The 461373-nt window shown below is 41.0% G+C and carries 373 protein-coding genes, 2 tRNA genes and 9 pseudogenes; 194 read left to right on the top strand and 190 right to left on the bottom strand.

Features of this window, described 5'->3' with window-relative positions:
* Positions 1-123 precede the first annotated feature (123 nt).
* Positions 124-528: a pyridoxamine 5'-phosphate oxidase family protein gene (locus M886_RS12025; RefSeq protein ID WP_011035002.1), complete on the bottom strand. Its 405-nt coding sequence runs from the start codon at positions 526-528 to the stop codon at positions 124-126.
* Positions 529-680: 152 nt separating this feature from the next.
* Between M886_RS12025 and M886_RS12020 the strand changes: the two genes are divergently transcribed.
* Both M886_RS12020 and M886_RS12015 read left to right on the top strand, forming a co-directional pair.
* On the top strand, positions 681-1301 hold the full coding sequence (locus tag M886_RS12020) for a nucleoside deaminase (RefSeq protein ID WP_048038630.1): 621 nt from the start codon (positions 681-683) through the stop codon (positions 1299-1301).
* A 482-nt stretch (positions 1302-1783) separates the two neighbouring features.
* Positions 1784-2395, top strand: a complete 612-nt coding sequence (locus M886_RS12015; RefSeq protein ID WP_235203946.1) for a fasciclin domain-containing protein — start codon at positions 1784-1786, stop codon at positions 2393-2395.
* Positions 2396-2827: 432 nt separating this feature from the next.
* On the opposite strand, the gene M886_RS12010 is transcribed toward M886_RS12015, so the two are convergent.
* Together M886_RS12010 and M886_RS12005 are read right to left on the bottom strand one after the other, a co-directional pair.
* Positions 2828-3268: a pyridoxamine 5'-phosphate oxidase family protein gene (locus tag M886_RS12010; RefSeq protein WP_015413059.1), complete on the bottom strand. Its 441-nt coding sequence runs from the start codon at positions 3266-3268 to the stop codon at positions 2828-2830.
* A gap of 238 nt (positions 3269-3506) precedes the next feature.
* Positions 3507-4499, bottom strand: a complete 993-nt coding sequence (locus tag M886_RS12005) for a GAF domain-containing protein (RefSeq protein WP_048051245.1) — start codon at positions 4497-4499, stop codon at positions 3507-3509.
* Positions 4500-5262: 763 nt separating this feature from the next.
* Here M886_RS12005 and glgP point away from each other — a divergent pair.
* The gene (gene glgP / locus M886_RS12000; RefSeq protein WP_048051244.1) at positions 5263-6942 is read left to right on the top strand and encodes an alpha-glucan family phosphorylase; all 1680 of its coding nucleotides are present in this window, start codon (positions 5263-5265) and stop codon (positions 6940-6942) included.
* A gap of 171 nt (positions 6943-7113) precedes the next feature.
* Here the strand turns inward: glgP and M886_RS11995 are convergent, their stop codons facing one another.
* Positions 7114-8295 (bottom strand): tetratricopeptide repeat protein, encoded by a 1182-nt coding sequence (locus M886_RS11995; protein ID WP_048051243.1) that lies wholly within the window; start codon positions 8293-8295, stop codon positions 7114-7116.
* Positions 8296-8878: 583 nt separating this feature from the next.
* Entirely contained in the window at positions 8879-10198 is a 1320-nt protein-coding gene (locus M886_RS11990) for a hypothetical protein (RefSeq protein WP_011035009.1), read from the bottom strand.
* A 517-nt stretch (positions 10199-10715) separates the two neighbouring features.
* Between M886_RS11990 and M886_RS11985 the strand changes: the two genes are divergently transcribed.
* Positions 10716-10922: a hypothetical protein gene (locus M886_RS11985; protein WP_011035010.1), complete on the top strand. Its 207-nt coding sequence runs from the start codon at positions 10716-10718 to the stop codon at positions 10920-10922.
* 333 nt (positions 10923-11255) lie between these two features.
* Here M886_RS11985 and M886_RS11980 read toward each other — a convergent pair whose 3' ends face one another.
* A complete protein-coding gene (locus tag M886_RS11980) occupies positions 11256-13109 on the bottom strand; it encodes a M3 family oligoendopeptidase (RefSeq protein ID WP_048051242.1) in 1854 nt (617 codons plus the stop codon).
* 408 nt (positions 13110-13517) lie between these two features.
* Between M886_RS11980 and M886_RS11975 the strand changes: the two genes are divergently transcribed.
* Positions 13518-13727 (top strand): hypothetical protein, encoded by a 210-nt coding sequence (locus M886_RS11975; RefSeq protein ID WP_048038627.1) that lies wholly within the window; start codon positions 13518-13520, stop codon positions 13725-13727.
* A gap of 275 nt (positions 13728-14002) precedes the next feature.
* Positions 14003-15295, top strand: a complete 1293-nt coding sequence (locus M886_RS11970) for a Fic family protein (protein WP_048051727.1) — start codon at positions 14003-14005, stop codon at positions 15293-15295.
* 262 nt (positions 15296-15557) lie between these two features.
* Here the strand turns inward: M886_RS11970 and M886_RS11965 are convergent, their stop codons facing one another.
* Entirely contained in the window at positions 15558-16076 is a 519-nt protein-coding gene (locus M886_RS11965; RefSeq protein ID WP_230626531.1) for a protein-tyrosine phosphatase family protein, read from the bottom strand.
* 113 nt (positions 16077-16189) lie between these two features.
* On the opposite strand from M886_RS11965, the gene M886_RS11960 reads away from it, so the two are divergent.
* From M886_RS11960 to M886_RS11945, 3 genes are all read left to right on the top strand, one after another.
* On the top strand, positions 16190-16609 hold the full coding sequence (locus M886_RS11960) for a MarR family winged helix-turn-helix transcriptional regulator (protein ID WP_011035015.1): 420 nt from the start codon (positions 16190-16192) through the stop codon (positions 16607-16609).
* Between the two features lie 197 nt (positions 16610-16806).
* Entirely contained in the window at positions 16807-19194 is a 2388-nt protein-coding gene (gene lon, locus M886_RS11955) for an endopeptidase La (protein ID WP_048051240.1), read from the top strand.
* A gap of 280 nt (positions 19195-19474) precedes the next feature.
* Positions 19475-20158, top strand: coding sequence for a flavodoxin family protein (locus M886_RS11945; protein WP_048051238.1), 684 nt, complete (start codon positions 19475-19477; stop codon positions 20156-20158).
* A gap of 87 nt (positions 20159-20245) precedes the next feature.
* On the opposite strand, the gene M886_RS11940 is transcribed toward M886_RS11945, so the two are convergent.
* The 3 genes from M886_RS11940 to M886_RS11930 form a co-directional block, all read right to left on the bottom strand.
* Positions 20246-20629 carry a type II toxin-antitoxin system VapC family toxin gene (locus M886_RS11940; RefSeq protein ID WP_048043231.1) on the bottom strand — a complete coding sequence of 128 codons (384 nt, stop codon included), beginning with the start codon at positions 20627-20629 and terminating at the stop codon, positions 20246-20248.
* On the bottom strand, positions 20626-20844 hold the full coding sequence (locus M886_RS11935) for an antitoxin VapB family protein (protein ID WP_048043230.1): 219 nt from the start codon (positions 20842-20844) through the stop codon (positions 20626-20628). The genes M886_RS11940 and M886_RS11935 overlap by 4 nt, the downstream gene beginning before the upstream one ends.
* Before the next feature lie 73 nt (positions 20845-20917).
* Positions 20918-22132 (bottom strand): multidrug effflux MFS transporter, encoded by a 1215-nt coding sequence (locus M886_RS11930; protein WP_048051237.1) that lies wholly within the window; start codon positions 22130-22132, stop codon positions 20918-20920.
* Between the two features lie 494 nt (positions 22133-22626).
* On the opposite strand from M886_RS11930, the gene M886_RS11925 reads away from it, so the two are divergent.
* Positions 22627-23421, top strand: a complete 795-nt coding sequence (locus M886_RS11925; RefSeq protein ID WP_048051236.1) for an alpha/beta fold hydrolase — start codon at positions 22627-22629, stop codon at positions 23419-23421.
* Positions 23422-23546: 125 nt separating this feature from the next.
* A complete protein-coding gene (locus M886_RS11920; RefSeq protein WP_048051235.1) occupies positions 23547-24182 on the top strand; it encodes a LysE family translocator in 636 nt (211 codons plus the stop codon).
* A gap of 117 nt (positions 24183-24299) precedes the next feature.
* Here the strand turns inward: M886_RS11920 and M886_RS11915 are convergent, their stop codons facing one another.
* On the bottom strand, positions 24300-24611 hold the full coding sequence (locus tag M886_RS11915) for a DUF3303 domain-containing protein (RefSeq protein WP_053228890.1): 312 nt from the start codon (positions 24609-24611) through the stop codon (positions 24300-24302).
* A 348-nt stretch (positions 24612-24959) separates the two neighbouring features.
* Between M886_RS11915 and M886_RS11910 the strand changes: the two genes are divergently transcribed.
* Both M886_RS11910 and M886_RS11905 read left to right on the top strand, forming a co-directional pair.
* Complete coding sequence (locus M886_RS11910; protein ID WP_048051234.1) at positions 24960-25553, top strand: undecaprenyl-diphosphatase; 594 nt, start codon at positions 24960-24962, stop codon at positions 25551-25553.
* 451 nt (positions 25554-26004) lie between these two features.
* Positions 26005-26274 (top strand): DUF2795 domain-containing protein, encoded by a 270-nt coding sequence (locus M886_RS11905; RefSeq protein WP_152558032.1) that lies wholly within the window; start codon positions 26005-26007, stop codon positions 26272-26274.
* Between the two features lie 123 nt (positions 26275-26397).
* Here the strand turns inward: M886_RS11905 and M886_RS11900 are convergent, their stop codons facing one another.
* A complete protein-coding gene (locus M886_RS11900) occupies positions 26398-27741 on the bottom strand; it encodes an MATE family efflux transporter (protein WP_011035028.1) in 1344 nt (447 codons plus the stop codon).
* A gap of 302 nt (positions 27742-28043) precedes the next feature.
* On the opposite strand from M886_RS11900, the gene M886_RS11895 reads away from it, so the two are divergent.
* Positions 28044-28988, top strand: a complete 945-nt coding sequence (locus M886_RS11895; RefSeq protein WP_048051233.1) for a carbohydrate kinase family protein — start codon at positions 28044-28046, stop codon at positions 28986-28988.
* Positions 28989-29480: 492 nt separating this feature from the next.
* On the opposite strand, the gene M886_RS11885 is transcribed toward M886_RS11895, so the two are convergent.
* The 3 genes from M886_RS11885 to htpX all read right to left on the bottom strand — a co-directional run bounded on the left by M886_RS11885 (position 29481) and on the right by htpX (position 32080).
* Positions 29481-30047, bottom strand: a complete 567-nt coding sequence (locus tag M886_RS11885; protein ID WP_048051232.1) for a metal-dependent hydrolase — start codon at positions 30045-30047, stop codon at positions 29481-29483.
* Positions 30048-30302: 255 nt separating this feature from the next.
* Complete coding sequence (gene pspAB / locus M886_RS11880; protein WP_048042000.1) at positions 30303-30932, bottom strand: PspA-associated protein PspAB; 630 nt, start codon at positions 30930-30932, stop codon at positions 30303-30305.
* A 263-nt stretch (positions 30933-31195) separates the two neighbouring features.
* Positions 31196-32080, bottom strand: coding sequence for a zinc metalloprotease HtpX (gene htpX / locus M886_RS11875; protein WP_048037622.1), 885 nt, complete (start codon positions 32078-32080; stop codon positions 31196-31198).
* 735 nt (positions 32081-32815) lie between these two features.
* On the opposite strand from htpX, the gene M886_RS11870 reads away from it, so the two are divergent.
* The 3 genes from M886_RS11870 to M886_RS11860 all read left to right on the top strand — a co-directional run bounded on the left by M886_RS11870 (position 32816) and on the right by M886_RS11860 (position 35232).
* Positions 32816-33619, top strand: coding sequence for an ABC transporter ATP-binding protein (locus M886_RS11870; RefSeq protein WP_048051231.1), 804 nt, complete (start codon positions 32816-32818; stop codon positions 33617-33619).
* Positions 33616-34368, top strand: coding sequence for an ABC transporter permease (locus tag M886_RS11865; RefSeq protein ID WP_048051230.1), 753 nt, complete (start codon positions 33616-33618; stop codon positions 34366-34368). The genes M886_RS11870 and M886_RS11865 overlap by 4 nt, the downstream gene beginning before the upstream one ends.
* Positions 34369-34605: 237 nt before the next feature.
* Positions 34606-35232 carry a LysE family transporter gene (locus M886_RS11860; RefSeq protein ID WP_048051229.1) on the top strand — a complete coding sequence of 209 codons (627 nt, stop codon included), beginning with the start codon at positions 34606-34608 and terminating at the stop codon, positions 35230-35232.
* Between the two features lie 547 nt (positions 35233-35779).
* Here M886_RS11860 and M886_RS18695 read toward each other — a convergent pair.
* The 3 genes from M886_RS18695 to M886_RS11850 all read right to left on the bottom strand — a co-directional run bounded on the left by M886_RS18695 (position 35780) and on the right by M886_RS11850 (position 37867).
* Complete coding sequence (locus M886_RS18695) at positions 35780-35938, bottom strand: hypothetical protein (RefSeq protein ID WP_155395360.1); 159 nt, start codon at positions 35936-35938, stop codon at positions 35780-35782.
* A gap of 725 nt (positions 35939-36663) precedes the next feature.
* The gene (locus M886_RS11855; protein WP_015413084.1) at positions 36664-37185 is read right to left on the bottom strand and encodes a cob(I)yrinic acid a,c-diamide adenosyltransferase; all 522 of its coding nucleotides are present in this window, start codon (positions 37183-37185) and stop codon (positions 36664-36666) included.
* A gap of 376 nt (positions 37186-37561) precedes the next feature.
* Positions 37562-37867: an MscL family protein gene (locus M886_RS11850; protein WP_048037620.1), complete on the bottom strand. Its 306-nt coding sequence runs from the start codon at positions 37865-37867 to the stop codon at positions 37562-37564.
* A 582-nt stretch (positions 37868-38449) separates the two neighbouring features.
* On the opposite strand from M886_RS11850, the gene M886_RS11845 reads away from it, so the two are divergent.
* From M886_RS11845 to M886_RS18350, 3 genes are all read left to right on the top strand, one after another.
* Positions 38450-38980: a flavodoxin domain-containing protein gene (locus M886_RS11845; RefSeq protein ID WP_011035038.1), complete on the top strand. Its 531-nt coding sequence runs from the start codon at positions 38450-38452 to the stop codon at positions 38978-38980.
* 377 nt (positions 38981-39357) lie between these two features.
* On the top strand, positions 39358-40455 hold the full coding sequence (locus M886_RS18355; protein ID WP_235203945.1) for a DEAD/DEAH box helicase family protein: 1098 nt from the start codon (positions 39358-39360) through the stop codon (positions 40453-40455).
* Positions 40380-40874 (top strand): N-6 DNA methylase, encoded by a 495-nt coding sequence (locus M886_RS18350; RefSeq protein ID WP_235203944.1) that lies wholly within the window; start codon positions 40380-40382, stop codon positions 40872-40874. The genes M886_RS18355 and M886_RS18350 overlap by 76 nt, the downstream gene beginning before the upstream one ends.
* A 140-nt stretch (positions 40875-41014) precedes the next feature.
* Here the strand turns inward: M886_RS18350 and M886_RS11830 are convergent, their stop codons facing one another.
* Positions 41015-41791: an exodeoxyribonuclease III gene (locus M886_RS11830; protein ID WP_048051227.1), complete on the bottom strand. Its 777-nt coding sequence runs from the start codon at positions 41789-41791 to the stop codon at positions 41015-41017.
* Positions 41792-42594: 803 nt separating this feature from the next.
* Here M886_RS11830 and M886_RS11825 point away from each other — a divergent pair.
* Positions 42595-43620, top strand: coding sequence for a cache domain-containing protein (locus tag M886_RS11825; protein ID WP_048051226.1), 1026 nt, complete (start codon positions 42595-42597; stop codon positions 43618-43620).
* Positions 43621-43826: 206 nt separating this feature from the next.
* On the opposite strand, the gene M886_RS18690 is transcribed toward M886_RS11825, so the two are convergent.
* Entirely contained in the window at positions 43827-43979 is a 153-nt protein-coding gene (locus M886_RS18690) for a hypothetical protein (protein WP_160173166.1), read from the bottom strand.
* Between the two features lie 43 nt (positions 43980-44022).
* Here M886_RS18690 and M886_RS11820 point away from each other — a divergent pair, with 43 nt between their 5' ends.
* Together M886_RS11820 and M886_RS11815 are read left to right on the top strand one after the other, a co-directional pair.
* Entirely contained in the window at positions 44023-44214 is a 192-nt protein-coding gene (locus M886_RS11820) for a hypothetical protein (protein WP_048051225.1), read from the top strand.
* A 248-nt stretch (positions 44215-44462) separates the two neighbouring features.
* On the top strand, positions 44463-45494 hold the full coding sequence (locus tag M886_RS11815) for a class I SAM-dependent methyltransferase (RefSeq protein WP_048051224.1): 1032 nt from the start codon (positions 44463-44465) through the stop codon (positions 45492-45494).
* Positions 45495-45498: 4 nt separating this feature from the next.
* On the opposite strand, the gene M886_RS11810 is transcribed toward M886_RS11815, so the two are convergent.
* The 5 genes from M886_RS11810 to M886_RS11790 form a co-directional block, all read right to left on the bottom strand.
* Entirely contained in the window at positions 45499-46167 is a 669-nt protein-coding gene (locus M886_RS11810) for a hypothetical protein (protein WP_048051223.1), read from the bottom strand.
* 155 nt (positions 46168-46322) lie between these two features.
* Positions 46323-46706 (bottom strand): hypothetical protein, encoded by a 384-nt coding sequence (locus tag M886_RS11805; protein WP_011035050.1) that lies wholly within the window; start codon positions 46704-46706, stop codon positions 46323-46325.
* A 519-nt stretch (positions 46707-47225) separates the two neighbouring features.
* Positions 47226-47735 carry a DUF6141 family protein gene (locus tag M886_RS11800; RefSeq protein ID WP_235203943.1) on the bottom strand — a complete coding sequence of 170 codons (510 nt, stop codon included), beginning with the start codon at positions 47733-47735 and terminating at the stop codon, positions 47226-47228.
* Positions 47736-48259: 524 nt separating this feature from the next.
* Positions 48260-48808, bottom strand: a complete 549-nt coding sequence (locus tag M886_RS11795) for a DUF6141 family protein (protein ID WP_084685082.1) — start codon at positions 48806-48808, stop codon at positions 48260-48262.
* A gap of 287 nt (positions 48809-49095) precedes the next feature.
* Positions 49096-49455 carry a carboxymuconolactone decarboxylase family protein gene (locus M886_RS11790; RefSeq protein ID WP_011035053.1) on the bottom strand — a complete coding sequence of 120 codons (360 nt, stop codon included), beginning with the start codon at positions 49453-49455 and terminating at the stop codon, positions 49096-49098.
* 369 nt (positions 49456-49824) lie between these two features.
* Here M886_RS11790 and M886_RS11785 point away from each other — a divergent pair, with 369 nt between their 5' ends.
* Positions 49825-50958, top strand: coding sequence for an aldo/keto reductase (locus M886_RS11785; protein WP_011035054.1), 1134 nt, complete (start codon positions 49825-49827; stop codon positions 50956-50958).
* A gap of 239 nt (positions 50959-51197) precedes the next feature.
* Here M886_RS11785 and M886_RS11780 read toward each other — a convergent pair whose 3' ends face one another.
* Positions 51198-52802: a serine hydrolase domain-containing protein gene (locus M886_RS11780; RefSeq protein WP_048051222.1), complete on the bottom strand. Its 1605-nt coding sequence runs from the start codon at positions 52800-52802 to the stop codon at positions 51198-51200.
* A gap of 790 nt (positions 52803-53592) precedes the next feature.
* Here M886_RS11780 and M886_RS11775 point away from each other — a divergent pair.
* The 5 genes from M886_RS11775 (at position 53593) to M886_RS11760 (ending at position 59445) form a co-directional block, all read left to right on the top strand.
* Positions 53593-54309, top strand: a complete 717-nt coding sequence (locus M886_RS11775) for an HD domain-containing protein (protein WP_048051221.1) — start codon at positions 53593-53595, stop codon at positions 54307-54309.
* Complete coding sequence (locus M886_RS11770) at positions 54302-55786, top strand: IS1182 family transposase (RefSeq protein WP_015411731.1); 1485 nt, start codon at positions 54302-54304, stop codon at positions 55784-55786. The genes M886_RS11775 and M886_RS11770 overlap by 8 nt, the downstream gene beginning before the upstream one ends.
* A 139-nt stretch (positions 55787-55925) precedes the next feature.
* A complete protein-coding gene (locus M886_RS17520) occupies positions 55926-56753 on the top strand; it encodes an HD domain-containing protein (RefSeq protein ID WP_449288745.1) in 828 nt (275 codons plus the stop codon).
* A 47-nt stretch (positions 56754-56800) separates the two neighbouring features.
* Complete coding sequence (locus M886_RS17515) at positions 56801-58354, top strand: hypothetical protein (RefSeq protein ID WP_011035057.1); 1554 nt, start codon at positions 56801-56803, stop codon at positions 58352-58354.
* An 800-nt stretch (positions 58355-59154) separates the two neighbouring features.
* The gene (locus M886_RS11760; protein WP_152558030.1) at positions 59155-59445 is read left to right on the top strand and encodes a hypothetical protein; all 291 of its coding nucleotides are present in this window, start codon (positions 59155-59157) and stop codon (positions 59443-59445) included.
* A gap of 145 nt (positions 59446-59590) precedes the next feature.
* Here M886_RS11760 and M886_RS18920 read toward each other — a convergent pair whose 3' ends face one another.
* The 3 genes from M886_RS18920 to M886_RS19175 form a co-directional block, all read right to left on the bottom strand.
* On the bottom strand, positions 59591-59752 hold the full coding sequence (locus M886_RS18920) for a hypothetical protein (RefSeq protein ID WP_011035059.1): 162 nt from the start codon (positions 59750-59752) through the stop codon (positions 59591-59593).
* A gap of 95 nt (positions 59753-59847) precedes the next feature.
* Complete coding sequence (locus M886_RS19180; protein ID WP_226987768.1) at positions 59848-59928, bottom strand: CRISPR-associated endonuclease Cas1; 81 nt, start codon at positions 59926-59928, stop codon at positions 59848-59850.
* 85 nt (positions 59929-60013) lie between these two features.
* Positions 60014-60130: a CRISPR-associated endonuclease Cas1 gene (locus M886_RS19175; protein ID WP_226987769.1), complete on the bottom strand. Its 117-nt coding sequence runs from the start codon at positions 60128-60130 to the stop codon at positions 60014-60016.
* A gap of 242 nt (positions 60131-60372) precedes the next feature.
* On the opposite strand from M886_RS19175, the gene M886_RS11755 reads away from it, so the two are divergent.
* The 4 genes from M886_RS11755 to M886_RS11745 all read left to right on the top strand — a co-directional run bounded on the left by M886_RS11755 (position 60373) and on the right by M886_RS11745 (position 63498).
* Positions 60373-61254: a DUF1638 domain-containing protein gene (locus tag M886_RS11755; RefSeq protein ID WP_048051220.1), complete on the top strand. Its 882-nt coding sequence runs from the start codon at positions 60373-60375 to the stop codon at positions 61252-61254.
* Positions 61255-62158: 904 nt separating this feature from the next.
* Entirely contained in the window at positions 62159-62347 is a 189-nt protein-coding gene (locus M886_RS11750) for a hypothetical protein (RefSeq protein ID WP_048036496.1), read from the top strand.
* A 594-nt stretch (positions 62348-62941) separates the two neighbouring features.
* The gene (locus M886_RS18685; RefSeq protein ID WP_137726720.1) at positions 62942-63100 is read left to right on the top strand and encodes a TFIIB-type zinc ribbon-containing protein; all 159 of its coding nucleotides are present in this window, start codon (positions 62942-62944) and stop codon (positions 63098-63100) included.
* A gap of 137 nt (positions 63101-63237) precedes the next feature.
* Positions 63238-63498, top strand: coding sequence for a hypothetical protein (locus M886_RS11745; protein WP_048040595.1), 261 nt, complete (start codon positions 63238-63240; stop codon positions 63496-63498).
* A gap of 30 nt (positions 63499-63528) precedes the next feature.
* Here M886_RS11745 and M886_RS11740 read toward each other — a convergent pair whose 3' ends face one another.
* From M886_RS11740 to M886_RS11735, 3 genes are all read right to left on the bottom strand, one after another.
* On the bottom strand, positions 63529-63912 hold the full coding sequence (locus M886_RS11740) for a hypothetical protein (protein ID WP_011035062.1): 384 nt from the start codon (positions 63910-63912) through the stop codon (positions 63529-63531).
* A 334-nt stretch (positions 63913-64246) separates the two neighbouring features.
* Positions 64247-64441, bottom strand: a complete 195-nt coding sequence (locus tag M886_RS19350) for a PKD domain-containing protein (RefSeq protein WP_268745880.1) — start codon at positions 64439-64441, stop codon at positions 64247-64249.
* 18 nt (positions 64442-64459) lie between these two features.
* Complete coding sequence (locus M886_RS11735; RefSeq protein WP_235203942.1) at positions 64460-67156, bottom strand: PKD domain-containing protein; 2697 nt, start codon at positions 67154-67156, stop codon at positions 64460-64462.
* A gap of 238 nt (positions 67157-67394) precedes the next feature.
* Between M886_RS11735 and M886_RS11730 the strand changes: the two genes are divergently transcribed.
* The 3 genes from M886_RS11730 (at position 67395) to M886_RS11720 (ending at position 72731) form a co-directional block, all read left to right on the top strand.
* The gene (locus tag M886_RS11730) at positions 67395-68639 is read left to right on the top strand and encodes an IS110-like element ISMma5 family transposase (RefSeq protein WP_011032006.1); all 1245 of its coding nucleotides are present in this window, start codon (positions 67395-67397) and stop codon (positions 68637-68639) included.
* Positions 68640-69432: 793 nt separating this feature from the next.
* Positions 69433-70287 (top strand): MerR family transcriptional regulator, encoded by an 855-nt coding sequence (locus M886_RS11725; protein ID WP_048043206.1) that lies wholly within the window; start codon positions 69433-69435, stop codon positions 70285-70287.
* Positions 70288-71042: 755 nt separating this feature from the next.
* Positions 71043-72731: a PKD domain-containing protein gene (locus tag M886_RS11720; protein WP_152558029.1), complete on the top strand. Its 1689-nt coding sequence runs from the start codon at positions 71043-71045 to the stop codon at positions 72729-72731.
* A 206-nt stretch (positions 72732-72937) separates the two neighbouring features.
* On the opposite strand, the gene M886_RS11715 is transcribed toward M886_RS11720, so the two are convergent.
* The 6 genes and pseudogenes from M886_RS11715 to M886_RS11690 form a co-directional block, all read right to left on the bottom strand.
* Positions 72938-73795 (bottom strand): nicotianamine synthase family protein, encoded by an 858-nt coding sequence (locus M886_RS11715; RefSeq protein ID WP_048051218.1) that lies wholly within the window; start codon positions 73793-73795, stop codon positions 72938-72940.
* A gap of 242 nt (positions 73796-74037) precedes the next feature.
* Positions 74038-74340 carry an ArsR/SmtB family transcription factor gene (locus tag M886_RS11710; protein WP_011035068.1) on the bottom strand — a complete coding sequence of 101 codons (303 nt, stop codon included), beginning with the start codon at positions 74338-74340 and terminating at the stop codon, positions 74038-74040.
* Between the two features lie 90 nt (positions 74341-74430).
* Positions 74431-74646, bottom strand: a complete 216-nt coding sequence (locus tag M886_RS11705; RefSeq protein WP_011035069.1) for a hypothetical protein — start codon at positions 74644-74646, stop codon at positions 74431-74433.
* Positions 74647-74878: 232 nt separating this feature from the next.
* Entirely contained in the window at positions 74879-75361 is a 483-nt protein-coding gene (locus tag M886_RS11700) for a PepSY domain-containing protein (protein WP_015413109.1), read from the bottom strand.
* A gap of 144 nt (positions 75362-75505) precedes the next feature.
* Entirely contained in the window at positions 75506-76180 is a 675-nt protein-coding gene (locus M886_RS11695) for a hypothetical protein (protein WP_048051217.1), read from the bottom strand.
* 123 nt (positions 76181-76303) lie between these two features.
* Positions 76304-77737: pseudogene (locus M886_RS11690) on the bottom strand (IS66-like element ISMma14 family transposase).
* 170 nt (positions 77738-77907) lie between these two features.
* Here M886_RS11690 and M886_RS11680 point away from each other — a divergent pair.
* Positions 77908-78723 carry an alkaline phosphatase family protein gene (locus tag M886_RS11680; RefSeq protein ID WP_015413111.1) on the top strand — a complete coding sequence of 272 codons (816 nt, stop codon included), beginning with the start codon at positions 77908-77910 and terminating at the stop codon, positions 78721-78723.
* 116 nt (positions 78724-78839) lie between these two features.
* On the opposite strand, the gene M886_RS11675 is transcribed toward M886_RS11680, so the two are convergent.
* Entirely contained in the window at positions 78840-80558 is a 1719-nt protein-coding gene (locus M886_RS11675) for a PKD domain-containing protein (protein ID WP_048051216.1), read from the bottom strand.
* 602 nt (positions 80559-81160) lie between these two features.
* On the opposite strand from M886_RS11675, the gene M886_RS11670 reads away from it, so the two are divergent.
* The 5 genes from M886_RS11670 to M886_RS11650 all read left to right on the top strand — a co-directional run bounded on the left by M886_RS11670 (position 81161) and on the right by M886_RS11650 (position 86605).
* Positions 81161-81715, top strand: a complete 555-nt coding sequence (locus M886_RS11670; protein ID WP_015413113.1) for a helix-turn-helix domain-containing protein — start codon at positions 81161-81163, stop codon at positions 81713-81715.
* A gap of 161 nt (positions 81716-81876) precedes the next feature.
* Positions 81877-83550 carry an AMP-binding protein gene (locus tag M886_RS11665; protein ID WP_015413114.1) on the top strand — a complete coding sequence of 558 codons (1674 nt, stop codon included), beginning with the start codon at positions 81877-81879 and terminating at the stop codon, positions 83548-83550.
* A gap of 283 nt (positions 83551-83833) precedes the next feature.
* A complete protein-coding gene (locus M886_RS11660) occupies positions 83834-84082 on the top strand; it encodes a 4Fe-4S dicluster domain-containing protein (RefSeq protein WP_011035076.1) in 249 nt (82 codons plus the stop codon).
* 19 nt (positions 84083-84101) lie between these two features.
* The gene (locus tag M886_RS11655; RefSeq protein WP_015413115.1) at positions 84102-85157 is read left to right on the top strand and encodes a 3-methyl-2-oxobutanoate dehydrogenase subunit VorB; all 1056 of its coding nucleotides are present in this window, start codon (positions 84102-84104) and stop codon (positions 85155-85157) included.
* A gap of 2 nt (positions 85158-85159) precedes the next feature.
* Entirely contained in the window at positions 85160-86605 is a 1446-nt protein-coding gene (locus M886_RS11650; RefSeq protein WP_048041094.1) for a 2-oxoacid:acceptor oxidoreductase family protein, read from the top strand.
* 1831 nt (positions 86606-88436) lie between these two features.
* Here the strand turns inward: M886_RS11650 and M886_RS11640 are convergent.
* The 3 genes from M886_RS11640 to M886_RS11630 all read right to left on the bottom strand — a co-directional run bounded on the left by M886_RS11640 (position 88437) and on the right by M886_RS11630 (position 93160).
* Complete coding sequence (locus M886_RS11640; RefSeq protein ID WP_048051215.1) at positions 88437-89609, bottom strand: type III PLP-dependent enzyme; 1173 nt, start codon at positions 89607-89609, stop codon at positions 88437-88439.
* A gap of 787 nt (positions 89610-90396) precedes the next feature.
* Positions 90397-91683, bottom strand: coding sequence for an APC family permease (locus M886_RS11635; protein WP_048051214.1), 1287 nt, complete (start codon positions 91681-91683; stop codon positions 90397-90399).
* A gap of 295 nt (positions 91684-91978) precedes the next feature.
* Positions 91979-93160 carry an FprA family A-type flavoprotein gene (locus M886_RS11630; protein WP_048036353.1) on the bottom strand — a complete coding sequence of 394 codons (1182 nt, stop codon included), beginning with the start codon at positions 93158-93160 and terminating at the stop codon, positions 91979-91981.
* A 400-nt stretch (positions 93161-93560) separates the two neighbouring features.
* Here M886_RS11630 and M886_RS11625 point away from each other — a divergent pair, with 400 nt between their 5' ends.
* From M886_RS11625 to M886_RS11600, 6 genes are all read left to right on the top strand, one after another.
* Complete coding sequence (locus tag M886_RS11625) at positions 93561-95081, top strand: glutamine synthetase family protein (protein ID WP_015413120.1); 1521 nt, start codon at positions 93561-93563, stop codon at positions 95079-95081.
* A 334-nt stretch (positions 95082-95415) separates the two neighbouring features.
* The gene (locus M886_RS11620; RefSeq protein ID WP_137726678.1) at positions 95416-96267 is read left to right on the top strand and encodes an ion transporter; all 852 of its coding nucleotides are present in this window, start codon (positions 95416-95418) and stop codon (positions 96265-96267) included.
* 126 nt (positions 96268-96393) lie between these two features.
* The gene (locus M886_RS11615) at positions 96394-97287 is read left to right on the top strand and encodes a D-aminoacyl-tRNA deacylase (protein ID WP_015413122.1); all 894 of its coding nucleotides are present in this window, start codon (positions 96394-96396) and stop codon (positions 97285-97287) included.
* A gap of 104 nt (positions 97288-97391) precedes the next feature.
* A complete protein-coding gene (locus M886_RS11610) occupies positions 97392-97748 on the top strand; it encodes a DUF3147 family protein (protein WP_015413123.1) in 357 nt (118 codons plus the stop codon).
* Positions 97739-97918, top strand: a complete 180-nt coding sequence (locus M886_RS11605; RefSeq protein ID WP_048036348.1) for a hypothetical protein — start codon at positions 97739-97741, stop codon at positions 97916-97918. The genes M886_RS11610 and M886_RS11605 overlap by 10 nt, the downstream gene beginning before the upstream one ends.
* Positions 97908-98330, top strand: a complete 423-nt coding sequence (locus tag M886_RS11600) for a DUF3147 family protein (RefSeq protein WP_011035087.1) — start codon at positions 97908-97910, stop codon at positions 98328-98330. Before M886_RS11605 ends, M886_RS11600 begins: the two co-directional genes overlap by 11 nt.
* Before the next feature lie 170 nt (positions 98331-98500).
* Here M886_RS11600 and M886_RS18915 read toward each other — a convergent pair whose 3' ends face one another.
* The 3 genes from M886_RS18915 to M886_RS11590 all read right to left on the bottom strand — a co-directional run bounded on the left by M886_RS18915 (position 98501) and on the right by M886_RS11590 (position 100760).
* Positions 98501-98662, bottom strand: coding sequence for a hypothetical protein (locus M886_RS18915; protein WP_015413125.1), 162 nt, complete (start codon positions 98660-98662; stop codon positions 98501-98503).
* A gap of 184 nt (positions 98663-98846) precedes the next feature.
* Complete coding sequence (locus M886_RS11595; protein WP_011035089.1) at positions 98847-100268, bottom strand: MATE family efflux transporter; 1422 nt, start codon at positions 100266-100268, stop codon at positions 98847-98849.
* 24 nt (positions 100269-100292) lie between these two features.
* Positions 100293-100760, bottom strand: coding sequence for a MarR family winged helix-turn-helix transcriptional regulator (locus M886_RS11590; protein ID WP_011035090.1), 468 nt, complete (start codon positions 100758-100760; stop codon positions 100293-100295).
* Between the two features lie 659 nt (positions 100761-101419).
* Here M886_RS11590 and M886_RS11585 point away from each other — a divergent pair.
* From M886_RS11585 to M886_RS11560, 6 genes are all read left to right on the top strand, one after another.
* Complete coding sequence (locus M886_RS11585; protein ID WP_048051213.1) at positions 101420-102241, top strand: IS5-like element ISMma12 family transposase; 822 nt, start codon at positions 101420-101422, stop codon at positions 102239-102241.
* A gap of 609 nt (positions 102242-102850) precedes the next feature.
* Entirely contained in the window at positions 102851-103279 is a 429-nt protein-coding gene (locus M886_RS11580; protein WP_048051212.1) for a HEPN domain-containing protein, read from the top strand.
* Positions 103258-103644, top strand: coding sequence for a hypothetical protein (locus tag M886_RS11575; protein WP_048051211.1), 387 nt, complete (start codon positions 103258-103260; stop codon positions 103642-103644). The genes M886_RS11580 and M886_RS11575 overlap by 22 nt, the downstream gene beginning before the upstream one ends.
* Before the next feature lie 430 nt (positions 103645-104074).
* On the top strand, positions 104075-104710 hold the full coding sequence (locus M886_RS11570; protein ID WP_048051210.1) for a DUF2157 domain-containing protein: 636 nt from the start codon (positions 104075-104077) through the stop codon (positions 104708-104710).
* Positions 104711-104714: 4 nt separating this feature from the next.
* A complete protein-coding gene (locus M886_RS11565; RefSeq protein ID WP_015413129.1) occupies positions 104715-104900 on the top strand; it encodes a hypothetical protein in 186 nt (61 codons plus the stop codon).
* A gap of 77 nt (positions 104901-104977) precedes the next feature.
* Complete coding sequence (locus M886_RS11560; RefSeq protein WP_152558028.1) at positions 104978-105322, top strand: hypothetical protein; 345 nt, start codon at positions 104978-104980, stop codon at positions 105320-105322.
* Between the two features lie 210 nt (positions 105323-105532).
* Here M886_RS11560 and M886_RS11555 read toward each other — a convergent pair whose 3' ends face one another.
* A complete protein-coding gene (locus M886_RS11555) occupies positions 105533-107014 on the bottom strand; it encodes an alpha/beta hydrolase family protein (RefSeq protein ID WP_235203941.1) in 1482 nt (493 codons plus the stop codon).
* A 53-nt stretch (positions 107015-107067) separates the two neighbouring features.
* Between M886_RS11555 and M886_RS11550 the strand changes: the two genes are divergently transcribed.
* Positions 107068-108003, top strand: a complete 936-nt coding sequence (locus M886_RS11550; protein WP_048051208.1) for a DMT family transporter — start codon at positions 107068-107070, stop codon at positions 108001-108003.
* A 491-nt stretch (positions 108004-108494) separates the two neighbouring features.
* Positions 108495-109214, top strand: a complete 720-nt coding sequence (locus M886_RS11545) for a type 1 glutamine amidotransferase (protein WP_048044668.1) — start codon at positions 108495-108497, stop codon at positions 109212-109214.
* Positions 109215-109220: 6 nt separating this feature from the next.
* Here M886_RS11545 and mprF read toward each other — a convergent pair whose 3' ends face one another.
* The 5 genes and pseudogenes from mprF to M886_RS11520 all read right to left on the bottom strand — a co-directional run bounded on the left by mprF (position 109221) and on the right by M886_RS11520 (position 118882).
* Positions 109221-111803: a bifunctional lysylphosphatidylglycerol flippase/synthetase MprF gene (mprF, locus tag M886_RS11540; RefSeq protein ID WP_048044665.1), complete on the bottom strand. Its 2583-nt coding sequence runs from the start codon at positions 111801-111803 to the stop codon at positions 109221-109223.
* A 356-nt stretch (positions 111804-112159) separates the two neighbouring features.
* Positions 112160-114151, bottom strand: a complete 1992-nt coding sequence (locus tag M886_RS11535; RefSeq protein ID WP_048051207.1) for a lectin like domain-containing protein — start codon at positions 114149-114151, stop codon at positions 112160-112162.
* Between the two features lie 815 nt (positions 114152-114966).
* A pseudogene (locus tag M886_RS17855) lies at positions 114967-116156 on the bottom strand (ISH3 family transposase).
* A gap of 408 nt (positions 116157-116564) precedes the next feature.
* Complete coding sequence (locus M886_RS11525; RefSeq protein WP_235203940.1) at positions 116565-117407, bottom strand: Dph6-related ATP pyrophosphatase; 843 nt, start codon at positions 117405-117407, stop codon at positions 116565-116567.
* A gap of 41 nt (positions 117408-117448) precedes the next feature.
* Positions 117449-118882: pseudogene (locus M886_RS11520) on the bottom strand (IS66-like element ISMma14 family transposase).
* 265 nt (positions 118883-119147) lie between these two features.
* On the opposite strand from M886_RS11520, the gene pheT reads away from it, so the two are divergent.
* Positions 119148-120785 (top strand): phenylalanine--tRNA ligase subunit beta, encoded by a 1638-nt coding sequence (gene pheT, locus M886_RS11505; RefSeq protein WP_048051205.1) that lies wholly within the window; start codon positions 119148-119150, stop codon positions 120783-120785.
* A 52-nt stretch (positions 120786-120837) separates the two neighbouring features.
* Here the strand turns inward: pheT and M886_RS11500 are convergent, their stop codons facing one another.
* Positions 120838-121464, bottom strand: coding sequence for a restriction endonuclease (locus M886_RS11500; protein WP_011034719.1), 627 nt, complete (start codon positions 121462-121464; stop codon positions 120838-120840).
* Positions 121465-121634: 170 nt separating this feature from the next.
* Here M886_RS11500 and M886_RS11495 point away from each other — a divergent pair, with 170 nt between their 5' ends.
* Entirely contained in the window at positions 121635-122426 is a 792-nt protein-coding gene (locus M886_RS11495; RefSeq protein ID WP_015412817.1) for a DUF429 domain-containing protein, read from the top strand.
* Positions 122427-122543: 117 nt separating this feature from the next.
* On the opposite strand, the gene M886_RS11490 is transcribed toward M886_RS11495, so the two are convergent.
* The gene (locus tag M886_RS11490) at positions 122544-123392 is read right to left on the bottom strand and encodes a helix-turn-helix transcriptional regulator (RefSeq protein ID WP_015412816.1); all 849 of its coding nucleotides are present in this window, start codon (positions 123390-123392) and stop codon (positions 122544-122546) included.
* A 118-nt stretch (positions 123393-123510) separates the two neighbouring features.
* Between M886_RS11490 and M886_RS18910 the strand changes: the two genes are divergently transcribed.
* Positions 123511-123663 carry a hypothetical protein gene (locus M886_RS18910; RefSeq protein ID WP_015412815.1) on the top strand — a complete coding sequence of 51 codons (153 nt, stop codon included), beginning with the start codon at positions 123511-123513 and terminating at the stop codon, positions 123661-123663.
* 116 nt (positions 123664-123779) lie between these two features.
* Entirely contained in the window at positions 123780-124838 is a 1059-nt protein-coding gene (locus M886_RS11485) for a formylglycine-generating enzyme family protein (RefSeq protein ID WP_048038374.1), read from the top strand.
* Positions 124839-125436: 598 nt separating this feature from the next.
* Here M886_RS11485 and purQ read toward each other — a convergent pair.
* The 3 genes from purQ to M886_RS11470 all read right to left on the bottom strand — a co-directional run bounded on the left by purQ (position 125437) and on the right by M886_RS11470 (position 127136).
* On the bottom strand, positions 125437-126135 hold the full coding sequence (gene purQ / locus M886_RS11480; RefSeq protein WP_048051204.1) for a phosphoribosylformylglycinamidine synthase subunit PurQ: 699 nt from the start codon (positions 126133-126135) through the stop codon (positions 125437-125439).
* An 86-nt stretch (positions 126136-126221) separates the two neighbouring features.
* On the bottom strand, positions 126222-126473 hold the full coding sequence (gene purS / locus M886_RS11475) for a phosphoribosylformylglycinamidine synthase subunit PurS (protein ID WP_011034714.1): 252 nt from the start codon (positions 126471-126473) through the stop codon (positions 126222-126224).
* A gap of 387 nt (positions 126474-126860) precedes the next feature.
* Positions 126861-127136 carry a hypothetical protein gene (locus tag M886_RS11470; protein WP_137726656.1) on the bottom strand — a complete coding sequence of 92 codons (276 nt, stop codon included), beginning with the start codon at positions 127134-127136 and terminating at the stop codon, positions 126861-126863.
* A gap of 559 nt (positions 127137-127695) precedes the next feature.
* On the opposite strand from M886_RS11470, the gene M886_RS11465 reads away from it, so the two are divergent.
* Positions 127696-129213, top strand: a complete 1518-nt coding sequence (locus M886_RS11465; protein WP_230625146.1) for an asparagine synthetase B family protein — start codon at positions 127696-127698, stop codon at positions 129211-129213.
* Positions 129214-129694: 481 nt separating this feature from the next.
* Positions 129695-131791: a disaggregatase related repeat-containing protein gene (locus M886_RS11460; protein WP_052273708.1), complete on the top strand. Its 2097-nt coding sequence runs from the start codon at positions 129695-129697 to the stop codon at positions 131789-131791.
* 178 nt (positions 131792-131969) lie between these two features.
* Here M886_RS11460 and M886_RS19165 read toward each other — a convergent pair whose 3' ends face one another.
* A complete protein-coding gene (locus M886_RS19165) occupies positions 131970-132110 on the bottom strand; it encodes a hypothetical protein (protein WP_226987613.1) in 141 nt (46 codons plus the stop codon).
* On the opposite strand from M886_RS19165, the gene M886_RS11455 reads away from it, so the two are divergent.
* Entirely contained in the window at positions 132049-132774 is a 726-nt protein-coding gene (locus tag M886_RS11455; RefSeq protein WP_230670869.1) for an ATP-binding protein, read from the top strand. The two genes, M886_RS19165 and M886_RS11455, sit on opposite strands and share 62 nt — an antisense overlap.
* Before the next feature lie 152 nt (positions 132775-132926).
* On the opposite strand, the gene M886_RS11450 is transcribed toward M886_RS11455, so the two are convergent.
* From M886_RS11450 to M886_RS11430, 6 genes are all read right to left on the bottom strand, one after another.
* Entirely contained in the window at positions 132927-133502 is a 576-nt protein-coding gene (locus tag M886_RS11450; RefSeq protein ID WP_015412808.1) for a tetratricopeptide repeat protein, read from the bottom strand.
* 202 nt (positions 133503-133704) lie between these two features.
* The gene (locus M886_RS11445; protein WP_235203939.1) at positions 133705-134889 is read right to left on the bottom strand and encodes a tetratricopeptide repeat protein; all 1185 of its coding nucleotides are present in this window, start codon (positions 134887-134889) and stop codon (positions 133705-133707) included.
* Positions 134890-134982: 93 nt separating this feature from the next.
* Complete coding sequence (locus M886_RS11440) at positions 134983-135492, bottom strand: PASTA domain-containing protein (RefSeq protein WP_015412806.1); 510 nt, start codon at positions 135490-135492, stop codon at positions 134983-134985.
* Positions 135493-135987: 495 nt separating this feature from the next.
* Positions 135988-137397 carry a tripartite tricarboxylate transporter permease gene (locus M886_RS11435; RefSeq protein WP_048051203.1) on the bottom strand — a complete coding sequence of 470 codons (1410 nt, stop codon included), beginning with the start codon at positions 137395-137397 and terminating at the stop codon, positions 135988-135990.
* Positions 137398-138656: 1259 nt separating this feature from the next.
* On the bottom strand, positions 138657-138830 hold the full coding sequence (locus M886_RS18680; RefSeq protein ID WP_155395243.1) for a hypothetical protein: 174 nt from the start codon (positions 138828-138830) through the stop codon (positions 138657-138659).
* A 233-nt stretch (positions 138831-139063) separates the two neighbouring features.
* Positions 139064-139798, bottom strand: coding sequence for a pirin family protein (locus M886_RS11430; RefSeq protein WP_048051202.1), 735 nt, complete (start codon positions 139796-139798; stop codon positions 139064-139066).
* A gap of 480 nt (positions 139799-140278) precedes the next feature.
* On the opposite strand from M886_RS11430, the gene M886_RS11425 reads away from it, so the two are divergent.
* Positions 140279-141187, top strand: a complete 909-nt coding sequence (locus M886_RS11425; protein ID WP_011034705.1) for a TIGR00269 family protein — start codon at positions 140279-140281, stop codon at positions 141185-141187.
* Between the two features lie 355 nt (positions 141188-141542).
* On the opposite strand, the gene M886_RS11420 is transcribed toward M886_RS11425, so the two are convergent.
* Positions 141543-142568 (bottom strand): DUF7847 domain-containing protein, encoded by a 1026-nt coding sequence (locus M886_RS11420; RefSeq protein ID WP_015412802.1) that lies wholly within the window; start codon positions 142566-142568, stop codon positions 141543-141545.
* 82 nt (positions 142569-142650) lie between these two features.
* On the opposite strand from M886_RS11420, the gene M886_RS11415 reads away from it, so the two are divergent.
* On the top strand, positions 142651-143226 hold the full coding sequence (locus M886_RS11415) for a hypothetical protein (protein WP_015412801.1): 576 nt from the start codon (positions 142651-142653) through the stop codon (positions 143224-143226).
* A 205-nt stretch (positions 143227-143431) separates the two neighbouring features.
* On the opposite strand, the gene M886_RS11410 is transcribed toward M886_RS11415, so the two are convergent.
* Both M886_RS11410 and M886_RS11405 read right to left on the bottom strand, forming a co-directional pair.
* Positions 143432-144106, bottom strand: coding sequence for a molybdenum cofactor guanylyltransferase (locus M886_RS11410; RefSeq protein ID WP_048051201.1), 675 nt, complete (start codon positions 144104-144106; stop codon positions 143432-143434).
* A gap of 125 nt (positions 144107-144231) precedes the next feature.
* On the bottom strand, positions 144232-145068 hold the full coding sequence (locus M886_RS11405; protein ID WP_011034701.1) for a molybdopterin synthase: 837 nt from the start codon (positions 145066-145068) through the stop codon (positions 144232-144234).
* Between the two features lie 328 nt (positions 145069-145396).
* Here M886_RS11405 and radC point away from each other — a divergent pair, with 328 nt between their 5' ends.
* From radC to M886_RS11370, 9 genes are all read left to right on the top strand, one after another.
* A complete protein-coding gene (radC, locus tag M886_RS11400; RefSeq protein WP_011034700.1) occupies positions 145397-146086 on the top strand; it encodes a RadC family protein in 690 nt (229 codons plus the stop codon).
* A 326-nt stretch (positions 146087-146412) separates the two neighbouring features.
* Entirely contained in the window at positions 146413-146991 is a 579-nt protein-coding gene (locus M886_RS11395; protein ID WP_048038123.1) for a flavodoxin family protein, read from the top strand.
* Between the two features lie 351 nt (positions 146992-147342).
* Positions 147343-148383 carry a methanogenesis marker protein 11 gene (mmp11, locus tag M886_RS11390; protein ID WP_011034698.1) on the top strand — a complete coding sequence of 347 codons (1041 nt, stop codon included), beginning with the start codon at positions 147343-147345 and terminating at the stop codon, positions 148381-148383.
* 65 nt (positions 148384-148448) lie between these two features.
* On the top strand, positions 148449-150230 hold the full coding sequence (locus M886_RS11385) for a thiamine pyrophosphate-dependent enzyme (protein ID WP_048051200.1): 1782 nt from the start codon (positions 148449-148451) through the stop codon (positions 150228-150230).
* A 604-nt stretch (positions 150231-150834) separates the two neighbouring features.
* The gene (locus M886_RS11380) at positions 150835-152079 is read left to right on the top strand and encodes an IS110-like element ISMma5 family transposase (protein ID WP_011032006.1); all 1245 of its coding nucleotides are present in this window, start codon (positions 150835-150837) and stop codon (positions 152077-152079) included.
* Between the two features lie 167 nt (positions 152080-152246).
* On the top strand, positions 152247-152411 hold the full coding sequence (locus M886_RS18675) for a hypothetical protein (RefSeq protein WP_015412796.1): 165 nt from the start codon (positions 152247-152249) through the stop codon (positions 152409-152411).
* Positions 152412-152639: 228 nt separating this feature from the next.
* Positions 152640-154979, top strand: a complete 2340-nt coding sequence (locus tag M886_RS11375; RefSeq protein WP_015412795.1) for a DUF3160 domain-containing protein — start codon at positions 152640-152642, stop codon at positions 154977-154979.
* A 207-nt stretch (positions 154980-155186) separates the two neighbouring features.
* Positions 155187-155339: a hypothetical protein gene (locus tag M886_RS18905; protein WP_015412794.1), complete on the top strand. Its 153-nt coding sequence runs from the start codon at positions 155187-155189 to the stop codon at positions 155337-155339.
* Positions 155340-155374: 35 nt separating this feature from the next.
* Positions 155375-155860 (top strand): hypothetical protein, encoded by a 486-nt coding sequence (locus M886_RS11370; protein ID WP_011034695.1) that lies wholly within the window; start codon positions 155375-155377, stop codon positions 155858-155860.
* 207 nt (positions 155861-156067) lie between these two features.
* On the opposite strand, the gene M886_RS11365 is transcribed toward M886_RS11370, so the two are convergent.
* The 4 genes from M886_RS11365 to M886_RS11350 all read right to left on the bottom strand — a co-directional run bounded on the left by M886_RS11365 (position 156068) and on the right by M886_RS11350 (position 160558).
* Positions 156068-157285 (bottom strand): homocitrate synthase family protein, encoded by a 1218-nt coding sequence (locus M886_RS11365; RefSeq protein ID WP_048036652.1) that lies wholly within the window; start codon positions 157283-157285, stop codon positions 156068-156070.
* Positions 157286-157741: 456 nt separating this feature from the next.
* Positions 157742-158569 (bottom strand): NAD(+)/NADH kinase, encoded by an 828-nt coding sequence (locus M886_RS11360; protein WP_048051199.1) that lies wholly within the window; start codon positions 158567-158569, stop codon positions 157742-157744.
* Between the two features lies 1 nt (position 158570).
* Positions 158571-159374 (bottom strand): bifunctional fructose-bisphosphatase/inositol-phosphate phosphatase, encoded by an 804-nt coding sequence (locus M886_RS11355; RefSeq protein ID WP_011034692.1) that lies wholly within the window; start codon positions 159372-159374, stop codon positions 158571-158573.
* A gap of 176 nt (positions 159375-159550) precedes the next feature.
* Complete coding sequence (locus M886_RS11350) at positions 159551-160558, bottom strand: type II glyceraldehyde-3-phosphate dehydrogenase (RefSeq protein ID WP_011034691.1); 1008 nt, start codon at positions 160556-160558, stop codon at positions 159551-159553.
* 1146 nt (positions 160559-161704) lie between these two features.
* Here M886_RS11350 and M886_RS11345 point away from each other — a divergent pair.
* Positions 161705-162949, top strand: coding sequence for an IS110-like element ISMma5 family transposase (locus tag M886_RS11345; RefSeq protein ID WP_011032006.1), 1245 nt, complete (start codon positions 161705-161707; stop codon positions 162947-162949).
* A 40-nt stretch (positions 162950-162989) separates the two neighbouring features.
* On the opposite strand, the gene M886_RS11340 is transcribed toward M886_RS11345, so the two are convergent.
* Complete coding sequence (locus tag M886_RS11340; protein ID WP_011034690.1) at positions 162990-163178, bottom strand: CooT family nickel-binding protein; 189 nt, start codon at positions 163176-163178, stop codon at positions 162990-162992.
* A 131-nt stretch (positions 163179-163309) separates the two neighbouring features.
* Positions 163310-164191, bottom strand: a complete 882-nt coding sequence (locus M886_RS11335; protein WP_048051198.1) for a damage-control phosphatase ARMT1 family protein — start codon at positions 164189-164191, stop codon at positions 163310-163312.
* 245 nt (positions 164192-164436) lie between these two features.
* On the opposite strand from M886_RS11335, the gene M886_RS11330 reads away from it, so the two are divergent.
* Positions 164437-165951 (top strand): sulfatase-like hydrolase/transferase, encoded by a 1515-nt coding sequence (locus M886_RS11330; protein WP_048046541.1) that lies wholly within the window; start codon positions 164437-164439, stop codon positions 165949-165951.
* Between the two features lie 534 nt (positions 165952-166485).
* A complete protein-coding gene (locus M886_RS11325) occupies positions 166486-167472 on the top strand; it encodes a cation diffusion facilitator family transporter (protein ID WP_048046542.1) in 987 nt (328 codons plus the stop codon).
* Between the two features lie 88 nt (positions 167473-167560).
* Here the strand turns inward: M886_RS11325 and M886_RS11320 are convergent, their stop codons facing one another.
* Complete coding sequence (locus M886_RS11320) at positions 167561-167842, bottom strand: acylphosphatase (protein ID WP_048046543.1); 282 nt, start codon at positions 167840-167842, stop codon at positions 167561-167563.
* Between the two features lie 404 nt (positions 167843-168246).
* Here M886_RS11320 and M886_RS11315 point away from each other — a divergent pair, with 404 nt between their 5' ends.
* Positions 168247-168459: a hypothetical protein gene (locus M886_RS11315; RefSeq protein WP_048046544.1), complete on the top strand. Its 213-nt coding sequence runs from the start codon at positions 168247-168249 to the stop codon at positions 168457-168459.
* Positions 168460-168832: 373 nt separating this feature from the next.
* On the opposite strand, the gene M886_RS11310 is transcribed toward M886_RS11315, so the two are convergent.
* Complete coding sequence (locus M886_RS11310) at positions 168833-169567, bottom strand: PrsW family intramembrane metalloprotease (protein ID WP_230626407.1); 735 nt, start codon at positions 169565-169567, stop codon at positions 168833-168835.
* A 253-nt stretch (positions 169568-169820) separates the two neighbouring features.
* Positions 169821-170306, bottom strand: a complete 486-nt coding sequence (locus tag M886_RS11305; RefSeq protein ID WP_011034683.1) for a hypothetical protein — start codon at positions 170304-170306, stop codon at positions 169821-169823.
* Positions 170307-170757: 451 nt separating this feature from the next.
* Between M886_RS11305 and M886_RS17845 the strand changes: the two genes are divergently transcribed.
* Entirely contained in the window at positions 170758-173181 is a 2424-nt protein-coding gene (locus M886_RS17845; RefSeq protein ID WP_080933345.1) for a PAS domain-containing sensor histidine kinase, read from the top strand.
* A 293-nt stretch (positions 173182-173474) separates the two neighbouring features.
* Here M886_RS17845 and M886_RS11295 read toward each other — a convergent pair whose 3' ends face one another.
* The 3 genes from M886_RS11295 to M886_RS11285 form a co-directional block, all read right to left on the bottom strand.
* On the bottom strand, positions 173475-173756 hold the full coding sequence (locus M886_RS11295) for a MarR family transcriptional regulator (protein WP_011034681.1): 282 nt from the start codon (positions 173754-173756) through the stop codon (positions 173475-173477).
* A 283-nt stretch (positions 173757-174039) separates the two neighbouring features.
* The gene (locus M886_RS11290) at positions 174040-175059 is read right to left on the bottom strand and encodes a glycoside hydrolase family 130 protein (protein WP_011034680.1); all 1020 of its coding nucleotides are present in this window, start codon (positions 175057-175059) and stop codon (positions 174040-174042) included.
* Positions 175060-175143: 84 nt separating this feature from the next.
* A complete protein-coding gene (locus M886_RS11285; RefSeq protein WP_048051197.1) occupies positions 175144-177123 on the bottom strand; it encodes an amylo-alpha-1,6-glucosidase in 1980 nt (659 codons plus the stop codon).
* A gap of 275 nt (positions 177124-177398) precedes the next feature.
* Here M886_RS11285 and M886_RS11280 point away from each other — a divergent pair, with 275 nt between their 5' ends.
* From M886_RS11280 to M886_RS11260, 5 genes are all read left to right on the top strand, one after another.
* The gene (locus tag M886_RS11280; protein ID WP_048051720.1) at positions 177399-178559 is read left to right on the top strand and encodes an iron-containing alcohol dehydrogenase; all 1161 of its coding nucleotides are present in this window, start codon (positions 177399-177401) and stop codon (positions 178557-178559) included.
* A gap of 260 nt (positions 178560-178819) precedes the next feature.
* Positions 178820-179344, top strand: coding sequence for an LURP-one-related/scramblase family protein (locus tag M886_RS11275; RefSeq protein ID WP_048036662.1), 525 nt, complete (start codon positions 178820-178822; stop codon positions 179342-179344).
* A 48-nt stretch (positions 179345-179392) separates the two neighbouring features.
* Positions 179393-180484, top strand: coding sequence for an AI-2E family transporter (locus M886_RS11270; protein WP_015412780.1), 1092 nt, complete (start codon positions 179393-179395; stop codon positions 180482-180484).
* A 401-nt stretch (positions 180485-180885) separates the two neighbouring features.
* Entirely contained in the window at positions 180886-181374 is a 489-nt protein-coding gene (locus M886_RS11265; protein WP_011034660.1) for a DUF1269 domain-containing protein, read from the top strand.
* 114 nt (positions 181375-181488) lie between these two features.
* Positions 181489-182055, top strand: coding sequence for a YqhA family protein (locus M886_RS11260; protein ID WP_152558027.1), 567 nt, complete (start codon positions 181489-181491; stop codon positions 182053-182055).
* A gap of 82 nt (positions 182056-182137) precedes the next feature.
* On the opposite strand, the gene pepD is transcribed toward M886_RS11260, so the two are convergent.
* The 3 genes from pepD to M886_RS11240 all read right to left on the bottom strand — a co-directional run bounded on the left by pepD (position 182138) and on the right by M886_RS11240 (position 188971).
* A complete protein-coding gene (gene pepD / locus M886_RS11255) occupies positions 182138-183658 on the bottom strand; it encodes an aminoacyl-histidine dipeptidase (protein ID WP_015412777.1) in 1521 nt (506 codons plus the stop codon).
* A 215-nt stretch (positions 183659-183873) separates the two neighbouring features.
* Positions 183874-186807: a PocR ligand-binding domain-containing protein gene (locus M886_RS11250; RefSeq protein ID WP_226987610.1), complete on the bottom strand. Its 2934-nt coding sequence runs from the start codon at positions 186805-186807 to the stop codon at positions 183874-183876.
* Between the two features lie 913 nt (positions 186808-187720).
* Positions 187721-188971, bottom strand: a complete 1251-nt coding sequence (locus M886_RS11240) for a hypothetical protein (protein ID WP_048040639.1) — start codon at positions 188969-188971, stop codon at positions 187721-187723.
* Positions 188972-189498: 527 nt separating this feature from the next.
* On the opposite strand from M886_RS11240, the gene M886_RS11235 reads away from it, so the two are divergent.
* The 8 genes and pseudogenes from M886_RS11235 to M886_RS11200 all read left to right on the top strand — a co-directional run bounded on the left by M886_RS11235 (position 189499) and on the right by M886_RS11200 (position 196870).
* Positions 189499-190737 carry a hypothetical protein gene (locus tag M886_RS11235; RefSeq protein WP_048051196.1) on the top strand — a complete coding sequence of 413 codons (1239 nt, stop codon included), beginning with the start codon at positions 189499-189501 and terminating at the stop codon, positions 190735-190737.
* Between the two features lie 499 nt (positions 190738-191236).
* Positions 191237-192370 (top strand): hypothetical protein, encoded by a 1134-nt coding sequence (locus tag M886_RS11230; protein ID WP_048051195.1) that lies wholly within the window; start codon positions 191237-191239, stop codon positions 192368-192370.
* Between the two features lie 111 nt (positions 192371-192481).
* Positions 192482-193630 carry a hypothetical protein gene (locus tag M886_RS11225; protein ID WP_235203938.1) on the top strand — a complete coding sequence of 383 codons (1149 nt, stop codon included), beginning with the start codon at positions 192482-192484 and terminating at the stop codon, positions 193628-193630.
* Positions 193617-193874 carry a hypothetical protein gene (locus M886_RS11220; RefSeq protein ID WP_048051194.1) on the top strand — a complete coding sequence of 86 codons (258 nt, stop codon included), beginning with the start codon at positions 193617-193619 and terminating at the stop codon, positions 193872-193874. The genes M886_RS11225 and M886_RS11220 overlap by 14 nt, the downstream gene beginning before the upstream one ends.
* A gap of 217 nt (positions 193875-194091) precedes the next feature.
* The gene (locus M886_RS11215; RefSeq protein ID WP_048038938.1) at positions 194092-194715 is read left to right on the top strand and encodes a hypothetical protein; all 624 of its coding nucleotides are present in this window, start codon (positions 194092-194094) and stop codon (positions 194713-194715) included.
* A 341-nt stretch (positions 194716-195056) separates the two neighbouring features.
* On the top strand, positions 195057-195233 hold the full coding sequence (locus M886_RS17835; protein ID WP_084685078.1) for a MarC family protein: 177 nt from the start codon (positions 195057-195059) through the stop codon (positions 195231-195233).
* 35 nt (positions 195234-195268) lie between these two features.
* Positions 195269-196365, top strand: a pseudogene (locus tag M886_RS17830) (IS630 family transposase).
* A gap of 4 nt (positions 196366-196369) precedes the next feature.
* Positions 196370-196870 (top strand): MarC family protein, encoded by a 501-nt coding sequence (locus M886_RS11200; RefSeq protein ID WP_235203937.1) that lies wholly within the window; start codon positions 196370-196372, stop codon positions 196868-196870.
* A gap of 221 nt (positions 196871-197091) precedes the next feature.
* Here the strand turns inward: M886_RS11200 and M886_RS11195 are convergent, their stop codons facing one another.
* From M886_RS11195 to M886_RS11145, 11 genes and pseudogenes are all read right to left on the bottom strand, one after another.
* Positions 197092-198342: an AlbA family DNA-binding domain-containing protein gene (locus tag M886_RS11195; protein WP_011034639.1), complete on the bottom strand. Its 1251-nt coding sequence runs from the start codon at positions 198340-198342 to the stop codon at positions 197092-197094.
* A 710-nt stretch (positions 198343-199052) separates the two neighbouring features.
* Positions 199053-199514: pseudogene (gene tnpA, locus M886_RS11190) on the bottom strand (IS200/IS605 family transposase).
* 862 nt (positions 199515-200376) lie between these two features.
* Positions 200377-201508 (bottom strand): IS630-like element ISMma9 family transposase gene (locus M886_RS17825; RefSeq protein WP_152558026.1). Its coding sequence is split into 2 segments (ribosomal slippage): positions 200377-201076 and positions 201075-201508, totalling 1134 coding nucleotides; the frame shifts between segments, so codons are not numbered across the junction.
* Positions 201509-201669: 161 nt separating this feature from the next.
* On the bottom strand, positions 201670-203016 hold the full coding sequence (locus M886_RS11175) for a YVTN family beta-propeller repeat protein (protein WP_011034637.1): 1347 nt from the start codon (positions 203014-203016) through the stop codon (positions 201670-201672).
* Between the two features lie 295 nt (positions 203017-203311).
* On the bottom strand, positions 203312-204607 hold the full coding sequence (locus tag M886_RS11170; protein WP_011034636.1) for a C39 family peptidase: 1296 nt from the start codon (positions 204605-204607) through the stop codon (positions 203312-203314).
* A gap of 646 nt (positions 204608-205253) precedes the next feature.
* Positions 205254-205622, bottom strand: coding sequence for a hypothetical protein (locus tag M886_RS18335; protein ID WP_011034635.1), 369 nt, complete (start codon positions 205620-205622; stop codon positions 205254-205256).
* 122 nt (positions 205623-205744) lie between these two features.
* A pseudogene (tnpA, locus tag M886_RS11160) lies at positions 205745-206190 on the bottom strand (IS200/IS605 family transposase).
* Between the two features lie 256 nt (positions 206191-206446).
* On the bottom strand, positions 206447-206617 hold the full coding sequence (locus tag M886_RS19520; RefSeq protein WP_084685077.1) for a zinc finger domain-containing protein: 171 nt from the start codon (positions 206615-206617) through the stop codon (positions 206447-206449).
* 8 nt (positions 206618-206625) lie between these two features.
* On the bottom strand, positions 206626-206820 hold the full coding sequence (locus M886_RS11155) for a hypothetical protein (protein ID WP_048038018.1): 195 nt from the start codon (positions 206818-206820) through the stop codon (positions 206626-206628).
* A gap of 231 nt (positions 206821-207051) precedes the next feature.
* On the bottom strand, positions 207052-209469 hold the full coding sequence (ppsA, locus tag M886_RS11150) for a phosphoenolpyruvate synthase (protein ID WP_048051192.1): 2418 nt from the start codon (positions 209467-209469) through the stop codon (positions 207052-207054).
* A gap of 221 nt (positions 209470-209690) precedes the next feature.
* Complete coding sequence (locus tag M886_RS11145; RefSeq protein ID WP_084685076.1) at positions 209691-210176, bottom strand: nucleoside deaminase; 486 nt, start codon at positions 210174-210176, stop codon at positions 209691-209693.
* 170 nt (positions 210177-210346) lie between these two features.
* On the opposite strand from M886_RS11145, the gene M886_RS11140 reads away from it, so the two are divergent.
* The gene (locus M886_RS11140) at positions 210347-210625 is read left to right on the top strand and encodes a DUF5661 family protein (protein ID WP_011034630.1); all 279 of its coding nucleotides are present in this window, start codon (positions 210347-210349) and stop codon (positions 210623-210625) included.
* 203 nt (positions 210626-210828) lie between these two features.
* Here M886_RS11140 and M886_RS11135 read toward each other — a convergent pair whose 3' ends face one another.
* A complete protein-coding gene (locus M886_RS11135; RefSeq protein WP_048051191.1) occupies positions 210829-214218 on the bottom strand; it encodes a tetratricopeptide repeat protein in 3390 nt (1129 codons plus the stop codon).
* 868 nt (positions 214219-215086) lie between these two features.
* Here M886_RS11135 and M886_RS11130 point away from each other — a divergent pair.
* Positions 215087-215875 carry an HD domain-containing protein gene (locus M886_RS11130; protein ID WP_048051190.1) on the top strand — a complete coding sequence of 263 codons (789 nt, stop codon included), beginning with the start codon at positions 215087-215089 and terminating at the stop codon, positions 215873-215875.
* Between the two features lie 63 nt (positions 215876-215938).
* Here the strand turns inward: M886_RS11130 and M886_RS11125 are convergent, their stop codons facing one another.
* Positions 215939-216859, bottom strand: a complete 921-nt coding sequence (locus M886_RS11125; protein WP_048051189.1) for a Nif3-like dinuclear metal center hexameric protein — start codon at positions 216857-216859, stop codon at positions 215939-215941.
* Positions 216860-217462: 603 nt separating this feature from the next.
* Here M886_RS11125 and M886_RS11120 point away from each other — a divergent pair.
* From M886_RS11120 to engB, 3 genes are all read left to right on the top strand, one after another.
* On the top strand, positions 217463-219067 hold the full coding sequence (locus M886_RS11120; RefSeq protein ID WP_048051188.1) for a BatD family protein: 1605 nt from the start codon (positions 217463-217465) through the stop codon (positions 219065-219067).
* A 649-nt stretch (positions 219068-219716) separates the two neighbouring features.
* A complete protein-coding gene (locus M886_RS11115; RefSeq protein ID WP_048051187.1) occupies positions 219717-220706 on the top strand; it encodes a DHHA1 domain-containing protein in 990 nt (329 codons plus the stop codon).
* Positions 220703-221332: a GTP-binding protein EngB gene (gene engB / locus M886_RS11110; RefSeq protein WP_048051186.1), complete on the top strand. Its 630-nt coding sequence runs from the start codon at positions 220703-220705 to the stop codon at positions 221330-221332. The genes M886_RS11115 and engB overlap by 4 nt, the downstream gene beginning before the upstream one ends.
* 69 nt (positions 221333-221401) lie before the next feature.
* Here the strand turns inward: engB and M886_RS11105 are convergent, their stop codons facing one another.
* The 4 genes from M886_RS11105 to M886_RS11090 all read right to left on the bottom strand — a co-directional run bounded on the left by M886_RS11105 (position 221402) and on the right by M886_RS11090 (position 226344).
* Positions 221402-223108 carry an ATP-dependent DNA ligase gene (locus tag M886_RS11105; protein WP_048051185.1) on the bottom strand — a complete coding sequence of 569 codons (1707 nt, stop codon included), beginning with the start codon at positions 223106-223108 and terminating at the stop codon, positions 221402-221404.
* A 68-nt stretch (positions 223109-223176) separates the two neighbouring features.
* Positions 223177-224175, bottom strand: coding sequence for a homoserine dehydrogenase (locus M886_RS11100; protein WP_048051184.1), 999 nt, complete (start codon positions 224173-224175; stop codon positions 223177-223179).
* A 21-nt stretch (positions 224176-224196) separates the two neighbouring features.
* On the bottom strand, positions 224197-224700 hold the full coding sequence (locus tag M886_RS11095) for an amino acid-binding protein (protein ID WP_048038009.1): 504 nt from the start codon (positions 224698-224700) through the stop codon (positions 224197-224199).
* 444 nt (positions 224701-225144) lie between these two features.
* Positions 225145-226344, bottom strand: a complete 1200-nt coding sequence (locus M886_RS11090; RefSeq protein ID WP_048051183.1) for a helix-turn-helix transcriptional regulator — start codon at positions 226342-226344, stop codon at positions 225145-225147.
* A gap of 215 nt (positions 226345-226559) precedes the next feature.
* On the opposite strand from M886_RS11090, the gene M886_RS11085 reads away from it, so the two are divergent.
* The 4 genes from M886_RS11085 to M886_RS11070 all read left to right on the top strand — a co-directional run bounded on the left by M886_RS11085 (position 226560) and on the right by M886_RS11070 (position 230107).
* Positions 226560-227606: a hypothetical protein gene (locus M886_RS11085; protein ID WP_048051182.1), complete on the top strand. Its 1047-nt coding sequence runs from the start codon at positions 226560-226562 to the stop codon at positions 227604-227606.
* A gap of 147 nt (positions 227607-227753) precedes the next feature.
* On the top strand, positions 227754-228044 hold the full coding sequence (locus M886_RS11080) for a hypothetical protein (protein ID WP_011034618.1): 291 nt from the start codon (positions 227754-227756) through the stop codon (positions 228042-228044).
* Between the two features lie 668 nt (positions 228045-228712).
* A complete protein-coding gene (locus M886_RS11075) occupies positions 228713-229834 on the top strand; it encodes a hypothetical protein (protein WP_235203936.1) in 1122 nt (373 codons plus the stop codon).
* 12 nt (positions 229835-229846) lie between these two features.
* Positions 229847-230107, top strand: coding sequence for a hypothetical protein (locus M886_RS11070; protein ID WP_015412741.1), 261 nt, complete (start codon positions 229847-229849; stop codon positions 230105-230107).
* Positions 230108-230162: 55 nt separating this feature from the next.
* Here M886_RS11070 and M886_RS11065 read toward each other — a convergent pair whose 3' ends face one another.
* Entirely contained in the window at positions 230163-230489 is a 327-nt protein-coding gene (locus M886_RS11065; RefSeq protein ID WP_011034615.1) for a phasin family protein, read from the bottom strand.
* A gap of 722 nt (positions 230490-231211) precedes the next feature.
* Between M886_RS11065 and M886_RS11060 the strand changes: the two genes are divergently transcribed.
* From M886_RS11060 to M886_RS11035, 5 genes are all read left to right on the top strand, one after another.
* The gene (locus M886_RS11060) at positions 231212-233893 is read left to right on the top strand and encodes a type I restriction endonuclease subunit R (protein WP_048051181.1); all 2682 of its coding nucleotides are present in this window, start codon (positions 231212-231214) and stop codon (positions 233891-233893) included.
* Positions 233890-235314: a type I restriction-modification system subunit M gene (locus tag M886_RS11055; RefSeq protein WP_048051180.1), complete on the top strand. Its 1425-nt coding sequence runs from the start codon at positions 233890-233892 to the stop codon at positions 235312-235314. The genes M886_RS11060 and M886_RS11055 overlap by 4 nt, the downstream gene beginning before the upstream one ends.
* On the top strand, positions 235298-236833 hold the full coding sequence (locus M886_RS11050) for a restriction endonuclease subunit S (RefSeq protein WP_053014985.1): 1536 nt from the start codon (positions 235298-235300) through the stop codon (positions 236831-236833). Before M886_RS11055 ends, M886_RS11050 begins: the two co-directional genes overlap by 17 nt.
* Positions 236834-237110: 277 nt before the next feature.
* Positions 237111-237797, top strand: coding sequence for a hypothetical protein (locus M886_RS11045; protein ID WP_048047775.1), 687 nt, complete (start codon positions 237111-237113; stop codon positions 237795-237797).
* A gap of 510 nt (positions 237798-238307) precedes the next feature.
* Positions 238308-240059: an AAA family ATPase gene (locus tag M886_RS11035; protein ID WP_152558024.1), complete on the top strand. Its 1752-nt coding sequence runs from the start codon at positions 238308-238310 to the stop codon at positions 240057-240059.
* Here the strand turns inward: M886_RS11035 and M886_RS11030 are convergent.
* The 3 genes from M886_RS11030 to M886_RS11020 form a co-directional block, all read right to left on the bottom strand.
* Complete coding sequence (locus M886_RS11030) at positions 240052-240264, bottom strand: KTSC domain-containing protein (protein WP_048047776.1); 213 nt, start codon at positions 240262-240264, stop codon at positions 240052-240054. The two genes, M886_RS11035 and M886_RS11030, sit on opposite strands and share 8 nt — an antisense overlap.
* A gap of 105 nt (positions 240265-240369) precedes the next feature.
* Positions 240370-241128, bottom strand: a complete 759-nt coding sequence (locus tag M886_RS11025) for a hypothetical protein (RefSeq protein WP_048047772.1) — start codon at positions 241126-241128, stop codon at positions 240370-240372.
* 54 nt (positions 241129-241182) lie between these two features.
* A complete protein-coding gene (locus M886_RS11020) occupies positions 241183-242046 on the bottom strand; it encodes a DUF488 domain-containing protein (protein ID WP_048051179.1) in 864 nt (287 codons plus the stop codon).
* A gap of 956 nt (positions 242047-243002) precedes the next feature.
* On the opposite strand from M886_RS11020, the gene M886_RS11015 reads away from it, so the two are divergent.
* Entirely contained in the window at positions 243003-243182 is a 180-nt protein-coding gene (locus M886_RS11015; RefSeq protein WP_011034588.1) for a CsbD family protein, read from the top strand.
* A 227-nt stretch (positions 243183-243409) separates the two neighbouring features.
* On the opposite strand, the gene M886_RS11010 is transcribed toward M886_RS11015, so the two are convergent.
* Positions 243410-244750, bottom strand: a complete 1341-nt coding sequence (locus M886_RS11010) for a hypothetical protein (RefSeq protein ID WP_048051178.1) — start codon at positions 244748-244750, stop codon at positions 243410-243412.
* Between the two features lie 367 nt (positions 244751-245117).
* On the opposite strand from M886_RS11010, the gene M886_RS11005 reads away from it, so the two are divergent.
* The 6 genes from M886_RS11005 (at position 245118) to M886_RS10980 (ending at position 252961) form a co-directional block, all read left to right on the top strand.
* Positions 245118-246398: a serpin family protein gene (locus M886_RS11005; protein ID WP_048040655.1), complete on the top strand. Its 1281-nt coding sequence runs from the start codon at positions 245118-245120 to the stop codon at positions 246396-246398.
* A gap of 112 nt (positions 246399-246510) precedes the next feature.
* Positions 246511-249501 carry a HEAT repeat domain-containing protein gene (locus M886_RS11000; protein ID WP_048051177.1) on the top strand — a complete coding sequence of 997 codons (2991 nt, stop codon included), beginning with the start codon at positions 246511-246513 and terminating at the stop codon, positions 249499-249501.
* Between the two features lie 76 nt (positions 249502-249577).
* Positions 249578-249883 (top strand): hypothetical protein, encoded by a 306-nt coding sequence (locus M886_RS10995; RefSeq protein ID WP_011034584.1) that lies wholly within the window; start codon positions 249578-249580, stop codon positions 249881-249883.
* Between the two features lie 161 nt (positions 249884-250044).
* Positions 250045-250230, top strand: a complete 186-nt coding sequence (locus M886_RS10990) for a hypothetical protein (RefSeq protein WP_011034583.1) — start codon at positions 250045-250047, stop codon at positions 250228-250230.
* Positions 250231-250678: 448 nt separating this feature from the next.
* Positions 250679-251884 carry an AI-2E family transporter gene (locus M886_RS10985; RefSeq protein ID WP_011034582.1) on the top strand — a complete coding sequence of 402 codons (1206 nt, stop codon included), beginning with the start codon at positions 250679-250681 and terminating at the stop codon, positions 251882-251884.
* Positions 251885-252547: 663 nt separating this feature from the next.
* A complete protein-coding gene (locus M886_RS10980; RefSeq protein ID WP_048051176.1) occupies positions 252548-252961 on the top strand; it encodes a hypothetical protein in 414 nt (137 codons plus the stop codon).
* Between the two features lie 531 nt (positions 252962-253492).
* Here the strand turns inward: M886_RS10980 and M886_RS10975 are convergent.
* The 9 genes from M886_RS10975 to M886_RS10935 all read right to left on the bottom strand — a co-directional run bounded on the left by M886_RS10975 (position 253493) and on the right by M886_RS10935 (position 266193).
* Positions 253493-256072 (bottom strand): vWA domain-containing protein, encoded by a 2580-nt coding sequence (locus M886_RS10975; RefSeq protein WP_048051175.1) that lies wholly within the window; start codon positions 256070-256072, stop codon positions 253493-253495.
* A complete protein-coding gene (locus M886_RS10970; RefSeq protein WP_048051174.1) occupies positions 256069-257955 on the bottom strand; it encodes a vWA domain-containing protein in 1887 nt (628 codons plus the stop codon). Before M886_RS10970 ends, M886_RS10975 begins: the two co-directional genes overlap by 4 nt.
* An 8-nt stretch (positions 257956-257963) precedes the next feature.
* Complete coding sequence (locus tag M886_RS10965; RefSeq protein WP_015412719.1) at positions 257964-258845, bottom strand: DUF58 domain-containing protein; 882 nt, start codon at positions 258843-258845, stop codon at positions 257964-257966.
* 40 nt (positions 258846-258885) lie between these two features.
* A complete protein-coding gene (locus M886_RS10960; RefSeq protein ID WP_048051173.1) occupies positions 258886-259887 on the bottom strand; it encodes an AAA family ATPase in 1002 nt (333 codons plus the stop codon).
* A gap of 74 nt (positions 259888-259961) precedes the next feature.
* Positions 259962-260843 (bottom strand): DUF7502 family protein, encoded by an 882-nt coding sequence (locus tag M886_RS10955; protein WP_235203935.1) that lies wholly within the window; start codon positions 260841-260843, stop codon positions 259962-259964.
* Between the two features lie 469 nt (positions 260844-261312).
* Entirely contained in the window at positions 261313-262110 is a 798-nt protein-coding gene (locus tag M886_RS10950) for an ABC transporter ATP-binding protein (RefSeq protein ID WP_011034576.1), read from the bottom strand.
* Positions 262111-262122: 12 nt separating this feature from the next.
* Complete coding sequence (locus M886_RS10945) at positions 262123-263328, bottom strand: ABC transporter permease (protein WP_011034575.1); 1206 nt, start codon at positions 263326-263328, stop codon at positions 262123-262125.
* A 62-nt stretch (positions 263329-263390) separates the two neighbouring features.
* Positions 263391-264665 (bottom strand): COG1361 S-layer family protein, encoded by a 1275-nt coding sequence (locus M886_RS10940; RefSeq protein WP_015412715.1) that lies wholly within the window; start codon positions 264663-264665, stop codon positions 263391-263393.
* Positions 264666-264801: 136 nt separating this feature from the next.
* The gene (locus tag M886_RS10935) at positions 264802-266193 is read right to left on the bottom strand and encodes an alanine/glycine:cation symporter family protein (protein WP_048051171.1); all 1392 of its coding nucleotides are present in this window, start codon (positions 266191-266193) and stop codon (positions 264802-264804) included.
* A gap of 377 nt (positions 266194-266570) precedes the next feature.
* On the opposite strand from M886_RS10935, the gene M886_RS10930 reads away from it, so the two are divergent.
* On the top strand, positions 266571-266975 hold the full coding sequence (locus M886_RS10930) for an ACT domain-containing protein (protein WP_048051715.1): 405 nt from the start codon (positions 266571-266573) through the stop codon (positions 266973-266975).
* 87 nt (positions 266976-267062) lie between these two features.
* Here the strand turns inward: M886_RS10930 and M886_RS10925 are convergent, their stop codons facing one another.
* The 4 genes from M886_RS10925 to nikR all read right to left on the bottom strand — a co-directional run bounded on the left by M886_RS10925 (position 267063) and on the right by nikR (position 270400).
* A complete protein-coding gene (locus tag M886_RS10925; protein ID WP_048036372.1) occupies positions 267063-268241 on the bottom strand; it encodes a calcium/sodium antiporter in 1179 nt (392 codons plus the stop codon).
* A gap of 153 nt (positions 268242-268394) precedes the next feature.
* A complete protein-coding gene (locus tag M886_RS10920) occupies positions 268395-268910 on the bottom strand; it encodes a GNAT family N-acetyltransferase (RefSeq protein ID WP_048036374.1) in 516 nt (171 codons plus the stop codon).
* A 266-nt stretch (positions 268911-269176) separates the two neighbouring features.
* Positions 269177-269746: a GNAT family N-acetyltransferase gene (locus tag M886_RS10915; RefSeq protein ID WP_011034569.1), complete on the bottom strand. Its 570-nt coding sequence runs from the start codon at positions 269744-269746 to the stop codon at positions 269177-269179.
* A gap of 231 nt (positions 269747-269977) precedes the next feature.
* The gene (gene nikR, locus M886_RS10905; RefSeq protein ID WP_015412709.1) at positions 269978-270400 is read right to left on the bottom strand and encodes a nickel-responsive transcriptional regulator NikR; all 423 of its coding nucleotides are present in this window, start codon (positions 270398-270400) and stop codon (positions 269978-269980) included.
* A gap of 715 nt (positions 270401-271115) precedes the next feature.
* Here nikR and M886_RS10900 point away from each other — a divergent pair.
* Both M886_RS10900 and M886_RS10895 read left to right on the top strand, forming a co-directional pair.
* Positions 271116-271859, top strand: a complete 744-nt coding sequence (locus tag M886_RS10900; RefSeq protein WP_015412708.1) for a peptidylprolyl isomerase — start codon at positions 271116-271118, stop codon at positions 271857-271859.
* A gap of 150 nt (positions 271860-272009) precedes the next feature.
* Positions 272010-272094 (top strand) — tRNA-Ser (locus M886_RS10895).
* A 1105-nt stretch (positions 272095-273199) separates the two neighbouring features.
* On the opposite strand, the gene M886_RS10890 is transcribed toward M886_RS10895, so the two are convergent.
* On the bottom strand, positions 273200-274438 hold the full coding sequence (locus M886_RS10890) for an acyltransferase family protein (RefSeq protein ID WP_048051170.1): 1239 nt from the start codon (positions 274436-274438) through the stop codon (positions 273200-273202).
* Between the two features lie 854 nt (positions 274439-275292).
* On the opposite strand from M886_RS10890, the gene M886_RS10885 reads away from it, so the two are divergent.
* The 3 genes from M886_RS10885 to M886_RS10875 all read left to right on the top strand — a co-directional run bounded on the left by M886_RS10885 (position 275293) and on the right by M886_RS10875 (position 278506).
* Positions 275293-276489, top strand: a complete 1197-nt coding sequence (locus tag M886_RS10885; protein ID WP_048051169.1) for a peptidase U32 family protein — start codon at positions 275293-275295, stop codon at positions 276487-276489.
* Between the two features lie 357 nt (positions 276490-276846).
* Entirely contained in the window at positions 276847-277812 is a 966-nt protein-coding gene (gene mch, locus M886_RS10880) for a methenyltetrahydromethanopterin cyclohydrolase (protein WP_048051168.1), read from the top strand.
* A gap of 226 nt (positions 277813-278038) precedes the next feature.
* Positions 278039-278506: a DUF2124 family protein gene (locus M886_RS10875; protein WP_048051167.1), complete on the top strand. Its 468-nt coding sequence runs from the start codon at positions 278039-278041 to the stop codon at positions 278504-278506.
* Between the two features lie 270 nt (positions 278507-278776).
* On the opposite strand, the gene M886_RS10870 is transcribed toward M886_RS10875, so the two are convergent.
* Together M886_RS10870 and M886_RS10865 are read right to left on the bottom strand one after the other, a co-directional pair.
* Positions 278777-279103 (bottom strand): hypothetical protein, encoded by a 327-nt coding sequence (locus M886_RS10870; protein ID WP_152558023.1) that lies wholly within the window; start codon positions 279101-279103, stop codon positions 278777-278779.
* A 286-nt stretch (positions 279104-279389) separates the two neighbouring features.
* The gene (locus tag M886_RS10865) at positions 279390-280184 is read right to left on the bottom strand and encodes an alpha/beta fold hydrolase (RefSeq protein WP_048051165.1); all 795 of its coding nucleotides are present in this window, start codon (positions 280182-280184) and stop codon (positions 279390-279392) included.
* Between the two features lie 413 nt (positions 280185-280597).
* Between M886_RS10865 and M886_RS10860 the strand changes: the two genes are divergently transcribed.
* From M886_RS10860 to M886_RS10830, 6 genes are all read left to right on the top strand, one after another.
* Entirely contained in the window at positions 280598-281755 is a 1158-nt protein-coding gene (locus M886_RS10860) for an LL-diaminopimelate aminotransferase (RefSeq protein WP_048051164.1), read from the top strand.
* A 275-nt stretch (positions 281756-282030) separates the two neighbouring features.
* On the top strand, positions 282031-282801 hold the full coding sequence (locus M886_RS10855; protein WP_048051163.1) for a UPF0280 family protein: 771 nt from the start codon (positions 282031-282033) through the stop codon (positions 282799-282801).
* A 504-nt stretch (positions 282802-283305) separates the two neighbouring features.
* On the top strand, positions 283306-285957 hold the full coding sequence (locus tag M886_RS10850; protein ID WP_048051162.1) for a PAS domain S-box protein: 2652 nt from the start codon (positions 283306-283308) through the stop codon (positions 285955-285957).
* A gap of 339 nt (positions 285958-286296) precedes the next feature.
* Entirely contained in the window at positions 286297-288123 is a 1827-nt protein-coding gene (locus tag M886_RS10840) for an aldehyde ferredoxin oxidoreductase family protein (RefSeq protein ID WP_048051160.1), read from the top strand.
* Positions 288123-288425, top strand: a complete 303-nt coding sequence (locus tag M886_RS10835) for a MoaD/ThiS family protein (RefSeq protein WP_084685074.1) — start codon at positions 288123-288125, stop codon at positions 288423-288425. The genes M886_RS10840 and M886_RS10835 overlap by 1 nt, the downstream gene beginning before the upstream one ends.
* A 93-nt stretch (positions 288426-288518) precedes the next feature.
* Positions 288519-289100, top strand: coding sequence for a cysteine hydrolase family protein (locus M886_RS10830; protein ID WP_048040662.1), 582 nt, complete (start codon positions 288519-288521; stop codon positions 289098-289100).
* 275 nt (positions 289101-289375) lie between these two features.
* On the opposite strand, the gene M886_RS10825 is transcribed toward M886_RS10830, so the two are convergent.
* From M886_RS10825 to corA, 3 genes are all read right to left on the bottom strand, one after another.
* The gene (locus tag M886_RS10825; RefSeq protein ID WP_235203934.1) at positions 289376-290329 is read right to left on the bottom strand and encodes a mechanosensitive ion channel family protein; all 954 of its coding nucleotides are present in this window, start codon (positions 290327-290329) and stop codon (positions 289376-289378) included.
* Positions 290317-291060 (bottom strand): DUF432 domain-containing protein, encoded by a 744-nt coding sequence (locus tag M886_RS10820; protein ID WP_048051158.1) that lies wholly within the window; start codon positions 291058-291060, stop codon positions 290317-290319. The genes M886_RS10825 and M886_RS10820 overlap by 13 nt, the downstream gene beginning before the upstream one ends.
* Before the next feature lie 699 nt (positions 291061-291759).
* Complete coding sequence (gene corA, locus M886_RS10815; RefSeq protein ID WP_048051157.1) at positions 291760-292830, bottom strand: magnesium/cobalt transporter CorA; 1071 nt, start codon at positions 292828-292830, stop codon at positions 291760-291762.
* 283 nt (positions 292831-293113) lie between these two features.
* Here corA and M886_RS10810 point away from each other — a divergent pair, with 283 nt between their 5' ends.
* The 3 genes from M886_RS10810 (at position 293114) to M886_RS10800 (ending at position 299251) form a co-directional block, all read left to right on the top strand.
* Positions 293114-294034, top strand: coding sequence for a mechanosensitive ion channel family protein (locus M886_RS10810; protein WP_048036997.1), 921 nt, complete (start codon positions 293114-293116; stop codon positions 294032-294034).
* Positions 294035-294763: 729 nt separating this feature from the next.
* The gene (locus M886_RS10805; RefSeq protein ID WP_230626422.1) at positions 294764-297787 is read left to right on the top strand and encodes a fasciclin domain-containing protein; all 3024 of its coding nucleotides are present in this window, start codon (positions 294764-294766) and stop codon (positions 297785-297787) included.
* A gap of 351 nt (positions 297788-298138) precedes the next feature.
* A complete protein-coding gene (locus M886_RS10800) occupies positions 298139-299251 on the top strand; it encodes a mechanosensitive ion channel family protein (protein ID WP_048051156.1) in 1113 nt (370 codons plus the stop codon).
* 351 nt (positions 299252-299602) lie between these two features.
* Here M886_RS10800 and M886_RS10795 read toward each other — a convergent pair whose 3' ends face one another.
* From M886_RS10795 to M886_RS10780, 4 genes are all read right to left on the bottom strand, one after another.
* The gene (locus M886_RS10795) at positions 299603-300910 is read right to left on the bottom strand and encodes a phenylacetate--CoA ligase family protein (protein ID WP_048051155.1); all 1308 of its coding nucleotides are present in this window, start codon (positions 300908-300910) and stop codon (positions 299603-299605) included.
* Entirely contained in the window at positions 300903-301595 is a 693-nt protein-coding gene (locus M886_RS10790) for an indolepyruvate oxidoreductase subunit beta (protein WP_011034547.1), read from the bottom strand. The genes M886_RS10795 and M886_RS10790 overlap by 8 nt, the downstream gene beginning before the upstream one ends.
* Positions 301592-303463 carry an indolepyruvate ferredoxin oxidoreductase subunit alpha gene (gene iorA, locus M886_RS10785; protein WP_011034546.1) on the bottom strand — a complete coding sequence of 624 codons (1872 nt, stop codon included), beginning with the start codon at positions 303461-303463 and terminating at the stop codon, positions 301592-301594. Before iorA ends, M886_RS10790 begins: the two co-directional genes overlap by 4 nt.
* 753 nt (positions 303464-304216) lie before the next feature.
* The gene (locus M886_RS10780; protein ID WP_011034545.1) at positions 304217-304894 is read right to left on the bottom strand and encodes a class I SAM-dependent methyltransferase; all 678 of its coding nucleotides are present in this window, start codon (positions 304892-304894) and stop codon (positions 304217-304219) included.
* Between the two features lie 221 nt (positions 304895-305115).
* Here M886_RS10780 and M886_RS10775 point away from each other — a divergent pair, with 221 nt between their 5' ends.
* The gene (locus tag M886_RS10775; protein ID WP_015412689.1) at positions 305116-305364 is read left to right on the top strand and encodes a hypothetical protein; all 249 of its coding nucleotides are present in this window, start codon (positions 305116-305118) and stop codon (positions 305362-305364) included.
* Between the two features lie 412 nt (positions 305365-305776).
* On the opposite strand, the gene M886_RS18900 is transcribed toward M886_RS10775, so the two are convergent.
* Both M886_RS18900 and M886_RS10770 read right to left on the bottom strand, forming a co-directional pair.
* Positions 305777-305932 (bottom strand): hypothetical protein, encoded by a 156-nt coding sequence (locus tag M886_RS18900; protein ID WP_015412688.1) that lies wholly within the window; start codon positions 305930-305932, stop codon positions 305777-305779.
* Between the two features lie 109 nt (positions 305933-306041).
* Positions 306042-307358 (bottom strand): NAD(P)-dependent malic enzyme, encoded by a 1317-nt coding sequence (locus M886_RS10770; protein ID WP_048051154.1) that lies wholly within the window; start codon positions 307356-307358, stop codon positions 306042-306044.
* A 260-nt stretch (positions 307359-307618) separates the two neighbouring features.
* Here M886_RS10770 and M886_RS10765 point away from each other — a divergent pair, with 260 nt between their 5' ends.
* Positions 307619-308014 carry a Mov34/MPN/PAD-1 family protein gene (locus M886_RS10765; protein WP_011034543.1) on the top strand — a complete coding sequence of 132 codons (396 nt, stop codon included), beginning with the start codon at positions 307619-307621 and terminating at the stop codon, positions 308012-308014.
* A 445-nt stretch (positions 308015-308459) separates the two neighbouring features.
* Positions 308460-308633 carry a hypothetical protein gene (locus M886_RS18895; protein WP_015412686.1) on the top strand — a complete coding sequence of 58 codons (174 nt, stop codon included), beginning with the start codon at positions 308460-308462 and terminating at the stop codon, positions 308631-308633.
* Between the two features lie 196 nt (positions 308634-308829).
* On the opposite strand, the gene M886_RS10760 is transcribed toward M886_RS18895, so the two are convergent.
* The 15 genes from M886_RS10760 to M886_RS10695 all read right to left on the bottom strand — a co-directional run bounded on the left by M886_RS10760 (position 308830) and on the right by M886_RS10695 (position 325000).
* Positions 308830-311643 (bottom strand): NosD domain-containing protein, encoded by a 2814-nt coding sequence (locus M886_RS10760; RefSeq protein WP_011034542.1) that lies wholly within the window; start codon positions 311641-311643, stop codon positions 308830-308832.
* Between the two features lie 517 nt (positions 311644-312160).
* Complete coding sequence (locus M886_RS10755) at positions 312161-314356, bottom strand: CHASE4 domain-containing protein (RefSeq protein ID WP_048051153.1); 2196 nt, start codon at positions 314354-314356, stop codon at positions 312161-312163.
* Between the two features lie 203 nt (positions 314357-314559).
* Positions 314560-314808, bottom strand: a complete 249-nt coding sequence (locus M886_RS10750) for a KEOPS complex subunit Pcc1 (protein WP_011034540.1) — start codon at positions 314806-314808, stop codon at positions 314560-314562.
* Positions 314809-314918: 110 nt separating this feature from the next.
* Entirely contained in the window at positions 314919-315392 is a 474-nt protein-coding gene (locus M886_RS10745; protein WP_011034539.1) for an rRNA maturation protein, read from the bottom strand.
* Positions 315393-316195: 803 nt separating this feature from the next.
* Positions 316196-316333, bottom strand: coding sequence for a DNA-directed RNA polymerase subunit P (locus tag M886_RS17815; RefSeq protein ID WP_011021777.1), 138 nt, complete (start codon positions 316331-316333; stop codon positions 316196-316198).
* A gap of 29 nt (positions 316334-316362) precedes the next feature.
* Positions 316363-316647 (bottom strand): 50S ribosomal protein L37ae, encoded by a 285-nt coding sequence (locus tag M886_RS10740; RefSeq protein WP_011034538.1) that lies wholly within the window; start codon positions 316645-316647, stop codon positions 316363-316365.
* Between the two features lie 163 nt (positions 316648-316810).
* Positions 316811-317611, bottom strand: coding sequence for an exosome complex protein Rrp42 (gene rrp42 / locus M886_RS10735; RefSeq protein ID WP_048036983.1), 801 nt, complete (start codon positions 317609-317611; stop codon positions 316811-316813).
* On the bottom strand, positions 317595-319076 hold the full coding sequence (gene rrp41 / locus M886_RS10730; RefSeq protein ID WP_048051152.1) for an exosome complex exonuclease Rrp41: 1482 nt from the start codon (positions 319074-319076) through the stop codon (positions 317595-317597). The genes rrp42 and rrp41 overlap by 17 nt, the downstream gene beginning before the upstream one ends.
* A 78-nt stretch (positions 319077-319154) precedes the next feature.
* Entirely contained in the window at positions 319155-319937 is a 783-nt protein-coding gene (gene rrp4 / locus M886_RS10725; RefSeq protein ID WP_011034535.1) for an exosome complex RNA-binding protein Rrp4, read from the bottom strand.
* A gap of 11 nt (positions 319938-319948) precedes the next feature.
* Entirely contained in the window at positions 319949-320641 is a 693-nt protein-coding gene (locus M886_RS10720) for a ribosome assembly factor SBDS (RefSeq protein WP_011034534.1), read from the bottom strand.
* A gap of 78 nt (positions 320642-320719) precedes the next feature.
* On the bottom strand, positions 320720-321469 hold the full coding sequence (psmA, locus tag M886_RS10715) for an archaeal proteasome endopeptidase complex subunit alpha (RefSeq protein WP_011034533.1): 750 nt from the start codon (positions 321467-321469) through the stop codon (positions 320720-320722).
* Positions 321470-322910: 1441 nt separating this feature from the next.
* Positions 322911-323261 (bottom strand): Rpp14/Pop5 family protein, encoded by a 351-nt coding sequence (locus M886_RS10710; protein WP_048041174.1) that lies wholly within the window; start codon positions 323259-323261, stop codon positions 322911-322913.
* Positions 323258-323977, bottom strand: coding sequence for a ribonuclease P protein component 3 (rnp3, locus tag M886_RS10705; protein ID WP_048041173.1), 720 nt, complete (start codon positions 323975-323977; stop codon positions 323258-323260). Before rnp3 ends, M886_RS10710 begins: the two co-directional genes overlap by 4 nt.
* A complete protein-coding gene (locus tag M886_RS10700) occupies positions 323970-324413 on the bottom strand; it encodes an RNA-binding protein (protein WP_011034530.1) in 444 nt (147 codons plus the stop codon). The genes rnp3 and M886_RS10700 overlap by 8 nt, the downstream gene beginning before the upstream one ends.
* Positions 324410-325000 carry a 50S ribosomal protein L15e gene (locus M886_RS10695; protein ID WP_015412676.1) on the bottom strand — a complete coding sequence of 197 codons (591 nt, stop codon included), beginning with the start codon at positions 324998-325000 and terminating at the stop codon, positions 324410-324412. Before M886_RS10695 ends, M886_RS10700 begins: the two co-directional genes overlap by 4 nt.
* A gap of 549 nt (positions 325001-325549) precedes the next feature.
* On the opposite strand from M886_RS10695, the gene M886_RS10690 reads away from it, so the two are divergent.
* The 10 genes from M886_RS10690 to M886_RS18330 all read left to right on the top strand — a co-directional run bounded on the left by M886_RS10690 (position 325550) and on the right by M886_RS18330 (position 345932).
* The gene (locus M886_RS10690) at positions 325550-327655 is read left to right on the top strand and encodes a DUF2207 domain-containing protein (RefSeq protein WP_235203932.1); all 2106 of its coding nucleotides are present in this window, start codon (positions 325550-325552) and stop codon (positions 327653-327655) included.
* A 257-nt stretch (positions 327656-327912) separates the two neighbouring features.
* Positions 327913-329766 carry a DUF2207 domain-containing protein gene (locus M886_RS10685; protein WP_048051151.1) on the top strand — a complete coding sequence of 618 codons (1854 nt, stop codon included), beginning with the start codon at positions 327913-327915 and terminating at the stop codon, positions 329764-329766.
* Positions 329767-329874: 108 nt separating this feature from the next.
* Positions 329875-330423, top strand: a complete 549-nt coding sequence (locus M886_RS10680) for a LemA family protein (protein ID WP_015412672.1) — start codon at positions 329875-329877, stop codon at positions 330421-330423.
* A 520-nt stretch (positions 330424-330943) separates the two neighbouring features.
* Positions 330944-333682 carry a DEAD/DEAH box helicase gene (locus tag M886_RS10670; RefSeq protein WP_048051150.1) on the top strand — a complete coding sequence of 913 codons (2739 nt, stop codon included), beginning with the start codon at positions 330944-330946 and terminating at the stop codon, positions 333680-333682.
* Positions 333683-334388: 706 nt separating this feature from the next.
* On the top strand, positions 334389-335846 hold the full coding sequence (locus M886_RS10665; protein WP_048051149.1) for an NAD(P)/FAD-dependent oxidoreductase: 1458 nt from the start codon (positions 334389-334391) through the stop codon (positions 335844-335846).
* A 1044-nt stretch (positions 335847-336890) separates the two neighbouring features.
* Positions 336891-339197, top strand: coding sequence for an EcoAI/FtnUII family type I restriction enzme subunit R (hsdR, locus tag M886_RS10660; RefSeq protein ID WP_048051148.1), 2307 nt, complete (start codon positions 336891-336893; stop codon positions 339195-339197).
* A 208-nt stretch (positions 339198-339405) separates the two neighbouring features.
* Positions 339406-340857 carry an HsdM family class I SAM-dependent methyltransferase gene (locus tag M886_RS10655; RefSeq protein ID WP_048043492.1) on the top strand — a complete coding sequence of 484 codons (1452 nt, stop codon included), beginning with the start codon at positions 339406-339408 and terminating at the stop codon, positions 340855-340857.
* Positions 340854-342638: a restriction endonuclease subunit S gene (locus M886_RS10650; RefSeq protein WP_052724824.1), complete on the top strand. Its 1785-nt coding sequence runs from the start codon at positions 340854-340856 to the stop codon at positions 342636-342638. The genes M886_RS10655 and M886_RS10650 overlap by 4 nt, the downstream gene beginning before the upstream one ends.
* A gap of 266 nt (positions 342639-342904) precedes the next feature.
* Positions 342905-345121 (top strand): AAA family ATPase, encoded by a 2217-nt coding sequence (locus M886_RS10645; RefSeq protein ID WP_080927504.1) that lies wholly within the window; start codon positions 342905-342907, stop codon positions 345119-345121.
* Positions 345122-345329: 208 nt separating this feature from the next.
* A complete protein-coding gene (locus tag M886_RS18330) occupies positions 345330-345932 on the top strand; it encodes a hypothetical protein (RefSeq protein ID WP_152558022.1) in 603 nt (200 codons plus the stop codon).
* 1312 nt (positions 345933-347244) lie between these two features.
* Here M886_RS18330 and M886_RS10625 read toward each other — a convergent pair.
* Both M886_RS10625 and M886_RS10620 read right to left on the bottom strand, forming a co-directional pair.
* Positions 347245-347601 carry a HepT-like ribonuclease domain-containing protein gene (locus M886_RS10625; RefSeq protein ID WP_048043498.1) on the bottom strand — a complete coding sequence of 119 codons (357 nt, stop codon included), beginning with the start codon at positions 347599-347601 and terminating at the stop codon, positions 347245-347247.
* Entirely contained in the window at positions 347598-347906 is a 309-nt protein-coding gene (locus tag M886_RS10620; protein ID WP_048043500.1) for a nucleotidyltransferase family protein, read from the bottom strand. The genes M886_RS10625 and M886_RS10620 overlap by 4 nt, the downstream gene beginning before the upstream one ends.
* Positions 347907-348670: 764 nt before the next feature.
* On the opposite strand from M886_RS10620, the gene M886_RS10615 reads away from it, so the two are divergent.
* Positions 348671-348742 (top strand) — tRNA-Cys (locus M886_RS10615).
* Positions 348743-349061: 319 nt separating this feature from the next.
* Positions 349062-349811 (top strand): hypothetical protein, encoded by a 750-nt coding sequence (locus M886_RS10610; protein ID WP_048038335.1) that lies wholly within the window; start codon positions 349062-349064, stop codon positions 349809-349811.
* Between the two features lie 259 nt (positions 349812-350070).
* On the opposite strand, the gene M886_RS10605 is transcribed toward M886_RS10610, so the two are convergent.
* Together M886_RS10605 and M886_RS10600 are read right to left on the bottom strand one after the other, a co-directional pair.
* A complete protein-coding gene (locus M886_RS10605; protein ID WP_015412665.1) occupies positions 350071-350295 on the bottom strand; it encodes a hypothetical protein in 225 nt (74 codons plus the stop codon).
* A 486-nt stretch (positions 350296-350781) separates the two neighbouring features.
* A pseudogene (locus tag M886_RS10600) lies at positions 350782-352215 on the bottom strand (IS66-like element ISMma13 family transposase).
* A gap of 287 nt (positions 352216-352502) precedes the next feature.
* Here M886_RS10600 and M886_RS18670 point away from each other — a divergent pair.
* Positions 352503-352658: a hypothetical protein gene (locus M886_RS18670; protein WP_015412599.1), complete on the top strand. Its 156-nt coding sequence runs from the start codon at positions 352503-352505 to the stop codon at positions 352656-352658.
* Positions 352659-352816: 158 nt separating this feature from the next.
* Here the strand turns inward: M886_RS18670 and M886_RS10590 are convergent, their stop codons facing one another.
* Positions 352817-353206 carry a hypothetical protein gene (locus M886_RS10590; RefSeq protein ID WP_048038255.1) on the bottom strand — a complete coding sequence of 130 codons (390 nt, stop codon included), beginning with the start codon at positions 353204-353206 and terminating at the stop codon, positions 352817-352819.
* An 845-nt stretch (positions 353207-354051) separates the two neighbouring features.
* On the opposite strand from M886_RS10590, the gene M886_RS10585 reads away from it, so the two are divergent.
* Positions 354052-354501 (top strand): universal stress protein, encoded by a 450-nt coding sequence (locus M886_RS10585; protein WP_048051145.1) that lies wholly within the window; start codon positions 354052-354054, stop codon positions 354499-354501.
* 282 nt (positions 354502-354783) lie between these two features.
* On the opposite strand, the gene pspAA is transcribed toward M886_RS10585, so the two are convergent.
* The gene (gene pspAA, locus M886_RS10580; RefSeq protein WP_048051144.1) at positions 354784-355062 is read right to left on the bottom strand and encodes a PspA-associated protein PspAA; all 279 of its coding nucleotides are present in this window, start codon (positions 355060-355062) and stop codon (positions 354784-354786) included.
* A gap of 2 nt (positions 355063-355064) precedes the next feature.
* Positions 355065-355823: a PspA/IM30 family protein gene (locus M886_RS10575; RefSeq protein WP_011034441.1), complete on the bottom strand. Its 759-nt coding sequence runs from the start codon at positions 355821-355823 to the stop codon at positions 355065-355067.
* Positions 355824-356247: 424 nt separating this feature from the next.
* Here M886_RS10575 and M886_RS10570 point away from each other — a divergent pair, with 424 nt between their 5' ends.
* Complete coding sequence (locus M886_RS10570) at positions 356248-356988, top strand: V4R domain-containing protein (protein WP_011034442.1); 741 nt, start codon at positions 356248-356250, stop codon at positions 356986-356988.
* Between the two features lie 167 nt (positions 356989-357155).
* Here M886_RS10570 and M886_RS10565 read toward each other — a convergent pair whose 3' ends face one another.
* From M886_RS10565 to M886_RS10535, 7 genes are all read right to left on the bottom strand, one after another.
* On the bottom strand, positions 357156-357851 hold the full coding sequence (locus tag M886_RS10565; RefSeq protein ID WP_011034443.1) for a DUF2110 family protein: 696 nt from the start codon (positions 357849-357851) through the stop codon (positions 357156-357158).
* Positions 357852-357893: 42 nt separating this feature from the next.
* The gene (locus M886_RS10560) at positions 357894-358559 is read right to left on the bottom strand and encodes a winged helix-turn-helix transcriptional regulator (protein WP_011034444.1); all 666 of its coding nucleotides are present in this window, start codon (positions 358557-358559) and stop codon (positions 357894-357896) included.
* Positions 358560-358684: 125 nt separating this feature from the next.
* Positions 358685-359851, bottom strand: coding sequence for a tRNA (guanine(10)-N(2))-dimethyltransferase (locus tag M886_RS10555; RefSeq protein ID WP_048038257.1), 1167 nt, complete (start codon positions 359849-359851; stop codon positions 358685-358687).
* 24 nt (positions 359852-359875) lie between these two features.
* On the bottom strand, positions 359876-360478 hold the full coding sequence (locus M886_RS10550) for a cell surface lipoprotein (RefSeq protein WP_015412606.1): 603 nt from the start codon (positions 360476-360478) through the stop codon (positions 359876-359878).
* A gap of 487 nt (positions 360479-360965) precedes the next feature.
* Positions 360966-361508 carry a hypothetical protein gene (locus M886_RS10545; protein WP_015412607.1) on the bottom strand — a complete coding sequence of 181 codons (543 nt, stop codon included), beginning with the start codon at positions 361506-361508 and terminating at the stop codon, positions 360966-360968.
* Between the two features lie 668 nt (positions 361509-362176).
* On the bottom strand, positions 362177-363418 hold the full coding sequence (locus M886_RS10540) for an MgtC/SapB family protein (protein WP_011034448.1): 1242 nt from the start codon (positions 363416-363418) through the stop codon (positions 362177-362179).
* A gap of 458 nt (positions 363419-363876) precedes the next feature.
* Positions 363877-364533, bottom strand: coding sequence for a metallophosphoesterase (locus tag M886_RS10535; RefSeq protein ID WP_015412609.1), 657 nt, complete (start codon positions 364531-364533; stop codon positions 363877-363879).
* A gap of 175 nt (positions 364534-364708) precedes the next feature.
* Between M886_RS10535 and trmY the strand changes: the two genes are divergently transcribed.
* The 10 genes from trmY to M886_RS10485 all read left to right on the top strand — a co-directional run bounded on the left by trmY (position 364709) and on the right by M886_RS10485 (position 375739).
* Positions 364709-365344, top strand: a complete 636-nt coding sequence (gene trmY, locus M886_RS10530; protein ID WP_011034450.1) for a tRNA (pseudouridine(54)-N(1))-methyltransferase TrmY — start codon at positions 364709-364711, stop codon at positions 365342-365344.
* Positions 365345-365603: 259 nt separating this feature from the next.
* Positions 365604-366899, top strand: a complete 1296-nt coding sequence (locus tag M886_RS10525) for a tRNA pseudouridine(54/55) synthase Pus10 (RefSeq protein WP_011034451.1) — start codon at positions 365604-365606, stop codon at positions 366897-366899.
* A 252-nt stretch (positions 366900-367151) separates the two neighbouring features.
* The gene (locus M886_RS10520; RefSeq protein WP_011034452.1) at positions 367152-367445 is read left to right on the top strand and encodes a 50S ribosomal protein L21e; all 294 of its coding nucleotides are present in this window, start codon (positions 367152-367154) and stop codon (positions 367443-367445) included.
* A gap of 470 nt (positions 367446-367915) precedes the next feature.
* Positions 367916-368269 (top strand): RNA polymerase Rpb4 family protein, encoded by a 354-nt coding sequence (locus M886_RS10515; protein ID WP_015412611.1) that lies wholly within the window; start codon positions 367916-367918, stop codon positions 368267-368269.
* 341 nt (positions 368270-368610) lie between these two features.
* Entirely contained in the window at positions 368611-369342 is a 732-nt protein-coding gene (locus M886_RS10510) for a DUF655 domain-containing protein (protein WP_048038784.1), read from the top strand.
* A gap of 39 nt (positions 369343-369381) precedes the next feature.
* On the top strand, positions 369382-370245 hold the full coding sequence (gene rsmA / locus M886_RS10505; RefSeq protein WP_394296565.1) for a 16S rRNA (adenine(1518)-N(6)/adenine(1519)-N(6))-dimethyltransferase RsmA: 864 nt from the start codon (positions 369382-369384) through the stop codon (positions 370243-370245).
* Between the two features lie 25 nt (positions 370246-370270).
* Complete coding sequence (locus tag M886_RS10500) at positions 370271-370879, top strand: HemK2/MTQ2 family protein methyltransferase (protein ID WP_048043594.1); 609 nt, start codon at positions 370271-370273, stop codon at positions 370877-370879.
* Between the two features lie 312 nt (positions 370880-371191).
* Complete coding sequence (locus M886_RS10495; RefSeq protein ID WP_048051143.1) at positions 371192-373849, top strand: calcium-transporting P-type ATPase, PMR1-type; 2658 nt, start codon at positions 371192-371194, stop codon at positions 373847-373849.
* A gap of 206 nt (positions 373850-374055) precedes the next feature.
* Positions 374056-374913, top strand: coding sequence for an NAD(+) diphosphatase (nudC, locus tag M886_RS10490; RefSeq protein WP_011034458.1), 858 nt, complete (start codon positions 374056-374058; stop codon positions 374911-374913).
* Between the two features lie 403 nt (positions 374914-375316).
* Positions 375317-375739 carry a hypothetical protein gene (locus M886_RS10485; protein WP_011034461.1) on the top strand — a complete coding sequence of 141 codons (423 nt, stop codon included), beginning with the start codon at positions 375317-375319 and terminating at the stop codon, positions 375737-375739.
* Positions 375740-375915: 176 nt separating this feature from the next.
* Here M886_RS10485 and M886_RS10480 read toward each other — a convergent pair whose 3' ends face one another.
* Both M886_RS10480 and M886_RS10475 read right to left on the bottom strand, forming a co-directional pair.
* Entirely contained in the window at positions 375916-376632 is a 717-nt protein-coding gene (locus M886_RS10480; RefSeq protein WP_011034462.1) for a TetR/AcrR family transcriptional regulator, read from the bottom strand.
* A gap of 40 nt (positions 376633-376672) precedes the next feature.
* On the bottom strand, positions 376673-377473 hold the full coding sequence (locus tag M886_RS10475) for an EFR1 family ferrodoxin (protein WP_048051142.1): 801 nt from the start codon (positions 377471-377473) through the stop codon (positions 376673-376675).
* Positions 377474-377755: 282 nt separating this feature from the next.
* Here M886_RS10475 and M886_RS10470 point away from each other — a divergent pair, with 282 nt between their 5' ends.
* Positions 377756-378361, top strand: a complete 606-nt coding sequence (locus tag M886_RS10470) for a hypothetical protein (protein WP_152558021.1) — start codon at positions 377756-377758, stop codon at positions 378359-378361.
* 157 nt (positions 378362-378518) lie between these two features.
* Here the strand turns inward: M886_RS10470 and M886_RS10465 are convergent, their stop codons facing one another.
* Both M886_RS10465 and M886_RS10460 read right to left on the bottom strand, forming a co-directional pair.
* A complete protein-coding gene (locus M886_RS10465; protein WP_226987603.1) occupies positions 378519-378794 on the bottom strand; it encodes a type II toxin-antitoxin system RelE family toxin in 276 nt (91 codons plus the stop codon).
* Complete coding sequence (locus M886_RS10460) at positions 378784-378978, bottom strand: DUF2683 family protein (RefSeq protein ID WP_235203930.1); 195 nt, start codon at positions 378976-378978, stop codon at positions 378784-378786. The genes M886_RS10465 and M886_RS10460 overlap by 11 nt, the downstream gene beginning before the upstream one ends.
* Positions 378979-379242: 264 nt before the next feature.
* Between M886_RS10460 and M886_RS10455 the strand changes: the two genes are divergently transcribed.
* On the top strand, positions 379243-379872 hold the full coding sequence (locus tag M886_RS10455; protein WP_011034467.1) for a CatA-like O-acetyltransferase: 630 nt from the start codon (positions 379243-379245) through the stop codon (positions 379870-379872).
* Positions 379873-379950: 78 nt separating this feature from the next.
* Here M886_RS10455 and M886_RS10450 read toward each other — a convergent pair whose 3' ends face one another.
* The gene (locus M886_RS10450) at positions 379951-380556 is read right to left on the bottom strand and encodes a pentapeptide repeat-containing protein (protein WP_048041152.1); all 606 of its coding nucleotides are present in this window, start codon (positions 380554-380556) and stop codon (positions 379951-379953) included.
* A gap of 393 nt (positions 380557-380949) precedes the next feature.
* On the opposite strand from M886_RS10450, the gene M886_RS10445 reads away from it, so the two are divergent.
* Positions 380950-381921, top strand: coding sequence for an alpha/beta fold hydrolase (locus tag M886_RS10445; RefSeq protein ID WP_048051141.1), 972 nt, complete (start codon positions 380950-380952; stop codon positions 381919-381921).
* A gap of 222 nt (positions 381922-382143) precedes the next feature.
* Entirely contained in the window at positions 382144-382755 is a 612-nt protein-coding gene (locus M886_RS10440) for a GNAT family N-acetyltransferase (protein WP_048037045.1), read from the top strand.
* A gap of 104 nt (positions 382756-382859) precedes the next feature.
* Here the strand turns inward: M886_RS10440 and M886_RS10435 are convergent, their stop codons facing one another.
* Positions 382860-383111 carry a hypothetical protein gene (locus M886_RS10435; protein ID WP_048037046.1) on the bottom strand — a complete coding sequence of 84 codons (252 nt, stop codon included), beginning with the start codon at positions 383109-383111 and terminating at the stop codon, positions 382860-382862.
* Positions 383112-383406: 295 nt separating this feature from the next.
* Here M886_RS10435 and M886_RS10430 point away from each other — a divergent pair, with 295 nt between their 5' ends.
* The 5 genes from M886_RS10430 to M886_RS10410 all read left to right on the top strand — a co-directional run bounded on the left by M886_RS10430 (position 383407) and on the right by M886_RS10410 (position 391048).
* A complete protein-coding gene (locus tag M886_RS10430; RefSeq protein WP_053228920.1) occupies positions 383407-384576 on the top strand; it encodes a DEAD/DEAH box helicase in 1170 nt (389 codons plus the stop codon).
* 978 nt (positions 384577-385554) lie between these two features.
* Positions 385555-386328, top strand: coding sequence for a DUF1670 domain-containing protein (locus M886_RS10425; protein WP_235203929.1), 774 nt, complete (start codon positions 385555-385557; stop codon positions 386326-386328).
* Positions 386325-387113, top strand: a complete 789-nt coding sequence (locus tag M886_RS10420; protein ID WP_011032664.1) for a DUF1670 domain-containing protein — start codon at positions 386325-386327, stop codon at positions 387111-387113. Before M886_RS10425 ends, M886_RS10420 begins: the two co-directional genes overlap by 4 nt.
* Positions 387114-387504: 391 nt before the next feature.
* The gene (locus M886_RS10415; RefSeq protein WP_048051138.1) at positions 387505-389202 is read left to right on the top strand and encodes a catalase; all 1698 of its coding nucleotides are present in this window, start codon (positions 387505-387507) and stop codon (positions 389200-389202) included.
* Positions 389203-389797: 595 nt separating this feature from the next.
* Entirely contained in the window at positions 389798-391048 is a 1251-nt protein-coding gene (locus M886_RS10410; protein WP_048051137.1) for a hypothetical protein, read from the top strand.
* A gap of 130 nt (positions 391049-391178) precedes the next feature.
* Here the strand turns inward: M886_RS10410 and M886_RS10405 are convergent, their stop codons facing one another.
* From M886_RS10405 to M886_RS10375, 7 genes are all read right to left on the bottom strand, one after another.
* The gene (locus tag M886_RS10405; protein WP_048051136.1) at positions 391179-391625 is read right to left on the bottom strand and encodes a hypothetical protein; all 447 of its coding nucleotides are present in this window, start codon (positions 391623-391625) and stop codon (positions 391179-391181) included.
* Between the two features lie 187 nt (positions 391626-391812).
* Entirely contained in the window at positions 391813-392088 is a 276-nt protein-coding gene (locus tag M886_RS10400; protein WP_048051135.1) for a hypothetical protein, read from the bottom strand.
* Between the two features lie 119 nt (positions 392089-392207).
* Entirely contained in the window at positions 392208-392924 is a 717-nt protein-coding gene (locus tag M886_RS10395; protein ID WP_160173165.1) for a hypothetical protein, read from the bottom strand.
* A gap of 110 nt (positions 392925-393034) precedes the next feature.
* On the bottom strand, positions 393035-394234 hold the full coding sequence (locus M886_RS10390; protein WP_048051133.1) for a hypothetical protein: 1200 nt from the start codon (positions 394232-394234) through the stop codon (positions 393035-393037).
* Positions 394212-395303: a ParA family protein gene (locus M886_RS10385; RefSeq protein WP_048051132.1), complete on the bottom strand. Its 1092-nt coding sequence runs from the start codon at positions 395301-395303 to the stop codon at positions 394212-394214. The genes M886_RS10390 and M886_RS10385 overlap by 23 nt, the downstream gene beginning before the upstream one ends.
* Before the next feature lie 1270 nt (positions 395304-396573).
* Entirely contained in the window at positions 396574-399285 is a 2712-nt protein-coding gene (locus M886_RS10380; protein ID WP_048051131.1) for a tetratricopeptide repeat protein, read from the bottom strand.
* A gap of 17 nt (positions 399286-399302) precedes the next feature.
* Positions 399303-399707, bottom strand: coding sequence for a hypothetical protein (locus M886_RS10375; protein WP_048051130.1), 405 nt, complete (start codon positions 399705-399707; stop codon positions 399303-399305).
* Between the two features lie 440 nt (positions 399708-400147).
* On the opposite strand from M886_RS10375, the gene rsgA reads away from it, so the two are divergent.
* The 3 genes from rsgA to M886_RS10360 all read left to right on the top strand — a co-directional run bounded on the left by rsgA (position 400148) and on the right by M886_RS10360 (position 405492).
* The gene (gene rsgA, locus M886_RS10370) at positions 400148-401257 is read left to right on the top strand and encodes a ribosome small subunit-dependent GTPase A (protein ID WP_048051129.1); all 1110 of its coding nucleotides are present in this window, start codon (positions 400148-400150) and stop codon (positions 401255-401257) included.
* A 140-nt stretch (positions 401258-401397) separates the two neighbouring features.
* Positions 401398-403905: a tetratricopeptide repeat protein gene (locus M886_RS10365; RefSeq protein WP_152558020.1), complete on the top strand. Its 2508-nt coding sequence runs from the start codon at positions 401398-401400 to the stop codon at positions 403903-403905.
* Between the two features lie 477 nt (positions 403906-404382).
* A complete protein-coding gene (locus M886_RS10360; RefSeq protein WP_048051127.1) occupies positions 404383-405492 on the top strand; it encodes a DUF362 domain-containing protein in 1110 nt (369 codons plus the stop codon).
* A gap of 38 nt (positions 405493-405530) precedes the next feature.
* Here the strand turns inward: M886_RS10360 and M886_RS10355 are convergent, their stop codons facing one another.
* The gene (locus tag M886_RS10355) at positions 405531-405893 is read right to left on the bottom strand and encodes an Mth938-like domain-containing protein (protein ID WP_015412627.1); all 363 of its coding nucleotides are present in this window, start codon (positions 405891-405893) and stop codon (positions 405531-405533) included.
* 177 nt (positions 405894-406070) lie between these two features.
* Between M886_RS10355 and amrS (M886_RS10350) the strand changes: the two genes are divergently transcribed.
* The 9 genes from amrS (M886_RS10350) (at position 406071) to M886_RS10310 (ending at position 416416) form a co-directional block, all read left to right on the top strand.
* Complete coding sequence (amrS, locus tag M886_RS10350) at positions 406071-407108, top strand: AmmeMemoRadiSam system radical SAM enzyme (protein ID WP_048051126.1); 1038 nt, start codon at positions 406071-406073, stop codon at positions 407106-407108.
* Positions 407109-407532: 424 nt separating this feature from the next.
* Entirely contained in the window at positions 407533-408327 is a 795-nt protein-coding gene (locus M886_RS10345; protein ID WP_268745858.1) for an ATP-binding protein, read from the top strand.
* 304 nt (positions 408328-408631) lie between these two features.
* Complete coding sequence (locus M886_RS10340) at positions 408632-408817, top strand: hypothetical protein (protein ID WP_015412630.1); 186 nt, start codon at positions 408632-408634, stop codon at positions 408815-408817.
* Positions 408818-409801: 984 nt separating this feature from the next.
* Positions 409802-411376, top strand: coding sequence for an ABC transporter substrate-binding protein (locus M886_RS10335; RefSeq protein WP_048051125.1), 1575 nt, complete (start codon positions 409802-409804; stop codon positions 411374-411376).
* 113 nt (positions 411377-411489) lie between these two features.
* Complete coding sequence (gene nikB / locus M886_RS10330; protein WP_048051124.1) at positions 411490-412431, top strand: nickel ABC transporter permease; 942 nt, start codon at positions 411490-411492, stop codon at positions 412429-412431.
* Positions 412415-413314, top strand: coding sequence for a nickel ABC transporter permease subunit NikC (gene nikC / locus M886_RS10325; protein ID WP_048051123.1), 900 nt, complete (start codon positions 412415-412417; stop codon positions 413312-413314). The genes nikB and nikC overlap by 17 nt, the downstream gene beginning before the upstream one ends.
* A complete protein-coding gene (locus M886_RS10320) occupies positions 413311-414339 on the top strand; it encodes an ABC transporter ATP-binding protein (protein ID WP_048051122.1) in 1029 nt (342 codons plus the stop codon). The genes nikC and M886_RS10320 overlap by 4 nt, the downstream gene beginning before the upstream one ends.
* A complete protein-coding gene (locus M886_RS10315; protein WP_048051121.1) occupies positions 414327-415025 on the top strand; it encodes an ATP-binding cassette domain-containing protein in 699 nt (232 codons plus the stop codon). Before M886_RS10320 ends, M886_RS10315 begins: the two co-directional genes overlap by 13 nt.
* A gap of 200 nt (positions 415026-415225) precedes the next feature.
* The gene (locus M886_RS10310; RefSeq protein ID WP_048051712.1) at positions 415226-416416 is read left to right on the top strand and encodes a methyltransferase; all 1191 of its coding nucleotides are present in this window, start codon (positions 415226-415228) and stop codon (positions 416414-416416) included.
* Between the two features lie 246 nt (positions 416417-416662).
* On the opposite strand, the gene M886_RS10305 is transcribed toward M886_RS10310, so the two are convergent.
* From M886_RS10305 to M886_RS10280, 7 genes are all read right to left on the bottom strand, one after another.
* A complete protein-coding gene (locus tag M886_RS10305; protein WP_011034489.1) occupies positions 416663-417148 on the bottom strand; it encodes a metal-dependent transcriptional regulator in 486 nt (161 codons plus the stop codon).
* Positions 417149-417613: 465 nt separating this feature from the next.
* Positions 417614-417925 carry a FeoC-like transcriptional regulator gene (locus M886_RS10300; protein ID WP_011034490.1) on the bottom strand — a complete coding sequence of 104 codons (312 nt, stop codon included), beginning with the start codon at positions 417923-417925 and terminating at the stop codon, positions 417614-417616.
* 32 nt (positions 417926-417957) lie between these two features.
* Entirely contained in the window at positions 417958-418260 is a 303-nt protein-coding gene (locus tag M886_RS10295) for a hypothetical protein (protein ID WP_235203928.1), read from the bottom strand.
* The gene (locus tag M886_RS19160; protein ID WP_235203927.1) at positions 418248-418415 is read right to left on the bottom strand and encodes a hypothetical protein; all 168 of its coding nucleotides are present in this window, start codon (positions 418413-418415) and stop codon (positions 418248-418250) included. Before M886_RS19160 ends, M886_RS10295 begins: the two co-directional genes overlap by 13 nt.
* A gap of 13 nt (positions 418416-418428) precedes the next feature.
* Positions 418429-420426: a ferrous iron transport protein B gene (feoB, locus tag M886_RS10290; RefSeq protein WP_048051120.1), complete on the bottom strand. Its 1998-nt coding sequence runs from the start codon at positions 420424-420426 to the stop codon at positions 418429-418431.
* Entirely contained in the window at positions 420419-420673 is a 255-nt protein-coding gene (locus tag M886_RS10285) for a FeoA family protein (RefSeq protein WP_015412641.1), read from the bottom strand. Before M886_RS10285 ends, feoB begins: the two co-directional genes overlap by 8 nt.
* Position 420674: 1 nt before the next feature.
* Positions 420675-420923: a FeoA family protein gene (locus M886_RS10280; protein WP_011034494.1), complete on the bottom strand. Its 249-nt coding sequence runs from the start codon at positions 420921-420923 to the stop codon at positions 420675-420677.
* Between the two features lie 551 nt (positions 420924-421474).
* Between M886_RS10280 and M886_RS17510 the strand changes: the two genes are divergently transcribed.
* Together M886_RS17510 and amrS (M886_RS10270) are read left to right on the top strand one after the other, a co-directional pair.
* Entirely contained in the window at positions 421475-423958 is a 2484-nt protein-coding gene (locus M886_RS17510; RefSeq protein ID WP_052733207.1) for a PAS domain-containing protein, read from the top strand.
* A 132-nt stretch (positions 423959-424090) separates the two neighbouring features.
* Positions 424091-425143 carry an AmmeMemoRadiSam system radical SAM enzyme gene (amrS, locus tag M886_RS10270; protein WP_230625030.1) on the top strand — a complete coding sequence of 351 codons (1053 nt, stop codon included), beginning with the start codon at positions 424091-424093 and terminating at the stop codon, positions 425141-425143.
* A 104-nt stretch (positions 425144-425247) separates the two neighbouring features.
* Here the strand turns inward: amrS (M886_RS10270) and M886_RS10265 are convergent, their stop codons facing one another.
* The gene (locus M886_RS10265) at positions 425248-425760 is read right to left on the bottom strand and encodes a Nudix hydrolase (RefSeq protein ID WP_048038563.1); all 513 of its coding nucleotides are present in this window, start codon (positions 425758-425760) and stop codon (positions 425248-425250) included.
* Positions 425761-426434: 674 nt separating this feature from the next.
* Here M886_RS10265 and M886_RS10260 point away from each other — a divergent pair.
* The 3 genes from M886_RS10260 to M886_RS10250 all read left to right on the top strand — a co-directional run bounded on the left by M886_RS10260 (position 426435) and on the right by M886_RS10250 (position 430271).
* Positions 426435-427178: a hypothetical protein gene (locus tag M886_RS10260; RefSeq protein WP_048038546.1), complete on the top strand. Its 744-nt coding sequence runs from the start codon at positions 426435-426437 to the stop codon at positions 427176-427178.
* A 260-nt stretch (positions 427179-427438) separates the two neighbouring features.
* Positions 427439-428356, top strand: coding sequence for an IS481 family transposase (locus tag M886_RS10255; protein WP_080929453.1), 918 nt, complete (start codon positions 427439-427441; stop codon positions 428354-428356).
* Between the two features lie 160 nt (positions 428357-428516).
* Positions 428517-430271 (top strand): prenyltransferase/squalene oxidase repeat-containing protein, encoded by a 1755-nt coding sequence (locus M886_RS10250; protein WP_162198511.1) that lies wholly within the window; start codon positions 428517-428519, stop codon positions 430269-430271.
* Positions 430272-430601: 330 nt separating this feature from the next.
* Here the strand turns inward: M886_RS10250 and M886_RS10245 are convergent, their stop codons facing one another.
* The 3 genes from M886_RS10245 to tatC (M886_RS10235) all read right to left on the bottom strand — a co-directional run bounded on the left by M886_RS10245 (position 430602) and on the right by tatC (M886_RS10235) (position 432466).
* Entirely contained in the window at positions 430602-430907 is a 306-nt protein-coding gene (locus M886_RS10245; RefSeq protein ID WP_048037893.1) for a Sec-independent protein translocase subunit TatA/TatB, read from the bottom strand.
* Positions 430908-431191: 284 nt separating this feature from the next.
* Positions 431192-431560, bottom strand: a complete 369-nt coding sequence (locus tag M886_RS10240) for a Sec-independent protein translocase subunit TatA/TatB (RefSeq protein WP_048038342.1) — start codon at positions 431558-431560, stop codon at positions 431192-431194.
* Between the two features lie 129 nt (positions 431561-431689).
* Positions 431690-432466, bottom strand: coding sequence for a twin-arginine translocase subunit TatC (tatC, locus tag M886_RS10235; protein ID WP_011034500.1), 777 nt, complete (start codon positions 432464-432466; stop codon positions 431690-431692).
* Between the two features lie 757 nt (positions 432467-433223).
* Between tatC (M886_RS10235) and tatC (M886_RS10230) the strand changes: the two genes are divergently transcribed.
* Complete coding sequence (gene tatC, locus M886_RS10230) at positions 433224-433985, top strand: Sec-independent protein translocase TatC (protein ID WP_048051119.1); 762 nt, start codon at positions 433224-433226, stop codon at positions 433983-433985.
* 250 nt (positions 433986-434235) lie between these two features.
* Here tatC (M886_RS10230) and M886_RS10225 read toward each other — a convergent pair whose 3' ends face one another.
* On the bottom strand, positions 434236-436497 hold the full coding sequence (locus tag M886_RS10225) for a NosD domain-containing protein (RefSeq protein ID WP_048051711.1): 2262 nt from the start codon (positions 436495-436497) through the stop codon (positions 434236-434238).
* Between the two features lie 348 nt (positions 436498-436845).
* Between M886_RS10225 and M886_RS10220 the strand changes: the two are divergent.
* The 6 genes and pseudogenes from M886_RS10220 to M886_RS10195 form a co-directional block, all read left to right on the top strand.
* Positions 436846-437010: pseudogene (locus M886_RS10220) on the top strand (IS5/IS1182 family transposase); the annotation flags it as partial.
* Positions 437011-437351: 341 nt separating this feature from the next.
* Complete coding sequence (locus tag M886_RS10215) at positions 437352-437759, top strand: DMT family transporter (protein WP_048045287.1); 408 nt, start codon at positions 437352-437354, stop codon at positions 437757-437759.
* A 175-nt stretch (positions 437760-437934) separates the two neighbouring features.
* Positions 437935-438144 (top strand): hypothetical protein, encoded by a 210-nt coding sequence (locus tag M886_RS10210; RefSeq protein ID WP_048039941.1) that lies wholly within the window; start codon positions 437935-437937, stop codon positions 438142-438144.
* A 741-nt stretch (positions 438145-438885) separates the two neighbouring features.
* The gene (locus M886_RS10205; protein ID WP_048051118.1) at positions 438886-444582 is read left to right on the top strand and encodes a DUF3320 domain-containing protein; all 5697 of its coding nucleotides are present in this window, start codon (positions 438886-438888) and stop codon (positions 444580-444582) included.
* Positions 444583-444801: 219 nt separating this feature from the next.
* Complete coding sequence (locus M886_RS10200) at positions 444802-445776, top strand: DMT family transporter (RefSeq protein WP_048044622.1); 975 nt, start codon at positions 444802-444804, stop codon at positions 445774-445776.
* Between the two features lie 180 nt (positions 445777-445956).
* The gene (locus M886_RS10195; RefSeq protein WP_048038803.1) at positions 445957-447117 is read left to right on the top strand and encodes a tetratricopeptide repeat protein; all 1161 of its coding nucleotides are present in this window, start codon (positions 445957-445959) and stop codon (positions 447115-447117) included.
* A gap of 159 nt (positions 447118-447276) precedes the next feature.
* Here M886_RS10195 and M886_RS10190 read toward each other — a convergent pair whose 3' ends face one another.
* From M886_RS10190 to M886_RS10180, 3 genes are all read right to left on the bottom strand, one after another.
* Positions 447277-447828, bottom strand: a complete 552-nt coding sequence (locus tag M886_RS10190; RefSeq protein ID WP_011034508.1) for a pyruvoyl-dependent arginine decarboxylase — start codon at positions 447826-447828, stop codon at positions 447277-447279.
* A gap of 268 nt (positions 447829-448096) precedes the next feature.
* Positions 448097-450094, bottom strand: a complete 1998-nt coding sequence (locus tag M886_RS10185) for a hydantoinase/oxoprolinase family protein (RefSeq protein ID WP_048051117.1) — start codon at positions 450092-450094, stop codon at positions 448097-448099.
* Positions 450095-450256: 162 nt separating this feature from the next.
* Positions 450257-452176 carry a hydantoinase/oxoprolinase N-terminal domain-containing protein gene (locus M886_RS10180; RefSeq protein WP_048051116.1) on the bottom strand — a complete coding sequence of 640 codons (1920 nt, stop codon included), beginning with the start codon at positions 452174-452176 and terminating at the stop codon, positions 450257-450259.
* Positions 452177-452898: 722 nt separating this feature from the next.
* Between M886_RS10180 and M886_RS10175 the strand changes: the two genes are divergently transcribed.
* The 4 genes from M886_RS10175 (at position 452899) to M886_RS18665 (ending at position 455106) form a co-directional block, all read left to right on the top strand.
* Positions 452899-453087 (top strand): hypothetical protein, encoded by a 189-nt coding sequence (locus M886_RS10175; protein WP_015412659.1) that lies wholly within the window; start codon positions 452899-452901, stop codon positions 453085-453087.
* Complete coding sequence (locus M886_RS10170) at positions 453084-453365, top strand: type II toxin-antitoxin system RelE family toxin (protein WP_011034513.1); 282 nt, start codon at positions 453084-453086, stop codon at positions 453363-453365. Before M886_RS10175 ends, M886_RS10170 begins: the two co-directional genes overlap by 4 nt.
* Before the next feature lie 365 nt (positions 453366-453730).
* Positions 453731-454468 (top strand): M48 family metallopeptidase, encoded by a 738-nt coding sequence (locus tag M886_RS10165; RefSeq protein ID WP_015412661.1) that lies wholly within the window; start codon positions 453731-453733, stop codon positions 454466-454468.
* Between the two features lie 473 nt (positions 454469-454941).
* Positions 454942-455106 (top strand): hypothetical protein, encoded by a 165-nt coding sequence (locus tag M886_RS18665; protein ID WP_155395274.1) that lies wholly within the window; start codon positions 454942-454944, stop codon positions 455104-455106.
* Between the two features lie 119 nt (positions 455107-455225).
* On the opposite strand, the gene M886_RS10155 is transcribed toward M886_RS18665, so the two are convergent.
* Entirely contained in the window at positions 455226-455774 is a 549-nt protein-coding gene (locus tag M886_RS10155) for a hypothetical protein (protein WP_235203926.1), read from the bottom strand.
* Between the two features lie 158 nt (positions 455775-455932).
* Here M886_RS10155 and M886_RS10145 point away from each other — a divergent pair.
* Positions 455933-457366, top strand: a pseudogene (locus M886_RS10145) (IS66-like element ISMma13 family transposase).
* Between the two features lie 80 nt (positions 457367-457446).
* Here the strand turns inward: M886_RS10145 and M886_RS10140 are convergent.
* The 3 genes from M886_RS10140 to M886_RS10130 all read right to left on the bottom strand — a co-directional run bounded on the left by M886_RS10140 (position 457447) and on the right by M886_RS10130 (position 461197).
* Positions 457447-458211, bottom strand: a complete 765-nt coding sequence (locus M886_RS10140; RefSeq protein ID WP_011034436.1) for a GTPase — start codon at positions 458209-458211, stop codon at positions 457447-457449.
* 177 nt (positions 458212-458388) lie between these two features.
* Positions 458389-460689, bottom strand: a complete 2301-nt coding sequence (locus tag M886_RS10135; protein WP_084685071.1) for a PAS domain S-box protein — start codon at positions 460687-460689, stop codon at positions 458389-458391.
* A gap of 289 nt (positions 460690-460978) precedes the next feature.
* A complete protein-coding gene (locus M886_RS10130; RefSeq protein ID WP_152558018.1) occupies positions 460979-461197 on the bottom strand; it encodes a hypothetical protein in 219 nt (72 codons plus the stop codon).
* Between the last annotated feature and the right edge of the window lie 176 nt (positions 461198-461373).

Below are 461373 nucleotides of genomic sequence, written 5' to 3'. Positions count from 1 at the left end.
CCATATATTGTACTTTTTGGAGATATACTTATTTCAGGGGACAACCTGCCTGACCTGCTCCTTATGCAGAGAGAATATTTCGATAAATCTATTTTTCCATAAATCTATTCAGCAGTTTCTTTATCACAGAAGTTTCTTTCCAGCTTCAGGGCCCGGAGCACACTGGAACACATCGCTTATCATGACTTCGATAAGGGTTTTTGCAGGAAGACCTGGTTTTGCAGCATTCACAATTGCTTTCATTTTATCGAATTTTTCGCCAGAGCTGATGATTGTAGCTTTTCCTTTTATCTGGAAGCATCCGCCTGTTTCAGGTCCCCATACATAGATCGCAACGTTCGGGTTTTCTTCCAGGTTTGCAAGGGATTTAACCATGAAGTTGTCAGCAATCCAGATTGTTTCATCATCCACAAGCTGGCAGAAACCTATGGGGACCACATTGGGGACGCCCTCTTTTGAAGCCGTTGCAACAGGGAAGATTTTTACTTTCGAAAAAGCGGTTTTCATTTCTTCAGTTAACTTTACCATAATATTTCACCATCAGAATGATTTGCAGTATAAATTTATATATTTAAGCGTTAGAATTCTGTACCTGAAAGATTATTTGTGTACTTTAATAACCTTTCAGGGCTAAAAAAGTATTATATAATGTTGTTTGCGCATGAGCAGGAGTAAAACTTATGACAGGTGATATCAGAGGTCTTGGAGAGGAACTGCTGAGAGAAATCGGTTTAAAAGAGGGCTTTAATAACGAAGAAGTTATTAAATGGAAAAGCTGGCTGCAATCGTACAGTTTTTGCTCTGATTATACGGATGACCCTTACGCCTGGCTTACGGATGTTCTTGCTTTGAAGTCCGTAGATTCGGGAAATTACGGGGTTGGAAGTATAATTGTGGATCGGGACGGAGAAAATGTGGCTTTCGGGCACAACCTTATGTACTCTCCTTCTTTCCGGAGTGACCTGCACGCGGAAATGGTAACGTTAAATTATTTTGAAGAAAAAAACCCGCAAATTACAACCTTGAAGGACTATACGCTCTATACATCCCTTGAGTCCTGCCCTATGTGCATTATAAGGTTAATTTCAGCAGGTATTAACAGGGTATTTCATGTTTCCCCTGACTCTATAGGAGGAATGGCGGATTCTATAAACCTCATGCCTCCCCTCTGGAAAGAACTCTCCGAATCTCAAGTTTTTGCAAAAGCCAGCTGTTCTTATGAACTTTCAAAAGCCGCAACAGCAATAATGCTTATAAATGCGGATGAACTGCTTGAAATTCTAAGAAAGCGCCGTTTGTAATATTTCTTAACCGAAAATTTACTCTCTATAGGGTCTTCGAGCTACCTGTAATAAAACCCTGATAAAAAATCCTGAAGAAAGGGGCAGAGCTTCTCTTTCAAAACAGAAAAGTCTTTTACCTCACTCAGTCAGGAACTTGACCGGAATTGCCAGAGATACTTTAATGGACGGGCATTTCAGAGAACCAATCTTTAAATAAAACCTAAAAATGAGAAGATTGAAAAGTATGGGGAATAATATTTCAGGCAATTTTCAGCCTTACAAAAACGATAACGCATGAGACATACGGGTTTATAATATTCAATAGATTTTTTAATAGAAATTAATTTTAAACAGATGTTTTTTTAAAAAGACAGAGATTACCAAAAACAGATAAGGTTAAATAAAAAGAGCATATAATGTGATATGAAAAATAGATCATAAAGTATATCTTTTAATTGTATACGGGGGGAAAAAGTATTAAGAAACTTGGAATTCTCATAGTGTTACTTTTAGCAGGGATACTTTTCGTTTCCGGATGTGCTGAAGATACCCAGGAAGAAACGGGTGTTGAAGAAGCAACTCCGGTAGAAGAAGTCGCTGTGACAGAAATTGAAGAAGAACCATCCGATGAAGAAGAGGGAATAATGCCGGATGAAGAGCCGGAAACTGGCGTTAATGAAACCGCAGAAGAAGGCAACCTGACAATTGTTGGCGCTGCAGAAGCTGCAGGATACTATACGTTTGCTTCACTCGTCAGGGATGCAGGGCTTGAGGATACCCTGAACGAAGGGACATACACGGTCTTTGCTCCTACTGATGAAGCCTTTGATAAACTTCCGGGTTCGTTTGATGACCTCAGAGATGATGATCAAGTAATGAACACTGTGCTGACTTACCATGTAGTGCAGGGAGAATACATGGCATCGGACCTTGAAAACGGGCAGATGCTTACTACTGTGCAAACCGGCGAACTCCCTGTAGCTATTTCAGGTGTCAAAGTAACCATCGGAAATTCAACTGTTGTCGAGCCGGACATTGTTGCAAGCAACGGTGTTATCCACGGAATCAACGAAGTGCTGATACCTCCTGAAGTAGAACGCAGGTTGGAATAAATCGGCGATGTAAAAGCAGAAGCAAAAACTTTTTGTCTTCTAATTTCTTTTTTGCTTCTTTATTTTTCTTCTGTGCCTGTGCTGGGCAGGCACTTCAAGTTTTAAGATCTTGTTTGCGGATCAGGCATTTATGTTTACAGACAAAGCGTCTAAAGTATCTTTAAAGCTTACCATTTTCTATAATACTGATTTATTCTAAGCAAAGAGACCTCATTTCATCCATATTCATCGGAGCTTGAGACCTCGATTAGATAGAACTAAAAATTAAAGGATTGTTAGAATTTACAGTCAAAAGTTACCAATAAAAATCACCGTTGAAATTTACTGTTAAAAAAGAGCGCTTTCGAGGAAAAAAATTAAAGTTTACTCCTGAAAGGAGCAGAATAGTATACAAGACCTTTTTCTTTGATTGTTTTTACCTGATACAGACTATTAGAAATTTACGCTCTCCCTGTGCCCGAATTCAATGCTATAATCCAGATAATAGACAACCGCAGGTTCTATTTTTATCATGATAGTATCGGGGTCAGGCGGCAAATCTGCAATAACAGGGAATTTGGCTGCCATAATTTCCCCTACTTCTCGCAGCTCTTCCTCACTGGCAACTATTGTCGCTTTGCCTTCGACCTGAAGCGCCTTCATATCAAACCAGTCAGGGTCATCTTCATCAACAGTAAATGCTACCTGTGGATTTTGCATGATGTTCTGGACTTTTCGGGTATTTTTATTGGTTGCCAGATATACAATTTCCCTTTCTGAAACATAAGCCATAGTATGAGCCATTGGCCTGCCATCAGGGCTTACAGTTGCCAGGTTCAGATAATAGTGATTTGCAAGGTATTCACAAATCTTATTCTTAATTTGTTCTGTCATACTCCCCCACCAGATGTTATTTACCTATTTTCTCCGGTCAGATATGGTCCCGGAGAAATTTTACATCAACCATTTCCGGATCTTTTTTCCGGATATCCTGTAATGCCGTAAAGGGAAAAATTAACAGTAATTTGCTGATATTTGCAATTCTTTCCCAATACAAGTTATGAGACAAAATTTATAAATTTTTCTTATAAATTAAAGAATCCATGGATAAAAAATTATTAAGGCCTGTACTTCAGGACTTTCTCTTCTTGACACACTCTTTAAGTTTTTCTTCAAGTCTGATCCGGGAGATAAAAACCCCGAACTGGGTTGCAATTGTTTCTATAACCGTGCGCACACTATCTGAGAGCTCGTACTCCATCCTTGAAGCAAGATAAAAAGCAGCAATAACCTTTTTTCCGTATTTTACAGGGATGATTGCCGTAGCTCTGAGGTTTTCCTGCCTGAGAATATCGTCTTTTGAAGTGAGAAGAAGGTCTATGTGCTGTTTGTAGACGGGCTGACCTATCATAACGAGTTTGGCATTTGGAGAATTTGCACTGTAATATGAAGCGTTCTCGATAAAAACTGGAGAAAGACCGCGGTAAATTGCAAGATTGAGGTCACCTGTTTCTTCATCAACCAGATAGATGCCTCCGGCATTAATCTCATCTATCTGAAGGCACGAATCAAGCAGGAGGTCAAGGGTTTCATCAAGGTAATTCGAAGTGCTCAGTGAAATCCCGAGGTCCCTCTGGATATAGAGCAGTTTTTCTTTTCTTTTTCTTTCGGTAATATCGAGAATTATGCCTTTAAGGTATTTTACAACTCCATTTTCGTCGGCTTCGATAAAGGTTCTTTCCTCAACCCAGCGAGCTTCTCCTGACTTTGTCAGTATCCGGTATTCCTGAGAAAAATCGACATAATCTTCTTCTATCCTTCTTGAAAGCTCTCTTTCAACCCTTTCAAAGTCATCCGGGTGGACAATATTCCCGTAAAGGACTTTTCCTGACGTAAACTCTTCTACCGTATACCCAAAATTTTTTACGTTCTCAGAAACAAAATCCGCAGGCCAGTACTTCTCAGGACGCCATAAAAAGACAGTAACGGGGACTTTATTTATTACTGAGATCAGCTCTTTTGCCATCTCAAGAGCACTGCATAAAGCTATCTCATTGAGATATTTGCAGGGTTTCTGCCTGCCGTTATTTCCGTTTTTAGCAGAACTGGAAGTCACTTTAGCCATTTTATTCTCCATGCAAAACCTTTTACAGGAAGCTATAAAAAAGTCTTGCGTATTTAATCTTTTTGCTGCTATAACATAGATAGGCATCATAAATTAAAAAGATTGTGATTTGATCCTCATAAAATATCATTATCAGCAGACTTAATAGCATTATGGATTAAAAAATATTTGAGATTGTAGATCTCGGGAAATAAGCAGAAAAAACCAAAATAAAAGAGAAAAATATATATATTTAATTAGAATACTCTTTCAGAAGTAAAAAAGTAAGAGAAAATACCAATAAAGGATAAAAAATACCAATAAAGTATAGAGAAAATATCAGGAAAAGTCAGAAAAAAAGATATCAAGAAGGCACTTTAGAAATCCTATTTAGATAAACTTCTTTGATACTTTTTTTGACCTCTTATTTTCAGGATAGAAGACATCCTATTTCCCTGATGACTTTTTAAATCAGTTTTCTTAAAAGCCTGCCTCCTGAACTTTCAAACCTATCTTCCTAAATCCTATTTTCCTAAATCCTATCTTCCTAAATCCTATCTTCCTAAATCCTATCTTCCTAAATCCTATATTCTTAAAACCCCTCCACAAAGAAAATAAACAGTAGGGTACATTTCTTAATATGGTTTATACTTGCTTTAAGCTGGAATAATTAAAGAATATACATCTCAGAATAATTGTTAATTAGAAATTGTTTTATTAGAGGCGTAATTAAAAATATTTTTAGAACATCACCAAATGAGAACCAGATAAGGGGTTTAAGGATATGGAAAATAATCTTCAAGGAGTATTAAAAGGACAAAAAATAGCTTATTTTTCTATGGAAATCGGGCTTCGGAATGAAATTCCCACATATTCGGGAGGGCTGGGAGTGCTTGCAGGCGATACTATCCGCTCGGCTGCAGACCTCAATATCCCGCTTGTAGCAGTAACTCTGGTCAGCAATAAAGGATATTTCAGGCAGAAACTTGATGCCTCAGGCACACAGACAGAACTGACTGAAGAGTGGACCCCTTCAAATTTTATGACCTGGCTCCCGCAGGAAGTGAGCGTTAAAATACAGGACCGGGATGTTAAAATTCAGGCATGGCACTATAACTGCAAAAGCCTGACCGGGGGCTGTGTACCTATTATTTTTCTTGATACCAATGTGGAAGGGAACTCACCTGAAGACCGCAGGATTACAGACTTCCTTTACGGAGGAGACCACACCTACAGGCTCAAGCAGGAGATTGTGCTCGGGGTAGGGGGAGTGCGCATGCTCAACGCGCTTGGTTTTAAAATCCGGAAATACCATATGAACGAAGGGCATTCAAGCCTGCTTGCTCTGGAGCTTTTAAAATGCAACGGCAAGGAATGTCCGATAGTAAAGGACCTCTGTATTTTTACCACCCATACCCCGGTGGAAGCCGGGCACGATAAGTTTGATTACAGTCTCGTTGAAGACATGATCCGGGACCAGAACGATATGGAAATCCTGAAAAAATACGGAGGAGAAGACCGTTTTAATACGAGCCTTTTTGCCCTCAACTTATCCGACTATGTGAACGGAGTTACAAAAAGGCACAGCCGGGTTTCAAGCGAACTTTTCCCGGGATATTCAATCCAGGCAATAACAAATGGCGTCCACTCCTATACCTGGACCTGTCCTTATTTCAGGGATCTTTTTGACCGTTACATGCCCGGATGGGCAAATGAGCCCGAACTCCTGGTAAGAATAGGGGGAATTCCTGACGATGAAATCTGGGAAGCCCGCAGGAAAGCAAAAAAAGCCCTTATAGATGAGGTCAACAAAAGAACCGGAGCAGGCATGGAATATGAGACCTTCACCATAGGTTTTGCACGCCGAATGACGGCATATAAACGGGCAACCTTACTGCTTTCCGACATTGAAAGGCTCCGGAAGGTAAACAGGAGGGGTAAAATCCAGATTATATTTGCAGGCAAAGCTCATCCCCGTGACGAAGCAGGAAAACAGCTCATAAGAGATATTTTCAAAAGCATAGAAACCCTCCGGAACGAGATAAAGATCGTCTTTCTGGAAAATTATGATATGGACCTGGCTGCAAAAATGGTCTCCGGCGTTGACCTATGGCTTAACACTCCAACTCGCCCCTATGAAGCTTCGGGCACCAGCGGCATGAAAGCAGCCCATAATGGAGTAGTGAATTTCAGTATACTTGACGGCTGGTGGATCGAAGGATGGATCGAAGGAGTAACGGGCTGGTCAATAGGTCCAATGCCTGAAGAAAATCTCACCGGAGAAGAGGCGAGGGTTGCTGAGCTTAACGACCTCTACAATAAACTTTACTATATCATAGTCCCCATGTATTACGAGCGTAAAGACGATTGGCTTAAAATGATGAACAACTCAATAGGCATGATTGCCTACTATTTCAACAGCCACAGGATGATGAGGCGTTACGTCACGCATGCCTATCTTTGAATTTCAGGAAGGGGTGCCCTGAAACTGGTTAACTTTGCCTGCTTCAGAAAACGTGCAGCCCGACTGTTAGCGCCAAAAAGAATTCACCTGCACGTAGCCCTATTTCCAATATTCCGGTGTTTTCAATTTATTTCATCTCTCTTTTTTCTATTTCATAACGCGAAAAGCGGCTCAATTTGAGGAGTGCAGTCTTTTAACTTTTTCACGCGCACTTTCTGCTTTTGTTTTTATCCCTTTACTGTCCCAGAGGCGGGCTGCAATCTTAAAAGCGTTTTCTGCCCCTTTAAGGTTTTCAAGTTTAAGGAATGCATTTCCTTTTTCAAACCAGGCTTCGGCGTAATCGGGTTTAAGGCGGGTTGCCTTTTCAAAAGCGTGCAGAGCTTCCTTTTCCGACCCGGCTTTAAAAAGAACCTTTCCCCGGAACTGCCAGGCTTCGGCATTTTCAGGCTTTATTTCAAGGGCTTTTTTAAATGCCTGAATAGCTTTTTCCTGCTCTCCAAGTCTGAGATGAATTTTACCTATTTTAAACAGAGTGTCAGGGTCTTCAGGGTTTTTCTTAAGGGCTTCTTCAGATTCTCGGAGCCTCTCTTCACACAGGCGAACTCTGGCAATTACTGCATCCCTGCCTTCCCAGGCATTTTTCTGCACAGGATTCAATGATATCGATTTTTCAAAAGCTTCGAGAGAATCACGGAAACGTTCGAGTTTAGTAAAAATAAATCCAAGGTTGGTCCAGAGACCCGCGTTTTCCTGGTTAATTTCCGAAGCTCTTTCAAATACCTCAAGAGCCTCCTCATAACGCTTGAGTTTCAGAAGGGCGTTTCCTTTATGAAAAAGGGCTGCAAAGTCCAGAGGATTTGCCTCAAGCACGCTGTCAAAAGCCTCAAGAGCAAGCTTTAACCTTCCCTGTCTGTAAAGGGTTACTCCTTCATCGTAAAGAGCTTTTGTACCTTCATTTCCGTGTCTTCGTTCTCTTGCTCCTGCGCTTTCGATATAATCTTTTTCGAGCCCGGTTTCAGAAAGATACCTGAATTCTGCCGGATCTTTCCTGTCAGGCCTGGAATCAAGATATATGAACTCCTCTTTTGGCACGAAAGACTTGCAGATCCATCCCGGCTCAGCCTTTCTGTTTGTAATGACACAGTACCCGTTCACATGTTTTGAGCATACCCCGCAGCAGTAAATATGCTTCTCGAGCCGGTATCTGATCTGGTCAAGATCGGTAGTAACCAGCCCCTGGTTAAGCTTGGTTTTGAAAGTTTCGTAAGGTATATTTTTTATTTTGATATAGACTGTTGAAGGAGCTGGAGGGTCCCATTCAGAGGGTTTTTCGGTTTGTTTTTTGCGAATCATGGTTATTGTATTTAATTTTTAATTTTTAATTGTAGAATCTGGATGTCGAAGATCTGGCTGTTGAAATTCAGATTTTGCAGGAATCTGCACTTAATAAGGGAAGGAGTTCTATAATAAGTATTCATAACGAACTTCTATATGAATTTCTATAACGAGTTTCTATAATGAGTTTCTATAGGAGTATTTATAGCGCATATTTATAACGAGTCTATATAACGAACTTTTATATGAGTCTCTACATGAGTTTCTATAATGAATCTGAGTTTCTATAATGAATCTCGATAATGAGACTCTCTATCGCATCCGGTCCGAGAGTATTTGCAAACCTGGGAATATAAGCTTTTTTGAATCAGAAATTACTTTTTGCGTCGATTCTGAATTCTTTAAGGCTGGCATAAAGACTGAAAAGGAGTAAAAGAATCACAGAAAAGAACCACAGAAAAGAATCATAGAAAAAGAATCACAGAAAAAGAATCACAGAAGATAAAAATAGTTAACCGGAGAATATTCGGTTATTTTCCGGTCAATATCCGATTATTTTCCAGTTATCAACGCAGGAACTATCAGTCTCCGAAGAAAAAAATTAAGCGGCTGAAGTATTCCCTGTTTCCGTGACAGAGCCAGCCTGAGAACTGAAAGCCCACCACTCGCTCTTCTTGCCTTCCACGCCTTCGGAACCGGAAGCCCAGACACGCCAGCGGTACTGATTTACGCCTTCATCAAACTCGAAGGAGTAGCTGATCCCTGGTATGCCTGAGACCACATCGGACCTGGAGGATTCCGAAAGCCACTTACCTGTGCTTGAATCATATGAGTCGATTTCTACAGAATAACTTACCGCGCCTGAAACTGTTTTCCATTTGAGTGTAGCCTGTGCCGTAGAATTATCGAACACTTCTCCGTTTGCAGGGGAGACCTGCTCCGGAACACTGACAGCAGAAGGAGAAGGTGATGTGGAAGGTTCTTCGACATATACCATTTTGCTGGCACTGACACTACCTGCCTCATTCGTAGCTATCAGGGTATAGGTGGTAGTTTTTTCCGGAAATATACGCTGGCTTCCTGTAAGGCTTACAGGCCCTATCCTCTGGTCTATGGAAATATCAGCAGCTTCGGAAACGTTCCAGGTGAGGTTGGAACTCTCTCCTTTCGCAATGACATCAGGGTCTGCGTTAAAAGAAACGATAGAAGGCAGATCCTTTTGAGCCTGTTCTTCTTCCGGGGCTGGCAGATTATCAGCCGGAGGTAAAGCCTTCTCTTCAGAAGGTACTGTTTTCTCTTCAGGAGGCAGAGGGCTTTCTTCAACTGTGACCGTGCAATAAGCCACATCTTCTTTATCACCATTTGAAGCTGTAAGCTTATATGAAGTGGTGGCCGTGGGGGACACATTCAATGTTCCGGCAGGTTCCAGAGTCCCTATATCAGGCTCTATGGTAACGTTTGAGACCCCTGAAACATGCCAGTTCAGGACAGCCCTTTCTCCAGGGCTTATGGAGTCTGGACTTGCGTCAAAAGAACTGATAAGCAGGTCCTGTTCTTCAACCGTGACAGTGCACATGGCTACTTTTTCTTTTCCATCTCCCGTAGCTATCAATTTGTAAGTTGTTGTTTCAGAAGGAAATACTGAAAGTGACCCGCTTGAATTAACAGCCCCGAGATCCGGTTCTATAGTAACGTTATCAGCGCCTGAAACTTCCCAGCTTAAAACGGAAGATTCTCCCGGTTCGATAATATCAGGGCCAGCATCAAAAAAACTGATTCCCACAGCCGATGCAGGGAACAGGACTTTAAAAGCGATGGCTATGCTCAGGATGGTACCGAGCAATTTTATCGCTTCTGGTAACGATTTCCATAAGGTCTTGGCATTTTCCAATACTGATTTTTTATTATCCTTCTCGTCCATAAACCGACTCCGAAAACCTGCAAATGAGCATACCTGGTCAATTGTTACTGAAAAATAATTTGTATCAAAGAGAAAAAGCGTATTCAGATCTCTACTCAAGATTAAGTTTTTATAATTATTTTCGACTCCGGTTTTTCAAAATAATGCCTGAACTGATATTTTGATTAAAACATCCAGAATCCTCTTTCAAAACCGTAACTGACGCTTCACACTCTGCAGGTTCTTAATTTTACATTTTGTAGCTGGCAAAGACTATAACAATGGTTTAATATTACAATATATATTAATTTTCGCTTATAATTGGAAAGAAATAAGAAAGAGTTCCCTGCAGAACCGGATAATTATATCACCAAACAATTACATCATTTTTTAGATATGTTTTATATAAATTGCTTATACAGGCCTGTTAAAATCAGTGGCTACTAAAGAAGGTCATGCTGTAATATTTCTGTGCTGTAATATTTATATCTATACTCGCTAATGTATGGTATAAAACAGATGATAAGAGAGGAAATTTATGAGCTATAAAAAAACACATGGAGTTCCAGCACTATTCTCTTTCTTCATCCCCGGCCTGGGACAGCTTGTAAAAGGACATGTCTCCAAGGCGGTGGGAATATGGGCAGCCCTGATATTCAGTGCATTCATGAGTGTGATCGGGATTGGACTTTTGATGGGGATGGTCATCTGGGTTGCACAGATTTATGATGCATATAATTCATGATGAATAAGGGCCTGAAAAACGGGTAAAAAGAACTTAAATAATAAAAATAGAAGTTAAAAGAGCCTGAATAAAACAAATAAAGTAAATAAAGTAAATTAAATTAAGTAAATAAAAAAATAAAACAAAATAAAACAAAATAAAAGAAAACGCTCATGATATTCTTGGAATAACATGCCCAAAAAATGAAAGTATCTGGAAGTACTTTCATGCCAAATAAAAGAAAATAAGAGAAAAATAAAGTAAATTACTTCCCTATGGCCGGATTTAATCTAATAATTCTTATTTTTGATTATTCGGTCCATTTCCAGCTTATCCAATTTCCAGCTTATCCAGTTATTTCGGCTCAGTCTGTTTTTCCAGCATACTCAACTCCCGAATCCGTAACTTCACGATATCCACAGCGTCTTCAAAGAGCTGCCTGTTAATTTCGATCCCGAAGTATTTTTTGAGTTTTTCTTCAGGCGGCATTGTCGAACCTGCGGAAAGGTAGACAATGTAATTTTTGTTGAAGGTCTCCGGTTTTTCTTTATATTGTTTGAAGAGAGCGAGAGTTATTGCTTTTGAAATTGCGTAATTAAAAGTATAGTAGTTATTTGTAAGGAAAATGTGGTTAATATAGGTCCATTCCGCAGAATCTTCAGCATAATACTCAATGGATTCGCTCCTGTACTCTTTAGAGAGGGCTGTCCATAGGGCATTGAGTTCAGCTCCGCTGGCTTTCCCTTTTTCAGCGCATAACTGGTGAGCTTTATATTCGAATTCCGTGATCATGGGCTGGCGGGTAAAATAATTCTGGTACTCGCCTATGTGCTGGGCAAGCACGGCAACTGCTGTCTCCTTATCGGAATTTTCAATGATATAATCAACAAAAAGTTCTTCGTTGAAAGTGGAAGGAACCTCCATTTCGTAGATCTGGCCTGAACAGTAGAGATAGTCTACGGAATTACCCATCAGGTAGTCGTTAATCCCATGCCCCAGTTCGTGAGTAAGGGTCTTCTGGTCGCTGATTATGCCATTATAATTCATAAAAATCAGAGCCGGAGACTTCAGGGCACAGAGCCCGTAACAATAACCCCCTGGCTGTTTTCCGTTCTCCGGGTCAGGATATACGTCTATGAAATCTCCTGTTACCATTTTCAAGAAAATCTCATTAAAAAGGGGGTCCATCCCGGAATAGGATTTCTGGACCTCCTGCACGGCATCCGTATAAGTATAACTTTTAGAACTTTTAGCAGGCTGGTCCGTCAGTTGCAGCATAAGGTCATACGGCCTGAGTTTTTCAAGCCCGAGCTTTGTCCTCCTGAACTCGTTATATTCCTCAAAAACATCTTTTCTTTCCTTGAAAACCGCATTCATATCATCAACCTGTTTTTTCGTGAGGTAAAAGTTGTACAGGCTGGATTCGTAAGAGTCAGCATATTTCAGCTCCCTTGCAGCAAGGTCGTCAAGCCGGGATTTTTCGGAATAAAGAGATGCCATTGAGCTGGACTCGTCTATAAGGTGGTAAAACCTCTTATCATAACACCTTTTTCTGTTTTCCCGGCTCTGGTCTGTTGAAAGCAGGGTATTGTAGGACTGGGAATTAACCTGAAACTCCTCCCCGTTCTCAAGGGTTATGCCGCCTGCCATGGTGACTTCATTTGTGATCCTTGAAAGCGCCTCGGTCTCCAGTTTCATGCGCTTGTTTTCTATCTCTGCCAGACGCACAGCCTGGGCTTCATTAACCGGCCTGTGTTCCATAAACCTCATATAATTTGCTTCAAGGTAAGCCCGATACGGCTCAAGTCCGGGATCTTCGGAAAAGAGCTGGTCCCATTCTTCTTTATTGAGCGAGGTCAGTTTCACGGCTGCAAATGCACTCGATTTTTTATGTTCAGTAACCAGGTCCTGAGATTCCGCGAGGAGAGAATTAAAAAACTGTTCATTCACGTTTTTAGTGAGCTGAGTATATGCGTAAATATAGAGAACGTCAATAGATTTTGAAAACTCCTTTTCAGTTTCCAGGTAATCAAGTAATACCGACCCGGAAAGTTTCTCAAATTCCTGGCGGAAAGTCTGGTTTATTTCTTTGGATCCCTTTTTTAACGTCTCAAGCTTTTCCAAGGCATCTCCTGTGCTGTTGAAAAGATAGGAATCATTCCATTCCGTAGTAAGCTCTTCAGGATTAAGCTCTTTATTTTGTCCCATTATACTCTGCCCCTAATAATTATCAACTATTGCTGTTAACATGATGCACTATGAATATGACACGTGTGACTGAGAGTATATACGAACTAATTCATATTAATCTGGTGTCTACGGACTAATTCATATTTATATGCTGTCCATAACCTTATGTCCAAAAAGTATTTTAAAATGAAATCAAAACCTTAAATTAATAACGCAGGCTTGCTGAGTACAGGTTAAAATCTACGATTTTATACGTGATTTAGACACATGACTTAAAAGAGAAAGGCTCTTCAGGTCATTATTTATACCGGTTCTCTCATTAAGTGTTTAAAGAAAGATGAGTTCTTAAAAAGATGAGTTCTTAAAAAGATGAGTTCTTAAAAAGATGAGTTCTTAAAAAGATGAGTTCTTAAAAAGATGAGTTCTATGAACTATTGTAAAAGAACACATGGAGTTCCCGCCTTATTTTCTTTTTTCGTGCCCGGTCTGGGGCAGCTTGTAAAAGGAGATCTTTTCAAGGCACTTTGCATCTGGATAGCCTTTGCGGTTACCGGAGCCATGCATATCATCAGGACCGGATTTTTAATATGGACAATTATATGGATCTGGCAGCTTTATGATGCGTATAATGCCTGAAAAGTAAGTAGTAAAATCTGAAAAGGATAAATAAGTGTATAGTAAAGTAGCTTGCTTAGCTATACACTAAACTCTTTATTGAAACTAAATAATAAACACCTTTTTTGTTAATTCTCTTTAATCGTTTTTATTGGTTTATTTCAAGGCTTTAAACTACGGTTTTAAGATCACTATCTATCACTATCTATCAAAATCTATCAAATTGATAGAAATAAATATATGAAATAAACTAACAATATCTATCAATATCTATCAAATTGATAAAAGCTGATATCATGAAAATCCCTGTAGTTCCTGAATTTTCAAAAGAAGCCCTTGAAAGTGCTGGAAAATTTCTGCACGATGGTCAAATAGAAGAGATAACTCACAGATATAACGAGAGATATCTGCACTGGGAGGAATTGAAACACAGAAAACTTCCTCTGGACCCTGTTACTGTATGGAACCTGATGAAATTGTCCAGAGAATTAAAAGCAAAATCCATAAAATTTGGGGACTGGGTTTTCAAGTATAATCTGATAGATGAGTTTCAGGAAAAACTTCATATCCTTGATAAATCCGCAGCAGGAAATCTTCTTAGCAGCCTTGAAGCCCTGCAGGATAACAGGAGAAAATACATTATCAGTTCCTTAATGGAAGAAGCAATAGCTTCAAGCCAGATTGAAGGGGCAGCAACCACAAGGGAAATCGCAAAAAGGATGCTTCAGGAGGACAGGAAACCAAAAAGTAAGGACGAAAAAATGATTGTAAATAATTACGATACAGTAAAGCACATCATGAATTTAAAAAAAGAAGCCATCACCCCTGAAAAAATTCTTGAAATCCACAGAATGATCACGAATGGAACGCTTGAAAAGCCCGAATACGAAGGCAGTTTCAGAGAAACCAATGAGATTGCCGTTTATTCTCAAGATAGGACACTGCTTCATAGACCCGTGGAATACACCAAAGTCCCTGAACTGGTTAATCAATTGTGTGATTTTGCCAGTAGCAAGGATAAAGAGTTCATACACCCCGTGATTAAAGGGATAATCATCCATTTCCTTGTCGGATATATCCACCCGTTCAACGACGGAAACGGCAGGACTGCAAGAGCTCTTTTTTACTGGTATCTTCTCAAAAATGATTACTGGCTTTTTGAGTATATGGCAGTTTCAAGAGTAATAAACAGTTCAAAGAAACAGTATCGAAATGCCTATCTTTACACAGAATCCGACAGAACCCCCAACGATTCCGGAGATCTCACATACTTCATCAAATACAACCTGGACTGCATAAAAAAAGCCCTTGATGATACCCTTGAGTATCTGGAAAGAAAACAAAAAGAGCAGGTTCAAGCCCTGAAAATCATTACAGAATCCGGAAATCTTACTTTAAGGCAGGCAGAAATCCTCAAACAGTTCTTGAAGAAACCTGAAAAACCAGTCACAATTAAAGAAATAGTAACCACTTACAGCGTGGCATATGCTACAGCCAGAAGTGACCTTTTCCGGCTGGAAGAACTGGGGTATGTTGAAAAACGGAAGGCAGGAAAGGAGTTTATTTTCGTATACAAGAGAGCTTATTGAGTTTCTATTCTCTGGGTGGTTTGTTCTCAGAATCTATCAAAGTCTATCAGAATCTATCAGAATCTATCAGAATCTATCAAATTGATAGAAAATACCTGATTTTAAGATGCTGAATTAGCAAGCTCAGACTTTCCAGCCAGAATTTTGGAGTGCTTGCCACTAAAAGCTCTCGAAAAAACACTCATCTCAAATTCTATCATAATTCATTAAAAACCCATCGAACAAATCTTAAAATTTTAGTTAGTATTTTCGTATCTTTCAGTTAGTATTTTCGTACCATTTCTCCCTGCCATTCAGTCTCCGGCCACCCTCCAAAGCCTCTATGCATATTTATTTCATCAAGATAGTCCAGTACCTCACCAGCCGAAAACCCGAGGTCCCTGAGTACACATCCGAGAACTGTGCCTGTCCTGCCTATGCCTCCCATGCAGTGGACAACAATACCTTCTCCTTCATCCATTTTACTTCTTATAACGGCAGTCGCCTGTCTGATAAGCCGCTCTTCTCTTTCAGGGTCCTCAGGGTCATAACCATGATAAAGGTCTTCCAGTTCTTCAGAGAACAGCACTTTGAGTGGGTAGGGGTCGTAATTAACCTCTGAACTGCTGAGGCAGACCACGTTTGAAAAACCAGCTTCACCAATTTTCTCCCACGGCGTGGACTTCCCCGGGCGGGACATGCCAGCAAGAAGAACAGGCTCTTTAAGTACAACATACAAGTTCAGTGGAATTCGGATACCTTCTATTGAAGGCATTTCCTTTGGGCTCAACAAAGAGGGCATAATGATAGGAGTATGAGAAGGAGAGATATAGATTTTCATTAATTGCTAATTTAGCTGCCATGACCAAAAACTATTTAATTAGGTAATGCCTAACTAACAACCCAGATCCAGACATGACGGCGAAAAAAGAGCATTTGTTCATAGTCTTTGAAAACCTGATCAAAATCAAAAGCGAGTGCTCTTGTGAGATCTTCTCTGAATGTGGGATATCCGATATCACTGTAAAGCAGATCGGATATCTGAAAGCCATTGATGAGCATGGAGAAGTAACGTTCAGCAGGCTTGCGAAAATCACAAAGAACTCGAAGCCGACCATCACGGAGATGGTCAACAAATTTGTCAGGATGGAATGCGTGTACAGGGAAAAATGTCCTGAGGATGGCAGAATTTTTTACATCCGCCTGACTGAAAAAGGGCAAAGGATAGCCCGGGCAGAAGAGAGTTCTTTATTAAGGGTTATAGAAAAAATGGCAGAATCTCTCAATGAAAAAGAGATTGAGACCCTGATCAGGATTCTGGGAAAGGTACGGTAATTTTTTTTGTCCGGCCAGATAGTTAGGTTAATTCAAACTAAATAAATCATGATGATCATATTGCCGAAATACCTGTAAAATCGAAGCAACAGAAGCAACAGAAGCAACAGAAGCAACAGAAGCAACTGAACTATTGAATAACCGGGACTGCTGAAACGACCAAGACAACATTTTGATAATAATTGAGACGATAGACAATGTATTCAGAACAAACCTATGGTAACAGAGAGAGCCTTGTGATGCCTCTCTTTGATATAGTGGTTTATCCTCGGAGCCGGGCAAAATTCCTGGCTGATAAAATAACCGGAGAAATACTCCTTAATGAAATGAAAAACTCCGAATCCGTTTATGCGGTTGGGCTGACAGTAAAAAGCGAAACTAAACCTTCGGAGATGTCGGAAGACAGCCTGTATAAAATTGGAAACCTGCTCAAAATCGGATATGTTCAGCCTGCTGACGACGGGTATCTCGTCATTGCAAAGGCTATCCAGAGAGTGGAGGCTGTTTCCGTACACAGAAGAAACGGGCTTTTTTATACTACATTCAGGCCTGTTCCTGATATTCCTGACCTTGACGAGGATATCCAGACAGAAATGATGGGAAATATCAAAAAAACAGTCCGTGAGATCAGCAGCCGCTTCCAGAGTTCTGAGCAGTTTACCAGGCCCATCGAGAAGATGGATTCCATTGACCAGCTTATCGGATATGTCATGCCGTATATGCCGATAAAACTTGAAGAAAAACAGGATCTTCTGGAAACCGTTTCTGTCCGTGAAAGGTATCTTACTTTCCTTGAGATTCTGGTAAAGCAGAAAGAAAATATTAATTTCCAGATGGAAATGGCAAAAAAAGTTACCGATAAGATTACCAAATCGAACCGTGAAGCCATGCTGCGTGAGCAGCTTAAGATGATTCAGGAAGAGCTTAACGGTGGCGACGATTCCGCGTCCGGAGAGGCAAATTACCGGGACAGGATAGAAAACTCGAAGATGCCTGAAGAAGTGAAAAAGAAGGCACTCTCAGAGCTTAAGAAACTTGAAACCGGAGGACCGCACAACCCTGAAAGCTCTGTCATCAGGAATTACCTGGACCTCATGCTTGACCTCCCTTGGGTAACCGAAGAAAAGAAGAGCATAGACATTGCCGAAGCCCGCCGTGTGCTTGAAAACAACCATAACGGGCTTGAAAAGGTGAAGGAAAGGATAATCCAGCACCTTGCGGTAATGAAACTGAAACAGGAAAAACAGGGCTCAATCCTTCTCCTTACGGGACCTCCTGGAACCGGTAAAACCAGTCTGGGAAAGAGTATTGCAGATGCCCTTGGAAGGCAGTATGTCAGAGCAAGCCTCGGCGGTGTTAAAGATGAAGCCGAAATCAGAGGTCACAGGCGGACATATGTTGGAGCCCTCCCGGGAAGGATTATCCAGGGAATGAGAAAGGCGGGCACTAAAAACCCGGTCTTCATCCTTGATGAAATCGACAAGCTTTCAGCTTCTTACTCCGGAGACCCGGCAAGCGCCCTTCTCGAAGTCCTTGACCCTGAGCAGAACAGCACGTTCTCTGACCACTATCTGGAAGTCCCGTATGACCTGTCAGATGTACTGTTCATTGCCACTGCAAACTCCGTGGCGAGCATCCCCTGGCCGCTCCTTGACAGGATGGAGACAATTGAAATTTCGGGCTACACTAAAAACGAAAAACTTGCAATTGCAAAAGACCACCTGCTGCCCAGCATACTGGAAGACCACGGTCTTGATACCGATAAACTCCAGATCGAAGATGAAGCCCTGAAGGTGATCATTGACAAATACACCAGGGAAGCAGGAGTCCGCGGGCTTAAAAAGCAGCTGGCGAAGACTGCAAGGTTTGTGTCCGAAAAGATTGTGTCAGGAAAGGTCGACCTTCCTTATCTTGTCAAAGCCGACATGCTAAAAGAGATTCTCGGAAAAGAGATAATCAGGCAGGAAGAAGCCAGAAAAGAGAACGTTCCCGGAGTTGTAACAGGGCTTGCCTGGACTCCTGTAGGAGGAGACATTCTCTTCATAGAAGGCACATTCATGCCCGGAACCGGAAAGCTTACACTTACAGGCCAGCTGGGGGATGTGATGAAAGAGTCTGCACAGATCTCCATGAGCCTGGCAAGGTCAAGGCTTGCAAATGTCGCAAAAGGTTTTGATTTTATTGCAAGCGATGTCCACATCCACGTGCCTTCAGGTGCAACCCCCAAGGACGGGCCTTCGGCAGGTGTAACCCTCTTTACTGCCCTTACGTCCCTGATCACCGGCAAAGCGGTTGACCCGAAACTTGCGATGACAGGAGAAATCACACTTAGCGGTGCGGTAATGCCTGTAGGCGGCATAAAAGAAAAGGTTCTTGCAGCCCACAGGGCAGGCATAAAGAAAGTAATCCTGCCAAAAGAAAACGAAAGGGACCTTGAGGACGTACCGGAAGAAGTCAGAAACGAGCTCAGGTTTGTTCCTGTAGAGACCATTGAAGAAGTCCTGAAAGAAGCTCTGGACCTTGACCTCCCAAGGCCGGTAGTTTCATTTTCAGGAAACTGTTTCACACCTGCACAGAATATTTAAAACCTGCAGGCAAGGATAGTATACGGCCTGCCAGTACCGTAACTATCCACTTCTTTATTTTTCAAAGTCACCATGAAAATGTCATGGAAAATTCTCTTTTTCTGTAAGTTCTCTTTCTGTAAATTCTCATTCTGTAAATTCTCTTTCTGTAAATTCTCTTTTCCTGCATTAACCCGTTTAAAATTCACCTGTTCTTTTGATTAAACTCAGAAAAACTGATTGTAGATGAAATCATATCATTAAAAACCTGATTAAAAGGGAGGAAATCAGAGGTAAAATCATGAAAGTGACAGCAATAAACGGAAGTCCTCGCAGGACATGGAACACTGCTACCCTGCTTGAGAAAGCTCTTGAAGGGGCATCCTCAGAGGGTGCGGAAACGGAAATGATCCATCTTTATGACCTTGATTTCAAAGGATGCATAAGTTGCTTTGCCTGCAAATTAAGGGACGGAAAAAGCTATGGAAAATGCGCAATGCAGGACGATCTGACACCTGTGCTGGAGCAGCTGGAAGACGCCGATGCCGTAATACTCGGATCACCCATTTACCTTGGAAACTCTACAGGCGAAATGAGGTCATTCATGGAACGCTACATATTCCCGTACCTCGTCTACTCTGATGAGCCTCTCACGCTCTATCCGAGAAATATCCCTGTAGGTTTTATCTACACTATGGGGGCAAAGGAAGAATTCTTCGATATGTTTGGACTCAGAACAACTATTGGATTAAATGAAAACCTTGCAAAGAGAATTTTCGGAGATTCAGCATCACTGTGCAGCACCGATACCTACCAGTTTGATGACTACTCAAAATATGTGGCGGACAGGTTTGATCCCGAAGAGAAAGCAAAAAGGCGAAAAGAAGTGTTCCCTCAGGACTGTGAGAAAGCTTTTGAAATGGGTTCAAGGTTTGTGAAACGGCAAAAAGATCTGGAAGCACGGGATAAAAGCAGTAAAGTTTGAGCTGTTTTATCAAGTTAAACAGATTTTAATCGCGATCAGTGGTTCAGGCATGAAAATGAAGGGAAAGCGGTTCATAAAAAATGCAAATTAGTAGACTAAAACTTCCAGATCGGAAACTTTCCCGATGCTGATAAAATTTTTATCCCTGGAAACAATTTTTTCTGCTCCGTTTACCACAGCTATGCCTGCTATAAGGACGTCCACGCTGTTTACCGGAGTACCAATGCTCAGCAGCCTGCCCATTATACTACCTGCTTCCTCCGCAGCTTTTAGATTGAAGTCCAGTATATCGATTTCGGAAAAGAACCTTCTGAAGAACTGTTCTTCTTTTCTGGCTTTTCTATGTTTGACCCCTGAGAGAATTTCATAGTAAGTTATAACAGTAGTTGTTACATCGTTATCCATGAATTCACGGGTCTTTTCTACACCTTTGAAATAATCGACAAGGGCGCTGGTGTCAAGTATTATCATATTCTGAGCCTCGACAGTTCCCTCATTTTCCTGGAATCCTCAGCCAGCCCTTCAAGAAGGTCATCATTTTCCAGGGCTCCGAAATAAACTGACAGATCTTTTTTTTCCTTTTTCAACAGTCGATCAATAGTATCGCTGAAACTTTCCCCTTCCCTTTTTGCATTTTTTAACATGTCATAGGTATTATCCCGAATTGAGATAGTCTTCGTACCCATGTATCTGTGTATGCATACACAGAAATAAAGTTCTATGGTTTTGCAGAAATAATATTTTATAGTTTGTTTTTTTTCAGGCAGCCCCTTTGATTCCTTTTTTCTGCAAAATAAACCACGCGGCAAGCACCATGGCTCCGCAGCTCAGAGCAATTATCCCCAGTACTGAAATCTTATCCGCCCATTCAAGGGAAATAAACCACATACCCACAGCCCCGAGAGTAAAATAGCAAAAGATCATCAGAGAAGAAGCTGAGCCTGCATCACGGTCCACCTGCTCGAGCACGAGATTATTGCTTGGGGGACGGCTCAGGCCAAGGGAAAACGTGATTAAAAACATGGGTAGAGCAAAACTCCATGGACCGTGTTGTCCTGTGAGAAGGAGAAAAAACCCGCCCAGGAAAACACCGGCAAATCCTATGGTCATGAGACGCTTTGAGCTGATGCTTCCCGTCAACCGGAGGCATGAAAAGGAACCGATCATCAGGGCGAGGGCATTGAAGGCAAAGAAGTAGCTGTATTTTTGTTCGCTCAGGCCGAACTCGTTAACGTAAATTGCAGAAGAGCCTGCAATAAAGCTGTAAAGGGGAAAAAGGCTGGCTGACATCACAAGAACCATGACAATATAGGAAGGGTTGAGAAGCAGACGACCGTAGCTGTGCATCATCCGCGACAGGGGTACATCCGAGACCTCAGAAAGCGTTTCGGGAAAGCGGAGGACTCCAGTAATCCCTATTACTCCCATAACTGCCTGAATAAAGAAGATCCAGGGCCAGGAAAAGTCCGCAAGTATCCACCCGCCAAGTACAGGAGCGATCATAGGTGCAAGGGCCATTATAATTGCAATGTAGGCGAGAATTCTTTCCCTTTCCTGTCCTGAGAAGATGTCTTTTGTCATTGCCATGGAGAGGGATGAACTGGCAGCAGCTCCTGCAGCCTGCAGCATCCGGAAGCCTATAAGCATGGAAGCACTCGTTGCAAGGGCACAGAGCAGGCTTGCCACTATATACACAAAAAGCCCGGCAAGCAAAGGACGGCGGCGGCCAAAGCGGTCAGAAATAGGGCCGTAAAAGAGCAGGAAAAATCCGTAGGTTATGAAAAAACAGACCAGGATCAGGTTGATTACGGATAGAGGCTGGTCCCAGGTCCTGGCAAGGGACGGGACTGCGGGCAGGATCATGTCCGTCGACAGTGCTGGAAAAGCGGTTAAAAGAGCCAGAAGCGGCAGAGTCCCCCTCAGGTTTCCTTTTAAATTTTCATTGGAACTATCTGTTTTTTTATGGGAAAGCATAGTAATCCTTTTTGGTTTTCTATTTTAAAAGTTATTACAAACACTATTATAAACAATTATTATTGAAGTCGTTACAAACAATTTTGGTAAGCAATATTACAAACAATTATAATAAGCAGTTATAACAAGCACTATTAAAAATAATTCTAAAAGCAGTTATACCAAACATATTACGAAAATTTATTACAAATTTTATTAATTTCAGATGGTTACATATGTAACCAATGAGGATGATAATCGAAAGAATTGAGTTGTATATAACAGTTGCGAAGGCAAAGATAAAAACCGATGAATATTGAAAAACTGTTGTTTTAAATTTAAAAAACTTAACATGGTAAGCATGAAAAACGTGAGAATATATGGAACACATATAAATAGCCAGAATGGTTATCGAAAGAGCTGGTTTGTGTATAAGAGTTACGAAGCAAAAGTAAGGACAATATGATTCTAAAACCAATTGTTTTTAAGCTAAACAGGTCTAACCTGATAGACGTATGACGTATCTGAGGAAATACGGAAATTCACCTTTTACTACAGCCGTTATTCACGGAGGACCGGGTGCACCCGGAGAAATGGCATCTGTCGCCAGAGAGCTTTCCTCCTTTACCGGAATCCTTGAACCACTCCAGACTAAAGCAAGCATTGAGGGCCAGATAAAGGAACTGAAATCTATTTTGAAAGAACATGGAGCTTTACCGGTAAACCTTATAGGGTTTTCCTGGGGTGCAACACTCAGTTTTATCTTTGCAGCTCTTCACCCTCAACTTGTGAAAAAATTGATTCTGGTCGGAAGTGGCCCATATGAACAGAGATATGCTGTAAGTGTAACGAGTACCCGGATAAGCAGATTAGGACAGGAAGATTGGGAAGATTACCGTTCTCTGGACGGAGTTCTTAATAATTCTACCGCTAAAAGCAGGAATGAAGCTTTTTGCAGCCTTGGGAAGCTGCTCTCGAAAGCTGATACCTACGACCCTCTCCCCCATGATGCAGAATTGGTCAAATATAACTATGATGTATTCAAAAGCGTGTGGGGAGAAGCGCATCAGTTAAGGAGCAGCGGTGAGCTTCTGAAACTGGGAACAAAAGTCAGGTGCCCGGTAGTTGCAATTCACGGAGACTATGACCCCCACCCATTCAATGGAGTTAAAGAACCCCTATCCGGGGTTTTGAAGGATTTCAGATTTATTTTACTGGAAAAATGTGGGCACAGGCCCTGGATTGAAAGAGAAGCAAAGGAAAAGTTTTATGAACTGCTGGAGGATGAAATCCATAAACATGTCCTTTAAAATGATATGTTAATTCATATTTAAATCCAAACCCAGCTTCTGAATATGGTTAGAAGGAAACATGGCTAGAAGTAAAAATTGTCAGGAATAAAAATTGTCAGGAATAAAGATAGTTATAAGGAAAAGTGAAAAATTTGATAGAACAATCCCAGTTAATCTATTTTATTGCAGCCTCCGCAGCCCTTACCTTTCTTCCCGGACCTGATATTCTTTTCGTGCTCACCCAGAGCATCTCACAGGGCAAAATGGCAGGAGTTGCAACAGCAACAGGTCTGTGCACAGGAATACTTGTCCACACCAGCGCAGCTGCATTCGGGATTTCAGCCCTTGTATACAAATCAGCCCTTGCCTTCGAAATTGTAAAATATGCAGGAGCAGCCTATCTTCTTTACCTTGCCTGGCAGGCTTTGAGAGAAAGCGGAGAGCTTGTATCTTCTGATCCTGTGCAGGAAACAAATGTTTTTGCACTTTACAGGCGCGGGATCTTTATGAACGTCCTTAACCCTAAAGTTGCACTATTCTTCCTCGCATTCCTTCCCCAATTTGTAAACACCGGAGCAGGCAGTATCCCCATGCAGATGATATTCCTGGGAATAGTGTTCCTGATACAGGCATGGCTGATCTTTTCAGCAATCTCAGTCTTTGCAGGAATTATTGGAGAAAAAATAGTACAGAGGCAGGGGATCAGCGGGTATATTAATTGGGGAAAAGCGGGTATCTTTACCGTAATAGGAGTTAAACTTGCACTTTCTCATAAATAAGTAAAAAACTGAGCCTTAAATTTCTCCTTACCTGCCTGAGGAAAAATTAAAAAAGATCAGGAAAAAGTAAAATAAAGAACTGTAAAGAATCCAGAAGAAAATAAGCCATAATTTAAATTATGTCTCGCAAAGAGATTTTTTTGCATTTAAACTTTCCATACATTTGAATACAAAATTTTTAAACTCTTCGGCTCCCACAACCGGGAATACTTCAACATGGCACAGGTCAGTGAATGAAAAATTATGAGCCACATAGTCTTTTATGGACTCCACGTCATAGACAGTGATAATACGTCCTCCTCCGGCGTCAAACCACTGGTTAATAACTTTCAGCCCTTCTGGAGAACCTTCACCTTCAACCTGTTCCCACCGCTTAAACACCTTCACACTATTTTCGAGCTCAAATGTTGTTATGTCCAACAAAAGCATGTTTTTCTTCCCACATTAATATTTGGAGATATATATTTCACAAGTATTAGATGTAGTATATAGATGTATTGATTTTGTATTGTAGATAAATTTTCTAATGGAGTTCAGAATTAAACTGCAGCTAAACTTGAATTTCTTTTTAAGCTTACTTTTCAATATTGACTGGTCGGGACAGGATTGAGGAAAAAATAGACAACGGTATTTGGATCTCAGAAGAAAATACCTCTTTACAGGGCCATGCACTTAGAATTTATCAGGCAGCTGGCTTCCAATTCATATGGGCAACCAAAAGTCAATTAACGAAATAAAATAATATAAATTAAACATATATGTTTTAAAGTGAGCTTTATGATAACGGATCCGAATCTTACCTTATTTCATTTAATAAATGATATTGCTGGAAAAAATCCTGTCCTTGATAGCACAATGATATTTGCGGCAAAGAATATCATTTATATTTTTGCTGCCTATCTTACCTGCATCTGGCTTACAAAAAGTGAATATCGCCAGGAAGCATTATTTGCCGGATATGCATCGGTTCTCGGACTCGGGATAAATTTCATTATCACTCTTTTCTACTTTCATCCGAGGCCTTTTATGGTTCCCACAGGTACACTGCTGATAACACATGCAGCCGAGTCTTCCTTTCCGTCCGACCATGCTACTGTGATGTTTTCCGTATCTATCATGCTCCTGGCATTCAATTATCTAAGGTATAGCGGTGCCATATTTTTAGTTCTAGCATTCTTAAGCGGGCTTGCCAGGGTGTATTCGGGGCTGCATTTTCCCATGGATATAGCCGGTTCTCTTCTGGTGGCATCACTTTCTACAGGGATATTGCTCACCCTGAAAGATTATCTTATCCCGGTTAACCGCATATTCATTTCTTATTTTGAAAATATTAAGAAAAAAATAATAAAAGGCAGATTAAAAGTGTCTTAATATTTTCCTTATAAGTGTCTATATGACATGAGCGTTTTTTGAGCATTTTATTGTATTTTTCATTTTTTTCCTTTAAAATAAAGAAATTTGGGCTTAAAAGCCTGATAAATGTCCTTTAATAAATGTTTTAGCGGAATTATTTTTTATATAATTGAATATAATATATAGGAGAGGTGGGCAATCAGGGGGAAAAATGAGAGCTACCTGATTTACTGACGTGAAACTATCAAACGAGGTCCATTTGAGGTTTAAGAGCTCATATTCATAAGGATATCATTTATCCAGCAAAAAGACCTTATCATGTTTCTGAAAGAAAGCAGGCAGAGAATAACATACTGGATTTTCAGGGTGCATACCTGAAAATGGAACACGGATATCTATGGTTGAACACCAGGAATTACCGCCAGAGGTTTACTGAGGAAAATATCCATAAGATACCATATGGCAGAAAGTGAGAGATACCGATATAGAAAAATTAAAGGCAACTGAACTGGGTAAAGGGGGAAACGTTATGGAAACTGGAAGTAGTGCACAGGCCGCTCCTGCGGAAATGCAGAAAGTGTTAAAAAATGTGAATTATCCTGTAAAAAAGGGTGAGCTTATCGCGCATGTAAGGAAGAGCGGCGCAATGAACATTATGTTGCTGCAGAAACTTGGTATGCTTAAGGACAAGGAATATGCCAGTGCTGATGAAGTTCTCGAAGCGATTATAAGAATATAAACCTGTTCTGAGACTAACCGGAGCTGAGTTCAAAAACCCGCTTCAATGCAGGGTATAAACTGAAATATCCTTTTCTTTACTATTTTTTTAAATGTATCGAGAAAAGGCAGTAAAGTTCAACATTTAGTTCTTCTGCTTTTCTTTATTCTTATACTTCCTGTATTCTCTCCACATCATCCCGGCTGCAAGCCCACACGCCAGAAAATCAGAAATCGGAAATGCAGCCCAGACTCCGTCAAGCCCGTAAAACCTCGGCAAAATCAGCACAAGGGGCAGCAGGAAAAGGATCTGTCTTGCCAGTGACAGGACAAAAGCCGGTACGGGCTTCCCAAGAGCCTGAAACACTGTTGTGCCTACGAGCTGGAAACCTATGAATGGCAGGATCAGCACAACAATCTTCATGGCTCCGGCTCCTGCAGCTGTGAGTTCCGGATCAGAGCTGAAGATCTGGATGATAGGTTCAGGGAAAAAGAACATTAGCAGGAACCCTGGCAAAGAAAATAGAGTGCTCACCATCAGTGCGACTTTAACCGATTCCGCCACTCTTGAAAACTGCTTTGCCCCGTAATTATAGCCCACTATGGGCTGGAGGCCAAAAGAGATACCTAGAAGAGGAAGAAATATGAGCATGAGAAGCCTGTGGATGATCCCGAAGGCTGCAATTGAGACATCCCCTCCGTATGTTGCAAGGGCATTATTTACAAAAATCATCATGGTGCTATTTGATGCTTCAATAATGAAGGGGCCGATACCTATTACTGCCAGTTCCTTTGAGATTGTCATATCAGGGACCAGTAACTCAGGCTTAAAGACAACCGAGCTTTTTCCGGAAAGGAAATAACGCAAGAGGAAGACTGTTGCTGCGAGCTGGGAAAGGACAGTTGCAATAGCGGCTCCTCTGACTCCCATATCAAGCCAGAAAATAAAGATGGGATCAAGTATTATGTTCAGGCCGGCTCCGAAAATCATTCCGAACATTGCATATCTGGCGTTACCTTCAGCTCTTACAAGGTCTTCGGTTGCAATTCCTAAGGTAAAAACCGCAGACCCTGCCATTATAATCTCAAGATAAGCCCGTGCATAGGGCATTATTCCGGGGGTTGCTCCAAAGATTTTCAGCAGCGATTCGAGGAAGAAAAGCCCTGTAAAGGAGTAGGCAAATCCCAGGAAAATTCCCAGAAAAAATACAGTTCCCAGGGCTTTTTCAGCTTTATGCAGCTCTTTTGACCCAAGAGCCCGTGAGACAATTGAAGAACCTCCTATCCCCAGTCCGATTGCTATCCCCATTGCAAGCATGTGGATTGGAAAAGCTATTACAAGCCCCCCAATACCGGAAACGCTTTCCTCCCCCAGAGCCCTGCCAATGAAGATAGTGTCCACTACATTGTAAAAGGCATAGACAAGCATCCCGATAATTGAAGGGGCTGAAAGCCTGAAAAGGAGTTTACTTACTTTTTCCGTGCCCAAGAACCTGCTGTGCTCCTGAATGTGATTTCTCCCCTGCAGCCTGAATTAAACAGGATGTCCCGTAAGCAGATATTATATAAAACTATTTCGTAAGTATGCAGGAGATAAAAACATCACATGGAGTGAAATATCAGCAGGAGCAAAACGACGTAGCTGAAAGCTCACCTGGTATAAGAAACCGTTGAATATAAATGAAGCGTATATATAAGAGTATATAAAGAGCCATGGAGAGTATATGAAGCACACATGGAGAGTATATGAAGTATAAAATCTGAAAGTAACCAGTAAAAAGGAGTGGAAAGGTGAAAAAGGAGTGGAAAGGTGAAAAAGGAGCTATTAAACCGATAAGAGCACTCACTTTCGGGGAAGCTCTTTTCGATACTATCAAAGGCACAGCTCATCTGGGAGGTGCCCCCCTTAACCTGGCAGCCCACCTTGCAAAACTGGGGGCAAGAACAGCTGTGCTTACAGCAGTTGGAAAGGATGAGCTTGGAAAAATTCTCCTATCCAGGGCTGAAGAGATGGGAGTTGATACTTCATACATCCTTATTGATGAGAAAAGGCCTACAGGCACCGTTACTGTGGAATTGAAGTATGAAGGAATCCCCGTTTTTTCAATAAATGAAGGAGTGGCATGGGATGCGATTACTCCGGATGAAAAGCAATTTGAAGCTCTTGCAGGAGACGAATGGGATGTTTTTTGCTTTGGGACCCTTGCTCAGAGGTCTGAAGAAAACCGGAAAACTCTTAAAAGGCTCTTTCAGGAAATAAAAACAAAACGTTTTTTCTATGATGTAAATCTGAGATCAGAGTACTATACAGAAGAATGGATCCTTTCTTCCCTTGAACACTGTACAATCCTCAAAATGAATGAAGAAGAAGCTGAAGCAATTTCCGGAATGCTTTTTGATACCGTACATAAATTTCGGACTCTTTGCCACCTGCTTACAGACAGATACCCTGAAATGTCCGTGATCTGCATAACAAAAGGACCGGATGGGGCGGCTGTTTACCATGATGGAGTTTATGAGGAAGTGAGTGCCCCCCCAATAGAAGTCGCAGATACCGTAGGAGCGGGTGATGCTTTTTCCGCAGGGTTCCTTTATGCTTATCTATCCGGATACGGATCTTCAAAAGCCCTATCAATTGCCACTACCCTGGGGACGTATGTTGCATCAAAACCGGGCGCTGTGCCGGAATATTCGGAAGAACTTATAGAAGAGTTAAAGAGATATAATAAGACATGATAAATTACGGGATGTTACATGATAGATTACAGGATATTGTTACATGATAGAAATCCCTATTACAGGACATTTATACTATTTTCTACATTAATATAAGGAGAAAAGAGGATATAAGGAAAACATAAAAGAAAAAAGAGGAGAAAAAAGAGGAGAAAAAAATTGCAAAAAAATACTGAAAAACCAGATACTTTCACAGCCGGATTGTACATAGTGAGTTTCGTAATATGCGGGTATTTTATTATAGAAATCATCCTGAGATTATAAGCTCATCTCCTTAGATGTTAAGCTTATCTCCATAAATGTTAAGCATATCCACTTAAATATTAAGCTTATCTCCTTAAATGAGCATATTTTAATTATTTGACAATTCTCTGTTACATGTAAAAATCAAAGGAAATCAAAAAGAAAAATTATATGATGCCCTGGCATTTCGATTTAAAAGGCATTAAGGGCCATTATATTTGAGAATAATTAAAAAATTAGAACTTATAACTATAATTCTTCTCTTACTATTTTACTGGAACCTTTCTTTTTAAATCTTTTTTTCGACCAGTACAGAAACATTATAACTCCTATTAAGACCCCTGTCAGTATTGCCCGAATTTCCGTAACATGAGCTAATAAAAATTCAAGGTGAAAAGATTTGATCAACATTGTAACCAGATGTTCAACTCCGATAAAGTCCCTTGAGTCTCTGGGAAAACTCCATCCAAACAGGGGCCAGAAGAAAGTATAAGGGTCTGCTCCCATCCGGTCTTCGAAAATATGCAGAAAAGAACCCGCAGAAAGGGAAAGAGCCCTGATATCTCTTCTTTTATCATACAGGTACAGTCCTGCCAGAAACAGAAGAAGGGAAAACAGCAGGGTATGACCCACAATGCGTCCGTTTCCGAAAGTTGAAGCAAAAATCACTTCACCGATTGGTTTGTCTATTAAATCAGGTAAAATAGCTCCAATCGCCAGATATCGCGGATTTATTACCGTCTTCAGTCGAGGTATAAAAATCGCAAGCCCAAAAAATATCCCGAGCGTAACGAACAGATGTCCAAAGAGAAGCATCAGGAATTAAACTGTTCTTTGATATTAAATATTATCGGATGCACAGTAATAAATTTGTACGGAAAAGCCTGCCCGGCTGCTCTTCCCTGAAGAAAAATGAAAATCCGGACGGGAGAAGTTTGAAAAATAATAAAGCAGTATCACTCATATTTGGCTGTTCCGTTTTTTCCATCTTTTTAAGAGAATCCTTTCTTCCCGGTCGAGGGGGAAAGAATGACTTTTTATGGAGAATGGCACAGCACCGGTTAAAAGAAATTAGAAAGGAATTCCCCAGAGGGGATACCATTTTTCCACATTCTTTTCTACAGGCATTTCTCTTTCCATTTCTGCCCTGAGCCTGAATTCAAAGGGGCTGTCTCTCTGTTTGCCAGAGAGAGGAATAAAGGGATAATAAGTCCCCTGTTTAAAGTTATAGATCCAGTAAACTGCTTTCCCGCCGGCTCCTTTTATACGGGATTTTTCATCCTGCCCGGCTGTCCGAATTTCAGGCTCTCTGTCAAACCTGTAAATGGCGCAGAGGATCTGCTCGCCAAAGCCCCTGTCTTCAAGTGTCTGGCTTACAAGGTGAATACTGGCAACAAGGTCTTCAAAATCAGGATCTTTAAAAATAGCCCAGAGAAAGTTAAATTCATCTTTTTCGAGCCTGAAGTCAGTTTCCGTCTCCTTTGAACTGAATTCCAGAAGCTCTTCGATTTCCTTTCTTGCAGATTCGTAAGAGGTAGCCCCTAAAGGCTTAAAACAGATCCCTGCATATCCTGAAGGCTTCAGACCAAGACTGCTTTCCAGGGTGATGCTTGCTGTAGAGATTGCAAATAGTTTGTCACTTTTTGCTTTTGGAAGCCTGCTTCTCCCAAGGACCGCATCCACAAAATTCCGGAAACCCATCAAGCTTATCTCCTTTATAATCTCGTTTTTTAATCAATCCAGTTTTAATAATTCAGCTTTTAATCAGTTATTAATTAATCAATGCAGTTTTAATCCATTTAGCTTTTAATCAATCTAACTTTTATTAAATTTTTCATTTTTTTGAGTCATTTTTTTGAGTCATTTTTTTGAGTCATCTTTTTGATTCATCTTTTTGATTCATCTTTTTTGTTCTTTAATTTGCATTTTTGTTCTTAACATGACTTTTCATCAATTCATTTATTTCAACTCATTTCCTGCTGCATTTTCTCAAGCTTTGCTATCCTCTTTTCCACTGAAGGGTGGGTGGAAAAGATGTCCATTATAGAAGAGCCTGAGATTGCAGGTATAATAAAAAAGGCGTTCATGCCTTCGACTTTTCTGAGGTCATCACCTGGCACTCTATCCATAACTCCGCTTATTTTCATAAGGGCAGAAGCAAGATTTGCAGGCTGCCCGGTGATAACAGCCGCTCCCCTGTCCGCAGAGAATTCCCTGTAACGGGAAAGGGCGCGGATCAGTAAAAAGCTGACAATCCAGACCACGATGGAAACAAGCCAGACAAGCATAATACCTCCGCCTTCCTTCCTTCTGCCTCCTCCCATATTCCCGAAATAAAGGCTGTAGCGTACAATATAGAAAGCCACTGATGAGAGAAAACTGGCAATCGTCAGGACAGCCATGTCCCTATTCTTTACATGGCTCAATTCATGCGCAAGTACTGCTTCAAGTTCAGCAGGAGAGAGTTTGTCCATAAGCCCTGTCGTAACCGCAACAACAGCTTTATTCTGGTTCCTGCCTGTAGCAAAGGCGTTTGGGACCTGCGTCCTTACAATTGCAACCTGAGGTTTCGGGAGGTCAGCTATTGCGCAGAGCCTGGTAATCATCCCGTGGAGCTGCGGGGCTTCACTTTCAGAAACAACCTGCGCCCCCGTTGTCCAGAGCACCATCTTATCCGAATAAAAATACTGGGCGGCCATGAAAAGACCGATGAATAGAATTATGAAAATCTGAGATGTTCCGTAGTATGAAAGGAATGCAAGGAAAAAAAGGTAAACTGCTGCCAGAAGAAACATCGTGAAGAGCATTCTTCCCTGAAGCCCAAGGTCCCGTTCCCATTTTCTTTTCATATCTTGCTGCTCCCGCCTGTAATATGATAGCTATACTGCAGGCTGATAATAAGACAGTTTGGTATTGGATAGTTTTTTACATGTTGACTTTATCTGATATCTAAAGAATTTATGATGCCTGAAGATTCATGGTATCTTAAATACCTATGAATAAAAAATAACTTTACATGCATGAAGCAAACGAATCAAATAAGCAGATTCTAACAAATAATATTTAAATATCAAAATAATATTTAAATATCAAAATAATATTTTAATATCAATGTGTGACATAGAGGTTCTTAGACCCGGCACTGTAAAACCTGAAAGCCAGCCTCCTGTTGTCTTCAATAAAACATTTCCTTAAGGATTTAAATCCTTTCCTTTTAGAAAACAGAGATAAATCCATAACAGAGTGGCTTTAAGAGACAGGATTTACACAAAAGTGTCGGGAATTGTTTAACCTGCGCCGGTTAATGTCAACAGATCATTAAAAAAGGCTGTTAAAGAGATTTATTATTTCGTGTTATTGATATTCAAGATATTATACCTGGGATTATGAAATACATATTCTATTTAAATAACAGAATTTATAAATAATGTCTTCATTTCAGTAGCAGAAAGTATATTCTCTATCAATATTGTTCTTTAAAAATATTCTATTTAGCTGCTCAGCCAAGTGTGGAGCAGATCTTTTAACTTGAAATGTATTGAACTACTCCTTTCCTTATTGAAAAAAGAATTTCAGGTCCTCTCATGCAAAACATACTCACAGTTAAATCTCTGACAAAAAAATTTGAAGATTTCACCGCAGTAAAAGGAATCAGTTTTGATGTAAAAACAGGCTCTATATTTGCTTTCCTCGGGCCTAACGGGGCAGGCAAGTCCACAACCATCAAAATGCTTACAACAGTCCTGAAGCCCACTTCCGGGGAAATCTGGATAAATGGCTTCAATGCACTGAAAGAACAGGATAATGCAAGAGCCTCTTTCGGGATAGTGTTTCAGGACCACAGCCTTGATGAAGAGCTTACAGCCTACGAAAATATGGTATACCATTCCGTAATCTACAAAGTTCCCAGAAAAGAGAGGGAAAACAGAATTCGACAGGCACTTGAAATTGTGGGGCTCTGGGACAGGCGGAAAGATTTCGTAAAAAAGTATTCCGGAGGAATGAAACGCAGGCTTGAGATTGCCAGGGCTCTTGTTCATTATCCGAAGATCCTTTTTCTTGACGAGCCCACTGTGGGGCTTGACCCCCAGACGAGAAAGTCTATCTGGACCCATATAAAAAACCTGAGTGAAGAAAGGGGCATGACGATTTTTCTGACAACCCATTACATGGATGAAGCCGAAGAGGTGGCTGACGAAATAGCAATTATAGACCACGGGAAAATCATAGAATCCGGCACTCTGGAAAAAATAAAAGCCAGCACATGCACAGGGTCCCTGGAAGAAGCCTTCCTCAAGCTTACAGGCAGGGACATAAGGGACGAAAACGGAAGTGCAGGAAGTAAAACGAGGTTTATGAGAGGAAAAGGAAGGAGGGGCAGGATTTGATTGAAGTAATCTACATCCTCTGGCTCAGGCAGCTTAAACATTACTGGCGCTCAAAAGCGCGGCTTATAGGTTCTCTCGGGCAACCTCTTCTTTTCATGGTTGCCTTTGGCTTCGGATTCGGGCCAATGTATACCAGAGCCAGCGGAGGAGCAAGCTATATGGACTTCCTCGCACCCGGGATTGTCGCAATGTCGATTCTCTTTACAGCCATTTTTTCAGGGCTGGAAGTCATCTGGGACAGGCAGTTCGGCTTCCTTAAAGAAACACTTGTAGCTCCCATTTCAAGGACAGAAATCATGCTCGGGAAAACCTTTGGAGGTGCAACCATAGCCATAATACAGGGGCTGGTAGTACTTTGCCTCACCTATCTTCTCGGCTTCAGGATTTCAAGCCTGTCTAGCCTGGCTCTCGGGATGACCTTCATGTTTCTGATAGCTATCTTCTTTACAGGTTTGGGACTCGCCATAGCTTCCATGATGAAGGACATGCAGGGTTTTCAGCTTATTATGAACTTTCTGATAATGCCCATCTTTTTCCTCTCAGGTGCCCTCTTCCCTCTGGAAAATCTCCCTTCTGCAATATACTTCATAAGCAGGATCGACCCCCTCACCTATGGTGTGGACGGCATGAGAGGAGCCCTTGCAGGGATGAGCGTGTTTGGAATTCATAATGACTTTGCAATAATGTTTATATTATCTGTCCTTGTCTGCATAATCGGAGCATTCCTGTTTTCAAGAGTTGAGGCGTAAATGCCTCTTTTTTTAAATATGAATCTCAATGCTAGTACGCCAGATTTTTAGATGCCAGGTCAGGGGTTAACTCATAATCTGAAGATCCTCAGTAAAGGCCCTCAATACTATATGTGAGTATAGAAACTAAAATTATAAGTAAGTAAAATTATAAGTAAGGGTTTCAATGTACTGAATACAGCTTTAAAGTATTAGTTTAGACATAATAGTACAGTTATGAAAAATGAGGCATTAAAGATGCTTGATTTTATTGAATATTTCGGCTTTGGAGCGTTTCTCGGGCTTGCTGCAGGAACATCCCCAGGCCCTCTTCTGGCTGTAACCATTTCCGAAACTCTGCAACATGGCAAGTGGGACGGAATAAAGGTCGCAGTTTCTCCTTTAATTACCGACCTGCCAATAGTTCTGGCTGTACTCTTTGTTCTGTCACATCTTACAAGTTCTGATCTATTTATAGGAATTATTGCTTTTTCTGGGGCTTCATACCTGATATATTCAGGAGTCGAATCCCTTAAAATTAAAAAGGGAAGCATTGAATTAAGTGCAGAAAAGAGTGGTGCCCTTAAAAAAGGGATTATTGTTAATTTTGGAAACCCTCACCCATATGTATTCTGGCTGTCCATAGGAGGGCCACTAATTTTTAAAAGCCTGAGTGTTCATGTCTGGGCTACAATTTTATTTATAGCGGGCTTTTATCTGCTCCTGGTAGGGTCAAAGATAATTGTTGCATTGATTGTGGAGAAGTCAAAGTATTTCATAAACAGCAAATATTATCTGTCTATAGTCCATGCTCTTGGAATCGCCCAGATTATATTTGGACTGACATTTATTAAAGTGGGTATGGATTCATTGAGGTTAATTTGAAGTTTAGAGATTGGAGATACCGGGCCTTTTTGTCGCTCGACAGAGGAGAGCGGCTTGACCTGTAAAAAGAGAATGAATTGGCATAGTATACAATCTTATTTTTATTACTGAGTTCATCCCAAAACCAAATTAAACCTCGCACCAGTAAAATTTTTCGAATGATTTTCATGATCAGAGACTCGATTTATTATTTTGGATACAGGACTTAGAGCCGCAGTGATGAGTTTTGGGATTGGCTCAATCTTTGTAGCGTTTTTTATACTCTTTGTAGCGTTCTTAAATTTCTTTCACTTTTTGTCTGTTTATTTGATTTTTAATCTACTTATTTGATTTTTTTTGTCTGCTTATTTGATTTCTTCAACTTCTTTCTGCTTTATGGGCAGAGCTCCCGGACAAGCTGGCAGAGAAACGGTTAAATGCCTGGGAGTTGACGCCTACGTCCTATGAAGCTAAAAATTGGGGGTTTACCCTTCTTCCTGTAAATCTGAATAAAAACATGGAAAATCAGAGCTATATTTGCTTTAAAGAGAAAGGTGCGGAAGAAAGGTTATACACTCGGCCTGTGCCAGACATCACGGCGTAAAGTGGAAAATAAAAGAAAAAGCAAAATAAGGCCAATAAGTACCAGGGTAAGGACGCACCCAAAAGCTGTATCTGGAGAGATCTGTTGACTGATGGCTTCAGCATTACCAACCAGTGAAGACATAATATATTATTAATATTGAAGATATAAATAAATATTTATATTCATAGAAAACAGGAATCAGAGCTTATTTCAACTCTTTTTTGAAGCAGGCTCAAATGCAAAAGTCAATGTAATCACGAATAAAAGTACAGGTAGATGGTATCGGGTTAAGCCAGAAAGATAAAAAAGACGTGATGTTTCTGAAGTTTAGTTTAGAAGTAGATGGTAGGGGCTGAGTCCCTATTCTCAGGTCCCTACCTTCGATCCAACCCATAGATTAAGAGGAAACCCTATTACCCTTAATCTGTACATCTATAATGAGCTGGAGATATATATCATAATTGATTAAAAAAAATAATTTTTATTATAAAATTCGATATAATTAAATAATTATATTATATTGAAATTTTTAATTGCATGAAAATAATAGTAACCACGTTAAAAAGAGTTGTGAGGAGCTAGAAACTTTTCCACATCAAATGATCTTTTGAGGCTTAAGCTGGAATATGGATTTTAAGACTTAAGCTGGAATATGGATTTTAAGACTTAAGCTGGAATATAGAAGTATAAGTCATATACTGAAACATATTACAAAAAGATATCGCGTAAAAGAGAAAGGATGATCTCTCCCGGTGTCTCGCTGCCTGAAGAAAGAATAGTGGCTCTAATTATGGAAAGAAAAAGCTGAATTATTAAATTTGCAGGAAAAATTGTGGCAAATTAGCCGGAAATATTAAAAAAATGTGTCAATATTCAAGCCCTTCCTTTGCAGGGACTTTTTTTTCAAAAGGATGCTTCACAAATTTCATTTCAGTCACCAGGTCTGCCCTTTCTACCAGTTCTTCTGGAGCTCTCCGACCTGTCAGAATGACTGTTGTCTCTTCAGGGATGTCTTCCAGCAATTTCAGGATATCTTCTGTCTTCACAATGCCAAAATGAGCTGCAAGGTTTATCTCGTCCAGCACCAGTATTCTGGGCTTCTTTCCGAGGGCTTCTTTTGCGAATTCGAGTCCTTTTTCTGCCAGCTCATAATCCAGAGGCACAGGGTTCCTGAAATCTATGAACTCTTCCCTTCCGAACTGGTGGATCTCGTATTCCGGTGCGAGCCTGTCCTTAATTTTGTATTCCCCTATGTACTTTCTACCTTTCATGAACTGGATAATTACTGCACTGTATCCGTGTCCTACCGCTCTGAGAGCCAGCCCGAGTGCATTTGTTGTCTTTCCTTCCCCTTCCCCAGTATAAATGTATACCATGCCACCGGCCATTTTACACCTCAGAAAATGTGCTTTCTTAAAGAAGCTTAGTTTGCGGAACCGTACATTAACCGTACATTATTTTGTTTTCATGTTATATCTACCAGAGTCATACCCTTGAATAATTATCTAACATATCTGATCTTAAAAAATGAGTTTTTTCCCTGAGGAAGTCCTGTATAAACACAGGTCCGTGTTCTTCTTCAGTAAGGCTGATGGTCATCCTCACAGGGATCCCGGAAATGACAAAAAGACCTGAGCCTGAAATATTAAACTGCAGACAGGGACGAAATAAACAATGGATAAAAGAATAAAAGAATAAAAAAAGTTTAAAAATTAAAAAGAAAAATGATGAGCAAAAAGTAATAGAAAAAATTGTGATTTCCTATTATCTTTTCTCAACTTTTTCTTCTTTCAGCACTTTTTTGGCGATAATAAAGACCACAAATGCAATAATTATGAAGTTTATCAGTTCTCCGAGAAAAGCACCCCAGCCCAGTACTATCGGACCGATATCAATCGTTGCTGTCCTCCAGGCCCCTCCGGGGATAAAAGGTGTTATGATCGGCATAATAATGTTGTCCACAAAGGATTTTATAAAAGCCGTCGATGCGATACCCATAATCAAAGCAATTGCCAGGGGAATTACTTTGTACTCATAAAGAAATTCCTTAAACTCGCCAATAAGTCCCACGATATTCCTCCAAAATATTTTTTAATATTTATATCTACAAAAATTAAATTAATTACTTTATTCTGTAGATTAAATTAATCATATTATAATCTTAATGAGATAAATACCCTTTGCATGTATTTCATAGCGCTTAAACCTGTTTTATACACTTTTGTACCTCATAGAAGTCTGTGATAAGGGCTTAAATCTTTAGATAGATTGTTAGAACCCTGAAAGCAAAAATTAAGAGATTAACTATCCTGAAATTCATTGAACAGGTATGTTTAAAATTCCACATTTATAGCCTGGAAAAGCATAAAGAAGTCGTTTTTGAAAATGAATGTCCTCATTAATACTTAAGAGTTAAAGAGTCAAATCCACATAAACTTCATGTGAATAAAATAAAAAAATTAAGAATAAATTATACGACTTAAAACTTTTTCTATCTATAAATATTAAGGAATTAAGGAATACGGGTAATCCTGACAGAGTATACCTGTTGAAGGAAACCCGGGAATATCAGAGCGACATTTAACGAGAACTGTGTCCGAAGATGACAAGTAACAGGAATGAAAATAACAGTTATAGGGGGAATTAGTTAGGATGGAAACCAGAACTCTTGTGGCTTATGCTTCGAAATACGGTTCAACAAAGGAAGTAGCTGAGTCGATCACAAAGATCTTGCAGGAAAATGGCCTTACAGTAGACCTTGAGCACGCGAAAAAAGTGCATTCTCTTGAGGAATATTCTGCTGTCGTGCTTGGTGCACCAATTTATGTAACCCACCTGCATAAAGATGCAGCAGGTTTTCTTTCGAAGCACCACGAAGCGCTCAAAAAACTGCCGGTTGCAATTTTTGTACTCGGACCGTTGAGTAATGAGGAAGAGGAGTGGAAAGAAGCACGTTCAAATTTGGATAAAGATCTGGGAAAGTTTCCCTGGTTCAGACCAGTTGACACAAAAATATTTGGAGGTAAGTTCGATCCGAAAAATCTGCGTTTTCCTGACAGCTTACTTGCCAGACTGCCTGCAAGCCCCATACACAATATGCCGGCAAGCGACATCCGGGACTGGATAGAAATCCGAGACTGGGCGGGCCAGCTTGCCACCCGGCTTCAGCCTGCTTTGACATAATGATTTATGACCTTGAAGGAAAGAGGCTATGAATAGCGTTAAATGTTTCTGTCCCGGTGTCTGCAGTAAAAATCTGTGCTGCTGAAAAATAATCACGCCCCTGATCTGGTGGAATATATCTTCCAACTTTTCTTTTATCATTCAAGAACATTTTTCATTCTCAACTTTATTTTTCTTTCAGGGAAGAACTGATCTGCTCCAGCAAATAACTTCCAGATACCAGTGTTTTTAAAAATTGTGCGTTTAAAAAAAGAATAAAAACAATCTAAATGTTTGAATATTTATTACCGAACATCTTGATATAATTCCTAATCTATTTATATAGGGGGATATAATTTTGATAAAAGATCTTTCGTAACATAACTTCGAGGGTGAAGATGCTCGACCTGAACGAGTTCCTGACAAGGAAAATGAAAATAGACGTTTTACTTAAGGAGCATGGCTGGGACGTTGGTGACAGGTCGAAGGTTGTCCTCGAAGTCGATACAATACAATCTGATATTAAAAAGCAGGATTACAGACAGGTCAACGAAACCCGCAGAAATGATGCTGAAAGCAAGTATGCGGACTATCTGCTTCTGGACAGTACCGGAAAACCGCTTGCCATTATTGAAGCCAAACGAACAACTAAAGACCCTATTCTGGGACAGAAGCAGGCTGAAGAGTATGCCGATGATATAAAGACACAGACAGGGGAAGAAGTTTTTATTTTTCTTTCAAACGGTTACCAGATATGGTTATGGGACAGGGAACGCTACGGACCCCGCCAGATAAAAGGGTTTTATTCCCCAGAAGATCTTGAAAGGCTTCTCTACCAGCGAAAATATTCGGAGCGGGAAACTGAAATCGACATTGACGGAAACATTGTTGACAGGGCAAAAAGCGTAGAGGTTGCGACAAGGGTTGTCGAACATATACACAAAGGGCACAGGAAAGCTCTGATTGTGATGGCAACCGGAACTGGAAAAACCAGAGTTGCAATGGCTATTATCGACCAGCTCATGCGGGAAAGCAGGGTTCAGAGAGTTCTATTTTTGACAGACAGAAAAGCTCTTCGAAAACAGGCTTATGAAAAGGGATACCTGCGATATTTCCCTGAGGAAACAAAAGAAATTATCCATTCAGGAAACTACAATTCCAATTGCAGGCTTTACGTTTCCACGATTCAGACTTTTCAGGAGATTTACAACCAGAAAGACAGAAACGGAAAATACAGGATTTCTCCCGGAGCTTTTGACCTGATCTTTTCGGACGAAGCCCACAGGTCAATATACTCGAAGTGGAAAGGAATTTTTACCTATCTTGACGCAATCCAGATAGGGTTGACTGCAACGCCGGCAGATATGGTTGACAGGGACACCTTCAGGTTTTTCGAGTGCCAGGATGATGTCCCGACGGCGTGCTCTTTGGAAGCTCGAATGCTCACAGGGACCTCCGAAAGCTCCTGCTCGAAAAATGTCAGCTCGAAGGAATAGTTTCCATGCCTTCGGGCGTATTCAAGCCGTATGCAGGAGTCTCAACTGCAGTGCTCATCTTTACAAAAGGCGGGAATACGGAAAAAGTCTGGTTCTATGATATGGAAGCCGACGGCTATTCCCTGGATGATAAACGAACTCCACTGGACAGAAAAGGAGATATCCCGGATATCATCGAAAGGTTCAGAAACCGTAGAGAAGAAAACCCGACCGATAGAAAAGGAAAATGCTTTTACGTGCCAGCCGAAGAAATTAAAGCTAATAATTACGATCTTTCGATTTCCAGGTACAAAGAAATCGAGTATGAAGAAATCAGGTACGAAAAGCCCGAGATTATCATTGAAAAAATAGAGGAACTCGAAGGAAAAATCCTGGGAAATATTGCGGAATTAAAAAGGATGCTCAATCAGGATTTATAAGTCAGGCATAAATCCTGAAAAAACACCAGTCCAGATAAAGTATAAGTTTTAATCAAGCACAAATTTTAATCAGGCATAAGTTCTGCAACCCGAGTAAAAAATGATAAACCCTTAAAAATAAAGATTAAAATAGATTTAACTTAAAACTCCAGTTCCAGCCCTACAGGACAGTGGTCCGAACCCATAATTTCAGGGTAAATAGAGGCAGATTTCACGTTTTCTCTGAGATTATCGCTGACAAAAAAATAATCCAGGCGCCAGCCGACGTTTCTGCTGCGTGCGCCGGTTCTCATTGACCACCAGGAATAGTTACCGCCTTCAGGGTTGAACATGCGGAAGGTATCAAGGTATCCGGCTGCAAGGAATTTATCCATCCATGCCCGCTCTTCGGGGAGAAATCCTGAAATCATTTCGTTTTGTTTCGGGCGGGCAAGGTCAATTTCTTTGTGGGCTGTATTCACGTCCCCACAGATTACAAGCTTTTTACCTTCGGATTTAAGGGCGTTTGCATAGTCCAGAAAAGCTTCATAAAAAGCCATTTTATATCCAAGGCGTTCCTGAGAAGCTTTGCCATTCGGGAAGTAGATGTTAAGCAGGACGAAATCTTTGTAGTCGGTCCTCAGAAAGCGGCCTTCCCTGTCAAATACCTCGATTCCCATACCTTTTTCGAGCTTGAGGGGTTTATTCTTTGAAAAAGTTCCGACCCCGCTGTAACCGTTCTGCTCTGCGGAAACAAAATAATTATAGTAGCCCTGGATGTTCTTAACTTCTCTAGGAAGCTTATCCTGAGAAGCTTTTGTCTCCTGAACGCATACAATATCAAACCGGTGCTCGAGCAAAAGGTCAAGGAAGCCTTTTTTGACAGCAGCCCGGAGGCCGTTTACGTTCCAGGAAATAAGGTTATAGTGTTCCGGCATTTTTACCCCTTTTTAAATATTTTTCATTTTTTTACATTTATTAACTGTTTTTCATTTTTCGTTTATTTACTTACCTTTCATTTTTTACGCTTATTAACGACACAATGCCAAAATCTAGTGATAACCATAAAAATCAAAAATCACTAGATTTTGAATATGGCACAATTCTTTGAGCATGACATATTGACCTGTGCCAGAAGAGCTTGAATATTGAGTTTGATCGAAAATTGAATTCTGCAGGGGAATTCAAGATTTCAATCAAAAAATGTAGAAATCACTAGATTTTGGAACTGAGTCTTATTAACCTGTTTTTTATTTTTACACCTGTTTGCATCTTTTCCATTTTTTATATTTATTTAGATCTTATTACATCTTTTGTTTTTTCTTTGCTTAGTCCTGCGTTCCAGAATTTTCGGATAAAATCGATATAAAGTTATTAAGGCTTGAACATAATGTAGAGAGATTAAAAGAACCAGAGTTTAAAAGAATTGTGAAGTTATAAAGAAATTATTGATTTGCAAGCTAAAGTCATGAAAAATTCAGATCCCTTAAAAATTATCCCTTAAAAATTATCCCTTTAAAATTATCCCTTAAAAATTATCCCTTTAAAATTATCCGGGATTTAGTAAACAGGGTTCCTTCAAACAATTTCCAAACAACATAGTGAAAAAATAAAATAATACCTATGATAATTATTATGACTATATATAAAAGAAGATCTGACGAAAGCTTTTCAAAATTCTGATAAAGGCTCTTAAGGGTTCTTCAATATTGAATAGAAATCTAAAAAATAGGGAAGTCATATGGATTTAATAAAGATTATATGTGGAATGCTTGCAGTTGCCATTTTTCTGGGCATACTTACCTGTGGGGCTCACGACGACAGGAAAGCAATTGCTGATGAGCCGGAAAATGAAAATGTAAGTGCATCTGCTGCAGGGGTGACAGGAGAAATAGCAGGAAAAGATCATGCCTCAGAAGAGAATACAAGTTCGGAACCGGCTGTTATGAAACCTGCACCTCCGGACTCTTTTATCCTTGCACAGGGTGAGAGTAAGATGGCAACTGAAAGGAGGGACATAGAAAATAAAGTCAGGGCTACAGTCCGGCTCCTTGACGCACGGGGAGAAGAACTTTTTGCTTCATTCAGAGAGGAAGAGTCCCCCTGGTACAATGATGACTTCTGTGTTTTTGTCTGGACTATAAACGGGACTCAGCTGGTCTGTCCTCAGGATAAGGATAGTGAAGGAAAGGACATGAAAGGGCTTCTTGATTCAGACGGAAAACCCATAGGTGAACTCTTTATAAAAGCAGCCCAGAGTGAAAACGGAGAAGGCTGGATAGATTATAACTGGCAGGATCCGGGCATCTCCGAGACTTACCGCAAACTTACTTTCGTAAAAAAATCTACCTTCGGAGGGCAGTCTTACATCGTGGGTTCAAGTTTTTATGTGGACGATCATATAATGTGCAGAAACCTCAGCGACTGCAAGTATCTTGAGGAGCCGGGAAATATTCATGCTGTGGAGCTGCTGAACCCTGAAAATCCCGGCCAGAACCTTGACCTTGATTACAGCATAGCTCATTCGATTGTCAAGCCCGGAGAAAATATTGCTCCCCACCTGATGAAAAACCCCGAAGTCCATTATATCCTTGAAGGAGAAGGCATCCTGTATATTGACGGGCTCCCGGTCGAAATGTGCCAGGACCAGCTAATCTACATACCTGCAGGAGCCGTTCAAACCACATTCAATACAGGAAATTCCACTCTGAAATTCCTTGCCATAAATCAGCCCGGGTGGTCTGAAGAAAATATTAAAGTATTTTAATTTAAAACAGGCCACCAGATTTTTTATTTATTTTCCTTAGCCGCGGTACTGACTTATGACCTGTTTTTTTAGCTGAAATACCGGTTCTGTCCAGGTGCTGCGCAGAGAGAAAAAACTGAGAAAATTATATATTTTTCCCGAAGGAGTAAACAGTACGACCCTGAAATCCCTGAGATAGGAATGTTCAATGTTAGGAGTGTTCAACGTTAGGAGTGTTCAATGTTTACGCTGACGCGGATATTTTTTATGAGCCCTTCTTCATCAACACAAATGGAACTCAGGACTCCTTCAGGGTAGACATCCGGGATCAGAATACCTGGAAAAATCCTTTTAGAGAATAAAAAGGCCTTCAGTGTCATCTACCGGCTTTCCAAGGCCAACCACAGCCCAGGCGTTTTTTTATTGCAGCATATTCGAGCCCTTTTTCTCCATACAGCTGGCGGCAGGCGTTCAGGAGGGCATATCTGGCTTCCCGAAAAAATCGGTCTCTGCATTGGAAAGTTCCAGATTTTCATCAATTCCGAGCCGCATTTTCAGAAGATCCCTGCAATCTTCCAGAAATCTTATTGCTATATCTTAAGGGCTTTCAGTTGAAGGTCTCAAAAGGGTACCTTTGATGAATTGAGGAATTTTTAGCCTGGAATCTCATAGATTTCAGATTCAGAGTCAATTTCCTTTAATTTCTCGACATCTCTGGTTTGCCTCTCATTGAGTCCCGGAATATGTGCCACATATCTTAATTTTCTTTCTCAATATGTCCTTTTTTCATCCTGAAATTCTGGCCTGATCACAGAAGGCTCCAACAAAAAACATTAATTCCATGCGCACTATCCATCACTCCAATGTATAGAGCAGTCCGGGTCCCACCTGAAAAAGGAGAAGAAATCAGGGAAAAAGCAATTGCTGGTAAATTTCTGGATACTGCAAGGAAAATCCAGAGAGTCAGGACAGAAAAAGGCACTTTTCTCGAAATCCCCGTAACTGAGGATGCAGATGAAACAGTTGGAGGATTTCCTATAATTGAGCAGGAAGACCCAGATTTTCTGGAAATTCCAGCATCCCTCAAAGAATGCCTTAAAGGTTCTCTCTCAGAAACAGAACTTGCTCAGGTCCCTTCAGGCTGGCATATTTTAGGAGACATCGTCATCGTCAGCATCCCGGAAAACCTAGAAAATAAGAAAATTCTGATTGCAGAAGCCCTGCTTTCCATGTATCCTAAATGCAAAAGTGTTGTCAGAGATTTAGGAATCGGAGGACAGTTCCGTCAGCCAGAAAGAGAGCTTCTTCTCGGCAGCGATACCGAAACCATACACAAGGAACATGGCTGCTTTTTCAAGCAGGAAGTAACAAAAGTTATGTACTCTAAAGGCAACCTGGAAGAGAGAAAAAGGATGAGTCTCCTCGGAACAGGTGAAACTGTTGTGGACATGTTTGCAGGGATAGGGTATTTTTCAATTCCCATGGCTGTCCATGCAAAGCCGAAAAAAATCATCTCGATCGAAATAAATCCTGAGTCCTTTGCCTACCTGAAAGAAAATATCAGGCTGAACCGTGTGGAAGATATTATTCTCCCGGTTCTCGGAGACTGCTCTCAGGCTGCTCCAGAAGGCGAGGCAGATAGGGTAATTATGGGATATGTGGGAACAACCCACCATTACCTGGGACAGGCTATAAAAACTCTGAAAGAAAACGGGGGAATTCTTCATTACCATGAAACGGTGCCTGAAAACCTTGCAATGACAAGACCAGAAGAAAGGGTAAAAAAAGCTGCCGAATTACTGGGAAAAAAAGTAGAGGTTCTCGAAACCCGAAAGATTAAGAAGTATGCTCCTGGAGTCCTGCATGTGGTTGTGGATGCCCGGATATCCGAATGAAAGGCTACTGGAAAAATTCCGGGTCATCAGCCCTCAGCTTGATTTTTTTCGCTGAGAAACGGGAGTCGGACAGCTTTACTTTGCTTGGGGAGCCAGCTATGATATTTACGTCCATGCTGAGAATTTTCCTGTAAATGTTCCTTTTTTGCACGACAGGCCACCAGCCGTAAAGGAAAACGTTAATAGGCTCCCACATAGCAACCCAGCCGATAATGGTAAAACCTTCAGAAAGCATGGTATGTACCAGGCCTTCTTCAAGAGTTGATAGAAGCCGGATTACAAGCAGGCAGAGAAAAAGGAAGAGGGTTGCGATTGTCATATTTCTCCTTCCCCGCTGGAGAAGTTTTTTAAGTTCTATCTCCGTGAGAAGTTTTTTGTAAGAAAAATGGTTTCTGATCGCTTCTTTGAGGATATGCTCCGTTTCTCCATCAGCTTCGGAAGGAGGAAGGTATATAAAGATCCCCAGAGGTTTTTTTAAAGGGAATTCCCCAACCGTATTATAAATATACTCTTCCGCTTCCCGATCAAGTTCTTTTTCGTGAAAAGGAGCAGGGTCAAAGGAATTGAAAAGCTGCATTGCAGTGTGAAGCTCAAGTTCTATCATGAGTTTTCCATTCAGTTTCCTGTAAAGATTATCTGTGCCTTTCGGGAAAATATCCAATCCCCAATCCATTTCTCATCCACCGGCTGCAGCCTTTTTACATTCATATTGATATAATTTAAACTGTTGTCAAGTAAACTGTTGTCATATTCTATATAAGGCTTTAGTTTCGTATTTCGGGTAGTGAACCATCAGGCTTTATCAGGCTTAAAAAGGTGCCCTGAAGTTTATTTCCCTGCCGAAGGCCTGAATCCTATGTACACCTCCATATGTATGATTTTTTCGTAAATGTTGCGTTTGTGGACGATTGGCCACCATCCGTAAAGAAAAATATGTACCGGTTCCCACATGGCAACCCAGCCAATAATAAGTAGCCCTTCGGAAAAAAGAGTGTTCACAAGGCTTTCTTCAAAGGTCGCAAGCAGCCTGATAGCAAGCAAGCAGAGAAACAGGAAAGTAAGGGCTATTATGAGGTTTCTTCTTCCCTGATGAAGAAGCCTTTTTAATTCAATTTCGGTAAGGAGTTTTTTGTAGGAAAAATGGTTTTTTATGGCTTCTTTAAGGTCGTTTTCGATTTCCGGAGTTATCCCTGCAGACGGGAGATATATCATGATTTCAAGAGGTTTTTTGAGAGAAAATTCATCAACGGCATTGTAGATGTACTCTTCTGCTTCAGGGTCGAGGTCTTTTTCTCTGAAAGGAGCAGGGTCAAAAGAATCAAAAAGCTGTAACAGGCTTTTGAGTTCGAGTTCTATTACAGGTTTCCCTGCATGCTCTCTGTAAAAAAATTCTGTCCCTTCGCCGGAAAATCTCCTCTTCCTGCCAGCTCCAGTGCCCGCACCTATATGTTTTCCTCCTTGCAGGTATTATAAAGCACGTATCTATCTCGAAAAAATGCTTTTTGCCTTAAAGGTTCCAATTTATTTCCTTCCCTGATCCAGAATAAATATTACGCCGGCAGTATATATACCCTGAGACAAAAATCCTGAGGCAATCCAGAAGAGGTTATAAGGACTTACAAATTAATTAAAGAGTTAGAATTAGAAGTTAGAATTAGAAGTTAGAATTAGAAGTTAGAATTAGAAGTTAGAATTAAAAGCTAGAATTAAAGCTAGAATTAAAAGCTAGAATTAGAAGTTAGCTACAGCAGACATGATTGCCTGGTGCAGTTCTTTCGGATTTCTTGAACTGATCACAACCCTTTTCCCGGTTATGAGTTTCAGGATGACAACGAAATTTGCCCTTCTGGAGGGGGGCCTGTCCACATAATCTTTCCCTGTAAAAGGCTCATATGCCTGAATTTTACATTCTTCAACAATATAAATAGGGATTTTCTTAAATGAAGGATTCAGAGGAACCAGCCGGATATAGATTCCATCCTTTCGAACCTCTGTTATATGTTTGGTGCTGTAGAACAGGAGAGGAAAGAATACTCCGAAAACGAACCATAGTGCCAGCAAATAAAAATCAGGAATGTTCTGAACCCCTGCAGGTTTTCCAAAAACGAGGCTGTGGATCTCGATGTACCATAAAAGAATGGCAGGATAAAGGACAGAGATCAGAACAACATTATTATGCAAATCCTGTACTTCTCGAAAGATTAAACCTGTTTCAGGGTGTTCCGTTATAATCTCTCCCATTTAAATGATCGAGGTGTGCACTCTGACCAATACATATTTACAATATTTACGTAGTAAATTTTCTTTTTATCACGAAACAGGCACATTATTCTTCCCTCACTGACTTCTCATTGAATACTGCATACCTGTATGATTTAAATACTGCCCTTTAAAGAAAATGATGAATAGTAAGCGTATGATGCTGAAAAAATTTTAATATGGCAGGTCTGTTAGCTGAAATCCTTCTATTTTTCTCTATCAGAACTGAGTAGATAAATCTTCCGAAAAAAAATGAAAATACTATATTAATTTTAATTTAAATAACAAGATCATAAAGGGGAAGTTGACTAAAGTATTAAAAATTAGAAAAATGTTATACGAAAATAAAGTAAAGCAAATAACGTTACCGAAAAAATTATGAATACAGGGGTTCCCTGTGTCGAAATAAAGACGGACTTTTAGATAAATATTCAATTTCCCAGGCTACAAAATTTTTGAAAATAAAAACTGAAACAAGGATGATCTTCAATACTGCAGGATGGTCTTCAATTCTGCATTTTAATTGCCCTGTTAACAGCTTCTGAGAGCTTTTCCGGGGTCTGGGATCCAATCATCAGCCTTTTCGCTTTGTTCCCTTCCGAAAATTCAAAAAGAACACCCCTGTTTCCTTTTACATTATACGCCGTTCCTTTTAGCCCGTAACGTATGCCCCAGCCCCCATAGTCCCTTATAGGATTATAAGTAATTACTTCACAACTCCTGATAGTTTTGATCGGAAAGGTCCTGAAAGAAAAATGGAAAGGATGAAAACAGACATACAGCCCCTCTTTCCTGACCTCGGTACTCATTTTAAGGGAATGGAAAAAAAGAGGAAAAATGGCTCCGAAGACCACCAGCAAAACAAGCATCATCCAGTCAGGGGCAGGATTGTTCCCGAAAGGTTTTCTGAGAATGAGCTGCTGGTAAGCACCATACCATGAGATTACTACCGGAATCCCGACTGCAATCCTGATCCACAGCTGGTCCATTTTCTGGACTTCTCGATAAAGGACCGGATTACAGATCCTGCTCATTCCTTCAGTTGCGCAGTACATTCAGTAGTCTCCGAGTGCTGTCTTACATATTTTATTAGGTGCAAACAGTATTAAAGAGTTGGTACAGAACTTGAGCCTGGTTTCAAAACTGAAATACAATAAAATGAAATTAAGTATTACGAGAAAGAATTAATTAAAAAATAGAAATAAGTTTGCAGAATCAATAATGGTAGAATGTAAGTAAGTTGACGATTATATCTACTAAACTAAAGACCTAAGGATTTTACGCTTTTCCATAAAGAAGACTGATTTAAAAGTTATCTAAAAAATAAGAGAGAAACGGGATTTTAATAGCCCAGCTTCTCCATTTCCTTCAATATTGCTGCACTGAAATCCGTGAAATTCTGAATGCCGCCAGTCCAGGCTGCAATCATCATAGTATCCACAATTTCAGCTCTTGTGGCTCCGAATTTGTGAAGCCTTTCCATGATCTTTACTGCGCTCTCCACGTTATTGTTGGAGCAGGCGACGGCAAAAACCATCAGATGTTTATTTTTCATGGAGAGGCCGCCTTCTCTTTCAGCCCAGACGGACTTATAAAAACCTGCAAGTCCTTCGCCAAAATCTTCATTCAGCCTCTCAGCGTACGCAACAGACCTGGGCAAGAAGCCCTTCACATCTTTAATTTCTTGGATATTCTTCCCCATAATAATCGATATGTCATAGGAAAGGATCGAATATAACAGTATCTCTAAACATAATCCCTAATCAGCCTCTTCAGTTCAATTTGCTTATATAATTCATAAACAGTCCTCCTGAAATCGGCCTTATAGTAAATCAGAAATTAATCCTCTTGAGTTAAGTTTTACAATAAAACCAAAAATTAGTCCTCTTGAGTTAAGTTTTACAATAGAACCAAAAATTAGTCCTCTTGAGTGAGCAAAGCGAGCGAAAAGGACACCGCCCTCCCGAGGCGGGACTCGGGCAGTAAAGCTATAGCCCCCCTACCCCTTATAATGCAGGCAAAAAATGTATAATGCAGGCAAAAAATGCAGCAAAATTATTGAGGAAAAAACATGCTATACCGCAAACTGGGAAAAACAGGTGAGATGGTCTCCATTCTCGGCTACGGCTGTATGAGGCTTCCTGTTATTGACGGAAACCCTGAAAGTATAGACGAAAAAAAAGCAATCCGTCTCGTTCGTTATGCTATTGACCACGGGGTTAATTACATTGACTCGGCTTATTCGTATCACAGCGGGATGAATGAAGTTTTCCTCGGAAAAGCCCTGAAGGACGGCTACCGGGAAAAAGTCCATCTGGCAACAAAACTTTCCTGCAAGCGAGTAAACTGCAAAGAAGACATGGACCGCTTCTTAAACGAGCAGCTTGAAAAGCTCCGGACGGACTGCATAGACTTCTATCTCCTGCACGCCGTTAAACAGAGTTACTGGGAAAAAATGAAGAAATTTGGAGTTATAGACTTCCTTGAAAGAGCCCGCGCAGCCGGAAAGATCAAATACACGGGTTTTTCCTTCCACGACGAACCTGACGTTTTCAAGGAAGTCGTTGACGCTTACCCGTGGGACCTCTGCCAGATCCAGTTCAATTATCTGGACGAAAACTTCCAGGCGGGAATAGAGGGTCTGAAATACGCGGCTGAAAAAGGTCTTGCCGTCGTTATCATGGAACCCCTGCGCGGAGGAAACCTGGCATCAAAAGTCCCGGAAGAAGCAAAGAAGGTGTGGGACATAGCTGAAGTTAAAAGAACCCCGGCAGAATGGGCTTTCCGCTACCTCTGGGACTATCCCGAAATCAGTGTTGTCCTGAGCGGGATGTCAGAAATGGAGCACCTGAAAGAAAACCTGAGAATTGCAGAACAGGGGCAGCCCAATTCCCTTTCAGCCGAGGAAAAAAGCCTGATATCTGAAGTGAGTGAAATTTACAGGTCCAGGATAAAAGTCAACTGCACAAACTGCAAGTACTGTATGCCCTGTCCATCAGGAGTGAATATCCCGCGGAATCTCAGTTACTTAAATGATGTTTTCATGCTTGACGACATGGAGAATGCAAAGTTCCAGTATGGGGTTCTTCTGCTGCCGGAAGAAAAAGCTGGAAATTGTATTGAATGCGGGGAATGCGAGGAAGTCTGTCCGCAGAATATCAAAATAAGGAAGATGCTGAAGGAAGTAAGGGAAAAATTTGAGTGAGATTGATATAACTTTATTCACTTTACTGGATCTTTCTTGTCTCGCTCAACTAAGAGCCTATCCGAAAAATGGTCACCTGATCTAAATTTTACAAAAAATAATTCAAAACCAGAACTGATACTCTGATTCTATAGACCAGCTATGATTTTTTTAGACCCGCTATGATTTTTCAATTTTCCGTATTTGACTTTTCGGATGGGCTCTAAGTTATCAATATATTATCCAATATACTATCACCATCAACTGCTGGTATTATTTCTTGCAGCCGCTTCCTGTTCGCTGCTGCCTTCAAGCCTCCCGCCAAATTCTACATCCCCAAACCATGTCGGGTCCTGCACCAATATGGTCACCTGATCATCCTGATAAGTAGCAGTTACCTTATAGTGATTTATATTTGCGACCTCATCGATGTAAGCAACAAAAACATTGTCAGACTCCCACGATCCTTTCCCTGCTACGGGGAGACCGTACTCTCCGGGAGAGAATCTATAAACGTTATCCAGTCCTAGAAGATACTCTAACGTCTGGTTTTCCGCCACTCCCACTGTAAATAAGGCTTCTCCTTTTTCCTCATCAAAATTTAAAGAGAGAGACTGAAGGTCCAGAGGATTGGAATCGAGAACGTATGTTTTTCCTTCAATTTTTTTCGCCATCTCAGGCAGAGGCTTCACAGGTTCAGGTTGAGGAGGCTCTGCAGCTGCATTTATTTTTTCCTGAAGCCGTCCATAGGCGGTGGGGTTTTCAGGAAGAGGCCTGTCTGATTTCAGAGCAGCAACAAGGAAAGGAGCTGTCTCATCTGCGTTAAAGCCGCCGCCTGTGGTCACAACTATGAGATTTTCTTCAGGCACGACAGTTATTAGTTGAGTCCCACGGCCCCTTGCGTCATAACGTTCAGGAAGGTCATCGTCTGGAACCCACCACTGATAACCATATCCCTCGTCCTCTTCCATAGAGACCTGCTCGCGCGTAGATTCAGAAACCCATTCTGCCGGCACTATCTGTTTCCCATCCCATTCCCCGTTATTAAGATAGAGATAGCCTAACTTTGCCATATCATGAGGGGTCAAATGCAGGTCGCCCCAGCCGCGGTTATTTCCCTGAGGGTCAGAAGGCCAGATGATATTGGAAATTCCAAGAGGTTTAAAGAGAGTTTTATTGGCGTAAGCCAGTTCGTTTATGCCAGTGGTCTCACTGATGATTCCTGAGAGAAGATGTGAGTTACTGCTGCAGTAGACAAAACGGGTGCCAGGTTCTTCTGCCATGGGCAGGTCAAGCGCAAACTGGATCCAGTCAGGGCTGTCTTCCATCTGCTCCGTAGTAACTTCGTAAGGCTCGTTAACGCATTCCAGGCCAGATCTCATGGTAAGAAGGTCTTCGAGAGTCATTGCCTTTTTATTTGCATCAACATTCGCAACAGTGCGATTCGGGAAAAGCTCCAGAACCGGCTGATCGACACCGGCAATGTACCCTTCGGAAATTGCGATACCTATCAGGGTTCCTGTAAAACTTTTGGTAACGGAAGCGACATCGTGTACTGAATTATTGGTAAAAGGATAAAAGTAGACATCAGTAACGACATATCCATTGCGTATGATTAGCAGACTGTGAATGTTAATGTCATTTTCCTCAACGTAATCAAGTAACTCAGCCAACTTTTCCGAGTCCATCCCCTGCTGCTCAGGTGTTGATGTTCTCCAGCCTTCGGTTGGCCAGTATGTGGCTGACTCATTGACTGGAGACGATTCATTGCCTGAATCAGGAGTTTCAACACAACCGGAGGCTGCAAGCAGAATTAGTAAAAACACAAGTAATTCGATAAATTTCGAACTTCCATTACCCCTCATCAAATCTACCTCAAATTGCCCTATATTTGCTTTTTCTGCCTAAAAATAGTGACAGCATAATTTGAATTTCAGATAATATACTTCTTTTAATATGCAATAAAATGCGCTTTACTAAAAATCAAACTTCCACCTGGCGAAAAGTAAGACAGTTTATCTAATTTAAGGGCAATTAACAGGTTAAGCGAGATGTCGACTTGTGTTTAGGGCTTCTGGCAATATATCATTTTATTTAAAATGAGATTTTTTGGCTGCTAAAATGTAAGTTATTAATTTCCTTCTTTTACGAAGGTATGTGGTTCAAATACAGCCCGTCGCACTCTAATTATGGGATATAGTTATCTCAAATTTTTTGTACGCGGGTTTGTATGAATAACACACAACCGCGTTTTTCAAAAGTTGTCCTGATTAAATTTAATTTAGTTTATAAATTTAAATTGATAAAAAGTGTACGCATTTGCACAAAATTTTCGCACAACCATCTTTTTGAAAGTTATTCTGAGAAAAATTATCCTAGTTCTATAAAATCGGATTAATAAAAATTGTTGTCAAATAAAATAGTTCTAAATTTTTATTAATTAAAGATTATGCCCCCTCCCTCTTAGTGCCGGACAAAAATCCAAAGTTTTATTTGACTATAGTATGCTTTTTTAAAGATGTTTTAGTTAAAATACCAGGTACTAATCTCTTAAATCATATCTAAAGAAGTTTTAGATTAAGCTCTGGTTGAAATTAAAAGCGAACAATGTTTGAGGTATTTAAATAAGTTTGCACGCAGTATAGGAGCAAATAAATGTCTGAAGATGCGATTCTGAGGTTACAACAAACAGGTTTATTTAAGAAGCTTCTTGAGAAGGAAAACGAAGAGAAAAAAAAGACTTCAATAGTAGACAATGAAATTTCGAAAAATATAACCTCAGTTGTTGATAAGGTCTCTTCCTTGTTAGAAAGAATTCCAATAAACATGCCTGAATTCACACTACATAACGCTAATCATAGTCTACATGTAATTAAAAATATGGAAGACTTAATACCTCCAGAGACTCTTAAACAATTAAACACTGTTGAAATTTCCATACTTATTTATGCGGCGTATCTTCACGACATAGGAATGATCTCTTCTTCTGATGAGCGGAAGCAAATTATTAAAACTAATAAATTTAAAAAACTTTTAACTTCAAACGAGGAACTATATGAAAACTATAAAGCGTTATTTAATATTGAAGAATTTAAAATGCTTTTAACCTTAAACGAAGAATTATGTGAAAAGTTAGAGAAAGCTAAAAAAGATGGTGATTATGAAGCAGTATTTGTTATTGAAAACAAAGCATTTACTGATTTTCTCCAAAAAAATCACGTTCATTATAAAACAGTTTATGATGCTGTACTTGATATTGAAAATAAAGTATTTCAGGTTGTCTCAAAACTATACCTGATCGCACATTTGGGTCAGAAACCCGTAATCTTTATCTTTTTTACAAAACTAAATTCCAGTGTTTCCCATGTTTAGAAAATACGATCAAAAGCAGCAGTTTTTACTTCCATTAAACCTGGAAGATTTTGTTCCTGAAAATCATCTCGCCCGAGTACTAAACGACATCGTAGATGTCGTTGATATCACTGCTATTGAATCCACTTATTCTAAGGAAGGCTGCCCAGCCTATCATCCAATAATTCTTTTAAAAATATTACTTTATGGTTATCTTATAGGCATTAGAAGTTCACGTAAACTGCAACAAATGACTCAAACTGATACTGCATTTATGTATCTGGCAGCCATGCAAAAACCTGATTTTCATACTATTTGTCGATTCCGTTCAACTCACCTTGGTCCTATTAAAGAGATATTTTCCCAGGTTGTCACTTTTTGTAAAGAAATGGATATGATTGGTTCCAGTATCTCGATTGACGGAACAAAGATCAAGGCAAATGCTTCATCAAGACAAAGCAAGAGTTCGGATTCTCTCGAAAAAGAAATAGATCGGATACTAAAAGAGAGTATTGAGACAGATAAGTATGAAGATGAAATTTATGGTGACTCAACACCATATCAGATTCCAGAAGAGCTAGTTGACAAGAAGAAAAGATTAGAGAAGATTAAAAACGCTAAGAAGAAGCTTGATGAAGAAAAGCTGAAAAAAGTAAACATCACAGACAACGATGCTCGAATTATGAAACATAAAGATGGGAGCAAGAAACCTTCATACAACTGTCAGGTTGCTGTTGATGAAAAGGAACAAATTATCGTTGCAGCAGACGTTGTCAACGAAGAAAACGACCTGCATCAAGTAGAACCAATCATACAGAACGTAAAAAATACACTGGGATATAAACCAACAATCGTGCTTGCAGATGCAGGTTATTTTTCATATGAGAATCTGGAATTTTTACAGGAAGAAGGCATTGATGCTTACATTCCTGACAACTACTATAAAGCTGAAAAAGAAGGAAAAACCAGGAAGTTCAGGAAATCTCTTTTTAAATACGACGAAGAAAAAGACTGCTATTATTGTCCTGCTGCTTTTGAAATTCCCTTTTCAAGAATACAAAAGAGGAAAGGTGAGCCTGATTTAAGGTATTATGTCTGTAGCTATTGTTCTCAGTGTGTGTTGAAAAATGCATGTACTGAGAGTGGAAAAAGAACAATAACAAGAGATCCTCGAGAACATTTAATGAAGGATATGAGGGCTAAACTGAACACAGAAGAGGGTACGGAAAAGTATCAGAAAAGAATGTCTACCGTAGAACCTGTGTTTGGACAGATGAAACAGGATAGAGGGTTTAGGGAATTTCTGCTGAGGGGGAAAAGGAAAACAGGAATTGAATTTGTTATGATGTGCACTGTACACAATATAAAGAAAATAGCAGATTTCATAAAAAGACAAGGGAAAAACCTGAAAGAAATGCTGAAAATGATAGTTGGAGGAGAAAGTAAAGGATGGAATAAGGGGAGAATTCAAGCGAGAATGGCAAATACGCTATGTTGAGCTATGAAAATTTACTTTTTCTTGTTGAAATGAAATAAAAATTGAAAGGGCATTACCCAATTGTAGAATTAAAAATGGTTTTGAGACTACCTGATTTACTGATTTTCTCAGAGAAAATCATGTTGAACGTGCACACAAAATAATCAAAGAATATGGATTAGACTCCGAAATTTCATGGAAAGAAACACCATACTATAAATGGGTAAAAGCAGTATGCGATAGTCACGGTCTTCCGGTGAAAGAGTTAAAAAAGAATGATGATTGGCCAATTGATGTTTCAGTACGAAATAAGCCAGTGAATGTTCAGTACTTATCTCTGGTATTACGACTGGCTGATATATTGGATCTTGATTCAGAAAGAACACCAAAGCATTTATTCTACCATATAAATCCAAAGGATAAAATCAGCATTCAAGAGTGGGAAAAACATCTTTCTATTACTGGATTCCGGATTGAACCTGAAGAAATCAAAATTGACGCTGAGTGTGAAAGTCCAGACTGCGAACGAGTACTTAGAAAGTTTATAAAAGATATTGATAAAGAACTTGAGGAAAGCAATTATTTAATTTTGAGTTATAGAGACGATTTCGCTAGAAAATATAGGTTAAATCTTTCTAAGCCAGTTAATTTACGCGTTCATTCTAATGGTTATATATACCGTGATTTCCGTTTTGAACTTGATTATCGTCGAGTCCTCGATTTACTTATGGGGGAAGGACTCTATGGAGATCCATTAGTAGCACTTAGAGAGCTTTTACAGAATTCTGTAGATGCTGTACGTTATAGAGAGTCTCTGGAGAAAAGAGAAGGAAATGGTTATCGCCCTACCATAGAAGTCTCTTTGACAAATGACGAATTAATTGTTGAAGATAATGGCATTGGAATGGATGAGGAGATATTTAAGAATTATTTCATGAAAGTGGTAGAAGTTATTATCAAAGCTCAGATTTTCGTGAAAAAAACGTAGACATAGATCCTGTAAGTGAATTTGGAATAGGTATTTTATCAGTTTTTATGGTTGCCGACAAGTTTACTGTTGAGAGTAGAAGAAAAACTTTTGAAGATGAGCTTAACCCATCCATACCAATATATTTTGAAATCCCGACAGCTTATGACTATTTTGTAAAACGGCAATCTAAACGTTCTAAGTATGGAACGAAAATAACTTTGAACTTGAAATCTGATCATCCATTTTCTTCCTCATCACTAATTGAAAAAATATCCGAAATCGCTCCTTTTATTGAATACCAAATAATCGTTAAAACAAATAATGAAACGAAACTCTATGAACCTCTTTTACCAGGTGATATATATGGAGATACTCCTAATTTAAAAATTTATTTTGGGGTTACTTTTAATGAATTGGATAAATCTGAGGGAATAGAAGGTACAATGAGAGTTGTAAGGACCTCTAGAGAAAGAAAACATCTGATTGCTCAAAGGGGTTTCTCAATTCCTTTTGATAAAATATTACCCAGTTGGTTATCCAATAGTCTCCTGATGTCAATTAATATTTCAGGTAAAACAAAATTATCACTATCTCCAAACAGATTAAATATAGTTGAGGATGAAAAATATTTGAAATTAGTTGAAAAAATACAAGCAAGATTAATATGTGAACTCGAAAATAGCTTGAAAACATATAGAGATTTGAATACATTTGAAAAATATATTCAATATGTTGATGAATTAACGGATCTCAATTTATTTAGTACTTATAGACATGACCCTCCTATCAGATCCGATTATATGGAAGATAAGAGAATAGAATTAATTACAGAAATCATCCTCAATAATGTTCCTTTTTTAACGATTTCACGTGATGGAACACGTGCTTACAAGTTTATCAAAGACTTTAATAATTTCCCAACAATAGTAGTAACTTCAGAAACTTGGCCTGAAGAAATTCAAAACGAAAATGTTTTCGAAGAAATAGAAAGTCTAATTAACCCAGATGTAATTGTTTTGCTAGGTAGAGATACGAATAGCAGGAGGAAATACGACTTTTTATGTGATATTTTATGGAATCCTTCTGATATCTATATTACATCTATACCTGGAGTCGTCGTCGAAGCTTTTGTAAGTAATAATGATTCAAAAATGTATCCTATAAAATATAATATGTTCACGTTTAATATGCATAGTAAAACTGGAACCAAAGAACCGCTGTTTGTTCATGATCCAGAGGATAATATTGATTATGAAACAGTGATTTTTAATGCTAACCATCGATTATTATATAGATTTTTTGATGGATGGGATCCGAGAGATGAAAATTGCCTTGAGGCTTTAAATTATCTGAGCACCCTTTTTTCCAATTTATTGATTAATGTAGTGATGGTAGCATTTTCACCTTATAACAGACAAGGGATTGAGTTTAAAGTAGATCAAAATTGCTCATTAATTGGAATACTGAAACGTTATCCAGATATGTTAAAGTATTTCTATAATGCATTAGTGGAGTTTTGGGAAAATGCCCAAAATGTGGGGGCTATTTCTTATGACGAGGAGTTTCCTGGTTTTAATGAAGATGATCTACCTTGGTTTTGGAATTATTGCAGTGAGTAAACATGACATTGTATCCAAGAATTTGATATTGAATTTATAGAAAAATGGTATATCCTTTTTAAAATAGTTTAAGCCTTTATTATTAATTCTTTAACCTTCTCCAACTTTGAACTATTTCACTGGATTTTACTAGAGATTTAGAATGTAAAATTGTTTTACATTCTGCCTTTATTTTCAATTTCTTTTGATACTGTTTTTGCTATTTTACTGTAAAATTTATGTATTTACATATTACATGTAATATGTAAATACATACACATTTTTACTTTTAACCTGAGACCAATGCTTCCCATTTATTCACTCTTTCCAGAACATGAGCATTAAGAGTAAACGGTTTATCTGACTTGGCATTCTGCTTCATATAATGTAAAGTGCCTTTTGAAAATGAGTGATACATATATTTTAAAGTAAAACAGGCACAGACAGCCTTCAGGTTTCTGGCTTTACGGTCTATAATTTTCTATTGAGCTTGTTTCAAAACTACCTTCAATCTTTCCATGCCAATTTTTGGAGTGGACAAATCAAGATTATCAGAACTTAATAGAATTGATACTTTCTATCAAATACATGAATAAGCGGAATTTTGAAACCAGCTCATTCCTTAATTTCCAGTGGAGAAATTCACATAAACTCTTCAATTTTTTTTATTAGTTTAATCTTATATTATTCTTCTACCTACTGTTTTTGATATTATGAAAATAATAAATAATATTTCGTTAACTTTATTGTTGTGATTGTAATCAATGATTAATGGAGCTTTTTGCTTTTGTTTGTAAAATTTGATTACCCTCATTGCACTAATGAAGACTTTATTTCTCTCAGATAATGAAGATCAGGAGTTTATAGGTATGTACATTTTAGAAGCTATGGAAAGCGAAATACTTAAACATCTATATGAAATGGGAACTCTTGGCATAAACGAAGGTTGGGAAAAGCAATCAAAACTAGATCAAAATGCAGTCAAAGAATTGTATCGCGCTAAACTTGTGGATAAAAGCATCCCAAAAGGATTTGTACGCCTGTCAGAACGTGGGGTGGGCACAGTACTGTTAGGGCTTCAAAATGCATACAAAATTTCTGAGTTTTTGTAAATCCCTAGATATGGCTGTAATGTTGTATGTATTTACAGAAGATAAGTGTACATGCTAATATACTGTACAAGAATTCAATTTAAGTCTAAAAAGAAATAAAACCGTTTTAAAGAAATAATCAATCTCTTTAACCTTTAGTGGTCGGTTATTTTTCTTCTCTAATACCTTTATATTTTCCTTTCTTCGCACCGATAAATTGTCCAGTCGTTGCATCTCTCTTTACATGCTGATCCGTTACAGGGTTGTATGTCTGTGTTCTTCCTTTGACAGATCCATTTCTTCTATTTTCTCCAGTATTCTTTGCCATTTTAATCCCCTTGAAGTAATTAACACTAATTAAACTGTATACAAAATATTTATCCGTTTCTGATCGATGAGTTTGATAAATTTCTTCAGTGACTCTTAAAGTAGGTCAAGTAGGCTATATACTAAGCTATTTTTGCTTGGTGTGATTTCATGCAAAAACCCTACATGAGCATCCAGACCTACAGTTCCCTGAAACTCTTTACACCTTTTAACTTTGTGAGTCCATCCAAAATATCAAATTTAATTTCAGGATACCTCTGGCTCAGGAAATCAAGAACAGCTTTAGACCTTTTAGTTTAGCCTCAATAAACCTCTTTGCTATCTCTAGCCTTGTTTTCTTACCCTCAAAAGCATGATACTGAGCAAATTTTGTTTTTATATTGGTACTCTCTTTGTTTTTATATTGGTACTCTCAGGAGGAAGTTTTGTGGTTAAGAGCTTGCCTGATCCTTTTAACAGGAATATACACTCTTAGAATTACGATCAGGTATAATAGTAATTTTTTTCTAACTAATGGCTTATCGATAGGAAATTATAGGGCTTCAAAATATAGGTTATCCAGCATTTTTTTTAAATCGTAACAGAATCAGAATTAAAAAACAACCGGAAAGGGGTTTTCACATGCCCGTACTGAGTATTATCTCTTGCAGGATGTTTGAGGATGAGCTTGCCCATATAATCTCCAGTGATAAGGAAATGAAGCAGTTAATTGTGGTGGAAAACAAGGATAGTTTCGGGCTGCTCCGGAAACTCAGGTCCGATAACTGCCTGCCCAGAACATCGCCCCTGGATAGGGTTCCTTTTCTCCTGGGAAACGGGCACGGCTCTGGCTTCATGACTATTTCAAAACCCCTGCTTATACTTCCTTTTTTCAGGAAAATTCACGAGAAGATGAAGATTAAAGCGGCTCAAGAACTGACAGTGGTTGTGAACCTCCTGAAGCTAGGACTTCATGATGATATTGAGATCCTCAGGTCTGAAGTCTACAAAAATATCAAGGAGATGTCCTCTTTTTCAGACGGAATCCTCCTCTTTTACTGCATTTGCGGAGGAGCCTTTGAGAATCTGGAAGAGAACTGTTTGGAATTTGACTGCCCCCTTTACTGGTTTAAAGATGGAAATGAGGAAGTTGTGGTAGACTGCATAAGCGCCGCTCTCGGAGGGAATGCCGCCTATGATGAACTCATGTACACCTGCAGGGGGACTGGTGCTCTCTATTTCACGTCCATGTGGGCTTCAAGCTGGAAAGAGATGAGGGAAGAAAGGAGGGAAGAAAGGAAGAAATCCCGGAACTTCAACGAGAACTACCTGAAGGACCCGAGATATTCACGAGTGGTAAAACTCGATACAGGTCTTTCATACGACCCGGATTTCCACAAAAACGTCCGCGATTTTGCCCGCACTTTCGATATGGAAATCGTGGAAGTAAAGGGAAGTGTGGAACTTGCAGAGAAGTCTTACAGGACAGCTAAAAAAGGCGTTGTCCAGCATACACTGAAATGATTTTTATATAAATTACAGGCTGGGATATACTTGTTCCAACTGCTATTTCGTCTGTCATTTTATTTTTAAAGCTTTCGAATCTGAAAAAAGAGAAAGTTCAAAATCGAACTGATTTTAAGAAGATTTTTCAGTATGCAATAAAAAATATTCCGAAAAAATAAAGGTAAAAAAATAAGTAAGCTTAGATTGTTAATTTGAATTCTTTACAATTATGCTAATATTATTTTACTATTTTACAGTAAAAATATACACATTTTTACTATTGACCTGAAAACAATGATTCCCATTTATTTACCTTTACCAGAAAATGGCTATTAAGAGTAAAGGGTTTATATGACCTGGTATCCTGCTTCATAGCTTCATATAATATAAAGTACCTTTAGAAAACCCTAGCTTCTTCCAATCAACGTAAGAGATGTTCAGAATCTTTTTTCTCTACTTCTAGTGTGTCTTTAAGGAACGGATTAATTTAAGGCTCAACTTTAAGTTTATCAAAGAGGGCAGGATACTTCTCTTAATGGTTTCTCTAGCTCTTTATCCAATCCCGCATTGTAAAGTGTTTTTGCTTTGGAAAGCTGGTCAACTATTATATTTTGAGCTCCTTTAAGGTTAGCCTCTTCAAGTTTTGCCTCTATGAGGTTGCTTTTTAAAGATCAACTCTTGCAAGGTAGCATCTATAAGATTGGCATCTGTAAGGTCAGCCCTTGTAGGGTTAACTCCTGCAATTAGCACCTCTGAGTTGGCTTCTACAAGATGAATGAGTCATAGCTATATATTGATACCTTCATTTAATACAGGCATATATATAACATGAACTCCATATATATAATTATAAAAAGCATAGGCTTTTGGTATTTTCTGCTTTTCAGTGATTAAACTACTAATAAATGGATAAGGAGTATTTATGAAGTTTATGGATTCTTCGATAACATCTAGGCAAAAAGATTTATTAATAAAGTCTCTTAATTATATGGAGAGGCACAAAAAAATTGATCAGTACTGCAAAGAATATTACAAAAATAGCTGGACCGACTTATCCTTTGATGAGGTAAATAACTTAATCAGGATGCTTGACAAGATGGCTTGGCGGTGAATATTCTTGGCTCCTATGCTTTAAACTTGAGGTTAAAAAACCTGAAATTTTTCTAACATATACAATGAATTTGTTCATCGTCTTGGCACATTTGTATTCTCTTTTGTGAACCATAAATGATAAAATATCACGTATAATTACGATAATTCTCGTGAAAATACTGGAAATCTCAGTTTTCAATATGCGACCAATCAAGGGACATTTCTATAATTACGGAAAATATAAAAAATCGTGCTGTGCTTGCAAAGGAAGTAAGATATAACTTTTGTAATTCTTGAAGAATAGGTTCAAAAGAGGATGTGGCTTTTACAGTAAAAACTATACACATTTTTACTTTTGACCTGAAACCAGAGCTTCCCATTTATTTACTCTTTCAAGAACATGGCTGTTAAGACTGAACGGTTTATATGAATTTGTTTTTTCAGACTGTTTATTAAGTCGAATAGTTCGAGTTTACGTCTCTAAATGACTTTAGCAGCGTAATTATTTGTATAATTTTTGAGTGTTTACGTTTATCTATAGGAGTGTATAAGAAAGCAGTAAAAACGAAGATAATTAAAAACGAGTGTTTAAGTTTGTTCTGGAGCTTTTTTAATGACTACCACAAATACAATAAAAGTATGCCCGTTTTGCAATTCACCTGATATAACTAAAAACACGAAAAAGCGTAACTACCGGTGCGAAAACTGCCAGAGATCATTTCCTGCGAATCAGGTAGCCATGAAGAAGGCGAGAAATGCAGGAAAAGCATGATTCTGTCAACGACATTAAATATTTGTGTATAGACTGTGAGTTCATCTCAAAACCAATTTTGTTCTCCAATAAAGGAAAATCAAGGCATAGCTCAGTGGTACTTTATTTGCAAATTATGAAAAACAGGAGTGAGAAAAATGAGTGAATACGAATTAACCGATATTGAAAAAAAAGCCGTGGATAATTGGATAATGTTAAATATACTCCCACAAAAAACGCCAAATAAAAATTACACCAGTTATGCACTTAAAAATTTGTTTGAACAAACACCAGGTGGTTTCTTTATCACAAATAAGCAGTTTAAAGAAGCGATGGTCAGATGTAATTTCTTACCTGTAAATAAAAATAAATTAAATTGGGAATTCCGAATTTCCTTAAAATCCCCAGGGTTGAAGTAATCTAAATGAGGTAAATGACAATCCAGTCTGTCACTCATCTTTCTCATCTTTCACGAAAAATTTTTTGCCGGTAAGAAGATAATTATCCAGTGCTTCGGTAAATAGCTCATCAAGGTAACGATAATTCAGCAACCTCTTACAGGGCACCTGAAAGTGAAACTCAGGATTATTATCCCATTGAATTCCAGGCCTTGTACTCTTTTCCGAAAGTAAAACGCTGAAGTTATTATAGAACCCCACTCCAAAAAACCCGCTATTGGAACTCCTTGCTTTTTGCATGATTTTTTCGCGGTTTTTCGCGTACATTTCTCTTGCTGTTTTCTCCATTATCATTATCATCTCGATATTCTCACCGATATTAAAAGCTTTTTGAGCTCCGGGCAGGAGTAAAGAGTTGTTCAGAATTCGATACATTACAATTCTCGGATTTCAATAGATGAAGCAGTTGTAAAAAAGAAAGAGATTAAAGGGCGGGGTGAGACCAATTATCCAGCCCAGGCTTGAGGAAGATAGAGTGGAAATTACTATTCCATAGACATTTGTGGTTCCAAGCTGACGGATCCGTATAATAAACCGGGTCTAGACTATCTGGTGATTTTTGTTAGGGAAGTAACCTTTTCATTGCTTACTGTCAGTTTAAAAGTATAGGTTCCAGGATTTGAGTATACATAAACCCGTTCATATCATTTGAGTCGGGCTGTCTATCGCCACTGAAATATAGGTCCTTGGAATTGCTTTCTGGGAAAGATCATAAAACTGTACTCGGCTTTGTCGCAATACTGTTCCCGGCTGCATTTTCTACAGTCTGACCAGCTGTATAATTTCCTGGCTTCATGAACATGTGGGTTACATTCATGGAATGTTTTGAATAGATACTATCGCCAACATCCCAATACCAGGAAGTAGGTGCTTCTTCGACTTTACTTGTAGCTTCGTCTTTAATTATCAGCGAATAATATCCTTAGAGGTGCTGTTCCAGAGTTACATTGGATGTAAATCCAGCTTGTGGTTCTACGGGTCCAGCAGTGAGATCATACATATAGATATCACTAAAAACATGATCAATGGGTAATTTTCTATGACTATATTTCCTATACACAATCCTGTTTCCGTAGATATCAAGATCTTCTGCACTTCCGCTGGTGGTAACCTGAGTCTCCTTTTGAGTTGAGAGATCGTACATGTAAATATTCATATATTCGTTGCGGAAATCTTTCCATACTATCTTGTTACCATAAATAGCGGGAGAGTATTGACCTGATTTATTGGTAGTAATCTGAGTCTTCTTGGAAGTGGATAAATCGTACATGCAGATATTGGTGGTCAGATTGCCATCTTCATTGTGCCACTCTTGCCACACTATTCTGTTACCATAGACGTCAGGAAATGTTGATTCTCCGTTAGAGGTTATTTGAATTTCCGTGGAAGTAGAGAGATTGTACATGTAAATATCCGGGCTTATGTATCTAAGGTCATCCCAGACTATCAAATTACCTTCCATATTGATAAACTGTGGTATTCCTTCCGAAATTATCCGGGTTTCCTTAGAAGTAGATAGGTCGTGCACGTAAATACCCTTACTTCCAGTTCGATAATCCATCCACATTATCCTATCACCATAGATTTTAGGTTTCTGAGCTCGCCCGCTAGTGCTTATTTGAGTTTCTTTGGAAGTAGATATATTGTACATATAGATATCATACTGTCCATTATGATCATCCTGCCACACTATTCTATCACCGTAGAGTGCAGGATATGTCTGATTTGATTCATTAGCAGTGATCCTGGTTTCCCTGGAAGTGGAAAGATTGTACATATAGATATCGTAGTTTCCGTTGCGAAGGTCTTGCCATACTATTCTGTTACCATAGATATCAGGATGGGATGCCAATTCACTGGTTGTAATCCGGATCTCATTTTCTGTAAGTACAATTATTGTATCAGTTTTTGAGGTAGTGCCGTAAGCATTTCTTACTGTCAGGTTAACAGTATGGATTCCTGGCGTTGTAAATGTATAAACAGGATTTACATCAGTTGAGTCTGTTTTTCCATTATTGTCGAAGTCCCATACCCTTGACGTTGCATTTTGAGAAGTGTCATTAAACTGTACCATCAGGGGAACATAACCCTCGATAATGTTACTGCTAAAATTTGCATCGGGAGCTTTTGGGTCGATAACGACTATGTAATCTGGCATTGTCGCTGTACTATTGCCCACGAAATTTCCTACGGTAAGATTTATTGTGTAAATCCCTGGTTTTGTAAATGTGTGGATTGCATTCGTGGTGTGTTTTGAATAAATGCCATCGCCAAAATCCCAATACCAGGAAATAGGTTCCTCGCCTTTACTTGTAGCTTTGTCAATAATTCTACCATAGAAAGACACCATTAGAGGTGCTTTTCCGGAGGTTACATTAGCATAAAAATCTGCTACTGGTGGTTCTGGGGGAGTTACGGTAATATAATTCGGTTTCGTTACCGTACTATTGCCTGCTTCATTTGCAACTGTTAAAGTAACGTTATACACTCCTGGGTTTGTAAACGTGTGGGTTGAATTCATGGCATGTTTTGAGTAAATATCATCACCAGTGTCCCAATGCCAGGAAGTTGGCACTCCACCAGTGCTGGTATCAGTGAATAACACCGTTAGAGGCGCTGTTCCAGAAGTCACATTGGATGTAAACCCAGCTTGTGGTTCTGTGGGTCCAGCAGTGAGATCATACATATAGACATCACAAAAATAACCATCGCCATCACCAGGTGACAACTTTTGACGATTATCACTATACGCTATCCTGTCTCCGTAGATATCAGGACTGTATGCACTTCCGCTAGTAGTAATCTGAGTCTCCTTCTGAGTTGAGAGGTTGTACATATAGATATTGTAGTTTCTGTTGCGGTGGTCCTGCCACACTATCCTATCCCCATAGATAGCTGGAGGCGAACCTAACGAAGAATGTCCGCTGTAAGAGACCCGGCTTTCTTTCTGAGTAGAGAGGTCGTACATGTAGACATCTCCTATTCTTCTAGTAGAGCCTGAATTGTTACTATCTTGCCATATTATCCTGTCACCATAGATAGCGGGATTTGATGCAAGTCCGCTAGTGCTGATCCTACTTTCCTTCTTAGTGGAGAGATCATACATATAAATACCAGGCTTTCCTACTCTCGAGTCTTCCCATACTATCTTATTGTTATAGATTTTAGGATTGCTTGCAGATTCACTGGTAGTTATCTGAGTTTTCACCTGAGTGGAAATATTGTACATATAAATGTCAGTCTTGTAGTTATGCCCCTCAGCCCACACAATTCTATCACTGTAAATATCAGGAACACAATGTGATAAATTCTCTGCAATTAGCGAATTTGTAGAATTAAGTATATCATACACGTAAAGTTTGTCTCTAACTGGGTTCTCATTTAAATTACAAATACAGCATACAATTTTGTTATCATAGATAGCAGGATGTGATGCATAATAATGTTCATGCATAGTAATTATGGTATCATTTCCGGTTTTTAAATCATAAAGATGAATTTTATCCCAGTGTGACCATACGACCTTATCACCATAAATAGAAGGCTTTCCGTTCTCTCCAATATCCTCTGAGAGCCTGATTTCCTGGGCAGCTAATGCTATGGATAAAATAAAAAACACACATGATATTCTTGGAATAACATGCCCAAAAAATGAAAGTCTTTTTCACTTAGCTTTTTTGATAATAGAACTCCATCATTACCTTTGGACAGGAAGGTTGTTTTTACTTTGGTTCTCCGAAGCCGTCAAAAAACTAACCATTGAATTGCCATCGAAGGCCCAGATGTGACCTTGATCACGGATGCCAAATTGCCTTTGAAGCAATTCTACTGTCCTGGAAATGATGGAGTAATGTAAATTGGACGGAGAAATAAACAAATCTTGTGGTTTAGACATTCACAAACGTTTTGTTATTGCTACTATCCTCAGTAGATCCGGTGAAAAACAACAACATCGTTTTGCCAGAGATGATGATGGGATTTTAGATCTTAAAAATTTAGTAACCTCTGAAAAATGTGATGTTGTTGCCTGTGAATCAACAAGTGATTTCTGGGTTCCGATTTATGAGGCATTGATAGATCATTTGCCTGTTATAGTTGGAAATGCTCGAGATATGAAAGCATTTACACATAAAAAAACAGATAAAATAGATTCCGAAGTAATTGCAAAACTTGCATTGAATAAGATGGTTCAACCATCAAGAGTTTTTCCGAAGAAACATAGAGAATTCAGGTCATACGTCAGGCTTCGCCTAACTCTTGTAAGAAAAAGAACGGACATTAAAAATGAAGCTCATGCAATTCTTTCCTCCGAAATGTTACATCTGGGTGATGTTCTGACTGACATTTTTGGAAAAAATGGTAGAGCAATTCTAGCAGGAATCTCTTCAGGTAAAAATATTGATCAAATTATAGAGTCGCTTTCTCCAAATGTTCGGAAAAAGAGTGTTCAGATAAGGGAAATTCTGGATAGAGAAATATCACAGAGTGCTGCAATAAGGCTTCAGATATGTCTGAACCTTATAAAACATTTAGATGAAGAAATTGAAGTTCTTGAAAGAGAAATTTTCAATTATGCTTATCAAAAGCATAAAAGGGAAATGGAAATTTTGATGTCAGTTCCAGGTATTGGGGAGCTTGGTGCGGCAACTCTAATTGCTGAAATAGGAGATTTCAGGGATTTTCCAACGGGAGATAAACTTGCTTCATGGCTTGGAATAGTTCCTAATGTGTATCAATCTGCAGATAAATACCATAACGGAAGAATCACTAAGAGAGGATCAAAAGTAGCAAGGTGGATTCTAACTCAGATTGCTCAAGCAGCAGCAAGAAAGAAAAATAGCAGATTAAAGGAGTTTTTTAACAGGAAAAAGAAGACAATTGGATATGCTAAGGCAATTATTGCCTTAGCAAGGAAAATTGCAACAATAATATGGCATTTGATCACAAACGATGAGATGTACGAAGATGAAACAGGATACCAAAAGGGAGAAGTTAAAAAGAGAAAGATTGTTGAGGCAGACATATTCTCGGTTGATGAAAGGATAACAATAATTAGTGGAATTATCGCAATTATGGGAAAAAAGGAAGGAGAGAGTACGTGATGAGTTTTCTCATCATGGACTTTCATGCCAAAAGAAAAAACAAAAAATAAGGTAGTTGAAGCTAAAACTATCGAGTATGATTTCCTGTTAATTTTCATTAACCTTTTCCCCTTATATTCATTTAAAAAATATTAATTCACAGGTTATAAATTCAATATTTAATTATTTGATTTTAAATTCAGAGTATATAAAAACAAAAGAATTTAAGATCATTTATTAAAAGAAAGTATTCTGAAAAATCAAGACTGAATTAAGGTAACAAAACCTACTGCACAAAAACTTACAGTATGTCTTAAGAATTCATACTGCCATAGAACTACCATGTAGAAAGTTCCGAAATCGCTGAAACTCCCTTCTGCGTGAAAGAGTAGAGATTACAATGCAATAAAGAAAAAACTCGAAAAATTCAGGCTCTGTGAGGAGAATTCAGAGTTTGGTTTCCTAGGAATTCGTACGCTCGAATCTCGCCTTTAGCATCAAACTTTTTTTACTCATGTTCTTGTGATTTTAAGCCGACTGAGCCAGAGTAACTATTTCAATCACTATAAATCTCATAGTGAACTCTGTTCCATATTCCTTTTCGGTTCAAGGTCGCCATCGAACTTGTCGACAGGGGAAGTTACGAACTGAAGCACGATATAGTTCATGTTTTCAATACTATTTCTTCCAGGATCCCTTTCTTGTTATCAAATATCACGTAGTTATGCACGATTTTCTGTTCTTACACGAAGTTTTCCCCGGGGAAAAGTAAGGCAGTTTATCTAATTTCAGGACAATTAACGGGTTGAGCAAGATGCCAGTCGATCAGATCCCAATCGGAAAATTTTCCCTTATGACCCGTCTCTCCCAGAAAGCTCTCAGGCTCTATGATAGTAAAGAGCTGCTTGTTCCGAAAGTAAAAGACTCTTTTACAGGCTACCGTTACTATACGGTTCCCCAGATCGAGCTGGGAATGAAAATCAAGACCTTTACTTTCCTGGGATTTTCCCTTGAGGAAATTTCCATGCTTCTGGACGCAGAAAGCAAAGGAAATAATGAATTTATTGAGACCTGTTTCAGGAAGAGGCTTGAGGAAGTCCGGCTGGAGGCAGGAAAGCTGCAGAGGATCGAGGACATTTTGCAGGGCGCCTGCAGACAGAATGGAAAAGTTAAGGAGATATTCAAAATGTCAATTACAGAACCCGTTATTAAAGAGATTCCTGAGCTGCGAGTATTGAGCAAACGTGAAAAAGGGAACTTTGTAGAAACTATAGGAAAACTAATTGGCGAAATCTGTGTATGTGTTAGCAGCCCTGAAAACCAGCGTAACCGTGTAAAAACTACAGGTCCTATTATGTTCCTTTGCCACGACGAGGAATACAAAGAAACAGGTGCGGATATAGAGATTGCACTTCCGGTTTCAGGAAGGCTCTCAGTGGAAGATCCCATAATGGAAATAAAGACACTGCCTGCTGTAAGAGCAGTTTCCGTTATTTACAGGGGCCCATACCCCGGGGTTGAAGCAGCTTATAAAAAGATTTTTTCCTATGCAGAAGAAAACAATCTGGAGACGATGATGCCGAGCAGGGAACTGTACTTCAATGACCCTGCTGAAGTCCCGGAAGAAGAACTGATGACTGAGGTCCAGGTCCGGATCAGAGAGAGATAATTCGTTTATTGTTTCAATTCATTTATTGTCTCAGGTTACTTATCTGGAACAGCGCTCCAAATTTCTGGAGCAGTTTCTTTTTTGGAATCTTCAGGGTAGGGCGGCTGTGCGCAATTTGACATTAGATTTTCGAAACTTAATAGAACTTAGAATCTTCTTGAAGATCCAGAATATTGTAAGAAAGAAAACTATAGGCATAACCCAATAAAAACCGTGTATATATTTCATACTAATACATGAGATGACGTGTATAAAAAATTTACTGAGTTTTCAAGTCATATTTTAGGTCATACTTTAATAAAACCAATTTTTATAACAAACATAGAGCTATAAGATGTTTTTGTCAGTTTTTCTACTATCTGTAATTCCATGCTGTATAAATCTCTAATTTATCGTTGATAGAACATGAGGTTAGTATTTTTATTAGTTCATAAATATACAAGTAGAATCAATCAAGAATGCTACTGCTTGAAAGATATTCACAGCATACGACTAAAGAATTTCCGGTTTTTATTTATATTGACTTCTGAATTATAGTTCTTTCATTATTATATTCTCCGAAAATTAATACTTTGTAGATGCAATTTGAGCCGTTTTCGCTCCAAGCAAAAATAGGTTTTACCTAAATATTCTCCCCTGAGAATAATGGCGAGAATTAAACTGGTAATATAACTCAATCAGCATATATGCTAAAAGTGAATCAAAGAACCAGGTCAAATTGTATCAAATTTAGCAAAATCTGGAGTGTATAACTAATGGGGAAACAAAAGTCTGACAGTATGCACAAGATATTAAGCATTTTCATGATGTCTATCTTTTTAATATCAATAACTGTTGCATCAGTTAGCGCACAGAACGGGGAAACGTTATTACCGACAGAACCAGACGCTAACGTTACAGAAGAAGTGACACCTCCCGAAGAAGTGACGCCTCCTGAAGAAGTAACACCAACAGAAGAAGCGACACCTCCTGAAGAAGTGACACCAACAGAAGAAGTGACACCAACAGAAGAAGTAACACCTCCTGAAGAAGCGACACCTCCTGAAGAAGTGACACCAACAGAAGAAGTGACACCAACAGAAGAAGTGACACCAACAGAAGAAGTAACACCAACAGAAGAAGTGACACCAACAGAAGAAGTGACACCAACAGAAGAAGTGACGCCCACTGGAGAAATAATAGTACCTGTTGAAACAATACCACAGGAGGATGTAGTAGTATCAGAAGATAGTGTAACAGTACCGGAGGAGGCTATAACAGTACCTGAGGAGGATTTTACAGCACCGGAAATCGTATCACCATTAATCGAAACTAACGGTACTGTCGCTATAATTGACGAAGAAACAAATACTACATCTACACTGGATGTAGGCCCTGATACCGGAGGAATTGCGGTCGGTCCAGATGGGACACGTGCATATGTAACTAACATTAACAACAATACGGTCTCAGTAATCAATACAATAAACAACAGTGTTGAAGCAACAATCAATGTTGGAAATTATCCTTCTGGAATTGCATTTGCAGGAGAAAATGCATATGTGACCAATGTAAATAGTAATACGGTCACTGTAATTAACACAATAAACAACAATGTTATAGGTACAATTAACGTTGGAGAAAAACCTGGTGCTATTGCAGTTGCAGGAGAAAAGGCGCTTGTGACCAATATTAACAACAATACTGTTACTGTAATTAACACAATAAATAACAACGTAACAGCTACAATTAATGTTGGCGAGCGTCCTGCTGGAATTGCAGTCGCAGGAGATAAAGCATTTGTAACTAATGCTAACAGCAATACTGTTACCGTGATTAACACGATAAATAACAACATTATAGGCACAATTAACGTTGGAAGCTATCCTACCGGAATTGCAGTCACGGGAGATAAGGCATTTGTTTGTAACGCTAACAGCAATACTGTTACTGTGATTAACACGATAAACAACAACATTATAGGCACAATTAATGTTGGAGAATATCCTGCTGCAATTTCAATAATAGGCAATGAGGCACACGTGACTAACTTTAACAGTAACACGGTCACTATAATTAATACGATAAATAACAATGTTATATCAACGGCGCCTGCACGCAATATTCCGGTTTCTACCACTGGACATTGTGTATGTGTTGTCCCGGTACCAAAACCGCCATGTCCCACATGCCCATGTCCTACATGTCCTACAGTACCAAAATGCCCTGCTGCAAACTTCACCAGCAATCTCATTCTTGTAGTGAAGTTTACGGACCTGTCAAAAGATGCAACCAGATGGTACTGGACCTTTGGAGACGGGACAAATTCAACTGAGCAGAACCCTATACATGTATATAGTAAACCGGGCAGTTACAGGGTCAACCTGACAGTAAGCAACAGCAACTGTACAATTACGAAAAGTAATGTAGTCAACGTGTGTAACAACACCAGCAGCATAAGATAAGAAAAATACCAGATTAATGTAAAAGCACCAAACATTACAAACGGACAGCATCAATCACCGGTTCCGTAAGAAGGATTCGAAATCGGAATCCAGATCCGGTAAAAAAGAGTAAAGCTCAGAAAGCTGGATGGGGGAACTTCCTATCCGGCATTATTTACTATCGCTGCAAGAAACACAATTTGGCAGCAAAAAATGGATGCTAAGTCTTACCTCTTTTTCTCAAAGAATATGACTGTGTTATAGACCGGGGGCTGGGGTTGTACCCTTTCCTGCTCCACGAAACTTTCAGGCAAGTCAAACAGGCTGTTTCCACTCAATAATTTACGGAACCCTTTTTCATAAATCCTGCACGAAATTCTACCTCCTATCGGCATGACTTCCAGAAGGTGCTCGAAGATCTCTTTCTTCGGTTCAGCCTGGGCAGCTATCATCAGGGCTTTTATCCCTGTATCCGGACTTAAGCTTAAGTCTTTCCCGCTTAGGGAAAAGTGGTTTCCGTGTACTATTTTAATTACACTGGAAAGCCCAAGTTTTTCAAGTACTCTTTTTGAGAGATTTGCCCGGAAGGAGTCTTTTTCGATTCCGGTACTTTTTACTCCGTACAACCTGAAAAAAACAATCAGAGTTAAGGGAAGCGGACCGCTTCCAAGAAAAAAAACCATGTCCCCGGAGGAAAGCCTGAGACCCTCATACTCCGTGCGTACGAGGTTAAGATAATTTCCGTAAAATGAGAACTTTTCCAGGGAAGCCCAGGGAAAATCGCTGGACAGGATTTCTTTTGCATGCTCGGTTTCAAGTCTTACGGTATAAAGGTTCCTGAATCTTTTAATTTCAGTAAATGCTGGCTCCAGCTCTTTTTTTTGTAGTATATCCTGCACCACACTATCTTCAACTTCCAGGCTAACCAGGTACTCAAGCTCCTGAAAAAGCTCCCTGTTCCGGTCCGATAAACCATAAACGATTTCTTCATTGGACAGAACCACTATGTTTTGATATAAACCGAGAATCTCTTCAATAATATACGATGGCGAAAGCTCCGCGCCCCTAATAACTCCAGTAGCCATGATAACCCCAATAATGATTGGTTATCCTGTGATATATGCCTGTTTAAACAGTATTAAATATGGAGATATCAGTTTATCCGGAGTTCTGATTCTGGATACAAAAGATTTGGGACGAAGAAAGACACTTTATAGACAGTTTTTCCTGCTGTATCCGAGCATAAATGGTGAATGAGAAATCTGGAAATATACTTTTACGGGTATCTAAATGACTCAAAAATAAGATTGAAGTTATGGGCTATTTTTCAGGAATGTTTTTCAAAAATCTTTTCGAGATCTTCCATACTCAGAGAAACCTCAAACTCTTTTAGCCGATAAAATTTCTTTGCCCTCATATCATCATCTTCAAGCCTTAGGTCGCTCTCAACAAATCCTGCTTTTTCCAGGCGTTTCAAATGAAGGTTAACGACCTGTCTTGAAAGGTCCAGGTCCTTGGCGAGTTCATACACATACCGCTCTCTTTCAGCCAGAAGATAAAGAAGTTTTAACCTTACAGGATGAGAGAGGGCTTCGCCAATTTCAACTATTTGCTGAAGTGATTTTTCCACCTGGTGCACCCTCATAAATCAATATGGTTTTCTGATCCTAAAGTATTCCTGGAAGTTATTTTAAGTGTGACAAATTTGAGCATATTAACTTTAGATTTCTTCCAGTTTGGATTTTATATCCTCAACTGTTTTTTTAATATCTTCAATATCTTTTTCGATCTTAACAAGCCTTTCATTATCCCTGGAAGCCATATAACCGGACCTATTAAGCATTAACACAGCTACGCCTGCAATGAGCAGGATAATGAGAAGATTCAGGAAGAAACCCCAGAAAGAGCCATACATTCCGTACCCCATACCGTTCAAACATTTCACCTCGAAAAAACTGGATTTTTTTATTTTATTTGTTTTCACTTAATTTTTTATTTTTTCTTATTCACTGCTTATTATTGAATTTATTTTTCCTTTAAATACTCATTCCAACCTTAAATATAAAAAATACCCGGTAAAAAAAGCCTGATATAAAAACTAAATCTGAAAAATTAGCTGATTGAAGCAAATAAAAAGAGGGGGAATTATATACGGTTTAAAACCAACTTTAATTTCCATATCCCATACAATTTCCAGAACCTCTGCCATGCCCGGAACCGCGTCCGTGCCTGCCGCCCATTTGAGCCCCTGAAGGGGTGCTGTATCCGGTAAATACTTCACCTGTCACTGCATCAATCCTTGCCTGAGTGCGGATTCCATCTTCATCTTCATAATAGACAATCCACCAGCGGCCCTTCTGATATATATCATCTCTGGAAATGCTGTCATCGATTTCCGATTTTGCTATTTCATAAGCCTCGTCTGCAGTTTTGACCTCAAGCTCTGTGGTTTCACCTGTCCTGTAACAAGGACAGTAAGAGCGGTCCCCTGCACCATCTCCTGAATCCGCATATCTGGCAGCCCACCTGTTCATGGGCCCAGAAACGTATCCTTTTCCGGCATCTTCCGAAGCAACTGCACTGACAGCAACCGCTCCGAAAGTGCCTATCAGCAGTATGCCCATAAGAATTACTGTTATTGTTTTCCTCATTTTTTACACCCTCATCAAGTTATTTTGTTTTTTTCGATATACCTTGCTGGACACTACTTTTGTCATATGTAGTGTTTACACTACATATGTAGTCATTGAGATGATATATAACTTTTGATCGCTACTGCTGTTTTTTCTTTAAATTCAGCGGTACTTCTCATTTAGCCACCCAACAAGCGGCGGGACCCAGCAGAGATTTGCAGCAATGGTCTCGAGGGCTGTAAATGTCTGAGTTGTAGGGCTGAAACCCAGAATTCTTGCACCAAGCAGTCCGAGAGGGACAAGTATGATTACAAAAAGGCTAGCAAGCATTACCGGATGACGGACATACCTGGAAAAACCGGCTTTCCATGATCCTTCAGTACGTTTGAGGAAGAGCATACCTGAAATATTGGCTCCTATCTGGTCACTGAGCGCATAAAAATACGGGATGTAAAAACCCTCAACCCCGTAAACATCTACCCCAGCTAGCCGGCTCCCAAGGTCAATTATCCAGGGAAAAGCAATCCCGAAGAATTTTCCCCAGCCATAAGCTTCTGCCATACTTCCTTCAGCCTTCCGGATGCGCTGGCGGATGGAAAAAATTCCCTCAAAAATGCTCTCCCCTTCTCCGGCGAGAGTCCTGACAAGCCACTGCCCTACAGGGCTCCGCTGATATCCCTGGAAATCCAGAAAAACCCCTGCAAGAAGCCCTAAAATGTATCCAGGGATCGTATATTTTATAAGTTCTGAGAACTCTTCACTTTCTTCAAGGAATTCATTTTCAGAAAATCCGTCCTCAGGGAATTCTTCAGAAAGTTCCTCATATTTTATACTCATTTCTCGACCCTCAAACTCATTTTCTCCAGTTCAGAATATTTCTGGACTGCTTTATTAATGAGTATATTTATTCCGGGTATCCAAAAATAATGCTAATAACTTTTCATTAATCCGGGTAACTGCTCAGAGTATAGTTAACGGCGCTCCTATGAGCGCCGCACGAATACCCTCTAAAACAGGTAAACCGTTCTTTTTTCCTGTAGAAATGTACGCCCTAATTCTGCAGAAAGCTTGCGCTCCCATTGCTTTTCTGAAAGTTCCCGATATTTTCTGCTGTAGTTTCATCATCCTGATATCTCTTTCTGCCTGATTATTATCAAATGGAACTTTCAAATCTGTCAGGAATCTCAGAATCTTTTCTTTGTGTTCTATAAACCTATCCAGCAGATTCCTTGATTTTGTTTTTGGATTTTTACCGCGTTTTCCCTGTTTTTCAGGATTTAGAGAATGCGGATTTTCTTCAAGCGCTCTAATGATAATTGCATCAAACCTTTCTTCCAATGCTTTAATTTGCTCAAAATCAGGTTCTCTTAATTGCTCTTTACACTCATCAGTGTATTTCTTCATCTCAGTGAGCAGTTCATTCATCTCTTTAGCCCATGTCTGTTTATAGTTCTCTTCAATTCCTGTAAGTTCTCTCTGTAAATGAGCGTTACACAGAGCATGATCACAATCATAAACGTTGTAAGGTTTCCATCCATCATGAACTGCTACTCCCTTAAACTTCGGAAGAATTCCCATAGCATCTATTGCTTCTGCTCCTCTTTTTGTATGAGCAAAATAACATGTGTATTTTTCATTAGAAGCTACATGAAGCCAGTGTCTTTTTCCTTCAATCTTCATACCAGTTTCATCAAAATTGATTACAGGCGAGGCTAATAACTTCTCTCTAATAACGTTTTCAAATTCCTCTAAATTCTGGAAACATTCTCTTTCTGCTCTAATTATCGTAGCAGGACAGATTTTTATTCCCATAATGTCTTCAAATAACTCAGAAATTCTATCATAAGGAACAAACTGGTAATTTTTACAGTAAATAGCTGAAGCTAAAATATTAGGGCCATACTGAACCGGATATTTCACTGATTCGGGAAAAACGGCTTTATTCAACTTTCCACAACAAGGACAGGTTTTAATCTGACTTTTATGTTCTGTAACAATTAGATTTACGGGAGGAATGTCAAAGACCTGTCTTCTCTCATAAGCTTCAACTTCAACATTCTCAAGGGTAGATCCGCATTCTTTGCAGCAGGTCAAAGAATGTTCTATTACCTACTCAGGATGATCAACCATATCAAGAGTCGTGCCTGGATGACCTTCCTGACCTCCAGGTTTCTTCCCGCTTGGTTTACGCAGACTCTTGGGATTAGGTTTCTCTTTGACAAAATAATCAGTAGAAGGAGGTCGACTGCTGTTACGACTGTTTTGATTTAAACGAGATTCTAAGGCTACAAGTCTTTCAGTGAGTTCTTTAACTTGAGATTCTAAACTCTCAATGTAAGCTACAATAATTTCAGGATTTGAAGCACAGTAAGAAAGAATCTCATCACGTTTCATAAAGCTAAAAAGGAATCATTTTATATCCAATTTTTCCTCGGAACGAGGAAAAATGTGTAGCCTCGTTAAGGCTACCTGAATAGTTACTAATCCGGAACAGATAAAACCAGAGCAGCTCTGGAAACACATATAAACAGTTGTGCCAGATAATATAAGTATAAGGGAGACCCATGAAAGCTTTAGAATGCAGTACCATTGACATTGCGCCCACGATTTCCAGGTTGTTAAAAATACCCATGGTTCCCCCTTCGGGGAGGCCTATTCCTGAGGTAGAAAACTATGCAAAAGAAAGAGGCTGTAAAAGGGCAGTAATTATAGTGGTTGACAGCCTTGGATATTCCCTTTACCGGCACCTCTCACCGGTGATGAAAAACCTGCATGAAATTACGGAAAGTGGACTGCTTTTCAAATGCAGGTCTCCGGCAACTATTACATCTCCTGCAATTGCTTCAATCTTTACTGGCTATCTTCCGGAAGAACATAATATTTACTCGACTGCTGACATTTATAGTGAAAGAGCAAAAAACTCTGAAAATCCAAGGCTAAGAAGTATTATGGAATGGGCTTGCAGGGCAGGCATGAAATCCGCCGCTGTAATAGAAACGGAAGGAGCGGAGAGTTTCAGAGGAAGGATAAAAGACTTTTACGGGGTCCCGAATTCCGAAGACATACTGGATTATGACTGCAGGATAACAGAATACGCCCTTCAGGCTATGAAAGAAAAGCCCGATGTCCTGTCTGTGCACCTGAGAGCCCTTGACCGCTATTCCCACAGGGCAGAGACCTGGAAAGAAATGAAAAAAGCTGCAAAAGCTATTGACAAAAATTTAGAAATGATTTTCCAGAGTGCAGAAAAAGGCACTATGTTCTTTATATGCGGAGACCATGCGGTCCATGGTGGGAAAAAATGGTTGGAAAACGCTACACAGGAAGAAATCATGAACCATGAGAAGAATTATGTAGCCCTTATTGTGAGCTGCTCTTGATAATATTTATGTAGTCCCTCTTGTGAGCTGCTCTCGATAATATTTATGTAGTCCTTCTTGTGAGCAGCTCTCGACAATATTATTCCTTTTCTGATGTGGGCAGGTTTACTTTTTTGTTACTTTCGTGACCTTCTGCCTCTTTTCAGCATGGAAACCATGAAAGCTACCCCGGCAAGCCCCAGAAATGAAGGGACCCAGGGGGCGATTCTTTTCTTCATTTCAGGCAGGGAGTTCTTTGAAGATTCTGGTGCGTGATTATCAATGAAGCCTTCAATGCTCTTTTGAACCCTTAAGGTTCCGTTTTCCAGAGAAATCCCGGTTTCCGTATGAACCTTTGAGCTGGCAGCAGAGACAACTGAATCTTTGGTGGAGACAACTGAGCTTTTTATAGATTCAAGTTCTCCTTTGTGAATTATTCCTTGAATTATTCTCTTACTTTCATCTACAGGCTCTGAGTTTCCGGTTGCTTCAGCATCAGTATTCTCATCCTGTACTTCATTATCGTCCTGGACTTCATCAGAAGTGCCGCCGATGTATCTTGTAATACAGCCTATCAGACCCTTGTTTTCTGTGCCGGAAGCTCCCTCACCCTCGAGATTTTCTTTTGTGTTCATATCGGTTTCATTTTTCAGGACGGATATGGCTATACATGTGGTGGAAGTCCCGTTTTCATTTCCAGCGACAAGAGAAACTGTATAATTCCCTGGGCAGCAGAAGGTGTGTTCGGGTTCAGGGCAACAGGATTTTTTTCCGTCCCCAAAAGACCATGTAATGCAATCTGCATTCCTGGAAAGGTCTACAAATTTTATAACAAGAGGGACACGACCTCCTGTTGCATTTGAAATAAGTTTGGCTTCTGGAAGTACGGGGTCGGATTGTCTGGAAGCATTCAGGGCTCTTATAGTTACAGATGCTGAATCGCTGTCATTTTCGTTGCTTACGATAAGCGAAACAACATATTCTCCTTCATTAAAAAAAGTGTGCAAAGGACTGGGGTTATCTGAAGTATTCCCGTCTCCAAACATCCACAGCCTGGAAGTTGCATTTTCGGAGAAATCTTTAAACCTGACAGATAGGGGAGCAAATCCTTCTGTTATATCTGAGGTAAAACGTGCTGTCGGCAGCACCGGAGAAGAATGCAGATATTCCATTAAAGGCATGTAATCCATGCTGCCGGCTTCAGGGTTGACAGCATATGCGGAATCCCCAATACCGTCTCCGTTTTCGTCCGACCCTTCATAATCACTCCAGTAGTTACCTCTGCTGTCGTTCCAGGTGTTAAACTTATTATCCCTGGCATTATTTGTATTATTGAAATAATTTCTGTATATTACGTTATCAGGAGAACTTAAGAGTTTGATGCCGCAGTCCAGGTTCGAATATACCATATTATTGCTCAACAGATTATTGCTGGATTCAAAAAGATATATTCCTGCTTCCAGGTTTGAGATTTTGTTATCATTTACTGTACAGTTGTCAACCCTGTTTAGGAAGACTCCACATCTCCCTTCAGTGATAGAAAAACCGCTAATATTTACGCCAATGGCAGTTATCTCAAAAACGTAACTTTCTGCATTTATTCCCTTGATAATTGTATTATCAGGATTTCCTGAAGACGACTTTATTGTTAAATTTTCCTTGTTAATTAGGATACTTTCATTAAATTCTCCAGGTTCTATGAAAATAGTATCCCCGGGAAGTGCTTTATCTACCACCCCCTGGATGGATTCTCCTGCCTTAACATGCAATTCTGACGCCATTCCGACATCCGGGACTAAAATGAGAATTAAAATCGCCAGTAAAAAACAGGTTCGTTCTATAGTTTTTGCGTTCATTGTTTCAGCCCCGGGAAAGGTCCAGAATTTTACTTACAAGTTTTTATAAGTAAAGCATATAAAATTGTTGGTTTAAAGAAATATTAGAAAAAAGAAATTAAAATTAAAATCAATAAAAAATAAGAGTGAATAAAAAATAAAACCAGATAAAAATAAAGATAAATAACAGGTAAAATAAAACCTGTTATTTACACTTATCAAGTTAGATTTGCATCAATGTTAAATTTGCAGCAGATGTTAAGTTTGCATAATGTAAGTTTGAAGCAATGTTGATTTTGTAGCAATGTTGATTTTGTAGCAATGTTAATTTTGTAGCAATGTTAAGTTTGTAGCAATGTTAATTTTGTAGCAATGTTAAGTTTGCAGTAATATTAAGTTTGCAGCAGGTATTAAAATCGTATTACATACTAAAATTATATTCCCGGATTGAAAATTTTATTAAGGCACCTGAATGGTAATGTATATTTATGATAATTTGCATTGGTTCTGGAAAAAACTTTGTTATTTAACAGGTTCAGGCAGTCCCGGGTTGAGTACAAAGGTTTTTAAGTAAATATTCGAGTTAGGTTTCTTAAAAAAATACCTCTGGAGAAGGTTTGATTATGCAGGAAAAAATAAAGGAAATAGCATCTCGCGTCCGCGAACTGCGGGAACTGTCAGAGATTTCTGTTGAAAAAATGGCAGAATACCTCCAGGTTTCAAAGGAAATTTATGAGAAATATGAAAACGGGACAGAGGATATTCCGGCAAGCATTCTTTTTGAAATTGCACACAGGTTGCAGGTGGACATGGCTACTCTCCTGACAGGGGAAGAACCCCGCATGAACGTTTTCACAGTCACAAGGAGTGGAAAAGGAGTAAGTGTTGAAAGGAGAGAGCAGTATAGGTACCAGAACCTTGCTGAAAAATTCATTCATAAAAAAGCTGAGTTTTTCATTGTTACAGTCGACCCCAAGCCTCAGGGAACAAAACCCGATACCAACTCCCATCCAGGGCAGGAATTCAATTACGTGCTCGAGGGAAGCCTGAAGGTTTACATCCATCACAACGAAATTATCCTCAATGAGGGAGATTCCATTTATTTTGATTCCAACTATCAGCATGCCATGGAAGCCATGAACGGAAAAACCGCCAAGTTCCTGGCAGTAATTATGTAACCCGGATTGAATGTGACAGATTAACCCAGCCGGAATAACTGAAAAATGCGCATAAAACTCGGAATCAGAAAAAGCTCTGAAAGCTTTTTCAAATAATAAAGCTTCCTGAAGTTTTAAAAGATATAAAACATTCAAAAATTAGAATAAAACGGGTGTCCAGAATGACTTCCTTGCTAAGCCAATTTGTTTCCAGAACCGATTTCGAATCCTATGAGGATTTCCAGGAAAACTTCAAAATCCTGGTTCCTGAAAATTTCAATTTCGCCTATGACGTTGTTGATGCCTACGCAAGAGACTCTCCTGAGAAAATTGCCATGGTATGGTGTGATGACTATGGAGAGGAGAGGGTCTTTACTTTCAAAGACATGAAATATTATAGTGACAGGGCTGCAAACTTCTTTGTAAAACACGGCATCGGAAAAGGCGACTATGTAATGCTGACCTTGAAGAGCCGTTACGAGTTCTGGTTCTGTATCCTCGGTCTCCACAAGCTAGGGGCTATTGCCGTTCCTGCGACTCATATGCTGAAAACCCGGGACATAGTATACAGAATAGAAAAAGCCGGGCTAAAGATGATTGTCTGCATATCGGAGGACGATGTCCCTGAGCAGGTCGACGAAGCCCATATGGAATGCGGGGACGTCCCGCTCAAAAAAGCCATGGTGGGAGGTAAAGCCCGGGAAGGCTGGATCGATTTCAGAAAAGAGCTTGAGGAAGCTTCCCCGGAATTTGAACGCCCTACTGGTGAGGCTGCAACAAAGAATGAAGATATTTGCCTTGTTTATTTCTCCTCAGGGACAGCAGGTTTCCCTAAAATGGTCGAACACGACAATACCTACCCTCTCGGGCACATCCTGACCGCAAAATACTGGCAAAATGTTGAGGATAACGGCCTGCACTATACTGTTGCTGACAGCGGCTGGGGAAAATGTGTGTGGGGCAAACTGTACGGGCAGTGGATAGCCGGATGTGCGGTTTTTGTCTATGATTATGACAGGTTTGAAGCAAAACACATGCTTGAAAAAGCCTCAAAGTATGGGGTTACGACCTTCTGCGCCCCTCCGACAATCTATCGTTTCCTGATAAAAGAAGACCTTTCCCACTATAATTTCAGTACCCTGAAATATGCGGTAGTTGCAGGCGAACCCCTTAACCCCGAGGTCTTCAACCGTTTCCTTGAGTTTACAGGAATAAAGCTTATGGAAGGGTTCGGACAGACCGAAACAGTTGTTACGATTGCTACCTTCCCGTGGATGGAGCCAAAACCGGGATCTATCGGAAAGCCGGTTCCCGGATATAAGATCGAACTTATGGACAGGGACGGAAGGCTCTGTGAAGTTGGAGAGGAAGGGGAAATCGTAATCAATACAATGGCAGGAAAGCCTGTGGGGCTTTTTGCTCACTATGGAAAAGACCCTAAAAAGACTGAGGAAACCTGGCATGATGGATATTACCATACAGGAGATATGGCCTGGATGGATGAGGACGGGTATTTCTGGTTTGTGGGAAGGGCTGATGATATAATCAAGACCTCAGGATATAAAGTTGGGCCCTTTGAAGTGGAAAGTGCCCTTATCCAGCACCCTGCTGTTCTCGAATGTGCAATCACGGGAGTCCCGGACCCTGTAAGAGGGCAGGTCATTAAGGCGACAATAGTGCTCACCAGAGATTATACTCCAGGTGATGCCCTTAAAAAAGAGCTGCAGAACCATGTCAAAAACGTTACAGCTCCGTATAAGTATCCCAGGATAGTGGAATTTGTTCCAGAGCTTCCGAAGACCATCAGCGGAAAAATCCGCAGGGTTGAAATCAGGGACAAAGACCAGACTCAGTAAGAGATTTTTCTGAGCAGTGAATCCGATTGAATTAGCAAAAGGAAAAAGAAAGGAAAGAGATAAGTACCTTAAACTTTTTCTCAAAATTCGCTTAAAGAAGGATTCGGATTTACTCTCAATTTACTGTAATCAAAATCGCTGTTATTAATATGTAAAATTCAAGAAAAAAATTCAAGAGCATATAAGAATTCAGAAAGCCCCTTAAAAATGATAGGCTCTCCTGTCTGCCATATAAACCGGCCGGAGAAAAACAGGGACTGGAAGAATAGCGTGAGGATTCTATATGGCAAAAAATGATCGGAAAGAACCGTACCCTGTTATCAATATTCTGGAGTGCAAGGCATGTGGGCGCTGCCTTCTTGCCTGCCCCAAGGACGTACTTTTCATGAGTGAGAACCTGAATGCGCGGGGTTACCATTACATAGAGTATAAAGGAGAAGGCTGCTCAGGCTGTGCGAGCTGCTATTATACCTGCCCCGAGCCTCTGGCACTGGAAATCCATATTCCCCTGAAAAAGGAGGAAGCCGAATAAGGCAGAAGGAGGAAAAAAGATGGCAACACAACTCATAAAAGGCAACTCCGCAATAGTTGTTGGTGCACTTTATGCCGGATGCGACTGTTTCTTCGGATACCCCATCACTCCGGCAAGTGAGATTCTGCACGATGCTTCCAAATATTTCCCCATGATAGGAAGAAAATTCGTGCAGGCAGAGTCTGAGGAGGCTGCAATCAATATGGTCTACGGGGGAGCCTCAGCAGGCCACAGGGTAATGACATCTTCTTCAGGTCCGGGAATTAGCCTGATGCAGGAAGGTATCTCTTACCTTGCAGGTGCAGAACTTCCCTGCGTGGTTATAGATATTATGAGAGCAGGTCCCGGGCTTGGAAACATAGGGCCCGAACAGGCAGATTACAACCAGGTCGTGAAAGGTGGGGGGCACGGGAACTACAAAAACATCGTACTTGCCCCCAATTCCGTGCAGGAGATGTGCGACTTTACCATGAAAGCCTTCGAGCTTGCTTTCAAATACAGGAACCCTGCAGTTGTACTCGCTGACGGAGTTCTCGGACAGATGATCGAGTCTCTTGAGTTCCCGAAGAAAGCACTCAACCCGGAAATCGACACAAGCTGGGCAGTTAACGGCACAGCCGAAACAAGACCCAACCTGATAACCTCAATCTTCCTGGACTTTAATGAACTCGGAGCCTTCAATGAGAGGCTTCAGTCAAAGTACGAGCTGATAAAACAGAATGAGGTAGATTACGAAGAATACATGACCGAAGATGCCTCAATAGTGCTTGTTTCTTACGGGATAAGCAGCAGGATCTGCAGGTCGGCGGTTGACCTTGCAAGGCAGGAAGGAATCAGAGTCGGACTTTTCAGGCCAAAGACACTTTTCCCCTTCCCGGAGGCGCAGTTGAAAGCCCTCGCGGATAAAGGGTGCTCTTTTATCTCAGTGGAGATGAGCAACGGGCAGATGATAGACGACATCAGGCTTGCTATCGGCTGTTCAAGGCCTGTTGAACTGGTAAACCGTATGGGAGGAAATCTTATCACTCTCGACCAGATCATGGACAGGATAAGAAAGATTTCAGGGGAGGCATGAAAATGGCAGCAGAAATCATCAACGGAGAAAAGGTTATAAGGAAGCCAAATGCGCTGTATTCGGACTATCCCCGCAAAGGAGGGGCAGCCTCAACAGCCACCCACTATTGCCCTGGCTGCGGTCACGGGGTTTTGCATAAGCTCATTGCCGAGGCAATTGACGACCTCGGGATACAGGACAGGACAGTTATGATAAGCCCTGTGGGCTGTGCGGTCTTTGCTTATTATTACTTTGATACCGGCAACATCCAGGTAGCCCACGGGCGTGCCCCTGCAGTTGGTACAGGCGTCTCAAGGGCTGAAGAGAATGCTGTGGTTATATCCTACCAGGGTGACGGGGACCTTGCTTCAATCGGACTTAACGAGACCTTGCAGGCAGCAAACAGGGGAGAAAAGATTGCAGTCTTTTTCGTAAACAATACCGTTTACGGCATGACGGGCGGACAGATGGCTCCCACGACCCTGATAGGGGAAAAGACAACAACAACCCCTGAAGGCCGCGATCCCAGATTTGCAGGTTATCCCCTTCATATGTGCGAGCTTCTGGACAACCTGAAGGCTCCGGTTTTTATTGAAAGAGTTTCGGTCTCGGATATCTCCCACATTAGAAAAGCAAGAAAAGCCATTAGAAAAGCGCTTGAAGTCCAGCGCGATGGCAAAGGCTATGCTTTTGTAGAAGTCCTTGCAGCCTGCCCTACCAACCTCAGGATGGACGCAGAGCAGGCTGTCAGTTTCATAAACGAAGAGATGGAAAAGGAATTCCCTCTCAGGAATTTCAGGGACGATTTCGAATCAACCGAACCTCTTTACCGCGGGGTCAGCGATTTCACAACCGAATCCCTTGAGAAGCTTTACGGAATTGAAGCGGATGCCGGAGAAAAACCTGTCAGAGCTGACTTTGCCCCTATCCAGACCAAGATTGCAGGTTTCGGAGGGCAGGGGGTCCTGAGTATGGGCATTGTCCTTGCGCAGGCAGGGGTTAAAGCAAACCTCAACGCTTCCTGGTTCCCGTCCTACGGACCGGAACAGCGCGGAGGGACTTCAAATTGCTCGGTGGTGATTTCAGGACAGCCCATAGGCTCTCCTACGGTTTACACACCTGACATCCTTATAGCCATGAACCGCCCCTCTCTGGAAAGGTTCGAAGGAGCTGTAAGAAAAGGAGGCTTTATCCTTTATGACTCAACCATCGGGGAAGCCGAGACCCCTGAAGGTGTAAAAGCTGTTTCAGTCCCTGCAACCGAAAAAGCCAAAGAAGCGGGCGATGAAAGGGCTGCAAATTCGTTCATGCTCGGCGTATTGCTTGGCCTTAACGCAACAGGGCTTGAAGAAGAAGCCTTTAAAGGAGCTCTTGCCGAAAACTTTGCAGGCAAACCCAGAGTTATCGCTTTTAACCAGCAGATGCTCGAAGCCGGTGCAGAATGGGCAAGAGAGAACGTAAAAGTATAATCTGTCGGAAGACAGCAAGCAGAAATAATCAATAATTACAGAAAGGCAATAAATAACTACAGAGAAAGCAATAAATAACTCAGAACAGGCGGGAAAACTTCTGGCTCGCCTGTAATCTTTTTTTCACATTTCTTCCCATCCCATGCGCCCATGACTTATAGATACTTTAGTTGTATCTGCCTGTTGAAAGCCTTTATTCAGGCAATAAACTGAAGAAACATTAAAATAGTTGTGAAAAGTCGTATCTGGATAGAACGGCAAAACAGTCATTACCTCTCCAGCTAGATTTTGCCGTTCTCCAACCATATTCTGTAATATGCTTATTGAATCATCTTCTGTGATCTGTTTTTGACTTTTTTATGATACGTTTTTTGACTTTTCTTTTATTATCTGTTTTGAATTATAATCTGATTTTGAATTATCTTCTATGATCCTTTTTTGATTATTTTCCGTGATACGCTTTTCAGGTCTTCCCTGATAGTTTTTGGCTGCATTTTTTACATAGCAGGATTTCAAAGAAGTAACTGAAAAGGAAATTATAACTGGCGGGAAGACTGATCGAATAAAGTAAGAGATTTAGGAACGCTCATAAGGTTTATTTAAAATAAAGACATTATAAAAAACAGAAAGTTTCCCTCAAAATTAATTTAGAAGTAGTTATATCAGAGCGAGAATTAGCAGTTATATACAGGGATTTATTGAAGATTAATAAAGATCAGGTTTAATTTTTATTCAGTTTAGAAGTAGATGGTAGGGGTCGAGTCCCTATTCTCGAGGTCCCTACCTGCGATCCAACCCGAGATTGAGAGGAAACCCTATACTCTCAATCTACGCACTTTTCATAATGCTATCGAGATATATATCATAATCGATTCAAAAAAGTGTTAGTAACATAAAATTCATCTGAATTTCATGATTTTTCCAGAATTGAAAGTTTCAATGATATTAAAATATTTTTCTTAATAAAATATAAAATTGAAAGAATAGTACAGATTTTTGAAATGATGTGCTGTCATAAAGCTTATCAAAAATAGAACAGTATAAAAAAAAGTAATAATCAAGCTTAACATTAGTTTGAAAATAACTGATTTAGAAGCAGATGGGCAGGGGTCGAGTCCCTATTCTCGAGGTCCCTACCCGCGATCCAACCCGAGATTGAGAGGAAACCCTATTACTCTCAATCTACATCCGTTTTATAATCATGTAGACATATATATCATCACCGATTAAAAATATCCATGATGATAGATTTTTTTAATCCAATCAAAAATTTATTTCCGGTAAAAATATTTAATAGCAAAAAAATCAAATGAATAAATGAAATGGATATTCTATTATTTTGTTAAAAAAGTTGAAGGAAAAAGTTAAGAACGAAAATGTAAAAAGCCCGGTATATAAGTGAAAATGAAAAAAATATACGGATTTTTGTTTTCTGGTTTTCCTGGCATGAAAGTACTTCCGACTTTCATTTTTTGCGCCTGTTATCGAAGAATTTCATTTTTTTTGTTTTTTTTACTTGAGGATAAATGCCATTCATAGTGAATAGGGGTCTTTTTCGCCAGACCCCTAAGATGATCCAACCCCGCAAGATTGAGAGAAAATGCGTTTGCTCCCAACCTGTGCGTACACTATAACAGCATAAAAATATATATCATAACCGATTCAAAAAATAATTTGCCATCTAAAGATTTTATCTCAACATATATTTTGCTCGGTTTAAAACATTTAACAGGACATAAATATACTTCAAAAGAAGTATAGTAGTAAAATAAGGAAAAATTTCAGACAGGAATAGCCATTTCAAAATAGAAAATAAAAGGGCAGATGCCCTTTAGATAACATAGGCTTTCAAGGGCGGGAAGCCGTTAAAACAGATGGAGCTATAACTCTGGGTATAGGCTCCGGTAGTGAAAATATACACTCTGTTGCCGTCTCTCATGGTGTGGGGAAAAGAATACTTATGGTGCTCGTAAAGAATATCCATGCTGTCGCATGTCGGACCTGCAAGTATAACCTCTTCTGCACATCCTTTCTTATCACAGAAAATTGGATATTTGATGCATTCGTCAAGGGTTTCGATGAGGCCGCCAAACTTTCCTATGTCAAGGTAAACCCATTTGTACTGGTTAAACCTTGCCTTCTTTGCGATCATAATGACTTCACTTACGATTATGCCCGCATCGGCAACCAGAGACCTGCCCGGTTCGATAAGAATTTCAGGAAGCTCTTCCCCGAAGTCTTCATGCAAAAAGCGGCGGATTTCATGTGCATATGTTTCAAGATCATGCGCCTGAGACTGGTATTTTGCAGGGAAGCCTCCACCGAGGTTGATCATTTTCAGATGGATTCCTTTTTCAGCTACTGCCTCAAAGAGATATTTACACTTGGCAATTGCATTGTCCCACTGTCCTATATCCCTCTGCTGGGAGCCTACATGGAAGGAAAGGCCGTAAGGTTCAAGCCCGAGCTTTTCAGCTTTTAAAATCAATTTATATATCAGGTCAGGATGGGAGCCGAATTTTCTGGAAAGGGGCCAGTCAGCACCATCGCTTTCCGTAAGAATCCTGAAAAAGACTCTGGAACCTGGAGCTCTTCTGGCTAATTTTCTCAAATCACTTTCGGAATCCGTAACAAAGAGCCTTACTCCATTATCATAGGCATAAGCTATGTCTTTTTCTTTTTTTATTGTATTCCCGTAACTTATCCTCTCAGGTTCCACCCCGAGCCTTATCAACTGGTCAAGCTCGTAAATGGTCGCCACATCAAAATTGGAACCTTTTCTTTTCAGGGTAAGCACTACCTTATCTAAAGGATTCGCCTTAACAGCATAATGTATTTTTGCAAAAGGCATGTGCTCTACAAGTTCGTCGTAGCTTCGTTCGATCTTTTGAAGGTCGACGATCAAAAACGGTGTTTCTTTATCCCGCGAGAATTTTTTGATTTTATTAAATTCCTCTCTTGAGATGTAATCATCCAGCGGGAACTCATAAGGCTCTTTTCTCATATCTACTCCCTTTTTAACCTGATTAACTTGTAAGCAAAACTGACAATAATTATGATTTATATTTAGGCAGTTCTGTTTATAAATTTTTAGTATATTACGGATTCATTCTGGTTACGGGATTTATAATAAATAATATAGATAATCCCTGAAATAAAACGAATCAAATAGGGTTTTAGGTATATAAAACTAATTCTTGTTGAATATACAGACTCAAAAACATCCAAAATCTAAAAATATTCAATATAAATCGTCAGATTTTGTAGAAAAGTGTAATTAAGTTTTATTAATTAATTAAAGCTACAAATAAGCTTTATTATCCTATTAAAAGCATTTAAAGCAAATATATTGGCATAAAACCTCTCAGAAACGCTGATCTTTTCTGAGAAAATAGACCTGCAGTTTAAACATGTAAAAAAGGGCTGTAACAGAGGAATGAGCAAATAAAGCCTGCTTAAAGGAATAAATACATATTTGAGCAATATTAAGCCATAAAAACAATAAAAAACCAGAAAAAACGCTGTTTACTATTTATTTTATTTATAGATGTTCATGCAAACTTTTGAATTATTTTGAATCAATATGCAGAATTAAGAATAAGAGAATTAAAATTAAGATCACATACTAATAAGAGAATTAAAATTACGATAATAATGGGAAAACTAAAATTACGATAATAATAGAAAAACTAAAATTACGATAATAATAGAAAAACTAAAATTACGATAATAATAGAAAAACTAAAATTAAGATCATATTTTTAAAAATTCGGACTTCCATAGTCCCGGTTTCAGAGTCTGGGAGGGCTTTTTCGGGTTCTTATCAGGACAATTATGAACCCCACCACCATAAGGAAAAAACCATAAGCCATAATCTCGAGGCTGATCTGGGAGAAAAGAAAAACAGCAGATAATGCGCCGAGTGATGGGAAGAGCGGCAAACGCCCTATGCTGACAGGGACCCTGAAAGGACGATGTCTTTCCGGCTCTGCATAACGGAGTTTTATCAGGGAGGCATTGACCATAAAAAAGACTATGAAGATCATAAAATTAGCAATATTTGCTACGGTTGTTATATCTCCCAGAAGGACAAAAAAACCCGAGATAAAGGCAATTCCGAAAATTGCGGCCCAGGGGGTTCTGAAGCGGGGATGTACGCGTGCAAGGGCTCTGGGAAAAGATCCTGCATCTGCCATCCCGTAGACAATCCTTGACCCTCCGAGCATGACCACAAGTACGGTATTCATTGTGGAAAAAAGAGCTATCCAGGACAGAAGGACAAAAGCGTCATTTCCGAAAGCTACAGCCGCGACATCCGCAAGCGGCACTTCCGAGAGCCCTAACACGCGGAAATCGAGGACACTTACGGAAGCTATGGCCACACAGACATAGAGGAAAACCGTAACTGATATCGCGATAATCAGGGCTCTTGGGGTTGTTTTCTCTGCATTTTTTGTTTCCTGGGACAGCCTGACGATATCCTCAAAACCGAGAAATGCAAAAAAAATCAGGGCAGAAGCTTCAAACAGCCCTGCGAGGTCCGGAGCCTCAAAATAATTTACTGTCCCGATATAAGGGAACCCTGCATAAACAATCACCAGAAGACCGGTAAGTTCTATCAGGCTGATAAAAACAGCCAGCCGGGCAGATTCCTTGACACCGTAGACCATGACAAGGCTGAGGAAAAGAAAAAGGCCAGCTACCCCGACCAGACTGCTAGCTCCGAAAAGGCTGCTGAAATACCTCCCAAACCCGAGAGCAACAGCAGAACTTGTGATTGTCACATAATAGACCACAAGGAGCCCGGCAAAAAGTCCTGTGCGTTCTCCAAAAGCTCTTTTTACAAACTCATACTCTGCTCCCGCCCGCGGATACATGGATGATAGTTCCATGTAGCTGAAAGCGGAAAGTGCGGCAGTGACACCAGCAAACAGAAAAGAGAACCAGACAAAATTGCCCGCAAGACCGGCAGCTTTTCCCATAAGCACGTAAATTCCGGCTCCGAGAATATTGCCAATTCCGGTTAGAGTAATCTCAACCAAACTCAGGTCTCTTTTTAAATCGGATTTTTCTTCCATAATAAGCTCCCTGCTTACATCACAGAAAAAAACGTTTAGAGAACTGGTTTTGAGAGGAAAAACATATTTTTAATTTATTCCAGGAAAATGCACGGGCTGAGAGCATTGTGTCTTTAGGGAGGCTTTCTGGAGCCGAGTTTAATACGTCACATTACTGACACTTGAAGATATTCCCGAAAAATTAAAATTGCTGTTTTTAGGCAAAATGACACCCGGTAATACCGGAGCTCTCAGCGCTGTTTTCTCATGCAGTTTCGCAGGAATGTCAGGTCTGTACAGTCTTAAAAGTATACTTTTAAGCTTTCATTTTTTGAGCAAGTTGCCTGCCTATCTCTTCTATTTTCTTTAGGTCTTCCTCTTTCGCCCTGCCCTTAACCTGGTGCGTACCAACAACTTCCATACTCGAAGGGGTCAGGATATCTCCTGCCTGTCTCAATGCTCCTCCTCCCCAGCCGAATGACCCCAGGACAACTCCGTATTTAGCCGGAGGTTTGAGCGCTTTTACCAGGTAAGCACCGTACAGGGCAAGCGGGTGCATTCCTGCAAGCACTGTAGGAGTCCCCAGTATAATGGCTCTTGAGTCTACAAGCTCTCTGGCAACATCCCCCAGGTCTGAGGCCGCAAGGTCATACATCCTTACATCAACTCCTTCTTTAAGAAGAGTTTCTGCAATTGCATTTACCATCTCTTTTGTTGAGCCCCACATGCTTATGTAGACAACAAGGGCTTTATTTTCAGTTTCTCCAGCAGTCCATTTTCTGTAGGGCTCAAGTATCCTCTCTGGATTCTTATATATCGGCCCGTGGCTTGGAGCTATAATGTCAATCTCGAGGTCCTTTATTTTTTCAAGAGCCTTTGCCCCCATTTTATTGAAGGGCATCATTATTTCCCCGTAATAGCGTTTTGCCAGGGGGATAAGGTCTTCCAGGTCGTCGTCATAAACTCCCTGGGCAGTATGAGCTCCGAAAAAGTCACATGGGAAAAGTACTCTTTCTTCCGGCAGATATGTAAACATGGTTTCCGGCCAGTGGAGCCAGGGCGCTTCTATGAAGCGGAGAGTCTTCCCGCCCAGGTCAATGCTGTCCCCTTCGGCAACAACCTTTATGCGATCTTCAGGAAGCTCATGATAAAGGCCTGCCATCTTTATTCCCCTTTCAGTCGCGACAAGTATGGAGTCAGGAGCCTTATCCATAATATAACGAATCGCACTGGAATGGTCAGGCTCGGCATGGTTCATGACCAGGTAGTCAAGCTTTTCCAGGTCGGAAACAAGGTTTATTTTTTGTTCGAACTCCTCTTCAAATCCCGGGTTTACGGTATCTATGAGGGCTGTTTTCTTTTCTCCTTTTACAAGGTAAGCGTTATAGCTTGTCCCCTGAGGCAGAGGAATCAGAGCGTCAAACATCCTGCGGTTCCAGTCCTTTGCCCCAACCCAGAATACGTTCCGGGCTATTTCCGGAATATTATAATTTTTCATATTTTTCATCCCCGTTACAGTGCCGGCTAAATAAGCATGAATGAATTAAAGGCCTGAATATAGCTTTTTCATCCGACAGCTTTTATAATCAGTCTATATGTATTCGTCCAATATATGTATTAGCTGTGACCGTCTGATGCATGCACAGGCAATTTTCTAAAAAAGATAATGTATGGAGAAACAGGAAACATACAGTCTATTAATGCCTTTTTTCAGGACGCAGCTTTTCAGAAAAACCGGGGGGAAAGAAAAGCTTATATAGACAGCAGTAAGTTATCTTCTTCCTAGCAGGCCATAATTCACAAATTTATGATTAATGTGGGTACACTGGAGCCTGAAATATTCAGTATTGAATTGAGGCTTTGATACTCGAATATACAACCATAAAGAAGGGATATTTATGAAAACATCATCAGTAGAACTGAATCCAAACAGACTGGTACAGTACCTTAAAAAGCCAGCAAGTGAATTCACCAAAGATGACATCATCAAATTCGTCAAAGATAACGGTATTAAGATGCTGACCTTCCGCTACGTTGGCGGAGATGGCAGGCTCAAAGCCCTCAGCTTCATCATCAGGAACGAGGAACACCTCGACAATGTGCTTTCTACCGGAGAAAGAGTGGACGGCTCAAGCCTTTTCAAATACATAGAAGCCGACTCAAGCGACCTTTATGTTGTCCCGAAATACCGCACTGCTTTTGTAAACCCGTTTGAGGAAATCCCGACCCTTGACCTTCTCTGTTCCTACTTCGACAAGGACGGAAACCCTCTTGCAAGCTCTGCTGAAAACATCATGAAGAAAGCTCATGCTGTTCTGAAGGAAGAGACCGGGTACGAGTTAAACGCAATGGCTGAACTCGAATACTACATCATCAGCGACAAAGAAATGATTGACACCGACTTTCCTGCAATTGACCAGAGAGGATACCACGAGGCAGGTCCCTTCACCAAGTTCGACCAGCTCAGGAAAGATGCCATGCTCGCAATTGCCGAAGCCGGCGGAACAATCAAATACGGACACTCCGAAGTCGGAAACTTTACCGATGACAAGTATTACTATGAGCAGAATGAAATCGAGTTTGAAACAACAAGCCTCGAAGACGCTGCTGACCGCCTGCTCATCGGGAAATGGATTCTCAGGATGCTTGCAGCTCAGTACGGTGTTTCAGTCAGCTACGCCCCCAAGATCACTGTCGGAAAGGCAGGAAGCGGGCTCCACATCCACATGAAGCTCCTGAAAGACGGCAAGACCGCAACAGTCGAAAATGGCGGAAAGCTCACAGATGCCGCAAAGAAGGCCATCGTTGGATGCCTTGACATTGCCGGTTCAATCACTGCTTTTGGAAACACAATTCCTACCTCCTACCTGCGCCTTGTGCCTCACCAGGAAGCACCAACCAACATCTGCTGGGGAGACAGGAACCGTTCCGCACTTATCCGTGTGCCTCTCGGCTGGTCCGGAGAAGCCAGCAAGATGATCACCATTGCAAACCCGAACTACAGCGAAGAACTCAAAGAACACTACTACAAACAGACTTATGAGTTCCGTGCTGCAGACGGTTCTGCTGACATCTACCTCCTCCTCACCGGTCTCTGTGTAGGTACCCGCCACGGGCTCCAGATGGACAACTCCCTTGAGCTAGCAGATAAGCTCTACATCAACGTGAACATCTTCAAAGAAGAGCACAAAGACAGGCTTGCCCAGCTTGAGCACCTGCCTGCTTCCTGCTACGAGTCCGCCCAGGCTCTTAAGAAACAGAAAGATATCTTCATGCAGTATGATGTCTTTACCGAGGGTATGCTTGACGGAATTATCAGCAACCTTGAATCCTACAACGACTACCAGCTGAGCGAGAAACTCTACGGCAAGAATGAAGAGATCAGGAAGCTTGTGGACAACTACATCCACATTGGCTGAGCTCGATAACGGCAACTTTTAAAAACCGTTTTCTTTTTTTCACGAGAAAAGCAGGGCTCTGCCTGTCAGAAAGCAGGCCCTGCAAAAACGAATTTCCTCCTTATTTTTGCGGCACTCAGCTGCCCTGTGAACCGGGCATAATAGCTTTCCTGAACCATTCCGTTTCAATGCAAATAACAAGCACTGAAGCCACTTTAAGAAATACTTATTACTCTTCGAAACATATGTGAGCGTAATCATTTTAGAGAAGATGATTTCATAAAGGTAATTACTTTATAAATGTATATTCAAAAACCTGAATTGCGTATCAAATTCCTGCTGCGTGGATGTTAACATGGCTGGATCAGTGAAAAAAAGCCCACAAAATAAGCCGCCTGATGATGACTGGAGAAATACACTATATACGATAATATTTGAAGCAGACACACCTGCAGGAAAGAGATTTGACGAAATCCTGATAGTTACCATCCTGCTCAGCGTCATTGTTGTCATGCTGGATAGTGTAAAGGAGATTGCGGCGTCCTATGGCGATCTTTTCTATTCCCTTGAATGGATTTTCACAATAATGTTTACCGTGGAATATCTTCTACGCCTGGTCTGTGTCGGCAGGCCGGTGCGGTACGCCACAAGTTTTTTTGGGATAATAGACCTGATAGCAATCCTCCCTGCGTATTTCAGCCTGCTTTTGCCAGGGAGCGAATACCTTCTGGTAATCCGGAGTTTACGGTTGCTCAGGATTTTCAGGGTGCTCAAACTTGTTCAGTACCTTGGGGAAGCTGACTTATTGATAAGAGCCTTACGCGCAAGCCGGAGAAAAATAACCCTGTTCCTTTTTACTGTTTTGAATCTGGTGGTAATACTCGGTTCCCTGATGTACGTTATCGAAGGCGGAAAGAATGGGTTTACAAGCATACCAACGAGCGTTTACTGGGCAGTTATAACACTTACAACGGTCGGATACGGAGACATAGTCCCCGAAACAGGCCTTGGACAGGCGGTTGCTTCTGTTGTTATGATAACAGGTTACAGCATCATAGCAGTCCCGACAGGTATCATCACGTCCGAGATTTCTTATGCAAGCAGGTACACCAAAGGAAGGGTGTGCCAGAACTGCAGTTTTGAAGGGCATGAAAGTGATGCGAAATTCTGCAAACGCTGTGGAGCAGAACTGGAGATACGCTCGTGAAACTTCAGGGTTGGCTTTATCTATCTTTACGAATTCTAAAGGCAATTGTTTCTGAACAAAAATCCAGAATAGATACAGAATAATTTGATACAGAATAAATTCAGAAGGAACCGGACTGATCCGACAATGACAGATATAATCCCAGAAAATGTTAATAATTCAAAAATCACCATAATCTGTTCTGCCCCAGACCTTGCCAGCCAGAACATCAAAAATCACCTTTTGAACCTGACCGAATGGAAAAACCTGGAACTACCGCCGGAGTCCGGATTTTCGGCAGCCAGAGAATCAATAGACGGAAAATTCAGACTTGTGGACATAGAAGAGATTCATGTATTTCAGGACGGGCTTGACAGAAAGCTTGAAGCTGCAGGTCTGCCGGCTTCCCTGATAATTTTTGCCTCCAAGCACAGGAGCAAAGAAGAAATTAATTCTCTCACCGTACACTGCACAGGAAACCCTTCAGGAGAAGCAAGGCTTGGGGGTCACCCTAAAGAGCTTGCAGTCTCTTCACCTGCTGCTATGAAGTCGATCCTGAGCGGGATGAAAAAGCTTGCAGGAGAGAAAGGGCTGAAGTATGATGTAACCCTTGAAGTGACCCACCACGGCCCGACAGAACTCTCTGTCCCATCAATTTATGCCGAGATAGGCAGCACTGAGAAGCAGTGGGAAGACCCTGACGCAGGAGAGGTGGCAGCAAAATCCATACTTGCAGTTTCCCTTGAAAAAGTTCCTGTCGCAGTTGGGTTCGGGGGAGGGCATTATGCCATGCGCCAGACCGGGCTTTTGCTTGAAACAAAAATTTCTTTCGGGCACAATTTCCCAAAATACCAGTTAGAATTCGTGGACGAAGCCCTTGTAAGGCAGGCTGTTGAAAAATCCGGTGCCGAATTTGCTTATTTTGATAGGAAATCCATGAAAAGCGAAGACAGGAAAAAGATCTCTGAAATTCTTGAGAAGCTCGGTCTCAGGGTATTGAAGGAATCGGAAATCCGGGAAAATTACGGGCTTGATGATTAAGGCTTGATAATTAAGGCTTGATAATTAAGGCTTGATAATTAAGGCTTGATGATTAAAATCCACCGTTATAAATAGATAACTTTTCAGTGACAGGTCGGGACTTAATGCTCATTACTGGTATCTCTCCCATTATTCTCCGTTTTCTTTTTGGCGGAACTGCGGTTGTGGCTTCAAGGCTGGTTGCCCGGAGTTTCGGAGGCAGGCTTGGAGGCGTTTTTGCGGCTTTTCCTGCGGTTTACCTTGCAGCGGTTGCGGGCCTGAGCATGGAATACGAAGGCAGTGAATTGCTTTCAGTTTCCGAGCAGCTTTCCAGAGGGGCACTTGTGGGAATGTCGGCAGATATATGCTGTGCCCTCGCAGCCAGCTATTTAATACTAAAATACGGATGGAAAACAGGCCTGAGCCTCTCTCTCCTCTTCTGGGCTGTGCTCGCCCCGGTTATTTATTTTACATGGTTCTGATTCTGAACAAAATCAAACCGAATGCCGGAAAAAAAACGTTAACGGATAAAAGAAAAAAATCAGACAAACTAAATTTAGAAAAGCCAGGTTTAGAAAAACCAGATTTAGAAAAACTAAAATCAGACAAACTAAAATCAGATTCATTCAGGAGTATTTTTAATGGAACTTGATCTTCGGGATCTCGGCATAAGGTTTGTTTTTGGGGGCACGGCTGTTGCTGCCTGTTACATCCTGCTTCAGCACCTTCCCTCAAAATCCTTTGCAGGGGTCTTTGCCGCATTTCCGGCTGTAATGGCTGCAGCCGTAATTATGGCAGGCCACTTCGGGAGTTCCGAACAGGCATCGGATATTGCTCTCGGAGCCAGCGCAGGGATGATCGGCTGTGCTGTTTGCGTGCTTACGGCTACTTTTTGTATGGAACACCTGAATCTCTGGGGTTTATCCCTGGAGATCGCACTTATTGCCTGGTTTTTCAGTTCTTATGCAGCAATTACATTGATGCAGGTATTCTCGAAAAAGGAAAAAGAAAAAGAAACAGCAGGTAAAAGGAATTTTAAGATTCAGGCTTCAGAAAAGCCTTAATATTTTAGTTTGATCCAAACTCTGGCTCAATTTTTTGTACTCAGTTTCTTATACTCAATTCTTATACTCAATTTCTTAACTTAATTTCGTCCAATAATTCTTATCACTCAAATTTTTCCAGTTAATTTCTTCCAAAATCCCTGCAATTTCTTTTTTCTCTATTTCTCTGATTATTGTTTTATTTTCATCGGCTCCCCGCAACATGTTATGTTGCCGATACAGCAGGCATCGGTCGAACAGCAGGCTTCCCCACATGCATTTACAACTTTGAGCTCAAACCCGCACCCTTCACAGACAAGAACCTGACCCTCTTTCAATTCGCTGCAGTTCATTCGTGTCACCTCAATTTGATTGATGTAAAAAAGTATGTAACTCAGGTTCAAACTGCTTTTGAAACAGTGATTCTGAACATTGTTCCATGAAGGCGGAGATTCTTTAGCTGTGCCTGAAAAAATAAGAGGGAAAGAAGAGGAAGGAAAAGGCAGAAACCTTTCCTTCTTTCACGGTTTATCTTTTTCAGCGATCCAGACTTGATTCAACCCCTCTGGAAACTGCCAGTTCTTTAGCAGCGGTAATTCCCGGAGAGCCCGGATGTTCTTTAAAAATCCTGTATATTCTGAGCAGCAGGTATCCTGAGAGCAAAAACGACAGAACATCCGAGATCGGGTAAGCTGCCCAGACTCCGTCCAGCTCGTAAAAGCCAGGAAGGATGACAACAAGCGGGATCAGGAAAAGAATCTGCCTGCTGAGAGAGAGGAGGAAAGACGGTCTGGCTTTTCCAAGCGCCTGGAAAACCGTCATAGAGACCACGTTCAATCCTACCAGAGGCATCCCGAGAAGCATGATCTTTACAGCGTGTGTCCCGACATCGAGGTACTGCGGATCTGCACTGAAAAGCCCGAGAATCTGTTCCGTGAAGAAATAAATGACAAGCAGGCCAAATGTCCCAAATGCCGTGGTTGCCATAAGAGTCAGTTTTATGGCTCTAGCTATCCTTCCAAACTGCTTTGCTCCGTAATTATACCCTACGATTGGCTGCAGGCCAAAGGACATGCCAAGAAGCGGCAGGAAGATGAAGGAATTGACCTTGATTATTACGCCAAAAACAGCGACTGCAACATCTCCTCCATAGGTTGCAAGGGCGTTGTATACGAAGATCATCATAATACTGCTCGATATCTGCATGACAAAAGAGCCGACTCCTATGGACCCGATATCTTTTATAATTTTAATGTCAGGTTTCAGGTATCTGGATTTAAAATGCACAGCTCCTTTTCCTTTAAGGCAGTACTGAAGCAGCCAGATAGAGCTCACTACCTGAGACAGTACGGTTGCAATTGCAGCTCCCTTCACACCCATATCTAAGCCGAACATAAAGACAGGGTCAAGGATAATATTGAGGCCCGCTCCTATAAGCATTACATTCATTGCAAGGCGGGCATTTCCTTCGGCTCTGACAATATTCTGAACAGCCACTCCGAAGACAAAGAAAACCGCTCCTAAAATTATGTATTCAAGGTATTCCCTGGCATAGGGCATGATGCCTGGAGTTGCACCGAAGATTTCCAGAATTGTATCCAGGAAAAGAAGGTAGGGAATAGCAATAATTATGCTGAGGATCAGGCTAAGGGAAAAAACGTTTCCCAGAGTTTTCTCGGCTTTTTCTAACTCTTTTGCTCCGAGGGCTCGCGAGATTATCGAAGACCCTCCTGTCCCGAGAACAACCCCGAAGGCCATGATTATCATCTGGATCGGGAAAGCTATCGACAGCCCGCCTATAGCCTGGACACTGTCTGCCCCATATACCTGCCCCACGAAAAATGTATCCACAACATTATAGAGAGCCTGAACTAACATTCCGACTATTACAGGAGCCGAAAGCTTGAACAGGAGCTTCCCTATACTCTCTTTTCCCAGAAATTCACTTTTTTGTTCCATATTTTATGCGCTTCCATATCGTTTTTATTTCGCATCACACTGCTTTTCCTGACACCTCTGTTCGATTCCTGATCCGCAGAGTTTAACCGAAGCTTTGTGGACAAGCAGCCTGAAATTTTCTTTTTCTTCGTGTGTGAAATCTGAAAGAAGAGTATCAACGAAAGAATTCAGCTTTTCAAGAATTATATCTCTCATTTCCTTCCCTTTTTCAGTAAGGTAAACCCTGTAAGCACGGAGATCGTTTTCATCTTTTTGCCTGTAAACATACCCCTCTTTTTCCAGGCTCTGAATCGCCCTGGTGCTTGTGGCTTTGCTTATTTTCAGTATTTTCGCAAGGGCTTCCTGAGAAATGCCGTCCTTCCGGTACAGGACCATCAGGAAATCAAATTGTCCGCTCCCAATCCCGTAATCTTCAAGTTCCTTTGCCATATAAGCAAGGTGGCTCCGGTAGATGTGGGCGATCGGGCCGCAGATCTCTCTTGGGTCTTCCATGAGTTATCCTCCGTTTTATAAGCTTGGAGGCTTGTTTTAAGATAAAATAGTTTAACAGGTAATTTTATAGAGATTAATATAATAGTTACATGTGAAACTATATTCTTGCCCTCTGTAAGGGTTTGTTATATATAATGGTTATGGAAGAATGCCAGATAAGAAGAGTAATTATGCAGAATATGAAGTCAGGAGTTATAGAAATAAGACCGGATAATCCTCAACCTTAGTAAAAAATAGGTCTATTTCTTCTGGAGTATTTTTTACACAGTGAGCGCCAAAATCGAAAAAGCAATACATTTATATACCAATCTTGAAGCTCTTTTCCGGATTTTTGTAGATATGAATAAAATAAAAACTAACGGAATCATATTTAGTCATAATTGTTTATATAATACTTGAAATTTTAGGCATGACAGTTCAATATTACTTTTTCCTGTGATCAACTTTCTAAAATAGGGTAAAATATCTACAACATATCATTGCAGTTCATTGAAAACACTATACTGGAGAGTCTTAGTGTATGAGTTCAACCGTTGATGCTTGGCTCCAATCATGCAATCCCTCTTTCCCTATCTGCAATAATCACATCACTTAAACATATCACGACTAAGAGCCTATCCGAAAAGTAGAATAACTGCGATATTGTGTAATGTTTATTAGTGACACGACGAAAAAACGGGCACGACTACGAGATTTCTGATAAATTGTGGAATAAAATCAAACCTCTACTCCCACTCCCTAAACCTAAAAAGAAGCCTGGAAGACCTAGAAAGGATGATAGGAAAATAATGAGTGGTATTTTTTATGTACTCCTTACAGGTTGCCAATGGAAATTATTGCCACGATTTTATGGAGCCCCAAGTACCGTACATGATCGATTTCAGGAATGGCGAAAATCAGGCTTATTTGAGAAAATGTGGAAAGCTGGTTTATTGGATTATGACAAAAATAAAGGATTAGAATGGGAATGGCAAGCAATTGATGGGGCCATGACAAAAGCACCATTGGGTGGAGCTGGAACAGGAGCTAATCCTACTGACCGTGGTAAAAAAGGTACAAAAAGGAGTCTGTTAACAGATGGTAAAGGTATACCACTTTCGGTAACTGTAGATGGAGCTAATCATCACGATAAAAAGCTTGTAAAAGGAACTCTTGATGCCATTATTTTTCAAAGACCTTCTCTAGATGAGGGAATTCAGAATATCTGTATGGATAAGGGATATGATTTTCCTGATATCAGAGAATTGGTTAAAGAATATGGATATATAGCACATATAAGAAGAAGGGGAGAAGAAAACATAAGAAAAAAAGAGATACCAGGTTACAGAGCAAGAAGGTGGGTTGTGGAAAGGACACATTCCTGGCTCAATAGATTCAGAAGGCTGCTTATTAGATGGGAAAAAAAGATTGAGAATTACTATGCGATGCTTCAGTTAGCATGTGCATGCATAACATTTAGAGCAGCGGGAATTTTCGGATAGGCACTAATTAGTAATGGTAAAAAAAGCAAGGACGATAGGAATAGAAGAGTGGCATAAAATTCTAAATGTGTGATCTTCCAATTAGGAAAAACATCACCAACGCTAAAGAAGAATAATAGAATGACATAACTTAAGCTAACAGAAGACGAAAAGGCTATAAAATTCAAGATATAAACAACACGCCTGATACCATAGTACTCGATAAGAATACGCATCCAAGCACGCGAATTTAAAAGTGCATAATAAATCAGAGCTAAAAACAAGAACAGTAAGAAAAAAGACATTGCTGTACTCTGAAGAGAGCTAACTTGGTCATAGGATAATAACAAACCAAACAAAACTATATACGTCTGAATAAGCCTTTCACGCTTATCAGTTTCCCTATCATCTAGCAAGATAATTTTCGATTGGTATTCAGACATCACCAAACATCCACTATTACTTTTCACTTTCCTATTCGCTGAAAGCTGTTTAATGTTTTGATTTTTTCCGGATCTACAATAATCGTGCTGAGCATCCAAACAGCAGGATTGTAAAGAGTGCTGACCAGTAAAATGAAATACGGAGACTCCGATTATAACATAGATCAAAAATAGGGTAGTATTCGAGATGTTCAAGACAATTCTTAACAGAGATACTTTGCATGATCTAGCGGAGATACGATTAGACGAGGCTAAAATACTGCTCGATAACGAAAAGTATGATGGGGCATATTATTTATCAGGTTATGTAATTGAACTTGCTCTGAAGGCTTGTATCGCAAAACAAGTAAAACAATATGATTTCCCAGACAAGGATGCTGTTAGTGAGAGCTATACACATAAACTGAAAGATTTATTAAAAGCCACTGGACTTGCACAGAAATTCAATACAGCGATTGAAAAAAATAGGCAGCTTGGAGAAAATTGGGCGATAGCCGTAAACTGGTCAGAAGAAAAACGATATACAAAAAACGATAAGCAAACAGCAGAAGCAATGTTTGATGCGATTACTGATAAAAATAATGGAGTATTTACATGGATAAAGCAACACTGGTAAAAGATGATATCTCTGATGGTAAGAAACTGATACAACACTTAGATAATACTGAGTTTAAAGTGAACTCTGCTTTATGGTTTTACGCCACAGATTTAAATGAGTGGAAGCTGGTTTTAGCTTCAGAGTACCTAAAAGCACATGGACTAAAGGAAGCATATAGCTTTGTTCAAAATGAGCTTGAAAAACTCTATCTCACCAATATCTCACTAAATAATATTGCCATCACTGGAGCAAATGATCAATTAATTGAATTGTTAAAGCGCGGGATTGTGACAGGTAGTAAGGATATTTCAGATATAAGGTTCACTCGGAATGTTATAAACGGCGTAATGATCGAGGATGCACTGATCTATAGACTCACATGAAAAGAAGCGTTAGCCCTTTTCATCTCTTTTTCAACAGTTCTGTAAGGCTCAGAGAAATTTTTCAAAGACCAATATAAGTCTGTTATTCTTGTTTTCGTTTGTTTATAATATCGAGTATCGTGACGAAATTTACCAAGCCCTATGTGACCCTACAATAATGAAACCCATTCAAGCGAGCTAGACAAATAGAAAGCTCCTCTCACTCTTTATGTTAGAAAATTGGTGCACATATTTTGATAAATGTTTACAAAAGACAGACTATTTTTCAAGATTTTTCAGACAAAGCTGTAATTTCTGCAACGAACATATTCTGCGTTAAATATATTAAAAAAACACACATGATATTCTTCGAATAACATGCCCAAAAAATGAAAGTACTTGAGAGCACTTTCATGCCAAACGTAAATACAACATACTAATATGTTAAAATATGTTCGATGAAGACCTGCTCCGAAAATGGCTGGATGAAGGCACAATCAACCATGCCCAGGCAGAAAAAATGAGGCTAGACCTTGCCGAGTATAAAAAGGAACACAGGTCAAAAAAGCAGGTCATCGCCTTTTCAACCATAGGGACGATTTTAATAGGAATTGGAGCCATTCTATTTGTCGCATCAAACTGGGAGAAAATAGGGAATAGCATTAAGGTTTTGCTACTTGCTGGAAGCACGATAGGCATACATTACGCTGGTTATCATATTAAATATGAAAACCAGAAATATCCCGGGCTTGGTTCTGCCCTGATTTTGCTCTCAGCCCTCTTTTTTGGAGTCAGCCTCTTCTTAATTGGCCAGATTTACAATATTAATGCCAATAACAGTACCCTTGTCCTGATCTGGCTTATTGGAGTTTTTCCACTCATTTACGGTTACATGTCAACGCCAATAGCAGGACTTTGCTCTCTTCTCTTTTACCTCTGGATTGGCCTTCTTTATTCAGAGAGAACCGATCTTGAGAACCTGATAAGTATGAAAGACCTGTTTCTCATATCAGGAATTGCTGTACATTTTTCCGGGATTCTCCACAGCCTTGCAGAAAAAGCAAAACACGCTGAAAAGACTTTTTAAGTTCATGGGATTACAGGCTGTACTTATTGCTTTATTTGCTTACACCTTCGAAATCTGGCAATATAAAGTAGAGGAAATAATCCCTGTAATTTATGCTATATCAGGAATCCTCTTTCTGGCGGTCCTGCTCTCAAAACCACTACATGAAAAGTCACAGGGAGCTTTCATGCAGACCTGGGCATTTCTATAATCTCACTCCTGATGGCAGGGATAACTCTCACAACAATATATATCCCTGATTTTATCCCCTCCCCGGAAAAATTTTACATGATTCTTTTTAATGTGATCTTTCTGGGTCTTTTGACTCTTCTCCTTTATGCCGGATACAGCACAGAAGATATAGGAACAGTAAGCACTGCAATGTTCTGGTTTATTCTCCTCATTTTTGCGAGATATTTCGACTTCTTCTGGGAACTGCTTCCGAGGTCACTCTTTTTTATGCTCGGCGGCTTTGTCCTGCTGGTCATAAGTATTGTTCTGGAAAGAAAAAGAAGGGAGCTGAAGGTTCAATTTTCCGGAAGAGAAGAAGTTGATGTAAAGGTTGTTGTTGACAGATACGGAAATGCCGTGATAAGGAACTTATTAATCGGCGGGGAAGAGATTGATATTTAAGCTGATTTCAAATTCGTCCAGAACATCTCTATCCAGAATATAGTCCTTTCTGAAAGAGCTTACAAAAACAAAAAAGTAAAGGGAGGAAAGAATCTTCTCTTTCCTTCTGTAGTTACCTTCTATGGTTACCTTCTATGGTTACCTTCTATGGTTACCTTCTATGGTTACCTTCTATGGTTACCTTCTATAGTTACCTTCTATGATTACCTTTTATTGTTTTTCTACAGCAGCGCTGGTCCTCTCCGAAATCCAGTCTCCGATCAATTCCAGAGCTGTCGGTGAAATCGTTTCTTCAATTCTTGCATACTCAGATGGAGATCCTGTTTGAGAGGTCTGGAAAAGGTGATTGAGACCCGGAAGTTCTTTTACCGTATAGTCCTGGTTGCCTCCTGCTTCAAGAGCTTCTTCTATTGCCTGAAGGTTCTCCTCGGGCGGCACCTGGAGGTCTTTTTCACCATTTATTGCGAGTACCGGGCATTTAACTTTCATGAGGGTGGGTCTTGGGTCGTATGTCAGGAAGTTTCGCATCCAGGGTGACAGTAGAGACTGGATCTGGGCATCAAGGTCGGCTTCGGAATAGCCGGCGCTCTGTTTTTCTTCTTCGCTCATATTTGCCATTTCATCCATCATAAGCTTCCGAAGTTTTTCTGCAGCAATTTCATCATTCTGTTCCTCTTTTATCGCAGAGTATATGCTTTTCGTAAGGGCATTATTCCGGGCTATTGTCTCATTGTCCACCCCTTCTGCCCTGGAAATCAGTTCACTTTGAAGGTAGAGGATTTCCTCGCCTGTAATTCCGGGCCCTGCCATCAGTACGATGAATGCAACGTCCCGGGACTCCACTGCTACAATTGGAGCAATTAAACCTCCTTCACTGTGCCCTATCAATCCTATCTGCGCCGGGTCTATCTCTTCGCGGCTTTTTAAATAATCAATACCTGCAAGCACATCTCCTGCGAAATCTTCAGAAGTAGCCTGTGAGAAGTCTCCGGTTGAACCTCCTGTTCCACGGTCATCGACCCGCAGGACAGCGATTCCCCTTCGAGTCAGGTAGTCCGACAGTACAAGGAACGGACGGTGTCCCAGGAGTTCTTCGTCACGGTTTTGCTGGCCGGAACCACTTATAAGGATCACTGCCGGGAAAGGACCTTCAGACCTCGGGAGGGTTAATGTGCCTGCAAGCTTCACTCCTGCTCCTTCATTTTCATAAACCACTTCTTCTTCGTCATAAGGATAGGGTCTTACAGGGTCCTGCTCTCTTCGCGTGTCAGGGGTTTCGTCTATGCGAGAAAGCACAAGCGGGAGAGATATACCTGACTGTTTCCATTCCCCTTCTATTGTCTTTCCGTCCTCTTTGAGTGTACCCTCAAAACTGCCCCTTATGGATTTTACATCAAGGCGGAGTTTACTGTCCTTATAGGTGACAGTTTCTACAGGTATTCCTTTTACTCCCTGGTCAAGACTGTCCATTGTAGCATTAACGGAACCATCAGGGCTGGAAGAAATATTGAATAACAGCCTTACTTCCATTCCGCCCTGAACTTCAAGGGTCCCAAGCCAGAGCCCTTCCACTTCTTTGAGGTCCTGGTTATTATCAGTATTCACTTCAGACTCAGCCGGCTTGGAGACACATCCGGAACAAGCTGCGATAATAAGCAGCAAGAATAGACAGATTACTATTTTAGAATTCATAAAAAGCCTTGCTTCGACAAGATATTTAAATGTATCAGGCTTTTTACTGCCGTATGTTCCAGGTAAAAAAAGGTCCTCATCTGGCAGTCCTTCTCGGTTGTATTCTCTACGGGATGACAGGCTTATTTCTTGCCGGCATTAATAACCTGCCCATAACTTCAATAATATTTTATCGCCTGTTCTTCGGGCTTGCCTTTATCTTTACTTTTCTTCTGGCAACCGGGAGGCTTGGAGAACTTAAACCTGGAAAAAGAAAATTTCGCCTTCTCCTGCAGGGTGTTATTGTCACCGTAAACATGTTCTTTTATTTCCTCTGCGTGAGAGAAACGTGTTTCTCCGTGGCGATCCTGCTTGAATATACTGCCCCGATTTACGTGATGCTGGCTTCACCTTTCGTTTTGAAAGAAAAGGTAGGAAAAGAGAGTATTGCAGCTCTTTTTCTTGCAATTGCGGGTGTTTACCTGGTAATCCGGCCTGAAGGCGGATTTGGAGCCTCTGATTTTTCCGGCAGCCAGTTAACTGGAATTGCATCCGGGCTTTTTGCGGGGCTGCTCCTTGCAGTTATCATTATGAATGTAAGGGTCCTGAAAAGGGATCATTCGGAATTTGCGATTGTTTTCTGGGGTACGGCTGTTAGCTGTATACTTATGCTGCCTTTTGCGTCTGAAACATCCTTTTCTGTACTTGCCCCGAACCTGTCGACTCTGGCTGCTTTCGGGATCGTTTCCGTGGGCATAGGAGGGGTATTAACGACCATCGGGTATGCAAACCTTGAATCTCAAACAGGGAGCCTTCTTGCTTTAATTGAGCCTGTTGCAGGTGTCTTTTTTGATCTGGTCTTCCTTGGAGTTGCTCTCTCAACAGGTACACTTGCAGGTTGTGTTCTTGTGCTTGTCGCGGCTATACTTGTGAGTTTCAATGGCTCTCCAAAACCGGCAATGAATTTTACAAATTTCACGGACCCTGCCGAAGTCACCGAAAAATATTGATTTTTACCGTGAAAAATTACAAGACTTCAAATAAAATTACTGTTATTCCACACTCTCCACACTCTCAGTCTCACATGAAAGAACCAGTAAAAATCCTGACCTGTAAACCATATTAGCCATACCTTTCCTGTCATGCTTAAGAAGTAAAACAGCCTGTCTCAAAACAAAAAGAGCCAGAATGCCAGCAAATAAGATGCAAAAATTCTTCGAGTCTCAAAAAATCCGGTCTGATCATTCTTGAAAATACCAATCTCAATTTTATTTACCAATCTCAAATCTATTTACCAATCCCAATTCAATTTCAACCATTTTAAGCCCTCTTTCACGAGGTTATTTCTCAATCCTGGCAGAGCCGCAGAAAGTTGCCGGAAGAGTTCCATATTTATTTGTGGTTCAAAAAACGCTTCTTTTTCAGGGATGTAGTTTCTTCCGCCCGAAAATAGTAATGGAAAAGTCTAAAAGTATGTTCTTCAAAGTAAATTTGACCTCTTATGAAAATCCATGCCCTGCAGCATTCCGCTCTTAACACACTCGGTAGCATAGAAGAATATATCAGAACCAGAAATCATTCTCTTGAGTCAACCCGTTTTTACAAAACAACGAATCCTCCAGCCCCTGGTTCTTTTGATCTCCTCATTATTATGGGCGGTCCCATGGGAATTTACGACTATGAAGAAAACCCCTGGTTAAGAGATGAAAAAGCCTTTATCAAACAGGCAATTGGTGCAGGAAAACCGGTCCTTGGGATCTGCCTTGGAGCTCAACTGCTTGCCGATGTGCTTGGGGCTCGTGTATACGAAAACCGGCACAGGGAAATGGGCTGGTTCCCTGTAAGGGCGATAGCAGCAGAAAGTAAACCAGAAATTCTCAAAGGGCTGCCTGAAGAAATTAGGGTTTTTCACTGGCACTCCCGGACCTTTGATACTCCAGCCGGAGCTGTACATCTCTTCCGGAGCGAGGGGTGCAAAAATCAGGGATTTATTTACGGAGGCAGGGTTGTAGCTCTCCAGTTTCATCCTGAAGCTACGGATGAGAGGATCAGAAGCATGATAGGACGGTTCGGGCTTGAAATTGGGGACGGGCTTTATATCCAGAAAAAAGAGGAAATGCTCGGACAGGAGAGATATCTGGCTGAAACGAAAGAGTTCATGTTCAAGCTGCTCGACATGTTTGAAAAAATGGTTCATTCCAGCATGCCTGAAGATATTTAAACATCCTTAAAAGAGGTCTTTAAAAGGATCTTTCACCCCTGAGATAAGGGTTGCAATATCTTTCAGTGCCAGGCTTTTCTTAAATCCTGTAGGGAGAGCGATATATTTCGGGCTCCAGACCGGGTTGAACTTTTCCTTAAAGTCCCGCAGGCCCTTGTAGTTATAAATGTAGTCGCCGTTGGCAAAGATCAGAGACCCCACTTTATGCCAGAGTGGAGCAAACTGCCTCTTTTCAAGACCTGAAAGAGGAGCCATCCCGAGGGAGAATCGTCCGTACCCGTTTTCTTTTCCCCAGAGCATCAGTTTGATAAAAAGATATTCCATAGTCCTGTCAGGGGCAGTTGAGCCGTAGCGCATAAGGTCGACACTGAGTTCTTCTTTATTTCCTCCTGCCCATACGTTTGCAAAGGCAACTATTTCTTCATCATTTCTTACAAGTGCGAGAGGAAAATTGCTCAGGTACTTCTCACCAAAAAAGCCCACTGAGAACCTCATCTCTTTTCCGGTTTTTATTTCCAGCCAGGCATCCGAAACTTTTTTGAGCTCGGGGATCAGGGCGGGTACTTCTTCTGAGGGTATGATTTCAAACCTGTAACCCTTTTTTTCTACATTTCTCACTGTATAGCGGAAATCTTTGCCTGCACTGCCTTCCAGGGTAAATGATTCGAGAGGAACTTTAGCTTCCTCACCGATTTTGACGAGCGTCAGGCCGAGATCGAGATAAACCGGAATATATTTTTCGCTAACTTCATAAAAAACAGCCCTTCCCTGGTGCAGTTTGCTCATTTCATAGAAGTCCCAGATAAGTTCTTTTATCTGGTCCCTCTCTCCTACAGGATCTCCCATTGCAATCCAGCTTTTTCCCGAGATTCCGTACATTAAGAAAGCTTTTTTTCTGTCGTCAAAAAGCAGGTATTTGTCTCCTGTAAATGCCAGGTTCCCCCAGGTTTCCTGACTGCATCTTTCAATTTCTTTTGCAAGCTCAAGCTCTTCATTTCCGGGGAGATGGATGTCTTTTGAAAAGGGGCTGAGCATCTTTGTGGTCCCGAGGACGAGCAGGATAAAGAAAACTCCTACCAGTGCCCTTAAAAAGCTTGAAGCCTGGGAATTAACCCCAAATTGCCACCAGAGTTCGTTCGAATATTCCACATTCCTGTATGAAAAAAACCCGAGCCAGACAAAGCTCACTAGCACCAGAATTATTGCAATTATGTTTTCCCTGCTGAAGGACTGGTGCAGGAGCGAGGATTTCCTGTAAAAGTGTTTCCTTGAGGGAAGAAGAAGAATAAACATCGTAAGAAGCACTGCAGCTTCGTGAACATCAAAGTCCTTAAGAAGGGCAAAGATTCCTCCGAGGAAAAGAACTATGAGAGAGAGCACATAAGCTCCATCGATCCTTTTCCAGAGCCCGTTTGCCAGAAGCAGGAGCAGTACACCTATTATGCTCCCAAACATCCTTGAAGCCTCTATGAGTGGCAAAGGCACGAAGTACACGATTTTGTCCAGTGATCTGGGGTCTGAAGGCAGTGCTCCGGAAAAAAGGAGAGAAATTCCTCCCAAAAAAATCAGAATAGAAAAGACCTGAGGAGTTATTTCCAGCAGGCTGGAATATGTTACCTTTCCAGCTTTCTTAAGGAACTCTTTTTTCGATTCAAATTCGTGAAATATGAGGGTCAAAAAACCCAGGAGGAACGGGACAAAATAATATATGAGCCTGAAGACTACTAGAGCTCCTATAATGTCCACTGTCCCAAAATAAGGATCCAGCAGAAACAGCATGATTGTTTCGAAAACAACAAGCCCGCCAGGGACGGTGCTTATCAGTCCTATCAGCTGTGCCAGTGCAAAGAAAACAAGCACATGCAGCAGAGTGATCTGCGGATTTGCGGGCAGAAGCAAATAAATAATGCTCCCGGGAAGCAGGTAGTCCCCGGAGGACAACCCGAGCTGCATTAAGGCAATTTTCGGCTCAGGGATCCTTATTTTATACCCCTTTAGCTCCAGTTCGTGCTTTTTGAATGAGAGATAAAAATAAGCAGCAAGAAGCAGCAATAACAGGATTCCGGCAAGATTTAAGGGGACCGGGAACTCAGGCGCATATTCCGACAATTTCAAAGGATAAAATGTGAAAAGCAAGCCTGTAATAAAGAAAAACCCGATCCAGAAGGTGGAGATGCAAAAAATTATGATTTCCCATATCTGAGCAAGGCTTAAACCATACCCAGAATATAACCTGTAGCGAAGTGAGCCTCCTGTCAGGAAATTAAAACCGGCGGTGTAGCTGATGGACGTGCTGATAAATGAAGTCCTTGCTACCTGCTTATAAGGCAGGGTACGGTTGATATGGCGAGATGCAAGATAGTCGTAACCGGTTAATGCAGCATAACTTAAAAAAGTCAGTAGGATAGCAATACCTATCTGGCTTAAAGGGACACTGGCAATACTTTTCAGGATATAGCTCAGGCCCAGCTGTTCCATCTGCTTATCCAGGGTCCATAAAGCCAGGGCAAATATGATAGCTGGTAAAAGATAACTGACAAGCCTCTTTACTTTAAGGGCTTTTTCCTGTGTACTACCGTTTTCTTTCATCAGGATCGAGTATCCTTTTGCGTTATAAGCTCAGATTAGTGTAGAGTTAATAAAGTAGTTGAGTTACGAATCAAGGTTCAGAAACAAAAATTCACGGTGTTGATTTTACTCTTTTAAAGTAAATATATTTTTTGTCAGTTTTAAAAGAATTCGTGTGATGTTATTTAAATAATAAAAAAGAAATTTGCCTGAAATAAAAACGTCGGTCATATATCAGGCATCCAATATTTGAAAGTCTGCTCCAATCCGATTCATATTTTTTTAGCTTAAAATTTCCATTTTTAGCTTAAAATTTCCATTTTTAGCTTAAAATTTCCATTTTTAGCTTAAAGTTTTCATTTTTTAATTTAAAGCTTTCATTTTTTGCTGACTGTAATATATTTGCGTTTTGTTTCCGTGTCCGTTCCATTGATGTTGTTCACGATTAAGCTGACAGTGTATTTCCCGGCTGTACTGTATGTGTGGGCCACTGCAGGAGCTGTCGAATATGTGCCGTCCCCAAAGTCCCAGATCCTTTCAGTTGCGTTTTCCGATATGTCGGTAAACTTTACAGAAAGGGGGGCAAGACCCTGAGTAACATCACTGTAGAACCTGGCTACAGGAGGAAATGGCTTTTCTAAAACATTTATCGTACCCATTTTTGAATTCGTGCCGTTTTCACTGATTGCCGTAAGGTTAACGGTATAGCTTCCTGGAGCTGAAAACAGGTGAATCGGATTTGCTTCTACGGAATCTATATTTCCGTCGTTTTCAAAGTCCCATGTCCTGTCTGTTGAGTGTCCAGATAGGTCTCTGAATTGTACAGAAAGGGGAGCATAACCCTCCGTAATATTGCTGCTGAAGTTTGCAATGGGGAGCAGAACAGAGTTAGTAAAAGCCTTGATGCATACGTTTGAATTTGCATAGGATGTATTGACATCTGTCCAGGTTGACCCGCTACTACTTATGAAGCTCTCTCCCGTATTCGCTCTTGCTTTACTGCTCCAGTTATCTTTAGGCTTTTCAAGGGGAATCAGATACCTGTAGGAGGGATTTGTGAGTTTTATAACGACTGAGAATTTCTGGCCTGCTATAAGTCGAACTTCGGAATCAAGGGGTATTGTGTGGTAGCCTGCGGTTAAGCATGTCCCATTCTTGGAAAGAACAGGACCTGCCGGATTTATTGGGCCCGAGACCGGATCTGTGTAAATATAAATTTCATAGTTGCAGTTTGAATCCGTGGTATAGAAACTTACGGCTTTAAGTACCTCATCGGATTTTGCGGTAAAAACATTTGAGACCCATGCTAAGGGTTTACTGTATCCCATGCTGGAGACCCACCCAAAGGGGTCATACTGGTAGATGTATTCATAATTCTCCGGATTCTCAGCAGTAAAGACAGAACTTCCATTACCCGCCTTTGAATCATAATAAGATACATAAAAATACCCTTTGTCGCCCCATTCCGGTCCCCAGCTATTTTTCATAATAAATGCACCATTTCCCGGAGGAACTTTTGAAAAATTATTTCTGTCGTAGGAGTCATCCCATCCCACGATGGCCACTGCATGGTTAGGTTCTGAAGTCCCATTAAAGTAATAACTGTAGTATTCGGGAGAGTAAAAAGTATTATTATAATGCATTGTGGTATATACTGCTCCGTAATTCTGCACCGCCCATTTTATTGCTTCATTATCGAGGGGGTCTGCTCTGTCCGGAATAAAAATAACATCCTGGACATGTTTTTTTATAGGCAGGTCTGCCGGAGAAACGCCTGAAAAAGTTGAATAAGGATCATCGCTCTCCTTTACAGGTCCGCTCCAGCGGGCAAGGTAGGCTGCTGCTTGAATCCTGTTTCCTCCATCATTGGGGTCGCGGTCAAATCCTTCCTGATACGCAGAAGAGAGAAGGTTTTTCATGTTATTTTCCGAAAAATCCCAGTCCTCTCCAGGCTTTAAGTATGATTCCAGAGATGAGTAACTTGCAAAAGCCCAGCATGTCCCCGCAGTACCCTGGTCTTTCACACTGGTCAGTCTGTTAAGAGCCCTCAGATCATAATAAGCCGGAGCAGACGCCGCTTTCGGGACAGAAATATCGCTGATGTAAGAAAGCTCAATGGGTGAAGGTACAAGACCGATTTGATGTCCATCCAGGAAAGGGTCAGGTTCGGGGGAAATATCGCTTTCCTGGTATTCTTCAAATTCAGGGTTTTTCGGCGCGAGTTCAGGGATTGAAGAATCAGCCCCAAACGCTGTCAATGAACCAAGAATCAGAAGTAAAAATATCAATCCGCTGAAGATTGTAACTCTTTTTTTCTTGCTATTGTTATATTTTGTATTGATTTCTTGAATTCTGTTTCTTCCTTTCATGTGCATCTCCTTTCTAACTTTATAAAATGTTTTGAATATATATTAAAGAAATTACAAAAGTTTGCTCTTGAAGCATGTATATTCATCGAGCTGGTCCCAAAACTCAGTATAAGTCTCGGAATTTCAAATTCCTGATAACAGATTGATTGTATGCTGCTGGCAAAAAATTGTGAAGCTCCTGCCTATTGAGAATCAGATTGATTTTGAGATGAGCTCATCCATAGTTACAATTTGAAAAATATTGGGCCATTTACGCCTAACATTTGAAGAAAAAGTCAAGTTTTGATGCTGAAAAAGCATACATATTAAAAAAATCAGTAACCTATATATTGTTTTTGCTCTTATATTATTTTTTAATAGTTTTATTTATATTTTAATATATAAAGTTTTCATAATTTTTTAAAAAAGAATCTATAATCATAAATCTATAATCGTAATATACTGTTCCAACAATAAGATTATTTTTATAAATGTATGGTAGATTACATCAATATCACAAAAGACGTGATTGCTAAAAAATAATACATGCGTCATCGGTTAAGCGTTAGAAAATCACTCCCGTATGTGTTTTTATATTAATACCCTAAATATTAGTTTATCTATGTCTCCAGTAGTTCTGATTAGACTTACTTCCGAATGACAAAAACATATTGATTTTACTTTTTACCCACTCATTTTCAAAATATTTTATATTGCTGATTAGAGTTTAAAATTCTTAAGCGATAATTCCCACTAACATTTCTCAAAAAATAATTTTTTATCGAGTATTTTTATAGCATAAGCTATTAATTTAACAATTTTTTATTCAATGCAAGTTATATTGTAGTTAATCGAGTGCGTAGCGCTCGATTTCTTTCTTCATTAAACCATCTCAAATATTCCAGTAACACCTTAACCGAAATAAAATTCAGAGACTTTAGCCCATATCTAACAGCTTTGTTTATGTCTTCATTTATTAATGATTTTAGCTCATAAGCTGTAATTTCGACAACTGACTTTAACATATTTAGAACATTGTACATGATGCATTGAATAACAAAGAATAATACTCTTGCTACTGGAGATTTTGTACATGTTCGTATCTTGAAGTCGTTTTTCACTCTATAGCCAGTTTCTATGTTCCATCTTTTTCTGTATTCTTCAGGAATTGTCTTTTCAAATTTTTCAGTTGATTCTGCCTCTTTGTTTGTAGCAAACAGGATGTACCTTTCCTTTTTATCATCATATATTGCCACAATATTGAAGGAAGACCCTCCTCGCTTAAATTGATATTCAAAAATAGTTGAAGTATTTCCCCACGCTTTTTGATGATTTTTAAGTTCTCTGTTGATAACCTGATTTGATTTAGCTGCTATAACAAAATTGACTTTAAGTTCGTCTAATTATGAAATCACAGCTCTGTTACAAAATTCTTTGTCAAGGTATGCTGTCCCTGTTTTTACACCTATTGTCTTAAGTCTTTCGAATAAGATTCAATGAATAGAGAATAATTCTTGTTCAAACTATTAATGTCGATTACGTCAAGTGTCAAGTGAGAAGTTCCAATTATATCCAGGGTACAGAACGATTTACCCCACGAACTGCCATTCTTTGGTTTTATTCCCCTAATTCCGGGAGTATTTTTGTCTCCATAAAATGGAACGTCATGAAAATCAATAGCTATGTCATGAACAGTGTTTTCAAGTTTCATCATCTTGAAAATCTTAAAATTCATTTTTCTGAAAGCGGAAAGAGCATCTTCAATATTATTGTCTCTAATGTAATTGAAAATAGTATCTGCTGAGGGGATTCTTAAGTCCGGATTTTTGGTTTTGAGGTCATTACTTGCAGATTCAAGAGAGTTGGTAGAAGATGTTGAGGCATGTAACAACACGTTTAGAATGTCCTGACATTCATAATTTGCAGATTCTGGCAAAGTTATTATATCATGTTTGCGAAACAATTCAGAGGATACCGCCAGCAAGCTGGCTGTATCTATGGCCATGGAGTCGTTTTTGGTTTGCATCACAAACGAATTCCATGGTTCATTAGATCTTTTTTTCGGTAGATAACAAATATTTGATGGCTGTCAAATTCAGCATTCGGAACTTGGGTTATTCGGAACTACTGGGTTTATACCTATATATAATAGTTAAAATTTTTTAATACAGATGAAATACAAAATGGTAGAAGTATATCCTTAATTAATTTACAGTCGCACCCTTCGCGGGTGTGTGGATTGAAATCTTGATACAGTAGTTGCAACTGCTAAAAATGAAAAGTCGCACCCTTCGCGGGTGTGTGGATTGAATAGTGTTGGGGAACGGGTAAAAAACGCTGAAAATTTGCTGTTGGAGGCAACATAACACGAGCAAAAAATAATCAGCTCCGGAATAAAACTGGCACGAGTAAAATAAAAACCGAAAATTCAGGCTTATTTTTTCTCAGCCCCGAACTTTGAAATCTCCAGGAACCAGTAGCCTCCCCTCAGGACCATTTCACTCTCCGACACATTTATTTTGTTTTTGAACAGCGGACAGTTAGTGACAAAGGTATGGAACTCCCCGTTTTCACCACATGGATCGATTGAAGGATTGTGCTTTTTCAGGTCGCATATGAAATTTTCATCGATCTTTCTGCCAAGCCACTCTTTTCCCAGCAAATCGGCTTTGACGCTGAGCAGGATCACCTCAAACCCCAAACCTGTGAGGTCATTTATGATCTGTCCGGAACTCCTCTGCCAGAGCGGCATTATTAACTCGAGCCCCAGTTCCCTGCATATCCTATCTACAAGGTTTTTGTGCGTCTCTATATGCCCAAAAACCGCCCCGTCTATTATCTCCCCGCTGTCCCTTAACTCACGGACCGCTTTTTTGAATTCCTGTTCATATGAAATAAAGTCCTTATGGATAAGGGGAATCCCGAGAGCTTCAGCCTGTGCATAAAGAAGAGCAGGATTGATGTCATGGGAGCCGCGCCTCTGGATTTCTCTGAAATTCAGGAGGTGGGTCACCTCAAAACCTTCCAAGATTGCCCCATAACACGCGAGGCAACCGTCCTTACCTCCGGTCCAGGAAACAACCACCCTTCCTTTATCGACCTTTTTTTCATCGATTTTTTCTTTATCGATTTTTTCTTTATCGACATCTTCTTCATCAAGATTTCCCTTATCAATATTTCCTTTATCCACCTTTCCTTTATCGATCTTGCAGTTATCACTTTTATCGTCATCTTTTTTGATTCCATCACTCCTGATTAAAACGGGCTCTGTGTTCATCTCCTGTACACATGCACAATTTGAAAAAAAAGAGTAACTGCTCAGAGTATAGTTAACGGCGCTCCTATGAGCGCCGCACGAATACCCTCTAAAACAGGTAAACCGTTCTTTTTTCCTGTAGAAATGTACGCCCTAATTCTGCAGAAAGCTTGCGCTCCCATTGCTTTTCTGAAAGTTCCCGATATTTTCTGCTGTAGTTTCATCATCCTGATATCTCTTTCTGCCTGATTATTATCAAATGGAACTTTCAAATCTGTCAGGAATCTCAGAATCTTTTCTTTGTGTTCTATAAACCTATCCAGCAGATTCCTTGATTTTGTTTTTGGATTTTTACCGCGTTTTCCCTGTTTTTCAGGATTTAGAGAATGCGGATTTTCTTCAAGCGCTCTAATGATAATTGCATCAAACCTTTCTTCCAATGCTTTAATTTGCTCAAAATCAGGTTCTCTTAATTGCTCTTTACACTCATCAGTGTATTTCTTCATCTCAGTGAGCAGTTCATTCATCTCTTTAGCCCATGTCTGTTTATAGTTCTCTTCAATTCCTGTAAGTTCTCTCTGTAAATGAGCGTTACACAGAGCATGATCACAATCATAAACGTTGTAAGGTTTCCATCCATCATGAACTGCTACTCCCTTAAACTTCGGAAGAATTCCCATAGCATCTATTGCTTCTGCTCCTCTTTTTGTATGAGCAAAATAACATGTGTATTTTTCATTAGAAGCTACATGAAGCCAGTGTCTTTTTCCTTCAATCTTCATACCAGTTTCATCAAAATTGATTACAGGCGAGGCTAATAACTTCTCTCTAATAACGTTTTCAAATTCCTCTAAATTCTGGAAACATTCTCTTTCTGCTCTAATTATCGTAGCAGGACAGATTTTTATTCCCATAATGTCTTCAAATAACTCAGAAATTCTATCATAAGGAACAAACTGGTAATTTTTACAGTAAATAGCTGAAGCTAAAATATTAGGGCCATACTGAACCGGATATTTCACTGATTCGGGAAAAACGGCTTTATTCAACTTTCCACAACAAGGACAGGTTTTAATCTGACTTTTATGTTCTGTAACAATTAGATTTACGGGAGGAATGTCAAAGACCTGTCTTCTCTCATAAGCTTCAACTTCAACATTCTCAAGGGTAGATCCGCATTCTTTGCAGCAGGTCAAAGAATGTTCTATTACCTACTCAGGATGATCAACCATATCAAGAGTCGTGCCTGGATGACCTTCCTGACCTCCAGGTTTCTTCCCGCTTGGTTTACGCAGACTCTTGGGATTAGGTTTCTCTTTGACAAAATAATCAGTAGAAGGAGGTCGACTGCTGTTACGACTGTTTTGATTTAAACGAGATTCTAAGGCTACAAGTCTTTCAGTGAGTTCTTTAACTTGAGATTCTAAACTCTCAATGTAAGCTACAATAATTTCAGGATTTGAAGCACAGTAAGAAAGAATCTCATCACGTTTCATAAAGCTAAAAAGGAATCATTTTATATCCAATTTTTCCTCGGAACGAGGAAAAATGTGTAGCCTCGTTAAGGCTACCTGAATAGTTACAAAAAAGATTTTGTTTTTTACCGGCTCTCTGCCAGAATGTCCCTCAAAAAAGCCATATAATATTAAGAGATACTGTTTACTCTGAAACTTTTCTAACAATCCCCTAACAAAAGCATTAAATCTAAAGTAGATTATTTTTGGGGTTAAGTTAGCCAGCAACAGATGAGATGAAATCCCTATGCCAGTAATCACCTTGCATTATGAAGACCTCGAGAAACTCACGGGAACAGACAAGGAAACCATCATAAAAAGAGTGCCCATGATAGGTGCCGATATTGAAAGGGTTGAAGACGAATACGTTGACATCGAGTTCTTCCCTGACAGGCCTGACCTCTACAGTGTGGAAGGGGCAGCCAGGGCAATGCGGGGTTTTCTGGACCTTGAGACCGGGCTTCCCGAATACGAGATAAAGCCCTATAAGGTGTCCATATCCGTAAGTGAGGATATCCTGAAAATCAGGCCTTTCCTTGGGTGCGCGGTCGTAAGGGGAGTAAAGTTCACTTCCTCTTCCATAAAGTCCCTTATGGACCTTCAGGAAGACCTTCACTGGGGCCTCGGTAGAAACAGGAAAAAAGTTTCTATAGGAGTCCACGACCTCAAAAATGTGAAGCCGCCTTTCAGGTATATGGCAGTGAACCCGGGATTCGAGTTCGTGCCTCTTGACTACACGGAAAAGATGAGCATGACAGAAATCCTTGAAAAACATCCCAAAGGCACAAGGTTTGCCCATCTCGTTAGCGGTTTTGAAAAATACCCGATCATCCTGGACGCAGACGACAATGTGTTGTCCTTCCCTCCAATTATCAACGGCACGCTCACATCTGTGACCGAAGAGACAACAGACCTTTTCATTGACGTTACAGGGCTTGGGGAAGCTGTGTATACGGCTTTAAACATCGTTGTCACAGCCCTTGCCGAAAGAGGCGGAGAAATTGAGTTTGTAAGGGTAATCCGCCCCGGAGGCGAAGAGCTTGTCCTTCCTGACCTTGAGCCAGAAGAAAGGCTGCTTACAACAGGCGAGGTAAAGTCCCTGATAGGCATGGAACTCCCGGTTGAAGAGATAGTAAAACAGCTTGAAAGGATGCGCTTTGGGGCATGCGCCCTGAATAAGGAAACTGTTGAGGTAAAGGTTCCGGCTTACAGGGCAGATATCCTGCACAATTATGACCTTGTGGAGGACATCGCCAAAGGCTATGGTTACGAGAATATCAAGGTAAAGATCCCTGAGACCTATACCGCGGGCAAGTCCCACTCGATTTCCCTTATGCGGGCACCGGTAAACGAAATAATGGTCGGGCTCGGTTATTATGAGGTTATGCCCTTCACGCTTACCAGCGAAAAGGTCAACTTTGAAAATATGTGCAGGGAAAAGACTGATGATGTTACCTACGTGCTTCACCCGATAAGCGAAGACCAGACCATGCTCAGGACAACCGTGCTCCCCAACCTCCTCGAAATCCTTGCCTTAAACCAGCACAGGGAACTTCCACAGAAGATATTTGAGTTCGGAGAGGTGGTAAGCAATGAAAAAACAGGTCAGCACGTTGCTGCGGTCTCCATCCACCCACAGGCAAACTTCACCGAAGTATATGAGGTAGTTGACGCCTTTATGAGGGAGATGATGCTCTCTTATGAAGTAAAAGAGTCAAAAGACCCCGCATTCCTTGAAGGCAGGCGGGCAGATGTTTACGTCAACGGTAAAAAGCTTGGAGTTTTCGGAGAATTACAGCCTGAGGTAATAAGCAAGTTTTCACTCGGGTATGCCGTTGTAGGATTCGAACTTGACCTGAATGACCTCATAGGTAAAAATATTTAATTCTGGTTAAGAAGAGGTTTTTTCCTCTCCTTTACTTAATTTTTCCTTTCCTTCAATTCTCTTCCAATATTTTTTCCATTTCCTCTGCAATTCTCCTGATTTCGGATATTTCTTCGGTTTCAGCCAGCCTGCTGGTAAGCTCAAGCAATTTCTCCCTGGTCAAGTTAAGGTCTTCAAGAGCTAAGAAAAGCTCCTGTGTAATGGTTTCCAGGCTTTTTACTTCAACAAGTTCGGAAAGTTTTTGAAAGTCTGTATTTATAAGGGAAAGGGCTTCAGGAGAATTAAGGTCAACATCATATTCTTCTTCAAATTCTCCTTTGGAGATTGTTTTAAGCCACCTTACTTTTCTGGTATGGCTGATAAAATCGCTGAGCTGGCGGTATTCGTAATCTCCGGTGACCTTTCCGATAAGCACTTCGTTTCTGGTCTTTAGCGGGACTGCAACGAGGTCACCTTTTTTGATATTTGTAATGAAAAAGAAGATTTCCCCTGCCCATTTATCAGAAAGCTTACCCTTCATGCCGGGATATTTCTCAATTATGACCTTTTCTACCTGTTCTTTCTCTTTAATGCCGGATAAATCCGGAAATTCCGCCCCCCCGATGGTAATCACGCTGTTCTCAAGGATTATCTCTTCGTCTTCCAGAGTGCCTGCGGCTTTGAGCAACCAGAACTTCATAACCTGTCTCCGATTTTATAATGTATCCCACTGATCGTAGTATTATTCGTATATATTGCAGCTATTTGTATACATTGCAGCTACTCGTATATATTGCAGCTAATTAACGGTTTCCAGCAGCTATTATCTCCGCAGGAAAAATTCTTTAAGTTTATGCTCTCAGTACAGGTATGGGCAAAAAGGTCTTTGTCGGGGTCGACGGCTGCAGAGCAGGCTGGTTTGCGGTGTTCCTTGAAGAAGAAAAAGATGAAAGAGAAAAAGAATATGACTGCAAATGGGAAGTTGCCCTGTTCCCTGAATTTTCGTTACTGATGGATTTTCTGGAAAATAATTATACTCAGGCAGAGCCTTTAGTCCTTATCGACATTCCTGTTGGCCTGAAAAACGGGGGTGCCGGAGAACGACTTGCCGATACTGAAGCCAGAAAAATCATGAAATCTCGAAAGTCAAGTATTTTCCCTGTGCCATGCAGGGAAGCGGTTTATGCGGAAAGTTATGAGAAAGCCTGCGAGGTAAATGAGAAGCTCACTGGAAAACGGATCTCAAAGCAGGCATGGAATATAGTCCCTAAAATCCGGGATGTGGACAGTTTTCTGGTAAAAAATGAAAATTACAGGGAAAAGGTCAGGGAAGTGGGACCTGAAATCTGTTTCCAGGCTTTTGAAGGCTCCCCCATGAAATTCTCAAAAAAGAAAGCCGAAGGTTTTCTTGAGAGAAAAAAAGCCCTGGGCAGGGTCTGCAAATCTTCAGGTGAAATAGCTGCATGCAAAATAATAGAATATTCCCTTTCAAAATACAGAAGAAAGGATCTTGCAAAAGATGATGTTCTGGATGCGCTTGTAGCTGCTCTTACTGCACTGATGGGGAACAAATACGGGTTTGTGTATGTGCCCGACAAACCTGAAATCGACAGCATGGGACTGAAAATGCAGATGTTATACTTCAGCTCCAATACTGATTAGAAATCTGTTAACTGCTCTAAATAATCTGAAAAAAATCTGTTAACAGCTCAAAATTATCCTGATAAAAATCATGGGCTCTGAATGAAGATTACCTGCCTGAGCCTGCCCATGCCGCATTTAGTCCACATTTACGGAATGCCTGTTGCAGACAGGCTGACGCTTCGCAAGAAGCTGGAAGAATGTTTTTCCTTCTACCGGTTCGACCACTTCCATGCAGTGCCAGAAAAGATCCCTTCCCCAGTCCAGAGCTTTTTTCTCAGTGGATATAAGTATCTGATCCCTCAATTTTCCTCCGTTTTCGAAGAGTTTGAGTGAAAGGAACCTGTCAGTTACAACAATTGAAGGGATTGGCGCGGGCTTCTGGCAGACAAATATTTTTGAATTTTCACTTATGGAAAGCCTTTCAGCTTCTTCCGGAAAACTGGAGAACAGGCGCAATATTACGTTTTCTGCCATACAGAGTGTTATTTTAGTCCCTTTTTCCGCAAGGTCTGCGTACAGGGAAGGGGCTTCAGGATGAAAATAAGATACAAAAGTAAGTATCTCATTAGAACTAGCTATATTTTCTATGAAAGCTTTTGGCGTTTCAAGCATATGTTCCACATCGGGCTCAAGAAGTTCGCAATGCCCGAGCTCATCAATCCTGTCCAGAAGAAAATCTGGAACCGAGGTTAAGTCATGCGTTTTCCAGTAATCTTCATTGACTTCAAAAACCTCAATCGTATTCAGGAAAGGAGCCAGATTTTCGACTATTACTTTTCCGATTTCAGACAGGCTGTAGACCTTTTTTTCCTCGACAAGCAGGTGAGCATCCTTCATTTTTTTTATATGGGGCTGGATCGTGCCGGCATCTACATTGAGCAATTCTTTGATTGCATCAATATCTCTTGGCCCTTCCCTGAGAAGAAACAAAAGCTCTTTTCTCCTGTCAGAAAAGAAGATAAGATTGATAAGTGACTGTTTCACGCGCTCACCTTCAGTTGCCCTCTAATTTCTACAACAATGCCCTAAAAACTTTTTGATTTTTGAGCGCGGTTATTTCTCTCAGTTAGTTTTCAAGTTCTTAGACATCCAGAATTAAAAATTGAGCGAGAAAAGAGAGAAAAAAGGAAAGGAGAGAAAGAGAAGGGAAGGAAAAGAAGAGAAGAGAATAAATGAAAAGAGAAAAGGAAAGAAGAGAATAAATGAAAAGAAAACGAAAGAAACGAAAGAAACAAAAGAAAACGAAAGAAAATAAACGAAAAGAAGAGGGAAAAAAGTAAACGGAATACCAAACAGGAAAGAACAAAAAATATATAACAGAAACAGAAAGCTTTAGAATATTATCTGCAGAATATTTATTCATATGGAGATGTGAGACCGCTGGATTCAAACATATATTTTTACGGAGAATGTATTAGCTTTGAAGATTCCAATTCCATTGTTAACAATTTTAAAGAAGGTTTAACTGAAAACTCGGCTAGATTTTTTACTGAAGATTCAATTGAGGGTCTGAAAGGGCATTTAACTGAAGAAGTAACTGAAGAAGTAACTGAAGAAGTAACTGAAGAAGTAACTGAAGATTTAAGTAGAAATCCAGCCAGAAATTCATCTAGCGCATTGGAGGACACAGTTAAAAACTTGTCTCAGAACTTAATCGAAAGTCCGGTTCATGTAAAAAATAATGTCACTGCAGGAAGCCAGATCAGAAATGCAATGGGGATGGAGTTTGTCCTGGTGCCTGCAGGAGAATTTTTAATGGGATCTCCATTAAACGAGAAACGCAGAAAGCTCTGGGAAAGCCCTGTGCATGAAGTAACCATTAAAAAGCCTTTTTATCTTGGTAAATATCCGGTTACCCAGGAACAATGGTGTAGAGTAATGGGAAATAACCCCTCATATTTCAGGGATGAGAAACATCCGGTTGAAAATGTCTCCTGGAAAGAAGCTCAGGAGTTTGTCCGGAAACTCAATGCGTTAGAAGATACTGGGGAAAAAAGTCCGGTCTACAGACTCCCTACGGAAGCCGAGTGGGAATATGCCGCAAGGGCAGGAAATTCAGGCAGCTATTTTTTCGGCGATGATGAATCGAAACTTAAAGAATATGCCTGGTTTCTTGAGAACTCCGGACTTGAGACTCATCCAGTGGGCCTGAAAAATCCTAACCCCTGGGGATTTTACGACCTTTACGGAAACGTGGGGGAATGGATGCAGGATGAATACCACATAAGCTACAAAGGGGCGCCTTCAGACGGGAGAGCATGGGAAAGCCTTTTTCCCAGCGTATCTGTCCCTGTAAGGATAAGGAGAGGCGGCGGGTGGAATGGGAACGCAGGTTGCTGCAGGTCGGCTGAAAGGCTTTTTGCTGCCCAGGATAAAAAGCTCAATAGCCTGGGGTTCAGAATAGTCAGAGAATATAATTTTCAGATATAATTTTACTATTTTTATCATTATCCCCGGTTTCAGCACCCCTGACCCCTGCCCGTTTATCTCAGGCGGGGGCAAAAAAGAGTTCAAGGTGCTTTCGACGATTTAGGAGGCGACTAAATTTGTGTCTGTCGGGTAGAGACACTCTTCTATAGTACCAATTGGTATTTAATACTTTTGTTATCTTATTTGCTACTTGATATTAAGTATATTAACCATAATATTACCAAGATAAAAGCACATTTTTTTGAAGATCCATAATATTTACTGTTAAAACCGCCAGGACGACAGAAAATACCGGAAATACAGGATATCACATACTTGAAAAATACAATTTGATAGATAGTGTTGGCGGAGAGCCCTTTAAGGTATGTTCCAGGCTCATTCTGGCAGAGGCTTTCGTCCCCCACCTGTCGCTTCGCTTCGAGAGAGGGAAATTTCAACCTTAGAGTTAAAAAATAATCTGAAAAGAAGTAGCATAAAAAGATGTAGCTTGAGAAAAGATAGCTAAAAAGAGATAAATAAAAAAGAGATAAATAAAAAAGAAGTAATTTGAAAAGAGATAGTTTAGAAAGAAATAACTAAAAAAGAAGTGAAAAGCGGATTAGAAATTTTCTGTAATATAATCCGCCATGGACTCGAAAACCTTCCTGCCTTCATCAGAACCAAGGATTGATTCAGATGCCCTTTCAGGATGAGGCATGAGCCCGAGAACGTTTCTTGAAGAGTTCACTATTCCTGCAATGTTTTCCAGGGAACCGTTGGGATTGGCTTTATCAGTTAGCCTTCCTTTTTCGTCCACATAACGGAAAACAACCTGTTCATTCTCGTCAAGCTCTGCAAGGGTCGCTTCTTCAGCGTAGAATTTGCCTTCCATATGGGCTATCGGCAGCTTGATAACCTCTCCTTTCCTGAACTTTGAGGTAAAGGGGGTATTTGCTGTTTCTACTCTGAGGTTGGTCCAGTGACACCTGAATTTGGGATACTCATTTGTAGTAAGAGCCCCTTCGAGAAGCCGGGCTTCGGTCAGGATCTGGAAACCATTGCAGATACCCAGGACAGGTTTTCCTTCGGATGCAATTTTCTTTATGGAATCCATAATAGGAGTTCTGGCTGCTATAGCTCCCGCCCTGAGATAATCACCATAGGAAAAGCCTCCAGGGACAACAACTCCGTCAAAACCTGTCAGTCTTTCTTCTTTGTACCAGACAGTTTCGGCATCCACACCAACCACGTCTTTAAGGACATGAAGAACGTCCATGTCGCAGTTTGTGCCTCCGAACTGAATAATGGCAATTTTCATCTTTTTCCCTCAAATCTTCCTTCAAATTTACAAAGCATTTAGTTTTCTGGATTTGCTTTTCAATCATTTATTCCCGCAGCGAACCCTTAGTTGAATTCCCTGAGCTCTATTGTATAGTTGTGAATGATTGGGTTTGCAATAAGTTTCTGACACATCTCATCAACTTTCTGCTTTGCAACTTCGGCAGATTCGGCTTCAAGCACGATTTCATACAGTTTTGCAGTCTTTACGCTTTCGACTGCGTATCCAAGGTGTCCGAGAGCCCTCTTGGCTGTGGTGCCTTCAGGATCAAGCATGCCTGCTTTCTGTTCAATGGTTACTGTTGCCTGGTACTGCATCTTTATAAGCCTCAATTTTGAATCTTTAAATTTTTTGAATCTTTAAATTTTTTGAATCTTTAAATTAAATATTTGGATTAATCGGACTTTGCCTTTTTTCAGTATCCCGAATACTATATAGGGTTAAAGGTAAGCAAACTTAAAGGTAAACAATTTCCGGTCTGCACATAATAATTATAAGATGCTTAAAAACGTTGCGTATATTGGAGGACGGAGATAAAAAACTTCCTTCACAAAGATCAGAATTCTCTGTAAAAGTCCTGTAAATTAAATTTCTCTGTCAAAGTTCTGGGAAATTAAATTTTCCTTTTTGTCCGAATTTTGTCTAGATATCATTTATAATTATAAAATATTTATTATAAAAATATTTAACAGACCAGGGAAGTTTTAAATGTATATATAACCCAATATAAATCGGGTGAAATACTGAACTTCAATGGACCTGATAGCTGGGGCAGTAAACAGGTCAGCCTGGAATAGGATCTGCACCTGACCAGGCAGCTTGTTCTCTGCAAACATGGAGTTCTTAGAGGCAGCAATTGCTGCAGAGCTTACGTGCCAAAAAATGACCTGTACACCACACGCTGCTGTTGCTTTTTCTGCACTCACTCCATCTGGATAGGGGATGAAAAAAGCGCAAGAAATCCCTTTGCTGCACTGCAAGGGGATCCCGTGTTCGCTGTGGAAGTTCTTAGGGAGGAGCCGCCCGGATGAAAAAGAAAAACTGAAAAGATTCAGGCAAAACGGGTATTCTGGAAAATAATCTTCTCCCAATTTTGTTTTATGCTAATTTTAGAGCTCTTCTTTTTAAGGACTGCGGATTTAAGGACTGCAGACAAAAAGACATGATTTCTCCTCCTGTCGCGCCATCCGGAATTCTGTGCGGGTCACAGGAAATCCAAGATCTTCCGGAAGGTGAACTGCGAGTGAAATAGCACAAGGTCTTTTTCGCTTCGCCTACGAGTTTAATTATAAAGATCTCTCTGACCCATACAGCTTAACAATTAATTTTAATGACCTTAATTTTAGTGACCTTAATTTTAATAACATTATTTTAGCAATCATATTTTAATGACTTGTCGTATTTTAAACTGCGTATTTCAGCCTGCATTGCAAGCAGTTTTTTGAAAATCTGTTTACCTGAATGCAGCGGTTTTTCGGGATATTCACAGATGCACTTCCATTTACGGGGATGGCAAAGCAATAAATACAGGGCGGAGTTGTGTATACCGAACAGAGGACAGAAAAAGGTGTAATTATGTGCGGAATAGCGGGAATGTTCGGAACTCCTGACAGCAATACGAAAGTAAAAAAAATGCTTGCAATCCTCGGGCACAGAGGACCTGATGCCTGTGGAATCCATACTGAAGGAAAACTGAGCATAGGAAATACACTGCTAAAGATAACAGGAGACATGCCCCAGCCGCTTACCGGAACAGGGTCCCTCGTACTTAACGGAGAGATATACAATTTTCGAGAGCTTGCAGCCGAAATCGGGTTAAAAACCGATTCTGATACCGAGCTTCTTTTTACACTTATAGAACGCAAGGTTAGGAAAGGGATTAAGCCGACAAATGCCGTCTTTTCCGTGCTTTCGAAAGTAAATGGGGATTACGCCCTTGCATATGCCTGCGGGACAGAGCTTGTCCTTGCCAGGGACCCGTCGGGAGTAAAGCCTCTTTTTTATTTTTATGAAAAAAGTATGGTAAAACCAGGATTAGCTTTTGCCTCAGAAAAAAAAGCCCTTGCGTTCACCGGGAGAGAAGTAAAACCATTTCCTCAGGGAGGGATTATGGGCTTCAGTACAGAAAACGGAAAAATAGCAGAAAAATTTACGGAAAAATCACTTAAAATAACACAGCCTGAGAAGAGAATTTCCGCAGAAAAAGAAGCCATAATTTACCTGAAGGCAGCTCTTGAAAAGGCTGTGGAACTCAGGCTTACCCCTATTTCAGGAATAGCATTTTCAGGAGGCATTGACAGCACTTTTCTGGCAGCCCTTGCAAAAAGAATAGACCCGTATGTCTCCCTTTATGCTGTTGGGCTTCCTGATTCCCATGACATTGCCCAGGCAGAGTATGCAGCCGAAGCCATAGGCATGAAAAGGAATCTCAAGACTCATTTCCTTTCTCCCGAAGAAATCGAAGCAGCGGTCCCTGAAGTAATCTACGCAACCGAATCTACCGACCCCATGAAGGTTGCCATAGGGCTTCCTCTTCACATAGTCGCAAAAACCGCAAGAGAAGAGGGAAAACGAGTCCTTCTGACAGGGCAGGGAGCAGACGAACTCTTTGGAGGGTACAGCAGGCATGAAGGATTTTTCGAGCAGGGAGCTGATGTTCTTGATAGGGAGATTTACTCTGACCTTGAGAACATCTCAGCAATCAACCTTGAAAGAGACGACATGGTTGCCATGGCAAATTCCGTTGAACTCAGGGTGCCTTTTCTGGATAAAGAAGTAATAAAAACCGGGCTTGCAATAAGTCCAGAACTTAAAGTCAGGAAAAAAGAAGGCGTTTATATACGAAAATACATCCTCAGGAAAGCTGCGGAAGGCCTTCTCCCTCCGAAAATTCTCTGGAAAGAGAAAAAAGCAGTGCAGTACGGAACCGGAGTCCAGAAAACACTTGACAGGCTTGCCAGAGATTCTGGCTTTTCTAAAAAGCAGGGTGGGCATATAGAAAAATACCTTTCACAGATTGCTTCGGAAAAAGGATTTGATTTCATAAATGAGATGTAAAAAGAAGCATTCAGGGGCAATTGACCTGTTATCATTTAATTCATCTATCAGTTAATTCATCAGGTACTTAATTATACAATAGTTTATAATGATATCCAAATCTTTTTTTAAATAAAATTGAAAGTTTCATGGGTTTATTTGCAATATTTTTTATATGATGGCTTCATTAACTACAATAGGAAGTTAGACAGTTATACGCATCAGAATCAAGTCTGAACCCTGCCATTGTATAATCGATTTTTACAAAAATTAATGACCTCTGGCAGGGGAATCCGCCTGGGCTTATTCTAAAGCGTGAATCCCGGAATAGTGTATACAACCTGCAAAATATTGTTGCTTGTATCATAGAGAAACTAAAAACCTGGGGAGAGTCACTTTACCTGCAGGTAGAGTTTCCTTGAAAAAATTGATACATTACAATATAAATTTTTGTTCAGTATACATTAAGAAATATTATATTAATTTTATCCAGGTGGAAAAAATGTTGAAAGGAAAATCAGGAATTATATTTCTGGCAGGCTGCCTCCTCTTTTTTGCACACGTTCCTGTTGTTTTATGCATGTCTTCAGGTCCGGTTGTTTATGTTGCAGGAGACGGCAGTGGAGATTTCAACTGTGATGGACAAGACGATAACTTACAGATTAACCAGGCTCTTAAATTCGTTGCAGAAAACTCTAAATATACAACTGTTCACCTCAAAGGGCCTTTTACATATGTAATTGATGACACTCTCCTGATAGGCAGCAATACGATTCTTGAGGGGGATTCCGACGCTGTTGTCAAACTGGTTAATCATGCAGGATGGGCCAATGAGCCCATGGTCCCCTTAATCGGTAACAAGGGTTCGCTAAGCAATATAACCATAAGAGGGTTTGAAATCGATGCAAACCATGACGGGAATACCGAAACTCCGGTTGGAGAAGGATATTACAATTGCATCTGCTTCCTTCACGTAAAAAATCTCTTTGTATATGATATGTACATGCACGATGGGCATGGCGACGGATTGCGAATATACGATTGCGAAAATATCCAGTTCCATGACAATACAGTAAATTTACCCGGGCATGATGGGTTTTATGCTGTTGAGTCCAGGAATGTGGAAGCCTGGAACAACAGGATTACCTGCCGGATAAATAGCGGGCTCAGAGTCTGGAATTCTGATAACGTAAAGTTCCATGATAACTTCATTGATTCTTATCCGAACGCGGGTCCGGGTATCCAGATCCACAGGTCATCAGGCAGTATGGATGTAGAGATCTATGATAACCTGATCACAAACACTTACGGGCCTGGAATATGGGTTATCGGGACTGCCGGTGCATATGATAAAAGCTTAACAAGCTGCCACATCCACCACAATATTTTCAGCGGTTCGGGTACGAACAAAAATATTCAGTGGGTTGGAGGGGTTCTTGGCAGCGGATTCCATAATGTACTGGTCGAAAACAACGTCTTTGACGGGGTTCATAATGCGGCAGTTGTAAATATGTACAAGACCGACGACAATGCCGGACCTTCAGGAAAAGGATATACGACAACTGTAAGAAATAACATAATTGTTAATACAGTCCCCAGAAAAACAAAAGGAACCAACACCGGGTATGGTGTGGTTAATTGCCTCCCCAAGTCACATAATATGGTTCTGGAATACAACTGCGTCTACAATAATGCAGCCGGCAATTATAAAAACGTAAATCATCCAACTGACATAAATGCTGACCCTCTTTTCGCAGATAGTAAAAATGGTGACTATCATCTTAAATCAACAGCCGGGCGCTGGACAGGCTCAGCATGGGTAAAGGATAGTGTAAGTTCCCCGTGCATTGACGCCGGAAATCCATCCTCGGACTATTCAAATGAGCCTGAAGACAATGGAAACAGGATTAATATCGGAAGGTACGGAAATACTAATTATGCATCCCTGAAAGGGGCAACTCCTGTAACAGACTCAAAAATACCTGCATCTCCGGGGCTCCAGACTTCCGCACCCACAGCAGGTCCACAGATATCTGAGATGTATGATAACAGACTGCGTGAAAAATCTCCTGAATACACCTATCCGAGCAAGCCCTGCCTCGATCTTGGAAACAGCCCCGGAGTTGGAAACGACAGGGATATAATTTGGTTTGACCTGAGCGGATACGCAGATGCTGAAAAAATAAGCAGTGCAGTTCTTTCTCTTTACTGGTACTATCCGACTGTTCCAAAGACCAGAGATACTGTTGTTGATCTTTACAGACCTGCCGATTCGTGGGATCCTGACCATGTAAGCTGGAATAAAAAAGATAGAGGTGTTAAGTGGAAAAATGCCGGAGGAGACTGGTACGATAAGAAGGGAGCAGCCCAGGGAAAAACTCCTTATGCTACATTTACAATTAAAAGCGGGACGCTTCCTGACTTCAGATATTATGAGCTGGACGTAACCGATCTCGTAAAAGAATACGTAAGCGGCAAATATGAAAATACGGGTTTCCTGATAAAAACGCGCTATGAAAACTCCGACTATGTAGCCTTCTATAGCCTCGAATGTGATGAAGGAGACTTTGAGCCAAAACTGGATATAACGTACAGATAAAAATTAAGGCTACGTACAGATAAAAATTAAGGCTAAAGCCCCCCTGAAAGTAGATTCCGGAGAGTAGAATAAAAATATTGAAGTTCTCCGGATTTTTTCCAGAAAACCAGATATAAATCAATAAGTATAAACAGTTTGATGGTCATATCCAAGTAGAAAATATTCCATTTGAATTATATTAAATCCCAGGGGGAATTCGAATAAAAATAGCAATCACCGGAAAAGGCGGCGTTGGAAAGACTACTCTCTCAGGCACTCTGGCAAGACTGCTTGCAAGAGACGGATATGAAGTCCTGGCAATAGATGCAGACCCGGACATGAACCTTGCATCTTCTCTGGGTATAGAAAATCCCCCAAAACCCCTTGCCGATTTCAAAGACCTTATTCAGGAAAGGGCAGGTGCCGAAGGCGGGGCTTTTATCTATAACCCGAAAGTTGACGACATTGCAGGCAAATACGGGGTTATAGGACCCGATGGAGTCAGGATGCTTGTCATGGGTACAGTGGATAAAGGAGGAAGCGGGTGCATGTGTCCCGCATCAGCATTCCTCAGGGCCCTTCTAAGACACCTTATGCTTAAGGAAAAGAGCGCGGTTATCCTTGACATGGAAGCCGGTATAGAGCACCTGGGCAGGGGCACCACGCGCGGAATGGACCTTATGATCGTGGTTGTGGAGCCGGGAGCAAGGTCTCTAGAAACAGCCGAGAGAATAAAAAAGCTCTCTTCCGAGATAGGGGTAAAACACATCGCTGCAGTAATCAATAAAGGGGGTGCAGGAAAGGTCAATGACAGGCTTGAAGAGCTTGGCATCCCCGTACTTGGAGAAATTCCTTTTGACCAGCAGTTAATGCAGGCTGACCTGGAAAAGAGGGCCCCTATTGATGAAGGCGGTGAGGCTGTTAACGCGATCATCAAAATCAAAGAAAAACTTATGGAAACAGTTGAAGAGATCAGAAAAGAAAACGAACAGAGTAAAAAGTAAAGGCTGGAAAACAGCCTGTACTATTTTTTAGATTCTGGTTTTTAGATTCTGGTTTTTAGATTCCGGTTTTTAGATTCTGGTTTTTAAATTCCGGTTTTTAAATTCCGGTTTTTAAATTCCGGTTTTAAATAAGATTTTTCGGGCATTGAGATTCAGTTGAAGTCGCTGTCCGGAGAATCGACCAGAGTTCCTTTTTTATAAATAAGCCCGAGAAGTCTCATCTTTTTTTCTCTGATAAGGATATCAGCAGGGTCTATCTCAAGAGCCCTGTCGTAAGCTTCCATGGCTTCTCCGTACCTCCCAAGGTTTTCCAGAACAGAACCTTTCTGGCACAGGGAAAAGACGTCTTCAGAATTGACTTTAAGGACCTCATCATAACATTCTATAGCTTTTTCATAATCCTTCAGATTGCTGTAAGCAAAACCCTTGAGGCATTTTATTCCAAGGTGATCAGGCTCGATTTCGAGAGCTTTGTTATAACAGTCAAGAGCTTCATTCGACCTCCCCAGCCTGTCAAGGACAAAACCTTTCTGGAGCCAGGCATCAAAGTATAGAGGGTCCAGACCCAAGGCTTTGTCGTAGATCCTGAGTTTGTCCTCATAATTATCGGTTTCACTGGCTGATAGAAGGAGCTGTCTGGGGTCCTCTTTTTCTCTGGTTTTTTCTGCCGTTTCCAGCTCCTTTTGCTTATTTACGGTGTTTTCTGCAGTGTTCTTTTTCTCGTTCATTTCGAAATCCTCTTTTAATGGAGTTATTCGGGCCCCTTCAGGAAACATTTTCCATGCCTTGTTTTCCGGTTTTATGCATGAAACCGGAGCAAGCCTGTATTGAGGACTTTTTATTTCAAATAAGATATACTTTTTCTGATTCGAATTTTACTGAATAAGCGGAATAAAGGGTTTGTGTAAAATATAGCTAGTAAAGAAAAAATTATCGGGAATTTTCGGCTTTCTGGCGGCTAATTCTCGAAAGGATTTCGACCTTGATCTCAAGAGCTGGATTAAATCCCGGCCTCAATTCAAGGGCTCTGTTACAGTTCTGCAGGGCTTCTTCCTGTTTGTTCAGTTCGGAAAGGACAAGCCCCCTTCCAGCCCAGAGCCCGGGATCTTCCGGTGAAGCCTGAAGAGCCATATCATATGTTGATAGAGCTTTCTCATACCTGCCGAGCTTGAAAAGAAGGTTTCCGGCAGCTTTCAGGGCTTCAGGATAGACGGGCCTGATTTTCAGAGCTGAGCTGTATGCCTCAAGAGCTTCTTCTTTCCTGTCAAGTGCAGAAAGAACCGAGCCTTTTCCTGCCCAGGCCTCTGCATATTTCGGGTTTTTCAGGAGAACCTTTTCATATGTTTCAAGTGCTTCCTCAAGCCTGCCAAGCCCTGCAAGCACTACTCCCTTATTGTCCCATACGATCTCAAAAGAAGGTTCAAGCTCAATTGCCCTGTCATAAGCATCCAGTGCCTCTTTAAGCAGAACCATATCCGAAAGAATTACACCTTTATTATACCAGACTCTGAAGTCATCAGGTACGATTTCAAGCACCTGCTCTATAAATTTCAGGGAATTTTCAAACCTTCCCGCCTTATAAAGAAGTAAGGATTTCTGAAAGAGTGCTGTGGCGTTCCGGGGATCCTTTTCAAGCATTTCAGTACAGGATTTGAGTTCATCAAAAAAAGGGAGAGAAGAGTAAAGATCCCTTACAGCCATAAATAGGGGCAGGATTTCAAGCCTTTTATCCTGAATCTTTAGAACTCCCTGAGCAGGGTCATAAGAAAAGGGAGCTGCTTTCTGGATGCCTTGACTCTCTCCCCCTTGACTCTCTCCTGGGAGATTTTCCATTTTTTTAAGCTCTGTCTCGGTTATGGACATGAGCCTCGGGGAGAGAAGAGAATTATCTGCTATAGAAAGGACCGATCTCAGGCGTTGCCGGTATTTTTTGTCACTTTTGCACCAGAGAATGGCTGAAACCCGGCTGCATTCCGTCCAGAAATCCTTAAAAGAAGAATGCAGATCCACATCCCCAGAACTATTTAAATTGCCGAAATTCCTGATTGCGGCCTTGCAGTGCCCGCGGAGTTCCGGAAGAATTACACCGTATTCGGATTCAAGTCCTCTCATCATTACCAGGTCCTGTATACAATATGTTTTCCTTTTGTTTTTAAAATTCAGACTTCTCTGAGTCAGGTTTCTTCTCCTGATCCTTAAATCCTGACCTCAATGCTTTGAGAATTGGCATAAAGGCGAATCCCTGCCCAGATTAGGTTTAAGCTTTCCCTTGGTTGCCACAATCAGGTCCACGGTCGACCCTCTGTCTGCAAGCATTCCCCCTTTTGGTTCCTGCTGGATAACGTCTCCGAAACGGATTCCTGCTACAAAGACACTTTTCTCTCCGATATTGCCGGCAAGCAGTCCAGAATCTTCCAGCTTTTTAACAGCCTGTTCAAGAGGTAATTTTATAACAGAAGGAACTTCAACATTTTCTTCCTGTGGTCCAGCATCCTGCGATTCCGTATCCATTACTTCTGTGACTTCGTTTTTACTATCTTCTCCCAGAACCTCTTCCAGAAGCTCGATTGCCCCGCTGATCCTGAGAAGTGTTTCATTCAGATTATTTTTCCTTTTTTCAAGCTCTACAATTTTTGCTTCAATATCTTTGAAGATTTTCTGACCGGTCTCATACTCAGCCCTGAGCTCTGCCAGACGCTTTTCGAGTTGTGCTTTCATATCCTGTAAACCCCTTTTCATTAATTATTACTACAGTCAAATCAAAATAAGGCTTTGGACTTTATTTAAATCCCTTTATTTCATATTAATTTCTTTAATATCCAGCCACTTTTAAATTAAGGAATTTATTTTTTATTTAGCCTTTGTATTTTGCTCCCTCTACAATTTCAGCCCAATACATTTTAAGTTTTATATTTTTACTTATTAGTAAAGTAGCATTGGAAAGTTTAGCTAATTTTGAAAACTCAGGTATTCCAGGCTTTTCCGCTCAAACTTTTCCTCTCGAACTTTTCCTCTCGAACTGCTGGAGATACTGCAACCGGAATTTGTGGAAAGACTAAATAAACAGGCAAAGATCTGAACGAAATTACAGGTAAAGTTTCCGGATACTGATTAATAGTATAATAGTCAAAGATAGTCAGAGGAATCGTTTTTAGATCATTGTTCAAATGGATCTTTGTTCAAATGGATCTTTGTTCAAAATTAGATTTTTGTTTAAAAGCTATACTGTAAGAAGTAACTGATAACAGGCAGTAAAATGACCCCCATTGCATGGGATTTTCTGATGTTCATAAAAGAAGGGAGCATGCCTATAGGGGTAGAAATAATGAAAATGAATAAACCGAAAAGACCTGTAAAAAGATATACCATTACCGCAAGTCCTATAAGGACACCTGTGCAGAGCTTGGTGTAGTCAATTTTTCGGAGCATATGATGGGCATTATTCCCTATCCATACTGTGGAAAAGTATGAAAACAGGGCAGAAAGGAGTATGGCAGCGAAAAAGAGCAGAATTATCTGAAAACCAAGTGATTCTATACCCAGTATGTCATTTATAGCAACCATTGCGCCGCTTCTGGTCTTTCCTATGATAAGAAGAGCTACGAGCCCGAAGATTGCATTTGAGGTGTTTACTCCTGAGATGGATACTATAAACTCCTTTGAGCTTTCAAGAGTCTGGTGGTCTGCGCGTGAATCAGAAAAAAGGGAGGACTTTCGCTCTCCAGGTACAGGTTCTGAGTCTTCTTTTTTAATTGGTCTTCTGTCAAAGTCCGAGCGAACAAAAAGCCCTACCAGAAGAGCGGCAATAGAAGAGGAAACACCCGGAAGCCAGGCTACAAGGGAGCCTGCAGCACTGCCGGTAAAGACTCCTCTCAGGATTCTTTTTCTGGAAAGCTCAAATTTGGAAATGGATTTTTCAGGGATCTCGGAGCCTGTAAAAAGACTTATTATTAACTGGGATGCCCCGAAAAGCCCGCTAAGGAGAGGAAGGAGCATGGAAGCTTCCCCGAAGTTTATGATGGGAGTGAGGAGGTCCTCTCTGGAAAAAGCAAAAAGGCCCAGAATTCCTGTGATAAGGAACAGGAGAAGAGCCATAGCTTTATACTTATATTTTGCAAGCAAACCCAAGCCTTTCTTTCCCTCCACCTCCCCGTTTTTCTCGCTCGCAATCGTAATAAATACAATCGTGAGCAGGATCCATACCATACTATCTTGAATGTAGGGATAAAACGCCCCGAAAAAAAGAGAGAAAGGCAATAAAAAAAGCATGGATGTAAACACAGAGCCCGCACTCCCCAGGGCAGAGAGCCTTATTGCTTCTGCACCTGCACCTTCAAGCAGAAGCCTGTGGCCTGGGAGGACTGCAAGGGCTGTGTCTCCGTCAGGTGCGCCTAAAAACACGGACGGGATTATGTCGTGAAACGTGTGAGACACCGCATTTGAGAGGATTATGAGAGCAATATAAAACGGAGCGACCCCTTTTTCAGCCAGAAAGGGGGAAAAAGCTACGAGTGCAAGTGCGAAATTATTTGTATGTACTCCGGGCAATAACCCTGAAACTATTCCCAGCAGGTAGCCTGCAAGAACAGAAAGAAATATCAGGAACAGAGAAATCTCTTCCATTCAAAAAACTCCCTATGTTATTGGCACATAACCTCTTGAACTTAGTAAAATATTTCACATACTAAGTATTAATACTTAGCTCTGCTATGGGAAACGCATTTTTATTTCTCTTGGAAAAAAATAAAATTCTAAAATATATTATTTAAGATAGGGGAGACACATTTCAGGAGAGATCATAAAGGAACGAAGATAAAATAAGAAAAATAAAAAAAGAACGAAGATAAAATAAGAAAAATAAGAAAAGAACGAAGATAAAAGAAAAGAGATAAGAAAGAAACGAAGATAAAAGAAAAAGAAAATGAAAGAAAAAATGCATAAAAGAGTATTTAAATCAGAAAAAACAAAGCGATCTATCAGGATTTTTAATTAAGATGAGAAATTTCAAACCTGTTAGTATAAATAAATTTCCGTTGAAAATAATACCCTTCTAATAAATAGAGGGGTTTTCGGCAGAAAGTATAAAAGCAAAATTCGAAAAGTCAAACATTTTTAGTTTACCGATCTGATAAGCCGCTTGAAAAATTTGAAGGTTCTTTATTACAACAAAGTAAAAAAAAAATCATTTCCATTTATGTTTTATATGTAACAGTTATACTATAGCTTGTAGTCCTAAATGCTAATATTGAATGGGGTTCATGAGAGCATTTAGCAAAAAACAGCAGGGCAATTGAGGTTCGCCATTCCTCAGTCTGCTCTGGGCAACCCGGAACCCCGCCCTCTTGAGGCAAAATCGAGGTTTTTTGCCATTCCTCGGTTTAAGCTCAGGGAGAGGTATCGGGAAAAGAGGTCCGAAGTGAGGTTCGCCATTCCTCACCCGGTCTCTCAGATATCAGAAGCAATAGAGAAGTGCGGGGGCAAATCCCTCTCTAAACTATTTTTACCCCCCACTTCAACTCTATTCTCTATGCTGTCCAGTTTTATCCTCTGTTATATTCAATAAAACTGGGACTCTGTTTTGAATTTGCCATTAACAACTCAAACATCTAAATTCAGTAACTGTTTCATTGTTCCTTTATTATAAAAATAAGATTAATCCTTCATATACAAAGTGGGCTGTGCCGCAATCTTCTGCTTCTTTACTTCTTCCTTAACCTCTCAACTTTTATCTGGCTTCCCGAACTTCTGCCCTTTAAGACCCTCCCCATTCCGGCTGGTCTTCCGTCAATCATTTCCTCTCCCTGAATGCCCTTTCTTTTTATCACTTCCTCTTTCAGGAAGGCTTTTCTCTGAATTATTCTCTTTTTCAGTTACTTCAGCCTCTAAAGATTCCTCCTTGCCAGAATCTTCATGTTCTTCCAGGCTTCTCTCCCGGAGAACTCCAGCCTCGTCAGATTCGCCTCTGCCTGGCTGATCCTGTATCGTATCACTCCCTCTCCCTGGCAGTTTTTCTTTTCTGTCACTTCCTCTTCCCAGTTGAGTATGCCTCTTCTCATCTCCTTTTTTAGAGTTTTTTACTTTTCATGTGTTTTTTTAATTTTTTTATCAGGACTTTCTCTGTCAGACCTGGTTTATAAGAATACAGTCTATCAAGATAATATTCTTGTTGTCAGCCAGTAATGACAGGATTGGTTTTATTCGACCACGATGTTGAGATTGGTTTGTTGGCAATGAAATTGAGATTGGTTTTTTGTCTCAAAAATGAGCCTCAAAAACACTTATTCCGTGCTCAGTTCCTGTTATGGATTTCCGCTCCCTGAGTGGAAACATCAATCAGGATAAATTCTGCAGGCTGACCTGCACAAACAGATTCCATGTGGATTACCTGCTCAAGGTCAATGCGAGCCTGATCTCCCTGCTCTATTCTCTGTCCATTAACGGTGAGCTCACCGACAGACATATAAATGAATGTTCGGCGGTTATCCAGTGTGTAAAAATGGATAACATGTCCCTTTTCGAGGCTGCACCGGTAAACTGTTGCATCGGCGTTTATCTTCAGGGCGTCCTTAAAATCCTGTCCAGAAGCGACCGGAAGCAGCTGATTTCTCCATTCCATGCATTCAAACTTTTTCTGAGAATAAGAAGGTTCGAGGCCACTTCTGGACGGTAAAATCCAGATCTGATAAAAGTGCAGGATTTCCTTATCCCTGTTAAACTCTGAATGAAGTATCCCTGTACCTGCGGTAATGCTCTGTACTTCTTCTTTTCCAAGGGTTCCCCTGTTCCCCATACTGTCTTCATGCGTTATTTCCCCGTCAAGAACAACGGATATAATTTCCATCTCGGAGTGCCTGTGAGCCGAAAACCCCTTTCCCGGCTGGACGGTATCATCATTAAAGGCGCGCAGGTTTCCAAACTGGACGTTGTCAGGATCATAATAGTTTGAAAAAGAAAAAAGCATGTAGCTTTTTAGCCAGCCTGAATCCTCAAAATGCCTGGCTCCCGCCGGAATAATTCTGAGCATATAAGATCCCTTTCTTCCCATGTAATTATTCGAATATTTGAATATTTGAATAATAAGTAAGGTTTGATGGATGAACAGAATATACCTTTGGAAACAGAGTTTAGCAATAGTATTCAGTAACATTGTTCAGCGACATAGTTCGGAAATGTAGTTCAGTAAAATATTAAGAAAGACAGTTAAGAAATATAGTTGAGAAATGTAGTTGGAAAATATAGTTAAGAAATGTAGTTAGGAAATAGTTAAGAAATGTAGTTAGGAAATAGTTAAGAAATGTAGTTAGGAAATAGTTAAGAAATATAATTTAATGAATGATCACCAGGCTTTCTTTGACAGGTTAAAAAGATCAGTCTTCTTTGCAAAAGACACGTAAAAAACAATATATACGAGTGCTCCCTTTCCTAAAGGAGCCTGTTACAATCAAATTTTCGTTTTTTTCAGATTACCAGTGCAAAGTAAAAAAGGACTTTAAAAGGATTTCAAATGACAATTAAATGTAAAAAATGTAACCATGATGCTATTATTTTTCAAAAATACTCAGGAATGCACCTGTGTAAAAGGCATTTTATAGAGGACGTTGAAAGGAAAATTAAGCTGACTGTCCGGAGAGACTACAGCATAAAGAAAAATGATGTAATAGCCGTTGCTCTGAGTGGAGGAAAAGACAGCTCGGTCGCTCTTTATATCATGCATAAGATCCTCGGGGACAGGCCTGATATTCAGATTGTGGCAATTTCAGTAGATGAGGGAATTCACGGCTACCGTCCGCAATCACTTGAGCTTGCAAAACAGCTTACTGAGGCGCTTGGTGTCCGCCATATTATAAAATCTTTTAAAGATGAACATGGCGCAACAATGGACGAGCTGGCTGTAATGGACCGCGAAAAAGGCACATGCAGCTACTGCGGAGTTCTCAGGAAAAGCATTCTTAACAGGGTGGCTATCGAAATAGGCGCAACGAAACTGGTCACAGGACACAACCTGGACGATGAAGCCCAGACCATTCTCCTTAACCACTTCAGAGGAGACATGGAACGCATGGTCAGGCTTGCCCCTCCTGTAGCTGTTGAAGGGCTTGTTATGCGTGCAAAGCCTCTGCGGAATATTCCTGAAAAGGAGGTTGCACTCTATGCCCTCGTAAATTCCCTGCCAGTGGATTTCAGTGAATGCCCGTATGCAGGGGAAGCCCTGCGAGGAGAAATAAGGGAACTGTTAAACGGTTTTGAGACAAACCACCCCGGAACCAAGTACTCTCTGCTCCGGGGATTTGACAAGCTTGTTGGGGCACTGGCAAAGGAACTTCCTCCTGCAAAAATTGAAAAATGCAGGATCTGCGGAGATACCTGCACGGAAAATATATGCCAGGCATGCAAACTGCTCGGCAGGACGTAAGAGAGCAGAACTGAAATCAGGCATTTTCTGGCTAAATAGCCGGCATTCCGGAATCCGATTTCCAGAACAGCTAACTCTTTCATTTTTATTTTTATTTTTATTTTTATTTTTATTTTATTTTCTGTAAGCAGCCGGGTTCAGCCGGAGAACAACGCGTGAACAGGATGAATTGAGATTCGATTTAAGACATTCAGGAACACTATCAGCCAGTAAGCTCGAGCTCCAAAATCAAGAGAAAAGGGAAAGCCAAGAAAGAAAAAAATTATGAAAAAGAGAAACTAAGAGAGAAAAAAATTAAGAAAAAGGGAAAATTAAGAAAGAAAAGTATTTGTAGATTTCATGAAGTTTCGGACTTTTATAACCCATCAGGACCGGAAAGCAGGTCATCAGGGTTATAGAGTTTCCTTTCCTCTCCCAGAAGATAAAGCCGGGTCCACAGGACAGCAGTGAACGGCTGCAGTATGATCATCGGCACGAAATATGTTATGATTGAGACCAGAAGAATTTCCGAACCCAGGAGCTCGCCGATAAAACCATTGACGAAAGCAAGTCCGACTGAAAATGTCCAGAGAAAGAAAACATCAAGTTTATTGCTCATGAAAAAACCGTATCCGGCTTTCAGAGCGTCAAGGGGGTCGAGCTCATCAATTACTAGAGCATAAGGGGCAAGGGAAAATAAAATACTTATGACCAGCAGATAAACTGTCCAGAGCATGACTCCCGCTCCCAGCACTCCCATTCCTTTTACAGGCAGCCCGGGATTGTGAACAAGACTGTTCAGGTCTCCTATTGTGAGAGCTCCGGGCACGATAAATACAATGCCTGCGAGAACCATCAGAGCGAGAAGAAGGCTCGTGAGAAAAAGCCTGAAGCTGTTTTTCCAGCCTGATCTGAACATGTCAGAAAACACAGTATCTCCGGTCTCTGAGGCTTTCTTTGCCATTCCTATTGCCCCTGCTGTGAAAAAGGCCTGCAGAATCATGCTAAGCAGGAAAAAAGCAAGAACCAGGGCTACCGAGACCGGTATATTATTCTTAAACCCGTCCCATATCATGGAGTAAATTTCTTCATTGGTGAGGACAGCAGGATCTACCACATTCATAGACCCCGAAACGTAGAGCAGGGCACCTATTAAGACAAAGAAAAAGACAAAAAGGATTAAATTGATAAAAAAATTCAGGACATATGGAATACAAATATTCAGATTTCTAACCCAGGTCTTGAACCCTCTATTCAATATTGTTCCAAAATCTTCATACATGTGACACGACCTTCCAGTTTTTAAGGCAGCAGCTCTGCACCCCCTCTTTGCAGCAATGTCCTGACTGACTGCAAAAATGAGACTCTTGTGCAGGCTCACATGCCCTATTTTCGGATACATATGCAGAAGATAAATATATAATCTCTTATTCAAGTACAGATAAGAACAGTGACGATCAATAACGAAAGCAAAAGGCGATCACATGAAAAAGCTGGAAAATTACATACCTTTTTCAGTCCCGGATAACCCTTCCGCGCGCGAAAAACCTTCAGGACCTGCAAATCCAAAAAGATTCACAGTCCCGGACAAACCTGAAACAGACAATCCTCAAAAAGAAGTAGTTGTACTCGGGCACTGCCTTCTCAACCCCATTGCAAGAGTAAAAGGAGCAAAACCGGTTATCCCTATTGATGCAAAAGGAGCAAACGTAATCCAGCTCCCCTGTCCGGAATCAATGTACCTTGGAATAAGGCGCAGGGAAATCACCAAAGACCAGCTCGACCACCCAGCCTACAGGCGCTTTTGCAGAGAAATCTTCACCCCGTTTGCGGATATGCTCGAAGACCTCGCAATAAATGGCGTAAGCATAAGGATTATCGGCGTCCCTAAAAGCCCTTCCTGCGGTGTCAGAATAACAAGCGTAGGCGGCGAGCCAGGAAAATCGAAGGAGTTCCACCATATCCATTCACAGGAGCCCGGCGTGTTTATGGAAGAGATTATGAAGGAACTTGAAAGGCGCGGGGTCAGTTTTGAGATTGAGGACGCCAGCACGCAATGAGACCTCTATGTACGATTTCAATTAGTTAGTTCTCTTGAGCGTAGCGAAAAGGACAGCGCACTGCAGAGCCGCAACTCTGCCGGGACGAGAACAGTTAGGTATAGTGAATAAGTTAACTCGATTGATTATCCCAAATTCATGATTTAGAGGAGTAGTTTTGAGCTGCAGGATCAGCACGCTAACAAACTGCAAATTATTCATTATATTATAATCCCACTTTTTCCTTCGCATGCCCGATCATGTTTTCAAGGTCTTCAACCGTATTGATATTCACAAAAGTCCTCAGTTCCGGATCAAATTCCCTTATTTCCGAAACCTCAACGAAAACGACATCCTGCATCTGAAAAACCGGCGCAAGAACTGAGCGTTTCCCCCTCTCAAAAGCTTTTTCGATTTCCGGCAGCATTTTTTTTGAGTAGACCGCATGAAGAGGCTCAAACATTCTCTCTTCCCACCTCGGGATAGCAGCATCGTGACCGCTTGCTTTCTCAAACAGCAGGTCTACAATTTCAGGGTTTACAAAAGGCATATCTCCGGCGCAGACGAAAGAGTTTTCGGATCTGGATTCAAGCAGCCCCGCCCGAATGCCTTCAAGAGGGCCGGCGTCTTCCAGAGAATCAAAGCAGAAACGAATTTCCCTATCAGGAAATTTATCAAGCACGGGAAAGAGCTTTTCTTTCTGTGAGTTATCACGGACCGAAAGGATAACCTCATCAACAACCCGGAACAGGTTTTCAAGCAGTCTCTCGAGAATGGTTTTTCGTTCGAATTCGAGAAGGGCTTTTTCGACCATACCCATCCTGCGTCCTCTTCCGCCTGCCAGTACAATCGCGCTTCGAAAGCTCCTTTTTTGCTCTTTAGATTCCGTTTTTTTATTCATCTAACCGCATCCGGACATTGAATTTCTTTTTAACTTGAGCCTGCCCAGTATGTTTACTAAACCCTATTTTTATATCATATACATTTTCCTTTTTTTCTTTCTATTCTTTTCTTTCTTAACCTTTTTCAGGCATGTTCCCTATCATGGACCCAGAAATGCTCTTTTTCGGTGAATTCCTTTTTCCAGATCGGAGCTTCTGTTTTTATCCTTTCAATAGCTTCACTGAGGGCAGGGAAGAGTTCGGTCCTGTGGGCGGATGCGATCACAATGTAAACAATGTCCTCTCCGGCTTCTATTAAGCCTGTTTTGTGGTGGATAAGGACTTCAAGTATACCTTCTTTTTTCTTTATTTCGTCCCGGATACGGTCGAGGACTTTTGAGGCTTCCGGTTCGTATTTTTCGAACTCGAGCCTTGATGTTTTTTCTTCTCCCGCAAGCTCGCGTACAATGCCAGTAAAGGTACCTATTGCTCCTGCTTTCCTTATATCAGGATTCTTGCGGACTTTTTTGACAAGGGCTTCCAGGGTATAGCGGTCTGGCTGGGCGAGGGCGATTCCTACTAAGGACGCTGTAAGTTCCTCATGAGGGTCAATGTTTTCCGGTACCCTGAAAATGATGTTGGAAACGCCTTCAATGTCTCCAAGGGCTATTTTCGGAAGGTTGCTCGCCTTAAACCCTTCCACGACAGCGAAATCAAGGCCTCTGTCACAGAGCATATCAAGGGCATCTTCAAGGCCCGAGTCCCTGGCGAAGCTGACGAGTTCGGTGCCTGTAATCCCCACTACCATATCCGCTCCCGCATCAAAATGCCTTCCAGTATCAGTTTCTGCAGGGTTCAGGCGCTGCTCTCCCATGTGTTTAACAGTACCCACTGTCCCGAACCCTGAAAGCTGCCTTACAAGAGCTGAGACAAGGGCTGTTTTTCCTGATTTCTTATACCCGACAACGGAAACGACTTTCATCAAAGAGCCTTATGGATTTCCCGGTATAAGTAAAGGCCGGCACATTTCTGCGGTTTCCTTTAAATAGGACCATTTGAAGGTCTAGAATTATAATAAGGATAGAATAAACACAAAATTGATAACAAATAAATTCTTTTTTCATATATTTTAGACTTATTTGATTATTTTTAGAAAGATTCAAATATCCAAACTATTAATAGTATTAATCACAGTCCGCCCGAAAAGAATCGTAATCAGGGATGCAGCTCAGTTTTCTCTAAACACAGCAGGGCTGATGGGCACCGGATACCTGTTAATTGGCAGTAAAAGTGAAAAGTGGGGATGGAATATGGAAGTAAGTAAAATAAGGATTCATGACCTTCCTGAAGAAGAACGACCGAGGGAACGGCTCATTAAGAACGGGCCTGAATCCCTTTCAAATGCTGAGCTTCTCGGGATAGTCCTGAGGACAGGCTCAAGGGAAGAAAATGTTATCAGCCTGTGCAGCCGGATACTCATGGAGTATAATATCAAGCAGCTCAGCCTTGCAAACGTTTCAAAGCTTATGCAGGTCAATGGGATAGGAAAGGCAAAAGCTGCACAGATAGCTGCGGTTTTTGAACTCGCAAGGCGGCTTGAAACCTTTGTGGAAGAGCCAAAAAGAAAAATATCTTCCCCAAAGGACGTCTATACCCTGATGTATCCTAAAATGCGTGAACAAAAAAAAGAAAAATTTATAACGCTCTATCTTGATACAAAAAACCAGATACTTAAAGAAGAAGTGGTATCCATAGGCAGCCTGAATGCCAGTATCGTTCATCCGCGAGAGGTTTTTAAATCTGCACTTATGGAATCCTCGGCGTCCGTAATCATGGTCCATAACCATCCCTCTGGAGACCCGAGCCCGAGCAGGGAAGATATAATGGTTACTGAAAAACTGGTAGAAGGAGGAAAACTCCTTGGAATCGACATCCTTGACCACATAATTATAGGGGATGGCAGGTACGTAAGCCTTAAAGACGAAGGGTTTGTTAAATGAGAACTCAAATAGAAGAGCTGTGAAGAATAGTAACAGAAGCCATAAATGAAGCTTCCATCAGAATACTTGAAATCATCCTGTAACGTCCAAAAGAATCTGAAAAATTATTACCTATTCTTCTAACACGCCCTGTAGTTTTAAACTTCTCTACCTGTTCAAACTTCCCTTACTTCTAATCCCTTATTTCTAATAATTCATCGGGCCCGAAGAAGAAGAAGAAAAAGATTCTAAATACATTTATTTGAAGTATAAACCCCTTATAGCCTGATTCTTCTGCCGGTCTAAAATGCTGAAAAGCTAGATAAATAAAGTATGAGTTGAAATTTATGAAAGTTTTAGGTATTAACGGAAGCGCGAGAAAAGACGGTAATACCGCAATCCTGATTCAAACGGTATTTGATGAGCTCACGAAAGAAGGGATTGAAACCGAACTCATTCAGCTTTCAGAAAACAGAATAGAAGGCTGCAAAGCCTGCAGATCCTGTCATAAAAAGAAGGATAAGCAATGTGTAATTACAGATGATTTTTTCAATGAATGCCTTGCAAAAATGATAGCTTCGGATGGGATTATTCTTGGTTCTCCGGTATATTCTGCCGGTGTGACTTCTCAAATGAAAGCCTTAATTGACAGAGCAAGTATGGTACTGGCAGGAAATAAAGGGTTACTTAAACATAAAGTTGGAGCATCCGTTATAGCTGCTCGCCGCGGCGGAGCTATCAGTGCTTTTGATACCCTGAATAACTTCCTGTACAGTAAAGAGATGATCCTTACAGGCTCAAGTTACTGGAATATGGTTTACGGAAACGCCATAGGAGAAGTCGAACAGGATAAAGAAGGCATTGAAAATCTGAAAAATCTCGGACAAAATATGGCATGGATTTTGAAGAAAATCCATAGTAGTTGAGATTAAAGTTAGATTATTAAGGCTATTACAGTTAGATATTTGAGATTAGATGATAGAATCACAATAGTTAAGATGTGGTCAAGTAGTTAAGATTAATTTAGTCAGAAAATAAAATTTACACAGTTAAATGAATGAAATTAATACAGCTAGATATTATTGGTTAATACAGCTAGATAAACGAAATTAATACAGATAGATACTGGTTAATACAGTTAGATAATGAGGTTAATACAGTTAGATACTTGTACTGTTAGATTCTTATACTCGACCCCGGTTCGCCCGGCAAACCCTATATTATCAACTTTTTGTTTAACCTGCTAAATCTACGATACTTATATATATCTACAGGAAATGGGCTTTCGACAAACAATTATCCTCCCACTTTCTATCCCCTTTAAAAAGGAGGTCTTCGGCATTACAAAACATATAAACGCCTGTGCACTGGACAACAGACAGACTGAGGAAGTAAATCTTGATGATCCTTACACCGTGCCTTACCGGGGCATTTATGCGGTCTGTGACGCGAAAAACGAATACGCGGAAATTATTGAACACTCCAACTGCTATAGCGGGGCAGCATGGTCACTTTACCACTATGCAAAATCTCCACTTATCCTGAAAGCCCGTTCAACGGGAAATATGATCCGTTATTTTATGAAAACCGGAACCTCAAATCTCGAACTCAAACCCTCGGTTGCAGCCGCAGGCATTGAATCCGTAATCGTTCAGGGGGACGAAGTTGAGATCACCTATGCAGGGCTGGGGGGCGGAGGCGTCGGCGCAACTCGCTGCAGGGCATTTGCAGACGGAGTTCTACATTACAGGATATCAGAATCCGGAGGAGAGCGCTGTGCAAAAGGGACCGTTGTAGTTCCACGAAGGGACCGTATCCTTATCGGCATAGATGATACAGATTCAAAGGATGTGGGAGCTACCTGGACCCTGACACATAATATTGCAAGACAGCTCGACTGCCAGGAATCTGTTTATCTTTCACATTCCCTTGTCCAGCTCTTCCCTGTACCTGAAAAAACCCAGAACTGCATGTCAACGGTTCTGGAGTTCGGATGTGTCGATGATAAGGCAAAGTCAAAGCTGCTCAGTTCTTTTAAAAAAGCACTTGAAAAGTACAGTGCATCAAAAGAAACAGGGCTTGTAGTATTATCTGATTTTTATGCAAAAGGGCTTTACTCTTACAGCAACCGCTGCCGTACTGAAAGAGTTTTAAAAGAGGATTCCCTGCGCTGTGCTGAAGAAAACAATGTGGAAGTCCTGCTTGACGGCAATGGGGTAATAGGTGCTCTTGCCTCCCTCCCCTGGTTCGGAAGACCCGAAGAATCTATTATCCCGGGGACCGAAATAAAGCCGATGTGTATGGAAAAAACCAGCTGAAATATGTCGGATCCCGAATTGTGCAGGTATACTCAAAACTCCTATAATTCCCGGACGGGGTCAGCTTGAAAGAAGAAACAATACATGAAACCGCATGCAATGGGTTTGAAGCCCTTTATTTTGCTGTCCTTGACAGTGATGTCGCACTTATAACAGGAGTCCCCGGGTACCCTGTCACCTCCCTGATGGAGCTTTTTTTGAAAACATGCGGTTCAACTGAAACTGAAACCGGAAGTTCAATTATAAGCAGTCCAGATATAAGCCGTACAGGAAACGGTTCAGATATAAACGGTTCAGATATAAACGGTTCAGATATAAACGGTTCAGATATAAACGGTTCAGATATAAACGGTTCAGATATAAACAGTTCGAATATAAGCAGATCAAATAAAAGCTGTTTACCTGAAGTAAACTGTCCAGCTTACAGAGCCAGCTGGCTTACGAATGAGAAAGTTGCCCTGGAAGTAGCTCTTGGAGCCTCCGTATCAGGCAGAAGGGCTCTTGTGCTTGTAAAGCACGTTGGCATGAATCTCCTTTCCGACCCCCTCATAACCTCGGTTACGCATACCATCGGAGCAGGTCTGATAATCATTGCAGGAGACGACCCCGGTGTAAAAGGCTCTCAAAATGAGCAGGACTCTCGCTGGTATGGCAAAATAGCCGAAGTCGCTGTATTCGACCCAAGTAGTCCCGAAACTGCCTACGGGTCTCTAAGAAGGGCTTATGAGCTTTCTGAAGAAAGGCATATTCCGGTTATAATCAGGGTAACTGCTGGTCTGGAGAAGAGCAAAGGAAAAATCAAGCGCTTCCCAGCACCTTCAGTCCTCCACCCCGAATTTGACCGCTCAATCTGGAAACTCCGGATGGTGGAAAAACACGAGCATTTTCACTCCAAAGTTTATCCTATGCTTGAATACGAATCTGAAAATACTGACCTGAACGAAATAAGGGAGAAGGTTAAAAGAGAAGATGCCGAGCGGACTGAAGGAGAAAAAAGCTTTGGAGTCATATCTTCCGGTTTCGCGTCCTCTCTTGTCGAAGAAGTATTGGTAAAATCAGGAAAACATAAGAAAATTTCTCATTTTGTCCTTAACCTTGTAAACCCTCTTCCCCTGAAGAAGATAGGAGTTTTTCTGAAAGACAAACAGAAAGTGCTGGTGGTTGAAGAGTCCGAACCCTTTATAGAAGAGCAGATACGCATTGAGGGTAATGTTTACGGCAAAAAAACAGGACATCTCCCATACGGTCAGGTGACCTCTAAAGACATTGACTTTGCCCTTGAACACATCGAAGAAGAAAAAGTCTCGAGACCAGCAGACCCCGGGCTTATAGAATCCAGAAAAAAAAGCAGGGCTTCAATCTGTGAGGACTGCCCCTATCTCCCCCTTTACAATTTTCTCCGCATATCCGGTGTCCGGGTTGCAGGGGATATGGGCTGTTCCGTCCGGAGCGCTCCGGAACCACTTTCTGCGGTTGATGTCAGCTTCGCCCTGGGTTCGGCAATTTCTGTTGCCTGTGGGTTTGAGAGAAAAGGAATAGCTGTAATAGGGGACTTTGCCCTTGCCCATTCCGGCATCCTCGGACTCTTAAACGCTGTAAGCGAAGGCCATGAAGTACTTGTGCTCGTACTCCAGAACGAAGTAGCAGCCATGACAGGAGGGCAGAAAGTCCCTGACCTCAGGAAAGTGATAGAAGCGATAGTTCCTGATGTATCAGTATTCGATATGGACGGCAGGAAGGAAAAAGAACAGGCATCCGGCTCAGAACTTTCTGACCTTATAACAGAGAAACTCGCTCTTCCGGGCATTTCAGTTATTTTTATAAAAGGAGTATGCAGAAAATATTGAGATGCAGGGCTTTTTTTCAAACTTATTCCCTGCTGTTTATTGTTTTTCATCCTCTATTCTTTCTCTTTTGTTTTCAGTTCACAGCTTTTCCCTTTTTAGTACAGGAAAAATCGGAAAAAATTGAAAAATAATAATAAAGTCATGAAAAGTTATGATTTAATATAAAGATTGAAATGTCAATTCCGGCTTTCAAGAATTATTTATCTTTTTCTAAATAAAACCGGAAATAATCATTTAGATTTTCAAAGATTATTTTTCTCTGTCCGATCTTCGGAAATCAGGATTATATGTACATTTTCATAGTTAAAAGCCTGTTTTTGCTAAAAATATAACTTCAAAATGATTCGAAGTTTAACAAAAAAACACACATGATATTCTTGGAATAACATGCCCAAAAAATGAAAGTCTTTTTCACTTAGCTTTTTTGATAATAGAACTCCATCATTACCTTTGGACAGGAAGGTTGTTTTTACTTTGGTTCTCCGAAGCCGTCAAAAAACTAACCATTGAATTGCCATCGAAGGCCCAGATGTGACCTTGATCACGGATGCCAAATTGCCTTTGAAGCAATTCTACTGTCCTGGAAATGATGGAGTAATGTAAATTGGACGGAGAAATAAACAAATCTTGTGGTTTAGACATTCACAAACGTTTTGTTATTGCTACTATCCTCAGTAGATCCGGTGAAAAACAACAACATCGTTTTGCCAGAGATGATGATGGGATTTTAGATCTTAAAAATTTAGTAACCTCTGAAAAATGTGATGTTGTTGCCTGTGAATCAACAAGTGATTTCTGGGTTCCGATTTATGAGGCATTGATAGATCATTTGCCTGTTATAGTTGGAAATGCTCGAGATATGAAAGCATTTACACATAAAAAAACAGATAAAATAGATTCCGAAGTAATTGCAAAACTTGCATTGAATAAGATGGTTCAACCATCAAGAGTTTTTCCGAAGAAACATAGAGAATTCAGGTCATACGTCAGGCTTCGCCTAACTCTTGTAAGAAAAAGAACGGACATTAAAAATGAAGCTCATGCAATTCTTTCCTCCGAAATGTTACATCTGGGTGATGTTCTGACTGACATTTTTGGAAAAAATGGTAGAGCAATTCTAGCAGGAATCTCTTCAGGTAAAAATATTGATCAAATTATAGAGTCGCTTTCTCCAAATGTTCGGAAAAAGAGTGTTCAGATAAGGGAAATTCTGGATAGAGAAATATCACAGAGTGCTGCAATAAGGCTTCAGATATGTCTGAACCTTATAAAACATTTAGATGAAGAAATTGAAGTTCTTGAAAGAGAAATTTTCAATTATGCTTATCAAAAGCATAAAAGGGAAATGGAAATTTTGATGTCAGTTCCAGGTATTGGGGAGCTTGGTGCGGCAACTCTAATTGCTGAAATAGGAGATTTCAGGGATTTTCCAACGGGAGATAAACTTGCTTCATGGCTTGGAATAGTTCCTAATGTGTATCAATCTGCAGATAAATACCATAACGGAAGAATCACTAAGAGAGGATCAAAAGTAGCAAGGTGGATTCTAACTCAGATTGCTCAAGCAGCAGCAAGAAAGAAAAATAGCAGATTAAAGGAGTTTTTTAACAGGAAAAAGAAGACAATTGGATATGCTAAGGCAATTATTGCCTTAGCAAGGAAAATTGCAACAATAATATGGCATTTGATCACAAACGATGAGATGTACGAAGATGAAACAGGATACCAAAAGGGAGAAGTTAAAAAGAGAAAGATTGTTGAGGCAGACATATTCTCGGTTGATGAAAGGATAACAATAATTAGTGGAATTATCGCAATTATGGGAAAAAAGGAAGGAGAGAGTACGTGATGAGTTTTCTCATCATGGACTTTCATGCCAAATAAATGGTATGTGGAAAAATAAATAACCAAAGAGAAACAATTAATGATGGGGAATCAGGGTACACCTCAGTGTCTTGAACGAATAATTGAAACAATGACAGAAACCAGAAAAGGGCAGTAAAGGGGTGAATAAATTTGGACAGAAAACTTCAGATTTTACTTATTTTAGGAGTTCTCTTGCTTGTTGCAGGTGTACTTCTTTGTATTACCAGAGATCCGCTTCTATTAAGTTCAGGAGCTGTAGCTGCACTATTCATGATTTTGCTTTTCAGGATAGACCCCCTTAGCCCTCATGAATAACAGGAAAAAGGAGATTTCTCTTTTTTATTTGAGGAAAAACACTTAAAAAACAACTATTTTGTTTTTAAATTCATTACTGTAAATTTGACGCTATTATATTGGAGTCCCTGATTACTGTACATTTGACGTTATTATATTACGATACATTTGAAGTTATTATTACTGTACATTTGACGTTATTATTTTACATTAAATTATTTTTTACTGGTTTTGCACGAGGCATGGATAATGGACCGAAGAATAAGATTAGCAACAGTTTACCTGACGCTTTTGACCTTTATTTTGATCTTTGTTTTTTCTGCAGGCTGCTCCGGTCAGAATACAGAACAGGACGAACAGGGCTATGCAGCAGATATACTCAAAACAGAAGCCGTAACTTACTCCGGTCTTCTGGGCCAGGGCGCATCCCTGCCCATAAACTACAGCCTGGAAGCCGTAGATGTCAAATTAAAAGCTCCTTCTTATGATCTGCCACTCCAGAGGGATAAAATATCCAATTATGCAAACTTTTCTGACAAAATTCCTCTGAATGAGTCTGACCTTAAAGTTCTGGAAAGCAACGGTTTTGTGGTAATAAAGAACCCTTACAACCCTGAAGAAGAGGGTATAACCTCAATGTATGTGACCCTCAAGGAAGAGGAAGTTCCTGTTTTTATCACAACGGATTCTCTGCTGCACCTTTACCATATCCAGTTTGATGAAACACTCAGGCAGATAGAGGAAAAAGAGTTTTACGATACTCTCTGGGAAACCGACCTTGACCTCCTGAATGCCTCGGTCCAGGAGTACAGCAGCGCATCAGGAGAAGAAAAAGAAGCCGCAAGGAGAGATGCAGCCTATTTTGCAGTTGCTCTGAGCCTGCTTCAGCCTAAACCTTCACAGGAACAGGCAGCAGAAGACTCTTACTACTTTGTTGACGAAGCTCTTTTCCCTGCAGGCTCAGGAGAAAAATATCAGTTTGAGGTACCTTCATTTGTAAAGAAAGAAGTAGAAGCAGAACTCGCTTTGATAGAAGCCCATGAAGGTTTCACAGTTTCTCCGATTTTCCTCTATAAAGAAGACTATTCCCAGTACGTACCAAGAGGGCATTACACACGCTCCGAAAAATTGCAGAATTACTTTAAGGCTTTTATGTGGCACGGCAGGATGAGCATGCTCCTGAAGGACAGACTGATAGAGTCCGAAGACCCTGAAAAAGATGCCCGCATCCAGACTATCCAGGCATGCCTGATCGCTTCACAGCTTGAAAACTCGCCAGAACTTCTTGAAAAGTGGGACAGGATCTACGGGGTTACGGCTTTTTATGTAGGCTTCTCCGATGATCTTGGGCCTTACGAATATATGGAAGCAATGGACAGGGTCTTTGGCAACGAGGAAAGGAAATTCAACGAAACTGCAGTGGAGGAATTAAAATCCATACTTGCTCAAAACCAGGGCCCTCAAATTTACGGAGGCACTGGGAACTGTGCCCTTGAACCACCCTTCACTCCGGAACAGGCTGACGAATGCCTTGAAAACACAACAGGCTTCCGTTTCATGGGACAGCGCTTTATCCCTGACTCTTACGTTTTTTCAAATATGGTAGGAGCCTATACAGGGGAATACAGGGGTGAAAAGGAAGAACCTTTCACTTTTGTGATCTCAGGGGCGGGAAGGCCCATCCGCGGTTTCCCGCGCGGGCTTGATATAATGGCTCTCCTGGGCTCGGAAAGGGCTGTTTACTGGCTCGACGAACTGAATGATTCCAGTTACGAAAATTACAGTGTTCAGTATGTAGCCATGGACTCCGAATTCTCGAACTTCAGCGCAGCTGAGTGGAACAGGAACCTTTACTGGTCCTGGCTCTATTCCCTCCAGCCCCTCCTGAAAGACTACGGGGAAGGATACCCTACCTTTATGCAGACGGATGCCTGGCAGGACAAGGAACTGAGCACCTCTCTTTCTTCCTGGACTGAACTGAGGCACGACACAATACTGTACGCAAAACAGAGTTACACGATAGTTGAAACCGCAATGCCAATGCCTCCTGAAGAAAAACCGGTTGTGGGATATGTGGAGCCTGTCCCGGACTTTTATGCCAGGCTGTTTGCCCTGACTAAAATGACAAATCAGGGGCTGGACGAAATGGGTGTCCTTGACCCCGTTTCAAAATCTAGGCTCACGGAGCTTGAAACTATCCTTTCAAGGCTTCAGGCAATCTCGGAAAAGGAACTCGAAAATGAAGAGATGACAGAAGAAGACTACGAGTTTATCAGGGACTTCGGAGCTCAGCTTGAAGGGGTCATAGCCGATGTGGATGAAAAAGCGAGAAAAACTACGGTAGTGGCTGATGTTCATACCGATGCAAATACTGAAGCCGCTCTCGAAGAAGGGGTGGGATACGTGGACATGATTGTAGTCGCATATAAACTTCCCGACGGCAGGGTCCTTATAGGGGCCGGGCCCGTAATGAGTCATTACGAGTTCAAACAGCCCATTTCAGACCGCCTGACGGATGAAAAATGGAGAGAAATGCTGGAGAAGAACCCGCCGGAAAAGCCGGAGTGGACCTCCACCTACATTTCTTAATTTTTAGTTTTTCCAGGCAGAAAAACCATCTTCATCTAAAATATTTCAGGAGATTACGTGAAGGGATTGATCTGCCAGAATTCTCTTACTGTTACCAGAATTAACACCCAGGCAGACATGGAAAGGTATTAATTGGAGAAGTATGAGTAATAATATGTGGGTGTATAATCAATATAAGCCATCTGGCAAAATCGTGAGGTAGTAACAATGTGTAGTGTTGGAGACCCTTTTGATTTCAATATGGAAGGAAAACTGCCGGTTAAAAACTATGTATGCAAAGAATGTGGAAATAAATTCAAAGGCATTGGCAAAAATGTGAAGTGCCCTTCCTGCCAGTCCACAAATGTAGCAGAGTCCTGAGAATCAACTGGATTTTTAAGATACTTATTTTTAACATGAAAAAACCGACCTCTTCTAAAGACATTTCACTGAAAGAAAGTGAAATGCTTCTCCTGCGCGGTAGTGCAGGGATAGTGGCTATTGTGAAAGCAGGTCCTAATGGACAGTTCTTTCTGGAAACTGAAAAAGAAGAAATTGTACTCGGACTGGAACCCCATGACCTGATTGTAGCCTCTTCATTTTCTGTAGGGGAAAAAACCGAGAAGGGGCTTAAATGCGTTCTCTTCATGATCCGGGAAATCCGGTCACCGTTAATAGTCCTTCCAAAAAACCATCCAGCATCACCAAGGCTTCCAATAGTCGTGTCGGCTGGTAAAAAGACTGTCCTGAGATGCAATATCACGCCCGGAACTCATCCGAATCAGGATGTTCTGTGCGGCGCAAATGACTTTAATAATCTGGAGATAACAGGAACAACTGAGGGCGTGCATATTGAAAATATGCCGCAGTGTGAGGTATTGAAGATTAACTTTGATATCTGATCATTAATATTCTTCACATTATCAGAAAAACTATCTGAAGACTCGTTTTTTCAAGATATTAAAAAATACCCATAAGAAATAGAAAATTAGATTAGTGTAAAAAAGATTAAACTAATGGACAACAGAAAATTAAAATAAGTATTCATAAAAATTAGAATGAATCTTCAGAAACATTCTAATTTATGTTATAATTTCAGGATAGAATTTTCAGATAGAAAACTTCTCTTTTTCACTGCCTGAAGGTTTCTGTTCCTGTTTCACCTGAGTGATCAGCCTTTCAAGCTGGTCCCGTGAGATGCTTTTGTGCTTTTCTTCAGTGCATACCTTGACTTTTTCAATAAGGGCACAGAGCTCTTCCCGCTCAAGACAGAAGCCAATGCTGTTAATAATGCCTTTCAGGGCTTTTTTGCCTGTGTGCTTTCCTACAACAAGGTTGCGTTTTCCACCGACCATCTCCGGGAGGAAAAGTTCGTAAGTGCGCGGCTCTTCCAGAATTGCAGCCACATGGATCCCGGATTCGTGCGTGAAGGCGTTCTTTCCGACAACAGCCTTGTTTACCGAAGGGGTAATGCCTGAATATTCCGAAACCATCTCTGAGAGAGAGTTAAGTTTGGTGGTATCATAACGCTCTATCCCATACTGAACTCTGAGGGCGACCAGAACCTCTTCCAGGGAGGCGTTTCCTGCCCTTTCTCCGATAGCGTTAACTGTTGTGTGGAGCTGTTTTGCCCCGGCTTCGGCGGCTGCAAGGGTGTTGGCTGTAGCCATGCCGAGGTCATCGTGGCAGTGGATACATATCGCAGTATTTACGGACTTGAAGATCTCACTTACAAGATAATTTGTTGTGGTGGGGTTCAGTATCCCAACGGTATCTGCAAGGCTTACATACTGCACTTTATACTCATTTTCAACTTCCTTAAAAGCCTGTTTGAGGCGTTCAACCGGAGTACGGCTTGCATCTTCAGCTGCAAAACGCACTTTTAAACCGTGGTCAGTTGCATATTCTATGGCTTCCTTGGCGCAGCCGAGCATATCCTCAAGGCTTCGATGATACTTGTACTTGAGGTGCATGTCTGACATTGCAATGAAAATGCTCACTATATCAACGTCACATTCAAGGGCAGCGTCAACATCCCCCTTTACTGCTCTTGAGAGACAGCAGATCCTTGAATTAAAGCCCTGGTTTGCAATTTCCTTTACAATTTCTTTTTCATCTGCGGAAACTACCGGAAACCCGGCTTCTATAACCTCAATACCCATGGAGTCAAGTTCACTGGCTACTGCCAGCTTCTGTTCTTTGGAGAACACAACGCCAGGGGTCTGTTCCCCATCGCGAAGGGTTACATCACAGATTTCGATATCAAGGGGGCGATAATCGATGAAATCCATAAGTGTGTTTCTGGAGTACTGCTCGCTCTCTGACATGGTTGCTGTTTCCCGTGATTTTTTCGGTTTGAGAAATTTATGATTATTTTTAATGATATTTGTATTGACTGCCCTGAAAAATAACTCAGAGGCCTGAATAAGAAATTGTGAGGTTAAAACCCCGGTAAAAGTCAAAAAACCTTATGTTTAGCAAGATTAGCATTAGCTTTACCTACATATGTATAAATGGTTTCCTTGGAGGAAAAGGGTTTCCGAGGCATTGTTTCTATATTTATTCGTAAAGAAAGCTCGCTGTACGTTATCCGGTTTTTACAAGCCTGTCCCTGAATCAATTTACCTAAAATTTACCTAAAATATAGAAATATAACCGGTTATACAAATGTAGCCAGTTATACAAATGTAACCAGTTATACAAATGTAACCAGTTATACAAATGTAGCCAGCATTTGATAATTAGAGAGCCCGGATAAAGCCCTGATATAAAAAAAGGATGTTTTAAGAGAGTTTTCTCTGGACCCTTTCATAAAAACATGTATCTGAAATCCTGACAAAACGTGCAGGAAATTTCGATTTTTTTAATTTGACGATATCTTCAGGCCTGATCCTGTAAGACTTCTGTCCGTCGATTGCAATTACAGCATCTTTTTTGTGCTCCAACAGTTTTACTGTAATTTCGCTGTCTGCGGGGATAACCCAGGGCCTTGAGGAGAGTTTGAAAGGGGCAACAGGAACAACAACAATTGCATTTACCCTCGGGTTTATAATAGGGCCCCCTGCACTCATTGCATATGCAGTCGAGCCCGTAGGTGTTGCAAAAACCACACCATCCGCGCGCATCTCATCAAGAAGGCAGTCGTTTACATGGACTTCAAACTGAATAATTTTCGCGGGCTTTGCAGACATTACAGCAATCTCGTTTGTGGCGGTTTCAAGCATTTCCCCATTGAGAAAAACATCCACACGCATCCTTTCGAGATACGAAAAGCCGTAGAGGACTTCTTCTATGGTTTCAATCGCATCTTCAGGTTCCACATCCACGAGAAAACCGAGAGTGCCCATATTAATTCCCAGAATAGGAAGAGGATCTTTCATTTTGGCAATATTCCGAAGGACTGTCCCGTCTCCTCCCACACTTATAACGAGTTCGACTCCTTCATCCCTCATCCTTTCTACCGGAGTCCCTTCTATACCCAGGACTTCAGCCGTGGCGGTTGAGACGAAAATCTGCACCTGGGAATTGAAACGAGCAAGGATCTCCCTTACCATGTCAAGAACTTCAGGCCTGTCGCAACGCGATGCAATCCCTATCCTCTTTATAGCCAAATTATCCCCCTGAGAGCAAATGTAAAATCTTCTCATGCACATGCCCGTTGGACGCGACCATGTCCACTCTGGCAGTAACATTATCTGGAAGCCTCAGGAGATTTCCATACCCGTCAGTCACACGTCCGCCGGCTTCCTCAAGGATAAGCTGCCCTGCTGCAACATCGGTTACGCGTAAGGCTCTTCTGACATCCACAAAGGCATCAAGCCTGCCTGATGCTACATAACACAATTCAAGCGCAACGCTCCCAAAAAGCCTTACTCGCCTGATATTGCTGTATATCTTCCGTGTCCTTTCCACGTTCTGCCTGTAGCCGTATACGCTGGCACAGAGGCTCTTAAGGTCCGAATTGTGAGATGGTCTTATTGTTTTTCCGTTAAGGTAAGCTCCTTTTCCAGCTTCCGCGTGAAATTCCTCTTTTAATGCAAGGTTGCTTACATACCCAAATCTCAGGTCTGAAAGGTCATGAGAAGCAAACGCAATTGAAACACTGTAAAAAGGAATGCCTGAAGAAGCATTGTATGTCCCGTCCAGGGGGTCGAGCACAACAGAGAACTCAGGAGATTTCCCGATAATAAGCTCTCCAAGCTCTTCACTGAGTATCCTCATGGATCTGCCGTCGGCTTTAAGCGCCTCAACTATAGCATCTTCTGCTACCTGGTCTATGCTGGTAGTGGGCGTTCCGTCAGCTCCCATGCCTACGAAGCTGCTTGCCGAATCAGTGCCCACAAGCTCAAAAGTTGCATCGTATGCAGCTTTAAAAGCCTCCTGACACAGTTTTAAAAAGTTTGAATTAGAGGTCATGTAAAGATCGGATTATTCTATCTCAAATCCCCTTTTCCATAATTCGGATTTAGGGGTTCTGGAAACAAAGGCTTTAAAATCAGGACCAGGGCAGCCCACCGAATATTTTTTCCAAAAATTCACCCGGGAGTCCTGATCTCTGAGTCTAACTCTGAGACTAATAAACCATGCAGGGCTCAGAGCCCGATAGCTTTGTTTGTTTTCTGGATTGATTTTGCGCCGTCGCTCTCAAGCTCCATCATTGCACGGATAGCATCCACAGTTTCCGGGACCACAATTGATTCCTGATGGATTGCCTGGAAGAAATAGAATTCCCTTTCGTGCACGGTAATGGATTCAGGCCAGATGCAGTTCTCCCACATGTCGTTTCTGGGGCGCCCCATGTCTCTTGCTAATTCGATAATCTCAGCAGTAGAATTAATTCCCTGACTCATGAAACGGATTCTTGACTGAGAGCTGAAAATCCTGTTAATATCCTCAGCAGTGCAGTCGGTGTTGACTTCCATATTTACGGTATGCAGGTGCATAAGTGTTGTCGGAATTTTCAGGGCTGCAGTTGTAATGTTGATGTGAGGGAGTACACTCTTTATGTCAGGCCCGTGGTGGGACGGAAGTTTTATCGGATCAGGCACGATTGCATTAATAGGACCTTTCTTTATATCATTGGGATCCGTAGCCCTTCTTGCAAGGGTAACCCTTACCTTTTTTACCCCCAGTTCCCTGTCAATAGGGTAAATGACCCTGCAAAGCCCTGTTGTGTTACAGGAAACTACCCTCACCAGGTCACGCCCGAGAGCTCCTTCGTAGTTGCTTGCAGCATTAAAGGAAAAACCTGCAAGTTCATGATCTTCACCGCCCTGCCAGATTGCTTTTACTCCGGCTTTTTCATACATTGGTTTATTTGCTTCCCCAATTCCCCCAGGAGTACAGTCAACTACCAGATCTGCTTTTTCTACCATTTCTTCAATGGTTCCGGCGAGTGGAATACCTGCTTTCTCAAAGGCTCCGGAGTTTGAAGCCGGGGCAAATAGATCATACCCTTTCTGGTGTGCTACTGCAGCTTCATAATTGGGCTTGGTTTTTGAAACCCCTATGATCTCCATGTCATCCTGAGCCTGTACTGCGTCTGCAACTCTTTTCCCTATAGTTCCGTAACCGTTTACTGCAATCTTTGCTTTGACCATTTATTATCCCGTCCTGTTTGTTTCTTTTATTAATCGGGAGATAGATTTAAATTAGATTTTAATTAGAGTTATATTATAGTTCTATCACGATAAATAATATTTTAAATCAATAGCATTAGACGCTGTGAGTTTACTTTTCCTGGGTTTACGTTCCTCTGTCGACAGGTTTCACAGATCCGAAATCGAGACATAAATTTAAAGTTTTTCATACATTTATAATGTACGTCCGTATTTATAATGTAAGTCTACATTAAAGAGTCGCTGCAAACTACAGATTTGAATCTAAGATATTGAAGTTAACTGGAAAGTGCCCCAAATATTTTATTTATGGCGGGTATCTTAGATTACATTGTGGTTATAGATTAAAAACAGATAAATGCTTTTCTCAGAAATTAAATATTATTAAAGAAAGTAGAAGAGAGATTCAGGCTTTCAGACCCTTCCAGAAAGCTTCCGGGCAGAAAGATATCCTGAATTTTTATATAACGAAGCATAGAACCCCTGAGTTTTGAGCTCAGGAGATATAAGCTTCAGCTTCCAGACATTTAACCTTTGCTAATTCTTTTAAGCTATAATTACTTTCTATTATTACTTTCTATTAATAGTATAGTGCTGACCCATATAGCTGCCTCCAGTACGAAAACAGAGTGAGAGTTAACAGGACAAACCTCTGGACTTAAATAACTTGTCACCTCAGAAACTGCAGGCAGGGCCTGCGTGACCTTCCTCATTAGAAGGAGGGCGATAAAAGAAGCCAGCAAGTCAAAAAAAGCCGGCAAATCAAAAGAAGCCGGCAAGTCTTTAGATTAGCAGCTGCTTCACGGCAAAGTGCCCTTTATTAAGTTCGTTTCTATTTTTCGGGATTAACCCCTCCTGAAGGCAGTGAAAATCAGTAAGACAAAAAACACACATGATATTCTTGGAATAACATGCCCAAAAAATGAAAGTCTTTTTCACTTAGCTTTTTTGATAATAGAACTCCATCATTACCTTTGGACAGGAAGGTTGTTTTTACTTTGGTTCTCCGAAGCCGTCAAAAAACTAACCATTGAATTGCCATCGAAGGCCCAGATGTGACCTTGATCACGGATGCCAAATTGCCTTTGAAGCAATTCTACTGTCCTGGAAATGATGGAGTAATGTAAATTGGACGGAGAAATAAACAAATCTTGTGGTTTAGACATTCACAAACGTTTTGTTATTGCTACTATCCTCAGTAGATCCGGTGAAAAACAACAACATCGTTTTGCCAGAGATGATGATGGGATTTTAGATCTTAAAAATTTAGTAACCTCTGAAAAATGTGATGTTGTTGCCTGTGAATCAACAAGTGATTTCTGGGTTCCGATTTATGAGGCATTGATAGATCATTTGCCTGTTATAGTTGGAAATGCTCGAGATATGAAAGCATTTACACATAAAAAAACAGATAAAATAGATTCCGAAGTAATTGCAAAACTTGCATTGAATAAGATGGTTCAACCATCAAGAGTTTTTCCGAAGAAACATAGAGAATTCAGGTCATACGTCAGGCTTCGCCTAACTCTTGTAAGAAAAAGAACGGACATTAAAAATGAAGCTCATGCAATTCTTTCCTCCGAAATGTTACATCTGGGTGATGTTCTGACTGACATTTTTGGAAAAAATGGTAGAGCAATTCTAGCAGGAATCTCTTCAGGTAAAAATATTGATCAAATTATAGAGTCGCTTTCTCCAAATGTTCGGAAAAAGAGTGTTCAGATAAGGGAAATTCTGGATAGAGAAATATCACAGAGTGCTGCAATAAGGCTTCAGATATGTCTGAACCTTATAAAACATTTAGATGAAGAAATTGAAGTTCTTGAAAGAGAAATTTTCAATTATGCTTATCAAAAGCATAAAAGGGAAATGGAAATTTTGATGTCAGTTCCAGGTATTGGGGAGCTTGGTGCGGCAACTCTAATTGCTGAAATAGGAGATTTCAGGGATTTTCCAACGGGAGATAAACTTGCTTCATGGCTTGGAATAGTTCCTAATGTGTATCAATCTGCAGATAAATACCATAACGGAAGAATCACTAAGAGAGGATCAAAAGTAGCAAGGTGGATTCTAACTCAGATTGCTCAAGCAGCAGCAAGAAAGAAAAATAGCAGATTAAAGGAGTTTTTTAACAGGAAAAAGAAGACAATTGGATATGCTAAGGCAATTATTGCCTTAGCAAGGAAAATTGCAACAATAATATGGCATTTGATCACAAACGATGAGATGTACGAAGATGAAACAGGATACCAAAAGGGAGAAGTTAAAAAGAGAAAGATTGTTGAGGCAGACATATTCTCGGTTGATGAAAGGATAACAATAATTAGTGGAATTATCGCAATTATGGGAAAAAAGGAAGGAGAGAGTACGTGATGAGTTTTCTCATCATGGACTTTCATGCCAAAGTAAAAAGTTATCTGGATAAAATAATCGCTTCCCCGCGCGAGAAATTGATCTCTTTTACCGAACCTTCAACCGTCATTTTATCTCCGAGGATTCCGGTAAGCTGAATTGTGTCCCCTTCGACCAGAATCCTTGCTACGGAGTCCATAATCCTCTCCCGGTTTTCTCCACTGAGCAGAATTACATTAATTTCACACATCATAAATCTCTCCTTTAAATGTTATTTTTATACGGAATTCTGCACTGACTTTAAAATATTTTCATTAATACATATAATTTGTTTTTCTGCTCAATAAATAGTTGCCGAAAAAATCCGGAATGCAGTAACTTTCAGGGGAAATTCATAAGTTTTGCAACAGATAATCCCGTCTCAAGCCCCAGGTCTTCAGCCACGCATTCGCATTTTGTAAGAAGCATATAGGCTATGGGTCCGAAGTTGTGCTCTGAGAGGGTCTCGTAGTTTGCCATGCCCTTGCTAATTATCAGGGTAGCATTCTTCATGGCATCAAGAAGTTCGGCAGGGGCTTCTTCTACAAGGACTCCAACTGCATTTGAACCTGTGGTCATTACCCTGTCGACCTTTTTATCAATTTCAAACTCTTTTATTTCTTCCAGAGTCACATCTGTAAGAATGGGGCCTCCACGCACAACCAGGGTTATATTTCCACCCAGCTTCTTAATCACGTCAAAAACAATAGCATCAAAAAGGATCTCTCCACAGTTATCAGCGATATATACGACGTCCTGAAGCAGACCGAGCATTTCAGGAGTGTCGTCAACATCAAGTCCCTGCTTGTAATATTTCAGAAAAGCAGCTTCAAATTTATCTTCGCTGGCATCAAAACCCATAATCCCGAAGTCAAAATAATTAGCAATAACAGATGCCAGTACTGCCCGCTTGAAGAGTTCTCCATCATCAGGAGAATTTTCGTAAATTTTTTCTTTTGCTGCGGGCAGGACTTTTAAAGCAGCCTGATTGATCAGCTTTTTCGTAACCTCATAAGGGTCACTGTCTCGGAGTACTTCATAGCATTTCCTGTGGACTTTTGTGGCCACACGGGATGATACAGCCTCAGGGCTATAATGTTTGTTCATGACCCCAAGGCATTCGTGGATAGTCCTGCTTATCAGATCTTCATCATCGGTAGAAAGCTTTGATTGAAAATGCACTCGGGAAAGAAGGCAGTAAGTACAGCGTGGATTCATCTTCATGGGAATTCTTCCTGTTTTTTTGGATTATGGATAAGGAATTTAGGAATATTACTGATATGGCAGCAAATGTTATACATTTACTTATTCACATGTAATGAATCCTAAAAAATAAACCTTTAAATAAGTAACCTGAAACAGAGATAAAATTAGAAATTGTGTTAATATAATCCGGATACCAGAATTTGCTGCCATAACTTCTTAAAAAGGTAAATTCTTTATAGCCGAAATGTGTAAAATTATTTACAATGACAGATAGTGCCCGAAATTTCAAACCATTTTTTATTTTTATTTTACTTACGGCAGGTTTATTAATTCTCCTTGCAGCTTTGCCAGTTACATCCTCCGCTCTTACCGAAGTAGAGGTAAATCCTGTGAATACTCCGGCAGGGGCTGTAGTATTGATCGTGGACGGTTTAAGTGCCCCTTTTATCTATCCCGAGCTTACACCACATTCACTTGACGGTGCAGTCCTTGAAAAAGCAAGGCTTGAGAACATCCCTGAAATTAGTAAAAACAGTGCACAGATTCTCGACTTCCGCGCCCCTCAGACTTTTACCGAGGGAGGACACTCCGTCCTTGTTACCGGGAATCCTGATGCAGACAGCGAGTTTGTCAGTTTTAAAGATGCAAATATTTTTGATATTTTACACGCTCAGGGCTACCTTTGCATCGCAGTAATGGAAAAAGGAGACTCGTGGTCAATCTGTGCAGAGCAGGACGCTGTCCTGAGAGACAAGAACAACTCTATAAAAAATATAGAGATAATGCTTGAGCAGTACGAATATTCTCAGGATATCAGGGTTCCATCCGGGCTTTTACAGGTAATGCGGAGTAGAGCTGACATGGCTCCTGCATATGTTTCTTCGAAAGAGACAAGAGACAGGTATAACGGATATAACAGATGGGGCATAGAAACAGCCTGTGATGTGGTGAACTATATGGCAAAAAATTGTCCTGACCAGAAATATCTGCTTACTGTCAATGTGGGGGCAATTGATATGAGCGGGCATTACAGGGATAATTACGGGTATATAGACTGTGTTGAAAGCCTCGACTCCGAACTTCTGCCTCTCTATAACCTCTGTAAAGAAAACAACCTTGCTTTTATCCTGACAGCAGACCATGGAATGGCTTTTTCGGCTGACGGTTCCAAAGGAGGACACCAGTCCGAAAAATATTCGGTTTCGGACGAGGCACAGATGGTACCCTTCATCGCACACGCGAAGGACATTAAAAGTGGGGTCATAAGAGGGGAGTTCGGGCAGGAGGATTTTGCTCCTACACTGCTCGGGATACTCGACATCCCTGAAAGGCCCAGGTTTGTCAAAGGAGAGCAGATCCTGCTTACAGGGCACGTAAACCTTAAAGTTGAACTTCCAAAAAAAGGGTCTGTGGAGCTAAGGAGAAATGGACAACTGATCTCATCTTCAGGAAATGATGACCAGTTTCTTTTCCTCGGGCTTGACCCGGATTCCTATATTGTCAAAGCAGTCCTGAACTCCGGAAACAGCCCTGAAGAAAAGGAAAAAGAGGTTTATCTCAGGGCCGATTCTGTACTAGATTTCTCAAATAAAGAGGCAAAAACAGATGAAAGCGAATACTCTCCGGCTGGAGCAAAAGAAAAAACCAGCTCGGCAAGCATTCTGGCAGGAGGATCAATTTTTGACAGGAGCTCAAAACACCTCATAGGATATCTTCTGATTGGAACAATGAACCTTGCAGGGCTATTCTTCATCATGAAAATTATGAAAAAAGACTGAAAAAAACGAAGGAGATTAAAGCAAAACGCGAAGGGGGATTAAAGCAAAACATGAAGGAGATTAAAGCATTTAAGTATCAAGGGTTTCAGTATCAGGGCTGCAGTATCAAAAGTTTCAGAATCAACGTTTCGCTATCAAGCGTTCCAGTATCTAATAAAACTTATAAAACTGCGGATCTGATAAATATTGAAACGGATTCACTCATTATTTGTATTCAGTGAATTTTTACCTTCAATCTTTTTTGCCATATTTATTTTTACCTGTTGCCTGTTTTTCGCACAGTCATGGGAATTGAGTAATATAAAGACAGATAGATATAATTACGTTATAAAGAAACGTTTAATATAGATTATAGATACATATTTATTATATATTTATTAGTCATTTTGTTGATCCTACTTCATTAGCCCCGGATAAGATTTTTTTAATGGATAAAAATTTCCGGTCTTTAGGCAGGTCTTTGCTTCAGGTCATGAATATAAGGCAGATAAAAGTCCTGGAAACTTATTTCCTTTAACGGAAGTGACCAGAAAAATGGAATACGAAGAAAGGTTTGATCAGGCTGTCCGCGTTACAGGGGTCGGGCTTTTCGTGAACCTCGGGCTCACTATTTTTAAATTACTTGCAGGTATCCTGGGAAACAGTACTGCAATGGTAGCGGATGCTGTCCATTCCCTTTCGGATTTTCTTACTGATGTTGTGGTGATTTTCGGCTTCAAAATCGCGAAAAAGCCGGTGGATGAAAGTCATAACTACGGACATGGAAAAATTGAAACACTTTCTGCAAGCCTTGTAGGGCTTATGCTCTTACTTGTGGCAGGGCAGATCCTGTATTACGGTGTCCAGAAAACTCTGATGTTCATCGAAGCAGGAACCCTTGAACAGCCTGCCATTATTGCACTTTATGCAGCCCTGGCTTCCGTAATTTCAAAGGAGATCATGTACCAGTACACGATTCTGAAAGCCCAGAAAATAAACAGCATGGCTCTGACCGCTAACGCCTGGCATCACCGCTCGGACGCTTTTTCCTCATTCTGCACCATGATAGGAATAGGAGCTGCGGTTTTCCTTGGAGGGAAATGGGTTGTGCTCGATCCTCTGATGGCGGTTTTTCTGAGTTTCATCATCCTCAAAGTTTCATTGAAGATATTTCACAGCAGCATAAATGAACTTGTAGAAGCGTCCCTTGATGAAAAAACCGAAGGTGAGATCAGGCAGATTATCCAGAAAACAGAAGGGGTGAAAGCTCTCTCAAACCTCAAGACCCGGAGAATAGGAAACAATATAGCTGTAGATATCCGCATTAAAGTTGATAACGCCCTTGACATTGGCGAAGCAAACAGGATTTCGATTCATGTTGAACATAACCTGAAAAAAGCCTTTGGTCCCTACACTTACGTCCTCGTGAAAGCAGAGCCCTATGAACGCGAGCCTTGGGGAAACCCTGAAGACGAAAAAGCCTGGGAGCACCCTGTAAATCCGGAAAAAAATAAGGTCTGCCTCAGAAACCACTCCAACTAAACCGGGTAGAACCAGGAAATAACTTTTTTTGAAAATGGATATCAGGAAAGTCATATCATATAATATCATATCATGAAAACGCATAAACTTATGTGGAAAGCTCATACACATTTCCCAGGGCTTCAGTAAAAGTAACATCCACATCTTCTATGTGTGCAAAAGTGGGTCCTTTCCTTAGTTCATTTATCAGGAGTTCAAGAGCTTCGAGCCTTCCCTCAGCGAGAACAAAAACCCTTCCGTCCCTGAGATTTATGGGGTTACACTCCACTCCAAAGCGTTCGGCTGCGTTTCTTGCAAATCTCCGAAAACCCACTCCCTGCACCCGACCAGATACAAGTATTTCCGCACGTACAGTTTCTCCAGAGCTCACAAATGGCTATTTTGAAAAACTCTCATATATATCTATGGTTACTCCGGGAAGTAAAATGAAAAGGAAATTTTAAGGAAATTTGACAGAATAGAGAATCTTCTGCCAGATTATTTATCAGAATTGATCTAAAAAGTCACAACAGTTTAGAAGACTATATAAAGGAGCTGATGAAAGGATATGATGAAAAAAACATGTCAATTGAACAGGAATTCTAAAGTCAAAAGACATATAAGGTTGTAAAAGATTGATAGAAATAAAACAGGCATATAATGAAATTAATAGAAATAAAATAGAAAATCAATAGAAATATGATAAAAAGATAAATATATATAAATAGAAATATAGCGAGAGTATAAAAATCTATTTAAAAAATATAACTTTAAAAACCATTATTTGAAGGCATTATGGACCGAAATACTGTCTTGGCTAAAATAGATGAATTATCTTTAATCTATGAAAACGGGGTCTTATCACATCCTTACTGGTATATCCCGCCGAATAAAAGATATTTAATTGAAATCCATGATAAGTTATTTCAGGGAAAGGCAGAACTCAGATTAACGTTAAATGAGGTTGCAGCCTTATTATTAGTCAATAATTTGATCGAACTGGACTAAACATCGTGGGACTTAACTGGAAAGGTCAGCCAAAACCGGGACTGAACCGGAGAAGATTAAGAGACTATGATCAAAATAGAAACATTATAAATTTATATTACCCAATGATATTTCTCTTTTAATGATATTTCTCTTTTAGGAATGGTAAAAATATAATTTCTAATATTTACTTTAGTAATGACTTCACAGCCATTGCTGAAGACGATATCGAGAACAAAAATAATAAGATTATATCTTCTTTATTCCTTAATGATATTTGTCTTTTAATGATACTTCTCTTTAATAATACTTCTCTTTAATGATACTTCTCTTTAATGATACTTCTCTGGTTTTTTTCTTTTCAGACCGGTCCGGGCTTTATCTCTTTAAAGTGTTATACATTCTCTCTTTCCGGCAGCAAAACAGGCTTTAACCTGACTGCTTCTCTCCAGCGCCGCCAGAGCACATACAGTCCGATGAAACCAACTAAAGCCCAGGTAATGATCGCACCCAATCCCAGACCAGTAAAGGGGGCGAGAACCAGGGACAAACCGTTCCACATTGCGTGAAGAATGGAAACGAGCAGGTATGCACCAATTACTCGCAGGTTAACCCGGAAGCAGCAGTCCTTGCTTTCACGGAACAGCACACTGGCTAAAATAGCTGTCCAGGTCCCGTGTCCCAATGGGGCAAGAAGGCCGCGGAACAGCGTTACTTCCAGTACTGCCGAAATGCTTCCGTTACTCATCAGGAAGGCGGTAAAGGCATAACCGGTGCTTTCCAGCGCAGCAAACCCCATTCCTACTGCCGCGCCCAGAATAAGCCCGTCCATTTCCGAGACATGCCGCCTGCGGCGTGCTATCACCACCACACCCAGGATTTTGGCGAATTCCTCAACGAGTCCCACTGCTAAAATGTCCCCAGGATTAAACTGGGTAATAAATAATGGCCCTATAAAAGAAGTAGCGATGATACCTACCAGCCCCCCATATAGAAAAGCCAGGGAGACTATTGGCATTTTCAGGCGGCTGAAATTCTTGCGCTCATATAAGAATGCCACGTATGCAACCGGGACTGTAAAATTGCCTACCATAACCAGACTGGGAAACAGGTTTGGATTGCCCGTCATCAGCAACGCCACAAGTAAGAGAATATAGAAAGCTGTTGCGGAGATCAGGACTTTTAGCCAGATATTCCGCCGACCGGACGGTGCAAGCGGCTGTACTCCAGGAGCACTGACAGCAGTTACTTCCTCATGCAATTCGTCTATTTCATTCGTTAAGCCGGATTCCCCCAATCTGCCTGCTCAGTTGAAATGCTGGTGACAATATTGAAAAAATAAGCCTGATTTTCCGATACTAAAAATCAACGGCTTCAGGTGCTTATTTCCCCCGGATGTGAGATTTCAATTTCATTAAGGCATCCATTCCACGTATATGCATTTTATGGATATCTTCCCGATATACAGCTGCTGCCGGCACTAACAGTAACGGTACAGTTGCTGCAACTTTAACCCCTTCCGAAACAGGCAATGCGGCTAAAAAGCCTGCTCCGGTAACACCATAAATGGGAACTATAGGAAAGAGCATAGCCAGACCAAACGCCCTCCTGAAATGGATGCCCAGTTTTGCAGCCAGAAAACCATTTGACCCTATGACCACACCAATTCCGATGCTTGGCCCCACAGTCCGAAATGGGTTATACGATGGACCTATATAGAGTCCGAAATCAACACCGAAAAAAGAAACTAGACCGTTTAACTGGCTTCTTTCTTCATTGGAATTTCCCCCAAGGCCTGACACAACTATACCTATATCCAGCTGTAAAGGCCCTCTCCCCCTTTCACCCGTACCCAGTATGTTGACCATTATGTTATTATTTTTCCCTGATTAATAATATAATTTACCTATATTCTGATCAAAAAAGCCATATTCAGGCGCTGCCGGCTTCAGGGGAGCAAAATAGAGATTATACAGGGATACTGAAGATATCTTTTTTAAGGAATTTTCAATTATACTTTGTCAAAATACATAATTTCAGGAGAACATTTAAAATTTTTTATGAACAATTGAAAAGATATGTATCATTTATTACTATAAATTTCAGAGCACTAGCTTAAAAATTAATATATGATGAGTATCATAAATTGTACCTGGAAGAAAATTAACGATGCCAGAAAAACCTGCCTGGAAGGAATTCTGACATGGTTTTACCGGGGACTTTCGTGGTCATATTTGTCCAAATCTGAGGCAAAAAGATCAGACATAAAAGTGTTTAATTTAGGTGTTAATGCTTTATTAAAAGCAGGGTTGGGGATGTATGATTATTTCTGAAAGCGTAGCTGCCGACGAGCTGGAAATTCGATTGAAGAAACAGACTGCCGAACTGAAAAAATCTAATAAATGGGTAAGTGCCGAAATTTCGGAAAGCACACAACCCGAAGAAGATGTTCTCAAATCGGAAGAAAAATTCCTGATATTGGCCGAAAATTCTCCTGATGTAATTGTCCGCTTTGACAGGCAGAACCGCCACTTATACGTCAACCAGGTAGCTGCGGATATCTATGGTTATTCTCAGGAAGAAATTAAAGGAAAGACCCATAATGAACTGGGATCTGACCCTGAGAAAGCAAAATTCTGGAAAGAACATAATGAAAAAGTTTTTTCTACAGGAAAAACCGAAACCATGGAATTCGACTGTATATTACCTCAAAGAAAAAAATACTATTTTAATATACTGATAATACCTGAGTTTGTTAACGACGAAGTTGCCTCTGTTCTCACCATTTCCCGTAATGTTACGGACGTAAAAAAAACAGAATCAACTTTAAAAGAAACTCTTGATAATCTGGAAGAAATGATCAAAAAACGTACTGAAGAGATTGAAAAGGCTTACAGGTCATTAAAAGAGAGTGAAAAATGCCTCGCTGAGGCTCAAAAAATAGCCCACCTTGGGAGCTGGAACTGGAATATCGTGAGCAATGAGCTCTACTGGTCTGATGAAATTTACCGGATTTTCGGGCTCAGTCCCCAGGAATTTGGGGCAACTTATGATGCATTTTTGAGTTATGTGCACCCGGAAGATCGGGATTGCGTGAACAACGCCGTTAAGGGGGCACTGGAAGGAAAACCTTACAGCATTGACCACAGGATTATCCTGAAAGGTGGAGAAGAACGGATAGTCCATGAACAGGGTGAGGTTATTTTTGAAAACGGGAATGTCCCTGTCAGGATGGCTGGAATTGTTCAGGACATCACTGAGAGGAAAAAAATTGAAAAAGCCCTGGGGATGGCAAATGCGTATAACCGCAGCCTGATTGAAGTCAGCCTCGATCCTCTTGTCACTATCGGCCCTGACGGAAAAATAACTGATGTAAACAGAGCCACCGAAATTGTCACAGGTTATTTCAGGAGCGAATTGATAGGAACTGATTTCTCGGATTATTTTACAGAGCCTGAGAAGGCAAAAGAAGGATATCAATATGTGTTTCAGAAAGGACTTGTCCGGGACTATCAGCTGGAGATTCGCCATAAACATGGGCATATAACCCCTGTTCTGTATAACGCATCCATATACCGGGATGAAAATGGAAGGGTTACCGGGGTTTTTGCTGCAGCCCGTGATATTACTGAGCTAAAAAAAACAGAAGAAAAAATTAAGGCACTTGCAAATGCTGTTGAATCGTCAAACGATGCTATAATAACTGGAACCCTTGATGGTACAATTACCAGCTGGAATAAAGGGGCAGAGCAGATTTATGGTTATCTGGCTGAAGAAGTTATGGGGAAAAACGTGTCCATACTTGAACCAGACAACCTTAAAGGGGAAATAAAGCAATTATTTGACAAGATTAAACAGGGAAAAAAAGTCAAACGCTATGAAACATTACGTTTGAAAAAAGACGGTATAGCAGTAAATGTTTCAGTAACTCTTTCCCCGATTTTTGATGTATCAGGAAATCCTGTTGCCTTCAGTGGTATTGCCAGAGATATTACGGAAAAGAAAATTACAGAAAATCTGCTCCATGAAAAACAAATGGCTGAATTTGCAAACCGCACCAAGAGCGAATTTCTTGCAAATATGAGCCACGAACTCAGAACTCCTCTCAATTCAATAATAGGTTTCTCTGACATGCTTTACGAACAGGCATACGGGGAGTTGAATCAGAAACAGTTGAGAGCCATAAGTAATATATCCAACAGTGGAAAGCATCTTCTGAACCTTATCAATGGCATCCTGGATCTTTCCAAAATAGAAGCAAACAAAATGGAGCTTGATTATAAAGAATTTGAGCTTGCTTCCAGTCTTGACCTTATACGGAACATTCTGTCTCCCATAGCAGATAAAAAAAATATTGAAATTGAAACCGGCGTAGACAGCAGCATTTCGAAAATCTGTGCAGATGAGGACAGATTTATCCGGATAATGTTTAACCTTGTAGACAACGCTATAAAGTTCTCTTTTGAAAATAGCCTTGTTAAAATAGGGGCAAGAAAAAAAGGAGAGCTTGTAGAAATAACAGTTGAAGATACCGGAATAGGGATAAAAACTGAAGACCAGAATAAACTTTTCAAGCCTTTCAGCCAGGTTAACTCTTTTTCTTCAAAAAAATTCCAGGGCACAGGGCTTGGACTCTCACTTGTTAAGCAGATTGTTAACCTTCACGGAGGTTATGTCTGGTTCAAAAGCGAGCAGGGAAAAGGCAGCACCTTTGCTTTCGCAATTCCAATAACAAAAGGATAGTTTTTTTAAAAACAAGTTGATCCTTTTATGAAAACATTTATCGGACATTTCAGGTTAAGGAAAACAAAAAAGTGATTCCAAAACCGAAGAAAAAGAAGACAGGTTAATGGAAAAACTTCCGATAGAGCAAAATCAGATCTCAAATTTTGAGGCAAAATCATAAAAGAAAAAGTAATAAAAAGATATTCCGAACCTGCAATGCGCAGGTCCGATATCTATGAAAAACATAGAAGGGCAGGTCAATAGATCTGTCCGGTCTTAAAATACAATTTTCCATGCTTTCCTTTTCAAATTTAATCCATTAACTGGTTGATTTTTTTGTAAAAATCTACTATCAGATTCGCTGCTTCGCTTTCCGTGTTTAGCTGGAAAGTTCGGATCTGTTTTCCAAGAGGTTTTTCGAGGACAACACCAGACGCGACCAGAGGAGTGATAACCCTTGATACGCTGGAATGGGACAACCCGGTTGCCTCAGCTATTCCTGAAAGGTAAGTAGGTTCGTTCTGGTTTTCGATCAGGTTCTTAAGGACTGTCATCTGTGCGGTTTTTCCAAATATTTTTTCTATTGCATCCATTTGTATCATCTCAGAGGTGGTATTATACGTAAATGATTATTCAGTCCCAATAACTACCAACGGTTTATAAACTTATCTCTTTTTTGAATAGATTAGAGATATGTAGCCCATTAATCGCCAAAATATTTTACCTTAACTTTTTAAGTTAGTATCAGATTTTCTTCTCAAGGTTCCCGGCTATTTTAGTTAAAAAACCTTCTGAGTTGTTTAATTCCGAAATTGTCCTTGAATATTGCTCTTCTGCGCGCTGTTCTTAGGCCAGCAACCCCTGCCCGGACAGTATTCATCCTTTTTTAGGGTTGGAGTGTCTGTCCCTGTGCCCCTCAAAAAATCTGCAGTGCTCCACAGGACACTGCTCCTCAGGGCACTCAAGGATATATTTCATTATATCATCCATTTTTGCACTTGCAAGGGATACAGAAGTGTCCGCGCCTCCATAGTAGATGCGGAGTTCCCCGTCCACCACAACCCAACCGCAGGGAAAAACAACATCATTAACGTCCCCGCTGCGTTCATACCATTCATGAGGTCCGAAAACCCAGCCTTCTGATCTTCGTAGAACTTTTCTCGGGTCTTTGAGATCGAGAAGAGCCAGCCCCAGGCGGTAACTGATTTTAGATGTTGTCTGGCGCACTCCGTGGTACATAATCAGCCACCCTTCAGGTGTATACATCGGCTGCGGGGATAGGCCTATTTTATAGGCATCCCACCATCCCCCTTCCCGGGCATAGAAAAGAACCTGATGCCACCCCCAGGCTTTCATATCCGGAGAAAACGAGATCCAGATATTGGATTTCAAAGTATGCCCGGTCGCGGCAGGCCTGTGCAGCATTGCCCACTTCCCGTTAAAGCTCACCGGAAAGATAGCTGCATCCTTATTATCAGGAGGCGCAACAGGTCCTATTCGTTCAAAGGTCTGGAAATCCTCTGTAAGGGCAAGAGCTGGCAGGGGACCGGAATCCGAAAAAGCCGTATACACTATAGCCCACATTTTCAGCTCGTCCATGTAGGTTATACGAGGGTCTTCAATGCCGTATATCTCTTCAGGATACTTTGAAGGCTCAGGAAAAAATGTTGGTTTGCCGTCAATTTCCCAGTCGTCTATCCCATTTTTACTCCTGGCTACTGTAAAGTGGGAAAAGCCCCTGTGGTCTTCAACTCTCAAAAGAAGTAGAGTTTTACCGTCAACTATAGCAGCCGCAGGGTTAAAAACAGAATTCGCCCGGTATGACAGGTCATCAACAGTAAGTATAGGATTTCTATTATACCTTACAAAAAGTTCTCCACGATCTTTCCAGGTCATATTATCCCCCTCATCCTCTAAATTATGTGATACGAATTATGTTATTCCTATTTTTCCGGACCTGCTAAAAACAGGCTGTTTATTTCAGGGCTTTATCCCGAGTACATCCTCCACATATGCCCTTAGAATTTCTGCAACACTCCACGCCTGGGCAATTGTTCCTCCCGGAGCATGCGGATAGTCCCCATCAAATACCTCGGAAATGCCGCCTATACCTGCCGATTCAAGGTGTCCGTCAAAACCTTCGAGAATAGACTTCATGTATTCTACGTTACTGTCCTCATAGCCGTGGGTCTTCAGGTAAGCTTTTACAAAAGCCCCGAGGAGCCAGGGCCAGACTGTCCCGTTATGATAGGCTGTGTCCCTGGTTAAGGCGTCTCCGAGATACTGTCCTTTATACAGGAAGTGATCTGTTGACAGGCTTCTGAGCCCGAAAGGAGTGAGAAGGTCTTTTTCGACCCTGTCCACGATCGCTTTTTCTTTTTCTGGTGAAAGCATTGTATAGGGGAGCGAGACTGCAAAGATCTGGTTGGGGCGGATTGCAGGATCTTTAATCAGGTTTCCTGTTTCGTCCTCGTATATGAGATCAAAGAGGCAGTCAGCCTCAGGATTCCAGAAAGCATCCTCAAAATTCGAAGCTACCCCGGCTGCAAGGGTTTCATATGAAGAGACATCCTCTCCAAGGAGTATCCCGAGATAAGAAGCTGTTTTAAGGGAGCTATACCAGAGAGCGTTTACCTCACAGGCTTTACCTTCTCTGGGGGTCACCGCCCATTCCCCCACTTTAGCGTCCATCCATGTCAATTGAGGACCCTGCCTGATAAGGTAGTCAGAGTCCATTTCTATCCCGAAGTCCGTACCGTCACAATAGAAATTTATGATCTCGTCCACTGTGTCCCAGACATCGGTAAGGAAAAGAAAGTCCTGCGTATATGCAAAATAACGGTTAAGCGCATGGATAAACCATAGCGACGCATCGACAGTATTGTAAACAGGGTCTCCACCGAAAGCAGGAAAAGTATTGGGGACCAGGCCGCGCCTGCAATATTTAGAAAAATTGTTGAGAACAGACCTTGCCTCTTCAAAACGGTAAGGAATTAGAAGCAGTCCGGGAAGAGAAATCATGGTGTCCCTTCCCCAGTCAGAGTACCAGTGATACCCCGCAATCACGGTGTTTTCGCCTGAAGAGCGGTTTTTCACTACAAAAGGGTCAGTTGCCTTGAGAAGTTTAAGGGCAAAAGGCTCGATAAGTTTTGAGTCAAGAGCCAGAAGATTTTGCCTGTTTGCTTCCCTTAAATAGAGTTTATCGACCTGCTCGAGAGTAAAGGAAGAAACATCTTCTGTTGAAGCAGCAACAAAAAAACGGGATGTCCCCTCTTTGAGTTCGCCCTCAAAACATCCCGGATTGAAATTGTCCTCCTGAAAATTAAGCCCCCTCTGCATTTCAGTATCGTACTCCAGGTTAAAATACCATACTGGCTCGGGGTGATACTGAAGATTGGATGAAATGGAGAAAGTAAAACCGGTAGAACTTGCCAGTTTCACTCCCGAAGGCCCGGCTCTCTGGAAGAAAGACAGGTATCCTGCGCGAGCAGTAAGATTAAAATCTCTTGAACTTATAAGAGGGAAAATTTTCAGCACAGCCCCTTCTCTTCTGGATGTGATGTCATAAAGGACGCAGGTCGTGTTGCTGTTATGGATCATAAAGACTTTTTTCTTAATGATAAAATCCCCGGGCCTGTAAACCCAGAGAGGAAAAGGGTAGCGAATGAATTCGGAAAGATGTTGAAAACCTGTGGGACTGATAGTGTCCGGATATTTATGGACTGCAAGTTTGTAAACTTCTTCGTTGACAGATATTTCCTCATCAAGGGAAGAAAGCAGCAGGAGCCTTCCCGGAGAGTTCTCAGGAGTTGCTACGAGCAGACCGTGGTAAGTCCTTGTCCCTGCTCCGATGATTGTAGATGAAGCATATCCTCCAAGCCCGTTTCCTATAACCCATTCTTTTTTTATTCCTTCTTCATACGTTGAAAGAAAATCTGCTCCAAATCTGCCCCCGCTCATGTATATTTTATTAGAGCTAATTTATTAAATAGCTGTACATTGGAAAAAACAATTTGCAGCTGTGAACTTCAGTCCACTGCCAAAAATCCCTGCCTGAAATATTATCTTTTCAAACATCTTTCCTCTTTTCGCGTAATATTTATTCGTTGTTTTCAAAACCCTTTGCAGAGCAAAACTTTATTACTTGCAGGGAAAAAATCAGTTCTATTAATATTTTGTATTTTTATAATAGCACCGGAAAGATTGAACAGAACTTATCGAGGGGAGTAGAAGGCATGATAGAAAAGATGACATACACTTACCTGAACCCAAAGATAGCCCTGATGGGACCTGGATGTGTAAATGGGATCGGCACGCATGCAAAAGACCTGGGGGGTACGAAAGCCCTGATAGTTTCAGGCAAGAGCAGGCATGGGAAAGAGCTTGCAGCGGATATTCGTAGAATTCTTGAACGTGCGGGGATAGAAGCAGCAATCTTTCCGGGAGCAGACCCGAACCCGACCGATACTTCAGTTATGGAAGGGGCAGACATTTACGGGAAAGAAAACTGTAACATGATAGTTGCTGTCGGAGGCGGGAGCCCAATGGACTGTGCAAAGGCAATCGGCATTGTGGTATATAATGGAGGAAGGATAAATGATTACGAAGGAGTGAGTAAAGTTACCAGAGGAATTCCTCCACTTATCACGGTAAACACGACAGCGGGCACTGCGAGCGAGATGACAAGTTTTACAATTATTACTGATACTGAAAGGCACATCAAAATGGCTATCGTCGACCCCCGGATCACACCTGATGTGGCGGTTAACGATCCCGAACTGATGGTCAGCATGCCGCCAGCACTTACGGCTGCAACAGGGATGGATGCTCTGACCCATGCTGTGGAAGCTTATGTTTCTACCATGGCTACCCCGACTACCGATGCGGCTGCCATAAAAGCAATAGAGCTTATATCAAAATACCTGCCCGAAGCCGTCCTCCACGGGGAAGATATACGGGCCAGGGACATGATGGCACACGCAGAATATCTTGCAGGCATTGCTTTCAACAATGCAAGTCTTGGGTATGTTCATTCCATGGCTCATCAGCTCGGAGGCTTTTATGACCTCCCGCATGGGGTCTGCAATGCCATCCTCCTGCCTTATGTGGAGATGTATAACAAGCAGGTTTGCCCTGAACGTTTTGCAGACATCGCAAAGGCAATGGGAGAAAAAGTTGAGGGATTGAGCCCGGACGAGGCAGCGGATAAAGCAATAGATGCAATCAAAAAGCTTGCAGCAGAAATCGGAATTCCTTCAGGCCTGAAAGAGCTTGGGGCAAGGGAAGAAGACCTTGAACTTCTGGCTGAAAATGCCATGCAGGACGTCTGCCGCCTTACAAATCCAAGAGAACTCTCAAAAGAAGATATCATCGAGATTTACAGAAAAGCCCTGTGAAGAATATCTTGAAAGAGTAACTGCAGTCAAAAACTTAAATTACTGATAGCTGATGCGCATATAGTATATAGTAATATAAAAATAATTATTAAAAGTAATAATTTATTTTCGCAGCCAGCTAAGTAATTTAATTTCCATTGCTGAAATTGAATCAATATTAGTTTTCCAGGTTTTATGATCGGATTAATACGTTACTTCTTCAAAGTAAAGTACCAAAACTGAATAAATAAAGGGTTGAATAAATAAAGGGAGTGATTTTGATGAGATTATTTGGGAGCCGTGGAGGCTCTGAAGGGGAGAAAGGACACATCTATAAAATGCATGAAAAGCTTGTTTCCATAGGAGACGATTACTGGATAGAGGATGAAACTGGAGAGCGGGCGTACCATGTTGATGGAAAGGCACTACGCATCCGCAACACCCTCATTCTCAAAGATCTGCGTGGAAATGAACTTTATAAAATTCAGGAAAAATTACTCCGTATCAGGGATACGATGAATATCAAGAATGCGGATGACAGCCTTGCTGCAACAGTTAAAAAAGACCTCATTAATATTCTGCGAGACAAATGGAAAGTTGAAATTCCAGAGGAGCCTGATATGGAAATAAAAGGCAATATCCTGGACCACGAGTATGAAATTGAGTCTGAAGGAAGAAAAATCGCAGAAGTTTCAAAAAAATGGTTCCGCATCCGGGACTCGTATGGAGTAGAGATTGAGCCCGGGCAGGACAATGCACTTATCCTGGCAATTGCCGCCTCTCTTGACCAGATGGCACATGATTGATAAATTCGCGATAGAATCCGAAAGGCGGGAAAGGTCAGGTACCGGTTTATGGTGAAGGGACGTTCAGGAGATGTAAACATAAATACAAATGCCATTTCAACACCAGCCAGAGTTCTGATTTACAGCACTGCTGCGGTTCTCCTTACAATTGGCATGAAGGCTATTTCAAGCATACTCATGCCGATTTTTTTCTCGATATTTTCTTATCTAATCTTTGCCCCTCTGGTCCGCTGGCTTATGAGGAAAAGAGTCCCCGGAAAGATAAGCGTAGTTCTGGTTATCCTTGTTTTCATTTTTGTTTTTGTCGGAACCACACTTCTGTTTGCGAACTCTTTACTCCAGCTCAGTGGCAGGATTCCAAACTATGAGAACCAGCTGACAAGTATCCTGAACAGTATTTCAATATATTTGCCTGAAGCCGGAGTTTCCGTAGAATCGGTCCTGCGCGATATTGCAGCTTTTGCGTTCAACGTATCCGGGGATATTATTTCAGGAGCTCTGAATGCAGGATCAACAATTGCGCTCATTGTTATCACGACAACGTTCTTACTTCTGGATTCTGCAGGTGCGCCCGTGAAAATGCAAAAAGAAGGGGAAAACCAGCCAGTCCATATTTCACAGTATACCGAATTGAGCAGAACCGTCATAAATTACATGCTCTTGAGAACCGAGACCAATTTGCTTGGAGGCATCGGAACTGCCATACTTCTTCTTGCCGGGGGCATAGATTTTGCTGTTCTCTGGGGCCTCCTTTTCTTCCTGTTCGGGTATATACCTTACCTGGGCTTTTATCTGGCAGCCATTCCACCCATGCTTCTTGGTCTGTTCGAATACGGGCTTATAGGGGCAGTTGGTGTCCTTGTCGGCATCACTATTATCAACGCGCTCGTAGAAAATGTCATTTTCCCGTCTCTTGCAGGAAAAGGCCTTAAACTATCTCCCACACTCGTATTTCTGTCTCTGTTTTACTGGTCCTTCGTACTGGGAGCTGCGGGCGCGCTTATTGCAGTACCTCTTACGATAGTTGTGAAGATAATTCTGGAGAGCTCGGAAGAGACACGCATGATAGCAAAGTTGATGGAATCAAGCGGGACCAGAGATCTGGATGAAAAAAGCACAGAAGAGAATATCTCTGAGTGATCATGTATTGCGTCCGAAATAACACGGTTCTGGCAGGCATTCCCGGTAAAAATATCTAAGCATGTATAAAGTAATATACATAAAAACAGTTATATATTACAGCATTGCTAAGCAGAGCCTGCAGCATGCCCTGGATTCAAGGTTCCAGAACGGGGGAAAGGGGAACAATTAAAATCAGTAAACAAAGATTACACACTGTTCTTGACCAGGTCAGATATCCGGCAGTATATGCCTGTTTTATCTGACCTGTAGAGGGACATCCGGTGAGAAAAACTTGTCACCCTGAGAAAAAGTTCCTGAAAACGTTTCTGTCCGTTCTCAATTAGCTGTCAGGCTGTTACAGGCTGGTATGAAAAACAACCGGTAAATTGAACCTGTAAGCAGAGGAGGAGATTCAAGGAATGGCAACAATAACCGTTCTGAAGTTTGAAACCGCAGATGGAGCGGAAAAAGCTCTTGATGTTGTAAAGGATTTGAGCAAGCAGCATCTGATAAACCTTCATGATGCCGCCATAGTCACCTGGCCTCAGGGGAAGAAGAAGCCAAAAACAGAACAGCTGACCAGTTTAACCGGTGCGGGGACATTGAGCGGTGCTTTCTGGGGGATGCTTTTCGGGCTGATCTTTTTTGTTCCTATACTGGGCCTTGCCGTAGGGGCTACAGTCGGAGCCCTCACAGGTTCCATGGCAGATATTGGAATCGATGATGATTTCATCCGTTCAATCCGAAGCAAAGTAACCGAAGGAACTTCAGCCCTCTTTTTAATGACAAGTGATGCCGTACAGGACAGAGTCGCTGAAGTCTCCAAAGGAATGAAATTTGAACTTATCGCTTCCAACCTTTCCAGGGAAGAAGAGGATAAGCTGCGTGCAGTTTTCGCCGAAGAGTAAACGACCTTAGATTAGGTTTTCCAGAGGGTAAGCTCTCTGGAGACTATTTTACTTATCCCGGATCCACCAGACCCGACTTCATGGGCTGGCAGAAAAGCAATGAGGGGACTTCCAGTGAAAATAGTGAGATTTATTGCAGGTATGCATTTCTTCGTACTCATTCCGGTTATAGGGCTGGCAATTGCTGCCTGCATTCTGTTTATTAAAGGAGGCGTTGATATTGTTCATTTCATCTGGGAACTGATTACAGGAATGACAGAAACATATCCTGAGGGAGAAAATGTTATTGTTGAACTTGTGGAAACTGTCCATCTATTCCTGGTCGGTACAGTCCTTTTCCTTACTTCTTTTGGGCTCTACCAGTTGTTCATCCAGCCGCTTCCTTTGCCGGGATGGTTAAAAGTAAATAATATTGAGGAGCTGGAGTTAAACCTTGTTGGACTAACCATTGTTGTACTGGGAGTTAATTTCCTGAGCGTGATTTTTGAACCTGAGGGAGAAAATCTCGCTATTTATGGAATAGGTTATGCCTTACCAATCGCAGCTCTGTCTTATTTTATGGGTGTGCGTTCACGTGTAACTAAACAGAGCAGCAGGGAAGAAGAGTGCCTTAAAGAGATAGGAGAGGCGATTTCCTCGAACAGTGAATCTAGCTGGTTATCGAAAGAAAAAAAGGATTGAAGCCGGATCCCTTAACTATCCGGCTCCAATTCCTGCTGATTGCACTTCACAGGTTTCTTAATCAAATATTGACAATTAGTTATTAACGATAGCTCTTCATCAGGTTTTCCAGGAAAACCCAGACTTTTTCAATTGAGGGGATATATACTCTCTCAGCTGGGGAATGAGGGTCTTTGATTGTCGGCCCGAAGGAGATCATTTCAATGCATTCGCATTTCGAGCCTATCACCCCGCACTCAAGCCCTGCATGCACTACTTTGATTTCCGGCTCTTTCCCGAAAGTCCCTGAATACGCATGCCTGCATTTCATAAGCAGACCTGATTGAAGGTCAGGCTCCCATGCAGGATATCCGCATTCATGCTCAACCCGTGCTCCTGCCAGTTTTGCAACGGTTTCCACCTTTTCCGTGACTTCAGCAAGCCTTGACATGACAGAACTGCGCTGGCTTGATACGATCCTCACTTCTTTTTCTCCTGTCCTTACGGTTGCAAGGTTGTTCGAGGTCTCAACAAGCCCCGGAATAGTATCCGAAACCCTGTGTACCCCGTGAGGCATCCCGAGGAGGACCCCGTAAAGCTTTTCTTCCGTTTCGACTGAAAAAACCCTGTCCGAAGGCACTTCTTTTCGGGTAATTTTCCCTCCCGACGCTTCGAAAATAATCCCGTTCTCAACCTCTTTAAGCTGAAGGGTTATTTCAGGGTCAGATACCGCATACTCGCCTCTAAAACTCTTCTGAAGCCCGGAAACGAAGTCTTCTGCCTGTTTTTCGTTATTTCTGGAGAGGACAATAAATGCCTCTGCGTAGTTTGGAATGGCATTGTGGACACTCCCCCCGCTGAAAAAGACCAGCCTGAGATTTTCTTTTCCGACTTTTTCCTTAAGGGCTGAAAGCATCCTGGCAAGAAGCTGGATACCATTTGCCCTCTGCCTGTGGATCTCGACTCCTGAGTGCCCACCTTCAAGCCCTTCTGCCGAGATCCTGAAAAGCCCGAACCCACTTCCCTTTCCGTAGTCAAAACTTTCCCATTGCAGGGGCAGGAAAATCCGGGAGTTCTGACCCCCGGCACACCCCAGTATAAAAATTCCTTCATCTTCCGAGTCCAGGTTCAGAAGAATCCTGCCTTCAAAGAAATCCTCTTCGAGCCCGCTGGCTCCTGTCAGCCCTGTCTCCTCATCAACAGTAAAAAGGAGCTCGAGAGGAGGATGCTCTATCTCTCCTTTTATGCCTGACTCCGCCAGCACAAGCCCTATCGCAAGGGCAATCCCATTGTCTGCCCCAATTGAGGTCCCATCCCCTCTCAGCCAGTCCCCTTCATAAATACATATGATAGGGTCTTTAGAAAAATCATGGCCTGAATCTCTGCACTTTTCACATACCATGTCCATATGACCCTGAAGAACAATCGCAGGAGAATTCTCATACCCCGGCGTGGGGGGGACTTTAATCAGGACATTGTTTAAAGCGTCGGTTTTTGCTTCAAAATTATGATTTTTTGCCCATTCCATCAGCCAGAGGGCAAGTTTTTCTTCATTTTTAGAACGTCGAGGGATTTTATTTATTTCTTCAAACATTTTAAGGATTTCTAGGGTTTTGGGGTGCATAAAGATCAACTCTGGACATTGGGTTATGAAAATGATGAAGGCTGGGCCAGTTGCAGGAAATGAGGTTTCTGGAATTTTTGTAGATTAACATATAGAATTATATATTATAAATAAGAGGTTAATATGCGAGAATTTAGCCAGGCAGATGTACCGGGTTAAAAACCTGTTACCTCAGAAACTCATGCATTAAGGTCAGATATCCTGCTACTCGTATGTTATTTACTCGTATGACTTGATTTCAGGGCAAATTGAACCTTATTTTCTTTATCCGTTACTTTAAACCTGATAATGAATTCAGTCCCATTGTTTCTTTTCAGTTCGAGTTTGCCATCCAGCTGGTCGACAAGGGAAGTTACAAGCTGCATTCCAAGGCTGTCAAGATTTTCAACATCAATCTCAGGAATTCCAAGGCCGTTATCTGAAATTTTCAGGACAAAAACGGTACCTTCAGACTCTTCACTTTTAAATTTTGTGAGCTTTTCCCTGTAAAGTTGTATACAAATTTCCCCTTTATCTCTTCCTCCGAACGCATGCTTGAGGGAATTGGAAACAAGTTCGTTGACAATCATTCCTAGCGGGACCGCAGTATCCATATTAAAGAAGAGGTCCTCTTCCAGGTCCATGCTTAAAGTTATCCTGGTATCTCCAAGGCTGTATGTATTGAAAAGATTCTCGGTAAGTTCCTGAATATACGGAGAAAAATTTAATGTTTCGAACCCGCTGCCTCTATACAGTTCCTCGTGTATCAAAGCCATTGATATTACTCTGTCCTGGCTTTCCCTGAAGGCGGAGAGAACTTCCAGGTCTTTAATGTCCTCCCGGTTTTTAAACTGATCAGCCTGAAGATCAAGAAGGGAAGAAATTACCTGAAGATTATTCTTTATCCTGTGGTGGATTTCCTTCTTACGGGCAGTTTCAATATTTGCCAGGGCTTCTTCTGCTTCCTTTCGTTTTGAGATGTCAGTTAACATGCTCATTACGCCCGTAAAACTGCCGTTCCTGTCAAAAAGAGGTTTGGCATTTAAAAATGTCCAGACCGGGGAACCATCTTTACGTATTAATTTCAGTTCATAGCTTTCGCTTATTCCCTGCCTTCTTTTTTCCAGATTCTGCCTGACAGCAGGTATACATTCCTTACTGATGAAACCCCAGATCGGTTTACCAATAACTTCGTCCAGAGGGTATTCCAGCATATCCACTACTTTAGAGTTAGCATAATTGATTACGGCTTCACTGTCAGTGATAAGTATAATTTCATTTGCTGTCTCAACGATATTCCGGTATTTCTCCTCACTATCCCGAAGCATTTCCTCTGCTGCTTTCCTCTCGGTAATGTCAATGTCCATTTCAAGAGTCATGCGTGAACCGTCAACATCAATGAACGGAAGGTTATACGTATCAAATACTCTTCCCTCTGGAGTGGTGATTTCCCAGTGGTAAGGCTGGCCGGTTTCAAGGATTTTATATGCTTTACAGGAATCAAATTGCTCGTTGTTTCTGAAACAATGCTCAAAGCAGTGTCTATTACCGGAATTTCCAAACATCTCACGGAAGGGGCGGTTGGCAAAGGCAATTTGGTGGTCAGGTGTTAGCAGGGCTATCATTACCGGCAGCGTCTCCAGCACATCAAAGAAACGCCGCCTTTCAGTATCGACCGCTTCGGCAACCTTACGGCGTGATTCGCTCTCACGCAGGACCTCTTCAGCCCGTTTAAGCCTGGTAATGTCGGTCAATACGCCGTCCCAGATTGTACTCCCTTCAGGAAGCCTTCGAGGGCGGGAGTTCAATCTTATCCACTTCAACCTGCCGTCCGGTAACTCTACAGGCAACTCCATATCAAAATCCGACAGTTCATGTGCACTGCGAACCCCGGCTTCGATAAGCTCTCCCATATACTGCGAAGGGATTATCCTGTACAATATGGAGGGATCGTTCAATATATCCCGGGAATTTAAACCGATTAGCCTTTCAATGCCCGCGCTTACGTACTGGAAACAACCACTGCCGTCGGGGTCAAGGGTATACTGATATACGGCGCTGTCTGGCAGGTTATCACTCAGGAGGCGCAGATGCTCCTCACTTTTACGAAGAGCCTCTTCCACCCGCTTGCGTTCGGTAATGTCAATAAATGCAGAAATGGATCCGCGCAGGTTTCCATTCTCGTCGCGAAGGGGCCTTGCATTGCCCAGTACATGCCGTATCCTGCCGTCAGCAGATACGATATCCAGTTCACAGTCATTTACCTCTATACCGGCAGCTGACAACTGCGAAGGCATTTTTTCAGGTGGTATCTCCACACCATCTTTGAATAACTTGAAAAACTCCGGTCTTTCCCCTTCATGAGCAGACTTGGACAGGTTTGTACCTGGAGGTATTCGCAGCCATTCGCAGGAGAGGCGGTTACCGGTTATCTTAAGCGCCTGAGGGTCATGTGTCGTATAAACAGCAACAGGTACGGCATCCAGTACTGCTGCTAACTCATTCGAACGGGCTTTCTCACGTTTCTCGCTTTCCTGCAATGCTTCCACCACAGCATCACGTTCAGCCAGGGATTGAGACAGCTTGATGTTGCTGTAGCTCAGTTGCGAGATCATATTGGCGAAGGTCATGAAGAAAGCCATGCCTGTATCTATATCTTCCCTGCTCAGTCTGGGAATTTTTTCAAGTGCTTTTATATATTCCTCTTCATTGAAACCGTATTTTCTTGCCTGAGACCGGAAAAGCTCATAATCCAGGGGCTCATCCTCAAAAAGAAACTGTCCTGAGAAAATATTGCCTATGTGTTGCCCCTCAACCATAATCGGGGTTACCACATCCCAGATATTGTTCCTGCATTTGTACAGCTTATATTTTCCAGGAGCTACATTCAGAGATAGCTTCTGGTCGCTTTCTATACAGTACTTGCAGGTTTCAGGATTAACCCTGTGAAATTTTGTGCAGATATCCTGCCATCCAGCACTTACCAGAACATTGCCCTTAAGGTCGAATAATGCCATGGGAATATGGACAAGCCTGTAAAAATCATTAATAAGGGACTGGACTGCTTCGGTATCAATAATACTGGCAAGTTCTATAGCAGTACCATCAGCCTTACTGATATGCACCGGGTTCAGGTTTATTTCTGGAGGTTGACCTGTTTTCACTTTCATTTCTCCCTCAAATGTCCTTTAGTTGGACACGAAAATTCCTGACCTTCAACAATCATAGATCTAATAAATATACAGATGAACATGCAAATGGATATGCAGATAAATAAATTAATAAATATATTAACAAATAAATTAATAAATATATTAACAAATAAATTAATAAATATATTAACAAATAAATTAATGAATGAATTAATAAATGTTTTAATTTCCGTACTCTTTTACTTTCTGTTATATTACAAATTTCTGCACTTGCTTCATGTGCATTTTAAAATAATTAGCATAAATCAGGTTCGCCTCAATTATGCTCTGAATTTGATCCTGTTTATTTCAGGTTACTGCAATAAATTATAGTCCCATATAATAAGATTGAATTTATAAAATATATTTGTTATTAATAAATAATAGCAGTAACCTATCCAGCTCTAAATTTATCCAGCTCTAAATTTATCCAGCTCTAAATTTATCCAGCTCTAAATTTATCCAGCTCTAAATTTATCCAGCTCTAAATTTATCCAGCTCTAAATTTATCCAGCTCTAAATTTATCCAGCTCTAAATTTATCCAGCTCTAAATTTATCCAGCTCTGAAATCCTTAAAAGTTCAGGGATATGCCTGATATATCCATGAACTTTTTCAAAATGTTACAATGACTTGAAAAACCTATTTTTTTATATATTATGCATTCTTTGAATAAAAATTCATAACTTTTTACCTGAATAGCAAAAAATTTAAAAAACTGAAATACAATCGACACTTAATTCAGGGCCTGAATGATCAGAAATTTGTTAAATCCCGGGGATTAAGTTTGGAAATTAATAGATCTATAAAGTCTGACCATTTTAACTGAAAAAAGGAAAATTAAACTGGCGCCGGGTAACGCCAGATTCCTTAATTAAAAATCTCTGTTAAATTCACATAGGCGGAGCAGGTCTCCCAGCCATAACATCCTCTGTGCGTTTTGCTAGCTGACTCTTAAACTCCTTGATATTTTTAGCCTGATCCCGCTGAACCAGTTCATCTCTTGCTTTTCTGGTTGTTTCTTCACTTGGCACGCCATCTCTATTTACCTTCCACTGGAACTTAAAGCTGGACCATGTATCAGCCAGTTCACTGAGCCGTTTATATTCCATTCCAGAAGGCATGAGGTCAAGCTGCTCATCAATTACTTTATTTACATAATCTTTATTCGGCTCGAAAACGACAAGAGGTTCGATAACATCAGCCCTTACAACATCCCTGATATCCCTTCCTTCATATTTTTCAAGAAGGCGGGCGCAGCCTTCGAAATGTGAGATTTCCATCTTTGCGAAGTTTTCCCAGATACTCTTTATCCTGGGATCGGTTTCAGTCTGCGCGCAGGAGAAGTAAATATATGCTTCACAGAGCTGCATGAGCGCAGATTTTTCGAGCATTGTTTCTCGCGGGTCGCCGAGCAGTCCGTACTGGGTCACATGTTCTTCTTCAACATCGGCAATCTCGGAATAAATCTGCCTTGCAAGTTCATCAGAATACATGAAACCGTGGGATTTGTAGTAAAGCTCGGTCTGCTGTTCGCCTGCGACAATGGTAAGATAATTCATTTTGGTTTTAATGTCGGCTGTGTCCTTATCGTAATGCTTGCGCATGGTGTCGTCAGGATGGCGGTGATGGCCAACTGTCGGTCTTCCCGGTTTTACCTCGGTATTTCCCTGAACAATAAGCTCAGGGTCACCCTGTTCCATGTAATCGTAAAGGCAGCTGTAGCGGTAGAGGTGGTCGAAGTCCTCAAGCAGGGCGAAGTCCAGAGTCTGTTTTACATATGGATCTGGCTCGTTTCTGGCAAGGTTTGCAGTAAGGTCGACAGCCACCTGTTCATAGCCAAGTGTGGTTTCTATGATAGTCTGGTTTGCCGGATTCAGCCAGTTGATCGTTTGCTGCTGCATGGAATCCGCGCGCCTCATCGCTGCCATCTGGCGTTTGATCTCCGGATCGACAGTCATTCGTTCTATTGCATGGGACATGAGGACTGAAGCGTTCTCAATCCCGTTCATTAGAATTACACGCGTCCGTGTATAAGCGTCTACAGATTTTCGATCATATGGAGCTTTGACAATCTCTTTCCAGTTCATAAACTGCTCTTCTATCGGGATGCTGTCCATTTCAAATGGTCTAAACTGTGCCATTACAATATCCTCCAGAATTCTTCACCAGCACGGCTCTTTGCAGGCAGCTGCAACTGAGATAATTTAAATTGATCAAGATTTCAGTTGCCGAATAAAAACCTGTGAAAGAGCAAAACCATGACCTTTTGCCGTCATTTCTAAGCAGAGTACCCCACATATCTGCGATATTCTCGCCTTAAGCTTCACTGACCCTCGCTACAGGCAAGGCGATTGGCACATAACTGGTCTTTTATTTTAATTATTTTGATTCTACTAGTGTAGCTAAATTGGCTAATAATATATGTATAATTTTGATCTATATAAAATCCATCATATATTAATTCTCATATGAGTAAACAGCTGCTGATTTTCACCGTTATGATAAAAAATGAGTACATTAGTTTCGACATGAGTATAATAGTCGAATTTCTATAAATTAATTGATGATTTTATAATAACCATTCTATCTTTCCGGATTAAAATGATCAGGGAGAATTAGTTAAAGATTGAAATGTAGATTTAAGGAGAAGCAGGAGAAGTAATTTACAATGGTAGATACTTCAGACATGCTGGTTTTCTGGGCTGTAGTTATAGCTCGCTTCTTGATACCCCTTACCATTCCGCGCTACCCACTCCCTGGAGTACTGGCGTGCCTGATCCTCGACGGCATAGACCAGACGATCTTTCAGCTTTTTACGAACCTACCCCTTGAAGGATACCAGAGCTATGATAAATCCCTAGATATATATTACCTGACCATTACGTACCTTTCGACCCTGAGAAACTGGTCGAACCTCTACGCCTTCAAACTGGACCGATTTCTTTTCTATTACCGGCTGGTTGGAGTGGCAATTTTCGAATTCACACAACTGCGTTCTATGCTGCTCGTTTTTCCCAATACATTCGAATACTTTTTCATCTTCTATGAAGCCATCCGCCTGAAATGGGACCCTGAAGTGCTGACAAAAAGCAAACTTATAACGGCTGCAGCCCTGATATGGGTTTTTATTAAGATTCCTCAGGAATACTGGATACATGTTGCCCAGCTTGACACTACAGACTGGATAAGAGCCAACCCATCAAATGCATTCATCCTTATTGCCTATGCAATATTTCTGCTCGGGATGGCGTGGTGGCTTGTCAGAGACCTGCCTCCTATGAGGCCAGGGCTCGAAATTTCAGCTGATCCTTTCCAGCCAGCCTCTGAAAAACTTCCGGGAAAGAAAACAAAAATTAATTTCCCGGTGATTGATTCCTCAGAACGTTTCTTTAACAACGCCCTGGTTGAGAAGATATTGCTGGTTTCTCTCCTCGGCATAATCTTTGCGCAGGTGCTTCCGGATGTAAGGTCGAGCAATTTCCAGCTGGCGATAGGTACGGCAATCATCATAATAATAAATACTGCATTGAGCCACTGGCTTGCCAGACGCGGCACTCACTGGAAATCCATTATTCGGGAATTCATAGTAATGTCCCTGGTCAACCTCGGCATAGTACTTGCATTTGATTTTCTGCTTCCCAGATACAACGGCTCAATAAACCTTTTTAACACTCTATTTTTCATCCTCCTCCTGACACTCAACATAACCCTGTACGACAGGTACCGGGTGTTGCATGCCAGAAATACTAATAACAATAATAACAATAATAGCAACAATAATAACAATAATAATAATAATAATAATAATAATAATAATAATAATAATAATAATAGTAATAATAGTAATAGTAATAATAATAATAATAATAATAATAATAATAATAATAATAATAATAAAGGCAGTTGATTGCAGGAAAAAATAACTCAGGTACCTGCCTGAAAAGATGCAATGCCTGAGTCGATACAATAAGTCAGTAGAGTTTTACCCGGAGCTGAAAATTAATTTTTACATTGTTAACTAATTTTTACATTGTTAACTAATTTTTACATTGTTAACTAATTTTTACATTGTTAACTAATTTTTACATTGTTAATAAAGCAAACTGACAGGAGAAAATTTATTCAAAATTCTCTCGGGTAGTCGGGTACAACTTTTCAAAATCCTCTCGAGTTTCCGGTCACAACCCCGGTACTGTAATCCGATGTCTCAATTTATATGCAGAGAATATCCGGGTTTTATGGGGAATATAAATATAGAAATAGTATAGAGTTTACTAAGAAGTAGTATAAAATTAATCAGGAAATAGTATAAAGTTAGGTACGGATACTTAGAGCAATTTGGATGATGCTGGAAATGAAAACAGGATCTGTCGTGCAGGATGCCTAAAAAAGGGAGCAAATGAAAAATGCAGAACACGTCAGATATACTGATATTCTGGGCTGTAGTCATGGCCCGTTTTTTTGTACCTCTTTCTATTCCAAAATACCCTCTTCCCGGCATAATAGCTTCTCTGCTCCTTGACGCTGTTGACCAGACAATTTTCCAACTGTTTACGGACCTGCCTCTTGAGGGCTACCAGGCTTATGACAAGGCTCTTGATGTCTATTATCTTGCCATCACATATCTCTCAACCCTCAGAAACTGGTCAAATGACTTTGCTTTCAGGCTGAGCCGTTTCCTTTTTTACTACAGGCTGGCTGGAGTTGCAATCTTCGAGCTGACAGAGTTGCGCGAGATGCTGCTTATATTTCCCAACGCCTTTGAGTATTTTTTTATCTTTTACGAAGCAGTGCGCATGAAATGGAATCCTGAACTTCTCACAAGAGAAAAATTATTGATTTCAACAGTCCTGATATGGGTCTTCGTCAAACTTCCCCAGGAGTACTGGATACATATTGCGAAAATGGACACAACCGACTGGATAGGCGAAAACCCTTTAAATTCGCTCTTTTTGGTCGGCTGGGCTGCAATCCTGACAGGAATGGCATGGTGGCTGCTCAGAGACCTGCCTTCTATGAAACCCGGCTTCTCGATTACTGCTCACCATGCAGAATTCAAATTTGACAGCCCACTTGCTTCCCATATCAAGGACAACTATACGAGTGAGAGGTTCTTTGATGATTTCATACATCATGAATTGATAGAGAAAATCGTGCTGATTTCTCTCCTGAGCATAATTTTTGCACAGATCCTCCCAGTCCGGGCAAACAATGTCCAGATCGCAATAGGGGTATCATTACTTATCGCAATAAATACAGAGTTAAGCCAGTGGCTTGCCAGGCGAGGGACACAGTGGAAGTCCATCATTCAGGAGTTCATTGTTATGTCAATTGTGAACTTTAGCCTTGTCCTGCTTTTTGATTTCCTTCTTGCGAGATATCAGGGTTCTATCAACCTCCTTAACACTCTGTTCTTTGTCCTTCTTCTGACCCTGAATATTACCCTCTATGACAGATACAGGCGCGTGTATATCTGGAACCATGACCCTGTAACTGATTTCATTGGATCGGAAAAGCCAGTTGAGCTCAAAACGGAATGAGAACTTAAAGCAAAAACACTGAAGGCCAGTGAAGTTTTAAGATAAATGAAGAATATTGATTTTTAAGACCCCGGTAAAAACTGGATGCAAAATATCCAGATCCCGGGTTAAATGGGGTTAATCTGTCTAAAGGAGGCAAACTTCAGAGTGCCGGATACATCAGATATGCTTATTTTCTGGGTTGTGGTTGCTGCCCGTTTCCTTGTACCTCTCTCCATTCCAAAATATCCCCTTCCCGGGTTAATAGCTTCTCTGGTCCTTGACGCTGTTGACGGGACAATATTTCAGGTATTTACCGACCTGCCCCTTGAGGGCTACCAGGCTTATGACAAGGCTCTTGACATCTATTATCTGACCGTCACATACCTCTCAACCCTCAGAAACTGGTCGAACCTGTTCGCTTTCAGGCTGAGCCGCTTTCTTTTTTATTACAGGCTGGTCGGCACGGCCCTTTTCGGGCTGACAAATCTTCGGGCACTGCTGTTTATCTTCCCCAATGTCTTTGAATATTTATTTATTTTTTACGAAGCAGTAAGCCTTAAATGGGACCCAAAAATACTGACAAGAAACAGGCTGGTTATAGCTGCAGCCCTTATATGGATCTTCGTTAAACTTCCCCAGGAGTACTGGATACATATTGCGGAAATGAGCACAACCGAATGGGTGATGGAAAATCCTTTAAACTCAATTTTCCTGATAGCATGGGCTGCAGTCCTCGCAGGCATGACGTGGTGGCTGTTACGCGACCTCCCGCCTTCCCGGCAGGGTTTTTCATTTGCTGCAGACCCTATCCCCTCTTTCCTTTCTGACAGCACTGAGAGTGTCAGGACATGGGAAGAGAGAAAGCGGATGAAAATGGTCAATAGGCTGTTATATGAAAATCTTGTGACCCGCGAGCTTGCAGAGAAGATCGTACTGGTCTCCCTTCTCAGCATCATATTTGCCGAGATCCTCCCCGGTGTCCGGGCAAACAGCCTCCAGGTGGCAGCCGGAGTAGCTATTCTTATTATAATTAATACCGCATTGAGCCAGTGGCTTGTAAGACGCGGGAGGCAGTGGAAATCCATAATTCAGGAGTTCGTTATCATGTCAACTGTAAACCTGATTATGATCCTGCTTTTTGACCTTGTGCTGCCCCTGCTTAGAGGCTCGATTGACCTTTCCGACACTCTGTTTTTTGTACTCCTCCTTACCCTTAACGTCACCCTTTATGACAGGTACAGGCGTACACATATCTGGAGCTACGATGATAAGAAGTGATATAAGAAGTGATATAAGAAGTGATATAAGAAGTGATATAAGAAGTGATATAAGAAGTGATATAAGAAGTGATATAAGAAGTAATTTAAGAAGTGATTTTGAAAAAGGCAGAACAGAAAGGTTGAAACAGTTAAGAAGGAAATTCAAGCTTTTGCCAGGCGAGCAAAAGGCAAGATATAATAAACAGGCTGACCAGGGACTAAATTCCGGTTCTTCCAATCAACGTCATTTTTATAAGAACTGATCGATTTTGCGAAAGAGTAGAAAAAAATGCGAAAAAGCAATAAATACGAAAGAGCAATAATGGAAAAATTTAACAGAAAAAGAACTCCCTTTCAACAAGTTAAAAAACCTGATCTTAGCGTAAAAGAGAATTCAGATAAACACTCATTTTTCTTTCAAAAGTAACACCAGCATAAATTACAAACATTTTTTTATATCCAGGATCTGATTTATTCTTCATGGCTGCCTCCTGGTCTCTATCCCATACCCTGGGAGCGAAAGAGAAAACTTTTTACTGGCGGATAGACAGCCGGGGGAATATCTTCATAAAAAGAAAATTCAGGAAAGACATCTTTTCCAGGATTGATAAAATTAGCTGCAACAACCTGGACAGGCTCCAGGAATTCATGCAGGAAAGGGAATGGAAAGGCCTTGCAAGTAACGCCTCAAAACTGTACACAGGGACTGAAAAAAACGGCATAGGCAAATTCATGTACAGTCTCAGACCAGAGGTTCCGTATGCCCAGCTCTCAAGCCAGTTATCAGCCATTTTTTATCACTCTGAAGTATGGGAGTGGAACAGGAAGAAAAGAGGCATGAAATTCCTTCTTCTCTCAGGCAGCTGGCAGGAAAAGACAGCGCAATACTACAGAAATTCGCTGATCTCGGAAAGGAAATTACCAGAACCGGAGAATCAGGACTGTTTTATATCTGATTTTTTTAAAAATAGTCTGCAACAAGAAAATGAGCTTAAAAAGCTGCAAGAACTTAAACGGCTGCAAGAACCACTGCAAAAAACCATACAGGAAGAACCAGCACAGAAAATAGTGCAGACAAAACTTTCGGCTTTTTTTGGATCCTAAAAGAAAAAGATAGAAAAAAGAGGATAAATTACGGTATCTATCCATTAACCTTATTCAAAATGAGAAACTTTTCTGATCACCCTTGACTGAGCGCGGCCTTAAATAACACGGTCTGGGAAAGTTTAAATTCTAAAACTCATAAAATATTGTTTAACTTTTATATTCCAGCCTGAAAACGGTGTATATCCCAATCCGGAGTAGGTTTATATTTCAATCCAGAGAGGATTGTATTCCAATCCTGAAAGACAAGCAATAAAACTCCGGTAACATTCAAAAGCTAAACACAGAATTATATAAAATAAAGAATAAAATCTCAAGTCTGTAAAGGACAGGAGAAAAAAATGGTAGCCGAAAATCTCGGATTTTTTATTTATGTATTCTCATCCATCTTTGTGGTTGTAAGCCCTATCAGTGGAGTTGTAACTTTTATCTCCATGACAAGCAAGATGACCCGCAAAGAAAAAAATGATATTGCAAAAAAAGCAGTCATACTAGTGTCTCAACCATTTAATTATTAGTCATCATTATAAACGTTGAATCCTTTTATACCTTCATGCTACAGATTCAACTTGCAGATAATGAGGTAAATTTCCTTCAGGATTTTGTGAGAAAAGGACGTAAAAGCGCAAGAGAACTAACTCGAGCCCGTATTCTCCTTCTATCAAACCAGCAAACAGAAATCACTGAAATCGTGAAAATATTAGGTATTTCCAGGAGTACCACCTTGAATATACGGAAAAGATACCTTGATGAAGGTATCCCCAATGCTCTTTTTGACAAATCAAGATCTGGTCAACCTATAAAATACACTGAAAAACATGTTGCAGAAGTAATCGCTTTAGCCTGCAGCAGTTCCCCTGATGGAAGCAAGAGATGGTCGCTATCCCTGCTTACTGAAGAACTTAGGAAAAAAGAAGGATTTGAAACTATAGGTAAAGAGAGTGTTCGGCTTATTTTGAAAAAAGCAAAACTAAACCTTGGTTAAGAAGGATGTGGTGTATTCAGACTATCGATACTGAATATAGAGACAGGATGTATGACATTCTTAGTCTGTATGAAGAGGATTATGATCCTAAAAAACCTCTTATCTGTCTTGACGAGAAGCCTAAGCAACTGCTCAGGGATAAAAGAATGAGCATTCCTATGAAGCTTGGAAGCTCAGAAAAATATGATTATGAGTATGTCAGGAACGGAACAGCAAACATATTCATGGCGGTAGAGTTCAAAGCAGGAAAAAGGGTAACTCAGGTAACCAAAAGAAGAACAATGAAGGATTTTGCACAATTCATGAAGATTCTTGTCACAGAAAAATATTCTGAAGCAGAAGTCATCAGACTGGTTACGGATAATCTCAATATCCATAAAGAGAAGTCATTCTACGAAGCATTCTCAGAAGAGGAAGCAAAGAAGATTCTGGACAAGATAGAGTTCCATTACACGCCAAAACATGCAAGCTGGCTCAATGCTGCTGAAATCGAGATCAATGTCATGGATATCGAATGTACAGGAAGAAGGATCGGGAACATCGAGACGCTTAAAAATGAAGTGGATTCATGGACAAAGAGAAGGAATGAACACAAAAGGAAAATTGAATGGAAGTTTACAAGGAAGAATGCAGATGAGAAAATGTCAAAGTATTATGTGAAATAATTAAATGGTCATGACACTAGCATGTGTAATTGCCCTGTTTTTTGCGATTACTGGGAGCATGATACTTAAATTATTCAGCATCAGTGTGGACTCCCTCAGGGTTGCCGGAGGTCTTTTGCTTTTCAGCATAGCGTTTGACATGATGCACGCAAAGGTCTCACGTGAGAGCATTACAGAAGAAGAAATTACTCAGTCCCAGGAAAGGGAAGATATCTGGGTCTTCCCTATAGGCCTTCCACTTCTGACAGGGCCCGGTACGATCAGCACAGTAATTGTCATTATGGGCATAGCAGAAGGCGTTCAACAAAAAGCAATAGTAGTTGCCTCAATAATACTGACATTCATCATTTGCCTGTTTATCTTCCTCTTCTCAAGGAGGCTGCACAAATTCATAGGATACAATGGAATGCTGGTCTTTACAAGGCTTATGGGGCTTTTGCTTGCGGCTCTTGCAGTTGACCTTACTGCTGCGGGAATAATAAATATATTCGGGCTCACAATTTAAACTGATGAGTTTGATTTAAAAATTGTCGTATAAACAGTAACATGTACTGCACCCGGTGCTCCAGGTTTGAGAACCAGGACTCTCAAACCTTATAATCTCCACCACATGCAGGATACAGGCTGAGCAAACAGGGCTGTCAGATAAAATAAAACAGAGATATCAGATAAAATAAAACAGGTAAGGATTATTAACAAAACCGGCAGGCAGGAATTTAAGACGAATCAATCAGATTTTCCGTTATACCGCCTGTTAACGTATTCTATCAACTTGCTTCCTGTTAGCCTTTCGCTCGAAGGACCTGTACGAATATAAAACTCTTCATCGTTTTTGTCCGTTTTCAGGAAAACAGCCTCATCGCTTTTTTTGCAGGCAATTTCCAGGACTTCTTTGCCATTCACCGGCACAAGAGTGTACTCTATCATGGGAGAGTAGTTAAGGCCTATATGCTGTTTTATAAGCTGCTTGAAATGCAGGAGGAACCTGTCTTCGTTAGGAAAACCGTCGTTTTTAATTCCCAGGATCTCACCGTCATTGGAGACGCCTACCAGAAGGATACCGCCGTCTGTGTTCAGGTAAGCAACTATTGTCTTCAGGACTGCGTGTTGAATGTTCCAGTCAGGCTTTCCGGTCATAAGGTTCATACGCAGTGTGGACTTGAACTCGAGCCTCTTACTCTCTCCACGCCTTATGAGTTCAAGGATGTAATCGGAATCGTTTGCGAGCTTCACTGCTTCACGTATGAGTTCAAGCTTTCTGCGGATATGGGACATGCTCTTTGGATATGTCGAAAGCCTGCACTCGAAAATATTTAACTGGGAAATGAGTTCTTTTGTGAGAGCTTTGATTTTGAGGATTTCGAGCTGAACCTGCAGGTCAGGAAGATAGAGTTTGCTGTGCATAAGTGATTCCAGGTCCAGATCTGGAAATGACAAAATCTCAGGAACAGGAGAAGCGGAGTCTGGAAGAACATAAGTCATTCCGTCCGATCCCTGACAGATACTATAAATCGAATCCCCGTTTTCAGATGAGGTCTCACCTGTTACAGGATATGAAATACCTGAAAAGCCGGACTTTCCAGAAAGCAGAGCAGGGTTATTCAGTGCAGAAGTTTGTTGAGATTCCTGAACTTCTTCAGAGTTCCGGGTTTCAGGTCTCAGAACAAAGCCTCTGGCTTCCCAGCCTTTCCGGATTTTCAGACCGAGAGGATTATTGAAAAAGTCTGCAAGGTACTCGGAATTCACTTTATCGGGATCCAGAATAAGCTGAATATAAACCATGCAAAACATTTCGCCGGGTAGGGAACTGGATACATTTAATTCATGGTAAAGAGGAAGGTATAGAGAATTGTCTTCTCCGGAAAAGCCATATTTCAGGTCAGGGTCAGGGAAATTGAGCTTTAAAGTAAATTTGGAAAGATTTGTCGGTTTCAGGCCATACTGACTGCATAAGTAGTCTATTTCTTTTTCAACCATGAGGATCAGACATAGGGTTTTCTGGGCTAATATAGGGATTTCTGCTGCTGATGTTACTTTCAGGTATATGCAATTATTAAAATTGATACTGCATATAGAGTTCCAAAACTCATATATTTTTTCTATTCAACTTGCTTGAAACACATTTTCCTGAATAAAGCCAGTCCAGAATATTTGAGCACAGGTGAACTACCACTCAGCTAAAGACTGAATGGCTTCCTGAGTCATTCTTTCTCCCATTGGAGGCAAGTCGTGCAGGCTCTAGCCCCTCGTTCCGAAGGTGAAATAGATATGAGCGTGAGGTTGTACTTGAGATGCTTATAGCTACCGTCTTTCCGCGGCTTAATCCCGATCCCTTCAGGATGATTCTTGCCCTGTTATCCAACTCCCCGATGTTCAAACGTTACCTCGCTTGGTTTTCGCTTTGAAATTCGGCAACGTTCTTAGGAACTGTGAGGTTGTGGTGACAGCAAAATCTAATATTAAAAACGTTTTGAAGATACTTAATAACTTACAGAATCTATAACGGGTAACAGTTTGGAAGTTGACGCTTATATCTCACGAAGCTAAAGACTTCGAGGTTTTACGCTTCTTCCTATAAATGTAAAAATCCGGAAAAGAAAAAATGAATTTAAGAATCAATGTTGCGGTGGCGCACCCCGCTACAAGCAACGGGGTATTTTCGCGCCACCGCTTTGGTTTTATGGCTATTAAAAATCGAATATTTTCATTTGCTGATATGCTTCTTTTTCTTCCTGGTTTCCCTGGTTTTGAACATAGTTTTTAATAACATCGGAAGTTGTTCCGTCTCCTACTGTTCCAATGTAACCTCCATCACTCCAGAATTCACCACCCCAAAGCTGTTTTTTATCTCAGGATACTCTTTAAAGATCTGTCTTGCTATAGATCTGTCTTGCTATAATACTCTTTATAGTTTGCATAACCTTTGAAGGAGAATACTTAGGTTCAGCTCCAACAAAAAGATGCACGTGATCACCATCACTACCAATTGCATCAAACTCAAAACAGTATCTTTCACTAATTTCAAAGCATACATTTTTCAAAAAGTTTACAAGCTCTATATCTAAAAGAAGTTTTTTACGATAATTCACGCAAAAAACCATGTGGTATCTTATTTTATATACACAATGGTTTGCATGTCGTAATTCCATCAACAGTATAAAGGTAATTAAGGATATAAAATCAGTTATTTAACAACGGTTACCGGGGAAGTTTTTCATCCCCGCAGCAAGCTAGCGGGGTATTCGACTGTAAAAAATTCCGGAATATTTGCGGGAAGACAACATCATCAAAACAGGCTTAACCGATATGGAAACCCGAACATATACTTAAATTGATCTTTCGGAAAACGGGGGAACTCATGCGAATTAACAATATCGTTAAATACGACCTGGAAACAAGAGCAAAAGACCTCAAAAGCGAAGGTCGAACTCTCTAAGAGATTTCGCAAATACTCACAGAAGACGCGAAAAATAAGATTAGTGTTTCGACAGTTTACCGCTGTTTCGAATTTTGCCTTTTTGTGCCTATAACTAAAGTGTTGGGTTATTAACGGCTTCTAAGCCTCCCTAACAAACTTTTTTAAATCGTTGATACTAGCACTCCATAAAAGCTTCATACTGAGTCTGTGAATGAGCTCGACTTCATGGAATTTTCAAAACTTCAGCAACCCGGGCAGGTTCACAGGTAAGCCAGCCCGAGAGTTCACCAACATGTCCCTGCTGTGATAATAGAATTACTGTGCAGGTTGAACCCACATTCCGCAGTATTTTTTCGAAATTTAACATTTTTCCTGATAGCGTTTTTGGAACAGATTTAAGGAATTTTGACTATTAACGTAATTTGGTAAAAATCGATTGATATCGTTTTTTGGTCTCTAAATACCTCACATAGTTACTTTTACCCCATGCATAAAAGTCCAATAAATCGACGTTAGATTCAAAATCGATAGCAGGAAAAATTATGAAATCTGAAATTTTCCTGCGGAAAGTGGGTTGAAGTACTAGTGTCGCGTCAATCCTCAATAGTCGGATAAAGACGTGACAATTTTATCCTTGCATCATCTGTTGTAAATTGCCATTTAACCTTTGAATTTTTGTTGTTTCTGTAATTTTGCCATGCCAAAACTTCTTTTCTGACAAACTCGATGTTATCCATTCTCCTTTTTAAACATTGACCTGTAAGTACATTCAGTTCAATCTCTGCCATGTTCAACCAGCTTCCATGTTTTGGCGTGTAGACGAACTCAAATCTGTCCCATAGCGCCTTTGCTTTTGGTGGTGGAAATGTTTCGTAGAGAGATCCAGGTATGTGCGTGTTTAGATTGTCCATTACTAACGTAATTTTATCTGCATTTTCATGTTGAACTTCTATTTCTTCGAGAAAATAAGCCCAATCTCTCTTTGTTTTTCTTTCAGTGATCTTTACCATTCTTTTCCCTGTCAACGGTTCACAGGCAAGGAATATATTGCACATTCCATTTCGCTTGTATTCATAATCGTACTTTTCTGGCTTCCCTGTTGAGCAGGGGATAGGGATCCGGGTTTCTGCAATCAATTGTTTTGGGGATTCGTCCATACACACAACAGGATTTCGTGGATCAAATGGACGTTTATAAACGTCCAGAACCATTTCCATATTCGCAACAAAGCTACTGTTTTGTTCTGGAGGAATTACCCATTGTTTCCTTTGCCAGGGTTTGATTTCGTTTTTTTAAAGTACGGCGTACTGTTTCGTGAGAAATTTCCTCGAAATAACCAAGTTCTACAGCCTTATCGGCTAATAATCTTAGCGACCATCTTGCAAAACCTTCAGGGGGTTGACTGCAACTAAGGGCGACTAAATGGGCTTCAAGATCACCATCAACTTTTTTAGTAAAAATGCGCTCGCTTTCTTTCCCGTTAAGGGCAACTTCAAGACCTTCTTCAACAAATCTCTTCTTAACACGGTCAATTTTTTTCATACTAATATTCAGGACACGTGAGATTTCTTCATTGGTTGAATGGCTAACATTCAATTCACTTTTATCGCAATTAAGCAAAATCAGAGCATTGAGAATTTGTTGAGAGTTATGTTTTCCCTTTGAAGCAAGTTCACAAAGAGATCTACGTTCATCTCCGGTAAGTGTCACAGTATATTTAATCATGAATGATACTTATGAAGATCATCCAATATAACGCTTAAGACTTCCCATCGGTGACACGATACTAGGCCTTAATTTATCCTTTTTATAAAACGTGGCTCTGCAAGAAAAATGCCATTTTTTTCGCTCTTTTTCTTGCAGGTGAGGGATTATTCATCTACATATTATTTTTTCCTTAGTTTCCATCCCCCATAAAGACAGGTCAAGCTTCCCAATAACCCAAAACCTGGAGCAGAGCTAATTTCACTCGATTTGTTTTCATTTGAGTTACTACCATTATCAGAATTATTATTGTTTAAATTATTGAATATGCTAGCGTTTTTTTCTCCAGATGATGACAAGTTAATTTCTTCAGCTCCTGTACCTTCAGTTGCATAGGAGGTTGCCCTTTTGCTTTGGTCAGTCATATTAGAATCAATAAAATACGCTAAGGCAATTTCAACAGGATATTTTCCTACGTTCATTGCGTCTATAACCTTGTTTGTAGCTGTATCAATTACAGAGACAGTGTCACTCGCATAATTCACCACAAGTACCTTTGTTCCATCTGGAGTGACTTCAATTCCACCAGGTGCCTTTCCTACAGGCACAGTGGCTGTAACCTCGTTTGTTGTTGTGTCAATTATATCAACAGCACCTGTAAGTGAATCGGCGCCAGGGAACTGTATCGATACATATACCTTTTTCCCATCTGGGCTGACCGCAACTCCACGAGGATAACTTCCTACAGGCACAGTGGCTGTAACCTCGTTTGTTGTTGTGTCAATGACAGAAATAGTAGCTGTGGAGTCACGATAAATATTGGAGTTCATCACATATGCCCTTGTTCCGTCTGGACTGAATACAACCCCAATTGAGTTGTTTCCTGTATGTATCGTGGCTGTAACAGCGTTTGTGGCTGTGTCAATCACAGAGACCGTGCCTGTAAAGTTAGTTGAGTCACCACCGGAATTTGCCACATATACCTTTTTCCCATCCGGACTGACTGCAACCCCAGAAGGAAAGTTTCCTACGTTTACTGTGGATATAACCCTGTCTGTTTCTGTGTCAATTACAGAAACAATGTTGTTGCTGAAACTCGTCACATATGCCTTTTTCCCATCTGGATTGACCACAATTTCTTGAGGATAGGTTCCTATTTTCACTGTATCTATAACTTTATTTTTGGAAGTGTCAATTACAGATACAGTGTTACTGCCTGAATTCACCACATATACCTTTTTCCCATCTGGACTGACTGCAACTCCAGCAGGATGATCACCTACATCTACTGTGGATGTAACCTTATTTATTGCAATGTCAATTACAGAAATATTATTGCTGTCGTAGTTAGTAATGTAGGCAAAGGGAGCAGCACCTGCACATCCTACAAGTATTAAATTCATAAGTGCTATTATTCCCAAAACTTTCATGACATCATATTGCCTGTGTACCTTATTGGATGTAGCCACAGATGAGAGTAGACTTGAAAAAATGACAATCTCTATTGTTGATATAATTTTACTATTCATCTTTTATCCCCAAGTAATGTTTGTCTTTCATAAGGGTGCCGTGATTATTAGATGTTATGAATTGATTTACACATATTATCTCATACTATAATTGCGGATAATACGTTCAATAAAAAATATTTTTTAGACATTTGATAAGTAGTAAATTGTTGCATTAAAATTAGAATTTTCTCAAAAAAACAATAGAAATAACAATTTCCTTGTAAATATTACCCATATCTGTTTCAAAAAAATGAGGAGTTAAATTCCTCATACGCATGCTATCAATTTCGGTCTTCGACGGTATTTTCCAAGCTCAGAAAATCACATATATGCGCATACCTTCTGGACTACCTGATACAGCTTCCCAGTAATCTGTGCCACCATTCCATGGGTCATTAATAAGTAAACAGTCATCTGCACTATCATAGAAAACCCAATACCCAGCACAAGCTCGACAATGACTCGAAGTAATACTATTGAAGGGTCTATAATAGTCAATTTCACTCATCGCTTTAGTAAAAGATAAAGTAGTAGTTTTGTACGACCTCGTCGCCCCTAATCCTCCCTCACTTCTAGATAACTTATACCACTCTTCTGCCTTAGTGGGACCAATTCCGATAACGTCACCATTTGTCCCACCCATTTTTTGGTATATGTAGTCTTGAGTATAGGAATAACCATGCCATGCAGCAATCATTTTAGCAGTTGCTGGAACACAATAAAAGTTTTTTTCTTGACCATATAAGGGAACATCAAGTAGTACTTGTGTTGAATCGCTGAGTAGTGCCTTTGTTGAGGAATCTGTTGTTGTGGGCATTACTGTTGAGTTATATGGTGATGGTATCACTTTTGAACTGGTATTTAGTTTGTTACCTAGTTTTTTGATATTTTCTTCAGTAATTGGCTCACCGATATCAATTCCGATATCATTTATTTCTTGTTCTAATTTTTTAGTAAACTGTTCACTCTTTTGCCAATCTTTCAAATTTTCATCTACTTTATCCTTTGATACCTGTTCATACATCGACCAGACTCCAAGTTCGGTTTTAGTTGCAGGTTTGTCTTGCACCTCTTCAAGTGTGTATGCATCTACAAATATCCGATGTTCAACTCCAGTAGTCTTATCTTTTACTGTGGTCATTGCCCCTACGTTAGGATAGTCATATACAACCATATTCGTCGACACGATTTTTCCAGTTGGGTATTTTGCTTTGGCGGTTTCTATTGACTTCTCCATGACTTCAGCCACGTTATAGGGTTTAGGATTAATTTCGATGCGTCGGAGTGTACTTCCCAGCGTTTTATTAGCACCAATGTCGATTCTACTAATTAAAGTATTTTTATTATATACTGAGAATTCATAGTATAATTTTTGACCGCTTATATCATAGAGCTCCAATGGTTTGGGATCAATAGATGTTCCTTCCCATTTTTCGGAGTTGTTTTCGGTCACTATAAGCGCAATAATACGCGTATTTGCATGCTCAAAGGCTTCATCAGCAGTTACAGAATAATTATCCTCTGTCTGTGCACTTACGGCTGGTATAAATGCCATACCAACCAGCATCGTCAAAAGAATTACTCCTATTGTTAGTTTGTTCTTAATCATATTTTTTCTCCTGTTTAGCACCCAGGAGGCAGAAGCAGGCAAGCTTAAATATTCGCACAGCTAAACATAACAACTGCCTCTTAGGGCGTATTTATGGAGTTCGTGTGATTCTGGAAAATACTTTAAAACTCCATAAATTCCTTTTTGTTAATACCTTTATAACTTTTATGTCCAGATTTTCTAGCAATACAGTTTTCAAGTGAATTTAGAGTATAAATTGCCTACAAATATTGTTACTGTTTAATGATCCGGTCATAAGTTATTTAATCGAGTATATGCCTTGACTCATATTCAAAAACGCATATAAAAGAAAAAATATTAAATTCGATGCATATAGATCTTATTTAAGTCAGCCCTTTATAGACAAGGAATTCCTTGTCTATAGATTTTCTAATCCTGACTATATTAGTGTAATCAATTAAAAAGTTCAATGGACAGGAACTTACTGTTATTGTGCATAACCCCGAATAATTATTTTCTTTACTCTCTTCTTTTTTGCTGAAAATAACCCATCATTCTAAGCCCTTTTGAGTCGTTTTTCTTGGCGGCCTGAAAGGGATTACCATACTAAAAGAGAAAGTGCGACTGCGACCCGGATAAGAAGCCTCTCTATCCTTCTGTGAAGTCTGTTAATTGGTCCAGAGGATTAGAAGGAAACAAGAATATTCAAGTTTATACAGTTAGTTATCTTTTTTTCTTTCTCTATAAGCTGCCTGCCTGCATTTATCGGAACAAAAATAAGCATCCTTTCTAAGAGGCCTGAAAGGCTTCTGACAGTGAGTACATATTGAACTGACAATTGTGCCCATACTGCGTCCCTGCGTTCTTTCCTACGCTGTGTACTGCGCTTGATAGCTTCCTTCCTGTTCTGTTCACTCATGACCTTATAGCAGTCATTACTACAGCATGAGGAAGCGCCCCACCTGGTTTGAAATTCTTTCCCGCAAATATCGCATTTACAATAATATGTTGTGTCTTCCAATGTTCGCGTTTTAGTCTCTTTTCTGATAAGCATAATTATCCCCGTTACACTTAATTACTCAAGCAGAACTTTTTCTTATAATCAAATTTGCACTGGCGCACCCCGCTGCAAGCAACGGGGTATGTTCCGCGCCAGCGCTCTGGTTTTAATGTTTATCAAAAATCGAATATTTTCATTTGTTGATATGCTTCTTTTTCTTCCTGGTTTCCCTGGTTTTGAACATAGTTTTTAATAACATCGGAAGTTGTTCCGTCTCCTACTGTTCCAATGTAACCTCCATCACTCCAGAATTCACCACCCCAAAGCTGTTTTTTATCTCAGGATACTTTTTAAAGATCTGTCTTGCTATAATACTCTTTATAGTTTGCATAACCTTTGAAGGAGAATACTTAGGTTCAGCTCCAACAAAAAGATGCACGTGATCACCATCACTACCAATTGCATCAAACTCAAAACAGTATCTTTCACTAATTTCAAAGCATATATTTTTCAAAAAGTTTACAAGCTCTATATCTAAAAGAAGTTTTTTACGATACTTCACACAAAAAACCATGTGATATCTTATTTTATATACACAATGGTTTACATGTCGTAATTCCATCAACAGTACAAAGGTGATTAAGGATATAAAATCAGTTATTTAACAACGGTTACCGGGGAAGTTTTTCATCCCCGCAGCAAGCTAGCGGGGTATTCGACTGAAAGAAAGTAATTTAAAAAGGAGAGTAAGGAATTAAAAAACAGGTACAAGGCCCGAATCATAAAAAGTTTGGACAGTGTGACCGTATCCAGAAACCAATTATTAACCAGTACATTTTTTCCTGATATTTCCTTCTTCTTGCACATTTGTTTAATATTTATTGAATGTTGACTATTTCCTGGGCAGAAGAAGACTGGGAGGAAATACTGAAAGATGTAACTGACAATGTGCATCCACATTTTCTGCAGTAGTAAAAGTTGTTCGAGCCGATTACCTGTTTTTTAAGGGGTGTGCCACATCTGGCACATTTTGAAGGAAGTTCAAACATATCCTTGCTCACTCCAGAATCATCAGCGGTTCAAGTCTTGCAGTTTCCTTTCTTGTCCAGTACCCGCAAACGGTACAGTATTGAAATTCGCTGAAAAGGTCGTTTTCAAGTTTAGAATGACATTCAGGACATCTTTTCAAAAATAGATTATGTCCTGGCTCTTTTTTAGTTCCGGTAATTTGTTTTCTACTTGTTTCCTTCATAGCCAATACTCCCTCAGTATTTTTTTACTTAAATGATTATTATCTTGAATATTTATTATCTTGAATATTTATTATCTTGAATATTTATTATCCAGCGTTGCACGAATCACAGTTAATATATGTTTTTTTAGAGCATACAGACATTCGGGGGCAGTCGACAAGCCTCAGCAGATAACAATGGTCAAAACCCCGACAACCCTGAAAACAGGCTATCCTGTGCCCTGGAAAGCTTCAGCGTTTTCCTAACTCCTTTTCAGTTTCAAGGACCTTAAGAGTAATTTTCATAACAGAGTCAGGATTAAGGGAAATAGAATCTATCCCCTCTTTTACCAGGAATTCTGCAATCTCAGGGAAATCACTGGGCGCCTGTCCGCAGATCCCGCTGTGTCTTTCATTCCGTTTTGCTCCCTGAACCGCCATTGACATAATTTTCAAAACTCCCGGGTCCCTCTCATCGAATTCTGCAGCAAGCATTTCTGAATCGCGGTCAACCCCGAGGGTCAGCTGAGTAAGGTCATTTGAGCCTATGGAAAAGCCGTCAAAATACTCGCTGAACTCATCTACAAGCAGGACATTATTGGGGATCTCGCACATAACATATATCTGAAGCCCGTTTTCTCCGCGCCTGAGCCCGTTCTTCTCCATCTCGGCAATGACTTTTTTCGCTTCTTCAACAGTTCTGCAGAAGGGCACCATAAGAATAAGGTTCTTAAGGCCCATTTCATCCCTGACCTTTTTCATAGCCCTGCACTCAAGAGCAAAACCTTCCCTGTAGCGCTCATCAAAGTAGCGGGAAGCTCCTCTGAACCCTATCATGGGGTTGTTTTCTTCCATTTCAAAATACCTGCCCCCTAAAAGGCTTGCATATTCGTTTGTCTTGAAATCGCTCATCCTGACCACAACAGGCTTCGGGTAAAAAGCAGCTGTAATCATCCCCACTCCTCTGGCAAGCTGCTTGATAAAATAATCTTCTTTTTTCTCATAGCCCCGGGTCAGTCTTTCTATTTCCCTGAGTTCTCGCGGGTCTTTAACCTGCTCAGGATGCACAAGCGCCATAGGGTGGACTTTAATATAGCTCGTGATAATGAACTCGAGCCTTGCAAGCCCGATTCCATCATTAGGAATCATGGAAAAGGAAAAAGCACTTTCAGGGTTTCCAAGGTTCATCATGATCTCTGTTTGCGGGCGCTCCAGGTCTTTCAGGCTGACAGTATCTTTCCGGAAGGGGAGGATACCAGCATATACAAGCCCGTATTCTCCTTCAGCACAGCTTACAGTAATCTCCCTCCCCGTATTGAGGACTTCGGTAGCGTTTTCAGCCCCTACAACCGCAGGGATCCCAAGTTCCCGGCTGACGATTGCAGCATGGCATGTCCTGCCTCCTTTATTTGTAACAATAGCGGCTGCGGTTTTCATAACCGGTTCCCAGTCAGGAGTGGTGGTGTCCGCAATAAGGATCTCTCCGGGCCTGAAAGAGGGGAGGTCAGAAACATCAGTAATTACACGGGCTTTTCCGGAAGCAATCCTGTCTCCGACACTCCTGCCTTTTACAAGGACTTCAGATTTTTCTTCGATGACATACGTTTCAAGCACATCTTTTTCTCTCTGGGACTGAACGGTTTCTGGCCTTGCCTGAACTATGAAGAGTTCTCCTGTTATTCCGTCCTTTGCCCATTCGATATCCATTGGCCTGGATTCATCGTATTTGTTAGAGTAATGGTCTTCAATATCGATTGCATATTCGGCAAGTTTGAGCACCTCTTCATCATTGATACAGAAGCGCTGCCTGTCAGCTTCTGGGACCTCCACGTTCCGGGTAAGGACTTTTGAATCTCCCCTGCCGTAGATCATTTTAATTTCCTTGCTTCCAAGTTTTTTCTGGATAATCGGTTTATATCCTTCGCGGAAAGTTGGCTTGAATACATAGAACTCATCAGGATTGACCTGTCCCTGAACAATATTTTCTCCAAGCCCGTAAGCCCCCGTGATGAAAACAACATCCCTGAAACCGGTCTCCGTATCAAGAGTAAAAATTACGCCGCTTGATGCCAGGTCAGACCTGACCATTTTCATTATTCCTATGGAAAGGGCCACTTTGAAGTGGTCAAATCCATGGGTTACACGATAGGAAATAGCCCTGTCCGTAAAAAGGGAAGCGAAACAGCGTATACAGGCGTCTTTGAGCCCGGGATAGCCTCGTATATTCAGATAAGTCTCCTGCTGCCCCGCAAAAGAAGCAGTTGGAAGGTCTTCAGCCGTTGCCGAACTCCTTACAGCTACATCCGTATACTCTCCATACTGTTCGCAGAGGCGGTCATAAGCCCCTTTGATCTCCTGCCAGATGTCATCCGGAATTCCTGCATCAAGAATCAGGTCTCTTGCAGCCTTTCCCCTCTTTGCGAGGTCAGATACATCAGAAGTGTCAAGCCCTTCCATTGTTTTTTTAAGCTTCTCCAGAATTCCACCTGTCTCCAGCATATGCCAGTAAGCACTGGCAGTAACTGAAAAACCGTTAGGTATTCTGACCCCTTTTGAAGTAAGCTCCCTGTACATTTCCCCTATGGAAGCATTCTTTCCGCCAACCGTCGGGATGTCCTCGATAGTTGTCTCCTCAAACCAGCGGATGTATTTGTTTTTATCTTCAGGCATATTCCCCTAATCCCCTCTCAATATTGTCTGAACTAAGTAAGGACTGCATCACATTTAAAGTTAAGTGATGTTGTTAAGAAGTTATCCAGAAACGCGCATTATTGACCCGGAAGAGAAACCTTCCGTGATTGAATGTGATACCCCATAGTAATTATAGTCCTTATCAAAGAAATCAGTTTTCCTGCATAGAAAAATTAAGGTAAATTTATGTACAGAGAGGTTCAGTACTCAATTTTATTTTCAGATTCTTCCCAGGCCCTGAAAGCTTCAAGGGCTTCTTCCCTGAGGAGCTGTTTAAAATCTATTTTTCTTTCATTCATAGGGCGTGAAATTTCCTCATATATGAAGGAATCGTCAAAACCTATATTTTCAGCATCTGATCTTGTACTGGCAAAGAAGACTTTATCTATCCTTGCCCAGTAAATGGCACCAAGGCACATGGGGCAGGGCTCGCAGGAAATATAAATGCTGCACCCGCTCAGGTCAAAGGTATTCAATTTTCGGGCTGCTTCTCTTATAGCACCAATTTCTGCATGAGCGGTAGGATCGTTATGCAAAGTGACCTGATTGTAACTTTCCGAAACTATTTTTCCATTTTTCACTATTACGGCACCAAAGGGGCCCCCTCCTCTCTTCACACTTTCAAGAGAAAGTTCAATGGCTCGTCTTATGAATAAAAGATCTTTTTCTGACATGCTATCTTTCATCTCTATCTTCCTGGATAAGATAAATATGATGACAGAATATGCTCTTCAGCGGCAGGGGTCGGATTTTCAGGTGAAAATCAGGACCTTTTTTTGAAATAAAAGCTGAAAAAAACAGTTTAGAGAACAAAACTTAAGTATCAAAACATATCAAACCATAATTCGGAGTGATAATGTTGACAACTAAAAGTTTCACTGCTGAAGAAGCAAAGACAGTTGGGGAAAAACTTGGAATAACCTGGGACAAATTCGATGTTGACCAGTTCCGCAGAGGCATGGACGTGGAGCTGGAACACGGAACCAGAGATCCCGCAACAAATGTTACGAACGATGACCCCATAATGACAGGAAAGATTGCTCTGGCCCATCTCAACGAGTTTCCTGACTATTACGACAGGCTCGAAGAAATGGAAGAAGAAGCTGAGGAATACTGGGAAAAAGCAGGACACTGAACTTCGAAAAACATTACTTATTTTACGGCCTGTAATGGCCCTCTCAGGACAGCAGATAAAAACATTAAAAATTTATTGACATAAATAATTTATCTGACCTATTAAAAATGTTTCTCGGTATGCTTGTAAGTTTCATGCATACCGAAAATTTTTGTTTTCAGTTTATTTTCAGTTAATTTTCAGTTAATTTTCATTTGAGTACTTTAAATCTCATCAGGTTCAGGGACATACCAGTTATCAGCATCATTTTCTTTTTTCTGGCCCCTGTTTTCCGGACTCTTGTTATTCTGATCTTCGTCAGGCTCAGGAATATACCAGTACCCTTCTTCACCGGACTCAGTATAGCTTTCATAAGTTTCTTCATATTCCTCTTCAGGTTCAGAGGAAGTATTGTTTAATTCCTGAGAAACCGGAGTCATGTTTGTGCTGGTATTTAGAGAAACGTTATCTTCACCGCCGTACCATCTCAAAGGCAACGGATAATCCAGGTTACCTCTATAGGTTTGCGGAATGAAGATTCGGGTTCCCCTGTTTTGCAGAGCCGCCTCAAAGCCAGGGTCCAGCGAATCAAGTTTTGCTTTACATACCGAAGCTTCATCGTATTCCTTTATGCGGTAGTGGGAAAAGCGCTTATTGTAAAGTGCAGAAGGTGAATCTGGATCAATTTCAAGGGCACTTTCATAGGAGTTTATTGACTCGTTAACGTCTCCCAATACATTAGCCAGATATCCTTTATTATACCATGCAGTTATGCAGTCTGGCTTTAATTGCACTGTTTTGTTAAAGCATTCAAGGGCAGCATTATTACTGCTTATTGCGAAATTGGCACACCCTTTAAAATACCATGCTGCAGGATTATCCGGATCATATTCAAGAGCTTTATCATAGGTTGCAAGCGCTTCCTGATATTTCTCCATTTTGGAGAGAGCAAAGCCCTTGTTATTAATTGCATCAATATTTTTTGGGTCAAGGGCAAGGATCTTATCATAGCAGGCAATTGCAGCCTCGAAATCTCCCATCGCTTCCAGAGCTTTACCCTGCCTGTACATTATTTCTCTATTCTCAGGCGTAATTTCAAGAATCTCTCCATATGTTAAAGCAGCTTCGTCATATCTGCCAAGCTCTTCAAGCAGAGAAGCTTTCTCAGCCAGCGCCTTAGAGTTGGTGGGGTCAAGCTTCATAATAACATCATAGTCTTCCAGCGCTGCTTCCGGTCTTCCGGACCTTGCCAGAGCAAAAGCTCGTCCTTCCAGAGCCTCCACGTTCTCAGGCTCAAGTTCCAGGAGAGGATTGAAGCATGCAACTGCTTCATCATATCTTCCAAGGCTTGCAAGAGCAAGAGATTTCCCCTGGAGAGCTTCCGAGTCAGTTGAATTGAGCTTGAGCAACTGGTCATAGTAAGCAATTGCTTCTTCAGCCCTCCCAAGATCACTCGATGTGGAAGCCATCCCATACCAGGCATTACTCGACTGAGGATCAATATCCAGGGCTTTCTGATAACACTCCAGGGCTTCCTCACTTTTTCCCAGTTTGTCGAGGGCAGAGCCTTTCTCATACCAGGCCTCGGTACGTACGGGGTTGATTGCAAGAGCCATATCATAAGAATGAAGCGCGTCTTCATACATCTCAAGCTTGCTATATGTTGAAGCTTTGCCATACCATGCTTCATCGTAACCGAATTCCGGGCTCAGGTCTTTAATGCTCCCTGAAATCTCCGTGTTATCATCAGGGCTTGCATATTTATAGCTTAAAAGGTAAGACCAGAAGCCTCCTGTAATTGCCTTCTGAGGATTGATATTTGTATTTTTATTGTTAGCCGATATGGAAGTCGAGTTCCCGGACAGCATTTCTATATCCTTATTCAATCTGAAACGAGCAACGGAATAATTGGAGTTTATCTGGAGAGCCTGGCTGTAACAGTCTGAAGCTTCCTGATATCTTCCGAGCTCATCAAGAAGAAGACCTTTATTGTACCATATTTCCGCACTATCAGGTGCGACTTCAAGAACCCTATCATAGCAAACAATGGAATCTTCGTACCTTCCGATCCTTGCCAGAGCAAAAGCCTTGCCGTACCATGCAAGTGTGTAATTCTCATCAAGGTCAATAGCTTCATCATAGCTTTTTACGGCATCTTTGTATTTCCCAAGCTTTGAAGAATCATATCCTTTTTTATACCAGACTTTAGCATATCCGGAGTCCAGTTTAAGGGCTTTATCATAGCATCCAACTGCTTCTGCAGACTTGTTAAGCCTGTCAAGGTTAAGTCCCTTCTGATACCAGATAATTGCGTGATCTGGTTCTGTCTCAAGAACCTTATTATAACACTCAAGAGCAGACTCGTAGTTTCCCAGATTGTCAAAAGCCATGCCTTTATCGTACCAGATTTTGACTGCAGGAGATTTAAACTCGGGGACTTCAGAATAAACAGGTAATGAAGAGTCATAAGCTTTGAGACTTTCGAGGAGGCTGTCCCCAGCTTCCTGGATTTCAATTCCGGCATCAGGATTAAGAGCCCTATCATAGCAGATTATTGCAGCGTCATACTGTCCCATTGCATTAAGTACGGAACCCTTGCTGTACCATGCTTCTGTATTATCAGGACTGTAAACAAGGATCTCATCATAGCACTGCAGAGCCTCTTCATTTCTGCCAAGCCTCTCAAGACAGAGCCCTTTTTTCTGCAGGGCACTGAGATTTTCAGGCTCTGAAAGGAGGACAAATTCGTAACAGGTCAGGGCATCCTGGTACATTTCCATCCTCTCAAGGTCCATGCCTTTATTATACCACGCCTCTACAAGGTCAGGGTTAAGGGAAATGGCCTGATCGTAACATTCTATTGCAGATTCATAATCTCCGGACAAATCGTACATTATTCCTTTCTGATTCCAGAGTTCGAAATCTTCAGGAGTAACATTAAGAGCTCTGTTAAAACAGTTCATTGCTTCTTCGTAGTTCTCAAGCTGGGCGTATGCTTTTCCCTGCATTTGCAAAGCTTTTGAAGAGTTAGCCCCAAATTGAATTGAAGTATCATAGGAGGTTAAGGCTTCCTGGTCAAGGCCGAGCTTCTCAGAAGCAGTTGCTTTCTGGAACCACACCCTTGAGAGATAATTGTCTGTTGCCAGGCTTTTCTCGTAACAGTTAATTGCCTCTATGTAATTTTTTGTCTGGATGTACTCGTCTCCTTTTTTATACCAGCTTTCGGAAGAAACCGGGAAGGTTTCTATGGCCATGTCATAGCAGGCAATTGACTCCTCGTACCTTTCAAGAGCAGATAGGGAACAGCCTTTCCCATACCATGACATTGATGAGTTAGGTTCGATTTCAAGTGCTTTTTCAAAGCATTCTATAGAAAGCTCATATTCTTTAAGGGAATAAAGATCATTACCTTTAGTTAACAGGCCTTCTACAGAAGACGGACGTTGAGAAAGTACCTCATCACGAGCGGAAGCGGCAGGCACCTCTTCTCCTTCGAGATTCTTCTGGGCTTCAGCTGCTCCTGCTGCAGGTAAAAAACCTGAAGTAAAGGATAAAACAAAAGCCAGAATACTTAGAAAACATACGATTAAGCAGATTTTTTTAATTGAGCTCATTAAATACCCCGATTTATAATAATGAGTTCCTTTGGAAATTATTATAGTTGTTTGTCAGTATCATTAAGGTATCCGATATGTATCACTATGATGTGTACTAAGATATCTAATATGTATCATTCTGATATGTACTAAGGTATCTGATATGTATCACTCTAATATGTACTAAAGTATCTGATGCACGGATCATCCGGAGATATAAATAACTATACAAATAAGTAACGAATCAAATTTCTTATGCTCCCCCAGGATAATCTGTCCCGTGAAACGGGATTTCTTCCTTCAATTTTTCAGTATTATCTACTTAATTTGAGGGGTTTCTCCAATATATAATTTATGCAGTTTATTAAAGAATTTACAGGGTTTCCATAACATTCAGGGTTTTACTTTGTGACACGACTGCTTCTGATATGAGAGTTAAATCTGATATGAGAGTTGATTTTAGATCTCATTTAATTATTAAATTATATTTAATGTGATGGTTGACTTTGTCAAATTTAATTTGTAATTTGACAGATTTGATTTGTAATTTGTCAGATTAGACTTGTGTGATAGTTAAATCAAATCTCATGAACTGCTTGATTTTTAAGTGTGTTCGATTATCAATTGAATATTAAATATACATAAAAATGCCGGTTTCATAACAGACAGTTTCGCAAAGTTTGCATATCAGTGGTCGAGTTGTGATCTTTAAATTTTAACAGATAACTTACAATATATTACAGGGTTTTTATCTTAAAGGAGACTATAATCCCTCTTTCTTGCTCGGAGCAAGTAGTATTGTTACTAAGACAGCAAAAAGCTTTTCAGTATAAAATTAACAAGATATACACAAAGTATATACTTCGAAATTACCTATTGCAAAAACATGCAAAAAGAAGACCTTGATTTTTTCCGAAAATGGTTTTTTGAATACGTAAATCAATTTTCTTCTCCTGACCTTTTCATTAAGGAAAACATTGAGCTGAAAATTGAACATACTGGCAGGGTTTGTGAAAATATTCTTTTGCTTGCAAAATCTGAGAAAATAAGCGAAAATGATTGCATGCTTGCCGAAACAATAGCTCTATTTCATGACCTGGGCCGTTTTGAGCAGTTCATGAAATATAAAACGTTTAAAGATTCAGAATCCGAAAATCATGCATTTCTGAGCGTGAAAATTCTAAACAAAGAAAAAGTCCTCTCCCACTTTTCAAAAGAAGAAAAGGGTCTCATTCTCAAATCTATAGAATGTCACAACATGATGGAAATCCCGCAGAGTATAGAAAAGCACAGTAAACTTTATTTTTTCTGCAGGTTGATAAGGGATGCCGATAAAATAGATATCCTGCGGCTTGCCAGTGAAGAATATTCGGAAGAAAACAGGTCTCTGAATCCGGCACTAGAGTTATATTTGCCGGATACGGGGGGATATTCAGAACCCATAGTCTCAGAAATTCTTAATAACAGGATGGCAAAAATTGCGGATATGAAAAACAGAAATGACGTGAAATTACTCCGCCTGAGCTGGGTTTTTGATATAAATTTCCCTGCAACTTATTCCCTTCTCAGAGAATATGGTTATCTTGAGACAATAATGTCCTCTCTGCCCGAAATAAAAGAAACGAGCCTTTTGAGAAGGCATTTTGAGAACTACCTGAGTTCTATAAATTCATGAAGTTAAAATTGATTGAAATTATGAAGTTGAGATGCTACTGATAAAGTATCACCGGTTAAGAACTTATTCGAGATATCTTCTTCGATTCTCACTTCCCAGGCTGCGCCTGTAATCCGAACGAATCTGGTTTCTCGACTGTTCTTCGAGCATAAACTCAAGTGAGTCCTTCTCATTCTCTTTTTGTTTACAGTCATTCGTTTCTTCATTTGTATCAGGCACATTTCCATCCATGTCGGATCCAAAGTCAACAGCCCTGAGCCCTGAAGGCTGGTCAATAAATTCAACCTCAATTCCAGGAAGCTCACGCAATCTGGGACACAGGGCTTTCATACCCGGGTTTTCAGTAGCATAGTGGGTTGCGTCAATCAGGCAGAGGTCTTCATACTCTCTGAGAACATCATGTTTAAGTTCTGACGAAATAAAAGCATCAACTCTGTTTTCCCTGGCTATTTCGAGAAATTCTTTCCTGAAACAGCTTCCTCCAGCAACCATAACCCTGCTGATCTCCTGCCTATCCCCGGCGTACATGACAGGAGTCTGCAGGCAATCCGAAACATGGGCTGCCAGTTCGGAGGAAGAACAGGTTTCAATCTCTCCTATTCTGCCAAGCTCCAGTGTCGTGATATTTTTGAGGTCCAGACTGGCTGCAAGAACATCATTAACTCCTCCCTCAGCCCTGTCATAGTTTGTGTGCATGCTGTAAAGGGATATCTCGTTTTCAAGGGCAATTTTAAGAGAAGCAGCCAGAGTCTTTGAAATCACGTTTACAGGATGGAAGATAAGGGTATGATGGGTAATCAGCATGTCTGCCCCAATTTCTGCAGCTTTTTGTAGCACGCAGGAGTTCGCATCCAGAGCAACTGCAATTTTGCTTACTTCGTCCTTAAGCCCAAGGATCAAACCAATCCTGCCTTTATCAAAGTCATCTGCAAGCTCAGGTGGAGCTATTTCTTCAAGCACCTGCACTATTTTAGAAAGTTTCATGGAAATGTCTCCGAAGCTGGGAAATTAAAATTACCAGTTTTTTTCGATCAGAATTCAGGTTAAGTGTTTATGGCATTTAATTCCAGCCCTGGATTGATAAGGTCAAACAGGATAGTAATGTTAAGTGTAATGTTAAGTGTAACTGCCAACATTAGCAAAAATTAAAATAGGATATATGAAGATATTTTATAGGGATTTTAATGAAATATTTTATAGAGATTTATCAAAAGAAAAGTTCGGGTTCTCTGAAATAAAATGAATAAAAATCAAATCACTTAAAGAAAGTAATAATATTTGCATTATAAAAAAACACACATGATATTCTTCGAATAACATGCCCAAAAAATGAAAGTACTTGAGAGCACTTTCATGCCAAATAAACTGGAAATGTGGGTCTGAAAATAATTGATTAATGCGGGGTATTCTGGGGCGGGGAATGTACTGCGCATAAATATAATACGGCTGTAATCAAACAACTTTTGTAAAATATTTTTCATAACATAATTATAATATTAAAAAGCCGCAAATTTTACAGAAGCGCAAAATATACGTTTCCGGTGCCCGAATCCAAGAGATTCAGTATCAAAATCAAGGAAGGAAACCATGGATAAAAAGATTGTACTGATTGGGTTACTTGCCGTTTGTATTTTTTCCATTCTTTCAATGACTGCTTCTGCGGCAGATAACATTGAATGGGTGGAGAAAAAAGATGGAGCAAAACTTTACTGGGGGGAGACGATAAACGTAGATGGTTATGATGTAAAAGCAGAAGATTTTAATGAAGATGGGATGGTTTTTGTCTCCATATCGAAAGATGGGGAAAAACTGAAGACTTCTCCTCTTACAGCAGGCCTGGAATTTGAATATAATGACGAAATAAAGGTTTATGCCCAGAAAGTGGACCCCAACTATGAAGTCATCACAAAGGACGGAAAAGAATTCAAGACAGGGAAATGGAATCCATATGCTGAACTGGATATTCTTTTAAGGGGAAAACCGGGTTTTGACATAGATGTTGAAACTAAAAAGGACACCTATGACTCAAAATTAACAGGTGACAGCAGAATAGATGTAACTATAAATGTTAAAAACGATGGCGAAGCAAAGGCTCAAAATGTAGTGCTGACTGTTGACACCGCCGGTCTGGAAGTGCTCAATGGAAAAACAAAGTATACATATACTAAAATTCTTAAAGGTGAAGCCGTTGAGCCCATAAGCCTGACGCTCAAAGCCTCCACCCCGTGGGAAGATACTGATTACAACATAAGTGTAAAAACAAGCTGTGAAGATATAAGAGGCAAGAAATACGAGCATACCGGATACAAAATCATAAAAATAGAGAAAAAATGGGATCTTATCGTCTCAAAGAACTTTATAAAAGAACGGCATATGGGAGAAAACGTGCCCGTATCGGTTACAGTCAGGAACAGAGGGCTCTGTGACATAAATAATATCGTACTTAAAGATTCGATTGTTTCAAACATGCATCTCCAAAAAGATGCCACACTTGAGAAGACATTTTCTCTGAAGGCTGGAGAAACAGCTGAAGACGTCTTCAAGTATACTCTTGTTCCGGAAAGACCCGGAGAATATACTTTCTCAAAAACTGTAGCTGCTTTTACCCTTTCAAATGGGCAGAGTAAACAGGTGGAATCAGATAATTCGGAAAAGATAACCATTTACGGCCCCTATATTGAAATTACTAAAACCGTTGACAGACAGCAGCTAAATCCCGGAGACAAACTTACTGTAACGGTCACTGCAAAGAACACCGGAAATGTTGATGCCAGTATAACAGTGACCGATACCGTGCCCTCAGAAGCTAAACTTATTAGCGGGGAAACGAGTTTTAAGCAGGTTCTTGAAAGCAACGGTGGCTCGAAAACCATCACGTATATTATGCAGATGAATAAAGAAGGGGAAATCAAAATACCCGCCTGCAAAGCAAATTTCCTCGACCTTGACAAGTACTCGGGAGAAGTATATTCGGAGTCTCCTGTAGTTAATGTGGGAAAAATAATTACCCTTGAAGGCAGCAGTCCACAACCTGAAGGGTCAACCAGCTCCAATGAAGAAAAAGACGAAACTTCGGATCCGAGCACTGACGGCACGGAAGAAGATTATGAAGATACACCCGGGTTTGGATTCTTCCTGGCTGTAGCAGGGATTTTGATGGGAACAGGGTTCATTATGAAAAAGAAAGCATAAAAAGCAAGAATTAAATACATTTGGCATCGGTTAACGAATTTTATGCACAACTTCGAATACCACGTATAACGATTTTCCAACAAAATTAGTAGAGATATGGCATAAAAAATAACATATTTTGACGTTTTAATCCTTAACCGAATCCAAATGGAAATAAATATAGTCAGGATTATTCCGGACCTTCCGGATAATCCGTTTTTATGACCTCCACACTTCCCCTTGTACCGGGAAGGTGATTTCTTTTGTTAAATTATCGGCCGTTTTTTCTAAATGGATATCTTTTCTAAATGGATATCTTTTATAAATTGATAGCTTTTATAAATGGACATCCTGTCTCTGCATCATGATTTCAGGAGGCCTCTTATCGAGTCAGTAGAATTACGCTTAGTCCGAATTGCGCCCAGGGACAGAAAAATCATGGCTTTCCCTGTACTTGCGACGTAGTCGCAACAGTACGCAGCCTTTTTCGCTTTGATCAAGAGGGCTAATTTTTTTGAAAAATAGTTAGGGTTCCTTTAAGCATGAAAAAAACGGTTTAAGTTTTTGAGTATCAGTAATATCAGTAAATACTATCAACTGATTAATAAGGAACACAAAACAATTAGAATAATACATTAAAAAATTAGCAGGACAAAAAAGGAATCAAATCATGACAGACGCTCAGAACCAGCTCAAAGCAAAAACCCTGATCCTTACTCATGGAGACTCTGACGGGATATGTTCGGGAGCACTTGCAAAAAGCGCTTTTCCTGATGCATATGTATACTTTACAAGCCCTGTCAGCCTTCTTGAAAAATTAAATCTTATAGAATATGTTGAAACTCTCATTATCTGCGATATTGCTATTGATGAAAGGTACTGCACTGAACTCAAATGTGTACTTGGGAAGTTTGCGGAAGAATGTAACCTTTATTACATTGACCACCACCCACTTCCGGAAAGGTGCAGTAAGGAAGAATGGTTTTACCATGAAACAGAAGTATGCGCTTCAGAGCTGACTTATAGAGTTTTTGAAGACCTTCTGAGCCCGGAGATGAAAAGAGTTGCAATTTACGGGGCTATAGGGGACTTCAGTGATAACACCCCCCGTGTAAAGGACTGGGTGAAAGACTGGGACAAAAGAAGCCTTTATTTCCAGGCAGGGACCCTGATCCAGGCAATACTCCATAAGGGAAAAGATTATGAATTCAAAAGGACTCTGCTTGAACCTCTTTCAAAAAATGTAATCCCTTCAAATATCCCGGATCTGCTCGAACTCGCAAGAGAAGCTGCAATTAACGAAGAAAAAATCCGGTTCTGCGTGAAAAAAAGTGTTAAAGCCCTCAAAAACAGCGCGTATGTTGTAAATACAAATAACTCCATTTCAAAAGCAGCAATCTATGCAGCTTCCTACGGCCGGAGGGAGGTTGGAATTGCAGCGGAATACAGGGAGAAAAAGGGAGCGTATGACCTGAGTATACGTTCCCGCGGAGAAGTAGACCTGAACCGAATCCTCCGCTCAGTTGCTCCCAGTTTTGGAGGGAGCGGAGGCGGGCACCCTGTTGCGGCAGGAGCACGAATACCGAAAGATTCTCTGGAAAGTTTTCTCCGGGCTTTCGATAAAAAGATCGGAGAAGCAAAAGAGGTTAAACAAAAATGAAGACAAGTAAAACTGCATCTGAAAGTGGTATAAACCTTGAGATTATTTTTGCAGGACGTTCAAATGTAGGCAAATCTTCTCTCCTGAAAGAACTTTTCGGGGCAAAGGTCAGGGTAGGAAAACGTCCAGGAGTCACATTGCGCCCCACACATGCCCAGGTCTCGGATCTGCTAATCACAGATATGCCGGGTTTCGGCTTCATGAGCGGGGTGAAGGAGAGGAAGCAGGACATAGTAAAGGACAAAACTGTACACTACATTGAAGATAATGCCGGGAGGATTAAAATAGCTGTTCTGGTAATCGACGGGCCGGTATTTCCAGAAATAGTTGACCGGTGGGATTCAAGAGACCAGATTCCAATCGATGTTGAGATGTTTGATTTCCTGAGAGAAATCGGGATTGATACCATTGTTGCTGCAAACAAGATGGACAAAGTCAAAGAAAACGAGTCTGACCCTCTCCTCAACGAGGTCGCCATCCGTCTGGGACTTGAACCTCCCTGGCAGAACTGGAAGCATATTATTGCTCCCATAAGCGCCAAAAAAGGAGACCTCAAAACATTAAAGGGACTTCTCAGGGACAGGCTGCACGAAATGAAAAGGGACGACCTGTTCAAGTATATTTGATTCCTTTTATGAATCAGCTCAAACAGGTTATTTTATTTCACTCTTCAGCTCTTTTCAAAAACAGGAAATTTACAGTCTTTTCAGCTGCTGACTGTATACACGCCCTATCCGCTGGATAGTATCCGCTTCTTCCGGGTCTTTATCGTCACGGATGCGGATGAAACGGGGAAAACGAAGTGCAAAACCCGAGTCGTAGTTGGGGCTTTTCTGGATTTCCTCAAAAGCGATTTCAAGGACAACCTTTGGCCTGATAGCAAATACTCCTCCGGCTTCTCCGCCTTCCATTAGCCCTGAGAGTATTTCCGTAAGCTCTTTTAGCTGATCGTCCGTAAGCCCCGTGCCGACCTTGCCTACCTGCAGGAAGCGAGTAGTATCGGGGTCGTAACAGGCAACGGTATAAGAGCCGATCAGGTTTGCCCTGCGCCCGAAACCCCATTCAGCTCCGACAATTACAAGGTCAAGAGTGTCCATGAGAGGTTTTTTCTTGAGCCAGTTTTTTCCGCGTTTTCCAGGAGAATAAACGGAATTCGGGTTTTTAACCATAACTCCTTCATGCCCGGCTTTTAAGGCTTCCCTGTAGATCTTCTCTACAAGCTCAAGGTCTCCGGTTATGACCTGCTCAGCCACGGAAATGGACTTTGAGTCCTCGACAGAACTCTCAACACAGGACTCAAGAGCTTTCCTCCTCTCGAGAAGCGGGAGATCTATCAGAGTTTTGCCGTTGAGGTACATAATGTCAAAAAAGTTGAGCTGGATAGGAATTCCGAGTGCCTTTTCCTTGACATCGTACTTTCGCCTGAAACGCTTGAGAATTTCCTGAAAAGCCCTTGGAACCCCATTTTCGTCCACAGCTACGGCTTCTCCGTCAAGGATCGCTGACTCAGCTTTTACATGTTTTCGGACTATTTCAACGAGGTCAGGGAGGGAACTGGTAACATTTTCAAGTTTACGCGAAAAAAGAGTTACGGAATTTCCGTCCTTGTGGATCTGGACCCTGGCCCCATCAAATTTCCATTCAATTGCAACCTCCTTCATGGCTCTTATATCAGCATCTATGTCAGGGCTGATCTGAGAAAGCATCATCTTGATAGGGCGGTTAATTTCGATCCCGAGTCTCTCGAGAGCTTCAACCCCTCCTTTTTTAGCCGCTGCAGCCACTATTCCGAGGTCATTCGTAACCATGAAGGAATGTTCCACAATCTCTGCAGGAACAGAAAAAGCTTTTGCAATAGCGTCCCTGACAACTCCTTCTCCCACGCCTATCCTGAGCTCTTCAAGCGCAAGCCTTGCGATGTATTTTGCTTCCCTAGGACTTGATGAAGTGAACAGAAACTGGAGGTTTTTGACCTTAATATCCTGTGAACCTTTTCCAGAAGCTTTTGATGCGATCTTAAAACGCCTGTAAACCTCTGTTATTGATAGCTCTGGCTTTTCCTCAAAGAAAGAAGAGAATGTCACCTGATTTTTTCTTTTTTCTTTAAGGATAAGGAGTGCTGTATCCCCTATATCTCCGGTCGTCCGGACAAGAGATTCTATACTGTGTATGGACATGCCTGAGGCTTTGGAAAGAGAAACGTAAAGCAGGCTTGTGCCAATCCCGAGCTGTTCCCCACTCCAGGCAGGAAAAACCTCACTCATAATAAAATGAGTGGCAACAGGAAGCTCTTCAACATCAACCTTTTTGAGAAGGTCGGCAACCTTATTTGTGGTCTCTATAGTGCTTGATATTTTTTCAATTGCCTGGCACGTTTCTGCAAATTCCCTGAAACTTGTCATTACCCACACAGCCTCTTTTATTTTTGTTTTTCAGATTCCGGTCAATGGAAGCCTGTATCTTCAAGTATTTACTTATTTCCGTAAATTGCAATCAGGTCACTGAGAATTGCACTTGCCGTTTCTACAGGTCCTGCACCCTTACCCGTAACTGTAATTTCTCCTGCAAGCTCGGTATCTATGGAAGCCACATTAAGAGTGCCCCTCACGTCAAGAGGGTGATTGATGGGCACAAGCCTCGGAGCAACATGGATTCTTTCCCTGCTGACCTCTCCTATGAGCTTGATCACGTGCCCTCTTTCATAAGCCATTTCCAGAGCTTCGGGAGTAATTTTCGTGATCCCTGTAACCTCAACATCCTTATACGTTGCATTGAGGCCGAAAATCGCATTGGCAAGGATTACAAGCTTGCAGGCAGTATCAATCCCGTCCACATCGTATGTGGGGTCGGTTTCGGCGATTCCGAGTTCCATGGACTCGGCGAGAATGTCTTTATAACTTGCCCTTTCTTCAAGCATCCTGGTAAGAATATAATTGCATGTCCCGTTCAAAATTCCTTTGATGCTTTTAAGCCTGTTTCCTGCAAGAACCTCATTTGCCAGGTTAATGATGGGCATGGAACCGCCAACCGTAGCTTCGAACCTGAAACTGGACCCCGCAACTTTTGAAGCTTCCATCAGTTCTCTGTATTTCAGGGTAAGTGGACCTTTATTGGAGGTAATGACATCTTTACCGATTTCGAAGGCTGCAAACATATTCTGAAGCCCCGCTCCTCCGGTGACGATATTTGTGGGAGTGGTCTCTATCACAAGGTCGTGGTCTATGGACTTTATAACCTCAACGCCTGTAATTTTTTCAATAGCAACCGTGCCCGTGGTTCTTTTGCGTGCAAGGCAGTCTGCAAGGTCAACACCTTCGGGATTTACAGTAGCTCCTCTTGAGTCCACTACAGCGACCACTATAATTTCCAGCCCGATACTTTCCAGATACTCTTTTTTCATAAGGAGTACCTCGGCTACACCCTGTCCGATTGCACCAAATCCTAAAATAGAACAGCGCACTGTTTTCATATTTTCAAATCTCCTTCTCTATCAGGCCTGGATGTCTATTGGAAGCACCATCAGCAAATCTTTCTTTGCCGAGACTTTTTTCAGAATATCAAGCGCCTTTTGCAGGTCTTCTTTGCCCACAGCATCGACTCTGATCAGGGCTGAAGAAAGCAAATTAATGCCTGGCATGGATAGTGAAAGATCCACGACTTCCGCAAATCCGGTCTTATCAATCTCGTCAATAGTGTCCTGTATCCCTGTATGGACCACGTGCCCTATAAGAACCACATTTATGCTTTCTCTGAAACGATGTTCTCCAACCCTTACAACTCTTATCCCATTTTCCTCAAGTTTTGCCTTTATTGCTTCTATACTTTCAGGTTTCATCTCAAGTACGAGCTGTACGGGTACCGTCTTTCTGGGGGTCCTTTTCTGATGATGATGCAAAACCGTTATCAGGTTAGCTTTGAATTCCGAAAGAGGCTGGAGGGCTAAAAGCATCTGCCCGGGCACATCTTTTAATTCAATGTCCATGGAAACTCGCATAGTGTCCCTCGTGCAATTTATAATATTCAAGACGTCAAATAATAATATATTAATTTTAATGAACATACGATATTCATATAAAGTAACTGATTTTGCCAGATTATAAAAGGCAGTTCCTGCATAACGAATCAGGATGCGAACCGGAAATATCATATGCCAAGTCTTTGAAATTTTTATTACTTTTCCTGCTGCTTAGTAGATTAATTCAGTTATATAGTTTGCTATTTATGGTTTTTCAAAAGAGGTAAGAGTTTAGGTAAGAGTTTAGGTAAGAGTTTAATACTTCATTCAAATTACTATTTTGTTTATACATCCCACTTATCCTGTACCAACTTACTTCTATACATTTTACTTACTTCTAACATCTCACTTACTTCTATACATTTTACTTACCTCTAACATCTCACTCACTTCTATACATCCCACTTACTCCTATACATTCGCTTACTCCTTCTTTTCCAGAAACTCTCCCTGTTTGAGAATCTCTGAATCTGGAATTCTAATAATGTTCCCTCTGCCCTTTTTGAACTTTTCAATCAATCCGCGTTCTTCGAGATCCGAAAGCATAAGGCTGACTTTGGACTCTGAATAAGGTGACTTTTTCCTGAGCTCTCTCTGAGTGATCCGGTTTCCACTGGCTCGTATCAGGTCCATAATTTCTTTCAGATCATCCGGCAGGCCTGCTTCCCGGCTTTTCGGAACTTCCGGACTTAACAAATCAGGTTTCTCTTCAGAGAGTGAACTAATAGACGTTTTAGAGTCAGCTGGCAACTTTTCTCTTTGCTGAACAGATAACTCTGTCTCCTGAACAGGTATCTCTGTTTCCTGAGCAGGGATCACTATCTCAGAGACATCTCCAATATGAGATCCAGAAAGTTCATAATTTGTTCCGGAAACCTTTTCGAGTGAGATACCTTCACCCGGCTCTGCATATTCAGGCATTTGTGACTCTGCTTTGAGATTTTCAGATTCCGGTGAATTTGATTCAGATGAAGCTGAATGTGATGGAATTAATTCTGATGAGGATGGTTTTGATGAAATTGATTCTGATGAAGCCGGATTTGATGAAATTAATTCTGACGCAGCCGGTTCTGATCCAGTAAGAGATCGAGTTTCTTCCGGGGGATATGCTGCCTTTCCAGGAGGATTTTTTTTGCCCTTTTTTATAAAATAACCTGCCAGAAGCAGAATACAGAGTGCGACTGCTGCAAATATAAGGATCGTATTCTGTGAATTTGTCTCAGGTTGAGTTTCTTCTTCCAGATCCAGATCAACATTTTCAAAGTCCTCCTGGTAAAGAAGATCCTGCTGATAGGTTGGGAAGAGGAGAAGGTCGTGAACATAATCACCATCATCGGAGGTAATTATAACTTCTTCTTCAGTCTGATATACTATGGTGTTATCTTCGAGATAACTGGCAGTTATCAGATATGTTCCCTGAGTAAGGTTAAAAGAGTATTCAGCATCCGTTGCAACAAGATACTGCTCCGGAGTAGAGTTAATCTCGACTATTGAGTTCTCGAGGGGCTTAAAAGTATACCACTCGTATACAGACCCGTGAATCGTCGCCGCAACTGCGTTTCCCTGAACAAACAGCAGGAAAATAAATACACAGGCGATCTTGCAGAGCTTTCTAAAATTCACGAAGCTTTAAATGGGTTTTTAGCATAAATCTTTTACTTTTCATTATCAGAGGTTAAAATAAGCTGGAGGCGCATTAAAGTTTTATCAAGAAAATAGAGATCCAATCAAGCTTGCAAGCAAATATAATATAATTTATCAGTTTTATTCTGAAAAGTATGCTTATATGTCACTATTCCATTATCACAGTATTATAACTTGCCAAAGGAGGCAGTCAGATGAAAAAATTAGTGGTTGTTAGATATCTGGCTTATATCACATTTATATTAATCATACTCAGCATACTGTCTGGAGAAGCATTTGCTGCCAAATCTTTACCGGAGAATGGAAATCGAAATCAGTATGCAGATGAAAATACTATCGATACAGAAAATTATGAAAACAGTTCAGAAAAGAATAGAGGTACTGAAAGTTCAGGTTCCGAAAGCGTGAAGGAAGAGGAAAGAATCCAGACGCAGGACAGGGATAAATATACAGCTTATAAACTGGAAAGAAAACATACCCAGGAAGAGCTTCAGTTACAGAAAAGTGAATACAGGGAAGCAAAAGGGGATTTCCTGAAAGTAAGAAATAAAATTCAGACAGGAAAAATTAATCCGGGTTCTGAAGAAGCTATAGATGCCACTAAAGTCTACCTTAATTCAAGTATCAGCTATATGATAGCCCACCTGAAAAATGTAAAAACCAATATGCAGCATTCAAACGGCAGTGGAGCAGAAGAAAAGATAGCTGCCATAGATGAAAGCATTAAAAGGCTTGAGGCTGAACAGGCAGCAGTTAAAGATGCATCCAGCCAGGCTGAACTCATTACTTCAGTCAGTTCCGTGCGCGGAATATGGACCAATGCACAGAAAGCCAGCCTGGCAGGTGCAGGGCAAATCGTTAGCCAGAAAGTAGGGGAGTTCCTTGAGAAATCAGAAAATCTCTCTGGCGGGCTTGAGGTTCAGATTCAAAGCCTGAACGAAACCGGTGTCAATACTGCTGATCTTCAGACAAGGCTTGCCAGTTATAATCAATATATAAAAGCTGCCCGTGAGAAGAAAGCAACTGCTGATTCTATTTATGAAGACGACACTGCTACCCAGAACGATCTGAAAGTGGCAAACAATTATCTGCGTGAATCTCTAAATAATGTGAATAAGGCGAATCAGATACTTAAAGTAATTTTCGATGAATTGAAGGGACATGGCTTTAATGAAATCGGAAAAGTTATAACAGAAAATGATATAAAAACAGAACTTAATAATACAAAAGGTACAGATTAATAATTATCTATATGAATTGATAATTAATCTGTAAAAACGGTACTCCTGTAAACGAATTAATTATTCAGAAGCAGAATAAAAAACATCCCCCAGAAGAAAAGGCTGAGAACTTCTCTGATTATAGATTTAGAATTAGGAGACATTAAAATGGCTAAACTCACTCATCTGCTTTTACTGTTAGCCTTAATAGTCTGGCTTGCAGGATCCGGTTGTGTTGGAAATAGTGAATCTGATATGGATGATGAAAGAATTAATCCTGACGCCGGAGCAGAGAATGGGATATCGGATTATTCAGAAATAGAACTTACTCAGGCTGAAATTCAGGAAATTGACAATGACATGATTGAGCTTCAGCAACTGCTGGAAAATGCAAGTATTGAAGACGAAATAGTACTTGAAGAACTCCCGGGTGTAAAACAAAAAAGCCGGAATAGCTGAAAGTGAGACGAGAAGAAGACAAAAGGTAAATAAAAACAGGAGTAAAAAGTGAAGAGATAAAAATAGTAAGAAGTGAAAAACGTAAATGAAATGAAAAGATAATTTCAAATGAAATATTCAAATGAAATATTCAAATGAAATATTCAAATGAAATATTCAAATGAAATATTTAATTAAAAAATATCCTTCATACTCTGTCTTCTCAAAATCTCCTTTTCAAGCACTGAAGTTTTTTGTTCCAGTTTTCTATTCGATTTTGTTCTCTGTCTCTGTTAATCCGGTATTAACCTGTTTAATTCGGTTAATGGTTTATGCTTATTACAGGCCAGAGTCTGGAGTTTTGATTTTTAATCCAGCCATTATTTTTCAGGTAATACCAGGAATGAATCGGATTATCCTCAGTAAAATCCAGCTTTTACAGGCAAAACGCTACTATTTAATTATTTTATTTATGTGATGCTGAAGATCTATATTCGAAAGAGAAAAATCAAAAATATAAAAGTCCATACAATCACTAATTATTTTTACACAGATATCGAATTGAAGTATAAAAAGTTTACTTTAATTAGCAGTAATTTACTGAGCACAAATGCCTTTGAAGTCTTATGTGATTAATAGAATCAATGTTGGGCTTTAAATTAAACATTTATCTACTTATAACCCTCTTTATGAAAAAATATACTTATATATTGTCCCTCCTCAATAATATAACAATCAAAAATTTCAATGGAGGAAGTCATACGACTAAGCCAGGGGAAATTATCCATTATGCTTCTTATCTAACCTTAATATTCATACTTTTTAGTGTACTATCACCGTCAGCTCTTGCCGGAAATGGGGCTGGGGCAGGTAATGCTGACAGGAATGGAGCGTCTTTTGAAACTTTTCAGAAAACTGAATTGCTTCAGGAGAAAAATCAGGAAAAAAATCAAAATGAGAATTTAACCCGGGGACAGAAACAGCCGCATGAAGAAGTGCAGGAAAGAAAACAGTTAAAAGAAAAGCTAAATACTCAGAAAAATAATTACCAGAATTCGAGGAAAAACTTCCTTATAATAAGGAGCAGGTTAAGAGCAGGAAATTACAATGAAAAAGACCTGGAAACTACAAGGGAATACCTGAATGCAAGTATTGACTATATAATAGCCCACCTTGAAAAAGTTCAGTACAACCTTGAACAGTCTAACGGGAGCGGCACGGAAGCGAGAATTAATGCTATTGAGGAAAGAATAAGCCAGCTACAGGAAGAGAAGAAAGCTATTGAAAAAGCCGAAGACCTTGAAGACTTTACAAAAGCAACTAAATCTGTGCGCGGCGTCTGGAACAATGTGAAAAACAGGACTGCTGTAGAGACGGGACAGACTGCAGGCGAGAAAATAGATGATTTTGCTAACAAATCAGAGTCAATTTCCAGAAAGCTTGAAAAAGAACTGGATAAACTGAATGAAACCGGAGTAAATACATCTGAACTTGAGTCAAAGCTTGAAAATTATAATGCCCTGATGGCTTCAGCAAGGAAGAATAACGAGGCTGCAAAAGAGATTTACAATAAAGAAAACGCTACCGAGGAAGAACTTTCAAAAGCAAACGGCTATCTTCAAAATGCACTTGGAGAAATAAAAGAAGCAAATCAGGTCCTGAAAGAAATCTTCGAGGAATTGGAGCAGTATAGATCTGAAGAGACCAACAGAAATAGAGCCAGAAATAATCCAGAACCAGAGTTCGATGATGCCAAAAATGGAACGGAAAATGAATCAGAAAATTCCACTGAGGAAGAACTGGAGAGTTAAGGGGGCAAAAAAATGGTAAAATTTACACATATATTTGTAATCTCAATATTAATTTTCTGGCTTGCAGCATCAGGCTGCGTTGAAGACAATACAGACGTGGGAGAAGCAGGTATATCCCAGGAGATTCCGGGTTCAGAGGATGGCGAAAATACCTCAGCAAAACAGGAGCTAACCGAAGCAGATCTTAAGGAGTTTGAGGAAAATGTTACAGACCTTGAGGACCTGCTAAATAATTCAAGCCTTGACGAAGAAATAGTTATTGAAGAACTTTAAAAAAGATATTTAAGAATAGATTAAAAAAGATATTTAAGAATAGAAAAAGATGATCTCATTTGAAGAACATCTTTTCTTTATTTTTCATTTTCCGGACTTCGTCTTCCAGGGTTTCTAACCTTGCTTCAAGCTCATTCATGTCTTTTCTTGTGAAAACATCTGCCTTTGCAATGGCATCCTGCATTTTATCAGATATTTTCTTTTCGAGGTCAATCCTCTGTTTCCTGCTCTCCTCCACCAGGTCCTGAACAGTTCTCTTGCCTTCCTCTTTGCTGATATCCCCTCTGTCGACAAGGTCTTTCACAAGTTCATTTACTCTATCTTCTGTCATTGCCCACAGGCCAGCCCCTATGAGCCCAAGTTTTCTGACGGATTCTTTCATGTATAAACACGCATCCCTGATTATTAAACTGAATGTAATTAATTAGAAATAATATGTGAAGTATTAAAAACTGATAATGTATTAAAAGGTTGTAATGTATTAAAAACACTTTTATCATTAGAAGAGTGTCCATGTTTTAACAGTGGAAATCTATTTCTGCAATTTAAGTTTTGTCCTTCAAATATAATGGTAAATTTTTTACTCTTTATATCGGCTATCCGTCAATGGTTTTTGATTCGATAAGAATAAGTTGAAAAAACCTGTAAAGAAGTTCAAAAGTTGTTTGAAGTTTTCCCTATGGTGAATATTCAGCAACCTTCCTGTTCTTTATTCCATTTTAATGGAGATATTAGTAAAATATATTAAATAGGAATAAATACGCCACCATATCACCTATGCCATAATTATAATCACTGGAGTTATATTATTCGGTACTTCAAGAAAAAAGTTACCTCTTCCCAGGGCTCACGATTCCGAAATACAGGAAGGTAACTACAGGCAGGGAAAAATTAGAAGATTTACAGCTTTTCATGCCATAGTCTCACTTTCTGTAAGTCTGTGCATTGTATATAATGTATCTTTTTCAGAGTGCCTTTTTTAATAAATTACTATTGTATTATAAATATCAATAAAAAAACTCCAACTTATTTATACAAATAAATATAATCTGTGATGGAGTTTAAATTCCCATAACAAATCCCCAATAATTATGATGATTCACAATGGCTAAACTCAATGAAGCTGAGACACGGAAAAGACTGATAGATCCGATGCTTGCTGCTGCAGGGTGGAATATCGTTTTCTATGATAAGACAAAAGGACAAGATAATTACAATAATTGTGCGATAAGAGAGTATCCAACTGATTACGGACCTGCGGATTATGCGCTTTGCGTAGGAGGAAAAATCCTCGGAATTATTGAGGCAAAGAAAGAAGAGTCTGGTACACAAAGTGTTTTAACGCAGGCTGAAAGGTATTCACGTGGGCTTTCAAATAATCCTTTCAATTTTAACGGATACAAAGTTCCTTTTTTATATTCCACTAACGGAAAAGGCATCCGGCACCATGATGTGCGTCCTGCTCTTAGCCGTTCGAGACAAATATCCGGATTTCACACACCTGAGGCGCTGGTTGAGAAGTTAAATTATGACTCTGAAGAGAAAAGTGCCAGATTTTTTGATATACCTGATAACACGAGAATGAGACCCTATCAATGTGAAGCATGTGATGCGATAGGGCATGCTATTGCTGACCGAAAACGAACAATGCTTGTTGCAATGGCTACCGGAACCGGGAAGACATTTACGATTGTCAATCTTATTTACCGCTTGATTAAGGCAGGGGTTGCAAAAAGAGTCCTGTTTCTTGTTGACAGAAGAGCACTTGCTGCGCAGGCGGTCAGGGCTTTTTCGTCCTTTGAAACTGAGCAGGGACTGAAATTTGATAAAACCTATGAGGTTTACAGCCAGCATTTTCAAAGAGGCGATTTGGATGAAAACGAAGCTTTTGATTCAAATTTGATCCCTGAAGCCTACCTTACAGACCCGAAGCCAGAGCACAGTTTTGTATATGTATCCACAATTCAGCGGATGACCATTAACCTGTTCGGAAAGGCTTCTGATTATTCATGCAGTGACGAGCCCGAGGATGAAGATGCAGGGCAGCTTGATATTCCAATTCATGCTTTTGACCTGATCATAGCTGACGAATGTCACAGGGGTTATTCCGCACAGGAGGTTTCGGTTTGGAGAGACACACTTGACCATTTTGATGCTATAAAAGTAGGGCTTACGGCTACGCCTGCTGCTCATACACTTGCATACTTTAAAGATGTCGTTTATAAATACGGTTATGAACAGGCTGTCAGAGACGGATATCTAGTTGACTATGATATTGTTGCACTGGAATCAGGCGTCCGCATGAGTGGGATATTCCTTCGTGAAGGAGAAATGGTCGGAGTTATAGATTCCGAAACAGGGCAAAATAAAATAGACACTCTTGAAGACGAACGTGAGTTCTCGGCTGAGAAGATCGAGAAGGAGATTACTAATATTGATTCTAATAAAAAAATCCTTCAGGAGATCAAACGGTATGCCGATGAGCATGAAGAAAGATATGGACGCTTTCCAAAGACCCTGATCTTTGCCGTACAGGACCTGGCAAATTCTTCTTCCCATGCTGACCAGATAGTTGATCAGGCAAGGGATATTTTTGGTAGAGGGGATTCGTTCGTCCAGAAGATTACAGGAAAAGTTGACCGTCCTTTACAGAGGATCAGGGAGTTCAGGAATAGGAAAGAACCTGGGATTGCTGTAACCGTTGACCTTCTATCAACAGGGGTTGATGTCCCGGACATCGAATATATCGTGTTTTTAAGATCCATGAAATCCCGAATCCTGTTTGAACAGATGATCGGGCGTGGTACGCGCAAAGGGGAACATTATCCCGATAAGTCTCATTTTGTCGTTTTTGACTGCTTTGGCGGGACCCTCATTGATTATTTCAAAGGGGTTACGGGTGTGACAGCCGAACCGCCCAGAAAGGAAGTAAAACCGATAAAAAAGGTTATTGAAGATATATGGAATAACCGGGACAGGGCTTATAATGTGCGTGTCCTGACAAAAAGGCTCAACAGAATCGATAAGGAGATGAGCGGAGAATCCCGGGATATGTTCAGCGCTTTTGTAGAAAAAGGTGATCTGAACCGATTTGCTATCTCTCTTGAAAGGCGGCTTTCAGAGGACTTTACAGGGACGACGGGAATCCTGAGAAATCCTGACTTTTTGAACCTCCTTGAGAATTACCCCAGACCACCAAAGACTTTCCTTGTGGATTATGCAATAAGGGACGTGGTTTCATCCACATGGATAGTCAGGGATGCGGCTGGCAAAGAATATAAACCGGATGATTATCTGAGTATTTTTTCTGATTTTGTAAAAGAGAATTCCGAAAAGATTGCTGCAATCGGCATTCTTCTTGACCGCCCGCAGGAATGGAACACGGATGCACTTGGAGAGTTAAAAGAGAAACTTGAGTCTTCCCAGCAGCGGTTCACTATCGAAAATTTGCAGAGGGCACACAAAGAGAAATATAATAAAGCTCTTGTGGACATTATTTCGATGATCAAGCACGCTGCCCGCGAAGAAGAGTCTCTCCTGACAGCGGAAGAACGGGTCAGCCTGGCTTTTGACCGGGTAACCGTGGGAAAAGATTTTACATCTGATCAGCGTTTATGGCTTGACCGCATCAGATCGCATTTGATTGCAAACCTCTCCATTGACAAAGAGGACTTCGAATATATTCCCGTGTTTTCCGATTACGGCGGATGGAATAAAGCTAACCGTGTTTTTGAGGGCAAGCTTTCTACTTTGATTTCAGAATTTAACAGGGCAGTTGCAGCATGAGTGATATTGTACAGAAATTATGGGGTTTTTGCCACACTTTACGGCATGAAGGTATCGATTACGGCGATTATATCGAACAAATTACATACCTGCTTTTTTTAAAAATGGCTGACGAGCGGGAAATTAAACTCCCGGAAGCCTGTGACTGGCAATCCCTGAAAAAAATGTCAGGGACCGAACTCACCGAACATTATAATGATGCGCTTCGAACACTTGGTAAGCAGGAAGAGCTCCTTGGTGATATCTTTGCAGGCGCTCTTTCACGTTTCCACAACCCCGTGAGCCTTAAGAAAATCATTTCTCTTGTTGATGAAACCGAATGGACAGGCCTTGATATTGATGTCAAAGCAATGGCTTTTGAAGGTCTTCTGGAAAAAGCAGCAAGCGAAGGTAAAAAGGGTGCCGGACAGTACTTCACGCCAAGAATTGTAATCCAGACAATTGTAAGGTGCACAAGACCTGACCCTCGAAACCACCGCGATTTTTCAATTATGGACCCTGCATGCGGAACCGGCGGTTTTCTGGTCTGCGCCTATGAATGGCTGAAAGCTGTAACCGGAGGCGGAGCCCTTGACCGTGACCTGGCGAAACTCATCCGCTACAGCACCTATTTCGGGCAGGAACTTGTGGAACGCCCGCGCAGGCTCGCCCTTATGAACCTCTACCTTCACGGCATCGAGCCTGAAATCAAACTCGGAGATTCCATTTATGAAATCCCGGAATCAAAAAAGTTCGATGTGGTGCTCACCAACCCACCCTTCGGGACAAAAGGCGCAAACCAGGCCCCTGTCCGTGAAGATTTCGTTATCGAAACCTCAAACAAGCAGCTAAATTTCATCCAGCACGTAATGACAATCTTGAAACCCGGCGGCAGAGCTGCAATCGTAGTCCCTGACAACGTGCTTTTTGCAGACCAGGCAGGAGAGGTTTTCAAGGTGCTCTGCGAAGACTGCGACCTGCACACGGTCCTGCGGCTTCCGGACGGCACATTCACGCCCTATTCCCCGGGCACGAAAACCAATGTGATATTTTTTACGAAAGGCATCCCCACAGACCGGACCTGGGTCTACGACTGCCGGACCAATGTCCCGAAGATCACGAAAAAGGACCGCCCGCTCACAAAAGAGCATTTTGCGGAGTTTGAAAAGTGCTTCGGTTCCGATCCAAACGGCAGGGCAAAACGCGAGGAAAAGGATTCTCAGGAAGACCGATGGCGCAGTTTCCATATCTCCGAACTCAAAGCCCGCGACTACAAAATTGATTCCCTTAAGTGGCTCAGGGACGATTCTTTAAGCGACACCGACGACCTGCCCGATCCTGAAGAACTTGCAGCGGAGGCGATTGACGAGCTTGAAGCGGCTCTGGGAGAGTTGAATGCTATTCTTGATTTGATGGGGAATGGGTATGCACCAGAAGAATGAACTGCCTGAAGGGTGGGAGTTTGTCTCTTTTGAAGACGTTTTAGAGATAAATCCATCAAAGCCTCCTAAGGATGTTGTTTCCCCAGATACTCCAGTCACCTTTGTGCCAATGCCAGCAGTAGATGCTGTTTCAGGTGAAATAACAGACCCCGAGATTAGACCATTTTCAGAGGTACGTAAAGGGTACACTGCATTTCAAAATGATGATGTAATATTTGCTAAAATCACTCCCTGTATGGAAAATGGAAAAGCTGCAGTTGCAAGAAATTTGTTAAACAATTTAGGGTTTGGCTCAACTGAATATATCGTTTTTCGCTCAAAAGGCGCAATTCTCCCTGATTATCTTTACCACTACATTCGTCAAGAATCGTATCGCAAGCTTGCAGAGTCAAATATGACTGGTAGCGTTGGACAAAAACGTGTACCAAAAGATTTTGTCCAGTATTCCATGATTCCTCTCCCCCCACTTTCCGAACAGCACCGCATCGTTTTAGCTATTGAAGCACTTTTCGCCCGTCTGGATTCAACAAAAGAAAAGCTTGACAGGGTGCCGGAGATTTTAAAGAAGTTCAGGGAATCGGTGCTTGCGGCTGCATGTGATGGAAGATTAACTGAGGAATGGCGAGAGGAGTATGTAAACAAAGAAGAGATTTCTATATTTTTCGAGTCAATAAAGAAAAAACGAATGGAGTACTGGGAAAAGGAAAATCTCGAAAAATTTGTTTCTAATGGCAAAATGTCACAAAATGATAAATGGAAACAAAAATACAAAGCACCTGAAAATACGCAAAATTTTGATTCTTTCACTTTGCCTGATGAATGGATATCGGTTACTATTGAACAAATCGCATCAAAAGTGACTGATGGAGACCATAATCCGCCAAAGAGAGTGGAAAAAGGAGTACCACATTTAACTGCAAGAAATATTAAGAATTGGGAAGTCACCTTTGATAACTGCACATACATATCTCCTGATGATTTTGAGATAGTAAAAACTCGTTATAATCCTCAAAAGGATGACCTAATTATCACTTGCGTAGGCACTATTGGAGAAACTGCTATTGTTTCAGATAACCTTGTATTCAGTGCTGACAGAAACTTGGCTGCTATTCGATTGACAGAAAACGGAGCAAATCCTCGATTTGTCCAATACATATTAAATGCTCCTGTATGGAGAGATATAATGAAAAAAGGTTCGGGTTCTACTGCACAACCGCACCTCTATCTTAAGGACATAAGAGCATTGACAATTCCTCTCCCACCTCTCTCCGAACAGCAGGAAATTGTCCGGCGTATTGCTGCCCTCTTTTCCTTTGCCGATTCGATTGAAGCTAAAGTTGCAGCGGCAAGAGAAAAAACCGAAAAACTCAGGCAGTCCATTCTTGCAAAGGCATTTTCAGGAGAACTTGTAGAGACAGAGGCTGAGATTGCAAGAAGAGAAGGCAGGGGTTATGAGACGGCGGAGATTTTGCTTGAGAGGATAAAGGAGGAGAGGGGGAAGGGTGGGAAGAAACGATAATATTAATGTCTTTTTTTAAGTCCCATCTTTTTTAATTCTTTTTTAACTAAATATGATTCAATTCAAATCAACTACATTTTCAAGTAAAATTACTAAATATAAAAAAAGATTATTTATTAAAGAGTTTGACTAAATATGGTAAGTTTTAATTAATGACATATTTATATATAAATATATCTAATATCTTCTATAAAAGTCTGTAGACATTACAGCAATAAAAACTACAAAGACATCTTATAAAGGTTCAATACGCAACAGAAATCGAGGAGATATTTAAATGGCGGAAATTCCTTCTCAAATATCTTTTTCAAAACTCATTTCTAATACTTTTCCTGGTGTATTTGTTACAATTGGTATCTTCTTGGTTCTTTATATGCTGTTTTCAAATTATATCGATAGTTTATTTTCTTTATTACAAGGACAGGGTAATAGCTGGGCAACGTTCATAGGGGCAGTAGGTAGTCTTATTTTCTTTGCAACTATTGTAGGAATTCTCGTAGATACTTTGTCTCATCTATTTATAGAGACTCTTATATATAAAGTAGTGAATATATTGCCCTTTCGTAGACTGATAAACAATAAAATGGATTATATTAATTGTAAAGAAAGCGATCTTATAAACATTCTTAAAGATAAAAACCTTTACAAAGACGTTGATGATAATAGAGTTAAATGGTTCTATTTCATAGGGTTTTTACCTATTGATAAGTTTATCTATATAGATGAAAATTATTATTGCTATCAAGAATGTCTATTCAATCTATCACTCTCTTTCATATTTTCTACAATTATTTATACTGTTTTCTTTTACTTCTCTAAATATAGTACTTGGATAGTTGTTGCAACATTTAGCATTTTTCTTTTACTATCTCTCTTTTGTTTCTATTCGGGGTTATATTTTTATCTTACCTTACGATTGAGTAGAATAGAATTTATAAAAGGCGCTCTAGATAAAAGTCCATGAATTTATCAAAAACCAACCTTTCTCGAATTATAACTATTTAGACTGTTTTCCATGATTAGAGATTTCATCTATTATTGAGATAAGGGTGAAAGAAGCAATTTCGGGTTTTGGAATCGGCTTGATATTAAATTGATATTAAGTACTTCTATCTTTATCTTTTCAAACCAGTGCGTGATCTATGAAATTATCGAGTTCTTTTTCTTTGTATCTTTTGTTCTGTTGATGAGCGCATTAATAAGCTCATTTTATAATGTCTTTTGGCAAGATCTTCCAATAACTTCTTTTTCTATAGAAATGAGATTAGAATTACCAGAGGGAAAAACTAGAGTGCATGCGATAGAAGAAGTCTCGATGGAGAAAATAAAGAAAGAGAGAAGGAAGGGCGAGAAAAAAGATAAGTTTTTTGCCATTATGTACTTCAACTCTGTCGATTGCAATTCATTAATATAAATAATTAGAACATTAAAATATCTATAAATACATTAGGAAGTAACTGTACATCAATTGCTAGTGGAAGTAATTAAAATGAAGATTAAACAGCTAGAAATTGATGGTTTTAGGTGTTTATGTAACTTAAAAATTGCATTTGAAGATAGTATTACTCTGATAGTTGGAGAAAATGACAGTGGCAAAAGTTCTATCATTAGCTGTTTAAATCTTTTTACGGAAGATTATTCATTAGAACTTGATGACTTTAATTATGGGCGTAACGAAATAAAAATAAAATTAGTTGCAGAAGACTTTGAATTTATAAAAGAATACAGAAAAGAAAAATTCCCGGACTCTAGTTTTATAATAAAACCAAGTCAAAAGTTCATTCAAGAAACTAAAGAATTTCTAACTTCATTACCAGATAGTTTAACTGAAGCTCAAGAGTCTAAGATCAAGGATTTATCTAAAAAATTTGGGTTGACTGTGCGCGTAAATAGCAGCATTCAAACCTTAAAAAATCAGTTGAATTCGAAATTGTCTGAAGATGAAATAATCATCAGTAATGGGCATTTTTTTGAATTAAATAAAATTCAACTTGATGGGAAACAATTTGAAAATGTGGAATCTTTTTTTAAGGAAGTTTTTCTCAAAGACAAACAAGCTAATATTTGGGACACAAAAATTCAAGATGGGAAAACAATTAAAGAAATAATTCAAGAAGAATTGGATAGTTATTCAAAATCAATTTCTGAAGACCTTAAATCAAAAGGAATAAAAGAAAAATTGAAACAGTATTTAAATCAACTCACTGATATTAAAATTGAACCCCTGTTTGAACCTAAGAATCTAAACATCTATTCAAAAGTCAAATTTTTAGAAAATGGAAATGAAATTTCTGTTGAAAAAAAGGGTGATGGAACCAAAAGAAGAATTTCTTTAGCATTGCTTGAATACAAAGTGGAATACGAGGAGTCGTGCAAAGACTCAAAATTGTATATACTAGATGAGCCTGATACACATTTACATGTAAAAGCACAGTTAGAACTATTAAACATTTTAAAAGAATTAGGTAAAAAAGGCTGCCAAATTATCATAACTACTCACTCACCTTTTTTAATCAATGCTATAAAGCCAAAACAAATACGTCTATTAGTCCAAGAGAACGCGAATGAAACAAAGATTAAATCTCTAAAGAATGAACCGGAAACTTCAGATGAAATCTTAAGAAAACTTGGAATTGAAAATATCTACTTGTATTTTGCCAAGAAAATTATTCTTGTAGAAGGTGAAACAGAAGAATCATTTTTGCCAAGGATTTATGAAAAAATATACGATGTTTCATTAAATAGCGATTTAATCAAGGTAATCAATACAAGAGGAATAAAGAATATTCCTGGTTTTGCAAAAGCTTTGTTAGAGTTAGTAGATGAAAATAGCATTTACGTCGTTAAGGACAATGATGCAAGCGAAGAAACTTTAAAATTAATCGATGAGCTAAAAATCCACCCAGATAGGCAGATCACTGTAGGAACAAAAGAATTTGAAGATTCATTTAGTGATGATGTTCTATATGAGTCTTGGAAAAATTACTTAGCCGAGTGTGGAAAAGATATTAGCAAATCCAAATGGTCTTTGAAAAACATAAGTAAATTAAGAGAGAAATGTAGCTCTAATCCTGATAAAAAGTTCAGTTCAGAACTTAAATCTTTAAATCAAGGGAGTGGAAAAAAATTCAGCAAAATAATTTTTGGAGAAGTATTAGGTAATTATTGTGATAAAACAAATATCCCTGATAAAATAAACGAATTATTGTTTAAGTTATCTAATTAATTTTTATTGTTGGATACTTATCTTTTATATGCACATTGAAATATTTTCCATGTGAACCTGCACGAAGAAGATTTTGAAAAATATTATCAGGAACGCCTTTATATTGATATATATTTCCTCTTTTAAATTCAATTTCCAATATTTCTTTACTCTCATCATAACCTATTGATTCAATGTTTGATGATGAAACTTCTGTTCTTTCCATTCGTTCGCCTCTCATCTTCTTAATAAAAAATAAACATCCAACTATATAATCTTTTTTTACAATTTGAATTTTCATTTTCATAATATACATGTTACGTAAAAACTTTCAAAAATCAAAAAGCCCCTTCTGCTTCTCATCTTTCTTCTTTAAGTAGAAAATCCCAATAATCATCCAGGTCTTGAAGCGGAAATGGGTTCCCATTACAAAATAAAGATCTCTTTCCTTCATGAAGTCATAAAACTTTTTTCGAATCTTTTTTTCTATGGATGCAGGGTCTGTATCAGTCCGCATAATATTTCTTGCAAGTTCGTTAAATTCCCAGTCAAGCAGGATGATCTGATGCCCTTTGCAGGCAGGATCGTTTTTGCACCTGAAATGATATCTCAATTCAACAGGCATTTTGACTTTTTCTCTTTTCTCAACTAGATAATCGCCCATCAAGTTGAAATACTGCTGCTTATCGTATATTTCAGTGCTGTTTATTTCGATCTTTACGTCCAAAAGTTCAGGTTTTACTACTCCAAGACTTGCATTATCTTCAGTTAATTTTTCAATTGAACTTACTTTCGACCGGAGTAAATTTCTTAGTTCTTCATCCTCAACAGGGGAATGCAGGTTCTTGTAGCTAATTTGCCTTCTGCTTTCTCTTCTTTGATCGTTATCCGGTTCCGTCAGGACAACTTCTACCCGATCTTTTTTCTTAAAATCGATTAACTTTTCCCCATAGCTAAATTCGAAAGGATAAACTCTTCTGAATTCTCCGTTCTCATTTATTCCGGCAACACATACGAGATAGCCATGCTTTTTACTTTCTTCTGGTGTAGCCCTCACCAGAACTACGATTTTCTCGGTTTCCTGTTTCAATCAGGAAAAGCCTCCAAAAAATAGAACAATAGTTTTACATGGCCTTTATGTGTTTCAGATATTTAATACTTCCACATTTTCTTTCTGAGTTATATTTCTTGCAATAACTCCACGATGGCACATGTTTACATCGGCTTCGAAACACATTAGAGCAACACGGTGGCTTCGGCTTAATTCCGCAATATTATCTAAAAGCTCGGGATTGTCTTTTATTGTCGTTTTTTGGTAGTCCTCAAAGAGTTTTTCGTAATCTTTGAGTGTGAGAAGGTCTTTTCTTTTTTCCCCTTCTATACCAAGCTCGGGGATGTGGAGATATCGAATCTCTGAGTGTTCGAGATAATTTTTAAGGCTATTTTTTGTGAAATCAAATTTCATGCTGAAAGGGTTTTTCCTCACGTCAATAAGAACATCTATGTCGTTCTTAATTAAGACTTTAAGGAAAAGGTCAATGTCTCTTCCTTCGTAACCGATAGTGAAAAGGCCAGGCTCGTGGTTTATCTCTTCCTGGCAGGGGAGAAGTTTACTTTTGATCGTATAATCAGGAAACTTTCGGTATACATATTCCATAATTTCTTTGTCAGAATTAAACTTCTTCACAACTCTATTTATTTTTAAAGTTGCTTTCGGGTCAATTCCTTTTAAAGATTCTTTCCCTTTTTCGGTTAATTCAAACTTTTTTTCCTTTTCGATAATATATCCTTCTTTTTGTAACCTGGAAATATCAGAATAGCAAACGTTGGAAAAAGGACCGTAGTGGTGAGGGAAAAAATGATAGAATTTAATTAATTTGTCTATATTTTCTACATGAGAAGACAAAAAAAGACTCTTCACTATCATGAATCTCGAAGATAAGTCCTTCTCATGGAGTTTATCTATGGTGTAAAGAAGAGCTCTTTGTCTATGATTCAGATTTTTCATTAAACTACCATCTATCAAGTGTGTTTATGTTTAAAATATTTCCATTTAACGATTTTCTATGATTTTTTCATTAGGTATTTTCACAGTTGTTGAGAAAACGAATTAAAAATTACTTTATTTATTAAATAGAATTCTACTCTAACTATAAATCTTTACTTTAAAATTAGTTTTTGTATGTTCGGCAGGGATTTAATGTCCATATCATTCATTATATTGAATAATCATTCATCATATTGAATGACTTTAGCTCTTCTCTATTTTTTCGGGAAAAGTCATCCACTTCTATGTGCTCATGTCAATGAGAAACTTATACCCAAGAAGAAATCCAAAAAAACTCTGCGATTTTCCCATTTTGCCAGTTACACAATCAACAAAAGCCCATTTTCCTCAATGACCACTCTTCTCCCCGATTTACTCCAGCAGCCAGTATAACAGCGGCACATACCTTATCCTCTTCCCATCAACGACCTCCTCATTAAAGACATCTGATGTGATGATATACTTGTCTAGTATAATCGATGAAATTTGCTGATTTTGTCGTGTAAAAACGATAAATTTGCGAGATGACATTTTAGATGTAAGCGACAAGGAAAAAACAGAAAAATTAAGGCAGTCCATTCTTTCAAAGGTTTTTTCAGGTCAACTTGTTGGGACAGAGGCTGAGATTCTTCGGCTTAATTTCACAATTTTACCAGATAATAGGATTCTACTGGAACTCAAAAGAAATAAATTTCGAGTACTGGGATCAACTCTTATAATATGCAATATATATAATTACAGGGGAATATCACGGCAGGGGATATAAGGGCAGAGAAGATCCTGTTAAAGCCAGCAATCTCTGAATTTCCGGTTCATATGCTTCAATAAGAAACATAGCTGTGGTTATTCTCCTTAACTAAAAAGAAGTTTAGAATAAAAAAGAAGTTTAGAATAATAAAGAGAAAAGAGGGAGTATCATGAAGGAAGGCACAAAAGAAGAAATGGAAGGCAAGTTTAGTAAGGCTAAGGGAGAAATCAAGGAAAGCGCAGGAGAAATGACCGGGGACATTGAGATGGAAGCAAAAGGTGAGGCTGAAAAAAGAAAAGGAGAAGCTCAGGAAAAAGTAGGGAAAATAAGGAAAGAGTTTGAGAAATAAAGGCCGGATATCACAAATCTTGAAAACTGGTTTAAACTGGAATTTAAGACTGGCTTAAACTGGAATTTGATTCTAAGTCTACCACTGAAAATTCTACCAGCTGATTATTGACAATTTTTTAATACATTTAAGACAGTTTTGGGCCAGGTTTTTTCGTTATTTCTTATTTTTTCCTTATTTTTCCACTTATTTTTCCACTTATTTTTCCACTTATTTTTTCCAGCCCATCAGGACAGGAAACTTAGCGAGGAAAGAGCCTGTTCCCTTCTGTATTCGGATTTAATCCCCTTTGCCAGCTCAAGGGCTTTTTTCAGGACTTCTTCCTTTCTTACTCCGTCCAGATACGGAATAATGAAAGAGAGAGCTTCGGGTCTCATATCTTTATCTTTAAGGTTAAAGGCTAACTGAAGAGCTTCGTCTATAATTTCTTCTTTTCTTTGCCCGTTCAGATAAGGGATAAGCAGAGAGAGGGATTGTCCCCTCAAATACTCAGACTGAATACTGTATGACAGTTCAAGGGCTTTTTCCATTATCTTTTCATTTTTTGAGCCGAACAGGTGAGGGATAATTGAGGAAAGGATCTGGAATTTTGAGTCACTGTATTGAATATATAAAGCAAAGGCAAGGATATCTTCAATAAGCCTTTCTTTCCCTGGCCCTCTCAGATGCGGGGCAAGAGAACGGAGTACAAGTGCCCTTTCTTCTTCGTCCTGAATTCTTGATGCGGAACAGAGGGCCTTTTCTATAAGTTCTGCCCGCCTGGGTTCTTCCAGATAAGGAATAAGCATGGAAAGAGCCTGAGACCTTAAATCCCCGTATTCAATTCCGGAGGCAAAACCAAGGATTTTTTCCATAAATTCCTCTTTTTCGGGCCCCTCCAGCTCAGAGAGAACCGATAACTGAGACTGAAACCTCTGGATTTCGCTCTGGCCTTTTATATGCATTTCTGCAATTTTTGCCATTCTTATGGAACTTGGGGTTCCTTCAGTCTGGATTTCCTGAGTCAGCTGAATGTGTGTGTACGGGCTTTTCAGCTTTTTGACATTAATTCCGACTTCGGGTATGACTCCAGACATAGAGGGATCCGTTTCGTCTTCTGCCATCTCCAGTGCCTGAGCAATAATTCTTTTTGACATAAATTCTTCGAGCATCTTATTAAATTCTTCAAACACTTTCTTTCTATTGTTTAAGTTCTGTATTTTAAGCCCGGTAGAATACTCTTCGATCATTTTCTTGATTTCTTCGCCTTCTGTAAAATGTGAAATTTCCAGAGCCAGATCCGGGTTCTGCTTAAGGACTTTAAGAATCTCCCGGGTCAGAGCCTGTTTTACCTCAGAGTTGGAAGATGCAACAACCATATCTTCTGCGGCTTCTCTTAATTCAGGATGGTTTTCAGAAAATAGTTTTTCCCATAGTTTTTTCCTGGCCTCCCATACCTCAGGTCCTGCTTTTTTGCCGGCTTCTTCATCCGACCTTTTAGATCCGATAACCAGGCAGGGAATTACAGGCTCAAGAAAATCTGCTACTTCTTCTGCAAGTTGCTCAAGAGTTATTTTTTGTTGCTGCATAGTTCTTCCTTCATTTACAGGATATTAAGTCCTTCTCTTTTAGGTTAGCTCCGGAATAAAGATATCAGTAAATGTATGCCTGTAGTGGAATAAACAGAATAACAAATAAATACTTCGTTTTAAGCTTTAGAAAGCTCAGTATAATCTGTCACATATCCTTAGATTACAACAATCGATCCGGAAGCAAGCTTCCCACCGCGGCTGCGTCCGTCAGATGGTAAAAGATACAGATCCCCAGAAAACAATCAAAATTGTGAAAAATTCATGTTTACTTTTTAGATTAAAACCCTTCTTTATTTAAGAAAAAAGGTATATCCCGGATAATATATAAATATGTTTAAATAACTCTCTTAAAATATTAAGAGATATGTCCAGAATAAAAATAGTTCTTCTTGCGTGTACGTTAGCGCTTCTATTCTCCGGCTGTGTGGAAAATTCGGCAGTATTTGAGAAAAATACAGCTACTCTTAAAGAAAATACAATAAATGCGGATTCAGTCAGGGGCTATGACATAGCTTCTGCAAACAATGCTTTTGCTTTTGATATGTATTCACAGATGACGCAGCAGGTAACTGGAGACTATGAAAACATCTTATTTTCCCCGTACAGCATTTCTGCTGCCATGGCAATCTGTTACGAAGGGGCGGAGAACACCACGAAGGAGCAAATATCAAACGTATTTTATTTCCCTACCAACAAAACCGTTTTGAAAGTACGTCTGGAGAGAATAAACGACAGGATCAATTCCGGAAGCGACGATTATGAACTCCAAACTGCAAATGCGCTCTGGATACAGGAGGGCTACCCTGTAAAAGAAGAATATCTTTTCAATGTGAAAAAATACTATGACGGAGAAGTAGCTAACCTTGATTTCGTGAGAAAACCGGATGATTCCAGAAATACCATTAATGAATGGGTAGAAACCAGAACCAGCGATAAAATCAAGGATCTGGTTCCAAAAAGTATGATTACGCCTGACACCCGAATAATTATTACAAATGCAATTTACTTTAACGGAAAATGGGCATACACATTTGATAAGCAGCTTACGGAAAAGAGAGCTTTTTATCCGGCAAATGGGGAAGAAGCCTCTGTTGATATGATGTATATGTATAACAATTTTAATTATGGCGAAAACTCAAAGGCAAAAATCATAGAATTGCCTTATAAAGGCAATGACTTATCTATGTACATTGTGCTTCCGAAAGACAATAACATCAAAGAATTTGAAACAGAATTCACAGTTAACGATTATACAGAACTTAAAAATGAAATGGATTCCACAGTAAACGTGGATATTTTAATTCCGAAATTTAAGTTTGAGACTAAAACAGAACTTTCGGACTCCTTTGTCGAAATGGGCGTTGTCGACGCCTTCAGGCAGGCAAATTTTTCAGGCATAAGTAATAACCCATTAAAAGTATCCGAAGTAATTCATCAAACATTTATAGATGTGAAGGAAGAAGGAACAGAAGCTGCCGCAGCAACAGGGGTTGGGATGACAGTAGGTATGGATTTCTCATGGGATTCCAAACAAAGGGAATTCAAAGCTGACCATCCGTTCATGTTTTTCATAGAAGACAGAAGGACAAAATGCATCCTTTTCATGGGAAAAGTCGAATACCCAGAGTATGAGAACGACACCTGAAACTCGTTTTGTTGCCAGTTAAAATTCAGAATCAATACCTATAAGAGATAAACCCGACAAACTGAAATACATCATAAGAGGAAGCAACTGAAGCAGCAGTTGGTGGGAATTTTTGAGTAACCAGCCCGGTATACACGATAAGACTTTCAGCCAGGAGTCTGATGATAGAACAAAAGCTGCAAAGCAACTGGGAGCCCTTTTCGAGGTTTTTCCGGACAGAAAACAGGCATTTGAAGATCTTTTAAGGCTCTGTTCCGACAGGGACAGCGAGGTAAGGGTAGAGGCCATTAATTCCCTTACAACTGTTTTTCCAAATGTGCCGGAAAAAGAACTTACCTGGGAGAGGTTTGTAAATCTTACAGCTTATCCCGTTGAACAGGTCTTTGCAGCGGCAGTTAACGCCCTGATAACTGTTTTTCCCCTGATGCCGGATAAAGACAGGGCATGGAAAGACCTTATTGAGCTGATAAATTCAAAATCAAGCATTGAAGACGTCAGCAGGGGAATCGTCAGCTCTCTTCAAAACATCATTTCTGAATATCCTGACAGAGAACATGCATGGACGGATTTGCTGGAAATGACAGCATCAGACGACCCTTATGCCCGAAAAAAGGCTGCTTCTTTTTTGAGCATGGTTTTTCCGGGGCTGCCTGAAGAAGACAAAACTAAAGCATGGAAAGACCTGCTTGGGCTGGCAGGAGAAAAAGGGGACTCACAGGTAAGTGAACAGGCTTCAAAGACTATCAGGGAGGTTTTCCCACTTTTGCCTGATGAAAAGAAAGAAGAAGGCTTGGAAGAGATGCTCGAGCTGGCAGGGGGATCAGCAGATCATGCTGCCCGAATGAAAATTCTGCCCTTTCTGCCTTCGGTCTTTTCTTCCGTCCCGGATAAGAATAAGGCATGGGACACAATTTTCAGGCTTATGGAAGATGAAAGAGAAACTGTGCGAAAGAAGGCTGCAGATGTTCTTGTTTCTATTTCTACAGAGATGTCAGATAAAAGCAGGGTCTGGTCTGACTTCATTAAGCTGACAGGAGCACAGGATGAGTATGTAAGGGATAGGTCTGTGGATGCCCTTTCCAGTGTGTACCAGTACCTTGAAAATAAAGACGCTGCCTGGAAAGAACTCATAGGGCTTACAGGAAGCAAAGACGAAAATATCCGGACAACAGCCGCCCGCGCCCTGAACAGGATATTCCCTTATGTTTCCGACAAGAGCCAGGCATACTCGGACCTTGTGGACCTGGCTGAAAAGGAAGATAATTATGTGCTCAGGGAGGTCGCAAGGAACCTTTCTTCTATCCACCCCCAATTTTATAGCGAATACGGGACAGATGAAGTGAGAGCAGAAATCAGAGAAATAAATGAGATTGGAAGAAGGAACGGGGAGAAAGAAATCAAATTTTCAGGTTTTTCCGGGTCAGCATCCGAAAAAACTGCCTTTCTGAGGAAGGGAACAGTCACTTTTTCGGGACCTTCTCGGGGTCAGCATGATATGGGGAAGAATAAAGAAATAGCAGAGGGAAGAGAAATGAGGGATGAAGATAATGCAGAAAATGGGCAGTTTAAAGAAAAAGAAAGCAAGAAATCTGCCTATGATTTTCTGAGACTTAAAGGGGAGAGAGAAAAGTACGCAAGAAAAGATTCAGCAGGACCTTTTTCAGAAACTTACTCCGGGATTCCGGAAAAAAAGGTAATTATCGAGGAGCTGCTCAGGCTCAGTTCGGACCCTGACCCTCAGATAAGGAGAGGAGCTATTGAAACACTGCTCGCTCGCTATTCAAGGGAAGCAGGCAAAGCACAGGATATCTGGAATGAACTCCTCAGGATATCTGAAGATGAGGGTACAGGCGTAAGAAAGGATACTGCAGGACTGTTATCTCATGTCTTTCCAGCGGTTGAAGAAAAGTCAGGAGTATTTTTTGACATTATCAGGCTTGTTGAAAGCCGGGAAACCCAGCTCAGAAGGAGAGCCGCAGAGCTGCTTCCTGCCGCATTCGCCTATTCGGGTAATAAACAGAGGGCATGGAACGATCTTGTAAAGCTTACCTCGGATGAAGACAGGGAGGTCAGGAAAGGGGCGGTACTTGCCCTTTCATCGGGATATCACGGGGTTCCGGATAAGGGAAAAGTCTGGAATGACCTTATCATGCTTTCGTCTCACAATGATAGTTTTGTGCAGCGTGAAGTCACACGGGCTCTTGGCCCTGCTTTTTTTTATATGCCTGACAAAACAATGGCATGGAGAGACCTGCAGGCTCTTGTTGATAACCCTTATGTCTATGTCCGGAGGTATGCGCTCCGTTCTCTCGGAAGGGCTTCTCTCTGGAGAGCAATTAAGGCAGAAAACGAAGCTGCTTATCTTTTCGGGCTTAAAGAGGCAGTTAAATACTTTAAAGAGGCGTCTGAAGCCTCTGTAGGCACTGCAATTCCCGAATTTTACCACCCCTTTTATGAATCTCTTTTGCAGATCTTTTTCGCTGAAAGGTCTTCTGCACTCGAAAGTGAACGGTATCTCTCAGCTGTGACAGGTGAGACAGGCTATCTGGCAGAAAACCGAAAACTTCAAGGGGTTCTGGAAGAATTTGCAGGGCTCCTTCGGACAGCGGGAGACCTGGCTCCTGGAGACCTTTCTGCCAGGAAAGAATTTCTTGAAAACAGCACAGGGGCTTTTGATAGGGCTTCGTCGATATTCGATGCTGTGGAAGAAGATGCAATTTTATCGAAAAAAGTCGTGAAAAAAGAGCGTCAAAAATTCGGAAAGGTAGTCCAGGAACAGAAACTGAAAGAGACTCTTTCCGGGATCAGATATAGAGCAAAGACCGCCTGCCTTAAGTCAAAAGGCACGCCTGCGGAAAAAATCACCTGTAGCATAAGTCAGAGGGTTAGAACGTGGAATTTCCAGGACTCTGAGAGAGATAAGAATGAGCTGAGCAGGCAGCTTGAATCTTTTCTTAATGTGCTTGAAGCACAGGTACCCTATGTCCCTGAGAACAGGAATATTTTTGAAAAACTTGAAGATATCAGGCAGGAACAGGACCTTCTTGAGCGTTGCAGAAAAGTTAGCAGGTTAATAAGCCTTATCCCGGGAGCCAGGGTCTGAAGGGCAGGTATATAAACAGGCTCTGGCTTCTGCACCTTGCCTTCAATTTATATCCTATCCTGCCAATCCTTCTGTTATGTATGGAGCAGGCATTGAGTTAACTGAAGAGGATTTTGAATTTTCAAAACCCCCTTTATCAAAAAAGTTCATTCGCCTCGTATTCGAAAAATATCAGCTGGAATACATTGCTTATTTCGGCGAAAATATGTTCTATGTTTCAGGGCAAAACTCAGAACCCCTTGCTCCTTTGTATCCCAGTTCCAGATACCCTGAAGATATTGAACTTGTGTTCGATTTCATGACACGTGAAAGAATACGCAGGATAAAATATGAAAATGGTGTGCTTTTAAGGTCCTCAGTTCCGGAACTTTCCGATTCCTGAAATCCGCTAAAAGGAAGATAAAGTCCCCTGCCCGAAAAATAGCCAGGATTTAACGTTATTTTCAGGAAAAACCCGGTTGGTTTTTTCCTTTTGTCCAGGTTATTTATAGTTATATAACAATATTTAGTTACAAAGTTTCTATTTATCGCAGGGGGTATTGAATGATACGTCTATGGGAGTATGATTCTCGCAGAATTCACGGTGTTCATATGCCGCAGCAGATGAGCGATCTTGAAAGAATCGGAAATGAAGGCTGGGAACTTGTCCTGATAAAAGATGACATTGATGATGAAGGAACGGTAACAGCAATATTTAAAAGGGAGAAAAAAGAAGCTGCACCCGAATAATGAAATATTTCCTTAAAATATTTTTTCCCGAATTTCTCTTTTCTCCAGTTCATCTCTTTTTGCTGAATTTTTCCTAATTTTCCCAATTTTCCCATTTATTCCAATTCATCCAATTTTTCCTAATTTTCTCATTTTTCCTAATTTTCTCATTTATCCTAATTTTCTCATTTATCCCAATTTTCTCATTTATCCCAATTTTCTTATTTATCCTAATTTTCTTATTTATCCTAATTTTCTTATTTATCCCAATTTCACCAGATTTCCCTGCTCTCTCCCTTTTCCTAAGTTCTTCCGTTTACCAGGCGTAGAAATAATATGTAGAAATAAGTTTACCAGGTGTGGAAATAACATGTAAAATAAATTTATTAGTTGTAGAAATAATATGTAGAAATAAGTTCTTTTATATTGGCAGTAAGTTATTTATCTACTTCTTCAGTATTTTAGATATATGAAAAATTATGATCCTGTTAAAGCTATATATGCAGTTGTACTTATAATGGTTTCATTATTTGCCTTATATATAACATCTTCTTTTTTTTATGTTATTATTCTGAGCGCTCTTTTTGCTTACGTAATTCATCCAGTTTACTCATTTTGCTTAAAATTCGTAAAGAACAGGCAGATCTGCGCTCTGATCCCTCTTGGGACGGTCTTTATTCTGATAGCTTCCTCAGGCTTTATGATGATAAAAGCCCTTATGAATGAGACTTCAAGGATTTTAGAAATCCCCAATACCCTTAACGGGTTTGCAAATATGGACCTCAGGAGGATAGTCGGTTTATTTGAGCCAATTATCAAGACTCATCCCGGGAAACTGACCGAGAGCATAGGTGGATATCTGAATACTCTTGTCATGGATTATGTCCCTCAAATCCAGAATAACATAGTACAGATATCAACCGACCTTTCAATCCTGATTATAGAGCTGATCGTTATTGTTGTCCTTACCTATTACCTTCTTGTGGAGAGTGAAACTATAGCAGCCGAACTTCCCGGTCTCTTTCCTGACAGAAAAGTGGGGGTTGTGTTCCTCAGGGAACTGAACCATATTTACCAGAACCTCTTTGTAGTTTACTTTCTCACCTGTCTTGCAACCGGTGTAATCGGAGGAATTCTTTACTGGGTGCTTGGAGTACCTTACCCTCTTATCTGGGGCATCGTAACATTTATAATGGCTCTCCTGCCTGTTGTCGGAGCGGGAACGGTTTACGGTCTTCTTGCCCTTTACTATGTCCTCATCCAGAACTATTTTACAGCAGGAGCTCTTGTGTTCCTGGGAATCGTTTTCCTGAACATCATCCCGGATTTTGTCATAAGACCAAAGCTTGCCAGAAGCCGGGCTGCAATCCACCCGGCAATTACTCTCCTAGCCTTTGCAGCACCTGTCTTTGTCCTCGGTCCTGTGGGCATTATCATAGGCCCTCTTACATACGGGTTCCTGCTTGCAGTATTCAGGACAAAGAAAATTATCGGGGCTTCTCCTGTCCGGGAGGAGAGTTCGATTACAGGTTCAGTTGAACCCGTTAAAAGAGCAGAAGAAAAAACAATTGAGACAGCGGTTGAAAGATCGGGAGGAATACCACTTGAAGCCTCTAAAGACCATATTTTCTCTCCGGAAATTAACCCCTGGCATGATAGAAAGAAAGCAGTATGAATTGTGAGGCATCCTGCATGATTGCTGGCCAGGATCATGCAGTTTATTTTTTAACCCCCGGAAACAGTTTTTATTGCAGCGGGGCTGTTGTGAAATGCCTGTAAGAAAACTGCAGGAGCTAATAAAACCTGAAATAAATGTTTATTTGCAAAAAAGGTTGCGTTCCCATCTAGATTCTGGAAGTTCCGAATTTTTATAAGAGATGCTTTGTTTTTGGGAAGAGGTTTGAGGTACTTGACTCATAGGCTGTGAGTTTGTATTATCTCTTTACTTGTGGGTAGTTTTTCGGAGTGGATGTTGAAATAGGTCTTTTGGAATAGATTTTAAGTAGGTGTTTAGATGAGAACACAACAAACTATACTACACACTTACTGTATATAATATTTTCAACAAATAATATCATTTTACCTGCATATTCATTAGTTCATACATATAACATTTTATCACTAATATAACCTTATATTATCAGATAAATCGTGCTCGGTTTCCTTTCACAAGAAGTAATCAGTAGAAATATATTTATTTATATTTTTAAAAAACAATATATACTACCTGATGCATTTCTTCTATAAGATATCACGACAAAAATAAGTTTTACTCAGTATTGTTCTGAAACGTTCTGAAACCTGAGGAGGAAGAGGCATAAAAAAATATACTATCATTTTGATACTGACTATTGGTATACTGATAACAGCAAACTCTGTCAGTGCCGCACCGCAGGGGACTGTAATAAAAGAAGGTGTACTGACATATCCTGCAGGACCCTATCTTTCAGGAGACCCTCTCCTGTTAAGCCTCGGAAATTATACAGGGGATAACGATACAGAAGGATCAGGAGAACAATTTAAAATAGCCTATCTGGAAAATGAACACCTGTTTTTTAAAAACAGCAGCCAGAGTTCGGCTTCCGAAAGCCTGACCGTTTGTGAGCCGGGTGTTTGCCCCCACAGATTTTTTGACACCCAGCTCAAATTCAACAAAGAAACGCTTCATACAGGATTCAGATTTATTTTTTATCCTGTTTCTCTTTCTATAAACAGGTTGTTTTTATCCACTATATTCAACACTGCTTTTTAATACTGCATGTTTGTTTTTGAACTGGCACCGGGCTGAAGACTTTGTGCTGGTGAGCAGAATACCTATCATAACCGGTTTTTATTAATCGGATATGCGGAACAGGCTTAATAATTAAATTTTACAATGATTAAATTTTACTGAGAAGGATCAGAGACCTGATTGATTAAAATTTTAAAAAAAAGGTTGCGTTCCCATCTGGAATATCTGGAAGTTCCGAACATAGTAAGAGATTTTTAGTTTGGGAAGAGGTTTGAGGTATTTGTGGGTTAGAGTTTTAGTTCATCTCTTTGTGGAGTAGGTGTTTGCTAGTGGGGTGTTCAGAGATGAGAACGCAATTTATACTATACACCCATCATATATAATATTTTTAATACATAATATTATACAGACACTCTACATCTTAGCTCATCTCTCTAATTTTAGTTAATTAGTATAATAATATACCATTAAACTAAAAAGTTACATTTATAACAAACATCTTTATTCAAACTTCGGGATCAATTTCTTGAGAAGCTGGATCAATTTTCAGAGTTATTTCATGCGTGTATTATACGTGTGGTGCAGGGTATAAAACAGGTATATCAGAAAAGCCAGTACAAGGAAATATTTTGTATAAAAAACCCTTGTCAGGATTTTTTTCTTTGTACTGGTTAAAGCATCTTCTATTATCTTTGAGTTAACATCCCCTTTAGTATAGACTTTTCCGCCGTTTTCGAGTATTGCCGTCCTGAAAAGGACATTTTCTCCAGTATACATGTATTCATCCGGACAGTTTACAGCTGCAGGTCTCCAGGATACGTTTTTAACACCGGTGTTTTCAGACATTAACTCCTCTGTCAGGTTTGCTTCTACAGGAGTCTCCGATATTTTATGAAGCCCGAAAGTATCGGCTGTAACATATGATTCATACATATTGTTTCCTATGGATGTTATTTCCATAGGTTTTTTGTCAAAATAAAGCTCAGGCGTCCCTTTTTTTCCTGTTGTAATAAGGATTCTGCCAGGCTGGCCCATTTTAAGGTCAGGAACATCAAGCTGGATGCCTTCGGACATCTCTGTATCCGCAACTGCCCAGTTCAGGGTCCGGGTAATTATCAGGCTGTCGTTTCCCGAGTATATGGAAGCTGCCCAGGGGACACCATGTCCTTTTCCGTTATCTGTTGTAATCGCAGCAACCCTGCCAAGCCCGAGCCTCCAGACAGTAATTATCGGTTTACCCAGCCTTGTTATAACCAGGCGGTTTGCTTCGGGCCTGGGAGTAACCTCATTGTACCCGAGAATATCGTGCTGCACGTCAGAAATGTTCCGGGTGATGAAGTGCTTCGGGTCATAAACAACAATTGATCCGCTGGAATATTCGTCTTCACGGTTTTCTGATTCTTCGGGATCTTCAGAGAAGCTTACTTTAATCCTCTCACCGGGCTCTATCCTGTTGTAGTTTTCCGACAGGCCGATCTTGTTCATGAAAAGTTCGGCATAATACTGGCCTTTGGAAGTAACCTGCTGGGTAGTCCTGGGAGCATGTATATGAACAAAGTGAATACCAATGCCACCGTTATCATGAAGATTCTCGGCAGACTGGACTGCCCGTTCGAACCTCAGGTCTCCCTCAGCTACGTTGCCTATTCCTCCGTCAGATACGATTATAATCTCAGCTTCTGCACTGCTGTTCTGCTCTTTAAGCAGTGTTCGTGCGGTCATAAGCCCTCTCTCAAGAGATGTTGAGTCCCCTGTGGGAGATATTTTGCGGATTTCTGCATCAAGCCACAGTCTATTGGACTCTTTTGACATATCCACAAACCCGTTTGATATGTCCTGCCCTTTGCTCCCGAAAGTTATTACATCGACTCTTGCGTCCAGAAGGAGATCACTTTCCAGGAGGACAATTGCATTGGATAGGATATCATCAAGAATCCTCCCTCCAATACCGTTGCTCTGCAAAGTGCTTGGGGAAACGTCAAGCATCAGGACAACGTTTCTGCCCCCTCGCCAGCTGGAAGGCTCTGAGCTAACAGGGAGGAGCTCCTCAAATCTGGTGCCCTGGTATGTATCGTCTGCGGGGAAATCAAAAGAAGAACCTCCTCCTACAACCACCATGCCGCCTCCGTTAATGATATAATCTCGGAGGGTTCTGGTTTCCGCATCAGAAATTGTCGATGCAGCCTGGTTGTCAATTATTACAGCATCCGTACGGTTCAGAGAGCCAAATGACCCTGAAACCCTTACGTCATAGATCTCCTTCATCATGCCTGCAAGAGGAGAGTCAGGCTCATCTGTAACAAGAAGGACTTCTGGTTTGGGAGTTACGTATATGCTTTTCATATACTGGTTATTATTTTCAAAATAATCCAGGTTTTTAACACTGATGCTTGCCGGGTGAAGGGTTGCCTTTACCGTGTGAGGCCCAAGCGTTTCAAATGTGTGATTGAACTCCATGCTTTCAATTCTTCCGGTCTGGGTAATTTCCCTCTCCATCACTTTCTGGTGGTCGACTGTAACTCTTACCCGGTAACTCATTTTATCTTCAACTGATTTCCGGATATTGACCTTAAAAAATGCCTTATTATCTATTACAGCCTCGTTTTCGCCTTCAATCTCCACACTCAGGTCTTCTTTAACGGTCTTGGGGATAAGAGCGGAAACAGGGAAATTATTCTTATAACAATAAGAGAGAGCTTCCTCGACTGGCATCCCTGAATTGCTCTGCCCGTCAGAAACCAAAAGCACGTAGTTGTCAGGCGAAGCCTGCTGGACGATAGCATCTCCAAGGGATGTATGTATCCCTGAAATCGTTGTAACCGTAACAGGGATTCTGGTATTGAGGTCATCTGCAAGCTCTCTGGACACACCTTTTTCCAGCAGGTCCATACTGACACTCTCGTCAGAGATTATGGTTATTCTGGACTGGCTGGTCTCTGGGGAACTGATCTCCACAGAATAAGGTGCAGCAAGAGCCAGGATAAGGAGAAAGATCACAAGGGAATGGACAAACAGATGTCTTCTGTTGATTTTTCTCCATAACCCCAGAAACACAAGAAAGGCAAGAGGGATAAGTAGCGTCAGTTCATTCAGGTGTAAAAAATTAAAACCATAGGGAAGATCAAAGGTCATATGATCCCTCTCCTTAACATAACCGCACTTTCAACTATGAGGAGCAGCAGTAAGAGATAAATAAGGTATTTCCTGGACCTGTCAGGGGAAACCGTGTGAAGGTCCTCTTTCTGGATCGCTCCGTTCTTACCTGTCAGGTTCTGCCTTTTTTCCGTAAAGGTATTTGACTCAGCGGAATCGTACAGATTTACCGCAATGGTTTTCTGGTTTAGCCCGTACAGTCCGCATTCGTCAAAATAGACGAAATCACTGCTTATAGTATCACTGGGTGTTTTGATTTTGATAGTCTGGTCAAATGCCTGATACTTTCCCGTGTTAACATTTGTTTCGCTTATATCCTCAATTCCCCACATGTACCTGAGGAGTTTCACCCAGAACACAGGGTAGGTAGGGGTGGTGGCGAAATTGTTCCATGCATCGGTTTCTATCGTATCGCTGAACCCGATGTAGGTTACTGTCCCTTCGTTTATATTATGCATGCAAACAAGAGGCCCTGCTTCCCCAGCCTCTACCAGGACTGCAGCATCCTTTTTCGGGATAGTAACAAGGAGTTTTCGAAGATAAACCTCGCTGAACGAAACGTCATCAAAAATATTTTTCCCACTTCCCACAGTCTCTATTGTGTGGCTGCCTTCTTTATCCACTGATTTGATATCCACAGGAAGAACGGAATAAAGCCCGTGCATTGCTGAAGAATTGTACAGGCATTCGTTTCCTATAACAATCAGGTCTTTCCCATTTTTTGCGGAGGTTACGATTTCTTTGACAGTATGGGAAGGTAGAGGTTTGTATCTGGAGTTAACAACTATGGTATCGTAGTCTGCAAGTTTCTCCGGGAGATCCTTCCGCACATCAACATCAATATCAGGAAGCAGAGAAATTGCCGTTATCAGGGGGGATCTGCTGATAGCCTGATCGCTGTCCGTCAACACCAGGATTTTTTTGGGCTTGATCTCAGGAATTGAAATGCAGGCAATGTTATCGCAGGGTATTGCATCTTCATTCAGGATTTTGACAGTTGATATTCCCTGAGGGATTTTTGAGAACTTTATCTGCTGCGACCCGTACTCTGCAAGCTGTACGGAGTTGCTGACTTTTGTACCGGAACCGGAATCAGAGCCGCTCTCCATCAGGACATCAAGTTTTACACTTTCATCATTAAAGTTTCTGATAGTGCATGTGTATTCATATGTCCCGTCATTGCTGTCTTTCAAATAACCGTCTACAATTGCATAATTGGCAGTTTTATTGCCCACCTGCCTGAATTCAAGCTCCATGTTTTTCGTGTTTGCGATTCTTATATATGTCTCAGGAGCCCTTCCTTCCCAGGTCTCAAAATCGGATATAACCACAATTTTCCCATACTCGTTCTCTTTTTCATTTATAGCTGTCAGAATGGCCCTCGGAATATCTGAAGGAGTATGTTCTGCCTCCATTCCATCAATTACTGTTTCAGCATCTTTCGCGCTCAGAGATTTTGCAAGCAATACGGGAATGCTTTCCGCAGCAGTAATCGTATTTTCCTGGCCCAGGCACTCTATTGCTATTGACTTCGCCTCATTAATGCGGTCAGGAGCCGACATGCTCGCAGACGAATCCATTATGATTACTACCTTTTGAGCATCTGCATTAACATCCTCTATAAGCGGACCGGCTATTGCTATTGACAGAAAAATAAGAGCAAGCAGCTGCAGGTAAAATAAGGGGTCAGTTATTCTTTTACTGAGAGTGCGCCTGGAATCGAGCAGGTTCTGGCTTATCCGCCTGACAAACATAAGGGAAGGCAGAATGATGTTTTTCGGGCGGGGCCTGAGCAGGTATATGATCGTAAGGGGAATTATCCCTGCAAGCGCAGCAAGACCCTGAGAGAATTCAAAGTCCATGGGCAGGATCACCCTTCACCTATGATTTTTAGAACAGTATCAAAAGGCTCGTTTTTTATGCTGACCCGGAAGTAAGGGATTTTAAAATCGTATGCAATTTTCTCCAGTTCAGCCATATGCTTTGAATATTCGGAGGCATATTCTTTTTTAAATCCAGCTCCCACTGTAAAACTGATTTCTTCGCCTGTTTCGCTGTCAATAAACTTTACTGTCCCGTCCACGGATTCAGGAAGGTTTATCTCGTTCTCATCATAAATGTGCACAATTACAAGCTCGTGCCTGGACAGCCTGTTAACCGCCTTCTGGACCGAATCAAGGTTGTCCAGAAAATCCGACATAATAAGAACCATTGATTTCGATTTTATTCTCGGGTATATCGAGTCGGCACAATCTGCGAGTTTTGTGGTTCCGCTTACCGGAATCCGGGTCAGGTTATCTATTGTCCGCAGGAAGTCGTCCCTTCCTTTATGCGATTTTGTGTAGTCAACATCATCTGCAAATGTTGCAATGGTATACACATCGTTGTGTTTCATTACAATGTAAGAAACTCCCGCAGCTACTGTTGCTGCATACTCAAACTTGTTTGGAGTGTTATCCGGAAAAAGCATGCTGCTGCTTGCGTCAAGCAGTATGACCATGTTAAGGTTTTTGTCCTCTTCAAACCTGCGTATATAGAGCTTTTCCGTGCGGGCGTAAAGGTTCCAGTCTATTCTTTTTAAAGAATCACCCTGGTTGTACTTCCTGTGGTCAATAATGTCAAGTCCTGCTCCCGTTCTTGTTGACTGGTGGCTGCCAGTATGGACTGCTGTAACTCTCCTGCTGAGCGGGATTGCATATCTATCAAGTTGGGTCAGGAATGAGGTGTCAATTATATGTTTTGCGCCAGCCATGTCTAATCACTGCCTCCAGCCATTTTTTCCGCTGGCTGAATCAGATAATTGTTTTTCTGTCCTCCAAGATTTTCTGTATAATTTTATCACTCGTGATGTTGTTTCTTGCAGCATCAAAAGATAGAATCACCCTGTGGCGGAGGACAGGAAGCGCCATGGCATCAATATCTCCTTTATCAACATACCCTCTGCCATCGATAAACGCGTTTGCTTTTGCACACAGGATCAGAGCAATTGAAGCACGGGGGGATGCGCCTGCTTCTATCATATCAGGCATCTTTCGTGTCTGGTTCACGATATCAATTGCATATTTTTTGAGTTTATTGGAAATAGGAATCCTGCGGGTTATCTGCTGAAGTTCGATAAAGATCTGTTTTTCGATGCATTTTCTTACAGATGGCCTGAAAGCTTCTGCATAACGGTTCACAATCTCGAACTCTTCATCGGGGTCAGGATAATCCAGGCGTATCTTCATAAGAAACCTGTCAAGCTGGGCTTCTGGCAGGGCATATGTCCCTTCCATTTCTATGGGGTTCTGGGTAGCAAGGATAAAGAAAGGTTTATCAAGTGTGTACGTGGTATTTGCCACAGTAACCTGTTTTTCCTGCATGGCTTCGAGAAGTGCAGACTGTGTTTTGGGAGAGGCACGGTTTATTTCATCCGCAAGCACGATGTTTGCAAAAACAGGACCCTGCTTGAATTTAAAGTGTTTTGAGCCTCTTTCATCTTCTTCTATAATATCCGTTCCTGTGATGTCTGCGGGCATAAGGTCAGGAGTGCACTGGATCCTGCTGAACCTCATGCTCATGATCTGAGAAATAGTGGAGATAGTGAGGGTTTTGCCAAGCCCGGGATTGCTTTCTACAAGGACGTGCCCTTCACACAGCATTGCTATCAGGATCTGCCGGATCATTTCTTTCTGACCGACAATTGAATTGCCTATCTCTCTGAAAATAACTTCAAAAATCTGGGGGGCTTTTTCATAAGCGGGTTTTAAATTAAGTTCAGAATCTTCAAGCTGGATTTCCTGTAATTGTTGCATTTTGCCACTCCACTATTTCTACTAAAATCATGAATTTGCTGAAAATCTGAGTACACCTGATGCTTTGAAGGAGTTTATCTGGATGAAAGCTCCTCAAAATACTGTTTAATCAGGGGCTCGTACTCTTCGGGCAGGTTTTCGGAATAAGTCTGGCTGTACCTGAAATTTTCATTAAAACTGTCTGAACTAGCGTTGAATTTTTGTTCCGTATCCGCGTCGATCTGGCTTGTGAACCCAAGCCTCAGGGTGGGGTTGATTTTCATTTCAACCTGTTCACCATTCTTTATGATGACAGCCTCTATTTTATACCTGGAATCCGGGACGACTTTTTCATCATCTTCATAAGCCGCTCTGGCGTTCATATTGTGAAGATTATCCCAGAAATCATCGATCAATTTGCCAGGAGAGATATTGAAGCTGAAACCTTCATAGATACAGAAAGTGGCAAGTCCCGAAACCAGAAGAAACACCAGACACGACCTGAAAATCTGCTTTTTCGGGACTATACTTCTTATCCTGATGCCTGAAAGCTGGACGTGTACATCCTCAAGCAGTTTCTTTGTAACTATGTTGATATTCTGGCTGTTATCGTATGCCGTACTCAGTCTTGTCCTGAGATCGGGAAAACTGGTTTCAAGCAGATTTATCAGGTTAAACCTGTTTCCTTTGCCAAATAACCTGTAAACCAGACTGATAAGAAGAGTAAGCAGGAGCGCCCCTGAAGCCATCAAACCGAGATTAAACCAGTAAATGCCCAGGCAGGTCTGAGACGTGCTCAGTTTTTCCATGCCCGGTATATAGTAAGCGAGTTCGTAGATATTGAATAAAATCATCAGCAGGAATAAGAACACAAACTTTCCGGCTGTTTGAAAGAACCCAAGCGTACGGTAAGACCAGGTCAGGTAGCTTTTATATTTATCCAGAAGAGGCACTACAAGCATATAATCTCGAACCACATTTGTAATTTTTAGTAATTATATTGCAGGTGTTACTAATAAAACTTTTCTAATATTTATTTTTAGTTCTGATGAATTTGTAACAATATGGTAAAAACTATCCGGTCAATTCACAGATAAATAAGCAGGTAAATTCCCCAGCAATTACCTCCTTTTACTCTCCTGCCATATCCTGTATAATCAAAAAGCTATATAATTGTATAGAAGCACATTTTTCACACTGTCAATTATATTACTTATTTACTAAATAATCTCTGAATTTGGCACCCCAAAGATTAATTTTACTCCTGCTGATCCAAAAAATTAGAAATTTGTATGATAGTTTGCCCGCTAAACAGGCTGTACCCTATCAAAAGAAGAAAAGAAAGAAAAAACCTGAATTAAAGGCTCAATAAATATTCCTGCGAGTTTTCCGGCAGACCTCCAAAAAAAAAGAAGGAACTATAAAAAGACATAAAAACAAAAATTTTCACTCAATATTAACTCCATCCCTTAACCTTATCACCCTGTCAGCGTATGCAGCGTGCCATTCTTCATGTGTGACCATAACTATTGTCTGACCCTTCTCTTTGTTAAACTTCTTGAAAAGATCCAGAACTTCCTTTGAGGTTTGAGAATCCAGATTGGCACAGGGCTCGTCTGCAAAAAGGACTCTTGGGTTATGGGCAAGGGCGCGGGCAATTGAAACGCGCTGCTGCTGCCCGCCGCTCATCTTGGAAGGAAGCTGGTGCAGGCGGTCGCCGAGCCCGACTGCTTTAAGTATTTCAGCGGCAGCAGCTTCATACTCTTCTTTTGTTTTACCCTGCATCATAAGGGAGATATAAACATTTTCCGAAGCATCAAGTTCCGGAAGGAGAGCATAGTCCTGAAAAACGTAACCCAGATTGTGAAGGCGGAATTTGCCTTTTTCTTTATCAGACATGCGAGAAGTGTCTATTTCATCTATAATGACTTTCCCGGAATTAGGGGTATCAAGAAGACCAAGCTGATTTAAAAGAGTTGTTTTCCCGGAACCGCTTGGGCCCATAATCGCAACAAATTCTCCGCGCCGGATTTTTACACTTACGCCTCTAAGAGCTCTGACCTGCACCTCTCCCATTTTGAAAGTGCGGACTATATCCGTTCCTTCAATAATTATGTCCCCAGTTTCTTCAGTGGCTGTTTTTACTTCAATCTCGGGCTCGGTTGTATTTGTCACTATTTTGGACTCGCCTGTGATTTCGCTCTTCATTTCATTTTTCACTTCATTTTTCATTTCATTTACCATTATCTCACCTCCTTACTTACCCCAGATAAGGTCAAGAAGGTCTTTCTGAGCCAGTTTATAAGCAGGAATAACAGAGCCTATTATTGAGGCAAGGAAAAGAAGAACTGCCCGGTTTATAGCTTCGGCATCATCAAGCCTGAGACTCATAGCACCAAGAGGAATCTGGACAGGATTTGAAACAGTATAAGGCACCAGTCCAAAACGTACAAAAGCATAGCCAAGTATGACTCCTATACCGGCATAAAGCATTGCCTGAAGAACAAAGGAGGTCACAATCACATTCTGCTCTATCCCTATTGCTTTCTGGACCCCAATCTGCCTCTTTTTATTAACTATGTTAACGTAAATAACTACAAAAATGATCACAAAAGCTATCAAAAGCCCTATTGCGTTCATAATATTCCTTACAAGGCCAAGAGTGTTTTCAATCAGGCGGAGGATACCTGCAAACTCATGCCAGGTGCGAATATTTTCCCTTATCCCAAGGGAAAGGAGTTCATTTCTGATCTCGTACTCGTCCGTGCCTGCGGTAGTTTTTACAGCAATTTCCTGGGCAAAATCTCTGCCTTCTATATCCAGCATATCTTCCATATCTGCGCGGCTAATGTATGCCCCTGCATCAGCCATGAAATAAAGAGTTGTATAGATTCCTTTTACCCTGAATTCCCGCGTCCTGCCGCTGACTGTGAGTTCAACAGTGTCTCCTACCTCAACACCTCCCAGGGACCTGGATTCCATCAGGGCATCAAAACCTCCTGAGACCTCCCTGCCCAGAATAACCTCTCCGCTATCAGGCCTGCTAAGGAATTCCCCGCTTATTACGGCACCCTCAACACCTGTCACAAAGGCTTCATCCTCAGGGTCAATCCCGTAAACCGTACCTCCAATTTCCTTTTCTTTATAACGGAAGTTTCCGGTGGTTTTAAGGCGGGCAGAAGTCCCCACAACTTCTGGAAGGCTCTCTATTTTCTTCTGTAGGGCTGATGCATCCTCTATATAGCGTTCCTCCTCCTCTGGCTCTATTACGACATTACCCGTCTGGAAGTTTACCATGAGTTCGTTGAACTTGAGCGTAACTCCTGCCAGCATACTTGAGAAAAGCACCAGCTGAACAAATATCAGGGTCAGGACGAAGACGGTAAATATTGTAATTCCTTTATTGCCTCGCGTAATTGAACGGCTGGCAAGAAAAAAGGAGACTTTAGCCTTTTCAAGCATAATAGGCATCCTCACTTGTTTACAGAGATTTCCTCTTTTCGTTTATCAAACAGGATTTACCTTTAGAGTTTACCTTTCTTTTTCAGGTAATAGAGCGCAACTGCAAGAACCAGAACTGCAGCCAGTATAAGCGGAACAGCACTGTCGCCCTTTCTGACAACATTAAATGTCAGATCCTCGCTGAGCCTGTGTTCTCCGAAATCGTCCTCATATTCAACAAGCAGGGTAACATTCTGTTCTCCGGACTTTTCAGGAATAAAGGTAAAAACTGCAGGGGCGTCATCGTCCTTATTAAGCCTTCCGAGAAAAGCATCTGTGCTGCCGCTTCCTTTAAGCCCTTCAAGCCTGGCTTTTACAAAACGGGCTTCTCCTTCTCCAACGTTTTCAAGCCTGAGGATCATGGAAACTTTCTGCCCTTTTTCAGGCATTTCAGGGTCGAATTTAAGGCTTGCAATATTAATTTTTGCCCTATTCAGCACATTTACCCCTATTTCCTGGGATTTATTAATCTGAAGGGTTTCAGCTTCGTTTGAGGCGGTTATGCGTAGAGGGATCCTGTAAGGCTGCACGCCTGCATTGCTCCCCAGGAGGAGCTTGAACGACAGGTTTTCTGAACTTCCGGCACTGAGGTTTTCAATGAAAAAAACATTGTCCTGCAGAGGGACCATTGGTAAAGAACTGTTGAGGTCCAGCATTATGCGGACATTTTTTGCATTTCCGTTCCCTGCATTTTTAACTTCAGTCCTGAGGTAGAATTCTTCCCCGGGTACGAGGGCTCCGGAAGAGGAATTTTCCCCGTTTATGGGAAAGATTTCCGTGCCTACAAGCACAAGGTCAGGGTTTCCTTCCACACGGATGGGAATTCTTCTTGAAAAGCTTGTTTCACTGCCATCTTTGATAGTAAATTCAAGCTGGTGAATGCCTGACCTGGCTCCGGAGTCAACATTGAAATGGAAATTCAATTCGATCTTCGACCGCTGCCTTATCTGTTCAATGTGAAAATTACGTTCTGTGTTTGTCCCGGAACCGTAAACCCCTGAGGTGCTGTATTTGAAGGTGAAAGGGGCAAGTTCTTCAATCCCTATTATTACATCTTCAGCAGGCTCGTCTCCGGTATTTTCAATATTGATTTTTATGAGCAGGTCTTCTCCGGGTCTTGCCGGATTTGGGGTAATTTCTCCAACTTCAACCCTGAGGTGGGTGTCTCCGGAGATTACAGCCGCGGATGCCGGAGGTGTCAAGAGGATAAATATCAACAGCATTACAGTTACAAAATGGAATCCTGTATTTCCCGCCTTCGAAATCCCCGGGTCTCTTCCTGGAAAGGTAAACTTCATGGCTAACAGTCCTTATCTGTTTAAATTTATAGGTAACAATCTCTTTACCTGATTTATAACCGTTACACTCTGTTTGCAACCTGTGTCAGGTTGTATTTTTCCCGGCTATATTTTCCTTACCAGGACTCTCAGAAATTCAATTTTTCGGCTCTGGACCTCTCAACTTCAGTTTTTCAAAATACTGTTCTGTCTCTGCCGCGATAACCTTCCTGAGCGCGAGGAGAGCTATCAGATTTGGAATTGCCATCAGTCCGTTTACGATATCTGCCAGAACCCAGATAACGTCAAGCGTGAGGAAGGCACCTGAGGAAACGATAAGAATATAAATTATTTTGTATGGAAGAATCCCTTTTACGCCGAAGAGGAATTCCGTACAGCGTTCCCCGTAATAATTCCACCCCAGAATTGTTGTAAAGGCAAAGAACATGAGCCCGACTGTAACGATATAGCCCCCGGTTTCCGCAAGTGATGTTGAAAAGGCATAGTTTGTCATGTACACCCCTGCGAGGTCCTCTGTCCAGGAATCTGTCATGATAAGCACTGTTCCAGTCATCAGGCAGACAACAATGGTGTCGAAGAAAGTCCCTGTCATGGAAATAAGGCCCTGCTTTGCCGGTTCCTTTACTTTTGCAGCTGCAGCTGCTATGGGAGCGCTCCCGAGACCGGATTCATTTGAAAAGATACCTCTTGCTATTCCCATCCTGACTGCAAGCATCACGCCCGCCCCAAGAAAGCCACCCCTCGCTGCAGTCCCTGTAAAAGCCGAACTTACTATCAGGGCAAAGGTTTCGGGGATTTTTTCAAGGTTCAGCGTGATAATCACAAGGCAGCCCAGCACGTAAGCCATTGCCATAAAAGGAACCACAAGCTGGGCAACAGCCGCAATCCTCCTGATCCCCCCAAGGGTTACAAAAGCTACAAACAGGCTTATGGCAAGTGCGCTCAGGACTTCGGGAATATTAAATGCGATTCTCGCAGAGTCAACAATAGCATTGACCTGTGGAAAAGTTCCTATCCCGAAAAGCGCCACGTTTACCCCGAAAAAAGCAAAAAGCGGGGCAAGAACCCTGCTGTATTTTTTGTGCTCAAGCCCGTTTTTGATATAATACATGGGACCTCCTGACATCTGCCCGTTTGCGTCCACAGTCCTGTATTTGACCGCCAGGAGAGACTCGGAGTACATGGTCGCCATCCCGAAAAAAGCCGCAAGAAACATCCAGAAAAGAGCCCCCGGACCCCCCACTTTTATAGCGGTTGCAACCCCAACTATATTTCCTGTCCCTATTGTTGCGGAAAGCGCGGTGCTGAGCGCGGCAAAACTCGATACATCTCCCTTAACCTCGATTTCAGCTTTCCGCGAGTTCAGGACGTACCTGAGTGCAAGAGGCAACCTGAAAACCTGAATCAATCCAAGGCGCCATGTAAGGAAAACTCCTGTACCAACAAGTAAAATAAGAAGAGGAGGACCCCATACAAATTCATCTATCTCTGTAAGGGTCTCAAGTAAGCCAGTATCCATCAGTTCCATTTAAGCTAGCCCCGGTTAAAAACAATGTTTGAAAGACAAGGATAAAAGTTTGACCATGGATTTAATTGACACTGAATCTAATTGACACTGAATCTAATTGACACTGAATCTAATTGACACTGAATCTAATTGACACTGAATCTAATTGACACTGAATCTAATTGACACTGAATCTAATTGACACTGAATCTAATTGACCGTAGACTAAATTGACTATGAATTTAATCTACAATGGATTAAAAGACGAATAACAATTTTAACTGAGTATTTATTAAAGCCTGGTCTAAAAGTTGATGCTAAAGATGGTTCTGATGCCCCCGAAACCATAAGTACTGAGAGAAATATGAAATAGAATGTCAGTAAAAAAGGAGCCCCTTATGGAAGAAAAAAAGCCCACATTAATTGTTCTTAAAGGCAGGTTTAACATTTTAAGGCTGGAAAAAGACTCTAAAATGCCTTCAGAAGTATTTGAGAGCGATTTCTTTTCAATTACGCGAACTCCCGACGAACTCTCAGTCGTCTTCCGGGAAAGCAGTGTTCAGTCAAGCATTCCTTCCGGCATCCGGGCTGAAAGAGGCTGGAGCTGCCTGAAAGTTGAGGGCCCCCTTGACTTCGCGCTTACAGGAATTCTTGCAGGAATCAGCAGTGCACTGGCTGAAAAAAGAATCAGCATATTTACTATTTCAACTTACGATACTGATTACATCCTGGTAAAGGAAACAGACCTGGAACGTGCATCAGAAGCCCTTGCAAATGAGGGCTATAAAATAAGAAGTCCCTGATGGGAACAGGACAAAAATATTTTCAACAATATTTTCTGTTTTTCAATCATCCGGTTCACTGCAGGGTACCAGATTCAGGGCAGCCTCTTATCCGAGGCGGAAGATAAAAACCATGAATCCGGAGTAAAGAAGGAAAAGGATAAGCCCTTCATGCCTTTTGATTCTCCAGCCCGTCCGAATAAACAGGAGCAGCAGCAGGCTGAAAACCAGCATAAAAGGGGTGATATAATACACGGCTGTTCCGGTTACCATGAGAGGCTGGACAAGCCCGGTACATCCAAGGATTAAAAGGGTGTTCGTAATATTTGACCCTATAACGTTTCCGAGAGCTATGCTGGCATAACCATTGCGGGCTGCAGAAACTGTTACCATAAGCTCAGGCAGGGAAGTCCCGACTGCAACAAGGCTTATACCGATAATAGTCTCAGGGACTTCCAGAAGAAGAGCGAAAAAAATTGACTTATCTATGAAGTATTTTGCCCCGATTATTATGGCAATTCCGCTTGCGATCAGTTTTGTAAACTCTTTTAAAAAGCTGCTTTCAGAAAGGCTTTCCGTTTCATATACAATCTCAGCTTCGTGTCCATCTTTAATACCGGAGAGAGTTTTATTTTCGGATAGGATATCCTCGCCCTTTTTGCCTCTCTTTTCATCTTTTCCTTCAGTTACTTCATAGCCCTCTTTAATGGCTACATTTATGCTGTTTTCATCTGTTTTTTCTCTGACACCTATTTTAAAAAGTGTTTTCAGATCGGAAATATACTCAAAAGTTATAAAATAAGTTATGAAATCTTTAAAGTATATGTCCTCATCGTGCTTTTTTACCTTGTCAAGCAGGAAAAGGATATAAACAAAGTATAGCAGGAGAAAAATAAATGCTTCAAACCTTGAAATCCTGAAATCCACAACAAAGAGTAAAAAAAGAAAGACTGAAAATAACATTATATAGCCGTCTCTTCTAAGCATTAACTCTTCAGTCTTTACATTGGAAAGAAGGGCAGCCGTGCTCACTATGAGTCCTATGTTTGCTATATTTGACCCGAGTACATTGCCTATAACTATCCCGCTCGCCTGTTCGAAGGAAGCGGTAAGGGATGAGGCAAGTTCGGGAACGGAGGTCCCTATCGAAACAAGAGTTAACCCTATTATAAACTCAGAGACTCCGAACCTTTTGGCAATCCAGGATGAGGACGTCACAAAAAGATCTGCCCCTTTTACAAGCAGCAGTAGCCCGCCTACAAGAATAAGGATGTCAATTAGGTACACACTGGAATGTGAAACCAAATTTTATTTAAATATATCCTCAGGTTAAAGCAGATAAGACTTCAGTCTGTAAAAAAACCACGGATTTAAGACTATAATATGTCACTGAACTTGAGACATGTGCGGGAAAGTATCGCCTTAGAAAATAAAGGTAAATCAGCAAACAAGTTTCAGTTCCATAACAAAGCATTTTTCACTCTGACCGCATATATCTTCGGTTTTCTGGACAATCTCAAAACCCATTTTTTCATATAATTTTATAGCGGGAGTATTCTCTACATTTACATACAGCAAGACAGAGCATATTCCATTAAGTTTCATTTCCTTTATGCTTTCTTCCAGAAGTTTTCTTCCGTAACCTTTACCCTGGAATTTTTTGCCGATTGCAATTGAATAAATTACGGATTTTTTTTTCAGTCCTTTTAAAGAAAATTCCGGTTTTAGATAGTATGCGCAGTAACCTGCAATTTTGTCCTGACTCTTAATCACGTAGAAGATCTTACTCAACTTTCTGGAGTATTTTATAAGACTTTCCTGATTCTTACCGTCAAATGCTTCTGCCTGAATCCTGAGAACCTCCGGAAGCATTGTTTCATCTACAGACACAATATTTTCCTTTATGGTGTTTTTCCATTTTTTGATAAGATGGGGCCCGATAATGTCACGCAGCACTCTTTGAATGCTTGCCAGGGTCGAGACAAATCTTACATAATTTACTGTAGAGCCTATAAAATCACCCTTAGTTGGAAAGTCAACTCGAGTTTTATTTAAATATATCTATTAAATTCTGAGCAGTTAATTAAAGCCGCAAAATATGTGATACAATAGCTAAAAATTACTACTATAAAAAGACCTATTGTATAAAATGTTTTCAGTAAAGATATCCATATTAGTACCTGTTATAAAAAGACTCTCTATAGAAATTCGTAAATACTGGCTCAAGCCAGTTTCAGTTCCATTTTATAGCATCTTTCTTTTTGCCCGCATATGTCTTTTATTTCTTTAATTATCGAAAAGCCTATTTTTTCATACAATTTTATAGCAGGGAGGTTATTTATATTCACATACAGGCAGATAGCTGATACACTGTTCATCTTCATTTCCTTTATACTTTCTTCCAGAAGCTTTCTTCCAAACCCCCTATTTCTGAATTCCCTATCAATCGCAATGGAATAGATTACGGATCTTTTCTCCAGTCCCGTAACCGAAAAATCCGGTCTCAGGTAATATATGCAATAACCTATTATCCTGTCCTGGCTTTTAATTACATAGAAAATTTTTCTAAATTTTTTTGAATATTTTAAAATTTCTCCCTGTCTTCCATATTCAAATCCTTCTGCCTGAATTCTAAGAATTTCTGAAAGCATTGTATCGTCGACAGTGTCGACATTTTCTTTTCCTATCTGCTTCCATCCTTTTAACAGCCATGAACCTGCTATACTCCAGAGTATATTGTTAAAACTTCTTAAATATACATCGGGCTTTGCGTGAATATTTATAAGACCCATATCTTTCTCCGGCGTATCGAATCTGGAAGGAATAAAATAAGCATGGAGATACAAAAGTCAGGTAGACTGGATATCGAAACTGAAACCCCCTTTTGATTCCGATCTGGCTGAAAAGTTCCAGAAAGCTGTATCATGACAGTGGCTGATACGAGAATTTTAATCAATCCCTGAAATCGGATGAGAGTGACTTTTAATTTACAATTATTCATTTTTCTCTTATTCATTTTTCTCTTATTCATTTTTCTCTTCAGGCACGGTTGTCAGTCTTGAATGCTTAACTCCTTTTATACTGAGGATTCTCTGGGCAAGATCTACTATTTGCTCTCCTTCTCCCTTCAGGATTATAACCTCAAAACAGAGATCTTCCTCCATATGGAAATGCACAGAAGAGCTTATCATATCCACGTATTCATGCTGTATCTCTGCCAGGGTACTTGTTACGCCTTTTTTTGAGCAATCGTATACAATCGAGATTGTTGCGTATCTAGAGCCTCTAATCTGCTTCATCCATTCATAGTGCTGGTTGTAAGTCCTTATTGCATCCCTTATCCCTTCCGAACGAGAAGAGTATCCCCTCTTCATAAGTGTTTTATCAAATTTGTCCAGAAGCTCCCCAGGGAGAGAAATTCCTATTCTCATAAGTTTTTTACCCATATACCCCTCCTGAAATGAAACCCCCTTTCTGTAAGGTTTTTACGGATTTGTTTATCCAACTGAATGAAAAAATACAAAAACATGCCCGGACAGACAAATCTGCTTTATATTTTCAAATCCCCAGTAAACATAATATTCAAGGATATATTTAATATTTTATTGCATTCAGAGACATAAAAATGAAGATAATGAATATAAGAGGACAAAAATAAAGAGAAAAAACGTAGCTGAGGACATAACCAGGTTCTGAAACTGATTTTATGTCCCGAAACAGAGTTATATAAAAAGAATGTTATAGAAAACTCAATTTATAAGGCACTGTAAGACACCTGAAAGAGCTGGCCAGAAAAACTTTCCGATCCATCTCCCCCTGCTCAGCAGTAACGAAAGAAAAATATCTGTGCCCCAGAAGGTAACTTTTAGGAGTAAAAATGAAAACGATTTCCTGAGCGGCATATAAATCAAAATTCTTTAATAAGTAACATTCAAATAGCTTTTAGTGGTTACGGATGCGGATTTAAGGGAGATTCATATTGAAATAATATTTTTGTAATGTCCAGCGAGGGCTGGAGTAGCCCTGTTGATCCCAAAAAGCTTATTAAAGCCAGAGTTCTATAGCGTGGAACGCGTTTACTTTGAAAATCCGGAATTTAACTATAAAGGATAATTTCCTTGCTCATCATGTTTAATTAATTCAATAAAAGAGTTGAGAATTATGGCAATCCAGAAAGGCGATTTCATAAAGTTAAACTACACAGGTAGGTTTGAAGACGGCAGAGTTTTCGATACAACAGACGAAGAGCTTGCCAAAAAGGAAGAGATTTTTAACCCCCGCGGACTTTACGGCGGAGATGTCGTTATTGTCGGGGCAGGCCACACCATTGAGGGACTTGACGAGGACCTTGAAGGAAAGGAAGCCGGTTACTCCGGTACAGTATCAATTCCGCCCGAAAAGGCATTTGGTCCTACCGATGCCAAGCTAATTGAGACCGTTTCCATAACAAAACTCCCGGACAGAAATGTTCATCCGGGCATGCCTGTGGAAATTGACGGCAGGCGAGGAGTCGTCAGCAGAGTAATCGGCCGCAGAGTCACTATAGACTTTAACAGCCCTCTTGCAGGTAAGACCGTTACCTACGAGTACACCATTGAAAAGCTCCTTGAAGAGGATGTGGAAAAAGTACAGGGACTTCTTGCCCTCTACACCGGTATTCGCGACATGGAAGTCGAGATAGCTGATGATGCCGCAAAGATCAATGTGCCCACTGGCCTGACCTTCAACCAGCGCTGGCTCATGGCAAAGAACAGGGTGGCATCAGAGCTCTTCAAGTACGCCGGTCTTAAAGAGGTCCAGTTTATTGAAAAACTCACAGCAGAAGCCGAAGTCCCTGCACCCGCAGAGCCTGAAGTTGAAGCTGAACCTGCCTCTGAAGAAGAACCTTCGGAATCCCAGGAATAAGCCTGTAAGTCCTTTAAAGAAAAGCGAAGAGTCCTTTCTCTTCGCAAATTTTATATATAATAATCAGGTTCTCTGTATACGCTCCTCGGAATGTCAGGGCAATTAGCCAGTTCCTATCCGGAAAGACAGGAGAACAGATCATTTCAATATGCTGAGGTAGCCAAGCGGACCACGGCGCCGGTCTTGAAAACCGGTAGCGCTACGCGCTACGGGAGTTCGAATCTCTCCCTCAGCGTAACTTTCTTTTTATCTCATTTTAAAGAATAACCTTTCCTGTTAGAAAATAACTATTCCTGCTAAAAAGGAACCTGCCTTATTCATCAAATTTAAACAGGTTACACTTCCTGAAAAAGCATAAGAATGATTCATGATTTTCTATTCTTCCCAAACTCCCTCAGATGTCCGGGCAAAAACTGCAAAAATGAAGGTTGCAGGAATATTGAGGTAATTCCAGTTCAGATCTGTTATTCCACTTGGATACATTGATTTATTGATTCGAAGCTGATGGATTTACTGCTGGTTTTATAAACGGCTTTTTGCAGTCTTCAATTTAAGATAATTATCAAGAAAATTATTTTTAGGATAATATGAAAATGTGAAAAATAATCCTGAGAAATTTCCATTTTCCAGTAACTGTAATAATTTTCTTGAAATAAAGATGAATGAAACCTGAATTCAGGGTAAGAGAAAAAAATGGATATCAAGAGTCAGGTCCTCTCTTGATACCCGGATATTTTCAGATCTGAAAATCCGTTTTTCTGTTTTTCCATTTTTCCATTTTTCCGTTTTTCTGTTTTTCCGTTTTTCCATTTTTCCGTTTTTCTGTTTTTCTGTTTTTCCGTTTTTTCAGTTATATATAACCTGTAATTTCTTAATTATTTTTATAATATTTAAAATTTTCTAATGAAGTAAAAAGGTGATTTTATTTAAAAGACCAAATCAAAATTGTCTCACAAATTCGGTTATACTGGTATTGCCGCCATTAAAAATAAACCAGGTAACTGGCATATTCAAAATCAGATTTTCAGAAGCTTTCTGAAAAATTCAGTTAAAAAACTTATTACAGTATTCTGGGAAAAATATATCATTTCACTGATATTATTAGTTTTAATTCTTAATATGAGATAATTATAGTTAACATTATAATATTTTTATAGTTTGTATTATAGCATTTTTATAGATTTTAGTATGATACATCTATAACAAATATTATAATATTTTAAAATTGATTCTTTCTATCCTTTTCATACACCTGTTTACGCTATTTTCTTATTTATTTCACTGACTCTATTTCCTCATTTCACTGACTCTATTTCCTCTATCGTTTTATTTGCTTGAATTCATAGCAAGTCCTTATGATACGATCTCTTCCCTGAATATTTCCTTGCAGAGAAATTAGTTTTCATGTTTAATTCTATTTTCTGGATATTATATGAGATGAAAAACAACAGAGGAATAGCCACAAACAGCATTAAAGCATCACGTAAAATTGGAGAGCTTATGAAATTGGTTCCAGAGTTCCACAGAGTAAAAAACGGCCTGTGGAATAGATAAACACAGTAAGAAGACGTGGCAATATTCGTAAAGAACGAACTCAAAGTGCCTGACAATTTATCATTTACATACCTGGTAGCAAGTGAATATTCAGAAATACAGAAGATTAGAATAAAAATATTGAGAAGTGCCAGATTTATGATAAATTCCAGTAGAGGCAGGTTGATACCCATCAAGCCCGCTATACTGCCCATTATGGACCCTACTGTGGAGGACCCTATTATCGCGCTGCCGGTGTCAATGGTAACGGAAATCCTGGGGTCCAGAAACATAGAACTTCTCAGCCCCAGAACAATCACCAGCACAAAGATTACAGGAAGAGCTGCCAGCAGAAGCCGGACAAAAGGTATCTTTCCAGGTAACTTTAAGGCTTTTTCAGACAGCCTTTCCCTGCATGTGAATACCCCAAACATAAAGACAAGGAAAAACATGAAAAAACGGTGATCAATAATATTGAAAGTTTTAGAGATTAAAAAGGAACAGAAGTATACAACAAACGAAGAGATCAGGATCTGTTCTGTACTCTTCGAATACATAATAATAAAAGGATAAATGGCATAGAAAATAACAATCAGGCCTACAAAATAGAGAGTTAACATTGGTGCAGCATAAGCCGGAGCGAGTAAAATCTGAAGCCCCAGAAAGTGTACGAGTATATTGTATGGGCTGAAAACATTCTCTGAATCAGGAAATACAAATCCCGAATCTAACCTGGAAGCAAATACGAAAAATACCATTACAAATACCGCAAGTGCAGCCCAGTAAAGAGGAAAAATTCTCAAAAGCCTTTTTTTATAAAAATCAAATACATCTTCTAGAGACCTTATCGAATGGTTGTTGTAGTATAACAGGTAGCCACTCATGAATATGAAAAGCCCCAGGCCCATATTCGCAAAATAAGGGTCAAAAGCATAAAGCATCAGTTTTCCATAGCTGGAAAACAAATAATTACTCAGGTGAGCCGGAATAATCATAATTATTGCTAACGCTCTTAAAAAGTCAAACGCAATTATTTTGTTTTTCATTTAGATCTGCCCTTCATAAGTTTTTGATAGTTCCAGAAGCTAATTTCAGGAAGAAATGAAGCCAATTAAAAGACCAGACAACGGTTTCAGGCTTTCATTTCGGCACATAATTAATATTAAGATATATAATAATTTTGAAATACAATCCGGCCGGAATAACAGGAAAGAATCAAATTTAAGATGATTTAAGGCAGACTTTTTGCAGTATTTAACTTATGAGTAGGCTAAAGGAGCTGATATTCCATATTAAAAGTATTAAAAAATGTATTTGAATAAATTGCCTTTTTGTATGCGTCGTCTGCCTGAAACGGATTAAAATTGCATAACTGGAAGTTATTTCCAATAAAAATTGTATCCAATTTCGCGAGCTATTACAGACTATATACAAAAACGAAAAAAGAAGAAAAGGTATTTAAAAAGGAAAAAGGATTTAATGAGTTATAATATGTGATGTCACATATTATTTGATGCTCTGTATTTTTTGTTTATTGTAGTGTTCTGTTTATTCTTCTCCCATTTCCTTCAGGAATTCCACATAATCTCTTTCAACTTCTTCGAGTTCATATTCCATTTTATATTCCCCCTTTAAGATATAAACAGTCTCGATTTAGTCTTTAACAGTCTTAATTTAGTTTTTTAGTCTATACACAGAATTATTCTTAAATGAATCTTACTTCATCCCCATTTTGAAAAATGCAGTACACTTATATAAAGATTTCCGTAAACCGAGACCTCATTTAATTTAATATGAAAAGTTTACATTTCTTACTATTATTTATTAGACTGATTGGCCCGTACTAATGATAAATTCGATAAGGATATTTTTAAATTGGAGTTAAGGCATTCCCTCTTCCATGCATAACAGTCCAGGCCCGGAACTCATAATGGGCATCAGAAACCTTGCAGGGCTTGAAGCCTGTTATAAATATGCAGATGCGGTTTATTTCTCAACTGACAGGCTCAGCCTTCGGGCAAAAGCAAAAGAGATTAATCTGGAAAACCTTGAGGAGTTTGTCTCCGAGGTAAAAGCACGGAATTTAAAAGCTTATCTAGCTGTGAATTCAACAGTAAATGAAGACAGGCTTGAAGAAGCAGGAAATGTGATAAACGCAGCCTCAAAAGCCGGGGTAGACGCAGTTATTGCCTGGGACCCGGCTGTAATCCTGAAAGCACGCAAAGCCGGCCTCAGGATCCACATCTCCACGCAGGCAAACATTACAAACCACGAAACTGCAGAGTTTTACAGAGCCCTTGGTGCAGAGCGCATAGTGCTTTCAAGGGAACTGTCCCTGGATGAGATAAGGGAAATCAGGCAACGGAGCGATGTAGAGGTCGAAACTTTTGTCCACGGGGCGATGTGCATGGCGGTTTCAGGAAGGTGCCACTTATCCGCCTATGTCCTCGGAAAATCCGGAAACTGCGGGGAATGCACTCAGCCCTGCCGCTGGGAATGGGAGCTTCACGGGGAAAACAATCTTGTCATGGAAAGCAGGGGGAAATACCTCCTCAGTGCAAAAGATTTATGTATGATAGAACATATTCCGTCTCTTCTCAGAGCCGGGATAGATTCTTTTAAGGTAGAAGGAAGGCTGAGAGACCCGAGATATCTGGAAGTGGTCTCGCGCTGCTACAGGGAAGCAATTGATGCCTGTAAAGAAGGGACATATAGCCGTGAAAAAGTTGATTCATGGCTTTTCGAACTTTCATCGGTATATAACAGAGGCTTTTCTACTGGTTTTTACTTCGGAATTCCCGGCATCGAAGGCTTTTCTCCTGAAAAGGGCATGAACGCCTCAGAGAAAAAACGCAGGGCTGCAGGAATTGTAGAGAATTATTACCCCAGACAGCATGCCGCAGCAATAAAGCTGCTTGAAGAAGGGCTTGAAATAGGAAACGAAATTCTTATCGAAGGAAGCACCACATATCTGAAGCAGAGGGTTACCTCCCTGATAAAAAACGGCATTATCCTGCAAAAAGCTGAAAAAGGAGACGAGGTGGGGCTTGCCGTTGAAGGCACCGTCCGAAGGAATGATAGAATATTTATAATCTGATGGTATTTCTCGCAGACTAATATCAAATAACTAAAATATTATAACAGTATCTATATATTGGATTCTTCCTTATACGGATAGCAAATCAGGAAGAAACAACTTAATCTAACTGGCTAAGTTGTTCGGAGCCTGATATTAATTGCCTGGTTATTTGTACTTAATTATTCAATATTGTACCCGGTTATCCGATATGATACTTGTCTGGCAGGATAAACTTCCAGCCGGGAAAATCAGCTATTGGTAGCCAGCTATCTGACCAATACTCTGCTTACAGTAATTCCTGTATGTAAACAGTATCAATAAACTATTTCGAGAACCGGGACAAACAATTCTCGGACTGACATGTAAGGTGATATTTTGATAAGCGTTAACGAAATGGGCTCATACGTCATCGAAGAGATGCTCGACTGGAGCGAAGACCTGAAAACGGAAGTAATCAAGCTTGAAAATGGCGCCACAATCATCGACTGTGGGGTTAATGCCGAAGGAGGATATGAAGCCGGGATGTACCTTGCAAGACTCTGCCTTGCTGACCTTGCTGAACTTAAATACAGCACCTTTGACCTCAACGGCATCAAATGGCCTGCCATCCAGGTAGCAACCGACAACCCTGTAATCGCCTGTATGGCTTCCCAGTATGCTGGCTGGAGAATCTCTGTAGGCAACTATTTCGGTATGGGTTCAGGTCCCGCACGTGCGCTTGGCTTAAAGCCGAAAGAGCTCTATGAAGAGATCGGTTATGAAGACGATTTCGAAGCTGCTGTCCTTGTCATGGAATCCGACAAACTCCCGGATGAAAAAGTCGTGGAGTACATCGCAAAACACTGCAGTGTAGACCCGGAAAATGTCATGATCGCTGTTGCGCCTACAGCTTCCATTGCAGGTTCTGTCCAGATTTCAGCCCGTGTCGTTGAAACCGGGATCCACAAATTCGAATCCATTGGCTTTGACATCAACTGCATAAAGAGCGGGTACGGAATTGCCCCTATCGCCCCCATAGTCGGAAACGATGTCCAGTGCATGGGTTCAACCAATGACTGTGTCATTTATTGCGGCGAAACCAACTATACTGTCAGCTTCGAAGGTGAGCTGGCTAAACTCGAAGACTTTGTAAGAAAAGTCCCCTCAACAACCTCAGACGATTTCGGAAAGCCGTTCTACCAGACCTTCAAGGCAGCGAACTTTGACTTCTTCAAAGTCGACGCAGGCATGTTCGCTCCTGCAAGAGTAACAGTAAACGACTTAAAGAACAAAAAGACAATTTCGAGTGGTGGGCTCTACCCCGAAATCCTGCTTGAATCCTTCGGAATCAGGAAAGTTTGAGAAGACATTTACGTCATCTCATTCTTCTCTTATTTTTCTCCACATTATTTTTCTCCACTTTTCCCCTGTTTTCAATATTTTTCCAGTTTTGGCAGTCCTGAAATGGCTCCGGCTTTAAACTCAACCTATTTATGGGAATGTTCCCAATCTTATTGTGAAAGTAGGTACTGTAGAAAGCGGTTAAAAGCAGAATTATTTATAATAGATGAATAAGGAGAAGAGTTTCATGCAGATAATAAATACCTCACAGGGAGTAGGAGGCATCCTGAACAGCTTCAAGAGTCTCCTGGACGGAGTAGAAAAGATTACATTTGTCGGGACACCGGGTTTCTGCACCCCCTTCGCAGAACTTATGGGTTTTGTTGCCAGGGACAAAAAACTTATTTTTATTCCCAATATGGACTTTGAAAAAGCCAGGTTAATATCCATGACTCCTGAAGGGATGCAACTTGGAGAACCTATAGACGCCCATGCTGATGCTGTTGTCCTGCTCGGCGGGCTTGCGATGCCCAAGATCGGCGTCAGCCCTGACAAAGCTAAGGAGATTGCAGAAAAGGTCCTTGAAGGTTCAAATAAACGAAAAATTATCGGGGTCTGTTTCCAGTCAATGTTTATACAGCAGAAATGGGACGAGGTTATCAGTTTTGATTATATCATCAATGCTGACCTGGCAGTTGAGGTCCTTAAAAGCTAAAAACCTGACACTGGAAAAAGCAGGAGATTACCAGACTGAGTAAAAAAGATTAAATCAAAGTCTCAAAATTATTTACAAATACTTCTTTTTTCTATTTTTTATCGGAGCCTGATGTTTCTGATAGTAAGGATTCTGATGGTCAATTTCAGATGGTCAGTTTCAGATAGTGAGTTTAAATAATCAGTTTTAGATAGTCAGTTTAAATAATCAGTTTTAGATAGTCAGTTTCAGATTCACGATGTACGCCCTATTACTAAATTATAAAGAATGTTAACGTATATGGGCATAAGGATCAGGGACTATCATGCTTTCGTCCTCAGGTGCTAAAATGTAAACTACAATTGCAATCAAAAGAGCAGGGGATGTAAGGAACCATAATAATATGCTGATCAGACCTTTCATAAACAATGAGCTTCCAGCGAGATCAACCTGTTCATCGCCGTTGAACAGAAGTTGAAAAGAAACATCAACAGGTCTTGTAAAATTAAGACCCATATAATAATAAGCATTAAGCGGAATGCCAAAAGTTACTTCTATAGCTAAAATAAATATTTCAGATGCGATAAAACTTAGAAAGACAGTTTTAATTTTAGACACGCTACAAAAATTTACATTCATACTTTATAAAACTTTGCAATGTTCTAGTTTATTCTGGAAAAATCAATAACATCAATCATTTTTAAGATTTAATCTTCTTGCAATCTTATACATTTTACTCCACATTGCCGTAGATTCATATACACGGCTCTTAAAGAAATCACAAAAAGTCCTTCTATCCCTGAAAAGCCAGGAAAAAATTTCCTTCACTTTCTGAAGAATTGGTAGCCAATGGATAACTCAGTGCCCAATTATACCCATTTTTTTCAAATCAACATGTACCAGATTATTTCTTATTCGCTTGAAGAAAGCTGCGCACCTCGGCATTGAAAATCTCCGGTGCCTCAAGGCTGCAATCATGACCGACGCCGGGTATGATCACAAGCTTCGATGCTGGAATCCTGGCATGCAGATCCTCGGCAACGTAAAGAGGAGAACGCTGATCGGCTTCACCATACAGCAGCAGTGCAGGTACTTTGATAGTTGGAAGCATGTCACGAAGATCAGCCTCAGCGAAAGAGCGTAGTATCACTCTCATTCCGGCGGGATGGAATTCTGACATAATTGTTGCGGTCTCATTGATTACCTCTACAGGCACTGATTTTGTGAAAAGCGTTGGAATCCACTTTTCAACAACCTTCTGTGGTGGCAATCTGGATTGCTGAAGCCCCTGTTGTAAGCGTTCTTCCACTACATCGGGTGGAAGGGACCCTGCCCACCCGGCATAAGCCGAAGCCAGTATGAGAGACTTCGGGATGCTGGAGTAACGACGGTAAAATTCAAGTGCGAGTCCGGCACCGAATGACAGACCGAGAATGTGAGGCTTTAACAGGCCGATTTCCTTGATAAATACAGCAAGACAGTCTGCAAAGTCAGGCAAACGGAAAGTTTCCGGTGGATCTGTCGAACGTCCACATCCTGGTGCATCCCATGCCACCACTGTGAACTCATCGGACAGCTCATCAAGCTGCCTGCGCCACATCCGGCTGTCACTAAGAGCCCCGTGAAGAAGAATCAAGGGCGACCCCTCTCCCTTCCTCTCGAATGCGATGCGCAACCCATTTATTTCTACCTCATCCATATATTAGCCACATAACCAAATTTAGCATTTTTATGTATTTACTTTATGAATCATAAATAAGGCTCTTTAGATTAAGGTTCTTTAGAAAATCTGTCAAGACCAGAATAGCAGGTTAAAATTTTCGTTTTATATCGATCCTGGGAAGACATTTTAACTATTGTTTTCCCGGTTAGTAGAAATATGGAAACCTTCCTGTATTTGTCCAGTTTCTACATAATAAAGGTATTACCTCCCACGCAGTATATGTCCAGTTTATCCGGTTTTACCTCAGCTACTTTTTAATGCCAATAAAAACTTTTATAAAATAACTTATCAAGGACAAAGAAGGATCCCTTAACCATACCTTTTAATAGCCCCACTGCAGTAATTATGCAGAATTATACACTGTAAATCATATTCAGGTGACTTTTCCAATGTATTCAGACCGCATAAACGCATTACCCCCATACCTTTTTGCAGCTATCGATGAAGCAAGAGACGAATTAATTGCTAAGGGAGTGGACGTAATAGACCTTGGCGTGGGAGATCCCGACCTACCGACACACCCGCATATTGTTGAAGCCATGCAGAAGGCTGTCTGCGACCCCGGGACGCACCAGTACCCTTCTTATGCCGGGATGCCCGAATTCAGGAAGGCTGCGGCTGAATGGTGCAGGAAATATAAAGGAATTGAGATAGACCCCGTAACTGAAGTACTTTCCCTTATAGGGTCAAAAGAAGCTGTGGCCCACATCCCGCTGGCTTTCGTCAATCCCGGAGATGTTGTGCTCTATACTGAGCCAGGGTATCCCGTATATAAGATCGGGACTCTTTTTGCAGGTGGGGAGCCGTATCCTCTGCCCCTCAAGGCTGAAAATAATTTCCTGCCTGACCTGGACTCAATCCCTGAAGATGTCCTGAAGAAAGCCAGACTCTTCTTCTTTAATTACCCGAATAACCCAACTGCAGCAACTGCTGATATGGCGTTCTTTGAGAAAGTAGTAAAGTTCTGCAAAAAGCATGACATCATTGCCGTCCACGACAACGCGTACTGCCAGATGGCTTACGACGGCTACGAAGCACCTTCTTTCCTTGCAGCAGAAGGGGCTATGGACATCGGCATGGAACTCTATTCCCACTCGAAAACCTATAATATGACAGGCTGGAGACTAGGTTTTGCGGTAGGAAATAAAGACCTGATAAAAGGGCTCGGGAAAGTCAAATCCAATGTGGACTCAGGCGTCTTTGATGCAATCCAGATCGCAGGCATCGCAGCCCTCTCATCCCCCCAGGACTGCGTTAATGAAACAAACAAAATCTACGAAGAAAGGCGGAATGCTCTTATAGAGGGGCTAACTGCCATGGGCCTTGAAGTAAAGCCCCCTAAAGCCACATTTTATATCTGGGCTCCGGTCCCGAAAGGCTTCACTTCGATCAGTTTTGCAAAACTCCTGCTCGAAGAAGCCGGAATTGTAGCTACTCCGGGAGTGGGCTTTGGAGATGCCGGCGAAGGCTATATCAGGTTTGCACTCACAAAGCCGGTTGAAAGGATCAAAGAAGCTGTGGAAAGGATGAAAAAGCTACAGCTCTAACTTCCATTTTGATCCAGACAATAATTGAACCGGGATCAAAGTGAATCAAAAATCATATGAGAAAAAAATCAGTCTGGCGGCACGATTGAAAAAGCCGCCAAAACCTTTTTTTCAAATTTTTCATCCGCGCCTTCTGCATTCGTTATTAAGAACATTAAAAAGAGGTTCTATATTTAAGTTCAATATTCTGGTCCAGTACTTTAAGTCATTTCAAAAAACTAAGTCATTTTAGAAAAGCATTTCTTTTTTAAGCAATAAATTCCATGTAGACCAGCATGCCAGAGCCCGCAAGAAAACCTGTTAAAGAACCCGAAGAACCTGCCGGAACCCCGATAAAAGAACATTTCCAGCTCAAAGAAACCATAGTTACTATCGCAGCCTGCGACCGGAAATATATAGAAGCCGCAAAAGAAGCAATCCGCACCCACAGGGCGGTTCTTGAGACTTATATCCTTTCAGACCCCTATTTTCAGATCACACTCGAACCCTATGAATGCCCGGAAAATGCCCCTGAGGTCGTAAGGAGGATGATAAAAGCAGGAAACACGATAGGAATAGGGCCGATGAGTGCAGTTGCGGGCACTATCTCTGCCCTGGCAGTGGAAGCTATGGTAAAAGCCGGAGCAAAATATGCTATAGTCGACAACGGAGGAGATATCGCACTTATAAACGACAGGCCTGTTGTGGTCGGGATCTATTCGGGGCAGTCCCCTATCAGGAACCTGGGGCTTGTATTCGAACCGCGTGACTCTATAACGGGTGTTTGCACCTCTGCAGGCACAGTAGGACCTTCAATCAGCTTCGGGATGGCAGATGCAGCTGCTGTGTTTTCTGACGATGTTTCTCTTGCAGATGCGGCTGCAACAGCACTCGGGAACGAAGTGGGGACAGGAAAGGAGGCAGTAGAGATATCATTCAGGGCTATCAGGGGGATTCCGGGAATAAAAGGCGCGCTTGTGATCCAGGGGGAGTACATAGGCATGTGGGGAGACCTGCCAGAGATTACAAGGGCAGATGTCAGGTACGAATACATTACCAAGGCATAAAGTTCCCTGAAGCTTTCAGATGCATTTTTAAGATGTATTTTCCAGATGTATTTTCCAGATGTTTTTTTAAGATGGATTTCCAGATGTTTTTTTAGATGTATTTTCTAGAGATATTCCAGATATACTTTATATTTACAGGATTTTTTACGTGTTTAATAAAATGACTTTCATCTTACATTATAACAGTAAGGGGCGCAAATATTAATATATTATTGACATTATTTATGATAAAAACATTTAATTGGCGGCAGGTCAATTCTGTTTTTAAAAAGAATAACGGCATATTCCGTATAATTAGACAGTAGTTTCAGAAAAATTCCCCTGACTCATAAACAGTTCTTAAAAATAAGGTAACCAATACAGTATTAAACACACCAGAAAGCAATCAGTTATAAATGTTCAAAGCTGAAGTTTTTCAAACCATAGTTTTCAAAACCATAGTTTTCAAATCATAGTTTTTAAGTCATAGTTTTCAAAGTTAGATTTAAAAGCTGGGGATCCTGAATGAAGAAAAAGTTAAGAGAACCTGGTGCCGAGACTACAGGAAATGAACGGGTGGAAGATCTTCTGAACCAGGCTGAACAATACATCAGGCTCGAGAACATTTCCTCACCTTCCCGGAAGATAAAAGAAAAAGGACTTGCTGAGATTATTGATGTTCAGGCGGTCCAGTCCCTCATGGAGGACTTTTATAAGCTTGCCCGCATCCCCATGTGCCTGGAAGACCTTGAAGGCAATATTCTGGTGGGCGTCGGCTGGCAGGATATCTGCATCAGGTACCACAGGGCAGACCATGAGACCTGCAAACTCTGTATCGAAAATAGTGCGAAGTTGGCAGAAGGTATTGCGCCCGGAGAGTTTAAGCTGTACAGGTGCAGAAACAGTATGTGGAAGATGGTAACCCCAATTATCGTCAGCGATCAGCATGTAGGCAATATTTTTTCAGGGCATTTCTTTTTTGATGATGAACCTCTGGATTATGAGTTTTTCCGAGCCAGGGCAGGAAAATATGGCTTTAATGAAAAGGAATACGTAGAGGCTCTTGAAAAAGTCCCGAGGTTGAGCAGGGAAGCTGTAAACACAGGAATGTCCTTCTTCATGAAATTTGCCAGCATGGTCTTACAGGTAAGTTACAGCAATTTCAGGTTATATCAGGCTCTGGAAGAACGCAACGTACTGATGAATTCGCTGCGTGAGAGTGAGGAAAAATGCCGCAGTTTTTTAGAGGCAGCAAATGAAGGAATATGGATAATTGACGCTGAAGATAAGACCATTTATGTAAATAAAAAAATGTCCGGGATGCTTGGATATACTCAGCAAGAGATGATAGGCAGACCCGGGTGGGACTTCATAGATAAAAAAGACAGGTGTGTTTCCGAAAAGATCAGGGAAAAAAAGCATCAGGATATAGATGAAAGCCATGAATTCAAATTTATATGTAAAGATAGCTCTCCCTTATGGGCACTTGTAAATACCAAATCCTTTTTTGACAGGGACGGAAATTTTGCAGGCTCTATCTGGATGTTCACAGATATCACAGACCGCAAACAGGCTGAAGAAGCCCTTATCAGGAGAGAAAATGAGTTCCGTACACTGGCTGAAAATTCTCCTGATATAATTGCCCGATATGACAGACAAAAACGCTACATTTACGTTAACCCTGCTGCTGCAGAGCCTTCCGGTCACTCTCCGGAAGAAATCATGGGGAAAAACAGTATTGAACTGGGAATAGACCCTGAAACAACAAAGTTCTGGGAAGAGAGTATTGAAAACATTTTCATAACAGGAAAACCCGAAACAATTGAATTCAATTACATGTCCCCTGAAGGAAAAGATTACTATTTTAATACACAGCTGGTTCCTGAATTTATTGATGAGAAGGTAAACTCTGTCCTTGCCATTTCCCGTGATATAACAGATAAAAAAATAGCAGAAGCTAAATTGAAAGAAACACTTGAGAATCTGGAAAGATTGGTAAGAAAAAGAACCGCAGAACTGGAAAAAGCCTATTATTCATTAAAAGAAAGCGAAAAAGGCCTTGCTGAAGCCCAGGAAATGGCCCATATAGGGAACTGGGAATGGGATATTGCAGCTAATAAAACATACTGGTCTGAAGAAATGTACCATATTTTCGAACGGGATACTAACAGGCCAGCTCCGGTTTACACTGAACACCTGAATTATATACATCCCGATGACAGGGACTATTTTGACTCCTCCACAAGAAAAGCTGGAAGTGAAAAAACTTCCAGTATTGAGTATAGGATTGTGCTGGACAGCGGGGAGGAACGTACAGTACACATGCGGGCTCAGGCAGTTTTTAATGAGGAAAATATCCCCATTAAAGTAAAAGGAACGGTTCAGGATATCACTGAGCGTAAAAAAGCCGAACAGACACTTGTAAACCTTGAGATCGCCCGTAAGAAGGAAATCCACCACAGGATAAAGAATAACCTCCAGGTCATATCATCTCTTCTGGATCTCCAGGCTGAAAATTTCAGTAACAAGACATGCATTAAAGACTCCGATGTTCTTAATGCTTTCAGGGAAAGCCAGGACAGAATAATGTCTATTGCCCTGATTCACGAAGAACTCCATGAAGGCGGAGGAAATAACGCACTGTATTTTTCTCCTTATCTTGAAAAGCTCGTTGAGAACCTTTTCCAGACATACAGCCTTGGAAATGCCAGCATCAGTTTATATACGGATCTTGAAGAGGATATATTTTTTGACATGGATACGGCTGTTCCTTTAGGGATAATTGTCAATGAACTTGTTTCCAACTCTTTAAAACACGCATTTAAAGGCAGAAGCGAAGGGAAAATTCAGATCAAACTATTTAAAGAAGGGAGTGGCGGAGAAGAAAAAACCGAAAATGGAATGGAAAAGAATAAGAAAAGACCTGCTGGAAAGGATACAGGCACTGTAGATACAGGTTATGTACTGGTTGTCTCGGATGACGGGGCTGGAATTCCTGAAACAATAAATCTGGAAAACTCGGATTCTCTTGGTTTGCAGCTTGTAAACATCCTGGTAGACCAGCTTGAAGGGGAAATCGAGCTAAAGAGAGATAACGGTACTGAATTCATGATAAAAATCAATGTACTGCAAGGTTCTTTAAAGTCCCAGACTGAGGAAAAAAACTCACAAAACTGAGGATTTGTGATTTAAAATTAAAATAGATAAAATTAAAACTGCAAATCCCTATTTTTATATCCTGTTTTTAAATATACTTCGAATTCCGGTATATCAGGGCTGTTTCAATGATCTCCTGTTTACGTGAATCTTTATATTAAGGGGGAGTTATATAATTGGATATATTTAATTTATATTGCTTCAAGCCAGATTTATATTTCATTGAGGCAGATGTTTGAAAGTGATCCGGCGGTTTCTCTTTTGAGCCAGTTTCTGGGACTGGAGCTGGGGATTGCTGCCGGAAACCGGAAGAAAGAATATTCCGAAAACTAAAAAAGATACTATGGGAGGAAATAATCTATGTTAGGGGGCTATGCGGGAAAAATTCTAGATGTTGACCTTGAAACAGGAGAGCTTAAAGACAAAATGCCGGATGAAGAAATACTGAGGAGGTATATTGGAGGGAAAGGTCTCGGACTGAAACTCATATACGATGAGTTCAGGGATGATATGCAGCCCTTTGACCCGGATAACCTCCTTGTATTCTCAACAGGCCCTGCCACAGGAGCAAGAGTGCCAACCAGCGGGCGTTTCCATGTGCTTACGAGTAAATCTCCGCTTACAGGGGCAGTCGGGAGCGGGAACTCAGGAGGGAAATGGGGACCTTACCTGAAGTTTGCAGGTTATGACGCAATAGTTATGAGAGGCATTTCTGAGAAACCGGTTTACCTGACCATTATAGATGGGAAGGCTGAACTTGTCGAAGCTCCTGAAATCTGGGGCATGACCGTACCTGCTGTTACGGAAGAACTGCTAAACAGGGCAGGGACAGACCCGAAGAAAACCTCCATTGCGTGTATAGGGCCAGCTGGCGAGAACCTGAGCCTCATATCCTGTATTATGAACGACGAATACAGGGCAGCAGGCAGGACAGGTTCAGGGGCTGTTATGGGCAGCAAGAAATTAAAAGCCATTGTTGTTTCCGGAAACCAGAGGCAGAAATCCGCAAATCCGGAAATGCTTGCTGAAAAAGTTGCCGAATCCATGAGCCTCATCAGGGAAAACCCGGTAACAGGACCAAAAGGAGGCCTGCACGTTTACGGGACTGCGGTCCTTGTGAACATAGTGAATGCACACGGAGCCTATTCCTCAAGAAACTTCCAGCAGAGCTATTTCCCTGAAGCCGATGAACAGAGCGGAGAAAAACTTGCTGAAAGTTATCTTACAGGGACTACAGGCTGCTGGGGCTGCCCGATTGTCTGCGGAAGAAAGTCCTTTGTTCCTGACGGCCCTTTCAGTGTAAAGTATACTGAAGGTCCTGAGTATGAGACAATTTTTGCTCTGGGCTCCAACTGCGGAGTAAAAGAGCTCGATGCTGTCATAAAAGCCAACCACTTCTGCAACGAGTTCGGGATAGATACGATTTCCATGGGAGGGACTATAGCCTGTGCCATGGAACTTGTAGAGAAAGGAAAAATTCCCGAAGAAAAATTACTGGGTTTTAACCTGAGGTTCGGGGACCCCGGAGCAATGGTTGAGTGCGTCTGGAGGGCAGCGTATAAAGCAGGTTTTGGGGCTGACCTTGCACTTGGCTCGAGAAAGCTTGCGGAAAAGTATCAGGCTCCGGAATACGCAATAAACGTCAAAGGCATGGAACTTCCTGCCTATGACCCCCGTCCGATCCAGGGGATAGGGCTTGAATATGCAACCTCAAACCGCGGAGGAGACCACGTTTACGGTTATACCATTCCATCCGAACTCCTCGGAATTCCTGAGAAGCGTGACCCCTATTCAACGGAAGGAAAGCCGGAGTGGACCATTTTTATGCAGGATCTTGGTTCGGTGATCAACTCAAGTGTTATCTGCCTCTTTACCAGTTTTGCTCTCGGGCTTCCCCAGTATGCGGGGATGCTCCAGGCAATCACGGGCGTGGAACTTGATCCCGAAAAACTGCTTAAGATAGGGGAGAGGATTACGAACCTTGAGCGCCATATGAACAACAGGTACGGCTTTAACAGGGTTCAGGATGCTCTCCCAAAGCGCCTTACAGCAGAACCCACCCCCGCCGGACCTTCCAGGGGCCAGGTCTCTCATGTGCCTGAAATGATTGATAAATATTACGAACTCAGAGGCTGGATTGATGGAGTGCCCACGGAAGAAAAGTTAAAAGAACTCGGGATTGCCTGATGGGAAACAACGGGAAAATGAAAATAAATGTGAAATTTCTTGCCTCTATCCGCGAGATAGCCGGGGCTCACGAGATGCAGTTTGAACTGAATTCAGGGTATACTGTAAAAGACCTCCTTGAATTTCTGGAACTTCGTTTTGGAGTGGAGTTCAAAGAAGCGGCGGGAAAACCCTTCGAGGACGAGAATCCCAGGTTAAGATTCCTTATTAACGGAAGAGATATTGATTTTCTCCGGGGACCCGGAACAGAACTGAAGGAAGGAGACCTTGTCGTCCTCATCCCTCCGGTTGGAGGAGGTTAAGTGAGAGAAGGTTAAGTGAAAGATATAGAAAAAAGTAAATAAAAATGCTTGAATTAAGAAAGGACAAAACAGTCAGGGAAAAGTGGTGGAAATTTGAAAGCTCTGATAATTATGGACATGACAAATGACTTCGTATTCGAGAAATATGAACATGAAGGAAAAGAATACGAAGGCAGGCTTGTAGCCCCGCTGGGGAAGACGATAGTAGAGCCTATTGCAGCCCTGGTGAAAAAAGTGGTTAACAGCGGTACAGTCTCTCTTTTCAGGATTTCCAAAGACCACTACGACGCTTTTACAAACCCCGAACTTGAACTGAAGGTGGCAGAGCTTGGAATTGACGAAGTGTTCATGACAGGGCTTGTCGATGAGATCTGCATCTACCATAACACTCTCGGATTTCTCGAAAGAGGATTTCGAACAAAGGTCGTTAGAGGCTGTACCGCCCCTTTTGACCCGGAAAAGGGAAGAGAATCTCTGGGGGAACTCGATGCCTGTGGCGCGAAGATGGTCGATGATATCCCTTCTGACATAGGTGTGATTCTCCTTCTCGAAGACGAACACGATGAGAACTCAGAAGAAATAAAATCCGGAAGCTGGCCTCCCCATAGTATGAAAGGAACTCCAGGAGCCCTTACAGTAAAACCTATAAGAGAGGTGCTTGAGAGCAGAAAATAAGAATGAAAAAATGAAATAAAAAGAAAAGAGGAAAGAGGAACGGAAATAGGGACAGAAAAAATCCGAATAATGTCTTTATTTTTTTCATTCAAGCCCTGTTTCTCTTCCTTTCCCTTCTTTTATCTTCTTTTATCTTCTTTTATCTTTTTTTATCTTTTTTTATCTTTTTTTATCTTTTTTTTCCTTCCTTTCCCCTCATTTCTCTTCTTTCCTCTTCTTTTATCTTCTTTTTTCTTAGCCATCCCTTCCTTTCATATGGCAGGTCGATCTCAGGCTTAATTCAATACCCTTTCTTCAAAATTCAATACAGGCTCGGTCTCGTCAAGCCTGTTTATATTCGGCTCTTCAGCAAGCTGAGGCTTTTTTTCAGTTTCGGATTTAATATGAAGCACCCTCTGCGGGTAGGGGATTTCTATCCCGTTTTCTTCAAGGGTTTTTTTGATATTCCACAGGAGCCTGGTCTTCAGCCCGAACCATTCACTTACGGGTGCCCAGATTCTCACCACGATATTAACCGAGCTGTCTCCCAGCTCGTTTACAAAAACCGATGGAGAAGGGCTCAGAAGGGCAAAGGGCTCCTTATCTATGAGATCCTTGATCAGCCATATTGCAGCACCGGCATCATCACTGTAGCGGATCCTGATCGTATATTCAAACCTTCTTACAGGGTGCCCCACAATATTCGTAATATTTGTAGTGAACACCTGCTGATTTGGAATTCGAACAAGGAGGCCGTCATATGTCCTTATCAGGGTTGAGATTATGCGTATATCAGTGACATAGCCGGCTATCCCGTTAACATCCACCTGGTCTCCTATTTTTATGGGCCTTTCAAACATAAGAAAACATCCTGAAACCAGGTTTCCGACAATGTTCTGGCTTGCAAAACCAAGCACTATACCCGCAACTCCTCCTGCAAGCAGGAGACCTGAGGGATCAATCCCTATCAAAGGCAGTATCGAAATAAAAATAACAACAAGAGAACCGTAATAAAGAAGTTTGAGTATGGGCTCGCCCACATCCTTGCTGACATGGTCCTTAAGAGTCCTTCGAAGATAAATTATAATAACCCTGAGAAAGATTATCGAAAACGTAAGGACGATTACAAATTTTATAAGATCTCCGGGAGTAACCTGACCTTTTGAGGTTGTGTACAGCACATTGTCAAGGAGGTTGAGATCAGGAAGAATCGCAGGAAGATTAATATCAGGGAGAATCAAAAGCCCCACCCCATATAAAACTTAAGAGGCACAAAGCCGAGCTTCCTGAGGCTGTAAACTCCGAAAGCCTCTTTCCTGATTTTCTGGTCTTTTACAAGATAACCTTTCATCTCTCCGTTAACGGGTTGCATATCGAAACCTGTTTCAGCTGTGTTCCTGTTGAGAATTTCCATACGGGCTTTCATGAACACGTCCCCGTCATAGTATAGTTTCATCCCGTATGCACTGAAAACCGCTTTTGAAATTGAAGCCCATTCAGAAGAAGCATTCCGCAGGGTAAGCTCCATAACCCCTTCCTGAAGAGGATTAAGTTCAGGGGAGACGGAGTATAATCTACTTTTCCAGTGTTTGCAGACTACTCCATTGGACACTTCCCCGTAAAGGGTAAATTTCTGCCTTGACAGGCTGAGAACATCTATAAGTTGAGGGTTCTTATCACCGATGTCAGAGATAAAAACACCTATTTCAACCGGAAAAGTCAAAAATATCTGCCTTTTCTCCCCGCCTGCAAGAAGCAGTGTTTTTTCAAATTCGATCAGCAGATTTGGAGTAATTTCTTTAGGTGTATTCAGAGGCTCTACAGGATTTATAATAATGCGCTTCCGGTCTCCAAGAACGAGCTTTTCCACTTCATCTTTTCCAGAAGTCCTCCTGTATACCCATCTATCTCCAGTTTTATCTAAAGAAATGGAAATTCCGTCCTTTTCTACGGAAAAAGGGGGGTCGTAGTAACCGTACATGTTATTCAACTATTCCAGCAAGAAACACATTTCAATAATTTTTAATAATATTACATCCAAACTATTATAAAAAAATTACTTCAAATAAATATATAGGTTTGTAGAAAAAGATGCTTAATAGTAATCAATTACCTATAGTAATCAATTACCTATAGTAATCAATCACCTGGAATTCCCGGAGAAACCCATTCCAGCCTCTTTTGCTGTACCGTGAGTTTCTGCCCACCATTTCAGAAAAAATAACACCTGACAACCAGCTTCAGGATTAAATCATAAATATCGTAAAATCTAATTCGCCAGCAATCCGCAATAATATTTATAAACAGTTCTTTTGAGATCAGTTCAAGTTATAATTTATAAAGCAGTCCTCAGGAAAATCAATTAAAAAAAGAACTATAAAGTAGTCCTCCAAAAATCAATTCAAAAGAGAACTATAAAGCAGTCTACCTGAGAAATCCAGTGAAATAATCAAAAATCAGTCCTCTTGAGCGAGCAAAGCGAGCGAAAAGGACACCGTCCTCCCGAGACGGGACTCGGGCGAGACGGAAATCGGGCGAGACGGAAATCGGACAGACGTAGTTTGGACAAGACGTAGTTTGGACAAGACGTAGTTTGGACAAGACGTAGTTTGGACAAGACGCAATGCGGACATGGTGCAGTCCGGATAAGATGCAGTTAGAGTAAGGCGAAATTCGGGCTTTAGACCCACCTTCTTTTCTTAAAGTAGAGAAACATGCTTATCCCAAGTATCGTCATTGCAAACATTACTGCAGGGTAACCCCATCGCCATTTGAGTTCGGGCATGTATTCGAAGTTCATGCCATATACTCCTGCAATAAAAGTAAGAGGGATAAAGATCGTGGCGATTATTGTCAGGACTTTCATAATGTCATTCATTCTATGGCTCAGGCTCGAGAGATAGACATCTACCATTGAAGACAGGATATCCCTGAAGGCTTCTATGGAATCAATAACCTGAATTGTGTGGTCGTATACATCCCGAAGGTAAATCTGCGTACTCTCCTTTATAAGCTGGGACTCCGTCCTCTGAAGGCTATTTATTAACTCCCTGAGAGGCCAGACTGACCTGCGGAGTGTGATCATATCTCTCTTATACTTCTGGATCGCTTTCAGGGTTTCAGGCATGGGGTCAACTATAAGCTGTTCTTCAAGGTCCTCTATTTCTTCCCCGAAATGTTCAAGGATCAAAAAATAGTTATCAACCACAGCATCTATAAGGCTGTATGCAAGAAGGTCCACTCCGTTCTTTCTCAGGCGCGATGCGGAGTTTTTTAACCTGTCGCGGATGGGATTAAAAGCGTCTCCTTCCTTTTCCTGAAAAGAAAGAATGTAGTTGGTGCCAAAGATAATGCTTACCTGGTCAATAAGAATCTCTTCTCTTTCTTCATCGAGGAGCATCATTTTAAGAACAGCATAAATATAAGAATCGTAATCCTCCATTTTTGGGCGCTGTCCGGTGTTCAATACATCCTCAAGAGTGAGAGGGTGAACCCCAAAGTAACCTCCCAGTTTTTCTATAATTCCTATCTGGTCCAGCCCATCTACGTTTATCCACAGGTTCATGCCGGGCTGACCTTTAAGTTCCTGACACTCATCTACGGTTTGAAGCTCTTTTTCGATAAGTTTTTCACTGTTGTATAACCAGGCTTTAATAACGGTTTTTTCTGCCTTTTTTTCCCCGACATGGACGAGAGTTCCGGGGGCGAGACCGACATTTGATTGTTTTCTTCCGGGAGTACTCGGTTTCAAGGCTCTGCCTCACTTTGGAATAAAATTAGATACTTCAGTAATAGAGTTTTATTGATTTAAGCCTGTGCATAACCTTAGACAGATAAAAAGCGATATTTGGAGACATTTGACAATATTAACTATAACCCGATTTTTAATATATAAATGAGTTTTTAAGATCTTATAGATAAATATATCTATTATCCATTAAATAGAATATAACGGGAAATGTAAAAATTGATCTTACAAAAACAGGGGAATTTGGAAAGATCATAGCTTCAAAACCAGATAGAGGGGTAGTTGTATGGTTCAAACGGAAGTAACAAGTAGTTTATACAATATGCTGGATCAGTTTATAGCCTTTATTCCGACATTGGTAGCAATAATTCTTCTTATTATAATTGGGACAGTATTGGGGAAAGCTCTTGGAAGGATAGGAGCGACGGTGCTGGACAAAATAGGACTTGATGACCTTGTCGACAGGACAATAGTAGGTGGCATGCTGAGAAGAGGGCAGATGAGTACTGTTGGCTTTTTTGATGCAGTCATCCGATGGTTTGTCTACATAGTTTTCGCCATAATCATCCTGGACCTTCTGAATATTGAAGTAGTCAACAACTTTGTAGACCTCATAATATACTATGTCCCGCTTGTGATCTCTGCTCTCATTGTCCTTCTTATAGGGCTGTTGATTGTGGATTTCATCTGTGATCTGCTCCAGAAAGTGCTCATATCAACCGGGATCGAAGAGAAATTTGAACAGACCACTATCGGAGCTTCAGTCAGATCCGGCGGAATGACAATTTCAGGGATCATAGCTGGAATAGTCAGGATATTCGGGTACCTGATATTCCTCACGGCTGCATCTGATATCCTTCAGCTGACCATGATAACCGACCTGCTAATAGATATCACCCAGTATTTGCCACGCGTCATCGTAGCCATCATTATCCTGATGGTAGGGGTCCTGTCCATAGATATAGTCATGGACTACCTGAGCGGTGCTGTCAAAGGCATGGAAGTGGAAGGTGCGGATGTAATTCTCCCTCTACTCAGAGGCTTCCTGCTCCTCATTCTGGTTCTGGTCGCCCTGGACACGATGATGATAGACACAGGTATTCTGTATGTCTTCTTCGGGCCGCTTGCATGGGGAATTGCTATCGTGGTAGCATTCAAATACGGGGTTAAAGACGCAATCGTCGCTTACGCAAAAGAAAGGAAGTAATTTCTTCCTTTCATTTTTAATAAAAATGTTCTCTTTTGAATCTGACAGTTAATTAAAAATTTCTTTTTTTGAATTTAACAGTCCGGCTAAGATTACTTTGTTTGGGGTAAAGCATCTCCGGAATCGAATATTTACTGTTATCATCTACAAGTATAATGCTGAAAGATGTGTTATTTATAATGGAATTATATATAAAATAAGTTTTAAATTGATCCTAAATATGCTTATTTTCTACTTTAGCAGACTATTTTTTAGAGACAAGTAAAAGATAATAATTATTAGATATATTTCAGGGCCTTTTTTTCAAATTTATTTTTTTACAGAGATAAAAACATTGTCTGGCTTCTGAAAAGGGCCAGAAAGGTTATCCAGAGGCTTTTAAGCTTATTTACGGAAAGAAACTCGGGTTTTACTCAGGAAACCCGGATAAAAAATAGATAATCAGGTAGCGAATTACAGGACCCCTATAATTATAAGATTTGGAATAAATTTTATAAAAACTACTTTATTCCTCATAAAATAATATTAATAAGAAGATACAAATACTCTCTGTATGATATATAGAATTGGAAATCATACCTATTCACACAAAATAAAATTTCAGCTAGACTGGAAAGGAGTTTGGATCTAAAAAATAGATTTCAGGTCTGCTGAAGGGATAAAATAGGGGGAATCAGGATTAAATCAGGTTTGGCCAGTTTAGCCTATGTTTTAATCATTTTGTTCTTATTGAGTGTAGCTACCTGTCCCGGTTCGGCACAGGAAGACGGAACAACGACTATTGAACTTTATAATAGCACGGTAAATCTTACTCAAGGGAACTTTACATTTACACCAGAAAATGACACCGAGACTTATACGATAGATAACTTAACCGATTTCGGAGCTCTCAATGCAACAGGGCTCGAATTCAACGTATCCGTAATGCGGGACCTGCCAGAAAATATGACAGGTAATATGACCGGGAATGAAAACGGAGACATGAACGGGAATATTACCGATGATGAAAACGGGAACATGATCGGAGATATGAACGGGAATATTACCGATGATGAAAACGGGAACATGATCGGAGATATGAACGGGAATATTACCGATGATGAAAACGGGAACATGGCAGGCATGAACGGAAATATGAGCAACGCGACCGCAGACAATACGGCAAACGTATCTTTTGCACTTGAGGGCATAGAAAACATAACAAATAACAATACTACCGGAGAGATGTGGCTTATCTACATCAACGGAGAGCCGGCTGAAGAAGATTTCGGAATGAATAACGTAAGTGATGGAGATAACCTCAGCTTCTGGTACACAACTGAAGAGAGCGGGGAAGCGGCAATAGAAAACGCAACCTATGTGGTGAACATTACGGTTGCTATGGAAGAGGAAATGGAACCCCTGCCTGCACAGAACCTGACCGTATTATATAACGATACTGTGAACCTGACTGAAGGAAATTTCACCTTTATTCCGGAAAATAGTACGCAGAACTATACAGTTGACAATTTCACAGATATAGGAGCTCTCAATGCAACCGGGCTTCAGTATAATGTGTCCGTACATGGTGTGAACCTGACCAATATGACCAATATGTCCGTACTTGAGGGCATAGAGGGTATAAGAAACAATAACGAAACCGGAGAAAGCTGGTTTGTTTACATAAACGGAACACAGGCTGGAGAAGACTTCGGAATGAACCCCGTAAGTAATGGTACCAATCTCAGCTTCTGGTACACAGATGAAGAAAACGGAGTAGCTGCGCTGGATAATGCGACCTATCTGGCAAACATTACGGTTGCCATAGAAGAATTAGAGGAGCCAGCTGAAGAAAACGATATAATTGAAACTGCCACTGAGGCTGGAAACTTTTCAATCCTCCTGACAGCGATTGAGGCTGCAAACCTCACAGATACCCTTAAAGGGGAAGGTCCTTTCACGGTCTTTGCCCCTACAGATGAAGCCTTCAGTGCACTGCCCAATGGAACTATCGAGGCTCTCCTGAACGACACGGATGCACTGACCAATATTCTCCTCTACCACGTTGCAGGTGAGAGGCTGATGGCAGAAGATGTTGTCAACCTGACCAACATTACAACCCTTCAGGGCGAGGAACTGCCTGTCAATGTGACTGAAGAAGGGGTATTCGTAGGGGAAGCAGAAATTATAGTGCAGGACGTAAATGCCAGCAATGGAGTAATCCACGTAATAGATGCAGTCCTTATTCCGGAAGAAGGAATGGAACCTGAGCCAGAACCCGGACAAAATGTAACAGAACAGTATAACGACACAGTGAGCCTGACTGAAGGGAACTTCACACTCATGCCGGAAAACTCCACAGAGAGCTATGCAATAAATAACTTTACGGATATCGGGGTTCTCAATGCAGCAGGACTCGACTTTAACGTGTCGTTAATGCAAAACATGACAGGGAATGCAGCAAACATGACTGCTGTACCGTTTACACTCCAGAGCATAGAGGGCATAAGGAATAATAACACAACCGGAGAAGAATGGTTCCTTTATATTAACGGGGAGCCTGCTGAAGAAGACTTCGGAATGAATAATGTGAGTGCAGGAGACAACCTCAGCTTCTGGTACACAATTGAAGAGGGCGGAGAAGCAGCAGTAGAAAATGCAAGCTATGTGGCAAACATTAATGTTTCCGAACTGAGAGCAAACGCAAATATCATCCCTGCAGCACAGAACCAGACGAACCTGACAGTATTTGTAGACGCAGTACAGACCGCAAACCTGACACAGACCCTTGACGGGACAGGACCCTATACCGTCTGTATCCCGAGTGATGAAGCATTCAATAAGCTGCCAGAAGGGACACGCAATCAGCTTATGAACAATACCACTCTGCTCAACCAGGTACTTTCATACCATGTAGTGAGCGGAAGATACACGTACGAGCAGCTTATCGGAATGAATAATATCACCAATATCCAGGGCAATGTGCTTCAGGTCAATGCCATAGGGAATAATATCACAATACAAAACGTAAGTGTCACCCAGATAATAGTTGTGAACAATGGGGTCATCTGCATAATTGATGAGGTGCTTATTCCACCAGACGGCGAAATTCCCGCGGACAATCAGACCGACGGCGGCCAGATAGATGATAACCAGACAGATGGAGGCCAGATGGATGGTAACCAGACAGACGGAGATCAGATAGACGGTGGCCAGATGGATGGAAATCAGACTGATGGAAACCAGACCGCGGACAATCTGACCGGGGACTGGTATTTCTTCTCGGTTCCTTTCGAAGCCAACAACACAAGCGTTGAGTATCTTCTTTCGGATGTGAACTACACCTCCCTGATATATTATAACGCTTCAACCAAACTCTTCGAAGAAGTCACGGAAATTGAACCTCTAAAAGGATACTGGATCAACGTTCCCGCTGAAACCGGGTTCAATGCTTCGGAACAGTTCTCTTCAGTGGAGAAGAAACAGATTGAAGCTCCTCCGAGTTTGCAGGTATATCCTGGCTGGAACGCTCTTGGTTCACCGGTAAATGAAACGGTGCCTGCAGAAGCTGCATTCATAGCCCTTAATAACTCGTATGCAAAAATCGTGGGACCGTGGGTACCTGGCAATAATACCACAGGTTATTACCAGTACGTAGGCTATAATGGCCTTAACGGGACAATAGGCGAGAACCAGCTTGGCGCAGATGAATTTGAAGTTGAACCCTATGAGGGTTACTGGGTCTTTATAAGACAGGAAAATTTGTATGCATAAGGGGGCTGCCTGAAAACAGCAGCATAGAAAATAAATGGATATAAGAATTCATAAAAAGGAAAGAAAGAGATTTCCATCCTGGAAATTTCTTTTTTAATTATTTTTAACTTATATTAAAACTACTTTTTTGATTTATTTTGGGACTAATTTTATTAATTTACATTTTTTGATTTGTTTTCAACCTGTTTTATTAAATTACCTTTTTAATTTGTTTTTTAACATATTTTATTAACTTATCTTTTTAGTTTACTTATCTCTGTTAATTCCCATTACAAAACTTATTTACATTCTTACAGTTTAGATATTTTGAAATCAATATTTATTTAAGTCATCCTGCCAAAGGTTGAGGGCATGGAAACCCTTGAAACCCTGGATACATTAAATAACAGTACCCTGGATGCGATAGAAACCCCTGATTCTATTGCAGAAAATATATCCTATTTAGACAGAGTACTGCAGAATACATTCACATGGTTCTCGGAAAACCTGGATACGATGTTATTCGTTATTTTTATAGGAATGGCAACCATCCTTGCCGCAAGAACCATAAACAACTTTTTGACGAGATATTATGAGAGAGCAAGCAGCCGGCTGCATATTGATATCACAACTTTCAGGATGTTCAGACACATAGTGGTTGCAGCAGTCTATTTTATAGGACTGGTTGTTGTAATATTCCATATCCCAAGCCTGCGCAGTCTCTCGGTAGCGATGTTATCAGGTGCCGGGCTCGCTGGAATAGTAATCGGTTTTGCAGCCCAGAACACTCTGAGCAATATTATTGCAGGGATTGCCCTTGCTCTATTCCAACCTTTCAGGGTCGGAGACAGGCTAACTATTATGAACGAATTCGGAAAGGTTACGGACATTAACCTCAGACATACTGTAATTCTAACATGGGATAACAGGCGCCTTATCATCCCCAATTCAGTAATCAGCAGCGAGGCAATAGTTAACTGGACAATAGAAGACCCTGCAGTTATCTGGCCATTAGATGTAGGGATCAGCTATGACTCGGACATCAGCCTGGCAAAGAAAATAATGGTCGAAGAAGCCAGAAAGCATCCCAAGGTTATGACTCCCCAGATCCTGGAGTACAGCGTTGTGAAACCCGGTTTACTTAAATCCGAGACTTTTGCAAACGGGCTCATGAACCCGTCCGTACTCCATGCTGTAGACCCGGATTTCAGGGAAAGAGGGCAGGTTAAAGTATACGTGACAGAGTTTGGAGATTCTGCAATTAATCTTCGCGTGAATATGTGGTTTAAGGACAGGAGTGACGCATACGGTGCGGGGTGCGAAATCAGGGAAGCAATCAAAAAGCGTTTTGACGATGAAGGCATTGAAATTCCCTATCCTTACAGGACCATTGTGTACAAAACAGATATTGAAAATGAAAAGATCTCTAAAAAACCTTCCCCGGCAGAAGAAGCCAAAAAGGTCTCGGGAGAACAGGCTAACTGAAACCGGCGAGAAAAAACTCGCCAGCAGCTCAATAAAAGGCTAGAGTAACTGGAAAGTATTACGAGTCGATCATGAGTTGATATTCAGGCAATCATACAGGGTACAAAACAGGGAAATAAAAAATAAGATAGTAGAATGAATAAAAAAGAAGCCATAAAAATCGCTAAAAAACAAGTTAAGGATAAAGAAATGTCAAAGATAAAAGAATTCCATAGATGAATGTCAAAAATAAAGGAATTCTATAGATAAAGGAATTCTATAGATAAAGAAATTCTATAGATAAAGGAATTCTATAGATAAAGGAATGTTAAGAGAGAAATAAAGTAAGAAAAGCTAAATGGTGAAAGGAATTTAAAGCTCCCTTTCATCAATCACTCTTTTTGTCTTTTTCATGCTTCTTGGAAGCTCCCCAAGCTTCAGGCCCATGATATCCACAGTTACTCCGATAAAATCCTTGAACGCTTTTCCAAGGGCTTTTTCAGTTTTTGCTTTCTTTGCAGGGTCTTCTGCCCCTTCGATTTCAACCCTGAAAGTCATGCTGTCCCTGCCGTCTTTACGGGTAAGGAGGATCTGGTACTCACTGCTCACTCCGGGAACTTTCTGGATGATATCCTCAATCTGTCCGGGGTAGATATTTACAGCCTTGAATTTTATGCGGTCATCAGACCTTCCGAGAATCCTGTCTATTCTGGGGAAAGGGCAGCCACATTTGCATAGCCCCGGGATTATGCGCGTCAGGTCTCTTGTCCTGTAGCGGATCAGGGGAGCACCTTCTTTAGTAAGCGTGGTGATAACAAGTTCTCCAAGGGTGCCGTCAGGAAGCTGCTCGCCGGTTATAGGGTCGATGATCTCAAAAAGAAGGTTGTCAGACCAGTAATGCATACCTTCATGGTAAGAGCAGTCAAGGGCAATTCCGGGACCATAGATTTCTGTCAGCCCGTAGATGTCAAAGGTCTCGATTCCAAGTTCGTTTTCGATTCTGCTGCGCATCTTTTCGCTCCAGCGTTCCGATCCGATAACACCTGTTCTGAGATGGATCCGGTCCTTTAAGCCGCGTTTTTCGATCTCTTCGGCAAGCAAAAGAGCATACGAAGAAGTGCTTGCAAGAGCCGTGGTCCTGAGGTCCACAAGCATCTCAAGCTGTTTTTCAGTATTTCCGGGACCTGTTGGGATCGCCATCGCTCCGAGTCGTTCGGCTCCGAGCTGGAACCCTATCCCTGCAGTCCAGAGCCCGTACCCAGGAGTTATCTGGATCCTGTCCTGGTTGGTAAGCCCTGCCAGCATATAGCAGCGCATCATAAGCTCTGCCCAGGTATCAACATCGTTTCGGGTATAGGGAATAATGACAGGCTTGCCTGTAGTTCCAGAAGAAGAATGGATCCTGACAACCGCAGAGTCAGGCACTGCCTGCAGACCAAGAGGGTATGCATCCCTCAGTTCTTCTTTATGAGTAAAAGGAAGGAGTTTCAGGTCTTCGAGAGACTTTATTTTTTCTATGTCCACATTTGCTTCCCTGAATTTCTTCTGGTAAAACGGGCTGCCCTGAACTACACGTTTAAGCAGGTCCTTCAGTTTTGCAAGAGTATCTTCTTCCGAGAGTTTGGGATTGTAGAGCTGGACATCAGGATCGAGTTCAGACTCCAGGGTTGCTTCATACATTTGATTTCACCTTCTGTTTCCCGTCCTGAGACGTGGAGATTAGCTTGATTTTTTTGACAGCTTCTTCAAAAGCAGCCCTGTTTACAGCCCTGTGTTTTTCAGGAATTTCAGCTTCCATTAATGCCAGGACGATTTCTTTTGAAAAAGGTAATATGCCCATACCCGCAGCCGCTCCAATCATTGCAACATTGGCAGCTCTGTATGTCCCTGCTTCTTCTGCAAGCCTCGTGAAATCCAGGCAGAAGAAATCAGGAAACCCTGTTTTCAGGTAAGACAGCAGAGCCCCGGGATTATATTCAGGGCTTCCGGGAGGCTTTGATGCAGGTGGTATGGCATGAGAGTTTACTATTATTTTTCCGCCTTCTTTCAGGAACGGGAGATTCCTTATGGTTTCTGCGGGTTCAAGCCCTATGAGCAGGTCTGCCTTCCCTTCCGGGATAAGGGAACCTGAAATCTCGTCTCCTATCCTGACATGGCTGCTCACAGAACCCTCCCTCTGGGACATGCCTATGGTTTCGGCAGTACTCACACGGAACCCGGCTTTCATTGCAGAAAGTGCAAGAATTCGGGAAGCAAGCACAACCCCCTGCCCTCCGACCCCTGCAATAAGGATATCGTATTTCATTCCTGCAGGTCTTTTTGTCCCTTCCGCAGTTCTTTCAGAGATTGTTCCTTCGTCCTTCATTTCTTCACCCCGGTTTCTATTATGGCTCCTGAAGGACAGACCTGTGCACAGAGCCCGCAGCCGCTGCAGCTGTCCTGGATGACAGGCTTTTCTTCTCCCGCAGGAAGGAAAAGAGCAGGGCAGCCGAGCTGCTTTACACAGAGCCCGCAGCCTGTACAGCTTTCAGTATCAATTTCGAAGCGTATTACGGGTTTTGTAATCCCCACGCATTTTCCTTTAAACACGACTGCGGAAGGACCTTTAAATTCCACGGCTTCTTTTGCTGCCTCAATGCAGCCTTCAAGGCTATTTTCCAGGCTGTCTATGTCCACGGACCTTACAAGTTCAACCCCACAGCTCCGTATCACATCGGAGATGTCAACGGCTTTTGACGGGCTTCCAAGTACGGTAACTCCGATTCCCGGATGAGTCTGGTGTCCTGTCATGGCAGTCGTGCGGTTGTCAAGGACTGCAAGGGTAACATCGGATCCATTGTAAACCGCATTTATCACAGCCGGGATGCCTGAATGGAAAAAGGTCGAGTCCCCTATGAAAGCCACCTGCTTAACCCCGGGATTCGCACGGGAAAGGCCTCCTGCGATGCTCATGCCCGCCCCCATGCAGAGGCAGGTGTCAACCATATTGAGAGGGTGTGCGTTTCCGAGGGTATAGCAGCCGATATCCCCGGAAAAAATAGTCTCGACCTGAAAATCCTTTTTAAGCTGCTTTGAAGCCTGCTTGAAAGCATAAAAAACAGTCCTGTGCATGCAGCCGGCACAGAGGGTTGGAGCCCGGACTGGCAGAGGCGGGAGCCCACTTCTGGGAATTGCAGGGGCAGAATGGGATAGTCGAGAAGTTTCCCCAAGTTCTGCAAGCACTTTGTTTATGCAGTCAATGATAATATCAACGTTATACTCTCCGCTCACCGGGAAAAAGCCGTTCTTTTTTCCGTAAACATCAGCAGGCAGATGAGCCCTTCCTATGAGCTGGAGTGCCTGTTCTTCAAGGTAAGGGTCAAGTTCTTCGACCACTATCAGTTTTTCGATCCCCTTTAAGAAAGAAAGGGCTGCCTTTTCAGGAAAAGGATAAACTGTCCCGACCCGGAAGAGAGTGAAAAGCTCTTCAAAACCCTTTACAGCTTCCTTTACATAGAGGGCTGAAACCCCTGAAGCCATGATCCCTATTTTCCCGCTTCCGGAAACGGAATTGTACTTAAGCTCAGAAAAGAGGTCCGAAAGCTGTACCTGCACATTTTCAAGCCAGGGGTGACGCTCTGCAGTGAGCCTTGGAAATATCGTCCAGCGCCTGTCCTTTGTAAAACCTTCACAGAAAGCTTCAACAGGGGAAGGTTCGGAATTTAAAAGTTCAACATCCCCACTGCTGTGGGAAACCCTTGTTGTGGTCCTGAGGATGACGGGGACTTCAAACTGGTGTGAAATTTCGAAAGCCAGCTTTGTAAGCTCGTAAGCTTCCTGAGGACTTGCAGGGTCAAGGACGGGTATATTTGCAAAATGCCCGAAAGACCTTGTGTCCTGTTCGGTCTGGGAAGAATGGGGTCCCGGGTCGTCTGCGACAAGCAGGACAAGAGCACCTTTTACTCCGATATAGGTCAGGCTCATAAGGGGATCGGATGCAACATTCAAACCAACCTGCTTCATTGTCACAAGAGCCTTTGCTCCGGAGTAAGCCGCCCCTGCAGCCGTTTCCAGTGCAACTTTTTCGTTGCTCGACCACTCGGCATAGACCCCGCATTTTTCGGCGTGCCGGGCAATCGTTTCCAGAGCTTCGGTCGAGGGTGTGCCGGGATACCCTGTAACTACCTGGACTCCTGCTTCTATAGCTCCAAATGCAATGGCTTCATTACCCATTAACAGTTTTTTTTCAGTCAAATAAGCTCATCTCGGATTGTGGGTAATATTTAATGAAATGTATAATTTAGACAGACCTCAAAAGAAATAAAATGAGGTTGAATACAAACCTGAATTCCCAAATGATATGATAAAACTGTTTGAGAATTCGAAAAAGATTTTAAGGAATTCTTCCACCGCTTTCGCTGCGGGAATATGATGTTCATCTATGTACAATGCTGTGGGAAGAAGTACGTAGAATTTGAATATAAAGTTTTTGTTTTATGAGGTTAAGGGGTTATCAAATTACACTTATAAGTATGAAGTTGTTTATGAATATATGATAATTATGAATATGTCAAAATTCAATCTAATTTCGTAAGACCCGAACTTAAACCATATCAACCTTACAAAATGAAGTTATTTAATGAATTATTTTAAGAGGTCCTTAACCTGTTATCTAAAAAACAATTAACATTAAAAAAACGAAGGAAGTATAAGCAATTACCAGATCGCTGGCAAAATAAATCGATGTGCTGAAAAAGAAAGTCGAAGCGCTTAAAAAGACCCTGAAAGAAGATTAACATGTGAGAAACAAATGTTTTTTCTTTAATCCTTTAACCCTAAAACTTAATCCCTGACATTATGACTTGAAAATTTTTATAATTTTAAACTGACTCCCAGACCAAGATTCCCAAGTTTTAACCATCTTCAGTATTATACGATTTTGAATCGTTTGTAAACGGTTATATACGACATTTTAACGCTGAAGCGATACTAATTATAATCCTCTGTTTACACAGTTTTTCTCCCGAACATCACTGCAAACTGGTAATATTTGTAAATACAGCTCACATCACGGAAACCTGCTTCTTTAAGCCAGTTAAGCTGCTGATTCATTTCTATATCTTTATCAAGCTTTGACCTTTCATAGCCAGCAGCTATTTCCTCTTCTGTCAGGCCGCTATTTTCGACATACTGTCTCCAGATTGTCTTATTCAGGTTTTCTATGAAAGCAGTTTCTCCGTGTACCAGATCCGCATTAATAAAAATCCCGCTTTCTTTAAGAATGGAATAGCTTCTTTTGTAAAGCTCTTTTTTATCCTCATCTTCAAGATGGTGGATGGATAAGGCTGAAACTACCATATCATATTTTTCTTCGAAATCGTATTTTGAATAATCTGCTTCAATATATTTTACTTTTAAATTGCCCCTGAACCTGTTTTTTGCAATTTCAAGCATTTTTTCCGACATGTCAACGAGGGTAAACGTTGCCTCAGGATATTTTTCCATCAAAAATGCCGATAAAAGTCCAGTTCCAGCGCCCAGGTCCAGTATATCAGGGTTTTCCGTATCCACCGATGCTATGGACACGGATACTCCATAAAAATCATCGAAGCACGGTATAAACTTCCTTCTCTGTTCATCATACTTTCCTGAAACAGCATCAAACTTTCTCTTAATTTCGCTCATTTTTTCTCCGCTTTCTCCGGGTTTTGAACTCAGGAACGAATCTTCATTTTTTCACTCATTTTTACCCATTAATACTACCGCATACAATTAATTCATTTTGACATATCAACCGTGACTGCAAATAAATTTCAGCCCCTAAAAACTGATATTTAACTGATATTCGTACATCTCTGCAGGGCTCAAAAAATAATTTATTTATATTTTGCGGCAATGTTACAGTCATGCACTGCGAAGATAAAACGGCAGACAGTGCCGATAAGAGTAGAGAGTTTGGCGTACTGGGAAATGTCCTGATGGAACTGCAGAGAGAAGAACTTGAGGAAATTGACACATGCCTTGAGGAAACCCGGAAAGCCGGCGTGACACAGAATACTGCGGAGATATTGGCAGAGATCAATGCATCATTAAAAGAGATTGCTGCGACGCAGAAGAAAATACTGGAAGAACTGCAAAAAAACAGGACAGATTAAGTTCCATTTCATTTTTCCCAACACTTTAATGCTGCTTTAGGTCCACAATTATATTTTGGGCATGGGTGGATTGGAATAAAACAGGTACAAATTCACAAAAAACCTCTGGACAGGAGGTCAGCCCGGGGAATGATTTCCAGAGAAGTGATTCCGGGTGTGGGGGATTATGAAAGAGGTTTTGTCCAACATAGAGAGATTTTCACATACGATTGCTCCCCACAACCCATTAAATATAATGCATCAGTTGTATTTATACTTCACTTATGAAAGGAGAATCTACACGCCGTTATTCAGGCCGGCCTGCTGGTCAAAGCTCAGCATAGATTATTCCTGATGGGCAGACCATCAATCAAGCCGTAAAAGATGTGGGAGGTTCAGGTCAAAGATTTCTGCTTACTCATTTAAATTCTGATTATTCTTTCAGTTTCATGGGCTCTCCGCAGCAGTCAATATCACCCTTACAGCCCATGGAGCAGTGTCCGTCTCCGCACTGATTGACCACTTCAAGTTCGAGCCCGCATTTTTCGCAGACAAGAATCTGGCCCTGTTTTAGATTGGTGCAGTTCACTATTATCCCCTCCGGATATTTGACAGAGAAAATATGTAATTTAGGTTAAAATCGGTTTTGAAACAATAATCCTGAAGATTGGTCCGGAGACTCAGAGGATAAGGTTGGTTCAGAAAGTCTCTTCGAGTCTTTTTCTTGCCGCACAGCTTTCAAGGGAAGCGGATGCAACCGCTTTTGCAACTGCAGGGACCACGTGTTTGTCAAGAGGGTCAGGGATTATATGGTCTTCCGAAAGCTCGCCTGAAGTCACAACATTTGCAAGGGCATGGGCTGCTGCCATTTCCATTTCAGGGGTTATCTTCCTTGCACAGGTTCCGAGAGCTCCTTTAAAGATTCCAGGGAAACTCAGGCAGTTGTTCAGCTGATTTGGGAAATCCGACCTGCCTGTAGCAACAATTCTTGCCCCAGCCCTTTTTGCAGCCTCGGGCATGATCTCAGGAACAGGGTTTGCCATAGCCATCACTATTGCATCTTTAGCCATGGAGCGGACCATGCTCCCGGTTACTATCCCTCCAACCGAGACCCCTATAAACAGGTCAGCCCCCGGAAAAGCTTCTTTGAGCCCTCCTTTTAACCTCTCAGGGTTCGTAATCCTGGAGATTTCGTCCTTGATAGTGTTCATGCCCTTTTCCCTGCCTTCATACACAATTCCCTGGCTGTCGCAGGCAAGGATTTTTGCAGGATTTGCTCCCGCCCGGACAAGGAACTTTAAAATTGCAACCCCGGCAGCCCCGAGCCCTGAGATTACTATTTTTAGTTCTGCCAGATCCTTTTTTACAATTTTAAGGGCATTAAGGAGCCCGGCAAATACGACAATGGCTGTACCGTGCTGATCGTCATGGAGAACAGGGATTTCAAGCTCTTCCCTGAGCCTTGCTTCGATTTCAAAACAGCGGGGGGCACTGATGTCTTCAAGATTGATCCCTCCAAATGCCGGAGCCATGTTTTTTACAGCTTTTATAACCTCTTCTGTGTCCTGAGTGCCCAGGCAGATAGGAAAAGCGTCTATTCCGGCAAATTCTTTAAAGATTATAGCTTTTCCTTCCATAACAGGTAGAGCCGCATAAGGGCCAATGTTCCCAAGCCCGAGTACAGCTGACCCGTCAGTCACCACAGCAACTGTATTTTTCTTGAGGGTATAAAGGTAAGCAAGGTCCCGGTTTTCCCTGATTTTCCGGCAGGGTTCGGCAACTCCGGGAGTATAAGCAACGCCGAGGTCATGAATTGTACGGAGGCGGACTTTGCTTGCAACTTCAAGTACACCTCCAAGTCTCCTGTGCATTGCAAGCGATTCCTGATAAAGTGAAGCATGTGTGCCATCATCTGGTTCAATATCCTTTTCAGTTCCCTGCCCGGAGGCTTTTTGTGAATATTCAGATTTTTTCTCAGTCTTTTCATTCAGACCTCCATCAGGGTCTGAAACCAAACGAATATCTCTAATTTTAATAACCCCCTGCAGATATAACAGACTTCATTCAGGACTTTTAGACTCCGAAACCTGATTTTAAAACCTGATTTTAATACATGATATAAAAATATGGTTTTGAAACCTGATTTTAAACATGATTTGACAGATATCTTTCTGTGTAATAATCTATACAGACAATAATAAATCCAGTGGTAAGAATTCAGAAGCTTAATTTCTTTCCAGAAAAAGATATACCTTTGAAGGAGAAATTAACCTACATGCAGGTAAAAGGAATTGCCCGTGATACCCTTGATTTTATCCTTGAAGCCAGCAGGTCAATGGCTCCCGAAGAGTTTGCCGGACTTTTGCAGGAAAAGGACGGAATAATTACCGAGGTGCTTATCCTTCCCGGAACTGAATCAAGTGATACAAGCGCAGTTCTCAGGCTTTACATGATGCCAAACATGAAAGCAGCAGGTTCTGTCCACAGCCATCCCGGGCACAACAGGAGTCCCTCTGAAGCCGACCTTCATCTCTTTTCGAAAACAGGAAACTGCCATATCATAGTGGGCAAACCTTACAGCAGGCAAAGCTGGACCTGCTATGACAGGAAAGGAAAGATAAGAGATCTTCCTGTCCTTGATATAGAGTTTGAAGAGGACGAGGAGATTTGAGGGTAAAAGAGTTGAGATAAGAAAATTGAGATAAAAATTGAAGTAAGAGAGTTGAAGAAAAAATAGAGGAAAAAATTTGAGGTAAAAAATTTGAGATAAGAAAATTGAGGTGAGAAGTTGAGGGAAAACATTCGAGGTAAGAGGGTTGAAGTAAAAAATTGAGGCAAGCAATTTGAGATAGAGTGTTTATCACCGAAACAGTATTAAACATTTCTTTTGTGAAAACTCCCGAAAGCAGTGTATTTTCCAGAAAATGTCTTTAACCCGCCGTCTGTCTGCTTTATTGCCTACCAAAAACATTTTATTCACATATACACATTATTTATGGGATACATCCTTCACCCTTGCTCAAAGGCAGATATTTTAACTTAAAGGTTGTATCCGGGAAATATATCTGGAGTTCAAGATCCAGATAGCCTTCACATATCTGGAGGTAGTAATCCTAATGCCTACATGCCAAGACTGCAGATTTTATACGGCTATTGATGAGATAAAAGGCGAATGTTTCAGCCTCGGATTTGAAGTACGCGGGAAAACCGATTCCAAGAAGTGCCCGGAGCGGGCTTTCAGGCCAAATAAAGGTCCCAAATCGAAAAAAGCCGGAGCGGCAAGGTATTAAAATGAATAGCGAATTGGGGACGAAAAAAGCTCGGTTAAATGAGGTAGAAAGTTTAAAAGTACATTGATCGAGCTTCTACTGGAAAAATACCGGAAAGCGCAAAAACCTTTTTTCTGCTTGCCGGAATCAAACGAAACTCAGGTTAAACCCTGTTCAATATTTTTCTTTTTCGGTCTGTTTTTACTTTTAATTTTATTTAGATGTGGTTTTCTGCGGAAACCGTAATATATTCAGGTATGGTCTTTGTGTTGCTACCGTTTTCATTTGTTACTGTAAGGCTTACGTCATACTTTCCGGGTTTGGTAAACGTGTGAGTTGCATTCAGGGCGTGTCTGGAATGAATACCGTCTCCGAAATCCCATAACCAGTAAACAGGTTCTTCCGTACTTCTGTCGGTGAATAACACTTTTAAGGGCGAGTTTCCTGAAGTGGTATTTGCAGAAAAGTCAGCAACAGGTGCTTTCAGTGAAGGTTCCACTTCTGAAACTGTACACATGTAAATGTCCTTATTTGTTACATATAAATGATCGTTCTGTTTGTATTCGTTGCGCCAATCCGTCCAGACTATCCTGTCGCCATATATTGCAGGGTTTAATTGCACTGAGTTGTTTGAAGTAATCCGGGTTTCCACATGAGTGGAAAGATCATACAGGTAAATATCAGGATTATTATTCCGGCTATCGACCCATGCTATTTTATCACCATAGATGGCAGGATACTCCTGGGACCCTTTGTCAATTGTGATTCGAGTTTCCCTGGAAGTTGAAATATTGTACATATAAATATCCCAGCCTCTATTGCGCCAATCTGCCCACACAATGCTGTCTCCATAGATAGCAGGAGAGTACTGATCCGAATCATCATGAGTGATCTGGATTTCCCTGGAAGTAGAGAGATCGTACATGTATATATCGGCAGGGTTATAGCCATCTCCATTGCGAGAATCCTGCCACACTACTTTATCTCCATAGATGGAAGGATCACCCTGATAAGATTCGTTTGTGGTTATCCGGGTTTCTTTTGATGTGGAAAGATCATACATGTAAATATCTGCTTTTCCGTTGCGAATATCTTTCCAGACTATCCTGTCTCCGTAAATATCAGGACAGAAAGCCTGTCCGCTGTCAGTAATCTGAATTTCTGTTGACGTGGAAAGATTATACATGTGTATATCGGCTTTATCCCAGACACCGGGAATGGTACTCCTATATTCCTGCCAGACTATCCTATCGCCATAGATTGCAGGTCCAGTAGCTGTATTATAGTAGGTTTCATTAAAAGTAATCTGAGATTCCCTGGAAGTAGAGAGATTGTACACGTAAATATTATAATACCCACCGCGGTCATCAAAAAATACTATATTATCCCCGTAAATGGCAGGGCTCGTCTGATTTGATTTGTTTGTTGTGATCTGAGCCTCTGTGAGAGTATATTGAGGCCTATCGGATGCTGTGATTGGATATAGTTTCGAGGAAGTCCCGTTTGCGTTGTTTACGGTCAGATTGACAGTATAGGCACCGGATACCGGGTATACATAAACCGGGGTTTTATCTGTGGAGTCAATGGCTCCGTCATTATCGAAATCCCAGACCCTGGATGTTGAATTTTGTGAGTAGTCCGTAAACAGGACAGAAAAAGGTACGTAACCGCCAGTTACATTGGAACTGAAATCTGCAACAGGGAATACTGGTTGATCCTGTTCGGATATGGAGACGAGAGGAAGATAATCAATATCATACGCATTGACCGTGTATACCGAATCACCGATTTCATCCCCGTTCCAATCGTTACAGTTTTGAGAAAAACCAGTCCCATCAGGCTTTGCCCAGTAGTTGCCGCCAAGGTAATATCCACCCAGGATGTCAGGACCCGGGGTTTTTGTGGTATTCAGTTCAATAGAATTTGCTCTGACTCCATTATTTACTGGTATTACAGCATAATAGTTGTCTGTATAGTTGCCTGTATCGTTAAAGAAACTGATATTATTATTAAATTTATTATTATAAATCTGGTGGGTTCCATTATATGACTCTTCATGGATCCTATAGGGAATCAGTTTTACATAGATTCCATATTGCCTATTTAGCTCGATTCTGTTACCGGTTATCAGATTATCGGAAGGATGACCTTCGAATGATATTCCTATATTGTTTTTTGAAATTGTGTTATTTGAAAATACATTACCCCCTGACTCTCCAGCATAGATTCCGTAGCCATTGGAAGTCAGGGTATTATTGTAAAATTCGTTATTTCCCGTAAGCCAGCCCAGAAAGACGCCATAAGTGCAATTTATAATAGTATTATTTTGAACCTCATTAGAAGATTCTGTAAAGACGATCCCATAACCATTAAAAGTTCCATTTGAAATATAATTTTTGAGAATATTACATCCGTAGCATTCAGACACTCCTATACCACCATTCAGGAGTGTATTATTTAACAAAATACAATTAGAATATACATGAGAAGCAGTGATATCTCCATTAACGACCAGATTGTCAGAGATTAAAAAATCAGAAGGTTTATCAATATCATACACATGGATACCTGAATTTAAAATCACATTTTTTTCAATACTGGAGTTGTAACACCTTCCAGCTCCAATTCCCGATTCCAGGATGTTATTCTTAACGGTACAATTTGCAATATTATCATACCAGAAGTCACTTTTATGACCCCGTAATATTAATCCTTCATTTATCCTGAACCCATTTACAGTAGTGTTATTTGCACTTATGTTAAAAGCCCGTACAGCAGTATCTTCCGGATGTTCAGATTCAGAAAGGACACTTATATTATCTATCACTATATCCAAACTCTCATTATAGAAACCCGGATAAACAATAATTGTGTCTCCTGAAGATGAACTATTTACCGCTTCCTGAATTAATATGTAATCCGCTGAACCATTATCATCTACCGTAATTTCCCTGCCGGATGCAGGGATACAAAACACAATCGTAAGAAAGGTAATAGCTACTAAGAAGATAGATAATTTATTTACCCACACCTGTTACTTCCTCCTGAACCGGAAATATAAAAAACACACATGATATTCTTCGAATAACATGCCCAAAAAATGAAAGTACTTGAGAGCACTTTCATGCCAAATAAATCGTATAGAATTCTGAAATTTAGATATTTAAGGACTAATAGAACTTATTTTTTAAGGACTAATAGAACTTATTTTCTGAATTTATATAATACTAACCTTTTATTCAGGAAAATTATAGCAGGTTAAAAAGTTATATTATATTTAAATCATTAAAAGGCATTATTTTGAGTTTTACTGATTTCTGTCCCTATTTTTGCATTATATAAGGGTCCTGAATGCTAAAACCATATGTTTTTAAATATATTTTTACAGTATATTTAAAAATATTATCCTCTGCCAGACGCATCCGGTAATATTTCGACTCCTTAAATACTATATTGTGCCTTTAAATGCAGGAAACCATTGATAAGATCCAGTGGCGGAAGTAAAAATTTATTATCCGTTTTATTTTTTCTTATCTGACCCTGCCTTCTTAGTCTTTTTTATTACCGTTTATGGGAATAGAAAATGCAAAGGTACTCCCCTCACCGGGAATGCTCCTGAACCAGACATAACCGCCATGCAGGTTTACTATCTGCTTTACTAAAGAAAGGCCAAGTCCCGTACCCTGGAATTTCTTTGAGGAAAAAGCAGCAACCTGGCTGAAGGGCTGGAAAAGCTTATGCTGGTCTTCGGGTTTTATCCCGATTCCAATGTCCGTCACTGTTGTTTCTAAGAACTCTCCTTTTCTTCTCGCCTCAATCCTTACAGGATTATTTTCAAAAGAGAATTTTATGGCATTATCCACAAGATTATACATTATCTGGACAAAACGTGCTTCATCAGCACAGATAGTTGTAAGGTCCTTATCCACATTAATTTCGATTTTTATATTTTTACGGGCTGCAATAGGGGAAAGAAGGCTTTTTACCGAATTCAGCCGGTCGGTGAGCTCAAACTCCCTGTAATCAAGTTCCATCTTTCCGGCTTCTACCTTGGAAAGGTCAAGAATGTCATTTATCGGGTTGAGAAGATGTTTTCCGCTCTTTGAGATATTGTTTGCATACTTTAGCTGCTTTTCATTCAATTTCCCGTAAATCTGGTCACATAAAAGGTCCGAGAATCCTATAATCGAGTTAAGTGGAGTCCTCAGTTCGTGGCTCATATTTGCCAGAAACTCGCTTTTGGTACGGTTCGCAATTTCTGCTACCTGTTTTTCCTGGAGAAGTTTTTCGATTGCCTTTCTTTCAGTAATGTCCCTGAAAGTGCCCAGAATGCCTATGATCTTTCCACTGTCGTCGGTTACCGGAACAGCCTGAACAAACCAGTAAGTTCCGTTCTCCAGGGAAAATTCCCCTGACTCTTTATTCCCTGAATTAAAAATCTTTTCAAGCTGCATATGCCCGAAAAGGGACCCATTTATATCCGGGGTAGTTTTAAAGCACATTCCTTTTGCTCTTTCAAGGTCAATTTTCATGTGTTCCAGGGCAGCTTTGTTTGCCCAGATAATTTTAAAATCGGGGTCCACAAAAATAGTCAGTTCATTTAAAGAATCCAGAAGGACTTTCTTTTCCCTTTCCTGTGATTTTAACTCCTGTTCTGCAAGCTCTATTTCACTCAACATCCCATTTATTTCCCTGGAAAGGCGGTACAGCTCATCATTGCCTTCGAGAGGCAGCCTTCTGGAAAGGTCTTTCTCCGATCTGACTTTTGTAACAAAATTATCAATATCAATCAGTCTTGAAACGAAGAAATTATCAAGAGCGAACTTAACTCCCACCCCTGTAACAAGCCCGGTTAGCAAAAGGAAAAAATACATGTAATTCAGGGTATTTTCGTTGTTAAGGTACAGGATTCTTGGGAAATCAGTTCGGATAATAACAGCGGGTTTACCCGAGATATCCATTAACCCGAAATATCCTGCTATTACCTCCTTACTCAGGGGTTCTACAATGGTGCTGCCCGGGTCCTTTATAATTTGTTGAAATTTTCCTTGAAAATCAGGAGGCAAATCCTCATCAACCCTTAAAATCGAAATAGAGGAGTCAGTATTTTCTTCGGAACTGAGAACGCCATCGTCGAAATACTTCCCGAAGACCAGCGTACCTTTAACAGGTCCTTCATATTTTGTTGTAAGGATCGGATGGCAGGAAATAAACATTGGAGCTTCATCAAGCAAAACATAACCGCGGATAACATCATCCTCTGATTTTATTGAAAGCTGCCCGCTTTCGACCAGTTTGAGCAGCTCTTCAGGTACCGGTTTCTCTTCCACCGTGCTGAAGTTTATCGATTTTGCGTATACAAGCGAACCTGTTTCATTAATAAAAAGCATGATATTTACTTTGACTCCGGCAAGCGTCTCGTTCTGAAGGTTCACGTTTATATATTCCTGATTTCTGTCCTCAATGAAACGGTAGGTATCGTCCCAGCATGCCCAGTCCTGAACCATGTTGTCGAGATACCCCTGTTGGGTGTAAATTGCGTTCTGTAACCTTTCAACATCATTTAATGTATCTGCCTCTTCAAGAGTTAAAAAATTTGAAAGTTGCATATTGTAAGTAAGCGCAAATGATGTAATCAGAACGGCAAAAATTAAAAGTGTTATTATGAAAATTTTTTTACTAATATTTATTCCAAACACCCCGGACTGCAGATAAATAAACGTGAAAACAATATTTAATAACATTAAAAAGGAAATATAAGTATATAATATTACGTTGACATTATGAAGAAATTATAGAAAAGTTAATATTTATTCTGTAATTTAAGACTTATTATATTATAAAATTTTAAAAATAGACTTAAATATTCTTTAATAAAAATTTAATAATATTCTGGATTTTATTCTCAAGAACTTAATCTGCCAGCGTGGAGGCATTGTAAAAACACTCACCGGGCTTCAGATGTGACCTCAAGGACTTCCTGAGCAATCTGGATAAGCCTGAACCATGTGTTGAGGGCGGAGCGAAGGGAGACCGTATCTTCGGCTTTAACAGTAAGTACAAGTTTGTTTGAGTCTTCAAGGGTCAGCCCTATTTTTGACCTTTCAGAGAAACTTTCATTAAGTTCCGGAAGGACGGCCTGATAGATCTGTTCGGCAGTATCGGTTTCAAATGTAAACTCTGCGGAAAGTTTCATAAAATTTCTCCTGGAAAGAAGCTAAATAAAAAATCCTGATTTTTAAACTATTAATCCACGGTTCTTAAAATGGCTCTGCTTATAACTTAAGGGTTGAAAAAATTATTCTCTCAGTACTTTTTGAAACCTTTAATGTTAAATTTAAAAAGGGACTTTCCGCTGCCCATAAAATCAATCTCCTTATCTCCTATTGCCATCACAAGAGAATTTTGAGGAAGCTGAACGACCCTGTCACTTTCGACCCTCTCAAAATGGAAAAAAGACTCAAGAGCTTCAGCAATCTCTCCTTCGCCAGTGAGCACCGGAAGAACATCCGGAAACCAGTAAGAATCGATTTCCTCAGAATACCGGTCCGAAAACCTGATGGAAAAAAGAAGCTTTCCTTCATTGTCGTGAAAACTGAGCTCCCCCGGATTTCCGTGGTACTCCCCAACGACTATGAAGGTATTTCCTTCTGTAAAATCCAGAAGTTCCTGCATGCCCATTTTTCCCCGGGAAATGCATCTGCTGGCAGTAAAGCGTGAAAGAAGCTTGCAAAGCGTCCGGCTTTTTGCAGAAGGTTTGCGAGAAGTAGTAACTAGCATATTCCCCTTGATGAAACCGGGAGTATTTTGCACTTTCGCTCCACCTGAAAATCATCCGGACCGGAAGCACATGCTACAGGAAGGAGAATATAAAAAGGATTATAAAGAAAAATCACAGTTCAGTAGAAACTCTGTAGCTTTTTTTCCGACATCTAAAATCAGTTTCGTAGGGAGAGACATATTCCATTATTTTCTGGCAAAATCCGTAGGATCTGTTATACTTTTCACATTCTCCACACGTTAATGGCGTCTTGTCCGTTATTTCGCCCCCTTACATTACTTCAACTCATAACTTTTTTAATCATTTTGGGGATATTTACCGTTTAGGGATATTCACCGTTTAGGGATATTCACCGGGTTTTCCGTGCTGTCAAATTCTTTGAAATAAGTTTTACGTAACACATTATTATTTTTAAATTTCTCCGTTTTTATCCAGATATGCTGTTATCCTGTAAGAGACGACATCTTACTTTAAGTATTATTTTTTATAGTTATATACTTATCTATAATGTTTCTCATAGAGCCGACCTCGAAACTAATATTACATGAGAGCTGGTCCTAAAACTTAAAAATTGCTTATTCAGAAAACCTTAATTTCTTCCGAGATACGACATGGATTAATGAATTAACGTCTGACAGATTGACAAAAATAGTAAATTCAGAACAAAAAAGTCAAAATAGAAGTAGGTATGTACTGTCCGGACAGGAAACATCTGTTTTTGTCCGTCCAAGTACTTAAAAATTGTTTTTTATCCAGACAACCAATTTGCGTCTTATCCGGCAAGAGGAGTAACTAATACTCCTTATTCTGCCTTTATGCGTTTGATAGTTGTAGGACGCTCTTTTACCAGGATTCTGTGTCCGCAGTACGGGCACCTTATACCTGTGTACTCGTAGTCAATTTCCACTTTCTGTTTACATCGAGTGCACTTATATCCCATACAACCTCACGTACCTGAAAAGTGTCTGTTTACTTTGCCTCAGCAACGTTCTTCATTGTGCGCAGCAGGGTCTGACCAACGCTTGTATATGGGATGTAAGTCCCGCCAGCGAAGGTGTGTCCGCACTTACTGCATTTCCAGATCCCTGTTCCAATCCTTCCCACTGTCGGGCGGGCACATTTGGTGCATACATGCGGGGCTCGCATGCGTTCTTCCAGGTCTGCGACAAGCTTTCTGTCTTTTCTCCCGTACCTGGGACCAAACCTGCCTGCAGATCTGGAAATTCTTCCTTTCTTAGTGAACTTTTTTGCCATCGTTATAACTCCTAAAATGTACTGTTAAGTCAGAAGGGATAGAACCGGGTCTCTCCGAGGGCAGGCCAGCCCTGAGATATGGGGTTCTTTTATCACCTTATAGACGTGCACTTAGACCGTAATACAGGCATTTAATATTTATATTTAATTAATCCTGCCTGATTTATTCATTTTTTGCGAGCCCTTCAAGGTAAAGCCCGCGGATTTCAGCTGCCTTTTCGATTGCCATATCTATAGCTTCGAAGAGCTCTGCCTCTGTAAGGGGGACAGGGCCCATTTTCTGCATGCCTGCAACAGACCCGTCCGAACTTGAAACTATTGTCAGTTTCGTTTCGCAGACCGCTTCCTCATCAAGCGAGGGGTCAACCATAAGTTTTGAGCCGATCTTGGCAAGTGTTATGCCGACAGGCATCTCTTTCATAGCAAGGGGCACGTTCTCGCCAAGTCCCTGCTGCTCGTTCGGGACCATGGTGGTCATGAGGGCTGCAATTGCAGCGAGACAGGATGCATCAATGATATTTCCGTCGTTATTCAGGATATGGACGTCTATAAAGACAATCCAGACGGATTCTCCAACCGTTATGCAGAGCTTCTTTATATCAATTGCGCCTGATTCCCTGATCCCCCTGTCAACGACCCTTGCCATTTCGATTGCATCTTCTCTCGGTGGCCCGGGCTCAAACTCAGGAGAAGCTATGGGGTTAAGCTCAAGGTTGGTAATGATCACACCTTCATCCTGGGAATCCGGGAACGGGGTTCCAGTCTGAAGTTTCACACCTACAAGCACCTGAGTGTTTCCAAGGGTGACCTTTGCAGAACCTTCTGCTTTGGAGATAACATTTGTTTCGAGTTTGAGTTCCCTGAAATCTTTAAAGCCGCGACCGTCCTGGCGCTTATCTTTGATCATCAGGTTGTAAATATAATCCTTCTTAAGTGTGGCTATGATTTCACTCATCTTTTTCACCTCTGGTTCCGGCTTCAGAGGGATCTTTTACTACCTTCCAGGGACCTTCGGATTTTTCCTCCTCAGGCTCTTCTTCAGCTTCTTCAGCCTCAGTGGAAATTTCCTCTGCCTCAACCTCAGGTTCGGCCTCTTCTTCAGCTTCTGCTTCAGCCTCAATATTTTCTTCTTCTGATGCAGCAGTTTCCTCAATTTCGGCTTCTTCTTCCAGCCCTTCTTCGGTAGCTTCCTCAGCTTCAGGCTCAATTTCCTCTTCTGCTTCTATGGAAGCATCTTCTTTTTCGAGCCTTGCTTCAATTTCGTCAAACTCTTTGAGTTCAGGTGCACATTCTAAGGAGGCTTCGAGTTCATTCTCTTCTTCAAGAGCTTCCTCTTCAAATTCCTCTTCTTCAAGCTCCTCTTCTTCCTCGAGCTCCTCTCCCAGATCTTCCTCCAAGTCTTCTTCCAGGTCTTCTTCAGGTTCAGCTTCTTCCTCTAAAGCTTCCTCTTCAAATTCCTCTTCTTCGGTTTCGAGATCTTCCTCAGATTCTTCAAGTTCCTCCTCGATCTCTTCTTCGAGCTCGTCTTCAAAGTCGGGAATTACCTCACTGGCAAGGATTTCAGCTTCAACTTCTTCTTCTGAAATCTCTACTTCAGGTTCTTCTGCTTCTTCAGGAGTTTCTTCAACAATTGCAGCTACAGGGGAAGGTTCCAGCACTTCTTTTTCGGCTCCCTTTTCAGGGGCTGTTTCTTCAGAAACTTCTTCAACAGGGGTTTCAAACTTCTTTCTCAGGACTGCCTGCTGGATTTCGAGGATTTCCTTACAGCCTTTCTTCACGAGTTCCAGGCCCTGCTTTATTTCATCAGGAGTAAGGTTCCCATCCATCTGGATCAGAGTAATCTCTCCGTCCTGTGTCATTGCTACAGGGAAGTCAGCCTCTCCGTAGTTGTCCTCTTCCTTATTAAGGTCAAGAACAATCTTTCCGTCAACTTTCCCGAAAGCGCACGAGGTAATAAGTCCTTTCATAGGAATTCCGGCGTCTGCAAGGGCTATGCTTGAAGCATTGATTGCTGCTGTCCTTGTCCCTGCATCTGCCTGGAGAACTTCAACAAAAATATCAATTGCTGTTTTCGGAAACAGCTCAGCCATTATCACAGGCTCGAAAGCTTCCCTGGAAACCTTTGATATCTCGATGCTCCGCCTGCTTGGCCCCGGACGAGCACGGTCTTCTACAGAGAATGAAGCCATATTATATCTGTAACGGATAACTGCCGAATCCGCACGCTGGCTACGGCGGGGATGAGCCTCCCTGGGGCCAAACACGCCTACAAGGATCTTATTCCTGCCCCATTCAAGATAACATGAACCATCAGCTCGCGAAAGTACACCGACTTCAATTTTCATGGGCCTTATCTCATCCGCACGTCTCCCGTCAAGGCGCAGCCCATCGTCGGTGATTAATGTTAGGTTTTCAGGTTTATTACTCATACTTTAATCTCCAAACAACTCCTAAACCAAAATACTCTAGAGAAGCTTACCTAAAATTCTCCTGACTCTATCCGGAAATCAATTCTTGGGGTCCAGCAGTACATCGATCTTCCGGTATATATCCTCGGAATGATCTTCCTTTGCCACACTCACATCCGTCTTTTCATTTTTTAAAAATTCAACGGGCTTGGACTCTTTCTCTTTCATCCGTTCATTTTTCAAAAAATTGTAGATCCGGTCTGTCAACCCGGAACGCTGGGCTTCAGCTTCGATTTTCCGGAGAGCCTTACTCAAAAGCTCTATATCCTCGTCCTTCCCATCAATCCATATCCTGCCGTTCTGACCTACGAAAATGCTGCAGTTTGTCTCTTTCTTCAGCATTGAGATCATGGAACCGCCGTGTCCTATTACACGGGGAACTTTCACAGGCTCAACCTCAACAATCTGGCCTGTCCTAAGTTTATGAAGGTTCGGGTCTCTCAGGGCAAGCTCGATTTTCATGGAGCTGTCCACATCTCTCACCCTGAGAATAACAGAGTCGCCTACGTCCAGAATTTCAGGCATTTCCCGGGATTCGACTCGTCTCGGATACTCGGACACATGAAGCAAACCGTCATAAGGAGCTGCAATATCCAGTATCCAGTTGGATGGAGTAACCACAATAACGACCCCTATCACCACATCGTTCACCGAGGGGATATACGCTCCCGCAAGTGGGATCACTCCAACTTTATCCTCTTTGAGGCTTTCAATGCCGCAAAGCGAAGAATAGATTTTGTCGTTCTTGACATACGTCCCGTATCCGGATTTTTTTACATCATCGGATAACAGGTCACCAGGGATCACTATTTTTTTATCCATCCAACATCCTCTTATAAAAGTTTAGTCTGAGCCTCTCCCTTTGTGAGATGATTTATAAGAGCGTAAAAATCAGTCTGGACTCCCGCAGGAATCCTTACCACTGCAATCCATGAGCCGTCACGCTGCCATTCTTCCTTTGTGATGGTTCCGGCTTTGGAAATGTCTCCGTATGCCTTTGGGGCATATTCGGGAGGGATTTTTACAGCAATACTAATTTCTTCAAAACGTATAGGGATGAGCGGGCGAATGGCTTTCATCGTAATTGCTACCAGCTGATCCACGCTTTTTAAAGGGTCTATGTGCACCTTTGCCTCCTCCATCGCTCTCTCTATCCTTGCGGGAGGGTGAGGTGCTCTAGTTTGAGGGTTTATAGCATTTCTGGAAATGGTATAGATAACCTTTTTCTTTTTCTCTTCAAGCATTCGTTTTCTCTGCTCAGCGGTAAGCTGGAGCTCTCCGCTCTTCAGGATAACGGCAGCAATCTCAAAGGGATCGGTTGTTTCAAAGGAATTGATTATATCGGACTCCGCTGCCCGATCTCCTCTGTTTGCATCTTCGAAGATAGTTTCAACTGCCAGAATGTCTTCGAGGTTTACTTCTTCGCCTCGTTTATAGGCCAGAGCCCCTTCGGGCTCGACCAGGACTTCGAAATGTTTACTGCCTCTTTTAAGTCGAGCAGTCACTGCCTCGTCCAGGGACACCATTTTCGAATACCTTCTCTAAAATGCAGGGTTTGAGAATCAGAGTTTTCTGATTACTCATTCTCTAAATATTTATAGGTTTTATTCTTTGTTCTCATTTCCTTTGTGTTTCTCAAGGATCTGATGAACATAGTTCTCAACTTCTTCAGGACCTAATTTCCTGAATTTCTTATCCTCAAGGGACACAACACCCACTTCAAGAGTTCCGGCATCGAACTTGCCTTCAGCAGCTTTATAAAGAGCATCCATCCCGAGAAGGATAGCAGCATCAATGTTCATATCTTCCCTGTAGTCTGCCTCAAAGACCTCGACGACTGCATTTCTGCCTGCGCCTATGGCTGTTGCCTTGTACTCAAGGAGAGCGCCGCTCGGGTCAGTCTCAAAAAGCCTTGGCTTGTTGTCGTCCACGCCTGCAATCAGGAGTGCGGTTCCGTAAGGGCGAACCCCTCCGTACTGGGTGTATGTCTGCTTGTGGTCACAGATTTTCTTGGAGATAACCTCCACACCAATGAGTTCGTCATATGAAACCCTGTTTACCTGGGCTTCTACACGGGCCCTGTCAACAAGAGAGCGGGCATCTGCCACAAGCCCTGAGGTTGCGGCTCCTATGTGGTCGTCAATCTGGAATATTTTTTCGATTGATTCGGCTTCCACAAGCCTGCTTGTTATTCGCTTGTCAACCAGCAGCACTACCCCATCGGCTGCCTTGATTCCTACGGCTGTTGTTCCCCTTTTGACCGCTTCGCGGGCATATTCTACCTGGAAAAGTCTTCCGTCAGGGCTGAAAACCGTAATTGCCCTGTCATAACCCATCTGTGGTGCCATCTGCATATTCCGTATCTCCTTGCCTTAATTTATATTCCATATTGTTTCAATTTTTCCCGGCCAGAAACCGGTTATTTTTCCTCAGGGATCTTAAATCCGCAGAACCGTGCGCTAAACCACCGCATGCCCAAAAAAGGCTTTGGTCAGTAAGCATTATATCTGTACGGATATCCTGAAAGTTCAGGAGAGAAAGTCCCGGACCCAGTGTTCAGGTAAGGAAACAGATTTTTGATTCCCTATAACGTATTTCTCCCTTATTAGAGTTTTTAGCATATTATGCGGGACTTTTTATCCTGAACCGATTTTTTGGACGAAGCCAGCGGAAAATACCCCGAATACAGGGATTTTAAAGGCACTTTTACCCTGTAAAGCACGTTTTCCTGGTATAGCCCGGATTACGCACTTAGGTTAGTTTTTTATGATTTATTACAGAGTCTGAAGGTTCATTCCAATGTTAACTATATCCGTAAATAAAGTGTATTTACTCAGTTATAACGCTTATGAGAGTCAGGGACTTTTCTGGCGCCTAATGCCAGATTTGAAACGTATAAGGAAGAATATCCCCCTGCAGCCACCCTGAACCCGGATAATGGAACGCCCTTAATCCAGACTCCCGGATTACCTGCGCACAAACTACTGAAAGTCTCTGTACAGCTGTTCTTCTGTCAATCAGTCCTGCCAATCAGTATTATACTTTGTTACACTAATAATCATTCATTGTAGTATATATTAGACTGATTATATTCCAGCCCCGGACTTTTCAGCCCCCGGGGATTTATCCTTAATTCATTTGCTGGTAATTAAACTGGCTGACTCGTATATGTAATTAAATTTATGTAATTAATTAGACAATTGATCAACACAGGTTTATATCGCTCAATACTGGTTTTAACACTGATTTATAATACCGGTTCTAACACTGGTTTTAATCTGGTTTTAATAATGGTTTATAATACTGTTTATCAGTATCTCAGAATTCTGTTCACTGATTTAAGGCGGTTATCAGTCTTATTTCATATAAACAGGACCGGATATAAGCAATACAGAATATAAACCCTATGAGCCATTTTGTGTCCATCGTATGTAAAGATGCATATAATACTAATTTTGAATTAATATTCTAGCAGGATAAGACATGCTGATCTTCTTAATAAATGTTATTATGTATGTATAAATATTCTTATCAAAATCTTCCGCACACGTCACAAAGGTTGCAGGAGATAATCCAGTGCAGTATCAAGGGTTTAGACTCCAGTATTCAAAAGTAATCACAGAAGATGAATACTAACATAAGGATGAATAATAACACAAATAAGATCAGTAAAGCAAACTGAAAACCCTGAAGACCAGCGCCCGGGAACTGATTTCCCAGGATTTCAGGTAAAGCTCCTGGGTCTTGGTTTATTCAGAGACCGGAACCAGCTCCACTGATACCTGTTACCAGGCTTCAGGAGCTGAATACACCTTCATCCTGCAGAAACTTTTCCGTAGCCCTTTTAACAGTACCGGAAACTCCCAGGACGTGCAGAGTTGCCCTTTTACCGTTGATCCGGGTAAGAGCAGCCAGAGAGGCTCTCGTTTGCTTAACTTTTGTGTGAGAGCACTGGATAATGCCCTTTCCGTTTTCGAACCCCAGCACCCTGATGTCGCAGTCGCTGGTTATAACGTCTCCGAGCAGTGAGGACGCGGAAGACATAACCTCTTTAACAATATCGCTTCTGCTAGCTGGCTCTTCCGAGATCAGCTCAAAAGCAAGATAGCGCTTTTTAGCGCGGAGTGAAGGGAGCAGGCGTTTCAAAAGACATCCTCTCCTTCAAGAACTTCGATCCCTTCCCTTACATATCCCGGGCCAGGGCGGTTCTTTTTTATAATTTTTTTCGGAACGGTGCTTAAAGCATCAAGCGCTTCATCCTCTTCAAGCCCGCAGACCTCAGCAAAAGCAAGAGTCTCCATAGGGGAGCGAAGATCATAGCAGGACATGGCATCACTGCACAGCACAAGGGGGACATCGTATTTTCTGGCAAGCTCAAGGTTTGCCTTAAGGTCAGAGAGCATACGGATGCGCCTTGAACCCCGGGAATGTAAAAGAGGCCTTAACGTAATGCCTATTGCAACTCCATTTTCTGCGGCTGCTTTTGCCAGTACCTGATTTAACCCGCTGCTTTTGTCAAATGCGGGATGGTTAAGGATATCCACTCTGGGGTTTTCAAGTGCAGCTCTGTTGACTGCTTCGGATCCCCCGTGCACGATCAGGACATCCATCGAGCTCCTGAATTTTCCTACTAAACCGTGAAGTTTCGAAGGGTTTTCTTCCACAAGCTCAATTCCCCTGAAAACTTCAAATCCTTCAATCGAAGGCAGTACCGGTTTTTTACTCGGGAGTTTGTCAGAATGGTTGGCAAGGGCAATCCCGCTGTATCCCAAATGCCGGGAAAGGGAAGACAGTTCCTCTACAGCATTAGCCCCGTCCGGGACAGCATGAACACAAAAATCGTAAAATTCAGGTTTACCCAAATAATTCCTCCACTATGGCTCCGGCTTTTTCCCTGTTCTTCGGGTAGGTCTCGATCTTGACCTTTGCAGTGATTGCATCCGAGGAACCGGTCAGTTTTACCTGCTGGAGGTATGCCGCCTGCTTGTCGAAGCGGAGGTGAAAGACCAGGTCATCGTCCAGCCTTTCAGGCATTTCTTCCCTGAGCATTTCCACGTCTTCTTCGGAAAAGTTTTCCCGGATAAAACGGGCAAATTTCAGGCATTCTGCCTTCCTTTTAAGCTGCACGCTAAGAATAGTAATGGGATTTCCATGGTGCCCTTCAGCCTGGAGCTCTTCTATGAGTTTACTCCCTTCTTTTACGCCGGCACCTGATAAAAAAAAATCCAGAGCCTCGCGGACTCTGGATGTGTCTTCGGTTGCATGGGCGATCACACGCATTATTATGTGGTGAATCACTTGCCTCGACTCTTGTGCGCACGGATGCTCGGCCTGGTCTTTTCAGTACCCTTGCCGCGTGTGGACATGCCTCGGCCTTTACGACCTGCACTGGTCTTACCCCTGGTGGCTCTGCCCCTGATGGACGCATCACAGATCCAGTTCAGGTTCTTGTCGCTCTTTATTACAGGGTGGTGTGGGTCTACAAGGATGACTTCGAACCACTTGTGCTTTCCGTCTTCCCCTACCCAGTAGGAGTTAAGGACCTCAAGGTTCGGGTATTTGCGGTCAGCACGGGCTTCAGCGATCCTCTGGATGCTCATTCCACCTGATACCTTGTTCTTTCCCATCTTCTGGGTCCTTCTTCCACGGTTGGGCCTTACATGACCAAGCCCTCCGCGGCGTACATTTACCCTGACGACAACAATGCCCTGCTTGGCTTTGTATCCAAGGGAGCGTGCTCTGTCGATTCTTGTGGGCCTTTCAATTCTGGTCACGGATCCCTGCTTTCTCCAGACCTGCAAGCGCTCCCAGCGGAGTTCGTTCACATAGGTCTCATCAGGGTTCTTCCATGCATCACGTACGTATCCGTAAAAAGATTTTACCAATTTAAACACCAAGTTTCACTTATGTTTCACGGTTCAGCCCTGCCAGCAGGACCACATCCCAACGGGACCTAATCCCGAAAATGAAACATGCGATACAACTGAATCATTTGATTTAAAGCTTTGCCCCCTTCAAAGCTTTCAGGAAGAATCAGTCAATAAGTCAGTCAATAAGTCAGTCAATAAGTCAATCAATAAGTCAGTCAATAAGTCAATCAATCAAATTTCCAGAAATATATCTCCGGGATTTTCCTGTAAAGATTAACATACATAGGACTTACGCACTTGAGGTAAAAACCAAATTCAATTGGCTTTATGGTTAAATTTATGTTTTATACAGTTGAGGGTTTATTGCTATTGATTTCTCAGTTCAACTGCGTAAGTCCTAATACAATTATCTTTCAGCACAGAAATTCCCGTTAAACAGCCTGGAATCTCCAGAGATTGATTTTTTCCCGTTGTCATATATTAAAAAAACCGGGTTCTGGAAATAAGTATTAAGAAGACTCCAGGTAATTAAAGTATATAACGGGGGATCTGGAGGAAAATCTATTGAGGCTCTCGAATGGTTCTTTTGAACCTGCCAGAGGATCAAATGTCGCCAGAGGATCAGGTGTCAATTCAATAGCACTGAAAATATTTCTTCTTTTGCTGATTGTTCCTTTTCTGTCACCTCAGGCCAGTGCAAGAGATTACACCCTGGAAGAAGCGACAGCGAATATTACTATTTACCCGGAAGGCGCAGTTCACGTTGAAGAATCGGTTTCCTACACTTTTGATGGAGATTACAACTATGTTTACAGAATGATCAGGACATCAACAGAGGAATCCATTCGGAATATTAAGGGTTACTGTTCTGACGATGCATGCAAATTCAGAGTTGAAAGGATTTCTGAAGGATACAGGTTAATAGGCGATCTTCCGGAACATACTCCGGAAAATTTGACCTTTTATGTTTCTTATGACCATTACGGAGCGGTCAAAGTCCACGATGACGTTTCCGAATTTCACAGACAATGGGGCGAAGAATGGGAGAAGCCGCTTGGAAACCTGAAAGTAAACATTACCTTTCCGATAAAAAACGACAGTGAAATCCTTTACTGGACTCACCCTGCCGGCTATACGCAGGAAGAGAACTTAAATCATAATGTCCTCAATTTAAAGACAGAAGAGATCCCCTCTTCTTACGATTATAAAGTCAGAGTGGTTTTTCCGAAAATAGAATCACCAGATTCCAGCTCTGTCCGGATAGATAACGAGAAAAATCTTGAAAAAATACTGGCTGAGGAAAAAGAATATCGACAGAAAGAGTTGAAGTTAGAAGGGCTTTATGACATAACCCTTTACTTCCTGTTCTTCATCCTTGTGATCCCTGTCTTTATATACCTGATATACGGGAGAGAGCTGAAAACAGGTTTAGAAGAGAAAACAGGTTACGAAGGGGAAACAAACTCTGAGGAGAAAACAAACTCTGAGGGGAAAACAAACCCTGAAGAGAAAACAGATCACGAAATGGAAACAAACTCTGAAGAGGGGGCAGGTCACGAAAAGGAAACAGGTCATGAAGACAGATCAGATCACGAAAGTAAAACAGATTACAAGAGGAAAATACGTTTAATAGAAATATATAAACGAAAGCCAGACGAGGATTTCAGACCTGCCGTTGTCAACGCTATTATGAAAGGGAAACTTGGAATCCCCACAATTGACGGATTTACTGCCACATTCATGGACCTTGCTAATCGTGGTTATATTTCTCTGAGGAATTCAGGACCCGAAGAGGCAGATTCATCAAACATTTCAGGGTCAGAGACAGAAGATTTCATGATAGAACTCAACCATGAAATGTGTCCCGAAATTAAAGGAAAGTATTATGAAATTGAAGGAAGACGTCCCGAAGTTAGAGGAAGCAAATCTGAACTGAAAGAATCCGAGCTGGCAGACTTTGAAAAAGATATACTCAAGCTGTTAAATGATCACTCTTCCGAAAGAAAAATCTCCTGGAGAGAATTCAAAAAGGAGCTCGAAGGTACAGAGGAGTTTTATAAGTTTATGATTTCATGGGGGAAAAAAGTTCGGAAACATAGTGAAATTGACAGGTTTTTCCAGTCAACAGGAAGTACATATATGAACCTGTTTTCCCGGGCTATTCTTGCATCTGCGATTGTTTATTATATTGCGCTTTCAGGATATTTCCCTTCAAGCGAGTTTCCGGGAGTGTCAAAGGTTAATATGCTGGCTGCTTTGATAGGGATCTGGGGATTCATTATGACAAAAAACTCAGAGATATTTGTAAAGGTATTCGGGCGCTGGACATCTGAAGGGAAGCTCTACTATGAACTCTGGGGCAATTTCAGAGAATATATCACGGACCAGTCTGCTCTCAAAAATTGTCCTCCCGAATCCGTGAAAACATGGGATTCGTATCTGGTGTATGCAGCTTCCCTGGGAGTTGCAAAGCAGGCTTTTAGAAATATGTCCCTTATTGTTCCTTTTGAAAAACTTGAAGAGAGCAGTTTCCGCCCTATAAGCTACCATTATTATGATCATTCCGTGCACGGATTTGAAAATGCCTGTTCTTCACCCTATCAGGGCGTGAATGGAACAGAAAGAAGCAGTAAGAGTAGCAGCTTTGAGGAAAAGGACGGTGAACCTTAATAAGTTACTTCAGTACCTTAATAAGTACTCTGTAATAGTACTCTGTAATAGCACTCTGTAATAGTACTCTGTAATAATAGAGACCACTGTAAAACTGAGAAAACAAATTGAAAGAACTGCCAGCTTTTAAAGATTTTATGTTTCCAAATTACAGACTGCCTCTTTTGGTCTCTTTTTTATTTTCGTTCTGTTTTTTTACTTAAAACTCCAATAAAATATTAATATCCAAAAGATAATATAGAGTTGGAGGATTCCGGTTGAGATTTTCAAAAGGCTCTGCTGAACCTGTCAGAGAAATAAATACTAATTCTGCGGTCTTAAAAATAGCTATAACAACTGTTATTCTGCTTGTCTTTCTCTGTCTGGTGCCTTCAGCCAGTGCTAGAGACTATGCTCTGGAAGAAGCAGGAACGAGTATAACTATAGATTCCAGAGGCCTGGTTCATGTTGAAGAATCGATTTCATATACATTTGATGGAGATTACAGTGAAGTATTTAGAATCCTGGAAGTGCCGCCCGGGGAATCAATCCAGAATATTACAGGGCATTGTTCAGATGAAGCGTGCAGGTTCAGAGTAGAAGAGACTTCCAGAGGCTATGAGCTGATAGGCGAACTTCCTTCCCCCACTCCAGAAAAAGTGACTTTTTTTATTTCTTATGACCATTACGGCGCAGTCAAGGTCCACAGAGATATTTCGGAATTCCATTATAAGCTCTGGGGTGAAGAATGGGAAAAGCCCCTCGGAAACCTGAGAGGAAACATTACGCTCCCTGTGGAAAGCGAGAATGAGCTTCAGTACTGGATCCATCCGACCGGCTATACCCGGAATATCGATGTGGAAAAAAATGTGGTAAATTTAAGGACAAAAGAAATTCCTTCATATCAATGGTATGAAATCAGGGTTGTTTTTCCAAGGATAGAGTCTCCCGATTCCAGCTTTGTCAAGATAGACGATGCAGAGGGCCTTGAAGAAATTCTTGCTATTGAAAATGAATATCAGCAAAAAGGCTCGATTTTAAAAGGCCTTTACGGGCTGATAATTTTATCCACTCTCATTGCCCTTGCACTGCCACTTTTCATTTATTTGAGGTACGGGAGAGAACCGGAAATTGGTTACGAAGCAATATATGAAAGAGAGCCGCCTACGGCATCCAGACCAGCAGTTGTCAATGCCATTATGCGGGGAAAAATAGGCACCCCCACGATGGACGGGTTTACTGCTACGGTAATGAACCTTGCTAACCTTGGTTACATTTCTCTCAGGACTGTAAAATCTGAAGAACGAAGGGCACTGAGCCTTTTCAAATCCGAGGATGAAGACATTTTAATTGAAATTGCCAGCCCGGTGTCGTATTCAGGAGCTAGGGGAGACCTCCCGAAACTGGAAGACTTCGAGAAAGACGTGCTCAACTTATTGAAAAAACATTCTTCAGGAAACAAAATTTCATGGGCCAGGTTGAAAAAAGAACTTGGAAAAGGAACCGGCTTCTATGAATTTATCACTGCATGGAATAAGAAGGTTGAAAAGCATGTCGTGATTGAAAAACTCTTCCGGTCAACAGGAAATAAATACATGGTTATTTTCAGCATTGCAATTCTGATCGTAGCAATTGCTTATTTTATCATACTATCCAATTATTTCCCTTCAGATGCATTTCCCCTCGCATCCATTGCCAATTTGCTGGTGGCTTTTATCACAGTCTTTTCAGTAGTTATGATAATTTTCTCCAGCGCGTTTGAAAAAGTCCTCGGGCGCTGGACTCCTGAAGGAAGGCTCTATTATAAAAAATGGGCTAACTTCAAAAAATACCTCACAGATTTTTCCGCGCTCAAGGAACATCCCCCGGAATCAATCGAACTCTGGGACTCATATCTTGTTTATGCAACCGCCCTTGGAGTCGCAGAAGAAGTCCTTAAAAATATGTCCTTAGTCGTTCCTGCTGAACAGCTTAAAGCAAGCCACTTTTACTATGTGCACCACAGCTATGGCCAGTTCGGTTCCGGGTTTGGGAGTGCTTACACATCATCTGCCCCATCTTCGAGCGGAAGCGGAGGCGGAGTGGGCGGTGTTGGAGGCGGCTCGGGCGGTGGAGGAGGAGGAGCCCGATAAAATACTTTTAAAGAAAACCGTGGTCAAAGTAACTGATGAAAGAAGGAAAAAGTGACAAAAGAAACAGTGATGGAAGGAAGGAGTTAACGAAGGAGAAGGTGATCTATAATGATAACAGAAATTCTAATAATAGCAGCAATAATTCTTGGTTTGCTGTTCGTTATAATTTATAATGACCTTATAAAACAGAGAAACAGGGTAGAAAACGCCTGGGCCCAGATAGAGGTACAGCTTAAAAGACGTTATGACCTTATCCCCAACCTTGTAGAGACAGTAAAAGGGTATGCAGGGCACGAAAAGGCCCTTTTGGAAAATGTTACAAAAGCCAGGGCTGCTGTAATGTCTGCAAACGGTGTCAATGAAACAGCAGAAGCGTCAAATTACCTGTCCTCAACCCTCAGGTCCCTGTTCGCAGTTGCGGAAAATTATCCCGACCTTAAAGCCAACCAGAACTTTTTGCAGCTCCAGAAAGACCTCATGGATACTGAAAACAAAATAGCCTATGCAAGGCAGTTTTATAATGATACTGTCATGAAGTACAACATCAGCATCCAGACGATCCCCAAAAACATTGTCGCATCTCTCTCGGGATTCGGAAAGAAAGACTTATTCGAAACTCCGCAAGCAGAAAGGGAAACTCCGAAAGTTGAATTCTGATTGTTTGTATACCGGAAAACGATACGTGCAGAATTGGACTTATATATGCCAGTTCTCTTTTTTTGAATTTTGGGAAGGGCTACTCTCCTGCATCGAGCGGGACAGGACTGATCTGGCATGGAGAACGATGATGGACGGGTTAGAGGAACTTATATACTGGTCTCTTGAATGTAGCTCGGCAGCAAAATTCATCGAATATCCATACTGAACTGGCTCACAGGCAATCAATAGATTAATATTACTCCATGGCAAGCCTGTATCTTTTATCCCGTCCGCGCCGTTCCTGCTGATAGAGCTGGCGGACCCGGATCAGGTAAAAGCATAACATTTATCCATGCCTGAAAATTAAAATAAATACTGCTCCGGAAAATTAGCTCCTGTCCGAATTTGCAGAGCATGACATAATGAAAGTGAAATGAAAGTGAAATGAAAGTGAAATGAAAGTGAAACAAAAGTGAAATGAAAGTGAAACAAAAGTGAAATGAAAGTGAAACAAAAGTAGAAAACGTGGAGTAGAAAAATGGAAATTTCCTGCCTGCTGAATGAAATAAAAGCTTCCATCCGCTATGAAAACCAGATAGTCCATATTGAAGAAACACCAGCAAGGGATGCATGTTATGCGCCTCTTGAACTGGAAGTACGGATAAAAGCTGCACTTTCAGGCACAGGAATTGAAGCCCTTTATTCCCATCAGGCTGAAGCTATAGAAAAGGTAAGGGAAGGAAAAGACCTGGTGCTCTGTACAAGCACGGCAAGCGGAAAATCCCTTACTTACATGATACCTGTTTTTGAAGCTGTCCTGAAGGACCCTGAGGCTACTGCTCTTTATATTTCTCCCCTGAACGCCCTTGTAAATGATCAGCTAAAAGCTTTCCTCGAATTTGAAGGTGCATTAAATTCCGGTGCAGGCATAGCCCGCTATACAGGTGCTCTGAGCGCGGACCAGAAGAGAAAAATCAGGAATGGAAAGACGAATATTGTGTTTACGAACCCTGAGATGGTGCACATGAGTTTTCTTGCCTGGCACCACCTGTGGAGGCGCTTTTTTTCAAACCTCAGGTTCATTGTTGTTGATGAGAGCCATTACTACAGGGGAGTTATAGGGAGCAATATGGCAAACGTGCTGAGAAGGCTCCTCAGGGTTGCGGAATATTACGGGGCTTCCCCGCAGTTTATCTGCTGCTCGGCGACTATAGGGAACCCTGAAGACCACACTGAAACCCTTCTGGGAAGGGAAGCCGTGGTGGTTGAAAATAACGGGTCTTTACAGGGGCCCCAGAAGTTTGTGTTCTGGAACCCGCCTCTTTACATGAACGGGAGAGGGTGCACAGTAAGGAGAAGCAGCTTTTCCGAAGCCTCTGCCCTTTTCACGCGGGCAGTCCAGGCAGGACTCCAGACACTGGCTTTTACCCGGTCAAGGCAGGGTGTGGAGAGGATGTACAGGAGCTGCATGGAACTTTTAAGGGACCGGGGGCTTCCCTCTGCAATCTGCCCTTACAGGAGCGGATATTTTGACCGGGAAAGAGAAGAAATCGAAAAGAAAATGAATTCGGGAGAGCTCAGAGGCGTTATTTCCACAAATGCCCTCGAACTCGGGATAGATATAGGGGGGCTTGATGTCTGCATCCTTGACGGCTATCCGGGAACGGTAATGAGTGCAAGGCAGCAGGCAGGAAGGGCGGGCAGGAGCGGGAATGAAAGCCTTGTCCTGATGGTAGCCGGGACAAATGCCCTCGACCAGTACTATATGCGAAACCCGGCTGACTTTTTTGCAAGAAGCAGTGAAAACGCCGTTCTTAACCCCAAAAATCCCTACATCCTTGCAGGGCACCTGCTCTGCGCAGCAAAAGAAATACCTCTAAGGGAATCGGATGAAAAGTATTTTGGCGGCGGATACTCAAGAGTTGTTGAGCTCCTGGAAGCGGAAGGGCTGCTTGCTGGAAGTGACATGAAATATTCTACCGATCCTTTCCCTTATAAACAGGTCTCCCTGAGGGGAATAGATAATAATACTTATTCTCTGCTCGCCTTTGAGGGGGAAAGGAGCTTTCCTATTGAAAAAGAGATTGAAGAGACCCTGGCTTTCCGGGAATGCCATCCGGGTGCGGTCTATATGCACAGGGGAGAACCCTTTTACATAAACGGGATAGACCATGAGAAAAGGGAAATTCACGCTATAAAGACGCACGACAGCTATTACACAAAACCGATGATAGACTCGTCGGTCGTGGTCCAGGAGACTTATGCAGCAAAGCCTCTTTTGCACGCTCCTGAGGTGGAGGTAGGGCTTGGAGAAGTTGAGGTAACGGACAGGATAGCAGGTTACAGGAAAATAAGGACCCACAGCGACGAGACGATGAGCGCTCATGATATTGAAATGCCTCCCATTACCCTCCAGACTGTCGCGCTCTGGCTCAAACTGCCCGACAGGCTGCAGGAAATGATAGGAGACCATAAACTTGATTTTGCAGGCGGGATCCATGCTGTTGAACATGCAATGATTTCCATGTACCCCCTGCACCTGCTTGTGGACAGGAGCGATGTAGGCGGGGTTTCAACTCCATCCCATCAAGACCTCGGAGGCAAAAGCGGGATATTCATTTATGACGGGCACAGGGGAGGAGTCGGGTATGCCGAAAAAGGTTATGATCTCATTGAAGAGGTATTGGATGGCACCTTAAAAGCAATCGAGAGCTGCCCCTGTGAAAGCGGCTGCCCGAGCTGTATCCAGTCTCCCAAATGCGGGAATAACAACGAGCCCCTTGACAAGCACGCTGCAATCATGCTCCTGCACGAACTCCTGGGAAAAGTCCCCTACATCCCGCCCGAAAAAAAAGAAAAACACCTTTCAGAAACCAGACCTGCCCGGCCGGCCACACAGCAAAAAAAGAGTTCAGGAGATGCCCTTGACAGGGTAAGAAGGCAGCTCAGGAGGGAAAACATAAATCAGGAGCCTCAGGCAGGGAAGGAAAAAAAGGAAAAGACCTTCATTGCCACGGATGAAAATGGGGGAATGATCGGAGTTGTTTCAGCCCCTACCCCGGAAAAAGCCGCAGCAAAAACATTTCATCAGAAACTCGCAGGGCAACAGCGAGCCACAAAAGAAAAGCCTTTACAGATAAGGATCAGGGACCTTGGAGCAGGCAGTGATTACCATTTCAGGGCATGGATCGAGCTTTTTGAAGCCGCAGAAAACGGGGATCCTGAAAGTAAAGAGAAAAAAGCAGTCAAAAAATTGTTTATTAGAAAAATGAGCTGAAGAAGAGTTTTCCAAAGTATTTCCATTTTCCTGGTTTTTTTCGAACTTTTCTTTTCTGGCTTTTCTTTTCTGGCTTTTCTTTTCTGGCAAGGACATAACTTTAAATAAATATTAAAATTTATTGGTGAAAGTTTTTTATACTGAGACCTCCATATATGTTAATTAGTGGGAAAGATAATGAATAAAGTGGGAATAGGAGGAAGGTTATTTGCAAAAGTTGTTTTTCATACTGATGTATACCTGCCTATTTATGGGCGTTATGCTTGCAATTTCTTTCATTCAGTAACAGGTCAATCAGGTAATTGATCCGCAAACTGAGGACTGAAATAAATGTGAATATAAACAGAGATCTCAGTAACAGAGATCTCAGTTAAACAAGTCCCTGATTGTTGAGATTTCAGGTTAATATCTGAACTGAAAGAAGTAGCTGTTAGATAAATAGCTGTTAAAAAAGTAGCCTGTTGAATTTCACAGGCACACTTCACATTCGGGGACATGTATTAGATTTATTGCTGATTTTTGCCAGTAATACCCTATACCGCGGCTGTGGATGCGGCATAAGGAAAATGTAAATACGAATCAGGGATATATTTATTTGCGGAAATAATGTGAAGTTCGCTGCATTTTATGAAAAAATTTTTATTGATAATATTAAGGAAATTAATAAGTTTTTCTGATGTTTGAGCAAAAACTAAGGGGGTTGCCCATGGGTGACGAAAACCAGGCTATTGAGATAGAAAAGATAGGCTCCGCATATGATGTCGTGATTATAGGAGCAGGACCTGCAGGGATGTTTGCGGCTTACGAGCTTGCAGCCGGGAAGATGGAAATTCTTGTTATTGATATGGGCAGGGACATTGATAAGCGCTCCTGCCCTATGAAAGCCCTTAGCTACTGCAAGCACTGTGCACCGTGCGAGATAATGTGCGGGGTTGGAGGCTGCGGGACATTTTCTGACGGGACACTTAACCTTCGGCCTGACATAGGAGGTGACCTGGCAGCCCTTACCGGAGACCAGACTGAAGCCTGGGAGCTGGTTGACAGGGTCGATAAGGTTTTCCTTAAATTCGGTGCACCCCAGACTGCCCTTCTTACAGAAGGCCCGGAAGTAGAGGAATTAAAACGCAGGGCTGCTTCTGTCGGAGCCCGGTTTATAGAGATCAAACAGAGGCATATAGGCTCGGACAATGCACCTGCACTCATCGGGCGCTTCAAACAGGATCTTGTTGATAAAGGAGTGGATTTCCTGATTGAAACCGAAGTCCATGACCTTTTGATAGAAGGAAAGGAATGCAAAGGAGTTATACTCTCAGGCGGGAGGGTTATCCGCGCAAACTATGTGCTCCTGTCTCCAGGAAGAAGGGGCTGCAACTGGGTTTCGGAAATGATAGAAAAACATGACCTGAAAGCCCGTTACGGCGGAATTGACATAGGGGTCAGAGTCGAAGTCCCTGCTATTATTATGGACCCTGTTACTAAAATCAACCGTGACCCTAAATTCCATATCCAGAGCCGCCGATATGACGACTTTGTAAGGACATTCTGCACCAACAGGCGCGGTTTTGTCGTGAAAGAAGAATACGAGGACTTTATTGCAACAAACGGGCATTCCATGGCAAATAAGGAGTCAGAAAATACCAACTTTGCATTCCTTGTCCGTATAGAACTTACAGAACCCATGGAAAACACTACAAAATACGCCCGCTCAATTGCGAAACTCGCGACAACGATCGGAGGAGGAAAACCAGTCCTGCAGCGCATGGGAGACCTGAGGCGCGGACGGCGGTCAACAAAAGAGCGCCTTGCCAGAAACCTGGTCATAAATACATTAAAAGACGTGACACCTGGCGATATCTCAATGGCTCTTCCTCACAGGATAGTCATGGACATAATTGAAGGCCTTGAGACCTTAAACGAGATTATCCCCGGCGTTGCTTCGGACTCGACCCTGCTTTACGCTCCTGAAGTCAAGTTCTATGCCATGCACCTGGACGTGGACCGCCATATGGAAACCAGCATCAAAAACCTCTTTGCAGCAGGAGACGGTGCAGGCCTCTCAAGGGATATAGTAAATGCCGCTGCAACCGGAATTATGGCTGCAGAAGGGATTATGAAAAAAGCCGGAAAGGGTCAGGATATCCAGGAAGAAGAAAACAGATTTTGAAGCTCTGAGAATAGAAAAATTATGCTGCTGTTTTATTTAATTTTGTTAAAAAAGTTATTTAGCTTTGTTAGAAAAGGTTGCGTTCCCATCTGAAATACCTGGAGTTTCCGAAAGGCGTCTAAAAGATTTAACTTTTTGAATTTTTGGTTTGGGAAGAGGTTTGAGGTATTTGACTTGTGGGTTGAGAGTTTTTCAATATTCAGTTATTTTGTGGGTAGATCTTTTGGAGTAGGTGTTGTTTGCTGGTTGGTGTTCATTTGATGAGAACGCAAGTTATACTATGCACCTGGAGTATATATTATTTTTAACGAATAATCGTAATGAGGAGATATAATCATAATAGAACCGGAATAACATTAGTTTAATGATCTAAGATTATATCAGCAATATAATAAGTTTGTAATTACAGAAATATAATAAGTTTATAATTACAGAAATTTTAAAAATTGTGTGATGTTGAAATATTGAAACTTAATGAAACAGTTTGACTTAGGGAATTTCAAAATTGTTAATTTAACGTGGAAAATTCAGTGCAGGAAATTTCAGATAATTTTAGGTTAATTTTAAAAGAGTTTGCGTTCCCATCTAAATACCTGGAAGTTCCGAAAGGCATCTAAAAGATTTAACTTTCTAAGTCTTTAGTTTGGGAAGAGGTTGGAGTTATTTGACTTGTGGGTTGAGAGTTTTTCGTTTTTTAATACTTTAGTGGGGTAGATCTTTTGGAGTAGGTGTTGTTTGCTGTGGGTGTTCAATTGATGAGAACACAAGTTATACTACGCATTTGGGGTATATATTATTTTTAACGAATAACTTCGACGCATGCGTATAATCAATATCTTAATAAAATAATTAAGTATTAAATCGTATAATATTATATTAACAGTATAACACTTTGTAAGGAAATACAAAAATAGGCGGAGCATGCTGAAAAATAATTAAGCCGGCAGGAATTCAAAAACACAAGAAATTTAAAAGTATAAGTAGTGACTGCACTTATATTAATTACCGTCTAGAGTGTTAGTAAATTCCGCTGGATGACTGTAAATGGAAGAGGTAAATAAAAAAGAACTGAGTGAGCGGGATATTTGCTCAAAGTTTATCACGCCTGCGATCAAAAGGGCTAACTGGGAAGAAAAACAGATCCGGGAAGAAGTAAACCTTACCAGGGGAAGGATTATTGTTAAAGGTTCATCTGCGAGCAGAGGAAAACCAAAGAGAGCTGACTATATTCTTTCCTATAAACCCAACCTTCCTCTTGCAGTTGTGGAAGCAAAGAGGAATATTTACACGGTTGGAGAGGGCATGCAGCAGGCGCTCATGTATGCTGAGATGCTGGACATTCCTTTTGCATTCAGCTCGAATGGGGATGCCTTTTTGCTCCACGACAGGACAGGCACTCTTGGAAAGGTAGAAGAGGAAATTTCTCTGGACAAATTTCCTTCCCCTGAATTTCTCTGGCGGAAATACTGCGAATGGAAGGGGCTTGACGAAGACAGGCAGAGGATCGTAACCCAGGACTATTTTTCCGATCGGCAGAAATCCCTGCGATATTATCAGCGTATAGCAATTAACCGGACAATAGAGGCAATTGCAAAAGGGCAGGACAGAATCCTGCTGGTTATGGCAACAGGTACGGGAAAGACTCTCACGGCATTTCAGATCATCTGGCGCCTCTGGAAGGCAGGGGTGAAAAAAAGAATCCTTTTCCTGGCAGACAGAAACATCCTTGTTGACCAGACAAAAATTAACGATTTCAAGCATTTCGGGAAGGCAATGACAAAAATCAAGAACCGGGAGGCTGAAAAATCCTACGAAATTTACCTGTCCCTCTATCAGGCTGTTTCAGGCACAGAAGAAGAGAAAAACATCTACAAACAGTTTTCCCCTGACTTTTTTGACCTTGTGATTGTGGACGAATGCCACAGGGGAAGCGCGGCTGAAGATTCCGCATGGAGGGAAATACTCGAATATTTCTCTTCGGCAACGCAGATCGGGCTGACTGCAACCCCGAAAGAGACAAAAGACGTTTCCAATATCCATTACTTCGGAGAGCCCATCTACACATATTCCCTGAAACAGGGAATCGAAGACGGTTTCCTTGCGCCTTACAGGGTTATCCGTATAGACCTCGATAAGGACCTTGCAGGCTGGAGGCCGGAAAAAGGCAAAACGGACAAATACGGCAGAACAATAGAGGACCGGATTTACAACCAGAAAGACTTTGACAGGGACCTTGTGCTTGAAAAGAGGACTGAACTGGTCGCAAAGAAAGTAAGCGAGTTTTTGAAAGCAAATGACCGTTTTGACAAGACCATCGTTTTCTGTGAGAATATAGACCATGCGGAAAGGATGAGGGAAGCTCTTGTTAACGAAAACCCTGACCTTGCAGGGGAAAACCGAAAGTACGTTATGCGGATTACAGGGGACAACCAGGAAGGAAAAGCCGAACTTGACAATTTCATAAATCCTGAGAGCCGCTATCCTGTTATTGCCACGACCTCGAAACTGATGAGCACAGGAGTGGACGCCCAGACCTGCAAGCTGATAGTCCTTGACAAGAGAATCCAGTCAATGACCGAATTCAAGCAGATTATAGGCAGAGGGACACGGATAAATGAGGATTACGGGAAGTACTATTTTACGATAATGGACTTCAAGAAGGCTACTGAACTCTTTGCTGACCCTGATTTTGACGGCGAGCCCGTGGAGATATACGGACCTGGAGAAAATGGGCATGGTGGTTCCAGAGATCCGGAAGGGGAAACAGACAGGGAAAAATATTTTGTGGATGACGTTGGCGTTGAAGTTCTTACCGAGCGCACGCAGTACTACGGATCGGACGGAAAACTGATTACCGAATCCCTGAAAGACTATACCCGTAAGACCATGCTCAAGGACTTCGAATCTCTGGACTCTTTTTTGACGCACTGGAACGAAGCCGAGAAAAAACAGGCTATAATTGCCGAACTTGAAGAGAAGGGGGTTTTGTTCGATGCGCTTTCAGAGGAGGTAGGAAAGGACTTTGACCCCTTTGACCTTATCTGCCACGTTGCGTTTGACCAACCTCCTCTGAGCAGAAAAGAACGGGCTGAGAGGGTTAAAAAGAGCAGCTACTTCAGCGAATACGGAAAACAGGCACAGGAAGTCCTTGATGCGCTGCTTGACAAGTATGCAGACGACGGGATTGAAAACCTTGAGGATATGAGTGTACTTAAGATCCAGCCTTTTGACAGGATAGGGACACCACTTGAGATTGTGAAACTTTTCGGAGGCAAGAACAGCTTTCTTGCAGCAGTCAGGGGGCTTGAGTCCCAGCTTTATTTGCAGGAAGCCGAATTGCTGGAAGCCTGAACTCTGGAAATCCAGGTTCTGAAGAATTGTTTCATGGAACCTGATTCGAAGGACTTATGTGGGATTACAAAAATGTGAGAGTACAAAATAGTATTCCAATTTATTTAGTATTCCAATTTATTTAGTATTCCAATTTATTTAGTATTCTAATTTATTTAGTATTCCAATTTATTTTTACAGCGTTTTGAATTTGCGGGAAAGGAAAAACATGTCACTTGACACAACGATAAAAGGAATTCAGGACATCATGCGGAAAGACGCAGGCGTGGACGGAGACGCCCAGCGCATAAGCCAGCTCGGCTGGATGCTGTTCCTGAAAATATTCGATGCAAGAGAAGAAGAATACGAACTTGAGGACGAGGAATATATTTCCCCAATCCCGGAAGAGCTGCGCTGGAGGAACTGGGCGAAAGACCCTGAGGGAATTACCGGAGACACCCTGCTGGACTTTATCAATGAGAAGCTCTTTAAGACCCTGAAAAACCTCACTTTTTCCGAAGAAGATGACCCCAGAGGCTTTGTGGTAAGGGACGTTTTTGAAGACTCGTACAACTACATGAAAAACGGGACCCTGATCCGCCAGGTCATTAACAAAATCAATGAAATCGACTTCACGAATTCGAAAGACCTGCACACCTTCGGCTCAATCTACGAGAAAATCCTCAAAGATTTACAGAGCGCAGGCAACGCAGGCGAGTTTTACACACCTCGTGCAGTCACACAGTTTATGGTAGACATGGTTGACCCGAAGCTGGGCGAAAAAGTCCTTGACCCTGCCTGCGGGACAGGCGGCTTCCTGACGAGCACGATAGAGCATATCCGTGAAAAGTACGTGAAATCCGTGGAAGACCACCGCATTTTGCAGGAATCGATCTCAGGCTTTGAGAAAAAGCAGCTCCCGCACCTGCTCTGCATTACCAATATGCTCCTGCACGGAATAGAAGTCCCTTCCAGAATCCGCCACGACAACACCCTTGCCCGCCCGCTTCGGGACTACACCCCGAAAGACCGCGTGGACGTTATTGTCACAAATCCACCATTCGGAGGCGTGGAAGAAGACGGCATCGAGACAAATTTCCCCACAGCCTTCCAGACACGCGAGACCGCTGACCTTTTCCTTGTCCTTATTATGCACGTCTTAAAAGACGGAGGCAGATGCGGGATAGTCCTCCCTGACGGAACCCTTTTCGGGGAAGGCGCAAAGACCCGCATTAAAGAAAAACTCCTTCAGGAGTGCAACCTGCATACAATTGTGCGCCTCCCGAACGGCGTTTTCAACCCCTACACCGGCATAAAAACGAACCTCCTATTTTTCACGAAAGGCGAGCCGACAAAAGAAATCTGGTATTACGAACACCCCTACCCTGCCGGCTACAAGTCTTATTCCAAAACCAAACCCATGCGCATAGAAGAGTTCGCCCCGGAAAAAGCCTGGTGGGACAACAGGGTAGAAAACGAATTCGCCTGGAAAGTCAAAGCCGAAGACGTTATAGCGAGCAACTACAACCTCGACATCAAAAACCCGAACACCGTTGAAAACGACCACGGCGACCCTGAAGAGCTGCTGGAAAAGTACAGAGCCCTGCTTGACGAAATCGAAGAAACCCGAACCGCCCTCAAAAACGAACTCATGGACGCGCTGGCAGGGAAAAACGCATGAATCCGGACGTTTTTTTTAGAAACTTCGAGCTGTTTGCCGATGCGCCGAATGGAGTTCAGAAGTTAAGGGAACTTATTTTGCAGCTTGCGGTTATGGGGAAGCTTGTACAGCAGGACCCGGATGACGAACCGACAAGTGTTTTGCTTGAGAAAATTGAGGCTGAAAAAAAGAAACTTATTAAGGAAAAGAAATTGAGAAAAGAAGAATCATTACCTTCAATCAAATCAAAAGATGTACCTCTGGAACTCCCTAAAACTTGGAAGTGGGTTTATCTTAGGGATATTGGTCAAATCGTAGGTGGAGGCACTCCGACAACAAGCCAACCAGATTATTTTTCGGAGGATGGTATCGCATGGTTAACACCCGCTGATCTATATAATCTTAAAGAGAAATTTGTTTTAAAAGGAAGAAGAGACTTAAGTGAGCTTGGTTTGAAAAAGAGTTCTGCACAGCTTATGCCTGCTGGAACTGTTCTTTTTTCTAGTCGCGCACCTATCGGCTACGTGGCTATAGCTGCTACAGACCTGGCTACTAATCAAGGTTTCAAGTCATGTATTCCTTTCATAATGGAGATGAACGAATTCATTTATTATTTTTTAAAACACGCTGGAAAAGAAATCGATCAAAACGCTTCAGGAACTACTTTCAAAGAAGTCTCTGGAAAAGTGATGAGTCAAATTCTTTTTCCTCTCCCTCCCCTCACTGAACAAAAACGCATAGTTTCCAAAGTCGACGAACTGATGGCTCTCTGTGACAAACTCGAAGCCCGCCGCCTGAAAAAACAAGAAATCCAGAGCAAACTCAACAGCGCTGCCCTCGAAAGGATGCTCGGCGCGGAAAATCAGGAAGAGTTTGAACAATACTGGCGGCGCATTTGTGAAAATTTTGGTATTCTCTATGATAACCCTGAAAATGTAGAAAAACTAAAGCAGGCAATTCTTCAGCTTGCGGTTCAGGGAAAATTAGTGCCTCAAAATCCAGAGGATGAGCCGGCGAGGGTTTTGATTGAGAAAATTGAAACTGAGAGAGAAAAGTTTGTTACAAAGGGTGAAATTAAAAAAAGCAAAGCGCCACCACTCATAGAAGTTTCTGAAATGCCCTATGAGTTGCCTGAAGCTTGGGAATGGGTAAGGATAGACAAAGTTGCAAAGAATATAGAGTACGGAACTTCTGAAAAAGCATCTGAAATTAGAGATGGAATTCCAGTCCTAAGGATGAATAACGTTCAGAGTGGGAAAATCACTTATGATGATCTTAAGTATGTGCCGGAGTCTATCAAGGATTTGCCCAGATTATTCCTTAAACACAATGATTTACTTTTCAACAGAACAAACAGTTATGAGTTAGTTGGTAAAACAGGCATATTCAAGGGTGAAGACGATACTTTCACCTTAGCATCCTACTTGATAAGAGTTTCACTGTTCAACAGGTGCGTAATTCCAGACTTCGTCAATATGTCATTAAATTCTAACTACTTTAGAAAAACACAAATTGAACCCGAAATTACTCAACAATGCGGGCAAGCTAATTTTAACGGAACAAAATTAAAGAACAATTTAGTTCCTCTTCCGCCCCTCGAAGAACAAAAACGCATCGTTGAAAAGGTCGAGCAGTTCATGGGGTTGTGTAATGAACTTGAAGCAAAACTAAGGAAGTCTCGGGAAGATAGCGAGAAACTTATGGAAGCGGTTGTGAAGGGTTTATTAGAAGAAGCAGTTACTGAAAAAAGAGAGTTAGAAAAGCCTGTTCCGTTACAGGTGGCGAGTGTTCAATTGAGGTGAGTTAATCTTATTTTGTTTTTTTAGCCTCGTAAGAAATGTTAGGTTAGAAGGGGCTGCCGCCTGAAAACGAGATATAATTATAGAAACTTCAAAAAAACAGGATTTTTCAAGCAAAGTGAGAAAGGGAATAGCTTTTAAAACTCGATACTAGAAGTACATGTCAATAGAAAAAATATAAATTTTCAAAAGTAACATATAATGGAAAGAACATACATATAAACTAGGTAAAGTTAAACTAGATAATTTTATCAATTAATGTCAATTAAATGAAATACCGTGACTGTGATGTCAATATGATTACTGCCAATCCTAAAATTGTTGTCGCTGGTGATGTTACTGTTGATTGGTTTTTTTGGACAAGACATGCTTTCTCAAATAGTGAAAAGATAAATTGGAGGTTGTTTGAAGGCGTTAATGCATCTCCTCAACTAGGGGGTGCTATACTTTTGTCCAAAATGTTGGCTAATAGTTTGAGTGAGATCTCCAAATGCATAACAGATCAAAACTGTAAAAATATAGATTTGTTAAAAGATTCCGCCCAAATTCTCCATACAAATGTGAAGTTAGATCTCTTTCCCGCTTGGGAATCAAATTCCAAAAGTCAGGTATATAGGGTTAAAAAATACTTAGGCTTTACCACTCCTACAGGCGATAAAGAATATCCAGAACCTTTGGATATAAATGATGATGAAGGAGATCATGATTTTGTCATAATTCATGATGCTGGAAATGGATTTCGCGATGAAGGAAAAAAATGGCCAAAAGTAATAAATGGGAGTAAAAATCCAGTTGTGATATATAATATGTATCCTCCACTTTTTGAAGGAAAATTATGGGAAAATATAGTAGAAAAACATACAGAAAATCTAGTTCTAATTTTAAATTCAGAAGACTTGAGAAAGTTAGGAGCAAATGTAAGTAGGTCTCTCTCTTGGGAAAAAACTGCCCTCGAATTTTTATGGGAAATAAAACATAACAAAAAATTAGCTCCGATAAAGAGTCTACAGAATGTAGTCGTTCGCTTTAAAGCAGAAGGAGTTATTCACTATAATGGCCAAAATAGAAACGTCGCTCCAAAACTATACTTTGATCCATCTTCGGTTGAAGGAGCTTTTTGGGATAATAAAAAGTTTGGTATGATGAGAGGGATCTCTATAGTTTTTGTTTCTTCCTTCGCTTCGAGAGTAATATCTAATCATTTGAAAATAGGAAAAATTTCGGATGAGGCTTTAAAAGAAAGTATTGAGGAAGGCTTATTAAATGCTAGAGAGTTCCTGAGGAGAGGATATGGAATTAAGATATGCGAGAATAAATTTTATGAATATTTCTGTGAGGAGTTGCCTCTAAATAAAAAAGATGAAGATTATATAGAATGTGCAGTACTACCGTTTACTGAATGTTATAATCAACCTGATCCTATGTTTTGGAGTATTTTAAAAGAGAAAACAAAGGATAGAAATATAAAACTAGATGATGTTGCTGTAGATATTGTAAAAAATGGATGGGCAGCTATCAAAGGCTTTCCTACAGGGCATTTTGGGAAACTAACTACTGTGGATAGGGCAGAAATTGAAGGCTTTGGAAGTCTGAAAAGTATAATGGAAGGATATTTAAATTCAGGGCAGTTCTCAAGACCATTATCAGTTTCAGTTTTTGGGTCTCCCGGCTCTGGTAAATCTTTTGGAATAACAGAAGTTGCTAAAAGTATCGATCCTGAAAACGTATATAAAATAGACTTTAACGTTTCACAATTTACTTCAATGAAAGATTTAACGAATGCGTTTCATAGAATTAGAGATATTTCACTCAAAGGAAAAATCCCACTTGTCTTTTTCGATGAGTTTGATTGTACTTTTGAGGGTCAACCACTTGGGTGGTTAAGATACTTTTTAGCACCTATGCAAGACGGTGAATTTATGGACTGTGGTAGTATGCACCCTATTGGAAAATCAATTTTTGTTTTTGCTGGCGGTATCTACAAGAGTTTCCAAGAATTTTGTGAAGAGACTGCCACTAGCCCTGATACTAAAAAATATTTAATAGAAAATTCTTCGACATCGAGGAGATCAACAGCAGAAAAATGTCCCGATTTTGTTAGCCGTCTGAGAGGCTATGTTAACATTCTTGGACCTAACAGACTAGATGAAAACAAAAATGAAAATGATAAGAATGATGATGCTTACATAATCCGTAGAGCGGTTATACTACGTTCCCTAATTGAAGAGAAAGCTCAGAGTATAATTGACAAAAAGACTGATTCTAGCGGTAAAACTAAGCAAGTCGCAAATATCGATAATAGCTTGTTGAAAACCCTTATATTAATATCAAAATACAAACATGGAGTACGTTCAATGGAAGCAATTATTGATATGAGTATGCTTGGGGCACATAACTCTTGGGAAAAGGCTTCTTTACCTCCTAAAGATCAACTTGATCTTCATGTTGATGGAAAAGAGTTTTTTACTATCTTAGCAAATAACTAATATTTTAAGCACATTTTTCTAAACTCAGTAGGAACAGCAGATCAAATTAAGTTTGCTCAAAAAGATCTTAGTGAAGCTTGTGTTTTCCAATTTTATCTTGTACTGTAACATTCTATGTATTAATACTATTTTTCTGAAAAATTCATAAAATATTTTGGAACTAGACATTATAATAATTTTTATATTGTTTAACATTCTAATTAGATTTATGAATTTAAATGAACTTTCTTCAGAATGTGTTGAAAATCATTTGAATGAATGCTTTAGATTTAGAGAAGACAAATCAACAGTATACAAGAGATATGCTGCCTACGATTATTGTTATAACTATTTCGGAGATTTCTATGTAAACAATAGAACAAAAGATATCGCCTCTTCAGAAAACATGAGTACATCATGCTTACAGCTAGGACTTTTTTTAGCGACTTGGGGAATGTACCGTAATTCAGCCCTGCATAATAGAAGTTTAAAAGTTTACGAAGTTTTGATTAAAAGAATCTCGGAAGAAAAGAGTTTATGGGAAATAGATGTGGAAGATTATTGTAAAGAGGATAAAACTGTAAATGAAGAGGCATTTAGAGCAATTGTAAATTTTGAAGAAGATGTCGTTAAACTGTTCTCCGATGAAAACTATAAAATAGAGCCTTACAAAAAAAGGTATTTTGAGGAACACAGCAGCTTAAAACATAAACCTCTGAATGTAACAACCACTCTTGCTACAAAGATAATGATGGTAGTTTTTGGATGTGTCCCAGCCTATGACAAATATTTTACAACCACTTTAAAAAATAAATCTCTGAATAAAAAATAATTACAGGAAATTTATTGTTTTTATACTACACATAAAGAAATTCTGGATGATTGTCAAGAAAAATTCACGACTCTCGATATAAAAGGCGGCTCAACAATCCATACATACAAAAAAGCGAAGATAATTGATTTGATTGGTTTCCGGGTGAGACAAGAAGAGGAAGCAAGGGAAAAGGCTGGAAATGACAAAGAGATAGATTTGTTAGCTCAGCATCCTGTTTCTCAGTCCTCTTGAGTGTAGCGAAAAGGACACCGTGCTCCCGATGCGGAATTCGGGGAAGACAGCGAGAAACTTATGGAAGCGGTTGTTAAGGGATTGTTAGAAGATGCAGCTACCGAAAAAACAGAGTTAGATAAGCCTGTTCCGCTACAGGTGGCGAGTATTCAATTAAAGTGATAGATCTTTTTTATTTTTCAGGCTTAAAGGAAAAGTTAAGTTAGAAAGGATTCCTGCCTGAAAAATAAAAAATAAGTTGTAAAAATCTGCCCTGAAAAACTATATTCAGCGTTTTTAACGTGTTTTGTTACCGAGCATCAGCTCGGGCCGATTCTTAATGCAAAAAAAGAAGACAGATTTTTAGCATATAGCCTGAGTTTGACAGTTTGATTTTTATGTTGAAAGATTGTTTTCATATCTGTTGGAATGATAAGTAATATTATTTCAACAAATTTTTGCCCATTTTTTAAGATTCAATTTGACAGATAGCATGAATCTCAGATAAAATATAGATACTATACAAAAAGTCAGGTGCCAAAAGTGCCAAAATGGGACAAAAATCTCTACTAATTTACCTTATAGTGATTGTGAAGCTGGAGAATCAGAGGCAATTTGATGGAATTTATGAATACTGTCAATTGATTTTTGACAAAAAATTGAAGCTTCTCACTAAATTTAATTTATACTGTCAAACTAAGGATATAGAATTCTTAAGTATTCAATTTAAAAAAATAAGATATTACCTTTTTTTTCTTTTTTCTGCTTTTTGAGAAGGCCGCTCTCATGTGTCGAGCGGGACAAGACAGACTCGGTAAAGCGAATGACGTTGCATCGGTCAGAGATTTTATAACTATTTTTTCGGCTCTCGTTTAGTGAAGTTCACTATTTTATCTTATAAGCTTAGTCCTCTTGAGCGAGCGAAGCGAGTGAAAAGGACGGTGGGCTTCCGAATCGCAATTCGGGGCGAAAAGGACACCGTGCTCCCGAAGCGGAACTCGGGTGCCGAAGCGGAACTCGGGCGGGACAAGAAAGACTCAGTAAAGCAAATAGCGTTGCACTGGTCAAAGATATTATAACCTAATTTTTCGGCTCTCATTTAACAATTTTCTATTTCACCTAGGATTTTCTCTATTAATGGTTTTACAGAAGGTATATCCTCATTTATCGTACTCCAAACTACTTCCAGGTCTATACCGAAATAACCGTGGATCATTTTGTCACGTGTTCCAGTCATTTTTCCCCAGGGAACTTCTGAATGTTTTTTCTTCAAAGATTCTGGTAAATTTTTTGTTGCTTCACCTATGATTTCAAGAGCTCTGGTCACGGCATATACGGTTTTTTTGTCTTCAGCAAATCCATCGAAGTCCAGCCCTTCAATAAAACTTCCGATTTTATCGATAGAATCAAGAATATCATTTAAGAAATCCACAGGATCCCTATCTTCGGCTTTCATACAACCTCGACCTCACTCAAGATACGCTTTCCTATATTGGGTTTAAGCGCACTTTTCATTACCAGATCAACCTTTACCCCCAGAAGCTCACTTAGATGGTCTTCAAGTTCTATATACTTAAACAGGCCGGGTTTCTTATCAAACTGAACCAGAATATCAAGGTCACTATCTTCGGTCTGCTCCCCACGAATATAAGAGCCAAAAACTCCAAGGTAGTTTACACTATATTTTTCTTTTAACTCTGGCAGATGTTGTCTTAATATTTTCATAAAATATTCTGCATCTTTTAGCTCTTGAGAAGGCATTGTTTCTGGAATCCTCCACGCAGTCTTCGATGAAGCACGATTAAAATCTGAATTTATGCTAACAAGTATGTGTATCATATATATTTGTCATTTTCTCAAGTTTGGTTTTTTAACAGGTTCCTTTACGGAAAAGAATCATTGAAAAAGTCGAGCAGTTCATGGGGTTGTGTGATGAACTCGAATCTAAATTGAGGAAGTCTCGGGAAGATAGCGAGAAACTTATGGAAACGGTTGTCAGGGGTTTGTTAGAAGGGGCTGCCGCCTAAATATAAAAAAGAAGTTGTGGAAATCTGCCCCGAAAAATCAGTCCTCTTGAGCGCAGCGAAAAGGACCTCGTGCTCCCGAAGCGAAACTCGGGAAGTGAAACTCGGGAAGGACGGCGCACTGTAGAGACGCAACTCTGCCGGGACAGGAAAGGTTCTGTATTGTGGATGATGTTGCAAGGATCAGAGATTTTATAACTTAATTTTTTGGCCTTAATAAAGCTCATTATTGTAACTTCCAAATAAGGTTTGAATACTACATTTATAGTTAACAGGTATGTGTATGATATTTCTCATATTCTCCAGTCTTCGGAGCAAATGACCCTGTAGAAAGATAACATTTTAATGAAATTCATCTAATGAGTTTGTGCTATAAACTTAAATTAGAGCCTGAAATTTTTATGATTATGACTGTCAATGCAAAACTGCACTTATAAAAAGTAACATATTATCAATCTAAAAATTTATATATTTTGAAGACTTTGTTATATTATACAGGCTGCCAAGGTGGCGGAGCGGTCACGCAATCGCCAGCAGAGCGATTCAGTCCTGGTTCAAATCCGGACCTTGGCTTCTTTAAATTTTTAAAGAGTTTTTTCCCATTTCTTTTGAACAAGTTTTTAACCATCTGATTTTTGGGTATCATTTGATATTTTGAGATATAACTTGACTTTTTGAGATCTAATTTGGCTTTTTAAGATAATTTCTCGAACCAGTTTATCCCTGAGCCGTGGTGAATAATGTAAAATACTCAGAAAAAATACTGCAGAAATAATTTTGCGCAAGATAAAGGACTTCTGCAGAACCGGTGGTTCTATAAATAAAATTTAAAAAAAAAGACTTATCATGTCCTGTTATATATTTAGATATAATTCTGGAAAAAGGCTAATAATTGGAACTGGTCATTGATACTTTGAGCAAAGATATCAGATACGTGGAATTCCCCGTAGGTATAAACAGGACCTATCTGGATAACGTTTGTTACGAACTGGATAGAGAAACAGATACGTTGACGATATGTTCGGAAGGAAATTTTTATAGTTCCCTTAAAAAACGAGCTCCTGACCTGATTAACCGGTTTGGTTTAAGAAAAATTAATATTTTAAAGAAATTGTCGCTTTTTTTATCCGTTGTACTCTTCGTCACGTTAATTTTAAAAATAGTTTCAGGAGATCCCGCCTCGCTTTTACCACTTGTATCGATCTCCGGGAGCCTGATGTTTTTTGTTCTTGCCTCATATCTTTCTGAAATAGAGAACTATTGCAATATATTCAGATGTAAAAATTGCGGTCGGGACTTTGCTTACGAAGAAATTAAAAGACCCTTTGTCAAAATAGTAAGCACTTACAACAAATATGAAAAAACAATAACAAGCTACCTGAAGTGCAGGTACTGCAATGATGAATACATCAGGACTGAAATAGCCCGCCAAAATTCGAAATCCAGGTCAAAGAAGACAGATAAGAATAGAAAAACCTGCAAAGGTTGCGGGAAGGATTATAGCCTTGTAGAATACAGATATCCGGATGCCCATCTGGAATACCATAATATTTTCAGGACAATCCGGCACTATAAATGTGTACACTGCGGATACGTGGAAGTCCGCATAAAAGATGACCATATTGCCATAAATAGAGTATAAAAAAGCAAAACCCATCTGAAAGCTATGAAAAGGATTTTATTTAGCAGGAGAAACTATCTGAAAGCAAAAAATTTAAAACAAGAATATAAAAAATTTTTCTATTCACATAATGGATACGCTGTAAACCTTATATGGGAAATGGGTAGCTGGGGACGGAGTTGCTGACAGCAGGTACAGGATTTCAGGCGGCTACCACATAAGTCTCTGGGAACTTCCGGGCGGGGATGTCGTATCAAATGCCCACCATGACGACAGCGTTCTAATTATCCAGGAGCATCAGGTAGACGGGTATGAAAATGCAGAAGCAAAAGTTGCCGGATTCTTCGGAACCGCACATTGTGCATACTGGCTGGACAATAAACACTGCAATAGCGAATATAACGCCTATAACGATGGGCCTGTAATAATTGTTTGAAATTTGTGAGAAGTAACGGGCTGAAAAATGTCCGAATACTGAAAAACCTGCCCTGTTTCTTTTTATCATGTTTCTTTTTATCCTGTTTCTTTTTATCCTGTTTCTTTTTACAGAACCGACGATCCTGTTTTCTGTTCAGGAACAGGTTTATTTAGATTAACAGAGGAACAAAAGTATAAATTATCAAGATCAGGTTTGATTTTAAAAACGCCTTTTTCTTCATCAGTAAAAAATCGTTTCTATAAAATTTCTCCGAAATCGTTTTGTTTTTTCATAAATTCAGCGAATATTTTCAGACAGTTAGCGATTTCCGATTAAAATCGTAACTTTTTTAACAATTGAAAAAGTATTGTCGAGTAAATATGCAGTATATATAAAAACGGAAAAAGGATAAAAATGAAAGAAGGGCTTTTGAATTGTATAACCAGTCTGAGTTTGGCAACCTTGAAAATTATCTCCTTGAAAAGAAATTATGTAAAAAGACCAGCTGCGAACAGGTCCTCAATACTTATATTTTTACTGGCGCGGTTGAATATAAAAAACATAGGTAACTATTCAGGTTATAGTTAACGGCGCTCCCTTGAGCGCCGCTATAATACCCTCCAAAACAAGTAATCCGTTCTTTCTAATTGTAGAGATGTAAGCTCTCATTCTGCAGAAAGCTTGCGCTCCTTGTGTTGTTCTGAAAGTTCCTGATATCTTTTGCTGTAGTTTCATCATCCTGATATCTCTTTCTGCCTGATTATTCTCAAACGGAACTTTCAAATCTTTCAGGAATCTCAGGATCTTTTCTTTGTGTTCTATAAACCTATCCAACAGATTCCTTGCTTTTGTCTTTGGATTCTTTCCACGTTTTCCTTGTTTTTCAGGATTTAGAGATTGTGGATTTTCCTCAATCCCTTTCATGATTATAGCATCAAACCTTTCTTCCAATGCTTTAATTTGCTCAAAGTCCAGTTCTTTGACTTGCTCCTTACATTCATCAGTATACTTTTTCATCTCAGTGAGTAATTTATTCATTTCTTTAGCCCACTGCTGTTTATAGTTCTCTTCAATTCCAGTAAGTTCTCTCTGTAAATGAGCATTACAGAGAGCATGATCACAGTCATAAACGTTGTAAGGTTTCCATCCGTCGTGAACTGCTACTCCCTTAAACTCCGGAAGAATTCCCATAGCGTCTACTGCTTCTGCTCCTCTTTTTGAGTGAGGTAAATAACAGGTGTATTTGTCATTAGAAGCTACATGAAGCCAGTGTCTTTTTCCTTCGATTTTCATACCAGTTTCATCAAAATGGACAACATAAGAAGTCATTAATTTCTCTCGAATAATGTTTTCAAAACACTCTAAATTCTGGAAACATTCTTTTTCTGCTCTAATTATCGTAGCAGGACAGATTTTTATTCCCATAATATCCTCAAAAAACTCAGAAATTCTTTCATAGGGGATAAAATGGTGATTTTTACAGTAAATAGCTGAAGCTAAAATATTTGGACCATACTGAACTGGATATTTTACTGATTCAGGAAAAACAGCTTTATTTATTCTTCCACAGTGAGGACAGGTCTTAATCTGGCTTTTGTGTTCTGTAACAATCAGGTTTACAGGAGGAATATCAAAGACCTGTCTTTTCTCATAGGCTTCAACTTCAACATTCTCAAGAGTATGGCCACATTCTTTGCAGCAACTCAAAGAATGTTCTATTACCTACTCAGGATCATCAACCATTTCAAGAGTTGTTCCAGGATGACCATCTTGACCTCCAGGTTTCTTTCCGCTCTTTTTACGGAGACTCTTGGGATTAGGTTTCTCCTTGACAAAAAAATCAGTAGAAGGAGGGCGACTGCTGTTACGACTGTTTTGGTTTAAACGAGATTCTAAGGCTATCAACCTTTCAGTAAGTTCTTTAATTTGAGTTTCAAGACTCACAATGTAAGCAATGACTTCAGGGTTTGAAGCACACAAAGCAAGAATCTCTTCACGTGTAAGCATGATAACGAAACAAAATAGGATTCAATTTATATCCAATTTTTCCTCGAAAAGAGGAAAAATTGTAGCCTTTAAAAGGCTGCCTGAATAGTTACCCTGAATGAATATATGTGAGTTCATATCTGTTCCCGCAGTAAGCAAAGATTAATATGGCGGTAATAAACCCGATTTTATTTTAAGTATCCAGAAGTGCAGTTTCTCGCTGGGTATATGAATATTGCAGGCATGCTGTAATATACATTGGAAATTTCCTTTTTGCCAGTTATCGTATACTATAAAGAGGTGATATTATGAGCACAGACCAGGAAATTCTTGCCAGGATTCAGGAGATCGAAAAGAGGATGGAAAGAATGGAGGCTACACTGGAAAGCATAAACAACATTCTCAAAAAGGTGGAGCAAAACACCTATTTTGGGTGTTATGTCGAGGGAGAAAAGCTGGATTAAGCCTGTAAACTTAACCGGAACTGAAATTACATCTGGCGCCCTGTTTTAGAGTGGGGATTTGCATTCTTTCCTGTTTTTTCAGAAAAACGTGGTTTTTCCTGAACCGGTCCCAGAGTATTGTTTCTCAATCCTCGCTGCTGAAACGCAGGACAGAGCATTTACTTTCTGTGTACGTACCTCAACGATATCTTTCCGTCCTGATCGTACTTTGTCCATACTGTAATATTTTTGTCCTCTGACCACATGTACTCGAATCTGGTGGTATTTTCTTCGCTTCCGGTCTCTATCAAGGCTCTGCAGAGGGTTTTGCTTTCAAACTCTTCAGTGCCTTCAACCGTCATGTTCAGCAACTTTCCTGTAGAAGGGTTTTTTACCTGGACCTGGGAGCCTGCAGGGCACCAGCTGCCTTCGGTTTTTTCCGAGAGGCTGATATTTAACTCGGTATCATTGCCGGAGAGTGATATTTTTCTTCCGTCTTCATCAAGGCAGCCCGAAATTATGAAAACGGATGCGAAAAATAATATAAGCAATACCTGTTTTTTTGACAAATTTTATCTCCTGGGTTTCTGATTTCACCTGGAATTTCTGTTAATTTAAATATTATCTTTTGCAGGTTTCATTTCCAATTAAAGATAAAACGCAGAACATAAAAATTATTCGATTATACAATCCAGATTGGGCTTCTACCAAAAAAAGAGCTCTCAATATCTATTTTTCTCATCCGAGAAATATTCTTTCCTATTTATTCTTTCCTATTTATTCTTTCCTGTTTTCCGAAAATGAATCTTTACACAAAATTATCTGTAAATTATTAATTAATATTCAATCTAAAATCTGTTTTATACTGATCGGTTAATATTTGAATATGATAGCATGTAATTACCAATCTGGAAAACGGACTTAAAGGTTCTCAAAATCATGAAAATTTCACGCTCATCTTTTCGGATAATGAAAAAGGACTTTCTAATAATTTTAATTTCAGAAACGCAGACTCCCTAAGTCTGCAGCTTGTGAATGCTCTTGTGGGCTGGATAGATGGGAATCTCGATTTTGAAAGAGAAGGGGCACGAAATTTATCATTAAATTCAGAGATGCAACCCACAGGGATAAAATCAAAAATGAGCATGAAAAAGTCTGAAGATTTTGCTCTGGTAACCGAATTTCCCTCCAGGACAGAAAAACCATAGATTTTTCCTGTGGTTGTACTGCAAGCGCAACTGCAAGCTGTTCTTTTCGTCCGCTTCAGAGCTTTTCCTGTCCTGCTCGACAAAGGGAAGCGGTCTTTTCCATGAATTTTTATTCTGGTCTATAAGTCCTTCTGTCTGAAGGCTTATTTTTCTTCTGGATGAATTTTAATATTAATAGCCGTATAGTTTAATCTAGGATTAAAGGGGTGGATAGGATTACCGGAAATCACTTCAAAAGAATTCTGATTGCAACGGATGGGTCGGAAAATGCCGAAAGAGCAGCTTCTTACGGGATAGATGTCGCAAAGTCAACAGGAGCCGAAGTTGATGCTCTGTACGTTGTTTCTACCGAACACGCAGGAACTGCACGGACTGTAATGGGCTGGACGGACGCTTTTGAGGAATATCTTGCCAGCAAAGGAGGGGCTTCAACAGGTTATGTGCAGAACCTGGGAAAGGAAAGAGGAGTTAAAGTGAACCCTGTGTATCTGAAGGGCATCCCGGCTGAAAAAATTCTTGAGTATGCCGTGGAAAATGACATTGACCTTATAGTTATGGGCACACAGGGACTTACAGGAATTAAAAGGTTCCTTATCGGAAGCGTCGCAGAAAATGTGCTCAGGCACTCAAAAGTTCCTGTAATGATCGTGCGGTGATTAAAAAGGCAGTTTTCGTGGTCATTTTATGGCGGGTTCAATCTCCTGATATTCAATAAAATATCATGAATAGTAAATGTCAGAAATACCCTGTAAAAACGTTTTTTAGGGATCAGAGGCAGAGCACCTGAGGCTAAAAAGACATCTATACAAAAGGAATCTCTGTTACAGGATTTGTTTCTAAAACCCTGCACAGCTATTCCTGACCCGCATGAAGTTTCCTCACGTTTGAAGTTTCCTTATCTCCTTTTTACATAATTTTAAAGCCTTTATACCGGGTTTTTAGTCCTCGAATATTCCCGATCCCTGGAAAATATCTTTTGCTTCTTCAAGGCTCAGGTCTTCCGGAGGAACGATTATATCAGACTCCAGGATCTCTTCGGCTCCAATTGCTTCTCCTTTTACCTTTATTTCGGAAATCAGTTTTGCAAGTTCAGCCCGGAACTCTTCTTTTTTTCCTTCGGTAACAAGAGTCACTATCCTGTTATCTATCTGGTTCAATTCGTCACACAGGGCTTCAGGTGCCCTGTACTGTCCTTCCCCTACGATCCTGATAATCATTTTCAGACCTCCTTTCCTTCTTCCGGGCCTTTACCTTCTTCAGTGGTTTTTGTTTTTCCAGATTCCTTCCCTGCTTCGGCTTTGAGTTTCGCAAGTTCGGATTCAACACTTGTCCGGGTGCTTATTTTTGCAAGCTCGCGTTCTATATCGTCCCTGCCGCCTGTGAGGTCCTCGAGAGTGCCGGCTTCCATCAATTCATCAATGGCTTCGGCTCTGGCTTTCATTTCTTCAGTTTTATTTTCAGCTCTCTCAAGAGCAAGACCTACATCTGCCATCTCTTCACTGATTCCGGTGACGGACTCGTTAATCTTTACCTGGGCTTCGGCTGCGGAGTACTGGGCTTTTATGGACTCCTTCTTTGTCCTGAAGATCTCTACCTTTGTAGAAAGGCGTTTTTCTGCGGCTATGAGCTTTTCTTCCTGTTTTTCAAGCTCTGCAATCTCCATGTCAATCCCATCGACCTGCTGCTGGATGGCAGCTTTTCTCTCAAGGGCGAGCCTTGCGAGGTCTTCACGGTCAACTGCAACTGCGTCCCTTGCCTGCTTTTCAAGCTTCTCATTGCTCTGGAGCAGTTTTGCTTTCTGGAGCTGGAGGCGCTTTTTAGAAGTTGTTACCTCCGCGACACCCTTTTTCACGTTTTGAAGCAGTTCCAGCTGCTTTTCATAAGAATAATCAAGCGTTTCCCTTGGGTCTTCCATTCTGTTAAGAACTTTATTCATTTTGGATTTGAATACCGTTTCCATCCTTGAGAGCAATCCCATGTGTTTTCCCCTTTGATTTTTTTAAAATTATTATAACGCGGGAAGGTTTTTATATCCTTACTTATCTGGAGCAAGGTTTCCTGAAAAAACCTTTCTGCACTTTTTCTTGCAGTATCCCTTTCTTCCTTATGCCTTTTGGGCGGAGTTATATTTTTAGTTTATCTGTACCTTTAGTTTATCTGTACCTTTAGTTTATCTGTACCTTTAGTTTATCTGTACTTTTTAGCTTATCTGTACGCTATTTTATTTTACTCTATCATTTACTTTTTCACACTTTTCCTGCCTGTTTCTTTTCTCTCAACATCCTGAATCGGCAGCTTTTTTTTCAAATCTTTTTATCTATATATTATTATATATTATGCCTGATTATTCGTAGCCACGCGAACGTTTTATATATTCAAAACACAACTTATCTAAAGATATTATGGCAAAACCTGAGACCAAGACTGAATTCTTTTATACCGAAAAAGGGCTTGTAGCCATAGACAGCCCCGTTAAACTCCAGATCCTGAATCTTCTCAGGGAAGAGCCAAAAACTTTTGATGAAATCGTAAGATATACGGCAAAGGCCAAGTCAACAATCTCTGTTCACCTGAATGACCTCAGGTCATGCAACCTTGTTGACGAGAATTTTGACCCTGAAGACCGGCGCAAAAAAATCTATTCCCTGACTTCCTGCTACATGGGCTGCTCTCAGGAGCCGTCCACAGGCAATTACAGGTGTCTGCTGGACCTGGCTGCTGCAAACGGAAACGACAGGTTCCGCTTTATGGAAACCATGTTTCATGTGTTTCGTTTTGGTTTTGAGGCTTACGGGATTGATAACTCCCCTGTTGTCAAGATGATTGGAATAGACATCGGGAAGCATCTTTCTCTTAACTTTGAATCCAGCACGCTTGAAGCCCTATTAAATGAAGTTGCAGGTTTTCTGGAATTTCATGAGGACTGCCAGGTTTCCGTGCTTATGGAAAACTCTCCCGCCCTCAGGGTAGACGGCGGCTTCAAGGCTATGTCCTTGCCCGTAACAGGAAAACCTTTCTGTTCCCTCAAAGAAGGAATAATTGAAGGGATCCTCAAAGAAAAGCTGGGAAAAGAGTGCGGTGTTCTGGAAATCGAGTGTTACGGAACCGGACACGAACACTGTCTTTTTGAAATCACAATCTGAATTATTTTTTTAGATATGCAGTTTTACATAATCATTTTTATCAGGAACTTCTTCTTTAAAAATGATCCTTCTGGCGTAAAACGTTTCAGGGAATTCCTCTTAAAAATTTACTTTTTATGCCCAGAGCCTATTTTTCAGGCAGGCTCACAGGCATACATTAATGAGAGTTAACGGGAATCCCCTATTACAACTCCCATCTCTGACTTCAGGCGAGGGCCTATTGCTGCCACAATTCCTGGTCCGTCTGTTGTTTCCCGGCATACGACTGCATGCTCAAGAAGACCAAGGCGTTCTATTTCGTAGATATCCCTGCCGTGGCCTGTCTTTTTTATAGCGCTTTTTATTTCCGATCTGGTAGCAGCATTAATGACAACTCTGTCCGTGCTTGCTTTTTTCCAGCCCCACCAGAGGTCAAGCTGTTTTTTAGTGAAGCGGGCTTTTATCTTTTTATTTGCCTCCAGCACCTCTATTTCAACAGGCAGGTGAGGGATCAGGCCAAACCTTGAAGCAAGCTGTTTTGGCTTCCCGGTTCCCAGTGCTTTGAGTTCTTCAGCTTCAACCTGCACAGGGACTCCGATATTGACAATAAAAGAATCTTCAGGAAAAGCCTGAAGAAAACCCATATATATCTTTCCGGGTTCGGCTTTTTTTGCAGGGCTTCCGTATCTGGACTCCAGGAGGTTTGCTGATACCTCTTCGTCTTCCCCTTCAAGGGAGAATTCTGCCCAGTTTTCCGGGGTAATGGATACATCAACCTTTACTTCGAGGTCTTTCAATTCATTCTCAACCAGGGTTTTCAGGAGTTCAGCCATCGTTTCCCGGTTTTTTCCATAAATATGCTGGAGGGTTACAACTTTTTTCATTTTTTTCCTGCCAATTCATTCTTCTCTATCGTACTGCGGGAATCAAACATTCTCCGGCTTTGAGCCCTTCAGGTAAGATTCAAGGAGCCCTTCTGTTTCTTCCAGAGCTAAAACCACTGTTTCGTCAACAGGAGTTTCTGCGTTTTCAATCTGATTATACAGCTTTTTGATGTCCCGGCTGTTGGGGCCAAGTTTTCTTGAAAGCATCTCCTTACTCTGCCCTGTCTCGGCTGCTTCCCTGTAGATGCCCTCTATTTTGTTCCTCAGATTCCTTACCTTTTCCAGGATTTCGGCGCTGAGAGGGTCAAGATCTTTTTCGCTTTCGTTTTCTTCTTCCCATTCTTCGTGTTCTCTGTATTCCTTTCCTTCGCTTTCCCTGACTTTATCCACTTTGCCCGCTTCTTCTGCTGTCAGGTATTCTTTTCTTAAAGGAGACTCTTCAGAAATTATATTCCGAAAATCTTTCAGGGCAGCTTCGACTTCCTCTCCGTATTTCGTAAGTTCAACAAATTTTATCCGCCCTTCGAATGTGAATCTTATAAGTCCGGACTGTTCCATCTTCGAAAGAATCCTCGTAGTATGGGCAAATGTCGAGTCTATCTCCTTTGAAATAACAGAAGCATAGGTTTTTCCTGTAGAACCTATGAATAGCAGTGCACGCGTGGGTTTTTCCTGCAAAAACAGCTTTTCTGCATCTTCTTCAGACATGAGTATCACATAGAGTTTTTTAGCGGATCATTTCTGTATCTGAGCTCAGGCGTTTATTATTCGTTAATAGTTTATATATTATTGGAACAGTTTTTATGTCTCCATTTTTTAAATGAGTATACTCTTCATCCTGAAAGTGCCAGGATTATCTTCTTTATTTCGGCTATGGGAGCATCTGTTTTGAAAGAGGTCCCTGTGAAATGAGTTCTCGAAGCTTCAAACCCGCCTGCCCTGAGCGCCTCTATAAGGCTCTCTATACCTGTTGCTGAAGCCCCGAGTTCTTTGCAGATTACGTGCTGGTCGTAGAACATAGGAATGTCGAGTTCATCCCTGCAGAACGTAATTATTTTCCTTACCTTATCTTTTGTATTCAGGGGATGCGCTTCAAGTTCGGAAATCACTTCATTGCAGAACTCAGGCTCTCTATAAGATCCGAGCCAGAGAGGGCCTGCGATTTTTGTCAATCCTCCGCATTCAGGACATTCCTTTTCAATATGGACAGCAAGCCCATAGACGGGTTTCCTGAAACCGCATCTGGGGCAGTGAGCCATGAATCCCATGGACTTAAGGGTCTTATCAGCCTTTCTGGACCCGGGCAGGACTTCAAGGTAAGTGCGGACGTAGTGGCGTGTAACATGGGAGAGCAGGGGCAACATGCCTTTTTCGTGTTTTGCAAGCTCCCTTGCACAGGCTCCGAGCAGTACCCTCAATCCCATTTCGCTGTGGTATTCCGTATTTAGTGGCACGGATGCGTATTTTCTGATCCCTGAGTTAAGGTGTGCGCCACAGAGAGGTGCTGTGTCTGTAGCAGTAACCGAAAGCATGCTGTATGCCGAACTTGCAGCCGCATCAAGGTAAGGCGAAGGAGTGCCAAAGGGGTCAACATCAACAATATGAAACCTCTGCTCATGAAGCAGGACATTTGCATTCCTGCGAGTAGCCTGGGCTTTTTCCTCAAGCCCGTTAATTTTAATATTTTCCTTTATCAGTTCAAACGCTTCGTGGCTCCAGTCATTCATGGTCGAGTGAATCCCTATTTCTCCTGCAATCCTCAGTCCACGGATCCCTGATGCCGAAAAAGCATCCACATAACGTATCTCCTCTCTCAGTATGTCTTTTTTTGAAAGAAGCCTCTCCACAAATGCTGCAGTTGCTGCAACATTAATATCACGGTTAAGCTCCATTTCCGGGTTATAGAACACCGGCGCTGCCGAGGGAGGGAAATTTGCATCCGGAGGCGGGACCGGAACCGATATCTTTGTTGTCCCTTCCACTATAGTTCTACAGATCATCTAAAGTTGCTATACTTTGGGATATTATTTTACAGTGATGGTCATTCGCATGTTCGGATATCCGCTAACGCTGAAACTGTAGTTGCCGGTTTCAGTGAATGTGTAATTAAAGGTGTTCCCGTATCCTAGCCTCTGGTCCTCGAAAAGCCCTTCCTCGCTGGTCAGGGTAAAAACGCTATCTTCAAAGTTTCTCCATACCACGAGATCCCCTACATTGATTTCCAGCTCCGAAGGGATGATCACATATTCCCTGAGCCTTACGAGGTACGTTCTCGGTTCGGTTTCCGCAGGTTGCCAGGCTTCTTCTTCCGTCAGGTTTTCGGTTTGCCCTTCTGCAATTGTGCCAGCGCCTTCCGGAGTCAGCGTTTCTTCAGCTGTTTCTGTTTCAAAAGGAGTCTCTATCTCCTCAAACGTTTCTGTCTCTACAGGCGTTCCCAATTCTTCTGATGTTATTGTTTCTTCTGCTGTTTGCACTTCCTCGTATCTCTGCCCTCCAGAATACCCTCCGGAACTTCCTGAATCCCCGGAATCTTCATCTTCCAGCTCCTGCTCTTCTCCTGAATTAAGGCAGCCGGAGATTAAGACTGACAGGACTATAAAAAGCAGGATAAGTTTTTTTATTGCCATGATTCCCCCTTGAGTTAATTTCTTTTTTACTCCCAATTCAATATAATCCTATTAAATAATAATATTTTCTTATAATATACCTTATTTTAAAAATAGTTTGTTTGTGATTGGTGATATCACTTTTTTTCTCAAAGAAATAAATTTTTGAAAGAAAGGTTCCCCGATTTACCAGTTTTTTTATCTGAAATTATTTTTCTATGAAGATGAGTTAGATGTCGGAAACAATATTCTTGTTAAGGGTTCAATGTAAAAATGTAATGCAGTAGGTTAAACAGAAGAATAAAAAGAAGAATAAAATTAGAATAAAAAGAAGAATAAAATTAGAATAAAAAGAAGAATAAAATTAGAATAAAAAGAAGAATAAAATTAGAATAAAAAGAAGAATAAGTAAATTTGCTGGAAAGTTTGCTGACTTTCCAGTTTAAGATTAGTTTTTTAAAGAGTTTCCTGTATTCTCAGGAACGGCTCAGAATTTCTGAGAAATTCATTAAGGCTCAGTTACAGCTACAGTTACGTTCATTCTGGGCTGCCCGACAACTGTAAAGTTGTATGTTCCGGTCTCATTGAAAGTATATGCAAATGAACGCCTGTAAGAAAGACTCTGGTTGTCAAAAAGTTCCTGTTCACTTACAAGGGTGAAAACTCTCCTGGGGCTATCCTGAAAGTTCAGCCAGGCAACTGTTTCTCCTTCTTTAATATCAAGACTTGAGGCTGATGCCCTGTAGTTATCCAGCCTTATGGTATAGGGAGATGTCCTTATGGAAGTATTGCTTGCAGGTCTTTCTTCAGTTTCATTTTCTTCCGCGGTTACATTTTCTTCTTCTGTCTCAGTTTCTACCGGGGTCTCAACTTCCTCCGAAGTTTCAGTCTCTGCCGGTGTTTCCGTTTCTTCCGGAGTAGTTACTTCTTCCGGGGTTACTGTTTCTTCAGGTGTCACGTTTTCTTCCGGGGAGGGCTGTTCGTCTCCAGTGCATCCGGAGAGTAAAACAACGCTTAATACCAGAAGCAGAACCATGAGCTTTGTTTTCATTATATTCCCCACAATTTTTTTGTTTATGGAATTAAGAAATTTTCACAAATAATTCCGGGTTTCAATATCCCAGTTTCAACAGGTTTATTTTGATATATTTATCTGAATTTTTTCAAGCATTGATTGATTACTCTTATTTATTTAACAGCCAATGTTATTTAACTCTAAGTTCTTGTTTTAATGGACTTTTTTCTTTTTTAAGCTGTTAGCTTTCCTTATATGTTTATTACATATTAATATATTTTCGTAAATTCCATTTATATTCGATATTATCCTTAGCAGGGCTCCCATTGAATTTTAGTTCATTGTTTTGAATTCAAGAGCAGTTAGAATTTTGTAGAATTATAACAGGTGACAAAACAGATTTTGCCTGTGGCAATTATCCTGAAGTATAAACATAGTACAGGATCGACTGCTTTCTTCCAGTTATTTTTTCACTTAATTTTTTTACTTATCTGCATCAGGTCCTTAAAGCTGATTTATACTGATATGAGTGTGATGAGTGTGCCTGTACTGATATGAATGTGCCCGACAAACCATTTTTTCTGCCGCTTTTCTTACAAAATACTCGATCTTACAGAATATTCGACCTTACTGAATTCGATTTTATAGAATATTCGGCCTTACTGAATTCGATTTCATAGAAATTCGACTTACAGAATTCGATCTCACAGAAAATTCAATATAACTAAAGCCAGAGTTCCTGTGGCTGCAATGATCCCAAAATCCTTTATGGCAAGAGAAAAGAGACTTGAAGAGCCTGAAATCTTCGAAAGCAGAATTTTATTTACAGTACTTACAAGGCTTGCAATTACTGCTGTATTTGCTGCGACTTCGTAAGAAATATTCCCACTTACGGCAAGAAGAGTTACGGAGACTATCACTCCTGAACTGCTTACAAGAGCACCAAGGGCAGTCAGGTATATTCCTGTAGTCCCTGCAGCATTATAGGCAAAGTTCCCTATAACGAGGATCAGAGTAAAAGCAATGCCAAACTTAAATGCCTGGCCCAGTGAGAAAGGAGACTGGATCTTGAGTTCTCCCCCGCCTATCGGGCAGACCTTCTTGCTGTGCCTGTAAGCCATTCCAATTGAAACTATAATAAGTACAAGCTGGGGAAGGAGCATAAGCATGGTTGTCCTGCCAGTCGGGTCAACTATAAACGCCAGAACAAGGTTCCGAATGAGCATGGAAATATTGCAGAGCAGGATCCCTGTAATAACCGGGGCAGCCATTTCCTCTGCCTTCTTTGAAAGTCCCGCCAGCGCTCCTGTGGTGGCTTCACTGTTAATAAAGCCCCCGAGAAAGCCCGAATAATAAAGGCCACGCTTTGTCCCGAATTTTCTCAAAAGAACATAACTTGAAAAGCTGATCAGAGAAACAAGAATTACAATAAGGATCGCGTATCTGAGGTTTAGAAGCCCGAAGAACTGTTTTTCCGGCATAACCGGATAAAGTATGAAAGCGACAGCCAGAAACTGTATGGCATTGTAAAGCTCTTCTTTTGTAAGGTTTCCTGCAAACTGGTGGAGGGGCTGTTTCTGGATAAGCAGGAAAGCTACGACTATTGAAGAAACAATGGCAAAGAGGCCGTAGTCATAGCCTACAAGGACTCCCATCACGAAAATAAAAAATAAAGTAATGGGGCTTGTAACCCCTATCCTCTTGAAAAGGAATATTTTGGAATAGGTGATTATGGAACACATAGCCGCAAAGAAAAGCGTGGATACGTAAACAAAGCCTGTTCCTATGGATTCGCTTGCCAGAGCTACGAGCATACCCGTTATGCAGGTTATACTGTAACTCCTGACTCCTGCAAAAATCTCGTGCTCAAGCCCTCTGTGTTCCCTTTCCACACCTACCATTATCCCTATTAAAAATGCAATGGCAAGTTTTGTCAGGAAATCCACAAAGACTGGATCGAAACCGAAATCTTTGATTACGTCCGTAGTTCAACCCCTCAGCTTTTTCTATATAATTCTGCACGCCGGCAAAATAGCATATTTAACTGGATTCTGTAATGGATTTTACGATACGTTTAAAGCTAATATGAAAGCTTAAAACAAAAATATAATTCTATAGTAAGGATGTTCTTACTAATGAATATACTCCTGATTAGAAAATATTCCTGATTAGAAAAAGGTTCGGAGTTATTGGAATCTCTAAAATTCCTGTAATAACACCGAATTTTCTCAAATGAGGCTAAATGATTTTTGCTAAAGCAAGTAAATCTCATTAAACCATTTGAATCTAGTTAAGTCATTTGACTCGTTTAAGCCGTTTAAATCTTACTAAGCCATTTGAATCTTACTAAGCCATTTGAATCTTATTAAACCGTTTATATCTTATTAAGCCATTTGGATCTTATTTATACTTCCACGAACTCAACCTCGATGGGTTTGTTTTCGGTCTCTTCAATGGTTATAAGAGCACAGGAACCCTTGCAGGCTTCTCCGGGATTTACCACAAGTGTTTTCCCGGCTTTTTCCATGCCTTTTGCTTCATGGATGTGCCCGCAGACGATCAGGTCTACCCTGTCAATAAACTTCTGGATCGCTTTGCTTCCCACATGCCCGAATGGGAGTTCGTCTCTGGCTCCATGCGGAGGAGCGTGTGTAAGGAGCACTATTTTCCCGCATTCCCCTGAGTTTTCGGCTGAGCAGACCATTCCTTCAAGGGCGTTTTCTATTTCTTCTTCGGAAAGCTCAAAAGGGGTGTTAAAAGGGGTAGGGTTTGAGCCTCCAAGCCCTATGAACCTGATTTTTCCAACCTGTTCGGCTTTTCCGTGAAGGTTTACGGCTTTTGAACTGTCAAGGGCTTTCAGGATGCTCCTGTGGTCGCAGTTCCCGGGGATTGCAAGCACGGGCTTATCAAACATCCCAAGCAGCTCATCTACTTTCTCATCGGGTCCGAAGTTGGTTATGTCCCCGACCACAACAGCCAGGTCGAAGTCCCCGGCTTTTTCTATGATCTCTTCAATCTTCGAATAGTCTCCATGTGGGTCGGAAATAGCGAGTATCTTCATCCTTATCTCGTCCTTATTTTGAATTTTCAATCCACTTATCGTTTAATCATGACTCTTTACTCTGGTTTTATTCTCTATCGAGTCTTAAATATTATCTCTTTCTCATATTATGTCATGTGTTCTTCTGTGAAACATGCATACATGTTTTATATCCCTTACGTAATATTACTGCCCCATGCGTGATATCGTTATCATAGGGCATAAAGCAAAAACCAGCGGCGACTTTTCTTTAAATGACCTTCCGGGGTCTGCAGGAAGAATGGACATACTTTGCCGCTGCGTAAGCTCTGCCCTTTTTCTCTCTTTCGGGATGCGCAGGGATGTAAATGTTCACCTGCTCCTCCTGGGAGAGCCCGATCCCGGAAAAATAATCCGGTTTGAAGGGCTCCACCTGAGATACCTCAATCCCGACGAAAGGAGCAGCGGTTCGCTTATCCAGAAAGCCCTTCTGAAAAATGCAGCCGGACAGGATATAAGGTCCACGCCCGGAGTCTGGACCCGCACCGGGGATTTGAATTCCCTTCTGGCTTCTTTTGAGGGGCGTACCCTGCTTTATCTGAGGGAAGATGGGAAGGACTTCAGAGAAATCGCCCGTGAGATTCAAGACCCTGTTTTTATTCTGGGCGACCATACAGGAGTTACGGAAGAAGAGGAAAAGCAGCTCCTTGAAGCAGGAGCACAGGTCATTTCCGTTGGGCCCATTTCCCTTCACTCCAACCACTGCATAACCCTTATTCATAACGAACTTGACAGGGCTGAAGCCGAGAGAGGGGAAATTCCAGGAGGAAACATTTCTCGGCCCGAAGACTGAGATACAGTTTTTGTTTCTGGTTTTTATCCAAAAAGTTATATCCTATTTCCCTGTATCAGGACAGAACTTATCCGGACGTGCATTTCAGGGCAGATGCTTTATTGAATACTGCCGGGGACCTCCTTTCAGTAATTTGTTAATATATATCTTAATATAATCCTCACCTGGTCTCTTAATTAAACCAGGTCTTTCAATATAAGCTCTCAATAATCCGCTTCAGGTCTATTCCTCGAAAACAAGCTTGGAGAATGTGAAATAAATGGATGTACTCGAAATTTCAAAAAAGATTCTGCACGAAGGTCCTGTGTGTGACCACTGCATGGGCCGTCAGTTTGCGAAATTATCTACAGGCCTCAGCAACAGAGAACGCGGACAGGCAGTAAAACTTGCCCTCGCCCTGGAAGGGGACCGCATTTATAAAAGTGAAAATGATGACTCCCTTTTAAAGGAGCTTGCCCCGTGCAGCGCCCTTGCCAGGAAAACTCTAAGAATAGAGGGTGAAAACGAGCAGTGCTGGGTCTGCCTTGACCAGTTTAAAAAACTGGATTTCTGGGCAGAGGAAGCTGCAAAAGCTCTGGAAGGGCTTGAGTACTCCACCTTCCTTGTCGGCACAAAGGTAAGCGGGCTTCTCAGTGAGAATGAGGAAATCCTGTGGGCTGAGGCAGGGACTGCATATGCCGAGCAGTTGAAAACCGAGCTTAACAGGGAAGTGGGCAAGCGGATTGCAGAAAGAGTCAATAAGGAAGTGGACTTTGAAAACCCGGATATTGTTATCACCCTTGACCTTGCAACAAACAAATTCGAGCTTCAGGTCCGCTCAGTGTATATCTATGGGCGCTACCTTAAAAAGGTCAGAGGAATTCCCCAGACACGCTGGCCCTGCAGAAAATGCAGGGGTAAAGGCTGCGAGAAATGCGGGTTTACAGGCAAACAGTACCCGGAATCCGTGGACGAGCTTATCAAAGGCCCCGTTGTCGAGGCTTTTGAAGCTGTTGACACGGCTTTCCATGGGTCGGGCAGGGAAGATATCGATGCCCTTATGCTTGGAAGCGGCAGGCCCTTTGTGGTGGAAGCAAAGTCTCCTGTAAAACGCAGTGCCGACCTTGAAGCACTTGCTGCAAAAATTAATGAAAATGCGGCAGGAAAAGTTGAGGTAAGGGATCTTCGCTTCGTTGAAAAAGGAATGATCGAAACCCTGAAAAGCTCAAAGGCGGATAAAACTTATAAGCTTAAAGTTACATTTAAAGAGCCTGTCTCAGAGGAAAAGCTTAAATCCTGCCTTGAGTCTTTGAATGGCACAGAGATCGCCCAGCAGACCCCAAAGCGTGTGGTCCACAGGCGGGCAGACCTTATACGGAAAAGGTACGTGCACAGCATCACGCTTAACGAGCTGACGGATGACGGTTATGCTTATATCACCGTAAACTGTGAAGGCGGGCTGTACGTCAAAGAACTGATTTCCGGAGATGAAGGCAGGACAAACCCGAGCCTGACAGGGCTTTTAGGAATCCCTGCGCTCGTGGAAGATCTTGATGTGGTTAACGTCGAAATTTAAGCCTTAAACATCTGAACCTGCCCTTAAAACCAGATAAATCTAAATAATTTGGATAGATCTGATCTGGAATCCTGATCTATCTGAACTAAATGAATCTATCCATCTAATCGGTTTCACTGGCCGGCCGAGCCATAGGGAATAAGTGGCTTCATGAACGGTTCATTTAAATAATATCCATCTTATTTAGAGGAAAACCAAACAGAAACTTTATTAAAGAGAAATTAATCGAGCATTCTAACGGAGGAACATGCGATGACAAATTCACACGGTGAAAGACGCTGCACAAGGTACAAATTACAGAAGACGGTTCGTGAAAGAGGAATTTCCCCTGTAAGCAAGGCAATCCAGGAATTCGAAGATGGACAGATGGTTCACATTGACATCGACCCCAGCGTCCAGAAAGGGATGCCAAATCCGAAATTCCAGGGCTTTACAGGAAAAGTTATAGGACAGCGCGGCAGGTCATATATTCTGGCAGTCCGCGAAGGAAACTCAATGAAGGAAGTCTTTTCTGTTCCGCAGCACCTGAAACCCCAGAAATACTGATTTCGAGCAGGCAGTTAGGTTTTTAAACCTAATCTCCTTCTCTTAAGGGTTTAAGGTATGCTGACCTCCAGCCGGAGGTCTAAAATCCTGACGGAATTCCAGCAAATTGCAGGCTGAATAATAGCAGGTATCAGACATAACAGAACCAATCCCTTAAAGCCTTTATAAAGCAAATATGCTTGTAAGGGATCTGGAACAACTGCTTTTTAAAATTAATCTCTTATCCCGGTAAGGGAACATCTATAATTATATATCATTTGTAAAACATATGGTTGAGATGTATTATCTGTGAACATGGCACAGATGGCTCAGGATACCGTTATTTAAAATAGTTCCGGCTTATCGGGTGCATACCGGTACTCAAAGACATAATACTGGCAGCAGGAATCAGAGCTCATAAAAGCACTGGAAAGGATTGCTCTGTAAGGAAGTACAGATACTGATATTTTAATTCAAAAGAGTGTATTTCGATGATAGTTAAGGAAGTACTCAACGAAGAATTATTGACACTGGCTGAGGTCAAGGATAAACTTACCGCGATCGCTGAAGAGCGCAGAGAGAAGGGGATCGAGGTTTCATACAGTTTTAGAAAAGCCCTCAATCATGCGGAGCAGTTCTCCAGGATCGGCGGAGCAAAATCAAGAGAACTTGTTAATAAATTGCTTGAGCTCGAAAAAATGAAACCGGTTATTGCGGTCAGGATCGCGGATATCCTGCCTCAATCCAGAGACGAACTCAGGTCAATCTATGCAAAAGAAAAATACACACTGAGCAATGAAGAGCTTGATCAAATTCTGGACTATGTATTCGCAGCTATGGAATAATTAAAAGTTAAAGAGAATAACTATATAGCAGTGTATTTGTTATTTATGAGGGAAGTATTCTAAAACTTGTTGGAGTACTTTAAAGTATGCAAGTGCTCCGACCTGATAAATTTAGCATTAGAAAATTCTCTGGTTCTTAAAATATTTTAACCTGAGAATCCCGTGTTGCAGGTTATCTCCCGGTTTTCAGAAATGAAGGGAGATAGGTTAACGCTTCCGGGAAAAACCCTGAACAAAAAGAGAGCTAAAAGAAGCTGGGCATATCTAAGTTTGAGCATCCCTGAAAGATACACCGGGGTCTCAATTAAAGGGGTTTCATATTACCGATAGGATGGGTGCTGATGAAAGTAGATAAGTCGCAATCAGGTAGACCGTACACTGGCAGAACCACTGCCGAAAGACCTTCTTCTGGCGGCAGGCGTCCGGCAGGCAAACCGCAATTTGAAAGGCAGTCAGAAAGAGCTCCGCGCTCATCCGGGAAAGCCGTGGAAAGTTCGCAGGACAGGGAGGAATACGTATGGGTGCTGGATTATCTCCCATACGGAAAATCCATTGACGGCAAGTCAGCTTATCAGAAAAAACCTCTCGTGCAGGCTATTGGGGACAAGAAGTTTACTCTTATGGAACTCGTCCCCAAAAGCGGGGTTATTCCTGATATCCAGTCAAGGGTCTATATAGGCCCGGGGGACAGGAATGAAATAGACCACGTAAAGCAGAGGATAGGTTACTCTGACCTTACAAACGGAGCCAACCTGGAGCTGCCGTTTATCCTTGAAGCTATTGTAAGGCACAGAGAAGAAGCATTCGTAAAATTTTTCAATGATGCCCATTCCATTACAACCCGTCTGCATATGCTTGAACTCCTTCCTGGAATTGGTAAAAAACTTATGTGGTCCATCATTGATGAACGCAAGAAAGGGGAGTTCAAGAGCTTTCAGGACATCCGCGAAAGGATTCCAAGTCTTCACGACCCTGCCAAGGTTATCTCTCACAGGATCGAAGAAGAACTCAAAGATGACTTTATAAAGTACAGGCTATTCACCACACCCCCCCGCCGCCAGAGACCCGAGTGAGCGGGAAACTTTTTTTCTATTTTTTAATTTTTTTCCGGTATTGTTTCTGTACGCTCAGTTTTAAAACATTATTTCATTCAGGAGGTTTCAGACCTGGTTCGTTCTATTCTTAAAAAGTACAATATAAAAGGGGGCACCTTTGACCAGCATTTTCTTATCGATGCAGGCTACCTTGACCGGATAGTCGCTGCTGCTGAGCTGAGTCCGCAGGATACGGTTCTTGAGATAGGTGCGGGAATCGGAAACCTTACGGAAAGACTCGCAAGAAGGGCAAAGAAGGTGATTGCTGTCGAGCTTGACCCTGCCCTTGTATCAGTCCTGCATGACCGTTTCGATGCTGCAGAGAATATAGAGATTATAGCAGGAGACGCCCTGAAAGTCGATTTCCCTGAGTTCGACAAGGTCGTCTCAAACCTTCCCTATTCTATCTCCTCGGAAATTACTTTCAAGCTTTTACGTCATAAATTCAAACTCGGGGTTCTTATGTACCAGTACGAGTTTGCAGTTCGCATGGTCTCTCCTCCCGGCTGTAAAGACTATTCCCGTCTCACGATCGATACCTGCTACTTTGCTGATGCCTCCATTGTCATGAAGGTCCCGAAAGGCGCCTTCCATCCAGCCCCTGAGGTTGATTCTGCGGTTATCAAACTGATTCCGCGCCCGGCTCCTTTTGAGGTGAGGGATGAAACTTTCTTCCTCCAGTTTGTAGCTGCGGTCTTTAGCCAGCGCCGGAAAAAGCTCAGAAACGCAATACTGAACACCAGTTCTTTGCTCAAAATCCCTGACATCAAAGAGATTGTAAGCCAGCTCCCTGAAGATTTCATGAACAAAAGGGCGGAAGACCTTACACCTGAAGAGCTTGCCAGCGTTGCAAACATGATTTTTGACCTTAAATCCAGATAATTTCTGACATAAAATTCCGATAAATATGGTTGAAATCGAATACAGAAATACCCGGGTCAGACTCGGAGCTTCGGATCTCGTTTACGAGCCTGCAGAGGATTCTTTTTTGCTTGCCGATGCCGCCCTTGAAGAGGCAGAACCGGGTATGCGTATCCTGGAAATCGGGGCGGGATCAGGTTTCGTATCTGCTGTTCTCAGGGCAAATGTTAAAGGTATCCGAATTTTTGCAACCGAGATCAACCCTCATGCCGCCCTCTGCGCAAAAGCAAACGGGGTTGAGGTAATCCGCACCGACCTTTTCAGGGGGCTAAAACCCGGACATAAGGGAACTCCTTTTGACCTCATCCTTTTTAATCCGCCTTATCTTCCAACTTCCGAAGAAGAAAAAGTTCCCGGCTGGCTTAACTATGCTTTTGACGGCGGAACCAGCGGGAGAGAGACTCTTGACCGTTTTCTGGATGAGGTAAGAAACTACCTGAAGCCCGGAGGAAGAGCCCTGGTATTGATTTCTTCGATTACAGGGTTTGAGGCTGTAAAGGATAGGATGCTAAAAATGGGCTTTGAGGTTGATGTTGTATTGAGAAAAAAAGTTTCATTTGAAGAGTTAATCGTAGTCAGGGGGAAGATTCCTTAATTTTTTTAAATTTATTTTAAAATTATTTCTGGAATAAATCTATTTTAAAATCTATTTCTGGAATAAATCATTTTAAAATTATTTCTGAAACCTGCCTTAAAACCTGTCTTTCATATCTATTTTCCTGCTAGAGCTCCAGGTTTTTTAAAAATCTTAAACTTTTCAGAACTCACCATATAAAGTTCTGGTTCTCCATAGATAACTCTATATCTAATTAGTGAATTTAATCCACCTGAATTTTTACCTTAACATGACAGACTAAAATGCTTTCAACCCAGAAACGTTTGCCTTATTTACTGGAGATAAAACAGGATGTATCATGATGAAGCCGCTGACGCGGTTCTAAAAACCCTGGACACATCCGAAACCGGACTGAGTTCGGGAGAAGCAGAAAACAGACTTAAAAAATATGGAAAAAACGAACTTAAAGAAGAAGAAAAAACATCTGTGTTCAAACTACTTTTTTCTCAGTTCAAAAGTTTTCTGATTCTCATTTTGATTGTTGCAGCGCTGGTTTCTGCCTTCCTTGGAGAGCTTGTAGATGCCCTTGTGATTCTGTTCACAGTTTTTCTTGCAGGAGTTCTTGGTTTTGTCCAGGAATACAGGGCAGAAGAATCTATCAAACTTCTAAAATCACTGACCAGTCCCGAAGCTCTTGTGGTAAGGGACGGGAAGGAAGTAAAAGTCCCTTCTTCCTTACTTGTCCCGGGAGACATCCTTATTCTGCAGGCGGGGGACAGGATACCTGCAGATGCCAGATTGCTTGAGGCTCAGTCTCTTAAAATTGACGAATCTTCTCTCACAGGAGAATCCGTTCCTGTAGAAAAAAGCATCAAAATTCTTCTTCCCGAAACTCCGCAGCCTGACAGAAAAAATATGGCTTATACCGGAACTTCGGTTACCTATGGCAGGGGAAAAGCAGTAATTACGGCAACAGGGATGAGTACTGCTTTTGGAAAACTTGCCGGTCTCCTGGGAGAAATCGAAAGGGAAAGAACTCCTTTGCAGGAAAAGCTCGACCAGTTCGGGCGCTGGCTTGGAGCCGCAACTCTTATTGTTGTTGCTTTTGTAGCAGTGCTCGGAATCTTTAAGGGCTTTGATCCTTTTGAGATGTTTCTCTGGGGCGTTGCCCTCGCAGTTGCAGCAATTCCCGAAGCTCTCCCTGCGGTTGTGACCGTGGGACTTGCTCTCGGGGTCAGAAGAATGGTCAAGAGGCATGCCCTTGTGAGAAAGCTGCCTTCCGTAGAAACCCTCGGCTCTACCAACATCATCTGTACGGACAAAACCGGAACGCTCACCCAGAACAAGATGACCGTTGAGAAGGTGTATGTAAACGGGGCCATATTGAGTGTTACAGGTAACGGATATGAGCCCGTGGGAGACTTTTTCAAGGACGGCCAGCCTGTTTCTGAAGACATACATCTTCACAAGCTGCTGGTAACAGGAGCTCTCTGCAATGATGCAGGATTGGTCGAGGAGGAAGGAATAGGGGATATTATTGGGGATCCCACTGAGGGTGCCCTTGTAGTTGCGGCAGCCAAAAAAGGGATCTGGAGACCTGATCTTGAGCTAGGTCACAGGCGTATCGGAGAGGTTCCGTTTTCTTCCGAAAGAAAGATGATGACCACCCTGAACACGTCAGAAGAAGGTCTGTATGCATATTCTAAAGGAGCTCCCGAAGTCATTCTTGATTGCTGTACGAAAATTTTCCTTGGAGGTCAGGAGAAGGAATTAACCCCTGAAATTAGGAAGGAGATCCTGAATACCGTAAATGAGATGGCAAACCAGACCCTCAGGGTGATGGGTTTTGCTTACCGTCAGGTTCCTGAGAATATCATTCCTGAAGAAGCTGAAAAGGATATGGTGTTTGCAGGGCTCATGGGCATGCGCGACCCTCCGAGAGAAGAGGTAAAGGTTGCGATTGCCACATGTACTGATGCAGGTATTAGAACTGTAATGATTACTGGAGACCACAAAACTACCGCCTTTGCTATTGCAAGAGAGATAGGGATTTACCGGGAAGGGGATCTTGTCCTTAAAGGCACGGAACTGGACGCCCTTGGAGACAAAGAATTCGAGGACATGGTGGAGAAGGTTTCGGTCTATGCAAGAGTGTATCCTGAGCATAAGCTGAAGGTTGTTAACGCCCTCAAGAAAAAAGGCTATATCGTTGCAATGACCGGGGACGGAGTAAACGATGCCCCTGCCCTTAAAGCTGCAGATATGGGCATTGCAATGGGAATTACCGGAACCGAAGTCAGTAAGGAAGCTTCCAGCATGATCCTGACAGATGACAATTTCGCATCCATTGTTTCCGCAGTTGAAGAGGGCCGAAATATATTGAAAAATATCAAAAACTTCATTGCTTACGGCCTTACCTGCCATATAGGAGTTGTCCTGATTGTCCTTGTCGGAGTGCTTGCCTGGCAGATCCTGCCTGTTATTGCAGTACAGATCCTCTGGATCAACCTTATCACAGATGGGCTTCCTCCAATGGCGCTTTCTCTGGAAGCTCCTGACAGGGGGCTTATGAAGCAGAAACCCAGAAAATCTACAGAAGGACTGGTTTCCAGGAGAATGCTCATAGCGAGCCTTGGATTGGGAGCCCTGATTGCAGTCCAGTCTCTTGGAGTTCTTTCCTGGGCTCTTGAAGAAGGAATGCCTCTTCCAAAGATCCAGACTCTGATCTTCACCCTGGTTGTGATTTCTCTGATGTTCAACGCGTTTAACTGGCGTTCGGACAGGCTCTCGGTCTTTTCCCTGGGAATTTTCACAAACCGGCCCCTGATCTATGCCATCCTGAGCACGGTGCTTCTGCAGCTTGCAGCAATTTATGTCCCTGTTCTGCAGACGGCTTTCAGGACTGTGCCTCTCTCGCTTTCGGATTGGGGAATGATCATTCCTCTGGCTTCTACTACTCTTATAGTCATGGAAGTTGTTAAATATCTGGAACGAAGAGCCCACAGGTAAAATTCAAGGTTGGGTTTTGCTCCTGAGAAAACTTCATTTTCCTATTTTCCTGTTTTTTCAGAATATGTGAGGAGATAGCTCTTCCTTTGTTTTTATTCTCGTAAAAAATCATAATTCTACAAAACCGCCTTTGAAATCCATGATACTATTGAAATTAAATCGCTCCCGTAATCATATATACAACAAAATCCAATAGTATGGACATTATGACCCCCACTAACAGGGAAAACCCTATTCATCCTAAGTTCATCGTAGGCATAGAACCGCCAGCCGGAAGGACCAAAAAGGCTCTCTGGTTCATTTTCCGGGGACGTGATATTCTTATTAAAACCTATAAAAACCCGGGAGCAATTCCCAGGCTGCTGGATATCAGGGAACTCGGGCTTCCTGTTATAAGGGAACAGTACCTTGGCGTACTTGAGGGGACAGACTGCTTTTCTATTGAACTTCCACAGGACGCTAAAGCTCCGGAAGGTATGGAGTTTGTTGACCTCAGGCAGGCATATTCCGAGATGAGTGAGGGGTGTTTTGAGCTTGTGAACAAAGCAGTTCAGGTAATGGAATGGGACAGGACAAACCAGTTCTGCAGCAGGTGCGGAACAAAGACCTCGCAGAAACCGGGAGAAAGAGGAAAGGAATGCCCTGAATGCGGAGAGCTTTTCTATCCCAGAATTTCGCCTGCTGTTATAGTGCTTATAAGAAAGGGCAGTAAAATCCTGCTTGCAAGGTCTCCCAACTTCCCTCCTGACATGTACAGCCTTATAGCAGGCTTTGTCGAGCCAGGCGAATCGGCTGAAGCGGCGGTTGAAAGGGAAATCTGGGAAGAGGTCGGTATTAAAGTAAAAAATGTAACTTACTTCGGGACACAGGCATGGCCTTTCCCAAATTCCCTGATGATCGGCTTTACCGCAGAATATGATTCCGGGGAGATTCGGCCGGACGGGTTTGAAATCGAGGACGCAAAATGGTTTTCAGTAAACAAACTGCCTGTGCTTCCGGGAAAGATCAGCATTTCAAGGAAACTGATTGATCATTTCCTCAAAGAAGAGGGGCTGGAAGTTTAAGGCGGATTCATATTTGATTCATAGTTTTATTCATCCTGTTGTGACTTCTTTCTATTTTTTATCTTTTTTTATTTGGCATGAAAGTGCTCTCAAGTACTTTCATTTTTTGGGCATGTTATTCGAAGAATATCATGTGTGTTTTTTATCTTTTTTTCTGCGAAAGCATTTGCAGAAAGGATATCAGGCCTCCTGATATTACGGCAGTGGATTTTAGAACTATTGATTTGAAGTTTTTTCTGCAAAACTTTTCATTATATTTTAGAATCATAAAAGATAATAAATTGATATGATTATAAAACGAAATATAAATAAGTGAAATAAGATAACTGAACAATTTTACTTAAGGGCATAGAATAAAAGAAGTATGTTACTACTGATAGAAAACGTAATGGAGTAAAATATAGTGATCAAAAAGAATTCAAAGTTTATACTGCAAATTGTTATTTCAACTATTATTACAACTATAATTTTACTGGTATATTTTTATTTTGCACACGGTTTACCTGTTGCTCACGAACTGGAAAGAGCGAGTGCCGTATCTGTGCAAATTATGCAGGGAAACGAGACCGTTACTCTCACTAATGATGAGGACATAGAGCAGGCTGTCAATATTGTACAAGTTTTAAGTTTTCGATTTGGAGAAGCTAATGGCGGACTTGCAGATACGACATGCACATTTGACCTTGGAGATGGTTCAAAAATGGAAATAGGAGCAAATAATGATACCATTTTTAAGAATGGCAGGCAATACGTCGGCGTGAATGATTCATGTAAACTTTTTGGAAACTTAATGCAGGGTATATTCTTCCCTGAAACAATGCCTTAAGCAGCCGAGCAGATCATTCCAGACCGGTTAGATTCTTGTAGATCAAAACCAGTGATTTTATGATCTCTGGTTGAATCCACCTGTCCCGTATGGAGCAGGCGAGAACCAGAAATATAAAACGCAACAGAGTAAAATGCAATACAGGTGAAAAATTCACCCTCAAAATTCTAAAAACTTTAATATTTTTTTCTCTTTTTCTCAGGTTCTGCAGGCTCGGTTAAAAAGAACCCAAATGCTGCGAGATCTTTGACATCCATTTTGTGAGATTCGGAAGAGATGGCAGGAATGATGAACCGGAAAAACTCACTGGTGTATTGCTCGTAGCTGAACCCTTCCGCCTCGATCACTATTTTCCATTTATTTTCCATTGACAGGATACCCATGAAGGAAATCATAAGGTACATCGAGGTCAGGAACGGATCGAGATCTGCCCGGATTGTACCGTCATCGATACCCTCCAGGATCGCGTCCCGCAGGATCAGCCGGCAGGTACCGTACCCCTTTCCAATCTCAGCGGTGCATGGGTTCTCCTTTGAAAAACGCTCAGAACCGTAAAAATGGATCATTCGAAGATAATCGGGATACTCCTGTGAAAACTGGTAATAAGCCTGGCCCATCAGGGCTACCTTGACAATTCCGGAAACCTGTTTTTGCATGCATTCCATGTATTTTTCTTTAAGGATCTCGATACCGCGCAGTACGATTGTAGCGTAAAGTGCCTCCTTATTTTTAAAATATAGATAAATGGTAGCCTTATTCAGTTCGACCCCGCGGGCGATGTCTTCCATAGAAACATCTTCATAATTTCGAGAAAAAAAGAGACGTTCGGCTGCATCGATAATCTCGGTCCTTCTCTGTTCCTTTTCCCGTTGCCTTCTATCGGCTATTCCCATAATTCCACTCCATTTAACCCGTATATCCGGGATATATTCATTAGATAAAAAATTCAGGCTCTTTTCGCTGACTATAGAGTGTATGAAGGCGCACAGATGCGTCCTTGACCAGCCCGGGTTTCATCGACCTGGCGTTTTGAGGACAGTTCTTGATACACGCACAGCAGGTAATGCATTTTCCTGTATCAGTCAAATTACTATTTTCTGGATCGATAGCACCAACTGGGCACACCTCTGCACAGGTTCCGCACTGCGAACAATCATCACTGACTGCGATAAAATCAACAGTCCACAATTCTGTAACCCCACCATAAGGATAAGTTCCAGGCACCTGCACATCAGAATCCTGAGAGGTTGATGAAATGGATTGCAGTTTTTCATGTATTTTCTGTCCGAATGCTTCTGCGTGGTTTAAGTCATCTTTATCTGGGCGTCCCTGTGCTGTTGGTGTCTCGGAATTTGAGAATGAGTGTTCCCCGATATATGCTGCACAGGCAATGGGTATACACCCACATTTAGTTACAATATTTTTTAGTTCGAGCAGTGCATCGTCATACACGCGGTTACCATAGACAACAACACAGACCGTTGGCGTATTATGAGCCTGAATTGCGTTCAGCCATTCATTTAGTAATGCCGGCACTCTCCCCATATATACGGGAACTCCAACTATAAGTAATTCATTTTCCGATGTCTGCAAGGGTTGTTTTCTTGCAGCCGGTCGGGTAATATCAATTAATTCTACGGTGCTTGGATTAATGCCATGTGCAATTCCCTGAACAACCGCTTTTGTTGTTCCGGTAGGTGAAAAACAAGCTAATTTTACAGATTCCAGTTTCATTTTATTTACTCCATCTATTGTGTAACTCCGGGATATAATATAACTATGGGTGATTAAATAACTATTGGTTAGTGAATAACTGTGAGTTAGCTAAAAGTATTTTTCAAGGAAAAATATCAGATACCTGACGAAGACTCTTCGCTTTCTTTTTCTTCTTGTTGTTTTTCTAGCCACAGGTAGCTTATATAAGGAGATAGGTTGTTATAATGTCATATAAAATTTATTTTCAGAGTTTTTATGAACACGTTTTTAATTGAGAATCAAAATGCGGGAGTTTGCAGAATGAAAAATTACAAATATATCTCGGGTGTGTCAAAACTATGTATATTTGTGATGGCAGTTTCAATCTATTTTTTTCCAATTGCAACATATACAGATAGTATACTTGGACAAAACCTGGATATAAGTTTGTATAACACAAAAATTAAAATGTCAACTTACGGTTGGCTGACAGGTGGAGAGGATCTTACTGAAGAAGTTCTTTATACTCAGCTATTTTCTGATTACACTGGAAAACCAATAGATAAAGTTCCTGATTATGCCACTGTTCCAATATATCTGAATATGAAGATTCCAATGTTTGCAGATATATGGCTATTCTTGATCGTGTTTTTAGGTATATCACTCTTTTTTAGTCAAAACAGGTTCGTTGCATTGGCATCAGGTGCGATTTTATTATATTATGCAGTTATTACCGTATATACCTTCGAAATAATTAGATTGACTGTTCAAAATATAAGCTTTTCAAGTCTAATCACCGGTATCCCAATTGATATGAACGGAAGTACTTACATATTTAAACTTGGATACGGCGTTTATTGTGCAGTTATTTCAGCGTGTATAGTAATAAAAGATAATTTTCCATCTAGGTTTAAGATTAGGTGGTAATATCGTCAAACTTGCGGATAAGCTGCAGAGATTCCTGGATGAAGTCTAGATTACTTTAAAACCAGTGCATCAATGAAACAGAAAAAACAGGCTATTCCTCCGGGCACACAAAGGAAGTTTTCAAGGGGCTGCCACAAAAATAAACAAAATTTTAAAGTCAGTATATTTTATCGTGATGATCGTAATCTTCCAGGGTTACAGACCTTGATTCCTCATCAATAGAGAAGACTAATACAAAATGTTTATCGATATGCACTCTTTTTAAATGGTTCATCGGAGCTTTTAGATTTTTGTATCGATGTGGATTTTCCAGGATCTCATCTGCTTTAGCTAAAATAATTTCAAGTTGTTTTTTATTCTTTTTTGCTAGTTTTTCAAATTTACTATCAAGTTCCGATCTGATTTTTAAGAAATACATAAAATCAAAGGCCATATCGTTTCCTTAAATTTTCAACAGTGCCTACTTCTATAGCTTCCTGTTTTTCTATTTTCTTTAATTTTTCAATGTACTCAGGTTTTAACTCTGGCTCTAAAATCTCTTCTTCATACTCTTCAGCCATTTTATTAATAGCGGCACTTTTATCTTTTAAACCGTATTTGGCCTTGATAATATTCAAAATTCGATTAGTGCGCTCATCAATGTTTATTATCGCTTGAACCATGTATATCCAATATTAATAGAAGATTAATACCATATTAATATATATCGTTCTGCCCTGCCAGGATTTGATTTCCACTGGCTTTTTGAGTCCTGACCTCTATAATACCCAGAAAAACCGTTTAAGGAAATGGTAATTTTTGAGATCTACAGAAAAAAACAGGTAGTGAAACTAAAAAAGGAAATAATCGTAATGTAGATTCTATTGAACGAAGGCGTAAACATGGGAAACAGATACCATATAATAGATCTCGAAACCTGGAAAAGAAAAGAGTATTGTCAAATATACAGGACTGCGGTACAGCCTCAATATTGTGTGAGTTTTGAGCTTGATGTGACGAATTTTAAAAAGCACGTTAAAGAAAATAACTTATCATTTACAATGGCGTTTATATTTGCTGTTACGAAATGCGCAAATGAAATTGAGGAATTTCGGTATCGTTTTCTTGATGGTGAAGTTGTATTGTATGAATCGATTGATGCCTCACTTACATATCTTGATAAAGAAACAGAATTATTTAAGGTAGTAAATGTTCCCATGCAGGACACAATTGAGGAGTTTGTACAACTGGCAACCGTAACGGCAGAAAATCAAAAAGAGCATTTTACCGGACCTGTTGAAAACGATGTATATCAATTCTCTGCCCTGCCGTGGATAACGTTTACACATATTTCGCACACGGATTTCGGAAACAGGGAAAAAGCTCAACCCACATTTGACTGGGGAAAATATCATAAAAAAGAAGGCAAACTTATGATGCCTTTTGCAGTCCAGGTCCATCACGCATTTGTTGATGGTATTCACATTGGCAAACTTGCGGATAAGCTGCAGAGATACATGGATGAAGTGTAGATTACAAGCATGGTGGCAGGCATGATGGGAAATTAGAATGCTTTAAGGGAAAAATTCGGAAGCAGTAGCAGTTATTTTTCAGACAATTTTGATTCCCAGAACCCGCGCAGCAAGTTCTATTGCTTGCCCGGCATTGACTATAGCCCCTCTGAGTTCGTTGCGTGTATCGGATACTGTGATCCCGTCAATGATACAATCAGATAAATCAATACCTTTAAGTAAGGTTTTAAAGAAATCCGCTCCTGCGAAATTAACCGCTTTCAGCGTGGGCTTCTTTAACCGAATCTCGGATAAGAAGGCTTCCGTGAAATTGCAGTCGCGAATGGAGCAGTTTTCCATTAAGGAACTTGAAAAATCTGCGTACCGAAAGGAACCGTCCGCTAAAAAGGTTTCTTTCATATGGCTCTTGCTGAAGTTGCTGCCATCACCCTTGCATGTTAATATTCTGGAGCCTTTCCAGTAGCTTTCCATAAAAATGCAGTTTGCAAAATTGCAGTTATCAAACACCGAATTGTAAAAGCTGGCTTTTGAAAAATCACATTTGCTGAACTGGCATTGTATAAACTGTACCGATTCAAATTCTATCCTTGCAATATCGACGTCCGAAAGTATATCGCCTTCAAAGCGCATCCTTTCTATATAACTGTCATCAGATTGTGCGGCTATAATTCTGCTTTCCAACATGCTTCCATCTCCAGGTATTGAGGTTTTCAAATGATTATACTATTTAGGACTTACTCATTAGTCGGGACTTACTCACTAATAGGCCACACCTATACTTCTTCCGATTCTGTTTTTAATAAACTTCTTCTTTTTCATGCCTGACAAATAATGTTTATAATGTCGTACGAAAATTCTCAATCAAAATTTACATTTTTGAGTTTTGTATAGAAAGTCGGAATGATTAATAAGAGTGCGAGTTATGGGATATTATATAGAGAATTTTTCTATTAAATATTTTGAATGTTGTTGAGAAATTAATTGCTGAACAGTATTCAAAATCTAGAAGTTTAGGGTTTGCAAACATGCCTGGACTTAAGTCCGGGGTATAGTGACTACAAATTAGAAGTGGTATTCTTGAAAGAAGTTAAGAAAAGAAGCAGGAATATTTTACTGATTATACTGGCATTTTTAATTTGTTCAGCTATTATTCTAATTGCTCTAACTTATCCGAATTACCATGATACGATGACGGAAGCAGAAGAGCAATTGCTTGCGGACAGTACTATTTTGAAAACAGAGTATGGGGATATTGAGTATACTGTAGAGGGAGAAGGAACTCCTATCTTATTGCTGCATGGCGCAGGAGGAGGTTATGATCAGGGACTCTGGGCGGGCAAAGTATTTTTCGGGGACGGGTATAAATTCATCTCGGTTTCACGATATGGCTATCTTTGGTCATCCATTCCGGATAATGCTTCAATTGAGTCACAGGCTGCTGCTTATAAAACTCTTCTGGACAATTTAAGCATAGACAAAGTAATTGTTGTTGGCGTATCAGCCGGAGGCCCTTCAGCCACTCAGTTTGCAAATGACTATCCTGACAGATGCTCAGCATTAATATTGATTTCTGCTGTAAGTATGGGCCCGGCACTAGGCGACCAGGATCCTTTTTATGTTAGTATTATTCACATTATCCAGCAATCTGATTATGCATACTGGCTCCTCACAAGATTTTTTCAACCTGCAGTTCTGGACCTGATGGGAATCCCAACACAGGTGTACGAAACATTTAACCCGGAACAGAAAGAACTGGCACAGGAAATGCTTGATATAATGCACCCAATGTCTCAAAGGTATAGAGGCACCGTAAACGATGAAAAAATGATTGAATTTTATACCGTACCCACAGACAACCTTGGTGCACCAGCATTAATTATCCACGCTAAAGATGATGCGCTGGTAAGTTACAAACATGCGGAAAATGCTCACAGTAAAATAAACAAGTCGCAGCTTGTTTTATATGATACTGGTGGCCATGGAATGTTATCTCAAATGAACGGGACTAGGGTGCTTGTGAAAGAATTTCTAAACGAATCCACCTATTAAACTGCATGGACCTGGACATTTAACTAACCCATTTCCAAAGGCTGTTAGGATTGGCAGGCTGAGATATGAGAAGATCTCCTTAAGTTGCACTATAGGGTTATCTCAGAAAGCCAGATGCAAACAAATATCGCAAAAGATTTTAATTTTGATGTGAAAGTGGAGTAATCTTATTTTCATTCATTGAAGAGGCGGCTTTATTTTAGAAGCGAGGAGAAAACGATAATGAACATTTCTATCAGAGTAGAAGAAGAAAAGGACTTCAAAATTGTAGAATACACGACAAGAGAAGCATTCTGGGATTTATACAAACCAGGATGTGATGAACATCTTGTACTGCATAAAATAAGAAAAGTACCTGCATTTGTAAAAGAACTGGATTTTGTTGCATGTGATGAGGATACAATCGTCGGCAATATTATTTATTCAAGAGCTAAGGTCCTGAATGAGGAAAATAAAGAATTCGAAGTTTTATGTATGGGCCCATTAACAGTATTGCCATCATATCAAAAGCAGGGGATCGGTTCTTTATTAATGAATTATTCTATCGAAAAAGCAAGACAGCTGGCATATAAGGGTGTAATTATTTTTGGAAATCCTGATTATTATCATCGTTTTGGTTTTGTCAATGCTAGAGAATATGATATCCGGACATCCTGGGGCGATAATTTTGATGCATTTATGGCATTGGAACTTTACGATGGTAGCTTGAGGGGCATTTCAGGAAAATTTTATGAGGACGAGGTTTTTAAAATAGAAAATGAGGAGCTGGAGGATTTTGAAAAGCAATTTCCCTACAAAGAGAAGCATGTTACGGACACTCAATTAAAACTATGAATAAAAGGGGACTTTGCCTTACATGTCGCGGTTTGATTGAAGGATAAGGAGTTTAGAATCCCACCCTCGCACTTATATTTTGTGTCGTCTATCTTATAATTTTTTCAGTGCGTCTTCTTCTCAGGGGTCACGATACCCGGACTGGTCCCTGGCAGGGCTATGCTGTCCCAAAGCCGGTCCGCTTCGAGCCTGTCTTCTTCGGTTAAGGGGGGCGCTTGACTGAAGATTAAACCCCCACTGGTCGCTATAAACCGCCGCCTTGAGTCATCTGGGTGCAGGTCTATGCCTTCTCCGTCCGGCTCTGCCATTCTAAGCCACATCTTATCCATTGCAGCCTGATATTCTTCGTAAGTCATGCCGTCCGGGTCTACCCATTTGGGGTCGAACCTTTGGAAGAACAATGAATGCTGGGTAATCACATCATCAAAATAGGCAAAAGTATAAAGGGAGAGTTCACCGTTATAAGCGATTACGAACTTTTAAGCAGTAAATTAATCTTAACTTTTCTGAAGTTGTGTTTATAGCTCTTAATTGTTTTTAATATATCTTAAATATATGAATATGAAAAAGCAATTAAGTAGCTTTTTCAGAAAAATCATGGAAAGTCTAACTATGAATAATTTTAAAAAACTAGGTCTCAGTAATGCTGTTTTGAAATCAATAGATGAACATGGCTTTGAAAGCCCTACAGCAATACAGGAAAAATCAATTCCCCTAATACTTGCTGGGGAAGATGTTATAGGCGGAGCCGCAACAGGTTCCGGAAAAACACTCTCATTTGCTTCCGGCATATTACAAAATTCCGAAAAAGGAAAAGGAATTCAGGCTTTGATCCTGACCCCTACAAGAGAACTGGCGGAGCAGGTAGCAAATTCTTTAAGGAAATTCTCAAAATACGACCCGTTAAATATCGCATCTATCTATGGCGGTGTAGGGATCAATACACAAATTAAAGAATTAAAAAATGCCGAGGTTGTTGTGGGAACACCCGGTAGGCTACTCGATCATATCAGCAGAAATACCATCAAACTCAATAATGTGAAAACCCTTGTCCTTGATGAGGCAGACCATATGTTTGATATGGGATTCAAAGTGGATGTAGAAAAAATTATCAAGGAATGTCCTCAAAACAGGCAGACCCTTTTGTTCTCTGCGACCATTACAAAAGATATTGTCCAGCTTTCCCGCAAGTACATGAAAAATCCGGTTCGAGTATCAACAGAGTCTTATATCGACCCGCAAAAATTGAATCAGGTCGTTTATAAAGTACAGGATGACATGAAATTATCTCTGCTCGTGTACCTTCTACAAAATGAGAAGTCAAACCTCGGGATGGTTTTCTGCAACACAAAAAGAAACACTGACAAAGTCGCAAAAAACCTGAGAAAATCAAGTATCAATGCCGTGGCAATTCATGGCGGATTGACACAGAACGAACGAACTCGCATAATGGAAAAATTCCATTCCGGAAACATAGGTGTCCTTGTATGCACAGATGTAGCCGGAAGAGGACTTGATATACAGGGTGTTTCCCATGTTTACAATTATGATATTCCCAGGGAGAGTAAACAGTATATTCACAGGATTGGAAGAACTGCACGAGCAGGAACAGAAGGAAAAGCGATAAATATCCTTTCCAAAAATGACCACGCTAATTTCATGAGTGTGCTGAAAGACAATGATGTGGATATTAAGGAACAGGCACTACCTGCTCTGAAGAAGATTGTAATTGAAAGACCGGAAATAAGGTTGCCAAAGCCGGTAAATAGGATGAACAACCCCTCCAGAAAAGGTCGTAAACCCAGGCACAAAAACTGTTAGACACCGTTCTCTGTGCATTGCATTATAACTAACCATTGATCGATTGGCATCGGCAGGAGCAATGGGCTGCTCCTGCAAAACCCGGGCACGAGAATAAGAACGACAGCCAGTTCGTGCCACTACGACATCAAAATTCACCCTTCCGATGCCTTCGGACCAATGGGCAGAGGTCGTTGACTGCGGGGTGGGAGATTTACGCTAAAATCAAATTGCGTGCGGGCGCCCCAACCTGAACATGTCATAAATACTGGTTAATTAGTTTTTATTATTCCTGAATTGTCGTAAATTGCATCTCACGTTCTTTCTTTCCACCCACCGCACTCCGCTTGAACCCGCCTGCGTACAGTAGATAAAAATGAAATCATTATCCGCACCGGGAAATTTGATCCCCTAATATCAACCATGTAGCCGGGGACGACCTAAGGAAAAAGTGCAGCCCATATTTGATTGGGGTAAATATCATGAAAGAGAATTAATCAGTAGTTCACTAATTTTTACTTTTTTAGCCTTAGTTTGACAGTATAAATTAAATTTAATGAGAAGCTTCAGTTTTTTGTCAAAAATCAATTGACAGTATTCATAAATTTCATCAAATTGCCTCTGATTTTCCAGCTTCACAATCACTATAAGGTAAATTAGTAGGGATTTTTGTCCTATTTTGGCATTTTTGGCACCTGACTTTTTAGATAGTATCTATGTTTTATCTGAGATTCATGTTTTCTGTCAAATTCTATACCAAAATTTTGATCAAAAATTATGAAAATAGTCATCAAGAGAAAGAGAATCATCTGTCAAATTGAATCGTAAAAAATTGGCAAAAATTTGTTGAAATAATATTACTTATTATTCCAACAGATATGAAAACAGTCTTTCAACATAAAAATCAAACTGTCAAACTCCTATTGGTTCATATGACACCACGACCTAAGTTTACAATTGGCGGTTCATATGAACGATATATATATTCTAAAGAGTGGGATGACAAAGGAACAAATGTTTCGTCTTCGTTTAATTAGCGGATTCAATTTTGCTCCGATAATTGCAGACGCAATAGTTGATCTGAGTAAAGATTTCTTTCAAAGCGATAATTCTGAGGTTTGCTGTGGCCAAATTCTTTATCTTGCTATATCTGATGAAGAAGGTCCTGGCAAACCGATTCTTGATTCAAAGCATGTAGAGGTTATCCTGACATTAGACCTTCCTGAGGATATGGATGTCTATGAAAAATTTGGTTTATCAGCATACAGACAACATATATTGCTAAGGATTACTCAAGAAGCCAGAGACCAGAATGCTCTTTTAACGATAAAAGATCTTGTAAAACTCCTCAAAAGCAGTTACAGCACTATAAAAAGAGACCTAAAGTACTTCAGAGAAAAAGGGCTTTATGTACCCCTAAGAGGTATCGTAAAAGACATTGGTCCTTCATCACATAAATCAAAAATTGTAGAGTTATATCTGAAAGGATACACAACTACTGAGATTCAGAGATCAACTAGACATTCGTTACAAAGCATAGAACGTTACATCAAAGACTTTTCTCGTGTCTCTATTTTCACACAGAAAGGTGAGTCAATAGACAATATCAGATTAATTGTTGGAATCTCAGAACGTTTGGTAAAAGAGTACCAAGAACTTTTCATAAAATACAAGGATGGGGACAATAAACAAAGAGTAGAAGAGCTAATAGATAATATAACTGTTTATGATTCACCAATGAGTTTCAAAAAAAATTCGGGGATGAGAATGTGAAAGAGGACTGGTATAGAAAAATGTATGGCCCTTCGGCATCAAAAACCTATGAAACAAGTTTGTTCAACCTCATAACATCAGAGTTTGGATACATTGGTGGTCCTGATGTTGTCAAATTGTTCACTAAAAAGATTGTTGAGTTGAATAATCAATATTACCTGAGGGAGGAGTTTGTTCGACCAGGTCAAATGAGATGGCTTGTGTTAAAAGCAGGCCAGAAATATTCCAAGAGTAAAAAGTTGAGTGAGATGCAGCTTATTCCCGTTACATTAACCTTAATAAATCCTGAAGATATTGAGGACAGAATCACGAAGGTAAAGAAAAACGAATTGATAGAAAAACTAATAGTTAGATTATGCAATGAAACCAAAGAGCAGGGAGGTGTGCTTACAGAAACGGATATTGCAATATTGTTCAGGTTGTCTTGTACCATGATTTCCAATCACGTGACAAGTTATGAGAAAAGGACAAAAAAGGTAATTCCAAGAGCAGGTACCGAAATGGACATGGGAAAATCCTTAACTCATAAAAGATTAGCATTCCATAATTACAAGAAAAAGATTCCTACTTCAGAAAATGCACGTTTAATAGATCATACTCCAGAGTCAGTAGATCGATACATCAAAGATGGAACACGTATAGAAAAGCTCTATGCAGCTGGATACGATGAGTGGAACATGGCATTTTTTACAGGACTTCCCATATATGTAGTTCAAGAATATGTAGAGATAATAAAGTCATACGAAAAAGAAAAAAATGATAAAAAGGATATTGAAAATCAATAACAAATGGATGAAAGGGTCATATGAACCTATCTTAGGTTTTAGAGTTATGTCTTCTGTAATAATTGGGTTTCATAGTAAAGCCTGTGAATAAAGCATTAAAATTACAAGATGAAGGTACCCTGAAAAATAACGGTATTAGTACTGGACAAAGATATTACAATAAATGTTAACCAGAGCTAATATAAGGTTTAAATTGTATTTATAGTAAGGTTAAATTGTAAAAACATTTGCCTTTACAGAGGGGAATAGGTTTTAAGGTTTTATCAGGTCTGCGAGGAAGAAATAGTTTACATGCTTAAATTTTGCTGGAAATGATTTTTTTCTAATGGACTTGATAATGTCTTAATGTGAACACAAAAAAACCACATGAGAGTATAGTTGAGGATATTTTATGAAAGGCGACAGCTGTAAGAATCCAATGGATAAAAATCAATTAGGCGAGCCCCTTCCAAGCAGAAACCAGACAGTGGGGGATACTCCTGAATTAACTACAGTAGCAGGAGCTCCTGTGGAAAGCAACCAGGACAGCATGACAAGCGGCAGACGCGGCCCCCTCATGCTTCAGGATATCTGGTTTCTGGAAAAACTGGCACATTTTGACAGAGAAGTAATCCCGGAGCGCAGAATGCATGCAAAAGGCTCGGGAGCATTTGGGACGTTTACCGTAACTCATGATATAACCAGTTACACTAAAGCAGCCATATTTTCTGAAATAGGAAAGCAAACCAAAATGTTTGCACGCTTTTCTACCGTAGCGGGTGAGCGTGGAGCTGCTGATGCAGAGCGTGATATTCGTGGTTTTGCTTTGAAGTTTTACACTGAAGAAGGCAACTGGGACATGGTAGGGAACAATACGCCTGTGTTCTTTTTCAGAGACCCGTTGAAGTTTCCTGACCTGAACCACGCTGTTAAGCGTGATCCGCGTACCAATATGCGTAGCGCAAATACTAACTGGGACTTCTGGACATCTTTACCCGAAGCCCTGCTGCAGGTAACTATTATTATGGGTGACCGCGGACTACCTTCTTCATTCAGGCACATGCATGGGTTTAGCAGTCATGCCTACAGTTTAATAAACAAAAATAATGAGCGTGTATGGGTAAGGTTCCATTTCAGGTCACAGCAGGGTATAAGAAACCTCACTGACCAGGAAGCTGCAACGGTAGTCGGAATGGACCGTGAAAGCCATCAAAGAGACCTTTACGAAGCCATTGAAAAAGGCATGTTCCCAAAATGGAAAATGTATATCCAGGTTATGACAGAGGAACAGGCAAATTCCATGAAGAATAACCCCTTTGACCTGACCAAAATGTGGCATAAAAAGGATTTTCCACTGATACCCGTGGGTGAATTTGAGTTAAACAAAAATCCTGAAAACTACTTTGCAGACGTGGAACAGGCTGCTTTTTCACCAGCTAACGTAGTCCCGGGAATCAGTTTCTCCCCGGACCGCATGTTACAGGGGCGTCTGTTCTCTTATGGAGATGCACACAGGTATAGATTAGGTGTAAACCACCATCAGATACCTGTGAATTCTCCTCAGGGCGTTAAAAACTATCACAGCTTCCATAGGGACGGGCAGATGAGGGTGGATGGTAACAGAGGAAGCCAGCTGCATTATGAACCCAATAGCTATGGAAACTGGAAAGATCAACCTCAATATGCACTTCCGGTTGAAAAAACAGGTTCAACAGATATCCTGAGGTATGATTTCAGAGAAGATGACAGCGATTATTACACCCAGCCAGGCAAGCTATTCAGAGCTATGACTCCTGATCAGCAACAGGTTTTGTTTGAAAATACCGCCAGAAACATGGGTGATTCCACTCTCCAGATCAAACACAGGCATATCTACAATTGCTATCAGGCAGATCCTGCATATGGCGAAGGTGTTGCAAAAGCACTGGAAATAGACATCTCAACCGTTGATTTAAATTTGCCAGCGCGTACTTCAAGAGAAGCTAATTATGAAGCAAACAATAAACATCCTGAATTAAATCAACCCACAATGAAAAAAGATTCAGGCAGGGAGATTGATACTAACGGCGATCCTTGCATTGAACCCGAAAACGATCCCTGGCTTTTGTAACTATTAGACAATGAAATGTTGCATTAGCGGTACTATCAGGTCTAAGAGGGATAAACAAATTTACAGGCTCGAATGTAGCTGAAATAATTTCTGGCTCTCATAGACCTGACAATACCTTATTTATCCTGAATTATTTCGCCTTTTAAAGTTCTCAATTTCATTTAGAGCCTATCCGAAAAGTCAGTACTGCATGTTGAAAAGCCATAATAGGTCTATAATATCAGTGTATCCGTTGCGGTTTTGCATATTACCTTATGTAAAAGCTACAGCAGGTAACCACTTTTCGGATAGGCTCTTAATCTATGAGCTTATCCCACAACCTGTTTCTTAATCATTTAGGACTTATGAAGTTGCCTGTAAAATGAGTTCCCATAAATATTTTCATGATCAGAAGCTCGATTAATTATTCAAAGATCGATATAAGGAAGGGTAATTTTTAGTTTTGGGATTGGCTCCACTTGTTAATTTTTGCTCATATTCTTCAATTATTAGTGGAATTATTAGTTAGATTACTATTGTGATTTTTTAATGATATAAAAACGGCAGACTTAAATTTCGAGAAATGATCTACATACTATTTTCTTGTGTGATTTTTATGACAGATCTTAGGAATAGGTATTGGGGATTTGAACTATCAGGTGTAGAGTATAAGCTCATATTTGAGAAAGAAAATATGGGTTTCGTTCGTTTTGCTAATAAAAATAAAGATATTTTTTATCTTGATCCTTCTCCTTTTTTAAATACGGTAAAACCTGAAATTTATGTTTTAGAAAAATGTTCTGCTCCTCCTGCTGGGAAATTAATTGAAGCTATTGTAAGAGAAACTGAAGACAAATATGATCTTAACAAAAATATAGTCGAGAAAACTTTGGTTAAATATGTGATAGATTGGAAAATAACAGATCCTAATAAGCTTAGAACTAATCTAACAATTAAAGATGAATTTTTGAATTACGTATCTGCTCCAATTCCAAGAAGCATTTCTAATTTTGAGGATTTGGCAAATTGTTTAGCTTTATCTGTTATTTCTGCCCCACAATTGACGGAAATGGAAAAGGGTGGGATTAATTCCGTAGTTCTTGGTGAAAGTAATATGCGTGGTCAATGGGCTGCAATTAAAAAGATAATGAGCATTGTCCCAAACGAATTTAAAAAGCCAACTTCTCGGCAATATTACAAGTTATTAGAAGATGATTCGAGACCCAAACCTGTCAATTGTTGTGAAGTAAATTTAACGTATTTTAATATAACAAATGTTCCTGTTCATATTCCTTTACCGTTTGAGATGAAATTTAATCCAGTTGCTTCATATAAGGAAAACTTAGAGAATTACTTACCTTTAGCAAGAGCATTTATGATAGACGCCCTTCTTTTTCAACCTGAGATCCCTGAAGTGATGCAAAAGAAAATGGAAAATACAATATACGATCTTATTAATAATATTGTGTCCAATAACTTAATTTCTCACACTCCTGATATTGGATCTATAATCCCAAAATTAACAACTTCTTATGCAAGGCTTGATTTCAAACTTAATTCCACAAGTAACGATCTTAATGAAGGTAAAGAATTATGGGAAAGTTTGATGGGAGATACTGAGACTAATAGCTCCAATTCAAGAAAATTAGACACGAATAAACTTTTAGAATTAACTTGTGATGAAAATATGCTGTATATGGATATTATAAATTTAAAGGACATAGGAATCGACCTTACGTTTGAAAATATAAAGAAGAAAACTAGTATTATGGAGTGGAAGTTTGAAGAAACTCTCGAAAAATTAAAAATTAAAGGGCGTATTTATTATTTAAGTAATGATAAAATAGGTCTTATAGATTTTAAATAAGAAAAAAGCGCTCACTGACTATTAACGGCAAAAACAGGGTAATTTATATTATACATTAGGACACATTTGGCTTTCAAAAAACCGTCACATGATTGCGAAAACAAGCTTCTGATTCTTTTTCTATAAAAACTTATTTATGCAAATTGTGTATTTTTCTCGCATCTAATCTTTTATCTACTTCTTTAAGAGAATATAATCTAAATAATATCCTTTCAGTTTTACCTTCTTCGGTTATTCCATATTGTAGCAAGCAATATCCTTTATAATCAGACGCTATAATATGATTTGCATTAACAATATTCCTATCTTTGTATAATCTCTTGTTTAAATTTCCTACTTTTGTATTGGAAGCATACTTTCTATATTTTGAAATTTCATCATAAACTGCTCCGTATTCTGGAGATTGCGTTCTCATAAAATAATCATGTGCTTTCCGACTAGCGTTCCAGTAAGGTACTCTTAACTCGCATACGGTCTGAGTATTTGGGTTCCAGTTCCTGATATATTCAAGAGCTTGATCCAGAGGAATGTTTTCATAACCATACATTAGTTCTAGAAGTCCACCTTCATATTCCATGTTGTTTCTCCCGATATTGTAATTTATTGTGATTTGTTACGTACAAATAATAAAAAATCGGTAGTATACCGAAAGTTTTGTAAGTTCAAATTTATGATGCATAGATTTTAACTTAAAACCTGTGTATATTAAAAACGTAGAGTTTTTTTGAGAGAAAGAGAAAAGGTTGAATCTATTCTCTATCACATCATCTTGTTGCTCTCCATACTCGAATTTCATTAAAAGTTCTATCATATGCAATAACTATACGATTGAAATAATCAGCTAATATAGTTCCTTTAGCTTCTCCCCCTTGCAATACAAATAACTTAGTCAGGCTTCCGGCACCGTCTCCGAACTGAGGGGAAGCACTCCATATTGAGGACTCTATAAACTTACGGTCTGTTTCAGGATTATACCAGTCTAAAATTTGTTTTTTGGCATCCTTTATCATATCTTCCATTTCTTCGTCTATTATAGACACTTTGATCCATCTCCTTCACTAATTATATAATCTATTTTCAAACTATAAGATAGGAAATATAAAAAATACTATTAAGAAAAGTAGATTATGTAACATTCTCTTAATATCAAGAATTTCCATTAAATAATTCGTATATGATCTCTATCTGGAGAAAGTAAATCTCCTCTCTGCTTCATCTTTTTAATATAATCTTCTGCACTAGTTCGATCTATGCCTATCTCTTGAGCTGCAGCGTAAATTTCTTCCAATGGAGCTTTAAGACCAGGATGTTTTTCAGAAATTTCTTTTATTATACCCTTTAATATTTTTATATTACTCCTTACGGTTGTAGAATTCGATGGATTACTAGTCGAACTCGGACTGATAGGTATCTTCTCAACAGCATCAGCTTCTAGAATGTATTCAATTTTTTGTTTATTTACTTCGTTTCTTTTGAGAATGCCAACAAATAACATTTCAGAATTTTCAGGAGCTTTTTCTACAGCTTCTTCTATGAGAAAAACTTTCATGTTCCTCTGAGAATATTCAGTTTTTTCATCCTTATGTTCATCTATTTCAATTTCTTGAACATCGATGATCTCGCTAGACTCATCGGATATCTCAAACTTTCCTTTTCTACCGCAAGTCTCTTCTACACATACTATTGGGCGATTTATTTCTGAACATAAAGCCTGTGAGATTATGATTATATTACCACAAGATTGGCACTGGAAGGCGGCTTCCTTATAAAAAGGATATTGCATGTTAGTCTTCGTTACCTTTCCTTTTATTGCAATTCGTTTTCCCAAGCGATTCGCTCTGATATCACGCATTTTTAATTCAAGATAATCCACCATAGTTAATCCCCTATTAATGAAAAATAAAAAATAATTGAGAAAAGCTGTTTTACTTATCCTCTGATCATTATTCGATTTGATCTGGTTTTGAGTCATCAGTCCATTGACTATCAGGTATCCGTATGGTCCTTATCTTGGTCAAGGGCTTGTCTATAACAATAGTCATTAAAAGGTTTTGTTCCTCCAGGGTTCGGTCTTTTCCCAACAATAAACCCTTTTTTCAAAATCTCATGCCTTTTGATGGCTGTTATCGCGTTGGTGACATCGGTAAAACTCAAATTAATCGAATCGCTTATCTCGTATGCAGTAACTGGCTTTTCGGACTGCTTTAAAAAATCATATACCTTTTTTGTTTTCTCATTTGGAGGACGGGGCTTCCTAGATTTCGGCAAGAGTTCTATGTTTGCATGCTCACTCCATTTAGAAGGATTTTCTAAATGTTTATTCCCCTCAGGAATAATGTTAATAAAATCATCTAAAATGCAATCAGTATTGGGATTGTCTATATTTGCAGGTGCACTTGCAATAACTTTTGAGTTTAATTCAATATTTTCCTCAATTGCATGCGAATTTTCTTTGGAGGGCATAGTCGAGGTATGGGTAATGTTCTGGTCAAGATCATAGCGAGAGTTATCTTTCCAGAAATATGTTCCCATTCGCATGTTTCTAATCTGCCCTTTATATAGCCCTGGAGCTACTATTGACCCTATTATTAATCTATCATTTACTTCTTTTCGGGTTCTTAGTCCTGATAGAGCCGCTTGTACCTTATCCTCTGTCAAAGAGGTTTTTTCGCTTATCTCACCTACTGTGGCTGGATTTTTAGACTGCCTTATACATTCGAGAACTATGTCTCTATTAGATATCCCGTTTTTTGGTAAAGGAATAACAGTTTCTTCAGGATCAAAGCTTTTCTGTTCAATAATTCTATTTTCGTTAGAAGTTTCGACTTTCTTTAGGGATTTTATTTGATTTTCTTGCTCATTTAACCGTTTTTCGAATTCAGATTGCTTGGAAAGCAAATTTTTAAGGGTATTATGGATGCTTTCATACCTCCCTTGGTAGTAGTGAATATCTGAAAGTGACATGCCATCAATTCTACTAGGGGCAGCTTTTATCAAATCCTCAAAATACCTCATATTGCTTTCAAAAGATCCCTCATTTGTTGGGCTACTGCAATTTAAGATTAAGCTCCGGAGAATCTGAACTAATTCGTCTCTGTAATCAGAAGGGCTATAAATCAAAAAAGGTATAGCCGTTTTAGTGGCTATATCTAGGGCTCTCTCTTTATCTGTTTTCCAGTCTAACATTTGATTTTTGCTCCTTTAAATTCCGATATACAGGATTCTTGAATTGGGGCTTATAGGTCATTGCCTTTTCTTCGATCTTAGTAAGTTTCGCCATTAACTTGTCAGACGTATTGATATTCCATGCATCAAAAAAATTCTGCCTGGGCGAATGAATTTTGCTTATTATTTCATTGCAAAGGTCTGTATATTGGTTTCTTTTATCAGAAATCGTATAAGCACGGTTTCTCAAGGATTGTAATTCCTTGATGCCGTTATCACATACATAATTGCCTAGACAATCTTTTAAAGCCCTGTAAACCGCATTTTTAAGGGGATATCCTTCACTATCATCTGATAATAGAACAGTGTCTTCCTGGTATTTCATCAAAGCAAAAAGGAGATTTGGTTTTTTAATGACTCCCTGGGTTGGAGTAGTCTGACTATGCATCCAGTTTATTAATTGTTTCAATCCAGCAGCGGCTTCCAGACCGTCAATAGGGCAAATAATTTCATCCGCGCTTTTCAAGGCGAGTTTACATAACAAAGATCCTTCCAGAGCGGGAGCAGTATCAATTAGTATATAATCAAAATAATTCCTGTATTTATTGACCGCATCCCTAAATCTATGATGTAATTCTTTTTTCTCGGGATCCATAAAGTTTTCATGGTTTAATTTTTGCTCAGTACCCGCAGCTTCTATTTCTGCGTAGGGGTGACCTGCCATAATTCCTATAGTCCCTATTTCTTCCGAGCCTGCACGATATAAATAAGGATATTTTGCAATTAAAATAAGTTCTTTTTGACGGTTTTCAAAGTCTTCGAATTCTGTAAGTCTGAAAAAAGTAACTAGCCGTCTATCCTTAAACTGCTCATTCGGAACCCCAAGTCTCTGAGTAAGATTACTCTGAGGATCATTGTCCCAAAACAAAACATTATATCCTAAGCGTGCGAAATATATGCCTAAGGCAAGGTTAGTGGAGGTTTTACCACAACCGCCTTTATTATTCATACAAGCAATAACTTTACTGCGTGCCTTACGTTCTTCGGGAAGTTCAACTAATCGAGTTTGCTGTAACTTTATGTTTGTCATACTAAGTTTTCCTTTGATTTGTTGGATTTACTCTAAAACTTTGAACGCCACTTCAAAGTTTAAGGGGGTACGCAGTAAAACTACTTAAATATTACGAGAATCTATTTTTATAAAAAATCGTCCCTTTAAGAATTGGGAAATCAGTAAAAAAGGAATTCTCTGAGTCAAAAATCAAAAATGATATTCTGCATAAAATCTTGGGCTAATACAGTAATTTTAAATCTTTTTTTCGTTATTGACTTCATTTTTAGTCATATTATTCAATATAACTACTTTTGGCACCTAAAAAAGGAAAAAAGAGTAATATAGCGCATTATTTATACAACAAAAATAAGTCATCGTATGAGTATCTCATCAAACACATCTTATTCAAAGTAACCCAGTGAGTTGCAGGAAATTTGAAAAAGTATTGATGTCGCGGCAAGAAAGTTATCTTTCTCATATTTTTTATGTGCTTGCTCAGCTATCTAAAATATTTTTTCCAAATTTAGAGACCCCACCAACCCGAGCCCATATTCACCTCGATTCATATATCTCAGGAGCCTACTTGATATCTTGGGAAGCTGTGCAGAACTGAATGTTATATCATATTATGAGCCTATCCGAAACTCAAAATTTGATTTTTGAATTTCGTATTTTGGACAGTAAATCGAATAGCTGATTATGAAAAACAGTCCTGAAACTCTTACTGATTTGGAATAAAATAATAGGACTTACGCGGTTGAACTTAAAAACAACAGCTCTAAACCTTCAACTGTCTAAATCAGCAATTTAACAGCAAGGCCTATTGATGCTGATTTTAATCCTCAAGTGCGTAAGTCCTAAATAAGTTTTGGGATAATCTCATTTATATTAACGTATGTAGCTATTTTTCGTGACCTGTAGAAAACGATGTGTATCAATTCTCTGCCTTACCGTGGATAACGTTTACACATATTTCGCATGTGGATTTCAGAAACAGGGAAAAAGCGCAGTCCATATTTGACTGAGGAAATATCATGAAAGAGAAGGCAAATTTATTATGCGTTTTCAGTCCAGGTTCATCTTTCATTTGTTAATGGTATTCATATTGGCAAACTTGCGGATAAACTGCAGAGATACCTGGATAAGCGTAGATTTATCAGTAGTTTACTAGTTTTTATTTTTTAAAGTTATGTCTTCACAATTCAAAAGTTTTATAACAAAACATGGGTATGTAGGTAAGGAAGTATTCTGTACAAACTGTTATCTGCCAAGTATCATTCATGATGCTTGAAGACGAAATTTGCAATTACTCCACGATACATACACTTTTAACTTTAGTAAGTATTTCTTTTGCGTCATCGATTTTGATTATACTTTTGCTAACCAAATAATCAATTAATCCAAAAATTCCACAAGTTGATTTATTTATACTCTCTAGCTGAACTCTTAGAAGTAAATCTTCTGTTAAGCAAAGAAGGTCTTTATCCAAGGCTAAAGCGATAAACGAAATATCGTTTTTACTAAATTTATTTTCAAAAACAATTTTCTTTGTGGCTAAAGCTATCATATCATTTGGATTTAAGCTTTTAATCCATCCACCGTCAATAATTTGAAGTTTATTTTTCACATCTCGATAAGGATGATCTTTTAAGTATGGTCCAATAATAATTTTATCTTCAAGTTCTTTTATAATATACACGTGATCAAATGCTAGTCTTAATAAATCGAGACATCCGATTTTAGCTAATATACCTAGCATCGTTTCGTCTACGAGTACATCTCTTTTACTAATAGGTGAATTTCTTAATTGATCTATTTTTTCATCAGATAAACTCAAAGACTCTGCTACTTTTACATTATTAATATGACATAATAAATCAAAAGTGTTTCTTTTTAGCAATTCACTCGCTTTTGATATTGTAATATTTCCATCTTCATATCTCTCAAGTGTATGATTAGAAATTGTAATTAAATTACCTAGATATTCCATACCTTTTTCTGCATCTACTAACCATGCACTATCAAAATTTGGATTAATTTCTATTACTTTTTGTATTTCTTTCACAGCTTCGTCTATTTTTCCTAAATTCAATAAGGAGCACCCCATAACAAAGTGTGCATCCTCATCTTCTGGCTCTATAAAAATAACTTTTTTAGAATATTCTAAAGCCTTTTCATAAGAGGCTTCTTTATAGTAAATATGTGCTAGTGCCTTATAAGCAAAAACAAAGTTTGGATTATCAGAAATTACTTGATTTAAAACTTCTATGGCTTTTTCAGTATATTCTAGTGTTGATAGTGTAGCAGAATAATTAAGCTTCAGTTCAAGGTCATCTGGATATTTCGTAAAAGCATTTTCAAATTCATCTTTTGCTTCAGAGAGTTTATTTGCTTGTAAAAGAGAACTACATAGCAAACGATAAGTTTCTACTTTGTCATAATCTGCCTCTAAAGCCTTTCTAGAAAAAACGGCAGATTCTTTATAGTTGCCTATTTCATAATATAATGAAGCAAGTTTATAAAAATTAATACCTATTGGAGCCAATTGTACTAATTCTATAGCTTGTTTTACAGCATATTCATGCATTCCACATTCGAGATATAAATTTATTAAATAGATTCTTGGTGGAATTGCCTCACTGTTTTTGCTTATTGCTTCCTTAAAATATTTAACTGAATTTTCATAATCATCTTTCTTGTGATATAATCTTCCCATCATATAGTAAAAATCCCATGGTTTTTGAGGGAACATATCAATTTTCTCTAAAAGAGAGTACGCTTTTTCTACTTTTCCATTTTCCTCCAAGACATTAGACAATTGTATATATAAATTTATATTTTCTGGATTTTCATCAATCAATTCTTTGAATAATTTCTCAGCTTCGTTAAGCCGATTTTTAATAGAGTATGCAGTCGCAAGATTTGCTTTTACAATAAAGAGATGGTTCCCTGTTAGATCTTCCCTTTCGACAAGGGGCTCATAGTACTCGATTACCTTGTCAGAATCTTGGCATCCTCCATATGCTTCCCCAAGAATTACGTAGAGATCAATGGTGTCTAAACCACCATTAAAAGCCATTTCACAGTACTCTATTGACTTTATAAATTCTCCTTTGGCAAGATGTACTCTGCTTAAATGTGTATATATTTCGCAATTTAAGTAATTGTTACCTTGTTCTTCACTCAGTTCTTTTGCTTTTTCTAGGCATTCTAGCGCTTTTTCCACGTACTCCATATTGAGCGTCTTTGAAAAATCAGAAGAAATACAAACTTCGTTTTCAGCAAAAGCTGCATTCATGTAATCTATGGCTAATTCCATATGAAAAATAACATTTTCAGGTTCAACTTTTACAGCTTCCTTTCCATATTGTATAGCATTTTCGTAATCTTTCTCGTAAGAATATATACGGGCCATGCAACAAGAGGGATAACCAACATTTGAAGTAATGGTTGAGGCTTGTCTAAGTATTCTCAGAGAATTTATAGTATCTCCTTTCTCATATTCCAACAAACCTATGACACATTTCGCCAAAAAGTTATTTTTATCGAACTCTAGGGCTTTTTTGGCATAAATTTCAGCTTCATCTGGATTTTCAGATTTTAACTGTGATGCGATATTAGCTAAAACAGTGGGATTTTTAGGGTCTAAACTTTCTGCTTCATATATTAAGTCTTTTGCTCTGGATAAGTTCCCTTTTTTATGATGACAAACAGCTTCTCCTATCATTACTTTTACTAATAAAATCTTTGATTCATTCCTTTCTAATTTTACTCTTGCCTGTTCATAATATTCAAGGGATTTCTCATATTCTCTTTTTTTCTCACAGAACTGAGCAAAATCAATTAGTGATTTAGTATATTCTTCAATATTTTCAGAGATATAAATATAATTCTGAGTTGTATTATTCGTATTTCCTATATTAACAGGAGCTTTAATATTATGAAGAAAAACATCTCTTCCAGCTGTTATTCCATTTCCTCCAATTATATTTACATCATTGGAATTGTCTTTCTCCATAAAATTCTCCCTTAAATTTAGGCCAAGATTGCACTAATAGCTAGTTTTTTAGCAACTTTAGATGCGATATCAAAAAGTCCGTATTCTTCCATTTTTTTTCCAGTTTCTTGTATGGTCTCAATAGCAGATATTACTCTTTTCGTAATTTTTTCTAACTTTGGAGTTTCGTTTTCAGACTCTTTAATTGCTGCAGTAATATCGCCTTCAGCAATTGTTTTATCTTGTGGTAAAAGATTTGACTTTGAAATAGCTTCTTTAAAAGCAAGTAAGTCGTTTTTAAGATCTTCAATATCTAATAAAGAAATGTTAATATTTGCTCCTACTGCAATTGGACTGTTTATATTCTCGAAAATAACATTTTCACCCGCAGTTATACCTGTACCACCAAGTACACATTTATCTGAATCTGTTTCCTTTGTCATCAAACACCTTCCAGACTTATTTCTTTTTATAGGTTAGATTCAAAGTCAACTTGTAATTAAATTAGTATAAGCAATTGACAGAACTTTGCTTAAATATTTCTATAAATGAGCAAATATTCACTTTAATTTTATCATATACATGATTTGCTTCTCCAGGAATATTCACCGTCACCAAACGCACTTGTATTCTCTTTTTGTTTTCATGTTATGTTTTGACAATCCAAGTGGGCTGTGTAACTCAATTGAAATCCTAATCATCTTTCTAAATACAGTATGAAGTGTATGTGGCTTTTACCCTTTAATTCTGAAATTTCAGGGAAAAAATGAAGTTTGTTCACAGGCCTTTTGCATTCGGTAAATGATGAAGTTTTCAGATGCATTTGAATTGATTAAGGATAAAATATCAAAATATTTATCCATTTAATCGGATATTTCCATTCATGAACAATCATAGCGAAACAGAAAATTCAGGTCACAATTCAGTCCACATTGACACCGATACTATTCCAGGGTGGAATGAAGAGCTTGAACTGGCTTTTTCTGCCTATAAAGGCTCCTACATTCCAGGAAGAGTTGCATCAAGGCATAAAACGGTCTGTGAGGTCCTCATTCCCGGAGCTGTCGTACAGGCAGGAATTTCAGGTGCGCTCCAGAAAATTGGAAAACAGCCGGTTGTAGGGGATTTTGTCGTTTTGCTTGACCAGCCTGAGCTGGGCTCACGCATGATTGTGAATATCCTACCCAGAAGGACCTGCCTTTCAAGAGGAGCAGCAGGAGACGGAGGTGGGGAGCAGGTAATTGCTGCAAATATTGATTCCATTTTTATCGTGACCGCGACAGGAAAAGACCTCAACCTGCGGAGGCTTGAGAGGTATCTCGCCGTTGTATATTCTTCCGGGGCAAGACCTGTGATTTTACTTAACAAAATCGACCTTGCAGATGATCCAGCCCACCTGATAGAAAAAATTCAGTCGATTGCAGGTAACGTGCCTGTTATCCCGTTGAGTGCCCTCTCAAAAACAGGGCTTGACGCACTAAGTCCTTACCTTAAACCGGGAGAAACAGTTACATTAATCGGCTCCTCAGGTGTAGGAAAATCCACTCTCATTAACTCTCTTCTTGGTGAAACCGTTCAGAGAACCGGGGGCATCAGGGAAGACGATGAAAAAGGAAGGCACACCACCACAGTCCGCCAGATGTTCCTGCTTCCAAACGGAGCAGTTCTTATAGACAACCCCGGGATCAGAGAAATCCAGCTCGGGGATTCTGCCGAAGGGCTTGAAAAAGCGTTTTCAGAGATAGTTGATGCAGCCTGCAATTGCAGGTTTAAAGACTGCACCCACCGGGACGAGCCGGGCTGTGCTGTCCTGAAGGCGGTTGATGACGGGTTTATTCCGGAAGAGCGGCTTGCCAGCTACCACAGGTTAACTGACGAACTTGCGTTCCAGTCAAGAAAGTCAGAAATCGGGCTGAAAAGGCTTGAAAAGGAAAGGTTCAAGAAAATAGCAGTGGACATTAAAAAGTATAAGAAATCCACCGGGAAGCTGTAAGATAGGGTTTATTTTAAAGAAGGCAAGCGTCATCAGGACTTTATCAATCATTTTCGACCTGGAAGGAAGCGGGGAGGAGTAGTTTATATTGAGCCCTCCGGAACCTACAATTATTATATGAAAAAACCTATGCTATTTCTATGTCAAGGAAGCTACAGGATTCTGCTTTTCGTTTATTGAAGAAAGCAGCCGATGATATAGATCATGATAGATATAAAATGGCCTTTGAAAACCTTGATAAGGTTGAAAAGATCGAAAAAGAAGTGAATAACCCTGAGATCTCATATCATCTTCTGTTTTTTAAAGGTTTTGCAAAATACAGGATTGATGAACTCGAAGAGTCGCTTTCACTTTTCGGAAAGGCGCTGGAAATTAGCTGGGACCTTTTTTCAAAAGAACCGGAAAAAGAAGATTACCGGTCTTTTATGCGAGACACGATTGGAAGTATTGGAGATATCCTTCTGAAGCTTGAAGATCCAGTTAAAGCAAGAGAGTATATCTCTCCAATGAAAGGGATTTTTGAAAAAGCGGTTCTGGGTTTTGAGAAGTTATTGGAGTCAGATCCCGAAAATCCGGAATACCTGGAAGATTTCCTGGAAACGATCGAACACATAGGGCTCTGTTTTGAAGCCGGAGAATTGACCGGAGACGCAGTTCCACTTTTTGATAAAAAATTCGATCTCATTGAGAAATTGCTTGAAAGTGAAACTGAAATATCCGAACACCTCAGCAGCCTTGATGATTCTCTCATGAATTTTGGAAGGATGTGTGAGGGAGAGGAATATTTAGAAGAGGAGTATATAGAAGAGGCAAAGCGCGTTTATGATCGGGCAATAGAGATTTACGGAAAAGTCCTCGATAAAGACCCTGAAAACTCTGAAACCAAAGTTTACCTGAGTTACATATACCGTTACCTGGCAGGTATATATTCGGACCAGGAAAATCTCGTAAAGGCAGAGGAGTGCTATAAGGAGGCATTGAATCTGCTTGAGAGCGAAATCAAAGAAGAGCCTGAAAATATTCCGGTTTCTGAAAATATTGAAGTTTCCGAAAACATTTCAGTTCCCAGAAATATTCTTTTTTCTATGGCCATTGCAGATATGTACAAAGATTCAGGCTTAATATTTTCAGACACGGAAGACACTACAAAAGCCAGGGACTACTATACGAAGGCGAGGGAAACTTTCCGGGGACTGATTGATAAATACCCGGATCTGCTTGGAGCCGATAAAAACCTTGCCATCTCTTTAGATGAACTGGCAGAGCTGTTTTCAGATATCGGAGACTTCGAAAGTGCAGAAATGTGCTATAAGGACGAACTGCATATCTATGAAAATCTGCTGCAAAAAGAACCTGAAAACCCTGAAAATCCTGAATATTCTCTTAAGCTTTCCGATATCTACCGGGAGCTTGGTGACCTTTTTGCGGAAGAGGAAGAAATTGAAAAAGCAAGGGCTTATTATGATAAAGAAATCGAAATTTACGAAAATCTTCACCCAGCAGAAGCCGATAAACTCATGTTAGAAGCTAATAAAGCCGATACCTGGAACCAGATCGGAAGGCTGTATGCAGAAGATGAGCCTGAAACTGCAGTGCAATATCACGAAAGGGCTCTTCCCATACTTCAGGAAGCCTTCGAATCTGATCCCACGAGTGAATTTTTCCATGAGGAACTGCTCGAAACCCTGACAGGTATGGGTGTGCTGTACAAAAAGAACCGGGAGTTCGAAAAAGCAATTCAGACGTATGAAAGAGTCATGGAAGTCCAGAAACAACTCCTTGAGCTGATGCCTCCGGAAAGCTGCCATGATACGAACCATGACCACGATCTGGATCACGACCATGAAATAGACCATGACCATGAAATGGACCATGATCATGCTCTGGAACACTGTCATGATCTGGATATAGAAACTACATACTTTGAACTTGGAGTGCTGCATTCCGAAATTGGGGACGAGAAAAAAGCCAGTGCCTACCACAGGCAGGCTCTTGAAAGATTTGAACAAATAATTGCTGAACAGTCAGAGAACCCGGAGCTCTTAATCCTTACATCAGGTAGCGCTTTCTTTTTAGGAGTGGTCCTCCTTGAAAAACTGGAGTCTGAAAATAAAGACTCAAGCATTGCCAAGAAATACTATGAGCTTGCACTCAGAACAATTGAAAAATTATATGAAGCTTACCCAATGAACCTGAAGCTTCAGGAGATGCTTGCCAGTTTTGCCGAACAAATCGGGGACATATACAGGGATGCCGATAAACTGGAAGAAACAATCCAGGAATACGAATATGCATACAGAAGCCTCAAAATCCTGTATGAAAACGACCCTGAAAACCCAAAGCATCTCCATCATATGCTTGGAGCCCTGAATAATATCGGGATCGGATATTCGGTTACGGATCAGCAGGAAAAAGGAAAAGAGTGCTTTGAAAAAGCCCTTGCCCTTAACGAAAACCTGGCAAAATCCAATCCGGAAGACCTTAATCCCCTGAGAAGAAATTTTTTGCTTTTCAGCAACTACGCAAACCTTCTTGAAGAAATGGGGGATTCCGAAATGGCAAAGGAATACCGTAAAAAAGCTGAAGAGCTCGACGCAAAACTGACTGAAGAAGACCCTGAATGGACTTCCTTAGTCGAAGAGCTATGATCTCGAAACAATAGAAATTTGAGGGCACTCGATGCCCCATCCAACTTTTTACCAGCCTCTGAAAAGAGCCCGGCTGCGCTGTCCTTAAGGCGGTTGAGGATGGGCTTATTCCTGAGGAACGGCTCGCAAATTATCACAGGTTAACTGAAGAACTCATTTTCCCGTCAAAAAAGCCAAAATCGGGCTTAAACGGCTTGAAAAGGAAAGATACAGGGAAATAGCAGTGGATATTAAAAAATATAATAAATTGAGAGGAAAGCTGTCAGGCGGCCTATTCTATTTTTGAATAATGAAGGCTCACTTCATACTCGTCCTATTTTTTCTGAGTTTCAGGTTATTTAAAGAGTACTTGAATAGACAACTGATTTATTTCCTTCTCTCCAGAACAGCGTAACACCTAAAAATGAATAAGACTTTCTTAGTTGCACAGCAGGGTAAGAGTAATAATTTCATTTTCTTTTGATGGGAGCTATTTGAATGGCAAGCAAAGTATATTTCTCAGACCTGAGGGCAAAAAACCCTCATGAGAGTAAAATAAGCAAGATCCAGAGACTTTTTGACGAGGCAGGGTTTGTCGAGCTGCTCGGAGCAGAAGACCTGACCGCAATCAAGATTCATTTCGGAGAATACGGGAATGACGGCTACATAAACCCGGTCTTTGTCAGGCAGGTAGTTGATAAAATCAGGGCAGCCGGAGCAAAGCCGTTTATCACGGACACAAACACCCTCTACTCCGGGAGCCGGCATAATGCGGTTGACCACCTGACAACAGCCATAGAACATGGTTTTGATTACTCTGTCGTCCGGGCTCCGCTCATTATTTCGGACGGGCTTAAGAGCCAGAACATCGCAGAGGTCGAGATCAGGCAGAAGCACTTCAAGTCCGTGAAAATAGCGTCAGACATCGTTTCAGCCGATTCCATGATCGTGATGTCCCACTTCAAGGGGCATATCATGGCAGGGTTTGGAGGTTCGATCAAGAACCTGGCAATGGGATGTGCGCCTGCGGCGGGTAAAAAAGACCAGCATTACCCTACAAGCCCGCATGTTGTCGAGGAGAAGTGCATCGGCTGTGGGAACTGCGTGGAAATCTGCCCTGTGGGAGCAGCATCCCTTGAAGGCGATGTTTCCAGAATAAATCCCGGAGTCTGCATCAGCTGCGGGCAGTGCATGGAAGTCTGTCCCGAAAACGCCATCGACCTCAACTGGGAACAGGACATCCCCGAGTTCCTGGAGTGCATGACTGAATACGCATGTGGAGCCGTAATTGGAAAAGAAAACAGGGTAGGCTATATCAATTTCCTGCTCAAAATCACCCCGGACTGCGACTGTGTGCCCTGGAGTGATGCGCCCATTGTTCCTGACATAGGAATCCTTGCATCAGCAGACCCTGTGGCTCTCGACCAGGCAAGCTACGACCTTGTTAACAGGCAGAAAGGGCTTGTGGGCTCTGCTCTCCACTGCAACCATGAAGCAGGAGCTGACAAGTTTAAAGGGACCTGGCCTAAAATTGACGGCACTCACCAGCTTGAATATGCTGAGAAAATCGGGATGGGGAGCAGGGAATACGAGCTGATAGAGATCTGAGGTAAACCGCTTTTTTGGCTCATTTTAAGGTACACAGCTCAACAGGTAACATGGAACATTGCAATGACTCTTCCTTTGCTTTTGTTCCATATTTTTATTGCTTTAGGGGTGGGAAGGAGTTTCACCTTGCAGTCTTTTTTCCTGAAATATTTCTCGGCTTTTTTCGAAAGCTCTACATAGCCGGTCTGTCCAGTCCCCATAATGAGCTTCTCTGCTCCTTTTTCATAGATGTATTTCGCTTCTTCAAGCGAGATCTTATGGGATGTTCCGTACAGTTTTTTTGAAAGCTTTTTCCTGCGTTTTTCGACCTGTCTGTTCAGTCGGATAAGGATATCGTGATTAAAGGTTTTTCCTCCGATAGTTATCGAACCAAAACTTGTGGAATTGATTTTCGGTTTCACATTTTCCCCTCCTCTAAACGAAATTTCATTTTGCATACAGCACTCTGACAGCACTCTTTATGAGACCACAGGCTTATTACCCTGCAGGAAACAAATGAATATGGGAGAACATTGTCCCGCCTTTTTCAATAATCGCATATCCCGGAACAGGGAATTTCGCAGGAATGAGATTTGTAAATGATTCACGAAGCAATGTTTTATGAAAAGCTCGCCAAAAATGAGGTGCAATGCAACCTCTGTGCTCACAGGTGCAGGGTCAGGCCCGGTAAACGGGGCATTTGCGGGGTAAGGGAAAACTGTGAAGGGTCGCTTTTTTCCCTGGTCTACGGAGGAGTTGCAAACGAAGATGTGGCGAACATAGAACAGAAGCCCTTTTATCACTATTATCCCGGGTCCACGGCATACTCTGTCGGGACCATAGGCTGCAACTTCAGGTGCAGGCACTGCCAGAACTGGAAGCTTTCCAGAGCAGCCCCTGAGGATGCTTTTCTGGGAACCCTCAGCCCTTCCCAGCTTGTCATGCAGGCTAAAATGGCGGGCTGTCAGTCGGTTTCCTGGACTTACAATGAACCCACGGTCTGGTATGAATATACTTATGATGGGGCAAGGCTTGCAAAAGAAGAAGGTCTGGGGACAAGCTATGTGACAAATGGTTACATCACGCCTGAAGCTCTCGAAAATATTGCCCCTTACCTCGACGCTTTCAGCGTAGATATCAAGGGTTTTTCCGAAGCATTCTACAGGGAGATTTGCGGGGCAAAACTGGCTCCCGTACTGGAAACATCAAGGCTTGCAAAAGAACTGGGGATCCATGTAGAAGTCGTAAACCTGGTAATTCCAACTCATAATGATTCTCCCGACGAGATTAGGGAACTTTCCCGCTGGGTTTACGAAAACCTTGGGAAAGACACTCCTCTTCACTTCAACCGCTTCCACCCTCACTACGAAATGAAGAGCCTGCCTCCCACGCCTGTAAAGGCCCTCGACATGGCACGCTCAATTGCAATTGAGGAAGGCATGCGTTTCGTGTATATTGGTAATGTACCCGGGCATCCTTATGAGAATACTTACTGTCCCGAATGCGGGAGCCTTCTGATTGCAAGAGGATTTTTTGAAATCCAGGAGTATAACATAAACCCTGATAAGACTTGCCCAAAATGCGGAGAAACAATTCCTATTACAGGAGAATATCGAAAAAGTTCAGGTATGATTTAATTCTGTTTCTATTTTGTTAATTTAAAGCTGTGTAAGCTAAAAGACAATTTTTCGTGTTAAGAAAAGTATTATCAAGGCTGAAGGATTTTTTTCCGTGTATTGTTTCTTTACTGTTGTGTCGGTGCCAGCTGTTTTATTCTCTAGTTAACAGGGCTGACAGGCCGACTATTGCAGAGGCAGCATATGAGAAGAATAATAAAAATTCTGCCTGAGTTCCGGAAGAGATCATATAGTCGATCAAAGGCGACCTATTTTTATGAAAAGTATTATTTCGAAAGTTTTATCAATCTTGAATCTTCTCCTTATTTGAGCATAATAATAAAGAAATTATTAATAACAAATGCTAATTAGGCAAAATAAAATTTTAATTGGTGCTCAGCTTTCTTGTTTAATTATATGGAACTGAAAATTTCTTTGTTATTTGATGAAACGGTGTTTGAAAAGAGGTGTGAAAATGAAAGTCCTTATTTGTGGTAAAGGTGGAAGCGGCAAGAGTACGGTTACCGCCCTGCTTGCCAAGGCAATGGCAAGAAGAGGGTACAATGTGCTTGTTGTGGACAGCGATGAGTCAAATTTCGGGCTGCACAGGCAGCTTGGTGTTGAAATGCCTGATGATTTCATGAATTACCTGGGAGGGAAAAAGGCTCTCGGAGAAAAGATGATGAAGGCTTTCCAGAAAGGAGAGGCTGCAAGCATTTTTGAAGAAAAATGGGGAATACCCGAAATCCCGGAGGCTTACACTGCAACAAACGGGAATATAAAAATGATGGCTGTGGGAAAAATCCACGATTTCGGAGAGGGCTGCGCCTGTCCTATGGGTGCACTTGCCAGGCACCTCCTGAAAAACATAGAAACAACGTCGGAAGACCTTGTGCTTGTCGACACGGAAGCCGGGATAGAGCACTTCGGAAGAGGAGTTGAGGAAGGGTGCGACCTTTTGCTGATGGTGCTTGACCCATCTTACGAGTCCATAAGGCTTTCAGAAAAAATAAGGCAGCTTGCAGAAAAAGCCGGGAAGCCCCTGTACTTCATCCTTAACCGTGCAGATAAGATAGGGACTCATTTTATGATGGAAACTGTGGATAAGACTCACGTCCTGGCTTCAGTGCCGTCGGATATGGAAGTTTTCAGGGCAGGTTTTGCAGGCGAAGAACTGAATGTGGAACTCCCGGAAATAGAGGCCATTGCTGACTTCCTTGTTTCCGGAAATAGAGCCTGAAAATATTCAGGAAAAGATTTTGATATCAGTATTTCAGCAGATGTACCGGGCATGAACATCATAATTTCTGCATTCCTCCACAGATATATCAGTTCACTGCCTGGTTTTTTTTATGTGTCCGATTCCAACAAAAGCTGGCTGAAAAATGTTCAGATATTTCCTGCATAAGCAGATATATATTCTGTTTTGAAATCAACTTTAGTTGTCATGATCTCAATTCTATTTTTTAAAAAGGTACATATAGCAGATACAACCAGTTAATATATGATATTATATTACCCAATTTTACTGGAGATGACTGAAAGTGACCATCTGGGAATACGATGTTAAAGAGATCAGGTTCAGTGAGTGGTCAAAGGCAAAGGAAGACCTTAACAACCTTGGAGTTGAAGGCTGGGAGCTAATTAAGTTTTCAAACGAAATAGATGAAAACGGCATGGTAGCAGCTGTTTTCAAAAGGCCCGTTGATTATGTCGATGCAGCCTTCTAAAACTCTTTTTATATTTACTGTTTCTTGATTTGTTTTTCTTTTAGCTGTTTCAAGTCTGATTTTTGATTCCTGAAACTAAATCGCCCTCAGTTTACCTGCTGATCCTTTAACCTGCTGATTTTTTAATCTGGTGACTCTTTAACCTGCTGATTTTTCTGATAATCCTTTGATCTGCTGATCCTTCTGATAATTCTTTAATCTGATGATCCTTCAATCTGATTACCCTTAATTTTTTTTCTGCTCTTTCTTTTTCTACTTCTTTTTCCTGCTTAGAAGCTGGTCGCAGGCTGCCATAAGAACATTTCCTGTTTTTTTCGGATACAGTATTTTACAGTATTTTATACTTCATCTTTACCCAACGCTTTCCTTGCTTTTTGTACAGCGTCTTTTTTTTGTACAGCGTCTTTACTCTACATCTTTACTCTACATCTTTACTTTATACGCATTTTTTTTACAACGCCTTTACTCTACATCTTTACTCTACGTCTTTACTCTACATCTTTACTCTACATCTTTACTCTACATCTTTACTCTACATCTTTACTTTATACGCATTTTTTTACAACGCCTTTACTCAACGTCTTCATAACGTCCATGCAGTATTACATCCTGTTAACAGCGTTTACTTGTTTTGTTATAAGAAAAATCTTTTATCTTATTAAATGTTACAATATTTTATCAAAATAATAATTGTAGAGCGGTACATCTGGAGTTATCGTTTTGAAAAACAATCTGTAAGTCTGGTTTGAAGGTATTAACCGGGGTAAATGAAGCTTTTTTACGGCTGATATTTTCGGTTTTGATCCCTTTAACCAGTTTCTTTCAAAAATATGAGCAGACGAGAAACTTCAGGTGATTCTTAAGGTTGAAACATATCTCAAAAAGCTTTGAGCTAAACCGCCCGAGAAAATATTGCTAAGTTGATCAAAGTTCTGTCAGATTCTCATTCATTATATTTCCACCATCGAAAATCGAGGACTGTTTATGAATCGAAGTTTCAAGTTGATTCTGATAATCTTTATGCTGCTTGCCGTAATCGGAGCAAGTGCCTGCATAGGAGAAGAAAAGGAAGGGACTGCAAAAGGTTCGGTTTCCGGAGAAGGCTCCCAGGAACTTGTCGTGGGCATAGGTACGGATGTCAGCAACTGGTACCTTAACACGTTTGCATCCGGTGACGCACGTTTTGTCTGGTCTCAGGTTTATGAAACCCTTGTAAGGCTTGATTCGGATCTGAATATCATTCAGGGTCTTGCCGAATCCTGGGAAACTCCCGATGAAGGCAAGACCTGGATCTTCCACCTCCGCGAAAATGTCACTTTCCACGACGGTACCCCTTTAAATGCGGATTCGGTTGTGTTCTCTTATTCCAACCAGTCCTATGTAAGGCAGGCTGTCTTAAAGCCTGTACAGAGCGTGGAAGCCGTTGATGAGTATACCGTGAAATTTGTCCTGGCAAAACCCATGCCATTGCCTTATTACCTGACCCATGTAGCCTGGCCTGTAATGGGACCCGGCTGCGTTGACTCCGAAGGGAACTTTGTTAAACCCGTAGGTACCGGGCCTTTTATATTTGAATCTCAGAAAAAAGACCAGGAAGTGGTGCTCACAAGAAACGAGGCATACTGGGGAGAAAAATCGCTTCTTGATAAGGTCACTTTCAAGGTAATTCCTGAAGCCGCTACCAGGGTTATCGCCCTTGAGACCGGGGAAGTGGACATGATAATCAAGGTCCCTGAGTATGATGTTAAAAGGCTTGAAGCCAAAGATGGGATCCAGATCCATAGAAAACTCACGACCTTTACGGACTTCCTCCAGTTTAACTGCGACAATTCCCCCTTCAATGATACGAGGGTGCGCCAGAGCGTTGCTTATACTGTCGATACTGAAACCCTTGTAAACGAAGTGCTTGAAGGCATTGGTGAACCTGCAGGCGGAAGACCCTATTCTCCTGTAATGATGTACTCTGACCCTGAGCTAAAGACATATACACAGGACCTTGAGAAAGCAAAAGCTCTTCTTGAAGAAGCAGGGTGGAAAGATTCTGATGGGGATGGAATAAGGGACAGAGACGGGAAACCCCTTCATGTGACTCTGGTAGTGAGCAAAGGAGTCTGGGCACCCAGGCATAACCCCATGGCTCAGGTTGTGCAGGGAACTCTCAGAGAAACGGGCATGGATGTGGAAATCCAGGTGCTTGACGACGGAGCTATAAGCAAACTCGAAAGCACAGGGGACTTCGGTATGATACTGAGAAGCGGATATTTCGTCTGGGGCCCCTACCCGAAGCATTTCTTTATTCACCATTCCGCAAGCCCCAATTCGCATTACCACAATGAGACCTACGACGAGCTAGTAGATGCAGCCGATAGGACCGTTGATGCAAAGGAGCAGGAAGAACTCTATCATTCCCTGCAGGCTTTTGTGATTGAAGAAGTCCCGGCTTATTACCTTGTGCATGAAGAAAAGGTCATTGCAACCGGTCCGTCTGTAAAAGGCTATACCATAAGCTCCGAAGACCCCTGGCTGAACCTTTCAGGGGTCTATCTGGAAAGGAAGTGAGTGCAGAGTTCGAAAAATGCAAAGTCAGGGAAAATATAAGCTGGAAAAAGGTAAAGTTTGAGAGAAAGTCAGGGAAAATATAGGCTGGAAAAGGTAAAGTTTGAGAGATACCCATGTGGGAATACATAGCAAAGCGTCTTGCAATGGTCTCCATTGTAATCGCGGGAGTTACGCTTGTAGCATTTTCTGCGATGTACCTTGCTCCCGGAGACCCTGCGGAGGTTATTGCCCTTGAAAGGTACGGTGAAGACCTGAGCACGGACCAGATCGAAACCGTGAGGGAGGCAGAAGGACTTGATTCTCCCGTGCATGTGCAGTACCTTATATGGCTCGGGCACCTGCTGAGGCTTGACCTTGGAAAATCGCTTGTGACATCGGAAGATGTCCTTGACGAAATCCTCCATAAACTGCCTGCCACTGCGGAACTTGCAATTGCCAGCCTGCTTATTTCCCTCCTTATAGCCCTGCCAGCCGGGATCCTGAGTGCGCTCCGGAAAAACACCTTTCTTGACAGAAGCTGCATGTTTGTTTCTCTTCTGGGGGTTTCCATCCCGAACTTCTGGCTCGGGCTTCTCCTGATCTGGCTTTTTGCCCTGACGCTTCACATGCTCCCGAGTTTCGGTTACGGGAGTCTCAAGCATTTTGTCCTCCCTGCTCTTACCCTTGGCACTTCAATGGCTGCTGTTACTGCAAGGCTGACTCGCGCAAGCCTTCTTGAGGTTATGGGGCAGGAATACATTGTGGCTGCCCGAGCAAGGGGGCTTGACGAACATACGGTCCTTTTCAGGCACGCTCTGAAGAACGCCCTTCTTCCAGTTGTCACATTTGCAGGGATGCAGCTGGGTTACCTTCTGGGAGGAGCAGTGGTTGTGGAAACTATCTTCTCCTGGCCGGGAATTGGAAAACTCCTTGTAGACTCGATTTTTGCACGGGACTTCTCCATGATCCAGGGCTGCGTCCTCTTTATAGCAGTGCTATTTTCCCTATCCAGCCTGGCAGTAGACCTCCTCTATGCAGTGCTTGACCCGAGGATAAGATATGACAGACATGATTGAAAAAACAGAGATTACCGAAAAAGCGTACCTGGCTGAAAAAAGGCTGGGAATCGCAGAGTTCCGGAATAACATGCTTGCGGTTTCAGGCCTCCTGCTTATTGTCGTTCTCTGCATTCTGTCTCTATTTGCTCCTGAAATCGCCCCTCACGACCCCTTTGTCCAGAGGCTTGACAGCAGGCTTCTCTCCCCTTCCCAGGAATATCCTTTCGGAACAGATGAGCTTGGGCGCTGCATTTTTTCAAGGGTCATCTACGGCACGCGAATCTCACTTGGCATAGGAATCCTTGTAGTTGCAGCAACGTCTGTTGCAGGCACGGCTATCGGGCTGCTTTCGGGGTACAGCGGAGGACTTCTCGATGAAGCTTTAATGAGGGGAGTGGATATCGTGATGGCTTTTCCCAATATCATCCTCGCACTTGTGATTGCAGGGCTGATGGGTCCGGGTTTTTTCAGTGTTGTACTTGCCCTTGCCGCTACCCAGTGGCCTGCCTATGCCAGGCTTGTGCGCGGGCAGGTCCTGTCCCTCCGGAAGAGAGCTTTTGTGGAGGCAGCAAAGGCTCTCAGGCCTTCAGGCTTTTACATAATAAGAAAACATATCCTTCCAAACTGCACGGAACCCGTAATCGTGCTCGCGACCCTTGAGATCGCACATGTCATTATCTTCGCTTCAGCCCTGAGCTTTCTTGGACTGGGGATCCAGCCTCCGGTCCCTGAATGGGGCTCAATGCTAAAAGCCGGTATCCCTTACCTCCGTACCGCCCCACACCTCACATTTTTCCCGGGGTTGATGATTATATTCACGGTCTTTGCATTCAATTTTGCAGGAGACGGCTTGAGGGACAGCCTGGGGCAGCCTGAAAACCAGGAGGTGCTCGCAAGGTGAGTTTTCCCGTTCTCACAGTAGAAGACCTGAATGTTTCTTTCAAAACCTCAAAAGGGGTTGTAAAAGCCAATGAGGGTGTCTCCCTTGAGGTGAGAGAGGGAGAGATTTTAGGGCTTATAGGGGAAACCGGTTGCGGAAAAACCACCTTCGGGAAAGCTATTTTGAGACTGCTCTCAGGAAAAGTGAAACTTGAAGGAAAAATAGTTTACAGGGGTACGGATATCCTTGCCCTTCCCGAAAAGGAAATGCGGCGGTTCCGGGGAAAGGAAATAGGGATAATGCTCCAGAACCCTTCAGCCTGCCTCAACCCTGTCCTTTCTGCAGGCAGGCAGATTGCGGAAATTTACCGCTACCATGAAGGCATGGGAAAAAAGGAAGCTGAAAAAAAAGCCGGAGAGATGCTCGAGCTTGTGGGAATAAGCTCTTTGAGGAAAGATGACTACCCCCACCAGTTCAGCGGAGGGATGCTTCAGAGGGTTATGGTTGCGATAGGTCTTGCCCTGAGGCCCGGACTCCTGATCGCAGATGAGCCTACAAAGGGGCTTGACACGGATACAAAACTGCAGATAGCAGAACTGATTGTCGGGCTTGTGCGCAAAGAAAACGCTTCCATGCTCCTTGTCACACACGACCTTGAACTTGCTGGCAGGCTTGCAAACAGGATTGCAGTCATGTATGCAGGAGAAATTGTTGAAATCGGAAAGGCGGAAGAAGTTATTTCCAATCCCGGGCACCCTTACACCTGTGACCTGCTTCATTCCCTTCCGGGCAAAGGGTTAAAGGCTGTTTCAGGGCAGATCCCCAGCCTCGTTTCTCCTCCATCGGGCTGCAGGTACCATCCGCGCTGCAGTTGTCGGTTTGAGGCATGCTTACAGGTCCGTCCGGAACTTCTTAAAAATGAGGGCGGGCGCTTTATCCGCTGCCTTCTTTCCGGAAAGGAGTGGAAAACCGAAAATACAGCTGATTCTCCCATCAGGGAACAGCCTGCCTTCAGCTGTACGGAGGAAGAGACATGGCACTTTTGAAGGTTGAAAACCTGAGAAAGTACTATTATTCGGGACTGTTCAAAAAAGAGGTCCACAGAGCGGTTGATGGGGTCAGTTTTGAGGTTGAGAAAGGGGAAACCCTCGGTCTTGTCGGAAGAAGCGGCTGTGGAAAATCCACACTTGGAAGAACGGTTTTGAGGCTTCTTGAACCAACTTCCGGCAGGGTGCTTTTTGACGAGCAGGACATTTCAGGTTTCAACGGCAGTTCCCTTAAAAGCCTCGGGACGAGAATGCAGATCATCTTTCAGAACCCGGAATCCTGCCTGAACCCGAGGATGAAGGTCTATGATGCTGTTGCCGAACCTCTGAGGCTCCACAGGATCTGTGAAAGAAGCGAGGAGAGGGGACGGGTGCGGGAGCTGATAGAGGCAGTTTCCCTGAGCGAAGAACTGCTTTTCCGATATCCCAGGGAACTGAGCGGAGGACAGCTCCAGAGGGTTGCAATAGCCAGGGTACTTGGCATGAATCCCGAATTCATAGTTGCAGATGAGCCAACTTCCATGCTTGATCCGCTTGTCCAGGCGCAGATCCTTTCTCTGCTCAAAAACCTGCAAACAGAGTACGGGATCAGCTTTCTATTCATCTCACACGATATGCAGGTAATTGAGTGGATGAGTGATAGAATCGCTTTCATGGAGGAAGGAAAAATTGTCGGTTTCAGGTAATGCTGCAATACGGGAATTCTGTAGTCCTTTGCCCGGTTTGACCGGTTATGCTGAATTTATTTTTACCTGCTTGCTTTTTCTCTGTTTAACTCTAAATCATAATCTATAAACTACATCTCTTCATAAACTATATTCAGCCGGATCAAACAGATAAATAAATGAAAATGAACAGGGAAATATATGAAAATAGGAGAAATGGTATGGAAGACAAAGACAAGGATACGGAAAATAAAGCTCGGAATCAGACTGAGTCAGCTGTTGACCTGATGCAGAAGCCTGAGATAGATGCCGACAGATTTTTCAAGCTGTTTGACTCCTCTGTCCAGGGCCTCAGGCAGTGCAGGCTCATTTCTGCAGCTTTTGAGCTTGGAGTTTTTAAAGCCCTTGAAGTCCCTTTGTCCGCAGGGGCTCTGGCTGAAAAAATTGGCTGTGACCCTGCGCTCATGCCTCATTTCTGCGAGGCACTGCATAGCCTCGGGCTACTTGACAGGTTTGAGGAAGGGATAAGCGAAGAAAAGGAAAACGCGCAGATTGCAGTAAAGGGCACAGGAGAAGCCGAAGGGAAAGAAAAACCCGGAGACGAACCCGGTGACAGAATAAAAAATGACGGCGCAGTGTATTTTGTCTCGGAGCTCAGTGCAACTTATCTTCCTGGAAACTCTCCGTTTTCCCAGAAGCACTACCTTGCCGAAAGGATAAGAAATGTAGAGCGCTGGTCCCGCCTTCCTCAGATCATGAGACAGGGACCTGATATTGTCGAGAAAGGGCCTTTTTTCGGGGAAGTTGTACACTGCATGGCTGAAAACGCACGCTGTGGGCTTCTTCAGGAAACTGTCAGGGTTGTCATGGAAAACGTTGATTTTACAAATGTCAAAAAGTTTCTTGACCTTGGAGGAGGGCACGGGCTTTATTCAATCGCTCTGACACGCCTGAACGAGAACCTTCAGGCTTTTGTTTTCGACCTCCCACCGGTTACCAGAGAAACAAGATATTTCATAGATAAGTATGGGGCTTCAAGGGTGGACATAATTCCGGGTGACTTTTTTAAAGATGATATCGGAAGCGATTATGACGTTATATTCTCTTCCTTTAACCCTGGAGGAAAGGTGCCTTCCCTTATTCCAAAAATTGCCGCAGCCTTAAAGCCGGAAGGGGTTTTCATAACACGGCAGGTTCCTGATGAAAGCATGAAATCCAGCCCTCTCATGAGCCTTGACTGGAATCTCTGGACTTTTGAAGATGTTAAAAAAGGAAGTTCCGGCTACAGTTTCGAAAACAGCGTTCTTTTCAGTGAATACATAGATATGCTGGGGAATCACGGGCTTGAAGTTTTTCGTGCCCTTGACATGACGGACGGGTCAAGAATCGTATTTGCATGGAAAGTGACCTGAATTTTGTAGAAACAGAAAGCCACTGCAAAATCATATGGGCAGGATATCATAAGTTTGCATATGAAAATTATGTGTCTGTATATAAAACTTATAATTATGTGTATATATATATAAAAGTTATATGTCTACATATAAAAGTTATAAGTCTGCAATAAATATTATAAATCTGCATATGAAAGTTCATGACGGTTCCTTCAAACAGGAACTGTCAAAGGACTTTTTGCAAAGCTGACTGCCCTGATAAAATCAGTCCGTTTTTTTTCCGTGGACAGGGCATTTGTCGCGGTTTTCGGGGGAGTAATATATATATTTTCCGGTCTCGACAAAATACCTGAAATGCTCTATCCAGATTCTTGACTCGTCTTCTTTATCCGTGAATTCCACAAACTTTTTCAGGATTTTCGCAGTTTTTGGGTCAAGGATGTGCTCAATCTTGCAGGCGTCTTCTTCTGCCGTCTTTTCATCAAGCCCCAGGTGCATGAGAAATTCTTTGAGCATGCTGTATTTTTCTCTTGTCTTTCTGGCGATTTCCGTCCCTTTTTCAGTAAGGGTTACTCCGCCATACTTTTCATAATTTATATAGCCTTCTTTATCCAGTTTTTTGAACATACCTGTTACAGTAGAGGGGCCGAGTTCAAGCTCTTTCGCTACATCTTTAACTTTTGCGTATCCTTTTTCTTCCACAATTGAGGCGATAATTTTCAGGTAGTCTTCATCTCTTTCTGTAGTCATAAAACTCGAACCTTTTTTTGTATGCCGAATATTTTTCGATTATATTCAATTATGCGGGAAAGACATATAAGGATAGCTGTACGGTAAGCAAAAAAATAAAAGGTAAAGAATTGGAATCAAAAGTGGAATAAAGGACTGAAACTTTGAAGTAAGAAATTTTGAAAATTTTTCTTCCCTTATTTAAGTGCAGGTATTTTCGGAGAGGAAGACAGGATAATAATTTTCGGGAGTTTTTCAAGCTTGGGAGGCATCTCTTTCCTGTCTTCCTTTTCTTTAAGCCGAGATTTCAAAAACCCGGATGCTTTGCATCCTCTTGCCTTAAAATTTAAAGTATTTTTTCAGTTCTCGTTTTTATTTCTGGTCCTGTATTTTGTTCGCTTTCTGGTCTGTTTATGCACATTTAAGGTCAGGGAGGCTGCGCCCGGGTTTTGAAATCTCCTGTTTTGTTCATCAGGATTTTTCAGGTTAGCCGGTCTGGCTGTGACAGACTCTTTTTCCCTTCTCGGTCAGCCTGTAAACCGTGCCTGTTGAAACGGTGGGTTTTTCTAAAAACCCGCAACATCCACAATTTTTGCAGGAGCCGGGACAGGAAGAGGATAAGACGGAACTGTTGTCCGTAACTTTTTCAATATGTCCCATTCTTTCCATTATTTCGAGTAAGCCTCTAAGCTGCTGCGTACTCATTTTCAAATGTCCCGATATCTCATTGAAAGACATATTGCCTTTATTTTCCACTTCCGCTATCTGTTTTAACACATACATGTATCCGAGTACCATAATCTGTTTTCTCCATATCCCCAAATTTTTTCTTATTCTGTAATTCCTTCTGAATCCTGTAGCCTGAACGTTTTTCCCTCTGCTGTGTATACTGCCAGGGAAATCAGGCCGAGGTAAAGTGCAGGTTTAATGCCGGAAAGAAGTGTCCACTGCTCAAATCCGTCAGCTGACAGTACCCTGGCGTTGACGACGTCGGCAATAAAAGTCAGCAGATACAGAGCTCCAAAGAGCAGGGAGAGTACGATTCCCACATAAACATAGGCTTTTCCTTCAAAGGACCCTTTTGAAAACTCAACAGTCCCGTGTAAGTAAACTGCACCCACTATCGCAAGCACCAGACCTCCGGCAACCGCGGGGGGAACAGGCTGGCGGATATAAAGTCATGGGGCAGAAGACCTGTTCCTTTCATGACCTGTAAGCCTCCGATTCCAAGGTATGTTGCCCCCCAGAGGAGAGTAAAACATGTCAGGGTTCTGTTCTCATTTTCCATCCACATCAGCTCCTCATGCAAACACTATATTTCCCATTTTTACCGTCAAAAATGCCATTACCCATGCCACAGCTGTTGAATAGGCGGCTGCAAAAAACATCCATTTCCAGGAACCCGACTCTTTTTTGATTACCGCAACCGCTCCTATGCAGGGAACGTAAAGAAGGGTAAACACCATAATCCCGAGTGCGACAGCAGGTGTAAATATCGGGTCTGCGGCAAGCGCCGAAGATAGCATCCCTTCATCTGCTCCTGTGCCGTAAAGGGTTCCGAGGGAGCCTATGACAACCTCTTTTGCAAGGAACCCGAATATGAGGGAAATTGCAATTTTCCAGTCAAAACCCAGAGGTGCTACCAGAGGTTCGAGCAGTTTCCCGAGGCTGCCGATGTAGCTTTCCGCACTTCCGTATTCAACTCCCTGAGGGAAATATGCAAGCAGCCATATAACCATCACTCCTCCAGCAATTACGGTACCAGCTCTTTTGAGGTAAAGGAAGCCCTGGTTCATCATGTACTTAAAAGAATTGACAGCCGAAGGCCTGTGGTAGGGAGGAAGTTCCATTATAAAGGCAGACGGGCTGCCTTTGAAAATGATGGTTCTGAAAAGCTTGGCAGACACTATTGCCACAATAATTCCAAGCACATAGATCCCGAAGATAACGGATCCCGCCTGTTTACCGAAAAATGTCCCTGCCAGCAGCACGTAAACAGGCATCCTGGCTCCGCAGGACATGAATGGTGTAACCATCATCGTGATAAGGCGGTCTGCTCTGTTTTCAAGGGTACGGGTTGCCATAACAGCCGGGACAGAACACCCGAACCCCATGAGCATCGGAATAAATGATTTTCCCTGGATTCCCATCGCATACATCAGCCTGTCCATGATAAAGGCTGCTCTTGCCAGATATCCGCTGTCTTCCAGCAAAGCGAGGAGGAAGAACAGGATGAAGATGTTAGGGACAAAGAGCATGACAGATCCAGCTCCTGCAATTATCCCGTCTGCAAGCAGGGATGAAAGCCAGGGTGAATCTATGTTTGCAGTGACTATTTCGGCAAGAAGGCCGAAAAACATCTCAATAATTCTCATGAAAGGGGTTGCGAAGGCAAATGTCAGCTCAAACATTCCCCACATCAGGGCAAGGAATATGGGGATCCCCAGGTACCTGTTTGTAAGCACCTTATCAATCATATCCGAGCCTGACATCATTTCAACGTGGCTCTTACTTACCTCAGGAAGGAGCTTGCTTATGAATTCATAACGCTTATCAGCCATTTCGGCTTCGTATTCTTCAGTGTTCAGGCCGGAAAGGAATTTTTTAACTTCAGCCTCTATCTTTGAGGAAGTTAGCTTTGAGTGCGCATTTTCATCCCCTTCCAGCAGTTTGATGCTCAACCACCTGGAAGGATACCTGGCCATAAGAGTTTCATCTTCAGCCAGAACCCGTTCCAGATGTCGGATTTTCTCCTCTATTTTTTCACCGTACTCTATTTTATTATTGGAAGGTCTGGCAGAGCCGGATTTTGAAATGACTGCGTCAAGGAGTTCATTGATACCTTTGCTTTCTTTTGCGGTTGTTTTTATCAATGAGACTCCAGGCAATTTCTCAAGCGCATGGGCGTTTAAGCCTTCACCCCTTTTTTCTGCAAGATCGGACATGTTGAGGGCAAGGATAAGGTTCGTGCCGATTTCCAGAAGCTGGGTGCTCAGGTAAAGATTGCGTTCCAGATTTGTCGAGTCAAGGACCTGTACTACGACATCAGGTTTTTCTTCAAGGATGTAATCCCTGGCAACAACCTCGTCAGCGGAATAGGCTGTAAGGCTGTAGGTGCCGGGAAGGTCCACAATTTCAAGGACATGTCCTCCATATGCCTTTGTACCTATTTTTTTCTCAACTGTTACCCCTGGCCAGTTTCCTACCTTTTGCCTGGCTCCGGTAATGGCATTGAAAATGGTCGTCTTTCCCACATTGGGGTTTCCTGTAAGTGCAACCCTTATCTTATTCTCAACCAATTTCCGCACCTTCAAATGAATCCGGCTCTACCATGATTTTCATAGCCATTCCTTTTCCAAGGGCGTATCTGGCTCCGTTTACATTAACAAGCAGATTTCCTCTCTCGCACCCTATAAGCCGGACAGAAGACGAGGGTGTGAATCCCATCTCTATTAATCTTCTCCTGAGCTCAGCACCTGCTCGAACTTCGCTGATCCGGCAGCCTTTTCCTTCCTGGAGCATTGTAAGAGGCATCTGTGCGGGCAAATTAACCCTCCATCTGTTCAACAATTATCATCTCAGCTTCTTTTTTCCTGAGAGACAGGTTGTACCCTTTTAGCTTGAAATCTACAGGGTCTCCCAGCGGGGCTTTTTTGCTAACACTGAGAACAGTCCCGGGAACCATGCCCATATCGAGCAGACGCTTTCGGGAACTTCCGCCTCCCTTCACCTGAATAACACGGGCTTTCTGTCCTGTTTCCAGCATATTCAGGGTTTTATTGATGATTTCTGTCATTTTGTATCACCATAAGATATTCGGATTGCCAAAATTTTTGCTTAGCATTGAAATGCAATACCAATTATTTAAAATTTTCGCATATACGAAAATTATGTGCGTAAATGAAATAATCTTCACCCAGGAGATAGTTTTGAACAAATCCGAAAGCTTCTGTTAATTCGGGTTAGAGTGCTCTTGTTAATTCGGGTTAGAGTGCTCTTGTTAATTCGGGTTAGAGTGCTCTTGTTAATGCGAGTTAGGATGTTCTATTTCAACTGGGCCGTTAACACAGTTCACGAAAAAAGAGAATTCTGATGCAGGAGAAATAGCTGTAATTCCATTTCTTTTTCGCAAGGGAGAGGCTGACTCTTGACAGGTAACTGTTAATTATTATGAAAACAATTTAACTGATGGGTATGCGATACAGTAAAACGACAGAATGTATGGAAAACTGTGTATTATTTTATTTCTGATCTAACCTGTTTCAATAGTTACAGGGGTAAAGTGAAACTAATTCATTGATTTCATTGCATCGAAAAAATCAAATTCGAAAATACCGGGGAAGGGAGATGAAAGACCGTCAGGAAAAACCGGACCGTAACAGTAAGCCGGAAACACTGGTAAATGAAAAAAATGAGTTGCCCATCTCGGGTGATGATTCCTGCAGTTATCAGGCACATGGAGAAACAAGTTATAATGATGAAGAAAGCACTGCATCAGGTCATTTTTGCAGCGGACTTCGTCTGAACGGCTTTCATTTTATTGAAAACATACTTGACACCATGGTCAATCCTGTTTCATACAAGGATGAAAATGGTGTTTTTCGTTTAGTAAACGAGGTTCACGCCAGAAAGGTTCTGGGTTTTCCGAAAGAAGGAATTATCGGGAGAACGATCTCCGAGCTGGCTAAAGAAGTTTTTGATAAAGGTGATAGAAGATATATTGTTGAGAAGAAGAACCTTCTGGAAGGCTGTAATGAATGGACAGGGATTGAGGTGGAAATCCTGAACCATGGGGGGTCGCGGACAGAAGAACAGGAGTTTATAGTTGCAGACGGCACGACAAAAACTTTCATCTTAAATAAATCAGCTTTGAAGGATGAAAATGGGGAGATTGCCGGGATAGTTACCGTAATGCAGGACATTACCGAACTGAGGCAGATGGAAAAAGCCCTGAAAGAGAATATTCAGGCTAAGGATCAATTAAACGAACAGCTCCTGAAAACCGAAGAATCATATCGTGCAGTCATAGAGAAGACAGGGCAGATGGTGTATGACTACGATAACCAGAGTGATGTGATTACCTGGTCAGGCTCTATTGAGAATATCACCGGATACCCAGCTGAATATTTCAAGAACTCACGCGCAGCGTTCTGGATAGGACATGTCCATCCGGAAGACAGGAAAAGGGTACTTGAAGGGTTCGAATCCCTGGATACAGGAAAAGATTTCCAGATGGAGCTCCGTTTCAGAAAGAAGGATTGCACTTATATCGATCTGGAATGGAATACTGCCAGCATCAGGGACGAGAACGGCAGGGTGTTAAGAAACCTTGGAGTTGTCAAGGACGTTACTGAACAGAAACTTGCAGGCATAAACCTCCAGAGAAGTGAAGAGCGGTTCCGGAAGGTGGCCGAACAGACAGGACAGGTTATTTTTGATTTAAACTACAAAAAGCATAAAATTGAGTGGGCTGGAGCTATCCAGGAAGTGACGGGATACAGTCCAGAAGAGTTCAAGCTTTTTGACGAGTCAGTCTGGCTGGAAAATGTATATCCTGAAGATCGGCATGAGTTGTTTTCGGCTTTGAAGAAATCCTTTGAAGAAGGTAAAAGATTTAAAGTGGAGTTCAGGTTCAGAAAAAAAGATGGAAGCTATATCCATGTAGAGAACTCCGGGGTCTGGCTGCAGGATGATGAGGGCAGAACATACAGAACCATGGGTGTAATGAAAGATGTTACTGATCAGAAGTCTGCGATGGAAATAATTGAAGCAAGCGAAAGAAAATACCGCTCTTTCATGCAGAATTTCCATGGGATTACTTTCCAGACGGATGAAAACTTTTCCCCAGTTTTCTTTCACGGGGCTGTTAAGGAAATTACCGGATACTCGGAAGAAGAGATCCTTCACAGGATGGAATGGACAGATATAATCCATCCTTCGGATCTGCCTCGTGTTTTTAAAGAACAGGAAAAGGTATGGAATTCTCAGGAAATGTTATCCGGAGATATTGACTGCCGGATTATACGGAGGGACGGGACAGTCCGATGGGTGAACCTGATTTATCAGAAGGTCCAGGGAGAGAACGAAAAACCGAAGTTTCTGCAGGGAATAATTTACGATATAACCGAAAGAAAGGAAACGGAAAAATATCTTGCAAACCTTGAAGCTGCCCGCCAGAAAGAAATTCACCACCGTATTAAAAATAATCTTCAGGTCATTTCTTCCCTTCTCGACCTCCAGGCTGAAAGGCTCGCCAGTATGAAAACCGTCCGTCTCGAGGACGTCCTGGATGCTTTTAAGGAGAGCCAGAACAGGGTTTCTTCCATAGCTCTTATTCATGAAGAGCTCTACCAGAACAAAAAAAGCAACACACTGAACTTTTCTTCATATCTCAGGAAACTTACTGAAAACCTTTTTCAGACATATAAAATTGGCAGTGCTGATATCAGCTTGAAGCTGGACGTGGAAGAAAACACTTCTCTGGATATGGATACCGCAGTCCCGTTAGGGATTATTATTAATGAACTGGTCTCAAACTCTTTAAAGCATGCATTTCCTGGCAGGAAAACAGGAGAAATCCGGATCAACCTCTGCGGAAGTGAAACCTGGAGAGCCAGAAAAGACCATAAACAGCGGAAGATTACAGGGTTTACCCTGGAGATTTCAGACAACGGAATAGGAATTCCGGAAAGTTACGAAATCGGAAATTCCGAAACACTAGGCCTGCAGCTTGTAAGCATTCTCATGGACCAGCTTGAAGGCGAGATTGAATTAAGGCGGAAAGGAGGAACCGATTTCATTTTGAGGTTCAATGTGGAAAAAAAGTCCTGATGCCTTTACCGCCAGTATCGTCCATTCCCTATTTTATCTGTACCTGTTTATCCCTGACATTTTCCGGGAAGGGGGAAATCTATAACAGTAACCGTTATTACGTAAAAAAACAATCACTAAATGGGGATTTATGTGATAAAGGAAGCCATGTTCTACGAAAAGATCGGAGACGATAAAGTACACTGCAGTCTCTGTGCCCACAGGTGCAAAATTGCGTCCGGAAAGAGAGGCTTTTGTGGGGTCAGGGAAAACAGGAACGGAGACCTTTACTCTCTTATTTACGGTACTGTTTCAAGCGAAGCTATAGACCCTGTGGAAAAGAAGCCGCTTTACCATTTCTTTCCGGGTTCCTATGTTTATTCAGTAGGTACTATAGGGTGCAATTTCCGCTGTAAGCACTGCCAGAACTGGTCAATCTCTCAGGTCTGCCTGGAAGACGCATACACAAAAGACATTCTTCCGGAAGAGCTTGTGGACAGAGCCCTTTTATCAGACTCGAAGTCCATTGCCTGGACATATAACGAGCCTACTATCTGGCACGAGTATACCTATGAGAGTGCAAAACTGGCAAAGGAAGCAGGTCTGGGTACTATTTACGTAACAAACGGGTATATGACTCCTGAATCACTAAAACATATCGCCCCTTATCTGGATGCGGCCAACATCGACATTAAAGCTTTCAACGAAAAGTTCTATCACGATATTGCCAGTGCAAAACTGGCTCCCGTGCTTGAAGCTTCAGCTCTTGCAAAGGAGCTGGGGATTCATGTGGAGATAACGACCCTGATTATTCCCGGAGTTAATGATTCTCTTGACGAGTTAAGGGAACTTTCAAAATGGGTCTACAAAAATCTGGGTTCCGATACCCCCTTGCATTTTACACGCTTCCATCCGCAGTACAAAATGCAGGACCTTTCCCCAACACCTGTAAAAACTATGGAGAATGCCTGTAAAATCGCAACCGAAGAGGGGATGAAATATGTCTATATGGGCAATGTCCCTGGAAGTGACCGCAACAATACTTTCTGTCCCAACTGCGGCAAAATGTTGATCCTGCGTGGCTATTTTGATGTAGAAAAGTACGAAATCACCCCTGAAAAGACCTGCCCTGCCTGTGGAGAGAATATCCCCATTGTTGGAGAATATGGAGGCTCAAAACACTTGCCGGATGATGACAGGTTTTGAAGCCAGATGCCGGGTGAAGATAGGTCTTGAAGCTGTCACACAGCAGCGTGAATTTATAAATATGTGATAATATATTGTTTCAATTAATTTTTAGCTAATTAGCGTTAGAAAAGATATTTTTCGCACCCTTCTTTAAAGATCTTTATTATTCCTTCCCTGAGGGCGGGAGTATAGTTGCCGGGCTCTGCTTTAACAGCCCTGTGCAGTTCTTCGAGTTCCACCCACTCAACGGATGTAGCTTCTTCCGGGTCATACCGGATAAGGCTTGCAGCCTCTTCCGAGCATCTGCCTGAGAATATGGTATGGTAAGCCCCTTTGTTTTCTCGGATGCAGGGGATTTTAAACAATCTCCTGAAAGGGACCGAGATTCCCAGTTCTTCAAGCATCTCCCGCTCCATGCAGACTTCATATGACTCACCTGCTACGGTGCCGCTTACGGAATAGGTATAGCGGTTAGGGAACCAGAACTTTGCAGGTGACCGTTTCTGCAGGAGCATCCTGTTTTCAGGATCCAGAAGGATTAGCTGGGAAGCTCTGTGGATGTGGTTACCCGAGTAAAAATCTTCCCTGGCTCGCAGGCAAAGAAAATTATCGTTTTTGTCAACTTCAATAATCATTTCTGTCACAAAATACCCCTATGAATCGCTCTATATATTGTTTATTCGTAAAATCCCTAACTGATTTTTGCTTATTATTATATCTATAATTATCTATTAATTTCCGATTGTTTGAAATCCAATAGTAGATAGAAATTCAGAAGAATACTACAGAACCAAGCTCATATATTAAATAATTTTCAAAATGAAACTTAAAAGAGATATTGAAAAGACGAAGTCAGAAGGTTCCATCGATTTCATTTAAAGCAGTATCAGTCAGATGTACTTTTCACAGAGTCCAAACTCTCTATAATTTAATTACTTAAATTTTATGTGCATTGATTGAGCCGTTAATTTTTTAAGTGAAAATTTATGGAACTCTTGTTCCTATATCGGACGTTATTTGTTATATTCTGTTCATATAATCTTATGTATGAAGTTCTAACAACCATGTATCCTACATATTATACTAATGCGATCATAAATTAAGTATCTATTTTGATTGTTTAATGATCTGGCAAAAAAGTTTATGGTTTATATAGAGAATGGTAGTAAATAGTTTATGAGGTTCAAACGGACCGTCCAGGGTGAATTTGAACCTCATTGTGCCCGGAGGCATAAGTTAACGTTAGCTTTGCGGATATTTAAGGCTTACCTAACCTTGCCTCGGGGAGAATATCACGAGGTGAAAACTGATGATAAAGGAAAAATTTGAAATAGAAGTACTAATTTTAGCAGTTCTGCTGGTAAGCATGGTGTTTGTACCGGCAGTAGGTGCAAAGACTGTAGATTCAAAAACTGAAGAAGTAGGTCCTTTCAGCGGAATAGAGATGCCAGAAGAATTAAAAAAGAATGTAGTTCAGGTCGACCCTTATACGTTCGTATTTAAAGGCGAAATAAATGATAAAGAAGCACTCTATGCTGCCTGGGATGACTATGAGGAAAAAGTTCTGTCTAAAAATCAAGTTTCAGTTACTCAGAGTAATAACGTAGACGGTAATGCCGTTACTACTACCACATCCACTAGTGGCACCGATACAGCTAGAAGAAACCTATTGGGTTCTTACATTAAAGGAGATACCTATTTTCATGGAACTATGGAGACAGGTTTAACAATTCCAGTTACTTTTACTGGAGATGGTTATACTAAAGGTAGGTGGTATGGTACAGGTAATCCTAATAAAATCAAATTAGGTTCTGATGTGAAAATAACTGGAGTCAGCGTAAGTATTAGTTATCCTTCAGGAGCTGGATTCAGTCTCTCAGGAGATACAGTCACATACTCGGGTGAGTGGAATAATGTGGCCGGAGCCCAGCATTATTACGACAATCTTAAGGCTACAAGTTGGGTCAGCATTACGGATCAGGATCAAAACGATGCTGAGACCTTTAGATTTGGTACTTCAGACTATACACTTTATACTCATGTAGATCTTTAATTTGTCAAGCTATATAAAAATCTGTTTTCAGAAACATGAGTTTGATTCGAGTTTACTATTCAAGTTCAAATAATCAATATCGATAATGACAGTTTATAGGGTAATATGATAAAGTCGTGAATTGATTATATGCACTTGATTATTTATTTTTACGTGATTTGCAATTGTTTAAAATATTAATAAATTTTCTATTTATTTGTAATTGTTTTATCCCGAAATTATTTCGCGCTAACTATGTTGGTTGCAATCCCTTATCTATTGTGAAACTTAACGGGAAAAAGATACGTTGGATCATTGCTCAAAAGTTGAAAGGGGAATCTACCTCGACGATAGCTAAGATCCAGGGGATCTCAGCTCGTCGAGTTCAGCAGATATATAAAGAATATGTTGATACTGATAAGCTTCCTCAAGTTGGTAATAATCTTGGAAGGCCCCGTAAACAGTTATCTTCCGACGATAAGGAGATAATTGACCAAACTTACTCAGATTATAAGTTTGGAGCCTGTTACCTTGAGATTCTCATAGAAGGCAAGTATAATCGTAAAATATCTCATAACAGAATCCATAACTATCTACTCAGTATGAACCTTGCCAAGGAAAACCGAAAAAAGAAGCAGAGAAGAAAGTGGTGTAGATACGAACGTGAACACAGCATGTCTGCTGCACACATCGATTGGCATGAAAACCCTCTTTTAGGGTTACAAGTCTGTGCCATTCTTGATGATTCATCAAGAATGGTAATTGCAGGAGGAGAGTACGCCCATTGCAACACGGAAAACACCATTAAAGTGATCGATGAACTTGTCAGAGAGTACTGGGATATATGTCCTTTAAGGGAACTCATCATGGATCATGGAAGTGAATTCGGAGCACACAGGATTAATGAGGATGGTTCATGGGATAGTGAATTTAAAGAGAGAATTAGAGAACTTGGGATTAAACCAATACTTGCAAGGGTCAGACATCCTCAGACAAACGGAAAAATAGAGAAATGGTTTGATACATATCAGAGGTTTAGAGGAGAGTTTGAATCGTTCGAGGAATTCTTACAATGGTATAACAAGAGGCCTCATGGGGCTTTGAAACTTGAACAATTAGAGTCACCACAAGATGCATTCTGGAATAGACTTCCAATTGAGGCAAAATTCAGAATAGGAACGAGATTGTTTGGGCTGTGAAAATATGGACAAAAGGAAAAAAGTTTCAAAGCGAAATTATTTCAGGATAAAACACTATTTATTTGTAATATTTAAGTCTTACTCGTTAACCTTGGTGACAATAATGAATAGAAGTAGAAGAACAAATCTATGTTTATATATACTTTTTTTAGTATTCTTCTTGGTTTTTACTGGTTGTGTTTCTCAAAAAGTGATACATAATCAAGAACCTTCATCTCTAAGTAATATCAGTGAATTGTGGACTGCAAATACAATAAGTCGATTGGATAGTTCCCATGCTGTTTATGGAGGTTACTCAGATTTTCCTCCAGAAGAACCTACACTATATTCAACTTTTTATTCTTTGGAATCTCTGAAGCTATTAGACAAAGAGCCTCAGAACAAGCAAGCTACAATAGACTGGTTGTTGTCACAAGAGCAAATGATACTTAAACAGAACAACAGTTCGAACATAAGGGAAATATATTTTCTTACTATGAGTCTGGATATCCTGGGTACCAAGCCAGCCAATAGCTCGAGCCTTACATCAAAAATAATGGAATTACAAGCATCTAATGGATCATTTGTTGAAGAAAAAGGAGATGAAGGAACACTTCTTGATACATTCAGAGCTGTCACTGCATTACATAGTCTTGGTGTAGATTTAAATCAAGTACCTTCGACAAAATCCTGGTTAATTGAGAAATGGGGAGAAACCGAAGGAAGTAGCAGTCTAATGGATTCAACAGCTGAAACTTCTATGTTAATATCAATGCTAGAACTTTACAATGTAAATATTTATTCCCAGAATAAATCTCCAAGAATGGAAAAACTAACAGAGCAAAAAAGTATTGTTGAGAATCAATTAGAGTCATTACCAGATGCCGAAATGGACTTATTCACTTTGAATTCATTTACTGATTTTTTGTTGATAAACGGAAGTATTTCCCCTGAAATTCAATCCGGTATTGGAACATATCTACAAAGAGAACAACTGCAGGATGGTGGTTTTAATTTACTGTCAGAAGATTATGGGGAACAACAGGGAACGTATTTAGCTCTGAAAATTGCTTCAAAAATAGGGCTCAGTTTGAATGATAATGTTTCCACATTTATTTACAATTGTGAAACCTTAGATGGAAGTGGAGGCTTCCGACCAGCTTATCGGCTAATACCTTCGCCTGAAAATACTTATCTGGCAATAGAATCTCTCAAAATTTTAGGTTCAGAACCTGAGGATAAAGAAAAAATTTTGAGATATATTGCAGACGAATGGCAAGAAGGATCAAAAGATACAAAAAACGCATACTATTTATTAATGGTATATAAACTTCTTAATTGTTCATATCCACAGGACGTACAATTTGAAGAATGGGTAAAAAGAAGTTTAGATGAATGCGCTAATCAACCAGTTGAATCCATGAACTATGAAGAAACTTTTTACTTGGCAAAACTGACGAATCTTCTAGGCATTGATTTAAACAACAGAGATATGTTGATTGCCAAGATGCAGAGTATTCAACAAAAAGATGGAGGTTTTGGGTTTGAAGATTCAGATCTATTTATGACATTTTATGTTGTAAATATACTAGAAGAACTTGGTAGTTCTCCTTTGAACAGAGAGGGTTGTATTTCTTGGATACAAGAAGGACAAGTTGATGATGGTGGTTTCATAATCCGAAGAGGTCCAATCCACACTAACAGTTCTGATATCTATTCTACGTATATGTCCGTAGTTTCTTTAAATGCTCTTGATGCAGAACCAAAAGATTCTGATAAGTTATTAGAATGGCTAAGGGATTGTCAGTACGAATATGGGGGATTTAAATTTGCACCCGAGTATGCAGATCTGGATGCTTCAGCGGATACTTTTGAAGCGAGTTTAGAATATACTAATTGGGGACTTATTTCATGGAATGTCTTATCTAAAGACTAGACTTCTTAAGATCTATTGGTAAGTAAGTCCCAACAAGAGGGATCTTACTTCTTATGAAAAAGGTAGAAAAAGCCTTATTGTTTAAATAAGCTTCCTAGTTGAGATATGCATAAAGTATTGTTAATTGAGAGTGGTAATTTATTTAAGCTGAAATGTAATAAGGTACAAAACTACCATCTCAACTTACTTTTTGTGAAATGCAACTATAAAACTAAGACTGCTATAACTCTACATAAGTACTTTATTAGCGAATTAATGATATTATAAGCCTATGTGTAAAACCCTAGTCTTAAAGTCTACAAAAAGAAAAGCTTATTTTTCAGGCACCATTTAGGGCTCTGAAACTTCTTTTGGCCTTTCAGCATGCTTCTGGATTTCTTCAAGAAGCTGTTCGTCAGTCTTACCTTTTATATTAATTCCGAGTTTTTCAGCTGTTTCCTGCACCTTGGTCTTGGCTGGGGTGGGCTCAGTTAACGATTTCTCAAATTCTTTAAGATTCTTTTCGGATTCCTTCTGGGCTTTTTTGAATTCTCCAACTGAACTTCCCATGGATCTGGCGAGTTCAGGGAGTTTGGCTGCCCCAAAAAGAAGCACAATTACTCCAAAAATTGCTATTAGTTCTGGTGTGCCTATCATGGCTGGACCTCAAGCTTTTCGTTTTCCTTAATTGTGTAAACTTCAGCGGTAGTAATTTTCATAATAATAAGTAAAATTTCCTGAATAATTATCTGAATATTTAAGTAAATGGCCGAATATCTTTAAGTTAGGCTTAGTCTTTTCATGCTATATAAAGTTTTTATTTTATATTAATATCTGAAATGTTTTATATTATTTAAGTTTTTTTATTTTTGCTTTTTATTTAACCCGGAATCATCCCTTTTTTATTATGTTATTTCTATCCTGTTCTTTTTTAATCCCTTTTATTTCATTCCGGTATTCGGATTTTCAGGAGTTTCTTCAAGGTCAGGAATTGAGGGCCTGCATTCCAGTGCATTAAGAGGATTGGGTTTTGATTCCTTTTTGTTTCTCTCACTATCTTTTTTTTCGTTCCCGTCTTCTGCGGGACCTGCCTCTTTTTTCTCCTTATTCTCCTCTTTTTCCCTGGCTTTATTTGCAGCCTTCCGGGTATAAGGATCAAACTCGTTAAGCTCCAGCTCAGCGGCTCTCTGTGCTTTTTTGAACTCGCCTATTGCGCCTCCGAGAGCCCGTGCAAGCTCCGGAATTTTCTGGGGCCCAAAGAGGAAGAGGGCAGCGATTATGATTGCAATCAGTTCCGTTGAACCTATCATTGATGGCTACTATTATCATCCAGATATAAAAGTTCTTTTAAAACAGTTTGTGGGCAGGCTGTATCAGGAAATTCTTTAAAAAAAGGTTTTTTGATATTACCTGTTCCATCATTATTATCGGATCCGCGCTTAAAACAGCCTGACCAGCAGCAGGCTGAACTCAAAGAGGACTGCCAGCAAAATCGCCACAACAATCTGGGCAATGAAAGTAGGGTCAGGGGTAATGAACAGGGAAAAAGCCAGTATTGCACTGTAGACAAGAATCCTCTGTTTTTTCAGGGTCTGGTACTGTACAAGTCCCATTTTTACCGCAAAGACCACAAGTAGGGGAAGCTGGAACACAACCCCGAAACCCGCCAGGATGGTGGTAACTGCTGAGACGGTATTCTGGACGGAAAGCTGGGCTGTGGCCATGTCTCCCGAATAGAATAGGATATACCTGAACATCACAGGCAGGACAAGGAAGTAGCCTATTGCTGTCCCCAGCATGAAAAGCAGAAAAGATGCCGGGATCACCTTTATGAAAAAGCGCCTTTCATTCGGATAAAGCCCTTTAGCTGCAAACCTGTAAAGCTCATAAAAAAATAACGGAATTGAAATTGCAAGAGCAAAGATCAGGCAGAGCTTGAGGCGGGCGAGAGTCCATTCAAGAGGAGAATACGCTGACATGATCATGCCCGGGCCTATAAACTCTTTCCAGAGAAGCAGCATTCCCCTTGCCGAAAACGGGAAAGAAATAATTATTCCCACAACCAGCCAGATTAAAACGATTGCCAGACGGTCCCTGAGCTCAAACAGGTGTGCCATGACGGGTTCTTCGACATCCCCGGGCACACCGGACGCATATGAATTCTTTCCGGATGCGTTTGTGGAAGGGGCAACGTTGCCTGTCTGCTGTGAGTCCATTTTTTTCCGCTCTCACTTAACACGTACCTAAATATATTTATATCGGAATATATTATTGGTTTTTAACCCGATCTATCTTTGCATTTATTTAAGACCACTGAATAAGCCGGTTTGCATGTATTCCCGGGTGCTGTTAAGGTTTCTCTTCAGGATGATGTTCAGCTTACTTTAAGTAACGTTCATATCACTTTTGAGGTAATTTCAGATTCTCTTCAAGTGATGTTCAGCTTACCTGAATTGTTCAGCTAACCTTAAGTAACGTTCTGCTTACCTGCATTTCCAGTATTCTTCATGGTACATCGAGAATTACAGCTATATAATATAGCTGTAAAACCTGATAGTTACATACCTGAAAATTTATAGTATTTAAATCATTATATTATGAGTTAGGTAGTAACAATAATTGATTTATTATATAAAACTTAATATATTATTTCTTCAGTATAGGCAGTCAGGAAAATATTATAATAATTATGTTTTTCCCGGATAGGGTTTCCTTCTGAATATCTGGCGATTTCAGAAGTATGAAAATATTAATATGAAAACTTTAGTATGAAAATATTAGTATTAATATATTAGTATTAATATATTAGTGTTAAACATCAGTATGAAAATATTACATTGAAGAGGCTGCATAAAACTGAAAGGAAAAAACAAAATAGGAAAAGGAAAGTTGATGATATAACTCCTGCTGTGTCTGCAGGTTCTTTGATGTCAGGTTTCGAATTTCCTTTTGCTTTTCCGGATAGGTACTCATATGTCTGAAGCTATTGAAAACTTAAGCGCAATCCTGGTGACCCTGAGGAATAAATTGCTTGTGATAGCCGCAGTTCTTCTCACAGGCGTTGTTGTCTCTTTCAATTTTACAGGTCCCCTGATCGAGAGAATGAAAATCGACCTCCTGCCGGAAGGTGCAAAGCTGGTTTACGTGTCTCCTCTGGAGGTCATGATGCTTCAGCTTAAGCTCTCTATAATAATAGGACTGCTAATTACCCTGCCAATTATTGCCTTCTATGCTTACAGGGCGATTTCAAGAAAGTACTCAATAAAAATTCCAGTATCTATTGGAAAAGGCCAGTTCTTTTTCCTGAGCATATCGGTAGTGATAATGTTTATCCTGGGGGTTGCATACTCTTATTTCCTCATGCTGCCTCTCTTCCTTAAATTCCTTTACCTGGATGCAGAAAGCTCAGGAGTGACTGCAACTTATTCGATCTTCAAGTTCATTTCATTTATAGCAACGACCACAGCCATTTTTGGCCTGGTATTTGAACTCCCTATAGTGCTCACCTTCCTTACCAGAAACGGGTTTGTAAAATACAGCACTCTTGTGACCTACCGCAAGCATATTTATGTCCTTGCGATGTTTGTTGCAGCCCTTGTTACTCCCGGGGCAGACGTATTCAGCCAGATGATGGTTGCCGTGCCCATGGTAATCTTCTTTGAGATCAGCATGGTAATCGTAAGGGTGATCGGAGTGAAAAATAAGGTTTCAAAGACCGACTCCTCCTTATCATAAAGAACCCTGAAGCTGAAAAAAGTGATGGGAAGAATAATCAAAAAGAGAAGAAACCAGTTTTAGGAATAAAGAAGATATAATTTCATGATTTTTGTTCTTGATATTGTCTTTAGCAATGACCATGAAGCCATTCACAAAGCGAATATTTGAAGTTGTATTTTTACCATTCCTTAAATTCAAAAATGAGCAGAAGGACAGTTTTTATTGAACTGCTCAGATAAATCTGTCCGTCTACCAGGTTTGATCAGGATTATGGCTCTGGAATGATCGCAATTTTTCCGGGATAAACCTCGACATCCACAGAGGATGTAACAGTGTTGTTTAAGGCATCAATTACGGAGACAGTGCTGTTCTCAGAACTGCCGTAGTGTGCCACATATACCTTTTTTCCATCCGGGGTTATTGCAAGTCCTTCGAGCCTGCCTCCTGCCACATCCACCGCAGCTATGACGGTATCGTTTGATGTATCAATTACAGAGACAGTACCGCCCTCGTTAGCCACATATGCCATTGTTCCTGCCGGATTAACTGCAACTTCAAAAGGAGAATTTCCAGTGTCCACAGTAGCTGTAACCTTGTCTGTAGCTGCATCAACTACGGAAACAGTTCCGCCATATGTGTTCGCCACATATACCTTTTTTCCATCCGGAGTAACCGCAACTCCACACGGGTGCCTGCCTGCAGGTATCGTATCTATAACCGTATCATTTATTATATTAATTACAGAAACAGTATCTTCAGGGGCAGTAATGTTGCCAGAGTTCGCCACATATGCCTTTTTTCCATCCGGGGTCACTGCAATCCCTTCTGGCCAGTTTCCAACAGGCACAGTAGCTGTAACAGTGTTTGCGCCGGTATCGATCACAGAAACATTATTGCTGCCACAATTGGTCACATATGCTTCTGTTCCATCAGGACTGACTGCAACTCCGCAGGGATAAGATCCCACTTTCACACTATCTATAACAGTGTTTGTTGCAGTATCAATTACCGAGACATTATTATCCCAGGAATTTGTCACATATGCCGTTTTTCCGTCAGGCGTGACTGCGATTCCTGAAGGGTGTTTTCCTGTTTTCACTTTGGTTATAACTATTCCTGTTCTTATGTCAATTACGGAAACAGTCCTTAAAGTGTTTAATCCACCTGTCATGTATACAAATGGCCATGTGGGTGCAGCTCTTTTTTCAACGCTTATGTCAGCAGTTTTGGAACTGGCAGTAAGTCCATTGCTGGCTGTTAAATTTACCGTATAATTTCCCTGATTTCTGTACACATATACAGGATTTTGTTTTGTGGAATCCGGTATCCCATCACTATCAAAGTCCCAGTTCCACGCAACTGCGCTCTTTGAAAGATCTGTAAACTCAACAACAAGAGGAGCGGTACCGTTAGTGACGCTGGCTGTAAAGTTAGCAGATGGGGTAACTGAATTTTGAGGGCCGGACCGGGATACAAGAGGTAAATAGTCAAATTCGTCCTCATAGATATTATAAGGCAGGTCCCCGATTCCATCCCAGTCCAGGTCCACGCATATCTGGGAGAAACCGGTCCCATCCGGCTTTGCCCAGAAGTTGCCACCAGTGTAAGGGCCTCCGGCAATATTAGTGCCTGAAGCAAGTGAACTGTTCCAGGTATTTCCCCCTTCTCCAGCTCCGCACCTTATGTTTAGACTGCTGTTAAAATAATTATTGTAAATCCGTTTTCCATTGTTGTTTTCCTGATCAAAAATTCCGCATTCTGCACAGGATGCAATTGTATTGTTAATTATGACGACATAACAGGCTTCTCTTAAAAAAATCCCTGTATTACAGTTTAATATTACATTATTGTCAATTCCTCCGCTTGCAAACGAAAGGCTGATCCCATAATCGCAATCAGTAATCCTATTATTGCGGATATCCGCTCCCTGATCATATTCATAGATGCCAGTGGAACAATTTGAGATCGTATTTCCTGATACTGTATTATTTATTCCACAGCAGGAAATATGTACACCTTCTTCACCGTTAGAAATTTTATTTTCGGATACTAAATTGTCTGAGATCTCGGGTCCCAGAAAAATAGAACCGTTTTCGATAGTATTGCCTGTCACGTTATTCATTTCACCGTACAGGATGTCTGTTAAATTCTCCAGTGTGCAGGATCCCAGAAAAATAGAACCTTTTTCGACGGTGTTACCTGTCACATTATTCATATCGCCATAAATAAAAATCGCATTTTTATAAGAATCCTTGCTGGCTCCCGTTATATTCAAACCGCTGACCGTTATATTATCAGCTGTTATCAAAAGGGTATCTGTACTATCATTCAGCGGTTTTACCCGCACATATCCATCGTTTGATTCTGACCTGATGGTTATCCCTGTTACATCAACAAGAACATTTTCAGTATAAGTGCCAGGTCTTACTATTATTATGTCCCCTGTTACAGAATTATTCACAGCTTCCTGAATTGATATGAAATCAGCTCCATAGTCATCATCTACTATAATTTCTTTTGCTGATGCCATATCTGAAATAGTTATTATAAAAATAAAAACTAAAATTATTAAAAAAATTGTTCCGCTTCTCATTTCTTTCTCCCCACTTAATTATAATATAATCAACTATGAATATTAACCTAAACTTTATTAATGAATTTTATACTTCTAAAGGTCCTTATTGACTCATTACCAAATTAATGAGTATTTCCTCTTTTTTTCATAAAATAAGGCAATTAATAATTTCTTCAAAAAAATTACATCTTATTTTTGGATTTAAAATCTATTAGAGGCTTTAAAGATCGTAAATTTTATTGGGGGGGATGTAAAATCCTCCTCTGGTGATATATTATGAAAGCCCCGCTTATACCACTAAACGAAGATTTATTCAAATTGACAAAGAAAGCATACTCTATGGAGAATTTACACAGATATACAGGGAGCTCTGTCCAAAAATACTGCTCTTTATCTGTATTTTTAATAGGGGTAACTGTAAATTACGGGATTAATGGAAGGAAGGAATTACAAGCCTTTTCTGAGTGAAGAAGTTAAGAAGGGGCTATGATTTTTACTTGAATGTACTGCTTAACGGTATCTTTTGTTTGAGAGAATACAATATTGAAAAAAATAGAGAAAAAGAAAGGGAAGAGGAAAATTAATGGAGGTTAAACCCCCAACTCCCTGTTCAGAGAGTTGAAGAGGCAAATACTCTCTGAATAGTATGTCTTCAGGAAGAACGGTGGGCAAATCAAGTAAAATTGATTTACCCTTGAATAAAACTACGTTAATATATATAAATATTTCGCAATCATTGGAGCTTATATTAATAATTTAAATTAAGAAAAAACAAGTAAAAATGATAAGTATAGTTATTTGGGGTTCTGATGGGGCTTCTTTCCGGCTTTTTCTATGCCTGCATAATCATGACCTCACGCTATCTCAGGAATGAATACTCAGGGCTTGAACGGCTTTTTCTTTCAACAGGCGTAACTCTCGTAATTCTCTTTCCCTTCATGCTTCAGGTATCTCCCGCAGACCTGCTTGAAAACCTGCCTGTCCTTCTATTTTTAGGGGTAATAATAACTTCCATCGGTTCCATTCTCTATTTCACAGGGCTTGAACACGTGAAAGCCCAGAACGCGGGCATAATCTCCCTGCTTGAGCCTGTAAGTGCCATCTTTTTTGCCTACCTTATTTTACATGACCTGATTTCTATGAGTACTCTGATCGTCTGCGCCCTTATTCTTGCAAGCTCTCTTCTTACGAGCCTTGAGAAAGGGAGTAAAACCTGAAACTTTTACGCAGTGAAACTTCATTAGCTATCCCCAACCGTTCCTGTACCCGCGATAGAGGGAAGAGATCTTTCTCAAAAAGCAAAAAAGAAGAGAAAGAGATAAGTTAATAACGTCGGAAAGTGTAATTAATTAAAAATAGTCTATAAGGATAAAAGAAAGGTAAAGACAGAGCATGATATACATGGAAAGACCTCCAATGAAGGAACAGCTTTTGCATTTCATTACAGCTGTTATTGTATGCGCGCTGTTAGGATACCTGTCTCATGATTTAATGAATGGAATACAAACTGGAATTTTCATTGGAATTGGATTTGTTATAGGGATAAATCTAATAGGAAAAAGGCGAAATCAAAGGGACCAGAAAGAAATCGAAGGAAAATAAGAAATCGAAGGAAAATAAGAGATCGAAAGAAAATAAGAGATCGAAAGAAAATAAGAGATCGAAAGAGAATAATAGTACCCTGGTTCTATTCAGATTCTATATATTTTTCTAATATGTATTTATCAGGAGATCCTATCCGGAGATTCTTCTGGTTTTCATCAGTAAGCTTTCCAGAACGAAAATGGAACTGAATTGTATTTAAAAACCCCATTTTACATTTTTTGCTGTTGCTCCTTGCTATTTTTGTTTTCTTGATGTTTTGTTTTCGGAGCTTATTGAATAATATCCACTGATTAAATCAGGAGCTGCCAGTAAATTCTCATAGCAGATAAATAATTTCAGATGTATTTCAGTGCTTGTATATGTAATCTTAAATAATTCCAAATAGCTAATATATACCCAGTTACACACTACTTACGTAATTCTTTTTCAGAGGAATATACAAAATATATGAGCAGGATTAAACCAAAGTAACTTTAAAATTTAAAATGTCTGGTAAAATATTTTATACTCTTACATCAATATTCTACAGTTATATGCAATAATATACTTGAAAAAGAAGATTCTTTCTGAATTTAAAGAGTCTTCCGGAGAACTTTATTTGCCTTTCAGAATACCTTTCTGCCAGATTTGAAGCTTTATTTCCGGCAGAACATGGCAAAATTTATTAGTATTTGTCCTGTATTCTTATCTGTATCCTAATTATATTTTATTGATTATTGGAACCGGGCCTGGTATTTTATGGTAGACGTAGTTAAGGAACTGGAAACACTAAGGCAGAATTTACTTGATTTATCCCTTCGGAATAACCTTCTCAATTACCGACATTCCCCGAGGCGGACAATTTCAATTACGGGAAGAACTCCGGAAGAGGTCTATGACCTTTTTGTCCTTCAGGAAAAGTCGATGAAATTCCGGGCAACAAAATCCAGGCCCAGAAGAGGCGGCAAAAAATCTGGAAACGGGGAAGAAGACACTGAAGAAAATGAAAACAGGCTTCTGAAAACAATAGGAAAAATCCTTACTTCCGAAGAGAAAAATAAAACTCCAAACTCCCGTTTTGAACCGTTCCTTGAAACCCCGGATGACAGTGAGACCCTTGACAGGAAGCTTTTTTACGTCTACAACCAGGCAAATTCCATTTTTGAAGAACAGGGCTATCCTGTGCTTTACCTTGCAATGGGATTTTTGCAGTGGAGCGAAACCAGGTCTTCAGCAAAGTGCCTGATGGCTCCCCTTGTCCTTGTCCCTGTTGAACTCAAAAGGATAGGAAAAGGCAGGAATTTCAGTATTCAGTGGACAGGGGATGAGGTTTTCACATCGATTACCCTTCAGGCCAGGATGAAAGAGTTCGGGATAGAGATCCCTGAATTCGAGATGCCTGAAGACGCTTCAGGGATACGGGAGTACTTCAGTACGGCGCTTGCAGCAATCCGCGAAAAACCTGAATGGAAGGTACTTCCGGAAGTCTGCCTTGACCTTTTTAACTTCAGAAAATTCGTCATGTATAAGGATCTTGACCCTGCAACCTGGCCTGAAGACATGTCCCCTGCAGAGCACCCTCTTATTCAAAAAGTCTTCAATCCCCAGGAACCCGAATGTGAGGTCCAGGGCTTTCGAGAAGAGGAAGTTGACCTTAAACTTTCGGCAAAAGATACCTACAATATAATGGATGCCGACTCTTCCCAGATAGCAGTCGTTGAGGATGTTAAAGCCGGAAAAGATCTTGTTGTTGAGGGACCTCCGGGTACGGGAAAGTCGCAGACAATTGCAAACACGATTGCAGAACTGCTTGCTCAGGGTAAAAGTGTACTCTTTGTGAGTGAAAAGATGGCTGCACTTCAGGTAGTAAAGAGCAGGCTAGATAATGCAGGTCTTGGAGAGCTCTGCCTTGAGGTCCACAGCCACCAGACAAGGAAAAAAGCCGTTCTGGAGGAGCTGGAAAAAGCCCTTAAAAGGGAAGCGCCTCCTGCTATCAGTGCTGAAAGAGATCTTAACGAGCTTGAAAAACTTAAACAGGAACTCAACAGGTATGCGGAAATTCTCAGGGAGCCTGCAGGGAAAATCTATCCAAGCCTGTACTCTCTTTACGGTGTAAAGGAGAAGAACAGGATTTACTTTGAGTCAAAAGGGATGAAAATGCCCCGCTTTAAGTTTCAGGACCCTGATACATGGGAAAGTTCAGCGTGGGCAGAAGCCGAGTCTATTCTGGAAAAAATGGGGCAGGTTCTCCCGGCCCTGGGTTCGGTAAGGAAAAATACCTGGTATGGGTGTGAGCCCGGGCTTGTGCTGCCTTCTGACCTTGGGGAGATCGGGGCTGTTGCAGATGAATGCGCTTTTGCTTTTGAAAACCTTGAAACGGCAATAAAGACCCTCAATGACCTTTCCGCAACCTCAAAGCCTCAGGCTCTCAGGGATATTTCCGGCATAACCGAAGCTGCAAAGCTTATCGGCAAATCAAAACCCCTGCCTGAAAAGTTGCTCCAGAACTCGGAATGGGACTCCGGGGCTTTTATCTCCGAAGCCGAAGCGCTGGTCTCAAAGGTCAGGCAGTACAGGGAACTGAAAACCTTTGTGGACAAAACTTTTCATCCCTCTATTTTCGAGCTTGATACATCCGAATTTAAGGAACTTTCCGGCAAACTGCTCAGTGTTTTCAGCTCCAGGTACAGGAAGCTGAAAAAGGAGATTTCAGCCTGCTATGTCTCAGGAGCTCCCTCAAAAGACAGCAGAATCCTTCTCGACCTTGCCTGTGTTTCCGAGTGCAGGGCACACAGGGCTGAGCTTGAAGGAGCTGAAATAAGCGGAAAGAAATTCTTTTCGGATTACTGGAAGGGCTTTGAGAGCGACCCTGCCCTTCTGGAAGACTACTGTAAGTGGATGGTTCCTTTCCGAAGACATATCAAAGACGGCATTCTTACCGACAGGTCAGTCAGGCTTGTAGGGGGCGGAGTTGACGCTGCATCCATAGAATCTGCAGTAAACGAGGTCCTGGCAGCAAAGGAGGCTTTTATACTTTCCCTTGAAAAAATAGGGACATTCATTGGTGCAAATTTTGAAAAAATGTTTGGTGACCTCGAGGCTGTAAAACTCAGCCAATTAAAGACCCGTGTGACTAAATGGAAAGACGAAACTTCTTCCCTTGTTTTCTGGGGCCAGTACCTGGGATACAGGCAGGCATGCCTTGAAACGCTTGCTTCTCCCATGATCGATGACATAGAAGCAGGAAAAATAGAGCCTGAAGATATGATCCCTGCTTTTGAAGGCAACTATGCCGAAAGCATGCTCCACAGGGCTTTCAGGGAGAGACCTGAACTTGCTGCTTTTATCCGTGAACTGCATGAAGGCAAGATAAGTAAGTTCATAGATCTTGACAAAAAAGTCCTGCTTGAAAACAGGAGGAGGATTGTCTGCACTGCTTATGAAGACGCTCCAAGGCTGACTTCAGGAGCGTCCAGGGCTTCAGAAGCTGGAATTCTGCTTAACGAATTCAACCGCAAACGCGGGCATATGCCTATCCGTACCCTCATGAAAAAGGCAGGAAGCCTTATACAGAAAATAAAGCCCTGCTTCCTCATGAGCCCGCTTTCAATTGCACAGTACCTTGACCCCAGAAGCACAAGGTTCGATGTCATCATTTTTGACGAGGCAAGCCAGGTCAGGCCCGAGGATGCTGTCGGTGCTCTCCTGCGCGGAAAACAGGCAGTGATAATGGGCGACTCAAAGCAGCTTCCTCCAACTGACTTCTTTGATACTGTTGTCGATTCTCACGAAAATGACCCTGAGGATTATACACCAGCAGGCGATATGGAAAGCGTACTGAACGTCTGCAAGCGCAGCTTCCCGGTAAAGACTCTGCGCTGGCATTACAGGAGCAGGCACGAGTCCCTGATTGCAATCTCGAACCAGGAATTTTATGATAACCGCCTTTACGTTTATCCCTCCCCCATGCAGAAGGATGAAAGCCTGGGGCTGAAATTCGTTCACCTTCCGGACGCAGCCTATGACAGGGGAAGGAGCGGGGCAAACAGGATAGAAGCGAGAGCTGTTGCCAGGTCAGTGTTCGAGCATTTCCAGAAGTACCCCGGAAAGAGTCTCGGGGTAGGGACTTTCAATATTAAGCAGCAGGAAGCTATCCTGGAAGAGATAGAAGCCCTGCAGAAAGCAAACCCCGGAGTTGACCTTAACTCTGGAAACGATAGGGATGAACACTTCTTCGTAAAAAACCTCGAAACCATCCAGGGTGATGAAAGGGATGTAATCCTGCTGAGTATTGGTTACGGCTTTGACAGCAACAGAAAACTTTCCCTCAACTTCGGCCCTCTCAACCGTGAAGGAGGAGAACGGCGCCTTAATGTGCTTATAACGAGGGCAAGGGAAAAATGCGTTGTGTTTTCAAACTTCACTTCAAGAGACCTGCCCCTCGACGAAAATTCACCTTTCGGGCTGAAAGCCCTCAAAGTCTTCCTTGAATTTGCCGAGAGCGGCGCACTTCCCGCTCCTTCGTGCGGCAGGCAGGAACTTGATTCTCCTTTCGAAGAAGCGGTCTCGGATTTTCTTGCTGAAAATGGGTGTGAAGTCCACAGGCAGATCGGGTGTGCAGGATACAGGCTCGACCTTGCGGTTCCTGACCCCCTGCACCCCGGCAGGTATGTGCTCGGGATAGAGTGCGACGGGGCAGACTACCATTCATCTCCCGTTGCAAGGGACCGCGACCGTCTCCGCCAGCAGGTCCTCGAAGGTCTGGGCTGGAAGATCTACAGGGTCTGGTCCACGGACTGGTACCTCCACCCCAAGGAGTGCAGGGAAAAACTGCTTGAGGCTGTGAAACAGGCTGTTAAGCAGGCAAAACTGCAGGCAAAATCCGATCCTGAATCTGAAGCTATAAATATAAATGAGCCCGCAGCCTGGTTAAAAACCGCAAAAGCTTATGAGATAAATGCAGGTCCTGCTGCCAGCCATATTTTACCTCCGGAAGGCGGAGTCTCTGAAGAATCGGAAGTGAATACCTTCGGGGCTGTGCCTCTGGCACAAAATTCCTCCGGGACGGATATTTATTCCGAAAACATTCTGGAAAACTCACCTTTCGTCAGGAAAGTTCAGGTAGAATTTTCACCTAAAAAGAAAGGCATCTTAAAAACTCCTTCTGAAAATGCAGGCGAAGAGGGGGAAGAAGAAGCATATGAAGAGGAACCTGAAGAAAGCGGGGAATACGGAGACGAAGCAGGAGGTGAAGAGTCCTATCAGGATGTTTTCGGGCTTGACAACGTGCTTTCGGCTTCTTCAGGGGGAGACTTCCTTCCGGAAATGACTTTAAAAGCCGAATCAATGGCTAACCTGGCCGATGATAACTCCAGAAACAGACCTGCAAGAAGGACAAAGAAATCAAAGCTTCTTAAATTCAGTGCTGACCCGCGCTCGGATTTCGAAACAGATACGGATGAATCCATCCTTATTCCTGAGCCTGAACCTGAAAAAATAAACTTTTTCCAGGCTTACCCTGAGATAGATTTCAGTGCAGGTCCGGAAAAGAAGCGAAAAAGTAAAAAAATTAACGAATTTGCTTACATTTACGGCTCCGGAGGCTACTTTGAACCTGAAGACCCTGATGAGGATGAGTATCCAGATATGGACTGGGATCAGGAGCCTGAAATAACACCTGAGACCGGAAAAGTGGCTGGAAGCGGGGAAGGTGTTAAAGCCAGAAATGGTTCTGCTATTGAAAATGAAGTGGAAATCACTGTCTCAGGCAGTAATCCACAGAAAGGACAGAAACCCGGACCCGGCTCAATACATGAGGCTGACAACCCGGACCTGATCGGACCTGATCCTTCCGAGAATGCGAAAAAAGAGGATGAAGAGCTGTCCGTAAAAGGGAATTCTCTTGAAGCTCCTGTGCCTTCCTACAGAGTATGCCTTTCCTCCGGACTTCCGCAGTCATCAGATCTTTCTGAAATTTCTGATGCACAGCTCGAAGACGCGATTGTAAATATTGTGGAATTCGAGGGTCCCATTCATTCTGAGGAGATACTCCAGAGGATAAGGTCCCATACAGGATTTCCCCGCATGCTCGGCAAAATCAGGCAGAGAATACTTGACTCCGTAGCATCTGCCGAAAGCTCGGGAAAAATCCAGGTAAGAGGAGAATTTTGCTGGCCTCTCTATGGACCTTCTGACCTTCTGCGCAGGCGGGACACCGAATCATATGCGAGGATTGAATGGATCTGCGACGAAGAAATAAAAGAGGCTGTCCGCTTCGTCCTTACAAGCCAGTATTCAACACCTATGGACGACCTTATTATTCAGACTTCAAGGGTGCTCGGGATTAAAACAACCCGCAAAAATACCTGGGACAGGATAGAGAAACTTATTCAGTCCGGAATAGAAAGCAATGAACTGACACGCACTCCAAATGAAATGATTTATTTTGTAGAGTAAATGGAAATGAAGGTTAATTTATTTTTACTGTTTTTAATCGAATTCGTTTCTTCTCTTTTCTTACTCTTCTTATAGCTTTTTTGTTTTTATTTATGCAACTTTATTTATATGGTCAGCTTACCTGGATATTAAGTATTACATTATTATTTTTAAAAATCTGTAATGATTGATAATTTTCAAATAGTTTTATATTCCGGATCTGATATCTCTCCTGCACTTATGTCCACAACATTTAAAGGAAATACACAATCATTTACGGCAGTTATCACTTCCTGCGTCCTGTTCGGGATGATAGGCATATTTGTAAAAGAAATAGAAGGTATGGAAGCAGGTTCCATTCTTTTCTACCGGTTACTTTTCGGGTTTGCAGTAATTCTGGGGTACCTTGCGGTATCCGGGGGAATAAAGAAAGTCCATCTGAAGCAAAAAAAATCCTTTATGCTTTTGCTTGGAGTCCTTAATACCGTTACAATGTTTGCGTACTTCTCAGCGATCAGGCATATGGGCATCCCTGTAGCCGTTCTTCTCCTGTATACAGCGCCTATATATGTTACCCTGCTCTCCCCTTTGCTCCTCAAAGAGCGCATAACTTTACTGGATATGCTTGCACTCACCCTTTCTATCTCGGGCATACTGCTTGCAATTAACCCTCTAAATGCTTTGGGCAGCGCAACACCTGAAGATGGAAACTACATCACAGGAGTCCTTTTAGGACTGGTCTCAGGCCTTTCATACGGCTGCTCTATCATGACCATGAACTACCTGAAAGAGAGTTATCCTCCTGTGGAGCAGATGTTCTGGTCAACAGCAGTGAGCCTTGTCCTGCTCCTTCCTTTCGGACTGTCCGTAACCGGGCCGGTTTTGCTTGGAAACCTGAAGCTGCTGATACCTTTAGGAGTCATAGCTTCAGCTCTGGCATCTCTTCTGTATTTTAGAGGGCTTGCCCGTATAAAAGCTCAAACCGCAGCTGTTCTCTCCCTGATCGAGCCTGTAAGCAGTATTTGTTTCTGCTGCATTCTCCTTGGAGAGCCTGTGCAGTCGAATACGGTCGGAGGCTGCCTTTTGATCCTTGCAGGAGCAGCACTTATTGGGAGCAGTACCTCGATCCAGCAGGGGATTCCAGAAAAGTATTTCAGGGATGTGTGGGCAAGGTTTTTCCAGCCTTATATGCCGCTCAGGCCAGGGAAACTCTGATCTACTTCCTTCAATTCTTTTAAAATAAGGTCTTTTCTTACTTCTTTTTTAATGTTTTTTTGATTCTATTTTTTAGAACCCGAATTATATAATAAAGTATTTATCGGCTGGAGCCGGTGGATAAATAAGGAGGAAGCTGAAGCTTTTTCCCGGGAATAATTTTTGAGGGAATTGATTTTTATGGACCTGGACATAATCAATAAACTTGTTTTTGACGTTGCGGAATCGGTCAGGAGAAACGAGGGCGAAACCGATGAAGGGGTTGAGTTTGTAGTCTGGTATTCAGGGAAAAACAGGATTCCTCCGGATTTTCTCCTGAAAATCGCAGAAATATGTGACTCAAAGGGGATGTTCAGGGAAGAATACGTGTTCATGAAAGCCTGTGCCCTTCTGGCAGAGGGAGAGCAGAGGATTGAGGCTTTTTTCCTTTCTGGCGTTCTTGCTTATTTCATGGGGAGGAAGGAAACCGCCATTCAGGAATTCGATGAAGCCCTGAAGCTTGATCCGGAACACGTCAACTCCCTCTGTAACCAGGGGGTTGTCCTTTCTGAGCTTGGGCGAAAATCTCAGGCAGAAAACCGATACCTGCGGGCTCTTGAACTTGATCCGGGACATGTCAGCACCCACTGTAACTATGGGAACCTCTTTTTTGAACTCGGTAAACTGCATGAGGCAGAACACGAGTTCAGGGCAGTTCTTGAGCTGGACCCTGAAAATGCAAATACCCGCTGCAACTATGCCAGTCTCCTTGTCGAATTAGGGCGAAGAAAAGAGGCTGAAGAACAGTTCATATATGTGCTTGAACAGGTCCCGGAACATGCGTCAGCCAACTACAATTATGCCAATTTCCTCAAAGAAGAGGGAAAGGTTGAGGAAGCTGCAACTCATTATAAGGAAGCTTTGAAAATAAGTCCCGGGCACATAAGCGCTCTCTGTAACTACGGCAACCTGCTCTCTGAATCCGGCCGTACTGAGGAGGCGGCAGTGCAGTACAGGCTTATCCTCAGTTTGAAACCAGAAGATACAGATGCCAGGGCTAATTACGGGCAGCTCCTTTTTGAGCTAGGAAGGTATCAAGAAGCCGAAGTCCAGTACAAAAAAACCCTTGCAATAGACCCGTGCCACGTCCCGACGCTGTGCAATTACGGAAATCTCCTGAAGCGTCTGGGTATGTTTCGACAGGCTGAATCCATGTACAGGGAAGCCCTGAAACTGGACCCCGAAGACATTAAAACCCGCTACAGTTACAGCCTGTTCCTCTTCAAGCTTGAGCGTTTTGAGGAAGCAAAGGAGCAATATATTAAGGCTGTATCCCCGGGCTCTTCACCGGTTCCTTATTAATTTCAGGTTTCTGGTTAATTTACATTTAAAAAATAATTGTTTCGGGCACAGGATTGGAGGTTCAATAGCAGTATACCATACTGTTTATGGAGTAGTTAAAAATAGAAAATTAAAGACCCGCTGATGAAAAGCGGGATCTAAAGGAGGGGGTAAAGCCCCTTAGCATTTACTTGTAACAAAGACCATGGCAGCTACTGTCGTGGTCCATTTTCCGTCCTTGTCGCCTTTTGCTGTCTGGCACATATGAAAAGTATCAAATATATGTCCGCTTGCCTTGTACACCTGTTCTCTTTCATGCCAGGCCATTTCGGCATCAAACTCTATACCGAGAGTTGTTGCCAGCATCGTTGCAGCAAGGTCTTCAGCGTACTCTCCGGCGATTATTTCTTCTTCCCCAAAGGAGTGATGTTCTGAAATGTAGCCGTAATTTTCCTCATTCACAGGCACAGCAGTACCTATGGCTGATGCCATGAGGCGGTGAGGCTCGTTAGTATCGTTTCTCGCAAGAACACAATGGACAATCGCACCTGGTTTCAGTTCTGCAAGGCCTTCCTCCCTGGGCACAAGTTTGCAATTGGGAGGCAGAATACTTGATACGCTCACAAGGTTGTATTTCTCAATTTTAGCATCCCTCAGTGCGAGTTCAAAGGATGCCAATCTGTCCTTATGGACCCCGGTACCTTTTGTTAAAAATGCTTTTCTAGGGATCATATTTACTCCTTATTTTCTTGTACTTCTTATGTCTGCTGTGCGCTTTTCCACTGTCTGGGCAACCATTACACAGATAAATGACATATCACTGATTTAAGACTTTACTGCATTTTCAAGAGAACCTTTGGAATGAGCCGGTCAGCTTAAATCAGCATTTCGTGTACCAATGAATATTTCATGTTCCAAATGTACCTGAGAGTTATGAACTTTACCCTTTTTCACCATCAATTTAAACCCGGAGCCCACATGGAAAATTTCATTTTCCGGGTCAGGTCAGTTCTTCAATTCCATCATGATTTATGCAAAGGTCTTTATGCCCTGATACTGCCTTTTCATAAACGTCCGAGTTTGAGATTCCTTCGAAGATAAACCTGGTTTCAAGGGGAACGTCCCCTGTCTGGACCATTATGTCTTTCTTTTCCATACTGACCGTCACCTGGTCCGGAGAAAGCCCGGATTCAGCCATATAATCAAGGATAAGCTTTCTTCCGAATTCCTCAGCAAACTCGAGGGCTTCGCTCCTCAGGACGAAATGCCTTCTTCCGAGAGGGGTGTAGACAAAAACTCCTTTTGTCCTCATGTCGTACCTTGACTCGCTGTAAGTTGTACGGACTGTGATTTCCACACGTTTCGTCCCTTTTCCCACAAGGGCTCCCACGGCATTTCCTACTTTACAGTATTCGGGGACAATTATTTCGGCATCGATCACTTTTTTCAGGTCATCAATATAAGCCCTGACCGGCCCTCCAAGAAGCACAACCGGGATATCTACCTTAAAGCGGGAGAATAAGCTGCATTCGAGCATTTTTTCAATTTCGTTCCTGTCAACCCCTTCCATGAGGAAGGAAACGAGGTCTTTTGCCATATTCCGGGCGAAAAGCCGCTTTACATTTAAGCAGAATTCCTGCTTTTCAGTCCCTAAAAAGTTTGCAAGCAGTGTAGCCCCTATTTCCGAGGCTTCGGAGTTCCATTCGGTATATTCTCCCAGCACATGAAGGGCGTCTGTTGGGGTAAAACCAATAGCCTGAACAAGCCTTTTCTGGATAAGAGAGTCCATCACTTTTTTCGAAGGCAGGATGTTTCTGTCCCAGTAAATGTCTTTGAGAGAAAGAGGCTCATTTTTTATAAGGGCAAGGAGTTCCTTTTCTTCCCTTGTCAGGTTAACAGGCTCCTGCTTTGTTCTTACAAAAAACTTTGTTGCCTGGATATGTTCATTTAATTTGAGTTTGTCGGGAATCCAGCGTTTTTTCAGGGAACTCAGAAATGAAGGGTAAAGTACGGCAGCCCTGCAGAGAGGAATAACCCTGCGCGGTCCGATGTTTGTTTTACTGGCCTGGACCCAGATATGGCTGTCTCCTCCCATTGCCGAAGTCTCCATCCTGAGTGCCCTTACCTTTGTCTGCCAGCCTCCCACAACTGCCCCGGTTTCACTGAGGTAAGGAAGCCCTCTGTGGATCAGGGACACATCCGTACTTGTCCCCCCTACATCGATAACTGCACAGGTCTCGTATCCTGACAGATATGAAGCCCCGAGCAGGCTTGCGGCAGGCCCGGAAAAGACCGATTCTATGGGCTTTCTCATTGCTTCGTGCATGCTGACAACAGACCCGTCGCAGCGGAGCATCGCAATTCTGGGCTCAAGCCCTCTTCTCTCTATTTCACAGACGACGGTTTTCAGAAAACCCTCTGCTACCGGAAGAAGCTGGGCGTTAAGGTAAGCCGTAACCCCTCTTTCATACGCTCCCAGTGCCTGAGCAAGTTCATGCCCGCAGACTACAGGAAGTCCTGTAAGTTCCTGAATCAGGGCTTTTATCTGCAGTTCATGTTCAGGGTTGCGGACACTGAAGTATGAAGAAACTGCAAATGCCGAGACCCTGCCCTTCAGCCCCAGAACAAAGCTCTCAACTGCGGAAAGGTCAAGGGGTGCCACTTCATCTCCGCGGCTATCGTGCCCACCCTGTACCATTATGCAATTTTCAATCTCCGAGTCCTCAGGGATTTCGTAGTTGCCTACAAGGATCAGCCCCACAGGATATCCTGTTTTTTCAAGGATAGTATTGGTTGCAAGAGTTGTGGAAACCGAAACCAGGGTCACGAGTTTTAGTTTTTCCTGGTTAAGCCCGTCAATTGAGTTCATTATTCCTTCCAGAAGGTCTGGATATGTAGTGAGTGATTTGTTAGAACCAATAACCTCTCCATCCGAATTACGGATTAATATAGAATCAGTATAGGTCCCGCCTGCGTCAATGCCAAGACTGTATGCCATTTTTTTGCTTCCTTATTTTGTTTTTATGTATTCAGGGTACTCATAATTGCCATATGGGGTTCCATTTCTATGTTAAATAACTGGCAACCTATGAGTGGGCCATTTTATATTATTTGCACTATTGAGGGAAAAAATATAAAAGTTCCGGCTGCTGCACGCAACTCAGACTTTCGGCATCCCGATCCCGACAAAAACGAGTTTTGATTCTACCGGCATAGTGCCTGCTTCACTCAAAGCGATGTCCTTTTTGCTCATTTCTATCTGGACCCTCCCTTTGTCAAGCCCGGCTTCTGTCATGTACTCCATTACCAGTCTTCTTCCCAGGGACTCTGCATATTCCAGGGCTTCCGGATAACTCCCGAAAGTTTCCCTGCCCTGAGGGGAAAAGAGAAGGACAAGCCTTTTTTTGTCTTTAGTATAGGCGGATTTGATGAGGATTTCAACCCTCTTTATGCCTTTTCCCACGACAGCTCCCACGGCATTTCCAACATCCGAATATTCGGGGACTATAATATCGGCATCAAGGATCCGGTTCAATTCCTCTGTATAGGCAACTACAGGGCCTCCTATAAGCACCACAGGGATTTTCATTTTGAACTGTGCAAACCTGTCCGAAACGATGATTTTTTCAATTTCCTGTGAAGGTACATCTTTCAAGACAAAGGACATCAGGTTCAGTGCCATGTTCTTTGCAACGTCTTTTTTTATGCTCTTGCAGAGCTCAATATAGTCCTTATGCGTATAGCGTTCCAGAAGCTTTGCCCCGGCAACAGACGCTTCCGTATTCCAGCCCCTGTAATCCCCGAGTACATGAAGGGCATCAGTTGGGGTAAAGCCAATTGCCTGGATAAGTCGTTTCCTTAGAAGGGAATCGAGAAGTCCGGGAGACAGGGTTTTCTGAGTTTCCCAGAAGATATCGTTAAGGGAAGCTGGGGTATCTCCTATCCTGTCAAAAAGTTCTTTTTCATAACTTCCAAGGTTTGAAGCCTCCAGACCTGTCCTTATGAAAAACTTTGTGGGCTGTATATTCTCTTCAAGGTGCATGGTTCCGGGAATTCTTCCTTTTTTAAGGATTTCGAGAAAACCGGGATATTTAACAGCAGCAACGCAGAGTGGAATAACCCTGCGGGGGCCTATGTTAATTTTCATATTTTTAACCCAGACATGGCTGTCCCCACCCATTGCAGAGGTTTCCATGCGGATAGCTTTGACCTTTGTCTGCCAGCCCCCCACAACTGCCCCTTCAGAGCAGAGTTCAGGAAGCCCATTTTCGAGCATGGAGACATCAGTGCTGGTCCCACCCACATCTATTACTGCACAGGTCTCAAGCCCGGAAAGGTGGGATGCACCTACAAGACTTGCAGCTGGGCCTGAAAAGATAGATTCTATTGGTTTTTCCAGGGCTTCGTTGATGCCCACAACAGAGCCGTCGCATTTGAGCATGAGCAGCCTGGCATCCATTCCTCTGCGCCTGATCTCTTCCCTGATGGAAAGGATAAACTGGCTTGCAATAGGGATAAGCTGGGCGTTGAGATAAGCTGTAATTCCCCTTTCATAAGCTCCAAGGTCAAGCGAGAGCTCGTGTCCGCAGACAACAGAAAATCCCAGTTCCTTGAGGCGGGCTTTGATTGCCAGCTCATGGGCAGGGTTCCTTATGCTGAAGTATGAAGATACCGCAAAAGCTGATACCCTGTCTTTTACTTTATTCACAAAAGCCTCAACTGCTTCCATATCAAGGGAAGTAAGCTCAGCTCCATGATGGTCGTGCCCTCCTTTTACCACGGTATAATATTCAGCCTGCATCCTTTCCGGGACTTCGTAATCCCCTACAAGGATCAAACCTACAGGATAGCCATTTTTTTCAAGGATTGTGTTTGTAGCAAGAGTTGTAGAAACCGATACCATTTTCACGTCTTTTAAGTATTGTTCGTCCAGCCCGTCAATGGAATTTCTAATTCCCGCAAGAAGGTCAGGATAAGTTGTAAGAGCTTTATTCGAGTCCATCACCTTGCCATCGGAATCCCGGATGATGATCGAATCGGTGTATGTCCCTCCTGCGTCAATGCCCATGCTGTATTGCATTTGCGTATCTCCTTTTGATTTTTTTATGAATGGGGTTCATAAAATTGTTTCTCGATTAATTTGCCAGATATAAAATAACGCCTTAAAATATCCGGTATAAAATAACGCCTAAAAATATATAATAGTTAGTTAAAAATAATAATCTTCCCAATTTTAAGACCGGATTTTAAATTTTCATGCTCGGCAGTTCGCAACTTCGACGCAATTATTTTTAAGTTTTGTTTCAATTAGAATTATTTTATCCAATGGTCAAGGTTTATCTTACGAAGCGGAAAGACCCTTTCCTCGGAGCGAAGCGACAGGGGGAGGATGAAAGCGTCAACTTCGTTAAGCAACTTTTTGTTATCCATTGCCTTCATATAGACCATTCAATAATATAATATTAAGATTAAGTTTGCGAAAATCAAGTAAGCTTTTTCCATGAGTTAACCATCGGGCTCAGCAGGTCTTGAATAGATACACTGTTACAAGTTCATTTTCATGTAAAGCCGTAACGGACGAATGGACAGAACTCAGTACGGACGGGACTACCGGAATTAAAGCTTGTTGGAGATGCCGATGGTCATCTATGAAGCAATAAGCCCCTTGCGTCAGCTGGGCGTAGTTCAGATAATCGGCTACATAACTTTTTATTAAACAGCTTCTCAGGAATGAATCAAAATATGCCTTTAAGCCTGAAATATGCTCTTTAATGGTCCTTATATACTGAATGGGATGTGTATATGACATTTGCAGAGATTTTTAATCAGCTAAAGGAACTCGAAACCAAATTCAATGAGGTCAGTTACCCGCCTGAAAATGCCTTTTTACCTTCTTTTTCTTTTAAAATCCGAAAGGCTGAAAAGGATTGCCTGCAGCACGATTTGCCTGCAATTGATGTTGATGACTTCCTCGAAAAGGTAGAACAATGACATATAAAGTGGCAGTTCACCCGTCGGTCAGAAGAAACCTGAAAAAGCTGTACACCCTTGACCGCCCTGTGTACGATTATGTTAAAAGGCGTCTGACCCTCCTGGTTTATAAGCCTGAAATAGGCTCTCCTCTGGGAGAGGAGTTTCAGGGAAAATGGAGAATCCATATAGGACCGTTTGTGCTGGTTTATACCTTTGACAGCGCCAGCAATATTCTTACTCTCCTGGTTTTTGAACACTATACCAGGGCGTATGATATGAATACGGCTTATACCTGAAATAGTACTTTATGACCTGTACTTTATGATCTGTACTTGGCGACCTGTACCTTGTGACCTGTACCTTGTGGCCTGTACCTTGTGGCTGTTTTCAGAGCTTTTCAGGGCTTTACCCAGTAGCCATTAAGGTTTTTCCGACTTATTTCTCCATGACCTTTATCGTTTTTTCCCGATTTATTTGAGGTGGTGCCAGATGCTTTATAACTCTATTTTTCTTTTCTTCCTGTAAACTTATGATAAATTTCAAGATAAGCTGTTTTTGGGAAGCCAGTTTCATCGAAAACCGTAAATCCTGAACAAAGAGACATGTTTAAGCAGAGTTAGTTATAAAACCTGGTGAAACCCGAACTCAGGCAGGGAAAAATATGAGAAAAAACGACAGCATTAAAGCTTGCGGCAGGACGATAAATTACGAAATCGTATACAGCAAAAAGAGGAGAAAAGCAGCGATAGTGGTCCGCCCGGACCTTTCAGTGGAATTTCGTGCCCCTCATGGGCTCAGCCGTGAGGCTATCAGGGAGATGGTACAGAAGAAAGCTGCCTGGGTGCAGGAAAAACTGGACTGGTTTGAAGTAAACAGGCTGCCCTGTCAGGAAAAAGAATATACTGACGGGGAAAAATTCCTCTATCTCGGTAAAGAATATCCCCTGACGGTCCTTCCTGTTGAAGGAATTAAGAAAGCTTTTGCTTCTTTCAGTGGGTCTGAAATCACAGTCCTTCTTCCAAAATCAGCGCCTGAGGAGTTGAAACCGTCCCTGGTAAAAAAAGCTGTATGGAACTTTTACAGTGAGTGTGCCGAGAAAGAAGTCGAAAAGTTCCTGAAAGCCTATGCGGAAATCTTGAATATAGACATTCCAGCTTTTAAGGTAAAGCACCAGAAAAAGCGCTGGGGGAGCTGCTCTGCAGACAATGTCCTGAGGATTAATTTCCAGCTTATGATGGCACCGCCGGAACAGCTTGAATATGTTGTTGTGCATGAGATCTGTCATGTAAAGGAAAAGAATCATTCTGTAAAGTTCTGGGACCTTGTCGGTGAACTCATGCCAGGCTATCAGGTGCACAGGAAAAGCCTGAAAAAAGATGGCTGGAGGTATGTGCTTTAAAACTGAACCGAAATTATGCGAATCCGGGTTATGCAGACATATCCAGATTTTATGCAGACATATCCAGATTTTATGCAAAAATATCCGTTGTTTATGCAGAAATATCCAGATGGTTGCCCTGAATTATCTTGTTCTGTAACTTTTTCAATTCTCCGGAGTAATTTCACTCTGAAACTTTTTTGACTCACCTGTATATCTTTTTTAAAATCTGCATTATGGTTTTTAATTTTACCAAGGACATCCTGGACATTAATTATTTATTCGTATAGATATATTACTAAACTGAGGTCAATAACCGAAATAAACTAATAAAACACTTTAATGGGGGTTTTTTCAGGGGAAATAATTCTGATTATTTATGCAGTAACGGTGCTGAAAATCCTGTTTCAAACTTTAACACTCCCTATGCAGAGAAAAATGTCCGCAATACCTGCAATATATTCTCTGAAATTTCAAATATGGGAGTGGAAGAATTGTCAATATATCTTCTGACCATACTATTTATGATGTCAGGATTTTTGCTATTTATTTACGGGCTTTTTACGGGGCAGATCTACCAGTTTGTTATGGGTTTTATTTTTCTGATTTCCGGGTTTATCCTGGATAACACAGGAGACCCGGATAAGGCCGAAAAATGAAATTTGCGCATGACTGTGGGTGAAGAAAAGTTCTTAAAATATTTTGTTCTTAAAATATTTTGTTCTTAAAATATTTTCTTCTTTTTCCCTTCTTTTTAGCCTTAACCTGCGCCTTTTGTTCAGCCGATATGTTTTCTCCGGTTTATTATTTCTTCACTTTCATTGATTTCCTCATGACCGCACACTGTACATTTATAATATCTTCTGGTCAACCTCTGCCTCCCTATCTCTTTTATATCAGGTTTTTTGATTTCTACAAGTGTGCCTGTTTCGCTGCATTTATTGCATTCAATATTTTTCAGGGAAACTTCAGGAAGCATTTCTCCCTGTTCTGCAAAGATATTTTCCTGACTCTCTCTTATATCCGCATTTCCGCAGTATCTGCATTTCCAGTGCCTTGTCACTATAAGGGTGTATTCTCCATAACTGCTTGTTTCTTTCATAACCGGTTCGCCTGTTTCTTCACAGGCAAGCTTTTTTCCACATTTTTTGCAGAAAGTGTCATGATAATATTCCAGGACATTCTGTATGAAAAGAGAAATGATGAGGGAAATCACGGAAAATACTATGCCAGTAATATAAAACCAGTCTCCATAGCCGTTGCTCAGAATATTTACTATTGTAATAAGAGATATAATTACACAGAAAAGGAAAAACATTTTACTCATTATTTCAAGGGCTTTTTCATCAAAAATATTTATCAGAAAGAGAGAAACTTTTTTGAACCTATGTTTGTAACTATTCAGGCAGCCTTTTAAAGGCTACAATTTTTCCTCTTTTCGAGGAAAAATTGGATATAAATTGAATCCTATTTTGTTTCGTTATCATGCTTACACGTGAAGAGATTCTTGCTTTGTGTGCTTCAAACCCTGAAGTCATTGCTTACATTGTGAGTCTTGAAACTCAAATTAAAGAACTTACTGAAAGGTTGATAGCCTTAGAATCTCGTTTAAACCAAAACAGTCGTAACAGCAGTCGCCCTCCTTCTACTGATTTTTTTGTCAAGGAGAAACCTAATCCCAAGAGTCTCCGTAAAAAGAGCGGAAAGAAACCTGGAGGTCAAGATGGTCATCCTGGAACAACTCTTGAAATGGTTGATGATCCTGAGTAGGTAATAGAACATTCTTTGAGTTGCTGCAAAGAATGTGGCCATACTCTTGAGAATGTTGAAGTTGAAGCCTATGAGAAAAGACAGGTCTTTGATATTCCTCCTGTAAACCTGATTGTTACAGAACACAAAAGCCAGATTAAGACCTGTCCTCACTGTGGAAGAATAAATAAAGCTGTTTTTCCTGAATCAGTAAAATATCCAGTTCAGTATGGTCCAAATATTTTAGCTTCAGCTATTTACTGTAAAAATCACCATTTTATCCCCTATGAAAGAATTTCTGAGTTTTTTGAGGATATTATGGGAATAAAAATCTGTCCTGCTACGATAATTAGAGCAGAAAAAGAATGTTTCCAGAATTTAGAGTGTTTTGAAAACATTATTCGAGAGAAATTAATGACTTCTTATGTTGTCCATTTTGATGAAACTGGTATGAAAATCGAAGGAAAAAGACACTGGCTTCATGTAGCTTCTAATGACAAATACACCTGTTATTTACCTCACTCAAAAAGAGGAGCAGAAGCAATAGACGCTATGGGAATTCTTCCGGAGTTTAAGGGAGTAGCAGTTCACGACGGATGGAAACCTTACAACGTTTATGACTGTGATCATGCTCTCTGTAATGCTCATTTACAGAGAGAACTTACTGGAATTGAAGAGAACTATAAACAGCAGTGGGCTAAAGAAATGAATAAATTACTCACTGAGATGAAAAAGTATACTGATGAATGTAAGGAGCAAGTCAAAGAACTGGACTTTGAGCAAATTAAAGCATTGGAAGAAAGGTTTGATGCTATAATCATGAAAGGGATTGAGGAAAATCCACAATCTCTAAATCCTGAAAAACAAGGAAAACGTGGAAAGAATCCAAAGACAAAAGCAAGGAATCTGTTGGATAGGTTTATAGAACACAAAGAAAAGATCCTGAGATTCCTGAAAGATTTGAAAGTTCCGTTTGAGAATAATCAGGCAGAAAGAGATATCAGGATGATGAAACTACAGCAAAAGATATCAGGAACTTTCAGAACAACACAAGGAGCGCAAGCTTTCTGCAGAATGAGAGCTTACATCTCTACAATTAGAAAGAACGGATTACTTGTTTTGGAGGGTATTATAGCGGCGCTCAAGGGAGCGCCGTTAACTATAACCTGAATAGTTACCATTCAGGATGAATTAAGGACGAAAAAGGAGTCGAATACCTCTCTTGAAATAAGGAAGAGAAGCATCTATATTTATACAAGAAGCAGTCCGTTTTGCCAGTCACCAATAATTTTTGTAGCTGTCCTCATTTCATCGATTTCGCCCTTTTTCTGCAGGAAATTGCACTTTCTGCCTATCTGCTCCAGAACGGAGTAAGAGTCCGGGCTCTCAAGAGTTACATTATAAAAAGATTCAAGGGCAGTCCTGTTTTCTGCAAGCATTTTATCTATTATCATAAGGGCAACCCCGACAGGGTCTTTGAGGTGGGTAGAGTCCTTTATTCCCAGCAGCCCCTGAACATATTCGTCATTTTCATCGAAAGGGATGACTCCGGGAGTATCCATAAACATAATATGCGAACCTGCGTCCACATGCTGCACTCCTTTTGTGTGGCCTGATACAGGAGAAGTGCTCGCCCTGTGCCTGCCTGTAACCCCATTGATAACTGAGGATTTTCCCACGTTGGGATAACCCAGTGTACCTACAAGGATATCACGCCCTTTTATGCAGGCGGATGCAAGGATCTGGTGTCTTAACATGGTTGTCCCGGACCTGTCCTTACTGGAAATGAAAACAGTGGGAGCAATTCTGGAAAGGCGGGACTTGGTTTTATCGAGTTTCTCTTTTGATACAAGATCACATTTATTGATGACTATAATAAACGGCTTCTTTAAGCGAATAATCTCTTTTTCAACCTCGCTGTTTCGGGTCTCGTCAGGAAAACGGGCATCTACGACCTCAAGAAGCACATCGGCTTTATTTATAACATCCTTTACCAGAGCTTTGTAGCTTGTCATCGGCAGTGCTATGACAGACTAAAGATATAAGGATATCTTTAAAACAGGAATTATCGAAAACTGTGTTTACAAGCTGTTATCCTGTAAAAAGAATAAATGTAAAAAGTCAATAAAACAGCAACCGATAAAGGCGAAAAGAAAAATGGTTTTCCTACCTGGATTTTTCCGCTACATAGCTCAGCTTTCAACTATCTGTTGCTCCAGTTTCTGTATAGTGGTCCTGACTGTTTTCTGTCGGTTTACCGGAAGTTCAACCTTAAAAGAGGAACCTTTCCCTGTTTTGCTCTCCACGGATATATTGCCTCCGTGCATTTCGACATACTTTTTTGCCAGGGTAAGCCCAAGCCCTGTGCCCTCGAAAGTACGGCTCAGGGAAGACTCAAGCTGGATAAAAGGCTTGAAGATTTTATCAAGGCTGTCTTCAGGAATCCCTATTCCTGTATCTTTAACCGTGATAGTTACGATGCCACCTTCCTGCTTTGAGGATATATCAATTAAACCATCTTCAGGAGTAAACTTTACAGCATTGTTCAGTAAACTCTCCATAATCTGCCTGAACTTATTTTCATCAGCAAATATACATAATGGGTCGCTGTCCGAATTGTAGTTTAATTTAATATTTTTCTTGAGGATCTGCGGAAGGGCTGTCGAAATAGACTTATTTATAGATTCGTTGACAGAAAACTCTTGCAGAGTTAATTCGTCCCCCTCTGATTCTACTTTTGACAGCTCCAGTATGCCATTGATGATATTGAGAAGATTTTTTCCGTTTGAAGAAATGAAACCGGCATACCGGGATTGTTTTTCGTTCAGGGGACCTGCAATTCCTTCGATCAACAGGTCTGAAAACCCGATAATTGAGTTCAAAGGAGTCTTCAGTTCATGGCTCATATTGGTTAAAAATTCGCTTTTAGTACGGTTAGCTGCTTCTGCAGCTGTTTTCGCATTTATAAGAGCTTCCTCTGCTTTTTTCCTGACGGTTATATCCCTTATAACCACAATATTTGCTGGCTGACCCCTGTAAATTATTTTTGTACCTAGACCTTCGATCCATAGAGGCTCTCCATTGCAGGAGGTGGACTTGTAAACGCTGAGATAGCCACCCCTTCCATTGAGAACATTAATCTGATCTTCAACTGCAACAGGCACTGATTCCGGAGCGAGGTATTTCATAATGTCTATACCTGCCACTTTTTCAAGCTCCATGCCTAACATTTTTCCAATAGCCGCATTTGCAGCCAGTACCCTGCCCTCAAAATCCAGTATCAGAATGCCGTCGAGAGTGTTGTTGACAAGAGTACGGAAGTTCTCTTCACTTTCTTTCAGTGCTTTTTCGGCTTTCTTACGTTCTGTAATGTCCCGAACATACACTATCAGCCCCTCTTCATTCCCAAGTTTAACTCTTCTTGCTGCAACTTCAGCCGGAAAAGAAGTACCATCCTTCTTTTGATTAATCCTCTCGACTGTTTTTTCCCCTGCAGTTTTATTGCAGGATGTGATATCATGAGCAATTATGTTAAGGTCCCCGGGAAAGAGGTCGATTACCTGCAATTTTAAGATCTCTTCTTTATCATACCCGAAAATCCTGCAGGCTGCCCCGTTACAGTCAACAATTTTCCCGCTGTCTGTCCCTATGATGATACCGTCAACTGATAATTCCACAACCTGTTTGAATTTTTCTTCGGATTCGATCAGCTCTCTTTCTGCTTTCTTGCTGGCAGTAATATCATAGACATTTATAAAAAAAAGTTCTTTATCTCTGATGTTAACGGTATTGATATAGACCTCTACATGTCTTATTTCCCCACTGGCAAGTTTATGGCAGGAATAGAAATGACCTCTTTTTTCCAAAAAAACCTGCCGGGTAATTTCCTTATTTTTTTCTTCAGAGAATACGTTAATATCGGAGATTTTTTTTGCAGTCATTTCTTCATAAGTATATCCATAATAAGCGCATGCAGGATCGTTGGCATCGACAATACGGTAACTCTCAGGGTCTACCAGAAGGGTGACAGCCGGGCTATTATTAAAAAACTGCCTGTACCTGCTTTCGCTTTCCTGCAGAGCTTCATAATTCTTTTTTATTCTGATTAAAGACTTTATCCTTGTTTTAAGCTCAAATCTATCTATAGGCTTCTGAATAAAGTCATCAGCTCCGCACCGGGTTGCTTTCAACTTATTCGGTTTTTCAAAAAATCCGGAAATAACAATTATGGGTATAAATTTGTAATCAGGATCGTTTTTAAGTATCCTGCATATCTCATAACCATCACACTCAGGCAGCATCAAATCTAACAGAATCAAATCCGGAAGTTCAGCTTTCACGAGTTCGATTGCCTCTTTCCCGGAATATGCAGGGATTGGAAGATATTCATCTTCAAGCTGCAAACATAGTAATTCTACCTGATCCCTCTCGTCATCAACAATGAGAACTTTTGATTTTTCGAAAACGTGCAATTCTACCATCTTGAGTGCCATTTTTCATAATTTTTGAAGCTGCACTTCAAATCATCCAGATAATTATCTATATGATCCCCAACTTATTTAATATATTTGTTCAATTTGGAGAAAAAATTATATAATGTTATTCATATTTTTCAGGAAAAGTCCTACATTTATCATTTAACTGCTTGCAGCATAATCCAGTACATAAGACATTAAATAGAGAATTATTTATTTTGATTCAACCAGATTCCGGAAGTTTTAACAGCAGAAATTGATTAATAACTAAAAAATAATAATAAATAAGTTTGGCTAAAAATATTACTTAAATTAGAGAGATGCCGTAAGAAACCGCCTTCCTTGGCATTTTCAGGCAATTTTTCAGATCAACCCCCTGATATGGCAGCAGCCTGATTGTTTCTCCGACACTGCGGTTTCCCCGTTTCTCAGCACCTTTTTGGGCGGTAAGAATGCTTGCCAGAATCCCTGACAGGCGTTTCTGCTGGCATCTAGCGCCCATGACCTTCTTTCGGGAGCTTGACATAGAGGACTGCCCGGAAATGCTCAAGAAAAAATTTCTTTTTCTGAAAGGTTTAAAGCCTCTTGCAGTCAACCAGTATATCTACTATTAGCGTATATGACAGACAATTCTTAGCGTATATGACAGACAACTTGAAAGGCTGGAAGAGAATTTTAATCCTCTATCGATAAAGAATAAAG

Source organism: Methanosarcina soligelidi, assembly GCF_000744315.1.
Classification (GTDB): Archaea; Halobacteriota; Methanosarcinia; order Methanosarcinales; family Methanosarcinaceae; genus Methanosarcina; species Methanosarcina mazei.
Note: the sequence above shows the minus strand (reverse complement) of the source record. Positions and strands in the feature narration are given on the sequence as shown.

What these genes read in the sequence shown, in the direction of transcription:
- M886_RS12025 (WP_011035002.1), bottom strand. Translation starts at nt 528, where the DNA reads ATGGTAAAGTTAACTGAAGAAATGAAAACCGCTTTTTCGAAAGTAAAA.
- M886_RS12020 (WP_048038630.1), top strand. Translation starts at nt 681, where the DNA reads ATGACAGGTGATATCAGAGGTCTTGGAGAGGAACTGCTGAGAGAAATC.
- M886_RS12010 (WP_015413059.1), bottom strand. Translation starts at nt 3,268, where the DNA reads ATGACAGAACAAATTAAGAATAAGATTTGTGAATACCTTGCAAATCAC.
- M886_RS12005 (WP_048051245.1), bottom strand. Translation starts at nt 4,499, where the DNA reads ATGGCTAAAGTGACTTCCAGTTCTGCTAAAAACGGAAATAACGGCAGG.
- glgP (WP_048051244.1), top strand. Translation starts at nt 5,263, where the DNA reads ATGGAAAATAATCTTCAAGGAGTATTAAAAGGACAAAAAATAGCTTAT.
- M886_RS11995 (WP_048051243.1), bottom strand. Translation starts at nt 8,295, where the DNA reads ATGATTCGCAAAAAACAAACCGAAAAACCCTCTGAATGGGACCCTCCA.
- M886_RS11990 (WP_011035009.1), bottom strand. Translation starts at nt 10,198, where the DNA reads ATGGACGAGAAGGATAATAAAAAATCAGTATTGGAAAATGCCAAGACC.
- M886_RS11985 (WP_011035010.1), top strand. Translation starts at nt 10,716, where the DNA reads ATGAGCTATAAAAAAACACATGGAGTTCCAGCACTATTCTCTTTCTTC.
- M886_RS11980 (WP_048051242.1), bottom strand. Translation starts at nt 13,109, where the DNA reads ATGGGACAAAATAAAGAGCTTAATCCTGAAGAGCTTACTACGGAATGG.
- M886_RS11975 (WP_048038627.1), top strand. Translation starts at nt 13,518, where the DNA reads ATGAACTATTGTAAAAGAACACATGGAGTTCCCGCCTTATTTTCTTTT.
- M886_RS11970 (WP_048051727.1), top strand. Translation starts at nt 14,003, where the DNA reads ATGAAAATCCCTGTAGTTCCTGAATTTTCAAAAGAAGCCCTTGAAAGT.
- M886_RS11965 (WP_230626531.1), bottom strand. Translation starts at nt 16,076, where the DNA reads ATGCCCTCTTTGTTGAGCCCAAAGGAAATGCCTTCAATAGAAGGTATC.
- M886_RS11960 (WP_011035015.1), top strand. Translation starts at nt 16,190, where the DNA reads ATGACGGCGAAAAAAGAGCATTTGTTCATAGTCTTTGAAAACCTGATC.
- lon (WP_048051240.1), top strand. Translation starts at nt 16,807, where the DNA reads ATGTATTCAGAACAAACCTATGGTAACAGAGAGAGCCTTGTGATGCCT.
- M886_RS11945 (WP_048051238.1), top strand. Translation starts at nt 19,475, where the DNA reads ATGAAAGTGACAGCAATAAACGGAAGTCCTCGCAGGACATGGAACACT.
- M886_RS11940 (WP_048043231.1), bottom strand. Translation starts at nt 20,629, where the DNA reads ATGATAATACTTGACACCAGCGCCCTTGTCGATTATTTCAAAGGTGTA.
- M886_RS11935 (WP_048043230.1), bottom strand. Translation starts at nt 20,844, where the DNA reads ATGGGTACGAAGACTATCTCAATTCGGGATAATACCTATGACATGTTA.
- M886_RS11930 (WP_048051237.1), bottom strand. Translation starts at nt 22,132, where the DNA reads ATGCTTTCCCATAAAAAAACAGATAGTTCCAATGAAAATTTAAAAGGA.
- M886_RS11925 (WP_048051236.1), top strand. Translation starts at nt 22,627, where the DNA reads ATGACGTATCTGAGGAAATACGGAAATTCACCTTTTACTACAGCCGTT.
- M886_RS11915 (WP_053228890.1), bottom strand. Translation starts at nt 24,611, where the DNA reads ATGCTTTTGTTGGACATAACAACATTTGAGCTCGAAAATAGTGTGAAG.
- M886_RS11910 (WP_048051234.1), top strand. Translation starts at nt 24,960, where the DNA reads ATGATAACGGATCCGAATCTTACCTTATTTCATTTAATAAATGATATT.
- M886_RS11885 (WP_048051232.1), bottom strand. Translation starts at nt 30,047, where the DNA reads ATGCTTCTCTTTGGACATCTGTTCGTTACGCTCGGGATATTTTTTGGG.
- pspAB (WP_048042000.1), bottom strand. Translation starts at nt 30,932, where the DNA reads ATGGGTTTCCGGAATTTTGTGGATGCGGTCCTTGGGAGAAGCAGGCTT.
- htpX (WP_048037622.1), bottom strand. Translation starts at nt 32,080, where the DNA reads ATGAAAAGAAAATGGGAACGGGACCTTGGGCTTCAGGGAAGAATGCTC.
- M886_RS11870 (WP_048051231.1), top strand. Translation starts at nt 32,816, where the DNA reads ATGCAAAACATACTCACAGTTAAATCTCTGACAAAAAAATTTGAAGAT.
- M886_RS11860 (WP_048051229.1), top strand. Translation starts at nt 34,606, where the DNA reads ATGCTTGATTTTATTGAATATTTCGGCTTTGGAGCGTTTCTCGGGCTT.
- M886_RS18695 (WP_155395360.1), bottom strand. Translation starts at nt 35,938, where the DNA reads ATGTCTTCACTGGTTGGTAATGCTGAAGCCATCAGTCAACAGATCTCT.
- M886_RS11855 (WP_015413084.1), bottom strand. Translation starts at nt 37,185, where the DNA reads ATGGCCGGTGGCATGGTATACATTTATACTGGGGAAGGGGAAGGAAAG.
- M886_RS11845 (WP_011035038.1), top strand. Translation starts at nt 38,450, where the DNA reads ATGGAAACCAGAACTCTTGTGGCTTATGCTTCGAAATACGGTTCAACA.
- M886_RS18355 (WP_235203945.1), top strand. Translation starts at nt 39,358, where the DNA reads ATGCTCGACCTGAACGAGTTCCTGACAAGGAAAATGAAAATAGACGTT.
- M886_RS11830 (WP_048051227.1), bottom strand. Translation starts at nt 41,791, where the DNA reads ATGCCGGAACACTATAACCTTATTTCCTGGAACGTAAACGGCCTCCGG.
- M886_RS11825 (WP_048051226.1), top strand. Translation starts at nt 42,595, where the DNA reads ATGGATTTAATAAAGATTATATGTGGAATGCTTGCAGTTGCCATTTTT.
- M886_RS18690 (WP_160173166.1), bottom strand. Translation starts at nt 43,979, where the DNA reads ATGACACTGAAGGCCTTTTTATTCTCTAAAAGGATTTTTCCAGGTATT.
- M886_RS11815 (WP_048051224.1), top strand. Translation starts at nt 44,463, where the DNA reads ATGTATAGAGCAGTCCGGGTCCCACCTGAAAAAGGAGAAGAAATCAGG.
- M886_RS11810 (WP_048051223.1), bottom strand. Translation starts at nt 46,167, where the DNA reads ATGGATTGGGGATTGGATATTTTCCCGAAAGGCACAGATAATCTTTAC.
- M886_RS11805 (WP_011035050.1), bottom strand. Translation starts at nt 46,706, where the DNA reads ATGATATATCTCCCGTCTGCAGGGATAACTCCGGAAATCGAAAACGAC.
- M886_RS11800 (WP_235203943.1), bottom strand. Translation starts at nt 47,735, where the DNA reads ATGGGAGAGATTATAACGGAACACCCTGAAACAGGTTTAATCTTTCGA.
- M886_RS11795 (WP_084685082.1), bottom strand. Translation starts at nt 48,808, where the DNA reads ATGTACTGCGCAACTGAAGGAATGAGCAGGATCTGTAATCCGGTCCTT.
- M886_RS11790 (WP_011035053.1), bottom strand. Translation starts at nt 49,455, where the DNA reads ATGGGGAAGAATATCCAAGAAATTAAAGATGTGAAGGGCTTCTTGCCC.
- M886_RS11785 (WP_011035054.1), top strand. Translation starts at nt 49,825, where the DNA reads ATGCTATACCGCAAACTGGGAAAAACAGGTGAGATGGTCTCCATTCTC.
- M886_RS11780 (WP_048051222.1), bottom strand. Translation starts at nt 52,802, where the DNA reads ATGAGGGGTAATGGAAGTTCGAAATTTATCGAATTACTTGTGTTTTTA.
- M886_RS11775 (WP_048051221.1), top strand. Translation starts at nt 53,593, where the DNA reads ATGTCTGAAGATGCGATTCTGAGGTTACAACAAACAGGTTTATTTAAG.
- M886_RS11770 (WP_015411731.1), top strand. Translation starts at nt 54,302, where the DNA reads ATGTTTAGAAAATACGATCAAAAGCAGCAGTTTTTACTTCCATTAAAC.
- M886_RS17515 (WP_011035057.1), top strand. Translation starts at nt 56,801, where the DNA reads ATGGTTGCCGACAAGTTTACTGTTGAGAGTAGAAGAAAAACTTTTGAA.
- M886_RS11760 (WP_152558030.1), top strand. Translation starts at nt 59,155, where the DNA reads ATGAAGACTTTATTTCTCTCAGATAATGAAGATCAGGAGTTTATAGGT.
- M886_RS18920 (WP_011035059.1), bottom strand. Translation starts at nt 59,752, where the DNA reads ATGGCAAAGAATACTGGAGAAAATAGAAGAAATGGATCTGTCAAAGGA.
- M886_RS11755 (WP_048051220.1), top strand. Translation starts at nt 60,373, where the DNA reads ATGCCCGTACTGAGTATTATCTCTTGCAGGATGTTTGAGGATGAGCTT.
- M886_RS11750 (WP_048036496.1), top strand. Translation starts at nt 62,159, where the DNA reads ATGAAGTTTATGGATTCTTCGATAACATCTAGGCAAAAAGATTTATTA.
- M886_RS18685 (WP_137726720.1), top strand. Translation starts at nt 62,942, where the DNA reads ATGACTACCACAAATACAATAAAAGTATGCCCGTTTTGCAATTCACCT.
- M886_RS11745 (WP_048040595.1), top strand. Translation starts at nt 63,238, where the DNA reads ATGAGTGAATACGAATTAACCGATATTGAAAAAAAAGCCGTGGATAAT.
- M886_RS11740 (WP_011035062.1), bottom strand. Translation starts at nt 63,912, where the DNA reads ATGTATCGAATTCTGAACAACTCTTTACTCCTGCCCGGAGCTCAAAAA.
- M886_RS11725 (WP_048043206.1), top strand. Translation starts at nt 69,433, where the DNA reads ATGCCAGTCGATCAGATCCCAATCGGAAAATTTTCCCTTATGACCCGT.
- M886_RS11720 (WP_152558029.1), top strand. Translation starts at nt 71,043, where the DNA reads ATGGGGAAACAAAAGTCTGACAGTATGCACAAGATATTAAGCATTTTC.
- M886_RS11715 (WP_048051218.1), bottom strand. Translation starts at nt 73,795, where the DNA reads ATGGCTACTGGAGTTATTAGGGGCGCGGAGCTTTCGCCATCGTATATT.
- M886_RS11700 (WP_015413109.1), bottom strand. Translation starts at nt 75,361, where the DNA reads ATGAGGAAAACAATAACAGTAATTCTTATGGGCATACTGCTGATAGGC.
- M886_RS11695 (WP_048051217.1), bottom strand. Translation starts at nt 76,180, where the DNA reads ATGAGTATAAAATATGAGGAACTTTCTGAAGAATTCCCTGAGGACGGA.
- M886_RS11680 (WP_015413111.1), top strand. Translation starts at nt 77,908, where the DNA reads ATGAAAGCTTTAGAATGCAGTACCATTGACATTGCGCCCACGATTTCC.
- M886_RS11675 (WP_048051216.1), bottom strand. Translation starts at nt 80,558, where the DNA reads ATGAACGCAAAAACTATAGAACGAACCTGTTTTTTACTGGCGATTTTA.
- M886_RS11670 (WP_015413113.1), top strand. Translation starts at nt 81,161, where the DNA reads ATGCAGGAAAAAATAAAGGAAATAGCATCTCGCGTCCGCGAACTGCGG.
- M886_RS11665 (WP_015413114.1), top strand. Translation starts at nt 81,877, where the DNA reads ATGACTTCCTTGCTAAGCCAATTTGTTTCCAGAACCGATTTCGAATCC.
- M886_RS11660 (WP_011035076.1), top strand. Translation starts at nt 83,834, where the DNA reads ATGGCAAAAAATGATCGGAAAGAACCGTACCCTGTTATCAATATTCTG.
- M886_RS11655 (WP_015413115.1), top strand. Translation starts at nt 84,102, where the DNA reads ATGGCAACACAACTCATAAAAGGCAACTCCGCAATAGTTGTTGGTGCA.
- M886_RS11650 (WP_048041094.1), top strand. Translation starts at nt 85,160, where the DNA reads ATGGCAGCAGAAATCATCAACGGAGAAAAGGTTATAAGGAAGCCAAAT.
- M886_RS11640 (WP_048051215.1), bottom strand. Translation starts at nt 89,609, where the DNA reads ATGAGAAAAGAGCCTTATGAGTTCCCGCTGGATGATTACATCTCAAGA.
- M886_RS11635 (WP_048051214.1), bottom strand. Translation starts at nt 91,683, where the DNA reads ATGGAAGAAAAATCCGATTTAAAAAGAGACCTGAGTTTGGTTGAGATT.
- M886_RS11630 (WP_048036353.1), bottom strand. Translation starts at nt 93,160, where the DNA reads ATGAAAAATTATAATATTCCGGAAATAGCCCGGAACGTATTCTGGGTT.
- M886_RS11625 (WP_015413120.1), top strand. Translation starts at nt 93,561, where the DNA reads ATGAAAACATCATCAGTAGAACTGAATCCAAACAGACTGGTACAGTAC.
- M886_RS11620 (WP_137726678.1), top strand. Translation starts at nt 95,416, where the DNA reads ATGGCTGGATCAGTGAAAAAAAGCCCACAAAATAAGCCGCCTGATGAT.
- M886_RS11615 (WP_015413122.1), top strand. Translation starts at nt 96,394, where the DNA reads ATGACAGATATAATCCCAGAAAATGTTAATAATTCAAAAATCACCATA.
- M886_RS11610 (WP_015413123.1), top strand. Translation starts at nt 97,392, where the DNA reads ATGCTCATTACTGGTATCTCTCCCATTATTCTCCGTTTTCTTTTTGGC.
- M886_RS11605 (WP_048036348.1), top strand. Translation starts at nt 97,739, where the DNA reads ATGGTTCTGATTCTGAACAAAATCAAACCGAATGCCGGAAAAAAAACG.
- M886_RS11600 (WP_011035087.1), top strand. Translation starts at nt 97,908, where the DNA reads ATGGAACTTGATCTTCGGGATCTCGGCATAAGGTTTGTTTTTGGGGGC.
- M886_RS18915 (WP_015413125.1), bottom strand. Translation starts at nt 98,662, where the DNA reads ATGAACTGCAGCGAATTGAAAGAGGGTCAGGTTCTTGTCTGTGAAGGG.
- M886_RS11595 (WP_011035089.1), bottom strand. Translation starts at nt 100,268, where the DNA reads ATGGAACAAAAAAGTGAATTTCTGGGAAAAGAGAGTATAGGGAAGCTC.
- M886_RS11590 (WP_011035090.1), bottom strand. Translation starts at nt 100,760, where the DNA reads ATGGAAGACCCAAGAGAGATCTGCGGCCCGATCGCCCACATCTACCGG.
- M886_RS11580 (WP_048051212.1), top strand. Translation starts at nt 102,851, where the DNA reads ATGTTCAAGACAATTCTTAACAGAGATACTTTGCATGATCTAGCGGAG.
- M886_RS11575 (WP_048051211.1), top strand. Translation starts at nt 103,258, where the DNA reads ATGGATAAAGCAACACTGGTAAAAGATGATATCTCTGATGGTAAGAAA.
- M886_RS11570 (WP_048051210.1), top strand. Translation starts at nt 104,075, where the DNA reads ATGTTCGATGAAGACCTGCTCCGAAAATGGCTGGATGAAGGCACAATC.
- M886_RS11565 (WP_015413129.1), top strand. Translation starts at nt 104,715, where the DNA reads ATGGGATTACAGGCTGTACTTATTGCTTTATTTGCTTACACCTTCGAA.
- M886_RS11560 (WP_152558028.1), top strand. Translation starts at nt 104,978, where the DNA reads ATGATTCTTTTTAATGTGATCTTTCTGGGTCTTTTGACTCTTCTCCTT.
- M886_RS11555 (WP_235203941.1), bottom strand. Translation starts at nt 107,014, where the DNA reads ATGAATTCTAAAATAGTAATCTGTCTATTCTTGCTGCTTATTATCGCA.
- M886_RS11550 (WP_048051208.1), top strand. Translation starts at nt 107,068, where the DNA reads ATGTTCCAGGTAAAAAAAGGTCCTCATCTGGCAGTCCTTCTCGGTTGT.
- M886_RS11545 (WP_048044668.1), top strand. Translation starts at nt 108,495, where the DNA reads ATGAAAATCCATGCCCTGCAGCATTCCGCTCTTAACACACTCGGTAGC.
- mprF (WP_048044665.1), bottom strand. Translation starts at nt 111,803, where the DNA reads ATGAAAGAAAACGGTAGTACACAGGAAAAAGCCCTTAAAGTAAAGAGG.
- M886_RS11535 (WP_048051207.1), bottom strand. Translation starts at nt 114,151, where the DNA reads ATGAAAGGAAGAAACAGAATTCAAGAAATCAATACAAAATATAACAAT.
- M886_RS11525 (WP_235203940.1), bottom strand. Translation starts at nt 117,407, where the DNA reads ATGAACACAGAGCCCGTTTTAATCAGGAGTGATGGAATCAAAAAAGAT.
- pheT (WP_048051205.1), top strand. Translation starts at nt 119,148, where the DNA reads ATGCCAGTAATCACCTTGCATTATGAAGACCTCGAGAAACTCACGGGA.
- M886_RS11500 (WP_011034719.1), bottom strand. Translation starts at nt 121,464, where the DNA reads ATGAAGTTCTGGTTGCTCAAAGCCGCAGGCACTCTGGAAGACGAAGAG.
- M886_RS11495 (WP_015412817.1), top strand. Translation starts at nt 121,635, where the DNA reads ATGGGCAAAAAGGTCTTTGTCGGGGTCGACGGCTGCAGAGCAGGCTGG.
- purQ (WP_048051204.1), bottom strand. Translation starts at nt 126,135, where the DNA reads ATGAAAATTGCCATTATTCAGTTCGGAGGCACAAACTGCGACATGGAC.
- purS (WP_011034714.1), bottom strand. Translation starts at nt 126,473, where the DNA reads ATGCAGTACCAGGCAACAGTAACCATTGAACAGAAAGCAGGCATGCTT.
- M886_RS11460 (WP_052273708.1), top strand. Translation starts at nt 129,695, where the DNA reads ATGTTGAAAGGAAAATCAGGAATTATATTTCTGGCAGGCTGCCTCCTC.
- M886_RS19165 (WP_226987613.1), bottom strand. Translation starts at nt 132,110, where the DNA reads ATGTCCGGGTCTGCATCTATTGCCAGGACTTCATATCCGTCTCTTGCA.
- M886_RS11450 (WP_015412808.1), bottom strand. Translation starts at nt 133,502, where the DNA reads ATGAACGAGAAAAAGAACACTGCAGAAAACACCGTAAATAAGCAAAAG.
- M886_RS11445 (WP_235203939.1), bottom strand. Translation starts at nt 134,889, where the DNA reads ATGATGAGAGGACTTGAATCCGAATACGGTGTAATTCTTCCGGAACTC.
- M886_RS11440 (WP_015412806.1), bottom strand. Translation starts at nt 135,492, where the DNA reads ATGAAAGCACAACTCGAAAAGCGTCTGGCAGAGCTCAGGGCTGAGTAT.
- M886_RS11435 (WP_048051203.1), bottom strand. Translation starts at nt 137,397, where the DNA reads ATGGAAGAGATTTCTCTGTTCCTGATATTTCTTTCTGTTCTTGCAGGC.
- M886_RS18680 (WP_155395243.1), bottom strand. Translation starts at nt 138,830, where the DNA reads ATGAGAAGAGGCATACTCAACTGGGAAGAGGAAGTGACAGAAAAGAAA.
- M886_RS11430 (WP_048051202.1), bottom strand. Translation starts at nt 139,798, where the DNA reads ATGCTCAGAATTATTCCGGCGGGAGCCAGGCATTTTGAGGATTCAGGC.
- M886_RS11425 (WP_011034705.1), top strand. Translation starts at nt 140,279, where the DNA reads ATGACAATTAAATGTAAAAAATGTAACCATGATGCTATTATTTTTCAA.
- M886_RS11420 (WP_015412802.1), bottom strand. Translation starts at nt 142,568, where the DNA reads ATGTATCCGAAAATAGGGCATGTGAGCCTGCACAAGAGTCTCATTTTT.
- M886_RS11415 (WP_015412801.1), top strand. Translation starts at nt 142,651, where the DNA reads ATGAAAAAGCTGGAAAATTACATACCTTTTTCAGTCCCGGATAACCCT.
- M886_RS11410 (WP_048051201.1), bottom strand. Translation starts at nt 144,106, where the DNA reads ATGAATAAAAAAACGGAATCTAAAGAGCAAAAAAGGAGCTTTCGAAGC.
- M886_RS11405 (WP_011034701.1), bottom strand. Translation starts at nt 145,068, where the DNA reads ATGAAAGTCGTTTCCGTTGTCGGGTATAAGAAATCAGGAAAAACAGCC.
- radC (WP_011034700.1), top strand. Translation starts at nt 145,397, where the DNA reads ATGGAAGTAAGTAAAATAAGGATTCATGACCTTCCTGAAGAAGAACGA.
- M886_RS11395 (WP_048038123.1), top strand. Translation starts at nt 146,413, where the DNA reads ATGAAAGTTTTAGGTATTAACGGAAGCGCGAGAAAAGACGGTAATACC.
- mmp11 (WP_011034698.1), top strand. Translation starts at nt 147,343, where the DNA reads ATGGGCTTTCGACAAACAATTATCCTCCCACTTTCTATCCCCTTTAAA.
- M886_RS11375 (WP_015412795.1), top strand. Translation starts at nt 152,640, where the DNA reads ATGGACCGAAGAATAAGATTAGCAACAGTTTACCTGACGCTTTTGACC.
- M886_RS18905 (WP_015412794.1), top strand. Translation starts at nt 155,187, where the DNA reads ATGTGTAGTGTTGGAGACCCTTTTGATTTCAATATGGAAGGAAAACTG.
- M886_RS11370 (WP_011034695.1), top strand. Translation starts at nt 155,375, where the DNA reads ATGAAAAAACCGACCTCTTCTAAAGACATTTCACTGAAAGAAAGTGAA.
- M886_RS11365 (WP_048036652.1), bottom strand. Translation starts at nt 157,285, where the DNA reads ATGTCAGAGAGCGAGCAGTACTCCAGAAACACACTTATGGATTTCATC.
- M886_RS11355 (WP_011034692.1), bottom strand. Translation starts at nt 159,374, where the DNA reads ATGACCTCTAATTCAAACTTTTTAAAACTGTGTCAGGAGGCTTTTAAA.
- M886_RS11350 (WP_011034691.1), bottom strand. Translation starts at nt 160,558, where the DNA reads ATGGTCAAAGCAAAGATTGCAGTAAACGGTTACGGAACTATAGGGAAA.
- M886_RS11340 (WP_011034690.1), bottom strand. Translation starts at nt 163,178, where the DNA reads ATGTGTGAAATTAATGTAATTCTGCTCAGTGGAGAAAACCGGGAGAGG.
- M886_RS11335 (WP_048051198.1), bottom strand. Translation starts at nt 164,191, where the DNA reads ATGAAGATGAATCCACGCTGTACTTACTGCCTTCTTTCCCGAGTGCAT.
- M886_RS11330 (WP_048046541.1), top strand. Translation starts at nt 164,437, where the DNA reads ATGACAGATAGTGCCCGAAATTTCAAACCATTTTTTATTTTTATTTTA.
- M886_RS11325 (WP_048046542.1), top strand. Translation starts at nt 166,486, where the DNA reads ATGGAATACGAAGAAAGGTTTGATCAGGCTGTCCGCGTTACAGGGGTC.
- M886_RS11315 (WP_048046544.1), top strand. Translation starts at nt 168,247, where the DNA reads ATGGACCGAAATACTGTCTTGGCTAAAATAGATGAATTATCTTTAATC.
- M886_RS11310 (WP_230626407.1), bottom strand. Translation starts at nt 169,567, where the DNA reads ATGACGGGCAATCCAAACCTGTTTCCCAGTCTGGTTATGGTAGGCAAT.
- M886_RS11305 (WP_011034683.1), bottom strand. Translation starts at nt 170,306, where the DNA reads ATGGTCAACATACTGGGTACGGGTGAAAGGGGGAGAGGGCCTTTACAG.
- M886_RS17845 (WP_080933345.1), top strand. Translation starts at nt 170,758, where the DNA reads ATGATTATTTCTGAAAGCGTAGCTGCCGACGAGCTGGAAATTCGATTG.
- M886_RS11295 (WP_011034681.1), bottom strand. Translation starts at nt 173,756, where the DNA reads ATGGATGCAATAGAAAAAATATTTGGAAAAACCGCACAGATGACAGTC.
- M886_RS11290 (WP_011034680.1), bottom strand. Translation starts at nt 175,059, where the DNA reads ATGACCTGGAAAGATCGTGGAGAACTTTTTGTAAGGTATAATAGAAAT.
- M886_RS11285 (WP_048051197.1), bottom strand. Translation starts at nt 177,123, where the DNA reads ATGAGCGGGGGCAGATTTGGAGCAGATTTTCTTTCAACGTATGAAGAA.
- M886_RS11280 (WP_048051720.1), top strand. Translation starts at nt 177,399, where the DNA reads ATGATAGAAAAGATGACATACACTTACCTGAACCCAAAGATAGCCCTG.
- M886_RS11275 (WP_048036662.1), top strand. Translation starts at nt 178,820, where the DNA reads ATGAGATTATTTGGGAGCCGTGGAGGCTCTGAAGGGGAGAAAGGACAC.
- M886_RS11270 (WP_015412780.1), top strand. Translation starts at nt 179,393, where the DNA reads ATGGTGAAGGGACGTTCAGGAGATGTAAACATAAATACAAATGCCATT.
- M886_RS11265 (WP_011034660.1), top strand. Translation starts at nt 180,886, where the DNA reads ATGGCAACAATAACCGTTCTGAAGTTTGAAACCGCAGATGGAGCGGAA.
- pepD (WP_015412777.1), bottom strand. Translation starts at nt 183,658, where the DNA reads ATGCACCCCAAAACCCTAGAAATCCTTAAAATGTTTGAAGAAATAAAT.
- M886_RS11250 (WP_226987610.1), bottom strand. Translation starts at nt 186,807, where the DNA reads ATGAAAGTGAAAACAGGTCAACCTCCAGAAATAAACCTGAACCCGGTG.
- M886_RS11240 (WP_048040639.1), bottom strand. Translation starts at nt 188,971, where the DNA reads ATGGCACAGTTTAGACCATTTGAAATGGACAGCATCCCGATAGAAGAG.
- M886_RS11235 (WP_048051196.1), top strand. Translation starts at nt 189,499, where the DNA reads ATGGTAGATACTTCAGACATGCTGGTTTTCTGGGCTGTAGTTATAGCT.
- M886_RS11230 (WP_048051195.1), top strand. Translation starts at nt 191,237, where the DNA reads ATGCAGAACACGTCAGATATACTGATATTCTGGGCTGTAGTCATGGCC.
- M886_RS11225 (WP_235203938.1), top strand. Translation starts at nt 192,482, where the DNA reads ATGGGGTTAATCTGTCTAAAGGAGGCAAACTTCAGAGTGCCGGATACA.
- M886_RS11220 (WP_048051194.1), top strand. Translation starts at nt 193,617, where the DNA reads ATGATAAGAAGTGATATAAGAAGTGATATAAGAAGTGATATAAGAAGT.
- M886_RS11215 (WP_048038938.1), top strand. Translation starts at nt 194,092, where the DNA reads ATGGCTGCCTCCTGGTCTCTATCCCATACCCTGGGAGCGAAAGAGAAA.
- M886_RS17835 (WP_084685078.1), top strand. Translation starts at nt 195,057, where the DNA reads ATGGTAGCCGAAAATCTCGGATTTTTTATTTATGTATTCTCATCCATC.
- M886_RS11200 (WP_235203937.1), top strand. Translation starts at nt 196,370, where the DNA reads ATGGTCATGACACTAGCATGTGTAATTGCCCTGTTTTTTGCGATTACT.
- M886_RS11195 (WP_011034639.1), bottom strand. Translation starts at nt 198,342, where the DNA reads ATGGTTGAAAAAGAAATAGACTACTTATGCAGTCAGTATGGCCTGAAA.
- M886_RS11175 (WP_011034637.1), bottom strand. Translation starts at nt 203,016, where the DNA reads ATGAATAGTAAAATTATATCAACAATAGAGATTGTCATTTTTTCAAGT.
- M886_RS11170 (WP_011034636.1), bottom strand. Translation starts at nt 204,607, where the DNA reads ATGATTAAGAACAAACTAACAATAGGAGTAATTCTTTTGACGATGCTG.
- M886_RS18335 (WP_011034635.1), bottom strand. Translation starts at nt 205,622, where the DNA reads ATGCTTATCAGAAAAGAGACTAAAACGCGAACATTGGAAGACACAACA.
- M886_RS19520 (WP_084685077.1), bottom strand. Translation starts at nt 206,617, where the DNA reads ATGTTTGAACTTCCTTCAAAATGTGCCAGATGTGGCACACCCCTTAAA.
- M886_RS11155 (WP_048038018.1), bottom strand. Translation starts at nt 206,820, where the DNA reads ATGAAGGAAACAAGTAGAAAACAAATTACCGGAACTAAAAAAGAGCCA.
- ppsA (WP_048051192.1), bottom strand. Translation starts at nt 209,469, where the DNA reads ATGCCTGAAGATAAAAACAAATACATCCGCTGGTTTGAGGAGACAACT.
- M886_RS11145 (WP_084685076.1), bottom strand. Translation starts at nt 210,176, where the DNA reads ATGAAAGATAGCATGTCAGAAAAAGATCTTTTATTCATAAGACGAGCC.
- M886_RS11140 (WP_011034630.1), top strand. Translation starts at nt 210,347, where the DNA reads ATGTTGACAACTAAAAGTTTCACTGCTGAAGAAGCAAAGACAGTTGGG.
- M886_RS11135 (WP_048051191.1), bottom strand. Translation starts at nt 214,218, where the DNA reads ATGAGCTCAATTAAAAAAATCTGCTTAATCGTATGTTTTCTAAGTATT.
- M886_RS11130 (WP_048051190.1), top strand. Translation starts at nt 215,087, where the DNA reads ATGCAAAAAGAAGACCTTGATTTTTTCCGAAAATGGTTTTTTGAATAC.
- M886_RS11125 (WP_048051189.1), bottom strand. Translation starts at nt 216,859, where the DNA reads ATGAAACTTTCTAAAATAGTGCAGGTGCTTGAAGAAATAGCTCCACCT.
- M886_RS11120 (WP_048051188.1), top strand. Translation starts at nt 217,463, where the DNA reads ATGGATAAAAAGATTGTACTGATTGGGTTACTTGCCGTTTGTATTTTT.
- M886_RS11115 (WP_048051187.1), top strand. Translation starts at nt 219,717, where the DNA reads ATGACAGACGCTCAGAACCAGCTCAAAGCAAAAACCCTGATCCTTACT.
- engB (WP_048051186.1), top strand. Translation starts at nt 220,703, where the DNA reads ATGAAGACAAGTAAAACTGCATCTGAAAGTGGTATAAACCTTGAGATT.
- M886_RS11105 (WP_048051185.1), bottom strand. Translation starts at nt 223,108, where the DNA reads ATGACAAGTTTCAGGGAATTTGCAGAAACGTGCCAGGCAATTGAAAAA.
- M886_RS11100 (WP_048051184.1), bottom strand. Translation starts at nt 224,175, where the DNA reads ATGAAAACAGTGCGCTGTTCTATTTTAGGATTTGGTGCAATCGGACAG.
- M886_RS11095 (WP_048038009.1), bottom strand. Translation starts at nt 224,700, where the DNA reads ATGCGAGTTTCCATGGACATTGAATTAAAAGATGTGCCCGGGCAGATG.
- M886_RS11085 (WP_048051182.1), top strand. Translation starts at nt 226,560, where the DNA reads ATGAAAAAATTAGTGGTTGTTAGATATCTGGCTTATATCACATTTATA.
- M886_RS11080 (WP_011034618.1), top strand. Translation starts at nt 227,754, where the DNA reads ATGGCTAAACTCACTCATCTGCTTTTACTGTTAGCCTTAATAGTCTGG.
- M886_RS11075 (WP_235203936.1), top strand. Translation starts at nt 228,713, where the DNA reads ATGAAAAAATATACTTATATATTGTCCCTCCTCAATAATATAACAATC.
- M886_RS11070 (WP_015412741.1), top strand. Translation starts at nt 229,847, where the DNA reads ATGGTAAAATTTACACATATATTTGTAATCTCAATATTAATTTTCTGG.
- M886_RS11065 (WP_011034615.1), bottom strand. Translation starts at nt 230,489, where the DNA reads ATGAAAGAATCCGTCAGAAAACTTGGGCTCATAGGGGCTGGCCTGTGG.
- M886_RS11060 (WP_048051181.1), top strand. Translation starts at nt 231,212, where the DNA reads ATGGCTAAACTCAATGAAGCTGAGACACGGAAAAGACTGATAGATCCG.
- M886_RS11055 (WP_048051180.1), top strand. Translation starts at nt 233,890, where the DNA reads ATGAGTGATATTGTACAGAAATTATGGGGTTTTTGCCACACTTTACGG.
- M886_RS11050 (WP_053014985.1), top strand. Translation starts at nt 235,298, where the DNA reads ATGCACCAGAAGAATGAACTGCCTGAAGGGTGGGAGTTTGTCTCTTTT.
- M886_RS11045 (WP_048047775.1), top strand. Translation starts at nt 237,111, where the DNA reads ATGGCGGAAATTCCTTCTCAAATATCTTTTTCAAAACTCATTTCTAAT.
- M886_RS11030 (WP_048047776.1), bottom strand. Translation starts at nt 240,264, where the DNA reads ATGGAAAGAACAGAAGTTTCATCATCAAACATTGAATCAATAGGTTAT.
- M886_RS11020 (WP_048051179.1), bottom strand. Translation starts at nt 242,046, where the DNA reads ATGAAAAATCTGAATCATAGACAAAGAGCTCTTCTTTACACCATAGAT.
- M886_RS11015 (WP_011034588.1), top strand. Translation starts at nt 243,003, where the DNA reads ATGAAGGAAGGCACAAAAGAAGAAATGGAAGGCAAGTTTAGTAAGGCT.
- M886_RS11010 (WP_048051178.1), bottom strand. Translation starts at nt 244,750, where the DNA reads ATGCAGCAACAAAAAATAACTCTTGAGCAACTTGCAGAAGAAGTAGCA.
- M886_RS11005 (WP_048040655.1), top strand. Translation starts at nt 245,118, where the DNA reads ATGTCCAGAATAAAAATAGTTCTTCTTGCGTGTACGTTAGCGCTTCTA.
- M886_RS10995 (WP_011034584.1), top strand. Translation starts at nt 249,578, where the DNA reads ATGTATGGAGCAGGCATTGAGTTAACTGAAGAGGATTTTGAATTTTCA.
- M886_RS10990 (WP_011034583.1), top strand. Translation starts at nt 250,045, where the DNA reads ATGATACGTCTATGGGAGTATGATTCTCGCAGAATTCACGGTGTTCAT.
- M886_RS10985 (WP_011034582.1), top strand. Translation starts at nt 250,679, where the DNA reads ATGAAAAATTATGATCCTGTTAAAGCTATATATGCAGTTGTACTTATA.
- M886_RS10975 (WP_048051175.1), bottom strand. Translation starts at nt 256,072, where the DNA reads ATGACCTTTGATCTTCCCTATGGTTTTAATTTTTTACACCTGAATGAA.
- M886_RS10970 (WP_048051174.1), bottom strand. Translation starts at nt 257,955, where the DNA reads ATGGACTTTGAATTCTCTCAGGGTCTTGCTGCGCTTGCAGGGATAATT.
- M886_RS10965 (WP_015412719.1), bottom strand. Translation starts at nt 258,845, where the DNA reads ATGGCTGGCGCAAAACATATAATTGACACCTCATTCCTGACCCAACTT.
- M886_RS10960 (WP_048051173.1), bottom strand. Translation starts at nt 259,887, where the DNA reads ATGCAACAATTACAGGAAATCCAGCTTGAAGATTCTGAACTTAATTTA.
- M886_RS10950 (WP_011034576.1), bottom strand. Translation starts at nt 262,110, where the DNA reads ATGGTAAATGAAATGAAAAATGAAGTGAAAAATGAAATGAAGAGCGAA.
- M886_RS10945 (WP_011034575.1), bottom strand. Translation starts at nt 263,328, where the DNA reads ATGCTTGAAAAGGCTAAAGTCTCCTTTTTTCTTGCCAGCCGTTCAATT.
- M886_RS10940 (WP_015412715.1), bottom strand. Translation starts at nt 264,665, where the DNA reads ATGAAGTTTACCTTTCCAGGAAGAGACCCGGGGATTTCGAAGGCGGGA.
- M886_RS10935 (WP_048051171.1), bottom strand. Translation starts at nt 266,193, where the DNA reads ATGGAACTGATGGATACTGGCTTACTTGAGACCCTTACAGAGATAGAT.
- M886_RS10930 (WP_048051715.1), top strand. Translation starts at nt 266,571, where the DNA reads ATGGAAGAAAAAAAGCCCACATTAATTGTTCTTAAAGGCAGGTTTAAC.
- M886_RS10915 (WP_011034569.1), bottom strand. Translation starts at nt 269,746, where the DNA reads ATGGGTCTTATAAATATTCACGCAAAGCCCGATGTATATTTAAGAAGT.
- nikR (WP_015412709.1), bottom strand. Translation starts at nt 270,400, where the DNA reads ATGGGTAAAAAACTTATGAGAATAGGAATTTCTCTCCCTGGGGAGCTT.
- M886_RS10900 (WP_015412708.1), top strand. Translation starts at nt 271,116, where the DNA reads ATGGCAATCCAGAAAGGCGATTTCATAAAGTTAAACTACACAGGTAGG.
- M886_RS10890 (WP_048051170.1), bottom strand. Translation starts at nt 274,438, where the DNA reads ATGAAAAACAAAATAATTGCGTTTGACTTTTTAAGAGCGTTAGCAATA.
- M886_RS10885 (WP_048051169.1), top strand. Translation starts at nt 275,293, where the DNA reads ATGCATAACAGTCCAGGCCCGGAACTCATAATGGGCATCAGAAACCTT.
- M886_RS10875 (WP_048051167.1), top strand. Translation starts at nt 278,039, where the DNA reads ATGCAGATAATAAATACCTCACAGGGAGTAGGAGGCATCCTGAACAGC.
- M886_RS10865 (WP_048051165.1), bottom strand. Translation starts at nt 280,184, where the DNA reads ATGGATGAGGTAGAAATAAATGGGTTGCGCATCGCATTCGAGAGGAAG.
- M886_RS10860 (WP_048051164.1), top strand. Translation starts at nt 280,598, where the DNA reads ATGTATTCAGACCGCATAAACGCATTACCCCCATACCTTTTTGCAGCT.
- M886_RS10855 (WP_048051163.1), top strand. Translation starts at nt 282,031, where the DNA reads ATGCCAGAGCCCGCAAGAAAACCTGTTAAAGAACCCGAAGAACCTGCC.
- M886_RS10850 (WP_048051162.1), top strand. Translation starts at nt 283,306, where the DNA reads ATGAAGAAAAAGTTAAGAGAACCTGGTGCCGAGACTACAGGAAATGAA.
- M886_RS10840 (WP_048051160.1), top strand. Translation starts at nt 286,297, where the DNA reads ATGTTAGGGGGCTATGCGGGAAAAATTCTAGATGTTGACCTTGAAACA.
- M886_RS10835 (WP_084685074.1), top strand. Translation starts at nt 288,123, where the DNA reads ATGGGAAACAACGGGAAAATGAAAATAAATGTGAAATTTCTTGCCTCT.
- M886_RS10820 (WP_048051158.1), bottom strand. Translation starts at nt 291,060, where the DNA reads ATGTACGGTTACTACGACCCCCCTTTTTCCGTAGAAAAGGACGGAATT.
- M886_RS10810 (WP_048036997.1), top strand. Translation starts at nt 293,114, where the DNA reads ATGGTTCAAACGGAAGTAACAAGTAGTTTATACAATATGCTGGATCAG.
- M886_RS10800 (WP_048051156.1), top strand. Translation starts at nt 298,139, where the DNA reads ATGGAAACCCTTGAAACCCTGGATACATTAAATAACAGTACCCTGGAT.
- M886_RS10795 (WP_048051155.1), bottom strand. Translation starts at nt 300,910, where the DNA reads ATGTATGAAGCAACCCTGGAGTCTGAACTCGATCCTGATGTCCAGCTC.
- M886_RS10790 (WP_011034547.1), bottom strand. Translation starts at nt 301,595, where the DNA reads ATGAAGGACGAAGGAACAATCTCTGAAAGAACTGCGGAAGGGACAAAA.
- M886_RS10780 (WP_011034545.1), bottom strand. Translation starts at nt 304,894, where the DNA reads ATGAGCGAAATTAAGAGAAAGTTTGATGCTGTTTCAGGAAAGTATGAT.
- M886_RS10775 (WP_015412689.1), top strand. Translation starts at nt 305,116, where the DNA reads ATGCACTGCGAAGATAAAACGGCAGACAGTGCCGATAAGAGTAGAGAG.
- M886_RS10765 (WP_011034543.1), top strand. Translation starts at nt 307,619, where the DNA reads ATGCAGGTAAAAGGAATTGCCCGTGATACCCTTGATTTTATCCTTGAA.
- M886_RS18895 (WP_015412686.1), top strand. Translation starts at nt 308,460, where the DNA reads ATGCCTACATGCCAAGACTGCAGATTTTATACGGCTATTGATGAGATA.
- M886_RS10755 (WP_048051153.1), bottom strand. Translation starts at nt 314,356, where the DNA reads ATGTTATTAAATATTGTTTTCACGTTTATTTATCTGCAGTCCGGGGTG.
- M886_RS10750 (WP_011034540.1), bottom strand. Translation starts at nt 314,808, where the DNA reads ATGAAACTTTCCGCAGAGTTTACATTTGAAACCGATACTGCCGAACAG.
- M886_RS10745 (WP_011034539.1), bottom strand. Translation starts at nt 315,392, where the DNA reads ATGCTAGTTACTACTTCTCGCAAACCTTCTGCAAAAAGCCGGACGCTT.
- M886_RS17815 (WP_011021777.1), bottom strand. Translation starts at nt 316,333, where the DNA reads ATGGGATATAAGTGCACTCGATGTAAACAGAAAGTGGAAATTGACTAC.
- M886_RS10740 (WP_011034538.1), bottom strand. Translation starts at nt 316,647, where the DNA reads ATGGCAAAAAAGTTCACTAAGAAAGGAAGAATTTCCAGATCTGCAGGC.
- rrp41 (WP_048051152.1), bottom strand. Translation starts at nt 319,076, where the DNA reads ATGAGTAATAAACCTGAAAACCTAACATTAATCACCGACGATGGGCTG.
- rrp4 (WP_011034535.1), bottom strand. Translation starts at nt 319,937, where the DNA reads ATGGATAAAAAAATAGTGATCCCTGGTGACCTGTTATCCGATGATGTA.
- M886_RS10720 (WP_011034534.1), bottom strand. Translation starts at nt 320,641, where the DNA reads ATGGTGTCCCTGGACGAGGCAGTGACTGCTCGACTTAAAAGAGGCAGT.
- psmA (WP_011034533.1), bottom strand. Translation starts at nt 321,469, where the DNA reads ATGCAGATGGCACCACAGATGGGTTATGACAGGGCAATTACGGTTTTC.
- M886_RS10680 (WP_015412672.1), top strand. Translation starts at nt 329,875, where the DNA reads ATGATAACAGAAATTCTAATAATAGCAGCAATAATTCTTGGTTTGCTG.
- M886_RS10670 (WP_048051150.1), top strand. Translation starts at nt 330,944, where the DNA reads ATGGAAATTTCCTGCCTGCTGAATGAAATAAAAGCTTCCATCCGCTAT.
- M886_RS10665 (WP_048051149.1), top strand. Translation starts at nt 334,389, where the DNA reads ATGGGTGACGAAAACCAGGCTATTGAGATAGAAAAGATAGGCTCCGCA.
- hsdR (WP_048051148.1), top strand. Translation starts at nt 336,891, where the DNA reads ATGGAAGAGGTAAATAAAAAAGAACTGAGTGAGCGGGATATTTGCTCA.
- M886_RS10655 (WP_048043492.1), top strand. Translation starts at nt 339,406, where the DNA reads ATGTCACTTGACACAACGATAAAAGGAATTCAGGACATCATGCGGAAA.
- M886_RS10650 (WP_052724824.1), top strand. Translation starts at nt 340,854, where the DNA reads ATGAATCCGGACGTTTTTTTTAGAAACTTCGAGCTGTTTGCCGATGCG.
- M886_RS10645 (WP_080927504.1), top strand. Translation starts at nt 342,905, where the DNA reads ATGAAATACCGTGACTGTGATGTCAATATGATTACTGCCAATCCTAAA.
- M886_RS18330 (WP_152558022.1), top strand. Translation starts at nt 345,330, where the DNA reads ATGAATTTAAATGAACTTTCTTCAGAATGTGTTGAAAATCATTTGAAT.
- M886_RS10625 (WP_048043498.1), bottom strand. Translation starts at nt 347,601, where the DNA reads ATGAAAGCCGAAGATAGGGATCCTGTGGATTTCTTAAATGATATTCTT.
- M886_RS10620 (WP_048043500.1), bottom strand. Translation starts at nt 347,906, where the DNA reads ATGCCTTCTCAAGAGCTAAAAGATGCAGAATATTTTATGAAAATATTA.
- M886_RS10605 (WP_015412665.1), bottom strand. Translation starts at nt 350,295, where the DNA reads ATGATAAAAAGAAACAGGGCAGGTTTTTCAGTATTCGGACATTTTTCA.
- M886_RS18670 (WP_015412599.1), top strand. Translation starts at nt 352,503, where the DNA reads ATGAGCACAGACCAGGAAATTCTTGCCAGGATTCAGGAGATCGAAAAG.
- pspAA (WP_048051144.1), bottom strand. Translation starts at nt 355,062, where the DNA reads ATGATTATCAGGATCGTAGGGGAAGGACAGTACAGGGCACCTGAAGCC.
- M886_RS10575 (WP_011034441.1), bottom strand. Translation starts at nt 355,823, where the DNA reads ATGGGATTGCTCTCAAGGATGGAAACGGTATTCAAATCCAAAATGAAT.
- M886_RS10570 (WP_011034442.1), top strand. Translation starts at nt 356,248, where the DNA reads ATGGCAAAACCTGAGACCAAGACTGAATTCTTTTATACCGAAAAAGGG.
- M886_RS10565 (WP_011034443.1), bottom strand. Translation starts at nt 357,851, where the DNA reads ATGAAAAAAGTTGTAACCCTCCAGCATATTTATGGAAAAAACCGGGAA.
- M886_RS10560 (WP_011034444.1), bottom strand. Translation starts at nt 358,559, where the DNA reads ATGTCTGAAGAAGATGCAGAAAAGCTGTTTTTGCAGGAAAAACCCACG.
- M886_RS10555 (WP_048038257.1), bottom strand. Translation starts at nt 359,851, where the DNA reads ATGATCTGTAGAACTATAGTGGAAGGGACAACAAAGATATCGGTTCCG.
- M886_RS10550 (WP_015412606.1), bottom strand. Translation starts at nt 360,478, where the DNA reads ATGGCAATAAAAAAACTTATCCTGCTTTTTATAGTCCTGTCAGTCTTA.
- M886_RS10545 (WP_015412607.1), bottom strand. Translation starts at nt 361,508, where the DNA reads ATGAAAACAAAGCTCATGGTTCTGCTTCTGGTATTAAGCGTTGTTTTA.
- M886_RS10535 (WP_015412609.1), bottom strand. Translation starts at nt 364,533, where the DNA reads ATGAAGATACTCGCTATTTCCGACCCACATGGAGACTATTCGAAGATT.
- trmY (WP_011034450.1), top strand. Translation starts at nt 364,709, where the DNA reads ATGCGTGATATCGTTATCATAGGGCATAAAGCAAAAACCAGCGGCGAC.
- M886_RS10525 (WP_011034451.1), top strand. Translation starts at nt 365,604, where the DNA reads ATGGATGTACTCGAAATTTCAAAAAAGATTCTGCACGAAGGTCCTGTG.
- M886_RS10520 (WP_011034452.1), top strand. Translation starts at nt 367,152, where the DNA reads ATGACAAATTCACACGGTGAAAGACGCTGCACAAGGTACAAATTACAG.
- M886_RS10515 (WP_015412611.1), top strand. Translation starts at nt 367,916, where the DNA reads ATGATAGTTAAGGAAGTACTCAACGAAGAATTATTGACACTGGCTGAG.
- M886_RS10510 (WP_048038784.1), top strand. Translation starts at nt 368,611, where the DNA reads ATGAAAGTAGATAAGTCGCAATCAGGTAGACCGTACACTGGCAGAACC.
- M886_RS10500 (WP_048043594.1), top strand. Translation starts at nt 370,271, where the DNA reads ATGGTTGAAATCGAATACAGAAATACCCGGGTCAGACTCGGAGCTTCG.
- M886_RS10495 (WP_048051143.1), top strand. Translation starts at nt 371,192, where the DNA reads ATGTATCATGATGAAGCCGCTGACGCGGTTCTAAAAACCCTGGACACA.
- nudC (WP_011034458.1), top strand. Translation starts at nt 374,056, where the DNA reads ATGACCCCCACTAACAGGGAAAACCCTATTCATCCTAAGTTCATCGTA.
- M886_RS10480 (WP_011034462.1), bottom strand. Translation starts at nt 376,632, where the DNA reads ATGGGAATAGCCGATAGAAGGCAACGGGAAAAGGAACAGAGAAGGACC.
- M886_RS10475 (WP_048051142.1), bottom strand. Translation starts at nt 377,473, where the DNA reads ATGAAACTGGAATCTGTAAAATTAGCTTGTTTTTCACCTACCGGAACA.
- M886_RS10470 (WP_152558021.1), top strand. Translation starts at nt 377,756, where the DNA reads ATGAAAAATTACAAATATATCTCGGGTGTGTCAAAACTATGTATATTT.
- M886_RS10465 (WP_226987603.1), bottom strand. Translation starts at nt 378,794, where the DNA reads ATGGCCTTTGATTTTATGTATTTCTTAAAAATCAGATCGGAACTTGAT.
- M886_RS10455 (WP_011034467.1), top strand. Translation starts at nt 379,243, where the DNA reads ATGGGAAACAGATACCATATAATAGATCTCGAAACCTGGAAAAGAAAA.
- M886_RS10450 (WP_048041152.1), bottom strand. Translation starts at nt 380,556, where the DNA reads ATGTTGGAAAGCAGAATTATAGCCGCACAATCTGATGACAGTTATATA.
- M886_RS10440 (WP_048037045.1), top strand. Translation starts at nt 382,144, where the DNA reads ATGAACATTTCTATCAGAGTAGAAGAAGAAAAGGACTTCAAAATTGTA.
- M886_RS10435 (WP_048037046.1), bottom strand. Translation starts at nt 383,111, where the DNA reads ATGACTTACGAAGAATATCAGGCTGCAATGGATAAGATGTGGCTTAGA.
- M886_RS10425 (WP_235203929.1), top strand. Translation starts at nt 385,555, where the DNA reads ATGACAAAGGAACAAATGTTTCGTCTTCGTTTAATTAGCGGATTCAAT.
- M886_RS10415 (WP_048051138.1), top strand. Translation starts at nt 387,505, where the DNA reads ATGAAAGGCGACAGCTGTAAGAATCCAATGGATAAAAATCAATTAGGC.
- M886_RS10410 (WP_048051137.1), top strand. Translation starts at nt 389,798, where the DNA reads ATGACAGATCTTAGGAATAGGTATTGGGGATTTGAACTATCAGGTGTA.
- M886_RS10405 (WP_048051136.1), bottom strand. Translation starts at nt 391,625, where the DNA reads ATGGAATATGAAGGTGGACTTCTAGAACTAATGTATGGTTATGAAAAC.
- M886_RS10395 (WP_160173165.1), bottom strand. Translation starts at nt 392,924, where the DNA reads ATGGTGGATTATCTTGAATTAAAAATGCGTGATATCAGAGCGAATCGC.
- M886_RS10390 (WP_048051133.1), bottom strand. Translation starts at nt 394,234, where the DNA reads ATGTTAGACTGGAAAACAGATAAAGAGAGAGCCCTAGATATAGCCACT.
- M886_RS10385 (WP_048051132.1), bottom strand. Translation starts at nt 395,303, where the DNA reads ATGACAAACATAAAGTTACAGCAAACTCGATTAGTTGAACTTCCCGAA.
- M886_RS10380 (WP_048051131.1), bottom strand. Translation starts at nt 399,285, where the DNA reads ATGGAGAAAGACAATTCCAATGATGTAAATATAATTGGAGGAAATGGA.
- M886_RS10375 (WP_048051130.1), bottom strand. Translation starts at nt 399,707, where the DNA reads ATGACAAAGGAAACAGATTCAGATAAATGTGTACTTGGTGGTACAGGT.
- rsgA (WP_048051129.1), top strand. Translation starts at nt 400,148, where the DNA reads ATGAACAATCATAGCGAAACAGAAAATTCAGGTCACAATTCAGTCCAC.
- M886_RS10365 (WP_152558020.1), top strand. Translation starts at nt 401,398, where the DNA reads ATGTCAAGGAAGCTACAGGATTCTGCTTTTCGTTTATTGAAGAAAGCA.
- M886_RS10360 (WP_048051127.1), top strand. Translation starts at nt 404,383, where the DNA reads ATGGCAAGCAAAGTATATTTCTCAGACCTGAGGGCAAAAAACCCTCAT.
- amrS (WP_048051126.1), top strand. Translation starts at nt 406,071, where the DNA reads ATGATTCACGAAGCAATGTTTTATGAAAAGCTCGCCAAAAATGAGGTG.
- M886_RS10345 (WP_268745858.1), top strand. Translation starts at nt 407,533, where the DNA reads ATGAAACGGTGTTTGAAAAGAGGTGTGAAAATGAAAGTCCTTATTTGT.
- M886_RS10335 (WP_048051125.1), top strand. Translation starts at nt 409,802, where the DNA reads ATGAATCGAAGTTTCAAGTTGATTCTGATAATCTTTATGCTGCTTGCC.
- nikB (WP_048051124.1), top strand. Translation starts at nt 411,490, where the DNA reads ATGTGGGAATACATAGCAAAGCGTCTTGCAATGGTCTCCATTGTAATC.
- nikC (WP_048051123.1), top strand. Translation starts at nt 412,415, where the DNA reads ATGACAGACATGATTGAAAAAACAGAGATTACCGAAAAAGCGTACCTG.
- M886_RS10315 (WP_048051121.1), top strand. Translation starts at nt 414,327, where the DNA reads ATGGCACTTTTGAAGGTTGAAAACCTGAGAAAGTACTATTATTCGGGA.
- M886_RS10310 (WP_048051712.1), top strand. Translation starts at nt 415,226, where the DNA reads ATGGAAGACAAAGACAAGGATACGGAAAATAAAGCTCGGAATCAGACT.
- M886_RS10305 (WP_011034489.1), bottom strand. Translation starts at nt 417,148, where the DNA reads ATGACTACAGAAAGAGATGAAGACTACCTGAAAATTATCGCCTCAATT.
- M886_RS10300 (WP_011034490.1), bottom strand. Translation starts at nt 417,925, where the DNA reads ATGGTACTCGGATACATGTATGTGTTAAAACAGATAGCGGAAGTGGAA.
- M886_RS19160 (WP_235203927.1), bottom strand. Translation starts at nt 418,415, where the DNA reads ATGGAAAATGAGAACAGAACCCTGACATGTTTTACTCTCCTCTGGGGG.
- M886_RS10280 (WP_011034494.1), bottom strand. Translation starts at nt 420,923, where the DNA reads ATGACAGAAATCATCAATAAAACCCTGAATATGCTGGAAACAGGACAG.
- M886_RS17510 (WP_052733207.1), top strand. Translation starts at nt 421,475, where the DNA reads ATGAAAGACCGTCAGGAAAAACCGGACCGTAACAGTAAGCCGGAAACA.
- M886_RS10265 (WP_048038563.1), bottom strand. Translation starts at nt 425,760, where the DNA reads ATGATTATTGAAGTTGACAAAAACGATAATTTTCTTTGCCTGCGAGCC.
- M886_RS10260 (WP_048038546.1), top strand. Translation starts at nt 426,435, where the DNA reads ATGATAAAGGAAAAATTTGAAATAGAAGTACTAATTTTAGCAGTTCTG.
- M886_RS10245 (WP_048037893.1), bottom strand. Translation starts at nt 430,907, where the DNA reads ATGATAGGCACACCAGAACTAATAGCAATTTTTGGAGTAATTGTGCTT.
- M886_RS10240 (WP_048038342.1), bottom strand. Translation starts at nt 431,560, where the DNA reads ATGATAGGTTCAACGGAACTGATTGCAATCATAATCGCTGCCCTCTTC.
- tatC (WP_011034500.1), bottom strand. Translation starts at nt 432,466, where the DNA reads ATGGACTCACAGCAGACAGGCAACGTTGCCCCTTCCACAAACGCATCC.
- tatC (WP_048051119.1), top strand. Translation starts at nt 433,224, where the DNA reads ATGTCTGAAGCTATTGAAAACTTAAGCGCAATCCTGGTGACCCTGAGG.
- M886_RS10225 (WP_048051711.1), bottom strand. Translation starts at nt 436,497, where the DNA reads ATGGCATCAGCAAAAGAAATTATAGTAGATGATGACTATGGAGCTGAT.
- M886_RS10215 (WP_048045287.1), top strand. Translation starts at nt 437,352, where the DNA reads ATGGGGCTTCTTTCCGGCTTTTTCTATGCCTGCATAATCATGACCTCA.
- M886_RS10210 (WP_048039941.1), top strand. Translation starts at nt 437,935, where the DNA reads ATGATATACATGGAAAGACCTCCAATGAAGGAACAGCTTTTGCATTTC.
- M886_RS10205 (WP_048051118.1), top strand. Translation starts at nt 438,886, where the DNA reads ATGGTAGACGTAGTTAAGGAACTGGAAACACTAAGGCAGAATTTACTT.
- M886_RS10200 (WP_048044622.1), top strand. Translation starts at nt 444,802, where the DNA reads ATGTCCACAACATTTAAAGGAAATACACAATCATTTACGGCAGTTATC.
- M886_RS10195 (WP_048038803.1), top strand. Translation starts at nt 445,957, where the DNA reads ATGGACCTGGACATAATCAATAAACTTGTTTTTGACGTTGCGGAATCG.
- M886_RS10190 (WP_011034508.1), bottom strand. Translation starts at nt 447,828, where the DNA reads ATGATCCCTAGAAAAGCATTTTTAACAAAAGGTACCGGGGTCCATAAG.
- M886_RS10185 (WP_048051117.1), bottom strand. Translation starts at nt 450,094, where the DNA reads ATGGCATACAGTCTTGGCATTGACGCAGGCGGGACCTATACTGATTCT.
- M886_RS10180 (WP_048051116.1), bottom strand. Translation starts at nt 452,176, where the DNA reads ATGCAATACAGCATGGGCATTGACGCAGGAGGGACATACACCGATTCG.
- M886_RS10175 (WP_015412659.1), top strand. Translation starts at nt 452,899, where the DNA reads ATGACATTTGCAGAGATTTTTAATCAGCTAAAGGAACTCGAAACCAAA.
- M886_RS10170 (WP_011034513.1), top strand. Translation starts at nt 453,084, where the DNA reads ATGACATATAAAGTGGCAGTTCACCCGTCGGTCAGAAGAAACCTGAAA.
- M886_RS10165 (WP_015412661.1), top strand. Translation starts at nt 453,731, where the DNA reads ATGAGAAAAAACGACAGCATTAAAGCTTGCGGCAGGACGATAAATTAC.
- M886_RS10155 (WP_235203926.1), bottom strand. Translation starts at nt 455,774, where the DNA reads ATGAGTAAAATGTTTTTCCTTTTCTGTGTAATTATATCTCTTATTACA.
- M886_RS10140 (WP_011034436.1), bottom strand. Translation starts at nt 458,211, where the DNA reads ATGACAAGCTACAAAGCTCTGGTAAAGGATGTTATAAATAAAGCCGAT.
- M886_RS10135 (WP_084685071.1), bottom strand. Translation starts at nt 460,689, where the DNA reads ATGGCACTCAAGATGGTAGAATTGCACGTTTTCGAAAAATCAAAAGTT.
- M886_RS10130 (WP_152558018.1), bottom strand. Translation starts at nt 461,197, where the DNA reads ATGTCAAGCTCCCGAAAGAAGGTCATGGGCGCTAGATGCCAGCAGAAA.